Origin of the sequence: Kribbella sp. NPDC026611, assembly GCF_040638345.1 — a bacterium.
Lineage (GTDB): Bacteria > Actinomycetota > Actinomycetes > Propionibacteriales > Kribbellaceae > Kribbella.
On the sequence record NZ_JBEZYC010000005.1, the window covers coordinates 55,042 to 499,452 of the forward strand.

The 444,411-nt window shown below is 68.0% G+C and carries 449 protein-coding genes, 1 tRNA gene, 2 pseudogenes and 1 riboswitch (2 of these 453 cut by a window edge); of the genes and pseudogenes, 229 read left to right on the plus strand and 223 right to left on the minus strand.

Features of this window, described 5'->3' with window-relative positions:
* From AB0E69_RS21805 to AB0E69_RS21815, 3 genes are all read left to right on the plus strand, one after another.
* Positions 1 to 859: the 3' portion of a hypothetical protein gene (locus AB0E69_RS21805; protein ID WP_360148706.1), read on the plus strand. The gene continues 236 nt to the left of window position 1, outside the view; 859 of the gene's 1,095 nt are visible here — the last part of the coding sequence; its start codon lies beyond the left edge, outside the window; its stop codon occupies positions 857 to 859.
* 45 nt (positions 860 to 904) lie between these two features.
* Positions 905 to 1,936 carry a hypothetical protein gene (locus AB0E69_RS21810; RefSeq protein WP_360148709.1) on the plus strand — a complete coding sequence of 344 codons (1,032 nt, stop codon included), beginning with the start codon at positions 905 to 907 and terminating at the stop codon, positions 1,934 to 1,936.
* 79 nt (positions 1,937 to 2,015) lie between these two features.
* Positions 2,016 to 2,777, plus strand: a complete 762-nt coding sequence (locus AB0E69_RS21815) for a hypothetical protein (protein WP_360148712.1) — start codon at positions 2,016 to 2,018, stop codon at positions 2,775 to 2,777.
* Here the strand turns inward: AB0E69_RS21815 and AB0E69_RS21820 are convergent.
* Genes AB0E69_RS21820 through AB0E69_RS21830 form a run of 3 tightly spaced genes read right to left on the minus strand, consistent with a single transcriptional unit; the run spans position 2,758 to position 5,386 of the window.
* Complete coding sequence (locus AB0E69_RS21820; RefSeq protein WP_360148715.1) at positions 2,758 to 3,927, minus strand: aminoglycoside phosphotransferase family protein; 1,170 nt, start codon at positions 3,925 to 3,927, stop codon at positions 2,758 to 2,760. The two genes, AB0E69_RS21815 and AB0E69_RS21820, sit on opposite strands and share 20 nt — an antisense overlap.
* A 2-nt stretch (positions 3,928 to 3,929) precedes the next feature.
* A complete protein-coding gene (locus AB0E69_RS21825; RefSeq protein ID WP_360148717.1) occupies positions 3,930 to 4,949 on the minus strand; it encodes an alpha/beta hydrolase in 1,020 nt (339 codons plus the stop codon).
* Positions 4,946 to 5,386: a MarR family transcriptional regulator gene (locus tag AB0E69_RS21830; RefSeq protein WP_360148720.1), complete on the minus strand. Its 441-nt coding sequence runs from the start codon at positions 5,384 to 5,386 to the stop codon at positions 4,946 to 4,948. Before AB0E69_RS21830 ends, AB0E69_RS21825 begins: the two co-directional genes overlap by 4 nt.
* Before the next feature lie 88 nt (positions 5,387 to 5,474).
* On the opposite strand from AB0E69_RS21830, the gene AB0E69_RS21835 reads away from it, so the two are divergent.
* Positions 5,475 to 6,974 carry an MFS transporter gene (locus AB0E69_RS21835; protein ID WP_360148723.1) on the plus strand — a complete coding sequence of 500 codons (1,500 nt, stop codon included), beginning with the start codon at positions 5,475 to 5,477 and terminating at the stop codon, positions 6,972 to 6,974.
* Between the two features lie 138 nt (positions 6,975 to 7,112).
* The gene (locus tag AB0E69_RS21840) at positions 7,113 to 8,225 is read left to right on the plus strand and encodes a hypothetical protein (RefSeq protein WP_360148726.1); all 1,113 of its coding nucleotides are present in this window, start codon (positions 7,113 to 7,115) and stop codon (positions 8,223 to 8,225) included.
* On the opposite strand, the gene AB0E69_RS21845 is transcribed toward AB0E69_RS21840, so the two are convergent.
* Positions 8,207 to 9,451 carry an MFS transporter gene (locus AB0E69_RS21845; RefSeq protein ID WP_360148729.1) on the minus strand — a complete coding sequence of 415 codons (1,245 nt, stop codon included), beginning with the start codon at positions 9,449 to 9,451 and terminating at the stop codon, positions 8,207 to 8,209. The two genes, AB0E69_RS21840 and AB0E69_RS21845, sit on opposite strands and share 19 nt — an antisense overlap.
* Positions 9,452 to 9,597: 146 nt before the next feature.
* Here AB0E69_RS21845 and AB0E69_RS21850 point away from each other — a divergent pair, with 146 nt between their 5' ends.
* On the plus strand, positions 9,598 to 10,575 hold the full coding sequence (locus AB0E69_RS21850; RefSeq protein ID WP_360148732.1) for an ATP-binding cassette domain-containing protein: 978 nt from the start codon (positions 9,598 to 9,600) through the stop codon (positions 10,573 to 10,575).
* Positions 10,572 to 11,408 (plus strand): ABC transporter permease, encoded by an 837-nt coding sequence (locus AB0E69_RS21855; RefSeq protein WP_360148735.1) that lies wholly within the window; start codon positions 10,572 to 10,574, stop codon positions 11,406 to 11,408. Before AB0E69_RS21850 ends, AB0E69_RS21855 begins: the two co-directional genes overlap by 4 nt.
* Positions 11,409 to 11,485: 77 nt before the next feature.
* Here the strand turns inward: AB0E69_RS21855 and greA are convergent, their stop codons facing one another.
* Both greA and AB0E69_RS21865 read right to left on the minus strand, forming a co-directional pair.
* Positions 11,486 to 11,998, minus strand: coding sequence for a transcription elongation factor GreA (gene greA / locus AB0E69_RS21860; protein ID WP_360148737.1), 513 nt, complete (start codon positions 11,996 to 11,998; stop codon positions 11,486 to 11,488).
* A gap of 219 nt (positions 11,999 to 12,217) precedes the next feature.
* Entirely contained in the window at positions 12,218 to 12,643 is a 426-nt protein-coding gene (locus AB0E69_RS21865) for a DUF4307 domain-containing protein (RefSeq protein WP_360148740.1), read from the minus strand.
* Between the two features lie 58 nt (positions 12,644 to 12,701).
* Here AB0E69_RS21865 and mca point away from each other — a divergent pair, with 58 nt between their 5' ends.
* The 6 genes from mca to AB0E69_RS21895 all read left to right on the plus strand — a co-directional run bounded on the left by mca (position 12,702) and on the right by AB0E69_RS21895 (position 20,743).
* Positions 12,702 to 13,565, plus strand: coding sequence for a mycothiol conjugate amidase Mca (gene mca, locus AB0E69_RS21870; protein WP_360148743.1), 864 nt, complete (start codon positions 12,702 to 12,704; stop codon positions 13,563 to 13,565).
* A gap of 32 nt (positions 13,566 to 13,597) precedes the next feature.
* On the plus strand, positions 13,598 to 13,903 hold the full coding sequence (locus AB0E69_RS21875; protein WP_360148746.1) for a hypothetical protein: 306 nt from the start codon (positions 13,598 to 13,600) through the stop codon (positions 13,901 to 13,903).
* A gap of 193 nt (positions 13,904 to 14,096) precedes the next feature.
* Positions 14,097 to 15,062, plus strand: coding sequence for a CopD family protein (locus AB0E69_RS21880; protein ID WP_360148749.1), 966 nt, complete (start codon positions 14,097 to 14,099; stop codon positions 15,060 to 15,062).
* A 9-nt stretch (positions 15,063 to 15,071) separates the two neighbouring features.
* Positions 15,072 to 17,024 (plus strand): thioredoxin domain-containing protein, encoded by a 1,953-nt coding sequence (locus AB0E69_RS21885; RefSeq protein WP_360148752.1) that lies wholly within the window; start codon positions 15,072 to 15,074, stop codon positions 17,022 to 17,024.
* Positions 17,025 to 17,246: 222 nt separating this feature from the next.
* Positions 17,247 to 19,319 (plus strand): M4 family metallopeptidase, encoded by a 2,073-nt coding sequence (locus AB0E69_RS21890; protein ID WP_360148755.1) that lies wholly within the window; start codon positions 17,247 to 17,249, stop codon positions 19,317 to 19,319.
* 8 nt (positions 19,320 to 19,327) lie between these two features.
* The gene (locus AB0E69_RS21895; protein ID WP_360148758.1) at positions 19,328 to 20,743 is read left to right on the plus strand and encodes a M28 family metallopeptidase; all 1,416 of its coding nucleotides are present in this window, start codon (positions 19,328 to 19,330) and stop codon (positions 20,741 to 20,743) included.
* 6 nt (positions 20,744 to 20,749) lie between these two features.
* Here AB0E69_RS21895 and AB0E69_RS21900 read toward each other — a convergent pair whose 3' ends face one another.
* Both AB0E69_RS21900 and AB0E69_RS21905 read right to left on the minus strand, forming a co-directional pair.
* On the minus strand, positions 20,750 to 21,259 hold the full coding sequence (locus AB0E69_RS21900) for a hypothetical protein (RefSeq protein WP_360148761.1): 510 nt from the start codon (positions 21,257 to 21,259) through the stop codon (positions 20,750 to 20,752).
* Between the two features lie 63 nt (positions 21,260 to 21,322).
* Positions 21,323 to 22,468: a phosphotransferase gene (locus tag AB0E69_RS21905; RefSeq protein ID WP_360148764.1), complete on the minus strand. Its 1,146-nt coding sequence runs from the start codon at positions 22,466 to 22,468 to the stop codon at positions 21,323 to 21,325.
* Positions 22,469 to 22,574: 106 nt separating this feature from the next.
* Between AB0E69_RS21905 and AB0E69_RS21910 the strand changes: the two genes are divergently transcribed.
* A complete protein-coding gene (locus AB0E69_RS21910; RefSeq protein WP_360148767.1) occupies positions 22,575 to 23,003 on the plus strand; it encodes a MarR family winged helix-turn-helix transcriptional regulator in 429 nt (142 codons plus the stop codon).
* Here AB0E69_RS21910 and AB0E69_RS21915 read toward each other — a convergent pair.
* Positions 23,000 to 23,695 carry a hemolysin III family protein gene (locus AB0E69_RS21915; RefSeq protein ID WP_360148770.1) on the minus strand — a complete coding sequence of 232 codons (696 nt, stop codon included), beginning with the start codon at positions 23,693 to 23,695 and terminating at the stop codon, positions 23,000 to 23,002. The genes AB0E69_RS21910 and AB0E69_RS21915 overlap by 4 nt on opposite strands.
* A 237-nt stretch (positions 23,696 to 23,932) precedes the next feature.
* On the opposite strand from AB0E69_RS21915, the gene AB0E69_RS21920 reads away from it, so the two are divergent.
* Positions 23,933 to 24,712, plus strand: coding sequence for an isoprenyl transferase (locus AB0E69_RS21920; protein ID WP_360148773.1), 780 nt, complete (start codon positions 23,933 to 23,935; stop codon positions 24,710 to 24,712).
* On the opposite strand, the gene AB0E69_RS21925 is transcribed toward AB0E69_RS21920, so the two are convergent.
* A complete protein-coding gene (locus AB0E69_RS21925; RefSeq protein WP_360148776.1) occupies positions 24,606 to 25,739 on the minus strand; it encodes an NYN domain-containing protein in 1,134 nt (377 codons plus the stop codon). The genes AB0E69_RS21920 and AB0E69_RS21925 overlap by 107 nt on opposite strands.
* A gap of 560 nt (positions 25,740 to 26,299) precedes the next feature.
* Between AB0E69_RS21925 and AB0E69_RS21930 the strand changes: the two genes are divergently transcribed.
* Both AB0E69_RS21930 and AB0E69_RS21935 read left to right on the plus strand, forming a co-directional pair.
* Positions 26,300 to 27,631 carry a PhoH family protein gene (locus tag AB0E69_RS21930; protein ID WP_360148779.1) on the plus strand — a complete coding sequence of 444 codons (1,332 nt, stop codon included), beginning with the start codon at positions 26,300 to 26,302 and terminating at the stop codon, positions 27,629 to 27,631.
* A 182-nt stretch (positions 27,632 to 27,813) separates the two neighbouring features.
* Positions 27,814 to 28,515, plus strand: a complete 702-nt coding sequence (locus AB0E69_RS21935; protein WP_360148781.1) for a hypothetical protein — start codon at positions 27,814 to 27,816, stop codon at positions 28,513 to 28,515.
* 1 nt (position 28,516) lies between these two features.
* Here the strand turns inward: AB0E69_RS21935 and AB0E69_RS21940 are convergent, their stop codons facing one another.
* The 3 genes from AB0E69_RS21940 to AB0E69_RS21950 are packed head-to-tail and all read right to left on the minus strand — an operon-like array spanning position 28,517 to position 32,528.
* Entirely contained in the window at positions 28,517 to 29,806 is a 1,290-nt protein-coding gene (locus AB0E69_RS21940; RefSeq protein WP_360148784.1) for an alpha-L-fucosidase, read from the minus strand.
* A gap of 2 nt (positions 29,807 to 29,808) precedes the next feature.
* Positions 29,809 to 32,121: a glycoside hydrolase family 3 C-terminal domain-containing protein gene (locus AB0E69_RS21945; RefSeq protein WP_360148787.1), complete on the minus strand. Its 2,313-nt coding sequence runs from the start codon at positions 32,119 to 32,121 to the stop codon at positions 29,809 to 29,811.
* Positions 32,121 to 32,528 carry a hypothetical protein gene (locus tag AB0E69_RS21950; protein WP_360148790.1) on the minus strand — a complete coding sequence of 136 codons (408 nt, stop codon included), beginning with the start codon at positions 32,526 to 32,528 and terminating at the stop codon, positions 32,121 to 32,123. Before AB0E69_RS21950 ends, AB0E69_RS21945 begins: the two co-directional genes overlap by 1 nt.
* Before the next feature lie 136 nt (positions 32,529 to 32,664).
* Here AB0E69_RS21950 and AB0E69_RS21955 point away from each other — a divergent pair, with 136 nt between their 5' ends.
* The 7 genes from AB0E69_RS21955 to AB0E69_RS21985 are packed head-to-tail and all read left to right on the plus strand — an operon-like array spanning position 32,665 to position 38,011.
* On the plus strand, positions 32,665 to 33,879 hold the full coding sequence (locus AB0E69_RS21955; protein ID WP_360148793.1) for a histidine kinase: 1,215 nt from the start codon (positions 32,665 to 32,667) through the stop codon (positions 33,877 to 33,879).
* A complete protein-coding gene (locus tag AB0E69_RS21960) occupies positions 33,863 to 34,531 on the plus strand; it encodes a response regulator transcription factor (protein WP_360148796.1) in 669 nt (222 codons plus the stop codon). Before AB0E69_RS21955 ends, AB0E69_RS21960 begins: the two co-directional genes overlap by 17 nt.
* On the plus strand, positions 34,532 to 35,185 hold the full coding sequence (locus tag AB0E69_RS21965) for a hypothetical protein (RefSeq protein ID WP_360148799.1): 654 nt from the start codon (positions 34,532 to 34,534) through the stop codon (positions 35,183 to 35,185).
* A 44-nt stretch (positions 35,186 to 35,229) separates the two neighbouring features.
* Positions 35,230 to 36,633 carry a class II fumarate hydratase gene (locus AB0E69_RS21970; protein WP_360148802.1) on the plus strand — a complete coding sequence of 468 codons (1,404 nt, stop codon included), beginning with the start codon at positions 35,230 to 35,232 and terminating at the stop codon, positions 36,631 to 36,633.
* Positions 36,630 to 37,295, plus strand: coding sequence for a DUF402 domain-containing protein (locus tag AB0E69_RS21975; protein WP_360148805.1), 666 nt, complete (start codon positions 36,630 to 36,632; stop codon positions 37,293 to 37,295). The genes AB0E69_RS21970 and AB0E69_RS21975 overlap by 4 nt, the downstream gene beginning before the upstream one ends.
* Positions 37,292 to 37,804 (plus strand): AAA family ATPase, encoded by a 513-nt coding sequence (locus tag AB0E69_RS21980; RefSeq protein ID WP_360148808.1) that lies wholly within the window; start codon positions 37,292 to 37,294, stop codon positions 37,802 to 37,804. The genes AB0E69_RS21975 and AB0E69_RS21980 overlap by 4 nt, the downstream gene beginning before the upstream one ends.
* A 45-nt stretch (positions 37,805 to 37,849) precedes the next feature.
* Positions 37,850 to 38,011, plus strand: a complete 162-nt coding sequence (locus AB0E69_RS21985) for a hypothetical protein (RefSeq protein ID WP_360148811.1) — start codon at positions 37,850 to 37,852, stop codon at positions 38,009 to 38,011.
* 2 nt (positions 38,012 to 38,013) lie between these two features.
* Here the strand turns inward: AB0E69_RS21985 and AB0E69_RS21990 are convergent, their stop codons facing one another.
* The 3 genes from AB0E69_RS21990 to AB0E69_RS22000 are packed head-to-tail and all read right to left on the minus strand — an operon-like array spanning position 38,014 to position 40,551.
* The gene (locus tag AB0E69_RS21990; protein WP_360148814.1) at positions 38,014 to 38,439 is read right to left on the minus strand and encodes a nitroreductase/quinone reductase family protein; all 426 of its coding nucleotides are present in this window, start codon (positions 38,437 to 38,439) and stop codon (positions 38,014 to 38,016) included.
* Between the two features lie 53 nt (positions 38,440 to 38,492).
* Positions 38,493 to 40,160, minus strand: a complete 1,668-nt coding sequence (locus tag AB0E69_RS21995) for a fumarate hydratase (RefSeq protein WP_360148817.1) — start codon at positions 40,158 to 40,160, stop codon at positions 38,493 to 38,495.
* Positions 40,161 to 40,194: 34 nt separating this feature from the next.
* On the minus strand, positions 40,195 to 40,551 hold the full coding sequence (locus AB0E69_RS22000; RefSeq protein ID WP_360148820.1) for a hypothetical protein: 357 nt from the start codon (positions 40,549 to 40,551) through the stop codon (positions 40,195 to 40,197).
* A gap of 97 nt (positions 40,552 to 40,648) precedes the next feature.
* Here AB0E69_RS22000 and AB0E69_RS22005 point away from each other — a divergent pair, with 97 nt between their 5' ends.
* Positions 40,649 to 41,344: a DUF1707 domain-containing protein gene (locus AB0E69_RS22005; protein WP_360148823.1), complete on the plus strand. Its 696-nt coding sequence runs from the start codon at positions 40,649 to 40,651 to the stop codon at positions 41,342 to 41,344.
* Positions 41,345 to 41,406: 62 nt separating this feature from the next.
* On the opposite strand, the gene AB0E69_RS22010 is transcribed toward AB0E69_RS22005, so the two are convergent.
* Positions 41,407 to 42,741, minus strand: a complete 1,335-nt coding sequence (locus tag AB0E69_RS22010) for a 2-isopropylmalate synthase (RefSeq protein WP_360148826.1) — start codon at positions 42,739 to 42,741, stop codon at positions 41,407 to 41,409.
* A gap of 61 nt (positions 42,742 to 42,802) precedes the next feature.
* Between AB0E69_RS22010 and AB0E69_RS22015 the strand changes: the two genes are divergently transcribed.
* Positions 42,803 to 43,471, plus strand: coding sequence for an FCD domain-containing protein (locus AB0E69_RS22015; protein WP_360148829.1), 669 nt, complete (start codon positions 42,803 to 42,805; stop codon positions 43,469 to 43,471).
* Between the two features lie 161 nt (positions 43,472 to 43,632).
* Here the strand turns inward: AB0E69_RS22015 and AB0E69_RS22020 are convergent, their stop codons facing one another.
* From AB0E69_RS22020 to glpX, 3 genes are read right to left on the minus strand one after another with little or no spacing between them, the layout of a single operon-like run.
* Positions 43,633 to 44,103 carry a hypothetical protein gene (locus tag AB0E69_RS22020; RefSeq protein WP_360148832.1) on the minus strand — a complete coding sequence of 157 codons (471 nt, stop codon included), beginning with the start codon at positions 44,101 to 44,103 and terminating at the stop codon, positions 43,633 to 43,635.
* A gap of 3 nt (positions 44,104 to 44,106) precedes the next feature.
* Positions 44,107 to 45,054: a carbohydrate kinase gene (locus tag AB0E69_RS22025; RefSeq protein ID WP_360148835.1), complete on the minus strand. Its 948-nt coding sequence runs from the start codon at positions 45,052 to 45,054 to the stop codon at positions 44,107 to 44,109.
* On the minus strand, positions 45,051 to 46,085 hold the full coding sequence (glpX, locus tag AB0E69_RS22030) for a class II fructose-bisphosphatase (RefSeq protein WP_360148838.1): 1,035 nt from the start codon (positions 46,083 to 46,085) through the stop codon (positions 45,051 to 45,053). The genes AB0E69_RS22025 and glpX overlap by 4 nt, the downstream gene beginning before the upstream one ends.
* 62 nt (positions 46,086 to 46,147) lie before the next feature.
* Between glpX and AB0E69_RS22035 the strand changes: the two genes are divergently transcribed.
* Both AB0E69_RS22035 and AB0E69_RS22040 read left to right on the plus strand, forming a co-directional pair.
* Entirely contained in the window at positions 46,148 to 46,765 is a 618-nt protein-coding gene (locus tag AB0E69_RS22035; protein ID WP_360148841.1) for a DUF4245 domain-containing protein, read from the plus strand.
* A gap of 197 nt (positions 46,766 to 46,962) precedes the next feature.
* A complete protein-coding gene (locus AB0E69_RS22040) occupies positions 46,963 to 47,613 on the plus strand; it encodes an NTP transferase domain-containing protein (RefSeq protein ID WP_360148844.1) in 651 nt (216 codons plus the stop codon).
* Between the two features lie 22 nt (positions 47,614 to 47,635).
* Here the strand turns inward: AB0E69_RS22040 and AB0E69_RS22045 are convergent, their stop codons facing one another.
* Both AB0E69_RS22045 and AB0E69_RS22050 read right to left on the minus strand, forming a co-directional pair.
* Complete coding sequence (locus AB0E69_RS22045) at positions 47,636 to 47,956, minus strand: multidrug efflux SMR transporter (protein ID WP_360148847.1); 321 nt, start codon at positions 47,954 to 47,956, stop codon at positions 47,636 to 47,638.
* Positions 47,956 to 48,552 carry a flavodoxin family protein gene (locus tag AB0E69_RS22050; protein WP_360148850.1) on the minus strand — a complete coding sequence of 199 codons (597 nt, stop codon included), beginning with the start codon at positions 48,550 to 48,552 and terminating at the stop codon, positions 47,956 to 47,958. Before AB0E69_RS22050 ends, AB0E69_RS22045 begins: the two co-directional genes overlap by 1 nt.
* A gap of 40 nt (positions 48,553 to 48,592) precedes the next feature.
* On the opposite strand from AB0E69_RS22050, the gene AB0E69_RS22055 reads away from it, so the two are divergent.
* Positions 48,593 to 49,213 carry a helix-turn-helix domain-containing protein gene (locus tag AB0E69_RS22055; protein WP_360148853.1) on the plus strand — a complete coding sequence of 207 codons (621 nt, stop codon included), beginning with the start codon at positions 48,593 to 48,595 and terminating at the stop codon, positions 49,211 to 49,213.
* Positions 49,214 to 49,227: 14 nt separating this feature from the next.
* Here AB0E69_RS22055 and AB0E69_RS22060 read toward each other — a convergent pair whose 3' ends face one another.
* Together AB0E69_RS22060 and xseA are read right to left on the minus strand one after the other, a co-directional pair.
* Positions 49,228 to 49,437, minus strand: a complete 210-nt coding sequence (locus AB0E69_RS22060; protein WP_360148856.1) for an exodeoxyribonuclease VII small subunit — start codon at positions 49,435 to 49,437, stop codon at positions 49,228 to 49,230.
* On the minus strand, positions 49,434 to 50,654 hold the full coding sequence (gene xseA / locus AB0E69_RS22065) for an exodeoxyribonuclease VII large subunit (RefSeq protein WP_360148859.1): 1,221 nt from the start codon (positions 50,652 to 50,654) through the stop codon (positions 49,434 to 49,436). Before xseA ends, AB0E69_RS22060 begins: the two co-directional genes overlap by 4 nt.
* A 263-nt stretch (positions 50,655 to 50,917) precedes the next feature.
* On the opposite strand from xseA, the gene AB0E69_RS22070 reads away from it, so the two are divergent.
* The gene (locus AB0E69_RS22070) at positions 50,918 to 51,940 is read left to right on the plus strand and encodes a 4-hydroxy-3-methylbut-2-enyl diphosphate reductase (RefSeq protein ID WP_360148862.1); all 1,023 of its coding nucleotides are present in this window, start codon (positions 50,918 to 50,920) and stop codon (positions 51,938 to 51,940) included.
* On the opposite strand, the gene AB0E69_RS22075 is transcribed toward AB0E69_RS22070, so the two are convergent.
* From AB0E69_RS22075 to AB0E69_RS22085, 3 genes are all read right to left on the minus strand, one after another.
* Positions 51,933 to 52,571, minus strand: coding sequence for a hypothetical protein (locus AB0E69_RS22075; RefSeq protein WP_360148865.1), 639 nt, complete (start codon positions 52,569 to 52,571; stop codon positions 51,933 to 51,935). The genes AB0E69_RS22070 and AB0E69_RS22075 overlap by 8 nt on opposite strands.
* Positions 52,572 to 52,574: 3 nt before the next feature.
* Positions 52,575 to 53,093, minus strand: a complete 519-nt coding sequence (locus tag AB0E69_RS22080) for a SigE family RNA polymerase sigma factor (RefSeq protein ID WP_360148868.1) — start codon at positions 53,091 to 53,093, stop codon at positions 52,575 to 52,577.
* Positions 53,094 to 53,189: 96 nt separating this feature from the next.
* On the minus strand, positions 53,190 to 53,558 hold the full coding sequence (locus AB0E69_RS22085; RefSeq protein ID WP_360148871.1) for a helix-turn-helix domain-containing protein: 369 nt from the start codon (positions 53,556 to 53,558) through the stop codon (positions 53,190 to 53,192).
* An 83-nt stretch (positions 53,559 to 53,641) separates the two neighbouring features.
* Between AB0E69_RS22085 and AB0E69_RS22090 the strand changes: the two genes are divergently transcribed.
* On the plus strand, positions 53,642 to 54,256 hold the full coding sequence (locus AB0E69_RS22090) for an NAD(P)H-binding protein (RefSeq protein ID WP_360148874.1): 615 nt from the start codon (positions 53,642 to 53,644) through the stop codon (positions 54,254 to 54,256).
* Here the strand turns inward: AB0E69_RS22090 and AB0E69_RS22095 are convergent.
* From AB0E69_RS22095 to AB0E69_RS22130, 8 genes are all read right to left on the minus strand, one after another.
* Complete coding sequence (locus tag AB0E69_RS22095) at positions 54,240 to 55,361, minus strand: aromatic ring-hydroxylating dioxygenase subunit alpha (RefSeq protein WP_360148877.1); 1,122 nt, start codon at positions 55,359 to 55,361, stop codon at positions 54,240 to 54,242. The two genes, AB0E69_RS22090 and AB0E69_RS22095, sit on opposite strands and share 17 nt — an antisense overlap.
* 7 nt (positions 55,362 to 55,368) lie before the next feature.
* Complete coding sequence (locus AB0E69_RS22100; protein ID WP_360148880.1) at positions 55,369 to 55,806, minus strand: SRPBCC domain-containing protein; 438 nt, start codon at positions 55,804 to 55,806, stop codon at positions 55,369 to 55,371.
* Positions 55,803 to 56,141 carry a metalloregulator ArsR/SmtB family transcription factor gene (locus AB0E69_RS22105; RefSeq protein ID WP_360148883.1) on the minus strand — a complete coding sequence of 113 codons (339 nt, stop codon included), beginning with the start codon at positions 56,139 to 56,141 and terminating at the stop codon, positions 55,803 to 55,805. Before AB0E69_RS22105 ends, AB0E69_RS22100 begins: the two co-directional genes overlap by 4 nt.
* A 40-nt stretch (positions 56,142 to 56,181) precedes the next feature.
* Positions 56,182 to 57,369 (minus strand): glycoside hydrolase family 64 protein, encoded by a 1,188-nt coding sequence (locus AB0E69_RS22110; RefSeq protein WP_360148886.1) that lies wholly within the window; start codon positions 57,367 to 57,369, stop codon positions 56,182 to 56,184.
* Positions 57,370 to 57,496: 127 nt separating this feature from the next.
* Positions 57,497 to 58,657: a DNA recombination protein RmuC gene (locus AB0E69_RS22115; protein WP_360148889.1), complete on the minus strand. Its 1,161-nt coding sequence runs from the start codon at positions 58,655 to 58,657 to the stop codon at positions 57,497 to 57,499.
* 46 nt (positions 58,658 to 58,703) lie between these two features.
* Complete coding sequence (locus tag AB0E69_RS22120) at positions 58,704 to 59,678, minus strand: methyltransferase (RefSeq protein ID WP_360148892.1); 975 nt, start codon at positions 59,676 to 59,678, stop codon at positions 58,704 to 58,706.
* Positions 59,679 to 59,709: 31 nt separating this feature from the next.
* Positions 59,710 to 60,495: a polysaccharide deacetylase family protein gene (locus AB0E69_RS22125; RefSeq protein WP_360148895.1), complete on the minus strand. Its 786-nt coding sequence runs from the start codon at positions 60,493 to 60,495 to the stop codon at positions 59,710 to 59,712.
* A 77-nt stretch (positions 60,496 to 60,572) separates the two neighbouring features.
* Positions 60,573 to 61,439: a DUF817 domain-containing protein gene (locus AB0E69_RS22130; RefSeq protein WP_360148898.1), complete on the minus strand. Its 867-nt coding sequence runs from the start codon at positions 61,437 to 61,439 to the stop codon at positions 60,573 to 60,575.
* Between the two features lie 72 nt (positions 61,440 to 61,511).
* Between AB0E69_RS22130 and AB0E69_RS22135 the strand changes: the two genes are divergently transcribed.
* Together AB0E69_RS22135 and ychF are read left to right on the plus strand one after the other, a co-directional pair.
* Positions 61,512 to 62,042 carry a GNAT family N-acetyltransferase gene (locus AB0E69_RS22135; protein WP_360148901.1) on the plus strand — a complete coding sequence of 177 codons (531 nt, stop codon included), beginning with the start codon at positions 61,512 to 61,514 and terminating at the stop codon, positions 62,040 to 62,042.
* Positions 62,043 to 62,085: 43 nt separating this feature from the next.
* Positions 62,086 to 63,162 (plus strand): redox-regulated ATPase YchF, encoded by a 1,077-nt coding sequence (gene ychF, locus AB0E69_RS22140; RefSeq protein ID WP_360148904.1) that lies wholly within the window; start codon positions 62,086 to 62,088, stop codon positions 63,160 to 63,162.
* Positions 63,163 to 63,403: 241 nt separating this feature from the next.
* On the opposite strand, the gene AB0E69_RS22145 is transcribed toward ychF, so the two are convergent.
* Positions 63,404 to 64,324 carry a WYL domain-containing protein gene (locus tag AB0E69_RS22145; protein ID WP_360148907.1) on the minus strand — a complete coding sequence of 307 codons (921 nt, stop codon included), beginning with the start codon at positions 64,322 to 64,324 and terminating at the stop codon, positions 63,404 to 63,406.
* A 62-nt stretch (positions 64,325 to 64,386) separates the two neighbouring features.
* On the opposite strand from AB0E69_RS22145, the gene AB0E69_RS22150 reads away from it, so the two are divergent.
* From AB0E69_RS22150 to AB0E69_RS22165, 4 genes are all read left to right on the plus strand, one after another.
* Complete coding sequence (locus tag AB0E69_RS22150) at positions 64,387 to 65,118, plus strand: ATP-binding cassette domain-containing protein (protein ID WP_360148910.1); 732 nt, start codon at positions 64,387 to 64,389, stop codon at positions 65,116 to 65,118.
* The gene (locus AB0E69_RS22155; RefSeq protein WP_360148913.1) at positions 65,115 to 65,867 is read left to right on the plus strand and encodes an ABC-2 family transporter protein; all 753 of its coding nucleotides are present in this window, start codon (positions 65,115 to 65,117) and stop codon (positions 65,865 to 65,867) included. The genes AB0E69_RS22150 and AB0E69_RS22155 overlap by 4 nt, the downstream gene beginning before the upstream one ends.
* Positions 65,864 to 66,649, plus strand: a complete 786-nt coding sequence (locus AB0E69_RS22160; RefSeq protein WP_360148916.1) for an ABC-2 family transporter protein — start codon at positions 65,864 to 65,866, stop codon at positions 66,647 to 66,649. The genes AB0E69_RS22155 and AB0E69_RS22160 overlap by 4 nt, the downstream gene beginning before the upstream one ends.
* 75 nt (positions 66,650 to 66,724) lie before the next feature.
* Positions 66,725 to 67,447 carry a class I SAM-dependent methyltransferase gene (locus AB0E69_RS22165; protein ID WP_360148919.1) on the plus strand — a complete coding sequence of 241 codons (723 nt, stop codon included), beginning with the start codon at positions 66,725 to 66,727 and terminating at the stop codon, positions 67,445 to 67,447.
* On the opposite strand, the gene AB0E69_RS22170 is transcribed toward AB0E69_RS22165, so the two are convergent.
* Positions 67,434 to 68,315, minus strand: coding sequence for an aminoglycoside phosphotransferase family protein (locus tag AB0E69_RS22170; RefSeq protein ID WP_360150080.1), 882 nt, complete (start codon positions 68,313 to 68,315; stop codon positions 67,434 to 67,436). The two genes, AB0E69_RS22165 and AB0E69_RS22170, sit on opposite strands and share 14 nt — an antisense overlap.
* Before the next feature lie 151 nt (positions 68,316 to 68,466).
* Here AB0E69_RS22170 and AB0E69_RS22175 point away from each other — a divergent pair, with 151 nt between their 5' ends.
* The 8 genes from AB0E69_RS22175 to AB0E69_RS22210 all read left to right on the plus strand — a co-directional run bounded on the left by AB0E69_RS22175 (position 68,467) and on the right by AB0E69_RS22210 (position 75,145).
* Entirely contained in the window at positions 68,467 to 68,643 is a 177-nt protein-coding gene (locus tag AB0E69_RS22175; RefSeq protein ID WP_360148922.1) for a DUF5302 domain-containing protein, read from the plus strand.
* 102 nt (positions 68,644 to 68,745) lie between these two features.
* Entirely contained in the window at positions 68,746 to 69,468 is a 723-nt protein-coding gene (locus AB0E69_RS22180) for a GntR family transcriptional regulator (RefSeq protein WP_360148925.1), read from the plus strand.
* Between the two features lie 91 nt (positions 69,469 to 69,559).
* Complete coding sequence (locus AB0E69_RS22185; RefSeq protein WP_360148928.1) at positions 69,560 to 70,654, plus strand: TIGR03364 family FAD-dependent oxidoreductase; 1,095 nt, start codon at positions 69,560 to 69,562, stop codon at positions 70,652 to 70,654.
* Entirely contained in the window at positions 70,651 to 71,325 is a 675-nt protein-coding gene (locus tag AB0E69_RS22190) for a phosphonatase-like hydrolase (RefSeq protein ID WP_360148931.1), read from the plus strand. The genes AB0E69_RS22185 and AB0E69_RS22190 overlap by 4 nt, the downstream gene beginning before the upstream one ends.
* A complete protein-coding gene (locus AB0E69_RS22195) occupies positions 71,322 to 72,353 on the plus strand; it encodes a 2-aminoethylphosphonate ABC transporter substrate-binding protein (RefSeq protein WP_360148934.1) in 1,032 nt (343 codons plus the stop codon). The genes AB0E69_RS22190 and AB0E69_RS22195 overlap by 4 nt, the downstream gene beginning before the upstream one ends.
* Entirely contained in the window at positions 72,350 to 73,555 is a 1,206-nt protein-coding gene (locus AB0E69_RS22200) for an ABC transporter ATP-binding protein (RefSeq protein ID WP_360148937.1), read from the plus strand. Before AB0E69_RS22195 ends, AB0E69_RS22200 begins: the two co-directional genes overlap by 4 nt.
* Positions 73,555 to 74,370 (plus strand): 2-aminoethylphosphonate ABC transporter permease subunit, encoded by an 816-nt coding sequence (locus tag AB0E69_RS22205; protein WP_360148940.1) that lies wholly within the window; start codon positions 73,555 to 73,557, stop codon positions 74,368 to 74,370. Before AB0E69_RS22200 ends, AB0E69_RS22205 begins: the two co-directional genes overlap by 1 nt.
* Complete coding sequence (locus tag AB0E69_RS22210; protein WP_360148943.1) at positions 74,354 to 75,145, plus strand: ABC transporter permease subunit; 792 nt, start codon at positions 74,354 to 74,356, stop codon at positions 75,143 to 75,145. The genes AB0E69_RS22205 and AB0E69_RS22210 overlap by 17 nt, the downstream gene beginning before the upstream one ends.
* On the opposite strand, the gene AB0E69_RS22215 is transcribed toward AB0E69_RS22210, so the two are convergent.
* Together AB0E69_RS22215 and AB0E69_RS22220 are read right to left on the minus strand one after the other, a co-directional pair.
* A complete protein-coding gene (locus AB0E69_RS22215) occupies positions 75,132 to 75,545 on the minus strand; it encodes an SRPBCC domain-containing protein (protein ID WP_360148946.1) in 414 nt (137 codons plus the stop codon). The genes AB0E69_RS22210 and AB0E69_RS22215 overlap by 14 nt on opposite strands.
* Positions 75,535 to 75,852 carry a metalloregulator ArsR/SmtB family transcription factor gene (locus AB0E69_RS22220; protein WP_360148949.1) on the minus strand — a complete coding sequence of 106 codons (318 nt, stop codon included), beginning with the start codon at positions 75,850 to 75,852 and terminating at the stop codon, positions 75,535 to 75,537. Before AB0E69_RS22220 ends, AB0E69_RS22215 begins: the two co-directional genes overlap by 11 nt.
* Before the next feature lie 133 nt (positions 75,853 to 75,985).
* Here AB0E69_RS22220 and AB0E69_RS22225 point away from each other — a divergent pair, with 133 nt between their 5' ends.
* Together AB0E69_RS22225 and AB0E69_RS22230 are read left to right on the plus strand one after the other, a co-directional pair.
* A complete protein-coding gene (locus AB0E69_RS22225) occupies positions 75,986 to 76,615 on the plus strand; it encodes a DedA family protein (RefSeq protein ID WP_360148952.1) in 630 nt (209 codons plus the stop codon).
* A 99-nt stretch (positions 76,616 to 76,714) separates the two neighbouring features.
* Positions 76,715 to 77,878, plus strand: coding sequence for a hypothetical protein (locus tag AB0E69_RS22230; protein WP_360148955.1), 1,164 nt, complete (start codon positions 76,715 to 76,717; stop codon positions 77,876 to 77,878).
* On the opposite strand, the gene AB0E69_RS22235 is transcribed toward AB0E69_RS22230, so the two are convergent.
* Entirely contained in the window at positions 77,873 to 78,697 is an 825-nt protein-coding gene (locus AB0E69_RS22235; RefSeq protein WP_360148958.1) for an acyltransferase domain-containing protein, read from the minus strand. The two genes, AB0E69_RS22230 and AB0E69_RS22235, sit on opposite strands and share 6 nt — an antisense overlap.
* Positions 78,698 to 78,746: 49 nt before the next feature.
* Between AB0E69_RS22235 and AB0E69_RS22240 the strand changes: the two genes are divergently transcribed.
* The gene (locus AB0E69_RS22240) at positions 78,747 to 79,568 is read left to right on the plus strand and encodes an AraC family transcriptional regulator (RefSeq protein ID WP_360148961.1); all 822 of its coding nucleotides are present in this window, start codon (positions 78,747 to 78,749) and stop codon (positions 79,566 to 79,568) included.
* 11 nt (positions 79,569 to 79,579) lie between these two features.
* Positions 79,580 to 79,936 carry a VOC family protein gene (locus AB0E69_RS22245; protein WP_360148964.1) on the plus strand — a complete coding sequence of 119 codons (357 nt, stop codon included), beginning with the start codon at positions 79,580 to 79,582 and terminating at the stop codon, positions 79,934 to 79,936.
* Between the two features lie 55 nt (positions 79,937 to 79,991).
* Here the strand turns inward: AB0E69_RS22245 and AB0E69_RS22250 are convergent, their stop codons facing one another.
* The 8 genes from AB0E69_RS22250 to AB0E69_RS22285 all read right to left on the minus strand — a co-directional run bounded on the left by AB0E69_RS22250 (position 79,992) and on the right by AB0E69_RS22285 (position 90,027).
* Complete coding sequence (locus tag AB0E69_RS22250; protein WP_360148967.1) at positions 79,992 to 80,279, minus strand: 4a-hydroxytetrahydrobiopterin dehydratase; 288 nt, start codon at positions 80,277 to 80,279, stop codon at positions 79,992 to 79,994.
* A 22-nt stretch (positions 80,280 to 80,301) separates the two neighbouring features.
* Positions 80,302 to 81,690: an MFS transporter gene (locus AB0E69_RS22255; protein WP_360148970.1), complete on the minus strand. Its 1,389-nt coding sequence runs from the start codon at positions 81,688 to 81,690 to the stop codon at positions 80,302 to 80,304.
* A gap of 34 nt (positions 81,691 to 81,724) precedes the next feature.
* Positions 81,725 to 83,695, minus strand: a complete 1,971-nt coding sequence (locus AB0E69_RS22260) for an AarF/UbiB family protein (protein ID WP_360148973.1) — start codon at positions 83,693 to 83,695, stop codon at positions 81,725 to 81,727.
* A gap of 1,687 nt (positions 83,696 to 85,382) precedes the next feature.
* Complete coding sequence (locus AB0E69_RS22265; protein ID WP_360148975.1) at positions 85,383 to 86,135, minus strand: succinate dehydrogenase/fumarate reductase iron-sulfur subunit; 753 nt, start codon at positions 86,133 to 86,135, stop codon at positions 85,383 to 85,385.
* A gap of 69 nt (positions 86,136 to 86,204) precedes the next feature.
* Positions 86,205 to 88,085 (minus strand): fumarate reductase/succinate dehydrogenase flavoprotein subunit, encoded by a 1,881-nt coding sequence (locus AB0E69_RS22270; RefSeq protein ID WP_360148978.1) that lies wholly within the window; start codon positions 88,083 to 88,085, stop codon positions 86,205 to 86,207.
* Between the two features lie 31 nt (positions 88,086 to 88,116).
* Entirely contained in the window at positions 88,117 to 88,917 is an 801-nt protein-coding gene (locus AB0E69_RS22275) for a hypothetical protein (protein WP_360148981.1), read from the minus strand.
* Between the two features lie 79 nt (positions 88,918 to 88,996).
* On the minus strand, positions 88,997 to 89,299 hold the full coding sequence (locus AB0E69_RS22280; RefSeq protein WP_360148984.1) for a hypothetical protein: 303 nt from the start codon (positions 89,297 to 89,299) through the stop codon (positions 88,997 to 88,999).
* Between the two features lie 107 nt (positions 89,300 to 89,406).
* Complete coding sequence (locus tag AB0E69_RS22285) at positions 89,407 to 90,027, minus strand: hypothetical protein (RefSeq protein ID WP_360148987.1); 621 nt, start codon at positions 90,025 to 90,027, stop codon at positions 89,407 to 89,409.
* A 99-nt stretch (positions 90,028 to 90,126) separates the two neighbouring features.
* On the opposite strand from AB0E69_RS22285, the gene AB0E69_RS22290 reads away from it, so the two are divergent.
* The 5 genes from AB0E69_RS22290 to AB0E69_RS22310 all read left to right on the plus strand — a co-directional run bounded on the left by AB0E69_RS22290 (position 90,127) and on the right by AB0E69_RS22310 (position 94,463).
* Positions 90,127 to 90,495: a (deoxy)nucleoside triphosphate pyrophosphohydrolase gene (locus AB0E69_RS22290; RefSeq protein ID WP_360148990.1), complete on the plus strand. Its 369-nt coding sequence runs from the start codon at positions 90,127 to 90,129 to the stop codon at positions 90,493 to 90,495.
* A 147-nt stretch (positions 90,496 to 90,642) separates the two neighbouring features.
* Positions 90,643 to 90,939 (plus strand): LuxR C-terminal-related transcriptional regulator, encoded by a 297-nt coding sequence (locus tag AB0E69_RS22295; protein WP_360148993.1) that lies wholly within the window; start codon positions 90,643 to 90,645, stop codon positions 90,937 to 90,939.
* A 50-nt stretch (positions 90,940 to 90,989) separates the two neighbouring features.
* Positions 90,990 to 91,901, plus strand: coding sequence for an N-acetyl-1-D-myo-inositol-2-amino-2-deoxy-alpha-D-glucopyranoside deacetylase (gene mshB, locus AB0E69_RS22300; RefSeq protein ID WP_360148996.1), 912 nt, complete (start codon positions 90,990 to 90,992; stop codon positions 91,899 to 91,901).
* A 199-nt stretch (positions 91,902 to 92,100) separates the two neighbouring features.
* On the plus strand, positions 92,101 to 92,619 hold the full coding sequence (locus AB0E69_RS22305; protein WP_360148999.1) for a flavin reductase family protein: 519 nt from the start codon (positions 92,101 to 92,103) through the stop codon (positions 92,617 to 92,619).
* 98 nt (positions 92,620 to 92,717) lie between these two features.
* A complete protein-coding gene (locus AB0E69_RS22310; protein ID WP_360149002.1) occupies positions 92,718 to 94,463 on the plus strand; it encodes a VanW family protein in 1,746 nt (581 codons plus the stop codon).
* Between the two features lie 3 nt (positions 94,464 to 94,466).
* Here AB0E69_RS22310 and AB0E69_RS22315 read toward each other — a convergent pair whose 3' ends face one another.
* Positions 94,467 to 94,916 (minus strand): type II toxin-antitoxin system PemK/MazF family toxin, encoded by a 450-nt coding sequence (locus tag AB0E69_RS22315; RefSeq protein ID WP_360149005.1) that lies wholly within the window; start codon positions 94,914 to 94,916, stop codon positions 94,467 to 94,469.
* Between the two features lie 50 nt (positions 94,917 to 94,966).
* On the opposite strand from AB0E69_RS22315, the gene AB0E69_RS22320 reads away from it, so the two are divergent.
* A complete protein-coding gene (locus AB0E69_RS22320; protein ID WP_360149008.1) occupies positions 94,967 to 96,343 on the plus strand; it encodes an MFS transporter in 1,377 nt (458 codons plus the stop codon).
* On the opposite strand, the gene AB0E69_RS22325 is transcribed toward AB0E69_RS22320, so the two are convergent.
* A complete protein-coding gene (locus AB0E69_RS22325; RefSeq protein WP_360149011.1) occupies positions 96,325 to 97,251 on the minus strand; it encodes a GNAT family N-acetyltransferase in 927 nt (308 codons plus the stop codon). The genes AB0E69_RS22320 and AB0E69_RS22325 overlap by 19 nt on opposite strands.
* Before the next feature lie 118 nt (positions 97,252 to 97,369).
* On the opposite strand from AB0E69_RS22325, the gene fdxA reads away from it, so the two are divergent.
* Positions 97,370 to 97,696, plus strand: a complete 327-nt coding sequence (gene fdxA / locus AB0E69_RS22330) for a ferredoxin (protein WP_131285641.1) — start codon at positions 97,370 to 97,372, stop codon at positions 97,694 to 97,696.
* A gap of 96 nt (positions 97,697 to 97,792) precedes the next feature.
* On the opposite strand, the gene AB0E69_RS22335 is transcribed toward fdxA, so the two are convergent.
* From AB0E69_RS22335 to dapD, 3 genes are all read right to left on the minus strand, one after another.
* Positions 97,793 to 98,311, minus strand: coding sequence for a hypothetical protein (locus AB0E69_RS22335; protein WP_360149014.1), 519 nt, complete (start codon positions 98,309 to 98,311; stop codon positions 97,793 to 97,795).
* 43 nt (positions 98,312 to 98,354) lie between these two features.
* Entirely contained in the window at positions 98,355 to 99,332 is a 978-nt protein-coding gene (locus tag AB0E69_RS22340; RefSeq protein WP_360149017.1) for a hypothetical protein, read from the minus strand.
* A 106-nt stretch (positions 99,333 to 99,438) separates the two neighbouring features.
* Complete coding sequence (gene dapD, locus AB0E69_RS22345) at positions 99,439 to 100,377, minus strand: 2,3,4,5-tetrahydropyridine-2,6-dicarboxylate N-succinyltransferase (RefSeq protein ID WP_360149020.1); 939 nt, start codon at positions 100,375 to 100,377, stop codon at positions 99,439 to 99,441.
* Positions 100,378 to 100,450: 73 nt separating this feature from the next.
* Between dapD and AB0E69_RS22350 the strand changes: the two genes are divergently transcribed.
* The 3 genes from AB0E69_RS22350 (at position 100,451) to AB0E69_RS22360 (ending at position 102,658) form a co-directional block, all read left to right on the plus strand.
* Positions 100,451 to 101,278: a phosphotransferase gene (locus AB0E69_RS22350; RefSeq protein WP_360149023.1), complete on the plus strand. Its 828-nt coding sequence runs from the start codon at positions 100,451 to 100,453 to the stop codon at positions 101,276 to 101,278.
* Complete coding sequence (locus AB0E69_RS22355; protein ID WP_360149026.1) at positions 101,275 to 102,234, plus strand: NAD-dependent dehydratase; 960 nt, start codon at positions 101,275 to 101,277, stop codon at positions 102,232 to 102,234. The genes AB0E69_RS22350 and AB0E69_RS22355 overlap by 4 nt, the downstream gene beginning before the upstream one ends.
* A gap of 82 nt (positions 102,235 to 102,316) precedes the next feature.
* Positions 102,317 to 102,658, plus strand: coding sequence for a hypothetical protein (locus tag AB0E69_RS22360; RefSeq protein ID WP_360149029.1), 342 nt, complete (start codon positions 102,317 to 102,319; stop codon positions 102,656 to 102,658).
* 314 nt (positions 102,659 to 102,972) lie between these two features.
* Here AB0E69_RS22360 and AB0E69_RS22365 read toward each other — a convergent pair whose 3' ends face one another.
* The 3 genes from AB0E69_RS22365 to AB0E69_RS22375 form a co-directional block, all read right to left on the minus strand.
* Positions 102,973 to 103,971, minus strand: a complete 999-nt coding sequence (locus tag AB0E69_RS22365; RefSeq protein WP_360149032.1) for a LacI family DNA-binding transcriptional regulator — start codon at positions 103,969 to 103,971, stop codon at positions 102,973 to 102,975.
* A 69-nt stretch (positions 103,972 to 104,040) separates the two neighbouring features.
* A complete protein-coding gene (locus AB0E69_RS22370; protein ID WP_360149035.1) occupies positions 104,041 to 104,988 on the minus strand; it encodes a ribokinase in 948 nt (315 codons plus the stop codon).
* A complete protein-coding gene (locus AB0E69_RS22375; protein ID WP_360149038.1) occupies positions 104,985 to 105,647 on the minus strand; it encodes an SIS domain-containing protein in 663 nt (220 codons plus the stop codon). The genes AB0E69_RS22370 and AB0E69_RS22375 overlap by 4 nt, the downstream gene beginning before the upstream one ends.
* Before the next feature lie 245 nt (positions 105,648 to 105,892).
* Here AB0E69_RS22375 and AB0E69_RS22380 point away from each other — a divergent pair, with 245 nt between their 5' ends.
* Complete coding sequence (locus AB0E69_RS22380; RefSeq protein ID WP_360149040.1) at positions 105,893 to 107,938, plus strand: DUF4185 domain-containing protein; 2,046 nt, start codon at positions 105,893 to 105,895, stop codon at positions 107,936 to 107,938.
* Here the strand turns inward: AB0E69_RS22380 and AB0E69_RS22385 are convergent.
* The gene (locus AB0E69_RS22385) at positions 107,935 to 108,603 is read right to left on the minus strand and encodes a maleylpyruvate isomerase family mycothiol-dependent enzyme (protein WP_360149043.1); all 669 of its coding nucleotides are present in this window, start codon (positions 108,601 to 108,603) and stop codon (positions 107,935 to 107,937) included. The genes AB0E69_RS22380 and AB0E69_RS22385 overlap by 4 nt on opposite strands.
* Positions 108,594 to 109,247, minus strand: coding sequence for a pyridoxal 5'-phosphate synthase (locus AB0E69_RS22390; protein ID WP_360149046.1), 654 nt, complete (start codon positions 109,245 to 109,247; stop codon positions 108,594 to 108,596). Before AB0E69_RS22390 ends, AB0E69_RS22385 begins: the two co-directional genes overlap by 10 nt.
* A gap of 44 nt (positions 109,248 to 109,291) precedes the next feature.
* Between AB0E69_RS22390 and AB0E69_RS22395 the strand changes: the two genes are divergently transcribed.
* Genes AB0E69_RS22395 through AB0E69_RS22420 form a run of 6 tightly spaced genes read left to right on the plus strand, consistent with a single transcriptional unit; the run spans position 109,292 to position 114,016 of the window.
* Positions 109,292 to 109,978: a VOC family protein gene (locus AB0E69_RS22395; protein WP_360149049.1), complete on the plus strand. Its 687-nt coding sequence runs from the start codon at positions 109,292 to 109,294 to the stop codon at positions 109,976 to 109,978.
* Position 109,979: 1 nt separating this feature from the next.
* Positions 109,980 to 111,038, plus strand: a complete 1,059-nt coding sequence (gene dapE / locus AB0E69_RS22400; protein ID WP_360149052.1) for a succinyl-diaminopimelate desuccinylase — start codon at positions 109,980 to 109,982, stop codon at positions 111,036 to 111,038.
* Between the two features lie 37 nt (positions 111,039 to 111,075).
* Positions 111,076 to 111,945: a TIGR00730 family Rossman fold protein gene (locus AB0E69_RS22405; protein WP_360149055.1), complete on the plus strand. Its 870-nt coding sequence runs from the start codon at positions 111,076 to 111,078 to the stop codon at positions 111,943 to 111,945.
* Between the two features lie 54 nt (positions 111,946 to 111,999).
* Positions 112,000 to 112,992 (plus strand): DivIVA domain-containing protein, encoded by a 993-nt coding sequence (locus AB0E69_RS22410; protein ID WP_360150083.1) that lies wholly within the window; start codon positions 112,000 to 112,002, stop codon positions 112,990 to 112,992.
* Positions 112,992 to 113,459, plus strand: coding sequence for an SRPBCC family protein (locus tag AB0E69_RS22415; protein ID WP_360149058.1), 468 nt, complete (start codon positions 112,992 to 112,994; stop codon positions 113,457 to 113,459). Before AB0E69_RS22410 ends, AB0E69_RS22415 begins: the two co-directional genes overlap by 1 nt.
* Entirely contained in the window at positions 113,456 to 114,016 is a 561-nt protein-coding gene (locus AB0E69_RS22420) for a DNA-3-methyladenine glycosylase I (protein ID WP_360149061.1), read from the plus strand. The genes AB0E69_RS22415 and AB0E69_RS22420 overlap by 4 nt, the downstream gene beginning before the upstream one ends.
* Positions 114,017 to 114,356: 340 nt before the next feature.
* Here AB0E69_RS22420 and AB0E69_RS22425 read toward each other — a convergent pair whose 3' ends face one another.
* Both AB0E69_RS22425 and AB0E69_RS22430 read right to left on the minus strand, forming a co-directional pair.
* A complete protein-coding gene (locus tag AB0E69_RS22425; protein ID WP_360149064.1) occupies positions 114,357 to 115,148 on the minus strand; it encodes an enoyl-CoA hydratase-related protein in 792 nt (263 codons plus the stop codon).
* Positions 115,149 to 115,191: 43 nt separating this feature from the next.
* Positions 115,192 to 116,010: a PaaX family transcriptional regulator C-terminal domain-containing protein gene (locus AB0E69_RS22430; protein WP_360149067.1), complete on the minus strand. Its 819-nt coding sequence runs from the start codon at positions 116,008 to 116,010 to the stop codon at positions 115,192 to 115,194.
* Between the two features lie 164 nt (positions 116,011 to 116,174).
* Between AB0E69_RS22430 and AB0E69_RS22435 the strand changes: the two genes are divergently transcribed.
* Both AB0E69_RS22435 and AB0E69_RS22440 read left to right on the plus strand, forming a co-directional pair.
* On the plus strand, positions 116,175 to 116,342 hold the full coding sequence (locus AB0E69_RS22435) for a DUF3117 domain-containing protein (RefSeq protein WP_012923066.1): 168 nt from the start codon (positions 116,175 to 116,177) through the stop codon (positions 116,340 to 116,342).
* Between the two features lie 184 nt (positions 116,343 to 116,526).
* Positions 116,527 to 118,005: a leucyl aminopeptidase family protein gene (locus AB0E69_RS22440; protein ID WP_360149071.1), complete on the plus strand. Its 1,479-nt coding sequence runs from the start codon at positions 116,527 to 116,529 to the stop codon at positions 118,003 to 118,005.
* A 62-nt stretch (positions 118,006 to 118,067) separates the two neighbouring features.
* Here AB0E69_RS22440 and AB0E69_RS22445 read toward each other — a convergent pair whose 3' ends face one another.
* Positions 118,068 to 118,925, minus strand: a complete 858-nt coding sequence (locus AB0E69_RS22445) for an oxidoreductase (protein WP_360149074.1) — start codon at positions 118,923 to 118,925, stop codon at positions 118,068 to 118,070.
* Between the two features lie 103 nt (positions 118,926 to 119,028).
* Here AB0E69_RS22445 and AB0E69_RS22450 point away from each other — a divergent pair, with 103 nt between their 5' ends.
* The gene (locus AB0E69_RS22450) at positions 119,029 to 119,937 is read left to right on the plus strand and encodes a helix-turn-helix transcriptional regulator (RefSeq protein ID WP_360149077.1); all 909 of its coding nucleotides are present in this window, start codon (positions 119,029 to 119,031) and stop codon (positions 119,935 to 119,937) included.
* Here the strand turns inward: AB0E69_RS22450 and AB0E69_RS22455 are convergent.
* The 5 genes from AB0E69_RS22455 to AB0E69_RS22475 form a co-directional block, all read right to left on the minus strand.
* Entirely contained in the window at positions 119,909 to 121,153 is a 1,245-nt protein-coding gene (locus tag AB0E69_RS22455) for a hypothetical protein (protein WP_360149080.1), read from the minus strand. The genes AB0E69_RS22450 and AB0E69_RS22455 overlap by 29 nt on opposite strands.
* 2 nt (positions 121,154 to 121,155) lie before the next feature.
* Positions 121,156 to 122,394, minus strand: coding sequence for a hypothetical protein (locus AB0E69_RS22460; protein ID WP_360149083.1), 1,239 nt, complete (start codon positions 122,392 to 122,394; stop codon positions 121,156 to 121,158).
* Complete coding sequence (locus AB0E69_RS22465; RefSeq protein WP_360149086.1) at positions 122,391 to 123,644, minus strand: hypothetical protein; 1,254 nt, start codon at positions 123,642 to 123,644, stop codon at positions 122,391 to 122,393. The genes AB0E69_RS22460 and AB0E69_RS22465 overlap by 4 nt, the downstream gene beginning before the upstream one ends.
* Positions 123,645 to 123,727: 83 nt before the next feature.
* Positions 123,728 to 124,882: a glycogen synthase gene (gene glgA / locus AB0E69_RS22470; RefSeq protein WP_360149089.1), complete on the minus strand. Its 1,155-nt coding sequence runs from the start codon at positions 124,880 to 124,882 to the stop codon at positions 123,728 to 123,730.
* A 29-nt stretch (positions 124,883 to 124,911) separates the two neighbouring features.
* Positions 124,912 to 125,460 carry a GNAT family N-acetyltransferase gene (locus tag AB0E69_RS22475; protein ID WP_360149092.1) on the minus strand — a complete coding sequence of 183 codons (549 nt, stop codon included), beginning with the start codon at positions 125,458 to 125,460 and terminating at the stop codon, positions 124,912 to 124,914.
* A gap of 64 nt (positions 125,461 to 125,524) precedes the next feature.
* Between AB0E69_RS22475 and glgC the strand changes: the two genes are divergently transcribed.
* The 9 genes from glgC (at position 125,525) to AB0E69_RS22520 (ending at position 133,861) form a co-directional block, all read left to right on the plus strand.
* Entirely contained in the window at positions 125,525 to 126,787 is a 1,263-nt protein-coding gene (glgC, locus tag AB0E69_RS22480) for a glucose-1-phosphate adenylyltransferase (protein ID WP_360149095.1), read from the plus strand.
* Positions 126,784 to 128,040 (plus strand): kynureninase, encoded by a 1,257-nt coding sequence (kynU, locus tag AB0E69_RS22485; RefSeq protein WP_360149098.1) that lies wholly within the window; start codon positions 126,784 to 126,786, stop codon positions 128,038 to 128,040. The genes glgC and kynU overlap by 4 nt, the downstream gene beginning before the upstream one ends.
* Positions 128,037 to 129,335: an NAD(P)/FAD-dependent oxidoreductase gene (locus tag AB0E69_RS22490; RefSeq protein WP_360149101.1), complete on the plus strand. Its 1,299-nt coding sequence runs from the start codon at positions 128,037 to 128,039 to the stop codon at positions 129,333 to 129,335. Before kynU ends, AB0E69_RS22490 begins: the two co-directional genes overlap by 4 nt.
* Positions 129,332 to 130,834 (plus strand): 2-hydroxymuconic semialdehyde dehydrogenase, encoded by a 1,503-nt coding sequence (locus AB0E69_RS22495; protein ID WP_360149104.1) that lies wholly within the window; start codon positions 129,332 to 129,334, stop codon positions 130,832 to 130,834. The genes AB0E69_RS22490 and AB0E69_RS22495 overlap by 4 nt, the downstream gene beginning before the upstream one ends.
* On the plus strand, positions 130,831 to 131,232 hold the full coding sequence (locus tag AB0E69_RS22500) for a RidA family protein (RefSeq protein WP_360149107.1): 402 nt from the start codon (positions 130,831 to 130,833) through the stop codon (positions 131,230 to 131,232). The genes AB0E69_RS22495 and AB0E69_RS22500 overlap by 4 nt, the downstream gene beginning before the upstream one ends.
* A gap of 12 nt (positions 131,233 to 131,244) precedes the next feature.
* Positions 131,245 to 131,763, plus strand: a complete 519-nt coding sequence (locus tag AB0E69_RS22505) for a 3-hydroxyanthranilate 3,4-dioxygenase (RefSeq protein ID WP_360149110.1) — start codon at positions 131,245 to 131,247, stop codon at positions 131,761 to 131,763.
* A complete protein-coding gene (locus tag AB0E69_RS22510) occupies positions 131,763 to 132,758 on the plus strand; it encodes an amidohydrolase family protein (RefSeq protein WP_360149113.1) in 996 nt (331 codons plus the stop codon). The genes AB0E69_RS22505 and AB0E69_RS22510 overlap by 1 nt, the downstream gene beginning before the upstream one ends.
* Positions 132,755 to 133,477, plus strand: coding sequence for an alpha/beta hydrolase (locus tag AB0E69_RS22515; protein WP_360149116.1), 723 nt, complete (start codon positions 132,755 to 132,757; stop codon positions 133,475 to 133,477). The genes AB0E69_RS22510 and AB0E69_RS22515 overlap by 4 nt, the downstream gene beginning before the upstream one ends.
* 90 nt (positions 133,478 to 133,567) lie before the next feature.
* Positions 133,568 to 133,861 carry a hypothetical protein gene (locus AB0E69_RS22520; protein WP_360149119.1) on the plus strand — a complete coding sequence of 98 codons (294 nt, stop codon included), beginning with the start codon at positions 133,568 to 133,570 and terminating at the stop codon, positions 133,859 to 133,861.
* A 36-nt stretch (positions 133,862 to 133,897) separates the two neighbouring features.
* On the opposite strand, the gene AB0E69_RS22525 is transcribed toward AB0E69_RS22520, so the two are convergent.
* The 3 genes from AB0E69_RS22525 to AB0E69_RS22535 form a co-directional block, all read right to left on the minus strand.
* Positions 133,898 to 134,917, minus strand: coding sequence for a Fic family protein (locus tag AB0E69_RS22525; protein ID WP_360149122.1), 1,020 nt, complete (start codon positions 134,915 to 134,917; stop codon positions 133,898 to 133,900).
* A gap of 125 nt (positions 134,918 to 135,042) precedes the next feature.
* Positions 135,043 to 135,732, minus strand: a complete 690-nt coding sequence (locus tag AB0E69_RS22530) for an O-methyltransferase (RefSeq protein WP_360149125.1) — start codon at positions 135,730 to 135,732, stop codon at positions 135,043 to 135,045.
* Between the two features lie 147 nt (positions 135,733 to 135,879).
* Positions 135,880 to 136,662 carry a DeoR/GlpR family DNA-binding transcription regulator gene (locus tag AB0E69_RS22535; RefSeq protein WP_134108530.1) on the minus strand — a complete coding sequence of 261 codons (783 nt, stop codon included), beginning with the start codon at positions 136,660 to 136,662 and terminating at the stop codon, positions 135,880 to 135,882.
* 112 nt (positions 136,663 to 136,774) lie between these two features.
* On the opposite strand from AB0E69_RS22535, the gene AB0E69_RS22540 reads away from it, so the two are divergent.
* Positions 136,775 to 137,656: an SIS domain-containing protein gene (locus AB0E69_RS22540; protein WP_360149129.1), complete on the plus strand. Its 882-nt coding sequence runs from the start codon at positions 136,775 to 136,777 to the stop codon at positions 137,654 to 137,656.
* On the opposite strand, the gene AB0E69_RS22545 is transcribed toward AB0E69_RS22540, so the two are convergent.
* Positions 137,643 to 138,803 carry an MFS transporter gene (locus AB0E69_RS22545; RefSeq protein ID WP_360149132.1) on the minus strand — a complete coding sequence of 387 codons (1,161 nt, stop codon included), beginning with the start codon at positions 138,801 to 138,803 and terminating at the stop codon, positions 137,643 to 137,645. The two genes, AB0E69_RS22540 and AB0E69_RS22545, sit on opposite strands and share 14 nt — an antisense overlap.
* 70 nt (positions 138,804 to 138,873) lie before the next feature.
* Between AB0E69_RS22545 and AB0E69_RS22550 the strand changes: the two genes are divergently transcribed.
* From AB0E69_RS22550 to AB0E69_RS22580, 7 genes are all read left to right on the plus strand, one after another.
* Positions 138,874 to 139,404, plus strand: coding sequence for a CGNR zinc finger domain-containing protein (locus AB0E69_RS22550; RefSeq protein WP_360149135.1), 531 nt, complete (start codon positions 138,874 to 138,876; stop codon positions 139,402 to 139,404).
* 24 nt (positions 139,405 to 139,428) lie between these two features.
* Complete coding sequence (locus tag AB0E69_RS22555) at positions 139,429 to 139,650, plus strand: biotin/lipoyl-binding carrier protein (protein WP_360149138.1); 222 nt, start codon at positions 139,429 to 139,431, stop codon at positions 139,648 to 139,650.
* 177 nt (positions 139,651 to 139,827) lie between these two features.
* Positions 139,828 to 140,484, plus strand: coding sequence for an RNA polymerase sigma factor SigE (gene sigE, locus AB0E69_RS22560; RefSeq protein WP_360149141.1), 657 nt, complete (start codon positions 139,828 to 139,830; stop codon positions 140,482 to 140,484).
* Positions 140,481 to 141,098: a zf-HC2 domain-containing protein gene (locus tag AB0E69_RS22565; RefSeq protein WP_360149144.1), complete on the plus strand. Its 618-nt coding sequence runs from the start codon at positions 140,481 to 140,483 to the stop codon at positions 141,096 to 141,098. Before sigE ends, AB0E69_RS22565 begins: the two co-directional genes overlap by 4 nt.
* Before the next feature lie 3 nt (positions 141,099 to 141,101).
* Positions 141,102 to 142,154, plus strand: coding sequence for a sigma-E factor regulatory protein RseB domain-containing protein (locus tag AB0E69_RS22570; protein WP_360149147.1), 1,053 nt, complete (start codon positions 141,102 to 141,104; stop codon positions 142,152 to 142,154).
* Positions 142,155 to 142,233: 79 nt separating this feature from the next.
* Positions 142,234 to 143,733, plus strand: coding sequence for a trypsin-like peptidase domain-containing protein (locus AB0E69_RS22575; protein WP_360149150.1), 1,500 nt, complete (start codon positions 142,234 to 142,236; stop codon positions 143,731 to 143,733).
* Between the two features lie 62 nt (positions 143,734 to 143,795).
* Positions 143,796 to 144,134: a sec-independent translocase gene (locus AB0E69_RS22580; protein WP_360149153.1), complete on the plus strand. Its 339-nt coding sequence runs from the start codon at positions 143,796 to 143,798 to the stop codon at positions 144,132 to 144,134.
* Between the two features lie 31 nt (positions 144,135 to 144,165).
* Here AB0E69_RS22580 and AB0E69_RS22585 read toward each other — a convergent pair whose 3' ends face one another.
* Positions 144,166 to 147,393: a S8 family serine peptidase gene (locus tag AB0E69_RS22585; RefSeq protein WP_360149156.1), complete on the minus strand. Its 3,228-nt coding sequence runs from the start codon at positions 147,391 to 147,393 to the stop codon at positions 144,166 to 144,168.
* A 96-nt stretch (positions 147,394 to 147,489) separates the two neighbouring features.
* Between AB0E69_RS22585 and AB0E69_RS22590 the strand changes: the two genes are divergently transcribed.
* A complete protein-coding gene (locus AB0E69_RS22590; protein WP_360149159.1) occupies positions 147,490 to 148,035 on the plus strand; it encodes a GNAT family N-acetyltransferase in 546 nt (181 codons plus the stop codon).
* On the opposite strand, the gene AB0E69_RS22595 is transcribed toward AB0E69_RS22590, so the two are convergent.
* The 5 genes from AB0E69_RS22595 to AB0E69_RS22615 all read right to left on the minus strand — a co-directional run bounded on the left by AB0E69_RS22595 (position 148,016) and on the right by AB0E69_RS22615 (position 152,542).
* Positions 148,016 to 149,161 (minus strand): Mrp/NBP35 family ATP-binding protein, encoded by a 1,146-nt coding sequence (locus tag AB0E69_RS22595; protein ID WP_360149162.1) that lies wholly within the window; start codon positions 149,159 to 149,161, stop codon positions 148,016 to 148,018. The genes AB0E69_RS22590 and AB0E69_RS22595 overlap by 20 nt on opposite strands.
* A 103-nt stretch (positions 149,162 to 149,264) precedes the next feature.
* Positions 149,265 to 149,828, minus strand: a complete 564-nt coding sequence (locus tag AB0E69_RS22600) for a hypothetical protein (protein WP_360149165.1) — start codon at positions 149,826 to 149,828, stop codon at positions 149,265 to 149,267.
* 4 nt (positions 149,829 to 149,832) lie between these two features.
* A complete protein-coding gene (gene htpX / locus AB0E69_RS22605; protein ID WP_360149168.1) occupies positions 149,833 to 150,732 on the minus strand; it encodes a zinc metalloprotease HtpX in 900 nt (299 codons plus the stop codon).
* Between the two features lie 48 nt (positions 150,733 to 150,780).
* Complete coding sequence (locus AB0E69_RS22610; RefSeq protein ID WP_360149171.1) at positions 150,781 to 151,284, minus strand: DUF1003 domain-containing protein; 504 nt, start codon at positions 151,282 to 151,284, stop codon at positions 150,781 to 150,783.
* Entirely contained in the window at positions 151,274 to 152,542 is a 1,269-nt protein-coding gene (locus AB0E69_RS22615; protein WP_360149174.1) for a CBS domain-containing protein, read from the minus strand. The genes AB0E69_RS22610 and AB0E69_RS22615 overlap by 11 nt, the downstream gene beginning before the upstream one ends.
* A gap of 162 nt (positions 152,543 to 152,704) precedes the next feature.
* Here AB0E69_RS22615 and AB0E69_RS22620 point away from each other — a divergent pair, with 162 nt between their 5' ends.
* From AB0E69_RS22620 to AB0E69_RS22630, 3 genes are all read left to right on the plus strand, one after another.
* Positions 152,705 to 153,673, plus strand: a complete 969-nt coding sequence (locus AB0E69_RS22620) for a helix-turn-helix domain-containing protein (RefSeq protein WP_360149177.1) — start codon at positions 152,705 to 152,707, stop codon at positions 153,671 to 153,673.
* A gap of 135 nt (positions 153,674 to 153,808) precedes the next feature.
* Complete coding sequence (locus AB0E69_RS22625; RefSeq protein WP_360149180.1) at positions 153,809 to 155,437, plus strand: S8 family serine peptidase; 1,629 nt, start codon at positions 153,809 to 153,811, stop codon at positions 155,435 to 155,437.
* A gap of 14 nt (positions 155,438 to 155,451) precedes the next feature.
* The gene (locus AB0E69_RS22630) at positions 155,452 to 157,506 is read left to right on the plus strand and encodes a PA domain-containing protein (protein ID WP_360149183.1); all 2,055 of its coding nucleotides are present in this window, start codon (positions 155,452 to 155,454) and stop codon (positions 157,504 to 157,506) included.
* 37 nt (positions 157,507 to 157,543) lie between these two features.
* On the opposite strand, the gene AB0E69_RS22635 is transcribed toward AB0E69_RS22630, so the two are convergent.
* On the minus strand, positions 157,544 to 158,071 hold the full coding sequence (locus AB0E69_RS22635; protein WP_360149186.1) for a hypothetical protein: 528 nt from the start codon (positions 158,069 to 158,071) through the stop codon (positions 157,544 to 157,546).
* A 97-nt stretch (positions 158,072 to 158,168) separates the two neighbouring features.
* Between AB0E69_RS22635 and AB0E69_RS22640 the strand changes: the two genes are divergently transcribed.
* Entirely contained in the window at positions 158,169 to 159,131 is a 963-nt protein-coding gene (locus tag AB0E69_RS22640) for a CoA ester lyase (RefSeq protein ID WP_360149189.1), read from the plus strand.
* On the opposite strand, the gene AB0E69_RS22645 is transcribed toward AB0E69_RS22640, so the two are convergent.
* On the minus strand, positions 159,128 to 159,739 hold the full coding sequence (locus tag AB0E69_RS22645) for a LuxR C-terminal-related transcriptional regulator (protein WP_360149192.1): 612 nt from the start codon (positions 159,737 to 159,739) through the stop codon (positions 159,128 to 159,130). The genes AB0E69_RS22640 and AB0E69_RS22645 overlap by 4 nt on opposite strands.
* 40 nt (positions 159,740 to 159,779) lie before the next feature.
* Positions 159,780 to 160,436, minus strand: a complete 657-nt coding sequence (locus tag AB0E69_RS22650; RefSeq protein WP_360149195.1) for a peptidylprolyl isomerase — start codon at positions 160,434 to 160,436, stop codon at positions 159,780 to 159,782.
* Positions 160,437 to 160,556: 120 nt separating this feature from the next.
* Between AB0E69_RS22650 and AB0E69_RS22655 the strand changes: the two genes are divergently transcribed.
* Together AB0E69_RS22655 and AB0E69_RS22660 are read left to right on the plus strand one after the other, a co-directional pair.
* Entirely contained in the window at positions 160,557 to 162,029 is a 1,473-nt protein-coding gene (locus tag AB0E69_RS22655) for a serine/threonine-protein kinase (RefSeq protein ID WP_360149198.1), read from the plus strand.
* A gap of 107 nt (positions 162,030 to 162,136) precedes the next feature.
* Positions 162,137 to 163,327, plus strand: a complete 1,191-nt coding sequence (locus AB0E69_RS22660) for an acyl-CoA dehydrogenase family protein (protein WP_360149201.1) — start codon at positions 162,137 to 162,139, stop codon at positions 163,325 to 163,327.
* Here the strand turns inward: AB0E69_RS22660 and AB0E69_RS22665 are convergent.
* On the minus strand, positions 163,324 to 164,319 hold the full coding sequence (locus AB0E69_RS22665; protein ID WP_360149204.1) for a winged helix-turn-helix domain-containing protein: 996 nt from the start codon (positions 164,317 to 164,319) through the stop codon (positions 163,324 to 163,326). The genes AB0E69_RS22660 and AB0E69_RS22665 overlap by 4 nt on opposite strands.
* A 111-nt stretch (positions 164,320 to 164,430) precedes the next feature.
* Here AB0E69_RS22665 and AB0E69_RS22670 point away from each other — a divergent pair, with 111 nt between their 5' ends.
* Positions 164,431 to 167,184: a BTAD domain-containing putative transcriptional regulator gene (locus tag AB0E69_RS22670; RefSeq protein WP_360149207.1), complete on the plus strand. Its 2,754-nt coding sequence runs from the start codon at positions 164,431 to 164,433 to the stop codon at positions 167,182 to 167,184.
* A gap of 70 nt (positions 167,185 to 167,254) precedes the next feature.
* Here AB0E69_RS22670 and AB0E69_RS22675 read toward each other — a convergent pair whose 3' ends face one another.
* The gene (locus tag AB0E69_RS22675) at positions 167,255 to 168,274 is read right to left on the minus strand and encodes a winged helix-turn-helix domain-containing protein (RefSeq protein WP_360149210.1); all 1,020 of its coding nucleotides are present in this window, start codon (positions 168,272 to 168,274) and stop codon (positions 167,255 to 167,257) included.
* Positions 168,275 to 168,474: 200 nt separating this feature from the next.
* Positions 168,475 to 169,581, minus strand: a complete 1,107-nt coding sequence (locus tag AB0E69_RS22680; RefSeq protein WP_360149213.1) for a magnesium and cobalt transport protein CorA — start codon at positions 169,579 to 169,581, stop codon at positions 168,475 to 168,477.
* 75 nt (positions 169,582 to 169,656) lie between these two features.
* Here AB0E69_RS22680 and AB0E69_RS22685 point away from each other — a divergent pair, with 75 nt between their 5' ends.
* Together AB0E69_RS22685 and AB0E69_RS22690 are read left to right on the plus strand one after the other, a co-directional pair.
* The gene (locus tag AB0E69_RS22685) at positions 169,657 to 170,211 is read left to right on the plus strand and encodes a general stress protein (RefSeq protein ID WP_360149216.1); all 555 of its coding nucleotides are present in this window, start codon (positions 169,657 to 169,659) and stop codon (positions 170,209 to 170,211) included.
* Positions 170,212 to 170,323: 112 nt separating this feature from the next.
* Positions 170,324 to 170,830 carry a MaoC family dehydratase gene (locus tag AB0E69_RS22690; protein WP_360149219.1) on the plus strand — a complete coding sequence of 169 codons (507 nt, stop codon included), beginning with the start codon at positions 170,324 to 170,326 and terminating at the stop codon, positions 170,828 to 170,830.
* 8 nt (positions 170,831 to 170,838) lie between these two features.
* On the opposite strand, the gene AB0E69_RS22695 is transcribed toward AB0E69_RS22690, so the two are convergent.
* From AB0E69_RS22695 to AB0E69_RS22715, 5 genes are all read right to left on the minus strand, one after another.
* Entirely contained in the window at positions 170,839 to 171,126 is a 288-nt protein-coding gene (locus AB0E69_RS22695) for a hypothetical protein (RefSeq protein WP_360149222.1), read from the minus strand.
* Between the two features lie 143 nt (positions 171,127 to 171,269).
* Positions 171,270 to 172,568, minus strand: a complete 1,299-nt coding sequence (locus tag AB0E69_RS22700) for an alpha-L-fucosidase (protein WP_360149225.1) — start codon at positions 172,566 to 172,568, stop codon at positions 171,270 to 171,272.
* Between the two features lie 39 nt (positions 172,569 to 172,607).
* A complete protein-coding gene (locus tag AB0E69_RS22705) occupies positions 172,608 to 173,456 on the minus strand; it encodes a carbohydrate ABC transporter permease (protein WP_360149228.1) in 849 nt (282 codons plus the stop codon).
* On the minus strand, positions 173,446 to 174,396 hold the full coding sequence (locus AB0E69_RS22710) for a sugar ABC transporter permease (RefSeq protein WP_360149231.1): 951 nt from the start codon (positions 174,394 to 174,396) through the stop codon (positions 173,446 to 173,448). The genes AB0E69_RS22705 and AB0E69_RS22710 overlap by 11 nt, the downstream gene beginning before the upstream one ends.
* A complete protein-coding gene (locus AB0E69_RS22715) occupies positions 174,396 to 175,667 on the minus strand; it encodes a sugar ABC transporter substrate-binding protein (protein WP_360149234.1) in 1,272 nt (423 codons plus the stop codon). The genes AB0E69_RS22710 and AB0E69_RS22715 overlap by 1 nt, the downstream gene beginning before the upstream one ends.
* A 177-nt stretch (positions 175,668 to 175,844) precedes the next feature.
* On the opposite strand from AB0E69_RS22715, the gene AB0E69_RS22720 reads away from it, so the two are divergent.
* Positions 175,845 to 176,606 (plus strand): FadR/GntR family transcriptional regulator, encoded by a 762-nt coding sequence (locus AB0E69_RS22720; protein ID WP_360149237.1) that lies wholly within the window; start codon positions 175,845 to 175,847, stop codon positions 176,604 to 176,606.
* Here AB0E69_RS22720 and AB0E69_RS22725 read toward each other — a convergent pair.
* From AB0E69_RS22725 to AB0E69_RS22750, 6 genes are read right to left on the minus strand one after another with little or no spacing between them, the layout of a single operon-like run.
* A complete protein-coding gene (locus AB0E69_RS22725; RefSeq protein ID WP_360149240.1) occupies positions 176,512 to 178,311 on the minus strand; it encodes a xylan 1,4-beta-xylosidase in 1,800 nt (599 codons plus the stop codon). The genes AB0E69_RS22720 and AB0E69_RS22725 overlap by 95 nt on opposite strands.
* A 17-nt stretch (positions 178,312 to 178,328) precedes the next feature.
* Positions 178,329 to 179,903, minus strand: a complete 1,575-nt coding sequence (locus tag AB0E69_RS22730; protein ID WP_360149243.1) for a glucoamylase family protein — start codon at positions 179,901 to 179,903, stop codon at positions 178,329 to 178,331.
* Positions 179,904 to 179,918: 15 nt separating this feature from the next.
* Positions 179,919 to 180,731: a carbohydrate ABC transporter permease gene (locus AB0E69_RS22735; protein WP_360149246.1), complete on the minus strand. Its 813-nt coding sequence runs from the start codon at positions 180,729 to 180,731 to the stop codon at positions 179,919 to 179,921.
* On the minus strand, positions 180,731 to 181,675 hold the full coding sequence (locus tag AB0E69_RS22740) for a sugar ABC transporter permease (RefSeq protein ID WP_360149249.1): 945 nt from the start codon (positions 181,673 to 181,675) through the stop codon (positions 180,731 to 180,733). The genes AB0E69_RS22735 and AB0E69_RS22740 overlap by 1 nt, the downstream gene beginning before the upstream one ends.
* On the minus strand, positions 181,675 to 182,970 hold the full coding sequence (locus tag AB0E69_RS22745) for a sugar ABC transporter substrate-binding protein (RefSeq protein ID WP_360149252.1): 1,296 nt from the start codon (positions 182,968 to 182,970) through the stop codon (positions 181,675 to 181,677). The genes AB0E69_RS22740 and AB0E69_RS22745 overlap by 1 nt, the downstream gene beginning before the upstream one ends.
* An 11-nt stretch (positions 182,971 to 182,981) precedes the next feature.
* Positions 182,982 to 183,998, minus strand: coding sequence for a LacI family DNA-binding transcriptional regulator (locus AB0E69_RS22750; protein ID WP_360149255.1), 1,017 nt, complete (start codon positions 183,996 to 183,998; stop codon positions 182,982 to 182,984).
* A gap of 94 nt (positions 183,999 to 184,092) precedes the next feature.
* Here AB0E69_RS22750 and AB0E69_RS22755 point away from each other — a divergent pair, with 94 nt between their 5' ends.
* Positions 184,093 to 184,668 (plus strand): histidine phosphatase family protein, encoded by a 576-nt coding sequence (locus AB0E69_RS22755; protein WP_360149258.1) that lies wholly within the window; start codon positions 184,093 to 184,095, stop codon positions 184,666 to 184,668.
* A gap of 1,287 nt (positions 184,669 to 185,955) precedes the next feature.
* On the opposite strand, the gene AB0E69_RS22760 is transcribed toward AB0E69_RS22755, so the two are convergent.
* Positions 185,956 to 186,912: a hypothetical protein gene (locus AB0E69_RS22760; protein ID WP_360149261.1), complete on the minus strand. Its 957-nt coding sequence runs from the start codon at positions 186,910 to 186,912 to the stop codon at positions 185,956 to 185,958.
* A gap of 115 nt (positions 186,913 to 187,027) precedes the next feature.
* On the opposite strand from AB0E69_RS22760, the gene AB0E69_RS22765 reads away from it, so the two are divergent.
* Positions 187,028 to 187,591, plus strand: a complete 564-nt coding sequence (locus AB0E69_RS22765; protein ID WP_360149264.1) for an alpha/beta hydrolase — start codon at positions 187,028 to 187,030, stop codon at positions 187,589 to 187,591.
* 6 nt (positions 187,592 to 187,597) lie between these two features.
* On the opposite strand, the gene AB0E69_RS22770 is transcribed toward AB0E69_RS22765, so the two are convergent.
* Positions 187,598 to 188,155, minus strand: coding sequence for a TetR/AcrR family transcriptional regulator (locus AB0E69_RS22770; protein ID WP_360149267.1), 558 nt, complete (start codon positions 188,153 to 188,155; stop codon positions 187,598 to 187,600).
* Positions 188,156 to 188,244: 89 nt separating this feature from the next.
* On the opposite strand from AB0E69_RS22770, the gene AB0E69_RS22775 reads away from it, so the two are divergent.
* Complete coding sequence (locus AB0E69_RS22775) at positions 188,245 to 188,646, plus strand: DUF4267 domain-containing protein (RefSeq protein ID WP_360149270.1); 402 nt, start codon at positions 188,245 to 188,247, stop codon at positions 188,644 to 188,646.
* Here AB0E69_RS22775 and AB0E69_RS22780 read toward each other — a convergent pair.
* A complete protein-coding gene (locus AB0E69_RS22780; RefSeq protein WP_360149273.1) occupies positions 188,628 to 189,392 on the minus strand; it encodes a GNAT family N-acetyltransferase in 765 nt (254 codons plus the stop codon). The genes AB0E69_RS22775 and AB0E69_RS22780 overlap by 19 nt on opposite strands.
* A 16-nt stretch (positions 189,393 to 189,408) precedes the next feature.
* Entirely contained in the window at positions 189,409 to 190,218 is an 810-nt protein-coding gene (locus tag AB0E69_RS22785; RefSeq protein WP_360149276.1) for an NAD(P)H-binding protein, read from the minus strand.
* 86 nt (positions 190,219 to 190,304) lie between these two features.
* Between AB0E69_RS22785 and AB0E69_RS22790 the strand changes: the two genes are divergently transcribed.
* Positions 190,305 to 190,979: a helix-turn-helix domain-containing protein gene (locus AB0E69_RS22790; RefSeq protein WP_360149279.1), complete on the plus strand. Its 675-nt coding sequence runs from the start codon at positions 190,305 to 190,307 to the stop codon at positions 190,977 to 190,979.
* Here the strand turns inward: AB0E69_RS22790 and AB0E69_RS22795 are convergent.
* Positions 190,976 to 191,374, minus strand: a complete 399-nt coding sequence (locus AB0E69_RS22795; protein WP_360149282.1) for an NUDIX domain-containing protein — start codon at positions 191,372 to 191,374, stop codon at positions 190,976 to 190,978. The genes AB0E69_RS22790 and AB0E69_RS22795 overlap by 4 nt on opposite strands.
* Positions 191,375 to 191,478: 104 nt before the next feature.
* Between AB0E69_RS22795 and AB0E69_RS22800 the strand changes: the two genes are divergently transcribed.
* The 7 genes from AB0E69_RS22800 (at position 191,479) to AB0E69_RS22830 (ending at position 197,633) form a co-directional block, all read left to right on the plus strand.
* Positions 191,479 to 192,363: a PHP domain-containing protein gene (locus AB0E69_RS22800; protein ID WP_360149285.1), complete on the plus strand. Its 885-nt coding sequence runs from the start codon at positions 191,479 to 191,481 to the stop codon at positions 192,361 to 192,363.
* On the plus strand, positions 192,360 to 192,992 hold the full coding sequence (locus AB0E69_RS22805; protein ID WP_360149288.1) for a MarC family protein: 633 nt from the start codon (positions 192,360 to 192,362) through the stop codon (positions 192,990 to 192,992). Before AB0E69_RS22800 ends, AB0E69_RS22805 begins: the two co-directional genes overlap by 4 nt.
* Positions 192,993 to 193,005: 13 nt before the next feature.
* Positions 193,006 to 193,875, plus strand: coding sequence for a PD-(D/E)XK nuclease family protein (locus AB0E69_RS22810; protein WP_360149291.1), 870 nt, complete (start codon positions 193,006 to 193,008; stop codon positions 193,873 to 193,875).
* Positions 193,876 to 193,972: 97 nt separating this feature from the next.
* Complete coding sequence (locus AB0E69_RS22815; protein WP_360149294.1) at positions 193,973 to 194,812, plus strand: alpha/beta hydrolase; 840 nt, start codon at positions 193,973 to 193,975, stop codon at positions 194,810 to 194,812.
* A 262-nt stretch (positions 194,813 to 195,074) separates the two neighbouring features.
* A complete protein-coding gene (locus tag AB0E69_RS22820) occupies positions 195,075 to 195,872 on the plus strand; it encodes an ABC-2 family transporter protein (RefSeq protein WP_360149297.1) in 798 nt (265 codons plus the stop codon).
* Entirely contained in the window at positions 195,865 to 196,680 is an 816-nt protein-coding gene (locus AB0E69_RS22825; protein WP_360149300.1) for an ABC transporter permease, read from the plus strand. The genes AB0E69_RS22820 and AB0E69_RS22825 overlap by 8 nt, the downstream gene beginning before the upstream one ends.
* Before the next feature lie 2 nt (positions 196,681 to 196,682).
* On the plus strand, positions 196,683 to 197,633 hold the full coding sequence (locus tag AB0E69_RS22830; RefSeq protein WP_360149303.1) for an ATP-binding cassette domain-containing protein: 951 nt from the start codon (positions 196,683 to 196,685) through the stop codon (positions 197,631 to 197,633).
* Here AB0E69_RS22830 and AB0E69_RS22835 read toward each other — a convergent pair.
* Complete coding sequence (locus AB0E69_RS22835; protein ID WP_360149306.1) at positions 197,630 to 197,944, minus strand: hypothetical protein; 315 nt, start codon at positions 197,942 to 197,944, stop codon at positions 197,630 to 197,632. The genes AB0E69_RS22830 and AB0E69_RS22835 overlap by 4 nt on opposite strands.
* Entirely contained in the window at positions 197,941 to 198,753 is an 813-nt protein-coding gene (locus AB0E69_RS22840) for a hypothetical protein (RefSeq protein WP_360149309.1), read from the minus strand. Before AB0E69_RS22840 ends, AB0E69_RS22835 begins: the two co-directional genes overlap by 4 nt.
* Before the next feature lie 179 nt (positions 198,754 to 198,932).
* Between AB0E69_RS22840 and AB0E69_RS22845 the strand changes: the two genes are divergently transcribed.
* The 4 genes from AB0E69_RS22845 (at position 198,933) to AB0E69_RS22860 (ending at position 204,996) form a co-directional block, all read left to right on the plus strand.
* Positions 198,933 to 199,454 carry a sigma-70 family RNA polymerase sigma factor gene (locus AB0E69_RS22845; RefSeq protein WP_360149312.1) on the plus strand — a complete coding sequence of 174 codons (522 nt, stop codon included), beginning with the start codon at positions 198,933 to 198,935 and terminating at the stop codon, positions 199,452 to 199,454.
* A complete protein-coding gene (locus AB0E69_RS22850; protein ID WP_360149315.1) occupies positions 199,451 to 200,503 on the plus strand; it encodes a hypothetical protein in 1,053 nt (350 codons plus the stop codon). Before AB0E69_RS22845 ends, AB0E69_RS22850 begins: the two co-directional genes overlap by 4 nt.
* Positions 200,504 to 200,631: 128 nt before the next feature.
* On the plus strand, positions 200,632 to 201,648 hold the full coding sequence (locus AB0E69_RS22855; RefSeq protein ID WP_360149318.1) for a hypothetical protein: 1,017 nt from the start codon (positions 200,632 to 200,634) through the stop codon (positions 201,646 to 201,648).
* 318 nt (positions 201,649 to 201,966) lie between these two features.
* Entirely contained in the window at positions 201,967 to 204,996 is a 3,030-nt protein-coding gene (locus AB0E69_RS22860) for a DUF2961 domain-containing protein (RefSeq protein ID WP_360149321.1), read from the plus strand.
* Here the strand turns inward: AB0E69_RS22860 and AB0E69_RS22865 are convergent.
* A complete protein-coding gene (locus AB0E69_RS22865; protein ID WP_360149324.1) occupies positions 204,986 to 205,879 on the minus strand; it encodes an alpha/beta hydrolase in 894 nt (297 codons plus the stop codon). The genes AB0E69_RS22860 and AB0E69_RS22865 overlap by 11 nt on opposite strands.
* A gap of 62 nt (positions 205,880 to 205,941) precedes the next feature.
* Here AB0E69_RS22865 and AB0E69_RS22870 point away from each other — a divergent pair, with 62 nt between their 5' ends.
* The gene (locus AB0E69_RS22870) at positions 205,942 to 206,691 is read left to right on the plus strand and encodes an AAA family ATPase (RefSeq protein WP_360149327.1); all 750 of its coding nucleotides are present in this window, start codon (positions 205,942 to 205,944) and stop codon (positions 206,689 to 206,691) included.
* A gap of 1 nt (position 206,692) precedes the next feature.
* Here the strand turns inward: AB0E69_RS22870 and AB0E69_RS22875 are convergent, their stop codons facing one another.
* Positions 206,693 to 207,436, minus strand: a complete 744-nt coding sequence (locus AB0E69_RS22875; RefSeq protein WP_360149330.1) for a DUF4349 domain-containing protein — start codon at positions 207,434 to 207,436, stop codon at positions 206,693 to 206,695.
* Between the two features lie 281 nt (positions 207,437 to 207,717).
* Entirely contained in the window at positions 207,718 to 209,472 is a 1,755-nt protein-coding gene (locus AB0E69_RS22880; protein WP_360150086.1) for a DEAD/DEAH box helicase, read from the minus strand.
* 337 nt (positions 209,473 to 209,809) lie between these two features.
* Between AB0E69_RS22880 and AB0E69_RS22885 the strand changes: the two genes are divergently transcribed.
* Positions 209,810 to 210,490, plus strand: a complete 681-nt coding sequence (locus AB0E69_RS22885; protein WP_360149333.1) for a ferritin-like fold-containing protein — start codon at positions 209,810 to 209,812, stop codon at positions 210,488 to 210,490.
* Between the two features lie 298 nt (positions 210,491 to 210,788).
* Here AB0E69_RS22885 and AB0E69_RS22890 read toward each other — a convergent pair whose 3' ends face one another.
* From AB0E69_RS22890 to ligD (AB0E69_RS22910), 5 genes are all read right to left on the minus strand, one after another.
* The gene (locus tag AB0E69_RS22890) at positions 210,789 to 211,067 is read right to left on the minus strand and encodes a GlsB/YeaQ/YmgE family stress response membrane protein (RefSeq protein WP_360149336.1); all 279 of its coding nucleotides are present in this window, start codon (positions 211,065 to 211,067) and stop codon (positions 210,789 to 210,791) included.
* Between the two features lie 145 nt (positions 211,068 to 211,212).
* Positions 211,213 to 211,440 (minus strand): DUF3107 domain-containing protein, encoded by a 228-nt coding sequence (locus AB0E69_RS22895; RefSeq protein ID WP_360149339.1) that lies wholly within the window; start codon positions 211,438 to 211,440, stop codon positions 211,213 to 211,215.
* 101 nt (positions 211,441 to 211,541) lie between these two features.
* A complete protein-coding gene (locus AB0E69_RS22900; protein WP_360149342.1) occupies positions 211,542 to 212,171 on the minus strand; it encodes a TetR/AcrR family transcriptional regulator in 630 nt (209 codons plus the stop codon).
* 172 nt (positions 212,172 to 212,343) lie between these two features.
* Positions 212,344 to 212,511, minus strand: coding sequence for a hypothetical protein (locus tag AB0E69_RS22905; RefSeq protein ID WP_360149345.1), 168 nt, complete (start codon positions 212,509 to 212,511; stop codon positions 212,344 to 212,346).
* A 14-nt stretch (positions 212,512 to 212,525) separates the two neighbouring features.
* Positions 212,526 to 213,452, minus strand: a complete 927-nt coding sequence (gene ligD, locus AB0E69_RS22910) for a non-homologous end-joining DNA ligase (protein WP_360149348.1) — start codon at positions 213,450 to 213,452, stop codon at positions 212,526 to 212,528.
* 42 nt (positions 213,453 to 213,494) lie between these two features.
* On the opposite strand from ligD (AB0E69_RS22910), the gene AB0E69_RS22915 reads away from it, so the two are divergent.
* The 3 genes from AB0E69_RS22915 to moeZ all read left to right on the plus strand — a co-directional run bounded on the left by AB0E69_RS22915 (position 213,495) and on the right by moeZ (position 218,636).
* The gene (locus AB0E69_RS22915; RefSeq protein WP_360149351.1) at positions 213,495 to 214,409 is read left to right on the plus strand and encodes an alpha/beta hydrolase; all 915 of its coding nucleotides are present in this window, start codon (positions 213,495 to 213,497) and stop codon (positions 214,407 to 214,409) included.
* 83 nt (positions 214,410 to 214,492) lie between these two features.
* On the plus strand, positions 214,493 to 217,312 hold the full coding sequence (locus AB0E69_RS22920) for a Calx-beta domain-containing protein (RefSeq protein WP_360149354.1): 2,820 nt from the start codon (positions 214,493 to 214,495) through the stop codon (positions 217,310 to 217,312).
* Between the two features lie 133 nt (positions 217,313 to 217,445).
* Entirely contained in the window at positions 217,446 to 218,636 is a 1,191-nt protein-coding gene (gene moeZ / locus AB0E69_RS22925) for an adenylyltransferase/sulfurtransferase MoeZ (RefSeq protein ID WP_360149357.1), read from the plus strand.
* 9 nt (positions 218,637 to 218,645) lie between these two features.
* On the opposite strand, the gene AB0E69_RS22930 is transcribed toward moeZ, so the two are convergent.
* Both AB0E69_RS22930 and AB0E69_RS22935 read right to left on the minus strand, forming a co-directional pair.
* Entirely contained in the window at positions 218,646 to 219,431 is a 786-nt protein-coding gene (locus AB0E69_RS22930) for a maleylpyruvate isomerase family mycothiol-dependent enzyme (RefSeq protein ID WP_360149360.1), read from the minus strand.
* Entirely contained in the window at positions 219,428 to 220,069 is a 642-nt protein-coding gene (locus AB0E69_RS22935; protein WP_360149363.1) for a TetR/AcrR family transcriptional regulator, read from the minus strand. The genes AB0E69_RS22930 and AB0E69_RS22935 overlap by 4 nt, the downstream gene beginning before the upstream one ends.
* 88 nt (positions 220,070 to 220,157) lie before the next feature.
* Here AB0E69_RS22935 and AB0E69_RS22940 point away from each other — a divergent pair, with 88 nt between their 5' ends.
* Together AB0E69_RS22940 and AB0E69_RS22945 are read left to right on the plus strand one after the other, a co-directional pair.
* Entirely contained in the window at positions 220,158 to 220,424 is a 267-nt protein-coding gene (locus AB0E69_RS22940) for a DUF2277 domain-containing protein (protein ID WP_360149366.1), read from the plus strand.
* A gap of 3 nt (positions 220,425 to 220,427) precedes the next feature.
* Entirely contained in the window at positions 220,428 to 220,781 is a 354-nt protein-coding gene (locus tag AB0E69_RS22945) for a hypothetical protein (RefSeq protein ID WP_360149369.1), read from the plus strand.
* Here AB0E69_RS22945 and AB0E69_RS22950 read toward each other — a convergent pair.
* A complete protein-coding gene (locus tag AB0E69_RS22950; protein ID WP_360149372.1) occupies positions 220,778 to 221,794 on the minus strand; it encodes a hypothetical protein in 1,017 nt (338 codons plus the stop codon). The two genes, AB0E69_RS22945 and AB0E69_RS22950, sit on opposite strands and share 4 nt — an antisense overlap.
* Before the next feature lie 157 nt (positions 221,795 to 221,951).
* On the opposite strand from AB0E69_RS22950, the gene AB0E69_RS22955 reads away from it, so the two are divergent.
* The 4 genes from AB0E69_RS22955 to AB0E69_RS22970 are packed head-to-tail and all read left to right on the plus strand — an operon-like array spanning position 221,952 to position 229,594.
* On the plus strand, positions 221,952 to 222,791 hold the full coding sequence (locus tag AB0E69_RS22955; RefSeq protein WP_360149375.1) for a TIGR03560 family F420-dependent LLM class oxidoreductase: 840 nt from the start codon (positions 221,952 to 221,954) through the stop codon (positions 222,789 to 222,791).
* 9 nt (positions 222,792 to 222,800) lie between these two features.
* Complete coding sequence (locus AB0E69_RS22960; protein WP_360149378.1) at positions 222,801 to 223,097, plus strand: MGMT family protein; 297 nt, start codon at positions 222,801 to 222,803, stop codon at positions 223,095 to 223,097.
* A gap of 57 nt (positions 223,098 to 223,154) precedes the next feature.
* Positions 223,155 to 226,367, plus strand: a complete 3,213-nt coding sequence (locus tag AB0E69_RS22965) for an ATP-dependent DNA helicase (protein ID WP_360149381.1) — start codon at positions 223,155 to 223,157, stop codon at positions 226,365 to 226,367.
* Complete coding sequence (locus tag AB0E69_RS22970) at positions 226,367 to 229,594, plus strand: ATP-dependent DNA helicase (RefSeq protein WP_360149384.1); 3,228 nt, start codon at positions 226,367 to 226,369, stop codon at positions 229,592 to 229,594. Before AB0E69_RS22965 ends, AB0E69_RS22970 begins: the two co-directional genes overlap by 1 nt.
* On the opposite strand, the gene AB0E69_RS22975 is transcribed toward AB0E69_RS22970, so the two are convergent.
* The 4 genes from AB0E69_RS22975 to AB0E69_RS22990 form a co-directional block, all read right to left on the minus strand.
* A complete protein-coding gene (locus AB0E69_RS22975; protein ID WP_360149387.1) occupies positions 229,580 to 230,149 on the minus strand; it encodes a Uma2 family endonuclease in 570 nt (189 codons plus the stop codon). The genes AB0E69_RS22970 and AB0E69_RS22975 overlap by 15 nt on opposite strands.
* Before the next feature lie 119 nt (positions 230,150 to 230,268).
* Entirely contained in the window at positions 230,269 to 230,751 is a 483-nt protein-coding gene (locus AB0E69_RS22980; protein WP_360149390.1) for a Uma2 family endonuclease, read from the minus strand.
* 39 nt (positions 230,752 to 230,790) lie between these two features.
* The gene (locus tag AB0E69_RS22985) at positions 230,791 to 232,512 is read right to left on the minus strand and encodes an IucA/IucC family siderophore biosynthesis protein (RefSeq protein WP_360149393.1); all 1,722 of its coding nucleotides are present in this window, start codon (positions 232,510 to 232,512) and stop codon (positions 230,791 to 230,793) included.
* Entirely contained in the window at positions 232,513 to 233,097 is a 585-nt protein-coding gene (locus AB0E69_RS22990) for a GNAT family N-acetyltransferase (protein ID WP_360149396.1), read from the minus strand.
* Positions 233,098 to 233,221: 124 nt separating this feature from the next.
* On the opposite strand from AB0E69_RS22990, the gene AB0E69_RS22995 reads away from it, so the two are divergent.
* Positions 233,222 to 234,139, plus strand: coding sequence for a sigma-70 family RNA polymerase sigma factor (locus AB0E69_RS22995; RefSeq protein WP_360149399.1), 918 nt, complete (start codon positions 233,222 to 233,224; stop codon positions 234,137 to 234,139).
* Here AB0E69_RS22995 and AB0E69_RS23000 read toward each other — a convergent pair.
* From AB0E69_RS23000 to AB0E69_RS23010, 3 genes are read right to left on the minus strand one after another with little or no spacing between them, the layout of a single operon-like run.
* On the minus strand, positions 234,133 to 235,698 hold the full coding sequence (locus AB0E69_RS23000; RefSeq protein ID WP_360149402.1) for an AMP-binding protein: 1,566 nt from the start codon (positions 235,696 to 235,698) through the stop codon (positions 234,133 to 234,135). The genes AB0E69_RS22995 and AB0E69_RS23000 overlap by 7 nt on opposite strands.
* 2 nt (positions 235,699 to 235,700) lie before the next feature.
* Entirely contained in the window at positions 235,701 to 236,822 is a 1,122-nt protein-coding gene (locus AB0E69_RS23005) for a DUF5938 domain-containing protein (protein ID WP_360149405.1), read from the minus strand.
* A gap of 4 nt (positions 236,823 to 236,826) precedes the next feature.
* Positions 236,827 to 237,633, minus strand: a complete 807-nt coding sequence (locus tag AB0E69_RS23010) for an SDR family oxidoreductase (RefSeq protein ID WP_360149408.1) — start codon at positions 237,631 to 237,633, stop codon at positions 236,827 to 236,829.
* A 162-nt stretch (positions 237,634 to 237,795) separates the two neighbouring features.
* Between AB0E69_RS23010 and AB0E69_RS23015 the strand changes: the two genes are divergently transcribed.
* Positions 237,796 to 238,449: a TetR/AcrR family transcriptional regulator gene (locus tag AB0E69_RS23015; protein ID WP_360149411.1), complete on the plus strand. Its 654-nt coding sequence runs from the start codon at positions 237,796 to 237,798 to the stop codon at positions 238,447 to 238,449.
* 9 nt (positions 238,450 to 238,458) lie between these two features.
* On the opposite strand, the gene AB0E69_RS23020 is transcribed toward AB0E69_RS23015, so the two are convergent.
* A complete protein-coding gene (locus AB0E69_RS23020) occupies positions 238,459 to 238,839 on the minus strand; it encodes a hypothetical protein (RefSeq protein WP_360149414.1) in 381 nt (126 codons plus the stop codon).
* Positions 238,840 to 239,018: 179 nt separating this feature from the next.
* On the minus strand, positions 239,019 to 239,732 hold the full coding sequence (gene deoD, locus AB0E69_RS23025; RefSeq protein ID WP_360149417.1) for a purine-nucleoside phosphorylase: 714 nt from the start codon (positions 239,730 to 239,732) through the stop codon (positions 239,019 to 239,021).
* Between the two features lie 51 nt (positions 239,733 to 239,783).
* Here deoD and nudC point away from each other — a divergent pair, with 51 nt between their 5' ends.
* The gene (gene nudC / locus AB0E69_RS23030) at positions 239,784 to 240,707 is read left to right on the plus strand and encodes an NAD(+) diphosphatase (protein ID WP_360149420.1); all 924 of its coding nucleotides are present in this window, start codon (positions 239,784 to 239,786) and stop codon (positions 240,705 to 240,707) included.
* On the opposite strand, the gene AB0E69_RS23035 is transcribed toward nudC, so the two are convergent.
* Together AB0E69_RS23035 and AB0E69_RS23040 are read right to left on the minus strand one after the other, a co-directional pair.
* Entirely contained in the window at positions 240,708 to 242,918 is a 2,211-nt protein-coding gene (locus AB0E69_RS23035) for a hypothetical protein (protein ID WP_360149423.1), read from the minus strand.
* A 249-nt stretch (positions 242,919 to 243,167) separates the two neighbouring features.
* On the minus strand, positions 243,168 to 243,407 hold the full coding sequence (locus AB0E69_RS23040; RefSeq protein WP_360149426.1) for a mycoredoxin: 240 nt from the start codon (positions 243,405 to 243,407) through the stop codon (positions 243,168 to 243,170).
* A gap of 99 nt (positions 243,408 to 243,506) precedes the next feature.
* Between AB0E69_RS23040 and AB0E69_RS23045 the strand changes: the two genes are divergently transcribed.
* Positions 243,507 to 245,660, plus strand: coding sequence for an ATP-dependent DNA helicase UvrD2 (locus AB0E69_RS23045; protein ID WP_360149429.1), 2,154 nt, complete (start codon positions 243,507 to 243,509; stop codon positions 245,658 to 245,660).
* On the opposite strand, the gene AB0E69_RS23050 is transcribed toward AB0E69_RS23045, so the two are convergent.
* Positions 245,657 to 246,070, minus strand: a complete 414-nt coding sequence (locus AB0E69_RS23050) for a YihY/virulence factor BrkB family protein (protein ID WP_360149432.1) — start codon at positions 246,068 to 246,070, stop codon at positions 245,657 to 245,659. The genes AB0E69_RS23045 and AB0E69_RS23050 overlap by 4 nt on opposite strands.
* A 73-nt stretch (positions 246,071 to 246,143) precedes the next feature.
* A pseudogene (locus AB0E69_RS23055) lies at positions 246,144 to 246,767 on the minus strand (YihY/virulence factor BrkB family protein); the annotation flags it as partial.
* Positions 246,768 to 247,026: 259 nt separating this feature from the next.
* Here AB0E69_RS23055 and AB0E69_RS23060 point away from each other — a divergent pair.
* The 3 genes from AB0E69_RS23060 to AB0E69_RS23070 all read left to right on the plus strand — a co-directional run bounded on the left by AB0E69_RS23060 (position 247,027) and on the right by AB0E69_RS23070 (position 247,928).
* The gene (locus tag AB0E69_RS23060) at positions 247,027 to 247,227 is read left to right on the plus strand and encodes a hypothetical protein (protein ID WP_360149435.1); all 201 of its coding nucleotides are present in this window, start codon (positions 247,027 to 247,029) and stop codon (positions 247,225 to 247,227) included.
* Positions 247,228 to 247,390: 163 nt separating this feature from the next.
* A complete protein-coding gene (locus AB0E69_RS23065; protein WP_131285495.1) occupies positions 247,391 to 247,678 on the plus strand; it encodes a WhiB family transcriptional regulator in 288 nt (95 codons plus the stop codon).
* Positions 247,679 to 247,709: 31 nt separating this feature from the next.
* Positions 247,710 to 247,928, plus strand: coding sequence for a hypothetical protein (locus tag AB0E69_RS23070; protein WP_360149438.1), 219 nt, complete (start codon positions 247,710 to 247,712; stop codon positions 247,926 to 247,928).
* Positions 247,929 to 247,992: 64 nt separating this feature from the next.
* Here the strand turns inward: AB0E69_RS23070 and AB0E69_RS23075 are convergent, their stop codons facing one another.
* On the minus strand, positions 247,993 to 248,520 hold the full coding sequence (locus tag AB0E69_RS23075) for an NUDIX hydrolase (RefSeq protein WP_360149441.1): 528 nt from the start codon (positions 248,518 to 248,520) through the stop codon (positions 247,993 to 247,995).
* 18 nt (positions 248,521 to 248,538) lie between these two features.
* Between AB0E69_RS23075 and AB0E69_RS23080 the strand changes: the two genes are divergently transcribed.
* A complete protein-coding gene (locus AB0E69_RS23080; protein ID WP_360149444.1) occupies positions 248,539 to 248,706 on the plus strand; it encodes a hypothetical protein in 168 nt (55 codons plus the stop codon).
* On the opposite strand, the gene AB0E69_RS23085 is transcribed toward AB0E69_RS23080, so the two are convergent.
* Complete coding sequence (locus tag AB0E69_RS23085) at positions 248,697 to 249,485, minus strand: DUF899 domain-containing protein (protein ID WP_360149447.1); 789 nt, start codon at positions 249,483 to 249,485, stop codon at positions 248,697 to 248,699. The two genes, AB0E69_RS23080 and AB0E69_RS23085, sit on opposite strands and share 10 nt — an antisense overlap.
* Positions 249,486 to 249,594: 109 nt before the next feature.
* Here AB0E69_RS23085 and AB0E69_RS23090 point away from each other — a divergent pair, with 109 nt between their 5' ends.
* Positions 249,595 to 251,085, plus strand: coding sequence for an MFS transporter (locus tag AB0E69_RS23090; RefSeq protein ID WP_360149450.1), 1,491 nt, complete (start codon positions 249,595 to 249,597; stop codon positions 251,083 to 251,085).
* 16 nt (positions 251,086 to 251,101) lie between these two features.
* Here the strand turns inward: AB0E69_RS23090 and AB0E69_RS23095 are convergent, their stop codons facing one another.
* The gene (locus tag AB0E69_RS23095) at positions 251,102 to 252,412 is read right to left on the minus strand and encodes an AarF/ABC1/UbiB kinase family protein (protein WP_360149452.1); all 1,311 of its coding nucleotides are present in this window, start codon (positions 252,410 to 252,412) and stop codon (positions 251,102 to 251,104) included.
* A gap of 163 nt (positions 252,413 to 252,575) precedes the next feature.
* On the minus strand, positions 252,576 to 252,734 hold the full coding sequence (locus AB0E69_RS23100) for a DUF5679 domain-containing protein (RefSeq protein ID WP_012922897.1): 159 nt from the start codon (positions 252,732 to 252,734) through the stop codon (positions 252,576 to 252,578).
* Positions 252,735 to 253,260: 526 nt separating this feature from the next.
* On the opposite strand from AB0E69_RS23100, the gene AB0E69_RS23105 reads away from it, so the two are divergent.
* The 3 genes from AB0E69_RS23105 to AB0E69_RS23115 all read left to right on the plus strand — a co-directional run bounded on the left by AB0E69_RS23105 (position 253,261) and on the right by AB0E69_RS23115 (position 257,058).
* On the plus strand, positions 253,261 to 253,797 hold the full coding sequence (locus AB0E69_RS23105) for a M48 family metallopeptidase (RefSeq protein WP_360149455.1): 537 nt from the start codon (positions 253,261 to 253,263) through the stop codon (positions 253,795 to 253,797).
* A 220-nt stretch (positions 253,798 to 254,017) separates the two neighbouring features.
* Complete coding sequence (locus AB0E69_RS23110; protein WP_360149458.1) at positions 254,018 to 256,225, plus strand: MMPL family transporter; 2,208 nt, start codon at positions 254,018 to 254,020, stop codon at positions 256,223 to 256,225.
* 86 nt (positions 256,226 to 256,311) lie between these two features.
* A complete protein-coding gene (locus tag AB0E69_RS23115; protein ID WP_360149461.1) occupies positions 256,312 to 257,058 on the plus strand; it encodes a uridine kinase in 747 nt (248 codons plus the stop codon).
* Here AB0E69_RS23115 and AB0E69_RS23120 read toward each other — a convergent pair.
* A complete protein-coding gene (locus AB0E69_RS23120) occupies positions 257,018 to 257,617 on the minus strand; it encodes a CGNR zinc finger domain-containing protein (RefSeq protein ID WP_360149464.1) in 600 nt (199 codons plus the stop codon). The two genes, AB0E69_RS23115 and AB0E69_RS23120, sit on opposite strands and share 41 nt — an antisense overlap.
* A 65-nt stretch (positions 257,618 to 257,682) precedes the next feature.
* Between AB0E69_RS23120 and AB0E69_RS23125 the strand changes: the two genes are divergently transcribed.
* Positions 257,683 to 258,897, plus strand: coding sequence for an MFS transporter (locus AB0E69_RS23125; RefSeq protein ID WP_360149467.1), 1,215 nt, complete (start codon positions 257,683 to 257,685; stop codon positions 258,895 to 258,897).
* Positions 258,869 to 259,132: a hypothetical protein gene (locus AB0E69_RS23130; RefSeq protein WP_360149470.1), complete on the plus strand. Its 264-nt coding sequence runs from the start codon at positions 258,869 to 258,871 to the stop codon at positions 259,130 to 259,132. The genes AB0E69_RS23125 and AB0E69_RS23130 overlap by 29 nt, the downstream gene beginning before the upstream one ends.
* 5 nt (positions 259,133 to 259,137) lie before the next feature.
* Here the strand turns inward: AB0E69_RS23130 and AB0E69_RS23135 are convergent, their stop codons facing one another.
* Positions 259,138 to 261,396, minus strand: a complete 2,259-nt coding sequence (locus tag AB0E69_RS23135) for an FdhF/YdeP family oxidoreductase (RefSeq protein WP_360149473.1) — start codon at positions 261,394 to 261,396, stop codon at positions 259,138 to 259,140.
* A 147-nt stretch (positions 261,397 to 261,543) separates the two neighbouring features.
* Between AB0E69_RS23135 and AB0E69_RS23140 the strand changes: the two genes are divergently transcribed.
* The 3 genes from AB0E69_RS23140 to AB0E69_RS23150 are packed head-to-tail and all read left to right on the plus strand — an operon-like array spanning position 261,544 to position 265,355.
* Positions 261,544 to 262,272: a 3-hydroxybutyrate dehydrogenase gene (locus AB0E69_RS23140; RefSeq protein WP_360149476.1), complete on the plus strand. Its 729-nt coding sequence runs from the start codon at positions 261,544 to 261,546 to the stop codon at positions 262,270 to 262,272.
* Positions 262,273 to 262,288: 16 nt separating this feature from the next.
* Positions 262,289 to 263,590 (plus strand): MFS transporter, encoded by a 1,302-nt coding sequence (locus AB0E69_RS23145; RefSeq protein WP_360149479.1) that lies wholly within the window; start codon positions 262,289 to 262,291, stop codon positions 263,588 to 263,590.
* Between the two features lie 4 nt (positions 263,591 to 263,594).
* Positions 263,595 to 265,355 carry a GAF domain-containing protein gene (locus AB0E69_RS23150; RefSeq protein WP_360149482.1) on the plus strand — a complete coding sequence of 587 codons (1,761 nt, stop codon included), beginning with the start codon at positions 263,595 to 263,597 and terminating at the stop codon, positions 265,353 to 265,355.
* Here the strand turns inward: AB0E69_RS23150 and AB0E69_RS23155 are convergent.
* The 10 genes from AB0E69_RS23155 to AB0E69_RS23200 all read right to left on the minus strand — a co-directional run bounded on the left by AB0E69_RS23155 (position 265,267) and on the right by AB0E69_RS23200 (position 274,157).
* Positions 265,267 to 265,959, minus strand: coding sequence for an isoprenylcysteine carboxylmethyltransferase family protein (locus tag AB0E69_RS23155; protein ID WP_360150089.1), 693 nt, complete (start codon positions 265,957 to 265,959; stop codon positions 265,267 to 265,269). The two genes, AB0E69_RS23150 and AB0E69_RS23155, sit on opposite strands and share 89 nt — an antisense overlap.
* Positions 265,960 to 265,964: 5 nt before the next feature.
* Positions 265,965 to 266,879 carry a type II secretion system F family protein gene (locus tag AB0E69_RS23160; RefSeq protein ID WP_360149485.1) on the minus strand — a complete coding sequence of 305 codons (915 nt, stop codon included), beginning with the start codon at positions 266,877 to 266,879 and terminating at the stop codon, positions 265,965 to 265,967.
* Between the two features lies 1 nt (position 266,880).
* Entirely contained in the window at positions 266,881 to 268,785 is a 1,905-nt protein-coding gene (locus AB0E69_RS23165; RefSeq protein ID WP_360149488.1) for a VWA domain-containing protein, read from the minus strand.
* Positions 268,782 to 270,176 carry a CpaF family protein gene (locus AB0E69_RS23170; protein WP_360149491.1) on the minus strand — a complete coding sequence of 465 codons (1,395 nt, stop codon included), beginning with the start codon at positions 270,174 to 270,176 and terminating at the stop codon, positions 268,782 to 268,784. Before AB0E69_RS23170 ends, AB0E69_RS23165 begins: the two co-directional genes overlap by 4 nt.
* Entirely contained in the window at positions 270,176 to 271,336 is a 1,161-nt protein-coding gene (locus tag AB0E69_RS23175; RefSeq protein ID WP_360149494.1) for an AAA family ATPase, read from the minus strand. The genes AB0E69_RS23170 and AB0E69_RS23175 overlap by 1 nt, the downstream gene beginning before the upstream one ends.
* 10 nt (positions 271,337 to 271,346) lie before the next feature.
* On the minus strand, positions 271,347 to 272,153 hold the full coding sequence (locus tag AB0E69_RS23180; RefSeq protein ID WP_360149497.1) for an RcpC/CpaB family pilus assembly protein: 807 nt from the start codon (positions 272,151 to 272,153) through the stop codon (positions 271,347 to 271,349).
* Positions 272,154 to 272,178: 25 nt separating this feature from the next.
* The gene (locus AB0E69_RS23185) at positions 272,179 to 273,270 is read right to left on the minus strand and encodes a TadE/TadG family type IV pilus assembly protein (protein ID WP_360149500.1); all 1,092 of its coding nucleotides are present in this window, start codon (positions 273,268 to 273,270) and stop codon (positions 272,179 to 272,181) included.
* The gene (locus AB0E69_RS23190; RefSeq protein ID WP_360149503.1) at positions 273,258 to 273,683 is read right to left on the minus strand and encodes a TadE/TadG family type IV pilus assembly protein; all 426 of its coding nucleotides are present in this window, start codon (positions 273,681 to 273,683) and stop codon (positions 273,258 to 273,260) included. Before AB0E69_RS23190 ends, AB0E69_RS23185 begins: the two co-directional genes overlap by 13 nt.
* A 13-nt stretch (positions 273,684 to 273,696) precedes the next feature.
* Positions 273,697 to 273,870 (minus strand): hypothetical protein, encoded by a 174-nt coding sequence (locus AB0E69_RS23195; protein ID WP_360149506.1) that lies wholly within the window; start codon positions 273,868 to 273,870, stop codon positions 273,697 to 273,699.
* A gap of 101 nt (positions 273,871 to 273,971) precedes the next feature.
* On the minus strand, positions 273,972 to 274,157 hold the full coding sequence (locus AB0E69_RS23200; protein ID WP_360149509.1) for a Flp family type IVb pilin: 186 nt from the start codon (positions 274,155 to 274,157) through the stop codon (positions 273,972 to 273,974).
* A 233-nt stretch (positions 274,158 to 274,390) separates the two neighbouring features.
* On the opposite strand from AB0E69_RS23200, the gene AB0E69_RS23205 reads away from it, so the two are divergent.
* Both AB0E69_RS23205 and AB0E69_RS23210 read left to right on the plus strand, forming a co-directional pair.
* Positions 274,391 to 275,095: an A24 family peptidase gene (locus AB0E69_RS23205; RefSeq protein WP_360149512.1), complete on the plus strand. Its 705-nt coding sequence runs from the start codon at positions 274,391 to 274,393 to the stop codon at positions 275,093 to 275,095.
* Positions 275,096 to 275,254: 159 nt separating this feature from the next.
* Positions 275,255 to 275,932: a response regulator transcription factor gene (locus tag AB0E69_RS23210; RefSeq protein ID WP_360149515.1), complete on the plus strand. Its 678-nt coding sequence runs from the start codon at positions 275,255 to 275,257 to the stop codon at positions 275,930 to 275,932.
* Here AB0E69_RS23210 and AB0E69_RS23215 read toward each other — a convergent pair.
* Complete coding sequence (locus AB0E69_RS23215) at positions 275,929 to 276,834, minus strand: NADP-dependent oxidoreductase (protein WP_360149518.1); 906 nt, start codon at positions 276,832 to 276,834, stop codon at positions 275,929 to 275,931. The two genes, AB0E69_RS23210 and AB0E69_RS23215, sit on opposite strands and share 4 nt — an antisense overlap.
* Before the next feature lie 96 nt (positions 276,835 to 276,930).
* On the opposite strand from AB0E69_RS23215, the gene AB0E69_RS23220 reads away from it, so the two are divergent.
* The 10 genes from AB0E69_RS23220 (at position 276,931) to AB0E69_RS23265 (ending at position 286,391) form a co-directional block, all read left to right on the plus strand.
* Complete coding sequence (locus AB0E69_RS23220; RefSeq protein WP_360149521.1) at positions 276,931 to 277,338, plus strand: helix-turn-helix domain-containing protein; 408 nt, start codon at positions 276,931 to 276,933, stop codon at positions 277,336 to 277,338.
* Positions 277,335 to 277,946 carry a DUF2064 domain-containing protein gene (locus AB0E69_RS23225; protein ID WP_360149524.1) on the plus strand — a complete coding sequence of 204 codons (612 nt, stop codon included), beginning with the start codon at positions 277,335 to 277,337 and terminating at the stop codon, positions 277,944 to 277,946. The genes AB0E69_RS23220 and AB0E69_RS23225 overlap by 4 nt, the downstream gene beginning before the upstream one ends.
* Positions 277,947 to 278,163: 217 nt before the next feature.
* The gene (locus tag AB0E69_RS23230) at positions 278,164 to 278,571 is read left to right on the plus strand and encodes a prepilin-type N-terminal cleavage/methylation domain-containing protein (RefSeq protein WP_360149527.1); all 408 of its coding nucleotides are present in this window, start codon (positions 278,164 to 278,166) and stop codon (positions 278,569 to 278,571) included.
* Between the two features lie 137 nt (positions 278,572 to 278,708).
* Positions 278,709 to 279,809, plus strand: coding sequence for a type IV pilus twitching motility protein PilT (locus tag AB0E69_RS23235; protein WP_360149530.1), 1,101 nt, complete (start codon positions 278,709 to 278,711; stop codon positions 279,807 to 279,809).
* The gene (locus AB0E69_RS23240; protein WP_360149533.1) at positions 279,806 to 281,425 is read left to right on the plus strand and encodes a GspE/PulE family protein; all 1,620 of its coding nucleotides are present in this window, start codon (positions 279,806 to 279,808) and stop codon (positions 281,423 to 281,425) included. Before AB0E69_RS23235 ends, AB0E69_RS23240 begins: the two co-directional genes overlap by 4 nt.
* Positions 281,422 to 282,627, plus strand: coding sequence for a type II secretion system F family protein (locus AB0E69_RS23245; protein WP_360149536.1), 1,206 nt, complete (start codon positions 281,422 to 281,424; stop codon positions 282,625 to 282,627). The genes AB0E69_RS23240 and AB0E69_RS23245 overlap by 4 nt, the downstream gene beginning before the upstream one ends.
* Positions 282,627 to 283,061 carry a type II secretion system protein gene (locus AB0E69_RS23250; protein WP_360149539.1) on the plus strand — a complete coding sequence of 145 codons (435 nt, stop codon included), beginning with the start codon at positions 282,627 to 282,629 and terminating at the stop codon, positions 283,059 to 283,061. The genes AB0E69_RS23245 and AB0E69_RS23250 overlap by 1 nt, the downstream gene beginning before the upstream one ends.
* Entirely contained in the window at positions 283,052 to 283,675 is a 624-nt protein-coding gene (locus AB0E69_RS23255) for a prepilin-type N-terminal cleavage/methylation domain-containing protein (RefSeq protein ID WP_360149542.1), read from the plus strand. Before AB0E69_RS23250 ends, AB0E69_RS23255 begins: the two co-directional genes overlap by 10 nt.
* Positions 283,672 to 285,654 (plus strand): hypothetical protein, encoded by a 1,983-nt coding sequence (locus AB0E69_RS23260; protein WP_360149545.1) that lies wholly within the window; start codon positions 283,672 to 283,674, stop codon positions 285,652 to 285,654. The genes AB0E69_RS23255 and AB0E69_RS23260 overlap by 4 nt, the downstream gene beginning before the upstream one ends.
* A gap of 98 nt (positions 285,655 to 285,752) precedes the next feature.
* A complete protein-coding gene (locus AB0E69_RS23265) occupies positions 285,753 to 286,391 on the plus strand; it encodes a response regulator transcription factor (protein ID WP_360149548.1) in 639 nt (212 codons plus the stop codon).
* A 507-nt stretch (positions 286,392 to 286,898) separates the two neighbouring features.
* Here the strand turns inward: AB0E69_RS23265 and AB0E69_RS23270 are convergent.
* Together AB0E69_RS23270 and AB0E69_RS23275 are read right to left on the minus strand one after the other, a co-directional pair.
* On the minus strand, positions 286,899 to 287,444 hold the full coding sequence (locus tag AB0E69_RS23270) for an NUDIX domain-containing protein (RefSeq protein ID WP_360149551.1): 546 nt from the start codon (positions 287,442 to 287,444) through the stop codon (positions 286,899 to 286,901).
* A gap of 44 nt (positions 287,445 to 287,488) precedes the next feature.
* A complete protein-coding gene (locus tag AB0E69_RS23275; RefSeq protein ID WP_360149554.1) occupies positions 287,489 to 288,808 on the minus strand; it encodes a zinc-dependent metalloprotease in 1,320 nt (439 codons plus the stop codon).
* Between the two features lie 306 nt (positions 288,809 to 289,114).
* On the opposite strand from AB0E69_RS23275, the gene AB0E69_RS23280 reads away from it, so the two are divergent.
* From AB0E69_RS23280 to AB0E69_RS23305, 6 genes are read left to right on the plus strand one after another with little or no spacing between them, the layout of a single operon-like run.
* Positions 289,115 to 289,540: a molybdenum cofactor biosynthesis protein MoaE gene (locus AB0E69_RS23280; RefSeq protein WP_360149557.1), complete on the plus strand. Its 426-nt coding sequence runs from the start codon at positions 289,115 to 289,117 to the stop codon at positions 289,538 to 289,540.
* Between the two features lie 30 nt (positions 289,541 to 289,570).
* The gene (locus AB0E69_RS23285; protein ID WP_360149560.1) at positions 289,571 to 289,852 is read left to right on the plus strand and encodes a hypothetical protein; all 282 of its coding nucleotides are present in this window, start codon (positions 289,571 to 289,573) and stop codon (positions 289,850 to 289,852) included.
* Positions 289,849 to 290,886, plus strand: a complete 1,038-nt coding sequence (locus AB0E69_RS23290) for a PDZ domain-containing protein (protein ID WP_360149563.1) — start codon at positions 289,849 to 289,851, stop codon at positions 290,884 to 290,886. Before AB0E69_RS23285 ends, AB0E69_RS23290 begins: the two co-directional genes overlap by 4 nt.
* A complete protein-coding gene (locus AB0E69_RS23295; protein WP_360149565.1) occupies positions 290,874 to 291,035 on the plus strand; it encodes a hypothetical protein in 162 nt (53 codons plus the stop codon). The genes AB0E69_RS23290 and AB0E69_RS23295 overlap by 13 nt, the downstream gene beginning before the upstream one ends.
* Positions 291,023 to 291,640 carry a PPA1309 family protein gene (locus AB0E69_RS23300; RefSeq protein WP_360149568.1) on the plus strand — a complete coding sequence of 206 codons (618 nt, stop codon included), beginning with the start codon at positions 291,023 to 291,025 and terminating at the stop codon, positions 291,638 to 291,640. The genes AB0E69_RS23295 and AB0E69_RS23300 overlap by 13 nt, the downstream gene beginning before the upstream one ends.
* Complete coding sequence (locus AB0E69_RS23305; RefSeq protein ID WP_360149571.1) at positions 291,637 to 294,627, plus strand: UPF0182 family protein; 2,991 nt, start codon at positions 291,637 to 291,639, stop codon at positions 294,625 to 294,627. The genes AB0E69_RS23300 and AB0E69_RS23305 overlap by 4 nt, the downstream gene beginning before the upstream one ends.
* A gap of 69 nt (positions 294,628 to 294,696) precedes the next feature.
* On the opposite strand, the gene AB0E69_RS23310 is transcribed toward AB0E69_RS23305, so the two are convergent.
* Positions 294,697 to 295,281 carry a hypothetical protein gene (locus AB0E69_RS23310; protein WP_360149574.1) on the minus strand — a complete coding sequence of 195 codons (585 nt, stop codon included), beginning with the start codon at positions 295,279 to 295,281 and terminating at the stop codon, positions 294,697 to 294,699.
* 112 nt (positions 295,282 to 295,393) lie between these two features.
* Positions 295,394 to 296,362, minus strand: coding sequence for a GNAT family N-acetyltransferase (locus AB0E69_RS23315; protein ID WP_360149577.1), 969 nt, complete (start codon positions 296,360 to 296,362; stop codon positions 295,394 to 295,396).
* A gap of 105 nt (positions 296,363 to 296,467) precedes the next feature.
* Here AB0E69_RS23315 and AB0E69_RS23320 point away from each other — a divergent pair.
* Both AB0E69_RS23320 and AB0E69_RS23325 read left to right on the plus strand, forming a co-directional pair.
* Positions 296,468 to 296,544 (plus strand) — tRNA-Met (locus AB0E69_RS23320).
* A 217-nt stretch (positions 296,545 to 296,761) separates the two neighbouring features.
* The gene (locus AB0E69_RS23325) at positions 296,762 to 296,965 is read left to right on the plus strand and encodes a hypothetical protein (RefSeq protein ID WP_360149580.1); all 204 of its coding nucleotides are present in this window, start codon (positions 296,762 to 296,764) and stop codon (positions 296,963 to 296,965) included.
* A gap of 357 nt (positions 296,966 to 297,322) precedes the next feature.
* Here the strand turns inward: AB0E69_RS23325 and AB0E69_RS23330 are convergent.
* From AB0E69_RS23330 to AB0E69_RS23345, 4 genes and pseudogenes are all read right to left on the minus strand, one after another.
* A pseudogene (locus AB0E69_RS23330) lies at positions 297,323 to 298,357 on the minus strand (recombinase family protein); the annotation flags it as partial.
* Positions 298,354 to 299,001 carry an ImmA/IrrE family metallo-endopeptidase gene (locus tag AB0E69_RS23335; RefSeq protein ID WP_360149583.1) on the minus strand — a complete coding sequence of 216 codons (648 nt, stop codon included), beginning with the start codon at positions 298,999 to 299,001 and terminating at the stop codon, positions 298,354 to 298,356. The gene AB0E69_RS23335 and the pseudogene AB0E69_RS23330, both read right to left, overlap by 4 nt.
* Positions 299,002 to 299,045: 44 nt before the next feature.
* Positions 299,046 to 299,429, minus strand: a complete 384-nt coding sequence (locus tag AB0E69_RS23340) for a helix-turn-helix transcriptional regulator (protein WP_360149586.1) — start codon at positions 299,427 to 299,429, stop codon at positions 299,046 to 299,048.
* Between the two features lie 224 nt (positions 299,430 to 299,653).
* Positions 299,654 to 299,992 carry a hypothetical protein gene (locus AB0E69_RS23345; RefSeq protein WP_360149589.1) on the minus strand — a complete coding sequence of 113 codons (339 nt, stop codon included), beginning with the start codon at positions 299,990 to 299,992 and terminating at the stop codon, positions 299,654 to 299,656.
* Between AB0E69_RS23345 and AB0E69_RS23350 the strand changes: the two genes are divergently transcribed.
* Positions 299,991 to 300,518 carry a hypothetical protein gene (locus AB0E69_RS23350; RefSeq protein WP_360149591.1) on the plus strand — a complete coding sequence of 176 codons (528 nt, stop codon included), beginning with the start codon at positions 299,991 to 299,993 and terminating at the stop codon, positions 300,516 to 300,518. The two genes, AB0E69_RS23345 and AB0E69_RS23350, sit on opposite strands and share 2 nt — an antisense overlap.
* Before the next feature lie 77 nt (positions 300,519 to 300,595).
* Here the strand turns inward: AB0E69_RS23350 and AB0E69_RS23355 are convergent, their stop codons facing one another.
* From AB0E69_RS23355 to AB0E69_RS23390, 8 genes are all read right to left on the minus strand, one after another.
* Positions 300,596 to 301,423: an antirestriction protein ArdA gene (locus tag AB0E69_RS23355; protein ID WP_360149594.1), complete on the minus strand. Its 828-nt coding sequence runs from the start codon at positions 301,421 to 301,423 to the stop codon at positions 300,596 to 300,598.
* Positions 301,424 to 301,473: 50 nt separating this feature from the next.
* The gene (locus AB0E69_RS23360; RefSeq protein WP_360149597.1) at positions 301,474 to 302,481 is read right to left on the minus strand and encodes a site-specific DNA-methyltransferase; all 1,008 of its coding nucleotides are present in this window, start codon (positions 302,479 to 302,481) and stop codon (positions 301,474 to 301,476) included.
* Positions 302,478 to 303,434: a replication-relaxation family protein gene (locus AB0E69_RS23365; protein ID WP_360149600.1), complete on the minus strand. Its 957-nt coding sequence runs from the start codon at positions 303,432 to 303,434 to the stop codon at positions 302,478 to 302,480. Before AB0E69_RS23365 ends, AB0E69_RS23360 begins: the two co-directional genes overlap by 4 nt.
* Complete coding sequence (locus AB0E69_RS23370; RefSeq protein WP_360149603.1) at positions 303,431 to 305,512, minus strand: DUF87 domain-containing protein; 2,082 nt, start codon at positions 305,510 to 305,512, stop codon at positions 303,431 to 303,433. The genes AB0E69_RS23365 and AB0E69_RS23370 overlap by 4 nt, the downstream gene beginning before the upstream one ends.
* Positions 305,513 to 305,525: 13 nt before the next feature.
* On the minus strand, positions 305,526 to 305,744 hold the full coding sequence (locus AB0E69_RS23375) for a hypothetical protein (RefSeq protein WP_360149605.1): 219 nt from the start codon (positions 305,742 to 305,744) through the stop codon (positions 305,526 to 305,528).
* A gap of 179 nt (positions 305,745 to 305,923) precedes the next feature.
* Positions 305,924 to 306,118 carry a hypothetical protein gene (locus AB0E69_RS23380; RefSeq protein WP_360149607.1) on the minus strand — a complete coding sequence of 65 codons (195 nt, stop codon included), beginning with the start codon at positions 306,116 to 306,118 and terminating at the stop codon, positions 305,924 to 305,926.
* The gene (locus AB0E69_RS23385) at positions 306,115 to 306,243 is read right to left on the minus strand and encodes a hypothetical protein (RefSeq protein WP_360149609.1); all 129 of its coding nucleotides are present in this window, start codon (positions 306,241 to 306,243) and stop codon (positions 306,115 to 306,117) included. The genes AB0E69_RS23380 and AB0E69_RS23385 overlap by 4 nt, the downstream gene beginning before the upstream one ends.
* Before the next feature lie 170 nt (positions 306,244 to 306,413).
* Positions 306,414 to 306,692: a hypothetical protein gene (locus AB0E69_RS23390; protein ID WP_360149612.1), complete on the minus strand. Its 279-nt coding sequence runs from the start codon at positions 306,690 to 306,692 to the stop codon at positions 306,414 to 306,416.
* 323 nt (positions 306,693 to 307,015) lie between these two features.
* On the opposite strand from AB0E69_RS23390, the gene AB0E69_RS23395 reads away from it, so the two are divergent.
* From AB0E69_RS23395 to AB0E69_RS23455, 13 genes are all read left to right on the plus strand, one after another.
* Positions 307,016 to 307,795 (plus strand): hypothetical protein, encoded by a 780-nt coding sequence (locus tag AB0E69_RS23395; protein WP_360149614.1) that lies wholly within the window; start codon positions 307,016 to 307,018, stop codon positions 307,793 to 307,795.
* A gap of 255 nt (positions 307,796 to 308,050) precedes the next feature.
* Positions 308,051 to 309,049, plus strand: a complete 999-nt coding sequence (locus tag AB0E69_RS23400) for a helix-turn-helix transcriptional regulator (protein ID WP_360149616.1) — start codon at positions 308,051 to 308,053, stop codon at positions 309,047 to 309,049.
* Between the two features lie 248 nt (positions 309,050 to 309,297).
* Positions 309,298 to 310,224: a hypothetical protein gene (locus tag AB0E69_RS23405; protein WP_360149619.1), complete on the plus strand. Its 927-nt coding sequence runs from the start codon at positions 309,298 to 309,300 to the stop codon at positions 310,222 to 310,224.
* Between the two features lie 165 nt (positions 310,225 to 310,389).
* On the plus strand, positions 310,390 to 311,439 hold the full coding sequence (locus AB0E69_RS23410) for a lysine-2,3-aminomutase-like protein (protein WP_360149621.1): 1,050 nt from the start codon (positions 310,390 to 310,392) through the stop codon (positions 311,437 to 311,439).
* Between the two features lie 5 nt (positions 311,440 to 311,444).
* Positions 311,445 to 312,527 carry a hypothetical protein gene (locus AB0E69_RS23415; protein ID WP_360149624.1) on the plus strand — a complete coding sequence of 361 codons (1,083 nt, stop codon included), beginning with the start codon at positions 311,445 to 311,447 and terminating at the stop codon, positions 312,525 to 312,527.
* A gap of 28 nt (positions 312,528 to 312,555) precedes the next feature.
* The gene (locus AB0E69_RS23420) at positions 312,556 to 313,497 is read left to right on the plus strand and encodes a macrolide 2'-phosphotransferase (protein WP_360149627.1); all 942 of its coding nucleotides are present in this window, start codon (positions 312,556 to 312,558) and stop codon (positions 313,495 to 313,497) included.
* A 130-nt stretch (positions 313,498 to 313,627) separates the two neighbouring features.
* A complete protein-coding gene (locus tag AB0E69_RS23425) occupies positions 313,628 to 314,413 on the plus strand; it encodes an alpha/beta hydrolase (protein ID WP_360150092.1) in 786 nt (261 codons plus the stop codon).
* A 26-nt stretch (positions 314,414 to 314,439) separates the two neighbouring features.
* The gene (locus tag AB0E69_RS23430) at positions 314,440 to 315,291 is read left to right on the plus strand and encodes a PHP domain-containing protein (RefSeq protein ID WP_360149630.1); all 852 of its coding nucleotides are present in this window, start codon (positions 314,440 to 314,442) and stop codon (positions 315,289 to 315,291) included.
* A 405-nt stretch (positions 315,292 to 315,696) separates the two neighbouring features.
* Positions 315,697 to 317,145 (plus strand): hypothetical protein, encoded by a 1,449-nt coding sequence (locus AB0E69_RS23435; protein ID WP_360149633.1) that lies wholly within the window; start codon positions 315,697 to 315,699, stop codon positions 317,143 to 317,145.
* 23 nt (positions 317,146 to 317,168) lie between these two features.
* Positions 317,169 to 317,891 carry a class I SAM-dependent methyltransferase gene (locus tag AB0E69_RS23440; protein WP_360149636.1) on the plus strand — a complete coding sequence of 241 codons (723 nt, stop codon included), beginning with the start codon at positions 317,169 to 317,171 and terminating at the stop codon, positions 317,889 to 317,891.
* A 16-nt stretch (positions 317,892 to 317,907) separates the two neighbouring features.
* Positions 317,908 to 319,152 (plus strand): hypothetical protein, encoded by a 1,245-nt coding sequence (locus tag AB0E69_RS23445; RefSeq protein WP_360149639.1) that lies wholly within the window; start codon positions 317,908 to 317,910, stop codon positions 319,150 to 319,152.
* A 2-nt stretch (positions 319,153 to 319,154) separates the two neighbouring features.
* Positions 319,155 to 319,688 (plus strand): SET domain-containing protein-lysine N-methyltransferase, encoded by a 534-nt coding sequence (locus AB0E69_RS23450; protein WP_360149642.1) that lies wholly within the window; start codon positions 319,155 to 319,157, stop codon positions 319,686 to 319,688.
* A gap of 106 nt (positions 319,689 to 319,794) precedes the next feature.
* Positions 319,795 to 320,127, plus strand: coding sequence for an Lsr2 family protein (locus tag AB0E69_RS23455; protein WP_360150095.1), 333 nt, complete (start codon positions 319,795 to 319,797; stop codon positions 320,125 to 320,127).
* A 56-nt stretch (positions 320,128 to 320,183) separates the two neighbouring features.
* Here AB0E69_RS23455 and AB0E69_RS23460 read toward each other — a convergent pair whose 3' ends face one another.
* From AB0E69_RS23460 to AB0E69_RS23475, 4 genes are all read right to left on the minus strand, one after another.
* Positions 320,184 to 320,717 (minus strand): CGNR zinc finger domain-containing protein, encoded by a 534-nt coding sequence (locus AB0E69_RS23460; protein WP_360149645.1) that lies wholly within the window; start codon positions 320,715 to 320,717, stop codon positions 320,184 to 320,186.
* 393 nt (positions 320,718 to 321,110) lie between these two features.
* Positions 321,111 to 321,551, minus strand: coding sequence for an Imm1 family immunity protein (locus AB0E69_RS23465; RefSeq protein ID WP_360149648.1), 441 nt, complete (start codon positions 321,549 to 321,551; stop codon positions 321,111 to 321,113).
* Positions 321,548 to 322,402, minus strand: coding sequence for a DddA-like double-stranded DNA deaminase toxin (locus AB0E69_RS23470; protein WP_360149651.1), 855 nt, complete (start codon positions 322,400 to 322,402; stop codon positions 321,548 to 321,550). The genes AB0E69_RS23465 and AB0E69_RS23470 overlap by 4 nt, the downstream gene beginning before the upstream one ends.
* 18 nt (positions 322,403 to 322,420) lie before the next feature.
* Positions 322,421 to 322,681: a hypothetical protein gene (locus AB0E69_RS23475; protein WP_360149654.1), complete on the minus strand. Its 261-nt coding sequence runs from the start codon at positions 322,679 to 322,681 to the stop codon at positions 322,421 to 322,423.
* 112 nt (positions 322,682 to 322,793) lie between these two features.
* Here AB0E69_RS23475 and AB0E69_RS23480 point away from each other — a divergent pair, with 112 nt between their 5' ends.
* A complete protein-coding gene (locus AB0E69_RS23480) occupies positions 322,794 to 323,318 on the plus strand; it encodes a hypothetical protein (RefSeq protein ID WP_360149657.1) in 525 nt (174 codons plus the stop codon).
* Positions 323,319 to 323,351: 33 nt separating this feature from the next.
* Here AB0E69_RS23480 and AB0E69_RS23485 read toward each other — a convergent pair whose 3' ends face one another.
* The 3 genes from AB0E69_RS23485 to AB0E69_RS23495 all read right to left on the minus strand — a co-directional run bounded on the left by AB0E69_RS23485 (position 323,352) and on the right by AB0E69_RS23495 (position 325,162).
* Complete coding sequence (locus AB0E69_RS23485) at positions 323,352 to 324,194, minus strand: methyltransferase domain-containing protein (protein ID WP_360149659.1); 843 nt, start codon at positions 324,192 to 324,194, stop codon at positions 323,352 to 323,354.
* Between the two features lie 358 nt (positions 324,195 to 324,552).
* Positions 324,553 to 324,879 carry a hypothetical protein gene (locus tag AB0E69_RS23490; protein WP_360149662.1) on the minus strand — a complete coding sequence of 109 codons (327 nt, stop codon included), beginning with the start codon at positions 324,877 to 324,879 and terminating at the stop codon, positions 324,553 to 324,555.
* Positions 324,880 to 324,961: 82 nt separating this feature from the next.
* Entirely contained in the window at positions 324,962 to 325,162 is a 201-nt protein-coding gene (locus AB0E69_RS23495) for a hypothetical protein (RefSeq protein ID WP_360149665.1), read from the minus strand.
* Positions 325,163 to 325,434: 272 nt separating this feature from the next.
* Here AB0E69_RS23495 and AB0E69_RS23500 point away from each other — a divergent pair, with 272 nt between their 5' ends.
* From AB0E69_RS23500 to AB0E69_RS23515, 4 genes are read left to right on the plus strand one after another with little or no spacing between them, the layout of a single operon-like run.
* On the plus strand, positions 325,435 to 326,607 hold the full coding sequence (locus tag AB0E69_RS23500) for a hypothetical protein (protein WP_360149668.1): 1,173 nt from the start codon (positions 325,435 to 325,437) through the stop codon (positions 326,605 to 326,607).
* The gene (locus AB0E69_RS23505; RefSeq protein ID WP_360149671.1) at positions 326,604 to 327,059 is read left to right on the plus strand and encodes a GNAT family N-acetyltransferase; all 456 of its coding nucleotides are present in this window, start codon (positions 326,604 to 326,606) and stop codon (positions 327,057 to 327,059) included. The genes AB0E69_RS23500 and AB0E69_RS23505 overlap by 4 nt, the downstream gene beginning before the upstream one ends.
* A gap of 8 nt (positions 327,060 to 327,067) precedes the next feature.
* The gene (locus tag AB0E69_RS23510; protein WP_360149674.1) at positions 327,068 to 327,502 is read left to right on the plus strand and encodes a hypothetical protein; all 435 of its coding nucleotides are present in this window, start codon (positions 327,068 to 327,070) and stop codon (positions 327,500 to 327,502) included.
* 24 nt (positions 327,503 to 327,526) lie between these two features.
* Positions 327,527 to 328,657, plus strand: a complete 1,131-nt coding sequence (locus AB0E69_RS23515; protein WP_360149677.1) for a hypothetical protein — start codon at positions 327,527 to 327,529, stop codon at positions 328,655 to 328,657.
* On the opposite strand, the gene AB0E69_RS23520 is transcribed toward AB0E69_RS23515, so the two are convergent.
* Positions 328,625 to 329,218, minus strand: a complete 594-nt coding sequence (locus tag AB0E69_RS23520) for an NUDIX hydrolase (protein WP_360149679.1) — start codon at positions 329,216 to 329,218, stop codon at positions 328,625 to 328,627. The genes AB0E69_RS23515 and AB0E69_RS23520 overlap by 33 nt on opposite strands.
* Positions 329,219 to 329,370: 152 nt before the next feature.
* Between AB0E69_RS23520 and AB0E69_RS23525 the strand changes: the two genes are divergently transcribed.
* From AB0E69_RS23525 to AB0E69_RS23585, 13 genes are all read left to right on the plus strand, one after another.
* Positions 329,371 to 330,021, plus strand: a complete 651-nt coding sequence (locus AB0E69_RS23525) for a hypothetical protein (RefSeq protein WP_360149682.1) — start codon at positions 329,371 to 329,373, stop codon at positions 330,019 to 330,021.
* Between the two features lie 33 nt (positions 330,022 to 330,054).
* A complete protein-coding gene (locus AB0E69_RS23530) occupies positions 330,055 to 331,158 on the plus strand; it encodes an XRE family transcriptional regulator (RefSeq protein ID WP_360149685.1) in 1,104 nt (367 codons plus the stop codon).
* Positions 331,159 to 331,241: 83 nt separating this feature from the next.
* The gene (locus AB0E69_RS23535) at positions 331,242 to 335,981 is read left to right on the plus strand and encodes a type ISP restriction/modification enzyme (RefSeq protein ID WP_360149688.1); all 4,740 of its coding nucleotides are present in this window, start codon (positions 331,242 to 331,244) and stop codon (positions 335,979 to 335,981) included.
* A 1,373-nt stretch (positions 335,982 to 337,354) separates the two neighbouring features.
* Positions 337,355 to 337,888, plus strand: a complete 534-nt coding sequence (locus tag AB0E69_RS23540; protein ID WP_360149691.1) for a sigma-70 family RNA polymerase sigma factor — start codon at positions 337,355 to 337,357, stop codon at positions 337,886 to 337,888.
* Positions 337,881 to 338,522, plus strand: a complete 642-nt coding sequence (locus AB0E69_RS23545; RefSeq protein ID WP_360149694.1) for a hypothetical protein — start codon at positions 337,881 to 337,883, stop codon at positions 338,520 to 338,522. Before AB0E69_RS23540 ends, AB0E69_RS23545 begins: the two co-directional genes overlap by 8 nt.
* Position 338,523: 1 nt before the next feature.
* Positions 338,524 to 339,537, plus strand: coding sequence for an ImmA/IrrE family metallo-endopeptidase (locus AB0E69_RS23550; RefSeq protein ID WP_360149697.1), 1,014 nt, complete (start codon positions 338,524 to 338,526; stop codon positions 339,535 to 339,537).
* Between the two features lie 84 nt (positions 339,538 to 339,621).
* Positions 339,622 to 339,777 carry a hypothetical protein gene (locus AB0E69_RS23555; RefSeq protein ID WP_360149700.1) on the plus strand — a complete coding sequence of 52 codons (156 nt, stop codon included), beginning with the start codon at positions 339,622 to 339,624 and terminating at the stop codon, positions 339,775 to 339,777.
* Positions 339,778 to 339,929: 152 nt separating this feature from the next.
* Positions 339,930 to 340,439, plus strand: coding sequence for a TIR domain-containing protein (locus tag AB0E69_RS23560; RefSeq protein WP_360149703.1), 510 nt, complete (start codon positions 339,930 to 339,932; stop codon positions 340,437 to 340,439).
* On the plus strand, positions 340,436 to 341,296 hold the full coding sequence (locus AB0E69_RS23565) for a macro domain-containing protein (protein WP_360149706.1): 861 nt from the start codon (positions 340,436 to 340,438) through the stop codon (positions 341,294 to 341,296). The genes AB0E69_RS23560 and AB0E69_RS23565 overlap by 4 nt, the downstream gene beginning before the upstream one ends.
* Positions 341,296 to 341,754: an HIT family protein gene (locus AB0E69_RS23570; protein ID WP_360149709.1), complete on the plus strand. Its 459-nt coding sequence runs from the start codon at positions 341,296 to 341,298 to the stop codon at positions 341,752 to 341,754. Before AB0E69_RS23565 ends, AB0E69_RS23570 begins: the two co-directional genes overlap by 1 nt.
* A 9-nt stretch (positions 341,755 to 341,763) precedes the next feature.
* A complete protein-coding gene (locus AB0E69_RS23575; RefSeq protein WP_360149712.1) occupies positions 341,764 to 342,549 on the plus strand; it encodes a DUF1883 domain-containing protein in 786 nt (261 codons plus the stop codon).
* Between the two features lie 459 nt (positions 342,550 to 343,008).
* Complete coding sequence (locus AB0E69_RS23580; RefSeq protein ID WP_360149715.1) at positions 343,009 to 343,164, plus strand: hypothetical protein; 156 nt, start codon at positions 343,009 to 343,011, stop codon at positions 343,162 to 343,164.
* A 46-nt stretch (positions 343,165 to 343,210) separates the two neighbouring features.
* Positions 343,211 to 343,423 (plus strand): PASTA domain-containing protein, encoded by a 213-nt coding sequence (locus tag AB0E69_RS23585; protein WP_360149718.1) that lies wholly within the window; start codon positions 343,211 to 343,213, stop codon positions 343,421 to 343,423.
* Between the two features lie 100 nt (positions 343,424 to 343,523).
* On the opposite strand, the gene AB0E69_RS23590 is transcribed toward AB0E69_RS23585, so the two are convergent.
* The 7 genes from AB0E69_RS23590 to AB0E69_RS23620 all read right to left on the minus strand — a co-directional run bounded on the left by AB0E69_RS23590 (position 343,524) and on the right by AB0E69_RS23620 (position 349,031).
* A complete protein-coding gene (locus AB0E69_RS23590) occupies positions 343,524 to 344,111 on the minus strand; it encodes a dihydrofolate reductase family protein (RefSeq protein WP_360149721.1) in 588 nt (195 codons plus the stop codon).
* A gap of 58 nt (positions 344,112 to 344,169) precedes the next feature.
* Positions 344,170 to 345,390: a glycosyltransferase gene (locus tag AB0E69_RS23595; RefSeq protein ID WP_360149723.1), complete on the minus strand. Its 1,221-nt coding sequence runs from the start codon at positions 345,388 to 345,390 to the stop codon at positions 344,170 to 344,172.
* A gap of 109 nt (positions 345,391 to 345,499) precedes the next feature.
* Complete coding sequence (locus tag AB0E69_RS23600) at positions 345,500 to 345,823, minus strand: putative quinol monooxygenase (protein WP_360149726.1); 324 nt, start codon at positions 345,821 to 345,823, stop codon at positions 345,500 to 345,502.
* Positions 345,824 to 345,903: 80 nt separating this feature from the next.
* Positions 345,904 to 346,863, minus strand: coding sequence for a proline racemase family protein (locus AB0E69_RS23605; protein WP_360149729.1), 960 nt, complete (start codon positions 346,861 to 346,863; stop codon positions 345,904 to 345,906).
* The gene (locus AB0E69_RS23610; RefSeq protein WP_360149733.1) at positions 346,856 to 347,503 is read right to left on the minus strand and encodes a response regulator transcription factor; all 648 of its coding nucleotides are present in this window, start codon (positions 347,501 to 347,503) and stop codon (positions 346,856 to 346,858) included. The genes AB0E69_RS23605 and AB0E69_RS23610 overlap by 8 nt, the downstream gene beginning before the upstream one ends.
* Positions 347,488 to 348,684 carry a histidine kinase gene (locus tag AB0E69_RS23615; protein WP_360149736.1) on the minus strand — a complete coding sequence of 399 codons (1,197 nt, stop codon included), beginning with the start codon at positions 348,682 to 348,684 and terminating at the stop codon, positions 347,488 to 347,490. The genes AB0E69_RS23610 and AB0E69_RS23615 overlap by 16 nt, the downstream gene beginning before the upstream one ends.
* 149 nt (positions 348,685 to 348,833) lie before the next feature.
* Entirely contained in the window at positions 348,834 to 349,031 is a 198-nt protein-coding gene (locus AB0E69_RS23620; RefSeq protein ID WP_360149739.1) for a hypothetical protein, read from the minus strand.
* A gap of 87 nt (positions 349,032 to 349,118) precedes the next feature.
* Here AB0E69_RS23620 and AB0E69_RS23625 point away from each other — a divergent pair, with 87 nt between their 5' ends.
* Positions 349,119 to 350,279 (plus strand): cytochrome P450, encoded by a 1,161-nt coding sequence (locus tag AB0E69_RS23625; RefSeq protein ID WP_360149742.1) that lies wholly within the window; start codon positions 349,119 to 349,121, stop codon positions 350,277 to 350,279.
* Between the two features lie 171 nt (positions 350,280 to 350,450).
* On the opposite strand, the gene AB0E69_RS23630 is transcribed toward AB0E69_RS23625, so the two are convergent.
* Positions 350,451 to 351,209 carry an ABC transporter permease gene (locus AB0E69_RS23630; RefSeq protein ID WP_360149745.1) on the minus strand — a complete coding sequence of 253 codons (759 nt, stop codon included), beginning with the start codon at positions 351,207 to 351,209 and terminating at the stop codon, positions 350,451 to 350,453.
* A 10-nt stretch (positions 351,210 to 351,219) separates the two neighbouring features.
* Positions 351,220 to 352,119: an ATP-binding cassette domain-containing protein gene (locus AB0E69_RS23635; protein ID WP_360149748.1), complete on the minus strand. Its 900-nt coding sequence runs from the start codon at positions 352,117 to 352,119 to the stop codon at positions 351,220 to 351,222.
* A gap of 82 nt (positions 352,120 to 352,201) precedes the next feature.
* Between AB0E69_RS23635 and AB0E69_RS23640 the strand changes: the two genes are divergently transcribed.
* Positions 352,202 to 352,942: a TetR/AcrR family transcriptional regulator gene (locus AB0E69_RS23640; protein ID WP_360149751.1), complete on the plus strand. Its 741-nt coding sequence runs from the start codon at positions 352,202 to 352,204 to the stop codon at positions 352,940 to 352,942.
* On the opposite strand, the gene AB0E69_RS23645 is transcribed toward AB0E69_RS23640, so the two are convergent.
* Together AB0E69_RS23645 and AB0E69_RS23650 are read right to left on the minus strand one after the other, a co-directional pair.
* Positions 352,926 to 353,549 (minus strand): nucleoside/nucleotide kinase family protein, encoded by a 624-nt coding sequence (locus AB0E69_RS23645; RefSeq protein WP_360149754.1) that lies wholly within the window; start codon positions 353,547 to 353,549, stop codon positions 352,926 to 352,928. The genes AB0E69_RS23640 and AB0E69_RS23645 overlap by 17 nt on opposite strands.
* Before the next feature lie 9 nt (positions 353,550 to 353,558).
* The gene (locus AB0E69_RS23650; protein WP_360149757.1) at positions 353,559 to 354,917 is read right to left on the minus strand and encodes an FAD-dependent monooxygenase; all 1,359 of its coding nucleotides are present in this window, start codon (positions 354,915 to 354,917) and stop codon (positions 353,559 to 353,561) included.
* Positions 354,918 to 355,000: 83 nt separating this feature from the next.
* Between AB0E69_RS23650 and AB0E69_RS23655 the strand changes: the two genes are divergently transcribed.
* A complete protein-coding gene (locus tag AB0E69_RS23655; protein WP_360149760.1) occupies positions 355,001 to 355,603 on the plus strand; it encodes a TetR/AcrR family transcriptional regulator in 603 nt (200 codons plus the stop codon).
* 3 nt (positions 355,604 to 355,606) lie between these two features.
* On the opposite strand, the gene ligD (AB0E69_RS23660) is transcribed toward AB0E69_RS23655, so the two are convergent.
* From ligD (AB0E69_RS23660) to AB0E69_RS23670, 3 genes are read right to left on the minus strand one after another with little or no spacing between them, the layout of a single operon-like run.
* On the minus strand, positions 355,607 to 356,566 hold the full coding sequence (gene ligD / locus AB0E69_RS23660) for a non-homologous end-joining DNA ligase (RefSeq protein WP_360149763.1): 960 nt from the start codon (positions 356,564 to 356,566) through the stop codon (positions 355,607 to 355,609).
* Positions 356,567 to 356,601: 35 nt separating this feature from the next.
* The gene (locus AB0E69_RS23665; protein ID WP_360149766.1) at positions 356,602 to 357,738 is read right to left on the minus strand and encodes a branched-chain amino acid aminotransferase; all 1,137 of its coding nucleotides are present in this window, start codon (positions 357,736 to 357,738) and stop codon (positions 356,602 to 356,604) included.
* A gap of 22 nt (positions 357,739 to 357,760) precedes the next feature.
* On the minus strand, positions 357,761 to 358,927 hold the full coding sequence (locus tag AB0E69_RS23670; protein WP_360149769.1) for a helix-turn-helix transcriptional regulator: 1,167 nt from the start codon (positions 358,925 to 358,927) through the stop codon (positions 357,761 to 357,763).
* A gap of 166 nt (positions 358,928 to 359,093) precedes the next feature.
* On the opposite strand from AB0E69_RS23670, the gene AB0E69_RS23675 reads away from it, so the two are divergent.
* Positions 359,094 to 359,453, plus strand: coding sequence for a hypothetical protein (locus AB0E69_RS23675; RefSeq protein ID WP_360149772.1), 360 nt, complete (start codon positions 359,094 to 359,096; stop codon positions 359,451 to 359,453).
* A gap of 142 nt (positions 359,454 to 359,595) precedes the next feature.
* On the plus strand, positions 359,596 to 361,860 hold the full coding sequence (locus AB0E69_RS23680) for a N,N-dimethylformamidase beta subunit family domain-containing protein (RefSeq protein ID WP_360149775.1): 2,265 nt from the start codon (positions 359,596 to 359,598) through the stop codon (positions 361,858 to 361,860).
* Here the strand turns inward: AB0E69_RS23680 and AB0E69_RS23685 are convergent, their stop codons facing one another.
* Positions 361,861 to 362,631, minus strand: a complete 771-nt coding sequence (locus AB0E69_RS23685) for a class I SAM-dependent methyltransferase (protein WP_360149778.1) — start codon at positions 362,629 to 362,631, stop codon at positions 361,861 to 361,863.
* Between the two features lie 256 nt (positions 362,632 to 362,887).
* Here AB0E69_RS23685 and AB0E69_RS23690 point away from each other — a divergent pair, with 256 nt between their 5' ends.
* The 4 genes from AB0E69_RS23690 to AB0E69_RS23705 all read left to right on the plus strand — a co-directional run bounded on the left by AB0E69_RS23690 (position 362,888) and on the right by AB0E69_RS23705 (position 368,706).
* Positions 362,888 to 364,639, plus strand: a complete 1,752-nt coding sequence (locus AB0E69_RS23690) for a glycoside hydrolase family 18 protein (protein ID WP_360149781.1) — start codon at positions 362,888 to 362,890, stop codon at positions 364,637 to 364,639.
* A 102-nt stretch (positions 364,640 to 364,741) separates the two neighbouring features.
* Positions 364,742 to 366,403 carry an FAD-dependent oxidoreductase gene (locus AB0E69_RS23695; protein ID WP_360149784.1) on the plus strand — a complete coding sequence of 554 codons (1,662 nt, stop codon included), beginning with the start codon at positions 364,742 to 364,744 and terminating at the stop codon, positions 366,401 to 366,403.
* Positions 366,403 to 367,869, plus strand: a complete 1,467-nt coding sequence (locus AB0E69_RS23700) for an ATP-binding protein (RefSeq protein WP_360149787.1) — start codon at positions 366,403 to 366,405, stop codon at positions 367,867 to 367,869. The genes AB0E69_RS23695 and AB0E69_RS23700 overlap by 1 nt, the downstream gene beginning before the upstream one ends.
* 138 nt (positions 367,870 to 368,007) lie before the next feature.
* Entirely contained in the window at positions 368,008 to 368,706 is a 699-nt protein-coding gene (locus AB0E69_RS23705) for a GAF and ANTAR domain-containing protein (RefSeq protein ID WP_360149790.1), read from the plus strand.
* A 2-nt stretch (positions 368,707 to 368,708) separates the two neighbouring features.
* Here the strand turns inward: AB0E69_RS23705 and AB0E69_RS23710 are convergent, their stop codons facing one another.
* From AB0E69_RS23710 to AB0E69_RS23735, 6 genes are read right to left on the minus strand one after another with little or no spacing between them, the layout of a single operon-like run.
* Complete coding sequence (locus AB0E69_RS23710; RefSeq protein WP_360149793.1) at positions 368,709 to 369,632, minus strand: sugar kinase; 924 nt, start codon at positions 369,630 to 369,632, stop codon at positions 368,709 to 368,711.
* An 18-nt stretch (positions 369,633 to 369,650) separates the two neighbouring features.
* Positions 369,651 to 370,271, minus strand: coding sequence for a bifunctional 4-hydroxy-2-oxoglutarate aldolase/2-dehydro-3-deoxy-phosphogluconate aldolase (locus AB0E69_RS23715; RefSeq protein ID WP_360149796.1), 621 nt, complete (start codon positions 370,269 to 370,271; stop codon positions 369,651 to 369,653).
* 47 nt (positions 370,272 to 370,318) lie between these two features.
* Complete coding sequence (locus tag AB0E69_RS23720; RefSeq protein WP_360149799.1) at positions 370,319 to 371,125, minus strand: hypothetical protein; 807 nt, start codon at positions 371,123 to 371,125, stop codon at positions 370,319 to 370,321.
* Complete coding sequence (gene dgoD, locus AB0E69_RS23725; RefSeq protein WP_360149802.1) at positions 371,119 to 372,264, minus strand: galactonate dehydratase; 1,146 nt, start codon at positions 372,262 to 372,264, stop codon at positions 371,119 to 371,121. The genes AB0E69_RS23720 and dgoD overlap by 7 nt, the downstream gene beginning before the upstream one ends.
* The gene (locus AB0E69_RS23730; protein ID WP_360149805.1) at positions 372,261 to 372,974 is read right to left on the minus strand and encodes an FCD domain-containing protein; all 714 of its coding nucleotides are present in this window, start codon (positions 372,972 to 372,974) and stop codon (positions 372,261 to 372,263) included. The genes dgoD and AB0E69_RS23730 overlap by 4 nt, the downstream gene beginning before the upstream one ends.
* An 11-nt stretch (positions 372,975 to 372,985) precedes the next feature.
* On the minus strand, positions 372,986 to 373,708 hold the full coding sequence (locus AB0E69_RS23735) for an SDR family oxidoreductase (RefSeq protein WP_360149808.1): 723 nt from the start codon (positions 373,706 to 373,708) through the stop codon (positions 372,986 to 372,988).
* A 220-nt stretch (positions 373,709 to 373,928) separates the two neighbouring features.
* On the opposite strand from AB0E69_RS23735, the gene AB0E69_RS23740 reads away from it, so the two are divergent.
* From AB0E69_RS23740 to AB0E69_RS23760, 5 genes are read left to right on the plus strand one after another with little or no spacing between them, the layout of a single operon-like run.
* Positions 373,929 to 375,218 carry a substrate-binding domain-containing protein gene (locus AB0E69_RS23740; protein WP_360149811.1) on the plus strand — a complete coding sequence of 430 codons (1,290 nt, stop codon included), beginning with the start codon at positions 373,929 to 373,931 and terminating at the stop codon, positions 375,216 to 375,218.
* Complete coding sequence (locus AB0E69_RS23745) at positions 375,215 to 376,153, plus strand: sugar ABC transporter permease (protein ID WP_360149814.1); 939 nt, start codon at positions 375,215 to 375,217, stop codon at positions 376,151 to 376,153. The genes AB0E69_RS23740 and AB0E69_RS23745 overlap by 4 nt, the downstream gene beginning before the upstream one ends.
* Entirely contained in the window at positions 376,150 to 376,965 is an 816-nt protein-coding gene (locus tag AB0E69_RS23750; RefSeq protein WP_360149817.1) for a carbohydrate ABC transporter permease, read from the plus strand. Before AB0E69_RS23745 ends, AB0E69_RS23750 begins: the two co-directional genes overlap by 4 nt.
* A complete protein-coding gene (locus AB0E69_RS23755) occupies positions 376,962 to 378,965 on the plus strand; it encodes an alpha-galactosidase (RefSeq protein WP_360149820.1) in 2,004 nt (667 codons plus the stop codon). Before AB0E69_RS23750 ends, AB0E69_RS23755 begins: the two co-directional genes overlap by 4 nt.
* A gap of 51 nt (positions 378,966 to 379,016) precedes the next feature.
* Complete coding sequence (locus tag AB0E69_RS23760) at positions 379,017 to 381,086, plus strand: NPCBM/NEW2 domain-containing protein (RefSeq protein ID WP_360149823.1); 2,070 nt, start codon at positions 379,017 to 379,019, stop codon at positions 381,084 to 381,086.
* A gap of 72 nt (positions 381,087 to 381,158) precedes the next feature.
* On the opposite strand, the gene AB0E69_RS23765 is transcribed toward AB0E69_RS23760, so the two are convergent.
* Together AB0E69_RS23765 and AB0E69_RS23770 are read right to left on the minus strand one after the other, a co-directional pair.
* Positions 381,159 to 382,829 carry a family 20 glycosylhydrolase gene (locus AB0E69_RS23765; protein ID WP_360149826.1) on the minus strand — a complete coding sequence of 557 codons (1,671 nt, stop codon included), beginning with the start codon at positions 382,827 to 382,829 and terminating at the stop codon, positions 381,159 to 381,161.
* Complete coding sequence (locus AB0E69_RS23770) at positions 382,826 to 384,709, minus strand: cellulase family glycosylhydrolase (RefSeq protein WP_360149829.1); 1,884 nt, start codon at positions 384,707 to 384,709, stop codon at positions 382,826 to 382,828. The genes AB0E69_RS23765 and AB0E69_RS23770 overlap by 4 nt, the downstream gene beginning before the upstream one ends.
* A gap of 248 nt (positions 384,710 to 384,957) precedes the next feature.
* Here AB0E69_RS23770 and AB0E69_RS23775 point away from each other — a divergent pair, with 248 nt between their 5' ends.
* Positions 384,958 to 385,458 carry a SigE family RNA polymerase sigma factor gene (locus AB0E69_RS23775; protein WP_360149831.1) on the plus strand — a complete coding sequence of 167 codons (501 nt, stop codon included), beginning with the start codon at positions 384,958 to 384,960 and terminating at the stop codon, positions 385,456 to 385,458.
* Positions 385,455 to 386,606 (plus strand): hypothetical protein, encoded by a 1,152-nt coding sequence (locus AB0E69_RS23780; protein ID WP_360149834.1) that lies wholly within the window; start codon positions 385,455 to 385,457, stop codon positions 386,604 to 386,606. The genes AB0E69_RS23775 and AB0E69_RS23780 overlap by 4 nt, the downstream gene beginning before the upstream one ends.
* Before the next feature lie 34 nt (positions 386,607 to 386,640).
* Here AB0E69_RS23780 and AB0E69_RS23785 read toward each other — a convergent pair whose 3' ends face one another.
* The 7 genes from AB0E69_RS23785 to AB0E69_RS23815 form a co-directional block, all read right to left on the minus strand.
* Entirely contained in the window at positions 386,641 to 388,038 is a 1,398-nt protein-coding gene (locus tag AB0E69_RS23785; RefSeq protein ID WP_360149837.1) for a GH1 family beta-glucosidase, read from the minus strand.
* A 10-nt stretch (positions 388,039 to 388,048) separates the two neighbouring features.
* Positions 388,049 to 389,047, minus strand: coding sequence for an ABC transporter ATP-binding protein (locus AB0E69_RS23790; RefSeq protein ID WP_360149840.1), 999 nt, complete (start codon positions 389,045 to 389,047; stop codon positions 388,049 to 388,051).
* Complete coding sequence (locus tag AB0E69_RS23795) at positions 389,044 to 390,075, minus strand: ABC transporter permease (RefSeq protein ID WP_360149843.1); 1,032 nt, start codon at positions 390,073 to 390,075, stop codon at positions 389,044 to 389,046. The genes AB0E69_RS23790 and AB0E69_RS23795 overlap by 4 nt, the downstream gene beginning before the upstream one ends.
* Positions 390,075 to 391,055 (minus strand): ABC transporter permease, encoded by a 981-nt coding sequence (locus tag AB0E69_RS23800; RefSeq protein ID WP_360149845.1) that lies wholly within the window; start codon positions 391,053 to 391,055, stop codon positions 390,075 to 390,077. Before AB0E69_RS23800 ends, AB0E69_RS23795 begins: the two co-directional genes overlap by 1 nt.
* The gene (locus tag AB0E69_RS23805) at positions 391,052 to 392,065 is read right to left on the minus strand and encodes an ABC transporter ATP-binding protein (RefSeq protein ID WP_360149847.1); all 1,014 of its coding nucleotides are present in this window, start codon (positions 392,063 to 392,065) and stop codon (positions 391,052 to 391,054) included. The genes AB0E69_RS23800 and AB0E69_RS23805 overlap by 4 nt, the downstream gene beginning before the upstream one ends.
* 56 nt (positions 392,066 to 392,121) lie before the next feature.
* Positions 392,122 to 393,807: an ABC transporter substrate-binding protein gene (locus AB0E69_RS23810; RefSeq protein ID WP_360149850.1), complete on the minus strand. Its 1,686-nt coding sequence runs from the start codon at positions 393,805 to 393,807 to the stop codon at positions 392,122 to 392,124.
* 169 nt (positions 393,808 to 393,976) lie between these two features.
* Entirely contained in the window at positions 393,977 to 395,020 is a 1,044-nt protein-coding gene (locus AB0E69_RS23815; RefSeq protein ID WP_360149853.1) for a LacI family DNA-binding transcriptional regulator, read from the minus strand.
* A 205-nt stretch (positions 395,021 to 395,225) separates the two neighbouring features.
* Between AB0E69_RS23815 and AB0E69_RS23820 the strand changes: the two genes are divergently transcribed.
* Entirely contained in the window at positions 395,226 to 396,425 is a 1,200-nt protein-coding gene (locus tag AB0E69_RS23820; protein WP_360149856.1) for an ROK family transcriptional regulator, read from the plus strand.
* Between the two features lie 227 nt (positions 396,426 to 396,652).
* On the opposite strand, the gene AB0E69_RS23825 is transcribed toward AB0E69_RS23820, so the two are convergent.
* Positions 396,653 to 397,876 (minus strand): lectin, encoded by a 1,224-nt coding sequence (locus tag AB0E69_RS23825; protein ID WP_360149859.1) that lies wholly within the window; start codon positions 397,874 to 397,876, stop codon positions 396,653 to 396,655.
* 235 nt (positions 397,877 to 398,111) lie between these two features.
* Here AB0E69_RS23825 and AB0E69_RS23830 point away from each other — a divergent pair, with 235 nt between their 5' ends.
* The 4 genes from AB0E69_RS23830 to AB0E69_RS23845 all read left to right on the plus strand — a co-directional run bounded on the left by AB0E69_RS23830 (position 398,112) and on the right by AB0E69_RS23845 (position 402,618).
* Positions 398,112 to 399,974: a lectin gene (locus tag AB0E69_RS23830; protein ID WP_360149862.1), complete on the plus strand. Its 1,863-nt coding sequence runs from the start codon at positions 398,112 to 398,114 to the stop codon at positions 399,972 to 399,974.
* Positions 399,974 to 401,341: a ricin-type beta-trefoil lectin domain protein gene (locus tag AB0E69_RS23835; protein ID WP_360149865.1), complete on the plus strand. Its 1,368-nt coding sequence runs from the start codon at positions 399,974 to 399,976 to the stop codon at positions 401,339 to 401,341. Before AB0E69_RS23830 ends, AB0E69_RS23835 begins: the two co-directional genes overlap by 1 nt.
* A 101-nt stretch (positions 401,342 to 401,442) precedes the next feature.
* A complete protein-coding gene (locus tag AB0E69_RS23840; RefSeq protein ID WP_360149868.1) occupies positions 401,443 to 402,252 on the plus strand; it encodes a MerR family transcriptional regulator in 810 nt (269 codons plus the stop codon).
* A 12-nt stretch (positions 402,253 to 402,264) separates the two neighbouring features.
* Positions 402,265 to 402,618, plus strand: coding sequence for a VOC family protein (locus AB0E69_RS23845; RefSeq protein ID WP_360149871.1), 354 nt, complete (start codon positions 402,265 to 402,267; stop codon positions 402,616 to 402,618).
* On the opposite strand, the gene AB0E69_RS23850 is transcribed toward AB0E69_RS23845, so the two are convergent.
* The 3 genes from AB0E69_RS23850 to AB0E69_RS23860 are packed head-to-tail and all read right to left on the minus strand — an operon-like array spanning position 402,615 to position 405,058.
* Positions 402,615 to 403,385: a hypothetical protein gene (locus AB0E69_RS23850; protein ID WP_360149874.1), complete on the minus strand. Its 771-nt coding sequence runs from the start codon at positions 403,383 to 403,385 to the stop codon at positions 402,615 to 402,617. The genes AB0E69_RS23845 and AB0E69_RS23850 overlap by 4 nt on opposite strands.
* Positions 403,386 to 403,389: 4 nt before the next feature.
* Positions 403,390 to 403,695, minus strand: a complete 306-nt coding sequence (locus AB0E69_RS23855) for a metalloregulator ArsR/SmtB family transcription factor (protein WP_360149877.1) — start codon at positions 403,693 to 403,695, stop codon at positions 403,390 to 403,392.
* A gap of 16 nt (positions 403,696 to 403,711) precedes the next feature.
* The gene (locus AB0E69_RS23860; RefSeq protein ID WP_360149880.1) at positions 403,712 to 405,058 is read right to left on the minus strand and encodes a DHA2 family efflux MFS transporter permease subunit; all 1,347 of its coding nucleotides are present in this window, start codon (positions 405,056 to 405,058) and stop codon (positions 403,712 to 403,714) included.
* An 87-nt stretch (positions 405,059 to 405,145) separates the two neighbouring features.
* On the opposite strand from AB0E69_RS23860, the gene AB0E69_RS23865 reads away from it, so the two are divergent.
* Complete coding sequence (locus tag AB0E69_RS23865; protein WP_360149883.1) at positions 405,146 to 405,784, plus strand: TetR/AcrR family transcriptional regulator; 639 nt, start codon at positions 405,146 to 405,148, stop codon at positions 405,782 to 405,784.
* On the opposite strand, the gene AB0E69_RS23870 is transcribed toward AB0E69_RS23865, so the two are convergent.
* Complete coding sequence (locus tag AB0E69_RS23870; RefSeq protein ID WP_360149885.1) at positions 405,781 to 406,326, minus strand: helix-turn-helix domain-containing protein; 546 nt, start codon at positions 406,324 to 406,326, stop codon at positions 405,781 to 405,783. The genes AB0E69_RS23865 and AB0E69_RS23870 overlap by 4 nt on opposite strands.
* A gap of 45 nt (positions 406,327 to 406,371) precedes the next feature.
* Here AB0E69_RS23870 and AB0E69_RS23875 point away from each other — a divergent pair, with 45 nt between their 5' ends.
* On the plus strand, positions 406,372 to 407,088 hold the full coding sequence (locus AB0E69_RS23875; protein WP_360149888.1) for an SDR family oxidoreductase: 717 nt from the start codon (positions 406,372 to 406,374) through the stop codon (positions 407,086 to 407,088).
* On the opposite strand, the gene AB0E69_RS23880 is transcribed toward AB0E69_RS23875, so the two are convergent.
* Together AB0E69_RS23880 and AB0E69_RS23885 are read right to left on the minus strand one after the other, a co-directional pair.
* Complete coding sequence (locus tag AB0E69_RS23880) at positions 407,089 to 408,264, minus strand: amidohydrolase family protein (RefSeq protein ID WP_360149891.1); 1,176 nt, start codon at positions 408,262 to 408,264, stop codon at positions 407,089 to 407,091.
* Positions 408,251 to 409,009: a 6-phosphogluconolactonase gene (locus AB0E69_RS23885; RefSeq protein WP_360149894.1), complete on the minus strand. Its 759-nt coding sequence runs from the start codon at positions 409,007 to 409,009 to the stop codon at positions 408,251 to 408,253. Before AB0E69_RS23885 ends, AB0E69_RS23880 begins: the two co-directional genes overlap by 14 nt.
* A 99-nt stretch (positions 409,010 to 409,108) precedes the next feature.
* Here AB0E69_RS23885 and AB0E69_RS23890 point away from each other — a divergent pair, with 99 nt between their 5' ends.
* The 3 genes from AB0E69_RS23890 to AB0E69_RS23900 are packed head-to-tail and all read left to right on the plus strand — an operon-like array spanning position 409,109 to position 411,453.
* Positions 409,109 to 410,092 carry a LacI family DNA-binding transcriptional regulator gene (locus AB0E69_RS23890; protein ID WP_360149897.1) on the plus strand — a complete coding sequence of 328 codons (984 nt, stop codon included), beginning with the start codon at positions 409,109 to 409,111 and terminating at the stop codon, positions 410,090 to 410,092.
* A 40-nt stretch (positions 410,093 to 410,132) separates the two neighbouring features.
* A complete protein-coding gene (locus AB0E69_RS23895) occupies positions 410,133 to 410,780 on the plus strand; it encodes a DedA family protein (protein WP_360149900.1) in 648 nt (215 codons plus the stop codon).
* Between the two features lie 58 nt (positions 410,781 to 410,838).
* Positions 410,839 to 411,453, plus strand: a complete 615-nt coding sequence (locus AB0E69_RS23900) for an NAD(P)H-dependent oxidoreductase (protein WP_360149903.1) — start codon at positions 410,839 to 410,841, stop codon at positions 411,451 to 411,453.
* 118 nt (positions 411,454 to 411,571) lie between these two features.
* Here the strand turns inward: AB0E69_RS23900 and AB0E69_RS23905 are convergent, their stop codons facing one another.
* From AB0E69_RS23905 to AB0E69_RS23915, 3 genes are all read right to left on the minus strand, one after another.
* Positions 411,572 to 414,118 carry an FtsX-like permease family protein gene (locus AB0E69_RS23905; protein WP_360149906.1) on the minus strand — a complete coding sequence of 849 codons (2,547 nt, stop codon included), beginning with the start codon at positions 414,116 to 414,118 and terminating at the stop codon, positions 411,572 to 411,574.
* Positions 414,115 to 414,900, minus strand: coding sequence for an ABC transporter ATP-binding protein (locus AB0E69_RS23910; protein ID WP_360149909.1), 786 nt, complete (start codon positions 414,898 to 414,900; stop codon positions 414,115 to 414,117). The genes AB0E69_RS23905 and AB0E69_RS23910 overlap by 4 nt, the downstream gene beginning before the upstream one ends.
* 114 nt (positions 414,901 to 415,014) lie before the next feature.
* The gene (locus AB0E69_RS23915; protein ID WP_360149912.1) at positions 415,015 to 415,611 is read right to left on the minus strand and encodes a TetR/AcrR family transcriptional regulator; all 597 of its coding nucleotides are present in this window, start codon (positions 415,609 to 415,611) and stop codon (positions 415,015 to 415,017) included.
* 102 nt (positions 415,612 to 415,713) lie between these two features.
* Between AB0E69_RS23915 and AB0E69_RS23920 the strand changes: the two genes are divergently transcribed.
* From AB0E69_RS23920 to AB0E69_RS23935, 4 genes are all read left to right on the plus strand, one after another.
* On the plus strand, positions 415,714 to 416,703 hold the full coding sequence (locus AB0E69_RS23920) for an ABC transporter permease (RefSeq protein WP_360149915.1): 990 nt from the start codon (positions 415,714 to 415,716) through the stop codon (positions 416,701 to 416,703).
* A gap of 182 nt (positions 416,704 to 416,885) precedes the next feature.
* Positions 416,886 to 418,283: an extracellular solute-binding protein gene (locus AB0E69_RS23925; protein WP_360149918.1), complete on the plus strand. Its 1,398-nt coding sequence runs from the start codon at positions 416,886 to 416,888 to the stop codon at positions 418,281 to 418,283.
* A 39-nt stretch (positions 418,284 to 418,322) separates the two neighbouring features.
* Positions 418,323 to 419,246 carry a sugar ABC transporter permease gene (locus tag AB0E69_RS23930; protein WP_360149921.1) on the plus strand — a complete coding sequence of 308 codons (924 nt, stop codon included), beginning with the start codon at positions 418,323 to 418,325 and terminating at the stop codon, positions 419,244 to 419,246.
* A complete protein-coding gene (locus AB0E69_RS23935) occupies positions 419,243 to 420,070 on the plus strand; it encodes a carbohydrate ABC transporter permease (protein ID WP_360149924.1) in 828 nt (275 codons plus the stop codon). The genes AB0E69_RS23930 and AB0E69_RS23935 overlap by 4 nt, the downstream gene beginning before the upstream one ends.
* On the opposite strand, the gene AB0E69_RS23940 is transcribed toward AB0E69_RS23935, so the two are convergent.
* From AB0E69_RS23940 to AB0E69_RS23970, 7 genes are read right to left on the minus strand one after another with little or no spacing between them, the layout of a single operon-like run.
* The gene (locus AB0E69_RS23940; RefSeq protein ID WP_360149927.1) at positions 420,060 to 420,668 is read right to left on the minus strand and encodes a hypothetical protein; all 609 of its coding nucleotides are present in this window, start codon (positions 420,666 to 420,668) and stop codon (positions 420,060 to 420,062) included. The two genes, AB0E69_RS23935 and AB0E69_RS23940, sit on opposite strands and share 11 nt — an antisense overlap.
* Complete coding sequence (locus tag AB0E69_RS23945; protein ID WP_360149930.1) at positions 420,665 to 421,876, minus strand: MFS transporter; 1,212 nt, start codon at positions 421,874 to 421,876, stop codon at positions 420,665 to 420,667. The genes AB0E69_RS23940 and AB0E69_RS23945 overlap by 4 nt, the downstream gene beginning before the upstream one ends.
* Before the next feature lie 27 nt (positions 421,877 to 421,903).
* A complete protein-coding gene (gene atzF, locus AB0E69_RS23950) occupies positions 421,904 to 423,475 on the minus strand; it encodes an allophanate hydrolase (protein WP_360149933.1) in 1,572 nt (523 codons plus the stop codon).
* Entirely contained in the window at positions 423,472 to 425,424 is a 1,953-nt protein-coding gene (locus tag AB0E69_RS23955; RefSeq protein WP_360149936.1) for a 5-oxoprolinase/urea amidolyase family protein, read from the minus strand. The genes atzF and AB0E69_RS23955 overlap by 4 nt, the downstream gene beginning before the upstream one ends.
* A complete protein-coding gene (locus AB0E69_RS23960) occupies positions 425,418 to 426,035 on the minus strand; it encodes an urea amidolyase associated protein UAAP2 (protein WP_360149939.1) in 618 nt (205 codons plus the stop codon). The genes AB0E69_RS23955 and AB0E69_RS23960 overlap by 7 nt, the downstream gene beginning before the upstream one ends.
* Positions 426,032 to 426,631 carry a DUF1989 domain-containing protein gene (locus AB0E69_RS23965; protein ID WP_360149942.1) on the minus strand — a complete coding sequence of 200 codons (600 nt, stop codon included), beginning with the start codon at positions 426,629 to 426,631 and terminating at the stop codon, positions 426,032 to 426,034. Before AB0E69_RS23965 ends, AB0E69_RS23960 begins: the two co-directional genes overlap by 4 nt.
* Positions 426,628 to 428,193, minus strand: coding sequence for an amino acid permease (locus AB0E69_RS23970; protein ID WP_360149945.1), 1,566 nt, complete (start codon positions 428,191 to 428,193; stop codon positions 426,628 to 426,630). Before AB0E69_RS23970 ends, AB0E69_RS23965 begins: the two co-directional genes overlap by 4 nt.
* Positions 428,194 to 428,243: 50 nt before the next feature.
* A riboswitch (guanidine-I (ykkC/yxkD leader) is annotated at positions 428,244 to 428,340 on the minus strand.
* A gap of 211 nt (positions 428,341 to 428,551) precedes the next feature.
* Between AB0E69_RS23970 and AB0E69_RS23975 the strand changes: the two genes are divergently transcribed.
* Positions 428,552 to 428,977, plus strand: coding sequence for a CBS domain-containing protein (locus AB0E69_RS23975; protein ID WP_360149948.1), 426 nt, complete (start codon positions 428,552 to 428,554; stop codon positions 428,975 to 428,977).
* A 77-nt stretch (positions 428,978 to 429,054) separates the two neighbouring features.
* On the opposite strand, the gene AB0E69_RS23980 is transcribed toward AB0E69_RS23975, so the two are convergent.
* A complete protein-coding gene (locus AB0E69_RS23980) occupies positions 429,055 to 430,404 on the minus strand; it encodes a pitrilysin family protein (protein WP_360149951.1) in 1,350 nt (449 codons plus the stop codon).
* Positions 430,401 to 431,687, minus strand: a complete 1,287-nt coding sequence (locus tag AB0E69_RS23985; protein WP_360149954.1) for a pitrilysin family protein — start codon at positions 431,685 to 431,687, stop codon at positions 430,401 to 430,403. The genes AB0E69_RS23980 and AB0E69_RS23985 overlap by 4 nt, the downstream gene beginning before the upstream one ends.
* A 280-nt stretch (positions 431,688 to 431,967) precedes the next feature.
* Between AB0E69_RS23985 and AB0E69_RS23990 the strand changes: the two genes are divergently transcribed.
* Positions 431,968 to 432,315: a YciI family protein gene (locus tag AB0E69_RS23990; protein ID WP_360149957.1), complete on the plus strand. Its 348-nt coding sequence runs from the start codon at positions 431,968 to 431,970 to the stop codon at positions 432,313 to 432,315.
* The gene (locus AB0E69_RS23995) at positions 432,308 to 433,591 is read left to right on the plus strand and encodes a DUF6596 domain-containing protein (protein WP_360149960.1); all 1,284 of its coding nucleotides are present in this window, start codon (positions 432,308 to 432,310) and stop codon (positions 433,589 to 433,591) included. Before AB0E69_RS23990 ends, AB0E69_RS23995 begins: the two co-directional genes overlap by 8 nt.
* Here the strand turns inward: AB0E69_RS23995 and hisN are convergent.
* Positions 433,575 to 434,354, minus strand: a complete 780-nt coding sequence (gene hisN / locus AB0E69_RS24000; protein ID WP_360149963.1) for a histidinol-phosphatase — start codon at positions 434,352 to 434,354, stop codon at positions 433,575 to 433,577. The genes AB0E69_RS23995 and hisN overlap by 17 nt on opposite strands.
* Positions 434,355 to 434,483: 129 nt before the next feature.
* Here hisN and AB0E69_RS24005 point away from each other — a divergent pair, with 129 nt between their 5' ends.
* Entirely contained in the window at positions 434,484 to 434,975 is a 492-nt protein-coding gene (locus tag AB0E69_RS24005) for a DUF2231 domain-containing protein (protein ID WP_360149966.1), read from the plus strand.
* Here AB0E69_RS24005 and rsgA read toward each other — a convergent pair.
* The 5 genes from rsgA to AB0E69_RS24030 all read right to left on the minus strand — a co-directional run bounded on the left by rsgA (position 434,968) and on the right by AB0E69_RS24030 (position 440,047).
* On the minus strand, positions 434,968 to 435,954 hold the full coding sequence (gene rsgA, locus AB0E69_RS24010; RefSeq protein WP_360150098.1) for a ribosome small subunit-dependent GTPase A: 987 nt from the start codon (positions 435,952 to 435,954) through the stop codon (positions 434,968 to 434,970). The genes AB0E69_RS24005 and rsgA overlap by 8 nt on opposite strands.
* Before the next feature lie 162 nt (positions 435,955 to 436,116).
* On the minus strand, positions 436,117 to 437,391 hold the full coding sequence (gene aroA, locus AB0E69_RS24015) for a 3-phosphoshikimate 1-carboxyvinyltransferase (RefSeq protein ID WP_360149968.1): 1,275 nt from the start codon (positions 437,389 to 437,391) through the stop codon (positions 436,117 to 436,119).
* A gap of 48 nt (positions 437,392 to 437,439) precedes the next feature.
* Positions 437,440 to 438,621, minus strand: a complete 1,182-nt coding sequence (locus AB0E69_RS24020; RefSeq protein WP_360149971.1) for a hypothetical protein — start codon at positions 438,619 to 438,621, stop codon at positions 437,440 to 437,442.
* A gap of 25 nt (positions 438,622 to 438,646) precedes the next feature.
* Positions 438,647 to 439,258, minus strand: coding sequence for a DoxX family membrane protein (locus tag AB0E69_RS24025; RefSeq protein ID WP_360149974.1), 612 nt, complete (start codon positions 439,256 to 439,258; stop codon positions 438,647 to 438,649).
* Between the two features lie 60 nt (positions 439,259 to 439,318).
* Entirely contained in the window at positions 439,319 to 440,047 is a 729-nt protein-coding gene (locus AB0E69_RS24030) for a DsbA family oxidoreductase (RefSeq protein ID WP_360149977.1), read from the minus strand.
* Positions 440,048 to 440,117: 70 nt separating this feature from the next.
* Here AB0E69_RS24030 and AB0E69_RS24035 point away from each other — a divergent pair, with 70 nt between their 5' ends.
* Positions 440,118 to 440,975: an aminoglycoside phosphotransferase family protein gene (locus tag AB0E69_RS24035; protein ID WP_360149980.1), complete on the plus strand. Its 858-nt coding sequence runs from the start codon at positions 440,118 to 440,120 to the stop codon at positions 440,973 to 440,975.
* Here AB0E69_RS24035 and AB0E69_RS24040 read toward each other — a convergent pair.
* Entirely contained in the window at positions 440,963 to 441,724 is a 762-nt protein-coding gene (locus AB0E69_RS24040) for an SDR family oxidoreductase (RefSeq protein ID WP_360149983.1), read from the minus strand. The two genes, AB0E69_RS24035 and AB0E69_RS24040, sit on opposite strands and share 13 nt — an antisense overlap.
* Positions 441,725 to 441,794: 70 nt before the next feature.
* Positions 441,795 to 442,676, minus strand: coding sequence for an AraC family transcriptional regulator (locus AB0E69_RS24045; RefSeq protein WP_360149987.1), 882 nt, complete (start codon positions 442,674 to 442,676; stop codon positions 441,795 to 441,797).
* 138 nt (positions 442,677 to 442,814) lie between these two features.
* On the opposite strand from AB0E69_RS24045, the gene AB0E69_RS24050 reads away from it, so the two are divergent.
* Both AB0E69_RS24050 and AB0E69_RS24055 read left to right on the plus strand, forming a co-directional pair.
* On the plus strand, positions 442,815 to 443,483 hold the full coding sequence (locus AB0E69_RS24050) for a DUF4097 family beta strand repeat-containing protein (protein ID WP_360149990.1): 669 nt from the start codon (positions 442,815 to 442,817) through the stop codon (positions 443,481 to 443,483).
* Positions 443,484 to 443,566: 83 nt separating this feature from the next.
* A complete protein-coding gene (locus AB0E69_RS24055; protein ID WP_360149993.1) occupies positions 443,567 to 443,911 on the plus strand; it encodes a hypothetical protein in 345 nt (114 codons plus the stop codon).
* A gap of 48 nt (positions 443,912 to 443,959) precedes the next feature.
* Here AB0E69_RS24055 and AB0E69_RS24060 read toward each other — a convergent pair whose 3' ends face one another.
* Positions 443,960 to 444,411 carry the 3' portion of an alpha/beta hydrolase gene (locus tag AB0E69_RS24060; RefSeq protein WP_360149996.1) on the minus strand. Its footprint extends 328 nt past the window's final position, so 452 of the gene's 780 nt are visible here — the last part of the coding sequence; its start codon lies beyond the right edge, outside the window; the stop codon is at positions 443,960 to 443,962.

A 444,411-nucleotide genomic window follows, 5' to 3' on the forward strand; every position in this document is an offset into this window, starting at 1 on the left:
CATCCGCTTCAGCTTCCAGCTGGAGAAGGTCGCTGCGGCCGCGCGCATCTTCGCGGCCGTCCAGCTCGGCCAGTTCGTGGCCAAGCGCGGAGTGTTCGCGGACGTTGCCACGCCGGAGGACATCGAGGCGGTGATGGTCCATTCGCAGCTGCTCAAGGACCTGACCCCGGACAATGTGGTGCTCCTGACCGAGGGGGACTGGCTGGAGGACGGCCAGCTGTTGCCAGAGCTGCGCCAGCTGGCCTTCTACGACGTCACGGCCGAGCTCACGCACTGCCGTGGGATCGCCGCGGAGCCCGACCCCGAGCGCCGGGCAGAGCTCGCGCGGCAGAGCCGGCACCGGCTGGATCCGGCGGCCGATCCCCGCGACGACGACGCGCCGGCCGGCCGCTGGCTGGATCTCAGCGAACACAGCCCAGGCTTCGACCTGCTCCCCGGGTACACGGCCGTCCTGCTGAACTCTCGTGCCCTGGTAGATCCCACCGAACTGCTCGCCGTGCTGTCCCACGAGCTCGCGCACGAGGCGCTGCGGAAGTCACCGCTGGTGGACGGCGCCGAGCGCGAGCTGATCACGGACCTGTACGCGATCTTCCAGGGCTTCGGTATCGCCCACGTCAACGCCTCACTGGACGAAAGGGCCGTGGGTGATGACGAGTCGGACATCGTCGGTGCGGGGTACCTCGGTGAACACCTGGCCACCGATGCGCTGGCGTCCTGGCGGTTCCACCAGCACCTGCTGGTACGCGACGGCGGCCTCGTCCCGTCCTGGTACCAGGCGCTCGATCCGGTGCCGAGGGCAAGGTTTCTGACCCGTCTCGACGAGCTGCCCGGTGCGCCGCTGACCGTTCTCGGCTGGTGAGGTGGAACGGAACACCCGGGTCAGTGCGTCTTTGGGGGTATGAGCATGATCGGGGTATGGCGGCACCGGCGGCAGCTGCGCGATCGGCTGTACGGGCCGAAGGTCGAGCTGCCCGGTGGCCAGCAGCAGTGGATCGAGCAGTCGATGCAGTGGCTGACCGACAGGTTCGGGGTCGAGCCGTTGCGCCGCGCCGCGGTGCTGCCCAGTGATTTCGTCGCCGCGGACTACGACGGGACCGAGCGGGCGGCGCGCGAGCTCGCGCTGAAGGTCTGCGCGTGGATGGACGTGCCCGACGACCGGATCCGGTTCAGCTTCCGGATGGACGACGTCCGCGCGGCCGCCCGGAGCGCGGCGGTCTACCGGCTGAACGCGGAGGAGCACCCCGACGTCGTCGCGGTGTCCGGCCTCCGGGCGACGATGAGCGTGGCCCAGGTCGACGCCTTGATGCTCGCAGGGTTCGAGCCGGAGATCAGCGCGCTGGCCGAGCGCGAGCTGCAGGCCGAGCTGAGGCGCTGTAGGGCGATCGTCGAGGAGACCGACCTGGACCGCCGGGCCGAGCTGTGCTCGCGCGCCGAGGCCGTCTGGGCCGCGCCGGCCGCGTCCCGAGCCTGCTGGCTGGACCTGCGTCCGAGCCACGGCGAAGGCACCGCGATCATGCTTTCGGCCGGCCTGCTCGCCGACCCGTCCGCGGTGGTCGCCGCCACGGCTCACGAGCTTGGCCACGAGGTCCTCTGGGGTTACCACCTGATCGACCGGCAGCGCGCCGACGCCGAGGCGATGGCCGACCTGTACGCGATCTTCCACGGGTTCGGCGTGTTCCTCGCCAACCAGGCGGTCGATCGCGTGCCCGGGCGGCGCACGACGTACCAGACGCTCGGGTACCTCGGTGAGCGTGGCGCCGCCGACGCGCTCGCGTCGTACTGCTTCCACCGGCACGGGCTGTGGCCGGCGGCGATGCTGCCGGCGCTGCCCAGGGAGCTCGACCGGTCGGTCCGGATCCGCGCCTTCGGCCGGCTCGCGACGATGGTCAAGGACGCGGAGGTCGCCGAGATCCAGGCCGGCGTGCCACTCAGCTGAGGTCACCAGTTGTCAAGTTCCGATGACGCAGCGGAACCGCGAGGTTTTGCCGCGTCGCCGGACAGGCATGATCCGGCGGGTGAGGAATCCGATCGGGATGTTGCGGCGCAGCCAGCAGGTGCGGACCCAGCTGAAGGCGCCGCGGGAGCGATTGCCCGGCGGCAGCCGGCGCTGGATCCGGTCGTCGATGGACTGGATGGTCACCGAGTTCGGGCGCGACGTCCTGCTCCGGCCGATCGCCCTGCCCGCCGACCTCGTCCCGACGGGGTACGACGGGAGCATGGAAGCCGCGCTGGACCTGTGCAGGCGCGTCGACCAGCGGATGGACCTACCGGACGGACAGTGCGGGCTCAGCTTTGAGCTGGTCGGCGACGGCATCCGGCGACCGGCGTACCGCGGCTCGACCTCGGTGGTGAAGGAGCAGTCGGGCCGGTGGCTGCGTGGCACCGACCGCAACCACATCCAGCTCGCACCGGCGCTGGCTGCCGACCCGGTCGCGCTGGTCGCGATCTATGCCCACGAGGTCGGCCATGAGCTGCTGCTCGGCAGCGGCCGGATCTCACTGGCCCGTCGGCCCGACCACGAGCCACTGACCGACCTGCTGACGGTCTTCTACGGCCTGGGCATCTTCACGGCCAACGCAGCGTACGAACGACGCCCGCGCCCCAACGGTCGCGGCAAACAGCCACTGGCTCGTGGCTACCTCCGCGAGGCCGCGCTGTCCGAGGCGCTGGCGTACTACGCCATGTTGAGAGGCGAGCGCCACCCAGCCTGGGACCGCCACCTGGACCCACCGGTACGGCGAGGCATGCGCAACCAGCTCACCGTGCTGCACCGCTGAGGACCTGCTGCAGCCACCAAACGGCCCCGCGGAACATGGAGTCCCGGCTCGGACCGGTGAGGTGCTCGGGAAGGTTCAGCGAGGTCATGAGCTGGTGCAGCGCACCCAGCTGCTCGGCCAGCTCGAGCGCGCGGCGCAGGTCCTTCGGTGCCGCGTACTCCTCCCACTCGCGTAGGTAGGCGTCCAGCACGCGCGGGTCGCTTGACGTGGGCGATCGCTCCTCGACAAACGTGACCAGGTCGAGGAACGGGTGCGACACCGCCGAATCCGTCCAGTCGAAGGCCATCACCTGATTCCCCTGAACTGCAATGTTTCGTGGGTGCAGATCACCGTGGATCAAGGTGTCGGGCAGGCCTATCGACCTCAGGTTGGCCATTGCCTCGCGCAACTGGTCCGCCCGCCGGGGCAGCTTGGCGCGCTCTGCGGGATCGAGTCGCTCGGTCGCTTCGTTCGGCCCGAACAGGCGGTCCAGTTCGCCCTCCAGGACCGCGAGCCGACGGTCCACGCAACTGAACTCGAGCAGGCGATCGACCTGACCCGCATAACTGCGCTGCAACCGGGCGTGCCGGCGTACCGCGTCGATCCACACCTCTAGGTCGGTTTCGTGGGCCAGCGGCGTACCCAGGTCGGGTAGCAGCATCCAGACACGCTTCTCGTCGATCGCCAGCGGTGCGGGGACCTCTCCTGGTCGTTCGGTCGACACCCTGTCCAGGAAGAGCGGCTCATGGGCGAAGAGCAGCGGCGGTACGCCGGGTGCCGACTCGATCGTGCTGGAGTGCGCGAGTGCCTTGAAGTAGACGGTGCCTTGCGTGGTGGACAGCCGCAGTACGTTCGACAGGCCCCAGGAACGGACCTGTGACCACGGACCGGTCCGCGTGACGTGCTCGTCGATCCACGGCAGCGCTCCGTCGTACCAGGTCGGCTTGGTCCACGCCCGCTCAGAGCTGGTCGGTTCACCGCCGGTCAGCAGCATCAGGTAGGTCAGTGGCTCCTCGCTGAGACAGTCGAGCACCACAGCCTCGACGCCGTGCTGCTCTTGCAACGCCCGCAGCACCTGCTCAACGTCCGGGAACCACAAGCCGTCGGCTACCTCGACCGAGAGCGTCAGAACCGACTGGGTGGGTCTCATCACCAGAGCAGTAGCGTGCATGCTCAGACACTAAGCGGACGCACGTACTCCACCAGAGTGATTAAAAACTTGCCCGGCTCCTCCCATGGCGCCAGGTGTGCTGAGTGCTCGAACCAGATCGCTTGTTTGTAAGGCGCCTGGACCTCGTCGATCCAGTCAGCGGTCGGCTGCGCGGGGGTCGTGTAGTCGTGCCGGCCCAGCAGCTGCACCATCGGGATGGGGAACTCCTTCACCCCTGTGTAGTCGGTCGCCAGCATCTCGCCGAGCACCCGGCCGAGCGTGAACTGGTTGCCCTCACCAAGCGTCTCCAGCTCGTCGAGGGTGTAGTCGGGCGACAGCATCGGCGCCCCGAAGAAGTAGAGCGAGTCGTCGCGGTACGCCGACAGCCCACCGCGGTACTGCGCCCACTTGCGGGCGATGATGATCCGGTCCCGGGTCAGTGGCACGTCACCCGGGTACGGCGCGATCGACGCGAGCTCCTCGAGCGCCTCGGTGTGGTTGTGCTCGCGCGCCTGCTGGAGCGCGTACTCGAAGCACAGCGACTCGTTCGCAAGCCCGTTGGTGATCTGGCCGATCCCGACGTACGCGTGAAAGAGATCCGGGCGGGCCAGCGCGGCGTTCGTCGCGATCATGGTTCCCCAGCTGTGGCCCATCAGGATCAGCTTCTCGACGCCGTACCGCGCCCGGATCTGTTCGGCGAGGTCGATCGCGTCAGCGACGTACTGCTCGAGCCTGATGGTGTCGGCGATGCTCTCCGGGTCGACCGTCCGCAGCGTGCGGCCGGCACCGCGCTGGTCGTAGGTGACGACGGTGAAGTACTCCTCGACCGGCCGCTGGAACTGCCACGCCATCGGCTGGTGCGGCATCGCCGGACCACCGTGGACGAACAGGATGATGGGGTTGGAGCGGTCGGCACCGCGCGCGTAGACCCAGTGGTCCACGTCGCCGGCGCGTAGCTGGTAGGTCTCCTGGACGCCGTTGGGCGCCACAATCCGCTGTAGGTCGGCGATGATCTCGCGGGCCTCGTCGTACGCCTCGGTCATTCCCCAGAGGGTAGGGGCTCACAGGTCTTGATCAAGGGGGCGTGCAGACGCTCGGCCAGAACCCGGCGCTGGGTGGGCAGCGCTTCCGTCTGGCGCTCCAGGCCTTCGTCCGTCAGCCGGACGTTGACGGCGCGGCGGTCTTCCGGGCACATGTGCCGCTCGACCAGCCCGGCGACCTCAAGCCGGCCGATCACCCGGGAGAGCGCGCTCTGGCTCAGGTGCACGGACTTGGCGATCGTCGCCACCTTGGCGGAGTGCTCCGGCAGCTCGGCGAGCCGCTCGAGCACCTCGTACTCACTCATGCCGAGTGCGTGCCCAGCCTGCAGCGCCCGGTCGAGGGCGCAGGTGAGGTCCGCGTGGCGAGCCAGCAGCTCGCGCCATTCGCGTACATCGGCGTTGGTCTCACCAGTGCCAACGCTGACCTTCAGAGCGGTCATGATGGTGACCATAGCATGCACGCGCAATCTATGCAAATGCATTTAATGCCTAGACATTAGATGCGTGTGCATGGAATAGTCTCTCCTCGTGACACAGACAACGCACACCACAGCACCGCGCATGACCTGGGACGAGCGCCTCTGGGGCGCCCTCCTGGTGGTCTGCGGCGTGATCTTCCTCGACGGCCTGGACGTCTCCATGGTCGGCATGTCACTGCCGTCCATCGGCGCCGACCTGGGCGTCTCCCTTGCCTCTCTCCAGTGGGTCGTGACCGGCTACGTGCTCGGGTACGGCGGCTTCCTGCTGCTCGGCGGCCGGACCGCCGACCTGCTCGGCCGGCGCCGGGTCTTCCTGATCGCACTGGCCGTCTTCGCCGCCGTCTCGATGCTGAGCTCGCTGGCGACCAACCCGGAGCTGCTGATCGCGGCCCGGTTCGTGAAGGGTGTCGCCGCCGCGTTCACCGCGCCGGCCGCGCTCTCGATCATCACCACCACCTTCCACGAGGGCCCGGACCGGAACCGGGCGCTCTCGATCTTCACCACCTGCGCGGCCAGCGGCTTCTCGATGGGCCTGATCCTCGGCGGCGCGCTGACCGAGGTCGGCTGGCGCTGGACCTTCCTGATGCCCGGCCCGGTCGCGCTGATCGTGCTGCTGTTCGGCCTCAAGCTGATCCCGAACAGCCCGCGCGACAAGGCCGCCGGCGGGTACGACGTCCCCGGGGCGGTCACCGTCACCGGCGGCATGCTGTCGCTGGTCTACGCGGTCGTCGGCGCCGAGCACGCGGGCTGGGTGTCGGTGCAGACCTTCGGGATGTTCGCGCTGGCGATCGTCCTGCTGGCCGGCTTCGTCGCCATCGAGCTGCGCTCCAAGCACCCGCTGGTCCGGCTCGGCATCCTGCGCAACGCGTCGCTGCGGCGGGCGAACCTGGCCATCCTGACCGTCTTCGGTTCGTACGTCGCCTTCCAGCTGATCGGCACGCTGTACCTGCAGACCCTGCTCGGCTGGTCGTCGTTCCAGACCGCGCTGGCGTTCCTGCCGGCCGGCCTGCTGGTCGCCACGCTGTCGCCGAACGTCGGCAAGATCGTGGACCGGGTCGGCACCGAGACGATGATCATCGTCGCGATGGCGCTGTTCGTCACCGGGTACGCGCTGTCGCTGCGGATCACGACCGAGTCGGCGTACTTCTCGAACGTGTTCCCGACGATCATGCTGCTCGGTCTCGGGTTCGCGATCGGATTCCCGGCGCTCAACATCCAGGCCGTCTCCGGGGTCCCGGACCACGAACAGGGGCTGGCCTCCGGGCTGTTCAACACCTCCAACCAGGTCGGCGGGGCGGTCGTGCTCGCGATCGTGACCGCGGTGATCAGCAGCCAGTCGGTCGGCGCGACCACGCCGGGGCAGGTGCTGTCGGCGTACAAGCCGGGGCTGGGTGTGGTAACCGGGATCGCGGCGCTGGGTCTGCTGGTCGCCCTCACCGGTCTGCGCGGGCGGAAGGCCCGCCTGGCCGCGGAGGAGCGGGAGGCGGCCGAGCTGGCCGCAGTACAGGACGAACTGGGCAACGAGCCGGAGATGACTCCGGCCGCCTGAGCTGTATGACAAAACCAGCTCCGAGTGAGCTGTGCGGTGATAGATGTGGTGGTGCGGACACTCTTCGGGGGTCCGCACCACCTCTTTTGGGGGGTTACCCCGATTGGTTTCGGCCCGGTTGGGTGCTGGACTGGGGGCATGAGCAACCAGAGCTACGACCAGCGGGTCAAGGACATCCTGGACCGGGTCGCCAAGGGCCACCTCTCCCCCGAGGAGGCCACCACCTTGATCGCCGCCATCGACAAGCCGACCGAGTCCGCGGCATCCCCCGAGACCGCCACCCCGGCGGCCGACGCTCCGGTTGCCGACTCGTCCGCGGCCGGCGAATCCCCGTCCGCTGCCGGGTCCGAGGGGCCCGATGCCCCGGACGAGCCGTCCCCGTCGGTCTGGGCCGACGCAGTGGACTCGCCCGACGCCCCGCCGACTCCGCCGACGCCTCCGGCCGAGACTGAGCCTGCGCCGCCGCCGCGGCACGCAGCCGAGCCGTCGTCGGTGCAGGACACGGTGGTGGATGACGCCCCAGCAGACGTCGCCGAGCCGGCGGATCCTGTGGACCCGGTGGATCCGGTTGACCCGGTTGACCCGGTTGATGTCGAGGAGGAGCACAGCAACGTGCCGATTCCGTCCGGGGTGCAGCGGGTCACCGTGCGCGCGATCGGTCGCCGGGTGCGGCTGATCGGCGAACCGGCCGTGAACGGCGTCGCGGTCGACGGCCCGCACGTGATCAAGCGCGACGGCGACACCCTCGCCATCAGCAGCGAGGGTGACATGGGCGTCTCCATCGACGGCTTCAGCATGCTGCGCAACCCGACCGACCTGAAGGCACACGTCAACGGCCTGGCCAAGGAGCTGTCCATCCGCGTCAACCCGCAGCTCGCCGTCGAGGTCGAGGTCACCGGCGGCAGCGTCAACGCCGAACGCCTGCCCGGCCTGAACCGAGTCCGCGTGACCGCGGGTACGGCGAAGGTCGCCGACGTCGACGGCCCGATCGACGTCCTGGTCCAGGCCGGCTCCGCCACCCTCGACGCCCAGATCACCAAGGGCCGCTCGAGAGTCCGCGTCGAGTCCGGTACGGCGAGCGTCGCCCTCCGCCGCGGCTCCGACGTCCACGTCCACACCGAGGCCCAACTAGGCCGAGTCACCTGGACCGGCGCCGTCTCCGGCCAGTCCAAAGACGTAGAAATCGGCCGCGGCCGCGCCGCCCTGGACGTAGAGGTCCTGGTCGGCACCGCTCAGATCACCTCGGACTGATCGACGTCTCCGGCCGGGATCGTCCGCAACCTGCGGAGTGGGGAGAAGTAGAGGAAGGCGGTTCCGGCCAGGGTGCCCAGGCCTGCTAGCCAGAGGGTGGTGTGCAGGCCGAAGGCTGTGGCGAGGATGCCTCCCAGCAGGCTGCCCAGGGGAGCGGCGCCCCAGCCGACGAAGCTCATGGTGGCCGACATGCGGCCCTGGAGGGCTGGTGGGCACAGTTGCTGCTGCGTGCTGACCTGCAGGATGTAGCTGACGATGATGCAGAAGCCGGCGAGCAACGTGCCGACGACGAACCAGGACACCTGCCAGCCGGGCGCCGTCATCGCCTGAATGGTGAACGCGACGCCGATGCCGGTCGCGGACAGCAGCAGCGTGCGCGCATCGCCGTACCGCCGGCTGAGCTTCTCGGTGACGGCGGAGGCGACGATCGCGCCGCCGAGGCCGATCATGCTGAGGATGCCGATGGTCGCCGGCTGCAGGTGTACGCCGCGGACGAGGTAGACGACCATGATCGCGCCCGCCGCCGCTTGGAACAGCATGGTCGTCATCGTGTTGAGGGCGAGCGCCCGCAGCAGCGGATGCCGGAAGACGTACCGCAGACCCTCGGCGATCTCGCGGCGCAGATTGGGCCGCTCGGGCTGGACCGGCCGGGCTTCGGGAGCCTTGATCGAGCGCAGCCAGAGCGCGGACCAGAGGAAGCTCAGCGCATCCAGGCCGATCGTGAGGGCCGCGCCGACCCACTGGACCAGGACACCGCTGGCGCCGGCGCCGATGACTGCGGCGATCGAGTGGTTGGCGGCGAGTTTGGCGTTGCCCGGGAGGAGTCGGTCGCGCTCGAGCAGCCGGGGGAGGTACGAGTTGTGCGCAACGTCGAAGAGGACCGTGAGTACGCCGACCGGGACGAGTACGGCGTACACCTGCGTCAGCGTGAGTACGTCGAACCACCACGCGACCGGGATCGACGCGAGCAGCACTGCCCGCAGCAGATCCGCGACAACGAGGACCGGTCGGCAGCGGATCCGGTCCGCCCAGGCGCCGGCGAACAGGCCGAGCACGAGCCAGGCGGCCGTCTCGCACGTCCGCAGCAGCGAGACCTGCAGCGTTGACGCGTTCAGAACCAGCACGGCGAGCAGCGGGATCGCGCCCATGCTCAGGCGCGAGCCGAGCTGGCTGAGCAGGTCGGCGGCCCAGAGCCGGCGGAAGTTGGGGTGGCGAAGGATGCTCATTCCGCGACGGTAAATGCTGAGTTGAGCCCTGTCGACTCAACTGTCAACAAAGTTGAGTCGAAGAGACTCAATATAAGTCGAGGATGAAGTTGTCCCTCGGTTAGGGCAGGATGGTGGCCTGCGTCACAACCAGGGAGGGAAGGCGAATGGCTGCAATCGAGGCGACCGGCCTCGTGAAGACGTTCAAGGGCAGAAAATCCACCGTCCGGGCGCTCGACGGCATCGACCTCGACGTACCCGAAGGCAGCGTGCTCGGCCTGCTCGGGCCGAACGGTGCCGGCAAGACCACGACCGTCCGCGTGCTCACCACGCTGATGAAGCCGGACGAGGGCACTGCCCGCGTGCTCGGCCACGACGTGGTCAAGGAGGCGGACACCGTGCGGTCGCTGGTCGGGCTGTCGGGGCAGTATGCCGCGGTCGACGAGCTGCTCACCGGCCGGGAGAACCTGTGGATGTTCGGCCGGCTCTACCGGCTGAGCAGTCAGCAGGCGAAGGAACGGGCCGAGGAGTTGCTGGCCACGTTCGACCTGACGGACGCGGCGGACCGGATCCTGAAGACGTACTCCGGCGGCATGCGCCGGCGGCTCGACCTGGCCGGCTCGCTGATCGCGCACCCGAAGGTGCTGTTCCTGGACGAGCCGACCACCGGGCTGGACCCGCGGTCGCGGCTCGACCTCTGGCAGATCATCCGCGACCGCGTCCGCGAGGGCGTGACGATCCTGCTGACCACGCAGTACCTCGAGGAGGCCGACGAGCTGGCCGACAGCATCGCGGTCGTCGACCACGGCTCGGTCATCGCCCGCGGTACGGCGGACGAGCTCAAGGCGAAGGTCGGCGGTGAGCGGATCGAGGTCGTGGTGCACGAGAAGGCCGACGCGCAGCGGGCGCTCGAGCTGCTGAGCCGGGCGCTCGACGTGGCGGATCCGGAGGGCGCGACGTTGGAGGAGCACACCCGCCGGATCACGGTGCCGGCGCCGGGTGGTTCGAGCGCGCTGGTCGAGGTGATCCGGACGCTCGACGCCGCCGAGATCCGGATCGCCGACATCGCCTTGCGGCGGCCGACGCTGGACGACGTGTTCCTCACCCTGACCGGGCACGAGGCGGAAGAGAAGGAGTCAGTGTGAGCACCGACGTACCGACCAGGGTGAACCCGCTGAGTCGCGCGGTCACCGACGCCGGGGTGCTGGCGTGGCGGAGCCTGAAGCGGATCCCGCGGACGCCGGACATGCTGATCTACGCGACCATCCAGCCGATCATGTTCGTGCTGCTGTTCGCGTACGTGTTCGGGAACGCGATCCCGATCCCGGGGTTCCCGGGGCCGAAGGCGTACCGGGAGTTCCTGATGTCCGGGATCTTCGCGCAGACGATGGCGTTCGCGGTCGCGTCGGCGAGCGTCGGGCTGGCCGACGACATGTCCAAGGGGTTGATCGACCGCTTCAGGTCGTTGCCGATGGCAAGGTCCGGGGTGATCGCCGGCCGGGTCGTGGGTGACCTGGTCTTCAACGCGTTCGTGATGCTGATCATGGTGCTCTGCGGCTTCGTCGTCGGCTGGCGCTGGCACCACGGCCTCGCGCAGGCGCTGGCAGCCTTCGCGATCCTGCTGCTGTTCGCCTTTGCCATGCTCTGGGTAGGCGCCGTCATCGGTCTGTCGGTGGGCGGCCCCGAAGTCGCGTCGTCAGCAGGCCTGATCTGGCTCTTCCCGCTGACCTTCCTCTCCAACGCGTTCGTCCCCACCCCGGCGCTCCCACGCGCTCTGCAACCGGTCGCCGAGTGGAACCCAATCTCCTCGATCGTCGCGGCCTGCCGTCACCTCTTCGGCAACCCGTCGCCGTTCGCCAGCCCCGACGGCTTCCCCGCCCAGCACCCGGTCTGGCTCTCCCTGATCTGGTGCATCGCCATCATCGTCATCTTCGCCCCCTGGGCCATCCGCAAGTACCGAAGCGCCACCGGCCACTGACTCGGCTCAGAGCGCTGGCACAGCACGAAAAGCAAGCGCCCCGGTGGTTGTCCACCGGGGCGCTGGAGCTTGGTGGGTCAGCCGGTGAAGGGTTCCGCGGCGACGATCTGGACCGTGACGGGCTTCCCGTTGGGGGCCTCGTAGGTGGCCTTGTCGCCCTTCTTCTTGCCGAGGATCGCGGAGCCGAGGGGGGACTGCGGCGAGTAGACGTCGATGTCGACCGACGCGTCCAGCGCGAGCAGTTCGCGGGAGCCGAGCAGGAAGGTCTCGACGTCGTCGTCACCGGCGAACTTGATCGACACCTTCATCCCGGGCTCGATCTTCCCGCCGGCCTTCGGGGTCTCGCCGACCCGCGCCCGCCGGAGCATGTCCTCCAGCTGCCGGATCCGGGCCTCCATCTTGCCCTGCTCGTCCTTGGCGGCGTGGTAGCCGCCGTTCTCCTTGAGGTCGCCCTCGTCCCTCGCGTCGCTGATCCGCTGCGTGATCTCCGCCCGGGCCGGCCCCTTGAGGTGCTCGAGCTCGGACTTCAGCTGGTCGTAACCGTCCTGCGTCAGCCAGACAACGCTGTCCTCATCGATCTTCTGCGTCACGGGCTGCTCCTTGTGTCGGTCGGATGGGCAGGAAAATACTGCTGGCCGCCGTCGTCGACGGCGACCAATCCATCGAGCGTAGCAAGATCCGCCCGATAACCCCACTGTTCTGCGGCCCCGCAAACACGGGGAAACCGTTTGCCCGGTGCTTTTTCCCGCATTGGGACACCCAAGAGGGCAACCGGTTGCCAATCCACCTGAGCGGTCAGCAGAAACGGGTCAGCGCGGCCGGTGCGCGTCCTTCGTCGTACACCCGACCAGGACGACGGATGTCGCCGAGCGTTGCGTTGTCACCGACACCGGAAGCGTCTGGTGGCGCGGCGAATCCGCGGCCACCGTCACGGTGAGTTCACCCACGATCGAGAAGTCCGCCGCCTTCGCCTGCACCCGGCAGGTCGCCTCGACCGGCTTCGACCGGTCCACCTGGATCGTCGCCGTCGCCTTCACCGGCGAGACGACCTGGAACCCCTGCAGCCGCGACGTCACCGGCGGGTTCGACTGCACCCAGGCGGCCCACCCCAGCCACGCCAGCCCGGCCAGCACGACCACCGACGCGACGCCGATGATCAACGGCCGCCGCGACCGCCGCCCCCGCCCGTACCGGGCGTCGAGGTCGGTCGGAGTGGCGGAAGTTGACTCGGTCACAAGGTCGTCCAGGGGGTCGGTCGTGGGTTTTGCGGCGGCTTGGAGGACCATTGTGCCTGTGAGTGGAGAGCTTCGGTTGTTGCATGTGCACGCCCACCCCGACGACGAGTCCAGCAAGGGGGCCGCATCGACGGCCCGGTACGTGGCCGAGGGCGTCGAGGTGATGGTCGCGACGTGCACCGGTGGGGAACGCGGATCGATCCTGAATCCGAAGATGGACCGCCCCGAGGTGCTGGCGAACATCACCGAGATCCGGCGGAAGGAGATGGACTCCGCCCGCGAGATCCTCGGCATCCGCCAGGAGTGGCTCGGCTGGGTGGACTCCGGTTTCCCCGAGGGCGACCCGCCGCCGCCGTTGCCGGAGGGCTGCTTCGCGGCGCAGAAGGTGGAGGACGCCGCCGCCCCGCTGGTGAAGCTGATCCGCGAGTTCCGCCCGCAGGTCGTCACGACGTACGACGAGAACGGCGGCTACCCGCACCCGGATCACGTGATGTGCCACCAGATCACCGTCGCCGCGTTCGAGGCAGCCGGCAACAAGGACGCGTACCCGGAGCTCGGCGAGCCGTGGCAGCCGCTCAAGCTCTACTACCACCACACCTTTCACTACGAGCGGATGAAGGCGCTGCACGACGCGATGGTCAGGCGCGGCCTCGAGTCGCCGTACGCCGAACGCCTCAAGGACTGGAAGCCGGACCCGGAGAATGAGCGCCGGATCACCACCCGGGTCGAGTGCGCGGAGTACTTCGCCACCCGGGACAAGGCGCTGCTCGCGCACGCGACGCAGATCGACCCGGACGGTGCGTGGTTCGCCGTACCGCTCGAGGTGCACCAGGCGGCCTGGCCGACCGAGGACTACGAGCTGGCGCGGAGTCTGGTCGAGCCGGAGTTGCCTGAGAATGACCTGTTCGCGGGGCTGCGCTAACCGGGCGGCGAAGACAGTGAGAGACTGGTGGCGTGACAGCGACGACCTCCCTTCTGACGGCCGAGATCGACCCGAACTCGGTGCGCCCCGGCTGGGTCGCGCTGCTGATCGTGCTCGCTCTCGGTGCCGCCACGGTGCTGCTCTGGCGCAACATGGGCAAGCAGTTGAAGCGCATCGACATCAAGGACGACGTTGCGGACGACCCAGCACCGTCTGGCGACCCAGCGACACCGGACAGCTCGTCCTCCCCGACCGGCGCTGCAGCGCCGACGGACCAGGCAGCGACCCCGACGACACCGACTGAGACGACTGAGCCGAAACAGCACTCTCAGCACTGATCCGGTACCACCTGGGTCACCGTTTCCTGGTAGCTCGATCACGAGATGGTGTCGGACTGGGCTGCCCACCTCCGGCTGACCCTATAGTGAGCCGCGTGCTGAATGGTGATCTCGCCCGGTCCGCTCGGTGAGCGCGACCCGCGCTACCCACGCCGCCCGGCATCGCATGCCCGGGCGTCTGGTGGCGGGTGGTGTGGGTGCTGTCCTGGTCGCGTCGATCGCGCTGGTGGTCGGCCTGTTCGCGGCTGGCAGCGAACCGCAGGACTTCGGTATCGGCGGCGCGAGCCTGTTCACCGCCTGGCTCCTCCCGCTGCTCCGGCTGATCTCCACGCTGGCGACCGTCGGTTGCGCGGGCGCCCTGCTCGCGGCGGTCGTCCTGCTGCGGGTCGAAGGCGGCCCGCTAGGGACGCAGGGTCGCCGTGCGGTCCGGGACGCCAGCAACTCGGCGATCATCTGGGCGGTCTGCGCGTTCCTCGGTGCGATCGTCACGGCGTCGCTCCTCCTGGACACACCGCTTCGGCTGCTCCGGTTGCGCCTCGACGACGCGCTCGGCGTACCCGAAGTGAAGTCGCTGCTGATCACCGGGATCCTGGTGGTCGCGCTGGCGATCGGCATCCGCCGGGTGCAGACGTCGTCGGCGGCAGGTCTCGGCGTACTGGTCGCGATCGCAGCACTGATCCCCACCGCGGTGACGGCGTACCCGCGCAACGAGTCGTACGTCGTCCTGGCCGGCGCCGCACTCGTTATCCATGTCATCGCGGCCACGACGTGGATCGGTGGACTCGCGGGTCTGGTCCGCTACGGACGGGCCAGCCGAGCTGGCCTGCCCATCGTGCTGGATCGATACAGGCAGGTCGCCGCCATCTCCTCGATCGCCGTCCTGCTCAGCGGCCTCCTCAGCGCGGCTGGCCGACTGGCTGCCAAGGGCGGCGGCTGGGGCTCGATCCCGCACGCCCTCACCTCGGACGCGTACGGCGTCCTGCTCCTCGTCAAGCTCGGCGCCTTCCTGCTGCTGATCCTCCTCGCCTACCTCCACCGCAGCCGGGCCCAGACCGCCTTGAGCCCCGAAGCGCTCCCGTTCTGGCGCGTAGTAGGTACAGAACTCCTGATCATGGCCCTGGCCCTGGGCCTGTCCGTGGCGCTCTCGCAGACCGCCTAACGTTGGGGCATGCCCAACGAGCTTGGACGTAGCACCAGCCCTTACCTCCGGCAGCACGCGGGGAATCCCGTGGAGTGGCGGGAGTGGGGAGATGGGGCGTTCGAGGAGGCGCGGGAGCGGCAGGTGCCGGTGTTCCTGTCGGTGGGGTACTCCGCGTGTCACTGGTGCCATGTGATGGCGCACGAGTCGTTCGAGGATCGGGAGACGGCGGCGTACCTGAGCGAGCATTTCGTGAGCGTGAAGGTGGACCGGGAGGAGCGGCCGGACGTCGACGCGATCTACATGGCGGCGACGGTGGCGATGACCGGCCATGGGGGCTGGCCGATGTCGGTGTTCCTGACGCCGGCGGGGGAGCCGTTCTTCTGCGGGACGTACTTCCCGAAGGACGCGCGCGGCGGGATGGCGTCGTTCCGGCAGGTGCTGGAGGCGATCACCGACGCGTGGGAGACGCGGCGGGAGCAGCTCGACGGGATCGGCAAGCGGGTGGTCGAGCAGCTCGGCGCGACCCAGCCGGCGGTTGGTGGTTCCTTCGACCTGGATCGAGCCGTGCAGTTGCTGACGGCCGAGTTCGACTTGCGGGCCGGCGGGTTCGGGGGTGCGCCGAAATTCCCGCCGTCGATGGTTCTCGACTTCCTGCTCCGGCACCATCGCCGGACCGGGTCCGCGGACGCGCTGCGGATGGTTGCCGTGACCTGCGAGCGGATGGCGCGCGGCGGCATGTACGACCAGCTCGCGGGCGGGTTCGCGCGGTACTCCGTCGACGCCGAGTGGATCGTGCCGCACTTCGAGAAGATGCTCTACGACAACGCGCTCCTGCTCGACGTCTACACGCAGTGGTGGACCGTCGACGAGAACCCGCTGGCCCGGCGGATCGCGCTCGAGACGGCGGACTTCCTGCTGGCCGAGCTGCGGACCCCGGAAGGTGGGTTCGCCTCCGCTCTCGACGCGGACACGGAAGGGGAGGAGGGCAAGTACTACGTCTGGACGCCGGACCAGCTCCGTGAAGCGATCCCGGACGACGCCGACTGGGTGATCGACCTCTGCGACGTCACCGGCACCTTCGAGCACGGCTCGTCGGTGCTTCAGCTCCGGACGGATCCTGACGACGAGGTTCGTTGGTCCCGGGTCCGCGCAGAGCTCCTGCAAGCGCGCAGCCTTCGGACTTACCCGGGGCGGGACGACAAAGTAGTTGCCGCGTGGAACGGTCTCGCGATCACCGCCCTCACCCGCGCCGGGATCGTGCTCGAGCGACCGCAGTACGTCGAAGCGGCTGTTCAGGCGGCCAGATTGGTCCGGGATGTGCATCTCGATGGGGACCGGTTGTACCGGACTTCGCGGGACGGTGTGCGGGGGAGTGCGCATGGTGTACTCGAGGACTATGCGGCGTTCGCCCAGGCCTGTTTGACATTGCTGGGCGCGACCGGTGACGTGGAGTGGTTCACCACGGCGGAACGCCTGCTGGGCAGGGTTCTGGAGCAGTTTGTTGCTGAGGGCTCCTATTTTGACACCGCCGCGGACGGGGAGCAGCTCGTGTGGCGGCCGCAGGATGCCACGGACAATGCAACGCCGGCCGGCGTGAGTCTCGCGGCGGAGGCGTTTACGACGCTGGCGAGTTTGACCGGATCGGACCGCTACGAGGTCGCCGCGCAAGAAGCCTTGCAGGCTTCGGCCCAGATCGCCGACCGCGCGCCTCGCTTCGCCGGGCGTGCGCTCGCGGTGGCCGAGACGATCGCCACCGGACCGCTCGAGATCGCGATCGTCGGCGACCAGCCCGAGCTCAGGCAGATCGCGTTCACCGACGCACCCTGGGGTACGGCGATCGTTGCCGGCGCACCCGGTCTCGCCGTACCGCTGATGGACGGGCGGGAGCAGCCGGCGGCGTACGTGTGTCAGAAATTCACCTGCAAACTGCCGATCACGTTGCCGGAACACCTTCGGCGCGAGTTGCGCCCCGTGGACTGATCCGCGCCCCGGTGCGGGTTTTCCCTGCCGTTTCGCCCACATCCCTTGACTCTCGGCAACCGGACGGCAACAGTCTGTCCTCAGCCGGATGTTACAGAACTCGCATGTACCGCCACGCAGTGTCACAACTGAGGCATTGGCACTGTTGCGTCACGCATCCGGCGCGTCCCCAATATTCGGTCGCTGCGCCCAAACAGCGACCACACGTGAGGAGATGTTGTCTTGAAACGACTGACATCAGCAGGGGCGGTGGCCTTCGTCGCGGCAGCGGGTCTTGCCACGGCGGCGTTCACCGGCTCGACAGCGGGTGCCGCGAACCGGACCGTCCCGCTCCCGGCGTCCGGCTTCAACCAGCCCGCCGCAGTTCAGGCCGAACAAGCGCTGACCGCGCGGACGGCCGCAGCCCTCGGTCTCGCCGGCGGCGAGCAGCTCAAGGTCCGCGACGTGGTCAAGGATGCGGACGGAACGGAGTACGTCCGCTACGACCGCACCTACAACGGCCTGAAGGTGGTCGGCGGTGACCTGATCGTGAAGCGCACCGGCGAGAAGATCGCCCAGGTCACCTACAACCGTGGCGCCAAGGCTGTCGGCGTCGACACCAAGCCGTCCCTGTCCCAGGCGGCTGCGCTCAGCAAGGGCGCCAAAGCGGCCAAATTCAAGGCAACCGGCAACAAGGGCCAGCTGGTCGTCTTCGTGACGCCGGCCAAGCCCGTGCTCGCCTACGAGGTCGTCACGACCGGTGTGAAGCCCGACCAGACCCCGTCGGTGCTGCACTCGTTCATCGACGCCAAGTCCGGCGCCGTCCTCGCCCAGGACGACGAGATCAAGACCGGCACCGGCAACTCGATGTACTCCGGCACCGTCAGCATCGGCACCTCCGGCAGCTACACGATGACCGACCCGAGTCGTGGTGGGAACTACACCACCGACCTCAACGGCTCGACCTCCGGCAACGGCACGACGTTCACCGACCCCGACGACACCTGGGGCAACGGCGCCACGTCGAACCGCCAGACCGCCGGTGTTGACGCGCACTACGGCGCCCAGCTGACCTGGGACTACTACAAGAACGTCCACGGCCGCAACGGCATCTTCAACAACGGCCAGGGCGCGCGGTCGCGGACGCACTACGGCAACGCGTACGTGAACGCGTTCTGGGACGGCACGCAGATGACGTACGGCGACGGCGCGAGCAACGCCCGTCCGCTGACCGCCATCGACGTGGCCGGCCACGAGATGAGCCACGGTGTCACCGAGGCGACCGCCAACCTGGACTACTCGGGTGACGCGGGCGGCCTGAACGAGGCCACGTCGGACATCTTCGGCACCATGGTCGAGTTCTACGCGAACAACGCGAGCGACCCGGGTGACTACCTGATCGGCGAGAAGATCAACATCAACGGCAACGGCACGCCGCTGCGCTACATGGACAAGCCGTCGAAGGACGGGCGCAGCCAGGACTGCTGGTCGACCAGCACCGGCGGTCTGGACCCGCACTACTCGTCCGGCCCGCTGAACCACTGGTTCTACCTGGCCTCCGAGGGCACCGGCAGCAAGGTCATCGGCGGTGTCACGCACAGCAGCACCGCCTGCAACGGCGCCACCATCACCGGCATCGGTCACGACGCGGCCGCCAAGGTCTGGTACCGCACGCTGAGCACCAAGCTCAGCTCGGGCAGCACCTACAAGGACGCCCGTGAGGGTGCGATCACGTCCGCCAAGGAGCTGTACGGCGCAGACTCCACGGAGTGCAAGGGCGTCGAGGCCGCGTTCAACGGCATCTCGGTCCCGGCCGGCGCGGCGTCGTGCGGCGGCAGCACCGAGCCGCCGGCGGGCGACAACCTGCTGCAGAACCCGGGCTTCGAGTCCGGTACGGCGAGCTGGACCGGCACGGCCGGCGTGGTGAACAACAACACCACGCGCCCGGCCCGCACCGGTAGCTGGAAGGCCGCCCTGCAGGGCAAGGGCCGCGCCGTGACCGAGAACGTCGGCCAGTCGGTCGCGATCCCGGCCTCGGCGACGTCCGCGTCGCTGTCGTTCTGGCTCCGCGTCGACTCCGCGGAGACCACGTCCTCGACCGTGTACGACACAGTGAAGGTCCAGATCGTCGACGGCTCCACCACGAGCACGCTGGCGACCTACTCGAACCTGAACAAGACCTCGTCGTACGTGCAGAAGACGCTGAACGTGACGCAGTACAAGGGCAAGACCGTCACGGTGAGGTTCGTCGGCCAGGAGGACTCCTCGCTGCAGACGACCTTCGTCGTCGACGACACCTCCCTCGTCGCGAGCTGAGAACTCCGATGCACAGGGTTCTGTACTCCGGACTCGGTGCCGCACTGGTGGCTGCCACGTTGCTTGCTCCAGGCAACGTGGCGGTCGCCGCGGACGCTCCGGACATCTCGGTGACCAACACCAAGGCGCACCTGGACCAGTTGCAGACGATTGCCACGAACAACGGTGGCAATCGCTACACGGGCCGGCCCGGCTACCGCGCCTCGGCCGACTACGTGAAGGCCAAGCTGGACGCGGCCGGCTACACCACGACCTTGCAGTCGTTCAGCACCTCCGCGGGTACGTCGTACAACGTGATCGCGGAGTGGCCGCACGGCGACGCGAACCACGTGGTGATGACCGGTTCGCACCTGGACAGCGTGAGCGCCGGTCCAGGGATCAACGACAACGGCTCAGGTAGCGCCGGCGTACTCGAAACCGCCCTCGCTTACGCTGCCAGTGGCCAAACCCCCAGGAACCGGTTACGTTTCGGCTTCTGGGGTTCCGAGGAGCTCGGGCTGCTCGGGTCGAAGTACTACGTGAACAACCTGCCCGCGGCCGAGCGGGACAAGATCGAGCTGTACCTGAACTTCGACATGATCGCGTCGCCGAACCCGGGGTACTTCGTGTACGACGACAACCCGGCCGGCAACGGGGCTCGCGACGACCTGGTGTCGTACTTCACCGGCAAGAACGTGCCGACCGAGTTCATCGACGTCCAGGGCAGGTCCGACCACGCGGCCTTCCGCTCGTTGGGGATCCCAACGGCCGGGACGTTCTCCGGCGCGGAGGAGATCAAGACCTCGGCGCAGGTGGCGAAGTGGGGTGGTACGGCGAACCAGGCGTTCGACGCGTGCTACCACCGGTCCTGCGACACGATCAGCAACCTCGACCTGACCTCGCTGGACCGTCAGATCGATGCCATCGGCTACATGATCTGGACCTACGCTCAGAAGGACTACGGCAGCGGTCCACCGCCGACCGGTGACAACCTGCTGCAGAACCCGGGCTTCGAGTCCGGTACGGCGAACTGGACCGGGACGACCGGCGTGATCACCAGCAGCACGTCCCGGCCGGCCCACACCGGCAGCTACAAGGCGTGGCTGCAGGGGAACGGCCGGAGTAGCGCGGAGAACGTCGGCCAGTCGGTGGCGATCCCGGCCACGGCGACGACCGCCGCGCTGTCGTTGTGGATCCGGATCGACACTGCGGAGACCACGACCTCCACGGTGTACGACACGGTCAAGGTGCAGGTGGTCGACGGCAGCACGACGACCACGCTGGCGACGTACTCGAACCTGAACAAGAGCACGTCGTACGTGCAGAAGACGCTGGATGCCTCGCCGTACAAGGGGAAGACGGTCACGGTGAAGTTCGTCGGGCAGGAGGACTCGTCGCTGCAGACGAGCTTCGTGATCGACGACGTGGCCCTGACGGTGAGCTAGGCCGGGCTAGAGCTGCTTGCAGCGCTTCCCCGGCGGGATGTTGGCCTCGGTGAGCAGTTGACTCACCGGGGCCACCAGCGGCTTGACCTTCGGGTCCTCGAGCCGGGCGGTCTTCCCGTTCGCGGAGACCGCGACGATCAGGTCGTCCGGGTGCTTGGTCGCCGGCTTGGTCGCGACCAGGTTGGGCCAGTCGACCTGCTGCGCGGCGGTGGTGATCGTCGTCAGCAGGCTCGGGTCGAGCTTGCAGCGGATCGTCTGCTTCCCGCGCTTGCTGACCGTGGCGACGCCGTCGGCGCCGATCAGGACCTGGTCGTCGAGGCCGGCGAAGCCACCGGTGCGGCTGACCGTCAAGGGCAGCGCGGTCGGCGGGGGCGAGGGAGTAACCGTCGGCAGAGTCGGCGGCGTACTCGTGGTCTGCGTTGGAGGTGGCGTGCCGGTACCGGACTCGTCACCGCATCCGGTCAGGGCGAGTCCCGCGACGGCGGCCACTGCTGCGTACCTGCTGAAGTTCCTCACGCACCATGGATACAGGTAGGCGTGCTGTTCGTTGCAGCTGTGACACGACCGAGATGTGATCGATCAGACGACCGGAGCGACCAGGTCGACCAATGTCCGGGTGAGCTGCACGCGGCTCTCGAACGCCTCCAGCGTCGTCCCACCGCCCATGCTGGTGATCTCCTCCAGCGGCAGTGCGGTGAAGGTCGCACGGGCGCACAGCGAGCCCAGGTAGCCGTAGAGCACCTGTTCCTCGGTCACCTGCATGCCCTCCTCGGCCAGCCCCTTCAGGAAGGCCTTGAAGATCACCCGGTGCACCAACGGCAGCGCCTCGCTCGCCAGCTCACCTGCGTGCGCCAGCCCGATCAACAGCTGGCCGAGGTCGAAGCCGACGGCCTGCGGGCAGTCAAAGCCCCAGTCGATCACCACGAACTCGTCCGGCGAGCCCTGTGGCACCAGCAGGTTCTGCGGGCTCGCATCCCCGTGCTGGTAGCACTGCGGCAGTGCGTCGAGCGCATCCAGGACGGCGGGCAACCGCTCGGCCAGCTCGAGCAGGTCGCCGCGTAGCCGGTGCTCACCCAGGTTGCAGACCGCAGCGGCCAGCAGTGGGTGCTTCCAGGTCTCCGGGTTCGCAATGATCGGTAGCGCGGCCGTCTGCACCCGTCCGCCGGTGTAGTACCGCAGGCCGGACCCCGGTGTGGTGATGCCGTCGCGGGGGAGCAGCGGTTCCACCAAGTGCGGCTGCCGGCGCGCGGAGAGCCGCCCCAGCAGGTACGCCGCTCGTTCGAACCGGTCGATCGGCCACGGACCAGGCTCCTGGACGACGTTCTCCATCCAGATCGCGCCGCGGTCGTCGTCGTACAGGTCGATGCGGTACGCCGTGGGCAGCCGCATGCCATCCGGTAGCAGGTCGGCCAGGTTGCTGCGGTGGGCAGCGATCTCGAGCTGCCACGGCAGGTTCCGTAGGAAGGCGTCCCGGTACGGCTCCGGGATCATCTCGATGTACGGCCAGTGCCGCGGCGACTGCAGCTTCTTCACGAAGCAGGACCAGCCGGTGCCGAACACCCGGTGCAGCGACTCGGTACTGGGCGTGCCGATCGGGTAGTCGACCTCCTCAACCCGCACCTCACCGGGGACCGCCTCCGGGTCCCCGGTAATCGTCCGTACCAGCGCGGCCAGCTCCTCCTCCGACAGCGCATCCCGCCCCAACGGTGCCATCGCAGTACGCATGCCATCCCCCCAAACCTCGGTCCGGCTGCCATCGTCCACCCCGGTCTTCGGCCAGCCTTCAGAAGGTAGTAAAGCAGCCTTACTACCTTGATAGTAAAGTGGCTTTATGACATCCGTCAACGAGGTGGGCACCGAGCACATCGCGAACCTGCTCGCGCGGGCGATCGGGGCGATCCGGGCCCAGATCCTGGCGACGTCCGAGGAGCGCTTTCCGGGGCTGCGGATCTCGCACTACCGGCTGCTCGAGCTGATCCCGGACGGCGGCGGCCGGATCACCGACCTCGCACAGGTCGCGGCGATGACCAAGCAGGGGCTGGGCCAGCACATCGACTACCTGCAGAAGCTCGGCTTCACCGAGTCCGACCGGCTGTCCACAGACCGCCGCGTCCGGCTGGTACGACGTACCGCGCGCGGGGACGAGGCCGTGGCATTTAGCCGCGAGGTCATTGGGCGCGTCGAGACGACGTGGGCCCAGCAGCTCGGACCCGAACGGTTCGAGCTGCTGCGGGAGATGCTGGCCGAGCTCAGTGTTTAGCGCGCGCGGTACGTCGCGATGCTGACCGCGATGTAGTGGCAGGCGAAGGCGGCCACCGTGAAGGCGTGGAAGATCTCGTGGAAGCCGAACCACCGCGGTGAGGGGTTCGGGCGCTTGAGGCCGTAGACGACCGCGCCGGTCGAGTACAGCAGGCCGCCGACGATGATCAGCGTGACCACCGCGGCGCCGCCGTTGTGGTAGATGTCGCCCATCCAGAACACCGCGACCCAGCCGAGCGCCAGGTAGATCGGCGTGTAGAGCCAGCGCGGCGCGCCGACCCAGAAGATCCGGAACAGGATGCCGAGGGTGGCGCCGGCCCAGACCAGGCTGAGCATCAGCACCCGGTCCCGGCCGTGCAGGATGACCATCCCGATCGGCGTGTAGGTGCCGGCGATCAGCAGGAAGATGTTGCTGTGGTCGAGCCGGCGCAGGATCGCCTCACCGGTCTTGCCCCAGTAGAACCGGTGGTACAGCGCCGAGATGCCGAACAGCAGCATCGAGGCGACCAGGTAGACCGCGGCCGCCCAGCGGGCGTTCGCCCGGGGCGCCAGGCAGATCAGCACGATGCCCGCGGCGGTGGCCAGCGGGAAGGTGCCGGCGTGCAGCCAGCCGCGCAGTTTGGGTTTGAGTGGACCGAGCCGTCCCGAGAGGTGGTGACCGAGTTGCTGGGGCTGTGGGCTCGTCGCGGTCATCGCCGTCCTTTCGCGGGGATCCATTCGTACCTACGCAACCGTAACCTACGGAACCGTAGGTTCAATGGGTCGAAGGGATGAAATGTAGGCGACATCACCCGGCCGGACGCTTCGACGCCGGAAGTTCGGCGAAAGTTCGAACTTCCTGGCAGCTTCCGTCATCCTTCTCTGTGCCCTCTCTTACCGAGGGAATCTGGGCTAGCCTCGTGACGACAGTTCAAGGAGAGCACCCTGCCCATGCGGACACCTGGTAAGGCGAAGCTGCGCGACGCGGTCTACGGCCTGTACGAGCGCCGGCTGCTGCGGTCCCTGTCGCCGGACCGGATTCCCCGGCACATCGGCGTGATCATCGACGGCAACCGCCGCTGGGCACGCTCCGCCGGGAACCCGGTCTCGCACGGCCACGAGGCCGGCGCGAACAAGATCTCCGAGTTCCTCGAGTGGTGCGACGACGTCGGCGTCAAGGTGGTCACGGTGTGGATGCTGTCCACCGACAACCTGACCCGGCCGGCGGACGAGCTGGAGCCGCTGCTGCGGATCATCGAGCAGACGGTCGAGGAGCTGACCTCGATCGGCCGCTGGCGGATCCACCCGGTCGGTGCGCTCGACCTGCTGCCCGGCACCACGGCCGAGGTGCTGAAGGCCGCCGAGACCGCGACGCAGGACGTCGAGGGCATGATCGTCAACGTCGCCGTCGGGTACGGCGGCCGCCGTGAGCTGGCCGACGCGGTGCGGGCGCTCCTGCTCGAGGAGGCGGCGAAGGGCGTGTCGCTGGAGGAGCTGGCCGACCACGTCGACGTCGAGCACATCGCCCGGCACCTGTACACCAAGGGCCAGCCTGACCCCGACCTGGTCATCCGCACCTCGGGTGAGCAGCGACTGGGTGGCTTCCTGCTCTGGCAGAGCGCGCTCAGCGAGTTCTACTTCTGCGAAGCGCTCTGGCCCGACTTCCGGCACGTGGACTTCCTCCGAGCGGTCCGGAGCTACGCCCAACGAGAGCGCCGCTTCGGGACGTAGGGCCTCTACCGCAGCGCCGGCAGGTCGTGCGGCGCCGCAGGTAGTACGCGTAGGTCGCTGCGCCCAGCCCGGCGCCCCAGACGACCCAGAGGATGCCCGGAGCGTTCAGTGCCCAGTTGTCGCCGTCCAGGGGCAGCTGGGCGTTCATGAGGCCGGCGGGGATGAGTACGACGGCCACGATCGAGGCGGGGACGATCGCGAGCAGCGGTGGTACCCGCTGGCCGGCCTTGAACCAGATCCAGCGTGGGTAGACCTCGCCCCAGCGGTGCACCAGGCCGTGCGTGAGGACGCCGCCGGCCATGGCCATCACGGCGAGGCCCAGACCCATTTCGAGCATCCCCGGTGTGTCGGCCATCATCCGGTGGAAGTCGTCGCTGATCCCGACCGGCCAGCCGAAGTACCAGGCCACACGGGTGAACTCGTACGGAAGATTCGCCACTACCGCCGCGGTCACCGCCCACCTGCCCCAGCGCAGCGCGGCCTCCGGGCGCTGCCAGTGCGGCTCGTGGCCGCCACGGCCGCAGGAGACGCAGGTGTTGCGGGTGCGGCGGTGGTACGCGAGCGCTGTGGCGGCCCAGAGGAGTCCGCCGACGAAGAGGATGATCAGGTTCACCCGGTGCCAGTACAGGATGTCGCCGACCCCGCCCTGCGCGCCCGGTACGCCGGTGAACGCGAAGACGAGGATGGCCGGCGCCAGCGCGACCACCGCGATCAGTGTGTAGTCAGGGATCACCAGAGCGAGCGAGACGGCCAGTACCGCGGCAACGGTCTGTAGCGCCGAGCCGCGGGGGCGGATCCGCGTCATCACCAGCGCGAGGACTGCGCCGCCCAGTCCGACCACGGCCATCGCCGGTGCGACTACGTGGACCGGAGCGCCTTCCAGGAGCGACGCGGTCGCCCTGTCGTTCGGTACGTGCGCGAACGGGTAGCCCGCTCCGCCGTACAGCCAGTAGACGCCGAGTACGCCGTACGCGAGAGACCAGAGCGCGGTGGCGTACCCGGTCCACGACGGCCAGTTCTTTCGCATACCCAGAGCGTCACGTGGCACCCCGTCGTACCGGATCACCCTGACGAGGGAGCGACCTCCCTCGCCCGGGTGTAACGCCCTGTTAACCCGGGGACGGGCGTGTCGGGCTGCGCAGTTTGACGGACCCTCCTACGCTGACATTGACGGTCGGAGGGGAAGCCGGCTGTCACGGGAGGCCCGATCAGTTTGAGAATCTCGTTCCAGCCGGTTGCCCCATGAGGGGCCGAACGGAGTCCCCGAGACCTAGGGCGTGTCCCCCGGTCCCACGCCTACTGCGCGGCACTCGGCGGGCACCTCGCCAAGCGGGAGCGAAGGGAACGATGAAACCACATCGCCCCCTCCGCTCCCGCTCGCCGAGGCACTCCCCCGAGCACCTGCTCGCTACGGCGTGGGACCGGGGGACACCCCCTGAGGTCTCGAGCTCACTGATCGCCGTTGCCGCTCGCGCGGCGGCACGGACGGGGTCTACACCGGACCCCGAGGGCATCGCCCGGTCCATCACCTAATCACTGGCGGGCCGGGGCGAGGGTGTACGTCACGGCCAGAAGAGGACGTGCGACATGGCCATCCACGCCAAGGCGTCAAGTACCTCATCCACACCGGACCAGCGCACCTTCGTGCTGGACACCTCGGTGCTCCTCTCCGACCCGCACGCGATGCTGCGGTTCGACGAGCACGAGGTGGTCGTTCCGGTGGTCGTCGTCACCGAATTGGAGGCCAAACGGCATCACCCCGAGCTCGGCTACTTCGCCCGCACCGCGCTGCGACTGCTCGACGAGCTCCGGATCCTGCACGGACGACTGGACGCGCCCCTGCCAGTGGGGGAGAAGGGTGGAACTCTCCGGGTCGAGCTGAACCACACCGATCCCGAGACCCTGCCGGCCGGTTTCCGGCTCGGCGACAACGACAGTCGGATCCTGGCCGTGGCCTGCAACTTCATGGCCGAGGGCAAGGACGTCACGCTGGTCTCCAAGGACCTGCCGATGCGGGTCAAGGCGTCGGCCTGCGGCCTGATGGCCGAGGAGTACCGCGCCGAGCTCACGCTGGAGTCCGGCTGGACCGGGATGGCCGAGCTCGAGGTGGAGACCCATGCGGTCGACGACCTGTACGAGAACGGGGTGCTCGAGCTGCCGCAGGCCGGCGAGTTCCCGACCCACACCGGGCTGGTGCTGCTGTCCGACCGGGGCAGCGCGCTCGGCCGGGTGATGCCGGACAAGCGGATCCGGCTGGTTCGGGGTGACCGGGAGGCGTTCGGGATCCGCGGCCGGTCGGCCGAGCAGCGGGTCGCGCTCGACCTGCTGCTGGACCCCGACGTCGGGATCATCTCGCTCGGCGGCCGCGCCGGTACCGGTAAGTCCGCGCTCGCGCTCTGTGCCGGCCTGGAGTCGGTGATGGAGCGCCGCCAGCACAAGAAGGTGGTCGTCTTCCGGCCGCTGTTCGCGGTCGGCGGTCAGGAGCTCGGGTACCTGCCGGGCAGCGAGTCCGAGAAGATGCAGCCGTGGGCGCAGGCCGTCTACGACACGCTCGGCGCGCTGACCAGCGGGGACGTGATCGACGAGGTGATGGACCGCGGCATGCTCGAGGTGCTGCCGCTGACCCACATCCGCGGCCGGTCGCTGCACGACGCGTTCGTGATCGTGGACGAGGCTCAGTCGCTGGAGCGCAACGTGCTCCTGACGGTGCTGTCGCGGGTCGGCGCGAACTCGCGGGTCGTCCTGACCCACGACGTGGCCCAGCGGGACAACCTGCGGGTCGGCCGGCACGACGGCGTGGTCGCCGTCGTCGAGCAGCTCAAGGGTCATCCGCTGTTCGCGCACGTCACGCTGACCCGGTCCGAGCGCTCGCCGATCGCCGCGCTCGTCACCGAGATGCTCGATGACCTGCAGTTGTAAGGAGTCACTGCGTAATTGGGTCATAACTCTCGTGTAAAGCGAGAGTAAGACTTCGGTCCACGGTGCGGTCGCCACGCTGGCGACCGCACCGTTGGTTTGTGACCTGCTTGTGATCACCGACGGTTTACGTCAGAGTATGTTCTCGTTGCAGCCGACGGGGGTCGGGTTTCTCGGAAGGACAGATGAAAGCGAAGCGCTCCTTCGCGGCTCTCTCAGTCACTGGGATCGCCGTGGTCTCCGTTGTCACCGGTGTCGACCTCTTCAGCTCGCCCGGCAGCAGCAATGCCTCCGAGCAGGTGTCCGGCCGCGCTGAGATGGCAGTCGTGAACAGCGGCAAGGTGCGTGCGCAGGACGACAAGCCAACCGCTCCCGCGGTCGACGACGCCGCCGCGGCCCAGGACACCGTCCGGCTGCGCAACCAGATCGAGGCCATCGAGCAGCAGCGGAAGGCCTCCCAGGACGCCTTCACCGCCAAGATGAAGGCGAAGAACGCGGTCACCAAGCGCTACGAGGCGCTCAAGCAGGCGGACCGCTCGGCCGCCGAGGAGCGGGCCAGCCGGGACGCCGAGCGGAAGAAGTACGAGGGCACGCCCAAGGAGGTCGCGATGAACCTCCTCCCCGACCACGGCTGGAGCGCGAGCCAGTTCAGCTGCCTCGAGAAGCTGTGGAACCGCGAGTCCCGCTGGAACGTCCACGCCGACAACCCGAGCTCGACGGCGTACGGCATCCCGCAGGCGCTCCCCGGCAACCGGATGGCGGCGTACGGCAAGGACTGGCGCACCAACCCGGTCACCCAGATCAAGTGGGGCCTCGACTACATCGAGTCCACCTACGGCTCCCCCTGTGGCGCCTGGGCCCACTCACAGGCCAGGGGCTGGTACTGAGTCACCTGCTCCGCAGCCAGGCGCCGATGTCGTTCAGCCGGCTCAGCTGCTCCGGGACGATGACCCCCTCGCCGCCGCTGGGTCCGACGTTGAGCAGGAGCGCGCCGTTGTTCGCCGACGCCTTGGTGAGGGTGTCGATCAGGTCGGACGACTTGGCGTAGTCCGCCTCCGTCTCCTCGCGGTTGTAGCCGAACGAGCCGCCGATGCCGCGGTCCTGCTGCCAGAACTTCTCCTGTGGCGTGTCGAAGGCGACGTACTCCGGGGTCCTGAAGTCACTGTGTGGCACCTCCTTCGGCGTGCTGATCTGCTCTGCGACGCCCGGCAGCTTGAAGAGAGGGCGCATGACGGTGTCGAAGGCCCAGCGCATCGGCTTCGGACCCATCACCTGCCGGCCGAACGACGCGGTGCCCCACCGGTCGTCGACGACCCCCTCGGGCACGGTGTTGTAGTAGTCCGCCATGAGCGCGTAGAGCCGCTTGGAGCCGGTCGGCCAGGAGATGTCGTTCCACAGGATGTCCGGCTTGTAGCGGGTGATCAGCTCGCGCACCTGTGCCAGGGCGTACTGCCGGTAGTCCTCGCCGTAGTGCAGGAACGCGTAATCGCCCAGCGTCTTCACAGTCTTCTTCTGGAACGTCCAGTCGACCCCACCGGAGTAGTAGACGCCGAACTTGAGCCCCTGCTTGCGTACTGCGGCCGCCAGCTCGCCCAGGAGGTCCCGATGGGCGTGGAAGTCCGGTGCGTGCGGGTTACGGACCTGCGTGGGCCACATCGAGTACCCGTCGGCATACTTCGCGGTCACCACGATGTACGCCGCTCCCGCTGCCTTGAACTGTGCCGCCCACTTGTTCGGGTCCCACTTCGCCAGACCGGCGTCGAACTGCTTGGTGAAGTCGCTGTACGGCGCGTCGCCGTAGTGCTCGCGGTGGTACTGCCCGGTCGGCGACTCGGGGTCCTTCATCGCGTTCGCGTAGTCCTCGGCGTACGGGTTGTGCGTCATCGCATGCCCGTACTGCGTCTCGAGCAGCTTGTTGAAGGTCGTGCCCTTCGGCGCGAACCCCGGGACCGAGTAGAGCCCCCAGTGGATCATGATCCCGAACTTGGCGTCCTTGAACCACGGTGGCAGCGGATGCTTGTTCAGCGACTCCAGGTCGGCCGTGTAGGGCCCCTGGGTCGTCATCTTCGCCTTCCGGTCGTCCTGCCAGCCCCACACCTTGCTGCAGGCCACGAATGCCAGCACGAGGACCAAGGCCAGCGCCACGAGGCGCAGCAGGATCTTTGCGAAGCGCTTCATGATCAGACCACCTTCAGGTGCAGGGTGTGCGGTAAGGAAGCCGCGGACGTGCCGACGTGGAGGGTGAAGCTACCCGGCTCGACCACCGTGCGCAGGTTGGCGTCGACCAGCGCCAGGTCCGTCGCACGGAGCGGAATGACGACCGATGCCACGCTCTCCGGCGCGAGACTCACCTTGGCGAAGCCGCGCAGTTGCAGGGCCGGTACCGCGACACTCGTCTCGTCGTCGGCGACGTACAGCTGCAGGATCGCCGTACCGGTTCGCCGGCCGGTGTTGCGGATCTCGGCCCGGACCTCGGTCGATCCGGTCCGGCCGATCCGGTCGTGGCTGAGACGAACGTTGCTCACGGCAAACATAGTGTAGCTGAGGCCGTAGCCGAACGGATACAGCGGCGTGGACGGCAGGTCGACGTACTCACTCGCTGCGGCTCGGGAGCCCTTGACGTTGTAGTACATCGGCAACTGGCCGACGCTGCGGGGGACTGTGATCGGCAGCCGGCCCGCGGGGTCGGTGACTCCGGTCAGGACGTCCACGACGGCCTGTGCACCCTGCTCGCCGGGTAGCCAGGCCTCCAGGATCGCGGGTACGTTCTCAGCCGCCCAGCGGATGGACAGTGGACGTCCGTTGATCAGCACGAGCACTACCGGCGTGCCGGTCGCGTGGACTGCTTCCAGCAGCTCCTGCTGGACGCCGGTGAGGTCCAGGCTGGCAATGTCGGCCAGCTCACCGTTGGTACGACCTGGGTTCAGGTAACCGCCCTGCGTCTCCTCACCGAGCACAACGATCGCCACGTCGGCCTCCCGCGCGGCGGCCACCGCGGCGGGTATGCCGGAGCGGTCTGTGCCGGTGGTTCTGCAGCCTTGGGCGAAGGTGACCCGCCGCCCGGTCGTCTTGAGCCGCTCCAGGATCGTGGGTACGTCGTGCAACGCCGGCCAGGCCGAGTACTCACCGAGCAGGTTCCTGGCGTCGTCGGCGTTCTGGCCGATGACCGCCAGCCTCTTCACGTCTGGGCCCAGCGGCAGCAGGTTCTGCTCGTTGCGGAGCAGGACCATCGAGTCGCGGGCCGCCTGCAGGGCCACCTGGCGATGTGCGGGCTGGTTGACGAGCGCCTCGGCGCGGTCGGGATCGGCGTACGGCTGGTCGAAGAGGCCGAGGCGGTGCTTGAGCGTCAGCACGCGCCGGACCGCTCGATCGAGCAGGGATTCGGGGACGGCGCCGGTCCGAATCGCCTCGGCCAGCCCGTCGAGATAGGCGCTGTGCCCGTTGAGGGAGATGTCCAGGCCGGCCCGCAGGGCCAGTGCACCAGCCCGGGCCGGCGTCGCGGCCACCCGGTTCTCCAGCATGCCGTCGAAGCCGATCCCGATCACCACTCCCTCGAAACCGAGCTCGTCGATCAGCAGTTCGGTGAGGTACTTCGGTGAGCCGTGCACGGAGACGCCGTCGATGACCTGCTCGCTCGCCTCGGTCATCAGCGCGCCGGCCGCGAACCCGGCCCGCCACGGGGGCAGGTGGACCAGCCGGAGCTCGCGTTCGCCGATCTCGATCGACGAGCCCTCGAGGCCGCCGACGTTCGGAGACTCGGCTGGAAAGGTGACGAGGGAGACGACCGGGCCCGTGCGGAGGTCGGCCTGCGCCGCCGGGACCAGTGCCTCGACGTACCGGGCCACCAGGTGCGGGTCCTCGCTGAAGGACCAGATGGATCGGCCGTACCGCGGGTCGCGGTTGAGCTCGGCGGGGATCGTGCTGATCGCGTGGATGCCGACGGCGCGGGCCTCGGCGCCGACGGCGGCGTACACCGCGGCTGCCAGGTCCGGTGACCACATGGCTCCCAGACCGAGGCCCTCCGGGAAGATGGTTGCGCCTGGTCCTACTGAGCCGTGCGTGCCTTCGCTGAGCTGCAGGACCGGGATGCCGTGCTGCATGGCGATGCGCTGTAGCTCGTTGTGGCGTTCGGCTTGCTGACGTGGAGTCTTGGGGTGCTCGAGCGGGATGCTGCCGAACAACGACTCGTTCACCAGGCCGAAGAAGCCGCCACCCGGACCGAGCGTCAGCCCGTTGTGTGTCCACCCACCACGGACGTAGTGGTCCTGGTCGGCAGGCGTCGCACCCATACTGCTGCCGGGCTCGCCAGGGAACACCACCGGCACGTTCAGCTGCGCGATCTTGTCACCCAACGACATCTTGGCAATCAGCCCGTCGATCCGCTGCCGTGCCTCTACCGGTATGCGGGCGGCCGCTCGGCCCGCCGGTACCGAACCTGCTGCGACGGTGGCCAGCGCACCGGCTACGAAGCCCCGTCGGGACAGACCGGTCATCAGTTCGCCTCCCGGTGGGTTGTGAGCCACTGGGTGAGGCGACCGGACCACTGGGCGTTGTCGGTGCGTTCGGTGAACCAGCGGTGGTTCACGAGCAGGTAGAGGAGAGTGCCGCTGTGCAGCTCGAGTACCAGGGGTGCGCCGAGGGTCTTGGAACCACCGCCGAGGAAGCGGCCGTACAGGTCCGTGAACTCGTTGCTCACCGATGCCAGCTCCCCCGGGTGAATGGTCACGTCGTGGCCGGGGTCCCTGCCGGTCAGCTCCAGCCGGTTCGGGTGCAGCCGGATGGTGCCGGACCGCGGGAAGATCGCCCGCTGGTCGATCGCGGCCTTGAACGAGTCCCAGCGGGACCGGTCCGACAACTCGGCGGCGGTCGTGCCGCGGTAGGTGCTTTCGGCAAGGATCATGGTGCCAGCGTGGTCGTCGAGCGTGCTCGGACGGATCAGCCCGCCGTACACGGGTAGCACCGATCGGTGGAGTTCGGCCTCCACCGAAAGTCTCGCCGTACGCCGGACGGGCCGCGGAGCCGCTACCGTCATTGACGTGCAGAGCAAGGAGGAGACGGGCATCCTCGCCGCGCTGATCGCGCCAGGGTCGCGGGCCGCGCCAGGGTACGGGCGGCTGACCCCACGGGACCGGGTTGTGGACATCGCCTGCGTGCTGATCGGCCTGCTGGCCGGGCTGCTGACCGTTGGCGACGCGAAGCTGCCACCGCGATTCGGTCAGCTTCCCTACTGGCTCGACCTGAGCCTGTGCATTGCCGGTGCGCTTTCCCTGCTGCTCCGACGGCGCTGGCCGGTCGGCCTGCTGGTGGTGATGATCGTCGGCTCGACCACGGTCCCGTCGCTCGGTGCGTCAGCCGGTCTGGCGTTGTTCACCGTTGCCGTCCACCGTCGGCCGGCGGTCAGCCTCTCGCTCGGCGTGCTGGCAATGGCTTCCTGCACGCTCCAGTTCTGGCTGTACCCCGTGGCTGACGGACACGACGGGTACTGGATCGCGGTGGTCCTCACTGCGCTGGCCTGTGCCGTGCTGGTGGCGTGGGGGATCGTCGTACGGACGAGGCGGCAGCTGTTGGCCTCGTTGACCGAGCGAGCGGTCAGAGCCGAGGCAGAGCAGCAGTTGCGGGTCGAGCAAGGGCAGCGACGCGAGCGGGAGCGCATCGCTCGAGACATGCACGACGCGCTCGGGCACAGGCTGTCCTTGCTGAGCATGCATGCGGGAGCACTGGAGTTCCGGCCGGACATGCCATTGGACGAGCTGTCGCGTACTGCTGGGGTGATCCGGTCGAGCGCGCGCGACTGTGTGGACGACCTGCGCGAGATCGTCGGCGTGCTGCGCTCTCCTGGAGACGTCCCGGGCCGGGGGATCGACGCGCTGGACGAGGTGGTGGCCGAGTCGCGGGCCGCAGGCATGGTGATCGACCTCGCGGTTGGAGTCGAGCTGGACGCCGTACCGGACTCCGTCGGGCGGCACGCGTACCGGATGATCCAGGAGGGACTGACGAACGCGCGCAAACATGCACCGAACGAACCGGTCCGGGTCAGTGTTAGCGGCGGTCCCGGGGCCGGCCTGTCCATAGAGGTTGCGAACCGGTTGGAGCGTGGCGCAGCAGGCCCTGGGTCGCGCGTAGGGCTGATCGGGTTGGCTGAACGGGCCTCGCTGGCCGGTGGGCGGCTGGAGCACGGTCCAACGGCTGACGGGGAGTTCCGGCTGGCTGCCTGGCTGCCCTGGGTGTCCTACGATGACCGGCGTGAGTGATCCGGTCCGGCTGCTGCTCGTCGACGACGATCCACTGGTCCGGGCTGGGCTGACCAGCATGCTCGGGGGTGCTACTGAGCTGGAGTTGGTCGGTACTGCGGGCGATGGGCGGCAGGCTGTCGACGCAGTACGGGACCTGCGGCCTGACGTCGTACTGATGGACATCGGGATGCCGACCATGGACGGTGTCACTGCCACCGAGGCGATCCGGCGGCGGCCTGGTGCACCTGAGGTGGTCATGCTGACGACGTTCGGGTCGGACGAGTACCTGCTGCGGGCGCTGCGCGCCGGTGCATCCGGCTACCTGCTGAAGGACGCTGCGCCTCCGGAGATCGTCGCTGCGGTTCTGAAGGCCGCAGCAGGGGAGTCGGTGTTGTCGCCGCAATCCACCCGGCAGTTGATGGATCACGTCGGCGCCGCGGACCAGGACGGACGGCGTACGACGGCACTCGCGGCGCTGGGCCAGCTGACAGAGCGGGAGCGGGACGTCGTACTGGCAGTTGCACAGGGCAAGAGCAACGCAGAGGTCGCTGCAGACCTGCGGCTGGGAGTCGCCACTGTGAAGACTCACCTGACCAACTCGCTGGCCAAGCTGCAGCTCACCAACCGCGTTCAGCTCGCCCTGCTGGCCCACGACGCCGAGTGGGTCTGAATGGCCGAGTTGGCGCGGGCAGATAGTGAGCGCGGGGAGCTGGTCCTGCGACGTCGTGACGACGGCGCTCTGGAGCTGCGGGTGAACGGTGTGTTCGTGATGGACGACCAGGAGACTTCCAGCGAGGAGCTGCTGGCGTCGGCTGCCTTGGCTCGCTTGGCCAGTCCGGACCGTGTGCTGGTAGGCGGTCTTGGCCTCGGCTACACGGTCCGTGCCTTGCTGGCCGATCCGCGCGTCGGCGAGATCCTGGTAGCCGAGATCGAACCCGACCTGGTCAGCTGGATGCGCACCGGCCTGATCCCTTCGGTCCTGGGCGATCGGCGCGTGAGGGTGGTGGTCGGCGATGCGCGTACCGTGGTTGCCGACGCCGCCGATGCTTCGCTGGACGCGATCCTGCTGGACGTGGACAACGGTCCGGACTTCCTGGTGTACAACGAGAACTCGGCCGTCTACACGTCGTCGTTCTTCCAGGTCTGCCGGGCGAAGCTCCGGCCCGGCGGAGCGCTGACGGTGTGGTCCTCGTCACCCTCCCCGGCCCTCGAATCCGCGGTCGCGGACGTCTTCGGCGCGTGCGCGGTGACGCCGGTCCCGGTCGCCCTGCAGGAGCGGGCGGAGACGTACTACGTGTACCAAGGATCGTTTTCCACAGTTTGACGATCGGGCGTCGGCGGCGCGCGCGATCGACGTACTCTGCAGGTATGGGTGACAACGTGGAGTACAGGATCGAGCACGACACGATGGGCGAGGTGAAGGTGCCTCGGGACGCGTTGTGGCGGGCTCAGACACAACGTGCGGTGGAGAACTTCCCGATCTCCGGCCGGCCGCTGGCCCCGGAGCTCGTGCACGCGCTGGCGCAGATCAAGGCCTCAGCGGCCGTGGTGAACGCGTCGCTCGGCGTGCTGGACGCGGAGCGGTCGGCGGCCATCGTCGCGGCGGCCGAGGAGGTCGTCGCGGGGGAGCACGACGGGGAGTTCCCGATCGACGTGTTCCAGACCGGTTCGGGCACCTCGACGAACATGAACGCGAACGAGGTGCTCGCCACGCTTGCCACCCGGGCGCTCGGCGCCGATGTGCACCCGAACGACCACGTCAACGCCTCGCAGTCGAGCAACGACACCTTCCCGTCCGCGATCCACGTCGCGGCCACGGCCGGGGTCGTGCAGGACCTGCTGCCCGCGCTCGAGCACCTCGCGGATTCGCTGTCTCGTAAGGGATCTGAGTTCGCGGACGTGGTGAAGTCAGGGCGGACGCACCTGATGGACGCGACACCGGTGACGCTCGGCCAGGAGTTCAACGGGTATGCGCAGCAGATCCGCCGAGGTGCGGATCGTGTTCGGGCCGCGCTGCCCCGGGTGTCCGAGCTGCCGCTGGGCGGGACGGCCGTGGGCACGGGGATCAACACGCCGCCTGGGTTCGCGGCCGCGGTGATCACCGAGCTGAACCGGCGGACCGGGCTCGAGCTGACCGAGGCCGAGGATCACTTCGAGGCGCAGGGTGCGCGGGACGGGCTGGTCGAGCTGTCCGGTCAGCTGAAGACGATCGCGGTCAGCCTGACGAAGATCTGCAACGACCTGCGCTGGATGGGTTCCGGGCCGCGGGCCGGGCTGGGCGAGATCGCGCTGCCGGACCTGCAGCCGGGGTCGAGCATCATGCCGGGCAAGGTGAACCCGGTGATCTGTGAGGCGACGCTGATGGTCGCGGCGCAGGTGATCGGCAACGACACCGCGATCACGGTGGCCGGTGCCGGGGGCAACTTCGAGCTGAACGTGATGCTTCCGGTGATCGCGCGCAACCTGCTCGAGTCGATCAGCCTGCTGGCCAGCAGTTCGCGGCTGCTCGCGGACCGCTGCGTCGACGGGATCACCGCGAACGTCCAGCACGCGCGTGAGCTGGCGGAGTCGTCGCCGTCGATCGTGACGCCGCTGAACCGGTACATCGGGTACGAGAACGCGGCCGCGGTGGCGAAGAGCGCCTTGAAACAAGGAAAAACCATCCGCGAGGTCGTGCTGGAGAACGGTCACGTCGAGAAGGGGGACCTGACCGAGGAGCAACTGGATGCGGCGCTGGACGTGCTGTCGATGACGCGGCCGGGCTCGTCGTGACGCAGTACTGGGAGCCGGGCACGATCATCGAATGGGTCTATGAGGGCACCGGGCGGCACGCGGACAAGCCGAACGTGCGGCCGATGACCGTGGTGCGGGACGACGCGGACGGGTTGGTCGCCTGGCTCGCGCCGGGTACGCCGTTGATCAAGCCGGTGCTGACGGACGGGCGGGAGACGCGGCATGCGGGCCCGGTGGGGATGTTCACCGAGGAGCGGGTGCTGAAGCTCGACATCTGGCGCGGGACCGGGATCCTGAAGGTGCTGCCGCCGGGCAAGCCGTGGTCGGTCTGGTACTTCTGGGGCGAGGACGGCGACTTCCACGGGTGGTACGTGAACCTCGAGCGCCCGCACGTGCGGGACGTCGAGGGCCGCCGTACCAGCACCGTCGACCGGGTCCTCGACCTCTGGATCCACCCCGACCGCACGATCGAGTGGAAGGACGAGGACGAACTGGAAGGCGCCGTCACCGCCGGCCGCTTCACCTCCGCCGAGGCAGACCAGATCATCGCCGACGCCCACGCTGCCATCCGCGACATCGAGGCGTGGACGGCCCCCTTCTCCGACGACTGGCAGTTCTGGACGCCACCCCACCACTGGCACCTCCCGATGGCCCCCACTACCCACCAACCAGACCTCATCGCCGAAGAACTCCACAGTTGACCCCCCAAGCAATCCTGCTCACCGGCGGCGGTGGCGTAGGCAAGACCACGATCGCCCAAGCCCTCGCCAAACACCTCACCACCGCCGGTCACCCGACCGCTGTTCTGGACCTGGACGCTGTGGCGCAGTTCGGCCCGCGTCCTGTGAGTGGTTCGGTGCTGTCGTTCCACGACACCTTGAGAGCGCTGAACCTCGCCGCAGTCTGGCAGGTCTACGCAGCCGCGGGCGCCCAGTTCTTCGTCGTCAGCGGTCCGGTCACCACAGCCGCCCACCGGACCGCCTACACGGAGGCACTACCCGGCTGCGAGGTGACCGTCGTACGTCTCGTCACTCAACCGGAACTCGTCGTGGCTCGCACTGACTCCACTCAGCGTGGGCCTATGTGGAACGTCCAGGCCGCGCTGGACGACGCGGAGAGCCATCACGCCGTCGAAGACTTCACCGTTTCCAACGACGGCACGCCCGAGGATGCGGTGGCCGCGATCCTCGGTGGGCTGGGCAACAGGTAGGTCACGGGTGGGTCTTACCGGCTGGTTCGGTCTTACCGTGAAGGTATGTACACCGTTGAGCTAGAAACCGAGGAGCTCCAGCTGCTGCGTTCGGCCCTGCGCTCGTACCTCCAAGCGTTCGGCCACAACGAAGCCGAAATCGTCACCGCCGCTCGCTCGCTCCTCCTCAAACTTCCGGACCCCACCGCGGAGGCCAAGGCCGGCTGAGGTCAGGCGACCGGCTGCAGTACGGCGACCGGGATCGTTCGCCGGGCCTTTGTCGCGTACCGGCCGATGCCGGGGTCTGTGCGAAGGATGACGTCCGTCCAGACGGTGCTGCGTTCGGCGCCGGTCAGCTCACGCGCGCGCATCTGCTGGTGGTCCGCCCCGATCTGCACGTCCGAGATGCCCGCCGCCCGCAGGTTGCGGAACCAGTCCGGGTCCTGCCGTGACCCCGACCCGGTTCCCCACACCAGCAGCCCGTCCGGACTCTCGAGGTACCGCACGCACGTCGACCGCGGCACGCCGGTCCGCCGCCCGGGCGTGGTCAGCACGAGGACCAGCACGTCCTTGCTCCCACTGCCGAGACGCCCGTCCGACACCCGGTACATCCACACGCCGATCCGGTTCCCGACCGACATCATCCGCCGAGCCATACCGATCACCCCCTCTTCCGAGGGTCCGGCGATCACCCGGGCACGTCAAGAATTCAACTGCGAGGGCGGACCGTGAGGGGGACGGGCTTGCGGGTGTCGGTGAAGAAGTCGTTGCCCTTGTCGTCGACGACGATGAAGGCGGGGAAGTCCTCGACCTCGATCTTCCAGATGGCTTCCATGCCGAGCTCGGCGTACTCGATCACGTCGACCGACTTGATGCAGTCCTGTGCCAGTCGCGCCGCCGGTCCGCCGATCGAGCCCAGGTAGAAGCCGCCGTGCTGCTTGCACGCCGCCGTCACCTTGGCCGAGCGGTTGCCCTTGGCAAGCATGACGAAGGAGCCGCCGGCCGCCTGGAACTGGTCGACGTACGCGTCCATCCGGCCCGCTGTCGTCGGTCCGAAGGACCCCGACGCGTACCCCTCGGGCGTCTTCGCCGGGCCCGCGTAGTACACCGCGTGATCGCGAAGATAAGCAGGCATCGGCTCGCCCGCGTCCAGCCGTTCCTTGATCTTCGCGTGGGCGATGTCGCGCGCCACCACCAGCGGACCGGTCAGCGACAGCCGCGTCTTCACCGGCAGCTTCGACAGCTCCTCGCGGATCTCGCGCATCGGCCGGTTCAGGTCGATCCGTACGACGTCCGCGTCGTCCAGGTGCTCATCCGTCGTCTCGGGCAGGAACCGCGCCGGCTCCCGCTCGAGCTGCTCCAGGAACACGCCCTCCGGCGTGATCTTCGCCAGCGCCTGCCGGTCGGCCGAGCACGACACCGCGATCGCGACCGGGCAGGACGCGCCGTGCCGCGGCAGGCGGATGACGCGGACGTCGTGGCAGAAGTACTTCCCGCCGAACTGCGCCCCGATCCCGAACTCCTGGGTGAGCTTGAAGACCTCCTCCTCCAGCTCCACGTCCCGGAACCCGTGCCCGAGCGGCGATCCGCTCGTCGGCAGCGTGTCCAGGTAGTGCGCGGAGGCGTACTTCGCGGTCTTCAGCGCGTACTCCGCCGACGTCCCGCCGACCACGACCGCGAGGTGGTACGGGGGGCAGGCCGCCGTACCCAGCGAGCGGATCTTCTCGTCCAGGAACTCCATCATCCGCGCCGGGTTCAGCACGGCCTTGGTCTCCTGGTACAGGAACGACTTGTTCGCCGAGCCGCCGCCCTTGGCCATGAACAGGAACTTGTACGCCGGGTCGCCGCTGACCGGCGTGGAGTACAGCTCGATCTGCGCGGGGAGGTTGGAGCCGGTGTTCTTCTCGTCCCACATGGTCAGCGGGGCCATCTGGGAGTAGCGCAGGTTGAGCTTGGTGTACGCGTCGTACACGCCGCGGCTGATCCACTCCTCGTCGACCGCGCCGGTGAGGACGCCCTCGGACTTCTTGCCCATCACGATCGCGGTGCCGGTGTCCTGGCACATCGGCAGTACGCCACCGGCCGAGATGTTCGCGTTCTTCAGCAGGTCGAGCGCGACGAACCGGTCGTTCCCGGAGGCCTCCGGGTCGTCGATGATCCGCCGCAGCTGCGCGAGGTGCGCGGTCCGCAGGTAGTGCGAGATGTCGTGCATCGCCTCCGCGGTCAGCATCTGCAGCACCGCAGGCTCCACCTGCAGGAACGACCTCCCACCGGCCGTGAACGTACTGACGCCCTCGGTCGTCAGCAGCCGGTACTCCGTGTCGTCCGCCCCGAGCGGCAACAGATCGGAGTAGTTGAAGTCGGCAGACACCGGCATACCTCCAGAACAAGTGGTCTCGAACCACCCAAGCCTAGTTTCCCGCCCGCGGTCCCCGCTCCGGCACCCCGGGTGACTTCACCAACACCTGCCAGGCGGAGCGGACCTCCAGTCCGAGGGACAGCCGGTGGTGGACCCACTGCCACCCGCTCCGCTTCCCCCAGAACCGGTTCGCCGGCTTCGGGAGCCGTGCTCCGAGCCAGAAGGCCAGCAGCGAGATCCCCGCCACGCCGGCGATGAAGAAGACGAGCGCTGCGACCCGGACCAGACTGCCGACGTCCCCGCCGAGCTGAGTGACCAGGAGGAGTACGACGCCCGCCACCAGAGCTACGAAGGCGAGGAGGTAGACGCCGGCGACGAGGCGCGGCTTCGGTATTCCGTCCCAGTTCATGGGGAACAGTATGAGACCTCGATCAGGGTAGGGATCAGGGGTCAATCGGGGTGGAAACGGGTCTGCGGGCGGGCTGGTGCGCGCGTATGGTTTTGGGGTGGCTCAGGATGGGGTTCCTCAGGACAGGCGGCCGCAGGATGCGGTGGCGGCGAGTGGTGACGAGTTGGCGTTGCGGCGGCGGGTGTCGGATCTCGAGCGGGAAGAGGTCGCCGACGTACTGCGCGAGGCCGCGGGCGAGGGGCGGTTGTCGTACGGTGAGCTCGAGGAGCGGCTGGAGACGCTGTACTCCTCCAAGACGTACGGCGAACTCGTCGAACTGACCACCGACCTGCCGAACGGCCCGCGCGCGCCTGGGGTGCAGAGCGTGCCGGCTGTCAGCCCGCAGTACAGCGGCGCGATGGTGGAGTCCGGGCCGGTGATCAACGTGTTCATGTCCGAGACCAAGCGGATGGGCCAGTGGGTCGTCCCGCAGCGCCAGGAGATCAACGCGGTCCTGGGCGACGTCACCCTCGACTACACCGAGGCCCAGATCCCGTTCGCCGAGATCCACCTCGACGTGAAGTCGATCCTCGCCGACGTCAAGCTCCGCGTCCCGTCGAACGCGATCGTCCTCCTCGACAGCAACCCGATCCTCGGCTCCATCTCCGAACAGGAGGCGGCCCTCAAGTCCGTCCCCGACCCCAACACCCCCACCACCGCCCCCATCCGCTTCCACATCCGCGGCACCGCCATCCTCGGCGAAATAAAAATCAAACGAGGCCCCCGCCTCACCAAACGCCTCGGCCTGACCTGACGCCACGGGCGGCAACGGAGAGCAGCCAGTGCCCAGCGCTCGCCGTCGCCGGTCGACGTCCTTCAGTTCGAGGGCCCGTAGACCTCCTCGTAGAGCGCCTTCAGTTCCGGCGCGCTTGCTTCCCGGCCGGTTGCGTCCGTGTGGCGTTGTACATGCCGCGCGAAGACAACCTGCTCATCGACCGACAGCTGGACGCCGTACACCGACTCCAGCACGTGCGCGATCCCACCCTTGCCCGACTGGCTGTTGACCCGGACCACCGCCTCGTACCCGCGCCCCACATCCGCCGGATCGATCGGCAGGTACGGCACCTCCCACAACCCCAGCCCCTGTGCGGCGAACCCCTTCCGGATCGCGTCCTGGTGCGTCCCCGAGAACGCGGTGTACACGAGCTCCCCGACGTACGGGTGCCGTGGATGGATCGGCATCCGCGTGCAGTGCTCGACCACCGACCGGATCCCGTCGATGTCGGAGAAGTCGATCATCGGGTCCACGCCCTGCGCGTGCAGGTTCAGCGCCAGTGTGGCGATGTCCACATTCCCGGTCCGCTCGCCGTTCCCGAACACGCACCCCTCGACCCGCTGCGCCCCAGCGAGTACGGCGAGCTCCGCGCACGCGATCCCGGTCCCGCGGTCGTTGTGCGGGTGCACCGACAGGATGACGCCGTCACGCCGCGGCAGGTGCTTGTGCATGTACTCGATCTGGTCGGCGTACACATTCGGCGTCGCGACCTCGACCGTGGCCGGCAGGTTCATGATCACCGGCCGCTCCGGCGTCGCGTCCCACTGCTTGGTCAGGTGGTCGGCCAGCTCCAGCACGTAGTCCGGCTCGGTCAGGTTGTACACCTCGGGCGAGAACTGGAACCGCACCGAGTCCCCGGCCAGCCGCAGGATGTCCTCGGACCCGGCGTAGATCATCGCCGCCAGCTCGTCCCTGGTACGACGCAGTACGACGTCCCGCCACACCGGCGCGGTCGCGGCGTACATGTGGATCACCACGTCCCCGCGCATCCCGGCCACGGACTCCACCGTCCGCTCGATCAGGTCCCGCCGGGCCGGCGTGAACACCACGATCGTCACGTCCTCAGGTACCAGGTCGGACGTCGCCAGCAGCCGGACGAAGTCGAAGTCGGTCTGCGACGCGGACGGGTACCCGACCTCGATCTCCTTGTAGCCGATGGCAATCATCAGCTCGAAGAACGTCCGCTTCCGCGCAGGGTCCATCGGCTCGGCCAGCGCCTGGTTCCCGTCCCGCAGATCCACCGGCACCCACAGTGGCGCCGCGGTGAGCTGCCGGTCCGGCCACTCGCGCTCGATCGGAAGCACCGGCACCCGCTCGAACGCGGAGCGGTAGCGGTGGCTGGGCATCGGGGAGGCTTGCTGACGGTTCCAGGTCATGCCGCCGTTGTATCAACTCCTCAGACAAGCTGACAAGCTGATAACCTCTAGACTAACCCGCATGATTCGCCGCCACCCCCTCGCCGAGCAGGCTGCCGAGGAGCTGCTGCGCCGGATCGGCGACGGCGAGTGGACGCTCGGCGCCAAGCTCCCCGGTGAGACCACGCTCGCGGCGCAGCTGAGCGTCGGCCGGTCTACGATCCGCGAGGCGATCCGTGAACTGGCCGGCCGGCGGGTGCTCGAGAGCCGTCAAGGCGCGGGCGTGTTCGTGATCGCGCTCCAGGCGGCCGAGGACTGGGACACCGTGCTCCGCAAGGCCGACATCAGCGACGTCCTGGAGGGCAGGGTCGCGATCGAGACCGAGGCGGCCCGGCTGGCCGCGCTCCGCCGTACGCCGGCCGACCTGAAGAACTTCCGCTACACGCTCGCGGACCGCCAGCGGGCCTCGGAGAAGTCACCCGACGACTGGTACGTCGAGGCCGACCTGGCCTTCCACCGCGCGATCGTGACCGCCGCGCACAACGCCGTCCTGACCGAGCTCTTCGACACGTTCGTGCCGCGGATCCGGCGCGCGATGCTCGACATGCTCAAGCTCGACGACCAGCACCGGCACCGCTTCGACCAGGCCGCGCACGAAGCGATCGCGGAGGCGATCCGGGCCAAGGACCCCGACGAAGCCGCCGCCCGCTCCCGCGACCAGCTCGCGGCGGTCCGCAGCGCACTGACCTAGGCCGTGTCTGGTAATTCCCCGCCTACTGCGCTGCACTCGGCACGGCACCTCGGCGCACTGGTGCAAAGGGCACGATGCTCCGCATCGAACCCTTCGCCCCAGCACGCCGAGCTACCGCACCGAGCACATGCTCGCTACGGCGCGGAACTACCAGACACGACCTAGGCCCGGTGCTGCTCCAGCAGCGTCTGCAGCCACGGCGTCAGCTCGTCGAGGTCCCCGACGTTGTCCGGGGTGATCGTCAACGGCCGGGTACGGCGATCCGTCGGCTGCACCCGCACCGACCGGGCCAGCGGCAGCCCGACCGGCGCCTCGATGTGGCTGATCGCGCCCCACGGGAGGCGTCGGCCGCGCGTGATGCCGTCCGAATCGACGGTCAGCGTCGGACGGCCAGTAGCGAGCTGCCAAACGGTCAGACCGGTCCCGTAGACGAACGCAGCGAGCGCGGTCAACCGCAGTACGCCGAGAGCGCCGGAGACGTCCCCCTCCTGCAGGTGCTGGATGTTGGTCAGCGCTGACACCACCGTGAGCAGTCCAAAGCCGACCAGCCGCACCCCGAGCCGGCCGCGGCGCGGTGGGAACACCACACTGCCCTTCGACTCCAGCTCAGAGCTCCATGTCTCGGCCGACACCCGTCACGCACCCCACTGCGCGGTGTGCTCGGCCACCGTCGGCGGGTCGGCGCCATGTCGGGTACAGGTGATCGCTGCGGCCTTCACCGCGTAGTCGACGACCTCCCGCAGGTCCTCGGTCGTCAGCCCGGCCAACCGCTTCTCGCCGAGCAGCTCCCGAGCATGCAGCCCAGCGATCAGCGCAGACATGAACGAGTCACCTGCCCCGACCGTGTCGACCACCTCGATCTTCGGTGCCGGTACGTCGACCTGTCCGTCCCGGCTCACGCCAAGTGCACCGTCACCGCCTCGGGTGATCACCACACACTGCGTCCGGTCCGCGGTCAGCAGCTCCGTCGCGATCTCCTCCGGCGACAGGCCGGGGCGCAGGAACTCGCAGTCCTCGTCGCTGAGCTTCACCAGATCGCTCATCGCCGCCAACGCCCGTACGGCGGACCACGTCGAGACCGGGTCCGGGGTGATGGTCGGCCGCGCGTTCGGGTCGAGCGTCACGGTCACCGGCTGGTGGGCGACCGACGTCAGGAAGTCCCGGATCGCTGCCGCACCAGGCTCCAGCACAGTCGCGATCGAGCCGGTGTGGATCGCCGGGCAACCCCGCGACCACGACAGCGCGGGCGGGTCCCAGGTGATGTCGAACTGGTACTTCGCCACGCCGGCCGCGTCGAGCGTCGCCGTCGCCGTACTGGTCCGGAAGTTCGGGTCCACCGACCCGGGCGCGAGCTGGACCCCGTTCCCGAAGAGGTGCGCGCCGAGCTGATCGCCGTACGGGTCCGTGCCGAAGCGCGTCACCAGCTCGGTCGGTACGCCGAGCCGCGCCAGCCCGACCGCCACGTTGGCGGGGGAGCCGCCCGGGGTCGCGTTGGTCTTCCCGTTGCCGTTGCGGGTGGTGCGGGCCGCCGGACCGACGATGTCCACGAGAGCCTCGCCGACGACGAGGACGGGTGTGCTCATCGCGCGTGCTCGAAGTCGATGGAGGAGTACGCGCGCAGCTTGGACAGCTGGTGGACGCTCTCGATGCTGCGGATCGTGCCGCTGCGGGACCGCATCACCAGCGAGTGCGTCCGCGCGGTGGACCGGCCGTAACGGACCCCGCGCAGCAGCTCGCCGTCGGTGATGCCGGTGGCGACGAAGAAGCAGTCGTCGCCGCTGACCAGGTCGTCGGTGTCGAGGACGCGGTCGAGGTCGTGACCGGCATCGAGCGCCTTCTGCCGCTCCGCGTCGTCGCGCGGCCAGAGCTTGCCCTGGATCTTCCCGCCCAGGCACTTCATCGCGCAGGCGGCGATGATGCCCTCCGGAGTACCGCCGATGCCGAGCAGCATGTCCAGGCCGGTGTCCGGCCGGGCCGCCTCAACCGCGCCGGCGACGTCACCGTCGGTGATGAACTTGATCCGCGCGCCGGTGGCCCGGATCTGCGTCGCCAGGTCGTCGTGCCGCGGCCGGTCGAGCAGGACGACGGTGACGTCGTCGACCGTCGAGCCCTTCGCCTTGGCCACCCGGCGGATGTTCTCCGCGACCGGGAGGCGGATGTCGACCACCCCGGCGGCTTCCGGACCGACCACGAGCTTCTCCATGTAGAACACCGCGGACGGGTCGTACATCGAGCCGCGCGCGGACACGGCCATCACCGCGATGCCGTTGTTCATACCCTTCGCGACCAGCGTCGTACCGTCGACCGGGTCGACCGCGACGTCGCACTCCGGGCCGTCGCCGGCGCCGACCTGCTCGCCGTTGTAGAGCATCGGGGCGTTGTCCTTCTCGCCCTCGCCGATCACGACCACGCCGTTCATCCCGACGGTGCCGATCAGCGTGCGCATCGCGTTCACGGCCGCGCCGTCGGCGCCGTTCTTGTCGCCGCGCCCGACCCAGCGGCCCGCCGCCATCGCCGCGGCCTCGGTGACCCGGACCAGTTCGAGGGCCAGGTTCCGGTCAGGCGCATGCGCGTCGACCTCCAGATGGGCAGGTGGGGTCGTCGGCTCGCTCATGCCAACGGATCGTAGTCGTGGCCCCTGTTCGGGCGGATTGGGGGCCGCGAGACACTGGGTGCATGAGTTCCCAGGAGGCCGGCGCGCAGGACAAGGCGCGAGAGAAGGCGCGGGCGAAGGCGCAGGCGCTGGCCGAGGCCAACGAGTACCGGCAGGCGTACCGGCGCGACAAGGCCAAGTCGCAGACCGTGTGGAACCTGGTCTTCGCGATGCTGGTCTGCCTGGTCGTGGTCGCGTTCCTGATCGTCGTCACCTGGCGGCCGAAGCAGGAGACGGTCAAGCCGGTCGAGTACACCGCCCAGCTGCAGGACGCCCGGGCGGCCGCCGCGTGGGTGCGCGGGCCGGAGCCGATGCCGTCCGGCTGGACCGCGACCAGCGTGGAATTCCGCGCGCCGGAGCAGGAGCCGATGACGTGGCACCTCGGAGTGGTCACCGACCAGAAGAAATACGTCGGTCTCGAACAGTCCAATGTGACCGGCGGCAAATTCCTCGCCGACAAACTCGGCCGGACCGACGACGACGGTACGTCGACGGTCGGTGCGGTGACCTGGCAACGCAAGGTCCTGCTCGACCGCAAGGGCGAGAACGCGTTGGTCCTGGTGGGTTCCGGAGTCACCACCATCGTGACCGGAAATGCGGGCTATTCCGCTCTTGAAACGTTTGCTTCCGTGTTGCACTGACGGTTGCACTGACAGTTGTCAGCTGGTTACTGACCATTCTCCGGGCGATTCCGCCCACTTTCCGGACGACCGTTGACACGTACACCCGTGCCGGGAAACCATCAGGGCTCGGCTGTCGTTCGCTCGGGGAAAAGCGGAAAGAGCCCAGGGCATGTCTGCCTTCATCGCGCCCTCCAGAGCTCGGAGCTGATGCTCCGATGTTCGTGACCGGGCTGCTTCTCGGCGCCGACAGCTCCCCGCGCCTCGGTGCGCCGTGGCAGTTGCTGGCCTACAACGGTGAGACGTTGCTCGGCGCGTCGCTGCGGACCGCGCGCGAGTGCGGCTTCGACCAGCTGGTCGTGACGCTGGGCAGCGCGTCGGAGCAGGTCCAGGACCGGGTCGACCTGGACGGCGTACGCGTGGTCGAGTCGCCGCACGCCGACACCAGCAGCTCCTCGATCGTGCCGGCGCTGGACGCGGTCGACCGCCGGACCGACGGGATCATCGTCATGCTCGGGGACCAGCCCGGCGTCACGTCCGCCGCCGTGTGGTCGCTCGTCGCCGAGGCCAGCACGCCGATCGGCCTCTGCCGGTACGACGACGGCGAGAGCTACCCGTGCTGGTTCGGCCGCGAGCTCTTCGGTGAGCTGCGCGGCCTCCGCAGCGACTCTGACGTGTGGTCCCTGGTCGAGGACGGCGGCCACCCGGTCACCAAGGTCGATGCCATTGGCAACATTCCGACCCGGGTGACGACGTGGCCGGAGTACCACGAGCTCCTCGGCACCGCCGCCCCGGCCGAAGAGCTGCCGCTGGACACCCATCCGGTCCGGGCGTCCAGGGCGCGGACCCGGCGGCGGTTCTCCTACTAGTTCGCAGTACTGGTTCGGAGCGCTAATCCGCCCCGACCAGCCGGAGGCCGACGACCCCCGCGACGATCAGGGCGATGCAGGCCAGGCGGGCCGGGGTGATGGGCTCGTGGAACAGGACGATCCCGAGCGTCACCACACCGACCGAGCCCAGGCCGGTCCAGACCGCGTACGCCGTACCGACCGGAAGGCGGTCGAGCGTCTTCGCCAGCAGGACGACCGAAATCACACCGAACACCAGGACGCCGATCGTCGGCCAGAGCCGGCTGAACCCCTCGCTGGGTTTGAGGCTGAGTGCGAACGCGATCTCGAACGCGGCCGCCGCCAGCAGTACGAGCCAGGCCATTACGCCGCCAGTGCTCCGCGCAGGTGCCGGTGGGTGACGGCCGCGACCCGGGCACCGAGCGCGGCGGCGGTCCGCAGGTCCGTGGCCGGCGGCGCCTTCTCGGCGGAGAGGTCCGCGTCGGACTGCGCCATTGCGCCGAGCCAGCTGCCGAGGCGGTTCAGGTCCTCGATGCTCGCGGTGCTCTCCGCCCAGCCGGGGTAGATGTCCAGGCCGACCCAGATCATCCCGTGCTGCGCGGCGAACACGGTGAAGTCGACCAGGCTGTTCAGCTTGTCGCCGGACATCGCCTTGGAGTTGGTGAACCCGGCCGCGATCTTGTCCCGCCAGGCCAGGTCGGCGGCCCAGATCTTCACGCTCTCCTCGGCGAACTTCTTGAACACCCAGCTCGGGCTGCCCATGTACGTCGGGGCGCCGAAGATGATCGCGTCCGCCGCCGTGAGGCGGGCCCACACCTCGTCGGTCAGCTCGTCGAGGGGGACCAGATCGGTGATGGTGTTCGGCACCGAATCCGCGCCGGCCGCGACTGCTTCGGCCTGCTTCGCGGTGTGTCCATAGCCGGAGTGGTAGGCGATCGCCACTCGCGCGGTGCTGCTCATGTGTTTCCTCCTGAGGTTCTAGCGGACTACAGTCCGTCTTATGAACGACAGTACCGGACCGCAGTCCGCTTCACAACGGAGTCTCCCGGTGGTGGGGGAGCCGCGCCCGGAACGCGCGGACGCCCGGCGCAACCGGCTCCGGGTGCTGGAGGCGGCCGACCGGTTGTTCACCGAGCACGGGGTGAAGAACGTGTCGCTGGACGCGATCGCGGCCGAGGCGGGGGTGGGGAAGGGGACCGTCTTCCGGCGCTTCGGCGATCGTGCCGGGCTGGCCGTCGCGTTGCTGGACGAGCGCGAGCAGGAGCTCCAGGCGAAGATCCTCACCGGACCGCCGCCGCTAGGCCCCGGTGCTCCGGCTGTCGACCGGGTGGTGGCCTTCCTCGACGCCTACCTGGACCTGCTCGACCGCCACGTCGAACTCTTCATGGACAGCGAGAACGCATCAGACGGGGCCCGCTACCGCATCGGCTCGTACCACCTCTGGCACCGCCACCTCTCCCACCTATTGGAGTCCACCCCCCTCGACGCCGACTACACAGCCCACGCCCTCCTGGCCCCCCTAGCCGCCGACCTCCACAAATCCCTCCGCGACGCAGGCTTCCCCCTCGACCGCCTGAAAACCGGCCTGAGAACCATGGCTGCAACCCTCTTGTCGTCCTGACCAGGAGCGGGTTCTCAGTTGGATTTCTCGTCGGCTTGCTGGGCCTTGGCGAGTCTTTCGCGGGCGCCGTCGAGCCAGTGTTGGCAGGTGGTGGCCAGGGTTTCGCCGCGTTCCCAGAGGGCCAGGGACTCCTCGAGGGTGGTGCCGCCGGCTTCCAGTTTGCGGACGACCTCGACGAGCTCTTCGCGGGCTGCTTCGTAGGACAGTTCGGGTCGGTCGGTCACTTGTTCTCCTCGGGCTTGACTTCGACCGTGAAGCGGCCGTCGCTGACTCGTGCTTGCAGCAGGTCGCCCGCCGCTACTTGGTCCACTTCCCGCACGGCGGTGCCGTCCGCCAACTGGAGCACGGAGTACCCACGCTCCAGCGTCGCCTTGGGCGACAACGCCCGCACGCTCGCCAGCCGGTGCGCGAGATCGTCACTCGCCCGGTCCAGACGATGCGTCAGCGTACGGCGGGTGCGCTCGACCAGCGCCGCGATCTCGTCGGATCGCCGCTGGATGTCCGTCACCGGTGCCGCCAGCGCCGGCCGGCTGCGAATCGCGGCCAGCGCATGCGACTCGCGGTCCAGCCAGGACGTGATCGCCCGCCACCCACGCTCGCGCAGCAGCCGCACGCCGTCGAGCTCCTCGCGGACGTCGGGCACGATCCGCTTGGCCGCGTCCGTCGGCGTGGACGCGCGCAGGTCCGCGACCAGGTCGAGCAGTGGTGAGTCCGGCTCGTGCCCGATCGCGCTCACGACCGGGGTCTTGGTGTTCGAGACCGCCCGGATCAGGCCCTCGTCGGAGAATGGCAGCAGGTCCTCCAGCGAACCGCCGCCGCGCGCGATCACGATCACCTCGACCGAGTCGTCCGCGTCCAGCTTCCGCAGCGCCTGCATCACCTCGCCGGCCGCCGACGGTCCCTGCACCGACGCGTATTCGATCCGGAACGCGACCGCCGGCCAGCGCCGCTTCGCGTTCTCGAGCACGTCGCGCTCGGCGGCGGAGTCGCGGCCGCAGATCAGCCCGATGGTGTGCGGCAGGAACGGCAGCTTCCGCTTCCGGTACGCCGCGAACAGCCCCTCGGCCGCGAGCAGCTGCTTGAGCCGCTCGATCCGCGCCAGCAGCTCGCCGATCCCGACGTGGCGGATCTCGCTGACCGCGAGCGCGAGCGTGCCGCGGCGGGCGAAGAAGTTCGGCTTGGCGTTCACCACCACCCGCGAACCGTCCGTCACCGGCGGGTCGACCGCCTCGAACACCCGCCGATTGCACGTGAACCGCAAGGAGATGTCCGCGTCGGTGTCCCGCAGCGTCCCGAACACGGTCGTCGTCCCCCGCCCGATCGAGACGTCCGTCAGCTGCCCCTCGACCCACACCGCACCGAGCTGGTTGATCCAGCCGGCAATCCCGTTCGCGATCGTCCGAACGGCCGCAGGCGCTTCCGGCGACGTCTCCAAAGCCACCCCCAGACCCTACGACCCGGCACCGACAATCCCTAACGTTGCGTGACCCGCGGCGAAAATCCGTTGCCGGGACAGCAATCCTGAACCATCCTTGAGGAGCTGGAACACCTCCCGCGGCGGAGCCGTCCGGACAGGGCGGACGGCTCCCCGATGTAGGTGCTGTAGGCAACTAAAACCAGCGGGGCGTGACGCCGCTCACAACGTCTGGAACAGGGTGCAAGCACCCGTCCGGCGCCGTTCACCCCGGCCCGTACCATGGAGCTGTGACTGCCCAGCCTGAGGATCTTGGTACGACGACCGCGAAGCGGGTGCTGCTCGCCGCGCCGCGGGGGTACTGCGCCGGCGTGGACCGAGCCGTGGTGGCGGTCGAGAAGGCGCTCGACCTGTACGGGCCGCCGGTCTACGTCCGCAAGGAGATCGTGCACAACAAGTACGTCGTGCAGACGCTCCAGAAGCGGGGCGCGATCTTCGTGGACGAGACCGTCGAGGTGCCGGAGGGGGAGACCGTCATCTTCTCCGCGCACGGCGTCGCGCCCGTCGTGCACGCCGAGGCCGCGGCCCGGCAGCTGAAGACGATCGACGCGACCTGCCCGCTGGTGACCAAGGTGCACCAGGAGGCGAAGCGGTTCGCCGCGACCGACTACGACATCCTCCTGATCGGCCACGAGGGTCACGAGGAGGTCATCGGCACCTCCGGCGAGGCCCCCCAGCACGTCCATCTCGTCGACGGGCCGGACGACGTACCCAACGTCACCGTCCGTGACCCCGACAAGGTCGTCTGGCTCTCCCAGACCACGCTTTCGGTCGACGAGACGATGGAGACGGTACGCCGCCTGCGCGAGCGCTTCCCGAGCCTGCAGGACCCGCCGAGCGACGACATTTGCTACGCCACCCAGAACCGCCAGGCCGCGGTCAAGAAGCTCGCGCCCGAGGCTGACCTGATGATCGTCGTCGGCTCCCGCAACTCGTCCAACTCGGTCCGCCTGGTCGAGGTCGCGGTCGAGCACGGCGCAAAGGCGGGCTACCTGGTCGACTACGCCGACGAGATCGAGGAGAAGTGGCTCGAGGGCGTCCAGACGGTCGGCATCAGCAGCGGCGCGAGCGTGCCCGAGGTGCTTGTCCGCGACGTACTGCGCTGGCTCGCCGAGCGCGGGTACGGCGACGTGCACGAGGTCACCACCGCGGAGGAGAGCCTGACCTTCGCCCTCCCCCGCGAGCTGCGCACCGACCTCAAGTCGGCCGGCCTCCCCACCACCGGCACCTCCGACCACGCGTGGACTATTTGACCGTCACGTGCGTGACCACGGTCGTCGGGAACCAGCCCTTCGTCCCGCAGTAGGTCACGGTGTACGTGAACTTGTAAGTGCCGGCCTTCTTGTAGGTGTTCGGGTCCAGGTCGTACGTTTCTGACCCGGCCTTCAGCTTCGTCCGCGCGCAGTCGACGCCACCACCGTCGGAGCCGCTGCTGTTCCCGTCGCCGTAGGTGTAGTTCGCTCCGGCGGACAGGTCCAGGAACGGGGTGTCCGCCGGCAGCAGGGTGCCTTCGGGCACGGCCTTCGGGATGAACGCCTTCCCGGACACCGTCGCCCGCATCGTGACAGTGCGCCCTTTGATCGTCGGCTTCAGCACCACCTGGATCGGTGGCGTCGGCTTGGGCGGAGCCGTCGGCGGGCCGGTGACGATCGACTTCGGGGCGCCCGGGGTGTTTGTGACCGGCGGCGCTCCGCCGATGTCGGTGAGGTTGCCGGCTGCCAGCGAGATCCCGACGATCGCGGCCACCGCCAGTCCGCCGACGACGGCCGTACGGCGCCGCCGTACCGTCCGGACGCGGGCGAACACGGCCTCGCTCGGCACCGCACTCGGCGGCGGGGGATCGGCGACCAGCCGCTCGAATCGGGTCTTCAGGTCTTCGGTCATGGCTCAGCCCTCCTTCTGGGCAGGGGAGGCGACGGCGTCGACCAGGTGGTGCTCCCGGAGCTTGGCCAGCCCGCGGGACACGTTGCTCTTCACGGTGCCGACAGAGCAGCCCATCACCTTGGCGATCTCGGCCTCGGGCAGATCTTCGAAGTACCGCAGCACGAGCGTGGCCCGGACCCGTTTGGGCAGCGTGGCCAGGGCCCGGAGCAGCTGGTCCCGATCGTCGACGACGCCGTACTCGGACTTGGTCGCGGGCTCGGGCAGTTCCTCGGTCGGCAGCTCGCCCTTCCACTTGCGCCGCCACCACTGCGTGCTGGTGTTCACCATCACCGTCCGGGTGTAGCTCTCCAGCGCGTTCCCGCTGCGCAGCGAGTTCCGGTGGAACCACACCTTGGTCAGCGAGGTCTGCACGAGATCCTCGGCCAGGTGCCACTCCCCGGTCAGCAGGTAGCCGAACCGCTGCAACGCGGTGAACCGCCCGTCCACGAAGTCCGCGAACTCCCGATCCCGTCCCGGATCCATCCCGCACCCCACCTTCGCTCGTCCCGACCTGGAGTGTGATGAGGCAGAGGTCGAGGAAGGTTGAGCCGTGACGCGACCGAGTGACGGTCGCAACACTCAGGACACGGAGTCGTACTGCGCCTGGGCGTGGGTGATCGCCGGCAGGTGCTTCTCGGCCCAGTCGGTGATCGCCTCGATCGGCGTGATCAGCGACTCGCCGACGGGGGTCAGCGTGTAGACGACCTTCGGCGGGATCTCGGCGAAGACCTCGCGGGTGACCAGGCCGTCGCGTTCCATCCGGCGCAGCGTCTGGGTGAGTACCTTGGGCGCCACCCGGCCGATGCCGTCGCGGAGCTCCGTGAAGCGGAGCGGGCCGTGCCGGAGCAGCAGGACGACAAGCACCGTCCACTTGTCGCCGATCCGGTCGAGGATCACGCGCGTCGGGCAGTTGGGGTCGAAGACGTTCCCGCGGTCATTGGTTACCACAAGGTACTTATAGCACGTTGAAGTAGCCAGTTACCAATGGTTACTGTCACAAGCGAACTTACTGACTGAAAGGAACTCACCAGATGAAGATCGCGGTGTACGGCGCGAGCGGGATGGTCGGGAGCCGGGTGGCGACCGAGGCGGCGAACCGAGGGCACGAGGTCACCGGCGTCACCCGGTCCGGCGGCGACCTCCCCGAGAACGTGCAGGCGGTGCAGGCGAGCGCGAACGACATCGCCGCCGCCAAGGAGCTGGCAGCCGACGCGGACGCGCTGGTCGCGGCGATCGGCCCGAGCCGGACCGGTGGTGACCCGCAGGAGTACCTCGACGCGATCGACAACCTGATCGCGGCGGTCCGCGGTACGGCGACCCGTCTGATCGTGGTCGGCGGCGCGGGCAGCCTCGTTGTCAACGGCAACCGGGTCGTCGACGGCCCGGACTTCCCGGCCGAGTACAAGACCGAGTCGCAGACGGTCGCGCAGGCCCTCGAGACGCTCCGCGGTACCGGCGAGGACGTCAACTGGACCGTGCTCTCCCCGGCCTTCGTGATCGCCCCGGGCGAGCGCACCGGCACCTTCCGGCTCGGCCTGGACGAGCCGGTCGGCGACCACATCTCCGCCGAGGACTACGCGGTTGCCCTGGTCAACGAGCTCGAGGCGCCGGCCCACAACCGCAAGCGTTTCACCCTCGGCTACTGAGTGCCTTCCCGAGGTACCCGCGGGCGAGCATCGTCACCCACTGGTAGACGGCGTCCTCCGCGGGTGCCAGCGGGCCGGGGCGGAAGTGCGGGGACTCGGCGCCGCGCTGGACCGATTCACAGGCGGCCCAGTCCTCGCGGTTCGTGATGTCCCAGAAGTCCACGGCGTACGACGGATCCGTGACCTCGGGCCGGAAGTACCACGAGCACTCGATCGCGGTCAGTCCTGGTGCCTTGGGGTCGAGTCGGTGTGTCATCACGTAGTCGGGGTGCAGCGAGAGCAGCAGGTTGGGGAACAGCCCGAGGTAGTTCACCCGGCGCGGATCCACGCCCGGCAAGGGAACGCCGTACGACCGTCCGTCCAGTGACATGGTCTCTGCCCCAGGTCGCAGGTCCATCAGTCCGCCGACCCATGCGCCCGGCAGGTTCCAGTTGTCGCCGGACGTCGGCGGCGACACCTTGCACAGCTCCGGGTGAATCAGTGGGCAGTGGTAGCACTCGTGGTAGTTCTCCACGATCGTCTTCCAGTTCGACGCCACGTCGTACGCATGCCGCGCCTTCAGCACCAGCGTTTCCGGCGCGTACGGCGCCACGAGCTCCGTCAGCCCACCGAGGTGATCGGCGAACGAGGTCGCCGTACCGGTCGCATTGACGAACAGCCAGCCGTGCCACACCTCGGCCGGCAGCTCGACCAGCCCGTACGGCGTGGGGTCGAAGCCGTCGCCCATCCGCGGCGCCGTCTTCACCGCGCCGTCCAGCTCGTAGGACCAGCCGTGGTACGGGCACACCACCGCCCGCCGGTCGCTCGTTTCGCCCCGCTGGAGCAGCTCGTGCCCGCGATGCCGGCAGGTGTTCGCGAATGCCCGCGGCCGGTCGGCGAAGGTGAGGACGGTCGCGATGTCCCCGACGGTCACCGCGCGGTACGTCGTCCCCGCGGACAGCTCGTCGACGCGGCCGAGGCAGGTCCAGGTCCCGGCGAAGAAGTGCCGGCGTTCCCAGTCGAGGACCGCGGGATCGGTGTAGGCCGCCCGCGGCAGCATGACGGACTCGCCGTGCGGACGCAGCGATGCTTCCAGGGCGCGGGGGTCGACGGGTGCGTTGGCCATGGGCCAACTATGCGGAGTGCTCGACGTACTTGCCCAGCACGTAGTCCCATCCCGTGTCGTAGCTCAGGCGCGACTGGCCGGCGTCCGCGCGGCGGTCCCAGCCGGAGTGGACCAGCTCGACCTCGGTGCCGTCGGAGACCTGGGTGAAGCTGACGGTCACCTGGCTGGCCTGCTGCGGATCCTGCCCAGGGTGCCAGGTGAAGCTGACCGACTTGGGCGGGTCCCAGTCCGACACGGTGCCCCAGTGCGCGATATCGCCGTCCACGCCGTACTCCGTGATCCGGCCGCCGACCGCGCCGTCGAACCGGACGCCGCGGGCCGCCTCCGCGCCCACCGAGTGGCTGAACATCGGCCACCAGGCGGAGGTCTCCGCGGTGAAGACCTCGAACGCGCGCTCCGGCAGCACCGGCACGGTGACCCTCTTGACCAGTGGTTCGGTGCTCATCCCTGCTTCCCCTCGGTTCGGTGGATGTGCTCGGCGTACGCGTCGAGTGCGTTGCCCCAGAACTGGTCGAGCCAGTCCCGGAGTTCGTCGAGACCGGCGCGGTCGACGCGGTAGATGTTCCGCGTGCCGCGCGGTTCGTGCCGCACCAGACCGGCCGCGCCGAGCACCTTCAGGTGCTGCGAGATCGCCGGCCGGCTGACGGGCACCTGCTCGGCCAACGTGCCGACCGAGCAGGGCCCGCCGGTCCGGAGCGTCTCCAGGATCACCCGGCGCGTCGGGTCACCCAGCGCGTCGAGCACCGGTCCGGCAGCGGCGAGCGATCCGTAAGTTCCCACGAACGGTAAGCTGCCACTAACCGAGGCTTACGTCAAGACGTCAGTTGAACGGGTCGAGGATCAGGCCGGCCGCCTGCGGGTTGCCGTCGTGGACGAGCGACTCGTGGTTGCCGACGTCGTCGAACGCGAACGCGTACGCCTTGCCGTCGGCCATCTGCGCGTGGATGGTCTTGGCGTACCGGTTGGTGACCGCATCCTGGTAGAAGCCGGCGTCGTTCGGGTCCGGCTGGTTCGGGTTGGTGAGCAGGGTCGAGCGGTTGTAGCCGGCGCAGAGCGTGCGCGAAATCGGGCCGCGGACCTGGTCGTTCGGGGCGTCCAGGAACTTGAAGCAGCCGAAGACGCTGGCCGAGTCGGGTTTCTGGAACGACGTCACGACCGCGCCGGAGCTGTTGGTGAAGTTCATCGTGCTGCCGGAAACGCGTCCGAAGTACTTCGTGTTCGGCTGGTCGCCGAACGGGGTGACGGTCAGCGTCTGCGAGCTGTACTTCGACCAGACCCGGTTGATGTAGTCGTCCATCGCGTTGGCCGGCAGTGCGCCGGTCTCGACGCCGTACAGCGGGGCGAGTGCCCGCAGTACCGAGCCGTCGGGCCCGGTCTGGACGAGGTTGCCCCAGCCTGCGTTGCGGAGGCCGTTGTAGACGGCGTTGTAGCCGCCAGGCTTGAGGTGGCCGGTGGTCAGCGTGGCCCCGCCGCCAGTCCGCACGCTGACGGCGTACGGCGCGGAGAACAGGTCGACCTGGGTGCTGTTGATGAACAGCCCGCCGTCGTTGAGCGTGTACTCCGACCAGTTGAACAGGATGTTGCGGTTCGGGTCGGACGGGTTCTGTACCGCGGGCTGTACGAGGCCACCGGTGGTCAGTTTGAAGACGATCTTCTGGCCGTAGGAGAAGTAGATCCGGCCGGAGAACTTCGGCAGCTGGATCGTCCTCGACTGGCCGTTCGCCGGTCCGGCGATCGACGCGTCCGGCGCCGGTGTCGGTGGATTGCCGCCGGGCGGCCAGGCGTGGAAGGTACCCGCGGCGTCGGCCCAGCCTTGCTGGCCGGTGGTGAGATTCGTGCCCAGGTTGTAGATGTAGACGGCGTCGCCACGGCCGGAGTTGTTCGTGATCGTGAACGGAATGGTCGCGGGCACCGCCGCGTCGGCCGGCCGGTCCGCGTGGGTCGACAGCAGTCCGGCCACCGTTGCCGCGGCGGCGGCGATCGCCAGTACTCGGGTCCTGATACGCACAGTTCCTCCTCGCGTGGACGTGAGAGAGCGCTCTCATCGTTCCGCGAGACGACCACCGGCTGTCAACACCTCACTACTGTCGGCTTTCCGCCACTTCCTCCTGCGCACGCAGGCCGCCGAGGGGGCGTCAGCCTGCGTGCCATCTCCGGGTGGTGTCGGGGTCTTCGAGGGGGAGGAACTCGGGGGCGGTCAGTGGGCGGACCGAGGCTTCGATCGACTCCATTGCGGTGAGTTCGGCTTCGGTGACGTGGAGGTCGCGGAGTTTGCGGGCGGTGATGAAGACGCGGCGTTCGAACGAGCCGACCGTGCCGTTGTAGGCCTCGACGGCCGAGGTCAGCGAGCGGCCGACGCGGCCGAGGTGCTCGCCCATCGTGCCGAGGCGCTCGTACAGCTCCCGGCCGAGCTCGAAGACCTGCTGGGCTGACTCGGTCAGCGCGGACTGGTTCCACGCGTACGCCGCCGCTCGCAGGGTCGCGATCAGCGTCGTCGGCGTTGCCAGGATCACCCGGCGCTCAGCGGCGTACTCCAACAGGCTGGGCTCGACGTCCAAGGCCGCGGACAGGAAGGACTCACCGGGCACGAACAGGATGACGAACTCGGGCGTCGGCGAGAGCCGGGTCCAGTACGCCTTCGCCGAGAGCTGGTCGACGTGAGTCCGCAGGTGCCGCGCGTGCGCCCGCAGGCGCTCCTCCCGGTACTCCGCGTCGTCCGATTCGCTCGCCTCGAGAAAGGCGGCCAGCGGCACCTTCGAGTCGACGACCAGATTCTTGCCCTCGGCAAGTCTCACCACCAGGTCCGGCCGCAGCAACCCGTCCTCGCCGACGGTCGTCGTCTGCTCGGTGAAGTCGCAGTGCGCGACCATGCCGGCCAGCTCGACGGTCCGGCGCAGGTGCAGCTCACCCCAGCGCCCGCGCACCTGCGGCTTCCGCAACGCGGTCGACAACGACGCCGTCTCCCGTCGCAATGCCTCGCCACTCATCCGCACTTCGTTGACCTGTTGATGCAACTGGCTCTGCCACGCGGCCCGACCTTGCTCGAGCTGGTTCAGCTGTGCATGCAGGCGATCCAGCGCCTCCTTGACGACCGCCTGCCCACCCAGCTGCTGCCCGACCGACGTCCGCTCCTGTGTCAGCTCGACGACTCGATCCTCGGCCGCATCCCGCTCAGCGGTGACGCGCGCGAGCTGGGCGCCGTCGCGTCCCCGCACCCAGAGCACGCCGAACACCGCCCCGAGCAACAGCCCCACCACCAGGAAGAGCAGCACCAACAACACCGTCGTACCGGTCATGTCACAGATAGTGCCGAAGGCCACCGACAGTTTCTGGAGTACACGCTCAGCGAGTGGCAGCGGCCTCGATCACGAAGGGCATGCTCGCGGTGGAGACGGTGTCGACGAGCTCGAGGTCTGCCGCGGCGAGGAGCGTGCGGTACTCGTCGGTGGTGCGTTCGCGGCCGCCGGTCATGATCAGCATGTTGAGGTCGGCGAACGCCGTCCGGAGGGGATCGGGAGAGCGGTCCAGGAGTTGCTCGACCAGGAGCAGGCGGCCGTCGGCGGGGAGCGAACGGCGGCAGACGCGGAGGATGTCGATCGACTCGGCGTCCGCCCAGTCGTGGATCACCGACTTGAGCACCAGTGCGTCGCCGACCGGGACGCTCTCGAAGAAGTTGCCGCCGACGACTTCGAAGCGGCCGGTGCCGGCGCCCGCCACCACGTCGGGCTGGTCGAAGAGCACACCGTTGACGGCGGGGTACCGGGTGAGGATCGCGTTCAGCAGCCGGCCGTGCCCACCGCCGATGTCGACGACCGTGGCGAACCGGCCGAAGTCGTACGCCGTGACGACCGCCTCGGCCAGCCCGTCCGAGGCCGACGTCATCGCCGCGTCGAAGGCGGCCTGCTCCTCCGGTCGCTTCGCGCGGTACTCCCAGACCGGCTCACCGTGCATGGCCGGGAACGCCGTCGTACCGGTGCGGATGCTGTCCTCGAGCCCGGTGTACGCCTGCCAGTGCGACCCCCGGCCGATGAAGCGAGCCCAGCCGGCGAGCGAGCGCGGCGCTTCACTCCGCAGCGCCGCGCCGAGCTCGGTGTTCTCGTACCTGTCCGCAGAGACGGAGTAGAGCCCGAGGACGGTCAGCGCATGCATCAGGCGGGTCAGCGCTTGGGCGTCCGTCTTGGTCGCCGCGGCCAGCTCGGCCACGCTCCGCGGACCGTCGGCGAGTACGTCGCTGATCCCCAGCCTGGCGGCAACGTGTATCGCCTGCGTGACCTGGTACCCGCTCGCCAGGCGGTGCAACTCTCGGGCAGCATCCATGGCTCATTCTGCGCCCGGGAGGGCCGATCGGTCAGCAGTCCATCGCGGCGAACGTATAGCCCTGCGCCTTGAAGACGGTGAGGACCTGGTCGAGCGCGGCCACGGTCTCGGCGCGGTTCCCGCCGCCGTCGTGCATCAGGATCACGTTGTGGTTGCGGGTGTGGGTGAGGATGTTGCGCACGATCGCGCTGACGCCCGGCCGGGCCCAGTCCCGCGGGTCGACGTCCCAGAGCACCTGGACCATGCCGGCGGCCCGGATGTCGGCGCGGACCTTCGGGTTCGTCGCGCCGTACGGCGGCCGGAAGCAGGTGGACCTCGGTCCGTCGAAGATCTCGTGGTGCCGCCTCGCCGGGCTGATCGCGGTCAGCTGCGGGTGCGTGATCGAGTGGCTGCCGATCGTGTTGCCGGCGGCAAGCACCTGCTCGCGCAGACCCGGGTGCGCGGCCTGCATCTCGCCGAGCTCGAAGAACGTCGCGTGCGCGCCGTGCTTACCGAGCACCTGCAGGATCTGCGGCGTCCAGAGCGGGTCCGGGCCGTCGCCGAAGCTGAAGAACAGCACCTTTTTGTTGCCCTGGGCAATCGCCGCGGTCGGGTTCGGGGCCGGCTGGTGCGGGGTCGACGGCGGCGCGTTGCCGGTCGGGGTCTCGGTCGGTGTCGGCGTGGGCGACGGCGTATTGGTCGGTGTCGACGAGGTCTGCGTGGACGCGGCCGCCGGCTTCGGCTGGCGGTCGTGGCCGAGGGCCAGGACCAGCAGCGACCCGACCACGACGGCCAGCGCCACTCCGGTCGCCACGATGGCGGCGAACTTGCGCGACATGATGCTCCCCTTGCACTTCAGGCGGTTGTTCCCCAGTCACAGCCCCCTCACAGGAGCCTCACACCTGGGAAGACGCCTTATTCGTCAACCTGGTTGGCAAGGTCATGTTGCGGTGCGATCTCGACTGTTGCGGGCGTACCCCGGTGGTACAACCGGCCCTCGAGCGACTTCACGCTGGCGACCAGGACGAAGCTCATGCTGACCAGCAGCGACCAGGCGCCGAACTTCGCGGGATGCACGAGGTGCCACACGTTCACCTGGTCGGGGTAGTTCCACGCGTCGAGGAACGTGCCGAAGTTCTCGGCGATCCAGAGGAAGAACCCGATCAGCCCGAACGACACCGCCAGCGGCATCCGGTAGCGACGGACGCCGACGGTGAAGAAGACCCAGGTACGGCGCAGCACGACGAGCAGGCCGAGCGCGATCGGGATCCGCAGGTCGGGGAGCCAGTGGTGGGTGAAGAAGTTCGCGTAGATGCCGACCGCGAAGATCGTGGTGAGCACCGGCCGGTAGTTGCTGACCCGGAGGTCGAAGCGGCGCCAGGCCTGGCACAGGTAGCTGCCGACGGCGGCGTACATGAAGCCCGCGAAAAGAGGTACGCCGGCGATCTTGGTCACCGCGTCACCGGGGTACTGCCAGGAGCCGACGTGGACCTTGAACAGTTCGAGCGCGAGGCCGACGAGGTGGAAGCCGAAGATGACGGCGACCTCGCGCCAGGTCTCCAGGCGGATCAGCCAGAACAGCAGGGTCAGGCCGAGGCAGTAGATCAGCAGGGCGTCGTACCGCGCGATCGGGAGGTCGACGTACTTCGAGATCGCCAGGCCGGCGAACAGGAAGGCCGGGAACAGGCACGACACCAGCTCCAGGCAGCCGAAACGCAGGAGCTGCAGGCAGCCGAACACGAAGCGTGAGGAGAGGCCGGCGCGATCGGTCCAGGTGGTCACAGACTGGAGACGTCGCTTGCGATCGGCTGGTTCGGACCGGTAGATGAATTTGCAAGGGACGGGAGGGCGCGAATGGATCCGAAGGTGGTCTACGAGACCGACCGGCTGGTGGTGCGCGACTGGGCGGAGCAGGACGGCGACCGGGTGTTCGACATCTACCGCCGGTGGGAGGTCTCGCGCTGGCTCGGCGCCGTCCCGCGGGTGATGGCCGACCGGGGCGCGGCGAGCAAGGTGATTCAGCGCTGGTCGGAGCGCAACCAGGACCCGACGTACGGGATCTGGGCGGTCGAGGAGCGTTCCAGCGGGACGGTGGCGGGGACTGTACTGCTGGTGCCGCTGCCGGAGCCGTCGGACGGGACCGCGAGCAAGGGCGAGGTCGAGGTGGGCTGGCACTTCCACCCGGACGCGTGGGGGCGCGGCCTGGCCACCGAGTCGGCGCGGGGTGCGATCGAGCACGGCTTCCGCGCCGGCCTGAGCGAGATCCACGCGGTGGTGCGACCGGACAACACGGCGTCGCTCGCGGTCTGCCACCGGCTGGGGATGACGCCCCTCGGCCGGACCAACCGCTGGTACGGCGCGTCGCTGGAGGCCTTCCTGATCTGACGGATTGGGGTACTTGGCGCTTCGCCGCGTAACCTTGACGCCCGTGGCACTCTCCATCGGAATCGTCGGGCTCCCCAATGCGGGCAAGTCCACCCTGTTCAACGCGCTGACCAAGAACGACGTACTGGCCGCGAACTACCCGTTCGCGACGATCGAGCCGAACGTCGGGGTGGTCGGCGTACCGGACGCGCGGTTGGGCAAGCTGGCCGAGCTGTTCTCGTCCGCGAAGGTGATTCCGGCGACGGTGCAGTTCGTCGACATCGCGGGGATCGTCCGCGGTGCGTCGGAGGGTGAGGGGCTCGGGAACAAGTTCCTCAGCCACATCCGGGAGTCGGACGCGATCTGCCAGGTCACGCGGGTGTTCCGCGACGACGACGTCACCCACGTCGACGGCAAGGTCTCGCCGAAGGACGACATCTCCACGATCCAGACCGAGCTGATCCTGGCCGACCTGCAGACCGTCGAGAAGGCTATCCCGCGGCTGGAGAAGGAATCGCGGCTGAAGAAGGAGAGCGCGGTGGTGCTGGAGGCGGTCCGGGCCGCGCAGAAGCACCTCGAGGCGGGTACGCCGATCATCGCGACCGACGTGGACCGGGACGCGATCCGCGAACTGATGCTGATGACGGCCAAGCCGTACCTGTACGTCTTCAACTGTGACGCCGACGAACTCTCCGACGAATCCCTGAAGCAGCAGATGCGCGACCTGGTCGCCCCCGCCGAGGCGATCTTCCTGGACGCCAAGTTCGAAGCCGAGCTGGTCGAGCTCGGCGACGAGGACGAGGCGCGCGAAATGCTCGCCGAGATGGGCATCGACGAGCCCGGCCTCGACGTACTGGCCCGCGTGGGCTTCGAAACCCTCGGCCTCCAGACCTACCTCACCGCCGGCCCCAAAGAATCCCGCGCCTGGACCATCAAACGCGGCGCCACCGCCCCCGAAGCCGCCGGCGTCATCCACACCGACTTCCAACGCGGCTTCATCAAAGCCGAAATAGTCTCCTTCGACGACCTGATGGAAGCCGGCTCGATGACGGCGGCCCGCTCCGCCGGCAAGGTCCGCATCGAAGGCAAGGACTACATCATGCAAGACGGCGACGTCGTCGAATTCCGCTTCAACGTCTGACAAAATAAGAAAAGAAGAGAGAGAAGCGATTTAGAGTGGTGTCCGGCTTCGGCGGTCAGCCGGAGGTTTGTCGGGGTGCCGCCTGTCTCCACCAGGCGGTCCGCTCACTCTCTCTTGCGGTGGGTCGGTGTGCGTTCTGACCCGGTGCGTCGCGCGGCTAAGCCCCAAGTCGGTCGCTGAAGCCAGCCACTACTCTAAATCTCTTCTTTTCTGTCCCTCTTTTTTATTTCTGTCCTGAGTGTCAGTGTGATTTCGCGATCGTGTTGGCGGCTTCGCGGACCAGGGTGATTAGTTCTGGGGGTTGCAGGGCTATTGCTGCGCCTGCTTGGGCTAGGACCGTGGCGCAGGCTTCGTGGGGGTTTTCCAGGTCTGTGTGGATGATCCACCAGCCGTTGTCGGTGGGGGTTATGGGTTCGGTGGGGCGGAAGCGGGGGATGGCGTGGGGTTGGGCTTTGAGGGTTACGGGGTAGGTCGGGCGGCTGGCCAGGAACTCGCGTTGGGCGTTGGACCAGTGGGTGGCCAGGTCGAAGGACGGGGGTCGGGTGAAGCGGCGGTTGGTGAGCTCGGCTGAGGTGACGCGGCTCAGGCGGTAGGTGCGGAGTTGGCCGTCGGGGCGGGTGGCTACCAGGTACCAGGTGCGGGACTTGGCGACCAGGCCCAGGGGCGAGACGGCGAAGGTGTGGTCGCCGTACTCGATTTCCAGTTGGAGTTCTTGCCAGACGGCCTGCTGGCACACCGCGAGCCAGTGTGGGGTTTCGCGGCGGTCGTCCCAGCCGGCGTGGTCGATGAGGAGGCGTTGGCGGGCGTACTCGGCCTCGCGGCGAGTGGGCTCGGGGAGGGCGGCGATGAGCTTGGTGACCGCCTGCTCGCTGGAGGCGTCGAGGCCCAGGTCGGCGAGGACGTGGGCGGTGGCGCCGACGAAGACGGACATGACCTCGGACGGTGTGAGGCCGGTCAGCCGGGTGCGGTAGTCGGGGAGGAGCGCCCACCCGCCGCGGCGGCCGCGGATCGAGTAGATCGGGACCCCCGCCAGGCTGAGTACCTCGAGGTCGCGCTGGATCGTCCGCGGCGAGATGTCGAGGGCCTCGGCGAGCTGCGCGACCGTCGTCTGGCCGCGGGTTTGCAGGTGGAGCAGGAGCCGGAGGAGGCGTTCGGCGCGCATCCTCCGACTATCCCAGGAAAATAAGCCAGAACCGGGCGTCTTTTCCTGAGAACGTCGCCGGCATGACTGCTGTCCTGGTGGACGACCTGTCCATGTCCTACAAGGCCCCGGTCCGCGACGGCGGCCTCCGCGCGGCCCTGAAATCCCTGGTCCGGCGCGAGTACCGTGAGGTCCGCGCCGTCGACCACGTGTCGTTCGCGATCGACCCCGGCGAGGTCACCGGCTTCATCGGACCGAACGGCGCCGGCAAGACCACGACCATGAAGATCCTGTCCGGCATCCTGCACCCGACCAGTGGCCACGTCCGCGTCCTCGATTCCACCCCGTGGCAACGGCACCGCACCTTCCTCCGGCGGATCGCGTTCGTCCGCGGCAGCCAACCGGTCGGCGGCTCGCAAGAGCTCACCGTGATGGACTCACTCGAGTACCAGCGCCTGCTGTACGACGTCCCGCGCCCGGACTTCCGCCGTACCCTCGGCCAGCTCGAGACCCTCCTCGGTCTCGACCGGTTGAAGGACCGCCAGCTCCGCGCGCTCAGCCTGGGCGAGAAGATGCGCGTCGGCTTGGCGCTGGCCTTCGTCTACCGCCCGGAGATGTTGTTCCTCGACGAACCGACGATCGGGCTCGACGTCGACGCCGCGAGCCAGATCCGCGCGTTCGTCGCGGAGTACGTCGACCGGACCGGCGCGACCGTACTCCTCACCAGCCACAACCTGGAGGACATCGCCTCGCTCTGCCCGCGGGTGATCCGGATCGACCAGGGTCAGGTCCAGTACGACGGGCCGCGGGTATGAGGACCGCCACGCTGCTCACCTTCCGCCTCAGACAGGAGGTGCTGGAGTGGTCCGGCGCCTGGTGGTTCCTGCTGACGCTGGTCGTCCAAGCCGTCGTCGCCCCGCTGATCGGTCTGTTCGTCTGGTCGGCGGTCTACCCTGACGACGCGACCATCGGGCGGTACTACGTCGCCGTCATCCTCGTCACGCTGCTGACCGAGTCGTTCGAGCAGCACACGTTCTCCGAGCGGATCTACGACGGGACGCTCAGCCACGAGCTCCTGCGCCCACAACCGGTCGTCCTCGGCGTCATCGGCGCGAACCTCGCGATCCGCGCGTGGTTGACGCTCCTCGGCGCGCCGATCGTGGTGCTGACCGGGGTCGCACTCCGGGCCGGGTTCGACGGGCAGGCGGTGCTCCGAAGTACGCCGTACGTCGTGCTCGCCGCAGTCCTCGTCTTTCTCTGGACGTTTCTGCTGTCGTTGACCGCGTTCTGGACCCAACGGGTGCACGCGGTGACCGGATTCGGCAGCCAGTTGATCTTCCTGTTCGGCGGTACGGCGGCGCCGATCGGACTGCTGCCCTCGGGGTGGCAGTGGGTCGCGGAAGTGCTGCCTTTCTACGGGATGAACGGGCTGCCGGCGTCGATCGCGGCTGGAGCTGAGGGGGGATCGCTGTGGTATCAGGTCGGGTGGGTTGTCGTGCTGGGCGTGCTGGCGACGGTGGTGTGGCGCGCCGGGATCCGGCGGTACACGGCGGTGGGATCGTGAAGCTGCTGAGGCTGATGGGCGCCGGGTTCTCGATGTCGCTGCGGCGGAGCGTGGCATTCCGGGTGAACCTGCTGTTCGACGTACTGCTGGCGTTTACCGGTCTTGGTACGGCGGTGGCCGCGGTGCTGATCGTGTTCAACCGGGCGGACAGCCTGCTCGGGTGGTCGAAACCGGAGTTCCTGGTGCTGATCGGGACGTACCAGCTGATCACCGGGATGCGGTCCACGTTCATCGATCCGAACCTCTCGTGGTTCCCGGAGACGGGCATCCGGGCCGGGAAGCTGGACGGGTACTTGTTGCAGCCGGCACCGAGTCTGTTCCTGGCGAGCTTGTCGCTGTCGTCGCCGCTCGCGCTGCTGGACCTGCTGCTCGGCGTGGGCGTCCTCGGCTGGGGGCTGGCCACTGCCGCGCAGGTCCCGTCGGCCGCTGCCTTTCTCGCCTGGCTGCTCCTGGTCGCTGCTGCACTGGTCGTGACCTGGGCCCTAAGCGTGCTGCTTGCCTGCCTGGCGTTCTGGGCGCCGAAGCTGCAGCTGGACGTCTTCTACCACTCGGCCTGGCAGCTCGGCCGCTACCCGACCGACATCTTCGCCCGACCCCTCCGCGTCATCCTCACGTACGTCTTCCCCATGGCCCTGATCGCGGCTATCCCGACCGTCGCCCTCCTCCGCGGGCCCAACGTCGTGACCCTGCTGACCGGCCCGGCCGCAGCAGTAGGCGCCGCCACACTGGCGACGCTCGCCTGGCGCTCCGGCCTACGCCGCTACACCAGCGCCACCTCGTGACGGGAGCTGTACGTGCCGCCGATGGTCGAGTGAAATCCGGTCGCCTGTGGTGCGGAAGCGGGCTAGCGTCGCGGGATGGTTGACGACTTGTTCGCGGTACCGCGACTGGCTCGGGTCTATGACGCGCTGGAGGCGGGGCGGGACGATCTGGCGCACTACGCGGCGATGGTGAGCGAGTTCGGTGCCCGGCAGGTGCTCGATGTCGGGTGTGGGACCGGGGAGCTCGCCTGCCTGCTCGCGGGTGCCGGGGTCGACGTGGTCGGGGTGGATCCGGCCGAGGCGTCGCTGGAAGTTGCTCGGGGCAAGGAATTTGCCGACCGGGTGCGGTGGATCCACGGCGACGCGACGACGCTGCCGGCGTTGCAGGTCGATCTCGCGGTGATGACAGGCAACGTCGCGCAGGTGTTTCTGACCGATGAGGACTGGGCGGCGACGTTGGTGGGCGTGCGTACGGCGCTGCGGCCGGGTGGGCGGTTCGTGTTCGAGACGCGGGATCCGGCGCGGCGGGCCTGGGAGGAGTGGACGCGAGAGCACACGCATCGGGTGGCGCCTGCGGGCGGTGATGTGGTCGAGCACTGGGGTGAGCTGCTGAGCGTTGAGCTGCCGTTCGTCACGTTCCGGGCGAACTACGTATTCGAGTCCGACGGTGCGGTTTACACGTCGCAGTCGACGTTGCGGTTCCGCGAGCGGGATGAGGTCGAGGAGTCGCTGACCGCGGCCGGGTTCGCGGTGGACGACGTACGGGAGGCTCCGGATCGTCCCGGCAAGGAGTTCGTGTTCGTGGCTAGGCGGCCGTGAGGAGCGCAGTCAGCGTGTGGTGGGCGGTGCGGGACATGACCGGGTTCGTCTCGACGTAGTACCAGAGGCAGCCGATCGCCTGGGCGAAGGACCACGCCATCCCGCGGCGCCATTCGTCGTCGTCGCTGTCTAGCGCGGTGCGGAAGGCTTTGCGCGCGGTCGGGTCGAGGAGGTTCCAGGCTGGTTGCAGGTCCATCGCGGGGTCGGACACGGTGAAGGTGCCGACATCGATCACACCCGACAGGCGGCCGTCCTTGACCAGCAGGTTGCCGGGCATGAGGTCGCGGTGCGTCCAGGCGTCCGGCTCGGTGCGCGGGGTTGTGCGGAGGTCGGCCCAGAGCGCGGCCAGCGAGTCGACGTCGATCATTCCGCGGCTGCGCGCGAGGCCGTCGGCGACGTACGGGTCCTGGGAGGTCAGTACGCCGCCCCGCCAGCTGCCGGTGAACACGCGACCATCCGTGGGCTCGGCCCGCAGAGCGATGACGAAGCGCGCGAGGTCCTCGGCGAAGGCGGTCGAGCCGGCGACGTCCGCGTCGTACGCGATCGTGCCGTCGAGCCAGGTGTAGACCGCCCAAGGGAGTGGATAGCCGTCGCCGGGCTCGCCGATGGCGATCGGTTCCGGCGTCGGGTACGGCGAGATCGCGCGCAGCCGGCGTGCTGCGTCCGCTTCCTGCTCGAGCTCGTCGCGGACGCGATCTCCCGGCAGGAGCGGCAACCGCGCGACCAGGTCGTCGCCGATCCGGAAGAGGGCGTTGACCGTGCCGTGCGACGTCACCGCTCGAACCGGACGTCCGCGCCACTGCGGGAACTGGCTCGCGATCAGGTCCGCGACCAGTTCGCTCGTCACCGTCAACTGTCCGTCGTGCATCACCACGCGGAGCAGTATCCGTGGGCGCGGCCCGCTTGCGCACACGATTTAGCGTGATGCTGTACTGAGACTCCGGGTATTCCGGTCGCGGCAGGTGCTCACCCTCGGTTAGCGTGGGCCCGTACGCCTGACGGTTTGTGAAGGAGACGGTATGAGCGAGAAGTCCAGCGAGCCGGCGGACGATCTGCAGAAGAAGTTCCGGGAGGCGCTCGAGAAGAAGAACGCCGGAAACCACGCCCACCCCGGCAGCGGGGTCCGTGGTCAGGGCGTCGGCGACGCGCACAACGACAAGCAGAAGCGGCAGTTCCGCCGCAAGTCCGGCAGCTGAAGACACGCCACCTGTCCATCCGTTCATCTGAGCCCCGGGTTGCCGCCCGGGGCTCGACTTTTCCCGAGGGGGCCGGACCTCGGCTCGACTAGAGTCGGGCGGGTGAGTGTGCCGTTGCATTTTGTGGTCAAGACCCGCCTGGTGGAAGTGGTCGAGGGCCTGGGGGAGGGGGCGGCGTTGCCGCCGGAGCGGGTGCTGGCCAAGGAGTTCGGGGTGTCGCGGTGGACCATGCGACAGGCCATTCGGGAGCTGATTGCGGACGGGCGGCTGCGGGCCCGGCAGGGGCAGGGCACGTTCGTTGCGACGCCGAAGCTGGTGCAGCCGTTGGCGTTGGTCAGCTACACCGAGGCGCTTCGGGCGCAGGGGCATACGCCGGGGCGTGAGGTGGTCACGTTCGACCAGGTCCCGGCGGGTGAGCTGGCTGAGCAGTTGAAGCTGGCCGAGGACGCGCCGGTGCATCGGCTGGAGCGCGTGCTCTTTGCGGATGGGCAGCCGATCGGGCTGGAGACGACGTACCTCTCGGTGGCTCGCTTCCCGACGCTGAAGGAGGTGCTCGAGCCCACCGGCTCGCTCTACCGCTGCCTCACCGACCAACTCGGCGTGCGCTTCGGCGAGGGCGAGGAGCTGGTCGAGACCGTCATCGCCACCCCGCGTGAGGCCGACCTGCTCAAGGCCACGCAGTCCTTGCCGATGCTCCTGCTGCATCGCAACAGCCGCGACACCGACGGCGAACCGATCGAGGTCGTCCGCTCCCTGTACCGCGGCGACCGCGTCGGCTTCCGCGCCACCCTGCACCCCCAGGACGTCATCCGGCCCGCCAACTAACAGTTCCCTGCGGGTTCACCTGCTGGACCCTTCCTTCGCACGCCCTCGTCATTGGTCCGGACCAATCTTGGCCGAGTCGAGAGGAGCGAGGGTGCGGGTCGTCGTGGTGGGTGGCGGGGTGTTGGGCACGTTCCACGCCTGGGAGGCGGTGCGGCGCGGGTACGACGTCGTACAACTCGAGCGGGAGCTCGGGGCGCGTGGGGCCAGCGTGCGGAACTTCGGGCTGGTGTGGGTCAGTGGACGGGCCGACGGCGCCGAGATCGAGCTGGCGCAGCGGGCTCGGGATCTCTGGGCCGAGGTGCCGGGAATCAGCTTCCGGCCGGTGGGGTCGCTGACTGTCTGCCGGACCGAGGCTGAGCTGGCGGTCGCCAAAGAGGCGGCGAACCGGCCGGACGCGGCACAGCGCGGGTTTCAGGTGCTTGACGCGGAGCAGACCCTTGCTCGCAACCCGGCATTGCGCGGCGAGTTGCAAGGTGCTTTGTGGTGCGCGCGCGACGCGATCGTCGAGCCGCGCGAGGTGTTGCCGGCCCTCCGCGAGGAGCTGGCGAAGTCGAACCGCTACCAGTTCATCGGGGGGCGGGAAGTGCGCAACGTCCAGGACGGCCAGGTCGTCGACGACCACGGTACGACGCACGCCGCGGACCTCGTCTTCCTGTGTACGGGCGCCTGGCACAGCGGCCTGATCCGCGAGCTCACCGCCGACCTCCCGGTACGCCGGGTCCGCCTCCAGATGATGCAGACGGCGCCCCTCGGCGTCGACTTGACCACCGCTGTGGCCGATGCCGACAGCTTCCGCTACTACCCAGCATTCCAAGGTCCATCAGTCCATGAACTCCCGCCGCAGGCATCCGTCGCCGCCGAGCACAAGATCCAGCTGCTGATGGTGCAGCGCACGCACGGTGGCCTGACGATTGGCGACACCCACGAGTACGACGAGCCGTTCGACTTCGACGTACGGCGTGAACCGTACGACTACCTGCGCCGGACGGCCGAATCCATTCTCGGCAGGCAATTGCCCGCGATCACCCAGACCTGGGCCGGGGTCTATTCCCAGGCCACCAGCGACGAGGTGGTCGTGCGGCGGACCGTGGCGCCGGCGGTGCAGCTGGTGACCGGGCCGGGTGGACGCGGGATGACGATGGCGCCCGCGATCGCCGAGGCAAGCTTCGAAGGGATCGACCAATGATTGCGGTCCTCGACATGGCGGGTACGACGGTTGCCGACGGCGGGCTCGTCGAGCGGGCGTTCACCGCCGCGATCGGTGCCCAGGGCATCGAACCGGGCACCCCGCCGTACGACCGGATGATCGAGCACGTCCGCGCCACCATGGGCGAGTCGAAGATCACTGTCTTCCGCGCGCTGCTCGGCGCCGAGGACGCGGCGCAACAGGCGAACCGAGCGTTCGAGCAGGCGTACGGCGACCTGATCGACTCCGGTCTGCGCCCGATCGACGGCGCCGAGGACGCGATCCGCCAACTCCAGGACGACGGCGTCAAGGTCTGCCTGACCACCGGGTTCTCCGAGGCCACGCAGCAACGCATCCTGTCCGCGCTCGGCTGGCAGCAGTTGGCCGACCTCACTCTCTGCCCGGCTCAGGCGGGCCGCGGCAGACCGTATCCGGACATGGTCCTCAAGGCCGTGCTGGACCTGGAAGCCGACGCGGTGGCCGACGTGGCCGTCGCCGGTGACACCGCCTACGACATGACGACCGGGATCCGGGCCGGTGCCGGGATCGTGGCCGGCGTCCTGACCGGTGCCCACGGCAAGCAACAGCTCGAAGCCGCGGGCGCAACGCACGTACTCGAGTCGGTCCGGGACCTGCCCGGCCTGCTCCTCGACCGAAGGCTGGAGAAGTGAAGGCACTGAAGACCCTCCTCGCCCTGTCCACCGCGAGCCTGCTGCTGACGACCGCTGCGTGTGGCGGTACCGGCGCCGCGGCGACCGGCGACGGCGGCAAGAAGAGCGTGACCGTGTACACCGCCGACGGACTGGGCGACTGGTACAAGACCCGGTTCGACGCGTTCACCCAGAAGACCGGCATCAAGGTCCAGACCGTCGAGGCCGGCTCGGGCGAGGTGGTGTCGCGGCTGCAGAAGGAGAAGTCCAACCCGCAGGCTGACATCCTCGTCACGCTGCCGCCGTTCATCCAGAAGGCGGACCAGGACGGGCTGCTGCAGAAGTACGACGTACCCGGCGCCGATCACGTGAAGGGCGTGAAGGGCGACGACTACGTCACTGTCGTCGACAACTACCTGTGCTTCATCGCGAACCAGGCGGCCGGTACGCCGAAGACGTTCGACGACCTGCTCAACCCGAAGTACAAGGGCAAACTGCAGTACTCGACGCCCGGCCAGGCCGGTGACGGTACCGCCGTACTGCTGCTGCTCCAGCACCTGCTCGGGAAGCAGGGTGCGCTGGACTACCTGAAGAAGCTGGAAGTCAACAATGTCGGCCCGTCCGCGTCGACCGGCAAGCTGCAGCCGAAGGTGAGCAAGGGCGAGCTGCTGGTCGCGAACGGCGACGTGCAGATGAACCTGACCTCGATCTCTGTCGACAAATCCGCATTCAGTGTGTTCTTCCCGGCTGGTGCGGACGGGAAGCGGACGACGCTGGCGCTGCCGTACGTGATGGGTCTGGCTGCTGGTGCGCCCAACGTTGATGGCGGCAAGCAGCTGATGGAGTACCTGCTCTCGACCGACGCGCAGCAGACTGTCTCGGGTGACGCGTTCGGTACGCCGGCTCGCGACGACGTGAAGCCGACGGACGCTCATTTCACCGCTGTGCAGCAGGCGATGAGCGGTGTCGAGGTCTGGCAGCCGGACTGGTCGACGGTGCTGTCCGACCTGGATGCGGATGTCGCGGCGTACACGAAGGCTGTGGGATGACCGTTCAGCTCGAGGACGTGACGGTGCAGTTCGGCCGCACGGTCGCGCTGGAAGGGTTCGACCTGAGCGTCGCGGCCGGTGAAACGGTCGCGCTGCTCGGGCCGTCGGGGTCGGGGAAGTCGACCGCGCTGAAAGCGGTGGCCGGGTTCGTGCGGCCGAGCCGTGGGCGGATCCGGCTGGGTGGTCAGGACGTCACCGATCTGCCGCCGGCCAAGCGGGGGATCGGGGTGGTCGTGCAGCAGTATGCGTTGTTTCCGCATCTGCGGGTGGCGGATAACGTCGCGTTTGGACTGAAGGCTGCGCGGCGGCCGAAGGCTGAGGTGAGCCGGCGGGTGGCCGAGATGCTGGAGATGGTCGGGATGATGGCGTACGCGCGGCGGTTCCCGCGGGAGCTGTCTGGTGGGCAGCAGCAGCGGGTGGCGATTGCGCGGGCGCTGGCTATTCGGCCGCCGGTGCTGTTGCTGGACGAGCCGTTGGCGGCGTTGGATGCGCAGCTGCGCGCGGACATGCTGGGGGAACTGCAGAAGCTGCGGCGGGAGGTGCCGGAGATCGCGATCGTCTACGTGACCCACGATCAGTCCGAGGCGCTGGCGTTGGCGGATCGGATCGCTGTGATGCGCGACGCGCGGTTGGTGGATGTGGCGCCGTCTGTGGACCTGTACGCCGCCCCACCCTCAGCCTTCACCGCATCGTTCCTCGGAGGCGCCAACCTCCTCCCGGTCGAATCAGACGAAGGCACCGTGAAAGTAGCCGGCCACGAAATCCCAGGACTGAAACCGCAAGCAGGCAAGCAACTCCTATGCATCCGCCCCCACGCCATCCGGCTTGAGCCGCCAGCGCCCGCTAGCGCGGACGCGGCGGGCTTGGGTGGGTCGGTGGAGGTTCCTGCTGCGGTCCGGACTGAGCCGGCGGAGGTCCGTGGTGCCGGCGACCGAGGCCTGCAGCGTGCCGGCGGCGGAGGCTTGCACCCTGCGGTTGGCGGAGGTGGGGCGCCGGGTGTGGGGGGTCGGTTGCCGGGGAGGGTGGTGGGGGTGCAGTGGCGGGGGGCGGTCAATCAGCTCGCGTGCAGTGTGGATGGGTTGGCGGATGTGGTGGTGCGGGTTCATGTCGCGGTGGATGAGTGGGTGCCCGGGGTGGGGGAGCCGGTGGTGATGGTGTTGCCGGGTGGGGCTTGCAGTCTTGTGGTTGCGGAGGGGTGCTGATGGCCGTCGAGGCGCTCGTGGTGAATGCGGCTGTTCCGAGGCGGGCTCGGGGTGACCGGGCATGGGGTTGGGTGTTGCCTCCGTTGGTGTTGATTGCGGTGTTGGTTGTTTATCCGTTGGTGTTGGTGGCGGTTGAGTCGGTGCCGGCGTGGGGAGCCGTGGTTGGGTCGAGTGAGTTTCGGGATGCGTTGGTCAGGACGGTGCAGATTGCTGTCAGTTCGACCGTCGGCTGTCTGATCACGGGCACGTTTCTCGCGGTGGTGGTCAGTTTTGTCCCGTTCCCCGGCGCCCGTATCGTCGCCGGGCTGGTGGACACGATGCTCGCCCTGCCGTCGTTCCTCGTCGCGTTGTCGTTCACCTTCATCTACGGCACGACCGGGATCCTCAGGGCGGGCGGGTTTCTGACCTCACCCTGGGCGGTCGTCCTGGCCGAGGTCACCTTCTACACCCCGTTCGTCATGCGACCGTTGCTAGCGGCAATGAGTCGGTTGCCAAGAGCTCAGCTCGACGTGGCAGCCAGTCTCGGCGCCGGACCCTGGCGCGTGCTCAGGCAGATCGTCCTCCCCGAGGTCCGCCCCGCGATGGTCGCAGGCGGCAGCTTGACCCTGCTCCTCACCCTCAACGAGTTCGGCATCGTGCTCTTCCTCGGCGCGAAGGGTACGACCACCCTCCCGATGCTCGTCCACACCAAAGGCATCGTGATGTTCGACTACCCCGGCGCCTGCGTGATCGCGGTCGTCCAGATCGCGCTCTCGCTCGGGCTGTACGCCGTACTCCGCCTGGCACTGGGAGGTCGTCGTGCTCGTCTGGACTAAGAGCGGTAAAGCGATCGTCTGGACCGCGTTCGCCGTCGTCTTCGGCCTGCTCGTCCTCCTCCCGTTCCTCGTCGTCATCGCAGCCGCTTTCGCCGGCTCGTGGAGCGGCGTACTCCCGTCAGACCCCACCGCCGATCACCTCCGCCAAGCACTGTCCGGCGACGAGCTGGCCTCCCTATCGGTCAGCCTGCAAACAGCCTTCCTAGGCGGACTGCTCGCCGTCGTCTTCGGCACCTGGGGTGCAATCGCCGCCGCCGGATCCCGCCTCGCTCGTCTGGCCGACGCCCTCCACCACCTGCCGCTCGCCGTACCGTCCGTGGTCGTCGGTCTCGGCCTGCTCGTCGCCTTCTCCCGCCCGCCGGTCCTGCTCAACGGCACAAAGTGGATCGTGGTCATCGCCCACCTGGTGCTGATGATCGCCTTCAGCTACGGCACGGTCACCGCGGCACTCCAGCGGCTGGACCCGTCGTACGCCGAGGTCGCCGCATCCCTCGGCGCCTCGCCGGCGCGCGTCCTCTGGCGGGTCCGCCTCCCGATGCTCCTGCCCGCGATCGCTTCAGCCGCCGGACTGTCCGTCGCGCTCTCGATGGGCGAGGTCGGCGCCACGATCATGGTTTACCCGGCGTCCTGGCGAACCCTGCCGGTGAGCATCTTCGCCCTCACCGACCGCGGCCAAGCGTTCGTCGCCGCCGCCGAGGCGGTGGTCCTGCTGGCGACCACCGTCGTCCTCGTCCTGGTCCTCGACCGCCTCCGCGGCCGCGCTACTGAGCGCTGAGCAGCTCGACCAACCGAAGGATCTCGGGGTCCCAACCCTGCTGGTGGTTCGCCGCGTCGTCAGCCGTCGCGAAGCCGGTGTGACTGAGGACCATCCGGGTCCCCTCAGGGACCGAGGTCAGCTCGACCTCGACGCGGGTCGGGTCATCCGCGGTCCCGTCCCACTTCCAGCTGAACACCAGCCGGCCCGGCGGCTCGACCTCGAGGTACGTCCCGCGCACCACGTGCGGCCCCATCTCCACCACGTAGTCGCCGCCGACCCGCACGTCGGCCTTCACCTTCAGCTCGAGCTTCGGGTTCGGGCAGTACCACTGGACCAGCAGCTCGGGCTGCGTCCACGCGTCGTACACCTTGCCGATCGTGGCCGGAAGCACCCGATCGATCCGGATCTCAGTGGTCATCGTCGTCCCCTCGGAGCAGTTCTTCCAGCCGGTCCACAGTGCTGTTCCAGTACGACGTGAGGTCGCCGAGCCACTGCTCGACCTCGGTGAACGCCTCCTGCCGGAGCGTGCACACCACCGTCCGCCCGACCCGCCGCCGGGTCACCAGACCCGCGTCCACCAGCACCCCCACGTGTTTCGTCATCGCTGGTGGTGTGATGCGGTGCGGCTCGGCGAGCTCACCCATCGTGGCCTCGCCCCGGCTCAGCCGGCCGATGACGGCCAGCCGGGTCGGGTCCGCGAGCGCTCCGAACGTCGTACTCAGCACCCAGACACTTCACCAATTGGTGAAGTGTTCTGTCAAGAGCGGGCCGGTGGTCGCCCTTGAACATCGGGTGAACCGGACCGAATCACAGCGATGGGATTGCGGCGATCCTGGCCGGAGATGGCATCCTTTCCGGGTGACGGAGTTGATGGAGGTAGCGCGGCACCTGCTCGACGTCGCCATGGCGTCGCACTGGCTACTGCTCATCCTCTTCGCCGCCGCGGCCGTCGACGCGGTGTTCCCGGTGGTGCCGAGCGAGGGCATGGTGATCACGGCCGGCATGGCCGCGGCGGCCGGCCACCAGAACCTGCTGCTCGTCATCGCGGTCGCGATGGCCGGCTCGGTCATCGGCGAGTCCACCTGCTACTTCATGGGCCGTGGTTCCGGTCCGGCCCTGCACCGCTGGATGAAGCGCCAGGAGCGCCGCCAGCAGCTCTACGAGAAGGTCTCCGCTGCTCTGCACGCCCGCGGCGGACTGATCCTGATGACGGTCCGTTACATCCCGGGCGCCCGGATGGTCGCCACGCTGACCGCGGGCGCGACGCGGTACTCGTTCAAGAAGTTCATCGTCTTCACCTTCGCGGGGGTGACGATCGCTTACACGTACGTCGCCCTGCTCGGGTACGTCGGCGGCGACGCGTTCGCGCACGACCAGCTGAAGGCGCTGGTCTTCAGCCTCAGCCTGGCCGGCGTGATCGGCCTGGTGGTCGAGACCTCGCGGCGGATCGCGGTCCGGCGCCGCGCGGCCAAGGTCACAGCCGCCTAACGATCACCGCCCGGGTTTCCGCCCAAGTGCGTGTCCCGGACCAACCTGAGCGGGCCTGCGTGCGTCAGTAGAGACGTGGTGAGGCCTGGGGTGAACCTCGTGGGCGTCGTGCTCGTGATCGCGGCGGTCGTGGCCGGCTGTGCCGACGTACCTCTGGAAGGCGCTCCCACTCCCTCCGCTTCGCACACCCTGAAGCCCACGCCGAAGCCCACGTCGAAGCCAACGCCGACACCTACGCGGAAGCCCAGCAGCGCGCCTCCGGCGACTCCCAAACCGCCGCCTGCGGGCAAGCTGCCGGCCGCGGCTCCGGTACTGCGAGCCTTCCCGGCCCGCCTGTCCACGGGCAAGCCGCCGCTCTTCGTCGTCGTGTCCTTCGACGGCGCCGGCGACCTGCTGCTCTGGCAGCGCTGGCGGACCGTGGCCAGGCAGGTCAACGCGCGCATGACGTTCTTCCTGTCCGGCCCGTACCTGTACCCCGGCGACCACCGCACCGACTACCTGCCGCCGAACCACCGGCCGGGCGCGTCCGAGATCGGATGGGGCGACCCGACCAGCATCCTGGCCCGCTCGACAATCCTCCGCGACGCGATCGCCGAGGGCCACGAGATCGGTACCCACGCCAACGGCCACTTTTGCGGCACGAACGGCGTCGATAGCTGGACCGCCGCGCAGTGGACCGCCGAGCTGAGTGCGTTCGACCGCATGGTCCGCACCGGGCCTGCACTGGCCGCCGGGAAGACGGTGGAGCCGCCGTTCGACCCCGCGACGGTCAAGGGCATGCGTACGCCGTGCCTCGAGGGCAACAAGGCGGCGTACCGACAAGCGATGGTCCAGCGCGGCATGGTGTACGACGCGTCGGGCACCGGCTACATCAGCTGGCCCAAGAGGGCCGACGGGCTGTGGAGCTTCCCGCTGGAGTCCGTGACCCTGGCCGGCACCAGCAAGAAGACGCTGACGATGGACTACAACCTCTGGTACGCCCAGACCGGTGCTCGTACCGCTCCCGTCGCGCAGGTGCCCGCGCTGAAGGCACAGGTGCTCGCGACGTACCGTCAGGCGCTGGCGAAGTCACGGGCCAGCGGCAACCCGCCGCTGTTCCTCGGCAACCACTTCAACCGCTGGAACAACAGCGTGTACTCCGACGCGCTCCAGCAGTTCGTGCTGGAGACCTGCAAGCAGCCGGACGTGCGGTGCGTGTCCAACATCGAGCTGGCCGGCTGGCTGGGGAAGTACGGCGTACCCAGTGGGCTCCGGCCGTCATAGCCGCAGGTAGCCGTACCCGCTCTGCCAGGTGCCGCCGGCCTTGATCCGTTCCACCACCACGCGCTGCAGGGTGGTGTCCTGCGGCAGCTCGTCGAGTTTGTCCGTGCCGTGCCGGCGGAAGGTGAAGAAGATCGCGCTGTCCGGGCTGTCGGTCGGCGTCCCGTACGGCGTGAACCGGCGGCCGAACTTCACCATGTTCGACTCCGGTGGCAGGTTCTCCAGCAGGTACGGGTCGATCAGCCAGGACCAGAGGTTCGCCGTCTTCACCGGGTACTCCGGGAAGTAGCGCGGGAAGAACTCACGGGCCTGCTGGAGGCTGTCGTCGACCAGCTCAGGCGTCAGCGGCCCGGTCTCCGGGATGTGGACGCCGATGATCCACTCGCCCGGCTCGGTGCCGGGCACTGGATTGTCGGCGGGGACCTGGTGCAGCAGGTACTGCAGGCGACCCAGCGCGTAGAGCTGGCCGGTCCAGGCGATCGTCAGCCACCAGTGGGTCTCCAGGCTGTACTCGCCGTGGGTCCGGCGGCTCACCTTCAGCTGCTGGCCGAGGTCGGCGAGCGTGGCCCAGCTGATGTCGTCCGGGATGCCGCGCTCGGTGTGGTAGCGGCGGATGTCCGGCACGGTGTCGAGGAACGCCTGCACCGAGTTGCGCGGGTCGTCCGGCATTCGCAGCTCCGGCTCCCGGCCCAGCTTGCCGATCTCCGCCCGGATCTGGTCGGCCAGATCCTTCACCACCGCCTGGTCCGGACTGAACGCCTCCGCCGCGTCTCGATCGGCGTCGGCGAATCCCAGCAGGCGGTACTCCTCCGCAGTCGTCACTGATCAACACTAACCGATTAAGTCCGGCCAGAGACTTACGATTCAACGGGTGGGCTACCAACGCTTCCCGCCACCCGGCGACCTGCGGGACGTCATCGACCACGTGTGGCTGGTCGACTCCCCGCCGCTACGGTCGCTACGCCAGGACATCCTGATCCCGAACGGTCGGCCCGGGGTCGCGATCGCCCTCGCGACGCCCGGCACCAGGCACGACCCGATCACCGGCACCGAGTGGCCGAATGCGGCTTCGGTTTTCGGAGTAATGACCAGGCCACAGGTGATCGGTCAGCTAGGTACGTCGAGCTACGCGGGTGTCGAGCTGAAGCCATGGGGTCTGTCGACGCTCGGACTGCCCGCGCTCGTCGACGACGTCCTGGCGCTTGCCGACTGGGTCGAGCCAACGGGCCTCGTGCGGGAGCTGCGGGCGGAGCCGTTCGGGCCGGAGCGAGCCGCGGTGTTGGCCACCTTCCTGCAGCCATTGGTCGTCCGCGCCCCGTCGTCGGTCCTGATGGCTGCAGTGGAGGTCGTCGATGAGGCGCGCGGCCGGGTAGCGGTGGACGAGGTCGTGCGTCGGTGCGGGACGTCGTACAGCACGCTCTACCGCCTCTTCCGGCAGGGCGTGGGGATCGGACCGAAGCAGTACGCCGAGATCGTCCGCTACTACCACTTCGTCGGCGGGCTGCTGGGCGGTCCGTCGGACGCCGCCGCGACCCTGTCGGCGCTGCACGGGTACTACGACCAGGCGCACGCGGCCCGCGACTTCAAGCGCTACACCGGAGTGAGTGCAAGCTCGTTCCGCGCGGTGCAGAACGGGATCGCGGCGCTGATGCATGGAAGATCCGTCCAAGACGGCGGGCCGCCGGCCGGGTGAGGATCGGTGGCATGGGACGCATAGTGCATGTCGAGATAGTTGCCGAGGACCACGATCGGGCCGCCGGGTTCTACCGGGAGGTGTTCGGCTGGCAGATGACCGCCGCTCCGGTGCCACCGGCGTACCTGCTCGCGGAGACCGGCGTCGGGGAGGGGATCGACGGCGCGATCATGAGCAACCGGTACCAGTCGCAGCCGACGATCGCTTGGATCGAGGTCGACGATCTCGAGGGGACGCTGAAGGCGGCGCGGGACGCCGGGGGTGAGCAGGTGGGGGAGATGCAGGAGCTGGCCGGGGTCGGGCGGCTCAGCTACCTCCGCGACACCGAAGGGGTGCTGATCGGCCTCCGGCAGAGCGTCGGCCGCTAGCCCTTGCCGACGGTCTCAGCCGGCGGTCTCAGCCGAACGGTCTCCGCTGGCGGTCTTAGCCGGCTGCGGTGTCGATGTGGCGGGCGAGGACGAGGTCGTCCTCGGTGATGCCGCCGGCCTCGTGGCTGCTGACCTTGAAGGTGATCTTCGTGTAGCGGATGTCGATGTCCGGGTGGTGGTTCATCGCCTCCGCGAGCTGCGCGACGGTCGCGACCAGCCGGATGCCGTCCATGAAGGTGTCCTTCGTGACGTCCCGGACCAGCTCGCCGTCGACGACCTTCCAGTGCGGCAGGTGGTCGCGGATCGCGAGATCGATCTGGTCGTCGGTCAGGAGCTCAGCCATGGAGGTCACTCTAGACCTACTGCTAGGCCTGCCGGACCCGGCCGGCGGCGAGCAGACCGAGGAAGGCGAGCACCGCGCCGGCGGTGATGATCGAGCCGAAGACCCACGGTCGCGGGTGGTCCGCGTTGAAGGCGAGCAGGGTGCCGCTGACCGCCATCGCGGTCGCGATGCTCATCGTGGCGGCCATCTGTCCCGCGCTGGAGTTGCGACCGGAGTTGTGGTGATCGGAGAGGTCGAGGGTGAGGACCGACAGGCTGGACGAGCTCAGACCCATCCCGATCCCGGCGAACGCCCAGCCGATCAGACCGAACCAGGTCGTCGCGTCCGACCACGCGAGCAGCGACGCGACCGCGACACCGGCGGTCATGAACGCCAACCCCGCCTGCAGGACGCGGACGCGTTCGATACCGTGCTCGCGGCCCTGCAACCAGGAACCGAACGCCCAGCTCACGCCGGTGATCGAGAGCGTGACCCCGGCGCGCGACGGGCTGAAGTGGTGCTGCAACGTCAGCAACAGCGGCAAGTATGCGCCGACTCCACCGAAAGCGGCACCGCCGAGCGCCCGGACCGCGACCACGGCCGGGAAGCCGCGCTCAGCCACGAACATCCCCTTCGGCATCACCCGGACCGCGGCGCGCGCAAGGACGAGCAGCGCGACGAGGATCGCCGTACCCGCGATCACTGGATGTTCCTGGAGGTGGTCACCGGCGAGCGTCATCGAGAACAGCGCGACCGAGGCGGCGAGGGCCCAGGGCAGGGCTGCGCGCCAGGCCTCGAGCTCGGCGATGTCGTCAGCGGAACGCTCCGGCGCGGGTACATGCTCCGACTGCCGCATCGCCGGCCCAAGGAGCAGCCAGCTGGGGATGAGGAGTACGACGGCGCCCAGGAACACCCAGCGCCAGCCGAATTGCTCGGTGACCACACCGGTCAGCACCGGGCCGAGGACTGACGGCAGGATCCACATCGCCGCGAACAACGAGAACATCCGCGGTCGCAGTACGGCGGGGAGCGCGCGGGCGACCAGCACCATCAGCGACACGTCGAGCAGGCCTTCGGCCAGGCCGCTGAGCAGACGTCCGGCGATGACCATCGGCATCGCGGTCGCAGTACCGACGAGCAGTTGGGCCAGGCCGAACGCGATCGCGCCGGCGCGGAGGGTCGGGATCGGGCCGCGACGGTCGGACCACAGGCCGGCGATCGCGAGCGAGATCAGGTAGCTCGCGCTCGGCGCCGCGTTGGCGAGGCCGAAGCTGCCGAGGGCGTCGAACTCGCGGACCATCGTCGGCAGCGCCGTACCGACCGCGCGATTCTCCAGTGCGCCGAGCGTGACGAGGCCGATCACCCCGAGGACGAGCGGCAGGTGCTGGCCGGTGAACAACCGCGGGCGGGGGACGGTGGCATCGATGGTCATGCCCGCAATGGTCGAAGTTCAAGTAAGCTTGAAGTCAAGACGAGCGGTGGTCGGGCAGCCGGAAGATCAGCACGAGCACCCGGAGGACGAGCACCGCGCAGATCACCAGCAGGTTGTAGCCGAAGAGCTGGAACAAGCTCATCGAGTCGGTGACCTTCGGGCCGCCCGGCGTACCGAGCAGGAGGACGGCCATGATGCCCGCCGTCGCGCCGAGAACCGCGAGCAGGGCTTGATGCAGCAGACCGGTGAAGTGGCGGCGGTCGCGTTCGTCGGCGAACAGACGGATGTTGAGGCCGAGCCGCCCGCTCTCGGCCGCGGCAGCGATCCGGTCGATCCGGCGCGGCAGCCGGCGCAGCATCGGCAGCAGGTTGGCGAGTTCGTCCGTCGCCGTACGCCTGATGGCGTCGGGGGTCAGGCGGTCGGTCACCTGCGCGGCGGCGAACTGGCGGGACGCGGCGACCAGGTCGAAGGTGGGGGAGATGCGCGAGATCGTGCCCTCGATGGTGGCCAGCGCGCGGAAGACGGCGGCGACCTCCGGCGGTACGCCGAGCTCGTGGCTCGTGATGATCTTGAAGAGGTCGTTGAACATCGCCGGGCCGAGGTTGGCGCCGGCGCCGAGATGCTTGGTCATGAACTGACCGACGGCGCGTTCCAGGGCCCGTTCGTCGATCACGTCGGGGCGGTCCACGATCTCCAGCAGCGCGTCGGTCGCGGCCACCGGGTCGCCGCGGTCGACGGCGAGGAGGAACCGCTGCAGCGCCTCGCGGGTGGCCGGGTCGAGCCGGCCGACCGAGCCGAGGTCGAGCATGCCGATCCGGTTGTCGGTCAGCAGCAGGAAGTTGCCGGGATGCGGGTCGGCGTGGAACACACCGTCGATCGCGACCTGGCCGAGCAGGCAGTCGAACAACGCGCGGCCGAGCCGGGCGGCGTCGAGGCCGCGGTCCGCGATCGTCTCGGCGGCGTTGCCGAGACCGATGCCGTCGAGGCGCTGCATCGTCAGTACGCGCCGGGTGGAGCGGTCCGGATACAACCGGGGTACGACGATATCGTTGCTGGTGGCAATGGACTGGCTCGCCGCGACCGCGGTCATGTTGCCGGCCTCGACCGTGAAGTCGAGCTCCTCGCGCATCGCGTCCGCGAACCCGTTGGCGAGCGCGAGGACGCCCATCGAGCGGCCCCAGTCCGTGTTGCGTTCGAGCACTCGGGCCAGCCGGCGGACGATGTCGAGATCGCGGTCGACCAGTTTGGCGATGCCGGGCCGCTGGACCTTGACCACTACGTCGGTGCCGTCGAGTAGACGAGCGGTGTAGACCTGCGCAACGCTCGCGGCGGCGAGCGGCTCCGGGTCGAAGGCGGCGTACTGCTGGCCGGCGCCGAGTTCCTCGGTCAGCACTTGCTCGACCTCCGGCCACGGTGCGGGGGAGACCTGGTCCTGGAGCCGGCTCAGTTCGTTGGCGACCGAGCTGGGGATGATGTCGCTGCGGGTCGAGAGAACCTGACCGAGCTTCACGAAGGTCACGCCGGCTTCGTCCAACGCGAGCCGCAGCGAGCGGGCGAGGTCGGCTTGCTCGGCGGCATTCTCCCGGCCGGGTCTGCGCCGGCCGCGAAGATACGGTCCCAGTCCGTGTTTGATCGCGATCCGCATGATCTGCAGGTACCTGCGGGTGCGGGCGATCCGGCCGCTCAGATCCCGACGCAGATCCCGGGCCCTTGGCAACGATCCCGTGGGTACCAGGGCCTCCGACAGCACCAGAAACACCAGCCCGGCGAGCATGGCGCACACCGCGGTCAAGGCGAGGTAGGCAACCGCAGCCGCATTCGACCCGGCAAACGGCAACTTCCCGACGAGTGCGTTGGCGATCGGACTGAACACACTCAACGTCAGCGCAGCGCCCAACCCCAGCCGCACTAGCCCAAACCGCACCCCGAGCAGCCGCTGCGCCACCGGAATGAAGATCACCAAAAACACACCCAGACTGAACAACCCCGCCACCACAATGCTCATGCCGCCAAACCCTAGAACCAAACCCACCCCTCTCACCTCACCCACACGAGTGAAGGCGGCCCGCAAACTGCCCGAGCGGCGCGGCGCGGGGTACGGCGGAAGTTCGTATGGCGAGAGGTGCAGCGCCAGGTACGGCGTGAGGTAGACGTGAAGGCAGCAGGCACGAACGCGCCGTACGACGCAGGCACGGCGTACGGCGGCACATGCAGCGCCAGGCACGGCGAAGACCAGCGCGTAGTACGACGGCACGTACAGCAAGTACGGCGTCAGGTACGGCGTACAGCAGCACGTATGTGTGAGGTACGGCGTGAGGTACGGCGGCAAGTGCGAGAGCTCATGTACTGCGGCAGTACGGCGGGCAGGTACAGCGCTTGGTACGGCGAGACATACGAACGCACGTACAGCGCGGAGGTACTGCGTCAAGTACGGCTCAGGTACGGCGTGAGACGCAGCTCAGGTACAGGGTGGGCTACGGCGGAATGTCCAGCGTCAGGTACGGCGAGAGGTACGGCGGCACGACGGTTGGGAGGTACTGCGAGGGATGGGGAGGTGCTGCGGGGGCAATGCGGCAGGTGGTACTGCGTGACGTACGGGCGCGAGATCCGGCGGCAGGTGCAGCTCGTAGTACCAGCTTGAGATACGGCGCGAAGTTCGCGCCTACCTGCCGCCGTACCCCGGGGGCTCCCGGCTGTACCTGGCGCTCCACGTCCCGCCGTACCTCACGCCGGGCATCCGCTGCTCCCGTGCCGGCACCCGCCGTCCTAGGTCGCGCTGTACCTGGCGCCGTCTTACTTCACGCCGTCCCAGCGCGGTACGTCGCGTCGTACACCACGCCGGCATCTGTCGTCGTACCTGTCGCCCAGGTCGCCGTACATGCCGCGACGTACCTCGCCGAGTACCTATCGCCCGACCTCGCCGTGCCTCGAGCCGGACTTCCGCCGCACCTGCCGCCTACCCGCGGGTGCGTCCCGTCATATCTCGCCATACCTGCTGTAGTACGCCGTGTCCGTACCTGCTGTCCTAAGTCGCGCTGTATCTGGTGGTGTACTTCCTGCCGTACGCCGTGCCGCACCTGGCACGGTCTATCGCGCCGGGCGTCCCGCTGTACCTGGTGTCGTACCTGAGCTCTTACCTTGCGCCGTCCCGCGCAGTACTTCCGTCGTACCGGAGCCCACATCTGCCGTTGTACCCGCCCGAGTCGCCGTACTTGCCGACGTACCTCGCGGCGTACCTGCCGCCGACCTCGCCGTACCTGATGCTCGCTTCCCAGCCGTACCTCGAGTCGGACTTCCGCCGTACCTGCCGCCCTACTCGAGCGGGTACGTCCCGTCATATCTCGTCGTACCTGCTGTCGTACGCCGCGTCAGTACCTGCCGTTGTAGCCGCCGTATCTGTCGCGTACCCCGTGCGGTACCTCCGGCCGTGTCTCGGCGTACCCGGCTACGCGACGCCGTACCCACCCGCCTGTTCGGGGCTGGGGTGTTGGGCCGGTTTCCGGAGGAAAAGTGTCAGCTGGTGGCACTTATGTTCCGGAAACCGAACCCCACCAGCCCGGCGGCCTTCTACCCGACGTGCCCGACGCACTGCGTGGCGCCTCCCCGGGGGACCTGCGCCGTGCCTCCCGACTCAGTCGTGGATATGCGAAGCCCCCGGGACCGTTGGGTTCCGGGGGCTTCGGGGTGTGGGTTTAGGACGGGCGGCGGCGGATTTTGTTGCCTAGCCAGACCAGGGGGTCGTACTTGCGGTCTGCTACGCGCTCCTTCATCGGGATCAGGGCGTTGTCGGTGATCTTGATGTGTTCGGGGCAGACCTCGGTGCAGCACTTGGTGATGTTGCAGAAGCCCAGGCCGTGCTGGTCCTGGGCCTGGTGCTGGCGGTCGGCGGCGTCGAGGGGGTGCATGTCGAGTTCGGCGATGCGCATCAGGAAGCGGGGGCCGGAGAAGTTTTCCTTGTTCTCCTCGTGGTCCCGGATCACGTGGCAGGTGTCCTGGCAGAGGAAGCACTCGATGCACTTCCGGAACTCCTGCGATCGCTCGACGTCGACCTGCTGCATCCGGTAGTCACCGGGCTTGACGTCCGCCGGCGGCTTGAAGGCGGGGATCTCGCGGGCCTTCTGGTAGTTGAACGACACGTCCGTGACCAGGTCCCGGATCACCGGGAAGGTCCGCATCGGCGTCACCGTGACGACCTCGTCCTCGGCGAACGTGTTCATCCGGCACATGCACATCAGCTTCGGCATGCCGTTGATCTCGGCGCTGCAGGAGCCGCACTTGCCGGCCTTGCAGTTCCAGCGGACCGCCATGTCCGGGGTCTGGGTTGCCTGCAGCCGGTGGATGACGTCGAGGACGACCTCGCCCTCGTTCACCTCGACCTCGTAGTCCTTGAGCTCGCCGCCCTCGGAGTCCCCGCGCCAGACGCGGAATTTGCCCTGATAACTCATCGACGTCCTCGCTTCGCTGCGGGCGCCGATGAGCAGAACTCGCTGTGCTGTTTGATGACTTCGCTCCGCTCAGTCATGTCTCGGCAGCTCCTCATCCGTCAGGTACTTCGCCAGTTCGTCGACCTCGAACAGCTCGAGCAGGTCCTCGCGCATCGGGATCTGCTGCTTCTCGGTCACGTCGACACCGTCGTTCGCGTCCAGGCGGCAGACCAGCAGCTTCTTCCGCCACTCCGCCGACATGGCCGGGAAGTCGTCGCGGGTGTGACCGCCGCGCGACTCCTGGCGCAGCAGCGCGGCCTTCGCCACGCACTCCGACACGGTCAGCATGTTCCGCAGGTCGAGCGCCAGGTGCCAGCCGGGGTTGAACTGCCGGTGACCCTCCACCGTCATCTTCGCGATCCGGCCGCGGAACTCGGCCAGCCGGCCGAGCGCCTGCTCCATCTCCTCTTCCTTGCGGATGATGCCGACCAGGTCGTTCATCGACTGCTGGAGCTCCTGGTGGATCGAGTACGGGTTCTCGCCGCCCTCGAGCTCGAACGGCGCCAGCGCCTCGACCGCCGCCGCGTCGACATCGGCCTCCGACACCGCAGGCCGCTCGGCCAGCGAGTCGACGTACAGGGCCGCGCCCATGCCCGCGCGCCGGCCGAAGACCAGCAGGTCGGACAGCGAGTTGCCGCCGAGCCGGTTCGACCCGTGCATGCCGCCGGCAACCTCACCGGCCGCGAACAGGCCCGGTATGACGGAGGACGCCGTGTCCGGGTCGACCTCGACGCCGCCCATGACGTAGTGGCAGGTCGGACCGACCTCCATCGGCTCGGCCGTGATGTCGACGTCCGCCAGCTCCTTGAACTGGTGATGCATCGACGGCAGCCGCCGCTTGATCTCCTCGGCGGGGAGCCGCGACGACACGTCCAGGAAGACACCGCCGTGCGGCGTCCCGCGACCGGCCTTGACCTCGGAGTTGATCGCCCGGGCGACCTCGTCGCGGGGCAGCAGCTCCGGTGGGCGCCGGTTGTTGTCGGCGTCCTTGTACCAGCGGTCGGCCTCTTCCTCGGTCTCCGCGTACTGCGCCCGGAACACGTCCGGCACGTACTCGAACATGAACCGCTTGCCCTCGGAGTTCTTCAGCACGCCACCGTCACCGCGGACCGACTCGGTGACCAGGATGCCCTTCACCGACGGCGGCCAGACCATGCCGGTCGGGTGGAACTGGATGAACTCCATGTTGATCAGCGTCGCGCCGGCCCGCATCGCCAGCGCGTGCCCGTCACCGGTGTACTCCCAGGAGTTCGAGGTCACCTTGAACGACTTGCCGACGCCGCCGGTGGCGAGGATCACCGCGGGCGCCTCGAACAGGATGAACCGCCCGGACTCGCGCCAGTACCCGAAGGCGCCGGAGATCGCGTCGCCGTCCTTCATCAGCTCGGTGATCGTGCACTCGGCGTAGACCTTGAGGTTGGCCTCGTAGTCGCCGGTGGCCTCGAAGTCCTCCTGCTGCAGCGAGACGATCTTCTGCTGCAGGGTGCGGATCAGCTCCAAGCCGGTGCGGTCGCCGACGTGCGCGAGCCGCGGGTAGGAGTGGCCGCCGAAGTTCCGCTGGCTGATCTTGCCGTCCGGCGTCCGGTCGAACAGGGCGCCGTAGGTCTCCAGCTCCCAGACCCGGTCCGGGGCCTCCTGCGCGTGCAGCTCGGCCATCCGCCAGTTGTTCAGGAACTTCCCACCGCGCATCGTGTCGCGGTAGTGGACCTGCCAGTTGTCGTTGGAGTTCGCGTTGCCCATCGCGGCCGCGCAACCGCCCTCGGCCATCACCGTGTGCGCCTTGCCGAACAGCGACTTGCAGATGATCGCGGTGCGCTTGCCCTGCTCGCGGGCCTCGATCGCCGCTCGCAGGCCGGCGCCGCCGGCCCCGATCACGACGACGTCGTAGGAGTGTCGTTCCAGCTCAGTCATAGCTACAGAGATCCCTAGAGAAGGTGCACAGTCAGTTGATGATGCGCAGGTCGGAGAACCACCCGGCGGAGACCGCCATGATGTAGAAGTCGGTCAGGATCACGGTGAACAGCGACGTCATCGCGAAGGTGCCGTGCTTCGGGTTCAGCTTGGACACGAACGTCCAGTACCGGTAGCGCAACGGGTGCTTGGAGAAGTTCTTCAGCCGGCCGCCGACGATGTGCCGGCAGGCGTGGCAGGACAGCGTGTACAGCCACAGGCAGACCAGGTTGATCCAGATGATCAGGGTGCCGAGGCCGATACCGAAGCCGCCACCCTTGCCGTGGAAGGCCTGGATGCCGTCGTAGATGTTCAGCACACCGAAGATCAGGGCGCCGTAGAAGAAGTACCGGTGCAGGTTCAGCGCGACCAGCGGGAACTTGCGCTCACCGGTGTAGCTCTTGTGCGGCTCCGGGACGGCGCACGCGGCCGGCGCGAAGAACAGCGACCGGTACCCCGCCTTGCGGTAGTAGTAGCAGGTGCCGCGGAAGCCGGCCAGGATCACGAACGTGATCAGGCTGAACGGCACGAACCGCGGGAACGCGCCGAACCAGGTGCCGAGGTGGCTGGAGCCTTCGACACAGCTGCTGGTCACGCACGGCGAGTACAGCGGGGTGAGGTAGTGGTACGCGTCGACCCAGTACCACTTGTTCATGAAGATCCGGATCGTCGCGTAGACGACGAAGAAGAGCAGGATCACGCCGATGCGCAACGGCGCGAGCCACCAACGGTCTGATCTCGCGGTCTTGAGGCCGACCTGCGCGCGGCCCGGAGCCTGTACCCCGGTCGCCATCAGAACCGTCCTCGCTTCGCTGCGGGCGGTTCTGCTGGCGAAAGGCCGCTGCGCTTAATTGTTCTCTCGCTTCGCTCGTTCACGGGGCGTGCCTGTCAGGCGCGCCGAAGCCTTCATGCTCCGCGTCTGTCCACATGGACGCGTCATACTCCACGTCGGGAATCTCCTCGAGTTCCTCCGGAACAGGTCCGGGTCTGTGCTTGGGGTCGGGTGGGCCGAGCTCTGCGAGGTCGTCGCTCAGCCGGGCCACGTCGGACACCAGGCGGCGGATGCCGAGGGTGTCACCGTACTCCTGGCTGAGTTTGCCGACGGCAGCGTGTAACCCCTCGAGCGCTCGGACGACCGCGGCGGTGGCATCCCGGCCGCTGTTGCCTTCACTCATGCCGACTCCAGTGATGGTTATGTAGCTGTCAGTATGGGCACACTTTGCCCCCGCCGGGCGCCCAACGGAAGACCCCTCGGTACGGCGTGTTTCCAGTTAGGGTCGCCTCAGTTGCGACCTGCCGACGGGTGGAGTAATGGAACGAATCCGGCCTTCAGGACAACGAGATTCGCCGGTGGGGTGAGGACCTCGACCGCACGCAGCCCTGGCGGTTGCCGGGGTACGCCGTACCCCTGCCAGGACCACGGGAGCACCCGCCCGCCGAGCACCAGCGCCGGTGCACCGTCGAACCGGATCATCGCGCCGTCCGGCAGGTCCGCGAGGTCCTGGGTCGTCGTCCGTTGCCGCCGGGTCCGCGGTTCGACCCGCTGGCTGTGCAGTACGGCGTCCATCTCGGCGGCTCGCGGACGTTCCGCCTGACCCTGGACCCACGCCCCGGCGTACAACAGGAAATCCCTGCGCCGGCAGTAATGACAGGGGCGGTGCCCGGCCGCCAGCGCGACCGCCTCGTCGAAGAAGAAGAGCGCGGTCCACCGGCCCGGCGGCATCGGGTCGCGCCGGATCCCCTTCCAGTCAAGGACGCAGCAGATCCACGCCTTCGACCGCCACCGGGTGGTGCCGAGGCGCCGGTCCGGGCCGTGCAGGCTGCCACGGTTGCCCATCAGCAGACCGCGGCCGGGGTCGGCGACGATCTCCTGAGTGGGCAAAACCCTGTTCTGCAACGGCATACGGCCATCCTGCCCGACGTCGCGGACAGTTTCTGACGGGCTCCGGCAGATTCTGGCAGAGTCACGACCTGACCGGGCGGTGCGGAAGGAAACGGAACAGTGCAGACAGTCGTTGGCGTGGCGATCGTGCAGGACGGTTCGGTGTTCGCGGCGTACCGGCCTGGGCCTGAGGGCGGCTGGGAGTTCCCCGGCGGGAAGGTCGAGCCAGGGGAGACCGACGCCGAGGCCGCGGTCCGGGAAATCCGCGAGGAGCTGGACCTCGAGATCGAGGTCGGTGCGTCGCTCGGGCCGGGGGTGGACATCTCCGAGCTGTACCGCCTGCACGTCTACCTGGCGACCGTCGTCGCCGGCGATCCGGTACTGCGTGAGCACGCCGAGGTCCGCTGGTTCGCGGCCGCGGAACTGGACGAATCCGGCTGGCTGGCACCCGATCGCCCCTTCGTCCGGGAGCTTCGCGCGCGGTTGTGAGTGGCGGAAGTCACATGGCTCCGGACGGCTATCGGTGAGTCACCCGCTGGAACTGTATGGGTCGTTTGTATGGGTTGTACCTGGCGATTGGTCTAACCGGACGACGAGAATCCTGCCCTGGAAGCACACTCTTGGGGAGGAGTGAACATGTCGGTCTATCCGGCCGTACCCGTGGTGCGGCGCGAGGACTTCGCACCGGAGGTCGTTGCCGAGGTCTACGAGCTCGGTTCGCGGCGGCGTTCGCCGGCCGCGGTGAAGGAACTGACCGTCCGTCAGGTGGAGATCGGCCGGATGCTGTCCACCGGTTCCAAGGACGCGGCGATCGCGCGCGAGCTCGGGCTGTCGCTGCGGACCGTGCGCGCCGAGATCAGCGCGCTGATCGCCGGACTGGGCGCGAAGTCGCGGTTCCAGGCCGGGTGTCTGCTGGTCCGCCGCTTCGGGTGAGGCGGACCGGCAGCGCGGGAACTGTCCGGGGCGCGACGTAGGCTTTCGGCATGGTCGAGCTTGCTGAGCGCCGGCTTCTGCTGGTGCATGCCCACCCCGACGACGAAACCATCAACAACGGCGTGACGATGGCCCGCTATGTGGCCGAAGGCGCGCACGTGACGCTTGTTACCTGCACTCTCGGTGAGGAGGGCGAGGTCCTCGTCCCGGAACTCGCCCACCTCGCTTCGGACCAGGACGACCGGCTCGGCGAGCACCGGATCGGCGAGCTGGCGAACGCGATGTCCGAGCTCGGGGTCACCGACCACCGCTTCCTCGGCACCCCGGGCCGCTACCGCGACACCGGCATGATCTACAACGACGAGGGCAACGCCGACGTACCGCCGGAGACCCGCAAGGACAGCTTTTGGCAGGCCGATCTGCTGACTGCGGCCGACGACCTGATCCCGGTCATCCGCGAGATCCGCCCGCAGGTCCTGGTCACCTACGACCAGTGGGGCAACTACGGCCACCCGGACCACATCAAGGCGCACCGCGTCGCGATGTACGCCGCCGCGCTGGCCGGCGCCCGGTCGTACCGCGAGGACCTCGGGCCGGCCTGGGAGGTGCCGAAGATCTACTGGACCGCGCTGGCCGAGTCCCGGATGCGCTCGCAGCTCCGGCTGCTCCGCGACTCCGGCGACACCACCACGTTCGAGGGGCTGGACCCCGACGGCCCGATGCCGCCGATGATCACGCCGGACCGGCTGATCGACTGCGTCATCGAGGGCGAGGGTTTCGTCGACCGCAAGATGAACGCGATGAAGGCGCACGCGACCCAGATCACCGTCGACGGGCCGTTCTTCGCCCTGTCCAACAATCAAGGCAACCAGATCTGGAGCTCAGAGCCCTACCGCCTGGTCAAGGGCACCGCTGCCCCGGGCGAGGACGGGCTGGAGCACGACCTCTTCGCCGGACTCTGATTCGCCGGACTCTGAGCTCGATCAGGATGAGCTGAACAGAGCCCCCGCGGCCACTGAGAGACTGGCCGGCTGCGGGGGCCCTGCGGTCACCAGTCATCGCTGATCCGGTACCCCGAACCAGCGAACCGATTCGTCCGGCGTGACCGGGCCCACACGCTGGGTTGAGGCATCAACCTTCGAGCGGGCATAACCTGCTGGGGTGCCATCGATCGAGTCCAGCGGGAGCGTCCCGCCTGCCGAGTTCCGTGCGGCGCTCGGGCAGTTCGCTTCGGGGATCGCGATCATGAGCACGCTCCAGGACGGCGTCGCGCACGCAATGACCGCCAACGCGTTCACCTCGGTCTCACTGGATCCGCCGCTCGTCCTCGTCTGCGTGGACAAGGGCGTCCGGATGCACGCCGCCGTTCTCGACTGCGGCTACTGGGCGGTTTCGGTGCTGGCCGGCGACCAGCAGCCGATCGCGGACCGGTTCGCCCGGTCCGGGCGGGACCTGTACAGCCAGTTCGACGGCATCGGCACGGTGCCCGGCCCGAAGACCGGGTGCCCGCTCGTCACCGGCGCGCTGTCGTGGCTCGAGTGCCGCACGTGGGCGACGTACGACGGGGGCGACCACACGATCGTGGTGGGTGAGGTGCTGAGCCTCGGTCCCGGCGATCCGACCGACTCCAGCGCGTTGCTGTACCACTCGAGTCACTACCGGAGACTGCCCGAAAGCTGAGGGTGAGGGCGGCGACCCCGGCGGCCGAAACGGCCTCTTCGGTCCCGTAGTATGTGCCCTTGTGCCTGACCACGGCTCTAGCAGGAGGACTCTGTCCGGTGGGGAGAAAGCAGCTCGCGGGGATCATCGCCGCGGCCGGCCTTGGTGTGATTGTGGTGGGGTACGGCGCGGCGTTCGCGTTCGCCGGCGCGAAGATCCCCGCTGACACCACCGTCGCGGGAATCCCGATCGGTGGGCTCTCCAAGAGCGACGCGAAGGCCAAACTTGAGGCCGGTCTGCAGGACCGGACCGACGCGCCGATCGCGCTGAAGGCGGGCGAGACCAAGTTCCAGGTGCAGCCGGCCGACGCCGGGCTGTCGGTGGACATCGATGCCACCGTCGCCGCTGCCGGCGCAGGCCGCAGCCTGGCCCCCGGTCGCATCTGGCACGCGCTGACCGGCGGCGACGCGGTCACGCCGGTGGTGAAGAAGGACGACGCGAAGCTCAAGGCCGCGGTCGACCAGCTCGCCAAGCAGGTGAACCGTCCCGCCACCGAGGGCACGATCACGTTCGAGGGCACGAAGCCGGTGCAGCACGACCCGGCAGATGGGCTCCAGCTCGACACCGCGAAGGCGGCCGGCGCCGTGGTCGCGGCGTACCCCTCGGACGGCAACCCGAAGGACCTACCGGTCGGCGTGAGCAAGCCGCAGGCTGGGACCGAGGCGATCACCGCCGCCTTGAAGGACTACGCCGAGCCCGCGATGTCCGGCCCGATCCGGCTGACCGTCGGCTCGAAGTCGGTGGACCTGGAGCCCGCTGAGATCGCGCCCGGGCTGGTGCTGACCGCGAAGGACGGCAAGGTCACGCCGGCGCTGAGGTCGAAGGTGCTGGAACCCCTGTTCGAGAAGCGGTTCAGCGCGCTGGAGACGCTGCCGAAGGACGCGACGGTACAGATCGTGAACGGTGTACCGAAGGTGATCCCGGCCGTCGACGGCATGGTCGTGGACCGGGCCAAGGTCGGACCGGCGATCCTCTCGGTCCTGCCAAAGCCGTCCGGTGAGCGCCGGGCCGCGGTCGGCCTGACCCACAGCCAGGCGAAGTTCACCACCGCGCAGGCGGCCGCGCTCGGGATCACCCAGAAGATCGGCGAGTTCCAGACGCAGTTCCCGCACGCGCCGTACCGCAACATCAACATCGGGACCGCGGCGGCCAAGATCAACGGCACGCTGCTGAAGCCGAACGAGATCTTCAGCCTGAACAAGATCGTCGGCGAGCGGACCAAGGAGAACGGGTTCACCGAGGGCAACATCATCAGCGGCGGCAAGTTCGTCCTGGACCTCGGCGGCGGGGTCTCGCAGTCGGCGACCACGACCTTCAACGCGGCGTTCTTCGCCGGGCTGAAGATCCTCGAGCACAAGGCGCACAGCGTCTACATCTCGCGGTACCCGGTCGGTCGCGAGGCGACGGTCGCGTGGCCGGCGGTGGACCTGAAGATCCTGAACGACTCGGGCCACGGCGTGCTGGTGCAGACGATCTTCAAGGCGTCGACGCCGGGCACCTCGGGCAGCATCAGGGTGATCATGTGGGGCACCAAGACCTGGGACATCACCGCCGGCCAGTCGGAGAAGTCGAATCCCCGGGAGCCGCAGGTCGTCTACAGCCAGGCCGCCGACTGCCGTCCGCAGGCGCCGTCCGCCGGGTTCGACATCACCGTCTACCGGTACTTCGCGCGGAACGGCGTCCGGGTGAAGACCGAGTCGTTCACCACGAAGTACAACGCCGCCGACGACATCCGCTGCGGTCCGAAGCCCGGCAGTACGCCGTCCGTCCCGGTCACCACCAGCAGCACCCGGCCGCCCAGCTGAGGCTCAGCCGCGGTGCAGTTGGTGGAGCTCCGCGGCGACCTCGCCGAAGGTCTCTTCGCTGATCACCGCGCCTTCGCGGCGGACCTGCTTCGGGTCGATGCGCAGGACGCGGTCGATGCGGACCTCGCTGCGCCGGCCCTCCTTGTCCCAGGCGCCGCTGCCGATGTCCAGCCAGACCCGGCCCCAGCGCGCCTCGTCGGCGGCATCGCGGTCGTGGTCCTTGCTGGTCAGGATCAGCGCGAGCAGGTAGGGCCCGTCGGAGCCGACGACGAGCACCGGCCGGTCCTTGCCGCGGTGGTGGTCCTCCTCGAACGGCACCCAGGTCCAGACGATCTCGCCCGGGTCCGCCACTCCGTCGTCCGGGTGCGGCGTGTACTCCACGTGCACCGTCCCCTCGAAGTCCCCCACGTACTCCGGCCGCTCCGCCACGTGATCCGCCATGTGATCCGCCATGGTCGCGAGCCTAACCTCACACAACCTGGCGGCCATACCGTTCCATGGGCATGGCTGTCATCGAAACTCCGACCCGCAACCGGAACGCGATCCTTGCCGTCCTGCTCACCGGGCAGTTCATGGCGAACATCGACGTCGCGGTCGCCAACATCGCCGGCCCGTCGATCGGCATCGACCTGCGGGCCTCGGCGGGCGCGGTCGGCCTGGTCGTATCCGGGTATGTCGTCGCGTTCGCCGTACTGCTCATCACCGGTGCACGCCTGGGCTCGTCGCTCGGTTACCGTACGACGTTCCTCCTCGGCCTGACGGTCTTCACCGTGGCCTCGCTCGCCTGTGGCGTGGCGCCGGACGTCGGCACGCTGATCGTCGCCCGCTTCGTCCAGGGCGCTGGTGCCGCGCTGCTGGTGCCGCAGGTGCTCAGCGGCATCCAGCTGCACTTCCAGGGCCGCGACCGGCTCAAGGCGCTCGGGTACTTCTCGATCGCGCTCTCCGGTGGCGCTGTCGTCGGTCAGCTCGTCGGCGGGGTCCTGATCGCGGCCGACCTCTTCGGCACCGGCTGGCGCCCGATCTTCCTCGTCAACGTCCCCATCGGCATCGCCCTCGGGATCGCCGGCCGCCGCATCCTGCCGGCCGATGCGGCCGGTCACCGCGACCGCCTCGACCTGGGCGGCGTACTCGCCCTCTCTGTGACGGTCTTGCTGGTCATCGTCCCGCTCCTGCTCGGCTCAGAGCGCGGCTGGCCGACCTGGTCCTGGGTGTGCCTTCTGCTCAGTCTCCCGGCCCTCCTGTCCTTCCAGTACGGCGAACGCCGGACGGCTCGCCGCGGTGGGCGTCCGCTGATCGCCCGTCAAGTGCTGGCGAGCCGGTCCGTCCGTGCTGGCCTACTTGCACACGCCTGCACGACCGGTACCTACTTCGCGCTGCTGTTCGTGCTGGCTCTCTACCTGCAGGACGGGCTCCACAAAGGGCCGGCGTACTCCGGGTTCGCCATGGTCATCTGGGTCGCCGCCTTCGGGCTGGCCGGACCTGTGATCCCCAGAATGCGCAGGGGCGTGCACTGGATGCCCGTGGTCGGCTGTCTGGTGCTGGCGGTCGGGTACCTGGCCGTGCTGGCTTACCTCGTGTTCGGTGGCCGGACCGGACCGCTGCTCTTTGCCCTACTCGGTGTCGGCGGTCTGGGGCTCGGAATCAGCGCCAACACCCTCATTGGCGCAGTGACGTCCAGCATGACGCCCGAGTATGCGGCTGACCTGTCCGGAGTCGTGGCGACGAACGCTCAGCTGTCCGGTGCTCTTGGCGTCGCCCTGGCGGGTTCTACCTACGCTGCGTTGGCTGACGATCCCGCCCGGGCGCTGGGGGTAGTTGTGGCGGGCTTCGTCGTACTGACGCTAGTAGGAGCGAGTGCGGCTCACCGGTTGGTCAGGTAGCGGTACCGGTAGGCCTCGCGGTAGCCGAGGCGGGTGTAGGTGGTCACGGCGGCCTCGTTCTCGAGCAGGACCTCGAGGTAGGTGCGGCGGCCGCCCTCGGCCCCCGCCCAGCGCGCCAGCCCCTGGACGAGCGCCGTACCGAGACCACGGCGGCGATAGTCGCCACACACCCGCACCGCGTCCACGCCGAGCCAGTGGCCGGTCATGGACCCCCTGGCCACCGCTACCACCCGGCCGTCCAGCACGACCGAGGCGAACATCGCCTTGGCCGCACCCTCGAGCACCTGCTTTGCCACCACCGGTACTGGGCCTTCGAAAGCAGCTTCGTACCACTGGTCATCCGGACGCTCGGTGAGCTCCACGTCGTACGTAGGCAGGGCGTTCACGTGGTCCAGGGTGGTGTGCATGACCAGTACGTCGGACTGCTCCGGCCGAGCGTCTACCCATCCACAGGCACGAATCTCCTGGTCGTACGGACTGCCGACGCGGACCTGGGCCTGTGGTGGGAGACGGTGCGCCTCGTAGAACCTGACCGCCTGTGCAAGGCCCTCGCTGACGGGCATGCCGGGGTCGCCGGCGGGTAGCAGCGAGTTGCCGCGGCCGGTCCAGCCCGCGGATGCCCGGAGCAACCAGTGCCCGAGGTACGCCGTCTCGGCGGCGGGGCGGCCCAGCGCGGCGGTCAGGAAGAGCTGGTCGACGTCCACGGGCCGGAGCGGCATCTCGGGGATGGTTTTGGCGGCCGTGACGTCCCCGGTGGGGATGGCGTGCGCGGTACCGTCGGCGTGACGTACGGTCACGGTCTCCGGGGTCCACGCCTGGAGGACGCCGATCAGGTCGGTCAGACCGCCCGGAATCCGGTGCCGGACGACGACACGGTGGCCGATATCACGGGCACCCAGGCCTGACACGATCCGGACTCCTGGCAAAGTGGGCAGCGTACTACGGTGATACTAGAGAGACATCGCACCACCGCATCGCAGCACCCCGTGATCAGCGCTGCGCGTGCCTGCCATAGGAGGAGTAGCAGTGACCTACGTCATCGCGCAGCCGTGTGTTGACCTGAAGGACCTCGCCTGCGTCGAGGAGTGCCCCGTCGACTGCATCTACGAGGGCAACCGGATGCTGTACATCCACCCGGACGAGTGCGTCGACTGCGGAGCGTGCGAGCCGGTCTGCCCGGTGGAGGCGATCTACTACGAGGACGACACCCCGGAGCAGTGGAAGGACTACTACACCGCGAACGTCGACTTCTTCAACGACCTCGGTTCGCCGGGCGGCGCGTCCAAGATGGGCAAGATCGACAAGGACCACCCGTTCATCGCCGCCCTGCCCCCGCAGGAGCACGACGAGTAAAAGAAGAAAGCAGTGGGCGGGGGCGCCGCGCCGCCCCGGCAGGAGCACGACCTGGTTCGGTGAAGTGGGGCCCCCGGTGCGGGTGCCCCACTTTCGCTATCCCTGCTTGATCTTGTACTCCATCTTCGCCTTGACCTCGGCCTTGGCGAGAGCCTTCTCGTTGGCGAGTTTGAAGCCGATGCCGGCCAGGATCGACCCCGGGATCGCCCAGGCGGCAACCGTGATGAGCGTCCTGACCAGGACAGGGCCGCCCGAAGTACCGCCTTCGGTCCACAGCCCGGACGCGGCATGCATCCCGGTGTCCAGCCCGACACCGAGCAGCAGGTACCCGGCGATGATCAGCAACCGGCCGAACCGGTCCCGCGCGCCGCGCTTGCGCGCCCCGCGCCAGAAGTACCGGCCGATCGTGAACACGATGATGCCCCAGAACGCCGTCGCCATCCCGTCGACGATGCCCAGCGGCGGCCCGTCACCGTGCAGCGGGTCGAACGCCTGCATGACCCCGACCGCCGCGACGAGGCCGTAGATGGTCAGGCCGAGGCCCGCCACGATCAACACCACACCGACCAGGTTGAACAATACGTTCGGCCGGTGGTCTACCCCCAGATCTGTCATGTACCCAGCGTGATGGCAAACCTTCAGACAGTCTTCAGTGCCACTACTGGTCTACGACGTCCACGTGCACGTGGTCGAGATGACGCAGAATCGCGGGATCCCCGGACCGCTCGGGCGGCGTGTAGTCCCGCCAGCCGCTGTCGGACCGGCCGCCAGCCGTCCAGATCTTGTCACTGAAGATCACCGTCTGGATGTTGAGCAGCTTCGCCCGGGCCACAAGGTACTGCGCCAGCGCCCAGCCCTTCGCCGTGTTCGTGGTCGAGATCGGCCGGACGAACACATCCACCGCCCGTCCGTCGTAGTGCGCCGACCCGGCCATGTGCCCGGTCGTCACGCCTTCCGGCGCGTACCCACCCGTCGACAGCTTGCCGAAGGTCCGCAGCAGGTCCTTCCGTACCGCCTCCGCGCGCGGGGTCAGCCCGTTCGCCCCGGCCGCCTCCTGCTTGAGCTCCGCCGTACGGACCGTGCAACTGAAGACGCTCTTCGACTGCCCGGTCAGCGCCGATGCGAGCACCCGGGCGTCCGCCTCGTGGTCGGCGTACGCGGTGGGGAACGCGCTGCGCTGGACCTTGTCGGCCGCGACAGTGATCGCGAGCTTCTGGTAGTTCTTCACCTTGACCAGCGCGTCGTAGAACTTGCCGGTCGCGTAGTACGGGTCCCGGACCTGCTGCGCCGTACCCCAGCCCTGGGACGGTCGCTGCTGGAACAGCCCGAGCGAGTCGCGGTCGCCGTGCGCGAGGTTGCGCAGGTCCGACTCCTGGTACGCCGTCGCGAGCGCGATCGTCGCCGCGCGCGGCGGCAGCCCACGCCGTACGGCGATGCCTGCGATGAGCGCCGCCGACTCGGCCTGCTCGAAGTCCAGGACCACGGTCTGCTCGCCGACCGTCGCCTGGCACTGCTCCGGCGGCGGCAGGATCGTGCCGAGGTTCTTGCCGCCGATCCACGCGATGCCGACGCCGACGGCCAGCGCGAGCACGCCGATGCCGCTCAGGGCGACCACGGCACCACGGTTCATCGGCATACCGCTCCCAACGTGCGGGGGCGGGTGACAGGTTCCAATTCGCAGGTCACGAACTGGTCGACGTTTGCGGCCTCGCGTTGGTTGGCGAAGTCATACTTTCGGACGGTCAGGCGTTGGCGTGTAGCGCCTCGTTCAGCGTGATGCCCTGGCCCTGGCGGGGGCGGGCCTCGACCGCGCCGGAGACGGAGTTGCGGAGGAAGAGCAGGCCGGGCTGGCCAGAGAGCTCGCGGGCCTTCACCACGCGGCCGTCCGGGAGGGTGACCTTGGTGCCGGCGGTGACGTAGAGGCCGGCCTCGACCACGCAGTCGTCGCCGAGCGAGATGCCGGTGCCGCCGTTGGCGCCGAGCAGGCAGCGCTTGCCGATCGAGATCACCTGCGTGCCGCCGCCGGACAGTGTGCCCATGATCGAGGCACCCGCGCCGATGTCGCTGCCGTCGTCGACCACGACCCCGGCGACGATCCGGCCCTCGACCATCGACGTACCGAGCGTGCCGGCGTTGAAGTTGACGAAGCCCTCGTGCATGACCGTGGTCCCGGACGCCAGGTGCGCGCCGAGCCGGACCCGGTCCGCGTCGCCGATCCGGACCCCGCTGGGGACGACGTAGTCCGTCATCCGGGGGAACTTGTCGACGCTGGTCACCGACAGGTGCTGGCCGGCCGCGCGGGCGCGGAGGCGGACGTGCTCGATCTCGTCGACCGGGACCGGGCCGAGCGAGGTCCAGACGTTGTTCGGCAGCGCACCGAAGATGCCGTCCAGGTTCAGACCGTGCGGCTGGACCAGGCGGTGGGAGAGGAGGTGCAGGCGCAGGTACGCGTCCGCAGTACCGGCCGGTGCGTCCTCCAGCACGATCTCGGTCGCCATGACCTCACGCCGTACCTGCCGGAGGTCGTCGTTGCCCTCCGCGGCGATCAGCTCCGCCGGCGCCTTCGCGTCGTCCGGCTTCGACCCCAGCGCGGGAGCCGGGTACCAGGCGTCGAGGACGGTCCCGTCGGCGGTCACGGTGGCGAGGGCGAAGCCCCAGGCGTGGGTGGCGTTGTCGGTCATGGCCCAAGCCTGCCAGACCGCGGCCCCCTCTTATTCAGCGGCGTTCGGATGGTGGGTGTGGTCTACTCGTGCGATGCTTCCCGCCTGGCTGCCTCACGACGCGGTACGGCGGGCAGTGGGGGCGCCGGCGCTGGACGAGGTACACGGGGAGCTGCTGCGGCAGTGGGGGTCGTCTGAGGTGTGGCGGCTGTCCTATGGGCTACGCAGTGTGGTCGTGAAGCGGGCGACAGACGCGCAGTCCGAGGAGGCGTCGGCGTACTCGCGGTGGGTGGTTCCGCTGGAGCTGCCGGCACCTGCGGTCTTCTATGCGTCTTCTGGGGTGCTGGTGCTGGAGGATGTCGGGCGGGTGACGCTGGAGCAGGAGCCGACGGCTGGTGGGTTCTTGGCGGCGGCGTCGCTGCTGGCGGAGATTCATGGGCGCGCGGTGGACGGGGTGTCCGGCTTCCCGCCGGAGCGGGCGAAGGAGCTGGCGGCTCGGGGCGGGGTCGCCGTGGACGTGACGCTGCTGTCGGAGGCGCTCGCCGTACTGCACCAGCAGGCGCCGCTGCACGTCGTCCACGGCGACTTCGTACCGAAGAACCTGGTCAGCGACGGCAGCCGCTGGACGGTGGTCGACTGGCCGCTCGCGTACCTCGCGCCACACCTGAGCGACCTGTATACGCTCGTGCGCGATGCCGTTGCCCTTGGCCACGACCGCGGTCCGATCGTCGCGCGGTACGTCGAGGCGGCAGGGGCTGATCCGTTCCTGGTGGACCGGCAGGTGCTGGTGGGCGGGGCGTGCTTCTGCCTGCTGGCGCTGACGTTTGTGGTGGAGGAGGGTCGCCGTACCATCCCTGGGTCCGGCGACTGGATCGCACCGCTGACGGCTGAGCTCGCGGACCTGGTGGAGCAGCTGTCGTGAAGCTCCTGGTCCTCGGCGGCACGAAGAACCTGGGCCGCCATGTAGTCGAGGCCGCCCTGGCCTATGGCCACGACATAACCCTCTTCAACCGAGGCCTGACCAACCCCGACCTGTTCCCCGGGGTACGCCGCCTCGTCGGCGACCGCGCCGACCCGTCGGTGCTCGGGATGGGCGCCCGCTCCGCCCCGTCCGCGCTGGCGTCGGGCAACCGCGCCGACCCCTCGGTGCTCGGGGCGGGTGAGTGGGACGGTGTGATCGACATGTCCGGCTTCCTCGTCCGCGACGTACGCCTCAGCGCCGCCGCCCTCCGCGACCGCTGCGGCCACTACACGTACATGTCCTCCATCGCCGTCTACGCCAGCAAGACCACCCCTGGCATGACCGAGTCCGCCCCACTCCGCCCGTGGCCCACTGGAGCACCCGAGGACCACTTCACGATGGACCTCTACGGCCCGAGCAAGGTCCGCAACGAGGCCCTCCTCAGCACCACCTTCGGTCCACGCGCATCATCCATCCGCTCCGGCTTCGTCATCGGCCCGTACAACCCGGACTTCAGCAACTGGGGCTGGGCCCTCGCCCACAACCAACCGCTCGAGTCCGCTGCCCGCCCCAGCCAACCCGTCCAGTACATCGACGCCCGAGACCTGGCCGCCTTCCTCCTCCACGTCACGGTCGAGCACATCCCCGGCCCCTTCAACGCCGTAGGCCCCACCTACACAATCGCCGACCTCGCCACCATCTGGCGCTCCACCGTCCCCAACCCACCCCCGATCAACTGGACCCCACCCGAAGACCGCCTCCATCTTCCCCAAGACGGCTCCAACGACGGCGCCTTCCAACTGAACAACTCCCACGCCCTCACCGCCGGCCTCCACCTCCACCCACCCACCCAAACCGCCCACGACTACGTAACCTGGATCCGCACCGGCAACACCCCACCCCCACCCCCACACTGACGGGAATTCCCAGCGGGGAAGCCGCTGCACTGGGTTGAGCACGTCAAACGGTTTCCGCGCCGGCAGTTCGTGAGGACGCAGCTTGGCCGTAGTACCCGGCACCGTGCTGAACGTCGTGCTGGTGGAGAAGGCGGCAGTGAACCAGTGTGCTCTGGAGATCGAGGACCAGGTTGCCTTCTACAACTTTGTCGCTGGGCGGGTACTTCAGCAGATTCTGCGCACAGCGGACGAGTGGCCCGGAGGTCGACGGGAGGTCGTCGTCGCCTTCGGTCACGTGCGTGGATTCCGCCACGAAGAAACGTCGGCGTGGTTCGAGAAGACTGGTGTGAAAGCCATCGCCGCCGTGCCGGACCGGTCGCCGCAGACGTTGGCCGAGCACTCGCCAATCCACCCGCACCGGATGCGTGCGCTCAACGCCGAGTGAGTTCGCGTCGGTGGAGTTGCTGGCGCGTGTTGAGTTGCCGGTGGGTGGTGCTCGCGCCCCGCCGGAGGCGGCAATAGAACTGTCGCCGCGAAGCGGTGTCCTTTCAATGGTCCCGTCGCGGTGGACCGGTTGCGGCAGACGTTGGCCGAGCACCCGCCAATCCACCCGCACCGGACGCGTGCGCTCAACGCCGAGCGAGTTCGTGTCCGTGCAGTTGCTGGCGCGTGTTGAGTTGCTCGTGGGTGGTGCTCGCGCCCCGCCGGAGGCGGCAATAGAACTGTCGCCGCGAAGCGGTGTCCTTTGCGGGGGACTTGCTACTTCTTGGGGGCTGAGGTGGCGCGGATGTGGAGTTCGGTGCGGAGGGTGACGGTGGAGGGTGGGCGGCCGGGGGCGGCGGTGCGGTCCTTCAGGAGGAGGGCGGCGGTTCGGCCCAGTTCGTAGGTGGGTTGGGCGACGGTGGTGAGGCTGGGGATGACCAGGTCGGCCCAGGGGATGTCGTCGAAGCCGACGACGGCGATGTCGTCGGGGGCGCGGAGGCCCTTCTTGGCCAGGCATTCCAGGGCGCCGACGGTCATCAGGTTGTTGGTGGCAAACAACGCCTCGGGTGGCTCGGTTAGCTCGAGCAGGCTTTCCATCGCGGCGTACCCGCCGGCCTCGCGGAAGTCGGCGTGCCGGACCAGGTCCTTGTCGTACCGGAGGCCGCCGGCCCGCAACGCCGACCGGTACCCGGCCAGCCGGTCCATCGCGGTCGACACCTTCCGCGGACCGGCGATGCAGGCGATCCGCTGGTACCGGCCGTCGATCAGATGTTTGACGCCCTCGAACGCGCCGTGCTCGTTGTCGACCAGGACAGTGTCGGCCTCGACGCCCTCGACCCGGCGGTCGATCATCACCATCGGGATCTTCGCGTCGGCGAGCAGCTGCACGCCCTCGGCCGTCGACGTCGGCGAGATCACCACGCCCGCCATCTGGTCGGTCAGTACGGCGGACGCGTACGCCGCCTCCTTCGCCGGATCCTCGTCCGAGTTGCAGAGGACGACGTGGTACCCCTCGGTCTGCGCGACGTCCTCGAGCCCGCGGACCAGCGAGGTGAAGAACGGGTTCTCGATGTCCGAGATGACCACGGCCCACAGGTTCGTCGACGACTTTCGCAGGTTACGTGCGACGCCGTTAGGCCGGTACCCGAGCTCCGCGACCGCGGCCCGGACCTTCTCGGACAGCTCCGGGTCGACGTTCCGGCGGCCGCTCAGCACCCGCGACACCGTCGCCGGCGACACACCCGACCTACGCGCAACGTCGTAGATCGTCGTCATACCCGCTCCCGGCTCGAGATCCGTTGGTCGTCTGGACCGCACTCTAACCCCGATCCAGACCCAAGGATGTCATGGAGATCGCAAACCGACGCCATCCAACAGGGCCAGCGCGGAGGTCCGGTCCGGTGCCGAGTCGGCGGCGCCGTTGACCGTGGTCGAGAGGGCGCCGGCTGCGTTCGCCAGGCGTACGCCGTCCACGAGCGAGGCGCCGGCGGCCAAGGACGCGGCGAGGGAGCCGCAGAAGGCGTCGCCGGCGCCGACGGTGTCCACGGTGGCGACCCGGTGCGCCTCGATGCGTTCCTCGAAACCGTTCGTCCGGTCGAGGACGTAGGCGCCGCGGGAGCCGAGCGTGACCACGCACCCGCGCAGGTCCCAGTCCTCGGCGAGCTTGCGGGCGATCATCGGGACCTGCGCCTCGTCGTCGCAGTCCAGCCCGGTCAGCGCCGCCGCCTCGACCTCGTTCGGCACCAGGATGTCGACGTACGACGCCAATCCCGGATCCACCGTCCCCACCGGCGCCGGCGTCAGGATCGTGGTGACTCCCGCGGTCGAGGCGAGCCGCAGAGCGGTGTGGCTCGCTTCGACCGGGAGCTCCAGCTGGACGCTCAGCACCTTGCTCGTGGTCAGAACGCCGGCCGCCGCCTCGACATCGGCCGCCGTGATCGCCGCGTTCGCACGGGACACGATGATGATCGAGTTCCCGCCGTCCGGCAGCACCAGCGGCAACCCCACGCCCGTGCCCAGCGACGGATGCCGGACCACCCACGACGTGTCCACCCCGTTCGACCCCAGCAGCTCCAGGAACTCCTCGCCGTACCGGTCCGCGCCGATCGTGCCGACGATCGCCGTCCGCGCACCCATCCGCGCCGCCGCGACGGCCTGGTTCACGCCCTTCCCGCCCAGGAACTCCGCGAACCCGGTCCCGTGCAACGTCTCACCCGGCAACGGCCGCCGCTCCGCCGACGCCACCAGGTCCTTCATAAAGGACCCGAGCACACACACGTCCACCCCGCTCATGCCTGCCCCTCCAGCAGACGCTTGCCCAAGGCACCGGACGGGTGAAACCGGGCGAAATCGCGATGACTGAACTCCCGCAGTACCACCAGCGCACACGCCAGCGCATCACCCATCGCCAGCGACGCCGTCGTCGACGCGGTCGGCGCCAGGTTCAACGGATCCGCCTCGCGCAGCACCATCGTGTCCAGCGTGTACGTCGCCAACCCCGCCAGTGTCGACTCCTCCCGGCCCGTCATCGCGATCACCGGAATCTCCCGCTCCCGCAACATCCGCGCGAACTCGACCACCTCGACCGTCTCACCCGACGCCGACAACGCCAGCACGATGTCCCGCGACGTCACCGCCCCCGAGTCCCCGTGCAACGCGTCGCCGGAATGGATGAACGTCGCCGGCGTCCCCGTACTCGCCAGCGTCGCCGCGATCTTCCGCCCCACCAGACCCGACTTCCCCAGACCGGTCACCACCAGATGACCCTCGCACCGGGCCACCGCGACCAGCACGTCCAAGAACACCCCGTCCAACCGGTCGGCCAGCGCCGACACGGCGGCCGCCTCGGTCTCGATCGCGACCCGCGCCGCTTGCAGTCCTCGTGCCACCAGGTCCCTGGACAGCTCGTCGGCCGTGCGGTGGGCGTCCGCACGGTTCGGCACAACTGGCATCCCGGCGCCTCTCGTTCAGAAATCGATGGCCTCAGAAATCGATTTCCGAAGATTAGGCGTCGGATTCCACTGGTGTCAATGTTTGCACCGAGGTCGAAAACCTTGTCCCCAGGGCGAATCCGGTCAGCTTGACCACTTTGTCATCACCTTCACCCTTGACCGTTCAGGGCGCCGATCGTAGATTGCGAGAAATCGATTGCCCCTCCTCGTCCCGATACACACCGACCTCGAGTGAAAGGCGGCTCATGAAGCACGGGGCTCTGCTCGCTGTCCTGCCGCTCGCGTTCGGTACGGCGACTCTGTTGACGCACTCCGACGCACCCCCGGCCGCCTCGACCACTCCGGTCGGCACCACGAATCCGGTCGGCACCACCCAGGTGGAGTCGAAGGGCATGCCCAGCAAGAGCGACGGCGACCTCTGGCCGTCCTGCTGGGCGGGCAACGACAAGCTGTACGCCGCCAACGGCGACGGCAAGGGCTTCAGCATCGACGGAGACTTCGCCGACATCGCGGTCAGCGAGATCACCGGTACGCCGGGGAATTTGTCAGGGGCAACTATCTCCAAGGGCGACCAGGTCGGGTCCGTCTGGAGCGGCGCCGGGTACAACCGGAAGCCGACCGGGATGGTGTGCGTCGGAGACACGCTGTACCTCGCGGTGCAGGACCTCGCGCTCGACTTCAACGATGTACCGGCTGCGACGATCCTGAAGTCGACGGACCACGGGCGGACGTGGACGTGGGACAAGAAGAAGCCGATGTTCTCCGACCACGTGTTCACGACGATCTGGTTCGCGGACTTCGGCAAGGGTGGCGCGCTGGCTCCCGACGGGTATGTCTACGCCTACGGGCTGGACGGGAACTGGCGGGACTCGTTCGACGACACGGTCGCGGATCCGCAGAGCGTGTTCCTGGCGCGGGTGCCGAAGGGCAAGGTGCAGGATCGCGGGGCGTGGAAGTTCTACACCGGGTCGGGATGGTCGGCCCGAGTGCAGGACCGGAAGCCGGTGCTGACGGACACGCGGCGGCTGTACGCGCAGACGTACGGCGCGAACGCGTCGAACCTGAGCGTGATCAGCCAGGGCGGGGTGACGTACCTGGCGCAGCAGAAGCGGTACGTGTACACGTCGTGGACGGAGTACACCTTCGAGTTCTACGAGTCGCCGACGCCGTGGGGCCCGTGGAAGCACTTCCTGTCGAAGGACTTCGGTGGGTATCCGTGGTCGACGTCGAAGTACGGCGGGTACGGCGTGACGATCCCGTCCAAGTTCGTGCAGCCGGACGGCAGGACGATGTACCTCCAGGCGAACGTGTGTCCGTGCGGTGGCGGCGGGATCGGTACGTCGGTGTACAACTTCAACCTGCGCAAGCTCGTGATCACGCCGTCTGTTTCTTCGCCTGCGGCCAACCTGCCCGGTGCGGACAACCTGGCCGCGTCCCCGGACGCGGTGGCGATCTCCAAGTCGACGCAGTCCGGCAGTCTGGCGCTGATGAACGACGGTGCGTTGACCGGCAGCGAGTCGGACTTCGACGACGAGGTGAAGGGCGCGTCGTGGTGGGGCTACGAGTGGCCGGCCCGGCACAAGGTCAACAACGTGTCGTTCACGTCCGGTGCCGTGTCGGTCGAGGGCGGTTACTTCACGGGTCGTCCGCGGGTGCAGGTCAAGCGGGACGGCGCGTGGGTGGAGGTCGGCGCGCAGACGGTGTCACCGGCGTACCCAGGTGACGCCACGGCCGGTGCCAACAAGACCTACACGATCACCTTCCCCACGCAGGAGACCGACGGCGTCCGCGTCATCGGTCTGCCGGGCGGCACCCGCTCGTACACGACCGTCTCCGAGCTGGCCGTCTGGTACGTCTCCCAGCTGGCCGACAGCGGTTTCGAAGGCACCGGCAGCGGCAAGCCGGCGTGGCAGTTCGAAGGCACCGCAGCCCACGGCGTGGACCGCAACCTCGGCTTCGCCCACTCCGGCGCCAACAACGCCTGGATCCGCTGTACCTGCACAGGAACCAGCAATCTCTACCAAACCGTCCCCGTCACGCCGGGTGCGACGCTCACCTTCGGAGCCTGGATCAACGCCTCCGCGAACCTCCCCGCCGACGCGGGCCACTTCGGAGTCCGCAACGGCACCACAGACCTGGCCAACAAGACGTTCGGCGCAGGCACCGGTTACGTCCACCACGAGCTAACCGTGAAGGTCCCAGCCAACGCCCACGAGCTAACGGTCTACGCCGGCTTCAACGCCCCCAACCTCGACACCTGGATCCAGCTAGACGACTTCACGGTCAGCTAGGGCCAGGGGAGTAGGTCGGGCACGGGGTCGCCTGTGATGGGGCCCGGGGCCTGTCGGCCGGCGTACCAGGCGGTTAGGTCTGTTAGGGCGCCGACGAGCCGTATCTCCTCGCCTGTGCCGTTCTCCCACGTGACGGTGGGGGACTGGAGGATCAGGTGGGTGTTGTCGGGGGTGCGGGGGCGGAGGAAATCGAGTAGGTGGGTGCAGAAGTCCTCTGACCAGCTAGCGGCGGTGACGCCCAGGTCGAGGTCGGTGGTGTGGATGGTCAGCTCGCGCCAGGTCGCTTGCAGGCCCGCGGACAGGTTGCTGTTGCGGTGGAGGATGGGGAGCGGCCAGTCGGTGGGGCTCACCTTGTCCCAAGACGTCAGCAGCGCGGTGACGGCTTGGGTCAGGTGGGACTTGAGGTCCGCGGCCGACCGGTCGGCGCCAGCTTCGATCGCAGCGTCACGAGCCGGGCGGCCGCCGTCGTACACCTCGACCAGCCGGCCCTGGAGCGCCTCCTCGACCTGGCGCGTCATTGCCTCGGAGAAGTTGGCGATGTGGGTGATGACGTGACCACGGCTCCACCCCGGCAGCCCGGAGTCCGCCCGCGCAGCAGCGTCGTCGACGTCAGCGACCAGCGTGAGCAGCCGGTCCGCCGCTGAGTGCACATCCGTTACGGCCACAGGCGCTCCTTGGTCCAGCGGTTGTCGTTCAGGCGGTACTGCAGTCGCAGGTGGCGGCGGTCCGGGTCGGACTGCCAGAACTCCACCTCGTCGGCCCGCAAGGTGTACAGGGTCCAGTTGGGCGCCACCAAACCAGGCTCGGCCGTGATCCGCTCCGCCTGCTCCTTGACCACCGCATCGATCTCCGCAGGGTCTTCCAGTACTGCGCTCTGCCGCCCGGCGAGCGCCTCCGCCCGAGCCGGCACCGGGCGCAGCAGGAAGTCGCGCGCCGACTCCTCCGGGTCCGCTACCTCCACCGACCCCACCACGCGCACCTGCCGACCCAGCGGGATCCAGTAGAACGTCAGAGCGGCGTACGGCGACTCCGCCAGCTCCTGGCCCTTCCGGCTGGTTGACGACGATGCGAACTGCCACCCGTCGTCTGTCACGTCCTTGATGATCAGCACCCGCCCGCTCGGCCGCCCGTCCGCGCGGATAGTGGACAGCGTCGCCGCACACGGCTCCGCGATCTGCTGGTCGACCGCGGCCAGCAACCACTCGACGAACAGCTCGTGCGGCCGGTCCGGAGCCCGGTCCGGGTCCCACGTCGGCGGGGTCCCGGTGAGCGTCGGCACCGCACGCAGCCGGGTTCGCAGGTCGGTCACAGGACTGAACCCTAGGCGACGGGCCGGGCCGATAGCCTGCGGTGATGGCGATCGTTCGTTTCAAGGACCTGTGTGTGGACGTCACGAACCCCAACGTGATGACCGCGTTCTGGGGGCAGGTGCTCGGGCTGACCAGCCCGGCGGACCACCCGGACGTCCTGGTCGGCGACGTCCCGGAGAAGACCATCTGGCTCAACAAGGTCCCGGAGCCTAAGACAGTCAAGCAGCGGGTGCACTTGGACCTCATCACCGGAGACATCGCCGACCTGGTGGCGGCTGGTGCGACCGTGCAGGTCCCGGAGACAGCCGACCAGCATTGGACCGTGCTGACAGACCCGGAGGGCGGCGAGCTGTGCGGTTTCGTCCGCGAGACCGTCCCGGCGTACCGGCTGATGGAGCTGGTCGTCGACTCGGCCGAGCCGGAGCAGCAGGCGCGCTGGTGGGCCGGACTGCTCGGTGTAGAGCCCAGGAGCCGAGAGGGCGCGCCGTACCACTGGCTGGAGGATGTCCCCGGGCTTCCGTTCAAGTACTGGGTGTTCAACCCGGTCCCGGAGCCCAAGACGGTCAAGAACCGGATCCACTGGGACGTCACCGCACCCGCCTTGCAGCCGGTCCTCGACGCAGGTGCGACACTGCTGCGGCCCAAGGGCGACGAGATCGGCTGGTACGTCTGCGCCGACCCGGAGGGCAACGAGTTCTGCGTGTTCCTGCCCCCGACCAAGGAAGCCTGACATGGACCTCACTGTTCCCGGCCCCGACCTGTGCGAGGCGCTGGTCAACATGTCCTCGGTCAGCGGCACCGAAGAACCGCTGGCGGACCAGCTCGAGGCGGCGCTGGCGCAGTACCCGCACCTGAAGGTGTTCCGGCACGGCAACACCGTCGTCGCGCGCACCGACCTCGGCCGCGCCGAGCGGGTCGTGCTGGCGGGCCACATCGACACCGTCCCGCTCAACGACAACCTGCCCGCGCGCCGGGCCGACGGCCTGATCCACGGCCTCGGCGCGTGCGACATGAAGGGTGGGCTCGCGGTCGGCCTCCGGCTCGCGGCCACCCTGGCTGAGCCGAACCGCGACGTCACCTACGTGTTCTACGACTGCGAAGAGGTCGAGGCGGAGCGGAACGGCCTGTTCAAGCTGACCCACTCCAACCCCGAGCTGCTCGACGGCGTGTTCGCGGTCGTCATGGAGCCGTCCAACGGGGTCGTCGAGGCCGGCTGCCAGGGCACGATGCGGATCGAGGTCACCACCCACGGCGAGCGCGCGCACTCGGCCCGCTCGTGGATGGGCCGTAACGCGATCCACGCCGCGGGCGGGATCCTCGACCGGCTGTCGGCGTATCAGCCGCGCCGGGTGCCGATCGACGGCCTGGAGTACCGGGAGGGGCTGAACGCGGTCGGGATCAGCGGTGGCGTCGCGGGGAACGTCGTACCGGATCTGTGCACGGTGACGATCAACTACCGGTTCGCGCCGAGCCGGTCCGAGGCCGAGGCCGAGGCGCACCTGCGGGAGGTGTTCGAGGGGTACGACGTGGTCGTGACGGACTCGGCGCCCGGCGGGCTGCCCGGGCTGGAGCGGCCCGCCGCGGCGGCATTCCTGCAGGTCGTGGGCGGGGAGCCGAAGCCGAAGTTCGGCTGGACGGATGTGGCGCGGTTCACGCTGCTCGGCGTACCCGCGGTGAACTACGGGCCCGGTGACCCGCTCTACGCGCACAAGCAGGACGAGTTCGTGCCCGAGGCGGAGATCGAGCAGTGTGAACAGCGGCTGAGGAGTTGGTTGACGACGCCCGTGTGAACCCGGGTGGGCGGCCCTGAGCCAATACTCTGGAGGCATGTCAGAACCATCGATCCACCCCGACCGTCCGGTCGGCCAGCAGCAGCGCGGGCCGGTCGTGATGCGGCGCAACCAGGTGCAGCAGTCCACCTCCGAGCAGCGGCTGCTGGACAGCCGCGGGCCGTCGGACTGGGTGCACACCGACCCGTGGCGGGTGCTGCGGATCCAGTCGGAGTTCATCGAGGGCTTCGGCATGCTGGCCGAGCTCGGCGCCGCGATCAGCGTGTTCGGGTCGGCCCGGACCAAGCCGGACGACCCGATGTACGCCGCCGCCGAGGAGTTCGGCCGGAAGCTGGTCCGGGCCGGGTACGCCGTGATCACCGGGGGCGGCCCGGGCGTGATGGAGGCGGCGAACAAGGGCGCCTCCGAGGAAGGCGGGATCTCGGTCGGGCTCGGGATCGAGCTGCCGTTCGAGAACGGGCTGAACGAGTGGGTCGACATCGGGATGAACTTCCGGTACTTCTTCACCCGCAAGACCATGTTCGTCAAGTACGCGCAGGGGTTCGTGGTGATGCCCGGCGGGTTTGGCACGCTGGACGAGCTGTTCGAGGCGCTCACGCTGGCCCAGACGCGGAAGGTCACGTCGTTCCCGGTCGTCCTGTTCGGTACGTCGTACTGGGGTGGCCTGGTCGACTGGCTGCGGACCACGATGCTCGAGGACGGCAAGATCTCGGCCGCCGACCTGGACATGTTCGTGGTCACCGACGACGTGGACGAGGCGATCAGCTACATCATGAAGGCTGGCGAGGTAGCCGATGCCGCCGCCGAGGAGGCGGCCGCCGCGGCGGCGCGCGAGCTGGCGGACGCGGACAACCCGGAGGCGAAGGCGCGGCGTGAGGCGCACCGGCTGGGTTCCGACGGGAGCTGAAACCGCGGGCAACTGTGCGGATGACTGGTGCGGCATGGCACGATCGGTCCCGTGATGTGGTTCTTCGGGCTGATCGTGGTCGTACTGATCGGGGCTGTCGCTGTGGTCGCCTCGGGTCGTTGGGGTGCCATGAGTACGGCGTACGACGACCGGCCCGACATGACCGTCCCGGCGCGGCAGGCGCTGACCTCGGACGACATCGAGTCGACCCGGTTCGCGGTCGGCGTGCGCGGCTACCGGATGGACGAGGTCGACACGCTGCTCGAGCGGGTCGCCCGCGAGGTGGCCGAGCGCGACCGGCGGATCGCTGACCTCGAGCGGGCCGTCGCGCCGATCGTCGAGACGCCGGACGGGGTCGGGTTCAGCTCCCGCCGCCCGTTCGAGCCGTCCGACTTCGACGACACCGGCGCCCAGCAGCCGATCCTCGTCGGCGGCGACTTCCCCCGCCCGGCTCCGGAGCCGGACGCGGACGACGCCGGGCCCGCAGCGACCCAGCCGCCGCTCGCCGAGCCGGCAGGAGCCGCTGAGCCCGCCGGGGCCGCCGAGGCCGCCGAGGCCGCTTCCGGGTCGCCCGCAGTCGCCGAGCCGCCGGAAGCCGCCGAGCCGCCCGCCGCCGAGCCCGCTGCCGAGCCCGCTGCCGCTGAACCGGTCGCGGCCGCACCTGCGCCGGCGGAGGACGACGAGCACGACACGAAGGAACTGCCCCGACCAAGCCACGCCGCAGCCGACGAGTACGAACGCCTGCAAGCCGAAGCCCGCGCCCTCCTCGAAGCCCAGTCCCAGCCCACAGCGCCTCGCCGCGCCCCGGCAGAGCCCTCACACGGACCTGCTGAGGCCGAGTCCCAGCCTGGTCCCGAGCAGCCTGCTGCACCCGAGGCGAAGTCTGGTGGAGTGCCTGCGCCTACACCGCACTGGGTGCTGCCGGATGCGGCGCCGCAGCAGGTGACGAAGGAGACGGAGCAGAGCGGTGAAGGCGAGCAGGAGGGGTGGCAGTTCTGGCCGCCGGCGGGGGAGCAGGGTGAGGGTGCCTACCAGCGGCCGAAGTAATGGCTGAGGCGGGGAGCTGCCACGCCGAGGCGTCCATCGAGCTCAGACTCGACCCACTGGACGCCTGGGACGTCGTCGTGGACTGGGACCGCCAGTCGCGGTGGATGCTGTTCACCCGCGTCTGGGCGACCGAGAACGGCGGCGTCGGCATCGACGGTGGCGTCGCGGCCCGAACTTCTGTCGGTGGCATCGGGTTCACTGACGACATGGTCATCACACACTGGGATCCACCGCGCGAGTGCACGGTGAAACATCTCGGCAAGGTCGTCCGGGGCACCGGCACCTTCGCGGTCGAGCCGGTGCCGCTCGACGGCGGCCAGGCGTCCGGGAGCCGGTTCACCTGGTCCGAGGACGTCGTACCGCCGCTCGGAGCGCTCGGCCGGGCCGGATGGCCGATCGTGCGGCCGGCGTTCGAGACGATGATGCGGATCTCGCTGCGGCGACTCGCCCGGGAGGTCGGGGCGTGACCGTGATCGGGCCGGACGGGCAGCCGCGGTGCGGCTGGGCCACGTCGGCGCCGGAGTACGTCGAGTACCACGACACCGAGTGGGGCAAGGAGATCCGGAACGACGTCGGCCTGTTCGAGCGGATGACGCTCGAGGGGTTCCAGTCCGGGCTGTCCTGGATCACGATCCTGCGCAAGCGGGAGAACTTCCGCGCCGCCTTCGCGCACTTCGACCCCGAGACCATCGCGAAGTACGGCGAGAGCGACTTCGACCGGTTGATGGCCGACCCCGGGATCGTCCGCAACCGGCTCAAGGTGAACGCGACGATCAACAACGCCCGGGCGCTGCTGGAGCTGGCCGAAGGCGAGTTCACCGAGCTGCTCTGGTCGTTCCGCCCGGACCAGCACAAGGCCCCGAAGACGCCGGCCGACGTACCCGCCACCACGCCTGAGTCGGTGGCCATGTCGAAGGCTCTGAAGAAGAAGGGTTTTGTGTTCGTCGGACCTACCACCGCCTATGCGCTGATGCAGGCGACCGGCATTGTGAACGACCATCTGTCGACGTGCGTCGCTCGCTGACCTACGGCTGGATCGGTGCAGAGAAGAGCAGAAAAAGGGTGCGGATCGGGCCGTCCAGCCCGGCAATCTCGTGCACGTGCATTTGGGCTGTGCATCTGCAAAAAGTTCTTTTGCCCCAGGCAAAACACAAACGGCTGAACGAGTTGTGCTCCGGGCACTGAACGTGATGAGGTGTTCTCCGGGCTCCCCGTCTGTCAGGTGGTTGTCCGGCCGTGACTCGCCCGGCCGGAACGCGGCCGGGGAGCCCACCAAACGTCGCCGCACAGACGGCGCAGGCCGGACCGGAACCCCGGTCCGGCCTGCTGCACGTCACCTGTACGTTGCCTGAGGCATCAATTGTTCATCGGCCGTTGAAGGTCGGTTTTTCCTTGGCGACAAAGGACGCGACCGCGTGATGATGATCCTCGGTCGCGCCGGTCAGCTGCATCTTCCCGGCCTCGAACGCGAGTGACTCGGCCAGCGTGTGCGTCGCCGAGAATCCGAGCGACTGACGCACTGCGCCATACGCGACGGTCGGCCCCTGGGCGAGCTTGCCGGCGAGCTCGGCCACCGCCGTCGAGAGGTCGGCGGCCGGGACCACGGAGGACGCCAGGCCCACCTCGAGCGCCTCCGCCGCGGGGATCGTCCGGGGGAAGTACAACAGCTCGAGCGCCTTGGCATGACCGATCAGCCGGGGCAGCGTCCAGGAGATTCCGGTATCACAGGAGAGCGCGATCCCGGTGAACGCCAGGTTGAATCCGGCCGCGTCCGCAACCACCCGGAAATCGCACGCGAACGCCATCGACGCGCCGGCGCCGGCTGCGACCCCGTTGACCGCGGCGATGACCGGTTTGGGCATTTCCGCGAGGGCCAGCGCGATCGGTGCGTAGTGGTCCGGGACGGTGCTCCAGAGCGCGTCCTGGTCGTTCGCGTCGAGCAGTCCGATGTGCTCCTTGAGGTCCTGTCCGACGCAGAACGCCCGGCCGGTTCCGGTGAGTACGACGACCCGCGCGGCCGGGTCCTCGGCGGCCGCCTGGAGCGTGTCGCGGAGGAGGACCTTGGTGGCGGTGTCGAGCGAGTTCATCGCCTCCGGGCGGTTCAGCGTGACGGTGCCTACCCCGTCGGCGACGGCGTATTCGACAGAGTCACTCATCGTGGTCAGCTCCTTGACAGTCGGTGAGAATTCGGGCGGCGGATCAGTGTTGCGTCAGGCAGTTGTCGACGAAACGCCCGGCCGCGGGGCTCAGTCGCTCGGCATGGAAATCGAAGAACGCGGCGGCCCTGGTGCCGGCCCAGTCGTCGGGCAGCAGCTCGTCCGGTAGCCCCGGATCCCGGAACAGGAACTTGCGCCACTCGTGCACCAGCTCGGACCGCACCGCGAACGACTGCTCGTCGTCCGCGTCGTCCCCGGCACCGTCCACCAGCGCCTTCGCCTCGATCAGCCAGGCGTCGTACGACGCGCCGAGCTCGTCCAACCGCCAGACCCGCCGGGCGAACTCGCCGGCGCCCTCGTCGACGGGTGCGCGGAAGCGGTCCGCGGCGATGCCCTCGACCCCGAGAATCTGGTCCACCTCGGCGTCGTTGCGGAGCCCCACCCAGGCGCCGTCGGAGAGCGGAGCCCAACCCAGGAAGGCGAGTTGGCTCGCCAGCTGCTCGCGGCGGCGCGCGTTCGGCACCTCCCGGAGGATGCCCAGGTGCCAGTGCCGGTCCCAGTCGCCCGGCCCCTCGGAACCGCTGACGACCGGCGTGCCGTCGGGTGCCGTCCGGTAGATCCGCGCGGCCGCGTCGTCGAGCCGGCGACGCGCCCGGACGGTCAGCGCGTACCCGGGCTGTCCGTCGAGCCGTACCGGCTCCAGCCAGCCCTGCCGGACCATCCGCGAGACCGCCGTCCGGACCGCCGGCGGATGCACGCCCAGCGGCGCGAGCAGCCGGACCAGCGCCGCGACCGGAGCCCGCGCGCCACGCGCGCGCAGGTGGTCGCCGTACAGGTCGAAAAGGGCTGAACGGGCGTGCACAAGACTTGAGTCTGCCGTATGGTGCACGGCCTTGGCCTGAGATCGGGAATAATGGGGTGCGATACACACTGCGATACGCGCCGACGGCGCATCACCGCAACGGCGCCGGCGACGGTCCCGCGCGGTGTCGTCGCTCAACACCGACACTGGGAAGGGGTGCGCGCATGGCGGCGATGAAGCCGCGGACGGGCGATGGTCCGCTCGAGGTCACCAAGGAGGGCCGGGGGATCGTGATGCGGGTTCCGCTCGAGGGCGGCGGCCGGCTCGTCGTCGAGCTCAACGCCGACGAAGCCACCGAGCTCGGCAACGCGCTCAAGGCTGTCGTCGGCTGACGGCGCCTGGGGTGACCGCGCCCCAAACCCTCAAATCCTTCCGACCCCGGTGGGTGCTCTTTTCGGCACCGGCCGGGGTCGTTACGGTTGGGGCCGGATTTACATCTACTTCTGATCAAAGTTCAGTGAGGTCCTCCTAGTGGCTCGCCGCAGCAGTTCGTCCCCGTTCCCGAGTCTTCCGGCCGTGGCCTGGCAGCCCGGGCTCCCGGTTCACGGCACGCGGGAGTGGGTGATCGTGGTCGGCGACGGCGAGAGCGGTCTGCCCGCCGCCGCGAAGGAGGCCGGCGAGCGGCTCGGCATCGATCTCGACCGGCTGCTGGAGGTCCAGCGGGAGACCGGGTTCACGCCGTCGGCCGGTGCCACCGTGGCGTACCCGTTGCTGACGGGTGACGTGGCCGAGGTCCTGCTGGTCGGGGCCGGGGACGGCAGCGGCAAGGACCTGCGACACGCCGGCGCGGCGATCGCGCGGTACGGGCGGGGCAAGGACGAGCTCACCACAATCGTTGCTGAGGGCATCGATGACGCGGCGCTGCAGGCGTTTGCGGAGGGTGTGGTGCTCGGGTCGTTCGCGTACACGCAGAAGACTGTCGACCCGGGCAAGCCCGCGGTCGGGCGGATCACCGTGACGGACGGCTCGGACGCGGCGCGGCAGCCGGCGATCGATCGTGGTGTCGTGGTCGGGCGGACCGGGTGGGTGGCCCGTCAGCTCGCGATCACCCCGTCGAACGAGAAGGACCCGGCGTGGCTGGCCGCGCGGTCGACGGAGCTGGCCGCGGCGACCGGGCTCGAGGCGACGGTCTGGGACGAGAAGCAGCTTGCCGCGGAAGGCTTCGGCGGCATCCTCGCGGTCGGTTCGGGGTCGACACGGCCGCCGCGGTTCATCCGGCTCGACTACGTGCCTGCCGGCGCGACGCGGAAGACGCCGTACGTCGTGCTGGTCGGCAAGGGGATCACGTACGACACCGGCGGTCTGTCGCTGAAGCCACGCGAGGGCATGGTGTCGATGAAGCGCGACATGACCGGCGGCGGGTCGGTGATCGCGACGATGTCCGCGCTGCGCGAGCTCGGTGCCCAGGTCAAGGTCACCGGCTTGATCTGCGCGGCCGAGAACATGCCCTCCGGGACGGCGTACCGGCCGGACGACGTGATCCGGCACTACGGCGGCCGGACCACCGAGGTGAAGAACACCGACGCCGAGGGCCGGCTGGTGATGGCGGACGGGCTCGCGTACGCCGTCAACGAGCTGAAGCCGGACGTCCTGATCGACATCGCCACGCTGACCGGCGCGATCAAGGTCTCGCTCGGCTCGATGCTGTACGGCGGGATGTTCGCCACCGACGACGCGCTCGCCGACAACCTGGCCGACGCCGGCCGGATCTCCGGTGAGGAGCTGTGGCGGATGCCGCTGCCGGCGGAGTACGAGGACCTGATCTCGACCCCGATCGCCGACTCGGTCAACAGCTCCAAGGGCCCCGGCTCCATCACCGCCGCCCTCTTCCTGAAGGCGTTCACCGGAGACATCCCCTGGGCCCATCTGGACCTGTCCTCGATCGCCGAGTCTCCCTCTGACCGCTTCGAGTACTCCACCGGAGCCACCGGCGCCGGCGCCCGCCTCCTCACCACCTGGCTAACCTCCGACGCACCGACCTCAGGTATCGGCTAACACCTACCCGCTCAGCCCCGGCAGACCTCCAGCTTCAGCCGGGGTGGCGTTGGGCGTGGGGCTCATTGGGCGCCGATCTCGTTGAGTTCGGTTACTGCGTCTGCGGGGAGGACCAGGTCGCGAGCGGCCGTGTTCTCGCGGAGGTGGTCGAGTGAGGACGTGCCGGGGATGACGACGCTGGTCGACGAGCGCTGGAGGAGCCAGGCGAGGGCTACCTGCTGCGGGGTGGCGTCCAGGCGAGTGGCGATCTTGGCGAGGGTTTCGGACTGGAGTGGGGTGAAGCCGCCGAGCGGGAAGAAGGAGGCGAAGACGATGTTGTTGTCGGCGCAGTAGTCGACGACCGCGTCGTCGTCGCGGCGGACCAGGTTGTAGAGGTTCTGGACGGTCACGACCGGAGCGATGGCCTGCGCCTCGCGGATCTGAGGAACGGTGACGCCGCTCAGGCCCAGGTGGCGGATCAGGCCCTCCTGCTGCAGCTCGGCGAGCACGGTGAACGGCCGCGCGATCGACTCCTCGCTGCCGCCGTCGTGGGCCGCGCTGCGGAAGTTGACGACGTCCAGGACGTCGAGGCCGAGGTGCTCGAGGTTCTCGTGCACCTGTGCACGCAGGTCGTCGGGCTCTTCCGAGTGGATCCAGCTGCCGTCGTCGCCGCGCCGGGCTCCGACCTTGGTGACCAGGTGCAGATCCGCCGGATACGGGTACAGCGCCTCCTTGATGATCTCGTTGACGACGGCCGGCCCGTAGAAGTCGCTGGTGTCGATGTGAGTGATGCCCAGCTCGACGGCTTCCCGCAGTACGGCGATCGCCTGGGCACGGTCCTTCGGCGGGCCGAAGACCCCGGGACCGGCCAGCTGCATGGCGCCGTACCCCATCCGGGTGATGGTCAGGTCGTCGGCGGGCGTGATGGTTGAGTTCGTCATGCCTCCACTGTTCGTCGCACGGGCGGGCGCAGGGAGTACCCCCTCGTTCCTGGTAGTGACAGGACCCAGTCACCCAGGCGATCGCCGGTCTACCGTGGAGCTCATGGACAGCACGAACGCCCTCGGCGAGTACCTCCGGGCCCGGCGCGAGCAGGTCCGGCCCGAGGACGTCGGCATCCGGAGCATCGGCCTGCGCCGCGTCCCGGGCCTGCGCCGCGAGGAGGTCGCGATGCTGGCCGGCATCAGCTCGGACTACTACCTCCGCCTCGAGCGGGGCCGGGACCGCAACCCGTCCGTGCAGGTCCTCGAAGCCCTGGCCGACGTACTGCGGCTGGACCCGGACGCGACCGCCTACCTGATCAGCCTCGCCCAGGAGCGCCCGCACGTCACGCCCAAGCCCCGCGCGACCGGCCGAGTCCCGGCCAGCATCGTCGAACTGATCGACGGCCTGCCGAACCACCCGGCGTACGTGCAGAACAAGTACACCGACTGCCTCGCCGTCAACCCGCTCTGCGCGGCGCTGTCCCCGAACTACGCCGTCGGCGTCAACCTCCTCACCGCTGTGCTCCTCGACCCCCGCGAACGGGCCCTGCGCCGCGACTGGGACGACCTGACCGAGGAAGGCGTCGCCATCCTCCGCACCGAGCTCGGCCCGAACGTCGACGACCCGCGCCTCAAGGAACTGGTCGGCGACCTGTCCGTCCGCAGCGACCGCTTCCGTCAGCTCTGGGCCCGCCATGAGGTCCGCCCGCGCAAGGGCCGGCTCAGCCAGCTCACCCACCCGGAGGTCGGCGAGCTCAACCTGCGCTCCGACAAGCTGACCATCGGCGGCACCGACGGCATGACCCTGGTCGTCTTCCACGCCGTGCCCGGCTCCCGCGACGTCGAGTCCCTGGCCCTCCTCGGCAGCCTCGTCGCCTCGAGCACCGACCACGATGAGCACCAGGAAGCGGGCGAGGCGCCGGAGCAGAGCACGCAGCCCACTAAGCCCAGCGACCGAACGCACGAATGATTTCCGGGTACGCCGCGCCTGCCGTGCCCACATGGTCGACCGGGCCCATGGAGTGGACCGTGACCTCGGCGCCACGGGACCGGAACGCCGCCGCACAGACGTCCGCGTTCGCGGGGATCACGGTCGTGTCCTCGGTGCCGCTGTAGAGATGGACCGGCACCCGCGGGGTCCAGTCGTGACAGATCGCGTCGGCCTCCTGCAAGGCACGCAGGTAGCGTCCGCCCGGGTGCTTCAGCTGCGCCAGGAACGCCGGTGTGAACAGCTTGTCCGGGGAGTCGGGCAGTGACCCAGAGATCTCTTCCGGGGTGTGCAGCCCGTCGAACAGTCCCTCGACCTTCGCCGCGTAGGGTTTCCGGAACGCGTCCTCCGGCTTGTCGTACAGCCCGACCGTCCGGTCCCACGCGGTGACGAAATGCGCGAGGTACGCGGTCGCCGCCTGCGGTAGCACCCGTCCGTCGAGGGCAGCCGGCAGCTCGGTCCGGAGCAGGTCGAACGGTCCGGCGACGGCCCGGAGCTCACCGAGCCGGAAGGGCCCGGCTTCGCCGCGGCTGAGCGCGCGGCCGACGCCGAGCGTGGCTCGGCCGCCCTGCGAGAACCCGGTGACCAGTACGTCGCGCTTAAGCGTGACGCCATGTCTGGTCGTGAAGGATCGGGCCGCGAGCAGCAGGTCGATCGACGCTGTGGTCTCGGTCTTGGTGTCCAGGTAGGGATGCAGTCCCGGACCGAGCCCCAGCCCGAGGTAGTCAGGCGCAAGGCTGACCAGGCCCTGCCCGGCGAACAGTGCTTCCGGGACGAGCGCGTCATCCGAGTCGAGATCCACCGAGGGGGCGAGCGCTTTGGTGCTGGTGCTGCCGTGCAGGTACTCCGTGGCTGTCAACGCTCCCCGCTGTCCGTCGGGCAGGACGACCAGCCCGCTGGCAGTGATCGGCCGGTTGTCGTGGTCGATCGTCCGGTAGATGAGCCGGTACAACGTGACGTCATGGATGGCGTGCGGCGTCCCGGGGAGGTCGACCGCGGCGGCGTCCAGTTGCGCGGCGGTAGCGTGACCGACCCGAACCGCCGACACCACCGAGCCACGCGATGCGTGCGTACTGGTCCTGGTCACGGCGGCCTCGGACAGGGTCGGTCGATGCACGGCACCGAACGCTGCGGCCGCACAGGCCAGCAAGGCAGCGGTGGTGAGGATGGTGACGGTCTTGGTGAGGCGATTGGTCATGATCAGGCCCATCTGCTGAACGCGCGGACGATCTCCGGGTACGCGGCCGATGCCGTGCCCATGTGGTCGACCGCGCCCATCGAGTGGAGCTCGACGTCAGCTCCCCGGGCACGGAACGATGCCGCGCAGACGTCCGCGTTCGCTGCGACCACGTCCCTGTCCTTGGTGCCGGTGTACAGGTGGACCGGGACTCGTGGCGTCCAGTCGTGGCAGATCTGGTCGGCCGCCCGCAACGCGCGCAGATACCTCCCGCTGGGGTGCTTCAGCTTCTCCAGGAACGCCGGCGTGAAGAGCTTGTCCGGAGTGTCCGGCAGCGACCCGAAGATCTCGTCGGGGGTGTGCAGCCCGTCGAACAGTCCCTCGATCTTCGCCGCGTACGGCGCCCGGAACGCGTCCGACGGCTGGTCGTACATCCCGACAGTGCGGTCCCACGCGGTCACGAAGTACGCGAGGTACGCCGTCGCCGACTGCGGCAGCACCCGGCCGTCGAAGGCTGCCGGCAGCTCGGTGTTGAGCAGGTCGTACGGCCCGGCGACGGCCCGGATCTCCCCGAGCCGGAAGGACCCGGCGTCGCCGCGGCTCAGCGCCCGGCCGACGCCGAGCGTCGCGCGGCCACCCTGGGAGAACCCGGTCACCAGCACGTCCCGCTTCAGTGCCACGCCGCGCCTGGCCGCGAACGACCGTGCCGCGAGCAGCAGGTCGGTGGAGGCCGTGGTCTCGGTCTTCGTGTCGATGTACGGGTGCCGCCCCGGGCCGAGGCCGAGCCCGAGGTAGTCCGGAGCGACGCCGACAAGTCCCTGCCCGGCGAGCGACGCCGCCATGATCCGCTCATCCGACTCGGGATTCACCGACGCGGCGAGCGCCTTGGTGCCGGTCGTGCCGTGCAGGTACTCCGCGACGGTCAGCGCGCCGCGCCGTCCGTCGGGCAGTACGACGAGCCCGCTCGCGGTGATTGGCCGGTTGTCGTGGTCGATCGTCCGGTAGACGAGCCGGTACAGCGTGACGGCGTGCACGGCTGCCGGCGTACCGGGGAAGTCGGCCGCGGCCGCGTCGAGTTGGGCCGCGGTGAAGTGGGCGATGGGCACCGCCGAGACCAGCGAGCCACGCGGAGTGTGGACGCTGGTGACGGCGGATTCGGACAGTGTGGGTTGATGAACCGCGCCGTACGCCGACGCGGGGAAGGCCAGCAAGGCTGCGGTGGCGAGGGTGGCGGCGACGGTCTTGGTGAGGCGGTTGGTCATGTCAGGCCCATCTGCTGAAGGTGCGGATGATCTCGGGGTAGGCGGCGAAGGCAGTGCCGGTGTGGTCGACCGGACCCAGGTCGTGGACGGTCACGTCGGCACCGTGCCGCTTCAGTGCAGCTGCGCAGGCAGTGGTGTTCGCCGCAGTCACGTCGGTGTCCTTCGTGCCGCTGTAGAGGTGGACCGGCACTCGTGGGGTCCAGTCGCAAACTTGGTCGGCTGCGCGGGCTTCCTGGCGGAGGCGACCGATCGGGTGCTGGATGAGCTTCAGGAACTCCGGTGTGAACAGCTTCGACGGCGAATCCCGGCAAGCCCTGCCGGATCTCGTCCTCGCCGTGTGTGCCGTCGAACAGCGCCGGCACGGTCTTCGCGTACTTCGCCTGGAACGCCACGCGCGGGTCGTCGTACAGCCTGAGGCGCTCGTTCCACGCGGTGACCAGGTAGGCGAGGTAGAACGTCGCCGTCGAGGGCAGCAGCCGCCCGTCGAACGACGCCGGGAACTCGCTGCCGAGCAGGTCGTACGGACCCGCGACAGCGCGGATCTCGCCCACTCGGAAGGAGCCGGCCGCGCCTCGCGACAGCTCCCGGCCGAGAGCGACCGACGCGCGACCGCCCTGGGAGAAGCCGGTGACCAGTACATCCCGCTTCAGCACGACCCCGTGCTGCGCCGCGAACGTCCGCGCCGCGAGGAGTAAGTCGATCGACGAGGTCGTCTCGGTCCTGCTGTCCAGGTACTGCGGCCGGCCCGGCACGAGACCCAGCCCGAGGTAGTCCGGCGCGATCCCGACCAGCCCCTGCCCCGCGAACAGGGCCGTCACCAGCCGGTCCTCCGAATTGTCGTCGACCGTCGCGGCGGCCGCCTTTGTGGGGTTGGTGCCGTGCAGGTACACGGTCGGAGTCAGCGCGCCGCGCTTCCCGTTCGGGAGAATGACGAGACCGCTGGCGGTGGTGGGCTGGCCGTCGTGCTCGGCTGTTCGGTAGATCAGCCGGTAGGCCGTGACGCCGTACCGCGACGCCGGCGCGCCGGCGAAGTCGGCCGACGCGGTGGTGAGTTGCTCGGCGGTCAGCTGCGCGACCGGCACGACGGACACGATCGCGCCGCGCTGGACGTGCCCATGGGTGGTGGTGTTGGCGACGGCCGCCTCGGCGAGTGACGGCTGGCTGGCGGTGACATAGGCGGACACGCCGCTCGCGACCAGAGCGGCAGTGCCGAGCGTGGCGACGACGGTCTTGGGAACCTGCGGTGTCATGCCCTAAGTCAACGGGCGGCGCCGCTTGCTCGCTATGGTACTGACCCCCGAGTTGGAGGTGGGGTTATCCCTACCTTTCCCTTCTACAGAAGGGATCTGTAGAGCTCGAGGGTGCGCTCGGCGACCGCGTCCCAGCCGAACTCCGAGACCGCCCGGGCGCGCCCGGCCTTGCCCAGCTCGGCGGCGCGGGCCGGGTTGTCGACCAGGGCGTTGATCCCGTTCGCGAGCCCGCGCTCGAAGGTGTCCGGGTCGTTCTCGTCGTACGGCACCAGGGTTCCGGTCACGCCGTCGTCGACGACCTCGGGGATGCCGCCGACCGCGCTCGCGACGACGGCCGTCTCGCACGCCATCGCCTCCAGGTTGACGATGCCGAGCGGCTCGTAGATCGACGGGCAGCAGAAGGCCAGCGCGTGCGTGAGCACCTGGCGGACCTCCTCGCGCGGCAGCATCTCGGAGACCACGAACACGCCGTCCCGGGCCATCCGCAGGTCCTCGATCAGCGCGTCCGTTTCCGCCTTCAGCTCGACCGTGTCGGCGGCACCGGCCAGCAGCACGAGCTGCACGGACGGATCCAGCCGCAGGCCGGCCCGCAGCAGGTGCGGCACGCCCTTCTGCCGGGTGATGCGGCCGACGAACGTCACGTACGGCCGGTTCAGGTCCACACCGAGCCGCTCGAGCACGTTCGTCGCCGGGTCCGGGTGGTAGAAGTCGGCGTCGATCCCGTTCGAGATGACGTGCACCTTCGCCGGGTCGATGGCGGGGTAGCAGTCCAAGACGTCGTCGCGCATGCCAGGACTGACGGCGACGACGGCATCGGCCGCCTCGTACGCCGTCTGCTCGGCCCAGCTGGACAGCCGGTACCCACCGCCGAGCTGCTCAGCCTTCCACGGGCGCCGCGGCTCCAGCGAGTGCGCGGTGACCACGTGCGGGACGCCGTACAGCAGCTTGGCCCAGTGGCCGGCCATGTTGGCGTACCAGGTGTGCGAGTGCATCAGCTGGGAGTCGCCGACCGCGGCCGTGATGGTGAGGTCGGTCGACAGGATCCGCAGTGCCGCGTTCGCACCGGGCAGCCGGGGGTCGTCCTCGGAGTGTGCGGTCGCGCCCTTGCGGGGCTCGCCCATGCAGTGCACGTCCACGTCGATCAGCCGGCGTAGCTCGCGGACCAAGAAGTCCACGTGCACGCCCGCCCCGCCGTACACGTCCGGTGGGTACTCACGCGTCAGGATGGCGACCTTCATGAGCCCGACCTTAGGCCATGTCTGGGAGATCAGCCGACGTGTGTCGGCACCCAGAAGCGCAGCTTTCCGTGTCGTTCGTCTTCCAGTTCGCCACCAGCTGCCTCGATCACCTTGCGCGATCCGGCATTGTCCGCATCGCAGGTGACCAGGGCCGGGTCGATACCGAGCGCCGCTGCCACCGGCAGCGACTGGACCAGCATCTGGGTCGCGTACCCACGGCGCCGGGCCGACGGACGGACGCAGTACCCGATGTGACCGCCCACCTCGTTCAGCGCCGCGGTCAGCCAGTGCCGGATCGACAACCGGCCCAGGAACTCGTCGCCGTCGACGAACCACAGCACGGTCTGGTGCACCAGGTCGTCCGGCAGCTCGGTGTCCGGGTCGGCCTCGGTCTTGATCGCCTCGACCAGCCGGGCGAACTCGGCCGGGTCCGCGGCCTGCTCGCGGGTCCAGTCCTCCTCGAAGGGTCCGGCGATGGACCGTGCGCCCATCCACCGCTCCAGGTGCGGCCCCAGCTCGTCCCAGGCGGCCAGGAACGACTGGTGAACGGCAACAGTAGGTTCGGTGAGGATCGGCATCCCTTCAGTGTGGCGACGCGCGCAACGGTTCAGCCAGTGGGGGTTCGAGGGCTAAGGTGCGGACATGGCAAAGGCGCCCAGAGTTCTCGGAATCGTGCTGGCCGGTGGCGAGGGCAAGCGGCTGATGCCGCTGACGGCGGACCGGGCCAAACCGGCCGTCCCGTTCGGTGGCAGTTACCGCCTGATCGACTTCGTGCTGTCGAACCTGGTCAACGCCGGCTACCGGAACCTGTTCGTGCTGACGCAGTACAAGTCGCACTCGCTGGACCGGCACGTGACGGTCACCTGGCGGATGTCCACCCTGCTCGGCAACTTCGTCAGTTGCGTGCCGGCCCAGCAGCGGCTCGGCCCGCAGTGGTACCAGGGCAGCGCGGACGCGATCTACCAGTCGATGAACCTGATCGAGGACTTCCAGCCCGACATCATCGTGGTGTTCGGCGCCGACCACGTGTACCGGATGGACGCGTCCCAGATGGTCGCCGCGCACCTCGCGCGGGGCAACGGCGTGACCGTGGCCGGGATCCGGGTGCCGCGGGCAGAGGCGAGCGAGTTCGGCGTGATCAAGACCGGTCCGGACGGGCACGCGATCGAGGAGTTCCTGGAGAAGCCCGCCGACCCGCCCGGGCTGCCGGACTCGCCGGACGAGACGTTCGCCTCGATGGGCAACTACGTGTTCAGCCGGGACGTGCTGGTCGAGGCGCTCCGCAAGGACGCCGCCAATCCGGCCTCCCGGCACGACATGGGCGGCGACATCGTCCCGATGCTGGTTGCCGAGGGCAAGGCCGGCGTCTACGACTTCCAGGAGAACGACGTACCCGGGGCGCTGGACCGGGACCGGTCGTACTGGCGGGACGTGGGCTCGCTGGACTCGTACCACGAGGCGCACATGGACCTGGTGTCGATCCAGCCCGTGTTCAACCTCTACAACCTCGACTGGCCGATCTTCACCTCGCACCCGCAGCTGCCCGGAGCGAAGTTCACCGACGACGCCACCGTCGGCGAGTCGATCGTCTGCCAGGGGTCGATCGTGACCGGGGCCTGCGTGGACCACTCGGTGCTCGGTTCGAACGTGATCGTCAGCTCGGGAGCGCGGATCGAGCGCTCGGTGATCATGGACAACTGCAAGATCGGCAAGGACGTGGTGCTGAAGAACGTCATCCTGGACAAGAACGTCGTGGTCCCGGACGGCGTCGAGATTGGGGTCGACCCGGACTACGACCGCGAGCGCGGGTTCGTCGTGTCCAAGGGCGGCGTGACCGTGCTCGGCAAGGGCCAGGTGATCGAGCCCCCGAAGGCCGCCGTCCAGGAAGCCGCAGCCGAGGCGTGACGAGCGAGCAGGAGGCGCTGGAGCTCGATGCCACGGACCCCGGGCACCGGGACCTCTTCGACGTGCCGCCGGCACAGGGGGGTGACTACCCGGAGGTGGCGTACTTCGCCGGCAACTCGCTCGGGCTGCGGCCGAAGGCGACCCGCACCGAGCTGCTCGAGGACCTCGACTCCTGGGCGTCCCTGGGCGTCGAGGGACACCTGGACGCGGGCAGGCCGTGGCTGCCGTACCACGAGCTGTTGACGGGACCTGCGGCCCGGCTGGTCGGTGCACTGCCCAGCGAAACCGTGGTGATGAACTCCCTCACCGTCAACCTGCACCTGCTGATGGTGTCGTTCTACCGGCCCACTCGGTCCCGGCACCGGATCGTCATCGAGGACTCTGCCTTCCCGTCCGACAGCTACGCGGTGCGGTCCCAGGTCCGCTTCCACGGGTACGACGCTGACGACGCAGTCATCCGGCTCCGGCCGCGACCGGGCGAGGACAGCCTTCGTACTGCGGACGTGGTCGAGCAGCTGGGTGCTGACGTCGCACTGGTCCTGCTGGGTGGCGTGAACTACCTGACCGGTGAGCTGATGGACATCCCAACGATCACCCAAGCGGGTCACGCGGCCGGTGCGGTCGTCGGCTGGGACCTGGCCCACGCAGCAGGCAACGTACCGCTGTCGCTGCACGACTGGGACGTGGACTTCGCGGCCTGGTGCTCGTACAAGTACCTCAACTCCGGTCCGGGCGCACTGGCCGGTGCCTTCGTGCACGAGCGGCACCTGGACGCGGACCTGCTGCGCTTCGAGGGCTGGTGGAGCACGGAGGCGTCGACGCGGTTCGAGATGACGCCGGAGTGCCGCCCGCCGGCGTCCGCCGACGCGTGGCAGGTGTCGAACCCGCCGATCTTCTCGATGAGCCCGGTGCGTACGTCGCTGGAGGTGTTCGACAAGATCGGCATCGACGTACTGCGAGAGCGCAGTCTGCGATTGACGTCGTACCTGGAGAGTCTGTTGGCAGAGGTGGTGGAAGGACGGCCGTTGCGGATGATCACTCCGACGGACCCGTCCCGGCGTGGTGCGCAGCTGTCGCTGCGGGTCGGCGGCACGCGTGCGGGTGAGCTGTCCCGGCGGCTGCGGTTCGGGTACGGCGTGATCGCGGACGCCAGGGAGCCCGACGTACTGCGGCTGGCTCCGGTGCCGCTCTACTCGACGTACCACGACTGCTGGCGGGCGGCGACTGCTCTGGCCGAGGCGGTGCCGGCATGAGGGTCGCCATCGTCGGAGCCGGTCTGACCGGGAGCCTGCTGGGCTGCTTCCTGGCCCGGCGTGGGCTGTCGGTGACGCTGTACGAGCGCCGGCCGGACCCGCGGGTCGCACAGGTCGAGCGGGGCCGGTCGATCAACCTGGCGATCTCGGAGCGCGGTCTGGACGCGCTCCGGCGGATCGGACTGCTCGACCAGGTGATGGCTGACGCGCTACCGATGAAGGGCCGGATGATTCACCCGGTTACCGGCCCACTGGACTTCCAGCAGTACTCGGCCTCGGGGGACCGGGCGATCAACTCGATCAGCCGCGGCGCGCTGAACAACGCACTGCTCACCGCGGCTGCAGCAGCTCCTGGTGTGTCGGTGTGCTTCGAGCACCGTTTGGTGGAGCTGGACTCCCAGGCCGGCCGCATGGTGTTCGCGACGCCGTCTGGCAAGGTCTCGATCACCGCGGACGTCGTGCTGGGCGCGGACGGCGCCGGTTCCGCGGTGCGCGAGCAGCTGCTGGCCGAGGGCATCGTCGCGGAGGCGGTCGACTTCCTCGACTACGGCTACAAGGAGCTGTCGATCCCGGCCGCCGACGGCGAGTTCGCCCTCGACCCGGGCGCGCTGCACATCTGGCCGCGCGGTACGTCGATGATGATCGCCCTGCCGAACCCGGACAAGTCCTTCACCTGCACGCTGTTCTGGCCGGCCGGCTCCTTCGACGGACTGGTGTCGGCCGGCGACATCGAGGACCACTTCCGGCTGAACTACCCCGACCTGTTGCCGCTGGCCCCGAACCTGGTCGACGACTACCTGCACAACCCGGTCGGTGTGCTGGGCACTGTGCACACACTGCCCTGGCAGGCGCACGGCCGGACCGCACTGCTCGGCGACGCGGCCCACGCGATCGTCCCGTTCTACGGCCAGGGTGCGAACTGTGCCTTCGAGGACGTGGTCGAGCTGGACCGCTGCCTGGACGACACCGGCGGCTCCTGGGCCCGTGCGCTGCCGCTGTTCGAGGTGCGCCGGCGGGAGAACACCGAGGCGATCGCCGAGATGGCCCTGGCCAACTTCGTCGAGATGCGGGACAAGGTGGCGTCACCGGTCTTCCGCCTGTCGAAGCGTGTCGAGCACACGCTGGAGCGTCTCCTCCCTGGTCGGTACGTCTCCCGCTACGAGCTGGTGTCGTTCTCCACCACGCCGTACGCCGAGGTGCAGCGGCGCGTACGCCGTCAGCACCAGCTGCTGGGTGCCGGTGCGGTCGCTGCCAGTGGCCTACTGCTGACCATCGCCAGAAGGTGGCGGCGATGAGCTTGTGGGCGCCTGAGTTGCTGACCGGACAGCCGCGCGAGGTCGGTCTGCTGCAGCACTTCATCGGTGGCTCGTTCGTGGCGAGCGAGTCGCGGTTCGCGAAGGTGTCGCCGGTGACCGGCGAGCAGATCTTCGACGTGTGCGAGGCGGACCGGTCAACCGTGGACGCGGCGGTACAGGTGGCACGAGACGCGTTGCGCGGTCCCTGGGGCCGGATGAGCGAGCAGGAGCGAGCCGCAGTACTGCGACGTGTCGCGGACGGGCTGGAGCGCCGCTTCGAGGACCTGGTGGCAGCGGAGGTCGGTGACACCGGCAAGTCGATCAGCCAGGCACGGACGCTGGACATCCCGCGCGGCGCGGCCAACTTCCGTGCCTTCGCGGACTTCGCGACGACGCTGCCGACGGAGTCGTACACCACGGTCCTGCCGGACGGGCGGCGCGCGCTGAACTACGCCGTACGCAAACCGGTCGGTGTGGTCGCGATCGTCGTACCGTGGAACCTGCCGCTGCTCCTGCTCACCTGGAAGGTCGCGCCGGCGCTCGCGTGTGGCAACGCGGTCGTGGTGAAGCCGTCCGAGGAGACCCCGGCGTCGGCGACCGTGCTGGCCGAGGTGATGGCTGAGGCCGGCGTACCCGACGGTGTCTTCAACCTGGTGCACGGGTTCGGGCCGTCGTCGGCGGGGGAGTACCTGACCACGCATCCCGGGGTGGATGCCATCACGTTCACCGGCGAGTCCGCGACGGGTACGGCGATCGCGAAGGCGGCCGCGGATCGTGTCAAGGCGGTGTCCTTCGAGCTGGGCGGGAAGAACGCCGGGCTGATCTTCGCGGACGCCGATCTGGACGCGGCGGTCGAGGGCTCGGTGCGGTCGGTGTTCACGAACGGCGGACAGGTGTGCCTGTGCACGGAACGCCTCTACGTGCAGCGATCCGTGTTCGACGAGTTCACCGAGCGGCTCGCGCGGCGGGCGGCTGAGCTGACGTTCGGCTGGCCTTCCGACGCGGCGACGATGAACATGCCGCTGATCTCCAAACAGCACCGCGACAAGGTCCTCTCGTACTACGACCTCGCCCGCGCGGAGGGCGCCGAGGTGCTGACGGGCGGCGGCGTACCAACCTTCGGCGACGCCCGCGACGGTGGTTGCTACGTGCAACCAACAGTGGTCACCGGCCTCCCCGCCGACGCACGCACCAACCGCGAAGAGATCTTCGGCCCGATCTGCCACCTCGCCCCCTTCGACACCGAGGACGAGGCCTACACGCTGGCGAACGACAGTGACTACGGCCTGGCGGCCACCGTCTGGACCCGGGACGTAGGCCGAGCCCACCGGGCCGGCATCGCCCTCGACGTAGGCCTCTGCTGGATCAACACCTGGTTCCTCCGCGACCTCCGCACCCCCTTCGGCGGGACCAAACTCTCCGGCCTCGGCCGCGAAGGCGGACGCCACTCCATCGACTTCTACACCGAGCCCACCAACGTCTGCGTGGAGCTGTCATGACCCTGGTGCCGGGGAAGGCCACGCCACGGGGGCGTTATCCACATGTCCGCGTGGCCGGCGGATTCGCCTTTGTTTCCGGGACGTCGAGCCGGCGGGCGGACAACTCGATCGCCGGCGCTTCGGTGGATCCGTTGGGGACGGTGGCGCTGGACATCCGGGAACAGACGCGGGCGGTGCTGGAGAACGTTCGGGACATCCTGGGTGCCGTTGGCGCCGGGCTGGAGGATGTCGTCAGCGTGACGACGTACCTGGTGTCGATGAACGACTTCGGTGGTTACAACGAGGTGTACGGCGAGTTCTTCGACGAGAACGGGCCGGCGCGGACGACTGTCGCCGTACATCAGCTCCCACATCCGCAACTGTTGATCGAAATCTCTTGTGTCGCGGCGATCCCGTAGAAGGAGTGAACGATGGTCAACCTGGAGTCGACGAACTTTCCGGAGTGGATCGAGAGCAACAAGCACCTGCTGAAGCCACCGGTCGGCAACAAGCAGATGTTCCCGACCGGGGACGACTTCATCACGATGGTGGTCGGCGGGCCGAACCAGCGGACCGACTTCCACGTCGACCCGTACGAGGAGTTCTTCTACCAGATCAAGGGCACGATGCACGTCGACGTGATGACGGAGGACGGCCCGGCCCGGGTGGACATCAACGAGGGCGAGATGTGGGTGCTGCCGCGCAGTATGCCGCACTCGCCGCAGCGCGACGCGGACTCCATCGGGCTGGTGATCGAGCGGGTCCGGGAGCCGGGGACGCTGGAGAAGTTCCGCTGGTACTGCGCCAACTGCAACGGGATCGTGCACGAGGTCGAGCTGCAGGTGACCGACATCGTCGCCGACCTGCCACCGGTCTTCAACGCGTTCTACTCCAGCGAAGAGGCGCGGACCTGTCCTGAGTGCGGCACACTGCACCCAGGCAAGGCCTGATGGCTGTTGACGTCCACACCCACCTGGTCCCGAAGGGCTGGCCGGATCTCTCGGTAGCGTGCGGCGGGGACGAGTGGCCGTGGTTGCGGATCGACTCCGAGCGGGCCGCGATGATCATGGTCGGGTCCACCGAGTTCCGCCCGATCGGCCCGCAGGCCTGGGATCCCGCCGTCCGGCGCGACGATATGGATGCCGATGGCATCGATCTCCAGGTGGTGTCGCCGACGCCGGTGTTCTTCGGGTACGAGCGTCCCGCGCGGCAGGCGGCCAAGCTCGCGGAGATCTTCAACGACCTGACGCTGCAGACGTTGGCCGGGGACGAACGGTTCGTGCCGTTCTGTCAGGTGCCGCTGCAGGACCCGGACCTCGCCTGTGCCGAGCTGGACCGGGCCCGCGCGGCCGGGCACGTCGGGGTCGAGATCGGCAACCACGTCGGCGACAAGGATCTCGACGACGCCGGGATCGTTGCCTTCCTCAAGCATTGTGCGGAGACCGGGACGCCGGTGCTGGTGCACCCGTGGGACATGCCGGGCGGACCGCGGCTGGACCGGTGGATGGCGCGCTGGCTGACCGGGATGCCGGCCGAGACACACCTGTCGCTGCTGGCGATGATCCTCGGCGGTTCCTTCGACGCGCTGCCGGCGTCGCTGCGGATCTGCTTCGCGCACGGCGGCGGGAGTTTCGCGTTCTGGCTGGGCCGGCTGGAGAACGCCTGGTACCGGCGCGGCGACCTCGTGCGTGGTTGCTCGGAGCATCCACCGTCGTACTACCTGGACCGGTTCGTGGTCGACACGGTCGTGTTTGAATCAGCGCCTTTACGGCTACTTGTCGATACCTTGGGGGAAGACCGCGTTCTGGTCGGCAGTGACTATCCCTATCCACTGGGTGAGCGGCCGGTCGGGGAGGTGGTACGGAAGGCCGGTTTCCTGACCGCGGACCAGCAGCACAAACTGCTGGCAGCGAACGCCCTGCGCTACCTCGGGAGGCCGGAATGAGCGAGGACCGATCGGTGCTGTCGCGGGACGCCCGCGAGCCCGACGAGGAGCTGCGGTACGGCGACCACGCGGACCAGGTGATCGACTACTGGCACGCGAAGGAGTACCGGCCGCTGATCGTCTTCGTGCACGGCGGCTTCTGGCGACCGGAGTACGACCGGAAGCACGCACGGCCGCTCGGTGAGGGGCTGGCGGACCTGGGCTGGCCTGTCGTTTCCCTGGAGTACCGGCGCGAGCCCGGCAACCCCGACGTGACCACGTCGGATGTCCGCACGGCTCTGGACGCCCTGCCTGACTTGGTAGACGTCCACGCCGGCTACGTCCTGCTGGGTCACTCCGCCGGAGGCCAACTGGCCCTGTGGGCCGCCTCCACCCTCAACCCGGTCCGCCTGCGCGCAGTAGTCGCCCTGGCGCCCGTGGCCGACCTCCTGATGGCCGATCGCCTAGGCCTGGACGAGGGCGCAGTACAGGCCTTCATCGGCAGCGGAGTACGCAACGACCTCGACCCGGTCCACCTACCGCCGTCGATAGCCCCCGTCTCCCTCATCCACGGCGTCAACGACACCGTGGTCCCGCTGCGGGTGACCGAGTCCTACTTCACCGCCCACCCCACCGCCCACTTCCACCGCGTAGAAAACTGCGGCCACTACGAACTCATCGACCCCCTCTCGGAACCCTGGCACGACGTCACGGCCGAGCTGACCCGTCTCACCGGGTGAACCCATCCGCGTTTCCACGCCACTCGAAGAGCTGGCCCGGTCCGCGAGGCCTCGCCATTCTGGTGCAGACCAATACTTCGAGGAGGCGTTGTGCGCACAGTGCATGCAGGTCTGGCTGCGGTGGTCCTGACGACAGCCGCGATGGCGACGATTCCGGCGGCCGCGACGACATCGGCAGTGCCCTGTGTAGTGATCCCGGACGTCGCATGGGTCCGCGTCGCCGGCGGCCAGGGCTGGTCCGGCCTGAACAAGGGCGACACGTTCTACGTCTCCGGCCCCAGCGTCCCCGGCTGGCTGTACGGCTCCTACCTCAACCCCGGCGGCGGATCCCTCTACGAAATGCGCGAAGTCGACCTCGACTGCCCGACGACTTCGCCTGGCTAGACCATTCGAACGATCACTCGTCGCGCCCGCTGAGTCTCAGATCTGGTCCGGAAGGCGTACCCAGACGGCGCCGCGGCCTGTCCCGGACGATTTGACTCGGCCCTCGCTCTTCAGTTGTTCGAGGACCAGCCGGATCGTCGGGTCGCTGACGCCTGGCAGGGCTTGCCGGACTTGAGAAAGCTTGAAGACCAGTTCGGCATGGTTGAGGACGTAGTCGCGCACGCGATCCTGCTTGGTGCCGCTCGAGCGATCGGCCGCAGCGCGGTCGGCGAATCTGCGGTACGCCGCGGCCAGCGTGGTCACGAAGTACGAGAGCCACGGCCAGGGGTCTGCTGAGTCCTCGTGCCAGTTGTGCGTCGAGCGGAGCAGCGCCTCGTAGTACTCGTCGGCGGTCTCCGCGACGAGCTGCTCCAAGGACACCCAGCGGCACACCTCGTATCCGGCCTCGACCAGCAGAGCGTTGGTGAGAACTCGACCGACCCGGCCGTTGCCGTCGGCGAATGGGTGGATGACGAGCAGGTCCAGGACCATCAGACCGACCAGGAGAACGGGGTGATGCCTGCCGTCCTGCTGTGCTGCTCGATAGCGGTCGAGGAGGTCGCGGAGACAGGATTCTGTTCTCGCGGCTGGGACGGGTGTGAACCGTACGGTTGTAGTGCCGTCCGGCGAACGGTCGACGACGAGGTTGTCGTCTGTCTTCAGCTGACCACCGGGGTACGCCGTCTCGGACCAGAGCAGCCTGTGCAGGTGCAGCACCAGCCCCAGGTTCAGCGGGTGCCAATCCTCCTGAAACAGGTAGTCCAAGGCTTTCCTGTAGCCCGCCAGTTCTTGCTCGCTCCGGTTGCGGAGGGGGCCCGCCTTGTCGTCGATGATGCGCTCGGCTCGCTGCGCGTCAGGGACAACGACACCCTCGATCGCCGACGAAGCCGTGATGCTCTGGACTCGCGCCCGGTTCGCCAGTTCGGTCAGCAGGCCAGGAAGTTGGTGCCGGTACAGCGCCTCGCTGCCTCGGCCCGTGTCGATCGAGCGGAGTGCCATCACCACTTCTGCAGGCACTCGACCGATGAGACGGTCGAGGTCGGCGAATGAACGCATCCAAGCCCCTAAGGAAGCCATAAACACTATAATTTCTCTACAGCTTAGTATGTTTATGGGGTTCTTTATCTGCTTCTTCTCCTTCTTCAGGAGAGGCGTTTGGCGGCGGCCAGGAGGCCGTGGGAGGTGGGGAGGAGGGCTGAGACGAGGTCGTCGTTGTCGCGGACGGCTCGGATCAGTTCTCGGAGGGCGGTGGTGTCGGGGTCGCGGTGGGCGGGGTCGGCGACGCGGCCGGCGGTGAGGATGCCGGCGAAGGCGACCAGGCCGCCGGGGCGGAGCAGGCGGAGGGCCTCGTGCAGGTACGCCGTGTTCTCGCGCCGGTCGGCGTCGCAGAAGACCAGGTCGTAGTGGCCGTCGGTGAGCCGGGTGACCACGTCCAGCCCGGCGCCCGCGATCAGGCGGAACCGGTTCGACGGGACGCCGGCGTCGAGGAACGTCTTGCGGGCCAGCCGCTGGTTCTCGGCGTCGATGTCGACGGTCGTCAGGGTCCCGTCGGTGCGCATCCCGCGCAGCAGCGCCAGCCCGGAGACGCCGGTCCCGGTGCCGATCTCGACCACGGCCTTGGCGCCGACCCCGGCCGCGAGCAGGCTCAGCGCGGCGGACGCACCCGGTCCGATCGGGGCGATCCCGCTCTCCTGGGCGCTCGACCGCGCACCGGTGACGACTTCGTCCTCACCGATGTAGTCCTCGGCGTACGCCCAGGACGTCGGGTCGATCCCGGTGGCGATGATGCCCTCCCAGCGGTCGGCGAACTGTTCTGCGGCTGCGGTACCCATGCTGAGTCAAACCCTAGCGGTAGGAAGTCCGCATTCCGTGGCGCACGCGCAGGGGTTGCGCACTCTTGCTCATAACTCGCACTCTAGAGTCAGATATGATCGACATGTGCGGTCAGAGCTCACCTGGTGAGGAGGTGCGGAGTGCGATCAGGCACGGATGACGTCGATACCGGCTTCCTTGAAGACCGTGAGCTGGCTCTCGTCGGCCTGGGCGTCGGTGACCAGGGTGTCGATCTCGCTCAGCTCGCAGATCCGGGCGAAGGCGCGCTGGCCGAGCTTGGACGAGTCGGCCACCACGACCACCTTGGCGGCCCGGCTGACGATCAGCTGGTTGATGTTCGCCTCGCCCTCGTGATGGGCGGTGGCGCCGGTCTCGTCGATCCCGTCCACACCGATGAACGCGATGTCCAGCGACAGGTCGGACAGGATCCGGTGCGACAGCGGCCCGATCATCTCGTAGGACTGCGGCCGCGCCACGCCACCGGTGAGCACCATCTTCACGTGCGGCCGGACGATCAGCTCGTTCGCGATGTTGAGCGCGTTGGTGACCAGCGTGAAGGCGGGCTCGCCGTGCTCGGCGGACAGCTCCGGCCGGGTCGCCAGCGTGCGCGCCACCTCGGAGATCGTGGTGCCGCCGTTCATCCCGATCACCATCCCGCGCCGGACCAGCGTGGCGGCGGCCTGCGCGATCCGCTGCTTCTCGGACGCGAAACGCGCAGTCTTGTAGCGCAGCGGCAGGTCGTACGACACGGCGTTGGCGACGGCGCCGCCCCGGGTCCGGGTGAGGAGCTGCTGCTTGCCGAGGTGGTCGAGGTCGCGCCGGATGGTCGCCGCGGACACGTGCAACTGCTCGGCGAGCTCGTCGACGTCGATGGCACCCTTCTCGGCGAGCGACTCGAGCAAGGTGTTCAGGCGTTCATAACGCTTCACCCGGGGCTCCTCCTTCACACAATCGGTCAGCCGGTGGGCGGCTGGCTGGCACCATTCGATCACGTTCGAGCAGTTTCGACCATGACATGCCCAGACCAAGCGCGGAGACGACATGACCCAGACCCCATTCGTGAGCACTGAGATCGCCACTCAGCCGGCCCTGTGGCGGCAGGTTTCGGACGGTTTCGCGCAGTACGGCGGTGCACTGCCCAAGGCCGGTCAGCGGGTCGCCGCGGTCGGGTGCGGGACCTCCTGGTTCATGGCGATGGCGTACGCCGCCCTCCGCGAGGACCTGGGCCAGGGCGAGACCGACGCGTTCGCCGGATCCGAGTTCCCGGCCGGCCGTGCGTACGACGCGGTCGTCGTGATCAGCCGCTCCGGTACGACGACCGAAGTACTCGACCTGATCCGCGCGACCGACCTGCCGACCGTGGCGATCACCGCGACCGCGGACTCGCCGATCGTCGAGCTGGCCGATCAGACCATCCTGCTCGACTTCGCCGATGAGCAGTCCGTTGTTCAGACGCGATTCGCAACCACCACGCTTGCGCTGCTGCGCGCCTCGCTCGGCCAGGACCTCACCCAGGCCGCCGCCGACGCCGAGACCGCTCTGACCATCGACGTGGACGACCTGGCCAAGCTGGAGCAGGTCACGTACGTCGGCACCCGTTGGACCGTCGGACTGGCCCACGAGGCCGGTTTGAAGCAGCGGGAGGCAGCAGCGGCCTGGACCGAGGCCTACCCGGCCATGGACTACCGCCACGGCCCGATCGCGATCGCACAGCCCGGCCGTGGCGTCTGGATCTTCGGTGAGCCGCCCGCGGGCCTGCTGGACGACGTCGCCGCCACTGGCGCGACCGTGGTGCACCACCCGGATCTGGACCCGATGGCGTCGCTCGTCGTGGCTCAGCGCGTCGCCGTCGCCAAGTCCCTGGCGCTCGGCCTGAACCCGGACCAGCCGCGCAGCCTGAGCCGCTCGGTCATCCTCGACTGAAGCTGAGGCCAGAGAGCCCACCGGCAGCTGCTGCGGCGACCAGCCCGAGCCCTACGGCCACCAAAGCGGCCTGGGTACCGATCGCCGGCACCAGGACGCCGGCCGTCGCCTGACCCACCGCAGAGCTGCCGACGCGCAGGCTGGCCGCCGTCGTACTGACGCGGCCCTGCAGCGCGACCGGGCTGTACTGCTGACGCGCAGCGAACATCGCCGGCAGCGCAGGCCCTTCGGCGAGGCCCGCGACGACCGCGAGCACCAGGAGTACGGCGAACGTCGGCGCGAGCGACCAGGTGCTCAGAACAAGGCCGTACGCGGCGACAGCCAGCATCACCACATGCTCCGGGCGCATGCGGGCCTGCAGCCGGGCGAGGAGCAAGGCCGTGGTGATGCTGCCGACCTCGACGGCGGTCCACAGGTAGCCGGCCGCGGACTTCGGCAGACCGAGCTCCGGCATGTGCAGCGGGAGCGCGATCAGCAGGATGCCCGTGAAGGCCATCAGCAGGGTGGTCGTGACCGTCGAAACGCGCAGCCGCGGTGTGCGCGCGAGGTGGGCCAGACCACCGATCACCGAGCGCAGGAACGGCTGACCGTCACCACCTACCGGCGGGAGCGCCGGTAGGCGACTGATCGCGACCATGCTCAGCGCCGCGGCCACCACGATCACGACCACGGCTGCGTCGACCGACGCGACCGCGGTGATCGTCGCTGCGGTCGATGGCCCGGCGATCGTGGCGGCACTGAAGCTCACCGACTCGAACGAGTTCGCCCGGGCCAGCCGCTCCGGGCGGAACAGGCTCGGCAGCATGCTGGTGAACCCGCCACTGACCAGCGGCAGCGTCGAGCCGGCGACCGCAGCCAGCACCGGCGCCAGCCAGTGTGCGCTGTGCCCGACGACTGCGAGCAAGGCAAGCATGACGATCGCCAGCGTCGCCTGATTGGCCGCGAGGGCGCTCCGGCGATGAGCTGTCCGGTCCAGCCACGCACCGAGCAGCGGACCGGTCACGATGGCCGGCAGCGCGTACGCCGCGCCGGTGATGCCGGCGAGCGCTGGGTTGTCCGTCCGGTCCAGCACTAGGAGCACGAGCGTGAACGCCACCATCTCGTCCGCGAACCGGGCCAGCGTCGCCGCGAAGTAGTAGCTGGGCACGCCAAGCCTCCTGTAACGCGATAACGTCTGTTACGCGTTACGCTATCAGGGGCGTTACGAAGGGAGTCCAGTGGAACTTCAGTCCCCGGACCGGCAGTTGCGGCTCGCGGTCGACCTGGTCAACACCCGGACCCGGGAGCCGGAGAAGCTGATCGCGCCGGCCGACCTGCAGTCGTTCCTGATGGCGCACGGTGAGCCCGAGCCGGTCGCGGTCGGCGAGCGGGACCTGGTCGCTGTCCGCGCGTTTCGTGAGCGCCTGCGCCCGGTCTTCCACGCCGAGCCCGACGAGGCAGCCGGTCTGATCAACGCCTTGCTCGAGGAGTACGCCGTACGTCCGTACCTGTCGAACCATGACGGGACTCCGTGGCACGTGCACGTCGCGAAGCCGGACACGTCCTGGGTGGAGTGGCTCGCGGCCACCACGGCGCTCGGGCTGGCGACGTTCGCCGCCGGTCATGGGTTCGAGGCGCTGGGGGTGTGTGCGGCTGCCGACTGCGACCGCGTCTTCGCCAACGCCGCCGAGCGCCGCCCGCGCCGCTTCTGTACCCCGCGCTGCGCCGGCCGGACCCGGGTGGCGTCGTACCGAGCCCGGCAGAGCTGAGCCAGGTGAGTCTAGGATCGGGGCGTGAGTCACACCGTGATGGCCGAGCTGGTGGCCAATGTGCTGAAGGTCACCGCCAAGGCCGGTGACGCGGTCCGGCCCGAGTCCACCTTGGTCATCCTGGAGTCGATGAAGATGGAGATTCCGGTGCTCGCCGAGGTGTCCGGGACGGTCGCGGAGCTCAAGGTCGTCGAGGGTGAGGTCGTCCGCGACGGCGACCCGATCGCCGTGATCGACGAGAGCTGACTCAACCGAAATGGCCTCCAGCGCGTCCTCTCTGGTGAAGGCACCGGCCGGGAACTTCCGGCCGGGGCGCCGCGTTGAGCCGTCGTACAGCGAACACACTGAAGACACGGGACTTCCGGATCTCAGGGTCCGGCCCGGGTTCTCCCGACGTGCGCAGAGGACGGTGACCGCGGCACCATGGCCTTCACGCTCATTGCCGAGAAGACCCAGGGAGGCGTTGCGGTGAAGCCGCTCGACACCCCGACCGCGCCCGCGCCTGACGTCCTCCCCTCGTGGGACGAGATCGTCCGCACGCACTCGGCCCGCGTCTACCGGCTCGCCTACCGCCTGACCGGCAACAAGCACGACGCCGAGGACCTGACCCAGGAGGTCTTCGTCCGGGTCTTCCGCTCGCTGTCGTCGTACACCCCCGGCACCTTCGAGGGCTGGCTGTACCGGATCACCACGAACCTGTTCCTCGACGGCGCCCGCCGCAAGCAGCGGATCCGTTTCGACGGGCTGCCCGAGGACGCGCACGACCGGCTCCCGGCCAAGGGCGAGGGCCCGGCCGAGAAGCTGGACTCCGACCTGTTCGACCACGACGTGCAGGATGCGCTCGACGCGCTGCCCGAGGACTTCCGCGCCGCCGTCGTGCTGTGTGACATCGAGGGCATGACGTACGACGAGATCGCCGACGTCCTGGACGTGAAGCTCGGCACGGTCCGCAGCCGGATCCACCGCGGCCGGTCGATGCTGCGCAAGCACCTGGAGCACCGGGCCCCGCGGTCCGGTCAGACCCGCGTGGGCGGGCCGCCGGTCGAGGGCCTGCCGGTTGACGGAGGTGACCTCCGATGACGCTTCAGCACCCGATGGACAAGCTGAGCGCTGTGGTCGACGGTGAGCTCGACCACGACTCCCGCGACAAGGTGCTGGGCCACCTGGTCGGCTGTGACACCTGCCGCGCCGAGGTGGACGCCCAGCGCCGGCTGAAGGCCCGGATGGCCGCGCAGGAGACGCCGGACCCGTCCATGGACCTCATGCAGCGGCTGATGGGCGTGTCGTCGTTCGCCACCGAGCCACGCGAGGAGGTGCGTCCGGTGGTCACACCGGTCCCGCTCTTCCCGCAGCGGTCCGCCTTCCCCGCCAGCCGCACAGGTGGCACCAGGCCAGGCGCACCGCGGACGACCCGGTCCCGCCGGCGCAGCGGCGTGCTGGGCGCAGCCGGCTCGGCCGCAGCGGTCGCTTCCCTGCTCGGTACTGCGTTCGTCCTCGGCGACCCGGCCCGCTCGGAGCAGCCGCCCGCGCTGCAGCCCCCGGTCGCCAGCTTCTCGTCCGACCACGCGACCACGAGCGGGGGAGCCCCCTTCGCCGACCCGGTCGCCCTGCTGAGCTCCTACAACGGCGCTGGGTACGCCGGGCTCGCCCCAACCCTGCAGCCGATGGCAGTGCCGGTAACGTCGGGACGCTGACCGGTGAGCCTCTCCCGGCTCGCCGTACTGGTCAGCACCGCCCTGATCGGGATCGGCCTGCCCATGCCCGCGGTCGCCGTACCGACCGTGCAGCGTGAGGACTCACCGACCGCGGTCAGCTGGTTGCAGAAGGCGGCAGCCGCACCGAACCGGCTGTCGTACCGCGGCACCCAGATCATGACCGCGTGGGGACCGCAGGGCGCCAGCTCGGCCATGTTCGACATCGTGCACGCGGCCTCGCAGGGCTCCGAGATCAGCGTGCTCGGTTCGTCCGCGCCGGGCGCCAAGGCGTTCGTGCAGCGGGCGACGAGCACCGGTGCCGCGATCGACGGCGGACCGCTCGCGTTGCTGCAGGCGACGTACCAGCTGGTCGACAAGTGCTGCACTGACCTGATCGGACGGACCGCAGTGCTCGTGGAGGCGCTGCGGGACGACCAGACGCTCGCTGCACGGTTCTGGATCGACAAGGCGACCGGACTGCTGCTGCAGCGCCAGCTGTTCAGCGTCGACGGCAAGACGATGGTCCGCACGACCGTGTTCACCGAGCTCCAGTTCGAGGAGTCGGAGTTCCTGCCGCACCTGCCCCCGATGCAGCCGAGCGGCGTCGAGCCGATGGGTCTGGGCAAGGTCGACAACCTGCGCTCGCAGGGCTGGGTCTGCGCCCCGGAGCTGCCCGCCTCGCTCAAGCTGTACGACGTCCACCAGGACACCAGCAACGGCTCGTTACAGTTCTCGTACTCCGACGGGCTCTTCAACGTCTCGCTCTTCGAGCAGCGCGGCGCGCTCGACCCGGCCGCCGTCGCCGGCTTCAGCACCACCGACAGCCCGGGTGTCTACGTCCGCTACGGGATGCCGTCGTACGTCGTCTGGTCGTCGGACGGGATCGTCTACACCCTGATCGGGGACCTGCCCCCGGACCCGCTCGGCGACGTCGTCCGGTCGTTCGCGCACGACGTCCCGGCGAAGCTGACCGCCGTCCAGCGGCTGGGTACCGGCCTGGCCAAAATCGCGACGTGGCTCACTCCGATGGGTGCACTCTCACCGAAGCTGGGATAATCGACTCTGGAAGGCTCTTTCCGGCGATCCCGGTGCAGGCCTCCGACTACGACCACGACGACGACGTGAGGCGGGCAGCGTGAAAAACGACGACGCCGAGCCGACAGTTCCGAACCCGGCGACCACGGCTCCGACCGCGCCCCTGCCGACGACGAACGGCCCCTCGCCAACCCCGTCGGCCCCGCCAGCCCCGGCGCCTCCCGGACCGGTCGCTGCGCCGCTCACCGGGCTCACGCCGCCGCCGCTGGACCTGGGCAACCAGCCCCTCCGCACCCCTGGCTCGGACCAGGCGTACCGGCAGAGCAACGGTCAGGCGAACGGGTCACGTTCCACCACGCAGCGCAGCTTCGGCAAGCCGGAGCCTCAGGAGCCGTCCTTCCGGCCGGTCTACCAGGGTCAGGCCTGGCCGACCCAGCAGCCCGCGTACCGCCCGGTGTTCACCCCGCCGCCACCGTCCGACTGGCACCAGCAGCAGGCCCGCTCCTACACCCCGGGCAACCCGAACAAGCTGAACCGCGTGGTCGTCATCGCCGCGCTCGTCGCGCTGGTGATCGGCGTCGTCGCCGGGGCCGGCGCGGCCACGGCCGTGGTCGCGCTCAGCGACCGGAACCCGCCGGTCGCCGCGCAGCCGACGAACCCGGTCGGCACCGGTGCGGACCCGAAGATCCGCAGCGGCTCGGTGTCCGCCGTCGCCTCGACCCTGCTGCCGAGTGTGGTCCAGCTCAAGGTCGAGGGCCAGGACAACTCCGACGCCACCGGCTCCGGGTTCGTCATCGACGACCTCGGCCACATCCTGACCAACAACCACGTGGTCGCGGGCGCAGCCAAGGGCGGCTCGATCCAGGTCATGACCAACGACAACAAGACCGCGACCGCGCGGCTGGTCGGCCGTTCCCCGGCGTACGACCTGGCCGTCGTCCAGGTGGTCGGGCTGGGCGCGCCGTCGGTGCAGTTCGGCCGGTCGGACCTGGCGATCGTCGGGCAGGACGTGGTCGCGATCGGTTCGCCGCTCGGCCTGGCCGGCACGGTCACGTCCGGCATCATCTCGGCGAAGAACCGGCCGGTGACCACGGGTGACAGCGTCGACCAGGCGTCGTACATCAGCGCGCTGCAGACCGACGCCGCGATCAACCCGGGCAACTCGGGCGGTCCGCTGGTCGACATGAACGCCCGGGTGATCGGGGTGAACTCGGCGATCGCGACCGTCCGCGGTGCGGAGGAGGGTCAGAGCGGGAACATCGGGCTCGGGTTCGCGATCCCGATCGACCAGGCCCGGCGGACCGCGCAGCAGCTGATTGCCAACGGCCAGGCGTCGTACCCCGTGATCGGCGCGAGCGTGGACATGCAGTTCGAGGGCGGCGCCCGGGTCAGCTCGGTGAACGCCAAGTCCCCGGCCGCGAAGGCAGGTCTGCGGGTCGGTGACGTGATCACCTCGATCAACAACGAGCCCGTCGACAGCGCCGAGGTGCTGATCGTCGCGATCCGGACGCACCAGCCCGGTGAGGCCGTCCGGCTCACGTACGAGCGCGGTGGACGGGCCCGCGAGATCTCCCTGACGCTCGCCCAGCAGATCGGCTGAACCAGCATGACCGTCGGCGAGATAGGCTGGGCGTCGCCCGCGATGGACAGGGAGGTGGGGACATGTTCGGCATCGGACCGCTCGAGTTGGTGGTGATCGCGGTGGTCGCCGTGCTCGTCTTCGGCCCGGACCGGCTGCCCGAGTTCGCCCGCACCGCGGGCCGGCTGCTGCGCCAGGTCCGCCAGATGGTCACCAACGCGCAGAACGACCTGCGCAGCGAGCTCGGCCCGGAGTACGCCGACCTCGAGCTCCAGGACCTGAACCCGCGGAACTTCGTCCGCAAGCACCTGCTCGACCCCGTCGACGAGTACGTCGACAAAACGGTCACCGAGTTCAACGCCGAGCCCGCCCCGCGCCTCCCGGCCGGCCAGAAGCCCCCGTTCGACCCCGAGTCCACCTGACCCGGTCTCCCGGGCCAGGCGGACTGCATGGTCAGCGTTGCAGGTACGCGTTGGCGGTCGTCTGGGTGACGGTGGTGCCGTCTGCGTCGGTCAGAGTCGTTCTGAGCGACACGGACTTCGCGCTGTGCGGAGTGGTGTAGATGGCCTTGTACGTGCCGTTCTCCGGCGCGGACAGGGGAGCGGTGCGCCACGTCGTACCGCCGTCGGTGGAGTACTCGACCTTGATGCTCTTCACCGTGGCGGTCGGGCCCTGCGGGGTCACCGGGAGGACAGTCACCGGCTTCCAGACGAAGGCGTTGTTGCTGTCGACCTGTGGCGCGTAGCGGACCGTCCACAGCGGCTTGAGCTCCTGGTCGGCCGCTGAGGTGAAGGTAGCGGTGTAGTCGACCCGGTCGGACAGCGGCGAGTACGACGTGCGCGTCATCGACGTCTCCAAGCGGTACGTCGCCTTGTCGGCGGGCTGACCGTCCGCGACGACACTGCCGTAGTCCTCCGAGCTGGCGACCAGCGTGCCGTCCCGGTAGAGCTTGCTGCTCGCTGTGTCGACCGTCGCGTAGCCGGTGTGGCCGTCCGGATCGGAGTAGGAGGTGAAGCCGGCGTACAGCCCGGCTCCCTGTCGCTGCACGCTGGCGGAGGCAGGTCCGGAGACCGCTGCGTTCCAGCGGCCGCTGTAGTGCTTGCCGGCCTCGTACTTGGCGGCGTTCAAGGGGTCACCGATGGAGAGCGACGCGATGGTGTCGGGGAAGCTCATGATCCAGACCGGCTGGAACCAGGTCGCCGGCCCGGCCTCCAGATGCTCCTCCAGCACCGCGGGCGCCGTCAGCTCGACCAGTGGGTACGACGTGCCGAGCTGGCCACGCATCGGTGCGTTGTGGACGAAGAACTCGTTCCCACCGGACTTGTGGAAGGCCTGCGTGACCGTCGCGAGGTCACGGTCCTTGACGGTTCGTACGAAGCCCGTCGGGAAGCCGCCGGGCACCAGATCGTCGAGCGCGTAGAGGTAGGGCGTGTCCTTCCCCAACTGGTCCGCGCCAGGAACTCCCCAGAATGCGGTGATCTGCGTGGCCAGTTGCGCTGCGGGCAGCTCACCACCGGCCGTGTACAGCGTCGTGCTGGGCGTCTGGACGCCGAACTCCTCCTGTGTGCTGCGCCGACCGTCCGCGGACGTCCGGTAGTACTTCGCGATGGTCATCACCTGGCCCGCGTCCGTGCGCGGGATCTTGGCGCTGACCGGTCGAGCCGTCCGGGCGTCCAGCACGACCGTGGTGTCCTCGGTCAATTGCAGCGACGGCTTGACCATGGCGTAGTACCCGTAGCGCCTGCCCTGGTCGACGAACTGGGCGCCGCTGACGGTGTACTCGTCCTTCGGCAGCCGGAGCGTCACCGTGCCGCTCTCGTCGTACACCGTGCTCTCGTAGGGGTGACCAGCTGCCCAGATGGAGTCGCTGGTCGCGACTGGCTCGCCGTTGAGGTCCAGATTGCGGATGGTAAGCGTGTGCGTCTCCACCTCCTTGGACAAGGCGAGTGGAAGGACCACTGAGGTGTTTGGTGCAGTCGCGACGACCCGTCCGGTGTAGCGACCGTCCGGACCGCTGTGGTTGGTCGACGAGACGACCTGGACGATCGCGGTGCCACCCGCTGGGACGGTCACGGTGTCCGTGCTGAGCCGCAACGCTCCGGCTGGTGCCGGTCCGTCTGGTCCTGTCAGCTCGGAACTCAAGTGCAGGGTGATCGCGCTGGTGCCGCTGTTGCGATAGGTGACGTCTTTGCTGATCGATGCGTCGTCCGTGTGCGGCCAGAGCGCCGTACCGAAGTTGAGACTGCCAGGCTCGGGTACGACGGTCTGCGCGATGGCCCGGGCTACGTCGACTCGGCCGGCGCCCTGGTCGAGCGCGGACTGGCCCGCTGCCGGCTTCGCGGAGGCCATCAATGCGCTCTTGAGCTGGGCGGCCTGCCAGTCGGGGTGTTCCTGGGCGAGGATCGCGGCGGATCCGGCGACGTGCGGCGTGGCCATCGACGTACCGGACAAGCGCAGGTACTGGTCGCCGACCGGCTCGCCGATGACGGCGTCCTTCGAACGGGCTGCGACGATGTCGACGCCCGGCGCGGTCACGTCCGGCTTGATCGCGCCGTCGAGACGCGGGCCACGGCTGCTGCGGTCGGCGAGGCCGTCCTGCTTGTCGACCGCACCGACGGTGAGCGCCGCGTCGGCGCTGCCTGGTGAGTTGATCGTGCTCGCCCCCGGACCGTCGTTGCCAGCAGCAACTACGAACAGAGCGCCGGTCTCGGCGCTGAGCGTGTTCACGGCCTGCTCGAGCGGGTCGAGGTCCGGGGTGTCCGGCCCGCCCAGGCTGAGGTTGACGATCTTGGCCTTCACCTCGGTCGCGGCCCACTGCATGCCGGCCAGGATCGCGGATTCCGGGCAGCCGTCGATGGTGCAGACCTTGCCGTCGTACAGGCGGGCGCCCGGCGCGACACCCTTGTACCGGCCGGCCGAGGCGGCCGCGGTGCCGGCGATGATCGAGGCAACGTGCGTACCGTGACCGTCCTGGTCGCCGGCGGTGCTGTCGACGAAGTTCTTCGCGCCGACGACCTGGCCGGCGAGGTCGGGATGGGTGGTGTCGATACCGGAGTCGAGTACGGCGACGGTGACGCCGGTGCCGATGTACCCGGCCTGCCAGGCGGTGGGTGCGCCGATCTGCGGGACGGACTGGTCGAGGGTGAGGCTGCGTTTGCCGTCGAGCCAGATCTTGCCGCCGGTCACGCTCTTCGCGCTGCGCAGGCCGGCGAGGAAGGTGCCGGCGGCAGCCTTGTCGACCTTTCCGGCGGTGATGCCGGCCGGGAGGTTGTGTGGTGTCTTCAGACCGGCGCTGGGATGCGTCGTGAGGATCGGGATGGTCTGGCTGTGTGCGTCGTCGTACCCGGCTTTGACCAGGCCGGTCACGTCGAACAGGCGCCGGTCGAGGCGCCCGCTGTCGATGAGCGGCTGGACGTCGGCGGGGATGATCGTCAGGTGCCCGTTGATCCGGGTGCTGCTGAAGGCGACGTTCTGCCGGCCGGGGCCGGACCGGAAGCCGGGGGTCCGCTCGTTGCCGCCGGGGAGGACGATCTGGTCGCCGGTGATCAGCGTGACCCGGATGTCCTTCGACGTCGGTTTGGGTTGGGTCGGTGGAGCGGCATAGGTGATGCCCGCCGGAACGACGAGCGCCGCGGCGAGGGCTGTCAGCCCGCCGCGGCGAAGTACCGATCGAAGTCTCACTCGGAGCCTCCTGCTCTGGGTGTTTTACCTCCTAATGGCCGCTCCGACCGACCGGTTGCATGCCTGACCAGCAGGGGCAGTGAGACGATCCCGGACATGCACCCCGTCCTGGAGAGCTCACGGCTTCGGCTGCGGCGGTGGCGGGACGACGAGGTGGACCGGATCGCCGGCGCGCGGACCAATCAGGCGACTGCGCACTTCCTGCCGTTCATCCCGCAGCCGTTCACGGCCGAGGATGCGCGCTTCTGGCTGCGGGACCTCGCCGAGCAGGCGGCCTCCGGGCAGCGCTTCAACTGGTGCGTGGCCGATCGCGAGACCGACCTAGGCCTGGGGAACCTGACCCTCTTCCGGATCGACCGCGACGAGGTCGGTGACGCCGAACTGGGCTACTGGCTGCACCCGGAGGCCCAGGGCGGAGGCGTGATGACCGAGGCGGTCCAGCGGGTCGCCGAGTGGTACTTCGCCGAGTTCGGCGGCCGCCGCCTCTTCATCCGTACGGCGGCGTCGAACACCGCGGCTCGCCGTACCGCCGAGAAGGCCGGCTTCCGGCACGTCGGCACCGAACGCGGGGCCTTCCAGCTGTCGACTCGCTTCGACGACGAGGTGATCTACGAGCTGCTGGTCAGCGACCTGCGGGACTGAGACCCAGCTGACGGCCGAGGAGGCCGCGGGGCTTGCCGCCCAGGGTGCCGGCGATCTTCTCGAGGACCTGCGCCGCCGGGGTGTCGGGGTCGGCCGCGGTGAGCGGCTGGCCGAGGTCGCCGCCGGAGCGGAGGCGCTCGTCCAGCGGGATCTCACCGAGCAGCGGGATCTTGTACCCGAGCCGGGCGGACAGCGTCTCGGCGACGCGGGTACCGCCGCCGCTGCCGAAGATCTCGATCCGGTGCTCGGGGCCGCAGTGCGGGCAGGGCAGGTACGACATGTTCTCGACCACACCTGCGACCCGTTGGTGCACCATCTGCGCCATGGTGCCGGCGCGCTCGGCCACCTCGGCGGCGGCCTCCTGCGGCGTCGTCACCACGATCACCTCCGCGCTCGTCAGCCGCTGACCGACCGAGATCGCGATGTCGCCGGTGCCCGGCGGCAGGTCGAGGAGCAGTACGTCGAGGTCGCCCCAGTAGACGTCCGCGAGCATCTGCACGAGTGCCCGGTCCAGGATCGGGCCGCGCCACGCGACCACCTGGTCGCGCTTCGGCTTCAGCATGCCGATCGAGATCACCTTCACGCCGTGCGCGGGCACCGGCATGATCATGTCGTCCACCGCGGTCGGCCGCTCGTCCGCGACGCCGAACATGGCCGGCACCGAGTGCCCGTAGATGTCCGCGTCCAGGACGCCGACCGACAGTCCCTGCCGGGCCATCGCGACCGCGAGGTTCACCGTCACCGAGGACTTGCCGACCCCGCCCTTGCCGGACGCGATCGCGAACACCTTGGTCAGCGAGTCCGGCCGGGAGAACGGGATTTCCTTCTCGGCCACGCCACCGCGCAGCTGGGTCTGCAGGGCTGCCCGCTGCTCGGTCGACATCACGCCCAGGTCAACCTCGACGCCGGTCACGCCGTCCAGTTTGCTGACCGCGGCGGTGGTGTCGCGCCGCAGCGTGTCCTTCATCGGACAGCCGGCGACGGTCAGCAGGATCCGGACGGCGACCACGCCGTCCTCGCGCACGACGACGGACTCGACCATGCCGAGGTCCGTGATCGGTTTGCGGATCTCCGGATCCAGCACACCACCGAGCGCCGTCGTCACCTGATCAGCAGTGGGAGCCATGCCCCAAGGCTACGTGCTCCCCCGAATCCGCCCGACCACAGTCCATGTGACATACCCCCGGCAAGGCAACCCTTACTCCGCGCCGGGGGTGTCCCAGGGGCGTTCAGAGGCCGGGGGCGCCGTAGACGGGGAACCAGCGGGAGAGGTCTGCCTCGAAGCGGAGGTCGGCGCCGACGATCGACCTGATCTGGAGCTCGGTGGCGTTGTCCCGGCGGTCGGCGCCCGCGGGGGCGAAGGGGTACCAGGTGCCGCGTTTGTAGAGGTAGATCAGGCCCAGCGGCTTGGAGCCGTTGGTGAAGTTGACCAGCGTGCACAGGAGCGATCCACCGAAGCCTGCGTCGACCAGGGACGTGTTGACCGCGTGCAGGTCGGTGACGAGGGTCTCCAGGTCGTCCGGCGCGGTCTGCCGGACCAGCCAGGTGAAGCCGTAGGAGTCCGTCGTACTGGTCAGCTTGCCGTTGTCGAGCGCGAGCAGCTTGTCGACCTCCTCGCGGAGCGCGGTGAACCCACCGCCCTCGGCCGCCTTGAAGCAGACCGAGCCGCTGCCCGTCGGACGGTAGCCGGCCGCGGTCTCCAACGTGATCGCGGCCGACGGAAGCTGGAACAACTGGTCAAGGTTCGGCGGGACGGCTTTGCTCCGGCCGAGCAGGATATCGAGTAGACCCATGGCCCTAAGCTTGCTCGCCCAGCTCGCGGGAGAGCACGCCGAGGCGGTCGAGTCGCTTCTCGAGCGGCGGGTGGGTGGAGAACAGGGACGACAGGCTGACGCCCTTGCCGGAGATCGCCGGGGCGAAGAAGAACGCGTTGAACGCCTCCGCCTGGCGCAGGTCGCGGGACGGGATCCGCGCGATGTCGCCGCTGATCTTCGTCAACGCCGACGCCAGCGCGGACGGTCGTCCGGTCAGCATCGCGCCGGCCCGGTCCGCCGCCAGCTCGCGGTACCGCGACAGCGCGCGGGTCAGCAGGAACGAGATCGCGTAGACCGCGATCGAGACGCCGATGATGGTCAGCACGATCACCGCGGTGTTCTGGTCCCGGTTCCGGCCGAGGCCGCCGTACACGCCGAAGCGGGTGATCAGGCCGGCCAGTACGCCGAGGAACGACGCGATCGTCATCACCGCGACGTCCCGGTGCGCGACGTGCGAGAGCTCGTGCGAGAGCACGCCCTCCAGCTCGTCCGCGTCCAGCCGGCGCATGATGCCGGTGGTCACGCAGACGACCGCGTTCTTGGGGTTCCGGCCGGTGGCGAAGGCGTTCGGGAGGTCCACGTCGGCGATGGCGACCCGCGGCTTCGGCATGTCGGCCAGCGCGCACAGCCGGTCGATCGCGCCGTGCAGCTGCGGCGCCTCCTCCGGCGTGACGATCCGGCCGCGCATCGCGTAGAGCGCGATCTTGTCGGAGAACCAGTACTGTACGAACAGCAGGCCGCCCGCGAGCACGATCGCGATCACGGCACTCTTGGTCAGAGCGATCAGCAGCGCAACAAAGCCGACGTACAGCAGCCCCAGCAGGAAGCTGGTGACCACCATCCGCCGGGAGAGCCCACGATCGGGCGCGAACCGAGTCTTCATCGCATGTCCTTCCTCACCTGCGATCGAGAGTAGCTCGGACCCAAAGACTCAGACGCGGTCGTCGGCGCGGTCGAGGTCGGCCAGCAGCGACCGGAGCTCGGAGCGGATGAAGTCGCGGGTGGCGACCTCGCCGACGGCCATCCGCAGCGACGCCATCTCCCGGGCCAGGAACTCCATGTCCGCCCGGGTGCGGGCGTCCACGTCCCGGTCCCGCTCGTACTGGACCCGGTCGCGGGCCTCCTGCCGGTTCTGCGCGAGCAGGATGAGCGGAGCGGCGTACGACGCCTGCAGGCTGAGCGCCAGCGTGAGGAAGATGAACGGGTACTGGTCGAAGCGCAGGCTCTCCGGCGCGAAGATGTTCCAGCAGACCCAGAACAGGATCGTCGCGGTCATGTAGACCAGGAACCGGCCGGTGCCGAGGAACCGGGCGATCCGCTCCGACAGCCGTCCGAACGCGTCGGCGTCGTACGCCGGCACGAACGTCCGGCGGGTCTCCTTCGGTACGTCGAGGCGCGTCGAGGTCCGGAACATCCGGCGGTCGTCACGGGGCATTGTGGTCCACCTCCTCGGAGTGGTCGTGCTCTCGCCAGTCGTCGGGCAACAGGTGGTCCAGGACGTCGTCGACCGTCACCGCACCGAGCAGTCTGCCCTCGTCGTCGAGCACCGGCGCCGCCACCAGGTTGTAGGTGGCCAGGTACTTCGCCACCGCCTGCAGGCTGTCGTCCGGCCGCAGCCCGTCCAGATCGGTGTCCAGCACGGCGGACACCAGCTCGGACGGCGGCTCGCGCAGCAGCCGCTGGATGTGACCAATGCCGATGAACCGGCCGGTCGGCGTCTCCAGCGGGGGCCGGCAGACGTAGATCATCGCGGCCAGCGCAGGGCTCAGCTCGGCGTTGCGTACGTGAGCAAGCGCATCCGCCACCGTCGCATCGACCGGCAGGATCACCGGCTCCGACGTCATCAGACCGCCCGCGGTGTGCTCCTCGTAAGTCAGCAGCCGCCGTACGTCCTCTGCCTCGTCCGGCTCCATCAAAGTCAACAGGCGCTCGGCCGTGTCGGTGGGTAGCTCTGCGATCAGGTCGGCCGCGTCGTCCGGCGACATCTCCTCCAGCACGTCCGCGGCCCGCTCGGTGTCCAGGCCGGCCAGGATCTCCACCTGGTCGTCCTCGGGCAGTTCCTCGAGTACGTCGGCCAGCCGCTCGTCGTCCAGCGCAGCAGCGATCTCCTTGCGCCGCTTGGGAGACAGGTCATGCAGTACGCCGGCCAGGTCAGCAGCTCGCATCGACTCGAACGCGGCCAGAATGTGGGTCGCGCCCTGACCCTCCTCGGTCTGGGCGAAGCCGCTCACGTCGTCCCAGTCGAGCACGTGGGTCTGCCCGCGCCGCCGGCGGAACCGCTTGGGGCCCTCGCGGACGGCCACCTTGGTCAGCAGCCAGTCCCTGGTCCGCCACTGCTCCATGGCCATGTCGTAGACCACCGCGGTCTCACCGCTGTCGGCGATCGTGACCGTGCGGTCCAGCAGCTCGCCCAGCACCAGCACCTCGGTCGGGCGCTGCTCGAAGCGCCGCAGGTTGAGCAGACCGGTGCTGATCACGTGGCCGACCTCGACCGAGGTCACCCTGGTCATCGGCAGGAAGATGCGGCGCCGGGTGAACACCTCGACCACCAGCCCGAGCACGCGCGGCGGCTGGTTGCCTTGGCGCATCATCGCGACGACGTCACGGACCTTGCCGACCTGGTCACCGTTCGGGTCGAACACCGGGAGACCAGCCAGCCGGGCCACGTAAACCCGCGACGGTGATCCACTCATGTTCGAAGGCTAACCGCACCCCGTCCGCAACGGTCCCGCGCCGGGCTGTGTCCCGTGATCGTCTCGCCGGACGGTCATTGCAGTCGCCAGAGCGGCGGCCTGGTTCCTAGACTCCCTCCGGCCGGTACATCGTTGTCATCGGCGTGGCAGATGGGGTGGAAGATGCTGAGAGCCACTGGGCTGGGGACCGAGAACGAGGCGACGTACCTCGCCCTGGTCCGGCAGGGCCCGGCGAGTGTCGTCGAGCTGGCCGACCGCGTGGGGCTGGCCGAGCCGGACGTACTGCGCGCTGTCGACGCGCTCGAGCGCGAAGGGTTCGTGCACCGTACGCCGTCTCCGCGCGAGCTGGTCGTACCTGTGCCGCCCGACCTGGCGGTGGAGCAGCTCGTCCAGCGCCAGGGGGAGGAGTTGGAGCGGATCCGCCAGGCGGCGTACCGGCTGACCACGGCGGCGTACAACCTGGCCAGCGACCGGCGGACCGAGGAACTGATCGAGATCGTGTCCGGGCAGACCGCGGTCGGGCTGGCGTTCGACCGGGTCCAGCGGACCGCCCGGGACGAGATGCGCGAGCTGGTCGCACCGCCGTACGCGGCCACGGCAGAGGTGAACCGGACCCAGCTGGCCCGACAAGCCGAGGGCGTCACGTACCGGGTCGTCTACGACAGCTCCGCGCTGAGCGACGCAGTGCTGTCGGCCAGCGCGGTCAGCCATGTCCGCGCCGGGGAGCGGGCGCGGATCGTTGACGACCTCCCGACCAAGCTGGCGGTCGCGGACAGGGAGCTGGCGTTGCTCCCGCTCGACTGGGCCACTCCGGCGCGGGACGCCGCTCTGCTGGTGCACCCGTGCGGGTTGCTGGACGCTCTGGTCGCGCTCTTCGAGATGGTGTGGGCCCGAGCCAGTCCGCTCGTGGTGACAGCTGAGGAGACACCAGAGGCGGAGGCGCCGATGTCAGCGGAGGACAGGTACCTGCTGTCGCTGCTGGTGGCCGGTCTGACCGATGACGCGGCGGGGGTGCGGCTGGGGATGAGCCGGCGCACGATCGCGCGCCGGGTGCAGCTGCTGATGGAGCGGACGAACTCACGCTCCCGGCTGCAGCTCGGCTGGCACGCCCGCGACCGTGGATGGATCTAGGGCGTGTCTCCCGTCCACTTGGTGGACAGGCTGTCCGAGTTGGTCGTGACCAGTTTGTGCCAGGGCAGATCGATGGCGGTCAGCCGTGAGGCCCGCGTGTAATGCGGGAAACCCCGCCTCTCCCTGGAGTTTCCCTTGCCCCAGTACTCGTTTCGCGGCCTGGCCGCGGCCGGCGCGACCCTCGCGCTGCTGGCCGCGACCCTGCCCGCGTCCCCAGCGGGAGCCGTCCCAGCTGCTTTCTCACCGTCGACCTCACCGTCGACCTCACCGTCGACCTCACCGTCGACCGTCCGGCCCGCGACCCGCTCGGTCACGTTGATCACCGGCGACAAGGTCACCACGACGACGACCGCGGACGGCCGGACCACGGCGACCGTCCAGAAGCCGGGCGGCGGCCCGGCCGGCGCGCACATCATGACCGTCGGCAACGACACCTACGTCTATCCGGACAAGGCCATGCCGTACGTCGCTTCCGGCGTACTCGACGAGGGCCTGTTCAACGTCAGCGAACTGCTCGCCGACGGGTACGACGACGAGCACACCGACCAGTTGCCGCTGATCGTGACGTACTCCGATGCGCGTAAGCAGGCCGTGCCCGCCGGAGCCAGCGGGACCCACACGCTGAGCAGCATCCACGGCGCCGCGCTCGTTGCCGACCGCAACAACCCGGCGGCGTTCTGGAGCTCGCTCACCGGTACGCCGGACGCGCGGGGCACCAGCATGGCCAAGACCTTCCAGGGCGGGATCGCCAAGGTCTGGCTGGACGGCAAGGTCAAGGTCACGCTGGCCGACACCACCGCGCAGATCGGCGCCCCGGAGGTCTGGCAGGGCGGCAACACCGGCCAGGGCGTCGACGTCGCGGTGCTCGACACCGGTGTCGACTCGGCTCACCCGGATCTGGCCGGCCAGGTCAAGGCATCGGAGAGCTTCGTCCCGGGGCAGGACGTCACGGACCGGCACGGCCACGGCACGCATGTCGCGTCGACGATCGCGGGTACCGGCGCGGCCTCCGGCGGACGGGAGAAGGGCGTTGCGCCCGGCGCGGGCCTGCGCATCGGCAAGGTCCTCGACAACGACGGCAGCGGCCAGGACTCCTGGATCCTCGCCGGGATGGAATGGGCCGCCCGGGACCAGCACGCCAAGATCATCAGCATGAGCCTCGGCGGGAACGAGCCGTCCGACGGGACCGACCCGCTGAGCCAGGCCGTCAATGAGCTGAGCGCCGAGACCGGTGCGCTGTTCGTCATCGCCGCTGGCAACTCCGGGCCCGGTCCGTACTCGGTCAGCGCCCCAGGTGCGGCCGACGCCGCGCTGACAGTCGGAGCGGTTGACTCGTCCGACCGGCTGGCCGGCTTCTCCAGCCGCGGTCCGCGGCTGAACAACAACGCGCTCAAGCCAGAGCTGACGGCGCCCGGCGTCGACGTGCTGGCCGCGCGGTCGCAGTACGCGCCGGAGGGGGAGGGCCCGTATTTGACGATGAGCGGTACCTCCATGGCCACTCCGCATGTCGCGGGTGCCGCGGCTCTGCTGGCCAAGGTGCACCCCGACTGGACAGGGGTCCAGCTCAAGGACGCCCTGGTGAGCACGACCAAACGCACTAGTGCGATCAGCCCGTACGCCGGGGGTAGCGGGCGACTCGACGTGGCCAATGCGGTCAAGAGCTCGGTGTTCGCGACCAGCTCGGCCTTCCTCTCGGCGAAGTACCCGGCCAGTGGCGTGATGAGCAAGGACGTCGTGTACACCAACACGGGCGCGGACCCGTGACGTTGGACCTGGCTGTGACTGCCCCTGGCGTTCCTGCTGGGTTGCTGACCCTCACCTCGTCCCAGGTGACCGTCCCCGGGCACGGGACCGCCACGGTCGGCGTACCAGGGCATCTGGACCTGGCGGTGGACGACGCGGGCTACAGCGCGATGCTGACCGCGACCGGACCTGCGGGTGAGCTGCACACCCCGGTCGGTCTCAGCAAGCAGAGCGAGCGGGTCAAGCTGACGCTGCAGGGCAAGGACCGCGACGGCTCGGCGCTGCCCGGACTGGTCATTGTCAAGGACGTCCGCCGCGACACCGCGCCGCACGCGTACCTGATCGACGAGAGCGGCCGCGTCGAGCTGTCCGTCCGGCCCAGCACGTACGCCGTCTGGATGTACGCCGACGTCCACGGCCTTGACGGGCCGCACTCGCTCGCGCGGGCCGTGCTCAGCGACCCCGAGGTCATCCTCACCAAGGACCGGACGGTGATCTTCGACGCCTCGACGCTGCGCAAGGTCGCCGCGGTCACTCCGCAACCGACCACGAACAACGGCATCCGGTTCGACCAGCAACGCAGCTATCCCGAGCTGTACCGCTTCTTCGACAGCTACCAGCTCGAGTGGTGGCTTTACGACAGCGTCTGGGCAACGCCGACGAAGAAGGTGACGCAGGGGGCGTACACGGTGACCACCCGGTGGCGCCAGGACCAGCCGGCCGTAACGCTTGCCGCAGGCAAGGACTCGTGGACGCCGCAGGTGCAGAGCCTGTCCCCGAAGCTCAAGGAGGGCACCCGCGCAGCCTCGCTGGTGTACGTCGGTGACGGATCGAGTGACGGGTTCAGACGGACGTCGGTGCGCGGCAGGATCGCCGTGGTGCTCCGCAACGACCAGGTCCCGGCTGGCGATCAGGCGAAGTACGCAGCGATCGCAGGCGCCCAGCAGTTGCTGATCGTCAACGACGGGTACGGTCCGCTGGACGCCTGGTCCGACAAGCCGGCCGAGGAGGCTCCACCGCTCCCGGTGGCGTCGCTGAACACCGACCAGGGCCAGCGGTTGCTCGCCCAGCTCCGCCACGGCTCCACGACGATGAAGCTGACCTCGCACCCGTACCCGCAGTACCTGTACGACCTGGTCCAGCACCACGACGGGCTGATCCCGCCTGACCCCGGCTACCGGCCTGGTCCCAACGACCTCGCCAAGATCGAGCAGTCGTTCCGCAACATCTTCCAGGGCGAGGCGCTGGACATCCGGTACGACCTGTCGCCCGACCTCACCTGGGCAGTGGGATCGATGAGCAGCACCGTGCTCGGACAGGTCGACCACACCGTCTGGGTGACAGCCGGGCCGAAGATGCAGTGGCTCAGCCAGTCCGCCGTACCCGGGCAGCTGTCCGAGGTCGGCTCGTCGCGGGCTTACCCGGCTCGGAGCACCAGCAAGGAGACGTTGTTCGGCGGGGTCGAGCGGCCACGGCTGCTGAGCGACAACGCGATGTCGACGCCGCCGTCGCGGATCGGCGACCTGATCAACGTCTTCGGGATGCCCTCCTGGGGTGACGGTCAGCACGAAGGCACGGTGTTCGACGGCGTCACGCTGAAGTCCGCGCTATACCAAGGCGATCAGCTGGTCAGCGAGGGGTCGGACTTCGTCTCAGCCGAGGCGGCGCCGGAGCGGCTCCCGTACCGGCTGATGGTGGACGCCACCCGCACGCTGCCCAACTGGCCGTACTCGCCGTCGACGCACACCGAGTGGAGCTTCATGTCGGCCCATGGCGATTACACCCAACTGGAGACGCTCCCGCTGATCCAGCTGGACTACGGGGTCGCACTGGACCTCTCAGGCCGTGCACAACGGCACAGCGCCTTGAGCATCACCCCCTCGCAACTGCCGGGTGCAGTGGGGGCTGGCCGGATCAGCAGTGTGTCGGTGGAAGTCTCGTACGACGACGGCGCGCATTGGAGCACTCTGAAGCAGGCGAGGCTGGACGCGCCCTCGCAGGCCCGCTACGTCAGCCTGCGTACGACGGCTCGTGACAACGCGGGTGACAGCGTCGTACAGACGGTGGATCGGGCGTTCGGGCTGAGCTGATGAAGCCGGGGCGAGTCCGTGGCAGCGGACTCGCCCCTCAGCTCAGCTTGGGGCGCCGGCGGACCTTGCGGTGCAGGGTGATCGGCGCATTGCCTCGGGTGGTCGCGCGCGTACCGACCGGCGCTTCGGCGCGTGGAGTGGCGTCGTACCGACCGGCTGCCTCGGTGATCTCGCCGGTGGGCTCCAGGACGAGCAGGTCGGCCTCTGTCTGCCAGCGCGCCAGCTGCGTGTCCAGGCCGGCCGCGTTGAGTCGCTCAGTGCGCAGCACCAGGGCCGCTGCGGTCCACTCCTCGGTCCCGGGCTCCAGACGCCGTACGGTCGCCTTCCACGCCGCCAGCCGGTTCGTTGCGGGCTTCGCCGGTACGACGACGTCCGCCGAGCCGGCCGTGACCAGCCCGGGCAGCGGCTGCTCCGCGCTGTCGGCCCTGTCCGCGAGCACGACATACTGGCCGTCGACTGTGGCGAACCAGGCCGGGGCCGGGCGCCCGCCGCTCCAGGACAGCCAGACCAGGCCGGCCTTCTTCATCACGGCGGCGATCACGGTCACAGCCTCGGCGTTCTCCACGGGCCAAGAGTGTCACAGTGAGCGATGTCACCGGGCCGGGAGCGGGCGTTTCGCCGTACGCTGCCGGTGACCGGTGAGTAACCGAGCGGAGGTCCAGATGTCCGAGCAGGTCTTGCGGAGCAGAAGGTCGTGCCTGGCCACCCCGGGGTCGAACCCGCGGTTCCTGGCCAAGGCGAAGGGACTGGACGCCGACCAGGTGTTCCTCGACCTGGAGGACTCGGTCGCGCCGATCGCCAAGGTGGACGCGCGGAAGAACATCGTCGCGGCGCTGAACGAGGGCGGCTGGGGCAGCAAGCTGCGGGTCGTCCGGGTGAACGACTGGACCACCGAGTGGACCTACGCGGACGTCATCGAGGTCGTCGGCGGTGCCGGGGCCAACCTCGACTGCATCATGCTGCCGAAGGTGCAGACCGCCGAGCAGGTGGTCGCGCTCGACCTGCTGCTCACCCAGCTGGAGAAGGTGCACGGCTACGAGCCGGGCCGGATCGGGATCGAGGCCCAGATCGAGAACGCGCTCGGCCTGACCAACGTGAACGCGATCGCGCAGGCGTCGCCGCGGGTGGAGACGATCATCTTCGGCCCGGCCGACTTCATGGCGTCGATCAACATGAAGTCGCTGGTGGTCGGTGAGCAGCCGCCCGGGTACGACGTCGGCGACGCGTACCACTACATCCTGATGCAGATCCTGATGGCCGCGCGGGCGCACGGGAAGCAGGCCATCGACGGCCCGTACCTGCAGATCAAGGACGTCGACGGCTTCCGCCGGGTCGCCGGCCGGTCCGCCGCATTGGGCTTCGACGGGAAGTGGGTCCTGCACCCGGACCAGATCGCCGCCGCCAACGAGGTCTACTCCCCGCGCCAGGAGGACTACGACCACAGCGAGAACATCCTCGACGCCTACGACCACTACACCTCGGCGGCCGGCGGCGCCCGCGGCGCGGTGATGCTCGGCGACGAGATGATCGACGAGGCCTCCCGCAAGATGGCACTCGTCATCTCCGCCAAGGGCCGCGCGGCAGGCATGACCCGCTCGAACGTCTGGCAGCCGCCGGCCGACTAGGGCTGGACCTGCGCCATGATCGCCAGCAGCTGACCATCGGGGTCGGGGAAGAACGCCATCCATTCCTCGACCCCGCTGTCGTGCTTGTGGATCAGGTGCGGAGCGTCCTCGAAGCTCACGCCGCGCTCGCGGAGCTCGTCGTACGCCGTCTGGATGTCGTCGACCCGGAAGTACAGGATCGACTGCTCGCCGCGCTCGTCGGTGGCGCGAAGGAACAGCCGCGTCCCGCCACAGTCGAAGAACGCCAGGTCGCCGAACGTGTAGAGGTGCGGCAGCCCCAGCACGCCGCCGTAGAACGCCTTCGCCGTCTCGATGTCGCTGACCGTCCTGGCGATCTGCCCGATCGCCCCCAATTGCACCATCTCCGCGCCTTTCTGAACCCGTAGAGCACTGTCTGCGGGCACCCCACGCCAGGTGCGCAGCTCGGCCCGCCGGGCCAGGCCGAGCTTGCGCATCGCGTTGGTGATGTGGAACTTGACCGCGTCCGGGCTGACCCCGCGCCGCCGGGCGATCTCCCGGTTCGACATGCCGTGCCGGACCGCGTGCACGACCTGCCACTCGGCCGGTGTCAGCACGTCCGGGTGGCGGGGTCGCCCGCGGATGCCCATGTCTCACGGTAGCGCCGCGGGCGCCGGAATTACCCTCCCCCTAGACGGTCCACACCTTCAGGATTCGGATCGGGTGGGTCGGGGGGCCGTCCTGGTCCGGGTCGGCGATGCCGGCCTTGACCATCCGGTCGAAGGTGGACATGCCGGCGATCACGTGGCCGAGGACGGTGTAGTTCGGCGGGATGTTGGCGAACGAGTGGACGACGAAGAACTCCGAGCCGTTGGTGCCGGGACCCTGGTTGCCATAGGCAACGGTGCCGCGCGGGTAGGTCTCCTGCCCGGTGACCTCGTCCGGGAACTTGTAGCCCGGGCCACCCTCCTCCTGGCGGTAGATGTCACCGCACTGGAGCACGCCGAGGCGGGCCGAGTTCGTCAGCCGGAAGCACTGGGTGGCGTCGTAGAACTGGCTCTTCACCAGGTGCACGAAGTTGTGCACGCCGCAGGGCGCGTTGGCGCGGTCCATCCGGACCACGAACGGGCCGTAGTTCGTGACGAAGTACACGTCCACGGTGCCCTTGGCCCGGGCGACGGGGGACGGGATCCGGACGGGCTTGGCCGCCGGGTTCTCGGGCGTCGGCGTGAACTCGCACCGCGCCACCGGTTTCGGGTGACCGGCCGGCGTCGCGGACGCGGTGGTCGTGGTCAGCGTCGTCGCGACCAGCGTGGCCACGATCAAGGCGGTAATCGATCGCTTCATGCGACACACCGTAGTACGCCGATCGCTGTGCGCAGAGCTTCCTCAAGGTTTTCGCCGCCGACTCGATCATCTCCGCGATCCCGCCTAAGGTGTTGCGGTCCGCTGCGGAAGGTGTGGTGTGTGAACGGCGAGGTACTGGCCGGTCGGTACCGGTTGCTGACCCTGTTGGGCAGGGGCGGTGCGGGTGAGGTGTGGCAGGCGGAGGACACGGTCCTCGCCCGCCAGGTGGCGGTGAAGCTTCTTCGCCGCCTCGAAGGCGACCCGATGGACGCGGTCCAGCGGTTCCGCGCCGAGGCGCAGTCCGCGGCGCGGCTGTCGCACCCGAACGTGGTGGCGACGTACGACGTGGGCACCGAGGGTGAGCACGTGTTCCTGGTCATGGAGCTCGTCAAGGGCCCGGACCTGGCGCAGCTGATGCGTACTGCGGGGCTGCCGAGCGCGGAGCTGGTCGCGGACATTGCGACGCAGGGTGCACGCGCTCTGGACGCGGCCCACGGCGCCGGCATCGTGCACCGGGACGTGAAGCCGGCCAACCTGATGCTGGCCGCCGACGGCACGCTCAAGATGACCGACTTCGGCATCGCCAAACGCGCGGGCAACGAGACGACCGGCCTGGGCGTCCTGCTCGGTACGGCGTCGTACGTGTCCCCGGAGCAGGTCCGTGGCGAGCCCGCCACGCCGGCCAGCGACTGGTACTCGTTCGGCTGCGTCCTGTACGAGTTGCTGACCGGTACGCCGCCCTTCAGCGGCCCGACCGTGGACGCGGTGATGCGCCAGCACCTCGACGTACCACCTGCGCCGATCGCGCGGACCGACGTACCGGCGGAGCTGCCCAACCTCGTCAGCGCGCTGCTGGCCAAGGACCCGGCGGACCGGCCGACGTCTGCGGCAGCGGTGGCTGCGCTGTTGGCTAAACCAACGAGCGCGTTGGTGGCTACGCCAACGAACGCCGGGCCGACGAACCAGACACAGGTCCTGGCCCTGCCTGCCGACGAGCCGCTGGACATCGGGCACTGGGAGGAAGAGGAGCCGGAGTCCGCTCACCGGGCGCCGCGCAAGGCCTTCCCACTGGCCAAGTTCGGCATCGCGGCAGCCGTCGTACTGGCTGCGATCACCGGCGCCATCCTGCTCAAGGAAGCCGTCTCGACCGACCCGCCGACCGCACAGGCCGGCGGTACGCCGTCGGTCCCGGTCCAGAAGGTCTCGGTCGCGCCGACGACCACTGCGAAGCCCACGCCGACTCCGACGAAGACGCCGTCCAAGAAGGCGACCCCGAAGCAGACACCCAAGCAGACGCCGAAGGCGGACCAGCACGGCGCACTGGTGAATGCGCTGCGGACGCTCGCCGCGCAGGTCCGGGCGACGCAGCAGGACGGCCACAGCCGAGCGCCACGCGAGGCAGCGCACGACCTGGACCAGGCCGCCGAGGCTCTGGACCACGGCGACACCGACGCCGCCGCCAAGCACTTCAACGACGCCCGGCAGCGGCTCGTGGAGGCGCAGCAGCGGCACCGGTGGCAGGCGACGCCGCAGATCGTCGCGCTGTTCTCGGTCGTCAGCAGCTCCCTGCCGCAGACCAACAACCACGAGTGAGTCACGCGACCTCCTGCAGGTGGCTCGTGTCACAGCGGGTGTCACACCCTGACCGGGATGCTGAGAACCGCGATACTCGCGGGTAAGCCGGTCGAAGGAGGCGCAGCATGAGCAGGTTGCAGCAGACCGAGGGCCTGACCGACATTCAGGAGGAGATCCTGAAGACGGTCCGGGCCTTCGTCGAGGCGGAGATCCTCCCGGTCGCCACCGAGCTCGAGCACCGCGACGAGTACCCGACCGAGATCGTCGAGGGCCTCAAGGAGCTCGGCCTGTTCGGGCTGATGATCCCCGAGGAGTACGGCGGCCTCGGCGAGTCGCTGCTCACCTACGCGCTCTGCGTCGAGGAGATCGCCCGCGGCTGGATGAGCGTCTCCGGCATCATCAACACGCACTTCATCGTCGCGTACATGCTGCTGCAGCACGGGACCGACGAGCAGAAGCAGAAGTACCTGCCGCGGATGGCGACCGGTGACGTCCGGGGGGCGTTCTCGATGTCCGAGCCGGGCTGTGGCTCCGACGTGGCCGCGATCAAGACCAAGGCGGTCAAGGACGGCGAGAGCTATGTCGTCAACGGCCAGAAGATGTGGCTGACCAACGGCGGCTCGTCGAACCTGGTCGCCGTCCTGGTCAAGACGGACGAGCAGCAGGACTCCGTCTACAAGAACATGACCACCTTCCTGGTCGAGAAGGAGCCCGGGTTCGGCGAGGTCGACAAGGGCCTCACGGTGCCGGGCAAGATCGAGAAGATGGGCTACAAGGGCGTGGACACCACCGAGCTGGTGTTCGACGGCTACCGGATCGACGCCGGGCAGATCCTGGGCGGCGTACCGGGCAAGGGCTTCTACCAGATGATGGACGGCGTCGAGGTCGGCCGGGTGAACGTGGCCGCGCGCGGCTGCGGGGTCGCCCGGCGGGCGTTCGAGCTGGGCATCTCGTACGCGCAGCAGCGGGAGACGTTCGGCAAGAAGATCGCCGACCACCAGGCCGTGCTGTTCCGGCTGGCCGACATGGCGGTCAAGGTCGAGGCCGCGCACGAGCTGATGGTGAAGGCGGCCCGGAAGAAGGACAGCGGCTCGCGCAACGACTTCGAGGCGGGCGTGGCGAAGTACCTGGCCAGTGAGTACTGCGCTCAGGTCGTGGAGGACTCGTTCCGCATCCACGGCGGGTACGGGTTCTCCAAGGAGTACGAGATCGAGCGGCTGTACCGCGAGGCGCCGATGCTGCTGATCGGTGAGGGCACGGCCGACATCCAGCGGATGATCATCGGCCGCCGGCTGCTCGAGGACTACAAGCTCTAGCCCGCTTGGGCGGCCGGAGCGAAGCCACCGGTCAGCACGGCCTTGCCCAGCGGGGTCAGGTCGTGGCGGACGGCTTGCCCGGCGCGGCGGGTGCTGATCAGACCTGCGTCGCGCAGGATGCCCGCCTGGCGGCTGGCTCCGGCCAGTGAGATCTGACAGCGCCCTGCCAGCTCGGTCGTCGTACAGCCGTCCGCGATCGCCTCGAGTGCGGCTGCTCGGGTCGCACCGAGCAGCGCGGCGAGCGGCTGCGACCTCTCGTCCAGCGACGTACGTCGGAGCATGCCCGGCGCGTACTGCACCGGGTAGACCAGCACTGGCGGCAGGTCCGGGTGGTGCAGCTTGGTCGGCGTACGCCAGCAGAAGACCGACGGCTGCAACCGCAGCCCGCGACCGTCGAGGTGAACGTCGCGGTCGACCGAGAAGCCGGAGATCTCCAGCACAGGTGCCTTCCAGCGCACGGAAGGGTGCAGTTGCTGGAGCAGCTCAGCCACGCCGGCACCGGACATGTTGCTGACCTGCTGCTGGTGGTCGGTGCGCACCAAGGACCGGATCGACTCCCAGTAAGGCTCTACGGCGTAGTGGTGGTACACCCGTAGCGCCTGGCCCAGGCCGTGGACGGCGTCGGACCGGCCGGTTGCGAGCTCGCGGGTCCAGGCGGTACGCGGACGGCGTACGGCGAGGAGCTCGAGGTCCTCCTGCAGTCGTTGCGACGGTGTGGACAGGACCTTGTCCAGGGCCTCGTCGAAGTTGCCGCTGCGGTCCGCTGGGGTGAGGAAGTCGGGGGAGTACCCGCGTGGTGGCGCCAGCTGCAGCAGCCGGACAGCAGACCGGGGCAGGCTGCGCCGGGCCCGCTCACGCCAGTTGCCGTAGTGGGCCGCGCCGTCGCGACCTTGCAGCTGGTGGAGACTGAGGAGGATCTCCCACATCGGGTCCGGCTCCTCGGCCACGGTCGTCCGGGCCAGGTCTTGACCGGTGAAATGTATCCGCAGCAAATGGACCTCCCCTCTCCTCCGCCGATGATGCCGAACACCCCCTGTCAGCGGGCTGTCACGACCCTCCGGGCGGTACCGTGGAGCGGTTGGGAGCCGGGAAAGTGGAGGCAGATGACGCAGACGTCCGGGAGTGCGCGGGTAGCGGTCCGCCTGTTGGGCGGCGTGTCCGTGCGCATGGACGGTCGGCCGGTCGAGCTCGGTGGCGATCGGATCCGGGCGCTGCTCGCCGTGCTCGCGCTCGCAGCCGGTGAACCCGTCTCCACGCCGGTGCTCGCGGAGCGCATCTGGGGCGACGGCCCACCCGCCCACGTCGGACCGAGTCTGCACACGCTGATGACCCGCCTGCGTCGCGTGATCGGTGCTGACCTGGTGACGACCGGGCAGGCCGGCTACAGCCTGCAGTTGGACCCTGAGCAGATCGACGTGCACCGCTTCACCCGGCTGCTGCGCGTGGCCGCGGAGACGGACGATGCGTACGACGCGCTCCGGGCGGCGCTGGCCGAGTGGGGTGGGCGGCCGTTCGACGGCGTACGGTCCGAGTGGCTGGAGAGCACCGAGGCGCCGCGGCTGACAGAGCAGTACCTGGCGGCCGTAGAGCGCCGTACCGATCTCCGGGTCGACGAGCGCGACACGGGCGAGGTCCTCGCTGAGTTGCGTGAGCTGACGACGACCTATCCGTTGCGAGAGTCGCTGTGGGTCCGCTTCCTTCGGTTGCTGGCAAAAGTTGGAAGGGCGGCCGAGGCGCTCGAGCTTTATGAGTCGGTGCGGGTGCGGATCGCCGACGAGCTCGGTGCGGACCCGGGTGCGGAGCTGCAAGCGGTGTACGCCGAGTTGCTCGCCGGTGCGCCCAGCACGCCGGCTGTGCCGAGGCAGCTCCCCGGGGACCTGCCCACGTTCACCGGGCGGACCTCGGCGCTGGACTTCCTAGACGACGTACTGCGCAGCGAGCGATTGGACCAGAGTGCCGTCATCGTTGCGATCGACGGGACCGGCGGGAGTGGCAAGACGACACTGGCGGTCCACTGGGGCTACCAAGTGCGGAAGCACTTCCCGGACGGACAGGTCTTCATCAACCTGCGCGGCTACAGCGCAGGTGGTCTACTCGAGCCGCATGAGGCGCTGGCGGATCTGTTGCTGGCTCTTGGCGTGCCGGCGGACCAAGTGCCGGGTGCTACCGAGGCGCGGTCGGCCATGCTGCGGACGGTGCTTGCGGACAAGCAGCTGCTACTGGTGCTCGACAACGCACGCAATGCTGCTCAGGTCCGTCCGCTGCTGCCGGGTGCCGGTGGGTTCGTGATCGTGACGAGCCGGAATCAGCTGCGTGGTCTGGTGGCGCGCGAGGGCGCACGACGGCTCAGCCTGGGGCTCATGTCGGCTGAGGAATCGACAGAGCTGTTGGCTCGGGTCGTGGCCGGCCGCCGTTACGACGCGGCGCAGCTAGCCGAGTTCGCGGAGCTGTGCGGAAGGTTGCCGTTGGCATTGGTCGTCGGCGCCGAGCGGGCGAGCCGGAGTCGCAGTACCGACATCACCAAGCAGTTGGCGGCTGCGAGCGACCGGCTCAGTGCCCTGGAGATCGGCGACGACGAGCTGAGCAGCGTGCGGGCCGTGCTGTCGTGGTCCTACCAGGCGTTGCCGCCCGATGCGGCCCGGTTGTTCCGGATGCTCGGCGCCTATCCGGCCGCCGTGTTCGGGCCGCCGGCAGCAGCTGCGCTGGCTGGGGTGGACGAGGCCGAGGTAGACCACTTGCTCGACCTGCTGGTCGAGGTGAACCTGCTGGAGCAGGTGTCGCCGGCGTCGTACCAGCTGCACGACCTGATCCGGCTGTACGCCGCTGGGTTGGAGCGGCCGGAGGAGAACCAGGAGGCGTTCGCCCGGTTGCTCGACTGGCTCGCACATACGGCTCAGTCCGCTCGGTTGGCGCGTGGCGGGGTGATCCGGTTCAAGCTGCTGAAGGACCCGCTGCCTGGTGTCCGGCCGATGACGTTCGCGTCGAGTGCCGACGCGCTGGACTGGTTCCGGCAGGAGTGGAGCACCCTGCTCGCCGCAGTGATCGTCGGTGCGGACCGCGGTCAGCACCGGTTGGCCGCCTGTCTCGGCAGCGAGCTGTGGGACTACCTGGAGCAGCAGCGGTCGCCGAGCGCGGCGGTGCTGGCGGCCCACGAGACCGCAGTACGGTCTGCCGCGTTGACCGGAGAGCCGTTGCTGCAGGCGATGGTGGGGAACCAGTTGGCTGTCGGGTACGGGCTGCTCGGCCGGGTCTCCGACTCGCTGGCGCAGTTCCACCGCGCGCTCGAGCTGATGGAGTCGACCGGGCAGCGGACCGGGATCAGCATGCTGCACAGCAACATCGGCATGACCTACCGGCAGACCGAGGATACCGACAAGTCGGTGTACCACCTGAAGCTGGCGATGGACTACAGCGACGACGACCGCTCGTACGGCTCCGCGCAGAACAACCTGGCCCACACCTACAGCGACCTCGGCCGGCACGAAGAGGCGGTTGCGAACGCGCTGGAGGCAGTGGAGCGGCACAGGTCGGTCGGCTACCTCCGCGGCGTCGCCTATGCGCTGGATACGGCCGGGTACGCCTTCATGCAGTACGGCGCCTTCGAGCAAGCGGTGCCGTACCTGGAGGAGTCAGCGCGGCTGTGTCGCGAGCTTGAGCTGGGCGCGGCCGAAGTACCCACGCTGGTGTCGCTCGGTGAGGCCTATCAGGCGCTGGGACGCGACGACGAGGCGCGGTCCACGTGGCAGCAGGCCCTGGTCGCGGCTGACCGGCAGGGGCCGTCCAAGCACTTCGACCGCGAGAAGATCGTTCGACTGCTCGATCAGCAGTACGTAGCCGCGGTCAACGACGCAGGCTGACGAGACCGACGGCACGCCGGGCCGACGAGCGGGGCGGTGCCAGTCGGCCCAACGTGCGGCGGGACCTTGGTCAGACCGGCACCCGGGCCGGTGCGTGGCGGCTGTTGCCGGACCCGTAGCCGGACAGCAGCCAGATGCCCAGCTGGGTGATCTCGTGCCGCACCGATGCGCCGGCCCGACGGGTGGTGATCAGCCCCGCCTCCCGCAGTACCGTCGCCTGGTGGCTCGCGGCCGCCGGTGAGATCTGGCACCGCTTGGCCAGCTCGGTCGTCGTACACCCGCTGACGGTCGCCTCCAGCGCGGCGGCCCGGGTCGACCCGAGCAGTGAGCCGAGCGGGTCGGTCGACGCCATCGGTTCCATCGACGCCTGCCGCAGGATGCCGGGCGCATGCTGGATCGGATACACCAGAATCGGCTTCAGATCCGGATCCCGCAGTTTGGTCGGTACCTGCCAGCAGAACGCCGACGGCTGTAGCTCGATCCCCCTGCCATCGAGGTACAGATCCCGGTCGTTCATGTCGAGCACCTGCAGCACCGGGGCGACCCAGCGCACCCGGGGATGGATCGACGACAGCAGCCGGTCCACCCCGTGGCGGGCCAGCGCCTCGCCACGATGGGCGTGGTCCGCGGACACGTGCGTCCCGATCGACTTCCAGTACGGCGCGATCGCCGCGTCGTGGTACGTCCGGATGGCCCGGCCGAGCTTCCCCAGCGCGGCCCGGTTGCCCTGCGCCAGCTCTCGCGTCCACGGCGAGGCCGGGCGGTAGCGGCCGAGCAGGTCGAGCTGGCTGCGCAGCTGCTGCCGCGGTGTGGCCAGCGTCAGCTCCAGCGCGGTGTCGAAGTCCGGTGTGGACTCGGCCGGGGTGAGGAAGTCAGGGGAGTACCCCTTGGGCGGTGTCAGCTCCAGCAGCAGCCGCATCTGGTCCGGCGCGACCTTGGTCCGCACCTGCCGGCGCCAGTCCTCGAAGATCAGCCGGCCGTCCGAGTGCTGCAGTATGTGCAGACTGAGCAGGACCTCCCACAGCGGAGCCGGCTTGGTGGCGACCGTGACCCGGGCCAGATCGCGTGGCGTGAAGTGGATGCGAAGCACGACAGACCCTCCCTGTGGTCACGACATCCCCCGATGCCGCCGGTCGCAGATCGTGGCTGCCCGCTGACCGAACGCGATGCGGAAATTCAATCAAGGTAGTGGATTGGTCCACAACCGTTTGAACATTCCAAACAGGTAGTACTCCCGGCCATGGCAGAAGGTTGCCAACACGCCGTTCGCTTGGTAATGAACCTGGCGGTTCAGAGCCAGTGGTTCCGCTTGAACAGCCGGTACAGGACGTAGCAGGCGCCGGCCATCACGCCGAGCACGACGAAGTACGCGTACTTCAGCCGCAGCTCGGGCATGTTCTCGAAGTTCATGCCGTAGATCCCGGCGATCATCGTGGGGACGGCGAGGATCGCCACCCAGGACGAGATCCGGCGCATGTCCTCGTTCTCCGCCACCTGCAGCTGGGCCAGGCCGGCCTGGAGGATCGAGCTGAGCAGCTCGTCGAACGAGATGACCTGCTCCTTCACCCGCTGCAGGTGGTCGTCGACGTCACGGAAGTAGTTCCTGGTCTCGTCGGCGATCAACGGGTTCCGGACCGTGGAGAGGGCTCGCATCGGCCCGGTCAGCGGAGCCACGGCCCGCTTCAGCTCCAGCACCTCACGCTTCAGCTGGTAGACGCGGTCGATGTTGCGCCAGCCGCGCGGGGTGAACATGGACGTCTCGATCAGGTCGATGTCGGCCTGGACGGCGTCCGCCACCTCCAGGTAGCGGTCCACCACGTGGTCGGCGATGGCGTGCAGTACGGCGCCCGGTCCGGCCGCCAGCCGTTTCGGCTCGCCTTCGAGCTCGTGCCGCAGGCCGGACAGCTCACTGTGCTCACCGTGGCGGACGGTGACCACGAACCCGGGTCCGCAGAAGACCATCACCTCACCGGTCTCCACGACCTCACTGGTAGCGGTCAGGTCGCCGTGCGGCACGTAGCTGACGGTCTTGAAGACAGCGAAGAGAGTGTCGCCGTACCGCTCCAGCTTGGGCCGTTGGTGCGCCTCGGACGCGTCCTCCAGCGCCAGCGGGTGCAGGCCGAACTCCTTGCCGATGATGGCGAGCTGGTGGTCGTTCGGCTGGAACAGGCCGATCCAGACGAAGCCCTGCCCGCGCCGAGCCCGGACCAGGGCCTCGGTGTAGGAGCTGACCCGCTCGTCGCGCTTGCCCTCGCGGTACAGCCCCCAGTCGACCAGGGCGCCTTCCAGCTTGCCGGCGACGACGTCGTCGGGCGGCCGGACGTCACCGCCGACCCGGCGGGCGAAGAGCTCTCCTACCCGGCGTGTCGCGCCCATGTCCCACCTTCGCCCGGCCATCACGGCGAGGCTATCAAGACGCGGTAACCAGCCGTCGGCAATGATGGGGGTGGAAGCACGTGGAGAGGAACGACGATGACCACGCAGGGCATACCAGCGATGGACCCCCGGCCGAGCGGCCTGACGATCGGGACGTACGACACCTACCGGGAGGCGCAGCGAGCTGTCGACTACCTCTCGGACGAGAAGTTCCCGGTCGAGCACACGACCATCGTCGGCAACAACCTCCGGCAGGTGGAGAAGATCACCGGCCGGCTCACCTGGGGGCGTGCCCTGGCCGCGGGTCTGGCCAGCGGTGCCTGGTTCGGTCTGTTCGTCGGACTGCTGCTGGGGCTGTTCACGAGTGGTAACTGGCTCGCGGCGCTGCTGACCGGTGTGGTGCTGGGCGCCTTCTTCGGCCTGGTGTTCGGTGGATTGAGCTACGCGCAGTCGGCCGGCCGACGCGACTTCACGTCGCGGACCGCGGTGGTGGCGACGACGTACGACGTTCTCTGCGACTTCAAGTTCGCTGAAGAGGCGCGGAACCACCTGGCCAAGCTGGCGCTGAAGGGCGAGGTCAACCCGCTCGTGCCGGAGCAGCCGGTGCCACAGCAGCCGGTGCAGCAGCCGGTCCAGCGGCCGCAGGACTGACCCTTTCCGGCGGGAGAGGTGACGCATCTCTCCCGTCGGTGAGAGCCAGACCACGGACCGCACTGGTCCGGTTCCGGCAGCATGGGGGTTCACCTGTGGAGAAGGAGCCGGCATGCAGTTCGGGCGCAGCTACGAGGAGTTCGAGGTCGGTGCGGTCTACAAGCACTGGCCGGGCAAGACGGTGACGGAGTACGACGACCACCTGTTCTGCCTGCTCACGATGAACCACCACCCGCTCCACCTCGACGCGCACTACGCCGAAGAAACGACCCAGTTCGGCAAGAACGTTGTCGTCGGCAACTATATCTACTCGATCCTGCTCGGCATGTCCGTCCCGGACGTCAGCGGCAAGGCCATCGCCAATCTGGAGATCGAGTCCCTCCGCCACGTCGCCCCTACCTTCCACGGCGACACCATCTACGGCGAGACGGTCGTCCTGGACAAGTGGGAGTCCACGTCCAAGGACGACCGAGGCATAGTCCACGTAGAAACCAAAGGCTACAAACAAGACGGAACCGTAGTCTGCCTCTTCCGCCGCAAGGTGATGGTCCCCAAGAACAACTACCTGGAAGCCCGCGGCGGCGAACAGCCCGGGCGCCCGGTGCCCGCGGGCGACTGAGGACCTGATCAACCGCCGATCTCGGCGGCGACGGGGAGAACGGTGAGCACAGGCTCAGCGCCCACCGACCTGAACAACGCCGGTGCGGCCGGCGGTTCGGGCGCGCTGCGCATCGCGTCGAGCGCAGCCTGGTCGCGCCAGAGGGTCTGGATCCGCCAGTGCTCGTCGTCCTCCCGCAGCAACCACGACTGCACCAGCCCGTCCGGCACCGGCGCTTCGCCCAGCTTCCGGTAACCGTCCAGCACTTCCTGTTCCCGAGCGACCGGAACGGCCGCGCGTACCTCGGTCAGGATCATGATTCCCCCTCAGGAGCCGTGCCTTCAGAATGGCACCGTTCGCGGCCTGGAGCGCCGTACGGTCACCGATTTTGTCAGCAGACGAGCGGTCCGTCCGGGGAGGGGAACCCGGGCGGACCGCTCGCCAACCGCGGACCGATGGTCTAGAGGAACAGCTCGATGACCGGGACCAGCACGTTCGGGCGCTGGATCGGCAGCTTCAACGTCAGCGTCTCGGACGAGACGCCGCCCATGGTGGTGTTCTGGGCTTGTTGGTGGGGGTCGTTGACGATTCGTGTGATTTCGGAGGCGTCGTTGAGGAGTTGGGCGTAGCTGACCTTGCCGGCCAGGCCGGGGAGGTGGATGTGGCCCATCGGCCAAGAGAAGAGGTGCAGGTAGAGGCGGTTGCCCTTCTGGGTGAAGCGGCAGTCGACCGGGGCGGTGTACTCCGCGGGGCGGGCGCCGCGGATGGAGCGTTCGTGCAGACGCATCCATTCGCCGATGGACGACAAGGTCGCCAGGGCGCGGGGGTCGAACTCGCCGCGGGCCGTGGGGCCGACGTTGAGCAGGAGGTTGCCGTCCTTGGAGACCGAGTCGACGAGCATCTTGACCAGCGTCTCGGGTGACTTCCAGTCGAGGTTGTCGCGGTCGTAGCCCCAGCTGCCGTTCAGCGTCTGGCAGGCCTCCCACAGCACCGGCTTGCCGTCGCGAACCATCGGGCCGTCCGGCTGGTACTGCTCCGGCGTCACGAAGTCGCCGGGGATGTCCAGCCGGTCGTTGATCAGGATGCCGGGCTGCAGCTCCCGCACCATCGCCATCAGCTTCTCGGACTGCCAGTCGTCCCGGCCCTTGCCGTGCCCGTCGCGTCCGTCGTCGTACTTGCGCCCCGGGTACGAGAAGTCGAACCACATGATGTCGATCGGCCCGTAGTTCGTCAGCAGCTCCCGCGTCTGCGCATGCAGGTACTCCGCGTACACCTGCACGTCTCGCCCCGCCGCCTTCGCGATCGCCTCCTCGTCGTCCCGTTGCGGGTGCACGAGGTCGATCGGGAATTCCGGGTGGTGCCAGTCGATCAGCGAGTGGTAGAACCCGACCCCGAGCCCCTCGGCCCGGCACGCCTCGACGAACTGCTTGACCAGGTCCTTCCCCGCGCCCCACGCCGTGTGCGCGACGGTGTAGTCGGACACCTTCGAGTCCCACAAGCAGAAACCCTCGTGGTGCTTGGTCGTGAGTACGGCGTACTTCATCCCGGCCTCACGCGCCGCCCGCGCCCACTTGGCCGGGTCGTACAGGTCCGGCTCGAAGTGGTCGAAGTACGGCTGGTAGTCCTCGTCGGTCAGCCGCTCGCGGTTCTTGACCCACTCGTGCCGCGCGGGCAGCGAGTACAGACCCCAGTGCACGAACAGGCCGAACCGCCAGTCACGAAACCTCTCCACAGAGGCCGCGGGAGGCGCGTCAGTCATTGTCGATCTCCTTGAAATAAAGGGAAAGAAAGGGAAGGGTTAGCGGCCGCCGAGTCCGGTCACGAGCAGGCCGCGGACGAGGTGCTTCTGCAGGAGTACGACCAGCAGCACGGTCGGGATCATCGCCAGGATCGAGGCCGCCATCATCAGGTTCCACTGCGTGCCCTGCTGGCCGACGAACTGCGCCAGCCCGAGCGGGACGGTGCCCTTGTCCTCGACGCTGTTGATGATGATCAGTGGCCACAGGAAGCTGCCCCAGAAGCTGATGAAGGTGAAGACCGTGAGTACTGCGAGGGCCGGCCGGGCCAGCGGCAGCATGATCCGGAAGAACGAGCCGAACGGCCCGCAGCCGTCCACGCGCGCCGCTTCCTCGAGCTCCGCCGGGACGGTCAGGAAGAACTGCCGCAGCAGGAAGGTACCGAACGCGGTGAACGCCCAGGGCAGGATCAGCGCCCAGTAGCTGTCCACCCAGCCGAGCGACTGCATCAGCCAGTACATCGGCACGATCAGCACCTCCTGCGGCACCATCAGCGTGCCCAGGAACAGCACGAACAGCTGGTCCCGGCCCCGGAACCGCAACCGGGCAAAGGCGTACGCCGACATGCTCGAGGCAGCCACCACCACGAGCGTCCCGGCGACCGCCACGAACAGGCTGTTCAGGAAGTACTTGTCGAACGGCGCGAACGTGAACGCGTCGGCGTAGTTCTTCCAGCGGATCTCGGAGCCGAACAGGTGCGGGGTCGGGGTGAACACCTCGTCGGAGGGTTTCAGCGACGTCGAGACGGCGTACACCAGCGGGCCGAGGAAGACGATCCCGACGACGACCAGCAAGGTGTGCGAGACGCCGCTGCGGACCTTGCGGGCGGCGCTGTTGGTATCAGACGTCATAGTTCACCCACCGCTTCTGCCCGACGAACTGGATCGCGGTGATGCCCATGATGATCACGAACAGCACCCAGCCGGCCGCCGACGCCAGCCCCATCGTGAGGAACTTCCAGCCCTGGTTGTAGACGTACATGACGATGGTCTGGGTGGCCACGCCCGGGCCGCCCTGGGTCAGGATGAACGGCTGCGCGAACACCTGGAACGAGGTGATCAGCGTCATCGTGGTGGCGAAGAACATCGACGGCGTGATCATCGGCCAGGTGATGTAGCGGAACCGCTGCAGCGGGCCGGCGCCGTCGATCTGCGCCGACTCCAGCTGCGACTGCGGCACCTGGTCGAGCGCGGCGGAGAAGACCAGGAAGTTGTAGCCGAAGCCCTGCCAGATCGACATCGCCACGATGGCCGGCATCGCCCAGCTGGAGGAGCCGAGGAAGTTCGGCGCGTTGATGCCGAACCAGCTCTGCAGGCCGCCGTCGATCAGACCACCCGGCTGGAACAGCAGCCGCCAGACCATCACGTTGGCGACCATCGGCGTCATCACCGGGATGAAGAACAGCACCCGGAACGCCTGCCGGCCTTTGATCTGCGGGCCGAGCCAGACCGCCAGCCCGAGCGAGACGACCACGTTCAGCGGGATGTACAGCACCACGAACAGCACGGTGTTCAGCACCACCCGGCGGAACACCGGGTCGTGCAGCAGGTGGGAGTAGTTGCCGAGGCCGACGAACGTGCGCTCACCGAACACCGGCCAGTCGAACAAGCTGATCCCCAGCGCCATCGCGGTCGGGAACAGCGTGAACAGGGCCAGGCCGCCGAGACTCGGGGCCAGGAAGACCGATGCGGACCGGCCGTCCCGGCGCAACGCGGGGCGGCGCCCCGCCCGGGCGGCACGCGAAGGTGCGCCCGGGGGAGCGACGGTGGTGCCGGTGGTGTCCGTGGCCATCAGGAACCAGCGCCCGCCTGGTCCTGGATGGTCTTCAGTGCCTGGTCGGGCGGGATCTCACCGTTCAGCGCCTGGGTCCCGAACCGGGTGAGCAGGTCGGCCACCTGGACCCAGTTCTTCGAGGTGACCAGCGGGATCGAGTGCTCGGAGGCGTAGTCGATGGTCTCCTTGGCGCCGTCGATCTTGGCGGCGGTGAACCAGGCCGGGTGCGCCGCGGTGCGGGACGGGTACGCGCGGCCCGCCTCGGCCAGCGTGGTCAGCGGCTTCTCGCTCGTCATCGACATGATCGCCTGGAAGGCGGCGTCCGGCGTCTTGCAGGACCGGGAGATCCCGAAGCCCGAGCCGGCGGTGTACGTCTTCGAGCCGTCCGGACCGGCCGGGATCGGTGCGATGCCGAGGTCGAACTTGACCTTGCCCTTGGTGTCGATCAGCGACCACGGTCCGTTCAGCTGCATGGCTGCCTTGCCGCCGGTGAACTGCTGGGTCTCGAAGTCGGGGTTGCCGCCCGGCACCTGCGGGGCGATCTTGTCGGTCTTGACGAAGTCGGCGTACTGCGAGAAGCCCTGCTCGAACTTCGGGTCGGTGAGGTTGAGCTTGCCGTCGGCCAGCGGCTCGGCGCCGGTCATGGTCCGCACCCAGGACATTGTGCCCAGGTCGCCGGGGGTCGTCACCAGGCCGCTCTTACCGGCTGCGGTCAGCTTCTTTGCGGCCGCCTTGAAGTCGTCCATCGTCCAGCCCGGCTTCGGGTCGGCCACGCCGGCGGCCTTGAACAGGTCCTTGTTGTAGAAGATCACCATCGGGCCGGAGTCGTACGGGATCGCGATCTGCTTCCCGTCCGCCTTCAGGCCGTCCATGATCGGCTTGTCGAAGTCCTCGGCCTTCATGCCGTACTTCTTCATCAGGTCGTCCAGCGGCACCATCGCGTTGGCGTACGACGCCATCCGCAGACTCTGCATGCCGATGATGCACGGTGCCTTGCCGCCGGCCAGCGTGGTCCCGATCTTCGACCAGTAGTTGTCCCAGGGGGCGCCCTGGAGCTTGACGGTGATCCCGGCGTGATCGGTGTGGGCCTGGTCGGCGACCTTCTGCCAGGCCGCCGTGTCCTCGGCGCCGGCGACCCAGAACGCCCAGGTCAGGTCGGCCTTGTCGGCCGAGCCGGACCCGCCGCCGCTGCCGTTGTTGCCGCCCCCACAGGCAGCCACCGCGACCAGAGCCATCGCCGACAGGGCGGCAGTGGCCCAGCGCCGTGCCCGCGCTGGTGTTCGATTCATCGCTCAACCTCCAGGGGAAAGTTCCAGTGATCCGATCTATATTTGGAAGTCTTCGGGCTAGTCAACAGTTCAGGGCTATACTTCAGCGCGTAAAGTATTGTTTGAGCGCTAACTCCTTCAGAAAGATCGGATGTATAAAGAGCAGACATCGGATCTTTAAGCGGTGAGGGAGGGTCAATGCGGGTCACCGACGAGGCCATCGACCGGATCAAGCAGATGATCGTCGCGGGCGAGCTGCAGCCCGGCGACCGGCTGCCCCGGGAGACGGACCTGGCGGCCCGGCTCGGCCTGTCCCGGAGCTCGCTGCGCGAGGCGGTGAAGGCGCTCGCGATCATCCGGGTGCTGGAGGTCCGGCAGGGCGACGGCACCTACGTGACGAGCCTCGACCCGGCGCTGCTGATGGAGACGATGGGCTTCGTGCTGGACCTGCACCAGGACGCCTCGGTCCTGGAGTTCTTCGAGGTACGGCGGATCCTCGAGCCGGCCGCCGCCGCGCGGGCGGCGCTGCGGATGCCGGAGGAGGACGTGGCCGCCCTGCGCAAGCTGCTCGACGACCTCGGCCCGGAGCCGTCGGTCGAGGATCTGCTCGCGAGTGACGTCGAGTTCCACCGGATGCTCGCGGTGGGCAGCGGGAACCGGGCGCTGGCGTCGATCATCGACAGCCTGCGGCAGCCGACGTACCGGGCGCGGATCTGGCGCGGGCTGACGCAGACGGACGCAGTCGCGCGGACGCTCGCCGAGCACCGGGCGATCCTGGCCGCGATCGAAGGACACGAACCAGAGGTCGCCCGTGCCTGGGCCACGGTGCACATTGCCGGGGTGGAGCGGTGGATCCAGGAGGCGGTCAACCTCGACGCGGACGAAGTTCCACCAGAACTGCGGAAGGCATCGGGAGAGTCAGTTCGACCGTTGCGTCGTGTAACTCCAGTGGAGTACTGACCAGCTTCGTCTGCTCCTTCAGGTCCCTCAGCTGGTCATCCGTTGGCCAGTCGGGGAGCCCTGCAGCGGCTGTCGCCAGGTCGCCGATGCCGATGGCCAGGGTCGTCGCAGTTGCTTCCCAGGACGGATCGATCCCCGGCAGCTGCAGACGAACATTCCGTGACAGCTCGGCAGCGCCGTCTGCCTTGGACTGATCGAGCGTCAGATTCCAGAGCAGTACGGCGATGCGGTCGCGGTCTCGGGATGCCCACGCTTCCACCAGGCTGCCTGCGCCGTCACCGCTCAGCGTGACCGGCAACTCGTCCGGGCCGAGCCGACTGAGCAGGGTCAGCGCGTGGTAGCGCGGTTTCGCCACGCCACCGACGGTCTGGAGGCCGAAACCGCCGTGCAGGAAGCGCGGAGGACGGCCCAGCTCTTCGAAGTGGTCGGACGCGACCCAGTAGGACAGTGCTTCGATCCGCCCGGCGGCCGACCGCATGCCGCGGAGCAGGAAGATCCCCGCGAAGAGGGAGTCGTTGATCGGGTTGAAGTGCCGCGGCGTCACGCCCCACTCGGTCCAGAGGATCCGCGCGTCGCCGTACCCGTGCCGCTCCAGCGATGCCCGCACGTCCAGCGGCGGGCTTCCGTAGGTGTGCGTCGAGATGAAATCGACCGGCGTTCCGTACCGTTTGGCATGAATCAGCAGATCGTCCACCCAGCCGGCCGCGGCGGAGGCCGGGCCGCCGACGGCGAGGCGGGGGTCGACGGACTTCACGGCGGCCGCGGTCACGTCGTACAGCTGCAGCCACTCGGTCTTGGTGCCGGACCAGAAGACCTCGAGGTTGGCCTCGTTCCAGACCTCGAAGTCCCAGGTCAGCACCTCGTCGAGCCCGTACCGGTCGACCAGGTGCTGGACGAGCGCGCGGACGAGGTCGTGCCAGGCGTCGTACGAGGCCGGCGGCGAGATGATCGCGCCGTACTCGAAGACCGTCCTCGTCGGGTCGCTCGCCAGCTCGCGCGGCATGAAGCCGAGCTCGACCACCGGCCGCAGCCCGATCCCGAGCAGCTTGTCGTAGATCGCGTCCACCACGGAGAAGTCGTACGACGACCCGTCGACGACGTGCGTGTCGTCGTGGAAGATCGCGTGCGCGCGGACCGCCCGGACGCCGAGCTCGTTGCGCATCCGGCGCAGCGCGTCCTCGAGCTCGGTCCCGATCTCGTGGCCGCCGGTCCGGTCCGTGCAGAGCAGCTGGCTGAGCCGTTCGCTGCCGATCATCGGCTCCCACGGCCGGTGCAACTCGGTGCCTTCAGCAACCACATCGACGGTCACGGCAACGGCCGGGACGGTGCCATCGGCAACCAGCGGCACGGCCCCGACGGTGTGACTCGGCTTCCCGTGCACGGTCACCTCGGGCACGCTCGCCACCGCATAGCGGTACGGCGTCCCCGGGGTGACCGTGGTGTCGACGTACGGCGGAGCCGGCACCGAGAGCACGTCACCGCTGTGGTGGTCGACCGGCTCCAACGGACCGCGTTCACCGGTGCCGCGAAGGATCAGGTACCCGACCGCGCCGTCCACCGGCGACCAGTCGATCGTCACCTGGCCGATGCCGCCGACCGCCGAGACCTCCTTCGGTGGATCGAGCTCCGGGAAGGCGAAGGCGCGGTCCTCGTCGCTGCGCCGTGCGATCCGGGCGTCCCAGTCGGTCCTGGCGTCCTGCTGCATAGGTGGCGATCTCCTGTCTAGACGAGGCCGGAGCCGAACTGCTCCATCGCGATCAAGGGCCGGATCCGCTGCTCGACCGTGCGGCTGGCGAAGCTCCGCCGGATCAGGTCGTTGCCGAACACGTTGCCGATGGCACCCATCACCATGGCCTGGTCCAGCGACAGGTAGCGGCGCGCGATCAGCCCGGACTTCACTGCGACCGAGTCGAAGAACCCGCCGGCGCCGTACGCGTGCAGGCTGGTCTCGATCTTCCGAAGGTTGTCGATGGCCTGCCGCGGCGCGTAGGACATCGCCAGGAAGGCGGCGTGCGGGGTGACGACGCCGTCGCCGTACGTCGGGTTCGGGTTGGTGCCCTCGCGGCAGCCCTCGAAACCGCCGTCGTAGTTCGTGCCCTCGAGGTCGGACGGGTAGCCGCCCGGGTCCATCCCGATCGGCTCGACGCCGTAGACGGAGTACCCGCCCTTGGGGTTCGAGGCGGGGGAGAAGCCCCAGTAGCCGTACTTCGCGTCGTCGAGTCCGTGCTCGATCTGCGCGCGGACGGTCAGCGGGTGGTTGAGGCCCCAGCTGCGCGGCGCCCAGGTCGCCTCGGGGACGAACAGGTCCGGCATCAGCGACTCGAACATGTCGCCGCCCCAGGACGGAACCAGGCGCATGCCGCGGTACTCGTAGGTGCCTTCGAAGACGTCCAGGCCGAGGTACGTCCGGTGCACGCCCTTCGGCTTCTGCTCGACCCACGACCAGTCGCAGGTGTCCGGGAAGGTCCGGTAGGTGGCGAAGTACTGCGTGTGCGGGACCTGGTTGAGCGCGAAGCCGATGTACCCGGCGATCCGCGCCTCGGTGTTGCAGGTGTCGTAGTGGAACTTGCGGTAGTACACGTCCGGGCCGACGCCGGCGTGGTTGCCCTTGTCGGTCTCTTCGTCCGGCGGCGGGGTCTCGAAGAAGCCGCCGCGCATCAGGCCGCCGGGGCGGGCCGCGGGGTTGTAGTAGAACTTGAAGTTCATCCGGTCGAGGATCGAGTCGGCGAGGACGCGGGCGCGCGGCTCGGCGTTGCGGACCACCATCAGCGCGCAGGCGAACCAGGCGTTGTCGACGCTGGAGACGAACGGCGTGATCGGCCTGGTGCCGTCCGGGTCGACGTGCCGAACCTCGCCGGTGGCTTCGTCGTACCAGTTGAAGTACATGCCGCTGGGCACGTGGTGGACGGCGTTCTTCATCGTGGTCAGCGTCTGGGTGACCCGGCGCAGCGACTCCTGCGGCGAGATGATCCCGAGGTGCCGCGCGACGACCGTGCTCCACAGGTAGCCGCCGATATTGGTCGGCGACGTGTAGTTGCTGCGCACCGGGTTCGTCACCGACTCCCCGATGTTGTCGGCCGGCAGCCCGGTCTTCTCGTCGGTCATCGCAACGATGCTGCGCCAGGTATCCCGAGCCCACCGCCCAACTGTCGCCCGGTCGGCCGGGCTGGGAACCCACCTGTCTTTCGAGCTCTGGGTGTACGCGGACGTTCCCCCGAAAGCGGGTGATTCGACGCCCGTAAGTGCGAGCGCGCCAGTAGAAGCAAGCAAGGTACGTCGACTGATGAAGGCGGTCATCGAAGTCTCCAGGGATTATTTGAGTCCAGTGATGGCGATGCCCTTGGTCACGTGCCGCTGGAAGGCCAGGAACATGACGAGCACCGGTACGACGACCACGACCGCGCCGGCCATCAGCAGGCCGAAGTTCTGCGCGTTCTGTCCGGTCGAGTACAGCGCCAGGGCGACGGGAAGGGTGTACTTGTCCTCGGTCTGGGCGATCACCAGCGGCCAGAGGAAGTTGTTCCAGGAGCCGAGGAAGGTGAGGATGCCGAGCGTGGCCAGCGCGGGCCGGGTCAGCGGCAGCATGATCCGGGCGAAGATGCCCAGCTCGCCGCTGCCGTCCACGCGACCGGCGTCCATCAGGTCGTCCGGCAGCCCGAGGAAGAACTGCCGCATCAGGAACACGCCGAACGGCGAGACCAGGAACGGCAGGATCAGGCCGGGGTAGGTGTTCGCCAGCCCGGCGTTGGTGACGAGCACGAACAGCGGGACGAACGTGACCATGCCCGGGATCATCAGCGTCGCCAGCACCAGCACGAAGAGCGCGTTCCGGCCGCGGAACCGCAGCTTCGCCAGGGCGTAGCCGATCATCGAGCAGAAGGTCAGGTTGCCCGCGGTGACGACCAGCGCGACCAGCGTCGAGTTGACGAAGTACCGCGGGAAGTTCGCCTTGCTGAACAGGTCGCCGTAGTTCTGCGTGGTCGCGTCCTGCGGCCACCAGGTCGGGGGGACGCGGAGCAGCTCGCCCTGCGTCTTGAAACTGCCGAGCACCATCCAGAGGAACGGTGCGGCGACGGCGACCAGACCGAGGACGCCGATCAGGTAGATCCACCAGGTGCGGCGCATCACTTCTCCCTCAGCAGCCGGAACTGGATGAACGTGACGACGGCGATGACGACGAACAGGATGTACGCCATCGACGTGGCGAGGCCGTAGTTGCCGAAGCCGAACTGCTGGTAGGTGTACATCGAGACCGAGATCGTGCTGTTCAGCGGACCGCCCTGGGTCATCACGAACGGCTCCTCGAAGAACTGCAGGTAGCCGATCCCGGTGGTCACGCTGGTGAACAGGACCGTCGGCCGGAGCAACGGCAGGATCAGGTACCGGAACCGTTGCCAGGCGGTGGCGCCGTCGATCTCACCGGCCTCCTCGACCGACTGCGGGATGCCCTGGAGGCCGGCCAGGAAGATGATCATCGCCGAGCCGAAGTTGCGCCAGACGGCCATCGCGATCAGCGACGGCATCGCCCAGGTCTTGGACGCGAGCCAGTTCGGCCCGTCGATCCCGACCCAGCCGAGCACGGTGTTCACCAGCCCGTTGTCCGGCGACAGCACGAACCGCCAGATCACGGCGATCGCCACGATCGAGGTCACGACCGGCAGGTAGTAACCCACCTTGAACAGCCCCTGGAACCGTTTGATCCCGCGATCCAGCAGCACTGCCGCCGCCAGCGCGACCACCAGCGTCACGGGTACGCCGATCACAACGAAGTACCCGGTGTTGAAGGCGGCCTTCTGGAACGTCTCGTCCTGCAACGCCTTCACATAGTTGCCGAACCCAACACCGTCCACCGCGAACGGCGTACGCAGATCCCGCTGCCGGATGTCGGTAAAACTCATCCCGAGCGACCCCAGCACCGGCCCCGCGGTAAACGCGAGGAACAGCACGACGAACGGCAGCGCGAGGATCCAGGCTGCGGCGGTCTCGCGGGTGAGCCTCCGTCGCGGGCCCCCAGGCGGCGGCGTTCGCCGTACCGCCTGGGCCTGCGGCTCCGTGAGTGTGGAGCTCATCAGCTACCGCCGGTGCCGATCTGGGTGGCCTTGGTCTGGATCGCCTTCGCGGTGTCCGCCGGCGACTGGCCTGCCTTGGCCATCTTCTCGATCTCGGTGTCGAAGGCGGTGGCCACCTGCTCCCAGTTGACGATCGCCGGCGGTGCCTTGGCGTCGTCGAGCTGCTTGCCGAAGACGGGCAGCAGCGGATCGGACGAGATGCTCGGGTCCTGCCACGCGCTCTTCACGGCCGGCAGGTCGGACGACAGCTTGAACCACGACGCCTGCGTCTTGGCGTCGGACAGCCACTTCACCAGCTTCCAGGCGCTGTCCTTGTTCTTCGACGCCTTGAACACCACGAAGTCCGACCCACCGACGAACGACGTCGACGTCTTGTTCTTCGGGATCTGGAACACGCCGATGTTCGGCTTGATCTTGTCCCCGCCGACCTTCGCCACCGATCCGGCCATCCACGGTCCGGAGATGAACATCGGCACCTGCCCGTTCGCGAACTGCGCCTCGGTCTGGTTCGGCGGCAGGTCGGTCCCGGCCAGCTTCTCGGTGAAGAAGCTCTGGTAGTACTTGAGCCCCTCCTGCATCTCCGGCGTGTCGAACGTGAACGACTTCTGGTCGTCGCCGGTGATGTTCGCCCCGGCCGACCACGCGAACGGCATCACGGTCTGCCACGACCCTGCACCACCAGGTTGCAGGTTGATCCCGTACTTCGCGCCCGCCTTCTCCTTCATCGCCTTGGCCATCGCCTTCAGCCCGTCCCAGTCGGTCGGGGGCGTGGTGACGCCGGCCTTCGCGGCGAGATCCTTGCGGTAGAACACGAGCCGCGTCTCGACGTACCACGGAACGCCGTACTGCGTCCCGCCGACCTTCGTGGTGTCCAGCGCGCCCGGGTAGAACCCGGAGTTGTCGAACCCCTGCGGTGTCGGGTCGAGCGCGCCCAGGTCGGCGAACTCACCCATCCAGGTGGTGCCGACCATCGCCGCGTCGGGCAGCGTGTTCGCGGTGATCGCGGTGGTGAACTTGTTGTGCGCCGCGTCCCACGGGATCGGGGTGACGGTCACGTTCACGCCCGGGTTGGCCTGCTTGAACTGGTCCAGCAGCTTGGGCAGGTTCTCGCCCTCGGTGCCCATCGCCCAGATGTTCAGGTTCCCGGTCGCAGGCCCTTCGCTGACGGTCGTGGTGGGCTGGGACCCACCACTCGGGGTATCGTTCGACCGTCCGCACCCGGCCAGGGCGAGCGCTGTCGCGGTGAGTGCAGCGCTGCCGATGATGACTCGGCGGCGGATGCTGTGGGTGAACATTGGTTGTCTCCTCACTCGGTTCTTCCTTGCATCCCCCGGCTCGTGCCACAGCTGTCCCGTAGCACGAGTTGTGTCGCCAGTACGTCGTTCCGTGCGCGGGTCCGCTCCCCGGTCGCCCGCTCGTGCAACCGCTGCGCCGCCAACCGCCCGAGCTCGATCATCGGCTGCCGCACCGTGGTCAGCCCCGGCGTCACGTACCGCGCAGCCATTACGTCGTCCCACCCGGTCACGACGATCTCGTCCGGTACGTTCAAGGTGGACAACGCCGCCAGCGCCAACTCGTCGTTGGCACAGACGAGTCCGTCCGGCCTTTTCGTTGCTTTGAGCACCTTTTTGGCGACGGTGGCGCCGGCCTCCTCGGTAAGCGGCACTCGCTCCGGCTCGGGCGCTTTCAGGCCCTTCACCACGTGGGCTTTCACGAAACCGGCGTACCGCTCGGAGACGTCGTACGAACTTGCGGGGTCGCCAACGAAGAGGAGGTTGGTACGTCCGCTGTCGAGCAGTCTGGTGGTCAGTTCTTCCGCGCTGGTTGCGCTCTCGGTGCGGACGGAGTCGCAGCCGGTGAGGGGCGGATGGGCGATCAGGACCAGCGGTACGCCCGCCTTGCGCAGGTTCTGGATCGTTGGCAGGTCCAACGCGTTGCCGTGGACAACGATCCCGTCGACGCGGCCGGCCAGGTCGCGTACGCTCCGGCGGGGATCCGGGTTGCCGTGCGTGACCATGATGACGACGCTCTGCCCGCGCTCGCCGGCCCAGCGTTCGTACCCCATCAGCAGGTCCCCGTAGAAGGGACCGGCGAGGTCGGGCAGCACCAGACCGTGCGCTTCGTGCCGTTGTACGGCGAGACTCCGGGCGGCCCGCAGCGGTACGTAGTTGAGCTCCTGCGCCGCCTGGTCGACCCGCGCCTTCGCCTTCTCCGACACCGGCCCGGTCCCTTGCAGAACCCGCGAAACCGTCGCGATCGACAGTTTCGCCAAGGCCGCGACATCGTAGATCGTCGCCGGCCGGCCAGAGGTCCCGGATGCCACCGTACGTCGCTCCTGCCGTGGAAGTGGAAGCGCTTACAGTTTCGATACCCTGCCCTGGATCGTTCAAACGGTCAAGGGCTGGAATGATGCGACCGTGACCACTGACGAACGTAAGGACCGGCTCTTCCTGGTGCGCCACGGGGAAACCGAGTGGAGCAAGTCAGGCCGCCACACCTCCGTCACCGACCTCCCCCTCACCCCCGAAGGCGAACGCGTTGCCGCCGGCCTCCGCGCGCGCCTTGCCGGGGAGTCCTTCGACCTCGTCCTCACCTCACCGCGCCAACGCGCCCGCCGCACGGCGGAGCTGGCCGGCTACCCGGACGCGGAGGTCGACGACGACCTCGTCGAGTGGAACTACGGCGACTACGAAGGCGTCACGACCGCAGAAATCCGCCGTACTGTCCCCGGTTGGACAGTCTGGGACGATCCGGTACCCGGCGGCGAAACCCCTTCATCGGTGTCCACCCGGCTGGACCGCGTCGTCGCCCGCATCGCGGCGGTCCCTGGCGATGTGCTGGTCTTCGGCCACTCCCACGCCCTCCGCGCTCTGACCGCCCGCTGGCTGGAACTGGACGTCACCGAAGGCCGCCACTTCGTCCTCAACACAGCCACCCTCTCAACCCTCGGCTGGGAACGAGGCTCCCCCGCAATCCTCCACTGGAACAGCTAGTCGCCCCCACGCGAGCTCCGCGGTCACTCCGTCGTCGCTCCGCTCCTCCTACGCGACCACTACGCGCGCTCCCACCCACCCTCCGGCTTAGCGCCGGCCTGCTGCCAGCTACCGCTGGCGGGTTCGCGGCTAGCGCCGCGGGGTTGCGAGCTGCCGCTCGCGGGGTGACTACCCCGGGTGGGCGTACTACTCGTCGTACTGCTGGTGAGTGGTGTAGGTGGTTAACCCAGCGCGGTGCTACGCGCGGCTCCTTCGTCGCCGTGCTACGCGCCGCCCCACCCACCCTGTTTGTTCGGGGCGGGCGCCCCGGTGTTCCCGGGCGAGTGCCGGGGTTCGCTCGCTGCGCTCGCAGTTGCGAGCTGCCGCTCGCGGGTGACTACCCCGGGTGGGCGTACTACTCGTCGTACTGCTGGTGAGTGGTGCAGGTGGTTAACCCAGCGCGGTGCTACGCGCGGCTCCTTCGTCGCCGTGCTCCGTGCCGCCCCACCCACCCTGTTTTGTTCGGGGCTGGCGCCCCGATATTCCCGGCGAGTGCCGGGGGGAGGGCTCGCTGCGCTCGCGGGTGGTTACCCCGGGGCGGCGCGGTGCTCGTCGTACTGCTGGTGAGGGGTGGACGCGGCCAACTGCCATCCGCTGCCCCGCGCCGGCTCCATCTCCGGAAGAAAAGTGTCACCACACGGCACTTTTGTTCCGGAGATCTCATCTGGCTGGGCAGGTGGGGGAGCAGGGGCGGTGGTGAGGCTGGGTTGGGTGCGGCGGAGTACGTGGAGGACCTGGGCTGCTGCGCGCAGCTCCTTCGTCGCCGTGCTGCGCGCCGCCCCACCCACCCGTTGTTCGGGGGCGAGTGCCCCGGTGCACCCGGCTGGCGCCTGGGGGTTCGCTCGCTGCGCTCGCGGGTTCGCGGCTACCGCCGCGGAGTTGCTCGCTACGCTCGCGGTGACTACGCGGGTCGGCGCACTACTCGTCGTGCTGCTGGTGGGTGGTGCAGGTGGTTAACCCGTCGCGGTGCTACGGGCGGCCCCACCCACCCATCTGTTCGGGGCGGGCGCCCCGGTGTTCCCGGCGAGTGCCGGAGTTCGCTCGCTGCGCTCGCGGAGTTGCGAGCTGCCGCTCGCGGGTGACTACCCCGGGCTGGCGCACTACTCGTCGAACTGCTGGTGAGGGGTGGTGGTTGTGAGGGGTGGGCGCGGCCAACTGCCTCCGCTGCCTCCGCTGCCTCCGCTGCCTCCGCTGCCCCCGATCTCCGGAAGAAAAGGGTCACCACATGGCACTTTTGTTCCGGAGATGTCAGGTGGCTGGGCAGGTGGGGGAGCACCGGCGGGTGGTGAGGGTGGGTTGGGTGCGGCGGAGTACGTGGAGGACCTGGGCTGCTGCGGTGCAGGGGTGGGTGGTGATGTCGAGCCAGCCGTAGCGGAGGGTTGATTCGGTGCGGAGGGTGGCTCGGTTGTCTCGGGTTAGGTCTCGGCGGCGGTGGTGTGGGTCGAGGTGGAGGCGTCCGTCGAGCTCGACCACCAGGCCGAAGTCGGCGTAGAAGACGTCGGTGAATTCTCGTTCGACCGCGCGCTGGCGGATGCCGCGTGGAAGGGCGTGCCGGCGCTCTACGTCTCGGAGGTAGCGGAGCTCGAGCAGTGAGTGCGATCCCGCCGCGACGTCGGCCAGGATCGGGTGTAACGACCGGCGGTGGCGCAGTCTTGGGCGGGTGTGTAGGGCGTCGAGGATGCCTTCGGGGTGGACTCGGCCGCTCTGGCAGGCCTCGGCGATGATCGCGGCGCCTTGTTCGAGGGATCGGGAGGTGCCGACGATGTCGAGTACGGCGTGCTCCGGAGTACGTCGTGGTGGCGCGACCGTGGCGAGGCGGTCGGCCCAGCGTTCGTCGCGGTGTACGACGAGGTTCGGGCGGGGCTGGACCCTGCGTCGTTCTGGGATCACCACGTGGACGAGGCGTCGCGCGTCAGGCTTGATCAGGCCGAGTTGTTCCGCGGCGGTGTGGTGACTCCACGCGGCCTCGGGTCCGGCGTACAGCAGCGCGGCCAGCAGGTGTTCGTCGTACCCGATCGGGCCGGTGTGCGTTGCGTACACCCCGGGATGCACCCGCTGCCAACGCCGATCCCGCAGCGGGCGACGGACCTGCGCCGCTGACCAGCCGCCGGCGAGCAACTGCGAGCGCGCGACGATCCGGCCCTGATCCCGAATGAGCGCCTCGAGCCCGATCTCCCCGAGTCGCCGCCACCACCACCAATCCATCCACCCCACGATCCCGCATCGCGCCCACTTCCCGCTCGCCCCCTGTGGACAACCCGATCTCCGGAGCTTTTGTGCCACCAGGCGGCTCTTTTCTTCCGGAGATTAAGGTCGGCGCATGAGTTCACGTGAGGCGATAGTCCTACCTGGTGGGCAGTTCGGCCCGTTCGCGCCCTTGTTGATGTTCGCCGGAGACGCAGCCGAGCGGCGCGAGGCAGCCGTGACGCGGGTCTGGTGGGACGACTACGACCGCCCGCTGACCCTCCAGCCCGAAGAGCGTGGGCCCTGGGTGGTGCAGCAGGTTGAGCGGGCAGTGCCTTCGTTGCGCTCGGTAGACAGGTCGGGGCAGGCGACTCTGCTCATCGGCAAGTCCCTCGGAACACACGCCGCGACGCTAGCCGCCGAGCTCGGCTTTCCCGCGATCTGGCTGACGCCCGTGCTGACCTCCGACTGGGTCGTCAGCGCCCTGCGCCAGTCCACCGCACCCTTTCTACTGGTGGGCGGGACCGCCGACGCCCTGTGGGAGCCAGAGATTGCGCGAGAGCTCACCCCGCACGTCCTGGAGATCGACGGCGCGGACCACGGAATGTACGTCCCGGGTCCCCTCGCCGCCTCGACCGCAGTACTCGGTCAGGTGGCAACCGCCGTCGAAGACTTCCTGGACAAGGCCGTCTGGCCCTGATCGCCGTCAGGCGCCCTTCGTGAGCGTGGCGAGTAGCAGGTCGACGCGGGCGAGTTTCGCGTCGGGGCGGAGGCGGGCGCTGTTTCCGAGCGATGCGAGGCCGTGCAGGGCGCTCCAGAAGACCTCGGTGAGCGTCTCGGAGTCGTCGGCGTACGGCGTGACCGAGGACCGGATCGCGTTGAACGCGTCCAACAGGGCGGGTGGGCTGTCCGCGCCCCCGAACACCAGGTCCGTACTGCGGATGAACATCGCCTCGTAGACAGCAGGGTGTTCTTCGGCGTACGCGAGGTACGCGCGGGCCAGACCGCGCAGGCCGTCGGACTCGAGGGCGTTGCTGAGCGCTTCCGCGAGCTCCGCGAAGCCTTCGAGGGCTACCGCGGTGGCGATCGCCTGCATGTTCTTGAAGTGGGAGTAGAGGACGGGCTGGCTGTAGTCGACCTGTTCCGCGAGGCGGCGGGTGGTGACGTGGTCCCAGCCATCGGACTCGGCGAGCATACGGGCGGTCCGGACGATCAGCTCGCGGCGCTCCTCGCGGGCTCGATCTCGGCGTGACTGGGTCGGCATGCTCCAACTCTAGCACTGCTAGACAATCTAGCAACGGCAATGCTAGCGTCGCTAGACAAGTTAGCAATGCTAGATTCGAGGAGATCGCGATGCGCCGGTTCACCACTGTTCTGACTGTTCTGCTCGGGCTGTTCCCGTTGACCTTCGGGGCCCGGTTCCTGATCGACCCGCACGGTGCGGCGCTGGGGTTCGGCGTCGATCCGGCCGGTACGGCGACTGCCTACCTCGCCGTGAAGGGGATCCGCGACATCGTCACCGGGCTCAACCTGCTCGCGCTGTTCGCGATGGGGCAGCGGCGCGCGACCGGCTTACTGATGGCGATCGCGGCGCTCATCCCGATCGTCGACATGACCGTCGTCCTGACGCACGACGGGTCCGCCGCGACAGCCTTCGGCGTCCACGGGCTCACCGCGCTCGTCGTCCTGTTCGATGCGGTGCTGCTGCTGCGCGAGCGGCGTACTGCGGAGGTTCCTCAGCCGGCCCACTCATAGAGCTCGATCGTGCACTTCTCGCGGAAGCCGAGGCGCTCGTACACCGGTTTACCGGCAGGAGACGAGCCCAGTACGCCGTACTCCGCGACGTCGGCCGCCTGCGTCAGAGCGGCGTGCGTGATCGCTGCACCGATGCCGCGGCGGCGGGCCTCGGGGACGGTCATCACGAAGTACACGCCGGCGACGCCGGTGGTCAAGAAGATCGTGGTGGTGGCGACGGGCTCGCCGTTCAACAAGCCGAGGTAGTGGCGCCATGGGTCGGCGAAGCCGAGCTTGCGGTAGACCGAGGCGACCCACCGCGCCTCGCGCTCACCTTCACCGAACCCGCGCCCGAGCGTCCGCTCCCACACAGCCAGCGCATCGTCGTCCGTCACCCGCACGATCTCCAGCCCCGGCACCGCGGCTGGAGAAACCAGGTGGGCGATCCGCACCGCCATCCCCGGCTCGGCTCCGCCGTCCGTGAACCCGGCCGCCAGCAGAGCCTGCACCAGTTCGTCGGATCGCATGGCCGGCCCCAGATGCCAAGTCCCGGGTACCTCGCGCCGCCGCAACACCTCCACAGACTCCGCCACCACCTCAACGCCAGACGCAGCAACCACTGCGTTGTGGTAGTCGATCGGGGAGCCGCCGATTGTCCAGCGGGCAGCTGAGTCGGAGCGTTGTTCGCCGTCGCCGGCTGTACCCATGGCCATCAGTAGGTCGGCCGCGTTGGACTCGATGGCTTGCGTCAGAGCGGCGTCGTCCATCGGTCCAGTGTCGCGATTATTGGAAGGCGGCGCGATGGGTTTCTGCCCAGGCGCGGAAGGTGCCGGCCGGCCGGCCGAGAACCTGCTCCACGTCGTGGGTCAGTGTCTTCTCACCGCCATTCCGGATCAGCTCGGCACCCCGTAGCGCCACCGACACAACAGCCTCGTCGAGCCCGGCGGCGCGGAGCTGCTCGGCGTACACCTTCAGCGGTACGTCGACTACCTCCAGCGACCGCCCCAGCACCTCCGACAGCACCGCGACCTGGTCCGGCACACTCAGCAGCTCCGGACCGGTCAGCGTGTAGGTCTGACCGTCGCGCTCGGACGACAACAACGCCGCCACCGCAACAGCGGCCACATCCTCCGGATCGATGAACGCATGCGCTCCATCCCCGGTCTGGTTGGGAATCTGACCGGCCCGCACCGCCGGCACCCACCGAAGCGTGTTCGACATGAAGCCACTCGGCCGCAAGATCGTCCACCCACCATCCCGCGACCGCACCGCCTCTTCCCCGACCGCATGCCACTCCGCCGGCAGCCCGGGGCCCGTCCCGATCGCCGACAGCTTCACGATCCTCCGCACCCCTGAAGCCGCCGCGACCATCGCAAGATCATGCTCCGCCACCCACGGCCCCGGGGCGGTCAACAGAAACACGGCATCTACCTCAGAAGTTGCCAAGCGCAACGATGCAACATCGCCAAAGTCGCCTCGCACGAACCCCTCACGCGCCGAGCGTGACATCCCGCGCACCGGGATGCCCTGGGCAACCAGTTGTCGCAGCACCGCACTACCGATCGTTCCCGAAGCACCAGTCACCAAAATCATGTCCCCACCCTGCGCGACCGGCCGCCGCCGGCGATAGGAACTTTCGGTACTACGGGTCACCCCACAACACCGTCTACCCTGGACCAATGCGACCCCACTGGGCGGCCGGCGTAACTCTCCGTCCACCCACCACCCCGATCACTGTCCTGGCCCCTGACCCGGCGACCACGGTCGTCTGGCGGATGACGCCACAGGGCGAGAGCGACGTACTGATCGCCGGGCCCCGCACCAAAGCGTCGTACCACCCCACCAAAGATCTCCCGGTCTGCGTGCGCCTGCGAATCCGCCCAGGCCTGGTACTGCGGGGAGCGCCCGCCGACGAACTGGTCGATCGCGTCGTACCGCTCGAAGACCTGATCGGCCCCAACGACCTCGCCGACCGGCTGACCACCTTCCGCGACCACCCGGAGGCCGCGGCCACCCTGCTGGGCAAGTACCTGGTCCCGATCCGCCAAGATCTGGTGGCCAAAGCAGCCCACGAGCTGACGGGAGCACGGACAGTAAGCCAGACCGCGACCAAGCTGGGAGTGAGCGAGCGCTACCTCCGCCGCGTCTTCCACCGGACCGTCGGCGTCTCACCCAAGCACTTCGCCCGCATCTCCCGCGTGCGCAGCGTGATCAACACCAGCAATCCGTGGTCGGAGGCCGCCGCCAAAGCGGGCTACACCGACCAGTCGCATCTGATCGCCGACTTCCGCGACCTGATGCGCGTAACCCCCACCGCCTTCGCAAAGAGCAAGGTCCCGCTCACCACCTGCTAGCCAGGGAGCGCGTTCCACTGCTCCAACGTCGAGACCAGCAAAGAAGCAGTCGGCAACGTCAAGAACTCCGACCGAGTCACGAACCGCGCGTCCGCCGCATCATCACCCGCCGTGAGCGACCCACCCACCGCCGTCGCCTCGTAGTCGCGGATCACATAGAGCTGCCCCGCAGGCCCCGGCCGCTCCACCTCTCCCACCAGCGGACCGACCTCGACCGCGAGCCCGGTCTCCTCGGCGACCTCTCGCGCGACGGCCGTCGGATCGGACTCGCCCGGCTCGACCCGGCCGCCAGGAATCGACCACAGTCCGCGTCCAGGCTCGTGAGCCCGCCGTACGACGAGCAGCCGGTGCTCGTCGTCGTACACCAGCGCCCCCACACACACCACCCGCTCCATGCCCCCGAAGAATAGACGTCCTGGGGACAAGTGCCAGAGGTCAAGGCTCATCGCCGCTAGCATCTTGGGTGACAGCAGCACCGTTGAAGGGATCCCACACACTCGTGCGCATCGACCTGCACACCCATTCGAACCGTTCGGACGGCACCGATCCGGTGCCTGTCCTGATGGCGCACGCCCAGCAGGCCGGCCTCGATGTGATTGCGCTCACCGATCACGACACCGCGGACGGCTGGGCCGACGGGCGACGGGCCGCGGAGGAGCTGGGGATCGGGTTCGTGCCGGGGATCGAGATCTCCTGCAAGCTCAGGGGGATCAGCGTCCACCTGCTCGCGTACCTGCCGGACCCGTCGTACGCCGAGCTCGCGGACGAGCTGCGGGTGATCCGCGACGGGCGCACCGACCGGATCCCGTCGATCGTCGCCCGGCTGAACGGCATCGGCGTACCGCTGACCGTCGACGAGGTGCTCGCCCAGGCGACCGGTACGCCGTCGGTCGGCCGGCCGCACGTCGCCGACGCCCTGGTCGCTAACGGCACCGTCGCGAACCGGAGCGAGGCGTTCGACAAGTACCTCGCCGACGGGCGCGCCGGCCATGTGTCGCACTACGCGATCGAGCCGGGTCGCGGGATCGACCTGGTCCGCGAGGCCGGCGGCGTACCGGTGATCGCGCACCCGTGGGGCCGGTCCAGCTACAAGGTGATGACCGAGGACACCATCGGCCGGCTGGTGCAGGACCACGGCCTGGCCGGGATCGAGGTCGACCACCAGGACCACTCGCCGGAGTCCCGCGAGGCGCTGCGGGCGATCGCACGCAACCTCGGCATCATCTTCACCGGCTCCAGCGACCACCACGGCGCCGGCAAGATCGACCACGACCTGGGCGTGAACGGCACCGAGCCCGAGCAGCTCGAGCGGCTGCTCGAGGTCGCGAAGACGAACGCCGCCGCCTCGGCCGACGCGCAGGTGCCCGAGGCCTACCTGCCGTGACCAGCGTCATCAATCCCGGGCTGCTCAGCGAGGTCATCGTCACGCTGTTCGTGATCATGGACCCGCCGGGCACCGTGCCGGTCTTCATCTCGCTGACCGCGGGGCAGTCCCGCGCGGTGCGGAAGAAGGCGGCCTGGCAGGCGGTGCTGGTCGCGTTCGGCGTGATCGTCGCGTTCGCGGCGTTCGGCCAGCAGATCCTGGCCCACCTCGGCATCACGCTGCCCGCGCTCCAGTGCGCGGGCGGTCTGCTGCTCCTGCTGATCGCGCTACAGCTGCTGACCGACACCGCCGAGGACCCGGTCCAGACCAAGAACGTGAACATCGCCTTCGTCCCGCTCGGTACGCCGCTGCTTGCCGGCCCGGGCGCGATCGTCGCCACGATGGTGTTCGTGCAACGCGCCAACGGGTCGCTGCCGGACGTGGTCGCGATCTCGGTCGGCATCATCGCGATCCACGTGGTGATGTGGCTGACGCTGCGGTTCTCCGGGATCATCATGCGGATCCTGGGTGAGAACGGCGTACTGCTCGTCACCCGGATCGCCGGTCTGCTGCTGAGCGCCATCGCCGTCCAGCTGGTGGCCGACGCCGTCACCGCCTTCATTGAGCAACACAGCATCAAGGCGGGTTGACGTGCTGCCGGGGATGCCGACGCGGCTGTTCGTCGCGACGCCGACCAAGCTGCTGAACTTCGCGGACTGCAAGCGGAAGTACCGGTACACCTACCTCGAGACACCCCGGCCGCCCAAGGGACCGCCGTGGGCGCACAACACGGTCGGCGCGATCGTCCACGAAGTACTCGCGGACTTCTTCGGCCGCTGGCCGGCGGAGCGCCGTACGCCGGACCAGGTCGTCGCCAAGATGCGGTCGAGCTGGCGCAGCGAGGGGTTCCGGGACGAGCAGCAGTCGCTCGACTGGCGGGAGCGGTCGACCGAGATGGTGATCGGGTACCTGCGGGACACCGATCCGTACTACGAACCTCGCGGCGTCGAGCGGACGGTCGCCTTCACCACCGAGCGGGCCTCGCTGCGCGGTCGCGTCGACCGGATCGACGAGCGTCCCGCGCGCGACGGGAGCGGCGGGACCGAGCTCGCGATCGTCGACTACAAGACCGGACGCCGGCCGCTGACCTCGACCGACGCGCGGTCCTCGCTCGCGATGGCGCTCTATGTCCTCGGCGCCCGGAGGGTGCTGCGCAAGCCGTGCACCCGCGTCGAGCTCCATCACCTGCCGACCAACACGGTCGCGGCGGCCGATCACGACGACGAGTCGCTCGCCCGGCATCAGGGCCGCGCCGAATCGATGGCCGACGACGCAGCCGCCGCCGAGGCACGCTGGCGCGAGGGCCTCACCCCGGCCGAGGCGGACGAAGCCTTCCCACCGGAGCCGTCCGCGCTCTGCGGCTGGTGCGACTTCGCCCGAATCTGCCCCCAAGGCCGCCGCGAATCCCCACCCCGCGACCCCTGGGCAGGCCTCGACGACCCAACCCCCATCCCCCTCGAAGACGTGAGCTGACCGACGGGCTTCCACTGACGCCACATCTCAGCGCTGTGTGCGTGGGGTGCCAGCGGGGGTCTGCACAGTGAGGGTGAAGAGAGAGGGGTTTCACCTGATGGGTGCGAAGACTGTGAACAAGCTGGCGGTGCCGGGCGCGACCCTGCACTACGAGGTCACCGGCTCGGGGCCGATGCTGCTGCTGATCGCCGGCGGCGGGACGGACGCAGGCGTGTTCGACGGGATCGTCGGGCCGCTCGCCGCGGACTACACCGTCGTCACCTACGACCCGCGCGGCAACTCGCGCAGCCCGTACGTCGGAGCGCCGGCGGATGAGCGGGTCGACCAGGCGGCCGACGACGCGCTGGCGCTGATCGACGTGGTGTCGCCGCACGAGCCGGCATACGTGCTCGGCAGCAGCTCGGGCGCGATCACCGGCCTCGAGCTGATCACCCGGTACCCGGACCGGGTCCGGATGCTCGTCGCGCACGAGCCACCGTGCACCGAAGTACTGCCGGACGCGGCCGACGCGCGGGCGTTCTTCCAGGAGGTCTACGACACGTACCTCAAGGAGGGCGTGGCCGCGGCCGACGCGGTCTTCATGACCGGCATCGGGGCGCACGACGACTCGATGCCGCAGCTCGAGGACCTGCTGCCGGAGTACCGCGAACCAGCCGAGCGGATGCAGGCGAACGCACCCATCTTCTACGCGCACAAGCTGTTGCCGTTCACCCGATACCAGCCAGACCTGGAGGCGCTGAAGAAGGTTGCCGACCGCATCGTTCCGGCGGCCGGGACCGACTCGCTGGACAACCTGCCGGGGCGGCCGATCCAGTACCTCAGCGCCGAGCTCGGCTGGCCGGTGGTCACCTTCCCGGGCGGGCACGGCGGGTACGCGAGCCACCCGGCGCCGTTCGCGACGCATCTGCACCAGGTGCTGTCGGCGCCTTCGCTGTAGGCGCCGGTCCGGCTTTCTAGGCACCGGTCCGGCGCGCGGGTCTGAGGGGTCCCGCGCGCCGGACCGGTTCGTTGTCTTGCGTTATTTGTCTTGCGCCGGCACGGCGACCGGCGTACTGTCACTTCCCCTTGACAATCGGCGTGGTTCCGCCATGCCGTCACAGTGGTGTCCGAACCCCCCGGGTCTTCCTGATCCGGGGCAGTTCTGCGTGCCGCTGGACCTTCTCGGACATCACTCGGTGAGTGCTGAGAGGAGGTAGCAGATGGCGGTGTACTGGGCGATCGCGGTGCGGTCGTTCCGGCGGTTCTCGACGTACCGGATCGCGACCGCGTCCGGCGCGTTCACCAACACGGTGTTCGGGTTCATCCTGTGCGGGATCTATCTGACGCTGTGGCACGAGCGGCCCGGCCTCGGCGGGTACGACGTCTCCGACGCGCTCACGTTCGTCTGGCTGCAGCAGGGGCTGCTGATGCCGATCGGGATCTTCGGCGCGACCACGACGATCGAGCTCGGCGAGCGGGTCCGCAGCGGGGAGATCGCGGTGGACCTGTACCGGCCGACGTACCTGCCGCTGTGGTGGTTGTCGGTCGATCTCGGGCGGGCGCTGTTCCAGCTGGTCGTCCGTGGTGGGCTGCCGCTGCTGGTGGGTGCGATGGTGTTCGACCTTCGCTTTCCCTCCCGCGCGGTGGTGTGGGTCGCGGTCGCCGGTGGGCTGCTGCTGGCGATCCTGGTGAGCTTCGGGATCCGGTACCTGGTGGCGTTGTCCGGGTTCTGGATCACGGACACCCGCGGGATGGAGCAGTTGGCGCTGGTGCTGTCGACGTTCTTCTCCGGGACGATCCTGCCGCTGGTGGTGTTTCCGGGGTGGATCGGATCGTTCGCGCGCGCCACTCCGTGGGCCGCGACCATGCAGGTGCCGATCGACATCTGGCTCGGCCGGAATCCGGGCGGGATCGGTCCGGCGTTGCTGTTCCAGCTCGGCTGGATCGTGGTGCTGTTCCTGACCTGCCAGCTGGTGACGTCCGTGGCGACGCGAAAGGTGGTGATCCAGGGTGGTTGAGCGGCTGCTCCGGGCGCCTTCGCAGTACTGGATGCTGATCATGATGTGGGTGCGGTCGTCGATGGCGTACCCGGTGTCGTTCGTGCTGATGCTGTTCAGCTCGATGCTGGTCACGGTGATGGACTTCGTCGCGGTCGTGCTGATGTTCAGCCACATCTCGTCGTTCGGCGGGTTCTCGCTGCCGGAGATGGCGTTGCTCTACGCAACGGCTTCGATCACGCTCGGGATCGCGGACCTGTTCACCGGGTCGATCGAGCGGATCGGGGAGCGGATCCGGACCGGGACGTTCGACGCGTACCTGATCCGGCCGGTGCCGGCGTTCCTGCAGACGGCCGCGGACGGGTTCGCGTTGCGCCGGCTCGGACGGCCGACGCAGGCGCTGGTGGTGCTGGGGTTCGCGTTCAGCCGGCTGCACCTGGACTGGACGGTTGCCCGCGGCATCGTTCTGGTCGGGTCGATCCTGGCCGGGTCGGTGATCTTCGCGGCGATCTTCGTGCTGGGCGCGTCGTTCCAGTTCCTCGCGGTGGACTCGGCGGAGCTGGCCAACTCGTTCACGTACGGCGGGCAGACGTTGACGCAGTACCCGCTGGTGGTCTTCGGGCGGGAGATCGTGCGGGCCGTGACCTTCGTCGTACCGCTTGCCTTTGTCAACTATTACCCGGTGCTGTTCCTGCTCGGGAAGCCGGCGCCGCTGGGGTTGCCGTCCTGGATCGGTCTGCTGTCGCCGCTCGTTGCCGTCGTGATGGTGGCGCTGGCCGGGTTGGCGTGGCGCGGGGGTCTTCGTCGTTATCGGAGTACAGGGAGCTGATCGTGGCTGTTATCGAGCTGTCGGATGTGTCGCGGGCGTTCACCGTGCGGTCGCGGGTGGGGTGGCGGCGGACGCGGCGGGAGGTGCGGGCGGTCGACGGGCTGTCGTTCACCGTCGAGCCGGGGGAGGTGATGGGGTACATCGGGCCGAACGGGGCCGGCAAGTCGACGACGATCAAGATGCTGACCGGGATCCTGGTCCCGTCCGGCGGGTCGATCCGGGTGGCCGGGGTGGACCCTTCGCGGAGCCGGATGAAGCTGGCGCGGCGCATCGGGGTCGTCTTCGGGCAGCGGACGACGCTGTGGTGGGACCTGCCGTTGAAGGACTCGTTCGCGGTCCTGCAGAAGATGTACGGCGTACCGCTCGCGCGGCACCGGGAGAACCTCGCGACGTTCGTCGAGCTGCTGGACCTCGGCGACCTGCTGGATGTGCCCGTCCGGCAACTCTCATTGGGTCAACGCATGCGCGGCGACATCGCCGCTGCCCTGCTCCACGACCCCGAGATCGTCTACCTGGACGAGCCCACGATCGGCCTGGACGTGATCAGCAAGGCCCGGCTCCGCGAGTTCCTCGCCCAGATCAACGCCGACCGCCGTACCACGATCATCCTCACCACCCACGACCTCGACGACATCGAGGCGCTCTGCACCCGCGTCATGGTCATCGACCACGGCCACCAGATCTTCGACGGCACCCTCCCCGAACTGAAGGCCAGCCAGTCCGCCCCCCGCACCCTGGTAGTAGACCTGGCCACCTCCCTCCCACCCATCAACATCCCCGGCGCCACCGTGGTCAAGGTAGAGGGCCCGCGCCAGCACCTAACCTTCCCCACCACCACCAGCGCCGCCCCCCTCCTCTCCCAAATAGCCGCCAACTACCCCCTCCAAGACCTGACCCTCTCCGAACCCACCATCGAATCAGTAATAACCCAGCTCTACACCCCAACCCGCTAATCTCCGCGACTGCCGGCAGCCATGGAGAGCACATCGGCGAGTGGGATGGGCGAAGGATCAGCCCGCCAAACAGCCAAGACCTCGGCCTCCTCGACCTCGTCGACCTGCCCGACCCCGGCAGCGACCAGTCGCCGAGCCTCCGCAGTACCGATCTCTTCGTAGTCGAACTCGCGATCGATGTAGTAGTCGTTGCGCAAGGCATTGTTGTCATGAAACATCCCAGTGTCCGCAACAAACCCATACATCTTCTCGTGCAGCAGAGCGGCGATCCAGCGAGGCTCTCCCTCTTCGGTCACCAAATAGAGCTTCATCGGGCTCTCCCATCGTTCGCTCTGCGCTGCGGCTCAAGCTCTGCTGGAGGCCACGCCTGCTGGGCTTTCCGGCCTCCGGGTGATGCCTGTTCCAGTGCGTCACTGTAGTTGTTGACGACGACCGGACGACCACCGAGCGTAGCCAGTCTGTCGATTCCGGCCGGAGGTGCGAGCGTCGCCGACAAGTCGATGCACTGTTGCCGCGCTGCCAGCCGATCGGAGAGCGGCGCGCGCACATCTCGCTCGATCCAGTACCAACGCGTCATCAGGTCCTTGACCTTCGCCGACGCCGCGGAGTGGAACTGCACCTCGACCCGGTGGAACCCCGGTACGGCGAGGTAGGCGTGGATCCCCTTGTACCGGGAACCTTCGGCGTACGACTGCATCGCGAACGTCACTCTCCAGTCGACCTCTTCCAAGGCGTCGACCAGCCGCCGAGAGGTCTCCACGAGATCGTCAGGCCGAGCCGTCAGAGCCGTGTACCGCAGGACGTCGGTAGGGAGCGACCCCTTGCGCTTCTCCATCGCCTCATGAATCTTCCTGGCCAACGACTCCGGCGACTTCACCCGGCGGTCCAGGTGGTGCGGTACTGCTGTGGGCGGGAGCGAATTGAGGAAGTCCGTCGTGATTCGTGGTTCGACGGTCAGAGCGCGGTCGAGCATCTCGAGGCTCATTCGGGTTGCCTTCGCGCCGTACAACCGTGCGATGGCAGCCGCCGTACCCGCGCCGTCGGGCCACTCGAGCGGCCCGTGGGCGGTGAAGGCCTCGTAGAGGCTCGACGGCTCGGGTACGTCGGGTGCGGGCGGCATGTTTGCTCCCCAGATCGGTGGTACTTCGACGGTAGGGAGTTGGGTTTGGGCTGTGGGGTGGGTTTTGGGATCTGTGGATAAGTGGTTACGGAATGGGGCGGAGGGGTGACCTTGGGGGGTGGGGGTCGTTGAACTGCGGGTGGGAGCCAACCGAGAAGCGGATCGGGGGTAGTACAGGTATGCCGACGATGACGCGGGAGGTTGCTGCGGTGCGGGTCGGTGGGCCGCCTGCGGATGAGGCCGGGTTTGCCGAGTGGGTGCGGCCGCAGCTTGCCGCGATGGCTCGGTTGGCTGCGCGGCTCGCGGTGGGGGCGGATCGGGACGACATCGTGCAGGAGGCGCTGGCGCGGGCCTGGGGGAAGCGGGCGCAGTACGACGCCGACCGGGGTACTCCGTCCGGCTGGCTGCTCGCCATCACCGCCGACCAGGCGCGAAAGGCGGCTCGCAGGTTGCGGCCGTTCGGCGACCTGGACGAGGACACCGGACCCGTCTCGCGGCCGGACCTCGATGCGCGGATGGACGTCGACCACGCGCTGACGTCGTTGGCGGCACGGCAGCGGCTCGCCGTCGACTGCTACTACTTCGCCGACCTGTCGATCGCCGACACGGCCGCGGTCATGGGCTGCTCCGAGGGCACGGTCAAGTCCACGCTCTCCGACGCCCGCACCCGGCTCCGAACCCTCCTGGAGCTCACCGAATGAACCCGACGGACGAAGTTGACGACCTGCTGACGCGGGCGGGGGCTCGCTGGCGGGCGGATCAGGGACCGGCACCGGAGCCCGATCTCGACTACAGGAGCCGCCGGCCGCGCCGCTGGGTGCCCGCCCTGGTCGCGGCGAGTGTCGCGGTGATCGGCGCGGGCCTGCTGACCGTCCTCCCGAACCACGACAGTACGCCGAAGCCGGCCGTCGTGGCGCCGGCCGCAGCGACCCAACAACTTGCCCAGGACAACCAAGTCGCACCGGACAACGACGCGCTGCTGGTGAAGCCCGGGGACAAGGTCCGCGTGACCGGCAAGGTGATCGCCGCACCGGGCAAGACACCCGTCTACTGCCCGCAGCTGGTCGATCCACTGATCGGCTACGCGCCCGGCAAGGAGCCGGCGCCGACCTGCACCGACCAGTTCGCGATCAGACTCAACGGTGTGAACCTCGACGGTCTCACCGACCCCAAGGTCGTCAAGGGCGTCCGCACAGGCACCGCCACCCTCACCGGGATCTGGCACGACCACACCATCGACGTACAGCAGCAGTCTGCGCCGATCGCCCTGCCGCCCGTCAACCGCGCCGAGCCGAACTGCCCGGCACCCGTCGGCGGTTGGAAGCCCCGGCCGAGCAACATCAATTCGGCCGTGGTGACGAACTTCCTCGCCGCCCACGCCGACCAGATCGACGGCCCGATCCTCCGCTACCCCGACGGCTCCAGCCGCAACGCCCCGGTCGTCGTCATGATCGGCGTCGCCCACGGTGACCCGGCCGTGTTCCGGCAGGCGTTCGAGCAGGTGTACCACGGCAACCTCTGCATCGCCCCGGTCCTCCTCAGCCGCAACGACGCGGCACGGGTCACCGGCGCGGTCGGCGACCTGATGAGCCGCCGCGACCTCGGCATCATCTCGAGCGGCGGTCCCGGGTTGTACGGCGGACCCGCGAGCGTGGCCGTGGTGGTGTACACGCCCGAGCTGAAGACCGCCCTCGCCCCGATCGGCCTCGACCTGCTCCGGATCGAGGCGTCGGTCCGTCCCGTCAACTAGGCCGTGTCTGGCACGACCTAACCCAACGAGGCCATTCCACCCGGATCGAAACACCGGACACCCCTCCCAGCGCCGTGTCATCGTGTGTGTCATCAGCGAACGACAACCCGTGACACGGTGGGGGATTTGTGATCGCCAAACTCGTTGCCGCTGCTCTGCTTCTGACCGGCCTGACCGTTCCAGCTCACGCGACCACGCTCGCTTGTAGCGCCGAGATACTGCCGCCGGCCGAAGGCTCCCCGGCGAGCGGGTCGTCGTGGGTGAAGCACGGCGACGACACCGGGCAGTACCTGCTCGGCGAGGGCACGCACCCGAGCCCCAGTGGCGGGTACGCCAGTCGCCCGGTGCTGTGGACGGACGGCAAGCCGCAGTGGCTGGACCCGGAACCGGACTTCTGGAGCGAGGCGACCGACGTCAACAACTCCGGAACGGTGATCGGCCAGACCGGCAGCGCGGACGGCGGCAGGCACGCCTGGACCTGGGAGAACGGCTCGTACAAGGCCGTCCCGGTGCCGGACGGACTGGAAGATCCGACGCTGAGCGCCATCAACAATCGCGGTGACATCGTCGGCTACGCCTGGGACCCCACCGCCGAGATCTTCGTCTCGATGGTCTGGCCGGCAGGCAAGAGCCCGATCCAGCTGGCGGCGAAGGGCGACGCACTGGCCGGCGACATCAACGAGAAGGGTGTCGTGGTCGGCACCGTGCGCAGTACCACCGGTACCACCGGGACCACCGGGACCGCAGCCAGCGTCTGGCTCGACTGGCGCTCGCAGGCGAGCCCGCTGCCGAGCAAACTCGGGACGGACTCCCATGCCACCGAGATTCGCGGAAACTGGATCGGCGGCAAGGAACAGCTGGCGGACGGAACCTGGTCCGGACTCGTCTGGGACCTCTCGACCAAGACGGTCGAGTCCCGCCCAGCCGTGGTGAGCTCGGTCAACACCTCGGGTGACGCCGCGCTGGAGGCGACGATCGACAGTGGATCGGTGATCGTCAAGGCGGACGGGACCCGCGTCGACCTGCCGGCCTGGTCGAACATCTACCACCTGTTCGACCGCGGACAGCCGGTCTCCGCCGGCGGGTACGACGGCGACGCGAAGGCCATGATCTGGACCGGCTGCTTCCCACCTGACCACAGCTGATCCTTTCCACCGGCGTGAGAAGGATATCGATTTCCCTCAATCATCTGCGAGTCTCCTGACGGGTCCTACTTGTCCGCCCCGTCAGGAGACTCCCATGCGTCCGTTCGTCGCGGTCGTCGCTGCCGCCGTCCTTGCCGTACCGCTCACGGCGTCCCCCGATGTCCGAGCCGAGGCAGCAGCGCCCGCGGCCAAAGGCACCATTGGATGGGAGACCCTCCGGCAGCTCGACAAGCTGCCCTACCTCTCGCCGGGCGTCAGCACGCGGCAGTTCTCCAGCTTCGCCCGGGACGGGAGCAACAACGACGGCGGACCGTCGTCGTGCCTGCGGGAGACCGCGGCCGGCTGCATGATCGCCGAGGACTTCGGTCCGGTCAGGTCGACTCGATCTGGTCCACCAGGCTGCGCAACGGCGTACCGGATGTGTCCGACACCGGGACGATCAAGATCACGCTGGACGGGACCACGGTCGTCGACCGCTCGCTCAAGGACGTCACCGACGGCGGCCTCGGCGCGCCGTTCGTGCATCCGCTGGTGTCGAACGCGAGCCAGGCCGGCGGCGGGTTCCAGATCAAGGTGCCGATGCCGTACCGGCAGTCGATGCAGATCGTCGTCCAGCAGAACCCCTGGTTCTACCACGTGAACTACCGGCACTTCCCGGATGCCGTTGGCGTGCCAACGTTCTCGATGAGTGACCAGGCCAACGATGTCCTCGGCAAGCTTCGCGCCGCCGGTACGACGGACCCGAAGCCGGCCGCGCCGGGCGCGACCACCGGTTCGCAGACGCATGCCGTGGGCAACGGTGAAGAGGTTGCCTTCGGCACCGTCAGCGGCCCGGGTTCGATCAGCGCCTTGAAGCTGCGGTTCGTCGGCGCGACGCCGTCGGACGCCGTACTGGCCGGGCTACGGTTGCGGATCGCCTTCGACGGACGGACGACCGTCGACTCGCCGGTGGGGGAGTTCTTCGGGACCGGCCTCGGCGCGTACGCCGTCAACTCGCTGATGTTCGCGGCCGATCCGGCGGCCGGCGGCTGGTTCACGACCTGGTGGCCGATGCCGTACCGTTCGGCGGCGACCGTCTCGCTGGTCAACCAGAGCGGCGTCGCGATCGGCAGCGTCGAGGTGCAGGTCACCAGCGCGCCGGACGCCAAGTGGGCCACGGACCTGCTGCCCGGCGGCCCCGCGGCGTACTTCACTGCCGTCTCCAACCGCGGCCGTACGACATGGGGCGACGACTGGCAGTTCGCCGACCTCACCGGCCGCGGCAAGCTCGTCGGCATCGCGCAGACCATGTCGATCGGCCCTGAGTCGGGGACGAACCGCGAGTACCTCGAGGGCGACGAGCGGGTCTACATCGACGGCTCGATGACCCCGCAGCAGCACGGCACCGGCACAGAGGACTTCTACGAAGGCGGTTGGTATTTCGCCGGCGGGCCGTTCACCGCGGCCTTCACCGGCAACACCGCGCACGAGGTGGGCGCCGCCGGCTGCCCGCGCGAGTGCGATGCCGTCTACCGGCTGCTGCTCAACGAGTCGATGTCGTACGACTCGTCGTTCCGCTTCGGCATCGAGCACGGCCAGCAGGACGACTGGTTCGCCGACTACGGCTCGACCGCCTTCCTCTACACCCAACCGACCGTCAGCACCCACGAAACGGACGCGATCGACCTGGGCGACACGGCTGACCGCACGGCCCATGGGTACGCCGACAACGGCAGCGAATTGACCCTCACCAGCGTGGCCGAAGGCGACAACGACTACCTGCCGATCACCGACAAGGTCCGCACCGGCTCTGCGCCGATCACCTTCCACCTGACCATCGACGCCGCCAACCAAGGTGTCATCCTGCACCGCACGGCCGACCAGGCCGCCAAGGACCAGGAGGCAACAGTCTCGGTCGACGGTGTCGCAGTCGGCACCTGGCACCAGCAACTCGGCAACGGCACCATGCGCTGGCTCACAGACCAGTTCCCCCTCCCCGCTACGGCCACCGCGGGCAAATCCACCGTCACGGTCACCCTCACTCCAACCGCCTCCGCGCCACCCTGGACCGCCGCCCGCTACCTCGCTGCCAGCGTCGTCCCGCCGTACGCTCTTGCAGCCAACCAGGCCAAACCGTCTGGCTTGGCAACCACTCCCAGAGACCATTCCGTGCTGCTCAACTGGGGTCCGGTGCTGGGCGCGACGTCGTACCGGATCTACGCGGGACCGAGCGCTGACGTGCCGATCACCGCGGCGAACCTGCTGGGGAGTTCGGCGGTTCCGGCGTACCTGCACAAGGCGCTGCGAGGCGGGCAACAAAGGTTCTACAAGGTTGTCGCAGTGGACGCTGCGGGCAACGTGAGCCAGCCCTCGGACGCGATCCAGGCCGCCGCGAAGCACGCGACCGTGTCGGACGTCGACGGGAACGGGAAGGACGACGTGGTGACGTTCACCCGCGGCGATCAGGCCGGCGTGTACGTCGCGAAGTCGACCGGCACCCGCTTCGACGGCGACGGACAGCTCTGGCGCCCGTCATTTGCCTTTGGCAACGAGATCCCGTCCACCGGTGACTTCAACGGCGACGGCCGGGACGACATCATCACCTTCACCGGCGGCACCGCGCAGGAGGTGTGGGTCGCGCTGTCCAACGGCGTCGACGGCTACCTGCCGGCCACCCGTTGGCACACCCACTTCGCCCTCGACGGCGAGGTTCCGATGGTCGGCGACTTCAACGGCGACGGTCGCGACGACATCGTCACGTTCACCCGCGGAACCGCCGGAGACGTGTACGTCGCGCTCTCCGACGGCACGAAGTTCAACGGCGACGGTTGGTTGTGGCACGGCGACTTCGGGTTCGGAACCGAGGTCCAGGACGTCGGCGACTTCGACGGCGACGGCCGGGACGACATCGCCACCTTCACCCGCGGGAGCAGCGCGAGCGTGTACGTCGCGCTCTCCGACGGCAAGTCGTTCCTCGGCCGGGGCTGGAAGTGGCACGGGCACTTCGCCGTCGGCACCGAGACGCCGAACGTCGGCGACTACAACGGCGACGGGCGCGACGACATCGCGACCTTCACCGGGGGTACGGCCGGTGACGTGTACGTCGCCACGTCCACCGGCGGATCGTTCGCGGGAGACGGCGACCTGTGGCACAACTTCTTCGCGCCCAGCCCGGAGGTGCCCGGGTCGGGTGACTTCGACGGCGACGGGCTGTCCGACATCGTCACGTTCACCCGTGGCGCGCTCGCGGACGTGTACGTCGCGACCTCCGACGGACACGACTTCGTGCCGGACCCACAGGCGTTGCGCTGGCACGACCACTTCGCCGCCAACAGCGAGTGGCCGGCGCCGTCAGCCCTCAGGCCGTAGGTTTCGCTCCGGCACCGGGGAGGTTCTTGGCGTCGTGGAAGAAGTCGACGAGCAGGCGAGCGGTGGCAGCGGGCTGGTCGATGGCGGGGGAGTGCCCGGCGTCCGGGACCACCTCAGGCTCGACGCCGAGGGCCTCGGCCATCGCCCGCTGTACCTCGATCGGCCAGCCGTCGTCGGACTCGCCGTACAGCACCTGCGTGCGGACGCCGGTCTTGGCGAGCTGGTCGGTCTTGTCCTCGGAGTCGGTGAGCCGCCGGGTGATCTCGGACAGGCTGGCCGGCACGTTGCTGGTGAAGCGCTTCCGCAGCCACGCCGCCACGTCCTCCGGCGGAGCGACGTACCTCGGGGTCTTGCTGTCGTGGTCGAGCTTGAGGTCGTACACCTGCTCGATCGGCAGGTTGTCGAGCCCGAAGGCGAGCATCTGCAGACCCTGCAGCGTTTGCTCGTCGGTAAACGCGGCCGGCCCCGAGCAGAGCAGGGTGATGGTCGAGAACACCGACGGCTCGAGCAGCACGGCCTCTCGGGAGACCAGTCCGCCGAACGAGTGTCCGACGAGCTGGCTGTAGCCGCCGAGTGCCTTGCTCATCGCCACTACATCCGCGCCGAGCTCGGCCAGCGTGTACGCCGACCTGTCGTCCGTGCCTGGTGTCTCGTACTGCCCGCGCTGGTCAACGGCCACCGCACGCCAGCCGTAGCGGGCCAGGTGGTCGACGAGTGGGGTGAAGTCCTCTTTGCTGCCGGTCCAGCCCGGCACCAGCAGCACCGTGCCGACCGGGCGGCCGACGTCCGGAACCGCGGTCAGCGTGGCGAACGAGCCACGCTCGGTCTCGAGGGTCACGGGGCGCACCCCGTCGGGCAGCGTCAACGTGCGCGGCGTACTCACAAGTCAAGAGGGTAACCGCTCCACCTGGTCCAGGGGGATGAGCGGTGCGGCACAATGGCCGCGTGCCTCGCACACTCGCGGTTGCCAATCAGAAGGGCGGCGTGGCCAAGACGACCACCGTCGCAACGCTCGGCGCTGCCCTGGTCGAGCTGGGGCAGCGGGTGCTGCTCGTCGACGCGGACCCGCAGGCGTGCCTGACCTTCTCGGTCGGCGTCGACCCCGAGGACCTCGACAAGTCGATCCACCACGTGCTGCTCGGCGGGGTGAAGGCGCGGGACGTGCTGGTCGAGTTCGACGATGCGCCCGACCTCCTGCCTGCGACGATCGAGCTGGCGACCGCGGAGGTGCAGCTGGCCGGCGAGAGCGGTCCGGAGCAGGTACTGCGGACCGCGCTCCGCCCGCTGCGTTCGTCGTACGACTGGATCATCGTCGACTGCCCGCCGACGCTCGGACTGCTCACGGTGAACGGGCTGTCCGCGGCGTCCGACGTACTGATTCCCTTGCAGTGCGAGACGTTGGCGCACCGGGGCGTCGGGCAGCTGCTCGACACCGTGCACGACGTGCAGCGGCTGACCAACCCGAGTCTGCGGGTGCTGGGCGTGCTGCCGACGCTGTACGACGGGCGGACGACCCATGCCCGCGCGGTGCTCGAGACGATCGCGGAGACGTACCAGCTGGACGTGCTGGAGCCGGCGATCCCGAAGTCGATCCGGTTCGCGGAGGCGCCCGCGATCGGGGCGACGATCCTGAGCACCGCGCCGGCCTCCGCCGGGGCCAAGGCCTACCGGGCGTTGGCCGGCGCGCTGCTGTGAACTACTGACCGCTCGGCTCAGCGGTTGGTCTTGGCTGACGGCGCAGCCGGTGCCGGAACCGCCAGAGCGGTACGGCGATCAGCGCGAGCAGGATCAGGAACGGGAGAAGTGCGCCGAGCGCGGTCGCCAGCGCGGAGAAGACCGCGGTGAACGCCTTCCAGCCGTGTTTGAGGCCGGCGACGAAGCCGGTGTCGTCCTTCTGGACCGTGGTCACCGGTGGCTCGCCCCTCTTGCTCAGGGTCAACGTGAGCGTGGCGAGATCGGTCTGCAGGGAGAGGTTCTTCTGCTTGGCCAGGAGCGACTCGAGGTCGGACTCACGGCGGGTCAGCTCGCTCTCGACGGACACGATCTCGCCGACCGTGTTCGCCTTGCCCATCAGCGCCCGCATCCGGTCCAGGCTCGCGCGCTGGGACTCGATCCGGCTGGCCACGTCGACCACCTGTTCGGTGACGTCGCTGGATTCCTGATGGATCTGCAGCCGCTTGCCGAGCTCGGACAGCCGCTGGATCGCGGTGTCGAACGACTTCGTCGGGACCTTCAGTACCAGGTTCGCGGTGCTGATGTCGCCGTTCGGGTCGCCGCCGGTGTCCTCGGCCGAGACCTGCCCGTCGAGCCCATCGATCGCGGTGATCGCCTTGAGGCGAGCCGCCGACACATCCTCGACCTCGACCGTCAGCGACCCCGTCTTGATGATCGCCCGGGTGACAGTCGGCTGCTCCTGCCCCTTGACCGGCGCCTGAGGCACGCCACTGTTGCTCTTCGAGTCAGACTCACCTGCGCCCGCAGACTGCGCGGCCGGCACCTGCGCCGGCTCATCAGCCTTGCTGGTTCCACTGGCCGAATCTCCATGACCGCTGGCCCCACACCCCGCCAGCAGCATCACCCCCGCCACCACAACCCAACCCCTACTCCACCGCATACCCAACCCCTCTCTCGGTCTCCCCAAGGACGCCCGAGAAGGCACAGGACGTTGCACCCCAACATCACCGTTCGGAAACGGTGAAGTGGGATGTGCGGTGAGCTGGGTTACTCCGGGGCGCTGAAGATCGGGGTGGTCCTGCCCGGCTCCGGTACCACCGGTGCCGCGGCCTTGCGAGGCGACCGCTTCCTTGCTGCCTTCGGTGCCGGGGTCTCGTCGGCGGTCGGCTCGGGTGCGGCCTTCGTCTGCGCCGTCTTCCGGGTCCGAGTGCGCTTCGCCGGTGCTTCCTCGGTCGGGGCTTCGGCTGCAGTTGCCTCGGGCTCGGCGACCTTGCGGGTCCGCGTGCGGGCGCGCTTCACCGGCGCTTCCGCGGCGGGAGCCTCGGCAGGCGCGGCAGTCACCTCAGCAGAGGCAGGAGTCAACTCGGCAGGGGCAGTAGTAGCCTCGGCAGCCGGCTCGGCCGCGGCCGCCTTCCGGGTGCGGGTGCGTTTGCGGGGCTTGCGGTCGGCGTCGGCCGGGGCGGAGTCCGTGGTGGGCTCCGGTACGGATTCCGTGGCCGGTGGGACCTGGGTGTGGTTGGTGACGTCCGCGTGCTCCTCGACCGGCTGGCCGGCTCGGGTGCGCTTGCGGGAACGGTTCCGCTTCCGGCCGGGCCGCTCGCTGTCGTCCCGCTTCGGCGCCCGGTCGTCCCGCGAGACCCGCGAGTCCCGCGTCTCCCGGACGTCCTTGACCTCGCGCGCCGGACGGATCCGGCCCTTGGCCTCGGTCGGGATGCCCAGGTCGTGGTACAGCTCGGGCGACGTGGAGTAGATCTCCTGCGGCTCGTCGTACGGCAGGTCGAGCGCCTTGTTGATCACCTTCCACCGGGTCAGGTCCGGCCAGTCGACGAAGGTGACGGCGATGCCGCTCGCCCCCGCGCGCCCGGTCCGGCCGATCCGGTGGATGTAGGCCTTCTCGTCCTCGGGGCAGGTGTTGTTGATGACGTGCGTGACGCCCTCGACGTCGATGCCCCGGGCCGCGACGTCGGTACAGATCAGTACGTCGATCTTGTCGCCGCGGAACCGGGTCAGCGCCCGCTCGCGGGCCTGCTGGTTCAGGTCACCGTGGATCGCGGCCGCCTTGAACCCGCGGTCCTGCAGGTCCTCGGTCAGCCGGGACGCCTCGCGCTTGGTCCGGCAGAAGATCATCACCCGGCCGCGGTCCTCGGCCTGCAGGATGCGGGCCACGACCTCCGGCTTGTCCAGGTCGTGCGCGCGGTAGACGAACTGCGCCGTCGTCGGCACCATCTGGGTGTCCTCGTGCGACTCCGCCCGGATGTTCAGCGGGTGCCGCATGTGGGTGCGCGCCAGGCCGATCACGGCCGACGGCATCGTTGCCGAGAACAACATCGTCTGCCGCAGCTCGGGGGTCTTGCGCAGGATCCGCTCGACGTCCGGCAGGAAGCCGAGGTCGAGCATCTCGTCGGCCTCGTCGAGGACCAGGACCTTGATGTGGCTGAGGTCGAGGACGCCGCGGTTCACCAGGTCCAGCAGGCGTCCCGGCGTACCGACGACGACGTCGACGCCGCTCTTCAGCGCGTCCAGCTGCGGCTCGTACGCGACGCCGCCGTAGATGGTGAGCACGCGCACGGTACGCACGGTGGACGCGATCTCGAGGTCCTTGGCGACCTGGACGGTCAGCTCACGGGTCGGGGTGACGACCAGGGCCTGCGGCTTGCCGGGAGCGGCCAGCTCCTCGTAGTCGGCCTCGCCGGGGGAGATGGTGCGCTGCAGCAACGGGATGCCGAAGCCGAGGGTCTTGCCGGTGCCGGTGCGGGCCTGCCCGATCAGATCGGTGCCCATCAGCGCGACGGGGAGCGTCATTTCCTGGATCGGGAACGGCTCCGTGATGTTGACGCGGTCGAGTGCGTCGCAGATCTCGGGCAGCACGCCGAGCTCTCGGAAGGTGGTCAGGCTGATCGCCTCTTCATGCTTGTACGGACAGGTGTGCTCAGTGGCCGGGCGCCTGGGGTATCTCACCCCGATCGTGAGGCGCGGGGACACTGTGCAAGCACCTCGCACCAGCTTGCCCATCTGGGCGCGTCACCGGCGAATCGCCCACCAGTGTAACCGCTCAGCCTGTCAACGCCGCTTCGTGTGGTTTGCGCCACTGTCCGGAGCCTGCGCCCAGGTGCGGTCTCCGGGAGATAGGGTGCGGCGCATGGAGCAGACGGCCTTTGATGATCCCGCCTACCGGGCCGCGGCGGTGGATCTGCTGGGAGTGCTCGCGTACGGCGAGCTGACCGCGTTCGAGCGGATGGCGGAGGACGCCAAGCTCGCCCCGACGCTGAACGACAAGGCGGAGCTGGCCGCGCTGGCGACCACCGAGTTCGGGCACTTCCAGCAGCTCCGGGACCGGCTCGTCGCGCTCGGCGTGGACCCGATGGCGGCGATGACGCCGTTCGTCACACCGCTGGACGCGTTCCACGACCACACCGCGCCGTCGGACTGGCTCGAGGGCCTGGTCAAGGCGTACGTCGGGGACGGCCTGGCGAACGACTTCTACCGCGAGATCGCGTCGTTCGTGGACGCCGAGACGCGGGCGCTGGTGCTCGAGGTGTTCGCGGACTCCGGCCAGGCCGAGTTCGTCGTGGACCGGGTGCGCGCCGCCATCGACGAGGATCCGAAGCTGGGCGGCCGCCTGGCTCTCTGGGGCCGCCGTCTGGTCGGCGAGGCCCTCAGCCAGGCGCAGCGCATCGCTGCTGACCGCGACTCCCTGGCTTCGCTGCTGGCCGGCTCGGTCGACCGCCCGGGTCTGGACCTGGCCGCCATCGGCCGGATGTTCACCCGCCTGACCGAGGCCCACACCGCCCGTATGACCGCGCTAGGCCTCCAAGCCTGACCACCCCCACCGCCCAACCCCGCCTCTTGCGCCCCGGGAGACAACCCTCCAACTCGATGGGCATCCCCTTAGCTGGAGGGTTGCCCACTCAGATTCTCGGTGGGCAACCCTCCAGCTCAGCGGGCAACCCTCCAGCTCAGCGGGCAACCCTCCACCTCGGTGGGCATCTCCTCAGTTGGTGGGTTGCCCCCTGAGTTGGGGTTGGCCACTGGGCTGGTGGGTTGTTCGGCGGGGGGAAGGGATGGCAACGGCCGCCTGCCCCGGGTGGGGCGGCGGCCGTTTGGTGGTGCCGGTGCGGTCAGGCGGCTCTGGGCTTGCTGTTACGCGCCGAGATGATGGCGATGACGATCGCGGCGCAGACGATCTGGATCAGGTACTGGATCCAGTCCGGGCCCGAGGTGTCCTTGACACCGAGGAAGTAGGCGATCAGACCACCGATGAAGGCGCCGATACCGCCGCCCAGGATGGTCCAGCCGAGGCTGATGTTCTGCTTGCCGGGGAGCACCAGCCGGGCCAGCGGCCCGAAGATGATGCCCGCGATGAGGCTGACGATGATCATCCAGATCCAGTAACCCACGGTTCCTCCTAGAGGGGGTGGCTGACCTGCGTCCCACTGGTGCCCCGTGACATACCAGACCATTCACGACGCAGGTCTTACCGCCATCGTGCCCCCTCGGTGGCACTGCGTACCCAGGACACGCGCGACTGTGTCCGGACCGGGATCAGATCGCGCCGAACCCGACCTTCCGGGTGGTCACCTCGCCGATCTCGACGTACGCCAGCCGGTCGGACGGGACGATCACTCGGCGGCCCTTGTCGTCGGTCAGCTGCAGCAGCTTGGACTTGCCGTCCAGCGCCTCGGCCACTGCCTTGTACACCTCGTCCGGAGACTGGTCGCTCTCCAGCACCAACTCGCGATTGGCGTGCTGCACGCCGATCTTGACCTCCACGAAACCCTCCGGGCACGTCGCTGCCGGCGGCTCTCGCCGGACGCTTCGAGCCTATCCGCTCCGGTGAGCGGACTCGCACCCGTCCGCCGAGAGCAGAACCTTCAGCTGTCGGTGCGGGGGAAGCCGCGGATCCCGCGCCAGGCCAGCGAGGCGACCATGTCGGCGGCCTGCTCCTGCGGGAGCGACGGGTTGCCGGCGCCGAGCCAGTACCGCGCGCTGACCTGGGCCATGCCGACCAGGCTGACCGCCAGCACCATCGACTGCTCCCGGTTCAGCCCGGCGTCCGCACTGATCACCTCGGAGACCGCCTCGGCGCAGGCGTGCGTGACCCGGTCCACCCGCTCGCGGACGGCCGGCTCGTTGGTCAGATCGGACTCGAACACGAGCCGGAAGGCGCCCTGCGCGTTGGCCACGTAGTCGTAGAAGGCGTGCATCGTGGCTGCGACCCGCTGCTTATTGTCCTCGGTCGAGCGCAGCGCGTCCTGCACCGAGGCGACGATGGCGTCGCAGGAGGTGTCCAGCAGTGCCAGGTACAGCTCCAGCTTGCCGGGGAAGTGCTGGTACAGGACAGGCTTCGAGACGCCGGCCCGGTCGGCGATGTCGTCCATCGCGGCGGCGTGGTAGCCGTTCGCGACGAAGACCTCCTGGGCAGCTTCGAGCAGCTGCGCGCGGCGGGCCAGCCTGGGGAGGCGGCTGCCGCGTTTCGGTGCGGTCTCGGGTGTCGTCGACACGTCGGGCTCCTTCGGTGGTGCTGGTCGTGCGGGGTACTACGCTCCGGCGGCGTCGTCACCGAAGATCGGTTCCCCGAATCCTACCCAGCAGTCCTCCTGGTCAGTAGCTTCCCCGCCGACAGCGCGCCATCCGGTCCAGATCGGTCTGCATTGGTCCAGACCCGGTCAGCACTCAGCGGTAGTCGTCCTCGTCGTCGTCGGCCACCTCGCGGCGCTGCTCCTCGACGTCCGCCGGGTCGGCCTCGGTGGGTACGTCGGTCTCCGGCGTCTCCTCGTCGATGTCGTGCTCGGCGTCGAAGGCCGCGTCGAAGTCGGGGCCTTCGAAATCGGTCTCGCTCATGTCTCGCCTCCAGCTCAGCTCGGTAGCGGCTTCGGATCGTCGTACAGGCCCTCGAGTACGTCGCCGTACTCCTCGATCCGGGCCAGTACGTCGTGGGGGAGGAAGCGGAGGTCCTCCGGGGTGGTGGCCGACGCTACCTCGTCCCAGTCGATCGGTGTGGACACCCGGGGCTCGTCGGAGCCGCGGAGCGAGTACGGCGCCAGCGTGGTCTTCGCGCTGGCGTTTTGGCTCCAGTCGATGAACACCTTGTTCGGCCGGAGCGCCTTGGTCATGTTGGCGGTCACGTTCTCCGGCAGGGCCTCCGCCAGCTGCTCCGCGAGCTGCTTGGCGAACGCACTGGTCTGCCGCGAGGACGCAGGCTCGATCGGCACGTAGAGGTGCATGCCCTTGTTCCCGGAGGTCTTCGGCCAGCCCTCCAGACCGAAGTGCCCCAGCAGTTCCCGCAGGGCGAGCGCTACGTCGCAGCACTCGACGATGGTCGCCCCGGGGCCTGGGTCGAGGTCGAACACGATCAGGTCGGCCTGTGGGTCCTTCCCGCCGTCGGACAGCCCGATCCGCCACTGCGGCACGTGCAGCTCGAGTGCGGCCAGGTTGGCCAGCCACACCACGGTCTGGATGTCGTCACAGACCACGAAGTCGGCTTCGTCGCGCCCGGTCGAGCTACCGGGAGTCGGCAGCGTCACCACCCGCACCCAGTCCGGCGTACCGCGGGGTGCGTTCTTCTCGAAGAAGTACGCCGCCTCGGTGCCGTCCGGCCAGCGTTTGCGGGTCAGCGGCCGGTCGGACAGGTGTGGCAGGAGCAGCTCGGCCACCTGGTGGTAGTAGTCGATCACCTCGGCCTTGGTGAACCCGGTCTGTGGATACAGGACCTTGCCGAGGTTCGTGAGCTTCATCGTCTGCCCGTCGACCTCGGTCGTCAGCTGCTGCTGCGAACCCGCCATGGGTCCCAGTTTCCACCCAACGGGCGGCCTAACATGGGTCACGTGGAGAGTTACGGGCCAGTAACCGGGGATGAGGTGCCGCTGGCGGCGCGCGTGTGGCCGGAGCGGCAGGTGCCGGTCGGAGGGGTGAATCTGCTGGTCAGGGACGTGCCGGGAGCGGCAGCGGACCTGCCACCGGCGCTCTACGTGCACGGCCTCGGCGGGTCGTCGCTCAACTGGACCGCGCTGGGCCTGATGCTCAGCGACACAGTGCGCGGAATCGCACCGGACCTGCCCGGCTTCGGCCGTACGCCGCCGGCCGGGTCGGCGGGCATCTCAGAGCAGGCGGCCGTACTGGTCGAGCTGCTGGAGAGGGAGTTCGACCAACCGGCGCATGTGTTCGGCAACTCGATGGGTGGAGCCGCGTCGGTGGCGCTGGCTGCCCAGCGACCGGACCTGGTGGCGTCGCTCACTCTGGTGTCACCCGCGCTGCCGCACCCACGGGTGTCGGCGAGTGCTCTCTGGTTCAGCGCGCTCGCTACGCCGCGGCTGGGCCCCGCGGTCCTCGAGCGGACGAGGCGGCTGCCGTTCGAGCGGCGGTTCGAGGCGTCGCTGGCGATGGTGTTCGGTGACCCGCGGGCGCTGCCGCCGGAGGTGCGAGCGGCGTACGAAGCGGAGCTGCACCGGCGCGACGAGGACCCGTGGGGACCACAGGTCACGTTGGACGGCGCTCGCAGCATCCTGCGGTCCGCGCTGGCCCGGCCGCGCCGTTCGCTGTGGGCGGATGCTGCTGCGATCACCTGTCCGGTGCTGCTGGTCTACGGCGGCAAGGACCGGCTCGTGGACGCCCGCATCCGCACCAAGGCGCAGCGGTCGTTCCCGAATGCACGCCTGCTGTACCTGCCGCAGTCCGGCCATGTCGCACAGATGGAGCACCCGGCGGAGGTCGCTACCGCGTTCCGCCAGTTGATCGCTTGATCGAGTCGAATCCGACGTCGTACTGAGACACGACTGAGCGGGGAGTCCGGTCAACTTTCCTCGCACCTCGGAGGTCTTCCGAGATGTCTGTGTTGTCCGTGTGTACGACGAACGAGAGGACCACTGTGCGAGTGATCGGCAGAGCCGCCCGCAGTCTGTCGCTGGGGATGGTCGCACTGCTGGGTGTGGGGACGCTCACCGCGACGGCTGCCCCGCCAGTCCAGCCGCCATCGGTTGCTCAAGGCAACCATTGGGACGTGAAACCGGTGGCCGGTGGCTACCAACTGAGCCTGCGCCTGGACGCGCCGGCGCCGATGCGCGCGTCGCTACCGCTGCTGGCGGTCGACGGCAAGCCGCTGGGTGTTGCCAGGCAGTCGCCGGACCGCCGGACGCTGACACTGGTCAGCACCGACCCGGCTGTCCTGACCGCCCGCGACGTACGGCTGGTGTGGTCCGGTGACCTGGGGAAGGAGTCGGTGGGTAAGGGCCGGGCAAAGGCCACGGCCGGACCGACCGATGCCGACTGGCTGAAGGCGCGGCGTGGGCCGCTGCTGCCGTCGGACCCGGGCGCGCTGGGCAAGTACAAGGTCGACACCACCGAGTACAACCTCGGTGACGAGGCCGTCTACCTACCTGGTCTGGGACACAAGTCCGAGTTGCGCGGCAAGGTGTACTCGCCGCACGGGGCGGTCGGTCCGCGGCCGGTCGTGATCTTCCTGCACGGCCGGCACGAGGTCTGCTACGGCAACCCGACCAAGCCGCCGTCCGAGAACGACAAGCCCTGGCCCTGCCCGGCCGGGATGAAGGCCATCCCGAGCTACCGCGGGTACGACGCTCCGGCGACCGCCCTGGCGAGCAACGGGTACCAGGTCATCTCGATCAGCGCCAACGCGATCAACGGCTGGGACTCCGGCGCGTACGACGCCGGTGCACAGGCTCGGGCAGAGCTGATCCTCGACCACCTGGCGCTGTGGAGGAAGTGGTCGACCATCGGCGGCGGTCCGTTCCGCCACGCCTTTGTGGGCAAGCTGAACCTGCAGAACGTCGGCCTGATGGGCCACTCCCGCGGTGGTGAGGGCGTAGCGCGCGCAGCGGTGCTCAACGCCGACCGCGGGGGCCAGTACGGCATCCGCGCCGTCCTGCCGCTCGCACCGACCGACTTCGCCCGGGCAACCGTGCCCGGTGTGGCCATGAGCGTCGTGCTGCCGTACTGCGACGGCGACGTGTCGGACCTGCAGGGCCAGAAGTTCTACGACGACACGCGGTACTCCGTGACCGGCGACAACGCGCCGCGGTCAACGGTGACCGTGATGGGCGCCAACCACAACTTCTTCAACACCGAGTGGACACCGGGGCAGTCGACCGCGCCGTCCAACGACGACTGGGGTGGTGAGGGCAGCGAGTCGCCGTGCGGCCCCAAGTACGCGGGACGGCTGGCCCCGAAGGAGCAGCAGGCGGTCGGTACGGCGTACATCGCCGGGTTCTTCCGGTTGCAGCTCGGCCACGAGAAGCAGTTCCTGCCGCAGTTCGACGGGTCGGACTCGCGGGCGGCGTCGGCGGGCAAGGCCGTCGTACGGGTCGTGTCGCAGGAGCCGCTGGCGACGCGGCGGGACGTGAATCACCTGGACACGGCGCTGCCGGCCGGAGCTGTCACCGGCAAGGTCAAGGCGACGGTGTGCGCCGGCGTAAGCCCATCGACGCCTGCACGTGCTGCCACACCGGCGTGCATGGTGTCGGACGACTGGGCCAACGCACCGCACTGGGTCGCTGCATGGTTCGCTGCGAAGACGCCGACCACTGCGGTGACGAAGCTGACCTGGACCGGGACGAACGGCGTGGTGCGGATCGCCGTACCGGCAGCACAGCGCGACGTACGTCGGTACGCCGCTCTGTCGTTCCGGGCCGCACCGGACCCGGTTGGTGCTCCGAAGACGGACCTGAGCGTCCGTGTGGTTGACGGGCACGGCGGTGCGGCCGTCGTACCGGTCTCGTCGGTCAGCGACGCGCTGGTGCGGATGCCGGGCAACAACGACGTCGGTCTGCCCAAGAACATGCTGCGGACCGTGCGCATCCCGCTGGCGACGCTGAAGGGCGTGGACCTGCGGGACGTGCGGGCAGTGGAGCTGCGGACCGACAAGGCCGCGACCGGGTCGGCGTACGTGAGCGACCTGACCTTCTCGTCGCCCAGCCTCGGCTTCTCTGCCCCTGCGGCAGTGCTGCCGAAGCTGTCCGCGTCGAGCGTGACGGTCAAGGAAGGCAACCAGGGCACGCAGAACCTCGACTTCTGGGTGACCATGTCGCGGCCGAGCATCCGGCCGGTCAGCGTGTACGTCGAGTCGAACGGCGACCTCGGCCAGACCGTCGGAGCGGTGGCGAAGCAGCTGGTGTTCAAGCCGGGCCAAACGCGGCAGAAGGTCACTGTGCCGGTCAAGAGCAACACCCGGGACAGCTACGACCTGCCGTTCGAGCTGGTGCTGTCAGCCCCGCACGAGGGTCTGCTGGACGGGTCCTTCGGCCACGGTCTCGTGCTGGACGACGACCCGACGCCCACGCTGACGCTGGGCAACCTGAAGACGGTCGAAAAGACCGAGGAGGTCAACTTCCCGGTCAAGCTCTCGGCACCGAGCGACAAGTTCGTCTCGTTCGACGGTGTGCTCGAGGACGGTACGGCGGTGATCCGCAAGGACTACACCTTCGCCAAGGACGATGGCAGCGGACCGGTCGACCGGTCCGTCGGCGGCTACATCGAGCCGGGCAAGACCACCGGCGAGCTGCCGGTGCAGATCCTCGACGACAAGCTCAAGGAGCCCGCCGAGACCTTCACCGCCGTCATCCAGCAGGTCGACGGCGCGAACCTGAAGGTGCCGGTGACGCTGACGGCGACCATCACCGACAACGACTGACCCGCATTTCTGAGACGGACGGCCCGGGATGTGGACTCCCGGGCCGTCCGGTTGGCCGGTGCGGGAACATGGAGGTGGGAGAGATGGTTGAAAACCGGAGATCCCGTCCGACGTCTTCCTGAGGAGCCGACACGTGTCACTGCCACCGCTGGTCGAACCGGCTGACGAGCTGACGATTGACGAGGTGCGGCGGTACTCGCGGCACCTGATCATCCCCGAGGTCGGGATGGCCGGGCAGAAGCGGCTGAAGAACGCGAAGGTGCTGGTCATCGGCGCCGGCGGTCTCGGCAGCCCGGCCCTGCTCTACCTGGCTGCCGCGGGCGTCGGCACGCTCGGCATCGTCGAGTTCGACACCGTCGACGAGTCCAACCTGCAGCGCCAGATCATCCACGGCCAGTCCGACGTGGGCAGGTCCAAGGCGCAGTCGGCCAAGGAGTCGGTGCTGGAGGTGAACCCGTACACGAACGTCGTCCTGCACGAGACCCGGCTGGACAACGACAACGTGTTCGAGATCTTCGAGCCGTACGACCTGATCGTCGACGGCACCGACAACTTCGCCACCCGCTACCTGGTCAACGACGCCGCCGTGCTGCTGCACAAGCCGTACGTGTGGGGCTCGATCTTCCGCTTCGACGGCCAGGTCAGCGTGTTCTGGGCCGACCACGGCCCCTGCTACCGCTGCCTCTACCCGGAGCCCCCGCCCCCGGGCATGGTCCCGTCCTGCGCCGAGGGTGGCGTGCTCGGCGTGCTGTGCGCGTCCGTCGGCGCGGCCCAGGTGACCGAGGCGATCAAGCTGCTGACCGGGATCGGCGACCCGTCGCTCGGCCGGCTGAACATCTACGAGGCGCTCGACCTCAACTGGCGTGCGCTGAAGGTCCGCAAGGACCCGAACTGCGCCATCTGCGGTGAGAACCCGACCGTCACCGAGCTGATCGACTACGAGAGCTTCTGCGGCGCGATCACCGAGGAGGCGGCCGACGCGGCCGCCGGCTCGACGATCTCGGTCAAGCAGCTGAGCGAGTGGATCAAGCTCAAGGACAACGGCGAGAAGGACTTCGTCCTGATCGACGTCCGGGAGCCGAATGAGTACGAGATCAACCGGATCCCGGGCTCGGTGCTGATTCCCAAGGCGGACTTCCAGACCGGCGTGGCGCTGGAGAAGCTGCCGCAGGACAAGCAGCTGGTCTTCCACTGCAAGTCCGGTGTCCGCTCCGCCGAGGTGCTCGCCATCGCCAAGGGCGCCGGCTTCTCGGACGCCGTGCACGTCGGCGGTGGCGTGGTCGCCTGGGTCGACCAGATCGACCCGAGCCAGCCGTCCTACTAGGGCGGCGTACTAGAACGGCATCCGGCAGCCGGCGACGAGATCGACGGCTGCCGGATCACCGGCCACCACAGGCTGGTCGTCACGCCCTGACAGCGTGCGCATGTAGCCCACGGCATCCACCGCGGCGCGACCTACTGGCTCACCCCTCCCGACCCGGTAGGTCCCACCTCCCTGCCCGGTCAGCTCGAGCACGACCGCCGGCCGGTCGCCCCAGAACGGTCCGGACGCCTCCAGGTCGTACACCACCTGGGCGATCAGCTCCTCGGCGTACGGGCCGGCGTCGAACGGCCGGCCGAGTGCCTGGCACACGTCGTCCCGGTGCATCCACAGGTCGCGCGCCAGCAGGATGTCGCGCACGTACCCGAGGGACATCCGCGGCGTGTCCTCGACCTGCATGCTGATCCGCCGCAACAGCTCCGGGTTCCGCGAGATGGTCCGCGTCGCCTTCGCCCACAGCCCGTCGAACGCCGACCGCAGCTCAGCAGGCGACGCACCGCGGTGCTCGTCGGCCTGCACCATCATGTGCGCGTTCCACCTTGGCTTGCCCGGATACACCCGCTTGCTCTTCTGGAACCGGCGTGGGAACGACAACGGCCTGATGACGTCCTCCGCCTGGCCGATCAGGTGACCGGCGATGTCTGCCACGTCCCACTCGTCGCAGACGGTACGGCGGTGCCACTCGTCGCCCTCGGTCGACGCGAGCAGGTCGTGCCAGGCCTGGAGCTCGGCGTCCCGGTGGAGTCGGCAGTGGGCGCGGTCGGCGCGGCCGATCTGTTCCGCGAGTACAGCTGTCATTTCTTCCCCCTGGTTGGTGCGTAGCGCTGGTAGAACATCTCCAGTACGACGGGCAGCAGCCGGATGAAGCGGCCGTCCTCGAAGGACGCGTCCGGTTCGTTGGCGATCTGCTGCGAGAGCAGGCCGGCCGTCATCGACGTGTAGAGCGCGAGTCCCTCGTCGCTCGCCGCGTCCGGATGCAGGTAGCCGGCGTCGCTCATGGTCTGCAGGTGGTTCCGTAGGTCGTCCAGCGACTCCAGCGCCGGTGCGTAGGCTGCCGGCGTCGGTTCGAAGCCGGGGACGGTCCGCCAGAACATCAGCTGGGTCAGCACCTGGTGCTCCAAGCACCAGCGGCAGAATGCCGTGGCTGCGACCAGCAGCTGCTCGAGCGGATCCTGCGAAGGGGAGCTGTCCAGCGCGGTCCGGTACGCATCGCGCTGCAGTTCGCTGCCGCGCTGGAATAGTGCGTCGTAGATCGCCATCTTCGACGGGAAGTACTGGTAGAGCGATGGCGGCTGCATGCCCAGCCGGCGAGCGACCGCGGACAGGCTCAACGCCGCGACGCCTTCCGCCTCCATCAGTTCGACGGCGACGTCCAGGATCTCCTCGATGGTCTCCTGGCGACGGCGGGTCCGGCGGTCGATGCCTGCGGTGCTCATGCCTTGAGGAAAACCTAAGACCGTTAGGGAAGTCAATACCCCGTAGAATCTTCTCCCGGTTGTCCCCGGCGGCACGTAGGGTCGGGACATGTGCAGAAACATCACCACGCTCCGGGGACTTGAGCCGGCCGCGACCTCTGAGGAGATCTACGCGGCCGCGCTGCAGTACGTGCGGAAGGTGACCGGCGTCGGTTCGATCAGTGCGACCACGCGCGGTCCGATCGAGCGGGCCGCGACCGAGGTCGCGCGGATCACCGAAGAGCTGCTGGCCGAGATGCCGGCCCGCAAGGTGCCGCCGCAGACCGTCCCGCCGCTGCGACGCCCCGAGGTGCGCGCGCGACTAGGTCTCGACTAGACCTTGCCCGAGGCGTCTTCCACCCGCCGGCGGCAGTGGCTGGTCTTTGGCCTGCTGGTGGCCGGCGTGCTGCTCGCGCTGATCAACACCAACGCGCAGACCGAGCTCACCCGGCGCCGTCAGGCCACCTGCGACGGCACGCTGCCCTTACCGACCACGGCGTACCTCGTTGGCTTCGCCGGCTTGCTGATTGGCGCGATCGCCCTGTTCCTGCTGGTCCGCTGGTTCCGCCACAGCCGCCAGCCGATCGCCACCACCCTCCTGATCACCGCCGCCACGGCCGTCATCTTCGAGGTCTTCGCGCTGGCCACAGCGTTCCACGACGCCAAGCCGATCGACTCCCTCTGCTTCGGCTAGTTGGCGAGAATCGGCAGGAAGGCGGCCAGCGCACTGACCAGCAGCGGTGTGCCGACGGCGAGCAGGTACAGCGGATTGCGTACGTAGGGGAGGTCGAGGTGAAGCAGCGTCGCGACCCGGCGAGCCTCCTGCTCCCATTCCTGGGTCGGTTGACCGTCCGCGGGTAAAGGGCAGGCGTGGTCCAGCAGTTGCGCGGCCCGGTTCCGCCAGGCGACCGCCAGCGGTACGGCGATCACCGCGAGGCCGAGCGTGAAGAGGACGCCGTACAGCAGGACGTTCGCGGGCGGGAACTCGTGCGCACGATCGGGATAGGTGTCGACGAACGCGCCGCGCAAGGCACCGGCGGAGGCGACCGCCGCGACGACCCCGAGCGCGAACGCGCCGGAGCACATCTTCAGCAGCTGCCAGAGTTTCTGCACCTGGACGATGGCCTGGTTGACCAGCTCGGGGTCGCGGGTGCGATCGTCCATGGCCAGGGCGTACTCGCGGGCCTCGGCGATCGACGGTCGCCGACGCAAGGTGGCGAGGTCCCGGCACTCGGCGTGGGCGAGCCAGACGATGGTCAGCCAGGGGGCCGTGGCCACCAGCGCGGCCCAGAACAGCAGGTGCATCCGCAAGTCCTGGTTCCGCACCGGGAGCTCCGGCATCGCCGCCGGGAACGCCTGCTGGTAGATCAGGGCCCCGCCGCACCCGGCGGCAGCGGCCAGCAGGTACCGCAGGGTGCGCCCGGCCAACGGGTAGAAACCCCAGGAGTACGGGTGTTGCAGGATCCTGATCGCCTGCACGGTGAGCAGCACGAAGAGCACGAACGACATCCCGGCCACCGCACGCCACACCGTCCACGGCACACCCGAGACCAGCTTCGCACTCTCGGCGGTACCGTTCGCCGCGTCGACCCCGATCAGTGCGGCGACGCCGCCCGCCAGCCCGATGACGGCGATGCTGAGCACCGGCGGCGGAAACTTCATCCAGAACTTGTCCTCGGCCAGCTCCGGTGGCAGATCCCCCAGCATTCCGGACTCCCCTCACCCCAACAGTGAGCTCCCAAGTCTTCCTGGGCGACCGGGTGACCGCACGGCGTGCCGGGCGTGCCGTGCCTGATCGGGCAGAGTGTCCGGACCGGAGTAAGGTCGCGGGCGGGAAACGGTTGCTCGGTGAGGGAGGCGCGGGATGCGGTTTGCGGTGAAGACGAGGCCGGAGCACACGACCTGGCAGCGGCTGCGGGACGTGTGGGTTGCGGCGGACCAGTTCGAGATCTTCGAGTCGGCCTGGCACTGGGACCACTTCTACCCGCTCACCGGTGACATGGCCGGACCGAACCTGGAGGCCTGGACGACACTCGGCGCGCTGGCGCAGGCGACCTCGCGGATCCGGCTCGGCTGCCAGGTGACCGGGATGATCTACCGGCACCCGGCTGTGCTCGCGAACATGGCCGCGACCACGGACATCATCAGCAACGGCCGGCTCGAGCTCGGCATCGGCGCGGGCTGGAACGAGATGGAGACCGCGGCGTATGGCATCGACCTGTACCCGTTGAAGGAACGCTTCGACCGGTTCGACGAGGGCACCGAGGCGATCATCGCGCTGCTCACCGAGAAGGTCGCGAACTTCGACGGCAAGTACGTCAAGCTCACCGACGCGTACTGCGAACCGAAGGCCGTGCAGACGCCGCACCCGCCGATCACCATCGGCGGCAAGGGCCCGAACCGGACCCTGCGCGCGGTCGCGAAGTGGGCGCAGCAGTGGAACGTCATCGTCGCCGACCCGGCCGAGTGGACTCCGCTCAAGCAGGTGCTCGTGCAGCGTTGCGAGGAGGTCGGCCGCGACGTGAACGAGATCACCTGCTCGGTCAACGTCCGTATCGATTCGGAGGCCTCGCTCGATGTCGCGGTCGCGCAGGTCGCGGCGTACGCCAAAGCGGGCGTCGACCTCTGCGTGATGAACCTCCCTCTCGACGCGCCGCCCTCGGTGCTCGAGCCGCTGGCGAAGGCGCTGGCTCCGCTCGCCTAGATTGGGCCTGTGGATCGGGAGGAGTACATCGAGGCCGTGCTGCGTGCCGTGGAGTCGATCCCGGAGGGCAGCGTCGCGACGTACGGCGACATCGCGGAGTACGTCGGTCAGGGCGGACCGCGGCAGGTCGGCGCGATCATGCGCGAGTACGGCGCCAGCGTGCCGTGGTGGCGGGTGATCCGCGCGTCCGGCGTCCCCGCGGACGAGGTCGGTGACGAGCAACTGCACCGCCTCCGCTCCGACGGCGTCCGCATCGCCGACGGCCGCGTCCGCTTACGCGACTTTCGTTGGCAACCCAACGATTGAGGGCTGCGACGGGCCCGCGATCGTGAATTTGTCGGTGGTCTCTGGTGGGATGGAGCGATGGTCAGCAGACAGGGATCCCGGTACCGGTTGGTCCGGGCCGAGGGGCGTACGGCGGAGGCGCCTGTCCTCGATGCGGACCAGCAAGCCGTCGTCGATCACCCTGGCGGGCCGCTGCTCGTGCTGGCCGGGCCAGGCACCGGGAAGACGACGACGTTGGTCGAGGCGGTCGTCGACCGGGTGCGCAATCGCGGGCTGAGTCCGGACGAGGTGCTGGTGCTCACGTTCGGCCGGAAGGCGGCGACCGAGCTGCGCGACCGGATCACCGGGCGGCTCGGGCGGACCACGCGGGTGATGCCCTCGATGACGTTCCACTCCTTCTGTTACGCGTTGCTGCGCCGGTTCACGCCGGCCGACGCGTTCGACGTACCGCTGCGGTTGCCGTCCGGGCCGGAGCAGTCGCTGCGGTTGACCGAGCTGCTCGCCGGGAGCCGCGAGGTTGGTGTGGTGCACTGGCCGACCAGTCTGCATCCGGCGTTGCGGACGCGCGGCTTCACCGACGAGGTGCAGGCGGTGATCGGCAAGGCGCGGCAGCTCGGGCTCGACCCGGAGGACCTGTCCGCGATCGGGCGGTCGGCGGAGCGCGCCGAGTGGGTCGCGGTCGGCGACTTCTTCGAGGAGTACCTGCAGATCCTCGACGCGGAGCAGGTGCTGGACTACTCCGAGCTGATCCACCGGGCCGTGATCCTGGCGCAGCAGCCCTCGGTGCAGGCCAACCTGCGCAACGAGTTCAAGGCCGTCTTCGTCGACGAGTACCAGGACACCGATCCTGGGCAGACCAAGCTGCTGCAGGCGATTGCCGGCAACGGCCGCGACCTCGTGGTGGTCGGTGACCCCGACCAGTCGATCTACACGTTCCGTGGCGCCGACGTGCGCGGTCTGCTGCGTTTCACCGACGAGTTCCGGACCCGCGACGGCGCTGAGGCGCCGCAGGTCGCGCTGGGTACGACGAGACGCTTCGGTACGACGCTGCAGCGGGTGTCGCGCAACGTCGTCAACCGGCTCGGCGTACCGGGGACGCTGGACCGTGACACGTTCGAACGCTTCCGGAACCCGGACGCCTCGACGTGTGTGTTCGGTCCGGGCAAGGTCGAGGCCAACCTGTACTCGACGAGCGGCGCCGAGCTCGAGCACATCGCCGACCTGCTGCGCCGCGCACACGTGCAGGACGGCATCGGCTGGAGCGAGATGGCCGTGCTCGTCCGTTCGGGCAGCCGGTCGATCCCGTCGTTGCGTCGGGCGTTGGCGGCGGCCGGGATCCCGGTGGACATCGCCGGTGACGAACTGCCGCTGTCGCGCGAACCCGCAGTACGGCCGATGCTGCTTGCGCTGCGGGCAGTCGCAGACCCGGACACGCTGACGGTCGACGTCGTCCGTGCTCTCGCTTTGTCGCCGTTGGGGGCGATGGACGCCGGGCAGCTGCGGCGACTGGCTCGGGTGCTGCGTCGTCGTGATCGGGAGGCGGCCGGTGGGCAGCGGCTGCCGCGGTCGTCGGACGAGCTGTTGCGTGAGGCGTTGCTGAACCCGTTGGCCCTGGACGAGGAGGCGTCGCCGGCCGAGGCGCGGTTCGCGGCTCTCGGCGAGCGGTTGCTCAAGGCAAGGAACATCGTGACCGCGGGCGCGGCGCCGGACGAGGTGATGTGGTCGCTGTGGTCCGAGTCGCCGTGGTTGCGGCGGCTGCGCGGCCAAGCCAACTCGGGTGGCGAGATCTCCCGGGCGGCCAACCGGGACCTGGACTCGTTGTGCGCGCTGTTCGACGCGGCCGGCCGGGCGGAGGAGCAGGTCGGGTTCAAGGGCGTCTCGTCGTTCCTGTCCGAGCTGGAGTCGCTGGACATCGCGGCGGACAACCGGTTCGACGGGACGTACCGCGAGGCCGGCGTACAGCTGATGACCGCGCACCGGTCGAAGGGCTTGCAGTGGCGGCTCGTCGTGGTGGCGTCGGTGCAGGAGCAGCAGTGGCCGGACCTGCGGCGGCGGGGGTCGTTGCTGGAGCCGGACCGGCTTGGCACGGACGGGCTGATCGATCCGTTGCCGGCGGGGGCGATGCTGGCCGAGGAGCGCCGGTTGTTCTACGTCGCGATCACCCGGGCGCGGGAGCGGCTGATCGTGACTGCGGTGCAGGCGCCGGAGGCCGACGGCGATCAACCGTCGCGTTTCCTGGCTGAGCTGGACATTCCTTTGAAGCTGGTGGCGGGACGGCCGCGGCGACCGTTGTCGTTGCCCGGCCTGGTCGCGGATCTGCGCTGCGTGCTGGCGGACCCGGCCTCGTCACCGGCGTTGAAGCGGGCGGCGGCGGACCGGTTGGCTCAGCTGGCGGATGCCGTGGATGAACGCGATCAGGTGCTGGTGCCGACGGCCGATCCGGACCGGTGGTGGGGTGTGCGGGAGCGGACGGTGTCTGCCCGGCCGATCGCGGATCCGGAGTTGCCGGTGCCGCTGTCGGGGAGTGCGCTGACGACGATCGTGGACTGCCCGTTGCGGTGGTTCCTGACCCGGCGGGCGGGCGGCGAGACGCCCAGCACGTCGGCGATCGGGTTCGGCATGGTGCTGCACACGTTGGCCGATGCGGTGGCGACCGGGACGTTGCCGCCGTCGGTGGACGAGCTGACCGGGTGGCTGGACAAGGTGTGGACCCAGCTGGAGTTCGAGTCGACCTGGATCTCGGATCGGGAGCGCGGCGAGGCCGAGCAGGCGTTGCGACGGTTCGTCGCCTGGCACCAGGGCCGGCCGGACCGGTCGTTGGTGGCGACCGAGCTGGACTTCGACGTACTGCTGCCGTCCGCGGAGGAGCCGGCCGTGCGGGTGAAAGGCCGGATGGACCGGGTCGAGACGGACGGCGAGGGCGCGGTGCGGGTGATCGACCTGAAGACCGGGCGCACGATCCCGACCAAGCCTGCTCTGGAGCGACATGTCCAGCTGGCGATCTACCAACGGGCGATCAACTCGCGCCAGATGAAGGGTGTCGAGGGGGAGGCCGGCGGCGCGGAGCTGGTGCAACTTCGGCATGACGACAACGGCGGCTTCCCGAAGGTCCAGCCGCAGGCGCCGTTGGTGCCGGACGAGGACGGGAAGACCTGGCTCGACGAGGCTGTGGACGAGGCCGAGCAGATGGTGCGGTCGGAGGAGTTCACCGCTCGGCGCAACGACGGCTGTGCGCGCTGCGAGGCGCGGGCGCTGTGTCCGATCCAGCCCGAGGGCCGGGAGATCGTCTGATGCCTGCCGCCAAGCTTTCGTCCACTGCTGATCTGTGCGATCTGCTGGGGATTCCGTTTTCGGATCAGCAGTTGGCGGCGATCACCGCGCCGTTGGCTCCTGGCGTGATCGTCGCCGGTGCCGGGTCCGGCAAGACGACGGCGATGGCGGCCCGGGTGGTGTGGCTGATCTGCACCGGGCAGGTCAAGCCGGAGGAAGTGCTCGGGCTGACGTTCACGAAGAAGGCGGCCAACGAGCTCGACGTCCGGATCCGCGACGACCTGACGAAGGCCGGCGTACTCGGGTCGACGCTGCCGCCGGAGCAGCATCCGATTCTGGCGGCGCATCTGCGGAGCAACATCCCGAACTGGCAGCCCGAAGAGCCGGGCGAGCCGGTCGTCTCGACGTACCACGCCTTCGCCGGCACGTTGATCCAGGAGCACGGGCTGCGGCTCGGGCTGGAGCCGGACTCGCGCGTGCTCGCCGACGCGACGCGCTTCCAGCTGGCGGGTCGCGTCGTACGGCGGTCCGCTGGGCCGATCCGGTTTGCGTCGCACCACGTGCCGACGCTCGTCAACAGTTTGCTCTCGCTGGACGGCGAGCTTGCCGATCACCTGTTGCGCGCGGATCAGGTCCGCGAGCACGACGATGCCGTACGGCGGGAAGTCGCGGCGGCCCGGAAGCAGACGGTCGAGGTGCGGAAGCTGGCGGAGACTGCGTTGAAGCGGGGCGAGATCCTGCAGTTGGTCGAGGAGTACCAGGCGTACAAGGGGGAGCGGGGCGTCGTCGACTTCGCCGACCAGATGGCGCTCGGGGCGCGGCTCGCCGAGGAGGCCCCGGAGGTCGCGGCGGTCGAGCGCGCCCGGTACAAGGTCGTGCTGCTGGATGAGTATCAGGACACGTCGGTGTCGCAGCGACGGATGCTGACTGCCTTGTTTGCTGCCGGCGACAGCCGCGGGCACGCGGTGACCGCGGTCGGTGATCCGTGCCAGGCGATCTACGGGTGGCGCGGGGCCTCGGTCGCGAACCTGGACGAGTTCCCTGAGCACTTCCCTCAGGCGGACGGGACCCCCGCGCAGCGGTACGTGCTGAGTGTGAACCGGCGCTCCGGCAGCCGGATCCTGGCCGCCGCCAACCAGCACGCGAAGGAGCTCTACGAGCAGCATCCGGGGGTGATCCCGCTTGAGGCGCCGGAGAACGCGCCGGAGGGCGCGATCACGGTCGGGTTGTTCGAGACGCGGTCGCAGGAGATCGAGTGGGTTGCCGATTCGATCGTCGCCGCGCACTCCACCCGCGGGCGCCGGTGGAAGGACATCGGCATCCTGATGCGGACCAACGTCGACCTGAGCGCGGTGCACGAGGCGTTGATCGCTCGGAAGGTGCCGGTCGAGGTCGTCGGTCTCGGTGGTCTGCTGGCGTTGCCCGAGGTCGTCGACGTGGTGGCGACGCTGCAGGCGGTCAACGATCTGACGGCGAACGCGGCGATGCTGCGGATCCTGACCGGTCCGCGGTACCGGATCGGTCATCGCGATCTCGCGCTGCTGGCCAACCGGGCGCGGGCGTTGGCCGACACCGGGCAGCATCCGGCCGCCGACGACCTGGTCGCGGCGCTCGATGCGGCGGTCGCGGGGATGGACTCGACCGAGGTCATCTCGCTGGCCGAGGCGGTCGACGATCCAGGTCACCTGGCGTATTCACCCGAGGCGCTGAAGCGGTTCGCGGAGCTCTCCAGTGAGCTCCGGGAGTTGCGCGGGCACGCGGGGGAGCCGTTGCTCGATCTGGTACGGCGGATGATCAGCACGATCGGGCTGGATGTCGAGCTGACCTCCACGCCGGATCTGGTGGATGCCGGCCGGCGGGATCACCTGGCGGCATTTTTGGATGCTGTGGGCAACTTTGTGTCCACCGAGTCGGACGGGTCGCTGGACGGGTTGCTGGCGTACCTGGCGGCCGAGGAGGAGTACGCCGCCGGCCTCGACCTCGCCGTACCGAGTGAGGCCGACTCGGTGAAGCTGCTGACGACGCACCGGTCGAAGGGCCTGGAGTGGCCGATCGTGTTCGTGCCGACGCTGGTGTCGAAGGTGTTCCCGTCGGACCGCGGGCGGGACAAGTGGACGACCAACGCGAAGGTGCTGCCGTGGCCGTTGCGCGGGGACGCGGACACGCTGCCGGACATCCACGATCTGTCCAACGCCGGTTTGAAGGTGTTTGCGGACGAGTGCAAGGACCTGAACGCGCTGGAGGAGCGGCGGCTCGGGTACGTCGCGTTCACGCGGGCGAAGGAGATCCTGGTCGCGACCGGGCACTGGTGGGGTCCGACGCAGAAGCGTCCGCGCGGCCCGTCGTCGTACCTGGAGACGTTGAAGAAGCATGCCGGTGAGCGTGTGGTGGCCTGGGCGGATCAGCCGGAGCTGACCGAGGAGAACCCGGAGCTCGCCGAGCAGACGCAGGCGCCGTGGCCGACGCCGTACGACGTGACGTCGTACCGGAGGCGGCTGGAGGCGGCGGCGTTGGTGACGCAGGCGCGGGCCGAGGGCCCGTCGGCGGAGGCCGAGGAGTCGCTGCTGCTGGACGAGCAGGCAACGGTAGCGCGGTGGGACTCGGAGCTCGAGCGGCTGTTGTCGGAGGCGAGGGAGTCGCGGAGCCGGCAGGCATACGACGTGACGCTGCCGGCGTCGCTGTCCGCGACCCAGGTGATGCGGCTGGCCAAGGATCCGGACGGGCTCGCGTCCGAGCTCGCGCGCCCGATGCCGCGCAAACCCAACCGGGCGGCGCGTTTCGGCACCCGCTTCCACGCGTGGGTCGAAAGCTACTTCGGGCAGCAACTGCTGATCGACCCCGACGACCTGCCCGGCGCCGCCGACGCGGACATCGTCGACGACCGCGACCTGACCGCGTTGATGGACGCCTTCCGCGACGGCCCCTTCGGCGAAACCACGCCGTACGAGATCGAAGCGCCGTTCGCGCTGGCACTCGACGGCCGGGTCATCCGGGGCCGCATCGACGCCGTCTACCAGGTCGTCCGCGAGGACGGCTCCCGAGGCTACGAAGTCATCGACTGGAAAACCAGCCGCAACGAAACCGCCGACCCCCTCCAACTGGCCATCTACCGAGTCGCCTGGTCCGAACTCATGAACCTCCCCCTGACCGCAGTCACCGCCGCCTTCTACTACGTCCGCACCGGCGACATCATCCGCCCCCAAAACCTCCCCACCAAACCCGAACTGATCGACCTACTGAACGGCTGACCGATTGGTCCGCCGCACCAGCTCGCCGGGGACGATGCGCATCGGGTACGGCCGAGTGGCCTCGAACACCTCGTCGTCCTTGAACGTTCGCTCGACATACCGCCCGCTCTCCAGTTCGAGAACCGTCAGCACGGCCTCTTCGGGCTCGAAGATCCAGTAGGACCCGACGCCGGCTTCCTCGTAGGTGCGCCGCTTCTTGAGCAGATCCATTGCACGCGTCGAGGGCGAGAGAATCTCCACGGCCAACAGCAACGGCCGCCGGACCTTGTCGTCCTCGACGTCCTCGACGCGGCAGACCATCAGGTCGGGTTGCAGGCACGTCCGGTCGCTCGGTCGGTAGTCGAACGGAGCGAAGAAGACCTCGAGCTGCTCTGGGCAGGTCGCCGGAAGCTGTAGCGCGAGTTGGCCGGCCGCCCGTTGACGAACCGCCTCTGGAGAAGGCTTCACCAGCACCGCTCCGTCAAGGAGCTCGCGCCGCTCGCCGTCGTCGGGGAGGGCATCGAACTCAGCCAGCGTGAGCTTCGGCCGCTTGGCGGGTGCTTCCTTCTCGGTCACCCGGCCAGCATGGCAGCGCCCGAAGCATGGTTGAGACCGTTTCGAGCATCTGCCCCGATCTGCCCGCGATCTGCCCCGGCATGCCCCGAGCTGCCCCGAGCTGCCCGAGCTGGATCGGGTCAGTGGAGGTTGGCTGGGGTGAGGGTGAGGGGGAAGGGGGTTGTGGTGTGGAAGGGTTGTTCGGGTTGGACTACTGCTTGGCAGGTGTAGGTGGTGTGGGTTAGGTGGAGGACTGTTAGTTCTTGGGTGGTGGGGTCCAGGAGCCAGTAGGTGGGGACTTGGTGGTGTTCGTAGAGGGTGCGTTTGAGGACTATGTCGGTGGTTCGGGTGGCGGGGGAGAGGACCTCTACAGCTAGTAGGGGTGGTTGGGTGGGGGTGTAGTCGCGCGGGCAGACCAGGAGGTCCGGGCGGAGGGTGGTGTTGGGGGTGGGGCGGTAGGCGATGGAGCCGAGCGCGACCATCAGGCCGGGTGGGCAGGCTTGTTTGAGCGCGATCATCAGGGCGACGACGGCCGCCTGATGGCCGGGCGGTTGGGGGCCGGTGATGAGCAGGTTGCCGTCGACTACCTCGTACTTCTGGTTGGTGGCTTGAAGTGTCGTCACACCATCAGGGTGCCGGAAACCGGCCGATCGCCGCGGAAGTTATCCACAGAGGGGGTTCTGCAGCGTCCCCACGAACTGCAGCGACCCCGCGACATCGGTGAGGTCGACCATCTGCTGGTTGTTCTTCAGTTGCAGCCGGTTGAGGCACGACAGCGCGAACGTCGGCGCGAAGATGTCGTACTTCGCGAACGCCGCGGCCAGCTCCGGTGTCGCCGCCTGGTAGTCGCGGATCGACGCCGCGACCACCGACCAGAACTCCTCCGGCGTCAGCAGACCCTCCCGGTCGAGCAACGGCGACAGGAACCGGAAGATGCAGTCGAAGACGTCCGTGAAGATCGACAGCAGCTTCTCGTCGTCCGGCACCTCGGCGCGGACCCGCTCCGCCTCCGCCGGGATCGGTGTGTCCGGCGACAGCACCGCGATCTCCTCGGCGAGGTCCTTCATGATCACCCGGATCGGGATCGCGTCCCGCAGTACCAGGATCAGGTTCTCGCCGTGCGGCATGAAGACGAGTTCGTACGCGTAGAAGCTGTGCACCAACGGGATCAGATACGCGTCGACGTACGCCCGCAGCCAGTCCGCCGGCGCGAGACCGGACGCGCGCACCAACGCAGCCGCGAGCGACGCGCCGTGCCGGTCGACGTGCAGCAGCGACGCCATCGTCGCGAGCCGCTCACCCGGCTCCAATCCCGGCACCGGGCTCTCCCGCCAGAGCGCCGACAGCATCTTCCGGTACGGCGACGTCTGGTCGGTCGCGTCCTCGTAGTACCGGTTGTGGTACCCGGCCGCGGCGATCTCGCGCAGTACCGAGAACCCGTACCGCTTCAGCACGACGTCGTTCTCGACCACGCCGTACACCCAGTCGTTGATCGCTGGAGTAGCAGCCATGTACGACGGCGACAGCCCGCGCATGAACCCCATGTTGAGCACCGACAGGGCCGTCTTCACGTAGCAGCGCGCCGGGTTCGACCGGTTGAAGAACGTCCGGATCGACTGCTGCGGTTGGTACTCGTCCGTGACTGTCCCGAGGTAGATGATGTGCCGCTGCGCAATATCCGCCGCGAACGTGATCGAGGTCTTGTGCTCCCACTGCCACGGATGGACGGGCAGGTATACGTATTCCTCAGGATCGGCGCACACGGCAACAACCAGGTCGGCGAACCGCCGCAGTACGTCGTCGCCCAGCTCCGAGCGCACCAAGGCCCAGTAGTCAACCGACGAGCTGTGCGAGATCGTCGTCTGGTCCCGCCGCGTCGCGATCCACGCCAGTTGGACGCCGGCGCCGGTCTCCGGCGCGAACGCCAGGTAGTCCGAGACGCCGAACCCGAGCCGCCCGTTGTTCGCGACGAAGCACGGATGCCCCTCGGTCATCGCGGCCTCGATGGTCTGGAAGCCCGCGGTCACCAGCTCCGCCGCCGTCACATCGGGCTTCGACAGCTTGTACGCCGCCGACGCCAGCGTGCTGCTGATCTCCTCGAGGTAGACCGGCAGCATCTCCGCGCCGATCCCGAGCTCCTCGTGCAGCGAGGTGATGAACGCCAGCGCGTCCACCGGGCCGTCCGCACACTCAATGCTCGAGCCGTCGATGTCCCAATGGTTCAAGGGATACCGGCGAGCCGTGAAGCTGTAGCTCCCCACCACAAACCGGTTGCCATCAGCAACCGGCTCCAGGATGCGCTCGTGCGCGAACTCGGACAATGCCTTCCGGACCAGCGCGCGGTTCACCACGGCCCACACCGCCGGGTTCAGATGCTCGATCATTCAGCCCGCCTCGTTCATCCGGGTCGCCTCCGCGTACTGGTCGCGCGTGCAGAAACTCAGCCAGGCCCGCTTGTCCGGTAGGTCCACGATGCTGTGCTTGCGGAATCCCATCCGCTCGTTCAGCGCGTGGATCTTCGTGTTGCGTATGTCGGGCTCGACCACCACCCGGTCGACCAGCGGATCGCTGAACAGGCTGTCCATGATCGTCTCGAAGACCGCACCCGTGAACCCATGCACCGGCTCGGTCGGAGGCGCCACGAGCACGTGCATGCCGACGTCACCCGGCGCCACGTCGTACACCGTCCCGACCACGTCGGCCGCTGGGTCGTACCGCTCCATCAGGAACGCCGGCCGGCCGTCATGCTCGCCGAGAAACGCGTCGTGATGCCCACTGGAAGCGATCCGGAGGTACTCCGCGCGCACGTCGTCGACGGACGCTTCCAGCAACCCCCAGTACTTCGCGTACGGCTGGGTGACCCACCTGTGCAGCGTCGGCACGTCCCGGATCAGGTCGAACGGCCGGAGGCTGAGGGTACCGATCCCGGCGATGTAGCGGCGGAACGGTTCGGGCAGTGCTCTGGTCATGGCGGTCTGCTTTCGAGGTCGGCGGAACCCGGTTAGCTAAGGCTTACCTTACTGGATGCTCGCCCTTGCGCCGAAACCGGCCCGTATCCCGAGCAGCGCCTCATCCGTCCACACTGGTATGACCATGACCGACGCCTTGGACCTGCCCGAGCTGAAGGCCGCCCGGCAGGCACGCCGCGAGTTCCTCGACCGTCTGGAGCCGCTGCGCTCCGACCTGTACGCGTACTGCCGCCGCCTGACCGCCAACGCCTTCGACGCCGAGGACCTGGTTCAGGAGTCGCTCGCCCGTGCGTTTACCCAGGCCGCGCAGGCGCACAGCCCGATCACGAACCCGCGGGCCTGGCTCTTTCGGGTCGCGACCAACGCGTACGTCGACAGCTACCGCCGCCACTCCCCGGTACTCACCAACGCGCTGGAGCACGCCGCGCCGAGCAACCCGGACCCAGCGGAGGTCCGCGACGCGTGGGCCGAGCTCGTGACCCTCCTCCCGCCGCAGGAGCGCGCAGCCCTCGCGCTGAAGGACCTGTTCGGCTACACGCTCGCCGAGACCGCCGACGTACTACGGACCTCGGTAGGCGCAGTCAAAGCCGCCCTCCACCGCGGCCGCGGCCGCCTCACAGCCCCAGAGCGCCAACCGCGCCCCGCACCCGACCGCCGCCTACTGGACGCGGTCGCCGCGGCCTTCACCGCCTACGACATCCCCAGGCTGACCGCATTGCTCCTGGCCGACGCCGACAGCGAGATCATGGGCATCCTCACCGAGTACGGCGCCGACAGCATCCGCGACGGCTCCATCGAGCACACGCTGGACCCGTCAAAGCCCTACCGCTACACCGCAGAGGTCGTCGACCTCTGGGGCGAGCCCGTCCTGGTCATCCGCATCGTCCGCGACGGCAAGACCGCAGTCAACGACCTCATGCGCCTCACCACCGAAGCCGACAAGGTCCGCTCGATCCGCTGGTACTACTTCTCCCCCAACTTCCTCACCGAAGTAGCAGCAGCCCTCGAAGAACCAGTAGAACTCAACGGCCACCACTACTGAAGGCTGGCCAACCGTGCTTTGATTTCGGGCTTGACGACCTTGCCGACCTTGGACCGGGGGAGGTCGGGCCAGACCAGGATCTCCTTCGGGGCTTTGACGCTTCCGATGCGTTCCTTGGCGAAGGCAATCAACTCGGTCGGTTCGACCTGGCTGCCCGGTTGCAGTTGGACGACGGCGACCACGCGCTCGCCCCACTTGTCGTCCGGCTGCCCGATCACCGCGCAGTCCCGAACGGCCGTGTGCGCCATCAGCGCCTGCTCGACCTCGGTCGAGTAGACGTTGAAGCCGCCGGTGATGATCATGTCCTTGGCCCGGTCGACGATGTACAGGTAGTTGTCGTCGTCCAGGTACCCGATATCGCCGGTGTGGTGCCAGCCGTACGCCGACGCCGCCGCGGTCGCCTCGGGGTTCTGGTAGTACCCCCGCATCACCAGCGACCCGCGGACCACGATCTCGCCGCGCTCGCCGCGCCTGAGCAGCACGCCGTCGGGGCTCATGATCGCGACCGTGACGAGCGGCGACGGCTGCCCGGCCGACCCGAGCCGCTTGACCGCAATGTTGCCGACGGCATCGAAGTGCGCGGCGGGCGGCAGCATCGAGATCATCATCGGTGCCTCGGTCTGGCCGAACAGCTGCGCCATCACCGGACCGATCCGCTCCAGCGCCTCCCGCAAGCGCGTCACGGACATCGGCGCGGCGCCGTACCAGAAGCATCGCAGCGACGACAGGTCGGTCGCGTCGAGCTCGTCGGCGGCCAGCACCATGTAGATCAGCGTGGGTGGCAGGAACGTGTGCGTGACCTGGTGCCGCGGGATCAGCTGCAGGAACGCGTGGACGTCGGGAGCTCGCATGATCACGATCTCGCCGCCGGACGCCAGCACCGGGAAGCACAGCACCCCCGCCGCATGGGTGAGCGGTGCGAGCGCGAGGTACACCGGCCGGCTGCCGAACGGGTACCCGATCAGCGTCAGCGCCGTCATCGTCTCCAGGTTCGTGTTGCTCAACATCACGCCCTTCGGACGACCTGTGGTGCCGCCGGTGCCGACGATCATCGCCAGCCCGTCCGGGTCGGTCAGGTCAGGTGCCGGCTGGGACACGCCCCCGCAGAACGCGTCCCAGCCGACGCTCCGGACCCGTGGGTGGGGGGTCGGTCCGGAGCTGATGGGCTCGCCGTCGAGGCACACGAACGTGTGTACACCCGGCAGCGAGTCCCGGATACGGTCCACCAGCGGCGCGAACGCCTGCTGGTAGATGAGTACTTCGCAGTCGAACTGGTCGAGCAGCTCGCGGTTCTCGGCGGCCTCGTTGCGCGGGTTGATCGGGCACCAGATCGCACCGGCCCGGCTGATCCCGAAGACGCAGCTGAACGCCACCGGGTCGTTCGCGGACAGGATCGCGACCTTGCCACCCGGCCGTAGGCCGCACTCCACCAAGGCGGCCGCGATCCGGTACGACAGCTGCTGGACCTCGCCGTACGACAGCGTCTCGCCGTCCGTGGTCAAGCAGGCCGCACTCGGACCGAGCGACGCGCCCTTGTCGAGGTAGTCGACCAGTCGCACCGTCAATGCACCGTCAACTGTGGTTCGGAGACCAGACCGAAGCTACGCAGCACGCCGAGCAGCTCGCGGTGACCGAAGGCCTGGCAACCGCTCGCGAACCCGACCCGCTTCGGCGCCGTCTGCAGCAGCGAGTACGCCGCGTACGCCTGGAGCAGCCCGGTCTGCTGGTAGTTGCTGTTGCCGTGGATGACGCAGTGCGCCCGGCCGAGCGGACCAGATGCGTGCACGGAGTCCAGCGTCTTGTTGACCCGCGGGTTCTCGCGCGGAGGCATCTCGTTCATCACCTGACGCGCAGTCTCGGTCAGTGCCGCATTCCGCTCGTCGGGCGCCATGTCCTTGGTCGCCTCGAGTGCTGCGGCCACGATCTGCGGTACGCCGTTCATCAGCGCCGCGTTGAAGACACCGCCCTGCGCTTTGCAGTTGGCCACCCGCGGGTCCTTCTTGAACCAGACCGGGTGCGACATACCGCCCCAGGGCAATGACAGCGCGAGCTCGTGCTGCCCGGGCACCACCAGCGACACCAGTCCCTGCGCCGGGAACTCGGCGTACTGGTTGTTCTCCAGGTAGTGCGCCTTGGACGTGGCCGCGTTGACCAGGATGGTCCGCGTCGAGGCGATGGTCGGGCTACCGCCCCAGAACACCGCGATGTCGAGGGTGTCCAGGCCAGGCTGCTCGAGGCAGAGCTGCGCAGCGATCTCGCTGGTCGTGTACATCTGCGCGATGCCCGGCGCCAGCACCAGGCCGGCGTCGGCGAACTGCGGACCGTAGGTCTCGTCGCAGGTCATGAGCCAGTCCTGCTCGCCGGTGGTGTCCGTGTAGTGCGCACCAGCTGCGAGCGCGGCCTCCACCGCCGCCGGACCGAGCTCACTGAACGGACCGACCGTGTTGAGTACGACGGACGCGCCCTTGAACAGGTCAGTGAGTGCGGCGACGTCGTGGTCGACCGTGGCGACCTCGTAGTCAGCCGTCTCGATGCCGGGGACGTTGGAGGCCATAGAGGCCTTCAGCTTGGCCTCGTCACGTCCCGCCGCCAGAAACGGGACGTGGTACTGGCGGAGGTACTCACAGACCAGGCGGCCGGTGTAGCCGGAGGCGCCGTACACGACGACGGGCTTCGTGCTCATGCGATCACATCCCCATGCCGCCGTCGACCGGCAGCCCGACGCCGGTGATGAACCGCGACTCGTTCGACGCCAGGAACACCACCGCGTCCGCGATGTCGGAGACCTCGCCGAGCCGGCCGGCCGGCGTCAGCCCGACCACCGCCGCGACCGCCGCTTCCGGCGACTCGAAGAGCCCGAGCTCGGCGCAGTCGTTGGCCAGACCGGCGCCCATGGCAGTCGGGACCAGGCCGGGGTAGATGCAGTTGACGCGGACGCCGTACCCGAGCTTGCCGGACTCCATCGCGGCCACCCGCGTCAGCCGGTCGATCGCGGACTTGGTCGCGGAGTACACCGCGATGCCCGGGAACGCGATGGTCGCGGCCACCGACGCGACGTTGATGATCGCGCCACCCTGACCGGCCAGGCCGCCGGGCCGCATCGTCCGCAGGCCGTACTTGATGCCGAGCGTGGTGCCGAGGACGTTCACCTCGAGCATCTTGCGGATCTCGTCCGCGGTGACCTCGGTCAGCAGGCTGGTGATCTCGATCCCCGCGTTGTTCACCAGGATGTCCAGGCCGCCGAGGATGTCGTTGGCCGCGACCACGGCGTTCTCCCAGTCGCCCTCGTCGCTGACATCGTGCGCGACGAAGCCGTTGCCCGCGCCGTACTCCTTGTCCAGCGCGTCGGCCACTGCCTCGCCCGCGTCCTTCTGGACGTCGCTGACCACGACCTTGGCGCCGGCGGCCGCGAGCGCCTTCGCCATCCCCTCGCCGAGCCCCTGGGCTGCGCCGGTGACGAGGGCCTTACGGCCGGAGAGATCGAGTGAACCCATCGGACAGCTCCTTTGCTCGGGATGTTCACACTCTGGCCAGACTTTTGACACTCGTCAAGACTTTGTTTGACACTTGTCAAGCAGTCTCCCCGCCGCGGGGCGCGCCTGGCCCGCGGCGGGGTACTCTGGCGCATCGACTCGATCCGGAGGGCGGTGGTTGCGATGGCGTCAGCCAGTGCGGCAGAGTCCGAGCGGTCCGAGCGATCTGAGCGATCTGTGCGGGTGTCCGGGATCGACAAGATCGAGCGCCGCCGGGTCGCGCTCGCGGAGTCGGCGCTGAAGACGCTCGGCGAGCTCGGGTACGCCCGGACCAGCCTGCGCGAGATCGCGAACAACTCCGAGTTCACCCACGGCGTCGTGCACTACTACTTCCGCGACAAGATCGACCTGATCAGCTACTGCGTGCGGTACTACAAGACCAAGTGCGCCCGGCGGTACGACGAGGTCGTCGAGACCGCCACCTCCGCCGAGGAGCTCGCCACCGGCTTCCTGGCCAAGCTGAACCAGACGCTGGTCGAGGAGACCCCGATGCACAAGCTCTGGTACGACCTGCGTGCCCAGAGCATGTTCGAGGAGCAGCTGCGCCCGGACGTCGAGGCGATCGACAAGCTGCTGGAAGAGATGATCTGGCGCATCCTCAGCCGGTACGCCGAGCTCACCGGCACCAAGCCCGCGGTCGACGCGCCGACGGCGTACGCGCTGGTGGACGGCCTGTTCGAGCAGGCCGTGGTCGGCTACGCCGCTAACCCCGAGAAGACACCGAGCCTGCTGACCGACCGCATCATGCAGGTGCTGCCCAAACTGGTCGCGGCGTAGCCGCTCGCGTCACTCCGCGCCGCAGTTGACCTTGCAGGTCGTGTCGGTCAGCGTGAGGATCGCGCCGGGCTGCTCGGTCTCGGTCTCGGTGGAGAACTCGACCGCCCAGATGCCTGCCTTCATGGTCCCGGCTGTCTTGCCCTGCTGCTGTTTGAGCCAGTCGGTGATCTGACCGCGGGGGTTCACGTGGGCAGTCTCGAGCACCTGCGGTGCCAGCTCGCTGAGCTTCGTGGTCGCCTCGGCAGCCGCGCCACTGGTCTGCATAGACAGGACCGCCGGCCGCGGCTGGGTCCCGATGAGCACTTGTACGGACGTCGTGCCTTGGCTGCACGTCTGGTACGCCTCGTCGGTGGCGCACTTGTAGCTCTTGCCGGCCAACGCGCTGACCACCTGTGCCGCGGTCAGGTCCGGCAGCGTCTCCTCCGGTCCAGCAGGGGTGTTGCTGGATGCCGGAGCGCTGCTACTGGTCGAGGTGCTGGGCTTGTCTTCGGCCTTCTTGTCTCCGGAGGAGCAGGCCGTCGTAGCGATCAGGATGGCGCAGGCCAGGACTGTGGCGGCGCCGCGCGCGTTCAGACCGGCACCTCGATCGCCGCGTCGAGGGCGATCGTGATCATCTCGGAGAACGTCGTCTGGCGCTCCTCCGCGGAGGTCTCCTCCTTGGTGATCAGGTGGTCGGACACCGTCATGATGCCGAGCGCCCGGCGGCCGAACTTCGCGGCCAGCGTGTAGAGCGCCGCCGCCTCCATCTCGATGCCGAGGACGCCGTACTCCGCGGTCCGCGCGACCAGGTCGGCCCGGTCGTTGTAGAACAGGTCACCGGAGAACACCTGGCCCACGTGCACGTTCAGCCCGGCCGCCTCGGCCGCGTCGACCGACGCCCGGAGCAGCTGGTAGTCCGCCGTCGGTGCGTAGTGGATGCCGTGGAAGCGCAACTGGTTCATCTGCGAGTCGGTGCTCGCGGACATCGCCACGATCACGTCGCGCACCCGCACGCTCTCGACGAGTGCGCCGCAGGTGCCCACCCGGATCAGCGTCTGCACGTCGTACTCCGCGAACAGCTCGTGCGCGTAGATCGACGCGGACGGCTGGCCCATACCGGAGCCCTGCACGGAGATCCGCTCACCCTTGTAGGTGCCGGTGAACCCGAACATGTTCCGGATCTCGGTGTAGCAGATCACGTCGTCCAGGTAGGTCTCCGCGATCCACTTGGCCCGCAGCGGGTCACCGGGGAACAGCACCCGCGGTGCGATCTGCCCCTTCTCGGCGGCGATGTGAATACTCATGCGGGGATGCTCTCACGGCGCCCGCTCAAACAGCGGGGTAGGTTGAGCCACGTGGCCTACTCGATCGCTCCTGGTTCGCTAGCCCTGTCCCGGTCCGTTCTGGACCGTGCCGCCGACCGCAGACGTGACGACGACTGGCTGGAGAAGGCGTGGTCGGCCGACGACACCCAGGTGGTGGTCGTGGCCGGCGACAAGCTCCAGGTGGTCGACGACCGCAGCGCCCTGCGCTTCGTAACTCCGGCGGACGCCCCGGACGGCCTGCGCATCTTCCTGGGTATCGACCGCGACTCCGGCGCCGGGCAGACCGCCGAGGGCCGTGCTGTCTTCGGTGTGGTCGTCAAGGGCGACGGCGACGAGTCGTACGGCGGTCTGCGCGAGCTGGGCGCCGTGCTGGACGACCGTGAGGCCGGTATCGCGGTCAACGTGATCGGACTGTCCAACTGGCACGCCGTGCACACCCACTGCGCCAACTGCGGTGAACACACCGAGGTGGTCGAGGCGGGGCACGTGCGGCACTGCCCGAACTGCGGCCTCAACCACTTCCCGCGCAGCGACCCGGCGATCATCGTGCTCGTCACCGACGACCAGGACCGCGCTCTGCTCGGCCGCAACGAGGCGTGGCCTGCCGGTCGCTACTCGACCCTCGCCGGCTTCGTCGAGCCAGGTGAATCGCTGGAGAACGCAGTGCGGCGGGAGGTGCTCGAGGAGACCGGCGTAGTGGTCGGTCCGGACATCGAGTACGCCGGCAGTCAGCCCTGGCCGTTGCCGTCCAGCCTGATGCTCGGGTTCTACGCCAGGGCGTCGGCGTTCGACATCGAGGTGGACGCGGACGAGATCGCCGAGGCGAAGTGGTTCACCCGGGAGGACCTCCGTGCGCTGGTCGAAGCCGGCACGATGGCCCTCCCCGGTGCGATCTCCATCTCGCGTCGCCTGATCGAAGGCTGGTACGGCGACTCGCTCACCGGGAGCTGGTAGCTACTTCCTCCCGACGTTCGAGGCGGCCGCGGCGATGCGGATCAGGAGGCCCTCCCAGCGTTCCACGCTGCCGTCCGCCTCGAGCGGCCGGAGCGCGCGGTCCACTGCGAGCACGTAGGCGCCGTGGCTCGGCCACTGTGCCTTCGCGTCGGGCAGCTTGTCGGTGAGCGTGCAGCCGTAGATCAGGAAGCGGTTCTCCACGTGGCTGTTGATGTTGCCGGTCCAGACCGTCGGCCGGACGTCCGAGCGCGGACACGGGTCGACCGGTGGGGTGTAGGACCCCAGGTTGGTCGGGTTGGTGTAGCCGTCCGGTCGCAGCAGCGTGTAGTAGGTGCCGTCCGGAGTCTGCGTCAGCCGGTTCAGGCCGTGGTCGCGCAGCACGGTCGCCTCGCCGCTCAGGCTGTCCAGGACGAACAGCCGGCCGCCGGCCACGCCGTACAGGTAGCCGTCGCGCCAGGACAGTGCGCCGTCCTGCGAGCCGGTGACGCCGTTGAAGACGGACAGCCGTCGCAGTACCTGACCGGTCGCGGGGTTCGCCACGAACACGACACCGTCCGCGAGACCCCAGATGTTGCCGTCCGGTCCGGTGATCAGCTCGTTGATGCTGGCCGCACCGGGGACGGGGACGACGTCGTTGAGCAGCGCGCCGGTGGCTGGGTTCACCAGGACCAGGTGTGCTTCGGTGGCCTTCGGGTCGGTGCCCTGGCCACCCTCGATGCTGGAGCCGACCCAGACGTTCGCGCCTGCCGGTAGCGCGGACGCGATCGTCTGGTCGGTCACCAGGTTGCGGTAGACGGTGTGGGTGCCGGTCGGTACGTCGTAGACGGTCAGCGCGCCGCCGTACTCGCCGTACGCCGGGGTCGTGCCGACGTACACCTTGTTGCCGGCCGGGACGACGGCGACCGGTCGGTTCTGGTGGTCGCTGTCGACCAGGCTGAAGAGTTCCTTCGGGTTGGTCGGGCTGTCCGGTAGTGCCGGGTCCCAGAGCGAGAGGCGGCCGTACGGGTAGATGCCGACGTACATCTTGCCGGTGCCGTCCCAGGCCCAGCCTTCTACCTGGCCCTGGCGGGTGGTGATGGTGGTCTTGCCGGTCGCCGGGTCGTAGATGCCGGTGGAGCCGTTCAGGTAGACGTTGACGAACACCTTGCCGGTCACTGGATCAGCCAGCTCGTGCATGAGCGGCGACGGTACGAGCTGGAACGGCGAGCTCCACTGCGCGAGCGTGCCGTCGGCCGGGTTGTACCGGAAGGTCCCACCGGAGTAGTTGCCCGCGAGGCCGTACAGAACGGGTACGCCGTTCTCTGTCACCCAGCCGTACCCGATGGAGGCACCACGGGTCACTGTGCGCGGGGGCGAGACCGGACCGATGGTGTTGGCGTCCAGGTCGTAGTGGACGAGGGACAGGGTGTTGTTGGTGAAGTACACGCCGCCAGGGCCGGCCGCTGAGACACCACGGGCGGCGATCGGGTAGTCCATCACCTGCTGACCGGTCGTGGTGTCGGTGTACTTGACCTGCTCGCCGGTGACCGCGTCGACCACGACCAAACGGCTGCTGGCGTTCGCGAACACCTTGCCGCCCGCGTAGTCCAGGTCGATGAAGTCCTTCGCCGTCGTACCCGGGGGAGTGATGTCCTCGACCGCCTTGGTGTCGACGTCGATCCGCAGCAGCCGGGCGTTCGGAGTGGAGACGCCGACGAACAGCTTGTTGTGGTCGGGGTCGTAGACCGTGGACCGCGCGTACTGCTGCACCGGGTCGAGCGAGCCGTAGTCGGTCACCTGTCCGGTCGTCGCGTCGTACTTGAAGGCGTGCGCGTTCGGGTAGGTCCCGGCGTACACGTTGCCTGCTGCATCGGCGGTAAGGCCGTAGATCTGCAACTGGCCCGGGACGGGCTGCCCCAGGTCGGTCACCTCGCCGGTGACCGGGCTGTAGCGGTAGAGGTGCCCGTACGGGTACGTGCCGAGGTAGACGTCGCCGTTCGGCGTCACCACGATCGCCCAACCGCCTGCTGCGCCTTGCAGTGGTACGGCGCGGATCAGCTGGCGGGTGTGCAGGTCGACGACGTTGAGGCGCGCGTTCTCACCGGCCGGTAGGGCGTACACGACGTCGCGGCCGTCCGGCGTACGGCCGACGGCGCCCTCCATCACGGTCAGCGAGCTGACCGGAGAGCCCAGGTCGCGGATGACGTCGTCGGCCGGACCGAACGATCGCACCGGTGGGCCTAATGGCCACGTCTCCGACGGGAACGGGTCAGGTCGTGGCTCAGGTGTTGATGGTGTTGGTGGTGCGGCACTGGCGTGCAGACCGGTGGCCAGCAGGCCCAGAGCCACGGCGAAGGTCGTCAAGGCATGGCGACAGCGCACATGAAGAGCGTGACGGCGCGAGAACATGGGCGGACTCCCTGCGACGTAGTTCATCGCAAGGTATAACGGCCATGACCGTAAGTCTAGGAGTCAGGCGTTTCAAGCAACCAGCTTGTCCGCGACCTGCGCCAGCGACGGGTTCGTCATCGCGGTGCCGTCGGGGAAGACCACGGTCGGTACGGTCTGGTTGCCGCGGTTGATCTTCTCGACCAGCTTGGCCGCCTCGGGGACCTGCTCGATGTCGATCTCGGTGAACTCGATACCGGCTCGCTTGAGCTGACCCTTCAGGCGGTGGCAGTAGCCGCACCAGGGCGTCGAGTACATGGTCAGAGCCGACATCGGCTGACTCCTTGGGACTGGGAGGGGTTTTGTCGGGCCGCCCGTCTAGGGTGGCCTTCGACGTATCCGAACCACGCCGTAGGTGGTGCTTGTTCCCGCATGTCTCGACCGGTGAGCGAATTCACACGATCTGCCCGACCTGACCGGGGTGGTGGGGCGGGGGAGTTGGACACAGATGACCTCCTTGAGGCCCTCGATCCGGAGCAGCGGGCCGTCGCGACCTCCTTGCACGGCCCGGTCGTGGTGATGGCCGGTGCCGGGACGGGCAAGACGCGGGCCATCACCCACCGGATCGCGTACGGCGTGCGCACCGGGACGTTCGACCCGCTCCGGGTGCTCGCGGTCACCTTCACCCAGCGCGCGGCGGGGGAGATGCGCGGCCGGCTCGCTCAGCTCGGGGTCGAGGGCGTGCAGGCGCGGACGTTCCACTCCGCCGCGCTCCGGCAGGCCCGTTTCTTCTGGCCCCGGGTGTACGGCGCGGAGCTGCCGCCGATCGCGGACCGGAAGTTCCCGCTGCTGACCGAGGCCGCCTCGCGCTGCCGGGTCCGGGTCGACACCCCGGCGCTGCGGGACCTCGCGGGTGAGGTCGAGTGGGCCAAGGTCAGCAACGTCCGTCCGGACGACTACGCCAAGCTGGCGCCGCGGTCCGGGCGCACGCTGGCCGCGTTCGACCCGGCGACGATCGCGCGGATCTTCGCGGCGTACGAGGACGTGAAGCTCGAGCGCGGGCGGATCGACCTGGAGGACGTGCTGCTGTGCGCGGTCGCGCTGCTCGCGGAGGACGAGCGGGTGGCGGCGGAGATCCGGCGGCAGTACCGCACGTTCGTCGTGGACGAGTACCAGGACGTCTCGCCGCTGCAGCAGAGCCTGCTCGACCTGTGGCTCGGCGGCCGCGAGGACGTCTGCGTGGTCGGTGACCCGGCGCAGACCATCTACTCGTGGGCCGGCGCCGAGCCGGAGAACCTGGTCCGCTTCGCGTCCCGGCATCCGACGGCGAACGTGATCAAGCTGGTCCGTGACTACCGGTCGACGCCGCAGATCGTCGATGTGGCGAACAAGATCCTCGACGCGGCCGGCCCGACCGGTCTGCCGGGCCGGGTGACGCTGCGCTCGCAGAAGGAGACCGGGCCGGTACCGGTGTACCGCGAGTACTCCGACGAGGTCGCGGAGGCCGATGCGGTCGGACGGGCCGTCACCCGGCTGCAGGACGACGGCGTGGCGCTGCGCGACATCGCCGTACTGTTCCGGACCAACGCCCAGTCGGAGAACTTCGAGCAGGCGCTGGCCGAGCGGAAGATCCCGACCGTGCTGAAGGGCGCGGAGCGGTTCTTCGAGCGGGCCGAGATCCGGCAGGCTGCCGTGCTGCTGCGCGGGCAGGCGAAGGCCGGGGACATGTCCGACGACCTGGTCGGGGTGGTGACCGGAGTGCTGGCCGGTGCGGGCTGGTCGCCGGAGCCGCCGACCGGGACCGGTGCGGTGCGGGACCGGTGGGAGTCGTTGAGCGCGCTGGTGACGATGACGTCCGACTTTGCCGCGGCGAACCCGTCTGCGCGGTTGCTGGACCTGATGGCCGAGCTGGACCGTCGGGCGTCGATCCAGCACGCGCCGCTGGCCGAGGGGGTCACGCTGGCGACGCTGCACGCGGCCAAGGGCCTGGAGTGGGAGTGCGTGTTCATCGTGGGCGCCCACGAGGGGACGCTGCCGATCAGCTACGCCCAGACGCCTGCGCAGGTCGAGGAGGAGCGGCGGCTCTTCTACGTTGGCGTCACCCGGGCGAAGCAGCGGCTGCACGTCAGCTGGTCGACGTCTCGCTCACCGGGCGGCCGCGGCACCCGCGGACCGACCCGCTTCCTGGACCCGATCGGCGTCCGGAGCGCCCGCACCGAGTGGACCCCGTCGCAGCCGGTCGGCTGGGAGCGTCCGTCCCCGGCCGCGTCCAAGGCCGGTCGGCCGATCCCGAAGTGCCGCGTCTGCGGACGCGGTCTGCTCGATGCCGGCGCTCGCAAGCTCGGCCGCTGCGAGGACTGCCCCTCGACAATCGACCAGAAGCTGTACGACGCACTCGTCGAGTGGCGCACCGAGCAGGCCGAGTCCGAGAAGATGCCCGCCTTCGTCATCCTCACCGACGCCACCCTCACCGCAATCGCCGAGACCAAGCCCGCCGACGAGAAGGCTCTACGCTCGATCCCCGGCATCGGCCACACCAAGCTCGCGAAGTACGGCGAACACATCCTGATGCTCTGCACCCGCTAAGCGTCCTGAGTCGGGACGGAGTCGGCCTTCACTGCGCCGCGCTCACCGAGCGGTTGCGGCTCGCCGGTCGTGCTGTCCTTGATCGTCTGCTGCTCGGACTCGGCGTTGATCTCCGCACCGAGCAGGATCGCGTACGCCGTGATCCACAACCACAGCATCAGCACGACGACGGCCGCCAGGCTTCCGTAGGTCTTCGCGTAGTTGCCGAACGTCTCGACGTACACCGAGAAGCCGATCGACGCGACCAGCCAGATGACGGTCGCGACCACCGCCCCGGCCGAGACCCAGCGCAGCCGCGGCGCGTCCCGGTCCGGCGCGAACCGGTAGATGATCGCGAGCGCGACGGTGATCAGCACGAGTGCGAGTACGACGCGGACCGCCATCAGGGCGTACCGGACCGGCGTCGCCACCTCGTCGCCGACCGCGGCCCCCGAGCGAGAACAGGGCGACGGCGAGCAGGACGAACACGATCGCGCCGAGCGTCAGCCCGAGCGCGAGCAGCTTCCGGCGGACGAACCCGCGGCTCTCGTCCTCGTCGTACGCGAGATTGACCGCCGTGATCAGGTTTCCGACGCCGCCGGAGGCGCTCCACAGCGCGGCCAGGACCGCGATCGCGAGTCCGATCCCGAGGCTGCGGCTGGGTGACGACGTCAGCGAGTCGATCTGCTGGAGGATCAGATCCCGGCCGGACGCCGGCATCGTCTTCGCGAGGTCACCGACCTGGTTCCGGATCTGCGCCGGGTCGGCGATCAGCCCGTACGCCAGGACCGCGGCGACGATCGCAGGGAAGACCGAGAGGAACGCGAAGAACGCGACCCCGGCGGCCAGCAACGGGACCTGGTCCGCCTTCGCCTCGGCCCAGGCTCGGCGGAGGACCTGCCACCAGCCGCGCGGCGGGATTTCCTGCGGCCTGGTCGCCTCTCCACCGGGGACATCAACTACTTGTTGGTTCGACACGGACGTCGCGGTACCCCGTCGCAGCTCTTGGAAGCGTGCGAGGTCCGGGCCGGGCGGTCGTTGCCCTTTCGGGAAAACCTCTTGCCGGGGACGCTCGCGGTGGCGCACGCTGGAGGGCGTGTCGTGTTCTGCTGCTGGCAGACGTGGCATTTAGGTGACAGAGGCAACGATCTCGCAGCGTGCAGTGCACGCGCCGGAGCGTGCCGGGAACCCGTGATGGCAGCCAGATCCGGCCGTCGTCGCGGCAACTTCCGGCCAACCTTCGCGAACTGGCGATAAATAGTTTGCGGCGGCTGACTCGGGCAGCGTACTGTTCTTTCTGCGGCCACTGCCTGGCCGAAAACTTCAAACCACCATAGCGATCGAGCCAACCGCCCGCTTCGCCACAACGAGAGGAGGTGCCCCGGAAATGATCACCAACATCATCACGATGAAGCCGTTCAGCAACGCTGTAGCGCTGCCGTGCGCCCAGATCCAGGGTGCCTCGCCGCGTCTTCACGTCGCGACCGTTGTGCTGATGGCCTCCGGCGCTGCCCAGTTCAAGGGCGCAGCTGTCGGCGACGCGAAGTACGGCGGTTCGGGTTCTAGAGCATGGAGTCCACCGGTCTGACGAGAGTCAGCGCCGGCACCTCCAAGGCCGCGGAACCCGACAAGGGTCCCGCGGCCCTTTTGTTTGTCGACACAGTGTTTGTCCACAGATTTGGCGCCTACCAACCGGTAAGCGTCACCGACGACAAGAGATCAGCACCAAAAGTCACTGGGAGGTGACCGGAATGAGCGTGAGCTTCCTCGATGTCTTCACCGAGGTGGCAACGTCGCAGGACCTGCCCTGTCGGTCCTACGCGCCAGAACTCTTCTTCGCCGAATCGCCGGCGGACGTCGAGTACGCCAAGTCGCTCTGCACGACCTGCCCGCTGAAGGCCGAGTGCCTGGCCGGAGCGCTCGAGCGCTCCGAGCCGTGGGGAGTGTGGGGTGGCGAGCTGTTCGTCCAGGGTGTGGTGGTTCCGCGCAAGCGGCCCCGTGGGCGTCCCCGCAAGAGCGACACCGTTACCGCAGCCTGAACGACACAACCCCTACCGAAAACGAGTCGCAATGACCAACCAGACTTCACACAGGAGCTTTGAAATGCATCTACTTCAAGAAGATCTCGCCCGTGCTCATTGTCGGTCGAAACTGAATGCCGCAGAGCAGAACCGGCGCTTCCGCCTCGCTCACCAGATCGAGAAGGCGCAGAAGCAGGCCGAACGGGCCGGCCGGCGAGCCGAGAGGGCCAGCGCACGCGCGCGCCTCGCACTCGCCCGCCTCGTCTGATCCACCAGAATCACAGCCTGACCAGCTGAATCACTGAGGGCGGCATCCAAAGGGGGTGCCGCCCTCAGCCACGCTCGGACAGCAGCACCTGCTGGAGCCCGAGCAGCGTGATCCCACTGACGATCTCGTGCCGCCGGATCATCCCGGGCAGGTCGGCCAGCGGGATCCACTCGATCCGGTCCGACTCGTTCAGCTCCGTCGGCGGCCCGGCGTACTCCGCCGTCGTCGCCCGGAACACGAAGTGCCGCGAGTCCATGATCCCCGCCGCCGGCTCCGACCGGATCAGCTCGGCCAGCGGGCCAGGTCGCCACCCGGTCTCCTCCTGCGGTTCGCGCCCTGCAGCCTCCGCCGGCGTCTCGCCCGCCTCGATGATCCCCATCGGCAGTTCCCACGCCCAGGTGTCGGTCAGGAACCGGTGCCGCCACATCAGCAGCACCTGCGCGTCCACGGTGACGACGGTCGCGGCGATGTCCGCGAGCCGCACCGCGTGGTAGTCGACGCGTTCGCCGTCCGGCTGCTCGACGTCCAGGCGCCGCACGCTCAGCCAGCGGTTTCCCCAGACCTCGGACTCGTGGTGAATTCGCCATCGCACGGGGTGCAGACTAGTGCCATGGCGAGTGCTACCTGTGCGTTGTGTGGTGTCCGGTCCGAGGGCAAGGAGCTGCCGCTGACCTGGGTGACCTCGGTGGAGGACGGCCACAAGCTCGTGTACTGCGACCGGTGCGCGCGGGAGAACCTGCGGAGCATCGAGGTGAAGCTCGACTCCGTCTACTGGTAGCGGTCGGGGACCTGCATCGCCGGTCCGCCCACGTGCAGGCCGAGAGGTTCTGCGCGGCCCTGCGGTTCCTCCCAGGCCTCCTGGCGGCCGAGCACGGTCAGGTCGAGGTAGCGGTAGCCGTTGTGGAAGTCCTCGATGCCGCGGCCGAAGGTCGAGTAGGTGTGGAACACCTCGTCGCCGACCCGCAGGAACGTGCTGATCCCGGGCATCTCCTCGCCGTTCATGTCCGCGGTCCACGGCCCGTTCGACCACGGCGTACCTTTCTCCGTGGCCAGCTCCTCCTGGGTGCGGAAGTGCAGCAGCACGGGCGCGACCCGGTCGTCGAGCGTGGCGTGGAAGTCGTAGTTGAACTCACCCGGGTACGACGAGTACCACGGGAACGTCCAGCCCAGCCGCTCCTTGAACGCGACCAGCTTCGGGTACGGCGCCCGCGACACCGCGACCAGGGACGTGTTGCGCACGTGCAGCTGGCGCAGGTTCCCGATCTCGTCGGCGGCCGACGAGCAGCTCGGGCAGCCCTCGTCCCAGTCCGGCGCGAACATGAAGTGGTGGATCACCAGCTGCTGCCGGCCGTCGAAGAGGTCCAGCAGGCCGACCGGCCCGTCCGGGCCCTCGAACGTGTACGGCTTGGTGATCCGGACCATCGGCAACCGCCGGCGCTCGGCGTTCAGGCGGTCGCGGGCCTTCGTGACCTCCTTCTCCCGGGCCAGCAGCTCGCGGCGCGCCACCATCCACTCCTCCGGTGACACGACGTCTGGGAGGTTTCCGATCTCCGTCATCTCCGGCTCCGATCGTCGGTTGATCCACGCTACGTCGGACCGGGTGTCGATTCCGGGCCGATCCGGTCGACGCAGTGAGTGAAGACCCTCCTGTGGAAGGACCGGAACGATGACTCTCACCACCGACGCCGACACCGAACCCGACACCGTGGCCACCGGCAAGCGGCAGTGGATCGCGCTCGGCGTGCTGTGCCTCGCCACCCTGCTGGTCTCGCTCGACCTGTTCGTGATGCTGCTGGCCGTGCCGGCGGTGACCAGGGCGCTCGGTGCGACCAGCACGCAGCAGCTGTGGATCCTGGACGTCTACGGGTTCATGGTGGCCGGGCTGATGATCACCATGGGCAACCTCGGTGACCGGATCGGCCGTCGGCGGCTGCTGCTGAGCGCGGCGGCCGTCTTCGGCGTCGCCTCGATCGTGGCGGCGTACTCCGTCAACCCCGGCATGCTGATCGGCGCCCGCGCGGTGCTCGGCATCGCCGGCGCCGCGCTCACGCCGTGCTCGCTCTCGCTCATCTCAACCCTGTTCCCGGACGCGCGGCAGCGGGCCACCGCCCTCGGCGTGTGGGGAGGCTGCTTCACCGTGGGCGCCATCGTCGGTCCGATTGTCGGCGGCGTCCTGCTGAACCACTTCTGGTGGGGCTCGGCGTTCCTGATCGGCGTACCGGCGATGGTCGTGCTGCTGATCCTCGGCCCGATCGTGCTCCCGGAGTACCGGAACGAGGCAGCCGGACGGATCGACGTACGGAGCGTGCTGCTCTCGCTGGCCGCGATTCTGCCGGCGATCCACGGCCTCAAGCACCTGGCATCGCACGGCGCCGACGCGCAGGCGGTCGTCTCCCTCGTGGTCGGTGGGGTGTTCGGGTGGGCCTTCGTACGGCGGCAGCGGCTGCTGGACGACCCGCTGGTCGACGTACGGCTCTTCACCCGGCGGACGTTCAGCGTGGTGCTCGGCAGCATGATGACCTACTCGATGCTGTCCGGCGGTGTGATGGTGTTCGTCGCGCAGTACTTCCAGCTGGTGAAGGGCCTGACCCCGCTCGAGGCGGGTCTCGCGCTGGTGCCCGGCATGGTCACGTCGACGATGGGCTTCCAGTTGGCGCCACGGCTCGCCCAGCGGATCCGACCGGGCATCCTGATCCCGGCCGGGGTTGCGTTCACGGTCGTCGGGATGGTCGTGATGACCGTGGCGACCTCGACGACGGTGCTGGTGATCGCGTTCGCGGTGGAGGCGTTCGGACCGGGCGCTCTGGTCATCCTGGGCACCAACCTGGTGATCGGCTCGGTGCCGCCGGAGAAGGCCGGGATGGCCGGTGGGCTGACCCAGACGAGCAACGAGTTCGGGTACGCGCTGGGCATCGCCATCCTCGGCAGCGTCGTCACCGCGGTGTACCGGAGCCACATGGACGGCCGCGGCGGCAACTCACTGGGCGAGGCGGTCACCAAGGGCCTGCCGGCCGACGTGCTCGACCAGGCCCGGCACGCCTTCGCCAGCGGCCTCCACCTGGCCGCGGCGATCACCGCCGTCACTCTGGCAGCCGTGGCGACCCTCCTGGCGGTCACCTTGCGCAAGCAGCCCGTCCTGGGCCACCACGAGGGCTGACGGGGTAGTGAGGGGGTCAGTCCGCGAAGCCGGGCAGCAGCTCCTCGAGCACTGCCCGGAACGGCGCCTCCGTCTCGAGCTGCGACAGGACAGCCATGCCACCGATCCAGACCCGATGGATCAGCAGGTACGACGGCGGCATGTTGAGGCGGAGCGCCAGCGACGCGTTGGGCGACCGGAAGTCACTGGTCCGGTTCGCCTGCGCGCGCATCCAGGCCCGGCTGAACTGGAACGTGTCCTCGCGGGCCGGCTCCGCGAACGGCGCCAGGTAGTCCATCAGCTGCTCCGGGTCGATCTCCATCCGCGGCTTGATGAAGCCCTCGGCCCGCAGACCGTCCCGAACGGCGAGGCCGTCACCCTTGAGCGAGATCCGCAGCAGCCGCCCGATCGCCGGCGGCAGCCCCTCCGGCAGCCGGGCGCAGAGCCCGAAGTCGACCACGCCGAGGCGGCCGTCCGCCATCACCCGGTAGTTCCCCGGGTGCGGGTCCGAGTGCAGCAGACCGGCGTACTTCGGTCCGCTGAACATGAACCGCACGTACTTCAGCCCGATCGCGTCCCGCTCCTGTTTGCTGCCGTCGGTGATGTACGACGACAGCGGTCGGCCCTCGATCCACTCCGAGACGATGACCGTGGGGGAGTGCTTGATCACCCGCGGGACGACGAACTCCGGGTGGTCCCGGAAGGCGTCGGCGTACTGCTGCTGGGCCTGCGCCTCGCGGTCGTAGTCGAGCTCCTCGCCGATCCGCTCCTGCAGCTCGGCGACCAGCGGCTTGACCTCCAGGCCGGGGACCACGGCGCCGACCGTCCGGGCGAAGCGGCCGAGCTGACGGAGGTCGCTGCGCAGCGCGTCGGCGGCACCGGGGTACTGGAGCTTGATCGCGACCTCGCGGCCGTCCTTGAGCGTGCCGCGGTGCACCTGGCCGATCGACGCGGCCGCCGCGGGCTTCTCGCTGAACTCCTCGAACCGGTCCCGCCAGCGCTTGCCGAGCTCGCGGGACAGGATCTCGTCCACGGTCGCGACCGGCATCGGCGGGGCGGAGTCCTGCAGCTTGGTCAGCGTGGCCCGGTACGGCGCCGCGAGCTCCTCGGGCATCGCCGACTCCATCAGGCTCATCATCTGCCCGAACTTCATCGCGCCGCCCTTGAGCTCACCCAGGACGGCGAACAGCTGGTCCGCGGTCCGGCGCTGGAACTCGGCGAGCACGGCCTCGGCCGGCGCCCCACCGAGACGCTTGCCCAGGCCCACTGTCGCCCGCCCGGCGGCGCCGAGGGGCAGGCTGGCCAGCTTCGCGGTCCGGCTCAACGCCTTACGAGGGAGGTCCGACACGCTCCCATTCTGTCCGGTCGCCCAAGCCCGGCTCCGCTCGGGGCACCTGGTGTCGCCTTTGTATCGCAGTACCAGGTTCGTCGCTGAGAGATCTCGGCCTGCGTGCCGAGGGGCGGTGCCGGACCCGTGGGTCCGGCACCGCCCCTGATGACGACGTGGTGCGTCAGGCCTTGCCGAGGATCCGGTTCAGGTTCGTACCGCACTCGGGGCACTTGGCCTTGGCCATGCGCGTGCCCTTGTCGTTGACCTTGACCTCGCCGTCGGCGGTGCGCTTGGCCTTGCACTTGACGCAGTAGAACTCGCCGCTCCAGGTCTCTGCCATGAGGGCCTCTCTCCTTGCTCTGAATTTCAGCCCGGGGCCCGGCCCCGAGCGGTCGTTTGGGTTGCTGACGGCAGACCGTCCTGCCGTAGGCCGTTCGGCCCAGTCGGGATTCACCCTACGGCAGCCAGCGGCAGGCTCAAGCCCACCTCCGGGTCCGCGCGCCGCCTGAACGCCTCGGGGAAACCCTTTTCCGAAACTTTCGCCGGCACGGAACAGGCTCCCGGAGTTCCGCTTCCGGAACCGCTCGGCTTCCCCTCCGAGCGGCCCCGGTAGCGGTCCGGGAGCCTGTTGGGGACGACGCTAGGAGACGCCGGCGGCGCAGGCAAGCGCGAGTTGTCCACGCCTGTGGATAACTCTGTGCGCAACCTGTGGGACGCGCCGCCGGGTGCTGTGGACGGGCGGGGGAACAGGATGTGAACAACCGGAATCAGAGGACCCAAGATCTGGCGTCTGACCTGCGGAAACATCGATGCACAGGATGTGGACCCAAGAAAGTTGTCCGATTCGGGGGGTACATTTTTGAGCCATGGCCGACTCCCCACCGCGCCCCATCCCGCCGTACGTGGATATCCGGCGCAGCAAGCGCCGCAAGCGCACGGTCAGCGCGTACCGGGACGGTGAGCGGGTGGTCGTGCTGATGCCCGACCGGTTGTCCGCCGCCGAGGAGGCGCGCTGGGTCGAGACCATGCTGGCGCGGCTCGAGAAGCAGCGCAGCCGATCGCGCGTGTCGGACGAAAAATTGTTGGCCAGAGCACACGAACTCGCGTGTCGCCACCTCCCAGAGGTGCCCGAACCTGCGTCGGTGAGGTGGGTTTCGAACCAAAACAGACGGTGGGGATCGTGCACTCCGGCGGACCGGTCGATCCGGTTGAGCACCCGGTTGCAGGTGATGCCGGCCTGGGTGGTCGACTACGTCCTGGTCCACGAGCTCGCTCACCTGGTCGAGCCGGCCCACAACGCCGCCTTCTGGGCGCTGGTCCACCGGTACCCGAAGGCCGAGCGCGCCGAGGGGTATTTGGAGGGCATCTCGGCCGCCTCGTCGCTCAACCTCGAGGACTTCTGAGCTTCGGTCTCGAGACTTCTGAGCTCCGGTCGAGGTCCGATCACCCGGGGTCACCCGCAGTCCCGGCGGAGGGTGGGGTGGGGTTTTCCTCAGGGTGAACCGGGGGGCTTCCTGCATGGTGCCGGCCTGTCCCGGCCAGCGAGGCTTTTGCCTGTAGCCAGCGCCACGCCAGGGAGCGCTGAGTGGGGCGCCAGAGGGGGCGCAGAGGGGCAGGGACGGTATGGCCAGGGGACAGATCACGGTCCGGGCGGCGCGCTGGAGTGCCACCCATCCGTGGCGGGCGATCGCGATGTGGGTGGTCGTGGTGATCGCCTGTTTCGCGATCGGCTCGATGACCGGCACCAAGCAGGCCAAGGACAGCGACAGCGACATCGGTGAGGTGACCCGGGCCGACAACATCGTCAAGTCCGGCAACTTCGACGACCCGGACGTGGAGAGCGTGCTGATCACGGCTCCGTCCGGGCAGCTCGACCAGACGGAGGCCGGCAAGGTGGCGGGCGTCGTGGTGCAGCGGATGCGCGGCCTCGGTGGGGTCGCGGAGGTTGCGCCGCCGATGCCGTCGCCGAAGAAGGACGCGGTCATCGTCAGGGTCACCTTGAAGGACCCGGCGGCGGGCGCCGACGACAAGACCCGGGTCCAGCCGCTGCTCGACACGACCGCTCAGGTCCAGCAGCAGTATCCGAACTTTAGGGTCGAAGAGGTCGGTGGTCTGTCCATCGACAAGGCGCTCAACGAGACCCTCGGCAAGGACTTCAAGCGGGCCGAGATGTTCAGCCTGCCGGTGACGCTGGCGATCCTCCTGGTCGCGTTCGGTGCGCTCATCGCGGCGTCGGTGCCGTTGCTGCTCGCGCTGTCCGCGGTCGCGGCTGCGATCGGACTCGCGGCGGCGGCCTCGCAGCTGGTGCCCGCGGTCGACGCGGTCAACAGCGTGATCCTGCTGATCGGGATGGCGGTCGGCGTCGACTACTCACTCTTCTACCTCCGGCGTGAACGCGAGGAGCGCGCCAAGGGCCGCGGCCACGTCGACGCGGTCGAGATCGCCGCGGCGACCTCAGGCCACGCGGTCGTCGTGTCCGGTACTGCGGTGATCATCTCGATGGCCGGGCTGTTCCTGGCTCGGGACGCGGTGTTCTCGTCCTTCGCGGTCGGCTCGATCCTGGTCGTCGCGGTGGCCGTCGTCGGTTCGCTGACCGTGCTGCCGGCCGTGCTGGCGAAGCTCGGTCGCTGGGTGGACCGCCCGCGGATCCCGCTGCTGTGGCGGCTCACGGCCAACAAGAGCAAGCCGCGCTTCTGGCCGACCATGCTGAAGCCTGCGCTGAAGCACCCGATGGCCACGCTGCTCGTCTCGGTCACCGCACTGCTTGCGGTTGCCTCGCCGGCGCTGGGGATGACGCTGAAGTTCCCGGGCACCGAGGACCTGCCGCGGACGACGTCGGTGATGAAGGCGTACGACCGGCTGACCGCGGCCTTCCCGAGCACGGGGACGAGCCACCAGGTCGCCGTACGGGCGCCGGCCAACCAGCAGCCCGCGGTCAAGGCAGCCTTGGCCGAGCTGATGGAGAAGACCAAGGGCGACCAGCTGTTCGCGGCCGACGGTCTCGAGAAGCCGCGGTTCTCCAAGGACGGTACGGTCGCGACGCTCGAGGTCGCCACGCCGTACGAGGGTGGTAGCCAGCAGGCGCGGGACTCGCTGGCCAAGCTGCGCAAGGACCTGATGCCGGCGACGGTGGGCAAGGTGCCGGGTGCGGAGTACGCGGTCGGTGGGTTCGTGGCCGCGGACGTGGACTACGCGGCGCACACCAGGGCGAAGCTGCCGCTGGTGATCGGGTTCGTGCTGCTGCTGACGATGCTCGTGATGATGGTGACGTTCCGGTCGGTGGTGGTCGCGGTGACCGCGATCGGGCTGAACCTGCTGAGCGCGGGAGCGGCGTACGGGGTCGTCACCGCGGTCTTCCAGAACACCTGGGCCGAAGGGTTGCTGCACTTCCGGTCGAACGGAGCGGTGGTCAGTTGGTTGCCACTCTTCCTCTTCGTGGTGCTGTTCGGTCTGTCGATGGACTACCACGTGTTCGTCGTCAGCCGGATCCGCGAGGCGGTGCTGCGCGGGGTGCCGACCAAGCAGGCGGTTGCCGAGGGCATCACCGGTTCGGCCGGTGTGGTGACGAGCGCGGCGGCGGTGATGATCGGGGTGTTCGCGGTCTTCGCGACGCTGAGCACGCTGGACATGAAGCAGCTGGGAGTCGGGCTGGCGGTCGCGATCCTGATCGACGCGACGATCATCCGGGCCGTGGTGCTGCCGAGCATCATGACGCTGCTCGGGGACGCCAACTGGTGGGCACCGCGCTGGCTCCGGCCGAAGCAGGCCAAGCACGCGACAGTACCGCCGGCGGCTCCCGAGGAGGAGCGTGAGCTGACACCGGTCGGCTGACGGCCCAGGAGCAGTAGCTGAGTTGCAGCGTCGCACCCCACCGAAACCATTCGGTGGGGCGCTTCGCGTGGTGCAGGATGACGCACATGGCAGAGCGAGCCGAAGGTCTGGAGCAGCCGGGGCAGGTGCGCGGGATGTCGGGGCAGCGGGGTTGGGTGTTGGGGGAGTTGGCCGAGGCGGTGCTGGGTGTTGAGGTGGCGCATCCGGTGCGGGTGGCGGTCGATGGGTGTTCGGCGGCGGGGAAGACGACGCTGGCCGACGAGCTGGCGCAGGTGCTGCAGGCGCGGACCGATCGCGCGATCATCCGGATCGGGATCGACTACTTCAAACGGGCCTACGAGCTGCGGACGGCGTACCCCGGGGACTCGCCGGAGAGCTACTACCTGGACTCGTGGGACAACGACGCGATCCGCGAGCGGCTGCTGCTGCCGCTCGGTCCCGGTGGCGATCGCCGGTACGTCGTCGCGTTGCGGGACAGCTCGTCCCGCACGGTGCTGGATCTGCCGGTGCAGTTCGCGGCGCCGGATGCGGTCGTGCTGGTGGACGGCGCATTCCTGCAGCGGCCGGAGCTCCTCGACCTGTGGGATCTGCGGATCTACGTGCACGTCGGGTTCGACGTCGTACTGCGGCGGGGGATCGCGCGCGACCAGGCCTGGATGGATTCGGCGGAGGACGCCGAGCGACGGTATCTGTCGAAGTACATCCCGGGGGAGCGGCTGTACGTCGACCAGGTCCGTCCGCGGGAGCGGGCTCAGCTCGTGGTGGACAACGAGGATCCGGCGCGGCCGGTGCTCACCCGGCGCTCTGGCGAGCCCGGTGGGCTGCGGCCTTGACCCTGCTCTGGCACTGGGGCGAGCAGAAGCGACGCTGACCGTTCTTCGACACGTCGACGAAGACGCGGTCGCACTGCGGTGCCGCGCAGACGCCCAACCGTCCGGCCAGGTCGCTACCCACCGCGAGTGCCAGGCCGGCCGCGCAACCGGCGGTCCAGCCGTTGGCGAGCTGTTCGTCAGGCCCGTGGAAATGCAGGCTCCAGGGCCGGTCTCGACCGCGGTCGAGCTGGGGACGCGCGTTGGTGTCGACCAGCAGCGCGTTGATTTCCGTCGCGGCCGCGTCGAGGTCTCCGTCGGCAGCGGCCTCGAAGACGATCCGCATCCGGCCGGCCAGCTCGACCAGCCGCCGGGCATCGTCGAGTGGCACTGACATGCCGGCCGGCGGATACCCGATCGCGGTCAGCGCCTCGGCGACCGCGCGCGTGATCGCCTCCGGGTCGTCGGCGGGCGCGGCGTACGCCGTACCGCCTGAGTAGCCCGCTGTCAGCCGGTTGACGTACTCGACCGACGCCGCCAGCACGCTGCGTGCATGACTATCAAAAGATACTTGACCAGTCACGCGGAGCCTCCGTAGTCTCAGGGTGCGTGACCGATCATAGCCACTTAGATAGTCATGGAGGCGGAATGAGTGCTGCGTCGCAGGCGGTGACCTCACCCTGGCGTGGGCTCTCGCCGACGGTGTGGATCTTGGTGGTCGCGCGAGCGGTGAACCGGATCGGTGCGTTCACGTTGCCGTTTCTCGGGGTGGTGCTGACGGTGGAGTTCGGTGCGTCGCTGCGCCAGACCGGCCTGATCCTGGCGGTTTTCGGTGCGGCGACGATCCCGTCCCGGCTGCTCGGCGGGCAGTTGGCAGACCGCTTCGGCCGTCGCTGGACGATCGTGATCGGCCTGACCGGATGCGCGGTCGCCCAGCTCTGGATCGTGGTCAGCCTGACCCTCTGGTTCGCGGTCCTCGCGACGGTCCTGCTCGGCCTCGCCTTCGAGATCTACGAACCCCCAAGCCAAGCGATGATCGCCGACGTCACCCAACCGGCGGACCGCCCGGCCGCGTACGGCGTCTACAGCGCAGCCCTCGCCGCCGCCGGAGTCCTGGCTGGCCTCCTGGCCGCCGCCCTGACCCACTGGAACCTCCGCTACCTCTTCGCAGCAGACGCCCTCACCTGCCTAGCCTGCGCCATCTTGGTAGCCCTTGCTCTTCCGACCGACGAACGCAGTAAGCGCTCCAAAGAACCAACATTGAGCAACTCAGCGTGGCGTGATCGGCGGTTGCTGTTGTTGCTTGGGAGCGGCACGGTGTTTGCGACTATCTACATGCAGATCATCATCGGGTTGCCGCTGACTCTGCTCGAGCAAGGGCTTCCGAAGGCCGGCACTGGCTTTGTGCTTGCGTTGTCGGCGGTCACGTTGATCCTGGCCCAACGCTTTCTACGGGTGAAGCGGCTTGACGACTTCAGGTCGATCGCCGTCGGGTACGTGCTGCTGGCCGCCGGGCTGGTCGCCTGCGCACTCGCCCACAGTCTCACCGGCTACCTGGTCGCCGCGATTCTCTGGAGTCTCGGCGACCTGTTCCTGCTGACGCGCTACCTCACCCAGGCATCTGGCCTGGCCCCGGACGAGTCCCGCGGGCGATACCTCGCGATCTTCGGACTGAGTTGGGGGATCGCGACCACGATCGCCCCGCTCACCGTCACGCAACTCCTCGAGACCGCCGGTCCGACCGGTCTCTGGCTGACGAGCGCGGCCGTGGCCCTTGTCCTCGCGATACTTCAACCATGGGTCAGACGCCGGGTCGATCCGGATCGGAGGAACGATGACCGACGCATCGCAACCGACGGGTGACCTGGACCTGGGGGCCGTCATCCAGGAACTGACGGAGATCGGGAAGGCCGGGAAGTACCTGGACGACGGGCCCGGTGAGGCCCGTGCGCGCGAGCTGGGCGGTCAGCTGGACACGCACGGCGGGATCGCGGCGATGCGCGCAGCGCTCGCCCGGGTCGAGTCTCGGCTCCCGGATCCCGGGGCCGCCCGCGAACTCGAGTACGCCTGGGACGGTATCGGCTCCTGGTTGGGATGACACCCTCAGCTCCGCGGCTCCAGCCTGACCGTCAGGCCTTTCGCGACCGGCGTGTTACTGCCCTTCGCCACGTCGTCGGCCGCCATCAGCACGTTGGTCTCGGGGTAGTACGCCGCCACACACCCGCGCGCCGTCGGGTACGACACCAGCCGGAAGCCGGCAGCCCGCCGTTCGACCCCCTTGAACTCGCTGACGATGTCGACGTACTCGCCGTCCTTCAGACCCAGCTCGGCCAGGTCGTCCGGATGCACGAAGACCACCTCGCGCGTCCCGTGCACACCGCGGTACCGATCCTGCAGCCCGTAGATCGTTGTGTTGAACTGGTCGTGGCTCCGCAGCGTCTGCAGCAAGAGCCGACCAGATGCCGTCGGCAACCAAGTCAGGTCGTTCGCGGTGAACTGCGCCCGCGAGTCCGACGTCTTGAACTCACGCTTGTCGCGCGCCGCGTGCGCGAGCAAGAAGCCGCCCTCGTTCGCCCGCAGCCGCTCCTCGAAGTCCTCGTACCCGTCGGCCACCCGTCCGATCCGTTGCCGGATCAGGCTGTAGTCGTCGGCGAAGTCGGCCCAGGGGATCTGACCGATGTCCGGTACGACGTGCTGCGCGAGCCCGCACACGATTCCGATCTCGGACTTCATCTCCGGCGCCGGAGGCCTCAGGTTGCCGGTGGACAGGTGTACGGCGCCCTGCGAGTCCTCGACCGTGACCGACTGCGGACCGGCCGGCGTGTGGTCGTGGTCGGTACGCCCGAGCGTCGGCAGGATCAGCGCCTCGCGGCCGGTGACCGTGTGGGATCGGTTCAGCTTGGTCGAGACGTGCACGGTCAGGTCGCACTGTCGCAGCCCGCGATGCACAACCTCGGTGTCCGGAGTGGCGGAGGCGAAGTTCCCACCCATGGCGAAGAACACCCGCACCGCGCCGTCGCGCAACCGCTGCACGGTCGCGGCCGCGTCGATGCCGTGCTCCCGGGGAGAGCTGAACGCGAACTCGTGATCGAGTCTGTCCAGGAACGCGTCCGGCATCTTCTCCCAGATGCCCATGCTGCGGTCGCCCTGCACGTTCGAGTGCCCGCGCACCGGGCACGGGCCCGCGCCCGGCTTGCCGATGTTGCCCTGGAGGAGCAGCACGTTGACGATCTCGGTGATCGTGGCAACCGCCTCGCGGTGCTGCGTCAGGCCCATCGCCCAGCAGATCACGGTCGCCTTCGAGGCGATGAACCGTTGCGCCAGCTCCTCGATCTCGGCGCGGCGCAGGCCGGTGGCGAGCTCCACGGCCGGCCAGTCGAGCTCGGCGTTGTGCTTGGCGTAGAGCTCGAACCCGCTGGTGTGCGACTCGATGAACGCCTTGTCCAGCACGGTGAACGGGTGCGCCGCCTCGGCCTCGAGCAGCAGGTGGCCGAGGGCAAGGAACAGGGCCTGGTCGCCACCGATCCGGATCTGCAGGTGCTGGTCGGCGAGCGTCGTACCCTTGCCGACCCAGCCGCGTGGCTTCTGCGGGTTCATGAACTTCATCAGGCCCGGCTCGGGCAGCGGGTTGACCGAGACGATCGACCCGCCGTGGCGCTTGGCCACCTCGAGGTGGCTGAGCATCCGGGGCGCGTTGGTGCCCGGGTTCTGGCCGACGACCACGATCAGCTCGGCCTCTTCGAGCATCTCCAGCGTGACCGCGCCCTTGCCGCTGCCGATCACCTTGGACAGCGCCGTCCCGGATGACTCGTGACACATGTTCGAGCAGTCGGGCAGGTTGTTCGTCCCGTAGGCGCGGGCGAAGAGCTGGTACAGGAAGGCGGCCTCGTTGCTGGTCCGGCCGGAGGTGTAGAAGACGGCGTCGTTCGGGTCGACGAGGGCCTTGAGGTGCCGGGCGACGACCTGGAACGCCTCGTCCCAGCCGACCGGCTCGTAGTGCGTGGCGCCGGCGCGGAGCAGCATCGGCTCGGTGATCCGGCCGAGCTTGCCCAGCTCGAACTCGGAGATCTGGTCCATTTCGGCCACCGAGTGCTCGGCGAAGAACGCCCGCGGCACCCGCTTGCGGCTGGCCTCCCAGGCGACCGCCTTGGCGCCGTTCTCGCAGAACTCGGCCGCGTGCTTGCGCTTGTGGTCGGGGTCCGGCCAGGCGCAGGACGGGCAGTCGAACCCGCCGTCCTGGTTCATCTTCAGGAACACCTTGCCGGTCCGCAGCGGGCCCATCTCGCGCAAGCCGAACTTGAACGACGACAGCACCGCCGGGACGCCGGCGGCCTTCTTCTGCGGATGCTCGATATCGACCATGTCTTCCACGATAGTTCGATCTATGACTATCCGCTGGGTCGATAGCCGCGACTGTCGACAAGTGGTGTCGCGGCCTACCTGACACAGCAGCCTTGTGTGTCGCGATCCCATAGTGCTGCCGACCGCGGGTTTCTACAGTCATCGGCCATGGAGACCCGTCGAGCCCTCGTCACCGGCGCCGCATCCGGTATCGGTGCCGCGTGTGCGCAACGTCTCGCCGCGGACGGAGTCCACGTGGTCGCAGTGGACCTCGACGAGACCCGTCTGGCCGCGCTGGACGGCGTGGAGACCGTGGTGGCGGACCTGTCCGACCTGCAAAAGCTGTCCACCTTGCCGACCGACGTGGACATCCTGGTGAACAACGCCGGGGTCCAGCAGGTCGCACCGGTCGAGCAGTTCCCGCCGGAGCGCTTCAGCTACCTCCTCCGGCTCATGCTGGAGGCACCGTTCCGGCTGATCCGCCAGACACTGCCGCACATGTACGGCGCCGGCTGGGGTCGCGTGGTCAATATCAGCTCGGTGCACGGACTACGGGCCAGCCCGTTCAAGGCGGCGTACGTCGCGGCGAAGCACGGACTGGAGGGCCTCAGCAAGGTCGTCGCGCTGGAGGGCGCTCCGCACGGGGTCACCAGCAACTGTGTGAACCCGGCGTACGTCCGCACTCCGCTGGTGACTGCTCAGCTCGCGGACCAGGCAGCCACGCACGGGCTGTCCGAGTCGGAGGTGCTGGACAAGGTCCTGCTCGAGCCGGTCGCGGTGAAGCGACTGATCGAGCCGGCCGAAGTGGCGGAGCTGGTCGCACTGCTGTGCGGCCCGGCGTCCGCCTCGATTACGGGGAGCTCGTTCGTACTAGACGGCGGCTGGACCGCCCACTAACCCCAGGAGTCCGCCCATGACAGCTACAGAACCGGTCCGCACCCGTACGTCGATCGTCCGGGTGGTCGGGGCCAGCCTCGTCGGTACGACGGTCGAGTGGTACGACTTCTTCCTCTACGGCGTCGCCGCGTCCGTGGTGTTCGGGGACCTCTTCTTTCCCAAAGGTGAAGAGCTCACCGGGACGTTGCTGAGCTTCGCCACCTTCGCGGTCGGGTTCTTCGCCCGTCCGATCGACGGAGTGGTGTTCGGCCACTTCGGTGACCGCCTGGGCCGCAAGCAGCTGCTCGTACTGTCCCTGCTGATGATGGGGCTCGCGACCTTCGCCATCGGGCTGCTGCCGACCTATGCGCAGGTCGGTGCGCTCGCTCCGGTCCTGCTGACGGTACTGCGGCTCGTCCAAGGGTTCGCCCTGGGTGGCGAGTGGGGTGGCGCCGTACTGATCGTGTCCGAGCACGGTGATCCGGCCAGGCGTGGCTTCTGGGCGTCGTGGCCCCAGGCTGGTGCGCCGGCGGGTCAGCTGATCGCCAACGGCGTACTGGCTGGGCTGGCTGCGTTCCAGTCGGAGGCGGCGTTCGACTCGTGGGGCTGGCGCATCCCGTTCCTCCTGTCCGCGGTGCTCGTGCTGGTCGGGCTGTGGGTGCGGCTGCGGATCGAGGAGTCGCCGGTGTTCAAGGAGGCGCGCACGAAGCAGGAGCCTGCGGACAAGCTGCCGATCCTCGAGGTGCTCACCCGCTACCCGCGGGAGGTGCTGACGGCGATGGGCGCGCGGATGGCGGAGAACGTCAGCTACTACATCTTCACCATCGTGATTGCGACGTACGCCAAGGAACACCTCGGCATGGGCAAGTCCTTCGCACTGAACGCGGTACTGATCGCTGCCGCCGTGCACTTCGTCACGATCCCGCTCTGGGGCGCGCTGTCGGACCGGGTCGGCCGGCGGCCGGTGTACCTGCTCGGAGCGACGGGCGTGGGCGTGTGGGCGTTCGTGTTCGTCGCCCTGGTGGACACCAAGAACTTCGCGCTGGCCACGCTGGCGGTGACCGTCGGACTGGTGTTCCACGGTGCGATGTACGGGCCGCAGGCCTCGTTCTTCACCGAGCTGTTCGGCACCCGCGTCCGTTACTCGGGCGTCTCGGTGGGCTACCAGCTGGCCTCGATCATCGCCGGCGGCCTGGCGCCGTTCATCGCGGTTGCGCTGCTCAAGGCGTACGACTCCGGCTACGCGATCGCGGTGTATGTCGCGGCCTGTGCGGTGATTTCGATCGTCGCGGTGACGTCGTACACCGAGACGCATCGCCGAGACCTCACTACGCTCTAGGACCATGCAGGAGCTGCTGCGGCTGCTGGCCGAGGATGCGCCCGGGCCTGAGTTGGCTCGGGCGGCCGGTGACGACGCAGTGGCTCGCGAGCTGGTCCTGCGGGTCCGGGCGCGCATGGACGCCAGCAAGAAGCGTGAGGCCGAGCTGACCACGCTGGTCGACGTGGCACGTGAGTTGGCGTCCGCACGCGACCCAGGCGACGTACTGGACACGATCGTGCACCGGACGCGCAGCCTGATCGGCGTGGACGTGGCATACCTGACCTTGTACGACGAGGCGCGCGGCGACACGTACATGCGGGCCACCGACGGGTCGGTGTCGGCTGACTTCCAGCAGTTGCGGCTCCCGGTGGGCGCCGGGCTCGGTGGGCTGGTTGCCAAGACCTACAAGCCGTACTGGACAGCCGACTACCCGGCCGACCGACGCTTCCGGCATACCGGCCCGATCGACCAGGCCGTTGCCGAGGAAGGGCTGGTGGCGATCTGCGGTACGCCGTTGATCGTCGACGGCGCGTTCGTCGGCGTACTGTTCGCGTCCAACCGGACACGCCGCCCGTTCAGCCATGACGAGGTGTCCCTGCTCGTCTCGCTGGCGGCGTTGGCTGCGGTGACGATCGTGCAGGTGCGGGCGGCTGCTGAGACTGCCGCTGCGTTGGAGCAGCTCTCTGCCGCACATGCCGGGACGGAGCACGCAGCCGCGGCGCATGACCGCTTCGCCGACATCGTGTTGTCCGGTGGCGACGTAGACGCCATCGCTGCCGCCCTGGCCGAACTGCTTGGGGTCTGGGTGGTGCTGGTCGATGCTGGCGGCAACGAGCTGGCTGTGGCCGGCACACCGACCGGCACTGTGCCCTGGCAGGAGTCAGAGTCCGGTCGGCTGACGCGTGTGGGTGACTGCTGGGTTGTCGCTGCGACGGCCAAGCGGGAGCGACTCGGCGCCCTGGTGATCGGTGGTGCGGACGACCTGAGCGGCGCAGACCAGCGGATAGTCGAGCGCGCTGCCGTGGTCACGGCACTCGTGTTGCTGTTCCGCCGCCAGGCCGCTGAGCAGTCCCAACGCGCACAGGCGGACCTGCTCGCCGACGTACTCAGCGGCAGGGCTGACCCGAGGACACTGACCGAGCGGCTCCGGTTGCTCGCACCAAACCATCGGCACGACCACCTGGTCGTGGTGGTGTGCCGCGGCGACCACACCGCCGTACGTGCGCGGTTGTCGGCGCCGCTGGAGGACAAGCTGGTGCTGTCCGGCCCGTACGGCGGCGACCTCGTCCTCCTGCTTGCTCGCACCACTGCCGCCGCGGCGGCACGCGAGCTCTCGGAGGTGGCCAAGCGCACCGGGGTAACGATCGCGGTCGCCGGCCCGTCCGACTGGAGCTCGCTGGTCGAAGCCCACCGACGAGCTGCCCGCCTCGCAACCACCATGCTTCGCCTCGGCCGCACCGGCGAGGCAGCTACGCCGGACGACCTAGGCGTAGCGGGTCTGGTCGGCGCCGCGGAGGTCGACGCCCGCGCCCACGTCCAGCACGTCCTGGGCCCGATCCTCGACTACGACGACCAGCGCGGCACCGACCTCATCGGCACCCTGCATGCCTACTACGCCGCAGGCCAAAGCCCTACCCGCGCGGCCACGTCGCTCCACATCCATCCCAACACGGTCCAGCAACGCCTCGACCGAGTCACTGCCCTCCTTGGCGACGGCTGGCAATCCCCAGACCCCTCCCTGACCATCCAAGTAGCGCTGCGCCTTCTCTCCGCCCTCGGGTGAGGCCTGGAAGCAAGGCGGCTGTCCCGCTGCGGTAGCTGGCGTAGGTGGGGAGGGTGGCGAGGAGGACCTGCTCCTCGGTGCGGGCTCGGTAGGTCTGGAGAGTGACCAGGAGCAGCCAGGCTATGGCTGCTGGGACGGTGCCCGCGACGATGGCCAGGCCAAGGGACGAGATGATCTCACCGGTGTAGAGCGGGTGGCGGACCCAGCGGTACGGCCCGTGGGCGACGACGTCGCGGGCCTGGGCGATCACCGACAGGTTCTTGCCCAGCGTGCGTAGCGACCAGACGGACCACGCCGTCCCCATGACCAGCAGGATGTCGGCGACCAGTTCGCGGCTGGTGCTCGCTCCCGCCTTGGTCAGCAGCGGGAAGGCGAAGGGCAGCAGCGTAGCGACGACGGCCGCCACGTGGGCAGTCAATGACGTACTGGTCGCCTTCGCCGGACCGCGGCGTACGTAGGCCCAGATGATCAGCGCGTAGAAGACGGCGACCAGCGCGTTCCCGAACCAGCGCAGGGATCCGGCGCCGGAGTGCGTGAGGAGGTACGCGTCGGCGCACAGCATCAGGACGGCGCCGGGAACCATCACCAGCCGCCCGAGGTCCATCGCGCTCACTTCCCGAAGAAGACGTGAATGATGCTGATCACGCCCGGCCCGATGATGACGATGAACATCGACGGGAACAGGCAGAACACCAGCGGGAACAAGATCTTCACCGGCACCTTCTGCGCCTTCTCCTCGGCCCGCTGCCGCCGCCGCAACCGCATCTCCTTCGCCTGCTCCCGCAGTACGTCGGCGATCGTGATGCCCAGCTCACCGGCCTGCACCAGCGCCGACACGAACGCCCGCAGCTCGGGAACCGTGGTCCGGCCGGTCAGCGCCCGCAGTGCCTGCGAACGGGACTTGCCGATCTGGATCTCCTGCAGCACCCGCGACAGCTCGGCGGCCAGCGGACCCTTGGTGTTACGCGCGACCTGTGCCAGCGCCGCATCGAACCCGAGCCCGGCCTCGACACAGACCGTCAGCATGTCCAGCGCGTCCGGCAACGCCTTCTGGATCTTCTCCTGCCGCTTGATCCCCGCGTTGTAGAGCAGGATGTCCGGCAGGAAGAACCCGGCCGAACCGGCCACTGCGGCGCCCACGATCAGCAGCCCGACCGTCCGCAGCCCGTACAGGCCGCCCAGCCCGCCGAGGATGAACAGCCCCAGGCCCTTCGCCGCCAGGATCCGGTCCGGCGTCCACCCGGACGGGTTGCCGGCCAGGTCGAGCCGCCGCTGCAGCGTCGCCCCGATCCCCGCCGGCGACAGCCGTACGGCGATCCCGCGCAACCAGCCCGGCAACGACGCCAGCGGGTCCCGCTCCGGCTCCGGGCCGGCCACGGCCTGCCGCGTGTAGTGGGTGTCGATCGCCGCGAGCGCCCGCGTCACGCCGCCGTCGGCGGTCCGCGCGGTGATGCCGACCACGGCCAGCACGATGGCCAGCCCGAGGGCGGCGACGCCCACGATCAAGAGCACGGTCGGGGTCATCTCACGCCTCCACCTTGATCAGAGCCTTGATCCAGAATCCGCCGATGATGATCAGCAGCACGCCGCCGGCCACCATCAGCACGCCGATCGGCGTGGTGAACAGCGGGCTCATGTACTCCGGTTTGCTGAACGTCAGCCAGCCGCCGAGGACGATCGGCAGCCCGACGATGATGTAGCCGGACAGCCGCCCCTCGGCGCTGAGCGCCCGGACGTGCCGCCGGGTCTGCGCGCGTTCGCGCATGGTGTCGACGGTGTTCGTCAGCACCTCGGCCAGGTTGCCGCCGACCTCGCGCTGGATCCGCGTGGCCATCACCACCCACCGCAGGTCGTCACACTGCATCCGGTCGGCAACGTGGTTGAGGCCGTCCTCCAGGGTGACGCCGATCCGCGTCTCGGCGAGCGCCCGGGAGAACTCACCGGCGGCCGGCTGCGTACCGTCCCGCACCACAGCGTCGACTGCCTGCGGGAGCGAGAACCCGGATCGCAACGACCCCACGATCAGCTGCAGCACGTCGGGAAGCTGCTCCCCGAACGCAGCCCGTCGCCGCCCGATCCGGACGCTCAGTACGACGCGCTGCACCAACCAGCCGGCCACTAGTCCGATCGGTAGGCAGAGCAGCTTGTTCACACCGACGAGCATCAGTGCGACCCCCACTGCCGCGCTGGCGCAGACGACGAGCACCGTCCATTCGGCCGGCTTCCGCTTCACGTCCGCCAGGTCGAGCCGCGTGGCCAGACCCTGCTCGGCACCACTGGACCGCAGTACCTGATCCACCAGCCCGACCGCGGTGCGCGCAGCCGCACCCTCCCCCTCGGCAGGTCGCACAGCATCCCGCCGAGGTCCGTACTGCCCTACTTGCTGCGCCAACCGGCGCGCCACCTCTCCACGCGCGCCCTGCCACCGCAGCAACACCACAGCGAGTACGACGATGATGAACACGCTGGCCAGCAACGCGAGCAGCCACAGGGACCAAATGGTCTGCGGTGCGACCCTGATGGGCGTCGGTGAGACCTGCCCCGGCTTGTCCACAGTCGCGAACGTCACTGGCAACTTGGCGCTGAGCGTGCCGATCTTGAGCAGCAACGTCGTCCGTTGCCCGGCCAGTGCCGCCGGCACGGTGACGTCGACCTTCGCCCGCGAGGTGAAGTTCCGTGCCACGGCTGCGAAGGCAGCGGTCAGTTGACCCGAGCTCTGTGCGGTCAGGGTCCGGCCGCCCGCGGCTGATGCGATCTGCTGGGCAGCGGACGCGTCGCCGGTGCCGTAGCGGAAGGCAACGACGTCAGCCGGGACATGGTTCACCGCAAGGGCTCGCGTGACCGACAGGAGGTTCGCCTTGCTCGACGTGTCGACACCGTCGGACAGCACGACCAATCGGCGCTGAGCTGACGGACCGAGCTTCGCGCCGACGAGGGTGGCGACGCCGGTACGCACTGCGTCGTACAGCGCGGTCGCCCCGGTGGCTTGGGCCCGGGCGAGCGCGTTGCGGACCAGCACGCGGTTGGTCGTCGGCCGGACCGCCAGCCGCGGCTGGTCGGAGAAGGTGACCAGCCCGGCCTGTACGTCGTTCGGCAGGCTGGCCAGGTAGCTGAGCGCGGCCTGTCGCGCGGCGGCAATGCCGGTACCGGCCATCGACCCACTCGTGTCCAGCACGATGACGACCGCGCGTGATGGGCCTGTCGCGACGGCCGTGCTGCTGCTCACCGGCGTCACCTGCGCGGGCAGGGTCCTCCTACCGGCCACCACCTGCAGCTTCCCTGACACGTTGGCAGTCGTCAGGACGAAGGTGACGTGACCAGGGCTCACCTGCAGCGAGTCGGCGCGCGCCGACGGTCCGGTGTCCGCGTGCGCGAGCCCCGGCAGTGCGAGAGCCAGCACTGCGCCGAGTAGCACGCCCAGGAGCCTCATCGGTGGACCTCCTCCAGGCCGAACATCCGCGCCGGCAGCGTGACGCCACGGTCGGCCAGCCGGTCGAGGAAGCCCGGCCGCAGCCCGGTGGACCGCAGCGTGCCGCGGAACCAGCCCCGCTCGTCGACGCCCGCGTGGAAGTCGAACTGGAACAGGTCCTGCAGCGTGACGATGTCGCCCTCCATACCGGTCACCTCGGTGATGTGGGTGATCCGGCGGGTGCCGTCCTTCAACCGGGACTGGTGCACGATCAGGTCGATCGCGGACGACATCTGCTCGCGGATCGCCCGCTGCGGCAGGTCCAGGCCGGCCATCAGCACCATCGTCTCCAGCCGCGACAGCGAGTCGCGCGGTGCGTTCGAGTGCACGGTGGTGATCGAGCCGTCGTGGCCGGTGTTCATCGCCTGCAGCATGTCCAGCGCGGCGCCGTCCCGGACCTCACCGATGATGATCCGGTCCGGCCGCATCCGCAGCGCGTTCCGGACCAGGTCCCGGATCGCGATCTCGCCGCGCTTCTCGACGTTCGCCGGTCGCGCCTCGAGCCGCAGGACGTGCTCCTGCCGCAGCTGCAGCTCGGCCGCGTCCTCGATCGTCACGATCCGCTCGTCGTCCGGGAGGAACGACGACAGCACGTTCAGCGTCGTCGTCTTGCCGGAGCCGGTGCCGCCACCGATCAGGATGTTGAGCCGGCCCCGTACACAGGCCTGCAGCAGCTCCGCGACCGGACCGGTCACGGTGCCGAACGAGATCAGGTCGTCGACCGTGAACGGGTCCGCGGCGAACTTCCGGATCGTCAGCAACGACCCGTCCAGTGCGATCGGCGGTACGACGGCGTTCACCCGGCTTCCGTCGGGCAGCCGCGCGTCCACCATCGGGCTGGCGTCGTCGACGCGGCGGCCGACCCGGGACACGATCTTGTCGATCGTGCGGCGCAGGTGGCTCTCGTCGGTGAACGCCGCGTCGACCGGGAGCAGCCGCCCCTCGCGCTCGACGTAGATCTGATCGTGGCCGTTGACCATGATCTCCGAGACTTCCGCGTCGCGCAGGTACGGCTCGAGCGGGCCGTGGCCGAGGATCTCGTCGGTGACCTCCTGCGCGATCCGCGCGCGGTCCGCCGCGGTCATCGGGGTGTCGTCGCGTTGCAGCACCGCCTGCAGGGTCTGCGTGACCTGCCGGTCGAGCTCGCGCTGGTCGAGGTGCGCGTCGTACAGCTTCGGGCCCAGGCTCTCTAGGAGTCCTTGGTGGACGCTGCGCTTCACACCGGCGAACGGGTCCGCGTTCCGGGCGGAACGACGCGGTACGTCGGAAGCCGCCGGCCTGGTCGTGCGCGTTGCCTGCGGTTCGTGGCTGGGTTGTGCCTGTCGTTGGGCCAGCCGTTCGGACAGGTTCATCATCGCCTCCCGGCGCCACGACGGGCGAACGCCTTGGCCTTCGTTGCGACCGGACGGCCGATCAGCCGCTCGCGGGCGAACTTGGTGATCGCCTGGCTGACCGGGTGGTTCGGCGTCGCGAGCACGATCGGCACGCCCTTGTTGATCGAGATCGGGACACTGCGGCTGGACGGCACCTGCAGGCTGAGCGGGCTGCGCACCACGCGCTCGACGTCGCCCGGCGTCAGCCCGACCTTCGAGTCGGAGCGGTTCGCCACCACGGAGCGGATGTCCCGCGAGTAGGACAGCAGGTCGAGCATGTCCAGCGTGATCCGCAGGTTCTTCAGCGCCGGCGTGTCCGGTGTGGTGAGCAGGACGTGGTGGTCGGAGACGTCCATCGCGGTCAGCACGTGCTCGCTGAACTGCGCCGGCGTGTCCACCACGACGAAGTCGAACATCCCGCGCAGTACGCCGAGCAGCTCGCTGACCAGGCTCGCGGGAATCTTCTCCGCGTCGCCGGGCGTGACCGGCGCGAGCAGCATGTCCAGCCCCGGTCGGTACGGCGTGAGCAGCGAAGCGGTGCCGGTCGTGTCCAGGTGACCGGCCATCGGCAGCGCGTCGCTGATCGTCCGCACGGGATCGAGCTGCACGCTGATCGCGACATCGCCGAACGCGAGGTCGAGATCGACCAGGCAGACCCGCGTGCCGTCGATCCCGGCGAGTGCGACCGCCAGGTTGACCGCGATGGTCGTCTTGCCACAACCACCCTTGGCGGCGAAGACGGTGACGACCTTGCCCCGCTCGCCCTGCTCGGGCTCGTCCGGGACATGCAGCTCAGCGCGCGCCCGGTCGGACAGCGCCCGCGACCGCTGGCACGCCGCGACCAGCGCGACGGTGTCGTCGGCCCTGACCACCTCTCGCACGCCGGCGCGCAGCGCCTCGGTCAGCAGCTCGACGTCCACTTGCTCGCGGACCAGGATCACGCCGGTGGTCGGCCGCTCCATCCGGAGGTGCGCTGCGAAGCGCAGTGCCTCCGCTGCGTCCGTCCGCGGTCCGACAACCACCAGGTCCTCGGTAGGGTCATTGCTCAGGGCAAGGAGTGCGGCGTCGAGGTCCTCGACGTGCAGCACGTCATCGCCAAGGTCGGAGATCAACTCGTCCGGCCGGCACACGATCGTCATGGCGTCGTCCTCACTTCTTCTTCGGTGCGGGCGGGAACTGGGGTACGACGTGGTTGTCCGGCGTGATCTGCGCGGCCGGGCCGAGCAGCGCCAGGTACGGCAGGCCGGTCTGGGTCAGCAGGATCAGCCGCTCGGCGTCGTCCTGGCCGACCGCGACGGTCACCAGCGTCAGGTCGTTCTGCGGGGACGAGTTCTGCGAGAACGAGCTGTTCGTCGCCTTCTCGTCCTCGGGTTTCGCGGCCGGCCCGAGCGCGACCACCCGCACCTTGGGTACGGCGACCCGCGTGTTGCCGATACCCTTGCCGAGCTGCTGCTTGTGCTGGCCGGTGCAGTTCGGTTGGGCACTGACCTCACCGTTGCTCCCGACCACAACCGTGCCGAAGACAGCGACGTCCGAGCCGACGTGCACGTTGCCGGCCACGAGCTCCGCGCTGCAGAGCGTGAAGGTCACCGCTACCTTGCCGTCCGGGATCGTCAGCCCGCCCGTGGCCTGCTCGGCCGAGACGAGCATCGACTTCAGCAACAACTGACCCGGGCTGACGGCGGCCGTCGTGACGAGATCCTCCTGCGCCGCCGTGATCTCTGTGAGCGCGTCGGTCGACACCGACGACGCGGGCAGGGTCTCCTGGTGCAAGGAGGCTTTCGCCTCGTGGACCGGCGTACCCTGCGGGATCGCCTTGCCGGCGACCAGGACGGTGACGGCCTGCTGGCCGGCCACCGCGCGGGCGTCCGCCTTGTTGACGTAGACCAGCACCGCGAACGTTCCGAGCACGGCCAGCGCGACCGCCAGCACGATGGTCAGGACTCGACGTTTCATGAGGTTTCCTCTTCTGTTGCCGGTACTAGCCGGCGAGTTTGATGGCGGCGGCACCGAAGTAGGTGCCGGTGCCGACGGTGGTGGTGACTGGCACGAGAGCCTGGGTGAAGTGCCCGAAGATGCAGGACGGGGTCGTCTTGCCGTTCGGGCAGTCGGACTTGGAGAACGGCGCCGGGATCGCGTCCTTGAGCGGGTTCATGTTGGCGTAGCCGGTGAGGACGAAGGCGGCCAGTCCGACCAGGTGGTAGGTCGCACCGGAGCCGGTGCCGGTGGTCGTGTCGAAGATCGGGATGAAGATCGGCGCGCCGCTGGCGACGTACGACGTCAGCGCGTCCTGGCACGGTTGGGACAGGTTCTTGCCGGGGTCGTTGCCCGCGACCGGACCGCTTGCCGTCACATCGATCGTGGCGGTGCAGTTGCCGTTGCCGGCGAGCCAGCCGAACTCGCCCGGCGCGCTCAGCCCGGCGCAGGTCGGTGCGTTGGGTGCGTCACGCACGAAGATCCGCACGTTGGCGCCGAACGTCGGCGGAGTACCGCCGGTCGCCTGGGTCCAGGCACAGACCGACAGCGTCATCGCGAGCGACTGCGAGGCCAGCGCCGGTCCCCAGAGCGCCCGGGCGCAGGCGAGCACCGTCGTACCTGCATAGCCGGCGTTTCCGACCAACGACCGCGCGAACACCGGTGGCAGCAGCGACGAGCCCCCGGTCGTCCGGGTCGCGGTGTGTACGTCGGCGTAGTTCGAACCGGACGCCGGTGCGGCTGGGCAGTCGACCCGCGTGCCGGTGGACCCCGGGCAGCCCGGGAGGCCGCCCTTGACGTCGTGACCGCACACCAGCGTCACGGTCGACGTACCGTCCTTGGCGTTGAGGTTCGCGTACGTCGCCGCGGTACCAGGCGTGCATGCCGCAGTGACGCAGCTCTTCGCGACCGCGAGCGACCCTGCGTCGGCGCCGTTCTGCAACTCGGCGCGCTCCTGGTAGAGGCGTCCGACGTCGATGGTCAGCGCGGCCATACCGAGCAGCACACCGGTGCCGAACAGCATCCCGACCAGGACGCCGAAGGCACCACGGTCGTCGGCGTGGAGCAGCCGCAGCATCGGCAGGATCAGGTTTCGCATGGCATGACTCCCCGGGCGGTCAGGGTGGTCTGGCCACTCAGGCCGCTGCCACCGAAGAGGCCGACGAGGTAACCGAGGCCCGGCGTGAACTGGAAGGTGTAGCTGGTCTGCACGCTGCCGTTGCTGCCCGGCCCCGCACCCACCGGGCAGCTCGACTGGATCGACACGCCGACCGGGCTGAGTCCGGTGGCCGCGCTCTGGGTCCGGCCGGCCACGTTCGGCTGGCCGAGCGCGACCAGCCGGGCACCTTCGCGGGCGGCCTGCGTCAGGTTCTGCTGGGCGTTGAGCATCCGGCCGAAGTCGACGATGCCCAGGACGACCAGCAGCAGCAGGGGAAGCAGCAACGCGAACTCCACTGCGGTCGCGCCGCGGTCCGCCTCGCCGCCCGCGAAGACCCCGCGTCTCGGTGCCATGCGATCTCCTGAATCAAAAGGCGCCGACGATGCCGGCGTACAGCGCGGCGACCGTCGGGCCGAGAAGGATGAGGGTGGGTACGACGACCAGCGCGAGCAGCGTCGCGATCAGGCCGTACTCGATCAGGTTCGCGCCGCGGTCGTCCTGCACCAGCCGGCTGGCCACGTTCCTCAGAGCAGTGCGCATCGGGACTCCAACCTGGTGGCGGGGGCGGCGGCCCGGCCGGTCCGGCCGGGCCGCACCACCCCGCGAGTCGAACTGGGTGGGTCGGCAGAACGTCCGAGCGGTCAGAGGTTGCCCGCGATACCGGTGAACAGCGCGACGATGGCCGGGCCGAGGATCAGCAGCGCCGGGACGACGACGACGGCGATCAGCGCGACCAGCAGGCCGTACTCGATCATGGTGGCGCCGCGCTCGTTGGTGCGCGTCTGCTCGATGGCGGTGCGCACGGTGGTGAGCAGCTTGTCGATCATCTGGAAACTCCTTAGCTGGTGGCGGGTACCAGGACCCTCCGGTGGTCGAGCGGCAGGCTGCCGATCGGTACCGCAAACGTTGCTCGCAGCACCGACTCGGGCGGCATCGGCCAACCGGTCAGAACCCGCCGCCGACCGGTGGACACCAGCGCTCGATCGGCCGACAAGGAGCGTCGTGCTTGTCGGCCGGTCGGCTGACCCGGCCTGGTGCAGCAGCGTCGTACCTTCGCGCCATGGACATCACCTGGTCAGTTGCCGGAGGCATCATTGGCTTCGTCGCCGGGTTGCTGCTGCGCGGCACCGTGTTCCAGCTGTCAGTGGCTTCCGGCGAGCCTGCACCGACCAGCTGCGCGCGGTGTGCGGCGCCCGTCGAGGGACGGTTCCGGTGCACGCAGTGCGCGGGCTGGTACGGCGTACCGCTGGCGCTCGAGCTGGCGACCGGTGCCGTGGTGGCCTTGCTGCTGTGGCGATTCGCCGGCCTCGCAGACGCTGCGCCGTACGCCCTCGTCGGTGTGCTGGGAGTTGCGCTCGCAGTCGTCGACAGCGCGGTCCAGCGGCTCCCCAACCGCCTGACCCTGCCGCTCTATCCGGGGCTCATTGCGCTGTTCGGCCTGGCGGCTCTGATCGGGGGACACCCGGAGAAGCTGCTCCGCGCGGTGCTGGGTGGGCTGGTGCTCGGCGCGTGCTACCTCGTGCTGGCGACCGCCAGTCGGGGTCAGCTCGGCCTCGGCGACGTCAAGCTCGCCGGCGGCCTCGGCATCGCGCTCGGCTGGCTGGGCTGGCCGACCGTGCTCGTCGGGTCGGCACTCGGCTTCGCGCTGATGTCAGTGGTCAGCCTGGTGCTGCTCCTGGCCCGGCGGGTGACGCTCCGGCACAGCCTGAGCTTCGGTCCGTTCATGCTCGGCGGAGCGCTGCTGGCCGTTCTCGGGCCTTGGTAAGAAAGTGGCGGAATTCGGTAACCAAGCGTTCAACCAAAGTGGCGAAAAGCACCTGTTTGAAATCCGTAACGCACTGTGCGTGACCGCCGATCATTGTTACAGAAGGTGACATCACCATGTCTGGCTGGGGAGTCGCGAAAGTTCCACGGGGGGGACGTCATGCAGAGCTCGATCAAGGTCGTCGTAGTCGACGGCCACACGCTGACCAGGTACGGCCTGGTCCGGCTCGTCGGCGCCGACGCCGACATCACCATCGTCGGCGAATGCGGCCTGGCGGCCGAGGCGGCGGCGCTCGTCGCGACCGCGCGGCCGGACGTCGTGGTCCTCGACGTCGTCCTGCCGGACGCCGACGGGCTTCAGTTGGCCCGAGAGCTCCGAGACCGGCACGGCGAGCTCGGCATCGTCGTCCTCACGGCGCAGGCCGAGGACGACGTCCTGTTCCGGGCGCTGGAGACCGGGGTGTCGGCGTTCGTCGGCAAGACCGCCCCGAACTCTGAGGTCCTCGGAGCGATCCGGCACGCCGCGGTCGCGGCCGCCTCGTTCACCGCGACCGGGCTCTGCGCGGCGCTGGCCCGCCGTACCCAGGTCGTCCCGGCTCCGTTCACCCTCGACCGCGTGGGCGCAGCGCTCAGCCCCCGCGAGCTCGAGGTCCTGTCGCTGCTGTCCACCGGTCTCTCGGTGCCGGCCATGGCCGCCACGATGTACGTCAGCCTCTCGACCGCGAAGACGTACGTCTCCCGGGTCTACGAGAAGCTCGGCGCCACCAACCGCGCCAACGCGATCATGACCGCGATGCGCCTCGGCCTGATCACCACCGAACTACCGGCGATGGCTTAAGGAACCAGGACCAGCCGCCCGCGGACCCCTCCCTCCGCGAGGCGCTTGTACGCCGCAGCAGCGTCCGTCAGCGGGTATGTGTCGGCTACGCGGGTCTCCAGCACCCCTTCATCGATCAGCCGCACCAGCTCGCGCAGGTCCTCGTGGTTGGAGTGGATGAAGACCTGCTCGACCGTGATGTTGCGCAGGTGCGGCGGCCGGGGTCCTCCCTGCAGGTGCGCGTGCCGGCCGCCGTTGCGGACCGCCTCCTGTGCGCCGATACCAATCACGGCCGCATCCACCACGCCGTCCACGCCGACCGGTGCGATCCGCCGTACGGTCGCGGCCAGATCCTCGGCGCGGTCCACGAAGTACTCCGCGCCCAGTTGGCGGACCAGGTGCTCGTCACGGGCTCCCGCGCTGGCGACGACCGTCATGCCGAAATGCTTCGCCAGCTGGACGGCGTACCCTCCGACGCCGCCGGCTGCACCTGTCACCAGCACGGTCTGTCCGCTCTGCAGCCGCAGTGCCCGGATAGCCTGCAGCGCGGTCAGGCCGTTGAGACCGAAGGTCGCCGCATGGGTCAGGTCGACGCTGGTAGGCGCTGTGGTGACCTGGTCCTCGTCGAGTACGACGTACTCCGCGTGTGTCTTGAGCTCGCGCCCCAAGAGGTCGGCCACGCCGACGACCGGGGTGCCCGCATCGGTTGTCCCCGCAACGTCCCACCCCAGTCCGAACTGCGCTCTCGCCGCACTTAGGCCCGCCTTGACCGGCATTCCGGCACTGACCGCCAGGTCCACCGGATTGACCGCGGCCGCGGCGACCTTGATCCGGACCTGACCGGCGGCCGGCTCCGGTACGGCGGTCTCGATCACCTCGACCGCGTCCGGGCCGTCGAGCCGGCGGGCGACGAGTGCGCGCATGTTCTCTCCTCAGGTTCGGGTGAAACCACTCTCGGAGAGCTACTCTCTTCCGGGAAGTACGCACTTCGGAGTGCGTACCGGACGCCGAGGAGAGCCATGCCTACCCGCACCGCGGCCCAGCGCCGCGAGGACGCAGCGCGCGCGTACGACGCGTTCCTGGCCACCTGCCCGGCCCGGCAGCTCCTCGACCGGATCAGCGACAAGTGGGTCTCCCTCGTCCTGGTCGCCCTCGCCGACGGTCCGCAGCGGTACTCCGACCTGTCCCGCCGGATCGCCGGCGTCAGCCAGAAGATGCTCACCCAGACGCTGCGCTCACTCGAGCGCGACGGACTGCTGACCCGTTCGGTGACCCCGTCGGTCCCGGTCCGCGTCGACTACCAGCTGACCGAGCTCGGCCAGACGCTGCTGCCGCTGATCTCCGCCATCAAGACCTGGGCCGAGACGCACATGACCGAGGTCAACGCGGCCCGGTCGGAGTACGACAACGTGAGCACTCCCGCATGACCGATCGTCGCGTCGTGGTCCTCGTCGTGCCGGCCGAAGGTAGCTGGGCTCCGCCGGGCCGCACCGTCGACGCCTGGCGGCTCGCGCTGGCCGAGGACACCTACGAGGTGCTGGCTGCCCTGGACCGCGTCGACGTCGCCGTGGCGGTTGCCGGCGGCGGGGAGACCGCCCTTGCCCCGGTGAGCGAGCTGACCTGGCCAGGAACGCCTGTGTACACGGTGGGTCCCGGACGGCCGGTGCTGGACGCGGTGGAGCTCGCAGGCCCGGCAGCGGCAGTGGTGGCCGTTTCGCACGACGTACCGGACCTGCCAGGCCTCTTGATCGGCAAGCTGTTCCGGGCCCTCAGTTCTGCAGACATCGCTGTCACTCCGGCCGAGGACGGCTCGCTCGCCGCGATCGGTGTGAACGTCCCGACCGCCGGCTGGGTCGCCGAGGTCGCGCCGGTCTTCGACACCGCACTTTCGTTGCTTGAGGCCCGTAAACCGCGCCGGCACGCGGTCGCCGTCGGTCCGGGCTGGCACCGGCTGCGGTCCGCGGCGGACATCGCGCGGCTGGATCCAGGGTTGGAGGGCTGGGACGCCACCCGGTCGCTGCTGGGTCGTTCCTGAGCTCTGTCGGGCAAACGACCGACAGGCGTCGGTCAGGTGGCCAGGGCTGTCGGTAGTTCACCCGCTGTGACAGCAGGCTTGCGGAGACGAGTCTTTGACGCGGCAGCAAGCATCCGGGGGGATGTGAGGCACAGGCTCAGCTGGATTTACAGGGGTCGAGCTGAATCAGTCGTTCGCGCTGTCGCGCCTGGAAGACCCCGTCTGTAAAGGAAGTCGCATGAATCTCCGCCTTCGGGCCCTCGTTGCCCGGACGATCAGCCATGCCCACCTGCGGACCCGCCCCGTCCGTCGAGTGCCGCGCCGCAACCAGTCCGGCTTCACCCTGATCGAACTGCTCGTCGTCATCGTCATCCTCGGTGTGCTGTCCGGGATCGTCGTGTTCGCCGTCTCCGGTATCCAGGACCGCGGTAACGCGGCGGCCTGCAAGACCGACAAGAAGAGCGTCGAGGTCGCCGTCGAGGCGTACTACGCGAAGAACGGCGCCTACCCGCCGGCCGGTGACCCCGGCTGGGCCGAGCTCACCGTCGGCGTCAACCAGCTGCTCCGCAGCAAGCCCGTCGGCGACGGGTACACCATCACGCTCGGCGTCAACGGTCTCGTCACCGCGAGCGGCGCCTGCACCTAGCGGCTGGCGCCTGTTTGGCACGGACCGGTACGAGGAGGCCGGTCCGTCCCGGGCGAGGCCCGTTGGACAGCGGATCACGGGGGAGCGGCGCGCGCCTGCGCCGTACCGTGCTCCGACGCTCTTGCCGAAGGGACGTCATGAAAGTTCCCGTGCCTGGTAGCCGGGTGGATCTACTGCTCGAAGAACTCTGGAACGCCGGTGGCACCGACCTGCTCCTCACTGTCGGGATGGCGCCGCAGCTCCGGGTCCACGGCGTACTGCGCCCGGTCGCCGACCGGACGCCGCTGACCCGCAAGGACACGGACGCGATGCTGGCCGAGGTCCTGAACCCGCACCGCTCGAACGTGTGGCAGACGACGTACGAGCACGACTTCTCGTTCTCCTGGCGGGACAACGCCAGGATCCGCGCGAACGCCTTCACCCAGCGCGGTGACACCGCACTCGCGCTGCGGGTCATCCCGCGCAGCATTCCGAGCATGTCGGAGCTGGGACTGCCGCCGGTGATCGGCAGGTTCGCCCAGCTGCACCAGGGACTCGTCCTGGTGACCGGGCCGACCGGGTCCGGCAAGTCGACCACGCTGGCCTCCGTCATCCACCAGATCAACACCGATCGCGCCTGCCACATCATCACGATCGAGGACCCGATCGAGTACGTGCACGAGCACCGCCGGTCCGCCGTGAACCAGCGCGAGGTCGGCAGCGACACGGCGTCGTTCCCGGACGCGTTGCGGGCGGCGCTGCGGGAGGACCCCGATGTGCTGCTGGTGGGTGAGATGCGGGACCTCGAGTCGATCCGGTTCGCCCTCACCATCGCCGAGACCGGGCACCTGGTCTTCGCGACCCTGCACACCAACGACACCGCCCAGTCGCTGGCGCGCATCATCGACGTCTTCCCGCCCGAGCAGCAGTCCCAGGTCCGGGTCCAGCTCGCGGCCGCGCTCAGCGGAGTCGTCCACCAACGGCTGATCCCACGCAGCGGCGGCGGTCTGGTCGCCGCGTTCGAGGTGATGGTGGCGAACGCCGGGATCCGCAACCTGATCAAGGAGGGCAAGACGCACCAGCTGCGGAACGCCCTGGTCACCGGCCGGCGCGAGGGCATGATCACGCTCGAGCAGTCGCTGTCCGAGCTCGTCCAGGCCGGCCAGATCACGCCCGAGGACGCGTACGCCCGCAGCGCGTATCCGAAGGAGATCGAGCTGCGGCCGCGCAGCCGGTCCGTCGCGGGGCAGGCCGGATGAGGCACCGGGGACAACGAAAGTCCGACGTACCTGCGGTGCCGGCGCCGGCACCGCGGCCGGAGGAACCTGTCGACGTACCGGCTGCGCGGCGGCACGCTGCTCTGCTGGCCGAGCGCCACGGGATCCCGTTGGTGGATCTGAGCGCGGCAACGCCTGAGCCCGAGGCGACGGCGCTGATCGACGAGGCGACGGCTCGGGAGCTGACCGCGCTGCCGCTGGCAGTCCGCGAGGGCGAGGTGATCGTCGTCCTCGCCGATCCGGCGCGGGGCATGCAGTTGCAGGACGCACTCGGTCGGCCGGTACGCCTCGCGCTGGCCGCGGCGCCCGACATCCTGTACGCGATCGACAACTCGTTCCGCGCACTGGCGGGGATCGACGAGTCCGTCCGTTTGTTCCAGGCCCGCGGTACAGCGCAGCAGCCGGAAGAGCTCGTGGTCAACGAGGACGCGCCGGTGGTCCAGGTCGTCCAGCTGATCATCACCCAGGGCCTGCGGGACCGGGCCTCCGACATCCACATCGAACCGCACGACGACCGGGTCCGGGTCCGGTTCCGGGTGGACGGAGCGCTCCGCGACCAGCTCGACCTGCCCGGCACGATCGGGCCGGCCGTCGCCAGCCGGATCAAGGTGCTCGCCGACCTGAACATCGTCGAGCGCCGGCGTTCCCAGGACGGTCAGATCCGGATGCGGGTCGAGGGCCGTGAGGTCGACATCCGGGTCTCGACCGCGGCCGTCGTCGGCGGGGAGAAGGTCGTCCTGCGGCTGCTCGACAAGAGCCGGCCGTTGTTTCGCCTCGAGCAGCTCGGCATGCCACCGGAGCTGGCCGCGCGGTACTCCGCCCTGCTCCGGACGCCGTACGGCATGGTCATCTGTGCCGGCCCGACCGGGAGCGGCAAGACCACCACGCTGTACGGGTCGCTCGGCGAGATCGACAATCCCGAGCGCAACATCATGACGATCGAGGACCCGGTCGAGTACAGCTACGCGTCGATCAACCAGATCCAGATCAACGAGGCCGCCGGGATCACCTTCGCCTCCGGGCTCCGGTCCATCCTCCGTCAGGACCCGGACGTGATCCTGGTCGGCGAGATCCGCGACGTGGACACCGCGCGGATCGCCGTACAGGCCGCGCTGACCGGCCACCTCGTGCTGTCGTCGGTGCACGCCACCGACACCGCGACCGCCCTGTATCGCCTGCTGGACATGGGGATCGAGCCCTTCCTCGTCGCGTCCTCGGTGAGCGCGGTGATCTCGCAGCGGCTGATCCGGAAGGTGTGCGAGAACTGCCGCGAGTACTACGCACCGCCCGCCACCGAGCAGGCGTTCCTGCGCGCCGCAGGCGCCGAGGTCCCGCTCGGCGGGCTGATCCGCGGCGCCGGCTGCAACTTCTGCGCGCGCACCGGCTACCTGGAACGGACCGGCGTGTACGAGCTGCTGGCCCTTACGGATCCCATCCGCGAGCTGGTGGTCGACCGGGCTCCGCTGGCCGAGATCCGCAAGGTCGCCGCGTACGAGGGTCTGCGGACGCTGCAGGAGGAGGGCGCGCGCCTCGCCCAGGCAGGCGTGACAACGGTCGCCGAAGTCGTCCGGTCGATCTACACGGTGGGGATGCGATGACCAGGTACGCGTACGTCGCGGTACGGACCGACGGGCAGACCAAGCGCGGTACGACCCGGGCCGAGAGCCGCGAGGAGGCCGAGCTCGCGCTGTACGAGAAGGAACTGCGGAACATCCGGCTCACCGAGAAGCCCGGCCTGCTGCAGGTGGAGATCACCGCGCGCCGGGTGAAGCGTGAGGAAGTGATGCACCTGACCCGGCAGCTGGGTGCTTTCGTCGCGGCCGGGCTGCCACTGACCGAGTCCGTGCACAGCCTCGGCCGGGAGGCGGCGAACTCGTCGGTCCGCCGGATGATGCTCGAGGTCGAGGACGGCCTGCGCGACGGCGAACGGCTGTCGGACTGCTTCGACCGGCACCCGAAGATCTTCCCGGAGTTCTACCGCGGCATCCTGCGATCGGCGGAGCTGAGCGGCCGGCTGGACACCGTGCTCGGCCAGCTCGCGCGGTACCTCGAACGCGATCTCGAGGCGCGGCGGCGGATCAAGCAGGCCACCATCTATCCGGCCGTCGTCGCGGTCATGTCGGTGGTGACGCTGGTCGTGCTGGCAGGCTTCGTGCTGCCGCGGTTCAAGGACTTCTTCGACAGTCTGGGTGCCCGCCTGCCCTTGCCGACCAGGATCCTGCTGGCGATCACCGACTTCCTGACCAGCTGGTGGTGGGCGCTGATGATCGGCGCCGGGGTGCTCATCCTGGTGCTGGTCTGGGTGCTCGGGACGACGCCGGGCCGCTACCTGCGCGACCGCGTGGTCCTGTGGTTGCCGGTGATCGGTCCGACCGTCCAGTTCGCTCTGGTCGAGCGGTTCTGCCGGATCCTCTCCTCGATGGTCAGTGCGGGAGTCCAGCTGCCGCAGGCGTTGCGGGTCGCCACCGGATCCCTGCCGAACCGGGTGTACCGCCGGTCGCTCGGCCGGGTGATGGAGGCGATGATGCAGGGCGAGGGACTGGCCCGGCCACTCGCCGCGACGGGTCTGTTTCCAGCGACGGCGGCCCAGATGCTCCGGGTCGGCGAGGACACCGGGACGATGGACGCCCAGCTGGAGACGACCGCGCAGTACTACGAGGGCGAGCTGGACTACAAGCTGAAGAAGCTGATCGGCCTGTTCGAGCCGGCGGTGATCGTGCTGATGGGTGGCGTGGTCGGCTTCGTCGCGATCGCGCTGGTGTCCGCGATGTACGGGATCTTCCGGCAGGTGCAGGGCTGATGCGGGAGCGCGGTGAGAGTCTGCTGGAGCTGGTGATGGCCATCGCGCTGATGGGCGTCGCGGTGGTCGCGGTGATGTCGGGTCTGACCACGACCGTGCTGATGTCCGACGCGCAGCGCAAGGAGGCCACCGCGGTGGCCACGGTCCGCGACTACGCCTCCGCGCTGCAGCAGTACGTTGCCAACGGCCACTATGTTGCGTGCGCCGCTTCCTATGCAGTCCCTGGCTTCACGCCGCCGGACGGCTTCACCGCGCGGGTGGTTGCGGGGTCGGTGCAGTACTGGACCGGGGCGTTGTGGTTGCCGCTGTGCCTACCGGACCGCGGTCTGCAGCGGTTGCGGGTGTCGGTGGCCAGCACCGACGGCCGCGCGTCGGAGACGCTGGACGTCGTACTGCGGAAGCCTTGCCGGCTCGGGGATCCGCCGTGCGGGTGAGGCGTACCGAGCACGGCTTCACCTTGATCGAGGTGCTGATCACCATGGCCCTGATGGGGGTCGTGTCGCTCGCGCTCGCCGATCTGGTGACCACCGCGCTGCACCAGATGAGCGCGACCTCGGACCGGCTGGACATGGCACACGACGCCCAGCTCGGCGCGAGCTACTTCTCGCGGGACGTGGCCGGTGTCGGGCTGCGCTCGTACGACGCTGTGGCCCTTGACGGATCGCTTCCGTTCCAGCCTTCGGTCCAGTTGGGTGCGGCGTTCACGGCCGGTGGCATCACGTGCGGGCCGCTGCCGGATGCTGCGGTGCGGCTGCTGTCGGACTACTGGGACACGTCGGTCGTCCCGGCTGTTCGCCGTACGGCCGTGGTCGCCTACTACCTGACGCCGGGTGCGGAGCTGCACCGGGCTCGTTGTCTCGGCTCGAGTACTCCGACGTCCGACATACGGGTGGCGTCGAACGTGAAGCCGGGCAGCTTAGCGGTGACGTGCTCTAGCGCTTGTGACTCGGCGGCTGTGCCGGCGGGCATCACGTTGCGGTTGGTGATGACGAAGCCGACTACTGGCGACTACGAGGTCTTGCTCAGTGGCTTGCGGAGGCAGTCGTGAGGCGCCGGGACGAGCGGGGGTCCTCACTGCTGCTGGTCCTCGTGGTCGTGACCGTGGTCGCGCTGGCGCTGTCGGCGTTGCTGACCCGGACAGACACGGCGCAGCGGGTCTCGAAGAGCCTGCGGGACGACACTAGGGCGTCGTACGCGGCCGACGGGGCGATGGAGGCTGCGATCAACAACCTCCGGAACAGCACCTACAACGGTGAGTCGAGCCAGCACTGCTTCGGGCTGTCGGACACGTTGTCGCTGGTGCTCTTCAACGGGCTCGACTCCGCTGCTGTGACGTGCCGGCCGGATCCGAAGCAGGTGGTCGTGCAATGCCGGGATGCGAGCGAGTGCAACCGGCCTCCCTATGCCGTGTTGACTCTTGGCCGGGTTGCAGGTGAGGCGGGGCTGTCGGTCGACCAGCCGGCCGGGTCGACACTGCAGATCCATGGCAAGGTGGCGTCCAACTCTGGGGTTGATGTGCTGGCGGGTCAGTTGGCGGTCAGTGGCTCGTTGTCGGCGCTGGGCGCGTGCTCCGGGGATCTTCTGGGGAGTCCGCTGTGCAATCTGACCTCGCTGCCGGGTGGCGACGACCCGGACTATCCGTCGCCGCTGACCTCGGTACCAGCGCATCGCAGCCTGCCCGCCTGTACTACGCCGAACTCGCTCGTCACCTTCGTGCCCGGGTACTACGACGACGCGGCTGGGCTGACCGCGATGATGAGCGCCGGAAGTGCGTGCCGGGGGAGCACCTGGTGGTTCAAGCCGGGGATCTACTACTTCGACTTCCAGAATGCGACGAACCCGCTGCTCACCGCTGGTGCGCACGTTTGGACGATCGACAGCGGCAACCTGGTCGGCGGGACTCCGGTAGGAGCCGGGGCGCCGCCGGTCCCGGCGGTTGTGCCTGGTTCGTGCGCGAGTCCGCTCGGCGGCGCGGGCAGCGGGGTGCAGTTCGTCTTCGGCGGTGACAGCCGGCTGGAGGTGAAGTCGTCGTCGAAGGCGGAGCTGTGCGGGAGCTACTCGTCGACAGCGCCTCCGATCGCGCTGCGCGGGCTGGCAAGCGGAAGCGCGTCAGCGGTCAACCTGAGTGGGTTGAAACCGACCGCGGTCTCGTTGGTCAGCAAGTTCGGGCTGAGCGCGACACCCGCGCGGCTTGGCACCGTCGACGGGGTCGCGGCGACCTGGAAGAGCACGGTCGCCAACGACTCCGCGCCGGTCACCATCAACGGGTTCGCTCCGCCCGATGCGATCCCGGCCGGGTCGGTGCTCGAGTCGGCGGCGTTGAAGATCACTCATCGGCACAGCGATGTCGTGTCGTCCGATGCGCTCGACCTGTCGGTCGATGTGGGATCCGGTACGCCGCTGACGGCGTCGGTGGCCGGCGCACCCGGCGGACCGGCGTACCGGACGGAGACCGTGCCGCTCGACGCGGTCCGCACGGGGTCGCTGGCTCGGGATATCTATGCGGGGACGTTCACCGGTGCGAGCCTTGCGTTGACCGCGAAGCTGCCGGTGCAGGGCGACACTGAAGACATCGACGCGGTGCAGTTGGAGCTCAGCTACACCCCGCCCGCGCTGCGGGCTGCTGACGGTTGTGTGACTGCGGGCCCGTATCCCAGCAATACAAGCGCTTGTGCTCTCGTGTCGGGGCGGCTGTTTGTGCAGGGAACCGTGTATGCGCCGGAAGGCGTGCTCGATCTCTCGGTCGGCGCTGGTCCGGCGACGGTGTCTGCAGGTGTGGTGGTGCGCGCGTTGCACCTGACTGCGGTGGGAACGCTGTCCGGTGTGACGATTGCGGTCCCGGACGATTCACCGGCCTTCACCTTCGGGGTCCAGCTGACGGCGTACATCTGTCCGGGCGCGCTGCTCTGCGCACCCGGTGGTCATCCGGCGTTGCAGTCGAGGATCGGGCTGGTCGACGCCAATCCGACAGCACCTACCGCGGGACGGCGTGCGGTGACCGTCCTGGGCTGGTGGCGAACGGGCTGATGGTGCTGTGCCGAGTACGACCTGCTCGTGATGCGTTGGAGGCAACGATCTCTATCGCAACAGCATCACGCTGCGTAGTTTGGTCCGCGGGGGGAGCCATGAACGATTGCGTCAGGGTCGTCGTCATCGACGATCACACACTGGTCCGGTACGGCCTGGCCGGGCTGGTGGACCGCGAAACCGACCTCGAACTGGCCGGCGACAGCGGCCAACGCGCCGAGGCGATCGGCATGGTGCTGACCACGCGCGCGAGCGTCGTGGTCCTCGACGTCACTCCGCCCGACCTCGACGGTCTGCGGGTCGCCCGCGAGCTCCGGGACCGGTTCGCGGAGCTCGGCATCGTCCTGCTGGCACCGGACGGCCAGGACAGTCTGCTCTTCGAGGCGCTCGAATCGGGGGTCTCGGCCTTTGTCGCGAAGACCGCTCCGACCGACGAGATCCTGGCGGCGATCCGGCACGCGGCGGTGGCGCCGACCTCGTTCACCGCGACCGGCCTGGCGCCGGCGATGGCGCGACGCGCGACGACGACCCAGGCGTTGCTGAGCCCACGCGAGGCGCAGGTGCTGGAGCTCCTGGGTCAGGGGCTGTCGGTACGTGCGATCGCGGTGGCGTTGTCGGTCAGCATCTCGACGGCCAAGACGTACGTCGAGCGTTTGTACGAGAAGCTCGAGGTCTCGAACCGGGCGCAGGCGATCATGACGGCACTCCAGAGAGGCCTGATCGAGCCGAAATCCTGACCCCCGAAAATACTTCAGCTCACCGCGTCACCTTCGCGCCGGTGGCTCGTTTTCCATGCAGCGGGGACTTCGGGGGAAGCCCAGCTGATGGCCGATGCCGTTCAGGGGCGGTACCCGACATCAGCCACCCCCACCGGCCGCATCGGGGGGATGCGGCACGGGGGGACGGGGAACGCACGGAGATCGCACCACGGGGGACTACTCGGGGGACGAGTAGAGCAACACCACCACGGGGGACAAACACCCACGTCACCACACGGGGAATCCGCCTCACGGCGGCGACGCACGAAGGCCAACGCAGCACAACGGGGGCCCGACGCACGACGGGGACACACACGCGTACCCGCAGTACGACGGGAATGCAGGGGACGCCGCAGCACCACAGAGCCACGGGGGTCTGCAGTGCGGCGGAGGTTTACGGGGGATCGCAGGACCGGGGGCAGTGGGGTGGGGGATGGAATGGCTCTGCTGTGAGTTGGTGGGTCGGCGAGGGGCCGGCCCACCAACTCAGTTGGTTTGTAGGTGTTGGTGGGCTCGGGTTGCGAGTTTGGTGAGTGTGGGGTCTGGGGCTTGCGGTAGTGCGGTGAGGGGGAACCAGGCGAGGGCGTGGGACTCTTCGCTTACTACGTACTGCGTGTTTGCAGTGGCTGTCACCAGGAACTGGACGTCCAGGTGGTACGCGCCCGCGCAGCCGCCGGACTCGATGAGGTGGCGGGAGAGTTGTAGGGGAGCGGGAGCGATCGTCAGGTCGGTCAGGCCTGACTCCTCGGTGGATTCGCGGAGTGCGGCGCCGGACAGTGTTGTGTCGGTGGGCTCGCAATGGCCGCCCAGTTGGAGCCAGCGGCCGATCGTCTTGTGCAACGTCAGGAGCACGTTCGCGCCGGCTGCGTCCACCACCAGCGCACTCGCCGTCACGTGCTCAGGGCGGCAGGATCGCCACATGCCGTCCGGGTGCTGTGCCAGATGCCGGAGGTAGTGCTGTCGCAGTTCTTCCTGCTCAGCATCGGGCGCAGTCCAGTTCTCGAGCGTCGTTACCGCATCACCGTGGAGCACCGGGCAAGTCTCCACCACCCAGTGCCGCGGAGCCCGAGGTGGGCCTACTTCGGGTCGTCCTTGGGGTCGTCCGTGGAGTCGTCCTCGCGCGGAGGCTGATCCTCGTCGGTGAGGAAGTCGGTGATGTCGATGTCGGAGAGCTCGCCGGCGTGTTGGGCGAAGCCGATGGGGTCGTCCAGGTCGGAGGTGCTTGGCATCAGGTCGGGGTGCGACCAGAGCTTGTCCCGGCCCTCGGTACCCCGGGCGTCCCGGACTGCCGCCCACAGATTCGCCGCGTCGCGGAGACGACGGGGGCGAAGCTGCAGGCCGACCAAGGTCGCGAAGGTCTGCTCAGCGGGCCCGCCGGCCGCGCGGCGGCGGCGTACCGTCTCGGAGAGTTGGGCGGCAGCCGGCATCCGGTCCTTCGTGGCTTCGCGGACGACGTCGTCGACCCAGCCCTCGACCAAGGCCAGAGTGGTCTCGAGCCGCGTCAGCGCGGCCTTCTGCTGCTCCGAGTCCTCGGGCTCGAACAACCCGCCGGCCAGCGCCTCCTGCATGGCTTCCGGGTTCTGCGGGTCGATGTCGGCCATCGCGCGCTCGATCTTGCCGGTGTCGACCTCGATCCCGGCCGCGTAGTCGGCGACCGCGGCCAGCAGGTGCTGCCGCAGCCACGGAACCCCGGCGTACAGCCGCTGGTGCGCCACTTCGCGCAGCGCCAGGTACAGCCGGACGTCCTCGTCGGTCAGCCCGAGACCCTCGGCGAACTTCGCCACGTTGTCCGGCACCAGGATCGCCTGCCCGGTCGGCCCGAGCGGCAGCCCGATGTCGGACGAGCTCACGACCTCCCCAGCCAGCTCACCGAGCGCCTGACCGACCTGCGCCCCGAACACGGAACCGCCAAGCTGCCGCAGCATGCCCGCCATCGGCCCCGCGAACTGCTGCGCCTCGGCGGGCAGCGCGTTCCCCATCGCGCCGGCAACGTGCTCGGCGACCGGGTCGACGATCGTCTGCCAGACCGGAAGCGTGTTCTCGACCCACTCCGCGCGGCTCCAGGCCGCGGACGTCGCGGACACCTCGGGCAGCGTGGTCGCCTCGTCGAGCCAGTGCTCGGCCAGGCGCACGGCATCCGCGACCCGGTCGCCGTCGGTCGGCGTCATCGAGCGGTCGCCGGCGGCGGCCACGGTCTTGCGGGCGATGTCCTTGGCCAGGTCCCAGTTCACCGGCTTGCCGTCGGTGGAACCGCTGAGCAGCTGCTGGACCTGCGCGAAGATCGCGTTCAGGTCCGGGGCGCCGCCCGTGCCGGCCGCACCGGAGAACTGCTGGAACATGGCCTCGAACGGCGTTCCCTTGAACGGGTTGTCCGGGATGTCCGGTTCGTCGCTCATCGGAGGGCCTTCCTGTGCGGGTGGGGCGTACAACTCCAACGTACTGGTTACCCCGGCCGGTTCCTCCCCCGGCGAACGCATTGCCGCCGAAACCGGGTAGGTGAGCAAGGCAACAGTCTTCGGCGGCCGGCGCGACATCACCCACCGCAGCGTTCCGGGTACGGCGAGACAGGTCGGTATCGGTCCGGAAAGGGGAGGGGATGTGTGCTCGGGGCGGACGAAGAGGGAGAATTGTGGGGCGAGGCAGTGATGAGGCAGTGATGTGGTGCGGGAACTGGTGTGGGGGCGGGCCGGAATGAGGGACGGATGAGCGACGCGATCAGGCTGCTGGACATTCGGGCGGAAGCCCTGTCCAGCGACGAGGTGCTGGCCGCGGTCTCCGACCCGACGGCCGGCGGTACTGCGCTTTTCATCGGGACTGTGCGCAATCACGATCAGGACAAACCCGTCGACCAGCTGAGCTACGAGGCGCACCCGGATGCGCTCGAGCACCTGCGGAAGGTGGCGCTGCGGATCTGCGACGACCCGCAGGTGACCGCCCTGGCTGCCGTGCACCGGGTCGGCGACCTGGAGATCGGCGACGCCGCGGTGATCGTCGCGGTGGCCGCGTCGCACCGCGACGTCGCGTTCGCGGCGTGCCGGCGGCTGATCGACGAGCTCAAGGCCGAGGTCCCGATTTGGAAACACCAGCACTTCAGCGATGGTGGCAGCGAGTGGGTCGGCGCTCACTGACCCGTACTCTGGGCGCATGAAGGTGTCCGGATGAAGGTCCTGGCGTGGCTGGCGTTCCCCGTGATCGCCACCGTGCTCGCAATGTGCTGGGCGGGGTGGCGCGGGTGGCGCAGCCGTGAGCGGCCTCGGTCCGGCGGCGCCTTCGCCTCGGTGGAGGACTTCCGCCGCTTCAACGCCGCGCTCGCCGCGCCCGGCCCGCGGGCCACTCCGGAACGTCGCCGCCGTCTGGGTCGTCGTACCCATCAGCCGGCCTCTCCATCGGCTCGCGCCTCCAACTCCGGCTCCACCAAGATCGCAGGGCAGGGTTCGTGACACGTCGTACCGCCACATTGGTCGCCTCGATCGTCGTGCTTGTCGTCTCGCTCGGACTGGTCACCGCGTTCCCGGTGCCGTTCGTCTCGTTCAGCCCCGGGCCGGTGAAGGACACCCTCGGCACGTCGCGTAACAAGCCGGTCATCGAGATCAGCGGGCACGACACGTTCCCGACCTCCGGCCAGCTCGACCTGACCACCGTGTCCGTGACGTCGCCCGACCGTGAGCTGACGCTGCCGCAGGCGATGCGCAACTGGCTGGACCCGCACCACGACCTCTTCCCGCGCGACATCATCTACCCGCCCGACCAGAGCGCTGACGAGGTCGAGCAGCAGAACACCGCGGAGATGACCGGATCCCAGGACAGCGCGGTCGCGGCGGCGCTGCAGGCGGCGAACGTCCCGTTCCACACGAAGGTGTCCACTGTGGGGAAGGGCACACCGGCCGACGGCAAGCTGAAGGCCGGCGACATCGTGCTCGCGGTCGACGGCCACACGGTGACGCAGGTCCCGCAGGTCGGTGACTTCGTCCGCAAGCACAAGGTCGGCCAGAACGTGGTTTTCCTGATTCGCCGCGGCGGCGCCGAGCAGACCGTACAGCTGAAGACGGCCGCGACGCCGGGTGACGCGACCCGGCCGATGGTTGGCATCACCATCGGTGTCGACTCGCAGGTCAAGGTGACCGTCAACCTCGGCCAGGACATCGGCGGCCCGAGCGCGGGGACGGCGTTCGCGCTCGCGATCTACGACAAGCTGACGCCGGGCGCTCTGCTGGCCGGCAAGCACGTCGCCGGCACCGGCACGATCGACGCGCTCGGTCAGGTCGGCGCGATCGGCGGTATCCAGCAGAAGATCGCCGGCGCCAAGAACGACGGCGCCACCGTGTTCCTGGTCCCGGCGCCGAACTGCCAGGCAGCGCTGCACGCCGACGTCAAAGGCATCCAGCTGGTCAAGATCACCACGCTGAAGGAAGCGATCAGCGCCTTGCAGGCCGTCTCCACCGGCAAGGGAGATGTCCCCAAGTGCGCATCCTGACCCACCTGAACCACCAGCTCCGCCACCCGAACGACCAGCTCCGCCACCTGAGCGGCCGCTCGAACGGCCACCTGAATCGCCACCACCTGAACGGCCAGCTGTACGCACCGGCCACTCGAAGGGGAGATCTGCCGGCATGGACCTCGTAGGCACGCTGCCTCCTGACGCGCTCAGCCGCGCGGTGATCGAGATCGAGAAGCACGTGAGCAGCTCGGGCTGGGACCAGCCCGCACAGCTGTTCGCGCTGGTCCCCACCGCGGAGCTGCTGCGCGCCGAACCCCAGCTTGCCGCCGAGCTCGGCGCCGAGGACGCCTCCCAGCCGCTGACCCCGGTCGCGCAGGGCGAACTGCCCGGCGGGCTCGAGGACGAGAACCTGGCCGACGCGCTCGCCCAGATCGAGTGGCCCGACGGTGTCAGCGGATGCGCCCTCGCGATCGAGCGGATTGTGCTCCCGGCCTCGGCCGAGGCCGGACTCTCCAGCGTCGAGTCCGACGCCGACCTGGCCCGGATGGCGGGCAGCGACCCGCGCCGGCACGAGGTCCGGATGGTCGCCGCCGTCCTCCGCGAAGGCGACCGGTTCGGCGCCGTCCGGCTCCGCGCCCACGACGAAGACAGTGCGGTCCTGACCGGCACGGACTTGGTCCCCACGCTGTGCGAAGTACTGTCTTTGACATTCGAACCTTCGGCCGGCAGCCGGCCGGGCGAAGGTCCTGGGGTCGACGGCATGAGTGACGACGAGGAGAAGCGATCATGAGCGACGGCGTCTACGACATGCCCGAGGAGCCGCGGAGGACGCGGCGAACAGGCGGGCGTCCCCGGGCGCTGCTGCCGACGATCGTCACCCTGATCGTCCTGCTCATCCTCTTCAGCGTCTTCACCGACGTCTGGACGCAGCGGCTCTGGTACCGCTCGGTCGACCTCGGTTCCGTCTTCAGCACGGTGCTCGGCACCCGGGTCTTGCTGTTCCTGATCGTCGGCCTGCTGATGGCCGCCGCGGTCGTCGCGAACGTCATCGTCGCCTACCGCACCCGGCCGCGGGTCGCGCTCGCCCCGTCGCCCAGCCCGGGCTTCGAGCGGTACGGCGAGCTGCTGCAGCAGCGCGGCAAGATCGTCATCGGTGTGGTCGCGACCTTGATGCTGGTCTTCGGCGGCTCGGCCGCGTCGGGGGAGTGGAAGGTCTTCCTCGCCTGGCGGAACCGGACCCCCTTCGGCGTCACCGACAAGCACTTCAACAAGGACATCGCGTTCTTCGTCTTCGACTACCCGTGGCTGCGCGTGCTGCTCGGCTTCGGCTACTCGATCGTGCTGCTGTCGCTCGTCGCCGCGATCATCACTCACTATCTGTACGGCGGCTTCCGCCCGTCCGCGAAGGGGCAGAAGGCCTCCGGCGCGGCGCAGGTGCAGTTCTCCGTGCTGCTTGGTCTGCTGGTCCTGCTGAAGGCCTTCAGCTACTGGCTGGACCGCTTCGGCCTGACGACATCGGACAGTCGGCTGTTCACCGGTATCTCCTACACCGGTGACAACGCGGTCCTCCCGAGCAAGGAGATCCTGGCCGTCATCGCGGTGCTGTGCGCATGCCTGTTCTTCGCGAACGTGGTGCGTCGCACGTGGCTGCTGCCCGGTGTCGGCACGGTCGTGCTGATCCTGTCGGCAATCCTTCTCGGCGCGTTGTGGCCGGCCGCGCTCCAGCAGTTGCGCGTACGGCCGAGCGAGCCGGTGCGTGAGGGCCCGTACATCACCAAGAACATCGAGGCGACCCGCCAGGCGTACGGGCTCGAGGGCACCGAGGTCACCAACTACCAGGCCAAGACGACGGCGACGCCGTCTGAGCTGCTGCAGGACACCGAGGTGCTGCCGGGGATCCGGCTGATCGACCCGAGCGTGGTCGGACCGACCTTCGAGCAGCTGCAGCAGGTCCGTGGGTACTACTCGTTCCCCACCGATCTCGACGTGGACCGGTACAAGGTCGGCGACAAGATCAACGACACCGTGATCGCGGTCCGCGAGGTCCAGGTCGACCGGCTGCCGGCCGGTCAGCGCAACTGGAACAACGACCACACCGTCTACACCCACGGCTACGGCGTGGTGGCCGCGAACGGCAACCAGCGAGCCACCGACGGTACGCCGGTCTGGACCGAGAAGGACCTGCCGCCGACCGGCCAGCTCGGTGACTACGAGCCGCGGATCTACTTCGGCGAGCAGTCCCCGGACTACTCGATCGTCGGCGCTCCGAAGGGCAACCAGCCGGTCGAGCTGGACACCCCGGAAGGCCGGACCGGTGGCGACCCGACGCTGAACACCTACGAGGGCAAGGGCGGTGTCCAGGTCGGTTCGTTCGCGAACCGGTTGCTCTACGCAACGAAGTTCCGGGACGCGAACATCCTGCTGTCCAGCCGGGTGAACGCGGACTCGAAGATCCTCTACGACCGCAGCCCGCGCGAGCGGGTGGAGAAGGCGGCGCCCTGGCTGACGCCGGACGGCGACCCGTACCCGGCGATCGTCGACGGCCAGGTGGTCTGGATCGTCGACGGCTACACCACCTCGGACAACTACCCGTACTCCGAGAAGGTCGCGCTGGACGAGAGCACCCGGGATACCACCACCGGCCGCGGGACCATCGCGCAGCAGCCGAGCGAGAAGATCAACTACATCCGCAACTCGGTGAAGGCCGTCGTGAACGCGTACGACGGCTCGGTCGAGCTGTACGCGTGGGACGAGAGCGATCCCGTGCTGAAGACCTGGATGAAGGCCTTCCCCGGCACGGTCAAGCCGCGCTCCGACATCTCGCCGGCGCTGATGTCCCACCTGCGGTACCCGGAGGACATGTTCAAGGTCCAGCGCGACCTGCTGGCGAAGTACCACGTGACGGACTCCGGCACCTGGTACCAGAACAGCGACCTGTGGCGAGTGCCGGACGACCCGACCCAGTCGGCCGCCGGCAGCGACGCGTCGGCGCATGTCTCCCAGCCTCCCTTCTACCTCTCGTTGCGGATGCCTGATCAGACGGAGCCGAGGTTCTCGCTGACGTCGGTCTACGTACCGAACGCCGAACGGGAGAACCTCACTGCCTTCATGGCCGTGGACTCGGAGGCGACCTCACCGGACTACGGCAAGTTCCGAATACTGCGCTTGCCGGCCAACCTGCAGATCCCGGGGCCGGGGCAGGTCTACAACAAGTTCCAGACCGACGAAGGCATCAGAACAGCCTTGCTGCCGATCAACCAGCCGAGCAGCGGCGCGAGAGCGCAGTACGGCAACCTGCTCACGTTGCCGCTCGGTGGTGGTCTGCTCTACGTGCAGCCGGTCTACTCGGTGCGGACCAGTGGACCTGGTAGCTATCCCGTGCTTCGGTACGTCCTGGTGTCTTTCGGTGACGGGGTCGCCTACGGCGGCACGTTGCAGGAGGCCTTGACCAAGGTCTTCAACACCAGCGTCAACACCGGTGAGCAGCCGGGCGGAACGACGAAGCCACCGGTCAATCAGCAGAACCCGACGGTTCGACAGGCTCTGATCGAAGCGCAAGCCGCGTACTCGGCGGCCCAGGACGCCCTCAAGCGGCAGGACCTCGCCGCCTACCAGGCCAACGTCAACAAGATGAAGGCAGCGCTCGACCGAGCCCTGGCTGCCGGCGCCACGGCGACGAACCCGACGACCACGCCGACGACCAAGCCCAGCGGGACGCCTTCCAGCGCTCCGCCGTCGACGCCACCGTCGAGCCCGCCGACCTCACCGACCGGCTAGCGACAACCTGCATCGAGGCCCGGGCGGCGACACCGACACACAGTCGGGGTCGCCGCCCGCTCCGTTCGGTCAGGTGGTCGGCTCCGGATGGAAACCTGCCGCGGTGTCCAGCAGGTCCATGTCGCTGAACCGCGCGGCGTCCGCCGTCACCTCGGCGGCCACCCCCGGGGCGATGAAGTAGAACACCTCGTCGTCGGCGAACAGACCGTCGTACCCTCCGACCTTGACCTCGGTGAGCCGCCAGTTGTCCGGATCCCGCTCCTCGTACTCGACCAGGAAGTTCTTCAGGGCCTCGAGGTCGGTCAGCTTCGCACCGCGGAGCGTCTTCACGGTCAGGTCGACCTTGAAAGCGCCCTCGGGATCCGGTCCGCTCTCCCAGACTCGGCTGTGGAAGGAGACGTCCTCCCACTCGTACTCGAAATCGCTCGGTGTGCCGATGCCGTCGGGAAGATTCTCGATCACGAAGCCGTCCAAGGTGCCTGCCCTCTGCTCGATCGAAGGAAGCGCCGCCGACCGCTGACTCGGCGGTGCGAGCGGGCTCGCCGTGGCCGGGACGGTCGTCGAGACTCCGAGCACGGCCAGCGTGGCCACACTCCCGATCACGATACGACGGGCGGACGGCGCGACCCGGGAAAGAAGGGACGAACGCGACATGGCTGCCTCCTGGGAATCGCGACGCCGCGCCTGCTGCGCGGCGTCGTTCTTGCCCAAGAAGATGCAGCGATCGGCCCCCGTTTCGACCGGCGACTTCGAGCCTGTGGAGAACTCAGTGCCCGATCATCCGGTGCAGCCGGTGGAACGTCTGCTCGAACCCGAGTCGAGGCCAGGTGCGCGACGACAACAGGTTCGTCACCCGCCAATCCGTCACCACCGACGTGTACCCGGTGTCCGCCGACCACTGCAGCACAGCCTCACCCAGCGCACGGCCGGCTCCGAGCCCGCGCGCCGCTGGCAGAACGGCAGCAAATCCTAAAAACCCGGCATTGTCCGGCCGAGCGAGCCCACTGTGCGCGCTCGACTTGTCCAACGAGCACCCGATCGACGAGCCGATCACCTGACCGTTGTGCTCGGCAACAAAGGTCGCGTAGTCCGGGTCGTCGAACGACTCCTCCCAGTCGGCCAGTGCCTCCTCGAGAGTCGGCAGGTGCCCGGACGAGAACACCGGCGACTTCGCCTGGTGCTGCGGCAGTGCCAGATCGAGCTCCGCGAGTACTGCGATGTCCTCGCGAGCTGCACGCCGTACGACGAGACCGGTCCGCGGCGCGTCAACCGGTGTGGTCGGCGCGGGCCGGATGCCGTGGGCATGCTGTGAACCGAAGGCCAGCCGGAACCACGCGTCGACCAGCGCAGCGTCGTCGGGCACGAGCACGTAGTGCGCGATGCGGCCGTCGTCGACCCACTTGCTTGCGGCAGCGGCGTACAGGTCACGGATGTGCTCCGGCTCCCGTACGGCGTGACCGGCTGCCTCGACCCAGATGTTGGGGCCCCACACGGGCGACTGCTTCGGTGCCGCCAGCAAGTAGCCGGTGACTTCGCCGCTCTCGATCAGCACCGCGCCTGAGGCGGCCTCGCTCTCCCAGACCGCAGTCACCTCGACAAGAGCGAGCCGCTCGTCCTCGTAGTCCGCTGGGAGCAGCGGGTGCCGCTTGCGGTGCTCCTGATGCCGCTGCGCGAGCAGACGAGCCGCTGCCGGCAGATCCGCCGCGTCGAACGGGCGGATGACGTCTCTGGACATACCCGGACGGTACGCCGCCCGACCCGCCCTCGACACACCCTTTTCGCCGCACCGGGAACCGATTTGGTTGCTCAGCTCCGATCCTCTAAACTAAAGACACAACGGCGCGGGGTGGAGCAGCTCGGTAGCTCGCTGGGCTCATAACCCAGAGGTCGCAGGTTCAAATCCTGCCCCCGCTACCAAGAAGTAATTGTTAGAACCCCGGTCCTTTGATGGACCGGGGTTCTTTCGTTCCCAGTCCAGGACGCCGCGCGGTCTCTCACGGCGTAGATACCGGTTGAGGGGCGCGATCGTGGTGTGGCGTCGGTCACGTCGTGGCAGGTCCCTCGGGGCCGTTAGGTCGTCCGTCGGCGGCTCTGGGGCCGGATCCGGTACGGCGTAGAGATCTCGTCCCTTGCGATGTTGCCGTTCGGCCCGCGCTCGGTCGTGGGCAAGTTCGCTCTGCAGATCGTCTGCAAGCATGCGCCGGTACGCGGGGGTGAGATCGCTGCCGACGACCTCATCTTCGTCGAGCCAGATCTTCTCGAAGATGCCCTGATTGAGCTGCCGTCGGACGACCTTGTCCCCGGCTCGGTAGTGGCGGTCAGCGTGGGTGATGAATGACACCCAGTAACGAAGTTGTCGCTCCATGCCTTCAGCGGTTGTGGTCTGGATGTCCAGAGTGCGCTTTGCCTGTGCCCGCTCGTTCGCGATGCGGGTCTGTTCCTCACGGAGCATGTCGAGCGTGATCGCGTCGCTGTAGTGGGCCTGGAGCAGCTTCCTGCTCTGATCGTCCAAGCGGTCGAGGTGGGCCTGTGCGGTAGCGACCTCTTGCGTTCGGAGTGGCATGACGACTTGTACGTGTTCCCAGATGGCAGCGCGGATGGCCTCGGCGATCCGTTCGTTGAGGGTGATGGTGCACCAGTGGGCTTCGACTAGTTCCTCGGCCAGCTCGGCGGGTATGGCGCGCTGGTCGCAACCGTTCTTCAGGCTTTGGCGTCCGAGGCAGAACATGTAGTCGTAGAGCTTGCCTTGGTGGTTACGGGAGACGGCGAAGCTGAATGGCTCGCCACAACGGGAGCAGAAGATCGAACCCTTGAGGTAGTGGACGTGGACCCGTGGCTTCTCCCGGCTCTGTACCCGTCCGGCCCGGACGTCCTGTACTTGCTGAAACAAGCGGTCGTCAATGAGCTTGGTGTGGTTGCCCTCAAACTCGATGCCGTCGAACTTGACGATGCCGATGTAGTACCGGTTCCTCAGGATGGCGTTGATCTGAGATGTCGCCAATGGAGCGGCCGGCTTCGTCGGCCGAGGCACCGTGGTCACGCCTCGCGCCTTCAGATCCTCGCGAAGCATCGCCTCCGTCCAGTCGCCGGTGGCATAGCGCTCGAAGAGCTCTTGGACGATGACCGCCCGTTCGGCATCGACTTCAACGGTGCGGATCTCATGACCATCGTCGGTCCGTTTGCGTACGTTGAGGTAGCCGAAGGGGGCCATGCCTGGGGTGCCACCTGCTTTGGCCTTCTGCAGCATGCCCTTGCGTGACTCGTTGGCCAGGTTGAGTGAGTAGAACTCAGCGATCGCACTCATGACGCCGTGGAGCAGCATGCCGCTCGGCGTTTCGTCGATGTTCTCTGTCGCCGACACCAGCTGGGCACCGGCCGCCCTCAGAGCCAGGCTGATCTCGACGTCGTCTGCCCGATTGCGCGCCAATCGGTCGACCTTGTGGACGATCACATAGTCAACGTGGTGTTCGCGGATGTACTCCAGCATCAGCTGGAGCTTGGGCCGCTTCGATGAGCGGGCGCTCTCGCCCGCGTCCACGAACTCGGCAATGACGCTCGCGCCGAGACTGGCGGCTTTGCGAGTGTTCACTTCACGCTGAGCGGGGATCGAGAATCCCTCGGCTTCTCCACCGCGCTGCGCTTGCTCTTTAGTGCTGACACGCAGATAGAGGACCGCGGTCTTTGCGACGGTCGCAGGAAGGGGTCCGGCCGTGGCGACGCGTCTGGTCATGAGCAAGATCCTTGGGTGGTCAGCTGTCGCTGGTAGAACGCTCGTCGGCCGCGGGCAAACTTGGCGAGGAGCGGTTTGGCAGAGACATCACGGTCGGCGCTCAGTCGGGTTTGGGAGAGCCGGACTTCTACGGCTTGGATCGAGACGTCGAAGTAGCGAGCGAGTGCAGACGACGTTTGGACGCCGCTGGTCCACGCGCTCTTGAGCAAACGCTTCGGCACGAGAACGCAGCCGGCGAAATGGTCGGCGGCGCGCTCGGCCTGTTCGGCGGCTGAGTACCGGCTGTTGCTGATGTAGAGCAGATGCGCTCGGCCGTGATCGATGATGTGCTTGAACTCGTGCATGAGGGTGAAGCGCTGACGTACCGGCGCCTCGCCCTTGTTGAGTGTGATGATCCAGTGCGTGCCACTCCAGTGGCTGGTGCCGCTGACGGGTAGGTCTTCGTAGACGACGCGGATGCGCGGCAGCGAGCGGACGATGTCTGATGGGACGGCGCCGTTGGTGATGCTGAAGAGGCTCAGGAGCCGGCTGGCTTGGAGTTCGGCGATCTTCCTGGCTTCCTCGAAGTCGGTTGCTCGCTGCGGGATGAGTGATCGGAGGGCCGCCAGTACGCTCCGGGCCTCGTGGTTGCTTTGTTGGTACATGGTGTCCTCCTTTCGGTTAATAGTTGTGTGAGCGGAACGCTCGGCTAGGTTTCGTCTTCTCCCGGTGCCGGTCCGTTGCCGTCGTAGCCGTGTCGCTTGGCAACTTTGGCGAATGTGGCCTCTAGCTTGGCCAGTTCTTCCGCGGGCAGATCGCCGTATTTCGCACGTAGGTAGGGCTTGAAGCTCGGCAGTTCACCTTCTGGCATCCAATCCGCGGCGACGAAGAGGTCGGTGTTGCTCAGGCCCAACACCCGCGCTATGGCCATGAGGATGTCGGCCTTCGGTGTTTGGCGCTCGCCTGCTTCGAGACGTGAGATGGTGCTCTTCTGAACCCCGGCGCGGCGGGCGAGTTCGCTCGCTGAGAGCCCAAGCTCAACTCGGCGATTCTTAATGATTTGCGGTAAAGCTTCTTGCTGGTTGGGTGTCATAATTTCTCCAAATGTTTCTGTGTCAATTATCCGCCGAATGTTGCCCTAAAGCAACGAAGAATGACAATTTCACAACGTGATTTGCATTCTCAGGCAAGCCTGCCCTTATTCAGATTTCTGGGATGTGTGGGTGGGAGGCGGGCGCGTTAGCGCTCCTGCCTCCCACCCGTAGGGGGGTCCCGCTCGACCCAATGAGGGGAGTGGGACGGGTGGACCGAGGAGTGTTAGCTCTCCGGTTTGGGTGACGGGGCAGCCTTCTTGGCTGCCGCCGTCTTCTTGGCGGTGCCCGCCGCCTGAGTCGTGGACCCAAACAGCGATTCGATGGCACCGCGCCGTTCGGCGGCCTCGCGCTCGATGTCCTCGAGCGCCTTGGCAACCCGAGCCTTGAAGTCCGGCTCGGCCTGCTTCTGCTCGACGTAGATCCGGAGACCCCGGATGCAGGCATCCCGCAGGGAGATGTCGTCGAGCTTGGCGATCATGCTGGCCTGCGAGTGCAGGTCGTTGGGGATCTGTACCCCGATCGTCTTGTAGGTGCCAGGGGCACCGTTGCCGAACTCGCTCATGGCGAGTACCTCCTCGGTGTTGGTGCAGCCGGCCATCTCGGATGAGATGACGGGACGGCTGCATAGCACCGATGAGGCGACCTCTGAGCCCTTCCTGCTCGATGGTGGTAGTGCCAGGATGCGAATGTTGGCTGATACCGAAAGCGTGCGTCGATCGATGAGCCTGGCGAGTTATGCGACGGTGGCGATCACCGCCGTTCGTATGGCTCAGGGTCGTGACGATCTGCATGGCATCACTCACGTTCAGTGGGAAGGTGCGTCTGGCCAGTCGGAGGAGAGCTCGGTGGAAGATCTCATCCGCTGGCTCGATAGGAGCGGCGGCCGGGCTTATATCCAAGGACCGGATGGGGTTCGCGGTTCGCGTCTTCATGTGGCCAGCCACGGGCCGCATCGCTACATTTGCGGCGACTCGGACGTGGAGGCCACCGCCCCGCTGCTGTCGCTGCCTCGGCTGCGACAGGTCACCACCGTCCATCGAACACCCGTACACCGCCGGCGTGGTCGGCAAACGGAGTCTCGCCGTTGAAGCTACATGCAGCCCTCGACAAGTAGGCAGGTCCCGCTCTCATCCCTGTTCAATTTGTCAAGGTGCGATAGGTCGGTTCACACCCGCCCGTTGAACACCCAGACGCCGCCCGGGTGGTCGGCGAAGCGCACGTCGCCGCTGGTCTCCATCTCGTGGACCATGTGCTCGTAGTCGATGCGCACGATGTCTCGCAGCCACTCAGGCAGTTTCGCTAGTTCCTCTTCGCCGTTGAGTTCGTCGACGATGTGATCGGCGTAGGCCTCGCGGTTCTCGTACTCGCCGAGGTACGCCTCGGAGAACCGTGCCAGCGTGTAGACATCTCGCTCGTCGTTAATCTCCCCCCAAGCGGCGAAGGCGAGGCCGTGCTCGGTGATGCCCTTGCCGAGCGCGCAGACGACGTCCAACGATTCATACTCCGAGAGCGTGATCTGCCCGAAGCCGTCCTGGTCGTGGATGGCCCACTCCTCGGCCGGCTGCCCGGTCCAATGCGCGTGTAGGGAGCGGGACAGAATGTTGCGGATGTCGGCGTGGATGTCCTCGAGATCTTGACTGGCGTCGATCCAGTCCCCGATGTCGTGGCCTTCGGTGTAGTCGACCAGCGAGCGGACGTAGATGCGCGGGTTCGTCCGCCTTTCTGTCTCGCCAGCCTCCGCGGATTCCCGACGCCGCCTGAGCATGTCTTCGTGCTCGATGAGCGCGCTGGCGTCTTCCTCGTTGAGGCCGTAGCTGACGTAGCGCTCCAGCTTGGCTCGGTTAGCGCGCCGCTCATCGGCTGCTGCTGTGCGGGCTGCTTCGATCTCGGCTTGCCGTTCGGGATCGTCGGTGCCGTACGTGTTGACGCCTTCGGTAGTAGGCCGAGGGCCGTCGGGATACGGCGGTGGGGTTGGTGGTTCGTGTTCACTCATTCATCACCTCCTTTCGTGTTAGTTGGTTTGGTTGTTGGGAGAGCTGGCCGCTATGCGGCCTTGCTCTCCGGGGATGCTCTCGCCGTGTTGATGCGTTCGTTCGCCAGTTGGGCGAAGTCTGGGTTGAGCTCGATGCCGACCCAGTCCCTGCCGTGCTTCTCAGCGGCGAGCGCGGTGGTGCCTGAGCCTATAAACGGGTCGAGCACAATGGCCGGTTCGCTCGGTGCGTCACACGCACACGTCGCCAGGAGTGCGCCCCGGATGGCGGTCGCACCGAGCCGTCGCGTCGCACGACGGTGCGGCTTCAGGCACTGGGAGCACCGTGCTTCCGTACTACCGGCCAGGATCGCCCGTTCGGCTAAGCGCTCCGGAAAGGTGGCGAAGTGTGCGCCGCGGTAGGTGCTGGTCGGCAGTCGCCACACATCGCCAGGGTTCTTGCCGAGCGGATGTCCGACGATGCCACGCTGCTTGAGCGACACGAGCCCGCGGATGTTGTCGGTCGTCCGTGCCCGCCATTCCCTCGGAATGACGTCCTTCGCTGAAGCCTGTGGCGTAGTGGCCTTGCTGCGATGCGGCACGCGGATGGCATCCAGGTCGAAGAAGTAGCTGCGTTGCTTGGTGAGCAGATACACGACCTCGTAGGTGTTGGTCAGCCGGTCCGGGACGCTGCTCGGCATCGGATTGGTCTTGCTCCAGATGATCTGGTTGCGCACCAGCCAGCCGGACTCGGCGAGCACGGTGGACAGTCGCGCAGGCCCCAGGAGCAGACTCTTCTTCGGTGAGCCTTCCCGGTCGTGAATGGAGTAGCGGTCGGCGACGTTGAGCCAGAAGGTGCCAGTCGGCGTCAGGACTCGGCGGACTTCGGCGGCAACCGCGGTGAGGTTGCTGACCCACTCGTCGATGTTCGCTTCCTGTCCCAGTTGTCCGCCTACCTGGTAGTTGCGCAGGTTGTAGTACGGCGGTGACGTCAGCACCATGTCGACGGATTCACTGGGGAGCTGTCGCAGCTGCTCCAAGGCGTCGCCGACCAGGATGGTGTTTCGAGGAGGACGGGTCATGTCGTGCCTCCGGTCACCACTGAGACCAGGTCATCGGGCACCGTGAAGCGGAACAGTTCTGGGAGCAGGTTCGCACTGCGAGCGATGGCGCTGGCGAGCGTGTCGAGGCGTCGCTGTGACGGCAACTGCCAGATCACCAGTGGGAAGACGCCAGCGCCAGACTGCTCGATGCCGGTCTTGCGGTACGCCTCATATACGGCGCATTTGCCGAGCAGCGTCGGAAGGCTCTCGGTGCCGAGATCGACCTCGATGAACCATCGGTCGACGTAGCGGGGTTGGGTGGTCGAGGCGAATAGGTCGGGCTGGAGGACACGACGCTCACCACCCAGTCCGGTGAAGCTCCGCCACGACTCGGGCTCGCAATGCACATCGACGCGCCGGAATATGCCTTGGCGTTGTGCTCGCAGAAGCATCAGGTGAGTGTCGGCAACTGCAAGGCAGTGAGCGAGGAAGCGTGGTGACGGCTCATGGGTCCGCTTCAGCTTGCCGTCAGCGCGCAGGAGTCGGTAGCCGACCGTGCCAAGTTGCCAGATGTGGCTGGCGGAGCCTGCGCGGACACCGCCGACGCGTCGTTCGAGTGCTTTCAGAAGGCCGTGGTCTGCGAGTCGGCGGAGTACGCGGCTTGCTGTTCGTGCACCGGCCGCGACGCTGGCGTGATCGTGGAAGCAGAAGCTCTGTATCTGGCGAGTAGTGAGGTAGCGATGTGCGGCGACAATTTCGAGTACGGCGTGATCACGTGGGCTGAGGGAGTTGCGCAGTCGGTCGAGCTGGCGCGGCCCGATGAAGCGACGCTGCCGTGAACTGTTCGGAGTCGGAGACGGCGGACTATTCGTCCTCGAGAATGCGTCAGATATGCCGCTGACCTGCGGGTTCGTGGGTGCGTTCGACGACGCGATCGGTAGATCGACCGGAATCCCTGATAGGAGTGAGCGAGGTGAATTGTCGGAGGTCATTCGCTGTCCTCCGTCATGATCCGGCCGAGCGGTTCGCTTGTCGGTTCGGATTGCCCGGCGAGGTTTGCCCAGCCTGCCTCCACCTCGCTGAGCGGCTGTCCGTACTGCTGGCGCGAGTGTTGGCGGATGGCCTCGGGCGCGCCGGTTGGATCTGGTAGCGGGCGGGTCCGGACGGACGCCCACGTGGTTGGCGCTCCGCGTGATAGCAGAGAGACGTAGGTCTGGTAGCGGCCGAGCGACGTGAAGTCTTCCGGCACCAGCTCGCTGCCGCGCGCCATAACGACGGCGTCCTCGTGGCTGAGCTGAAACATGACTTTGGAACGTGCGTTGGCCAGGGCGGCGCTTCTCAGCGACGGTGGTAACTGGCCGAGATGCTGTGTCGCTAAGAGATAGGCCAGGTGGTAGCCGCGAGCGGTGGCCAGTGCGTCGCCGAGATCGCCGGGGATACGCAGGTAGTCCTGTACCTCGTCGATGAAGATCATGGCGGGCTGAGCGTTCCCGCCGGCAACGCGGCGTGTGGCTGCTTGCCAGAGCAGATTGACGACGAGCGATCCGAGGAGCTTGGCACCGTCCGGGCCGAGCTGTCCCTTGTTGAGGCTGACGAGCAAGATCCGCTGTTTGGTGAAGACGTCGCTCATGTCGAACCGCGGCGAGACTTGTCCGAGGACGGCGCGGAGCCCGGGGCGCAGGAGCACGGAGCGCAGCTTGTTCATGACGGGCGCGATGACGCTCTGGCGCTCGGCCTCGGAGATGGACTCGTACCAGGCCCAGAAGCTGCCCAGTCCCATGGGATCGCGCTTGATGAGTTGAGCGGTGACCGAGCGGCGGAAGCCCGCGTTGGTTAGCAGCAGCGGGACATGGAGCAGCGAGGCGTCGCCGCGTCGGGCCAGACTGAGCAGGCTGGCGTGCAGGATGTCCTGGGTGCGCGGCCCCCAGTTGTCGGCGTACAGCTCGTGGATCAGGTGAACCAGCGTGTCCGCCGCAAGTTCTGGCTGAGCACCGACGAGCGGATTGATCCCGATCGGTGCCTTGTCGGTGGCATCGAGCAGAACCACGTCACGCCGACGCTTCGCCGGAATGCGCCAGAGCAGGTCTTCGACCAGCGATTGTTTGGGGTCGATGACAACGACCGCTCGACCAGCCGCCATGTCCTGGATCGCCAGATTGGCGATCAGGGTTGACTTGCCGGTGCCGGTCGGTCCCAGCACGAGTAGGTGCCGCAGGCTGTCGTCGACGGACAGCGCCAAGGCTCGCTGTGAACCCGGGGCACTGCTGTCGCCGACAACCCGTCCAACCCGCGCTACCGCCGCCGGTGCGGGGAGTGGACGCGGATGGAGCGCTGGAAGGCCAGCAAACGGAGGGTCACCGATGGGCCAGCCGACGATGCACGCCAACTCACGAATCGACAGCTGTAGCGGCCAGATCCATGGAGAGCGAAGCCCCTCGATCGCCGAGGCACGCTCGTGCTTGAGCCGTATCGACACCTGGGGCGACTCGGCCGTACGAAGCGCGGAGAGCAATGAGCCGATGAGCTGCCGTGAGCGGCTGATGGAGGTCGCGGTCACGCCGATCCGTATCGTGCAGCCGAAGCCGTGCACCGACGTCTTCTCGGCAAGAAGGCGTCGACGCTCGGCAGCTCCGGCGGGACTCTTGAGGGGAACGACGGGAGCAGTTGGACGGAGCCGGTCGCCGAGGACGAACTGCAGAACAAGCTCCTCGCCCTTCCCGGTCTTCGACAGGACGCTCAGGATGTCCCGTGACGTCGACTCGGCTCGCTGGAGGTTAATCGCCCGCGCCGCGTTGCCGTGGATCGCCAATCGCGCGGCGTGCCCGACCCGGGCGGTTCGGGCTCGCTCCGTTGACACCAACCTGGCACCGTGAAGGTGGGTGGCGATCTGCGCTTGGAGAACGCGAAGTGCAGACGCTGGAGATGCGATCCACCACTGAACTTCACCGGCGACGCCGGCCGTCTCCAGGACAATGCGCGGCGCGCCGTAGAGCGTGGCCATGGTGCTGAGCGTGCTGACGACCTGCTCGACGTTCAGGCCGGGCGGCAAGAACAACCGAGCCCAGTTCATCTGAGGACGAGGACTACGCATCCGGTGGCCCTCCGTCCTGCGCTCGTTCCTGCTTTGATGTCTGTGCGGCTTCGGTTTGCTTCTCCGCCTCCGCTTCTGCCTGGGCGATCGCAAGGGCAACGACGGCCTTGGCGATCTTCTGTATATCTGGCTGCTTCCGTAGCTCGGAGCGGATTGAGAATCGGCGATCCTTGCCAATCGGCCGTCCCTTCTTTCGATATTTTCTTGGCATGCTCACCCTCCTTTCTGACTTAATCGTTGCTTCAAAGCAACAGGTTTCCGTATTTAGTTATACGTTGCTTTAAGGCAACCGCCAATAGAAAATGTGCATTCCACAGCACCGACGCGAACATGCTGGATAGGGTTAATGAGCATCAAAAAGTCCGCTCCGAATGTGCGGAGCAGACTTCTTTACCAACGCGACTGCCGAAAACGCCACACCGCCACGGCGACAACCGCGGCCACGACCAACACGACGACGACCAGCAGTTCCGTCCAGACCTGGCTCAGCAGCCAGACCGCTCCGTACAGCGCCAGCGCGCCCATGAGGACACTGACACAGGCGCTGACGAGGCGGTCTAACCACCGCTGCGGGTCGTTGTTCACGACGGCTGGGTGCTGTCGTCGTCGGGCGAGGCGACAACCTCGCCCTCGATCAGGTCGGAGCGCGCCTGCTGACCGGGCTGGAAGCCAGGGCGCGCCCGCTTGATCGCTTCGTTGAGCATGGCCATCTGCGCCTGGTACGAGATGTTTGGATCTCCAACTCGGCCTGACGCTCACGTTCAGCGAGCTCGCATTGGCGCTCATCCGTGCTGAGCCAACTCCATGTCTGGACTGCCCCGACCGCGGCGAGCGCAGCCACGGCGACCCAGAACATGAACAGGATGAACTCGGCCATCGCCTAGCGCCCCTTGCTGACGTTCGAGATGACGTTCATGAGCGCGCCGGTGCTGGCGATGTCCATCAACGCCAACTTCTCAGCAGCGTCCGGTGCGACCTGCTCCGCCATATTGCGAGTGCGCGTGATGAGCAAGCCGGCCATCATGGCGCGCTCGGTAGTGCGGGTGATCGCGCCGACTTCGGCGGCGGCCTTCTCCTCCTTCCGGTCGATACGAGCCAGCTCGTTGCTATGCTGCTTGACTTCGGCGTTGGCGAACCAGCGCGCAACTTCCTGAGACATACGTCCTCCAATGGACATGGGTGATGGACGACGTGGCCCGGAGTCCTGCATCCGGGTCACGCCTGACCGAGCGTGAGCTGCGTGCCGCGGACCTTCGCGAGAGCTCGTCTGGTCCTGCAGCGTGTCTCGGTCCGTGCAGTGCACCGCTGCGGTGCGCCGTCCCGCTGCTGTCGCGTCGTCTGGATCTGCTAGCGCGATCACTCCGAACCGCCGTCTTGCGGGCACTACGATTAGCGCACCTGATCTTGGGCATCTACACGGTCGCGGAGTGGGCAAATCCTGGGCGTGGGCTGCCGTCAGTGGCTCGATGGCAAGGAGGCTCTGTGACCACGCAGCGGCTACCGCCCGACATGCCTGAGCTCGTCAAGGCATTGCGTCCCGTCCTGCGTGCAGGCTTGCCGCTTGATCCCGACCTCGAGGATGAACGGCTTCTTGGTCTGCGAGGTGTGCACGCCCGCTCGATTGATCCACGGGCGCGACTAAGCCGCATAAAGGCGTTGGATGGGCTGCTACGCCGGCTACTCGTCCACTACCCAGACGACGTCCTCGGTGAGGCTGCACGGGTGTTGTTCGGCCTGGCCCCTGGCACTCGGGGCAAGAACATCAGCGAACGCCGCGAACAGGCAGCGCGCGATGCTGGCTACGACGCTGACCACCTGCGCAAGCGGATCGAGCCGAAGATCCTGCGGCAGCTCGCGTGGCAGCTGCATCAGGACTCCCAGAACTATGTGCCGCGAGGACGCGACGCGCCACCGAGGCTTGAGCCGTCAGGCGACACGCCGGTCATCACGAAGGGCGATGTCAGCAGCAAGGAGAGCGCCGAACATCAGGAGTTGTTGTCGCGCCTCTGGGCACATGTGTACGCCCTGCGCGCCGAGATCCTGCGAGTCGAGCGATTGAAGGCCTGGCCGTATGACGCGACTGAGCCGGCGTTGAGTCAGGAGAAGCTAGACGCTGCGATCGAGGCGAGGCGGCGTCAGGTTGCGTATGTGAAACGTTACGTCGCCCTCTACATCGAGCGATATGGCCATGCCATCGCGCACGGCGAAAGTGAGTTCACCGCCGACGCGCTGCTGCGATTGGCTGGCTGGCAGCAGGACTAGTCCCCGATTTGGCATGGTCTAGACAAGTTTTTGCATCAGGCACTGGTCACAGCCAGTGAGCGGTGCTACAAATAGAGGTCGATTGGGCACCTGCGGTGACAGTCGCTCAGGTGCCGGGGGGAGCTTTCTATGGGTGACGTTGTTTGTTGGCTGGGGTTGTTCAGACGGCTTGGTGAGGAGTTGAGAGCAAGAACTGGCCCGGCAGCCAGGGCTGGTGCGGCTCTGGGCTGCTCTTAGGGTTGGTGAGCCAACCGGATGACCGCCCGACTTAATGTCAGTCCGCAGGTAGCAGTAATCCTCTACGAGGCATACGCCAAGATTTCTGGCCGGATGGGCCGAAACCACTACGCGATGTACGACTATGTCCGTGTCGTGATGTCCAAGATCACTACCGTGGACTCCTTTTACGTTGGCTTGCTGCATGGCGGAAACCGAGTCCGGTTTCCCTACAGCTTTGACGGCCACCTCCACGATGACAGCGACTCTCATACGTTTGGGCAACATGGCCTGACAGCGTGGCTGCTCGTCAATAAGAAGACCTATCGCTACTCGATGGATCGTGGAGCCCTGCTCAGCAAAGGTGTTTCTTTCGGGGACGTCCGCAAAGTCTCCGAGGACGCGGTCGCCGTGCCGATGCTACGACCCAGCAGTGATGGGGAGGAGGTATTCGGCATGCTGTCGATGCAGAGTTATGCGGCCGGCACATACAACAACGACGCTGTATCCGCGTTGGAGTGGCTCACGGACATCGTCGCCCGAGTGCTCATGCGCGAGCGGGAAGACCGGGACGCCCTCTCCGACCTGCGCTTGAATATTAGCGAGGAGCTTCAGAGCACTTTTCTCACATCTGACCACATCGTCGAGTATCTGGTTGAGCAGGTGGGAGAGGTCCGACGCAAGGTCGAGGATGCAGTCAATGACGACAGCGAAGCGCTAGGCGGCCTTCGGGCCGTCTTGCAGGATGTAATTCTGGATTGTCGCCGTATTCAGGCCGAGCTGGTCGAGTTGACGCTGACCGCCGATGATCGGCCGACGCAGCGCTTCATGAGCTTGACACCCGCCGAACAAACGATTGCCTTGCTGGTTGCCGACGGACTGAGCAATCAGGAGATCGCCGACGAACTGAGTCCGACCAGCGTCAATACAGTTAAGACACATCTGAAGAGCATCTCGGCCAAATACGGCATGAGTAGACGTAACCAGATCGCCTCAGATGTGAGGCGGCACCTGGGGAATGTGAATATAGAGAGCTAGTGTGCAACCGACACGGTACGACTCACCCGTCGGGTGAGTGCAGCAACGGCGGCTCTAGCCCGATGCGGTATGGACCTGTGACCTTCACCCTTCCATCCTGATGGGAGTACCCCTCACCCTCTATGTGGGAGGAAGGCCAGGATGTCGTACTCCGTGTCTAGTGCTCCCACGCCAGCTGCCAGGCTCCAACTCAGCATCCTTGCTGATCAGACCGTTGGGATCGTCAGCCCGCGCACTAGATGGCAGCCGTGCACAGTGAGAACCAAGCCAGCGGCGCGAGGGAAACGATGACGCCGCGACCGCCAGCCACGAATGATGACGTTAGCGCGAAGCATTTTCTCGACGCGGCAGCCAAACTTATCGACGCAATGTTCGTCACTTCTTCAGATCAGAGACCGCGCCGGCTGAATGCAATTGACTTTCCAGCAACGCTCGAGTGGCTGCGCATCGAGGATGTCATCAGGATCGCGCAGACGGCCCAGCCAGAAGGGGCGAGCCGCAAGGCGTTCCACAATCGATGGAAGAGTAAGGAAGACTTCGTCAATGACGCGGTCATCCATACCATGCTCTATCGCGATGCGCCGAATGCCGACCCGGCGTTGCAACTAGCCGAGATGTCGCAGCTGGTCGAGGCGGATAGCGCTGCAGACGCGATTGCCCGCTTCAGCGACGATATGTTATCGAGCCTGCTGTCGTATCCGCGCTCGTTTCTCTTGCTGCATATCGGACCATTGCTCAACCAGCACCCGCGCTTGAAACAGGCCATCCTGGATGACATGCATCGAGCCCTAGCACCCTGGTGCGACGGCTACGCGCGCATCCTCGAGGTACTCGGCCTGTCGCTACGTCGCGGGTGGACGATCGAGCGGCTCGGTCTCACACTGCAAGCCATGCTCGATGGCTTCCTCCTGCGCTCTCGCGTACAGGAAGAGGACATGGTCGCGTGCGAGCATGACGAGTCGAGACTCTTTGGCGATGCCGTGGTCGCGTTCGTCCTCGGTGTCGTCGATGTTGGCAACGCCGGGCAGACAGCGCGCCAAGCTCTTGATGTTGCCCTGAGCTCGAGCGTGGAGCCGAACGAGGCCACATTCGGTGGCTCGCACAGCCCCGGGTCGGTGGTTGGGGGACTCAGTTTGCCCCCAAAGATCATTGACCGGAGCAGATGGGCCCCATGATGCTTGGGTGGCCAGATAAAGAATTGTCACTACCATCAAAGCCAGAACTACTGGCTATACCTGCATGCCCAGAGGCGTGACGGGGCAGAGATCAGCCAATGGCATTGCGCTGGCTACCAAGCCAATGATCTTTGCCGACTCGACATCGAGGAGCTCGGTGGACTCGTGACTACCCGTAGGAATCGCATCTCGACTGTCGAGCAACTAATGCAAGCGAACCTGGTGCCGGCGTCCTCTGCCAATCACCTCGAGCAAGTTGCCGCGAAGTACTCGGTCGCAATATCACCCGCGATGCAGGCAGCGATGCTTGCTGAAGACGGCACATCGGTCAGCCGGCAATTCGTTCCCACCGAGCTCGAACTCGTTCACCACCCGTCGGAGCTTTCCGATCCGATCGGCGACTCATCGCATAGCCCAGTTCCTGGGATGACCCATCGATATCCCGACCGGGCGTTGCTGATGCCGCTACTGGTGTGCCCCGTGTATTGCCGGTTCTGCTTCAGACGCGAGGTGGTCGGTCAGGACACTGGGCTGCTGTCTCGCGAGGCGCTCGGGCGTGCTTTCGACTACATAAGATCCCAACCTGGCATCTGGGAGGTGATTCTCACTGGTGGCGACCCCGGCATCTTGTCGCCCAAACGATTGAATTACATCCTCGCCGAACTTGAACGTATTGAGCATGTCCAGAATCTGCGCATACACACAAGAGTGCCGGTGGTCGCTCCGGAACATGTTACCAAGGAGTTCTGTGACGCGCTTGTGCGCAACACTCCGGTCTGGGTCGTCATCCACGTAAATTCCGCCGAGGAATTGAGCGGAGAGGCGAAAGAGGCCTTGGCGATGATGAATCGGTGCGGCATACCTTTGCTAAGTCAGACGGTGCTTCTGCGAGGCGTGAATGATACGGCCGAGCAGCTTGAGTCATTGTTTCGAGAGCTGGTCCGGAACCGTGTCAGACCCTACTATCTTCATCAGCTTGATCTCGCTTCCGGAACTGGCCACTTTCGGGTCCCGATTGAGGAAGGGCAGGCGCTTATGCGTCAGCTTCGGGGGAACGTATCAGGGCTGTGTCTACCGCAGTACATGCTGGACATCCCCGGCGGACGAGGGAAAGTGCCAATCGATGTAGGCATGATCGAGAGAATGCAGGATGCCTGGATCGTTGAATCGCCACTCGGTGGACGTCACCAATACATTGAGCCCTCGCCATGGTAAGGCGAATGGCGCACGTCGAGACCCGGCCCGAGACCTCTCGCCTCTCTCCCCTGGTCGTGTGGGACGCCATCAGAACGGAGTGCGACGCACGTCAACTGCGCGTGGTCGTTGGCGGGCGAATCCTAGATGAAGGTGCGGGGCTGGACCTCGTTGGGAATTTCGACGATGTCGAGAGTCTGTGCGAGGCCGCCGACGACGACACTTTGGTATATGCACAGAATGTCCACGCGGTGAGTCCTGCTGTAGTTCGTGCAGTATGTGAAGACTATGGGCGCCGGATGGTCGACGTTGGCCTTCCGACTGGCTTGGTTGAGTGTGAAGTGTTCGCGGGGCGCTACCGCTCTACCCCGGGCGGCATCCACCGTGAGGTTTGTTCGAACCTGCACACTGTGCTGGGAGGAGAGAAGACCTTCTATTTCTGGGAGCCGGAGTTGAGCTCCTCCCTAAATGTCGAGCCTGAGGCGAAGTCGTACGACTCAATGGATCGCCCGGAGGAGTACCTCGATGGTGTTTCCCTGGATGAAGTCAGGGACGCGGCGTTTAAATGCACTGTAGGCTCCCGCCAGTTCATCGAGTGGTCGCCCTGGACGTGGCATATCGCCGACGCGATTTCTCCATGCATATCCCTGAATGTGGCGATCTATAGTGAGCGGGGCGACGGGTTGAGCCGGTTGCCAGTGGGCGTCGGCCCTGACGGCGACGTGGAGCGAGGGTGGCTCGACGAGTACATCTCGTTCTCGGAGGCTCGCGTCCCAAGTCGGGTTCGAGCGCTAGCGATGGTCTCGACCGCGGGCATGGTCGTGCCGCAGCAAGACCCATTGCGAGACGCAGAGCGACCGAACGTCGGTGACTTCCACGTAGTGCGCGAATCGTCGGCGCCGGCCTACTGGATGCGAGACGAAAGCCGCATTGTCGTGGCCTCTTGCGGGTCGACCGTGGCTGTCGAGCCGACAGCGGCTGAAGTAGTCGAATGGTTCTGCTCAGGTACGACAGAGCCGCTCTGTGTCGAGAAAGCAGGTGCGGACTTTGTGAACTGGCTTATCGGCATGAAATTGGTCGAGCTGTGCGCCAATCGAGAATCACTCTGACACAACGAATTGGTATATAGTTGATATTATGACGAACGCACAATTAGTCCCATCATCTCCCGGCGCGGTGCTTAAGACGGCGTCAGATTCCGGGCTGGATGTCGACGCTTCGAGTCTTCGACGCGATGATAGCGGGTCCGATTTTGTTGTCTATCATTGTTCCGACATGTCCGGTCAAAATTGGATTCTGAGGTTCCCGCGCCGCGTGGAAGTGGCCGAGCGCGTACCCGCGGAGCGGCGACTCTTGGATCTCGTACGTGACTATATTCGGATACCTGTTCCCGATTGGCGGGTCGCCAATGAGTTCTTGGTGGCCTATCCGAGGTTGTCAGGACGGCTTGCGGCCGCTGAAGATCCGCAAACAGGACTGTTGACATGGGCAATCGACCAGTCAAATCCGCCGGAGGCGTATATCGACGATCTCGCGGCGACCATGGCCGCGCTCCACCGCGTACCGACCGCGTCGGTCGCCGCAATAGGTATCCCTGTGCGCAGTCCCGACGACGTAAAGCGCTCGTTTGCTGACCGGCTCGAGCGTGGTCGCCACGAACTGAAGATGCACGAGTCATGGCTGGACCGTGGACGCCGCTGGCTGGAATGCGATGCCTGGTGGCCGCAAAGCACCGTTCTCATTCATGGTGACTTGCACCCCGGGCATACCTTGGTCGATGACACTGGACATATTACGGGATTACTCGACTGGTCGGACGCGGAGATCGGTGACCCTGGCACCGAGTTCATTGAGTGTTCGCGCAAATTCCCGGCGGGAACCGTCGACAGGCTAACTCGTGCCTACGAACGGCATGGCGGCCATTTGTGGACCGGGCTGCGTGAAAATGTGCGGGAGGGTATTGCCTTTGCGCCGTTGACGCTCGGGCTAATGGGGCTTGATACTGCGCAACAGCGCTATATAGATCGTGGGAATGCGGCGCTTTCCGTTCCGACGACGATTGTAGCCGTTGACCGCTAAGTGCTGATGGGATTGGTGTGACCATGGTGAAACATCCGACCCGAGAGGCCGAGTGCGCGTGGACGAGGTCAAAGTAGCGACATCGGGCGCGACTCTCGTCGGTTGGTCTTGCGGAGAGGGTCTCCCGGCTGTGTTTTTGCACGGCGGTCCCGGCCTGTCGGATTACGGTCATTTGGTAGTCGGCGAGTTTGGTGGTTTTCGCCTGACGTCGTACACACAAAGAGGTCCCCTCCCATCCTTGAGCGCCGGTCCGTTCGACATCGAGACTCACGTCGAGGATGCGAGAGCGGTTGTGAGTGTTGTCGGCGACGGTGGACCGGTCGTCTTGGTTGGGCACAGTTGGGGCGGCCACCTGGCGATGCATGTCTGCGCGAAGTATCCGGAGCAGGTTTCGGGCCTCGTGCTCATCGAGCCATTCGGCGCTGTTGGCGATGGGGGCGAGGCCGGCATCTCCGCCGAGATGACACGCAGACTGCCGAGGCGCACTGCTGTCCGTGCAAACCTGCTCGACGAGGCGGCGTTGCGGGGCGGCGCGACGGAGGCCGAGGCGCTTGAGTCGATGAGGCTGTTCTGGCCGACCTACGCAGCGAGATATCGGGAAGATCTCCAGATGCCGGCAGGGCTGGCGCTATCGGTTCCCAGCTATCGGCATTCGATGGACTCGATGAGGCACCACTTGCGCCTCCATACTCTCGAGCGGCAGTTGCCTGGGATCACATCGCCCGTTGTTGTCCTGCACGGAGCAGGGAGTCCCCTGCCGATCGAGTCGACGCGTGCTACGTGCTCGCTCCTGCGAACGGTGGAGCTCATCGAGATAGAGCGAGCCGGCCACTTCCCGTGGCTGGAATCCCCTGGATGCGTCGCCGATGCACTGAGGAGAGTGGTCGCGTCGTGGGCCGGAGCAGAGGACGCGTAGTGCTACACGTCATGGATGGAGGGGGCATGGAGGAGGGGCAGCTGGCAGTCGATGCTCACGTTCACACGCAGTGGTCGTGGGACGCGGCGAGCGGTGATATGGAGGGGTCGTGCCGACAGGCGCTTCGGATTGGACTACGCGGGCTCGCGTTCACCGAGCACGCCGACTTCACGCCGTGGCACATCACGGACAAGGTCTATGAGCGCCTCTCGCCGCGATACCGCGAGATGGTCTCTCCTGAACGCACGTTGACTCCGCCTAGGTTGGACACCGAGAGCTATCTGGCGGCCATCGAGAAGTGCCGACATCTGTTTCCGGATCTGCGCATCCTGTCCGGCGTCGAGATCGGCGAGCCAACCTGGCACGTGAGCGAGGTAGCCGAACTCCGCGCTGATGGAGGATTCGACAGAGTTCTGGCGTCGTCACACTCGATTAAACGGGATGGAGCCAGCCACATGGTTGGCGATGCGGCAGCGATCTCCTCCGGAGCCAGCGTCCTATCTGAGTACCTAGTAGACCTCGCACGCATGGTCGAATCGTCGGACCAGTTTGAGGTGCTCGCGCACATCGACTACCCCCTTCGCGATTGGCCGGCGGATGAGCCATTCAATATCGACGACTTCGAAGACAACTTTCGCGAAGTCCTTGAGAAGCTGTCGGCGACCGACCGTGTCCTCGAAATAAACACCGTTATGCCGTTGCACGAGACGATTCTGAGATGGTGGGCCGACAGCGGGGGAGCGCGCGTCAGCTTCGGCAGCGACGCTCATGACCCATCGCGGGTCGGCCAAGGTATCAGAGAGGCAATGGCGATGGCCGATTCTGCTGGTTTCCGATCACGCCTCGAGGACCCGTTCGGCTATTGGTTTCGCAGCTAAGCGTCCGGCCCGCGTCTTCGACGCATTGGGACGGCTGATCGGCCGATCAAATGAGTCGAGCATTCTTATGCTTCGTCCGTCTCCGAATGGAGACCATGATACGCCGCAGGACCCGAGTAGATGGACGGATGTGCGAGCATGAATAATGCGGCAGATGGCGCGAAAACGAGCAGCGAATCGTTCACGATCGCAGCCAATGGCTCGCATGCTGACTTGCTCCGCGAGGTACGTGACAGTTTGATGATGCCTGGGCCTGGCGTAGAGGCATTGATTCAACTTCTTACCGCCGGTCGGAGGGTCCCATGGGTTGATGCCCGATCATCTCTTAGCAGCTTGGAGTGCGCCCTTCTGGACGCCGTACTCATGCATCCGGGCGCCACCTTGAGGCCGCTGGGTCCGCGATCATTGGAACGCAACACAGCGGTCTACGTTGGCCAAGATCCAGCCGGCAAACTCCGCCTCACGCTTGAAAGTGACGGGCTCGAAGGTATCGAAGGTATCGGATGGATCGCGCTCGACCCCTACTTGATCGAGCAAGCTCTAGAGACGTCTCGCGAAGCGGGCCAGCTAGAGGCCGCCCATGTTTCCCTGCTCTACCAATGGTTGGCGTCAGAAGAGGCTGAGGGCCGACTTTCCCGCCGTATCCATGATGTCGCGGATCACATTCAGCACGTTGAGTCGATCTCCGTCTACTTCGATGAGGAACTCTGGTCGAAGGTGGACGGCTCCAGTGAGCATCTCGCGCTTACGGAGCTGCGTGGGCTTCTCGACCGTGACCTGGTCGACTGGACTGCTAGAGAGATCACGTTGGTTGCGGGACTGTCCCTCCTCTTCGCCGCGGGTGGATCAATCATGTTTGAGGAGTTCAATGGAAAGCAGTTCACAGCGACATCCGTACTGAGAGCTATATACGAAGCGGTCGCGCGAAACTCCGTCCTTCTAGGGCGAGATGTGGTTCCTCCGACGATCGAATCGGCGTATGTATGGGCGAACTCGGCGAGGGCTCATCGCGAAGAGCTACATGGACGTGGATACCTCTTCTATCGGAGAATCAACGGCCTAACTCTGAATAAGCGACAACGGGCTATATCTCTAGATGGCATCGGGCCCCTCGTCACAACCGGGAATGGTCATCCACATGGTCAGGATCGACCCGCGAGAGCGCGGTCTGTCGCTAGGGACGCCATCGAGCAGTTCCGGCGACACGCTGATAGCAGTGCGATCGAGAAGTACTTCGTGACGGCGGTGACCGGCGCAATAGAGGCGATCGGCGCTGACTATGGAATGACCAGCGGTCCAAGGTCGCTCCGGAAGTTCAGGAGCCGGTCTGCCCTAGATGAGTCGGTATCCACGACGAGAAATGAGTTCTTTTGTTGCTGTCTGCCGAGTGAACGCCTCAAGAGTGCGGCCGACGAGGCCGAGTTGGCGAAAGCAATGTATCGGGTATCGAACCGGATGCAGTATAATCGCTGGCATTTCGTTCCCGGCAACTTTGCGGCGGTGCCGCAATCACGTCACTACTATTACCCTCCCTTGATGCCCGACATCGCTACCTGGTCCGATGCTCGGCACGGTGGGCACATACAAGCCGGTGTGAGGCATACGATTCGCATCCCTGGGCCTGCTCTATTCTTCGATCCACTGGCGCTAGGTGCAAACAAGTATCGCGGCTTCTTCGATTTGAGGCTGGTTCGCATCGAAGGACCTGAGTTTAGATTAGAGGATCTGTGGGCGGCCATCGAATACAGCCTCCTGATAGATGTGTTCTGGCGTGTAGCAGCCGACGACCTACGCGACGATGATGTGATTAACACATTCCGTCGCGAGTTCTATTTTCCGACGACAACCAATTGACGCTCAGGAAGTCAGTGTGGCTCATGAATGAAGACCTGTCCGGATGGGCCGACGGTGACACGCAGACGTATCTCAAGTATGCCGACTCGTTCGTTCCTCGTCGCCAGGAGCAGATCGATCTGTTAGTTGAGGTGGCTCGTGCCGAGTCGCCCGGCAAAGTTCTCGAGTTGGGGTGCGGCGACGGCCGCGTAGCGGCTTCATTGTTGGCAGCGATTCCAGATGTCGCGGGCGTGACTCTCGTCGATGCTTCCGCGGCGATGATCGAAGCAGCGAGGGCGAGGCTGCCTGAGCGTTATGGTGGTCTGACCTTCGTGCATAGCTCAATTGAAGATGTCGAGATCCGGCCAGGATCTTATGACCTTGTCTACAGCTTCTTGGCGATCCACCATCTCGATCACAGCGAGAAGCGAAAGCTATACGCCCGAGTGTGTGCTTCATTGCTCGATGGTGGGTTCCTCTTCCTTGAGGATCTAATCGAGCCGGTCGGCGAGCGGGCACGCACTTTAGCCGCATGGAGTTGGGATCGATGCGTAGCGAGGGCCTCGGCTGCTGATCCTCAGCAGTGGGGAGCCCATAGAGCCTTCGTCGAGGACGACTGGAACTATTTCTCGCTGACCGAACCGGATCCGATTGATAAGCCGGCGAGCGTTGCGTCGAATCTGACCTGGCTGCACGATGCGGGCTTCTCCTCGGCTGAGGTTATCTGGCTTCACTCTGGGCATGCTGTCTTTCTATGTGCGCGCTAGACGGAGGTGACTTGACGTGAGTAGAGCGCTGGTTGCGAACGTACTGAACGACGTGATGGCCGAATGTCCGATAGCTCCTTATCGAGCTGCTATGGCCTCTGTCACGCCGCGCAAGCTCTGGATAGCGCGTCCGGGTGATTGCGTTGTTCTCACTGCTCCATACGACGATGAGTTCCGCGCCTATGTGGAATCGGTGCGGGATATGAGTTTGGCAGACGTGGATGTCGTGCAGCCGGCCGAGCTGTACACGGGGCACGTACTCGATCTTGTCAATGACTTCGGAGTGGCTTCTCGAGTCACGAACCATGATGAGCTTATGCCTTTTGTCCTCGACGAAAGGATGTTGAGATTTTCGGTCGACCATCGAATGGGCGTATCTGGCTATCAATCTGTGCCAGGCAAGCGTGTTGTTGATCTGATCAGGGCGCTCAACACTAAGCGTGGGTTCCGCGACGTGGCAACCAATCTGGGATTGAAGGTGGCTGACGGCGGTCACGCGCAAACCGTCCCGTCCCTAATTGGATCCGTGCAAGACTTCCTGCGAGACCACGAGAATGTAATAGTCAAGCGCAATCGATCATCGAATGGATGGGGCAATGTTGTAGTTGGTCAAGAATTCAAGGCGGATGTATCGGCGGCTCTTGAAGGACTTCTCTCGACCGAGGATGGTTGTCGCGAGGAAGGCTGGATATTTGAGGAATTCCTGGACTTCGAGTCACTGCCGAGCATGGAGCTGGTGGTGGACGAGTCCGGGCCAAGGCGGCTGTACAGCTGCGGCCAGCGTTCCGTGAATAATGCCTGGACGGGAATGGTTACCCCGTTCGATGGAGTCTCTGATGTAGCGCCGCTATGGCTGGCGGCGGACAAGCTTGGCGGTTTCCTTTGGCGTTCTGGTTTCAGAGGTGTCTTCGACCTCGATGGTGGGTTGGTAGATGGAGAATATTATGTCACCGAGGCGAATGTCCGACGTACAGGAGGGACTTATCTGCACGAGCTCGTCTCCGACTTGATGCAGGATTCGGCCTGCATGCATTGGCGGGCCGACGTGCGTCCGGGCCGGAATGATCTCTCGTTTTCTGAAGCATGCAAGCTCCTCGAAGATGAGGGTCTGGGTCCCACGCGAGGCGCGAATGCCAACGGTGCGATCCTGACGGTCAACACAAGATGGCTCGATGGAAAGTGGCGTTATCTGGTTTATGCGTCAACCCCTCGCCAGGCTGCAGCAATCGAGACCCAAGTAGTTGATATTCTGGGGATCTGACAATGCTGCACCCTGCGGCGAGTCCGGGAATCAGTGATGTCAACGGCGTGGGTATCTTTGCGGTCGCTAGTCTCCCTCGCGGAACCATCGTTTGGCGGCGCTGTGACAATTGCGTGGAACTGTCTCGAGTTGACTTGACGTTGTATCCCGATGCGGTGTCTCGTTGGTATGACGAGTTCGGTATTGGCCTTGACCATGGGGCAGTCCTTGTTCCGTGCGGGGGCGCACATCTCTTCAATCACTCCTGCTCCAGTTCTGCGGTCTGCGTCAACGAGGAGTTTGGATGTCTGTCGCGAGATGTGGTGGCAGGGGAGGAGATAACTTGCAACTATCTGGACTTCTCGTTCGAGAAGCCGTGGTCGTTTACCTGTAGCTGCGGTGCAGCAAGCTGCGTTAGCTCGATCAGTGCGAGGGGATCTGATACTCCTCCTCCATGGATGAAGACGGTTGAGCCGGACGTATTCCGCAGCGATATCGCTCGCGTGCTTCAACCCTTGGGCGGCGGCGGCCGGCTGTTGGACCTTCTACTGCCCTGACTCCGGAACCTCACGTCATGTGTGTTTCCCAAGCTACGCGGGGTCGCTTGCTAAGGTGAGTCCTAAGTCGGCTGGATGCATGGACCTAGTTGAGGAAGGTGACTCCATGTCTCGGAGATTCGAGGTAGTTCTCACTGACGATCTCGATGGCTCTCGTATATCACCCGGCAAGGGCGATACGATTACTTTCGCACTCGATGGGCAGACTTACGAGATTGACCTAACTCAGAAGAACGCGACCGCACTGCGCAAAGCTCTCTCGCCATACCTCGCTGCCGGACGGCGAGTTACAACGCCTCGTGGCACGCGTGTTCGGAAAATATCGGTCGGCGCGGACGCCCGCACAGTCAAGGAATGGGCTCGAGCCAACGGCCACGAGGTGAACGGCCGCGGTCGGGTCCCAAACGCGATCCGAGCTGCGTTCGACGCGGCGAACTGAAGGCGGAGGTGTTCCTTAGATGGTTCATAGAGATGCGAGGGCTTACGGCAAAGAGATCATCTGCGCTGACGTGCTCGATATGATGCTACACGGGTACGGGTTGAACATGGCGGGCTACAGAAGCGGCGCGGTCGGTTCCGAGCTGCATTGACGAAGACTCTTTCGCAGTTGGGCGCAGCGCAAGTGGCAATAGCTCCGAAACCGTGCTCGGTGGCGAATCCTGCGAGAGCGAGTGCGCAGCTCGCGGCAAGCCGATCCGCTAGAGCGGCGTCAGGCTGAAACGTGTGGAGGTGCCAAGCCCCTACGCCTCCCTCGGACAGGTAGGGCACTGTTGCATACTGGGCAAGCAACCCGTTGATGATGCCCGCCGCCTCGGCGGCGCTAGCGTTGAAGATCGGGCGTATCCGTTCGCGTACGAGCTTGACCTCGGTGACATCACGCCAAGTGACCGTTGCGGCTGGCTCGCCGTGCCCCGTGAAGAACTTGCTCAGCTCGGCCGGAGACGTAAGCCGTTCTGGCTCGAGAGAATTAGTGTTTACCAAGCCGACCGTCAACTGGATCATTCGAGACCGCGCCTGCAGACCTTCCATACGGGCCCCTTTCGACGCGGCATCCGACTTGCCTTGAGGTGAGAAGCACGCTCGGTGCCCTTCCTTCACACCTGGCCCGCAAGCTCGTTGTTGGCCGCAGACGGCCGGCTGGTGAAGGTGGCGTGCCGAGCGCGCTCCACCAGGATGGCCGCCGAGATGCACCAACCGCAATGACCGTCCGCAAGCCTGTGGATAACTCCGTGGCCGTCAGCGGATAACGATGCGTGCGGTTCAAACGGCTGAGTCGGAGACAGGGCGTCGCGTCGACGCGTAGCGTGGAAGCACCCCCCATCGCGTGGGCAGCCTTATCCCCCCAGAGGCCTCACGCGGGACGGGTGCCCCGTCACCTGGTGTGCGGGGCGCTCGTTCCCAGAAGGCCGTCATGACAGGTGCTCAGCGCACACCCTCTGGCCACTGCCGCCATTCGAACGACTCAGGCCGAGCCCCGTTGCCCTCGACGAACTCTCGCACCGCTTGACGAACCTGCTCGATGCTGACCTCGGAATCCTGCGGCCACGCTTCGCCATGCGTTGCGTAGACATAGAACATCTCGTCTCGCTGGCTGACGGTTCCGGGCACATACGTCACGTCCTGGTCGTCACCGCCGGCGTACCGGATACCGCCAATGTCAGCCTTTGCGTTGACGGCTATGCGCATCTCGTGATCAGGCAACCCGGCCATGAGCGGACGGCCGTCGGCGTACAGGGTGGCAACGGAGTAGTCGAACGACTCGCTCAGCAGCGCGTCGACCAACGCATCGGCATCACTTGCGTTCGTAAGCACGATTGGATTGTCGTCGTGCTCGTGTCGGAAGAACGCTTCCACCCTGCTCATGACTGCTCCCGTTCTGATGCTGGCTGTGGATAGGTCTTCTTGAATCCGTCAGGACCGAATATAGTCAATGTCGATCCTGGTGGAAGGATTAGGCCAATGAGTGCGCGACAACCCCACTTGCCGGGGCAAGGCAACTTGTTGACCATGATGGTCTCGTGTTTTAGTCCTTGAACTCGCATTCGCATAGCGAATTTGGTTTCCACGTGCGACGGCGTGGTGATGCTACCATCGTTCCTCGGCGGAATACCTCGCTCCCGTAGGAAGTCCGTCGCTTTCTGAAACCACTCATCGTGTTGGCCGCTGACCAGCTCCTCTTCGTTGCCGTTTTCATCAACCCATATGCCGCGGGTCTTTGGCTGAGTGAGCTCAGACTCTTCCCGGCGCGGAAGCTTCTGCTGTAACCGGTGCCCTTCTTCGTCGCTGATCCGTCGCCCCGGCGATGCTCGCTCCGGGCTCGTCTCATCACCCGCCTTCCTCGGTTCCGGCTCATCCCCTTTATCGTCCTGCCGGCGATCCGCGGGCCGGGCGCTGCCACCTGGGCCGAGTGGTCGTTCGCCGGTCGAACCGCCGCTTGGCTCGGCAGTTCGGATACCACTCACCATCTGCTCGACCCACTGCTTCGCCCGAGCTTCGGCGAGGGACAGGTAGTGAGCGGCTTCCTCGCAACGTCGCGCTGCGTCGTCGAGTTGCATGGCGGCCATGCGGGCGCTCGGGTTGTTGCTCTGGCTGCCGATCCACGCCGCGGCTTCGCGACACTTCCTGGCTCGGTCATGCAGGTAGCCGACCGCCCGAGGGGCCTCGTTCAGGCAGGCGAGCAGCTGCTCGGCAACCCGCTGCAGCTCGGAGGGCATGTGCGCTGCCTCGGCCGGCTAAATCTGGTCGGCGTAGGTGCGGCAACCGGCCTCGGCGATCTGCAGCGACTGGACGGCTTGGTCCACCGACTTGGCGGCGGCGTCGAGCATGGTCGCGATGTCCTGGTCAGCCCGTGTCGCCGTGCCGCGGATCAGCATTTGCACCTGCTGGCTGGACTGCTCGAAGCGCTGCTTGAACCCCGCCAAGCTGGCGGCACCTTGACGCGACTGGTCGGCCAGCCCGTGCAGCTGCATCTTCATCTGTTCGACTTGGGACATATACGGCTCCTCACTTGGTTGGATTCTCAGCGATCTGCTGAGCGTCCGGATTGACAAGCCGCGCGGTAGCGCAGCAATGATGTCCCGTGAAAACGGGAGGACGAGCGGTCACATGATTCGACGCAAGAACGCCTTGTTGGATACAGCTCTCGCCTGCGTGGAGCGCGGGATTCCGGTGCAGACGGCAACCATTACCGGCGCGCCGGACGGCGACTGGATCACCGATGTCGATGCAGCCCGTGCCGTCTGGGACGTCGACGAGCCGCCGAACCTGGCAATCACGTCGTGCCCGGCTGTGGCGATCTGGCGCCTGCCGCGGATCGCTGGCGCGTATGGCAAACGGCTGTACGAGCAGGAGCGTCCCAGCGTTTGGCCGCCGACGATGCAGCTGCCGGATGGCGACTGGATCACGTGCACGCGGCAGCCAGACATGGACCTCGGGCCACTGGCGACCGGCGTCGAGTACATCGAGCCCGGTGCGCCCGTGGTCATCCCGCCGTCGACGACCCTGGATGGCCGGCTGCGGTGGGACGGGGCGAAGTTCCCACTGCATCCGCTGCCGAGCGCCGATGCCGTGTTGTCGAAGGTGCTGCGCGCTGAAGTGGAGTACGTCGAACTGCACGGTCAGCTGGGCTGAAGGCTCACCGGCCGTGCCGCGGGACACCACGGCTCAGCCCTTTTGACCGACAGCCAGAAACAACGAGCTTGCCGCCACCAGTTCCGGCATGCGGTCGGCCAGCCGCGAGCACTCCAGGGCTGTGTCGAGTGGGTCGTGCTCAGCCAGTTTGTCGGTGTAGGGCTGACCTTTGAAATGGGCGTCGATCATGACCGTGAGCCAACCGCCCGGGCCGGTCAGACCGAAGATGTTGACCGGCCGGAGACCAGCGCTCACGAGTTCGCTGCGTAGCTCGCTTTCGCGGTGGTAGTAGCAGTGCGCCATCCGCTCGTTGTTGGCGCTGTGGCCGGTTTCCAGGATGTCGCGCACGATGCCGTGGCGCGTCAAGAGCGTATTGGCGAGCGTTGAGCCGATCAGGTTGGCGGCCCGGTTGATCGCCACCGCGGCCAGCACGCCGCCTGGTCGCAACACTCGGAGCGCCTCACGAAGCGCCAACCGGCGATCGCTGGCTTCGGGCAGGTGGTACAGCGGCCCCGCCATGAGCACCGCATCGAATGACTCGTTCGCCCACGGCAACCGGCGACCATCACCAAGCTCAGCTGTGATGCCTGCGGCGTTGGCCTGGTCGACGTGACGCTGGACTGGATCGAGCAGCACGACGTCGTGGCCCTGGTCCTTGAGCCAGCTGGCATGCACGCCGGGACCGCCGCCGATGTCGGCGACGCGCGCGGGAGCCGGTGGGAACCACTGGCCGAGGAAGTCGTAGAGCCGGGCCTGTTCCAGGCGGCCCTTGACAGTGGAACTCAGCCGGTCGGCCTCGTCCCAGCGGCTCGAGTAATGCGTCTGGATCGCTGGATCGACACTTGGCCGATCCAGCGGGATTACGGGCGTGTCCACTGCGCTCCGATCTCGAGGTGGAACAGCGGGCGGGCGTCCGCTTCTACTGGCTGTGCGCCCGCCCGCTGGTATTGGAATGTCGCTGGCTGAGTGGTCGCTCGCCCAGGCAGGTACGCCTCAACCACCCAGCCAACGGGACCGAGGACCCGGCCGGGCCTCGGTGCTTGAGCGGCTGACACGGAACGGACTCGCTTTCGCGTCCCGTGCCAGCCGGCTTTGGGGTCCCTGCCCGAGTCAGGGGTCACAGGGGACTCGGGGAGCTACTCGGACAGGGACGTTTGAGGCGGAGCCGATGGGTGTGCAGCGATCTTCTGCACGTGAGGGCTGAGGACGACGACTCCCCACCGACTCCGCCAGTTCATGGGGTGACCTCGTGCAGCATGATGCGAGCTCCCGTGACCCGCTCGAACCGCACTCGTACCTCGGCCGGATCTCCGACCAGGGCTAGGTGCCGCAGCCCTGGCAAGACCACTGCCGTGATCTGATAGCGGTTGACTGAGGTCACCAGCGCTTCGAATGCGGCTGGGGCGGTGTCGGGGTCTTCGACATACACCGAACCCATGGCGAAGCCTTCGACGTGGGCGAAGGCTCCGAGCTCGCGTTTCAGGTCCTCGACATGCCGATCTGACAGGTACAGATCACGCCGGGCGTAGCCGAGTAGCAGCGGCCGGGTGTAGTCGGTCACCGATCCTCGTCCATCCAGCGGCGGAAAGCTGCGACAATCCGCTCCCAGAGCCGGGACCACCAGCCGCGTCGGTGCTGGCCGTTCACGAGTCGGTGACATCTTCATCCACCGCCGCAGTAGCCGGCTCGATGGTGATGCGCAGACTGGCGAATCGCCGCGTCATCCCTGCCTGGTACCGGATGGCATCCGCAGGCTCGGCGGTGTAGTCCGCGATGACGTGCTCACCGAACCAGACGCGGACGCGGCGGGCGGTTGGGGGCGGGACATCGGCAAGCGTCGTCATTCGCCGCGCACCTCCTTGGCAATGTCCCGGAGAATGAAGACATAGAGGACGGCGGCCAGAATGAAGAGAGCGGTCATTTTGTTGCCTTCCACGTGCTGATCTGCGACGTTCCGACGACTTTGTCTGTCACACCGCTTAGGCTGACCGACAGCAGCACCGGTACAGAAGGTGACGGGAGGTGACTAGAGGTGACTCGTCAAGGTGACGGGCTCGGCCACGAGTCACCATTGCTGCGCGCCCGTCGCCAACGTGGCTGGACGCAGGCAGCGGCCATGCGACGCTTCGAGGCAGCTGTCCTAGACCAGGGCGAGCAGAGCCCGACCGGCGCTTCCCTGAAGCGGATGTTCGCCTACTGGGAGAGCGGCCAGCGGGCGGTGAGCGTGCCCGTGTACCGACGGGCGTTTGTGGCGATTTACGGTCAGTCGGCCGAAGGCCTGGGGTTTGAGACACCATCGACCGACCTCATGCAACAGCCGTCACCAGCCGGGCTGGAAACGCTCCGCCGCGACTTGGATCGCGTGCTGAGCAACGGCGCACCGAGCGAGTTTGTCGTCGACGACTGGGAGCAGCTTGCCGAGCGCTACGGCCGCGCTACGCGTGACCGCCCCGCGGCACTGTTGCTCGCCGACCTGAGCGACGACCTTGGCCAGTTGCAGGCCACCCTGACGGAGAGCCGGTCAACGGTCGGTCGGCGCCGGCTGACGCGGGTCGTGGCGCAGATGTCTGGACTGATGTTGCTGACGCTCGTCAAGCTCGATAACCGCATGGCATTCCGGCGCTGGGCGCGGACCGCTCGCGTCGCGTCAGCCGAGGCCGGTGACTCCCTGACGCACTCGTGGATGCTCGCCCAGGAAGCCTACGGTCACTTCTACAGCAACGATTTATACGAGGCGATCGCCGTTGCGCAGCGGGCGCAGGAGGTCTCAAGCGTACCCGGCGGCGTCGGCGCACCGCTGGCCGCGGCCCTCGAAGCTCGCGCGCACGCGGTCGTTGGCGATCGGCAGGCGACCGCCGCTGCACTGGGGCGGGCTGAGGAGCTGGTCTCGCACCTGAGCGGCGACGCGCTCTTGGCGTCGGCGTTTGGCTACAACGAAGCCCAGCTGGCGTTTCACGCAGGCAGCGCTTACACCAGGCTCGGCGATCTGCCCGCAGCCTTCGCCGCCCAGGAACGTGCCCTGGTGCTATGCGCTCCTGGTGACTACACCGACCGCGCCATGACGCGTCTCGACCGTGCAGCCTGCTTCGTCGTTGACGGCGACGTGACAGCGTCTGCCCAAGAAATCGCCGGGACGCTGCTCGGCCTCGACGATGAGCAACGACGCGGCATCATTGACGGGCGTGCTCGCGAAGTCATCGGCGAGATGTCCGCCACGCAGCGGCAGTTGCCCGTCGTGCGCGAGCTGCACGACCTTGTTCGACCGACCCGAGAGGACGACCTTCTGTGATTGTGGTGCGCCCAGCCACCGCCGACGACATTGACCAGCTGCTCAAGCTGACTGAGGAGATGGACCGGTTCTACGGGGCTACAGAGTTCGACAACCTGGAGATTCGCCGTCGGCAGCTTCAGGATGCGCTGTTCGGTGACACGCCAGCCGCCAAGGCGCTGCTGGCCGTTGATGAGGACACCGCGGTTGGCTTCGCGGCCTACTCGTTCCTCTGGCCGGCGGCGGGACTCACAAGGTCGCTCTACCTCAAAGAGCTGTACGTCTCAGACGCGCAGCAACGACGCGGCATCGGCCGCTCCCTGATGGAAGCGCTCTTCGACGTCGCGCGCCAGCACGACTGCAGCCGGGTCGAGTGGACGACCGACCGCGACAACCTGAGTGCGCAGGCGTTCTACAAGACGTTTGGCGTCGAGCCGCAGAACGGCAAGCTCTTCTATCGGCTCGAGCAATAGAGAGAGCCATGTCAAACTTTGACGATGCACTCGATAAAGCCAAGGCGGAAGCGGGCGAAAAGAAGGACGCTAGATCGCGTGAGAAAGAAGTCCTTCGCCAGAGGCGAGAGGATTATCGAGATGCGATTGCGCGTTTCCGCGAGATCATGGAGGATCACGCTGCTGAGGTTGAGCAATGGCGGTGCGTAGTTAACGGCCAGCCGGCATGGATTGTTAGGCGGCGGAGAAGCCACCACCTGGCAGATGGTTGGGAGACGTCCGAGATCTACCTGCTCGACAACGATCAGTTCCTCGAAGCCGAGAGACAAAGTCGCGAATATCCTTCCCAATACTACCCCCAAAGCAGCTTGCAAGCTCGCGAATCTGTGTATTCCTCCCAGAACGGGAATGTGCCAGATTTGCTAGCCCGCGCAGTAGTCGAGCTCATGCACCTCGACGTGTAGCCATGGGACGCTAGGAGAGATCACGTGACGGGGGACGGCACAGCGGACGCGGTCGCGCCGCTGCGTCAAGCGCGTCTCAACGCTGGCCTGACGCAGGCTGAGGCGATGCGCCGATTCGTGGCGGTCCAAGACCTGGGTGAGCACTCGCCGACCGGTGCCTCGCTGAAGCGGATGTTCGCTTACTGGGAGCGGGGCGAGCGGGCAGTCGGGGTTGAGGTCTACCGGCGGGCGTTTGCCGCGATTTATCGGGCATCGTATGAGGTGCTCGGCTTTGTGCCAGACGACGCGACTGAGCGCATCGCGACGCTCCGGGAGGCGGACTCCTCGCTGCACGTTGATGGCGAGCTGGTCGGGTTGTTCGAATCTCAGACGCAGAATCTGCGCATGCTTGATCGCCGCCTTGGCACGACGGCACTGATCCAGCAGACCGAGCTGCACGTTCGGCAGATGCATGACGTACTGGATCGCGCGGCGGGTGGCCAGCGTGCGGAGTTGGCTGCTGCCCTGGCAGCGGCCGCCGGCCTGGCCGGCTGGCAGGCGCTCGATCAGGGGGAAACGCAACGCGCCTGGCAGCTCCATGAGACCGCCCGTACTGCCGCCCGCGAATCAGGCAACGCTGCGGTGTTGGCGCATGTCACGGCGCAGAGCGCCAACGTCTTGCTAGATGCCCACCAGAACCACCTGGCGCTCAGCCTTATCCAGTCGTCCCGAACCGAGCTCGGCACGAAGGCACCACGGCTGCTGCTGAGCTGGCTGGCGGCTGCCGAGGCCGAAGCTGCGGCTGCGACCGGTGACCGCACTCATGCCGAGCGCCAACTCGACTGGGCGCAGTCTCGACTCGACGACGACGGCGCAGCCGAGCTGCCCTTCTTGATGCTTGATGATGGCCACCTGGGGCGGTGGCGCGGGCACTGCCTGGCGCGGCTCGGTCAGAGCGAGGCCATCCAAGATCTGACCGCGGCCCTGGCCACCGCTCGCGACTCGGTGCGAGCGGCCACCGGGCTCTACGTCGACCTGGCGCACGCCTACCAGGTCACTGGCCATGCCGCCGAGGCGGCGACGCATCTCCGGACAGCTACGCAAATGGCTGACCGGTATGGTTCGCGCCGCCAGCAGAACCGGCTACGCGCCCTGAGCGTCACCGCCCAACGCTAGGTAGTGAAGCAGGCCGACCAGGGTGCCCGAGTTGCGGATATCACCCTTGGCGACGAGGGCCGGTACCTGGGCGAGCGGCACCCATTGGAAGCGCCCCTCGTTGAGTTCGGTGGGATCACCGACGTGACGGATGTCAGTCGCCAAGTACACGTGATGCGGTGAGGTCACCATGCCGATCATCGGCTCGAAGCTGACAAGATGCTTGATGGATCCCGCCTGATAGCCGGTCTCCTCGACCAGTTCGCGTGCGATCGTCTCCGCCGGCGATTCGCCCTCGTCGACCAGGCCACCGGGAAGCTCCCAGTTCCAGACATCGGAGACAAAGCGATGACGCCAGCTCATCAGCACAGCCGTGCGGTCGGGATCGAGCAGCACCGCCATGGCTGCAGCCGGCATCTTCACGACGTGGTGACGCGGGTTGTGCTCGCCAGACGGCAGGAGGACGTCGGCGTGAGCGAGCTGGATCCACTTGCTGTCATAGAACGGTGTGACGCTACGGACTTCCCACGCTCCTTCCGAAGAAGGCCGCGGGATCTCTGAGGATGACTCGGGCGAACTCACAGGACGACCCTATGTCGTGTTGCCCACTGCCATGAAGCGACGTGTGCGCGTACTGGCGACACACCGTCGGCCCAGCTTGGCAATGGCGTGGATGTCTGCTTTTATTACCTCATCTGAGGTCGGGAAAGCCGACATGTTGAAGGGGTGAGGCCGTGACCAACTTCGCTACAGAAGGCCAGCAGCGACGGATCGAGGAGCTGTTCGGCTTCAAGGGGGAGCTGATCCGCGATGAGGTGGTCGCGCGCGCCGCAGCAGCAAGTCGCAGCTACGTGGACGGATTCTATCCACCGTCGGCGCCGGGCAGCGTGCGATGGATCCACACCGTCTCGTCACTACGAGAGGCATTGGTGCCGCTTGGTTACGTTCCGAGCGAGGCCGGACAGCTCTCGCGGGCTGTGAACTATGAACGGCGGGTAGCCATCTTGCCTTCGACAGGCAGCTCGCGCACTGGTATGCCCTTCTACATCGCGGGGAAGCATCCAACGACAAAGTGGCCGAAAGGCGAGCGCCTGGCGGAAGCTGTCAAACAGAACGCACAGCTCGCGCTCTTCGGCAACGAGCCTGAGCCGGCAGAGGGGGACTTCGAAGATCCGGCGCTTGAGACGTGGATGCTCCTCCAGCATGCGACCAAGGAAGAGGTTCGCTCAGAGCTGTCGCTACCCGCTGACATCAATAGCAAGGGCTTCATCACCTCGTGGCGTGTCCGGCTGATTCTGCCGCCTCACAGCAACGAAGGCGGGCCTGTCGACGACTACGACGACGGTGATGACGACTCGATCGATGTGCCTGTCGAGCCGAAGTGATCCGCAAAGTAAGCGCTTGATACCGTGCCAGCCGTGGAGTTCAACCCCTCGAGGCTTCGACTCGCGCGCCAGCGCCGTGGCTTGTCGGCCACTGCGCTCGGGCAAGCTATCGAGGTCAACCCACGCACGATCTCACGCTGGGAAGAAGGCCTGTCAGATCCGTTGCAGACCAACGTAGCGGCGCTGAGCGAGGTCCTCGGCGTACCGGCATCGTTCTTTACGGCACCAGACGCGGAGTTTGTGCCTGTCGAGGCCGTTAGCTTCAGAGCGCTGAGCAAGATGACCGCTCGGCAGCGCGACTCCGCGACGGCGGCTGGCGCGATTGCCCTCGATCTCGCTCGGTGGATTGACGCGCGATTTCGGCTGCCGGACCCAGATGTTCCAACGCTCGAAGGGTACGACCCCGATCGTGCGGCCGCGGTCGTCCGTGAACGCTGGGGATTGGGCCAGGCTCCGGTCGGCAACCTAATCCATATTTTGGAAGCGCATGGTGTACGTGTCTTCTCGTTGGCGAGCGACGTGGCCAGTGTCGATGCATACAGCTTCAGAACTGACGGCGTTCCGTTCGTCATTCTGAACACAGAGAAGACCGGCGAGCGGCGACGTTTTGATGCCGCTCACGAGTTAGGGCACCTTGTACTTCATTGTGGCGACGAGGTACCTCATGGCAAGGAAGCTGAGCAGGAAGCTCAACAGTTCGCGGCAGCCTTCCTGATGCCGAGATCTGCCGTCCTTGCGTCGCGACTTCACAATGCGGGAATCGACCAGATTCTGAGGGCCAAGCAACATTGGAAGGTTGCTGCGATGGCGTTGACGCATCGCCTCGCGGAGTTGAATCTCCTGACCGAATGGGGCTATCGCGACGCCTGTGTGCGTCTCTCGCAGATGGGGTACCGTCGCGGGGAACCCTCTGGTGCGATCGTGCCCGAGACATCGCAGGTGCTGGCAAAGGTGTTCAAGTCCCTCAGGCAACGCGGGGTTGGTCCGACGGATATTGCGGAGAGCATTCACGTTAGCCATAACGAGCTTCGGCGACATGTATTCGGGCTCACCCCCATGGCAGTTGATGGCGACAAGGGCGGCGGGCCCTCACCGCAGAGCCCGAAGCTCAAGTTGGTTGGCGGCCGGCGGTCCTGATATGGGTAGAGCTGAGTCCGATCTGACGCGCGCAAGCCGCTGGCTACCTGCACGTCTCGCCTCTTTGAGGCAAGATGCTGCGCATGGCGTCCTCGATCCACGACATCCTCGCCGAGCTTCGTAGCTCCGCCCTCGACGAACGGGACAAAGGAGACAAGTTCGAGCGGCTGATGCAGGGCTACTTCCGCACAGATCCGCAATGGGCTCAGCAGTTCAGCGACGTGTGGTTGTGGTCCGAGTGGCCCGGGCGGGAGAACAGGCCGGACACCGGCATCGATCTCGTGGCGAAAGAGCGCGACACCGGGGACTTGACGGCGATCCAGTGCAAGTTCTACGCACCCGAGACCTACATCCAGAAGTCGCACATCGACTCGTTCTTCACTGCCTCCGGCAGGGTCGGCTTTACTCGGCGCATCGTCGTCTCGACCAGCGACAACTGGTCCAAGAACGCCGAGGAGGCGTTGGTCGATCAACAGATCCCGACCCAGCGGCTCGACATCTCATATCTGTCGGAGTCGACGATCGACTGGGGCCAATACTCCCTCGCGACTCCGTCGATCATGCCCACGCATGGTCCCAAGTTGTTGCGGGCGCATCAGGCGAAGGCGCTTGCGGCGGTGCGAGACGGCTTCGACCAGTCGGATCGCGGCAAACTGATCATGGCCTGCGGCACCGGCAAAACGTTTACGAGCCTCAAGATCGCCGAAGACCTCGTGGGCGTAAACGGGACCGTGCTGTTCCTCGTTCCGTCGATCTCGTTGCTATCACAGACACTGCGCGAGTGGATGCAGGAGTCATCGGTCAGCCTGCGTCCGTTCGCGGTTTGCTCCGACGCGAGAGTTGGTCGCAAGCAGACCGAAGACATGAGTGTTGTCGATCTGGCTGAGCCGGCCACGACGAACGCCGCGAAACTCATGCAACGCATGGGCCGTTCGTCGGCGGAGAACCGGATGACCGTCATCTTTTCGACGTACCAGTCGATCGGCGCCGTGGCCGATGCTCAGGGCAAAGGCCTGCCGGAGTTTGACCTGGTCGTCTGCGATGAGGCGCACCGCACAACCGGTGTCACTGTGGCAGGCGAGGACGAGTCAGCGTTCGTCCGGGTCCACGACCAGTCGTTCCTCAAGGGACGCAGGCGGCTGTATATGACGGCGACACCGCGGCTCTATGACGAAGGCTCCAAAACCAAAGCCGCCGAGAACACCGCGGTCCTCGCATCGATGGATGACGAGGGTCTCTACGGCCCAGAGTTCCACCGTCTCGGTTTCGGCGACGCAGTCGAACAAGGCCTGCTCAGTGACTACAAGGTCCTCGTACTGGCTGTCGATGAGAAGGCTGTCTCCGCTCAGTTCCAGACCCAGCTGGCAGACGACAACCACGAACTCAACCTCGACGACGCCGCGAAGCTTGTGGGTTGCTGGAATGGGCTGTCGAAGCGGAACCTCGACCAGGGGCGCCTGCATGCATCGCGGACACCGATGCGCCGCGCCGTCGCCTTCGCTACGAACATTAAGGCGTCAAAGAAGGTCGCCGGCATGTTCGAGGAAGTGACCGACAAGCTTGCAGCAGACTCTGACGACGAGAACCCCTTGATGTGCGAGGCACAGCACGTTGACGGTACCTTCAACGTGCTCGAGCGGAACAAGCTTCTGGATTGGCTGAAGGCTGACCAGCCCGAAGGTTCCAACCTGTGTCGGATCCTCTCGAACGTCCGCTGCCTCTCAGAAGGCGTCGACGTGCCGGCGCTCGACGCCGTCCTCTTCCTCAACCCGCGCAACTCAGTCGTAGACGTGGTGCAGTCCGTGGGCCGAGTCATGCGCAGGGCACCGGGCAAGGAGTACGGCTACGTCATCCTGCCGATCGGTGTTCCCGCCGACATGTCTCCGGAGGAAGCGCTAGCAGACAACAAGAAGTACAGGGTGGTATGGCAGGTCCTTCAGGCGCTCCGAGCCCATGACGACCGGTTCAATGCGATGGTGAACAAGATCGAGTTGAATCGGACTCGAGACGACAAGCTCCAAGTCATCGGCGTACCCGGCGGCGATGGTAGGGACGGTAAGCCAGGAGATGACAGTACCCAGCCGCAGCTACCGCTGAGTTGGTCCAGCGAGTGGCGTGATGCGATCTACGCCAAGATCGTCACCAAAGTCGGTGACCGCCGATACTGGGAGGATTGGGCTGCCGATATCGCGGTCATTGCCGAGCGTCACATCACGAGGATCAAGGCGTTGCTTGACGATCCGCAACTGAACGTGGCCGGGCACTTCGATAAGTTCCATGCTGGCCTGAAAGCCAACCTGAATGACAGCATTTCGCGCGACAACGCAATCGAGATGCTTGCCCAGCACATCATTACTAAGCCGGTTTTCGACGCGCTATTCGAAGGCTACGACTTCACCGCGAACAACCCCGTCTCTCTGGTCATGCAGGACATGCTCGATGTACTTGACGAGCAGGGCATCGACAAAGAGACCGAGACACTTGACCGGTTCTATGCCTCCGTCCGGATGCGTGCTGCTGGCATCGACAACGGTGAGGGCAAGCAGAAGATCATCACCGAGCTATATGAAAAATTCTTCAAGCATGCCTTCCCAAAGGCTGCTGCCTCGCTCGGCATCGTGTACACGCCGGTCGAAATTGTAGACTTCATCATCCGCGCCGTCGAGCATGTCCTCACCACTGAATTCGGTACCTCGCTCACCGGCGCCGGCGTGCACGTCCTTGACCCGTTCACCGGGACCGGAACGTTCATCGTGCGGTTGCTTCAGTCCGGTTTCATTAAGCCGGAAGATTTGTTCCACAAGTACGTCAATGAGTTGCATGCTAATGAAATAAGCCTGCTTGCGTACTACGTCGCCGCGGTGAATATCGAGGCGGCGTTTCACGGCATGCGTGATGAGGGCTCTGCCAGGTATGCACCTTTCGAGGGCATTGTATTGACTGACACTTTCCAGATGCATGAGGATGACGACACTCTCGATCAGGCAGTATTCGTCAAGAACAACGATCGCGTCGTCCTCCAGAAGGCGACGGATATTCGGGTCATCCTTAGTAATCCACCATATTCTGTTGGCCAGGCCAGTGCTAACGATGACAATCTGAATCTGAAGTATCCAACCCTAGATTCTCGAATAGCGGCAAGCTTCGGGGCGGGCCGAAATCGTGGCGGCAATAACGCCGTGTACGACTCGTATATTCGGGCGATTCGTTGGGCTGCTGATCGCGTCGGTGATCAGGGTATCGTTGCTTACGTATCAAACGGCGGGTATATAGACTCGAATGTACTCGACGGGGTCCGGCGATGCCTCGTTAACGAGTTCGATACGGTCTACGTCTACAACCTGCGTGGCAACGCTCGCACGGTCGGCGAACAGCGGCGTAAAGAGAAAGACAACGTCTTCGGCCAAGGGAGCCGAACCACGGTCGCCATCTTGGTGCTGGTGAAGACTGGCAAGAAAGACGCCTCTGAACCAGCAGCATTGTACTATCGCGATATCGGCGACTATTTCTCAAAGGAAGAAAAACTTTCGATCGTCGGCGCCGGCGACCTGGAGACTATTGAGTGGACCGAGCTCACGCCAAATGAGCATGGCGACTGGATCAATCAGCGCCGTGGTGATTTTGATAGATTCACGCCGATTGGCGACAAGCTGACTGGGCGCGCGTCCGTCTTCGCTGTTTATTCTCGGGGCCTCGAAACAGGCAGAGACGCTTGGGTGTATAACTTCTCCGCTCCTGCCTTGCGTGGAAACATAGCCCGCACGGTGGCGGCCTTCAACAAGGATCTGTCCGCCGGTAAGGAGATCGACCTCGATGCAACGAGGATTAGCTGGACACACAGTCTTAAGCGGCGCTTCGAACGCCGTTCCCCGCTGGAAGTCGTCGAAAGCGCCTTCGGTGAGGCTACATACCGACCTTTCATGCGCACAAATGTTTACTACGAGAAGGGCTTGAATCATATCGAAGGGCGGCAGCGCCTTATTTTTCCGACAGTGAATCATCAGAACTTCGGCTTCTATGTTGTCGGCATGGGATCGGCGGTGCCGTTCTCGGTCCTGATGACTGCCCAACTGCCCGACTTGCACGTCACAGGTGCGGGGAGCGGCGGGCAGTTCTTCCCTCGGTACACCTATGAAGCGATACTGGAAGGTGGCGATCTGTTCTCAGGTTCGGAAGACGAATCTGGCTACCGAAAGATCGATAATGTCACCGACTTCGCTCTGGATGAGTATCGCTCCGCGTACGGACCCTCCGTTTCCAAAGATGACATCTTCTATTACGTGTATGGTCTGATGCATTCTCCGGCTTACCGATCCGAGTTTGACGCGGATCTGAAGAAGATGTTGCCCAGGATACCGTTGGTGAAGGGTTTTGAGCGATTCGCGGACGCAGGTAAGCAACTGGCGTATCTCCATATGAGATACGAGTCGGCGGTGCCTTATGATCTCGAAGAAATCGTCAGCGCGTTGCCGTCAAGCCGCGACTTCTACAGAGTCCAGAAGATGACCTTCGGGCGGGGTGCGTCCGTTAAGGATAGGGATCGATCTCGAGTTATCTACAACTCCCGGGTGACTGTAGCCGGCATCCCGGACGAGGCGCATCGCTATGTGATTGGATCTCGGTCAGCCATCGAGTGGCTCATGGACCGATACCAGGTAAGGACCGACAAGGCATCCGGCATCGTGAACGATCCGAACGACTGGGCGATCGAGCAGGGCGATCCACGCTACATACTTGATCTGTTGAAACGCATTGTGACAGTGAGTGTCGAGACGATGAAGATCGTCGACAATCTGCCTCTACTAGACATCATCGAGTCGTAGCCACGGGCTTGCCGCGGACCATGACGGTATAGGTCGTGGTCGACTCAGGTGGACATTTCGCACAGCGCAGCCTGGTCGCGATTGGCTCCCGTGGAGACGGGTGTCGCTCACCTCGCACGTCTCTAGCCCAGCCGGTGGCGGACCGCGCCTGTAGGTCCGCTGATCTTGCAAGAAGATGTTGCACCAGTCGGAGATGCGCCGACGTCCATCTGTAACACCCGACGGAATCCAACCGATGTAGGCAGCGATACCCCGCTCGAGAATCACCGTTCGTAACCGGACGCATCGATTCTCGTTAATACGGCATGAGGGTCTGCGGGAGCTTGCCCTTTGTAACAGTTTAGTAACAGCGAGCGTTAAGATCCTTTTCTCGGGACCAGCCGCGAAGTGGCGAATGGGTACTGGCGTGATCACGCTCTCACGCTCAGGACAACGATGCCATCGCCAAGTGATTCCGCTCACAAACCAAGACGGAACATTCGAGCATACGTTTGAAGTCTTACATCGCTGTCGTTCTTGCCGTTTTTGGTCTAGCCGCCTGTTGTACAGTCGTCGTCGGAAGATGCGAGAGGCCCCCGGCCGGAAGCATCCGATCAGGGGCCCTCACTTGTCATTTGAGCGTGACGCTGGTGACGGTACTAGCTGCATGTCTGTAAGGCAAAGCATGTCAGACGTGCTGTTACATATGTACGGGGATAGTTACCGAGCCGTAACTGAACTGGCCTGATTGGGTCGCTTCCGCCGGTGGTTTGCGCAACCGTGCAACCACCGAAGAGGAACGATGATCAGCACCCATCAGGCGTCTGCGCGTCGTCGGGACGGTGCCCGATGACCCAGACGGCCAGACATCCGCTGGATGAGACAGAACGACCTGAGCGCACGTTGCGCTTCGTTCACCAGCGCGAGGGGCGGACTGCGAGCCCACTGTTCCAGATTTTGCTCCCCATCGGTCGCGTGACGGCATTTGGCGCCCGGCGGAGGGGGTGCCAGGACCCCGCTCGTGTCGTCCACGACCGGCGTCATCGGAACGCGAAATACGCCTATGGCGTGGAGCCAATGGACGCCGTGCCGCCGGCGCTCGAGCGGGCGGACATCAACGGGCCGGCCGTCTCCAACTCCCATATGCGGGGGTTCAGGCAGTTACCACTCGCCATTAGCGCCGCCTGTCGCAGGACCGAGTCATTGACTCCAGACAGCTATCACGCGGGCTGCGTTCGCGCCCTACAGGTCCGACGGCTCCGCTCGCTAACCACCTTGCCCGCTACGTCGACTACTAGCCGGAGGGGAACGCTGCCGAGGCTAAGCGGGTATGACGGAGGCAAAGTGGAGATGCTTGTAGGTGTTCTCTTCCACCGCAGTACGAGGCGTGCTCGGTGAGCGGCAGTCCAGAGTGGGCTGCGCTCTACCAGAAGCACAAGGACGCCATGTACAAGGTCGCGGCTCGGGTCTTGCGGGAGGCCGGGCTGGCGGATCAAGCCGAAGACGCGGTTGCCGACGCGATCACCTCGATGATCCAGTCGCCACCTCTAGCCGAGGTGAAAAACTGGGAAGCGTTCATGGTGACCGCTGCGAAGCGGAAGGCTCTCGATCGGCTGAAGAGTGCGGCGGTGCAGCACTCGGGACCTGAACTGTCTGAGTTGTCTGAGCTGCCGAGCGGCGGCGACTTCGCGGACGAAGTTGCCGAAGAAATCGATCGTCAGCGGCTCGGTGCACGACTGTGGGATGCCAGGGCCGTTCTGGACGTACGTGAGCGACGAATCCTGGAGGAACACATCGAACGAGGCAGGTCGCAGGCCGAGGTCGCCACCGAGTTTGGGATCAGCCGCTCTCGGGTGAGCCAGATTGTGACAACGGCGCTGAAGAAGTTGCGCGCCAAGCTCACTGAGGAGGCGGGCGAAGATGAGTGATGAGCGTGACGAGATGCTGCGTCGCGTACTGGACGAGCGTGTGAGTGGGGAGCCGCTGGCTCCAACTCCAAATGATGACGAGATCAAGGATCTCGTCGAGGTGGCCGATCTTCTGTGGGAGGCCGGCCAGGGCGCGCCCCCGCTTCAAGACGACCCAATCGCGGCGATGCTCGGCCTCGTGCCGGACCCAAACCAGGCGTTGAATCCGAAGGCGCTGAAAAGCGCTCGGATGAAGGCGGGACTCAGTCTCAGTCAGTTGACACAGCGACTTGCCGATCGCGGATGGGAGGTGAACCAGAGGAAGGTTGCTGACTGGGAGGGGCGATCGTCGGGCGAGGTCCCTCCGGCGCTCATCAAGGCAATCGCCGAGGAGACGAAAACGAGTACCGAGCGCTTGACGACAAAGCGCGAAGCGACGTCTCAGAGCCAGACCATCGCTGCTGTCGTGCAATCTGATCGCTTCGCAGACCTCAAGGCACGGTGGGCTCGACTCCGAGGGGTGTCGGGCGAAATGGCTGAGTCGATGCTAATCAGTCGAATTAACGTAGCGGTGCATCGAGGCGATCATCCCAACGAGGAGCAACTCCTCGCTAACCTCGAAGCGCTAGTGAGCGCCATCGAGGGGGAAGAGTGATATGAACCTTAATGAATGTGTCGACGTCGCCCTGAATCGTTTGGATGCCGGGCTCAGGGAGAGCTTCGCGAGCGCTCCGCGGCAAGTACTCGAAGGCGAATTAGGGTTTACGGTTCAAGAGGCTTTCCATCTCATGACGCGATTCAAAGGGGCATCGTGTGATGGCGCATCATTTCTCGATGATCGCGTGATTCTCTATGCGCCGACGGACAATAGTAAGCGCGAGAATTTCACTCTGGCTCATGAGCTCGGGCACTGGTTGGTCGCAGAGTCTGAAGAAGCTGTCGATTGGATCGGCGATCAACCTGATTCGGACTTCGCACGGGAAGCTGTCTGCGATGCGATCGCTCAGCAGTTACTGCTCAGCGATGCTGCGGTGAGCAGAGTTATCAACGGTGGTCCAGTACGTGCACAGCACGTGCTCGAGCTGTCCGCCGTGTCAGAGGCAAGTCGCCCGGTGTGCGCCATTGCCCTCGCCAAGCGCCTGCCAGGACTTGGTGCGGTCGTCATCATCGATCGTGCTTCAGGCAAAGTGACCGTCGCGAGTGTCAGTCCAGATCCCGAGCACGGATGGCCGGCGGTATACCCGTGGCCCGGACAAGATGTTCCACCCGGCCATCCGTTCGGCGTCACCCAGCCGAGTTCGATGACACGCAAGAGCTTTTGGCGCATGCCGTGGGACAGTTCGGCTGACTTCTACATCGACGCCATCGTGGACGGACCCCGGATCATCGCAATCTTCTCCGACATCGATGTGTGGGCAGCCGAGAAGCTGCACATCGATCGGCCTCGAGAGTTCGACTCACGGCCGGAGCTGACTGTGCACTGTTGCGGCGTGTCAGTCTCGACCAGGGGGTATCCCTGCTCTACATGCAACCAGCCATATTGCCCTACGTGCGGCAGGTGCAAGTGTGAGCGTCGAGCCGCCCGCGAGGTGCCGTGTGGCGGCGATTGCTTCCAGAGCTTCCTGCCGCACTTGCTGGTCGACGGCCTGTGCGAGGAATGCCGGCCCTAACACCTTGGCGGGCTGTCTCGACTACCTAGTGAGGGATCGCCTCGGCGACATGTTGAGGCGACCTCCGGGCAGGAGGTGAAGGTAGTGGCCAAGAACACCGGCAAGGGGCATCGAATCGGTGCGGTCAAGGGGCGGAGCGAGTTCAAGGTGGGCAAGACCTGGTTCAAGCGCGACACCGCCACGGGACGCATCCTCAACGGCAGCCAGCACCAGCACAAGGGCGTTCGGAACGAGGAGTAGTCAGGTTTCGGCCGAGGCCGGCTGCCTGCCGACCTCGGCCAGCCCACGCCACGCCGCGGCAACTTACATGGCGTCGGTAGGTGCATTTGGATGTTGTTACTGTTTCTGCAGTGGAAATGGTAAAATTACCACAATAGTAATGAGGAAATTCCGTGAGTTACCGCAACAAGACATACATCGCCTTCGCTAGCGAAGACATCAAACGCTACTACCTGATGAAGGCCTGGCGAGCCAGTGAACACATCGAGTTCGACTTCTTTGATGCGCATGACCTGTACGAGGCACGCGACACGAGCACCGATGAGTCGATCAAGGCGCGACTTCGTGAGCGTATGAAGAACGCAAAGCAGTTCGTCCTCCTCGGCAGCAGTTCGGCGAGGAAGAAGGGCGGCAACGGGACTTCGTTTCTCGCATACGAAGTCAAGACCATGATCAACCTGGATCTTCCTGTCGTTGTGGCGAACCTCGACGGGGATCGAAACATCGATAAGGATTTCATCCCAGATCCGCTGCTTGATGCCGACTACTACACCTTGTCGGTGTCGTTCCAGCCAGCGATCATCAAGTATGCGCTCGACGGCTATGCCGCGCAGTTCGCTGGAAGCGATAAGTCGGGACCGCACTACTATGAACCGCACATTTACGAGAAGCTCGGCCTGTGAATCAGGCGCTGCATCATGATTTGAAGCGCCAGCGCTTCTGGCGGCACTTCGCTGTCCATGCTCTATCGGCTATTGGTCTGATCGCGGTTTTCGCTGGCCTCTATGATGTCTTCTTCCCTGATGTGGCCGGAGGCGTCGGAACATGGCTGACGATCGCCACGGTCATGCTCGCGCTGATCTATGCGGCGTGGCGGTCATGGCCACGGCCGATTGAGGAGCAGTACGAGACGCCGAATGTGAAGATCAGACTCGTGCGCGGCAACATCCTTGATCAGGATGCCGACCATCTGGTGATCGGGATGCAGACGACGTTCGACACGGAGCCGCCGCGGATCGTCGAGCGGACTAGTCTCCAGGCTCAGTTTGTCGAGAAGATCTACGGTGGCGACACGAGACGGCTGGACGCCAACCTCGACCAGGCGCTTAGTGGCGCAACGCCTATCGGCACTATCACAAAGCCTGGCAAGACGAAGGTCTATGAGGTCGGGACGGTCGCTGTGCTGGATCATGCCGCCCGCCGGATCTTCTGCGTGGCGTACTCGGAGATGGACAAGAAGAACGTCGCTCGGAGCTCGATCGAGAATGTCTGGCGAGGGCTCGATCAACTCTGGCGTGAGGTAACCGATCATGCCAACGGCGGAACAGTGGCTGTGCCAGTGATCGGCGGCGGCCTCGCGAGACTGTCGCAGATCCTGCCCGCTCAGGACTCGATCCGGTTCATCATCTTGTCGTTCATGTTTGCCTGTCGCCGTGAGCGCGTCTGCGAGGAGCTCAAGATCGTCGTGCAGCCGGCGCAGTACGACCGTCTCGATCGTCTGGAGATTCAGGCGTTTCTCATGTCGCTGAGGGCTTCATGATGACGGACTCGATCCAACTACCCGATGACGGTTCGTGCGCGTTTTGCGCCTACCTCAACGGGATACGGCCCTACACCGTCTTGAGCCGGGATGACGTGACGGCCACGCTGGTGACACGTGAGCAACGTGGCATCGCGCATCTCTTGGTGATCCCCGTCCGCCACGTTGAGACGATCCTCGATCTAAGCGACGACGAGTCAGGCGCGGTTATGGTCGCTGTTCGCGAGGCAGCTCGTGCGATCGACCGAGCCGAGGGGCGACCCGGCATCGCTGTATGGCAGAACAACGGCGTGCCTGCGGGACAGTCGATCAGCCATGTTCACTTCCACGTGGCTGGCACGCTGCCCGGCGGACGCACCGAGTGGGGCAACGTACCTGAGCTTCCCGTCAGTGAGACGGACACGCTGGCCGACAAACTGCGGGCAGCTATGAGCGATCTACCAAGCGAGCAAGAGTAGGAGACCGGTATGGCCAGCGGGGATATCCAAGTATTTGATCTATCGAACTTGAAGCGCGGTCAGATCGTCGAGGTGACGCTGAAAGGTAGTGCCGCGAATGTCCGGTTGATGGACCGCTCGAACCTCAACGCCTTCAAGGCGGGCCGACGTCACCGTTACGCCGGAGGGCTCGTGAAAAAGTCACCGCACAGGATGGCAGTCCCGAGTAGCGGTCACTGGTATGTGACTGTCGACATGATGGGGCTTCGTGGTTCAGCGCGGGCAGGCGTTCGCGTACTCCCGGGGCCTCTGCCGACTGCCAGGCAGAGCCTATCTGGCGGATCACTGTCGGAAATCGCGATGAACGAGCCGCCGGCCGTTGCCGCGGACAGCGAGGTTCGTGATGTCTTCATCTCGCATGCCAGTGAAGACAAAGCCGCGGTCGCTCGACCACTGGCCGACGCTCTCAGGGACGCCGGAGTGTCGGTCTGGCTCGACGACTACGAACTGCGCATCGGTGACAGCCTTCGTCGGAAGATCGACGGCGGTCTGGCGCGCAGCCGGTTCGCCATCGTGGTGATGTCCAGAAGCTTCTTCGCGAAGGGCTGGCCGCAGTACGAACTCGACGGCATCGTCAGCCGTGCGGTGTCCGGGCAACAACAGATGCTGCCGATCTGGCATGAAATCACCAAGGACGAAGTCATGGCCCAAGCGCCGTCGCTTGTGGACAAGATCGCCCGCAGCACGTCGCAATACACGGTTGATGAGATCGCTGAGGAAATTGCTGGGCTCATCATCGGTGCTCCATCGAACTAGCTGATCCCAATCGTCGTCTGTCAGTGCAGTGTGAGAGGACCAGAAGCTCGAATCGTCACAGGCGTTTCTCACCCTGCCGCCGCATTGGAACCTCGGCGGCCTTGAGGATCCTGAGGACGGTCGACTTGCCTAGTGCGCACTCCTCCGAGATCTCTAGAGCGGTCTGGTTCTCGGATGTGTAGCGCCGGACGACCTCATCGCGGAGTGGTTGGGTGATACGTCGACGACGCTCAGGACGAGGTGTTGTGACACCGCGATCGGAAGATGGCGGGACCGTATGGGCGGGGTTGATCTGGAGACCAGCAAGGACTACCACAGAAGGCCCGGACCAACAGGTCCGGGCCTTCGTTTTGCGTTGAGGGACGGTTCGGCGCGTGGCGGTTGCGGGTGACGGGGTGGGGCGTCATGCTCACAGGAGGTGATCGTCGTCACTTCGGGGTGAGTCTTGGTGGTTCGGATGTGGTTCAGGATCGGCGCCGTCGGGGTCGCGGTCTCGTTGGTGGGTGCCTGTGGGGGTGGCGGGACGTCCGCTTCGAAGGCGACGGTGACGACGACCGCTACGGCGACCACCACAGCCACGGTGACGAGCACCCCCACGGCGACGGCGACTTCTAGTGCGCCGCCAAGTTCGCGGTCGGTTGAGCAGCCGCGGGTTGGTGTCGTGCCTAATGTGGTGGGGCTGAATCATCAGCTGGCGCAGGACACTATGCAGGCGGCCGGGTTCTATTACCTGACCGAGCAGGATGCGACGGGGCAGGGGCGGTTGCTGATCAATGATCGCAACTGGGTCGTTGTGACGCAGGAGCCAAAGGGTGGTACTCGGGTGCCTACGGACACCAAGATCGTTCTGCGGTCCAAGAAGATCGGTGAGTGACGATCGCCTTGGTCGGTCCGCCGGCTGCCGGCCGAGTGGGCTGGCGGCAGCGGCGGACGGACCGAGTCGTGCGGTGCCTCCACCATCAGTAGTGAGCTGGCTACTTTGCGATGTGGAGGGTTGGGCGATACGTGAGTTGCTGGGTGTGGCCGTCGAGGGTGCGGGCGTCCAGTAGTTCGAGGTCGAAGTCGTCTGTGCCCTGGAAGATCGGGTTCGCGCCGGTCTTCGCGTTGATCACCGGGAAGACCGTGACCTGCACTCGGTCCACCAGGCCGGCTGCCAGCAGCGTGCGGTTCAGTGCGATGCTGCCGTGCGAGCGCAGCGGGACCTCGGACTCTTCCTTGAGCCGGGCAACGATGTCGACGGCGTTGCCCGAGGCAACTGTACCGTCTGCCCAGTCGAGCGGTTCGGTCAGCGTGTTCGACACCACGGTCGCCGGCAGCTCGATCATCCGGCTGACCCAGGGGTCGTACAGCTCGGAGTCCTTCGGCAGCGTGGCGAAGAACCCCGCGAACATCCGGAACGTGCCGGCCCCGAAGACCATCCGCTGCTGCTGGCTGAACTGCGCGAGCCGTTCGTCCAGCAGCTCAGGTCCCTGCTTGCCCCAGTAGCCACCCCAGTCGCCGCCGCCGGGGGCGCCGAAGCCGTCGAGGGTGGAGAAGACGTCGAAGGTATACGTTGCGGTCACGATGCGCTCCTTGAGTTTGTGCGGCTCTCTCGGCCGCCTCACCCCTGCTACGAAGACCTCACCGCCGTTCCGACATTTCCTTGACCAAGAGTTCTGCGGCAACCATTGCACCGTCGCCGCGGACCTTCTCCGCGACCGCGCGAGCCCGCACCTGTGTCTCGTCGGCCAGCGCGACGTCCAGCGAGGCTGACACCGAGGCCGGTGTCGGTTCCTTGCCCTGGTGGGCTGCACCGATGCCGAGGTCGACGACCCGCCCAGCCCAGTACGGCTGGTCGGCGATCAGCGGGACGATCACCTGCGGTACGCCGGCCCGGGCCGCGGCGGTCGTCGTACCGGCGCCGCCGTGGTGCACGATCGCTGCCATCCGTGGGAACAGCGCCTGGTGGTTGACCGTACCGATGACGAGGCAGTCGTCGGCATCGTCGACGGCGTCCAGGCCGGCCCAGCCGCGGGCGACCACCACACGGCGGCCGCGTGCGCGGATCGCCTCGATCGCTGCCGGCGCTGTGCTCTTCGGTGCGTACGCGGCCATGCTGCCGAGGCCGACATACACCGGAGGCTCACCAGCGTCCAGGAAGGACTGCAACTCGTCCGGAAGCGGCCGAGAGTCATGCCGGATCCACGCACCTGTCTGTACGACGTCGAGCTCGGTCATCCCCTCCGACGGGCACAGCGTCGGGTCCGCGGCCAGCCAGGGCCGGTCTGTCAGGACGTAGTCGCGCACATTGTCGACCGGGGGCATGCCCAGGTCTGCCCGGTGCTGGTTGACCGCCTCCTGGTACAGCCCGTTCACTCGCTGCGCGTCCTGCTCCCACAAGACCTTGAGATCGGTCTCGGCAGCGGACGACGGCGTACCTGGCCGGGCGCCGGGACGGAACCGCTGTGACGGCAGCCCGGCGAGGTGGAAGGTGGCCAGCACGTAGTGCAGGCCGAACTTGTCCGCCACGTCCCGAGCCCCGGCCGGCATCAGGCCGGTCGCCACGATCGCGTCGTACCCGTCTGCGGCCGCCGCGCTGAGCGTCTCGAACCGCGCGGCGACCAACTCCCGAGCGAGCTGGAACGCGCGCTCGGCCGGCGGCGTCGATCCCGAGACCACCGACTTGGCCGTCGGGCCGAGCGGCACCAGCGGCAGGTCGAGGCTCGCCAGCAGGTCGGTGAACTCGTCGTCCGCCGGCACACACAGCCGGACTTCCACCTCCAGCTTCTGCAGTGCGACCGCGAGCCCCGTCAGTGGTTCGACGTCGCCGCGCGAGCCCCAAGCGGTCAGGACAACCTTCATGAATTGACTCCCCATTGTCTGCGATTTCTGGCAACGGCGAGCGATTCTGCCCGACAAATAGGGGCTTGCGGCAAGTCCCCCGGTGCGTTATACGTTGAAACTGGAGGGACTACTTCACCGCCAGCTCGCCCAGTTCCGACCAGTCGTCCTGGGCCACCTTGAAGTTGACGATCCGCGGAGTCTCGACCAGATGGGGCGGCAGCTGCTCCTGCGCGGCCTTGAAGTGCGCCGAGGTCACGTGGTGGGTGGCGGCGTCGTCATCGGCGAACGCCTCGACCAGCACGTACTCGTTCGCGTCGTCCAGCGAGCGGGACCAGTCGAACCACAGACAGCCTGGCTCGCCGCGCGTCGCGGCGGTGAAGTCCGCGGTGATCGACGGCCAGTCCTCGGCGTGCTCGGGCTTCACCTTGAACTTCGCGGTGATGAAGATCATCGACAGAACCTCCGCTGCAATGGACAGGTCGGAGCTCGATGCTATCGGTCGCTGCCCGCCGGCAGCGTCCCAATCTGAGATCAGCGCAGCGTGAATCCGGTGCCGAGCGGATCGCGCTCGTCGAGCGTGAACGTGGCCGTTCCCGTCCGGTACGCCGAGCCCGTCACCTCGGTGATCACCCCGCCCGCGACGTCCGCGACAACCCGGCCCAGGAACGTCGTACCGACGATCGAGTCGTGGCGGAGTACCTCGTCCGGGCCGAGCAGCCCGTCCGCGTGCAGGAGGGCGAGGCGGGCCGACGTACCGGAGCCGCAGGGGGAGCGGTCCGCTTCGCCGTCGGCGAAGACGGCCAGGTTGCGCTGGTGGGCCCGACCGAGGTCGTCGTAAAGGATCGTGCCGTAGAGGCCGCTCAGCCGCGGGTCGGTCGGGTGGATCGCCAGCGGGTCCAGCGCCCACTTGATCTCCCGGCCGATCGCGACCAGCTCGGCGTAGCACTCCGGCACTACCGACAGGCCGACGGACGACGCCGCCACGGACGCGTAGAACGCACCACCGAAGCTGATGTCGGCCAGCACCTCACCGCGTGATGTCGACAGTGGCACCTGACGACTCAGCACGTACGACGGGACGTTGCGAAAGGCAACCGATTCCACAGCGTCACCAACGCAGTTGACCTGAGCAACCACTCGGCCGGACGGTACGTCGATCACCACTTCACCAGGACCAACGAGCCCAGTCTCCACCGCCCAGGTAGCCAGCGCGATCGTCCCGTGCCCACAGGCGGTCGAGTACCCGTCCTTGTGCCAGAACACGACGCCGAAGTCCGCACCACTGTCATCACCCGGTACGACGAACCCGCCGTACATGTCCGCATGTCCGCGCGGCTCGTTCACCAGCAGCTGCCGGACCCGGTCGACGGCCGGCGACGTCTGCGCCACCACCCGGCGGTCCGCCACGGTCGCACCCGGTATGTCCACCGACGTGACGATCCGGAACGGCTCACCGGCCGTGTGGTAGTCGACAACGCTCACGTCATCCATCGGCAAGCCCCAGGTAGGTCAAGACCGCCATGACACGACGGTTGCTGCCGTCGTCCTCGCTGATCCCCAGCTTGCCGAACAGCGACGTCGTGTACTTGCTGACGGCGCTCTCGCTGAGGAACAGCTTCTCCCGGATCGCCTGGTTGGACAGGCCTTCGGCCATCAGGCTCAGTACGTCATGCTCCCGTTCGGTGAGCCGGTCCAGCCGCTGGGTCGAGCTGGTCAGCAGCTTGGAGATCACCGCCGGGTCCATCGCCGTACCGCCGGCCGCCACCCGCTCCAGCGCGTCGATGAACTGGTCTGCCTCGAACACGCTCTCCTTGAGCAGGTACCCGACTCCGCCGGCGCCGTCGGTCAGCAGCTCACGCGCGTACAGCTGCTCGACGTGCTGCGACAGGATGAGCACCGGCAGCCCAGGCACCTCGCGCCGAGCAGCCAGAGCAGCTCGCAGACCCTCGTCCTTCTGCGTCGGCGGCATCCGTACGTCGATGACGGACACGTCGGGCCGCAGCTCGAGCAGAGCGGCTAGCGTCTCGGGCCCAGTGGACGCCGTGGCAACCACGGACTGGCCGCAGGCCTCGAGCAGCCGAACCATGCCGTCGCGGAGAAGGTAGAGGTCTTCGGCTACAAGGATTCGCATGGCACCGTCATCCTCGCACGCGTCGGCCCGCCGACCGGGCTGGTCAGCTCCAGCGAACCGTCGAACACGGCGAGCCGGCGCTGCAGGCCGGCCAGGCCACCCTCCGGCCGGAGCTGTACGCCGCCGCGGCCGTCGTCCTCGACTGTGACGACCACTGCAAGGTCGGCGCGCTCAATCGAGATAGACACCTTCCTGGCCCTCGCGTGCTTCACCGCGTTGGTGAGCAGCTCGGCGGTCCCGAAGTACAGCGCCGACTCGATCGGTGGATCCAGGCGCAGCTCCGCCTCGGCCTGGACCGACGTCTCGAGTGGTGTGTCCAGAGCGAGCGCCCGCAGCGCGTCGACCAGGCCGCGCTCGTTCAGGACCGGGGGATTGATGCCGCGGACCAGTTCGCGGAGCTCGGACAGGGAGGTGGCTGCGCCGGCGCGGGCCTCACGCAGCAGTTCCCTGGCCGCTTGCGGGTTGGTCTCCATCAGCTTCTCGGCCGTCGCGAGTGACATCCCGAGGACCACCAGCCGGGCCTGGGCACCGTCGTGCAGGTCGCGCTCGATCCGGCGGATCTCCGCGGCCTGGGCGATGGTTGTCTCGGCGCGCTGGGCAGTCAGCTCTTCGACGCGAGTCGCGGCTGAGGGTCGGAGAAAGCGGAGGGCAATTGGTGGGAGCAGACGCCACGCGAACGGCGCACCGGCAAGCGTGAGGACGAGACAGATCGAGCCCAGCACCGGTGCCGACTGGGTGAAGGCTACGACCGCCAAGATTGGGACGGCCCAGGCCAGGCCGGCGGTCAGGGTGAGGATCACGACGAAGCGGAGGTCCCGCCAGTTGGCAGGGTCCGTCCAGCGGACCCGCATGCGGAGGTCCTTCTCAGCGTCCCTGCGGGTCTTTTCGTACGAGTAACCGTTCCACCAGTAGCCGGTGGACAGCTGGGTGACCGGTCCGGCCTCTCGGTAGCCCGGTGCGAGGGCCGTGCCGGTCCACTGGGCCACCAGCGCGCGCACCCAGCGTGCGACCGGGCGGACCAGCAGGAGAGTGCCTAGACAGAGCCAGACCGCCGGGGCGAACCAGGTCCAAGGGTTGTGCCACCAGATCGCTACCGCGATGCCTGCGGCCCAGACTGCCGGAACGGGCAGGCTGACAGCGAGGACCTTGCAGGTGCGGAGGAGCCCTGTAACCAGTGACATGCCTTCACTCTGCATCACCGCCGCGCGGAAACGGCCAGAAAGCGGCAGGAGTGGGGCTGGACGCACCCAGGTCTGCGGATGTCCCCACCCAACAGGAAGCCGCTGCCTGCCCAGGGGTGGGCAGACAGCGGCTGAGCGACCTGAGCGGGTCAGGCGGCTTGCAGGGTGCGGTTCTTGGCGGCCCAGACCGCTCTGCGCAGTTTGGCCTTGTCGGGGTATCCGGCTGCTCGGCCGATCACGTACACGTCGTGGCTGCGCATGTTGACCATTCCGGCGACGTACCAGACCGGGCTGCCCTCGGCCAGCATGGTGACGATCATGTTCTGCGTTGCGGTGTCGATGTTCATCCTGACCCTCTCCTTTTTGGTCGCTCTTACTGGTACGTCGAGTGCGAGCGGCCGGTTTCGACACCCTCGACAAAGTATTTTCTGGCCGTGACGATCACCCCCAGCGATCCGTACCCCGCCTACGCGGAGCTCCGCGGTACCGGACCGGTCCACCGCATCGACGGACCGGACGGCACCCCCGCCTGGCTGGTCACCCGGTACGCCGACGTCCGCAATGCGTTCGCCGATCCGCGCCTCTCCGTGGACAAGAGCAACGCGCTGCCCGGTAAATACCGCGGCCTGAGCCTTCCACCCGCGCTGGACGCCAACCTGCTGAACCTCGACCCGCCCGACCACACCCGCCTCCGGGCGCTCGTCACCCGTGCGTTCACCCCGGGCCGCATCGAGGGGCTGGCCGGACCGATCCGGCGTACGGCGGACACCCTGCTCGACCCGCTGGTACGCCGAGGCCGTGGCGAGCTCATCGCCGACTACGCAACCCCGCTGCCGATCACCGTGATCTGCGACCTGCTCGGCGTACCTGAGGACACCAGGACCGACTTCAAGGTGTGGACCGACACCATGCTCACTCCAGCCGGTCCCGACGAGGCACGGGCTGCCATCGGCGCCATGCTGCGCTTCTTCGCCGTTCTGATCGCCAGCAAACGCGCAGTACCCGGTGACGACCTCACCAGCGCCCTGATCGCCGCGCGCGACCACGACGACCGGCTCAGCGACGACGAGCTGACCTCACTGGTCTTCCTGATCCTCTTCGCCGGCTACGAGAACGTCGTGCACCTGATCGGCAACGCGACCCTCGCCCTCCTCGAGCAGCCGGAGCTGTGGCAGCGACTGAGTGCGGACCGCGCCCAGCTCCCCGCTGCGGTGGAGGAGCTGATGCGCTACGACGGTCCCGCGCCGCTGGCGATCCGGCGCTTCCCCACAGAGGACATCGAGATCGGTGGCGTCCGCATTCCGGCGGGAGAGACCGTTCTGCTCGCGCTGGCGTCCGCCAATCGCGACGCGGCCCGATTCGACGACCCGGACCGAGTTGACCTTGACCGGACGGTCGGTGGGCACCTGGCACTCGGGCACGGCATCCACTACTGCCTCGGTGCACCACTGGCCCGGCTGGAGGTCGCCATCGCACTGGAGGCGTTGTTCGACCGCACGCCGACGCTGTCGCTCGCCGTACCGCGGACGGAGCTCAGTTGGCGGAACACCATCCGCACCCGCGGTCTCAACGAGCTGCCGGTCAAGACAGGGTAAAAACAGAGCGCCCCGATCGATGATCGGGGCGCTTGTCCGTGTGGGTCCCGGGGGGAGTGGGACCTCCACACGTTGGGGGGGACTTCGACGTTAACCCTTCGACGGGGTCATCCCCGACAGCGTTCGGGCCTCCTCGAAAGGGTTGTTCGCTGAACGGTCCGAGACCTGCGCTCAGCGGTTGGTCCGGCGCCGGTACAGCGACGTCGCGAGCGCCATGGAGAACACCAGCAGAGCACAGCACCAGGCCAGTGCGACCCAGCCGTAGTTGCCGATCGGTGTGCCGATCAGGAAGCTCCGGACGGTCTCTGTCACCGGTGTGATCGGTTGGTGTTCGCTGACCGGACGTAGCCACGCCGGCATCGACTCGGGCCGCACGAACGCACTGCTGAGGTAGGGGATGAACAGCATGAAGAAGCTGAGCGTACTCGCCGACTCGACGCTGCGAGCGATGACCCCGAGCCCAGCCGCCAGCCAGGACATGCCGACGACGTAGAGCAGCAGCAGACCGACCACTCCGAGCCAGTCGACCAGTCCGCCGTTCGGACGGAACCCCATCGCCAGCGACGCCAGGACGACGATCGCAGTCGACAGTGCATTGCGCGCGACGCTGGCGGCGACGTGTCCGGTCAGCACGGCGAAGCTGTGGATCGGCAGCGAGCGCAGCCGGTCGATCATGCCGCTGTGCATGTCGTCCGCGACCACCATCGCTGTCGACGCGGCGCCGTACCCCGTAGTGAGCAGCAGGATCCCCGGCACGATGTAGTTGATGTACTCCGTCCCGGTGGTGATCGCGCCGCCGAACACGTACACGAACAGCGCCATCATCATCAACGGAAGCAGGATGGCCGCGAACAACGTGTCGAGGTTGCGCCGGGCGAGCCGCATGCTCCGGTCGGTCATGGTCATCGCGTCCGAGATCGCGTGTGTCATCGTCAGCTCCCTAGGCCGTCAGTGCGAGGAAGACGTCGTCGAGCGTGGGCCGGTGCGACGACACCCGCTCCGGCTCGAGCCCGTTGTTCCGGAGGACGTCGAGCACGTGGTGCAGGTGTCCCGCCGTACCGTCGGACGGCACGTTCAGCACCAGCCCATCAGCCACACCGCTCAGTACGCCGGTTGCCTTCAGCAACTGCAGTTCGTCGGCGAACCGCAGCTCGATCCGCTCGCCACCGATCTGCCCCTTGAGCGACTCGGCGGTCCCGCTGGCCACGACCCGGCCGTGGTCCAGCACCATCACCCGGTCGGCCAGCCGATCCGCCTCGTCGAGGTACTGCGTGGTCAGCAGGATCGTGGTGCCGTCCCGAACGAGCTCGACGATCGAGTCCCACATCATGTTCCGGCTGGCCGGGTCGAGCCCCGTGGTCGGCTCGTCCAGGAAGATCACCCGCGGCCGGGCGATCAGGCTCATCGCCAGATCGAGCCGTCGCCGCATACCGCCGGAGTACGTCTTCACCCGCCGGTCCATCGCGTCGGTGAGCCCGAACTGCTCCAGCAGCTGAGCGGTACGCCGCTGCGCGCCAGGCCGGCCCAGGTGCATCAGCCTGCCGACCATGACCAGGTTCTCCCGGCCGGTCTGGTTCTCGTCGACCGCGGCGTACTGCCCGGTCAGGCTGATCACCTCCCGGACTCGGCCCGGCTCGCGGACCACGTCGTACCCGGCGATGGTCGCACTGCCCGCATCGGGCCGCGTCAAGGTGGTCAGGATGCGCACCGTGGTGGTCTTGCCGGCGCCGTTCGGGCCGAGCAGAGCGAGCACCGAGCCTTCCTCGACGCACAGGTCGACACCGCTCAGCACCTCGGTCGCGCCGTACGACTTCCGGAGTCCGGTTGCCTCGACGATCATGGTCCCCTCCTTACTGCGTATTAGGTACGCTAAATAGCGTAGCAGCTACGCAGTACGGCTTGGCAAGACCTAGACTGAGCGGGTGGAGAACAACGAGCTGCCGGCCGACGTGGCGCTGATGTGGCGGTTGCGGGAGGCGCCGCGGCGCGGGCCGAAGCCGTCGCTGACGCTGGACGACATCGTGCAGGCGGCGATCGCGATCGCCGACGAGGAGGGCGACCTGGCCGCCGTCTCGATGGCGCGGGTGGCGGAGCGGCTCGGCAACTCGACCATGGCGCTCTACCGGCACGTGAAGAGCAAGGACGAACTGCTGGTGCTCATGTCGGACGCAGCGGTACAGCGACCGCAGCCGTTACCTGCCGACGCCGACTGGCGGACCGGACTGACGCTGTGGGCCCGCAATGTGATGGCTGAGATCCGCAGGCACCCCTGGTACGCCAAGGTGCCGATCTCTGGGCCTCCTGCCGGGCCGAACAACCTGGCCTGGTTCGACAGTGCTCTAGGAGCGCTGAAGGACACCGGTCTGCCGGAGGAGGGGAAGATCGGGGTCGTGATGGGCCTCGTCACGTACGTGCAGGGACAGATCCGCATGTCGGGCGACCTGGCGGCGGGCTACGGCCGGAACCCGGCAGCCTTCGAGCAGTTCGGTGCGGTGTTGCGGCGGGTGGTGGATCCGCGGGTGTACCCGTCGGTGGCGAAGCTGGTCGACGCCGGGGTGTTCGACGACGAGGTGAACTTCGAGGTGGAGAGCGACGCGGACTTCGACTTCGGGCTGGCGCTGTATCTGGACGGCGTCGCCGGCTACATCAGTCGAGGTGGATGATCGCGTCTGCGGCCGGCGCGGTGGCGGCGATCAGGTGGGCGTTGCGTTCGTCGGAGCCGTAGGTGCGTTCATGGGCCTCGGCGGGTGACCGGCCGAAGAGGCGGTGCCTGGCTTCCAGTCTGGCGTGACGGACGGCCTCTGGTACCTCGACGTACCAGCACTGGTCCAGCAACTGCCGCAGTGTGGACCAGGGGGCGTCGTCGAGGAGGAGGTAGTTCCCCTCGGTCACTACGAGCGTGACGGCTGGTGCTACGCCGATGCTCGCAGCGATGGAGTCCTCGATGCTGCGGTCGAAGCGTGGCGCCCAGATCTGCTCGTCCGGCGTCTCCTTCAGCCGCCTGAGCAGGGCGACGAAGCCGTAGCCGTCGAACGTGTGCGGTGCACCCTTCACGTCGGCCAGTCCGAGCTCCTCCAGCACCGACTGCGCCAGGTGGTAGCCGTCCATCGGTACCAGCGCGACGCTGTGCCCATCTGCTGTCAGCTTGGCGACCAGTTGCTCGGCGTACGTCGACTTGCCCGCGGCGGGCGCACCGGTGATCCCGAGGATCTGCCGCCGCCCCTGCGTCGCCAGCGCGACGGCACGGTCGTAGACGGCGGCTGAATCCATTCGCCGATCCTAAGCGAGATAGCCGTCTGGACGGATCAGAATCTCGTCGCCGCTGTGCGCACAGTAGGCGGCGACGGCATCCGGCGAGTGGTATGCCGTACCGATGTCGACGGTGTGCGGGTGCGTTGGCGGGGTCGTGGGGGAGAAGCGGATCAGCGTCTCGTGCGGGCCGCGGAACAGCTCGAACAAGCGGGTTTTGTTGCCTGCGGCATCGACCAGCGGGGCGTCGGGCGCGCGGTCGCCGGAGACCAGCGGTCGGGTGTCGGCCGGGTTGCGGTACGAGACGTCGAGCTGACGGGTGTTCTCGCCGCGGTCCATGGCGGACTCGTCGCCGTCGACGTGCTTCTGCATCAGGTCCTCGCTGATCCCGAGCACACGGGCCGCGTTGGTCCGCCGCTCGGTCTCGTACGTCGCCAGCACCTCCTCGCGCCCGTCCGCGAGCTTCCAACCCAGGTTGTACGCGTCCTGCACGCCTGTGTTCAGCCCCTGCCCGCCGGTCGGCGGGTGTACGTGCGCGGCGTCGCCGGCGATGAAGACGCGGCCTACGCGGAAGCGTTCGGCCAGCCGTACGTTCGGCCGCCACACCGTCGACCAGGTCAGGTTGCGGAGCTTGGCAACACCAGGGCCGGCGTACTTGTCGACCAGCGCCTGCAGACCCTCCAGGGAGGTGTCTGCGTCGTCGCTGTCGAGCGGTGCGCCGAACTGGAACTGGTCACCACCGGACAGCGGGGTCAGGGCGATACCAGCCATCGGGTTGTCCGCCGCGGCGAACCAGTAGCCGGACTGGTGGTCCAGTCCGTCCGCGGAGACGTCACCGAGCAGCATCCGGATCGACTCGTCCGTCGTACCTTCGAAGGCGATCCCCAGGTGCTTGCGGACGAAGCTCCTGCCACCGTCCGCGCCCACCAGGTAGTCAGCCTCGACCGTCTCGCCAGTGGAGAGCTCGGCGGTCACGGTCTCCTCCGTCTGGGTGAAACCGACCAGTGCGGTGTCCAGTTCGACCTGTACGCCGTACTCCGCCAGCTTGTCGCGCAGGATCGCCTCGGTGCGGGACTGGCCGAGCATCAACGCGTTCGGGTACGGGATGGCCGGGGTCGGCTCGACCGGGTCCGCCATCCGGCGCTCGCCGACCAGTTGGCCGCTGAGGTGGATCTTCATCGGCGGCATCGAGATGCCCTGCCGCAGCACCTCGTCCAGTACGCCGAGGTCCTCGAACACCTCCAGCGTCCGCGGCTGCAGCCCGTCGCCGCGCGAGCCGTCGAAGTACTCCGTCGCCTTGTCGATCACCCGGACCGGGATGCCGCGCCGAGCCAGCTCGATGCCGAGGGTCAGTCCGGTCGGTCCGGCACCCGCGATCAGGACGTTCATGATGGTCTCCTTGGATGAATTGTGATTCACTGAATTCGGATTCAGTGTGGAGCTGGCTAGGGTTCGTTGTCAAGGAGGTTGTCGTGACGGAAGCGGTGAGCCGCCGGGAACGGGCGGCCGGGACCGAGGCTGCGCTGAAGCAGGCCGCGCGGGAGGTCTTCGCCGAGCGCGGGTACCTGACCACGAAGATCACCGACATCACCGCGGCGGCGGGGCGGGCGACGGGGTCCTTCTACAACCACTTCGCCGGCAAGGAAGAGCTGCTCGAGGCGCTACTGCGGGACATGCTCGCGGAGGCCGACGAGACGATCGCCGACGCGTCCGGTCACGACGCCGACTTCAGCAAGCTCTCCGCGGTCCGCTGGCATGTGGCGGCGTACTGGCGCTTCTACCACGCGCACCTGGCCGAGATGATCGCGGTCAAGCAGGCCGGGATGGTGGACCCGGAGCTCGGCCGGCGACTGCAGCAGATCACGGCCGACGACGACCAGCACATGATCGAGCACTTCGCGCACCTGCCGAATCCGCCCGCCGAGCCGCTCGTGGCGATCTCCGCGATGAACGCGCTGATGGAGGGATTCGCCTACACCTGGCTGGTGGTGAACCCGGCGAACGGCCAGACGATCACCGACGAGGCAGCCATCGACACGCTGACGAACCTCCTCCACCACGGGCTGGCGGGTTAGGCCCTAGTCGTCCTCCGGCGGGGCTTCGGCGCCTTCGCGTTCGTCCCGCTCGGCCCACTCCATCAGCGTGGCGAGTGAGTAGACGTTGTCATCGATGTCCGCGTGCAGGTCCCCCAGCTCGGCGTACCGGGCCGGAACCGTCTCGATCGTGAAGTCCTTCGGGTTCACGTCGTCGACCTCGTCCCAGTGGATCGGGGTGGAGACCGTGCCCTCCGGGTTGCCGCGGACGGAGTACGCCGAGGCGATCGTGTGGTCCCGGGCGTTCTGGTTGTAGTCGACGAAGAGCTTCTTCGGGTCGCGGTCCTTGCGCCACCAGGTGGTCGTCACGTCGTCGGGCGCGCGCCGCTCGACCTCACGGGCGAAGGCCAGGGCAGCACGCCGTACGTCGGAGAAGCCGTACTCCGGCTCGACCCGGACGTAGACGTGGATGCCGCTGCCACCGGACGTCTTCGGGTAGCCGACCGCTCCCAACTCGTCCAGTACTTCGTGGACGGTGTGCGCGACCCGGCGGACCCGGTCGAACGGGCAGTCCGGCATCGGGTCCAGGTCGATGCGCCACTCGTCCGGCTTCTCGGTGTCGGCCCGGCGCGAGTTCCACGGGTGGAACTCGACCGTCGACATCTGCACCGCCCAGGCGACGTGGGCGATCTCGGTGACGCACAGCTCGTCCGCGGTCCGGTTGTACCGCGGGAACTTGACCCGGACGGTCTCCATCCACGGCGGCGCACCGTGCGGCAGCCGCTTCTGGTGCACCTTCTCGCCGTCCACTCCCTCGGGGAACCGGTGCATCATGCACGGCCGCTCGCGCAGCGCGTTGACGATCCCGTCCCCGACGGACAGGTAGTAGTTGACCAGGTCGAGCTTGGTCTCACCGCGGGCGGAGAAGTAGACCCGGTCCGGGTTGGAGACCCGGACCGTCCGCTCACCGATCTCCAGCTCAATGGCCGGGGACTTGTTCGCCATGACCTCAACCTAACCGGCGCCGGGGACAAACGGCATCAGGTCAGACGCGTGAGCCAGCCCTTGTCGTCCGGGGTGTGGCCGTACTGAAGGTCCAGCAGGGTGCTACGGAGCTTGGCGGTGACCGGACCGACGCCGTAGTTCAGCGAGTGGTCGCCGATGGTCAGCTCGCCGTTGGGCCAGGCCACGCGGCCGATCGGGGTGATGACCGCGGCGGTGCCGGAAGCGAAGACTTCGGTGATCTCGCCAGAGCGGACGCCGTCCTTCCACTCGTCGGCCGAGATCCGGCGCTCCTCGACCTTGTGGCCGAGGTCGGCGGCGAGCTCGAGCACGGAGGCACGGGTGACGCCTTCGAGGATCGATCCGGACAGCTCGGGCGTCGCGATCCGGCCGTCGGCGTACACGAAGAACATGTTCATGCTGCCGATCTCTTCGAGCCACTTGTGCTCGACGGCGTCGACGAACGCGACCTGCTCGCAGCCGTTGGCCACTGCCTCGGCCAGACCGGCCAGGCTGGACGCGTAGTTCCCGCCGCACTTGGCCGCACCGGTACCGCCCGGCGTGGCGCGGATGGTCGCGGTCGTCAGCCAGATGGACACCGGCTTGGGTCCGGTGTCGAAGTACGGGCCGGCGGGGGAGGCGATGACGCCGAACAGGACCTCGCCGGCCGGCCGGACGCTCAGCGCGGCCTCGGTGGCGATCATGTACGGCCGGAGGTACAGGCTGGTCTCGCCGTTGTCGGCTGACGGGACCCAGGGCTCGTCAACGGTCACCAGTGCGCGCAGCGCGCCGATGAACGCGTCCTCCGGGACGTGTGGCAGCGCCAACCGCTGGGCGCTCGCGGTGAAGCGGGCCGCGTTCCGCTCGGGACGGAAGGACCAGACCGATCCGTCGGCGTGCCGATACGCCTTGAGGCCTTCGAAGATCTCCTGCGAGTAGTGCAGAACCGCAGCGGCGGGGCTGACCTTGAGTGGCGCGTACGCCGTCACGCGCGGGTCTTGCCAGCCGCCGTCGGCCGTCCAGTTGGCCACGACCATGTGGTCCGTGAACGACTGGCCGAACGCAGGCTTCGCGAGCACAGCCGTGCGCGCTTCCTCGGTGGCTGGATCGCTCCGCAGCTCGACCGCGAAGTCCCATGCATCTGCCGTTGTCGTGCCCCGCTGTTCACCTATCACCCACCGCACGCTACTCCCGCCCTCACCGGCGCTTCGACCCGCTGCCCACACTCCGGCCACCCAGCCGCCGCAGCTCGGCCACGCCGGGAGCAGCGGGGTCCTGCTGCTGTACGGCGGTCAGCACTCGGTCGGCGTCGTCGGACAGGTAGAGGTCGTGCCACTCGTCCGGCAGCTCGACCAGCACCCGCAGCGCGAGGGCGAGAGCGGCCGCGACCTCTCCCTCGACGGCGAGTGCCTCGGCCAGCGACAGGTCGAGCCGGGCGCGGTCGCCGATCCGGTCCGGCGGGCAGAGCTCGCGGGCGCATTGTAGGAGCACGCAGGCCGCAGCGCCGTACCCGAGTCGGGCGCACACTCGTCCCTCGGCCCACCGCAGCTGGTACGTCGTCCAGCCGGTTGGCTGAGTCGTCATTGCGTCGGAGCGGTCGGCGTCGCCGATCAATCGCTGCAGCTCCAGCCGGGCCTCGTCACTGCGGCCCAAATCGGCGAGCACGAGAGCGCGCGCCGCGCGAGCCTGCACCGCCTGCTGAGCCGATGCCAGGGCCTCGTCGGTGAGCTCGAGCAGGTGTGGCAACGGACGCCGCTCGGCCAGGCCACTGATCGCCTCGCGGGCGCGCACGGTGGACTGCAGCCGGCCGGCTTCCGTGCTGTCGGCGAGCTTCTGCGCGGCCCACCACCAGCGCTGCGCTTGAGGTGTCTCACCGCACGCGGTCAGGGCCTCGGCGGTCAGGACGCTGAGCTGGGCTGCCATGAGGTCGTCGTTGCCGTGGATCTGCAGCTCGGAGATGAGCTCCGGCAGCCGGCGCGCGGGCGGGATGCAGTACAGGATGTCGAGGGTGTCGGGGGCACCGGCGAAGTCTCTGGTCAGCTCGTGCCAGGCCGTGGCCAACGGGTCCTGCGCGGTGGGCGTTGCCGGAGCGGGCCGGCGCTGCTGTTGCTCGAAGGCGGTCAGCAGTTGGCTGCCGGTGCCGAGCTCGCGGTCGCAGTGGCGGGCCAGGCCGGCGGATCCCGGGCGGTGGCCGCGCTCCACCTGGGACAGGTAGCTGTGGTCGTAGCCGACCCGGCCGGCGAGCTGACGCAGGCTCAGCCCGGCCGCCTGCCGGCACTCGCGCAACCTCGCACCGAACAGTGCATTGCTGCTAGCTGCTTCAGTTGCTTCCGGCACGGTCGCCGGCATCGTCGGTCGGGACACAGGACCACCCCGTTCGTGCTTCGAGCTCATGTGGTGCTTGGGGTGTGACGCTACAAGCCCTCGCCGACAAAACCCTGGAAAACAAGGGCATGTGGTCTGTGGGCTGTTCTCACAGCCCACAGACCACACCTGTTCCCCGCAGCCCGCGCTGGGCGAAGGTGCGGGGGTGAACACGCTGCAGCGACAGGCTCGCCTCTTCCGTCTGGTCCGCCACGCCACCCCCACCGCCATCCTCGCCGAAGGCGTGGAGTGGTCCGACGGCACCGCCACCGTCCGCTGGCGCGGCCCCTACCCCAACACCTCCACCTGGGACGGCGGCGTGCCCGCCCTCCTCGCCACCCACGCCCCCGACGGCCGCACCCAACTCCACTGGTCCACAGACCCCCAGCCCACACCCCGCCGCCCCGACTCGCCCGGTCAGCACCGCGGCACCCAGCACCCGCCCATCTGGCTGCCGGCCCCAACCCCCGACGGCCTCTGCTCCCACTGCGGCCAACCATGGCCATGCCTCAGCTGCGGCCCGTAGCACAGGCCACCCGCAGGAGTAGCCGGACGGTTGCGGAGGGTTGCGGTCTGGGCCGGTTCGATTGCTGATCAGCAACATTTTCACTGAAGCGGGTGATTGGTCCGTACCGTCGATCTCAGGGGGAACGAACTGGGGGAGCAACATGGTTCGGAAGGTGCTGGCGGCGGGGGCTGCTGTGGTTGTCGCGATGGCCGGGGTCCTGTTCTTCAACCGGGCGGCGGATGCGGCGGCGGCGAACGTCTCGGTGACGGCTGCCGTGGCGGCGAACGGGACGACGACGTTGACCTATCGGGCCACCGTGCTGAAGGCCGGGGCGATCCGGGAGATCACCATGGCGATTCCGGCGGGGACGACCGGGCGGGTGACGTCGGTGAACGGGACGGTCAGCTCGGCGTCGGCGACAGTACTGCGGTGGCGTCCCGCGCGGGTCACGAACGTTGCTGTCGGCGCCCGGTTGGCGATCCCGCTGTACGGCCTGCGGCTGCCGATCGGCGGCCCGTGGACGCTCGGGTTCAAGGCGGTCGGTACGGCGGGCCAAGTGCTGACGTCGGGCGCCGGCGTACTCGCGGCGAACAAGACGTACACCGCGGCGGTCGCGGTCAAGGCGACCAACCCGATCCCGGGCCAGACGACGAACCTGACGTACCAGAGCACCATCACCAGGGCAGGCGCCCTCGCGGCCGTCCGCATGCAGCTGCCGACCGGATCCACGGGCACCCTGTCGACTGTCAACGGCACGCTGACCCGGGCCGCCGGGTACGCAACGTGGAAGCCGAAGGCGCCCCTCAACGTCGCGGCCGGTGCACGGCTGGCCATCCCGGTGAACGGCGTCCTGCTGTCGAAGTACGGCGGGAACCTGACGATGACCGTCTCCGCGACGACCTCGACCGGCACCGTCCTGAGCTCCGGCAGCGGAACCACCGCCTTCATCGCTCCGCCCGCGGAGATGCCTCTGCTGGAGGCGGCCGGCTCCGCGCCGGTGCCGGCCGGATGTCCGGAGAGCTGGCCGACCACCGCTGCAGAGAACGCCAAGGCGGGTACGGGCGACTGGGTCATCCCACCGACCATGAGTGGCACGCTCGCGGCCTACCTGACCGAGGTGTCGGCGACCTGCGGCGACACCGTCGACCTCAAGGTCACGTCGGGCAACCTAGTGAGCGTGGTCGCCTACCGGATGGGGTACTACGCCGGCCTCGGCGCCCGTGAGATCTGGCGGAAGGACAATGTACCGACCGTCGCGCAGGAGCCGCCCACCACCGGCGGTACGTCGGCCGACGGCAAGCCGCTGCGGATGACTTCCGCGGAGACCTGGACGAAGACGCTGAGCATCCCGGTCGACGACACCTGGGTCCCCGGCACGTACCTGATCAAGGTCAGCGACGGGCAGCAGGCGTCGTACGCGCCGCTGACCGTGCGGGACGACACCGGTACGAAGCATGCCTTGCTGATCCAGCAGGCCAACGCAACCTGGCAGGCGTACAACAGCTATGGCGGCGTGAGCTTCTACACCGGGCTGGACACCGGCTCCGGCCGGCTGACGTCCGATCGCCCGTACAACGAGGGGCAGGGGTCCGGTCAGTACCTCTCGCTCGAGCAGGGCCTGGTGTTCTGGGCCGAGTCGAAGGGACTGGACGTCACCTACTGGACCGACAACGACCTGGACCAGTTCGGCGGTGACCTGCCGTCGCGGGCCGGGACAGTCTTCCTGCCTGGCCACGACGAGTACTACTCGCTGCGGATGCGGGCAGCGCTCAGTCAGGCGATCGCCCAGGGCGTCAACGTCGCCAACCTCGGTGCGAACACGGCCTACCGCCACATCACCTTCACCGACAGCACCCGACGGGCCTGGGACATCGACCGCTACACCGACGGCTACAACTCCACGACCTGGCGGTACGACGGTGACGCCTACGCGTCGCAGCCGTTGCTGGGTGCGGAGTACATCTGCGCGGTCCTCGGCAACACCATGACCACCGGGACCGGCTGGCTGTTCGACGGCGTATCCACTGGCACCCAGCTGCCTGGCTTTGTCGCCGGAGAGATCGACTACGTCTGGCCGGACCTGTACAAGCAGCCTGGGCTGACGACACTGGTCAGCAGCTCCGGCAACTGTCGTACCAGCGGCAAGGCGGTGCCGATGCACACCACGGCCTACACCGCCCCCTCAGGAGGGCGGGTGCTGAACGGCTCGACCTTCGCCTACGGGTGCTTCCTGGTCCGTCGCTGTCCGTCCAACTGGACCGTGCCGGCCCCGGACGCCACCTCGCAGCAGGCGGTCGGGACGATGGTCGCCAACCTCACCGAGTGGGTGTCGCGCGGGACGATCGCGGTACCGGCCGATACGTCGATCGCGAGCGTGCGCGTCGCCGTACCGAAGTACGCGCTGCCTACCAACCCACTGCCGTGATCAGCGGGTCGCCGTAGCCAGGAGGTACTGGGAAGGGATGCTGACCTGGCCGGACGGCGTGGTCCAGTTACCGATGGCGTCGATCACCCGGGTGCGTACGTCGGTGAGGCGGCCGGCCTGCTCGAGCAGTGGCAGCGTGGCAACGCCCAGTGGGTGGTTGGCGAGCCGTGTCTCCCAGTAGTCCTCCGGAGACGCCGCTGTCATGGCCAGGTCCTTCACTGTGGCAGTCAGCTCGAAGCCGTGCTGTCCGAACAGCTCAGCGAGGACAGCAGGGTCGTGCCAGTCAATCTGACCCTCCATGGCTTCGCCGCTGCCGGTGATCTCGCGGACCGCACCGGCGAGCACGCCGACGACCTTGTCCATCGGGCCTGGTAGCCAGCTGGTCAGCAGCACCCGGCTCGTTGCAACCCGGGCGAACTCGGCGATCGCGGCGCGCGGGTCCGGCGCGAAGATGACCGCGAAGTTGGACAGGATCACGTCGGCCGACGCGTCGGCCAGCGGGAGCTCGGCGGCGGTCCCGTCGACGACGGTCAGGTCGCGGGCGCCGGCCGACTCCTGGATCACCTCGCGGAGCCGCGCGGCCGGCTCGACCGCGGTGACGCGCGCACCCAGGTCAGCCGCGACCAGGGCGACGTTGCCGGTGCCCGCGCCGACGTCGACGACGTGCTCGCCGGGTTTGATGCGAGCCGCGTCCACCAGCTCGCGCGCAGCCGGCAACAGGTCGGCCGCTGTCGATTCGTACGTGCCCTTGCCCCAGTCGATCCGAGTCACCGCCCCAGCCTAGTGTCCTGAGTCGGAAGTTCGCCGGCGCTTTCGGCGCCCAGGCACGCACCTCGCGGCACTTGGCCAGCGCCCACGATGCTCCGCATCGAGGCCACTGTCCAAGCACCCCGATGCACGCACCTGACCACCGAAATCTCTCGCCGAACTTCCGACTCAGGACACCAGGTGGGAACCCGACACCGTCGGATATACGCCACCGCCGATGCATTGACGCCTAGTTATGGAGCGTCTCTACTAAATGGCTATGCGATGGCTTGCGGTCCTCCTCGGCATCCTGCTGGCCGGCATTGCCGTTCCCGCCCAGGCAGCGAACATCCTGACCAACCCCGGCTTCGAGTCGGGGTCTCTGAGCGGCTGGACCTGCTCCGGTGGCTCCACAGTCACCAGCCCGGTCCACAGCGGCGGGTATGCATTGAACGGTGCCGTGTCGAGCTCGGACTTCGCCCAGTGCAGCCAGACCGTGGCCGTCCAGCCCAACACGGCCTACAGCCTCTCGGCCTGGGTCCGTGGCTCTTACGTGTACCTCGGTGTCACCGGCGGTACGTCGACCTGGACGCCGTCGGCGAGCAGCTACGCCCAGCTGAGCCTGTCGTTCACCACAGGTGCCAGCCAGACGTCCGTACAGATCTACGTGCACGGCTGGTACGGCCAACCGGCGTACCAGGCCGACGACTTCACGCTGGACGGACCTGGTGGCAACAACCCAGGTACGCCGAGCGCGCCCGGCACACCAACCATCACGAGCACCACCAACAGCGCGATTTCTCTCAGTTGGCCGGCGTCAACCGGCACGGTGACGGGCTACCGCGTCTACGAAGGCTCCACAGTCGTCCAAACCGTCACCGGTACGACGGCAACCGTCAGCGGGCTCGCTGCGTGCAGCAGCCACAGCTACTCGGTAGCGGCGTACAACACGGTAGGAGAGTCGGCGAAGTCCACAGCTGCGTCCGGTACGACGAGTGGCTGCGCCAGCACCGGGCTGCCGAAGCATGCGCTGATCGGCTATCTGCATGCGAGCTTCGCCAACGGCTCCGGGTACGTGCGGATGGCCGACGTACCGGCGGAGTGGAACATCATCGATCTGGCTTTTGGCGAGCCGACGAGTGTGACCTCGGGCGACATCCGCTTCGACAGGTGCCCGGCCAGTGAGTGCCCGAACGTAGAGAGCGACGCTGACTTCATCGCCGCGATCCGGGCCAAGCAGGCCGCCGGAAAGAAGGTGCTGATCTCCATCGGCGGAGCCAACGGCCAGGTGCAGCTGACCACGACCGCGGCCCGGGACACCTTCGTCAGCTCGGTCAGCGCGATCATCGACCGCTACGGCCTGGACGGTCTGGACATCGACTTCGAGGGCCACTCGCTGTACCTGAACGCCGGCGACACCGACTTCCGCAACCCGACCACCCCGGTGATCGTGAACCTGATCTCGGCGCTGAAGACGTTGAAGGCGAAGTACGGGTCCAAGTTCGTGCTGACGATGGCGCCGGAGACGTTCTTCGTCCAGGTCGGCTACCAGTTCTACGGCGGCTCGAACGGCGGCGACAACCGGACCGGTTCGTACCTGCCGGTGATCCACGCGCTCCGCGACGCGCTCACCGTGCTGCACGTCCAGGACTACAACTCCGGGCCGGTGATGGGCCTGGACAACCAGTACCACCAGATGGGTGGAGCGGACTTCCACATCGCCATGACCGACATGGTCAAGGCGGGCTTCCCGGTGGCGAACACCGGACAGACCTTCCCGGGACTGCGCGAGGACCAGATCGGTATCGGCCTCCCGGCAGCGGTCAGCGCAGGCAACGGCTACACCGCCCCGGCAGCCGTGCACCAGGCGCTCGACTGTTTGGTGAAGGGCCAGAACTGCGGCGGCTACAGCCTTCGCGGCGGCGCTTCACCGGGCTTCCGCGGCTTGATGACGTGGTCGGTCAACTGGGACCGGTACTACAACTGGGAGTTCCAGAACAGCCACGCGCCGTACCTCGCCGCCCTCCCGTAGCCCCACGCCCCGCCCGGTTCGCGAATCAGCCCCTCGCGAACCGGGCGCTGGCCTGTGGATTACCGATGCCTGTTTCTGGGCATCCGCTGGTATGAAAGAGGCATGACAGCGTCAACGACCCGCCCGGTGATCCTCACCGTGGACGACGACCCCGGCGTTTCCCGGTCGATCGCCCGCGACCTCCGCCGGCGGTACGGCGAGGAGAACCGCATCGTCCGGGCGGAGAACCCGGTGCAGGCGCTGGACGCCGTGAAGGAGCTGAAGCTCCGGGGTGAGCCGGTCGCCCTGCTGCTGGCCGACTACCGGATGCCCCAGATGTCCGGCATCGAGTTCCTCGAGGCCGCGATGGACCTGTTCCCGCTCGCTCGCCGGGTGCTGCTGACGGCGTACGCCGACACCGACGCCGCGATCCAGGCGATCAACGTGGTCGACCTCGACCACTACCTGCTCAAGCCGTGGAACCCGCCGGAGGAGAAGCTGTACCCGGTGGTCGACGCGATGCTCGACCTGTGGAAGGCGACCCCGGAGCCGTCGACCGACGAGACGCGGGTGATCGGCCACCGCTGGTCGGCGCCGTCGTTCGCGGCCCGTGACTTCCTCGCCCGCAACGCCGTGCCGTACCGCTGGCTCAGTGTGGACGACGCCGAGAGCCAGCGGCTGCTGGATGCGGCCGGTATCGACGGCTCGACCCTGCCGGTGGTGATCACCCCGGACGGGACCGTCATGGTCGCTCCGAGTGAGTCCGACCTGGCCAACAAGGTCGGTCTGTCCACAGCGCCCGCCAAGGATTTCTACGACCTCGTCGTGGTCGGCGGAGGCCCAGCGGGCCTCGGCGCAGCGGTGTACGGCGCCAGCGAAGGCCTCCGGACCGTGCTGATCGAGCAGCTGGCGACAGGCGGTCAGGCGGGTCAGTCCAGCCGGATCGAGAACTACCTGGGCTTCCCGGACGGGGTCTCCGGCGCTCAGCTGACCGACCGGGCCCGGCGGCAGGCCGTCCGGTTCGGCGCCGAGCTGCTGACCGCTCGTGAGGTGGTCTCGCTGGAGAACCTCGGGTCCGCGCGGCGGGTCCGCTTCTCCGACGGAAGCGAGATCTCCGCGCATTCGATCATCCTGGCGACCGGGGTGGCCTACCGGACCCTCGAGGCGCCCGGTGTGGGCGATCTCCAGGGCCGCGGGATCTACTACGGCTCGGCCACCACCGAGGGCCCGGCCTGTGCCGGCGCGGAGGTCTACATCATCGGCGGGGCGAACTCCGCTGGTCAGGCCGCCGTCTATTTCGCGAGGCATGCCAAGCGTGTGCATATGCTGGTCAGAGGACCATCGCTCACCACGACGATGTCGTCGTACCTCATCGACCAGATCGACGCGATCGACAACATCGAGGTGCACACCTGCACGCAGGTCGTTTCCTGTAAGGGCTCGGAGCACCTGGAGCGACTCACCCTGCTGAACAGCGAGACCGGCGACAGCCGCGAGGTGGACACGGAATGGATGTTCGTGTTCATCGGCGCGGCGCCGCGGACGGACTGGCTGCCGGGTGAGCTGCTGCGGGACGAGCGAGGCTTCGTCCTCACCGGTCCGGACCTGCACGGCAAACCGCCGGGCTGGGTCCTGGAGCGGGAGCCGTACCACCTCGAGACGAGCATGCCGGGCGTGTTCGCCGCGGGCGACGTGCGGGCCGAGTCCGTGAAGCGGGTCGCTTCCGCGGTCGGTGACGGAGCCATGGCCGTGACACTGGTGCACCGATACCTGGAGATGCTCTGATGACCGAGAAGATCGCGGAACCGCGGCGGCTGACGCCGGACGAGCTGCGCACGCTGTTCCTGTTCGAGAGTCTGTCGGACGAGCAGCTGCAGTGGCTGTCCGAGGCGGGGTACGTCGAGACCGTGGCCGACGGCGTCGTGTTCAACGAAGGCGACGAGGCGACCTGCTGCTACGTCCTGCTCTCCGGCGAGATCCGGCTGTGCAAGCTGTCCCACGGCGAGCTCGTCGAGATCAACCGGACCCATCAGCGCGGCGTGTACTCCGGCGCCTTCAACGCCTTCTTCGGTGCCGCCGAGCGGAAGTCGTACACGGCGACCATGCAGGTCATCCAGCCGGCCGAGTTCTACGTGATCGGCGCCGAGACCATGGCCTCGATGATGAACACCTGGTTCCCGATGGCGGTGCACCTGATCGAGGGCTTCATCATGGGCATGCGCCGGACGAACGAGACGCTGGGCGAGCGCGAGCGGTTGCTTGCCCTGGGCTCCTTGTCGGCCGGCCTGACGCACGAGCTGAACAACCCGGCGGCCGCGGCGGTCCGGGCCGCGGCGACGCTGCGGCAGCGGGTCTCCGGGATGCGGTCGAAGCTGGCGATGCTCGCCGACGGCACCCTGGACGCGACCAAGCTGCACCAGATCGTCGAGCTGCAGGACGACGCGGTCGAGCGGCTGGAGAAGAACAAGGACAAGGACGTTCCGCCGATGGAGCTGTCCGACCGCGAGGACGCTCTGACCGACTGGCTCGACGACCACGACGTGCAGGCCAGCTGGGACGTCGCGCCGGTGCTCGCGGCGGCCGGCGTGGACGTGCCGTGGATGGAGGAGGTGCTGACGGCGGTCGGCCCGAAGTACCTCGAGGGCGCGGTGCGGTGGTTGATGTACACCATCGACACCGAGCAGCTGATGAACGAGATCGACGACTCGGTGACCCGGATCTCCACGTTGGTCGGCGCCGCCAAGCAGTACTCGCAGATGGACCGGGCGCCGTACCAGACCGTCGATCTGCGCGAGCTGCTGAAGTCGACGCTGGTGATGATGTCGGGCAAGCTGCAGGGCTACCAGGTGGTCAAGGACTTCGACCCCGAGCTGCCGCCGATCCCGGCGTACGCCGCGGAGCTCAACCAGGTCTGGACCAACATCATCGACAACGCGATCAGCGCGATGGGCGGCTCCGGGACGCTGACGCTGCGGACCAAGAAGGACGGCGCCTACGCGATCGTCGAGATCGGCGACACCGGTCCGGGGATCCCGGACGAGATCCGGCGCCGGATCTTCGAGCCGTTCTTCACCACCAAGCCGATCGGCGAAGGCACCGGCCTGGGTCTCGACATCTCCTGGCGGATCGTGGTGAAGAAGCACCACGGCGACCTCCGCGTCGAGTCCGAGCCCGGCCGGACCGTGTTCAAGATCGTCCTCCCGCTCGACCCCGAGCGCGAGCTGGAGTCGGATCCGGCGCTCCTCTCCTGATCGTGCTCAGCCCGATCGTTTCCGGGTCGAGGATGATCACGACTAGTGGGCCGGACGGTCGGCGAGGCATGATGGAGACGTCGATCCCGGGGCTTCAGGCGGGCCGGCGATCGGATCGACCAAGGGGGTCGGTGGCCTATGACGCGAGTCGATGAAGACCAGGCGACAGCCGACGCCTTCGCGCGGCTGGCCGTCGAGATGCATGCCGCCGAAGGCGTGGAAGAGACCGTTGAAACGGTGGTCCGGTTCGCCCTGAGTGCGTTGCACTGCAGCCACGCCGGCGTCGCCCTCTACACCGGGTCGAAGGCGGGGATTCCGGCGGTCACCGATCCGTTGATGGTCGCGATCTACCAGTTCCAGCTCGACAGTGGGACCGGTCCGCTGCCGGCGGTGATCCGCAGCCAGGAGGCGGTGCTCGTCCGGGACACGAGGACCGAAAATCGCTGGCCGGAGTGGGCCGCGATGGTCGGCGCACTGGGCGTCCGCAGCGTTCTCGACGTACCGCTGCTCGTGGGGTCTCCGTCCGCGCCGACGGTTGGCGTGCTCGGTCTCTACGGCCTCGAGCCGGACGCGTTCGACCGGGACGACGAGGCGATCGCGCACATCCTGGCCCGGCACGCCTCGGTCGCGCTCGCCGGTGCCCGCGAGGTCGAGAACCTGACCGCGGCGGTCGACGCGCGCAAGGTGGTCGGGCAGGCGATGGGCATCCTGATGGAGCGGTACTCGCTCGACGAGGCCCGCGCGTTCCAGGTGCTCAAACGCTACTCGCAGAACAGTGGACGCAAGCTCCGCGACGTCGCCCTCGAGCTGATCGGGACCCGCAAACTGCCCGGCTGAGGTCAGCGCAGCGCGGTGCCGTCGGTGTGGCTGAGGAGAGTCAGGTCGGCGCGGGTCGGCAGCGACTCCCAGTCGCCGTACGCCGTAACGCAGAAGGCGCCGGACGTGGTCGCGCGATCCAGGCGAGCCTCTGCGGACAGGCCGTCGAGGGTGGCGGACAGGTAGCCGGAGACGAAGGCGTCGCCGGCGCCGATGCTGTCGACGACGGTCACCGGGAGGGCCGGACGGTGGATGGTGCCGTCAGCGGAGTGCGCCCACGCGCCCTTGCCGCCGGCGGTGACGATCACGTGCTCCACGACGGAGAGCAGCTCAGCCACTGGATCGGGTGCGTCGGTGAGGAGGTCCAGTTCGTCGTCGGAGGCGAAGACGGTGTGGACGAATGGGATCAGTTCGCGGAGGGCGGTGCTTGCCTCGGACCGGGTCCACAAGCGGGCGCGGTAGTTGACGTCCAGTGAGACCTGCACCCCCGCGGTTTGTACGGCGGCCAGTACGGAGGCTCTGGCCGACGACGAGAGCGCGGGGGTGATGCCCGTGACGTGGAGCAGCTGGGGTTGGGCGGTCTCGATGGCAGCGATCGTCTCGGCGGGGGTCAGGGTGGAGGCGGCCGAGCCGCGGCGGTGGTAGCTGACTCGGGTGATGTCGTGCGCGGGCTGGTCGAACGCGATGAAGCCGGTGAAATCGCTCTCGGAGAAGCGCACGAGCGAGGTGTCGACACCCTCCGCGCGGAGCGTGCGCTGGATCAGCCGGCCGGGCTCATCGTTGCCCAGGGCACTCAGCCAGGCGGCGTCGTGGCCGAGCCGGGCCATACCAATGGCCACGTTGCTCTCCGAGCCCGCGATCGACAGGTGCGCGTCGCCGCCGAGCCGCATCGGCCGGGCGGTCCGCACCGAAACCATCGTCTCGCCGAGTGTCAGCAGATCCGTCATCACAGTGCTCCAGCGTGTTCAGACGTTGAGTGCGGTGCGGAACGTGCCGGCGCGGATGGCGAGCTCGGCCAGCGAGCCGCCGGTCCCCGCGTCGCCCAGTAAGGGCGAACCGACGCCGACGGCCAGCGCTCCGGCGGACAGGTACTGCGGCGCGGAGACGGCATCGACGCCACCCACCGCGATGAGTGGCGCGTCCGGCAGGGGAGCGCGGAGTTCGCGAAGGTAACCCGGGCCGTGCAGCTTGGCCGGGAAGATCTTGACCGCGGTAGCCCCGAGGTCCAGCGCGGCGACGATCTCCGTCGGGGTGAGCGCGCCGCACAGCAGCGGCAGGCCCAGCTCGACCGCACGGTGGGCCCCGCGGGTGATCGCCGGCGTCACGACGAACCCGGCCCGAGCGGCCGCGACCTCGTCGGCCTGCGCGGCGGTCAGGACGGTACCGGCGCCGATCAGCACCGACGGGTCGTACTCCGAGCGCGCCTTGGCGATCGCGTCGACCGCGCCCGGCGTGGTCAGCGAGATCTCGAGCGCGGTGATCCCCGCGTCGACCAGCGTCCGGACACAGGCCAGCGCGGTGTCCGGACCGTCGGCCCGAATGATCGCGAGCAGCTTCCGCTCCCGCAGTTCGTCCAGCAGCGTCATGCTGTGATCCTTCCAGATTCAGGACATCCCAGGAGCTTCCGGCACCATCAGACCGGCTTGGCCGACAGCGTCAACCGCCAGGTCAGCTCGCCGCTCGCCGGCATGACCGCGGCGTCGTCCGGTCCCGCGGAGGCGAGGTCGAAGACGCGGCCCAGCATCGGCTCCACGCCGAGACTGCGGTACGGCGCCTCGGTCGGGAAGCCGCCCTGGTTGCGCCACAGCGCGGTGGAGACTGGTTGCCCAGGGCAACTCAGCGTCATGGTCAGCTCAGCACCCCGGTCGCGGACCGAAACCGTTGGGCAGTCCACCAGGATCGCGCCCGCTGCAGTCCCGTCCGACGGACCGTAAGTCGACAAATCCAACGGCGTCGGCCAGGCGGACGCGACCCAGGGAGCGTCGGCCGGCCAAGCCCAGGGGAGGCCTTTGGCTGCCTCGGGATACAGCCTGCACTCCGTCCCAGGTGGCGCGGAGATGACTGCACCCGCGACACATTCGAGCAGTGCGTGAGCGGCCCAGATGAACTGATATCCCGGTGCTGCTTCGAGGTGGTAGTCGACGGTCAGCGTGTCCGTGCCGGCCGTGAAGGCTCGGTTCAGGACGGCGCCGCCGTACTCCACCGTCCCGTCCCACGGTTGATTCCACAGGCCGCCGTGGTCCGGCGTGCCGCGGACCGTGGGGAAGCACTCGTCGACACCGCCCCCGTCGATGAAGGTCGCGAGGCAGGAGCGCGAGCCGGTGACGAGGCCGGGACCGGCCCACAGCCACTCCCGCCCCGCCAGTTGCAGGGACGTCCAACGGCCGCCGTCGGCGGGGTCGACCGTCACGATGCGGCCGCCCGCGTGCGAGATCACCATTCGGCGAAGGATCCGTCGTCGTGGGACCAGATCGGGTTGCGCCAGGCGTGGCCGGTCCGGTCCGCCGCGCGGACCGCCTCCTCGTCCACGGTGATCCCCAAGCCGGGCAAGGGGTTCCACTCGGCGTGGCCGTTGACCCAGGCGAACGGCTTCGGATCGACGACGTACGACGTGAGGTCGCTCGACGCGTTGTAGTGGATCCCGCGACTCTGCTCCTGGATCAGGAAGTTCGGCGTCGCGAACGACACCTGCAGGCTCGCCGCCAACGAGATCGGCCCGAGCGGACAGTGCGGCGCCAGTTGAGCGCCGTGCGCGTCCGCGAGTACGGCGATCCGTCTCAGCTCCGAGATCCCCCCGGCGTGCGACACGTCCGGCTGCACCACGGCGACGCCCGCGTTCAGCGGCGCCATGAAGTCGGCTCGGTGGTAGAGCCGCTCGCCGAGCGCTACCGGCACCGTCGAGCTCTCCACGACCGACGCGAGATGGGCCATCTGCTCCGGCAGCACGGGCTCCTCGACGAACATGGGGTGCAGGTCCTCGACCGCGTGCAGGATCCGCCGCGCCGCGGCGACCCCGACCCGGCCGTGCAGGTCGATCGCCACATCGCGGGTGTCACCAAGGGCTTCCCGTGCGGCGGCCAGCCTGGTCACGATGTCGTTGAGCTCAGCAACGGACGGTGCGGGGGCGATCCGCCCGCTGGCGTTCATCTTCACCGCGGTCATCCCCGCGGCAACTTGTTCGGCGACGGACTCACCGATCGCCACCGGTTCGTCGCCGCCGACCCACGCGTACACCCGAGCCCGGTCCCGCACCCGCCCGCCGAGCAGCGAGGCAACGGGAGCGCCGTACACCTTGCCCGCGATGTCCCACAGAGCGTGGTCCAGGCCCGCGACGGCGCTCGACAGCACCGGTCCGCCGCGGTAGAAACCACCCTTGGTCAGGATCTGCCAGTGGCGCTCGATCTGCAGCGGGTCCTGGCCGATCAGGTACTCCGCGAGTACGTCGATGGCGGCGCGCACGACCTCGGCGCGGCCCTCGACGACCGGCTCGCCCCAGCCGACGACGCCGTCGCTCGTCTCCACCCGGCAGAACAGCCAGCGCGGCGGGACGAGGAAGGTCTCGATTCTCTCGATCTTCACGAGCGCCGCCCCCGGCCCTGTCCACGGACCTCGGTGAGGTCGAGAGCGGCCTTCGCCAGCAGTTCCCGCATCGCCAGCTCGGCACCCTCCGGGTCGTGCGCCCGGACGGCGTCCACGACCCGCCGGTGGCTGGGCACCGGGTCGTCGGACGGCTTCGCCTTGTGCACCAGCCGGTCGCGGCCCGCGAGCCCGGTCTCCATGATCACTTCCATCTTGGTCAGCAGTTCGTTGCCGGTCGCCGCGAGCAGCGCCCGGTGGAACGCCAGGTCCGCGGTCGCCGCGGCGAGGTCGTCGCGGGCCGAGGCCATCGCCTCGAGCGCTTCATCCAGCGCCACCAAGTTGGAGTCCTCTGCGCGGATCGCGGCCAGCCGGGCGGCGGCCGGCTCGACGATGCCGCGGACCTCGTGCAGCTCCTCGAGCAGTTCCGGGCGTACGTCGGCGTCCGCGAAGTGCCACCGGATCATGTCCGGGTCGAGCAGGTTCCAGTCCGAGCGCGGACGGACGAAGGTGCCGCGCTTCTGCCGCGCGTCCACCAGCCCCTTCGCGGTCAGCACCTTCAACGCCTCGCGCACCGCCGTCAGGCTGACGCCGAGATCGGCCTGCAGGTCGGGCACGTTGATCGTCGCGCCCTCCGCGATCTGCCCGGACAGAATCCGCTGGGCCATCACCTCGACGATCTGCCCGTGCAGTCCGCGTTGAATCCCCGTCACACCGCTCTCCCTCATGCTGAGTCCTTCACCGCGGACCAGCCGCCGTCGACCACCAGGCTGGTGGCGGTGATGTACGACGCCTCCGCCGACAGCAGGAACGCCACCGCCTGCGCCACCTCGTCCGGCCGCCCGAGCCGCTTGAGCGCGGTCGCCTGCGCACTCCGCTCGCGGCCCTCTTCGTCGACGCGGTCCCACAGCGCCGTCACCACCGGACCCGGCAGCACGGTGTTCACGCGGATCGAGCGGCCGTACTCGACGGCCAGCTGCCGTCCGAGCGAGATCAGTGCGCCCTTGGTCGCGGCGTACGCCGGGTGACCGGGGAGACCGGCGATGGCGTGGACGGACGAGACCAGGACGACGGAACCCGCGTTCGCGGTGAGGTCGTCGTACAGCGCTTGGAACCCGAGGAACGCCGCGGTCAGGTTGACGTCGAGCTGGCGTTGCCACGACGACTGCGGCAGCTCGTGCGCCGGCCGTACGTCGACGACCACCGCGTTGCTGACCAGTCCGTCGATCGGCCCGAGCTCGTCGTGGCCGCGGGACCGGACCTCGGCCCAGGTGTCCGCCGACGAGACGTCACCGACCACCGCGACCGCCCGGCCCGGTATCTCCTTGCAGGGGTGTACGTCGACCTGCACGACGCCGGCGCCTTCCGCCAGGAAACGCTCCACGCAGCCCGCGCCGATTCCCGACGCGGCCCCGGTCACCACGATCACCCGCCCAGCCAGCCGCACCCGGCGCCTCCTCCACTGTCGCTCCTACCCAAGCACGCGGGCAGGCTCGTTCCAACGATGAACGAGGCTCAAGTTGACCGTGACGAGGGTGTCACGTCAAGCGATTTGCTCGTAATTTACGAATTAATATTGACACTCGCGACGCCTCGCCGCAAGATCGTCCGCAACACACCACTCACTCGACTGGATCGCTGGTCGAGCAGATCTCAGGAGTTCGGGCATGACAGGTCTGGCAGCAGATCGGCGGACGTTCCTCAAGGGACTTGGCCTGCTTGGAGCAGCCACCCTGGTACCGGGGTGCGCCACCTCGGCGACCAGTTCGAGCAGCAGCGGTGGCGGCAGCGCGGCGACCGGCGAGGTCTCGCTGCAGTCGAACCTGTCGGCCGAGCAGGCGAAGGCGGCGATGGAGAAACTGGTTGCCGCCTACAACAAGACCGGCGGCAAGGTGAAGCTGAACACGGTCGCGTCGGAGATCTTCCGGACCCAGCTGCCGACGTACCTCACCTCGTCGAACCCGCCGGACGTCTACACCTGGTACGCCGGCTCGGTCGCGGACTCGTACGCGAAGAAGGACCTGCTGCTGGACGTCTCCAGCGTGTGGGACTCGATGGGCAACTACTCCAAGGCGATGCAGACGCTGTCCACGAGCAGCGCCGGGCAGAAGATCTTCGTGCCGACCAGCTACTACTGGTGGGGCATGTTCTACCGGAAGTCGAACTTCGCCAAGTGGGGCGTGACGCCGCCGAAGACGTGGGCGGAGTTCCTCGACGTCTGCAAGAAGATCCAGGCCAAGGGCATCCCGCCGATCGGGATCGGGCTCGGCGACACCCCGTGGGTCGCGTCCGCGTGGTTCGACTACCTGAACATCCGGATCAACGGCGCGCCGTTCCACCGGCAGCTGCTCGCCGGGCAGGGCAACTTCACCGATCCGAAGGTGAAGGCGGTCTTCACGAAGTGGAAGGAGGCGCTGCCGTACTTCGACCCGAAGGGCAAGTCGTTCCCGTTCCAGGAGGCGACCTCGGCGCTGCTCGGCGGGAAGACCGGGATGTTCCTGATCGGCACCTTCTTCGCCGACTCGGCGCCGAAGGACGCGCTGGACGACATCGACTTCTTCCAGTTCCCGATCATCGACCCGGCGGTGCCGGTCGCCGAGGAGGCGCCGACCGACGGGTACTTCGCGTCCAAGAAGGTGAAGGACGCGGACGGGGTCAAGAAGTTCCTGACCTGGTTGGCGACCGCGGAGGCGCAGGAGATCTACGTGCAGAGCTCGTCCGGCACGGTCATCCCGGCGAATCCGGACGGCAAGGCGGCGGACACGCCGCTGGTGAAGAAGGGCAAGGCGATGATCGAAGGCGCCGCCGAGATCACCCAGTTCTTCAACCGCGACTCGAGCGACGCGCTGCAGCCGACCGCGGACGCGGCGCTCACCAAGTTCCTCGACAAGCCGGACCAGATCGACAAGATCCTCAAGGACTGGCAGGCCGCCGCCGAAAAGGTCTTCAAGGCGTGACCTCCACCCTCACCGAGACGGCTCCCGGCCGGTCCAGCGCACGGACCGGCGGGAGTGCGTCCCGTCGTACCTGGAGGCGGGTCTCGCCGCTCATTCTGGCCTTCGTCTTCATACCGTTCGTGATCGAGGCGGTGTGGGTGTTCTGGCCGGCCTTGCAGGGGTTCTGGTTGGCTCTGACCAGTTGGGACGGGTTGTCGGCGCCGCGGTTCGTCGGGTTCGGGAACTTCTCTGACATGGTGTCGGACCCGATCTTCCGGACGGCGTTGAAGAACACCGCGATCTGGCTCGTCCTGTTCGGTGGGTTGAGCGTGCTCGGTGGGTTCGGGATGGCGCTGCTGTTGCAGCGGGAGCGCCGCGGGGTCGGGATCTATCGCGCGGCGCTGTTCACCCCGGTCGTGTTCTCGCTCGTCGTGACCGCGCTGATCTGGCGGGTGTTCTACCAGCCGGACGGTCTGATCGACACGATCCTGAAAACGGTCGGGCTGGAGAACCTGATCCACCCGTGGCTCGCCGACCCGGACAGCGCGTTGTACGCCGTGATCGTGCCGGCCCTCTGGCGGCAGATCGGGTACGTGATGGTGCTCTACCTGGCCGGCCTGAAAGCGGTCGACCCCGCGCTCTACGAGGCCGCGAAGGTCGACGGCGCGTCCGCCTGGCAACGCACCAGGTACGTGACGATCCCGCAGTTGAAGGGGGTCAACTCGGTCGTGCTCTCGGTGATCGTGATCGACTCGCTGCGCTCCTTCGACATCGTCTGGTCGATGACGAAGGGCGGTCCGTACCACTCGTCCGAACTGCTGAGCACCTACATGTACTCGACCGCGTTCCAGTCCACCCAGCTCGGGTACGCGTCCGCGCTGGCCGTGGTGATCTTCGTCCTCGCCCTGGCCGTCATTCTCGGCTACCTGATCCGCGCCTTCCGGGAGGAAGCATGATCAAGCGCGTGGGCTACCACGCCGCGATGAGCCTGGTCTCGTTCCTCTGGGTCGCGCCGATTCTCTGGGTGATCGTGATCTCGTTCCGGAGCTTCGACGATGTGGCGGCGAACGGGCTCGGGTCGTTGCCGCATTCGTTCACGTTCTCGACGTACAAGTCGGCGTGGGAGGATGCGGACGAGTTCCGGGCGCTGATCAACAGCCTGCTGGTGACGATTCCCGCCGTAATCCTGAGTCTCGGGCTGGCGTCGGTGGCGGCGTACGGGCTGGCGCGGTACAACATCCCGTTCCGGCGGACCGTTCTGCTGCTGATGCTGATGGGGAACCTGCTGCCGCCGCAGATCCTGCTGATCCCGATCTCGCGGTTCGTGGAACTGATCGGGTACTACGACACTTTGATCGCGCTGATCGCTGTGCACGTCGGCTTCGGGCTGGGGTTCTACACGTTCGTGCTGCACGGGTTCATGCGGGACCTGCCGCGGGAGATCCAGGAGGCGGCGACGATCGACGGGGCCGGTCCAGGGAAGATCTACTCTGCAGTGATCCTGCCGCTGACCCGGCCAGCGCTGGCGGCGCTGGGTGCGCTGTCGTTCACGTGGATCTTCAACGATCTTTTGTGGTCGATCACGGTCATTCGATCAGGTGAGAAGATGCCGGTCACGCCGGCGCTGCTCGGTCTGCAGGGTTTGTTCGTCTCGTCGTGGAACGTGATCGCGGCCGGGACGGTGATCGCTGCTGTTCCAACGGTCGCGGTGTTCCTTCGCTTCCAGAAGCACTTCGTCGGCGGTCTGGCCATCGGAGCGGTCAAGTGAGGACGTGGACGCTGCGCGGTACGACGACGGCGTACGTCGTCGGCGTACCTGATCACGGGTTGTGGGCGCAGTTGGTTGCTTGGGGCCCGCACGACGGGTTGTCGCTGGTCGAGATCGTGGGCACGGAGCACTTCGTGCCGCGGGCTGATGTGGAGCCGTTGGAGTACGCCGTGCGTGGGGTGCGGTACACGGCGCCGGTGGAGCTGGTGGTGAGCGGACCTGATGGGTCGGATGAGCTGCGTCCGGTCTTCGACGAAGCGGCTACCAGCGGATCCGGGGATGTCTTGCCCGGGACTGAGCTGGAGTTGGTGTTCCGGGACGGTCGGCGGGGGGTGCGGGTTGAGTTGCACTACCTCGTGGTCGGCGATGTCGTCGAGCGGTGGGTCTCTGTGGGTAACGACGGGACTGACGAGCTCACGCTGCATCGGCATGACTCGGCTGGATTTGTGGTGCCTGTTGGGAACACCGTCAAGTACTTGTGGGGTGAGTGGAACAGCGAGTTCCAGCAGGCTTCCGTGACGTTGCCGCGTGGTCGCTTCACGATCGGCAGCGCGCAGGGCATCACGGGCCATTCGTACTCACCTTTCCTGGCAACCGACGGCGATGTCGCGTACGGCGTGCAGCTGGCCTGGTCGGGCTCGTGGGAAATGTCCGCCGACGTCGACACCACCGGACTCTTGCGGATCCAGGCTGGGCGTCGTCCTTCGAGTCTGGGGGTGCGGCTCGGTCCGGGGGAGACGTGGGATTCGCCGAAGGCTGTGGGCGCTTGCAGTGCCGAGGGCAGTGACGGGCTGGCGCGGGTCTTCCACGAGTACGAACGAGCGGTCTCGCGGAAGCGGACGCCGCGCGTGCTGTACAACTCGTGGTTCGCGACCGAGTTCGACATCCGGGCCGAACACCAGCTCGAGCTGGCGCGGCGGGCGGCGAGTATCGGGGTCGAGACGTTCGTGGTCGACGACGGGTGGTTCGTTGGTCGCTCCGACGATACGGCCGGGCTCGGCGACTGGGAGGTCGATCCGCGGAAGTTCCCGAACGGGCTGGACGGCTTCATCGCGCAACTGCACGGTCTGGGGCTGGACTTCGGTCTGTGGATCGAGCCTGAATCGGTCAGTCCGAAGTCACAGCTGGCGCAGGAGCATCCGGAGTGGATCCTGCGGACGGCTGGGCAGGAGCCGGTGCTCGTCCGTAACCAGTTGCTGCTCGATCTGAGCCGGGACGATGTTGTGGAGTTCGTTTGGAGCACCCTTGATCGATTGCTCACGACGTACGACATCAAGTATCTGAAGTGGGACGCGAATCGGCCGCGGCTGGATTCCGGGGACCAGCGCCGGGATCTGGACGGTCAGGTGGTGACGAATCTGTATTCCATCCTGGACCGCCTGCGGACCCAGCACCCTGATGTGTATGTCGAGGGATGCGCCGGCGGGGGTGCACGCGTCGATCTGGGGATGGCCGCTCGGGTCGACACGTTGTGGCCGTCGGACAACACGGCTCCGCTGGATCGGCTCAGGATCCAGCAGGGTTTCCGGACCGGGTTCGCGCCGCACCTGATGAGCTCGTGGGTGACCGACGCCGAGGGGACGCACGACGGGCGGGAGCGGTCGCTCGACTTCCGCTTCCACGTCGCGATGGCCGGGGTGCTCGGGATCGGCGCGGACCTGTCCCGCTGGAACGACGAACAGCTGAAGGCGGCCGCGCGCCACATCGAGCAGTACAAGGGCATTCGTGAACTGATTGCCGATAGCAACGTCCACGGGCTCGACGCCGGCGTGCAGTACGTCGGCCCGGGGCGGTCCGTGGTCTTCCTCTGGGAGACCGGCGACGGCAACGTGCGTGGCACCCTGCCACGGCGGCCGCGCCGGGTACCGCTCGCGGGGCTCGATCCCGCGAAGAACTACGGGGTGGGTGGCGAGACCCACCCGGGCAGCTACCTGCTGCAGGTCGGCGTGCCGTTCGACGGCGTCGACTCGCTCTGCCTGGTCGTCGAAGCACTCGGCTGACCCGTTCCGCTCAACGGCAGTAAAGGCTCAATTCCCTCGAAGGATGGCACCATGAAGCGACTTCTGGGTGGGGTGATCGCGGCGGCCCTGCTGGCCGGCGCGGTCGCCGCCACCATGACACCGGCCGAAGCTGTGGTGGCTCAGACCACAGCTCCCGTTCTCAGTCCGACGCCGTACCAGGGCTGGAACACGTACTACGGCCTCGGTGGCGACTTCACCGAGGACACCATCAAGTCGGTCGCGGACTCGCTGGTCAGCCGCGGGCTGGCCAAGGCGGGGTACGACATCGTCTGGCTCGACGGCGGCTGGCAGGCCGACCAGTCCCGCAGCGCCGCCGGGGACCTGGTCCCGAACCCGGCCAAGTTCCCGAACGGGCTCAAGCCGCTCGTCGACTACATCCACAGCAAGGGCCTGAAGGCCGGTATCTACACCGACGCCGGCCCGTACATCCCGGGTCGGTGTGGTCTCGGCAGCGGCGGCTACTACCAGCACGACGCCGACACCTTCGCAGCGTGGGGCTTCGACGCCGTCAAGGTCGACTACCTCTGCGGGATCGCGGCGAACCTCGACCCGAAGACGGTGTACACCGAGTTCGCCCAGGCGCTGCGGAACAACGCGAGCCACCGGCCGATGATCTTCAACCTGTGCAACCCGGTGACCTCGCCGGACTGGGGCAACTACCCCGAGTCGCAGCAGTCGATCAACTCATGGACGTACGCGCCGGCGATCGCACAGTCCTGGCGGACCTACACCGACGTCGGTTTCCAGGGCGACATCAAGTTCAAGGACGTACTGCGGAACTACGACGCGAACGCGCGGCACCCCGAGGTCGTCAAGCCGGGCGCGTTCAGTGACCCGGACTACCTGGCGCCGGAGCTCGGGATGACGGACGAGGAGTTCCGCACCCAGTTCACGCTGTGGGCGGTCGCGGCCGCGCCGCTGGTGGTCGGTAGCGACATCCGCAAGCTCAGCGCGACGACGGTCGGCATGCTGACCGATCCCGACGTACTCGCGATCAACCAGGACAGGGCCGCGGTCCAGGCCGTCCGAGTCGGTGCCGCCGGTACGACGGAGACGTGGGTGAAGCGGCTCGCCGACGGCAGTCGTGCGGTCGTCCTGCTCAACCGGGGCGACAGCGCGAAGACGCTGACCACGACTGCGTCCGCGGTTGGTCTGACGGGTTCGCGGTTCACGTTGAAGAACGCTTGGACGAACAAGGTCACCGAGTCCGCGGGCGTTATCAGCGCGGCGGTCCCGGCGCACGGTACGGCGCTCTTCCGGGTCGGAGTCGCCACTGGCGTTCCGGATGCCCCGCATGTCACGGCCGGGATCCCGGAGGTGACCAAGGTCGGCACGGACCCGCAGCCCGAGGGCGTCGCGCCGGTCGTGGCCGGTGGCGACGAGCTGACCGTCCAGGTCAACCTCCGCAACGACGGCCTCACCCCGGCCCTGCAGCCGGCGGTGACTGTTGCCGGCGGCACCGGATGGACGGTCAAGTCGTTGTCCAAGGCACCCATACTGATCGGCCCTGGTCAGCAGGCAACCTTCACCTTCACAGCGAAGCTCCCGGCCGGCGCCGCGCCCGGGACCGCCAGTCTGACCGCGACGACGACATACCGGACCGTGTTGTACGGCGTCCAGAAGCAGACGACGGTGCTTTCGTCGATCGTGATCGCGCCGGAGCCGCCGAGCGGGACGGTGCCGCTGTCGCACCACGACTGGATCACCGCGACCAGCGGGTGGATGTCGCCGACGATCGACGAGAGCGTCGGCGGTGGTAATCCGATCAAGCTCACCGGGACGACGTACCCGACCGGTATCGGCGTCGCCTCGCCGTCGCTGATCCGGTACTACCTGGACAAGGCCTGCTCGAGGCTGACCGGTGTCGCCGGCATCGACGACGTGGTCAGCAACGTCGGCCCCGAGGGCGGCACGTCCACCTTCCAGGTCGTCGGCGACGGCAAGGTCCTGTTCGACAGCGGCACCGTCGACCGCTTCACCCCGAAGCCGTTCGACGTCGACCTCACCGGGGTTCGCGTCCTCGACCTGCTCGTAGGCGACGCCGGCGACGGCGGCTACAACGACCGAGCCGACTGGGCAGCCCCCACCGCCACCTGCTGAAACCCGTCGTCAAGAAGGGGCGGACCACCCCGGTCCGCCCCTTCACCGCATCTGGTTTCAGGCTCGGCGGGGTCAGGTCCAGTTGATCTCGGTGGACTGGAGCCAGGTCCAGGTGCGGTGGCGCCAGGTTGTGGATTGGGGGCCTAGGCGGGCGGCATAGTCGGGCCAGTTGGTGGTGGTGTGGGACCAGCCCTTTTCGGCGGCGCCGGGTAGGCGGGGGAGGAGCATGAGCTCCAGGTCCTCGGGGGTGATGATCGACTCGCACCAGATGGCTGCCTCGACGCCGATGACCTGCTCGGCCGAGGACACGCCGCGGAGGTCGGTGACCGGGTCCCAGGAGATGCCGTCCTGGATGGACGCCGGGCCGTAGAACTGCAGTCCGAGGCGTTTGCGAGCGTCCTCCTGGACAGGGTCGTTCGACACGTCCTTGTGCGGGCGGTCGAGGTACAACCAGGTCGTCGGGGAGGCGAGGATGCGGGCGCCGGCGGCGAGGGCTTTGGGTACGTCGTGCTGGGCCTTCTGCAGGCCCTCGACGAGGATCGGGAGCAGGTCTTCGGGGAGGGCCGGGCCGGAGTCGGGGTCCGCAGACTCGAGGTCGATGTCCATCCAGTACTGGACGACGTCTCCGGGGTCGAGGTCGGCGCGGGCGATCTCCTGCCAGCCGACGACGCGCTTGCCGCGGGCTCGGACCAGGGCGGCGGCCTTCTCGACGAACGCGGCGTGGTCCTCGTCGGACATGCCCCACGCCTCGTCGCCGCCGATGTGCACATACGCCGACTGCGGGAACTGCGGGATGATCGCGTCCAGCACGTCCTCGACGAACGACCATGTCTCGTCCAGCTCCGGCTGCAGCGTGCTGAGCTGGAGGGTGGCGCCGTTGCCCAGGTCAACCGTCCGGACCTGCGCCGGTGCGAGCTCGGGGTACGCCGTGAAGACGGCGGTGGTGTGGCCGGGCATGTCGATCTCGGGGACCACGGTGATGAAGCGGTCGGCGGCGTACGCGACGAGCTCCGCCAGCTCGTCCTGCGTGTAGTAGCCGCCTGGGCGATCGTCCACTGCGCCCTTTGCTGCTATGTCGGTGAGAGCGGGACGGGACGGTACTTCGACGCGCCAGCCCTGGTCGTCTGTGAGGTGCAGGTGCAGGACGTTGAACTTGTAGAGGGCGAGCATGTCGATGATGCGGCGCACCTCGGGTGGGGCGTGGAACGTGCGCACTACGTCGAGGGACAGACCGCGCCAGGCGAAGCGGGGGCCGTCGGTGATCGTCACGGTCGGGAGGGCTGCGGTGCCGTCCTGCAGGTGGGTCGAGATGAGCTGGCGGAGGGTGGTGAGCCCTCGGTAGACCGCCTCCGGGGTGGGACCGGAGATGTGGGCGCCGTCTTGAGTGATGGTCAGGGTGTGGCGTTCGTCGACCTCCTGTCCGTCCGCTCGTACGCCGGTGACTGGTGCGACGGATGGAGCGTCCGAGATGACTGCGGTGATGCCCCTGGACCCAGTGAGAAGCAGGCCGGTGTCTTGGTGGACCTCCTCGGCGAAGCGTGTGGCCAGCTCGCTCAGCTCGGGGGACACGGCCTCGACCCCGACCGCCGCCGTGAGCGTGAAGCCGCCGACCGTGACCGCAGTGCCGGCCGTGGTGTCGGCCGTGGTGTCGGCCGTGGTGTCGGCCGTGGTGTCGGCCGTGGTGTCGGCCGTGGTGCCGGTGGGGGTGAGGTGTGTTGGAGCGGGGATCAGGGGCAGGGTCATGACATGAGTTTGCGGCAGTAGAGGGCGTCTGGGGTACCTGTTGCTCCGACGCGGGTGGTGAAGGCTATGCCGGCTACGTACTCGTCGTCGGCGCACTGGCCCTTGTAGTTACCGTTGGCGAAGTCCCCTCCGGCTCCGCCGCGGTTGTCGCCGCGGTCGAACCACAGGGTGCGGCCGGCATTGCCCAGGGACTGGGAGGTGGCGGTGCACAAGGCAGACGAGACCCGGGCGCCGCGGACGCTGTAGCCGGTGAGGTAGAAGTTGGGGGCGCACTGGTACTTCGTGTAGCCGGAAGCCCAGTCCGACGAGACGTTGCGCTCGTCTCTCACTACCTCGTATGCCCCGGACGGGGTCGGACCGCCGGAGCGGCAGAGGCCTCGGTTGCCGGTGTGACTCAAGCCGATCAGGCGGAGGTCGTCCGGGCAGGCCCCTTTGCGGGCACCCACGTCCCAGTCACCCGCGCTGCGCATGCGCAGGGACTCGACGAAGTCTCCGTGGTCCGGGCTCAGCATCTTCCACACCGTCCCGACTGCAACAGGTCCGGTCCTGGTTGGCGCGTTCATCAGCCGGGTCCACGCCGACGCGCGCCAGTCGTCGCCGTCGTACAGACCGATGCGTTGACCGGTAGTAGTCCACGCCAGCAGCGCCCAGCCGTTGTCAGCGCCGCTGGTGTTGTGCCAGCCGACCAGTGGCCAGTAGGCGAAGTCTGCGTCCGTCCGAATCAGCTGGTCGACGAAGTGCTCGAACCACGCGCGCGGCTTCTCACCGGTCTCTTCCCGTCCGCCGACGCCGAACTCGCTGATCCACAACGGAGCGGTGAAGTGCCCTTCTTCTCCAGTGACGAAGAACGCCTGCCGGTTGAGCTCGCTGATCAGCTCCTCCGGCGACAGGTCCTCGTACCGCGGATCGTGTGTCTCGCCGGTCCCGGTTGCGCCGCTGTGGCGCGGACCGGTGTAGCCGTAGAAGTGGGCGGAGTACACGAGTTTGTCGGAGGCAACGAGCGTGTGGGAGAGGTACCGCGCCGGCGTCAACGTCGGCCGGTCGTGCGGGAGGCCGTCGGCCGGGACGCCGGTCCAGTTGATGCCTTCGACAACGATCAGCAGGTTGGGGTTCGCCTCGGTGAGGATCCGGTCGCCGAGGTGCTGGGAGGCGGCGAACCAGTCGTGCTCGTCGCCCGCACCCCAGTTCGGGTCGACGAGGAGGTCCCGGCGTACCTCGTTGTAGAGGTCGGCGCCGACGACGCGTGGGTTGGTCTTGTAGCGGTTGACCATGAACAGCCAGTCGCTCTCCCAGGTCGCGGTCGACTGGCTCGCGTTCCAGCGTTCGTTGCCGTCGAGGCCGCAGCACCAGCGGGTGGTGTTGGTGTGGTTGTTCAGGATCACGGCGAACCCGGCGGCGGTGAGTTGCTGTACGACGGCGTCGTACACCTCGAGTGGTGTCTTGCCGGCCAGGGTCGGGTTGGCGGCGACGGCGGGCGCGGGGACGGGCGTGGTGTCATGGATCAGCTCGTTCGAGAACTGGAGGCGGATGCTGTTCAGGCCGAGCTCGGCGAAGCCGGCGACGATGTCCGCGATCGGTGCGCGGTCGAGGCCGAGCGGCATCCGGTTGCTGTTCTCGCCGGCGTGGTGGTTGGCGTTGTCGGCCGGGTCGCCGGAGCCGTTCCAGGTCCCGCTCGCGCCGTGCCAGCTGCCGGACTTCAGGCGGAAGCGGTTGCCGTTCGCGTCGACGACGTACCGGCCCCGGGTGCTGAGCGGCGGAGTCCACCCGGCGACCAGTTGCGTCGGCCGGGCCGACATCACGGGCGCGGCGGTGCTGGATGGGGGAGCGGCGGCCGGGAGGAGCAGCGCCAGTGCGACGCCGACGGCTGTGTGGAGGCGCACGCGCTCACCTGTCCCCAGGTCGGTGGGCTAGGTGATGGCCGGAGGCTTCGCGGGACCCCCGGCCACCACCTGAGTATTGGACCAGATCAGAAGGGCCAATGGGGGATCTGGTGGATTTTTCCTGAGTTTTGTTGATTTTCGTTGGATGATGACGCTTGTGACGCGGACAGGATCCGGCAGAAAGGGTGACAACCCTTTGGGCCCCGGGCTCCGTACTCATCGGTGACGGAGCGAGCGAGGGGAAGTGGATGAGGGACGAGGAGTTCAGTGAGTACGTCGCCCAGCGGCGTACTCAGCTCCGGCGGATCGCCTACCTGGTCTGTGGCGACGTGCACAAGGCGGAGGACCTGGTCCAGACCGCGTTGATGAAGTTGTACGTCGCCTGGACCCGGGTGCAGCGGAGCGGGAACGTCGACGCTTACGTACGGCGGATCATCGTCAACTCGGGGATCGACGAGAGCCGCCGGCCGTGGCGCCGCGAGGACGCGGGGCTGGAGGGTCTGGACCCGATGGCCGCGGAAGGGATCGCGGTGGAGGACCGGCGGGCGCTGATGGAGGCGCTCGCCGCGCTCCCGCTCGGACAGCGCCGGGTCGTCGTACTGCGGTACTTCGTCGGCCTGACCATCGAGGAGACGGCCGCCGACCTGAGCCTCAGCACCGGCACGGTCAAGAGCCAGAGCACCCGCGCCCTCGCCCGCCTGAACGACTTGCTGACTGCCCAGTTCGGGCCGGTAGGAGGAAACCGATGATCGACGAGCAGACCTTGCACGAACGCTTGACCGACGCCGCGTCGGCGCAGGACGGAGCGCTGCCCCGCTCTCTCCAGGAGGACCTGACCGCCGGCCGCCGCCGGCTCTTCCGGCGGCGGCTGCTGACCGGCGCGTCATCGGCCGTCGCCGTGGCCGGGGTGGCGGTCGCGGCGGTTGGTCTGAGCGGCCCACTGCACACCGCGGCCCGGCACGAGGCGCCGGCCGCGAACCACAACGCGACACAGGACACGTCTCAAGACACGAGCCAGGAACAGACGACGGCCAATCCGGCTGCTCATGATCTGGACAAGCTGATCAGGGGTCTGCTGGTGAAACATCTCGACCCGGACCGCAAGCACCTCGACTTCAGCACCGGCCTGTTCGAGTTCGCACCGGGCGAGGCGACTGTCGGCATCGAGAACAAGGTCGGCTGGAAGGTCCCCGGCGACGCGGGCGAGGGGATGCTGGAGATCGGCCTGACCCGCTCCAACCAGCAGGGCAACACCTGCGGCTCGGTCAACGAGGGAGTCACCTGCCACCGCGTCACGCTCCCGAACGGCCGCCCGGCGATGATCGGCCACCGCGGCAAGGCGGTCGAGCTCAGCTACGTCCAGCCCGACGGCGAGACCGCGTTCGTCGCGATGAACCCGCTGTTCGGCAACAACTCCACGATCCCGCTGAAGTCCATGCCGATCACCGACGCCCAGCTGATCGCCTTCGTGACGGATCCGGCCCTGAACCTCCCGCCGGTCACCACGGCCGACCGCGAACGGGCGCTGCGGCTGGCAATGCTCGCCCCGTACCGCACGGGCCGCGAGCAGACCTACGCGGACATGCTGGCCCAGAAGCTCCAGCGCGGTCAGCGCCGGATCGTCCTCAAGATCGGCACCAGCAGCGGCCTGTTCCAGCTCGAGCTGACGATCGACCCGTCGGCCAAATGCCAGGACTGCCGGCCGGTGACACTGCCTGACACCGGACAGGGGAAGTACGCCGAGGGCGTCGTCGGCGGAAAGTACGTCCGAACCGCCTTCTATCCCACGAAGAATCTGCTCGTGCGCATCGTCTACTCCGGCGCGAAGCCGCCGTCGGACGCGCTGAGCAAGGCCGAGATGCTGATGCTGGCCTGCGACCCGCTCCTCGCCAAGTAGTGGGTGCGGCGGAGCAATCCGCCGCACCACCAGGTCAGCGGCTGCGGTAGCTCTCGGCCAGGTCCTTGAGGTAGAGGGCGCTCGCCTTCGGGGTGCGGGTCTGGGTTTCGTAGTCGACCCGGACGATGCCGAAGCGTTTGACGTAGCCGTAGGCCCACTCGAAGTTGTCCATCAGGGACCAGGCCAGGTAGCCGCGGATGTCGGCGCCCCGGGCGATGGCGTCGGCGACCGCGCCCAGGTGGGACGTGAAGTAGGACAGGCGGTCGGTGTCGTTGACGTACCCGGTCTCGTCGGGCTGGTCCTCGAAGGCGGAGCCGTTCTCGGTGATGACCATCGGGAGGCCGGGGTAGTCGCGCGCGATGCTGAGCAGCAGGTCGGTGAAGCCTTCGGGGACGATCTCCCAGTCCATCGCGGTGCGGGGTTTGCCGAGCGGGACCTCGCGGCTCACTGGCAGGCCGGCTGCGTCGAGCGTGCTCCCGTCCTCGGCGTAGCCGGAGAACTTCTGGCTGAAGTAGTAGTTGACGCCGAGCACGTCGATCGGTGCGGAGATGATCTCCAGGTCGCCGTCCTCGATCGGCAGTTCGGCGCCTTCCCGAGCAAGGTCGGCCACGATGTCGGCGGGGTAATGTCCGTGGACGAGCGGGTCCAGGTAGATCCGGCGCCCCATCCCGTCCGCCCGCCGGGCGGCGTCGACGTCCGGAGCGGCATCCGACGCGGGGTACGCCGTTGCGACGTTCAGCGTGATGCCGATGTCGAGCTTCCGCGGCGACGCCTCGCGCAGCTGCTGCGTCGCGAGTCCGTGTCCGAGCAGCAGGTGGTGTACGGCGGCGATCGCGGCCGGGTAGTCACGCCGCCCCGGCGCGTGTGCGCCGTACGCGTAACCGAGCATCGCCGAGCACCACGGCTCGTTCAGCGTGGTCCAGGTGTCGACCCGGTCCTTCAACGCGTCGAAGACGAGCATCGCGTACTCCGCGAACCGGTACGCCGTGTCCCGCACCGGCCAGCCGCCCGCGTCCTCGAGCTCCTGCGGCAGGTCCCAGTGGTACAGCGTCACCCACGGATCGATGCCCTGGGCAAGCAGCTCGTCGACCAGCCGGTCGTAGAACCCGATCCCGGCCGGGTTCACCGGGCCCTTGCCGCGCGGCTGCACCCGCGGCCACGCCACCGAGAACCGGTACGTGTCCATCCCCAGCGACTTGATCAGGGCCACGTCCGCGGGCATCCGGTGGTAGTGGTCGCAGGCGACGTCGCCGACGTCGCCGTTGTCGATCGCCCCCGGCACCCGGCAGAACGTGTCCCAGATCGACGGCGTCCGGCCGTCCTCGGTGACCGCACCCTCGATCTGGTACGACGAGGTCGCAACGCCCCACCGGAACCCGGACGGCAACCCGGCGATCAGGTCGGCGTCCCCCGAGACAGAAGTTGTGCTCATCTTTGCCTTTCTAAGCAGTACGGCCGGGAAGCCAGCACGCGACTGATCGGTTGGGGTCGTTGCGCGCGGAGGGAATCGCCAGGACCGGGATGTCGGTCGAGCAACGGTCGAAGGCCTGCGGGCACCGCGGGTGGAAGGAGCAACCGGTAGGCATCCCGCGCAGGTCGGGGGGCGAACCGGGTATCCCGGCCAGTTCGCGCCGTTCTCCGCGCAGTGCGGGGAAGGACTTCAAGAGCCCTTCGCTGTAAGGATGCAAGGAGTCCTTGTAGAGATCGCGCGAGCGCGCTTCCTCGACGATGCGGCCGCCGTACATGATCGCGATCCGGTCCGAGAACTCGACGAGCAGCGACAGGTCGTGCGTGATGAACAGCACCGAGAACCCGAGCCGCTCGCGCAGCTCCACCAGCTGGGCCAGGATCTGCCGCTGCATCACCACGTCCAGCGCGGTGGTCGGCTCGTCCATGATCACGATCTGCGGCTCGAGCACGAGCGCCATCCCGATCATCACCCGCTGCCGCATCCCGCCGGACAGCTGGTGCGGGTATGCGTCCATCCGGTCCGCCGAGATCCCGACCAGCTTCAGCATCTCCTGCGCCCGGGCGACCCGGGCGGCCGGTGACAGCTGCGGCTCGTGCGCCTTGATCACGTCGAGCATCTGGGTCGAGACCTTGTGCACCGGGTTCAGCGAGTTCATCGCGCCCTGGAACACGATCGACGTCTCGGCCCAGCGGTACCGCCGCAGCTCCGCGTCGGTCAGCGCCATCACGTCGTACGGGTCGCCCGACGGCGGGTGGTAGATCACCGAACCGCCGCTGATCACCCCCGGCGGTGGCAGCAGCCGAGTCACGCCGTACGCCAAGGTCGACTTGCCGCTCCCGCTCTCGCCGGCCAGGCCGAGCACCTCGCCGCGGTGCAACGTGAGCGTCACGTCGCGAACAGCCTGCACTGCCTGAGCACCGAGGCCGTAGTCGACGTGGAAGTCCTTGATCTCGAGTACGGGCGTCTTCACGCGACCTCCTCCTCACGACGACGCGGTACGACGGGAGTCACCGGCGCCTCCTTCGACGACAGGACCGGCGTGAACCCGACCCGCATCCGCACCGAGTGACCGTCCTTCGTCTTGACCCTGGTGTGACCGCTCGACCGCAACCGCGGGCTGACGAACTCGTCGATGCCGAAGTTGATCAGCGACAATGCCGTACCGAGGACGGCGATCGCCAGACCGGCCGGGACGAACCACCACCAGGCGCCCTGAGCCAGTGCCTGCTGCGATTGCGCCCAGAACAGGATCGTTCCCCAGTTCCACTCGGAGATCGTCGAGATGCCGATGAACGCCAGGGTAATCTCGGACATCACCGCGAAGATCACGGTGCCGACGAAACCGGACGCGATGATCGCGGTCAGGTTCGGCATGATCTCGAAGGTGATCAACCGCCAGGTGCTCTCACCGGTCGCCCGCGCGGCCTCCACGTAGTCCCGCCGCCGCAACGACAGCGTCTGGGCGCGCAACACCCGCGCACCCCAGGCCCACGAGGTGAACCCGATGACCAGGGCAACCATCAGGTCACCCGCCGACGGGATCGTGGACGCGACGATGATGATCAGCGGCAGCGCCGGGATCACCAGGAACACGTTCGACAGCGCGGACAGGCTCTCGTCCGCGGCGCCGCCGAGGAAGCCGGCGCTGACGCCGATCAGGATCGACAGCGCCGTCGCGACCAGACCGGCCAGCAGGCCGACGAACATGACGCCGCGGGTCCCGACCAGCACCTGGCTGAAGATGTCCTGGCCGAGATGCGTCGTACCGAACCAGTGCTTGCCGGACGGCGCCTGGATCAGGTCGCTGCTGCGCGCCGACGGGTCGTACGGCGCGATCCACGGGCCGATGATCGCGATCACGCAGAAGAACGCGAGCACGATCAGGCCGGTCGCGGCCTTCGGGTTGGCGACGAAACGGAGCCGGCGGCGCTTGGCCGGCGCGGTCGCGACCGGGCCCTCGGGGGTGACCGCGGTGATGGTGGTGGCTGGTGCGGACATCAGCCCTCCTTCCGGGTGCGCGGGTCGAGGAGCAGGTAGGCGACGTCGGCCAGCAGGTTGGCCACCAGGACCGACAGCGTGATGACCAGGAAGACGCCCTGCATCAGCGGGTAGTCCTTGGCCCCGACGGCCTGGAACAGGTTGTAGCCGATGCCCGGGTAGGAGAAGACGATCTCCACCAGCAGGGTGCCGCCGACGATGAAGCCGAGCGACAGCGCGAAGCCGGAGACGTTCGGCAGCAGCGCGTTGCGGGCCGCATAGCTGACCATCACCCGGCGCTCGGGGAGGCCCTTCGCGTGCGCGACGGTGATGTAGTCCTCGGAGGCGACCGTGACCATCATGTTCCGCATGGTCAGGATCCAGCCGCTCACCGACGAGATCAGGATCGTGACCGCCGGCAGCAGGCTGTGCTGGATCGCGCTGCCGATGAACGTCCCGTTCCAGGACGGGACCAGGCCGGGCTCGTAGCCGCCGGAGGACGGGAAGAAGCTGTCGGTACCGGCGAACAGCGTGATCGCCAGCAGGCCGAGCCAGAAGTACGGGATCGAGGACAGGAACGTTGTCATCGGCAACAGTCCGTCCATGATCGAGCCGCGCCGCCAGCCGGAGAGGACGCCGAGCGACGTACCGATCAGGAAGCTGGCCAGCGTGGTGATGCCGACCAGCGCGATCGTCCACGGCAGGCTCTGCTTGAGGATCTCCGAGACCGGGGTCGGGAAGAACGTGAACGACAGCCCGAGGTCGCCGTGGAAGATCTGACCCCAGTAGTCGACGTACTGGCTCCAGAGCGAGGCGTTCTTGTCCAGGCCGAAGAGCACGTAGAGCGAGTGGATCGCCTCCGTGCTCAGCTGGCCCTGGTACTTCGCCATCAGCGAGGTGACCGGGTCGCCGGGGATCAGCCGGGGGATGAAGAAGTTGATGGTCAGCGCCGCCCATGCGGTGAACAGGTAGAAGGCGATGCGCTGTAGAAGGAACTTCACTGCGCGGTTCCTTCCTCGTAGAGCCAGCACGCAGCCCAGTGACCGGCGGCGGGCAGCTCGAAGCGCGGCGGGAGGTCGGTCGAGCACTTCGGCATCGCGTGCACGCAGCGCGGGTTGAACCGGCAGCCGCTCGGCGGTGCGATCAGGCTGGGCGGTTCGCCGCCGGCCTGGTCCTCGGGCCGGCTCAACTCACCGAGGCGGTCGGGATCCGGCGCGCTCTCGATCAGCAGGCGGGTGTACGGGTGGGCGGGGTGCTGCGTAACGGTCTCGGAGTCGCCGCCCTCGACCAGGCGACCGGCGTACATCACCAGGGTCTCGTCGGCGAAGTACCGGGCCGAGGCGATGTCGTGGGTGATGTAGAGGATCGCGAGGTTGAAGCGTTCCTTCAGGTCCCGCAGCAGGTTCAGGACGCCGAGGCGGATCGACACGTCGAGCATCGACACCGGCTCGTCCGCGAGTAACGCCTCGGGATCGGCGCCGAGCGCCCGGGCGATCGAGACGCGCTGCCGCTGGCCACCGGACAGCTCGTGCGGGAACTTGTCGAGATAGCGCTCCGGCGGCGTGAGCTGCACCCGCTCCAGCAGGTCGCGGAGGTTCTGCTCGAGCTCGCCCGCGCGGCCGTGGATCTTCAGCGACCGGGTCAGGTGGTACCGCACGGTGTGCGTCGGGTTGAGCGAGGCGAACGGGTCCTGGAAAATCATCTGCACCCGGCGGCAGTACGCGCGGAACTTGCGCCCGCCGCGGACCGTGACGGACTCGCCGTGCAGGCGGATGTCGCCGGCGGTGCGCCCGTACAGCTGGGCCATCAGGCGGGCCACGGTCGACTTGCCGGACCCGGACTCGCCGACCAGCGCGGTGACCCGTCCGCGGCGGAGCGTGAGCTTGATGTCGTCGACCGCGTGCACGACCTTGCGGTCGCGGGTGAGCAGGTCGCGGACGCCCCGCCGTACCGGGAAATGCTTGGTGAGGCCCTCGGCCTCCAGAACAACCTCGGTCTCGGTGACCGTCATGGGTCTCCAATCGTGCGACCGCGGCGCCAGAACGTCCTGGCGCCGCGGTCGGTGAATCACTGGCTGCCGGCGGGCTTCAGGTTCAGGATGATCTGCAGAGCGTTCTGCTGGGTCGGCTGCGCCGGCCCGTACTGGTTCTGCTCGTCGGGCCAGCCGACCCAGTTCTTGGTGCTGTAGAGACCGCCGACGTTGGACGCCGAGGTCGGGATCATCGGCATCTGCTCGACCATGATCTTCTGCAGCGTGTTCAGCGCCGTGGTCCGGGTCGCGTCGTCGGCCGCGTTGGCGTACTGGTTCAGCGCGGTAGTTGCCTCCGGGCTGTTGAACCGGCCGTAGTTGCCGCTCACGCCGCCGGTGCCGACCGGCTTCAGGATCTTGCCGTCCATGATGTTCTGGTAGATGTCGAACGGCGTCGCACCACCGTTGGTCCAGTGCATCGCGGCCTCGAAGTTGCCGGTGTCGATGTTCTTGAACCACGCGTCCTGGTTGGCCTTGTCGACGGTCGCCTTGATGCCGATCGTGGACAGGTTGTCCTTGATGATCTCCAGGTCGGTCTGGTAGTCGGACCAGCCGGCCGGGTCGGTCAGCGTGATCGTGACCGGCTTCCCGGTCGGGTCCTTCAGCACGTTGCCCTCGAGCTTGAAGCCCGCGTCGGAGAGCTCCTTCTTCGCACCGTCGACATCAACTGCGTGCTTCTTGTCCTTGTACTCCGGCGCGATGAACGACTCACCGGCCGGGGTCGGGATCCCGGTGACGGACTCGACCTTCGGGTAGAAGTACCCGGCCTCACCCTGCTGGAAGATGTCGTCGCGGTTGATCACCAGGTTCATCGCGCGGCGCAGGGCCGGGTTGTCGAACGGCTTCTTGGTGGTGTTGATCCACAGCCCGTGGATACCGAGGTTCGCCGGGAACCAGAGCTTGTGGTTCTTCGGGTCCTTGGCCTGGTAGACGGCCTTCACGTTCGGGACGAAGACGAAGCTCCACTCCGACGAGCCGTTGGCCAGCGCGGTGGTCTGCGCGTTGTTGTCGTTGTACGACGTGTAGCGGAGCTCCTTGACCTTCGGGAGGTCCTGCCAGTACGAGTCGCGCAGCGTCAGCGTGGTGGTCTGCGGGGTGAACGACTTCACCGTGTACGGACCGGTGCCGATCGGGTTCTTCAGGATGTCCTGGGTCGGGTCCTTGAGCGTGGACCACTGGTGCTTCGGGACCACGAACACGGTCAGGATCTTGTTCTGGTTGGTGAACTGGGACCGGGTGAAGGTCAGGTCCACCTTGTTGCCGGACGCGGTGATCGTGCCGTACGGGATCGCGTCCTGGTTCAGGCCCTCGTGGTCCTTGCGGAGCTGGAACGAGTAGGCCACGTCGTCGGCGGTCATCGGCTGCCCGTCGGACCACTTGACGCCGTCGCGGATCGTGAACGACAGCTTGGTGAAGTTCGCGTCCCACTTCCACTCGGTCGCCAGCCACGGCTTGCCCGGCTCGGTCGGCTTGATCCCGTTGATCATCACCAGCGGCTCGAAGATCATCCAGCGGTACCCGAGGGAGGCGCCCGAGGAGGAGCCGAGGAACGGGTTGTGGTTCTCGGTCTGCGGACCGTTCGGCATGCCGATGTTGAGAACGGTCGCGCCACTCGCGCTGGCGCCGCTGCTGCTGGTCTTCCCGTCCCCGTTGCTACAGGCAGCCAGGGTGGCTGCCGCGAGCAGGCCCGTGAGGGCCAGCGCGACAATGCGTCGTGCTCGCATCGGTTCCTCCTGTGAATCTCTTTTGGCGGATGGCCCACCCTGAGCCGGTGGGCCAGTGCATCGTGGCGTGAGAACGCTCTCATCGGAAGAGCGAACGCCATATCGGTTCGGTGTCGAGGGGTACGCCGGCGGCGGAGCAGGGGCAGCTGCCCCGCCGCCGGAGCTTCTTCTAGTGGGACCGGTTCGTGGGGGCGGGTCTGGTCCGGTGCGGAGATTTCGGGGCGGTTGAGCTGCGGACGATCAGCGTCGTGGGCAGGACTTGGGGGTCCTCGGGCAGCGGGGTGCCGTTGAAGTACCCCATCAGCATCCGGGCCGCGGCCTGACCCATCTGGCGCATCGGCTGGTGCACCGTGGTCAGCGGCGGCTCGGTGTGGGAGGCGTACAGGATGTCGTCGAACCCGACCACGGACACATCGTTCGGCACGTTCCGCCCGGTCTCCCGGACGGCCTGGATGGCGCCGCCGGCGGAGAGGTCGTTGTGGGCGAAGATCGCGTCGAACTCGAGCCGCTCGCCGAGCGCGTGCTGGACGCCGAGACGCCCGCTCTCGTGGGTGAAGTCGCCTTCGAACACGAGTCTCGGGTCGAGCTCGACACCGGCCTCGGCGTAGGTGTCGCGGAAGCCGTCCAGGCGTTCGTGGGTGCAGCCGAAGCGCTCGACGCCGGTGATCACCAGTGGCCGGCGGCGGTCGAGCTCCAGCAGGTGCCGGGCGGCGGACTGCCCGCCGGCGTAGTTGGTGGTCGCGACGGACGGGAACTGCGGTCGCTTGTCCCGGTCGTCGATGAGCACGACCGGCAGGCCGCGCGCGTGCAACTGCTCGATGTAGGTGAGCGTGCCCTCCGGCTCGATCACCAGCAGGCCGTCGAACGACTGGGCCGAGACCTGCGAGGCGAACTGCTGCATGGATTCCTCACCTCGGTTGAAGGTGAACAGCAGCAGCCCGTAGCCCTCGCCCTCGACCACGTCGACGGCGCCCTGCAGCACCTCGCCCATCCAGGGCCAGGTGAGCGACGGGACCAGCATGCCGACCACCCGGGTCCGGCCGCGGGCCAGGCCGACCGCGCGGGCGCTCGGCACGTAGCCGAGCTCGGCGATCACCTGGCGGACCCGCTCGGCCGTGCGCAGGTCCAGCTCGCCCTTGCCGTTGAGGACACGCGACACGGTGGTCTTGCTGACACCGGCGCGGGCCGCGACATCGGCGATGGTGATGGACACGCTCGAACTCCCCTCGGGCGGTCGGGGCTGGTGGGACGGAACCGGTTTCGGAAGCGGTTCCGTAGATGAAAGCCGAGCGGACAAGGTGACGTCAATCACGGAGCGGTAACGAATCGCTGCTTAGTTCACCGTTTGAAAGAAGGGTCCTCTTCCGGGCGGCCCCGCTACGTGATGAACTCGGGGCCACAGCGGGTCGGATCAGGGGGTGAGGGCTGAGATGGAGGTACGCCGGACCACGGTGCGCGACATGCGCCGGTCGAACCGCTCGGTGATCCTCACCAGCATCTACCGGGAGGGTCCACTCAGCCGCCAGGAGCTGACGGTGCGGACCTCGCTCAGCGCCGCCAGCGTGAGCAACCTGGTCAGCGAGCTGATCGCCGAGGGTGTGGTCGAGGAGGCCGGCTCGGTCGAGTCCGAGGGCGGCCGGCCGCGGGTCCTGTTGCGGGTGTCACCAACGTTCCGGTACGTCGTGGGCGCCGAGGTCGGCGAGACCCGGGTCCGGGTCGAGCTGTTCGACCTGGCGATGAACGTGCTCGCCCGGCACGACCACCCGATCAGCACGCCGACCCCTGCGGAGGTCGTGAAGCACGTCCTGGAAGGGCTTTCGGCCGTCGTCGCGACGTCCGGCGTACAGCCCTCGGAGGTGCTCGGGCTGGGCGTCGCGGTCGCCGGTGTGGTCGAGGACAACGCGGTCGTGGATGCGCAGACGCTCGGCTGGGAGGCGGTGCCGCTCGCCGAGATGCTTGCTGAGGGCACCGATATTCCGGTGCACGTCGACAACGGCGCGAACATGCTCGGCCAGGCCGAGATGTGGTTCGGCGCCGGCCGAGGCGCGACGGACGCGGTGGTCGCGCTGGTCGGCTCCGGCGTCGGATCCGCTTTGGTGGCAGGCGGTTCGAGCTACCGCGGCGCCCGCAGCAGCGCGGGCGAGTGGGGCCACATGACGATCGTGTACGGCGGACGCCAGTGCCGCTGCGGAGGGCTCGGGTGCCTGGAGGCGTATGTCGGCGCCGAGGGTGTGCTGGACCGCTACCGCCAGGCCGGCGGCGTCGTCGAAGGTGATGAAGAGACGGCGTTCGTCGAGCTCCTGAACTCCTCGTCGGAGCCGGCGGCAACCATCATCGCGGACACGATCGGCTACCTGGCCGCGGGTTTCGCGAACCTGGTGAACCTGGTCAACCCCGAGCGCATCGTCCTCGGCGGCTGGGCCGGTCTACTCCTGGGCGAGCGCTACCTCGACGACCTACGCACCGAGGTCGGCAAACACGCGCTGCGCCGCCCGTACGCCCAGGTCTCGATCGTCCTCTGCGAACTGGGCCGCGACGCCGTAGCCCTCGGCGCCGCAACCCTCCCAGTAGTACGCCTCCTCCGCGACGGAGGCGCAGTACCCAACCGCACTTCTTAGAAAGATCAGAGAAAGAAAGAAGAGAGATTTAGAGTAGTGGCCGGCTCCGGCGACCGCGACGTCAGCGTCTCAGAACGCACATCGACCCGTACCAGTTGTAGTTGTCCAGCGCTGCTCCCGAGTGTCTGCTCTTTTCTTAGACTTCTGAACAGCACACAGTGGCGGCCGACCGTCTGGGCCGGCCACCACTGTGAAATCTCTTGTTCTTTGTTCTTCCTTGATCTTCTTTACACGTTCCACTTCTGGTTTGCGGCGCCGGTGCAGGTCCAGAGTTGGACCGGGGTGGCATTGGCGGAGTTGTTGCCGGTGACATCGAGGCACTTGTTCGCCTGTGGATTCACGAGGTCTTTGGCGCCGGAGTAGGTCCATTGCTGGGCGCCTGTTCCGTTGCAGGTCCAGAGTTGGACCTTGGCGCCGTCGGCGACCGAGCCGGCGTTGACGTCCAAGCATTTGCCGAGAGCACGGATCGTGCCGTCGCCGGGGCGGGTCCACTTCTGCGCGTTCGTACCGTTGCAGTCGTACAGCTGCACCGGCGTACCGTCGGCGGTGTTCGCGGCGGCGACGTCGAGACACTTGCCGGCCAGGCCGGTGATCTGCGAGCCGCTGGAGCTGCTGCCGAGCGTGGAGACGCGGACGTAGTCGACTGTCATCGTCTGCGGCATCACGGTCGAGCCGTCGGGGTTGCCCGGCCAGCCGCCGCCGACGGCAACGTTCATGATCATGAAGAACGGGTGGTTGAAGACCCACTGGTTGCCGTTCAGGTCGGCCGGCGTCCGGCGCTCGTACTGCACGCCGTCGACGGACCAGGTGATCGAGTCCGGGGCCCAGTCCACCGCGAACGTGTGGAAGTCGTCGGCGAACGACCAGCCGTTCGGATGGTTGTACGCGGCACCGATCCCGTTCGCACCAGAGTATCCCGGGCCGTGGATCGTGCCGTGCACGGTGGCCGGCTCCCGGCCGATGTTCTCCATGATGTCGATCTCGCCGTCGTTCGGCCAGTTCGTACCGCCGAGCATCCAGAACGCCGGCCAGAGCCCTTGCCCGCGGGGGATCTTGATCCGCGCCTCGAACCGGCCGTACGTCTGGGTGAACGTCTGCGCCGTCAGCAGGCGCGCCGAGGTGTACTGGCACGGGCCGTACCAGCACTGGAAGCCGCCGCTCTCCTGCCGGGCGGTGATCACCAGGTTGCCGTTGCCGTCCAGAGCGGAGTTGCGGGTGCTGTTGGTGTAGTACTCCAACTCACTGTTGCCCCAGCCGCCGCCACCGATGTCGTACCGCCACTTGGCGGGGTCGGGGGCCTGGCCGGCCGGGCCGTTGAAGTTGTCCTCCCAGATGGTGGCGGTCGCCGCACCGGCGGCCTGCGGCTTGGCCATTGCGGAGGGCTGGAGCAGGGTGGTGCCGACCAGTGCGGCACCGATCGCGAGGAGCGCGAGCATGCGTGGACGCTTCATCGAAAACCTCATCTCCGGGGGCGTCTGAATGAGGGCGTGATTGGGCGGCAGCTTGGCGTGAGAACGCTCCCACGTCAAGGCCGGGACTAATTAAAAGATCTGAAAAAAGTCTCGCTTTCAGCGTTGACACCGGTATGCACGGATGGTTACCTCGTGCTGACCACCAGTTGCGGCGCGGGCAGACGCCGACAACGTCCCCTGTCCCAAACTCCTTCACAACAAGGAGAACCGCCCCATGCCCGCGAGAAAACTCTTGCCGGCCGTGGTCGCCGCTCTGTGCGTCGCCGCCGCCGGTCTCGGCATCGGAACCGCCCAGCCGGCCCAGGCCGCCGGCGAACAGGTCAACATCTGGCTGACCACCACGAACGACTCCGCCGGCCAGAACGTCACCCGCGGTCTGCAGCAGCAGACGCCGGTGAACTTCGGCCCCGCCGGCGGCTCGGCCAACCAGACCATCACGGTCAACGAGAACACGACGTACCAGTCCTTCGAAGGCGGCGGCGCGGCGTTCGCCGACAGCTCTGCCTGGTTGCTGAACAGCAGCAACACGATCTCCGCCGCGACCCGCGACCAGGTGATGAAGGACCTGTTCGACCCGGTGAACGGGATCGGCCTGGCCTTCATCCGGAACCCGATGGGCGCCTCCGACCTGGCCCGGTTCAACTACTCCTACGACGACACCTGCTGCGACCTGAACGACTTCAGCATCAACCACGACCTCGCCGACGTCGTCCCGCTCACCAAGCAGGCCCGGCAGCTCAACCCGGCGGTCAAGGTGATGGGCTCGCCGTGGAGCGCGCCGGCCTGGATGAAGGACAACAACGACTTCGTCCACCGCGGCTGGCTGAAGGCGCAGTACTACCCGATGTACGCGCAGTACTTCGTCAAGTACCTCCAGCAGAACGAGGCGCAGGGCAACCACATCGACTACGTCTCGGTGCAGAACGAGCCGACCTGCTGCGGTAGCGACAGCACCGGCTACGCGTCGATGAACTGGAACGGCTCCGGCCTGCTCGAGTTCACCAAGAACAACCTGTTCCCGGCGCTGCACGCCGCCGGGCTCAGCACCAAGGTGCTGATCCTGGACTACAACTGGGGCAACTACAACGACCTCGGCTCGGTCCCGATCGCGGACGCGGCGCTGCGCAACGACCCGAACTTCGGCGGTATCGCCTGGCACGGGTACGGCGGCGACGTGAACCTGCAGTCCCAGGTGCACGCGCAGTACGGCGTGAACGCCTACATGACCGAGCACTCGGGCGGCACCTGGATCCCGAACCAGCAGGTCGAGGACATGAACAACCTGGTCGACTACACCCGCAACTGGGACAAGTCGTGGGTCAAGTGGGGGATCGCGCTCGACGAGGCGCACCTGCCGTACGTCGGCGCCGGCTGCAACGTCTGCACCGGTCTCGTCACCGTGCACCGCAACGACAGCCAGCGCGGTCAGGTCACCAAGACCATCGAGTACTACACGATGGGCCACCTGACCAAGTTCGTGAAGCCGGGCGCGCTGCGGATCGACTCGACCGCGAACAGTTCGGTGAAGAACGTGGCCTGGAAGAACCCGGACGGTTCGAAGGCGCTGATCGCGTTCAACACCACCGGCAGCTCGCAGTCCGTGCGGGTGAACTGGGGTTCGCAGTCCTTCACCTACACCCTGCCGACCAAGACCTCGGCGACCTTCACCTGGTCCGGCACCCAGAGCGGTGGCGGCGGCGGTGGCGGTCAGATCACCGGCCTGGCCGGCAAGTGCGTCGACGTGGCCGGCGCCAACAGCGCGGACGGTACGACGGTGCAGCTCTACGACTGCAACGGTACGGCGGCCCAGCAGTGGGACCGCCCTGGTGACGGGACGATCCGCGCGCTCGGCAAGTGCCTGGATGTGAACGCCGGTTCCGTCGCCGACGGAGCCCGGGTGCAGCTCTATTCGTGCAACGGCAGCGCCGCCCAGCAGTGGACCTACACGAGTGGGAGAGATCTGGTGAATCCGCAGGCGAACAAGTGTCTTGATGTGACCGGCAACAACTCCGCCAACGGCACTCCGTTGCAGTTGTGGAGCTGCACCGGCGCCGCGAACCAGAAGTGGACGCTCTGATGCGCCGGCTGGCGGCGGCAGCCGCGGCTCTGGTGCTCGGTGCGGGTCTGCTGATCGTCTCGGCGCCGGCCCAGGCCGCCACCGGGACCATCACCGGACTGGCAGGGAAGTGTGTAGACGTCGCCGGCGCCAACAGCGCCGACGGTACGACGGTGCAGCTCTACGACTGCAACGGGACCGCGGCGCAGTCCTGGAGCCGGAACTCGGACGGCACGCTGACCGCGCTGGGCAAGTGCCTGGACGTGAACGCCGGGTCGGTTGCCAACGGCGCCAGGGTGCAGCTCTACACCTGCAACGGCAGCGCCGCGCAGCAGTGGACCTACACCTCCGGCCGGGACCTGGTGAACCCGCAGGCAAACAAGTGCCTCGATGTCACCGGCAACAACTCCGCGAACGGTACGCCGCTCCAGCTGTGGAGCTGCACCGGTGCGGCGAACCAGAAGTGGTACGCGCCGGCCGGCGACACCACCCCGCCGCCTCCAGGTGGCGCGCCGATGGCGGCCGCGCCGTACCTCTATCAGGGCTGGGGTGACCCGCCGAACCCGGCGACCGTGATGAATGCGACCGGGGTCAAGTGGTTCACGATGGCGTTCATCCTGTCCAACGGGTACTGCAACCCGCAGTGGGACGGCGGCCGTCCGTTGACCGGTGGTGTCGACCAGCAGGCACTGAACACGATCCGGGCCAACGGCGGTGACGCCGTGGTGTCGATCGGTGGCTGGTCCGGCAACAAGCTCGGTCAGAGCTGCGGGTCGGCGAGCGAGCTGGCTGCGGCGTACCAGAAGGTCATCAACGCGCTGTCGCTGAAGGCGATCGACATCGACATCGAGGACCAGGAGTTCGCGCAGGCCGCGGTTCGCCAGAAGGTCGTCGACGCGCTGAAGATCATCGAGCAGAACAACCCGGGGATCGCGACGTACCTGACCTTCGGGACCACCACCTCGGGGCCGGACGGGAACGGTCAGGACCTGATCCAGCGGGGTGCGAACTCCGGGCTGAACCTGGACGGCTGGGTGATCATGCCGTTCGACTTCGGTGGTGGCACCAACAACATGGGGACGCTGACGCTGCAGGCGGCCGAGGGCCTGAAGAACCAGGTCAAGTCGGCGTACGGGCTGAGCGACGACGCGGCGTACCGGAAGATCGGGATCTCGTCGATGAACGGCATCACCGACAACGCCGAGCGCGTGAACGTGTCGGACTTCGAGACGATGCTGTCGTACGCGTCGCAGCACCACCTGGCCCGCTTCACCTACTGGTCGGTGAACCGGGACCGGCCCTGCACCGGCGGCAGCGCCGACTCGTGCAGCGGCATCTCGCAGCAGCCGTGGGACTTCACCAAGGTGATCGGCCGCTACCGCGGCTGATGATCCGGCCAGCAGCTGCCCTGCCTGTTCTCAGGCAGGGCAGTTGTTGTTTGACCGTTGTCGTTTGACCCTCCGGTTACCGGAGGGTGGAAGCTTGTCGCATGACGGCGACGGTGACGGTCGGGGAGTTCTCCCGGCTGACGTATCTGAGCGTGAAGACGCTGCACCACTACCACGAGATCGGCCTGCTGGCGCCGGTCTCGATCGACAGCTCGTCCGGATACCGCCGCTACAGCACCGCGCAGGTCGAGACCGCGCACCTGATCCGCCGGCTGCGCGAGCTGCGGATGCCGCTGCCGGACGTCCGGGCGGTGGTCGAGGCGGCCGACGGTCCGGCGCGCGAGCAGACGCTTCGGGCTCACCTCGAGCGGATGGAGCAGGAGCTCGCGCACACCCGCGAGGTCGTCACCTCGCTGCGTGAGCTGCTCACGCCGGGTGAGCCGCTGCTCGACGTTTCCTATCGCTTCATTCCGTCGTTCCGGGCGTACGGCGTGGTCGACCACGTGACGCGGGACGACATCGGGCCGTGGTGCCAGTACGCGTTCGGCCAGCTGGACGCGGCCGGCGCGGACATCCGGGCCACCGCGGGAGCGACGTACAGCGACGAGTTCTTCACCGAGGACGCCGGTGAGGTCGTCGCGTTCCTGCCGGTCGCGCCGGATCAGCCGCCGGCCGACGGGGTCGAGCTCGTCGACCTGCCCGGCGGCTTCTTCGCCGTCGCCGTGCACACCGGTGCGTTCACCGACTTCGACCGCAGCTACGGCGCGCTCGGCAGCCACGTCGCGGAGCACTGCGAGGTCGCGCCGGGTCCGATCCGCGAGTTGTACGTCGTCGGTCCGGGGGACGACCCCGATCCGGCGAACTACCGAACCGAGATCTGCTGGCCGATCCAGCAGCTCCCCTCTCTCTGAAAGGTTTCTACCGTGTCTGTTTCGCTCGAGAACATCGTCTTCGACTGCGCCGACGCCGCCGCGCTGGCCGGCTTCTGGGCCGGGGTGCTGTCGTCGTCAGTCGATGCCGATGGCAACGAATTCTTCGCCACCGTGAACCGGTCCGCTGCAGGTCCGACGTTGATGTTCGCTCAGGTGCCGGAGCCGCGCAACGGGAAGAACCGGCTGCACGTCGACCTGGCGGCGTCCTCGGACTGGTCCGCCGAGGTCGACCGGTTGGTCGCGCTGGGCGCCAAGCGGCTCGACGAGCACGACGAGTACGGAACGCACTGGATCACCCTCGCGGACCCAGAAGGCAACGTCTTCGACCTGGCCGAGTCGCACTAACGCCGCAGGTACCGGGTGCCGTCGAAGGTTGCCTGGTCGGTGTGGACCAGTTCGTTGAGGCGGGCTCGTGCCTGCGCGACCGGCCACCGGTACGCGCGGGCGAGCTTGCCCGGGGTGGTGGCGAGCATGGTGTCCACGAACCTCGCGGCCGCGAACGTGTGGTCGGTGCCGCCGCCGACGTCGAACTGGTGGCAGGTGAGCGTGATCAACGCCGCCGGCCATCCGGATCCGCTCTCGTGGACACCCGCGGTGGTGACCAGTAGGTTGCGCTGCAGTTCGGTGATCGCGCGTTGGTAGCGCGAGCGATCACCGATGAGTGCCCGCAAGGTTGCACTCGGCAACGGCTCGGCCGCAATCGCGTCGGCGATCTCGTGCGCCGCCGGTGACAGGTCCAGGGCCAGGTGATCGGTGGGCTCACCCGCGCCCGGGTAGAGCGCGCTGAGGAGTTCGGGCGACAGAAACGATCCCCGGCCGGCGAGGAAGGCGCCGTACCAGGCAAGGCCGCGGCGGGGCAGCTCGTCCTTCCACGTCCAGACGCGCTGCTCGTTGGTGCCCATGCCGGCCCCGAACGGCTCCTCGTCCTCGCCGGCGACCGCCTCCCACAGGGACGGTACGACGGCGCGCGGTGCCGGGAAGAGCACCGCGAACCCGACGTCGCCGATGAATCCCGCGGCCCGTTCGATGGAGCCGACCCGTCGTCCGCGGACCCACCAGCGGTTCGCGCGGGCCTGGCCCAGCTCGGCCTCGGAGCTGCTCGGGACACCCATCGAGCTAATCCATCCGGCCGAGGTGTGCCTCGAGGGCGTCGAGGCGGCCGCGCCAGAGCTCGCGGTACGGCTCGAGCCAGGCGTCGATCTCGGCGAGCGGCGCCGGGCGGAGCCGGTACCAGCGGCGCTGGGCGTCGTGGCGTACCTCGACCAGGCCGGCGTCGCGCAGGACCTTCAGATGTTTGGAGACCGCGGGCTGGCTCAGCTCGAGGGCGTCGACCAGCTCGCCGACCGGGCGTTCACCGGTCCGCAACAGGTCGAGGATCTCCCGGCGTCGCGGCTCCGCGAGGACCTCGAACGTAGTTGCCATACCAGGAATATAACCCTCATGCGCGCGTCCGTGCCGGGAGAGCCAGGGCAGCGAGCGCGGCGGCCGCGGTGATCACGACCGTGGTCCAGAACGCGGCGTGGAAGTCGTGTCGCTGCAGGATGATCGCCAGTACGGCGGTGCCGAGCGAGCCACCGATCTGCTGCAGGATGCGGGTTCCGCTGCTGGCGGCGGCGTACGCGTTCTTCGGCAGGGTTTGGTAGGTCGCGGTGATCGACGGCAGCAGGGCTGCGGACAGTCCGAGGCCCCTGACCAGTAGTGCGCCGGCCAGTAGCGGGGTGGGTGATCCCACCGCGAACGGGATCGTGCCTGCGACGGCAAGGGCCAGGCCTACGAGCATGATTGTGCGGGTCGCGCCGGTGCGGTCGAGGATGCGGCCGACGAAGACGGTGCTGACCATCGCGCCGATGCCTTGCGGTGCGAGCAGGAGGCCGGCTTCGAGTGGGCTCGCGTGGCGGGTCTGCTGGTAGAAGAGCGGGAGCAGGAACATCGCGCCGAAGAGCGAGCCGCCGAAGATGAACACGAGCGCGGCGCAGGCGCTGAACGACCGGTCGCGGAAGAGCTTGAGATCGAGCAGCGGCGTGGACGCTTTGAGCGCATGTACGCCGTACCCGATCAGCAGGACGATGCCGGCGATCAAGCCTCCGGCCGCGGTGCTGGTGAGTGATCCGGCCTCGCCGTACACGCTCAAGCCGTAGATCAGCGCCGTCAGTCCTGGGGAAAGCAGGACTGCGCCCAGGATGTCGAGATTCGGGATCTTTGCCGACGGCGTGCCGGTGACCAGACCGCGGCTCAGGATCAGCGCGGCCACGGTGATCGGGACGTTGACGAGGAATGCCCAGCGCCAGTCGAGGGAGCCGATGATCAGGCCGCCGAGGACCGGGCCGACGACGGGCGCGAGCTGCGTCGGGACGATGACGAAGCTCATCAGCCGGCCGAGCTTGTCCTGACCGGCTTCGTCCGCGAGCACGATTCGGATCAGCGGCAGCAGCATGCCGCCGCCGATTCCCTGGATCACCCGGAACAGGATCAGGCTGCCCGCCGACCAGGCGACCGCGCACAGCACCGAGCCGAGCAGGAACCCGGTTAGGCAGAACCGCCAGACAGCCCGCGTCCCGAACCGCGCGACGGCCCAGCCGGTGAGCGGGAGCATCGCCGTCAGCGCGAGCAGGTACGCCGTGGTGACCCACTGGATCGTGGCGAGCGGTGCGCTGAACTCGCTGGTCAGGCGGTTGATCGCGACGCTGACGATCGTGGTGTCGACGAGGGTGGCGGCCGAGCCGAGGGATAGGACCAGGGCGAGCTTGACCAGTCGTGGTTCGAGCTTCGTGATTGCGACGGGCATCGTGCGGCTCTCCAAACTAGACTTGACGGTTCAGTCTCGTTTGAAGCTAGATGAGACTGGACGGTCTAGTCAAGTAAGGTGGGTCGCATGAGTGCTGCCGCCGTGGGTCCTGGGCACCCGCCGCTCCGGAAGAAGTCACCGGCCAAGCGAGCGGCGATCCTCGCTGCGGCGATGGAGTTGTTCTTGCAGCAGGGGTACGAGCGGACCAGCGTCGACGCGATCGCGGCCCTGGCCGGCGTCGGCAAGCAGACCGTGTACGGGCACTTCGGCGACAAGGAGAGCCTGTTCCTCGCGGTCATCGCCCACGCCCGCGAGATCCAGGAGACCGAGCGGGGTGCGGTCGTCCTGGATGCGGGCGATCCACTCACCGACCTGACCACGGCCGGTGAGTCGATCCTCTCCGGTGTGCTCTCGCCGACCATCTCCGGGCTGCACCGGCTGACGATCGCCGAGCTTCCCCATCACCCCGAGTTGCAGAAGATGTGGCGGGACGACACCGACCGGCCTGGCCTGGACGATCTGGTCAGCGGATACCTCCGCAGCTGCGACGAGTCCGGGATCCTCCGGGTACCGGACCCGGCCCTGACCACCCGGCAATTCACCTATCTACTCATCACCGAAGGCCGCGTAGTCACCCTCCAGGGCACGGTGCCGCTGTCCCCCACGGACCGCCACCGCATCGCCACCCAAACCGCCGACCTGATCGTCCGCGCCTGCCGACCCTAAAGCTCACGACCGAACGTTGCCCTGAATGCTTGGCGGAACAGGCTGGGTAGGTCGGACCGGCCGTTGTCCGCGGCCCACCGAAGCAAAGCGGTGTGAGCGATGCCGAGGCAGGCGCTCGCAGCTGCTTCTGCTTCGAACCTCTCGGCGATCCCGGAAACCAGGGCTTGCTGGAGCCGGTACTGGCTGTCCAGGTGACGTGCCTGTAGCGCGGGCGTCGTGATCATGAGCTGTAGGCGGGCGAGCAGGCGATCGCGGTCTTGTTCGACGGCCAGGGTGAGGGTTTCGAGGATGGTGTGGGCGATCTGGTCGGTCAGCGGGCCGGTGTCTGGGCCGGCGGTCGCGGCCAGCTGGTCGAATTCGTCGTACAGGACCAGGTCTTCCTTGGTGGGGAAGTGGCGGTAGACCGTCATCGCCGAGACGCCGGCTGCGTCGGCCACCTCGTTGACGGTGGTCGCGTCGTACCCGCGGTCGGTGAAGAGCCGGAGTGCGTGCTGCTGGATCCGGCTGCGGGTCGCCGAACGCTGGCGGTCTCTCAGGGCCATGTGGTAGATACTAACATCATGATAGTTTCTAACAGATTGGCCCTGGTGACTGGAGCCTCGCGAGGGATCGGGCGTGCGATCGCGGAGCGGCTGGCGGCGGATGAGATCGAGGTTGCGGTGCACTACCACCGCGACAAGGCGGGCGCGGAGGAAACGCTGGAACGCATCGGCGGGCGAGGGTTCCTGGTCGGTGCCGAGCTCGGCGTCCCCGGCGATGTGGACGCTGTGGTCGCTCAGCTTGGCGGCCGCTCGCTCGACATCCTGGTGAACAATGCAGCCGCGCCCCCGGCGGGCCCGATCGAGACCGACACCGTGGACGCCTTCGATCGGCTCATAGCGGTCAACGTACGGGCGCCGTACTTCTTGATCCAACGTCTCCTGCCCAGCATGGTCGACGGCGGCCGGATCGTCTCGATCACCTCCGTCGCGACCCGGATGGCGAACCCCGTCCAGACCTCCTTCGCGATGACCAAGGGCGCTCTGGAGACGATGACGCTCACCTTGGCCCAGTCACTTGGCGCCCGTGGCATCACCGTCAATGCGGTAGCTCCCGGTGCCACCCTGACCGAGTCGAATGCCGAGGTCATCGAGACGTCGGGTGTTGCTGATCTCGTCGTCGGCCTGACGGCTTTGAGGCGCTTCGGCGCTGCCGGTGACGTGGCAGACGTGGTCGCGTTCTTGTCCTCGCCGGCGTCCCGCTGGATCACCGGCCAGGTGCTCGATGCCTCGGGTGGACTGTTCTTGGGTCCGCAGGTGGCGTAGCTACTGGTGGATCCAGGTGCCGGATTGGGTGGTGGCTTGGATGGTGAGGTTGTGGTCGAGGAGGGTGAGGTCGGCGTCGTAGCCGGGGGTGAGGCGGCCTTTGCGGTGGGCGAGGCCGAGGAGCTTGGCCGGTCGGGTGCTGGTGGCGGCGACCGCTTCGGTGAGTGGCCAGCCGAGGGTTTGGTGGAGGTGGCGGAGCATGCCGTCGAGCGGCGTCGTGCTGCCGCCGAACGCATCCTGGCCGACGATCTTCCCGACGCCGTCGGCGACCTCGCACTCGACGACGCCGAGCCGGTACCGGTATCCGGCCGGCATCCCCGCTCCGGCCGTTGCGTCCGAGATTGCGATCAACCGCTCACCGAGGCACCGGCGCGCGATCTCGATCAACGCCGGCGGGAGATGGTGGCCGTCGGCAATGATCTCGGCGGTCAGCTGCTCCGACGCCAACGACTCCTCGATCAGTCCGGGCACCCGCCACGGACCGCGCCGGACGAGAGCTGACTGACAACTCCACAGATGGGTCAGGTGCGTCAGCCCGTTGTCGACGGCGCTGGCGAGCTCCGGCCCGCGAGCCTCGCTGTGCCCGGCCGCAACGACAACGCCGGCTTGGGTCAGGCGATGTACGAACTCCGGAACGCCTTCAAGCTCCGGTGCGACCGTCGCCATCCGCACCAGGCCCGATCGGGCAAGCAGCCGCTCAGCTTCGTCCGCTGCCGGCGTCCTTAACGCTTGCGGGTCGTGGGCGCCGCACTGCTCGACCGCCAGGTACGGACCTTCGAGGTGTACGCCGTGCAGTTGGGTGCTGCCGGCCGCCGTGATCGCCAGCGCGTCCAGTTGCCGCTCGAGGTCCTCCGGGTACGCCGAGACCAGCGACGCCTGCATCGTCGTCACGCCGTGCCGCGCGTGGAACCGCAGTACCTCGTGATGTGCGTCGGGATCGGGATCGTCGAAGCTGTACCCGCCGCCACCGTGTGCGTGAACGTCGATCAGGCCCGGAAGGACGACGTAGCCGTCGAGGTCGACCGCGTCCGCCGGTGCCTCCGCGGCCGGGATCACCGCCTCGATCCGGCCGTTTCGAAGGACCAGCGCCGATCCCTCGGTCTCGACAAGCCTGGCGCCTCGAAGAACCACCGGCTCGCTCCCGGTCACGTCGGGCAGGGCGTCAATGCTCAGCACGGGGATCTGACTCGGTGTCGAGGAACAGCTTCACGCGCGGGTGCGTCCGCAACGCCGTACCGGGAAAGTTCGGCCCGATCGGCTGCGTCAGCGTGTCCTGCACCGCCTGTCGCTTGGCCGCACCCGGCACGGACGCGATCAGCTCCCGAGCGTTGAGCAGTCGCGGAATCGTCACCGTCACCGCATGTGTCGGTACGTCGTTCAGCGTTGGGAAGTTGCCCTCGTCAACCTGCTGCTGCCGGCTCGTGCTGTCGAGCGCGACGACCTTGGCGGACTGTGGATCGTCGAAGTCTGCCGGGGGATCATTGAACGCCAGGTGCCCGTTGACCCCCAGCCCGAGCAGCACGAGGTCGAAGGGTTCGGCGCCCATCAGGTCGGCGTACCGGCGCGCGGCCACCGCCGGATCGCCGTCGACCTCGATCGGGCGAAATGTTGCCCCTGGCACCTTGTTGATCAGGGCCGCGCGCAACCAGTTGGCGAAACCCTGCGGCGCGTCCGGCGCGAGACCGACGTACTCGTCCAGGTGGAAGCACTCGACCTGGCTCCAGTCGATGCCCGGCTCCGCAGCCAGTGCGGCGAGGGTTTCCGTTTGGCTCGGCGCTGCCGCCAGCATCACCCGCGCTCGACCGTTCTCGGCGATCGCCAACCGAAGCATTTCCGCGGCCCAGGCTCCGGCTGCGCGGCCTAGCTCGGCGCGGGTTGGATACGTGCTGAGCTGCGGAGCGTGATCGGTGCCGACAGTCATCCGGATTCCTCCCGAAGGGTTCGCTCTGAGCACAGTACGTCGGTATCGTCGGCCGTTGTCAAAGGTTTGCACTGATCGTCCGGACAGCGGGAGGACGCGATGGCAGGGCGGACTCGACCCACCACGCTCAAGGACGTCGCGCAGGCGGCCGGCGTCTCGATCTCGACGGTGTCGCGGGTGTTCTCCAGCCCCGGCCGGATCTCGCCGGAGACCGCCGACCGCGTCCGCGAGGTCGCCCGCCGGCTGCGGTTCTCGCCGAACGTGATGGCGCGCTCGCTCATCACCGGTACGTCGCCGAACATCGGCGTCGTCGTACCCGATATCTCCAACCCGTACATGACCACGCTGCTGAAGGCGGCGCAGAAGGTCTCCCGGCAGCACTCGATCGGCGTCTTCGTCGCCGACACCGACGACGACGCGGAGATCGAGCGGCAGGTGTGCGAGCAGTTCGCCCAGCAGACCCGCGGGGTCGTGCTGTGCGCGCCGCGCATGACGACGCCGCAGATCCGTGAGGTGAGCCGGCTGGTACCGCTGGTGCTGGTGAACCGGATCGTCGACGGCCTGCCCAGCATCTACACCGACTCCCGCGCCGCCCTCCGCGAACTACTGGACGAACTCGTGACGCTGGGCCACCAGCGCATCGCCTACCTCCCTGGCCCAGTCGGCTCCTGGTCCAACCAGCAACGCGCCCGAACCCTGGCGGCCCGCTGCCGCACCCACGGTCCGGAACTGATCCGCCTCCCGACCACCACCGACACCTACGCCGACGGCATAGCTGCTGCCTCCTCAGTCATCGCTCTGGGCATCACCGCAGTCATGGCCTTCGACGACGTCCTGGCTGCCGGTCTGGTCGAAGGCCTCCGCCGCCAGGGCAAATCAGTCCCGGACGACGTGAGCGTCACCGGCCACGACGACATCCTCTCCGAGCTCGTCCATCCAGGCCTTACAACTCTCGCCGGTCAGAGCTCCGAGGTGGGCCAGCTCGCGATCGCCCAACTGCTGGACGCGCCGTCCCCCGACCAGTCAGTCGCGGTCCCGGCCGCCGTCGTACGCCGGTCGTCGATCGGAGCTCCCGCCTCTTGAGCGCTCGGTACTGTGGAGAGCCCCGACGAGGTTGGTGATGATGAGCGCGGTGCAGGCGACGGAAGAGCCCGCCGGCGGGGTGGCCGGCTGGGCGATCGACCTGATGGAGCAGTTGGGTGCGCCTGGGGCCGGGCTGGCGGTGGCGTTGGAGAACTTGTTTCCGCCGTTGCCCAGCGAGGTGATTCTGCCGCTGGCTGGGTTTGCGGCGGCTCGGGGCGACCTTGGGCTGGTGAGCGCGATCTTGTTCACCACGCTGGGGTCGGTGGTGGGCGCGCTGGCGTTGTACGGCGTGGGCGCAGGGCTGGGGCGGGAGCGGACCAGGGCGCTGGCGGCGAGGTTGCCGTTGGTGAACCTGCGGGATGTGGACAAGGCCGAGGAATGGTTTGCGCGACATGGGTCGAAGGCTGTGTTCATCGGGCGGCTGGTGCCGGTCGTGCGGAGCCTGATCTCGGTGCCGGCCGGGGTGGAGCGGATGCGGGTGTGGCTGTTTCTCTTGCTGACGGCCGTCGGGAGTCTGATGTGGAACTCGTTGCTGATCATGGCCGGGTATCTGCTCGGTGAGCAGTGGCACGTAGTGGAGTCGTCGGTGGGCGTGTTCCAGAAGCTGGTGATCGCGGGTGCGGTGGCGGCGGTGGTGTGGTTCGTGGTCGTGAAGCTCCGGCGTTCGGATTCTGAGAAAGTCAAGTAGACCGCTCGACTTTGACTAGGCTCGACGTACCACTTGCCGAGCACAGGAGTTGGGTCAGATGCCCTCAGTCGCGTTCGAACCGCAGGTTGTGCCGGATCCGCCGGTCTGGCCGCAGTCTGTCGTCACCGTGGTCGGCAATCCGCGCGCCGGTTCGCGGACCGCGGCTGCCGCGGCGTCCGTTGCGGAGTTGCTGGCGTCCGAGCTGGGTACGCCGTACCGGATCGATGAACTGATCGATCTGGTGACGTTCGCGCCGGCGATCTTTCAGGGGGAGCTGGCCGGGGAGGAGGAGCGGGCGGCATTGGAGGGTGCGGTTGACCTGGTGACCTCGGCGTCGGTGGTCGTGCTGGCGACGCCGGTCTACAAGGGCAGCTATACGGGTCTGCTGAAGAGCTTCCTCGACGTACTGCGCCCGCAGGCGTTGGCCGGGGCCGTGGTGGTGCCGGTCACGGTGTCGGCCGCGCCGAGTCACAAGCTGCTGGCCGATCAGCACCTGCGGCCGGTGCTGGCCGAGCTGGGCGCCAGCGTGCCGGCTCCCGGAGTGATCCTCGAGGAACGTGACCTGGAAGATCTCCAGGTCGTGCTCTCGCCCTGGATCCGGGCGCAGGCACCGATCATCCAGGCAACCACCATCGCCCTCCAGCCGGTCGCCGAACCCACGCCTGCCCGCTGAAGCTAGGCGGCAGGTTTCCAGTCGTCGGCGAGCAGGCCGAGCCGACGAGGGTGTTTCCCTCGAGTTCAGCCACGGAGAACTGGACGACTGACTCGACCGTGTCGTCGGTTCAGGGGAGTTAGTCGGTGTAGGTGGGTTGGGTGGGGGCGTGGCGGAGGGTGGCTGTGGCGGGGAGGAGGGTTGAGGTGAAGGTGAGGGCTGCGGCGGCTCCGATGATGATGAAGTAGATCCAGAGCGGGCCGGAGGGGAGCGACTCTGTTGGGGAGACGACGGCCGCGAAGGGGAGTAGGCAGGCGAGGGCGATTGCGGTTCCCAGGGTGACGCCGACGAGGGTGATCAGGGTGCTTTCGGTGAAGAGCATCCGGAGGACCTGGAGGCGAGTGGAACCGGTCAGGCGCTGGAGTGCGAACTCGCGGCGTCGGCGGAGCGTGGTCGAGACGAGCGTGTTCACGACCGAGACCGCGGTGTACGCGATCAGCATGCCGAGCAGCATGTAGTTGACCCACGCCTGCGTCTTCAGGTCTTCGGTGTTGGCGGCGAGCAACGTACTGCGGTCTGCCACGGCAACGCCCGGGTGAGCCGCGGCGAGCTTGGCGAGAGCGGGTCGTACGTCGGTTCCCGGTGCGGCGCGGACCAGGATCTGCTTGGTGAGCCCGTCCGTGGTGTGGGCGGCGACCAAGGATGCGGGCAGGATGATCGATTCGTACCCGCGGACCGCCGCGAAGGTCGCGACCACTCGAAGGTCGACGGAGGTCCCGTCTCCCAGCGTCATCGTGATCTTGGACCCGACGCCGCGGCCGATCTTGTCCGCTGCATAGTCCGGCAGGGCGACGGTCATCCCGGTTAGGCCGGTGAGAGACCCCTGCGTCAGCTGGACAGGCGCCGTACCGTCCGGGCCTTGGGCGTCGACGCCGATCAGCGGTGCGCCGTCGTCGTCGAACGGGGCGTGCCGGGGTTCGTCGATCGTGCCCAGGCTGCGGACGTACGACGATGCGCTCGCGACGCCCGGTACGGCGCGGACCTGGTCGAGCAGCCTGGGGGAGAGGCCGGCCTCGGAGACGACGACCGCGTCGGCGCGCAGGTCGCGGGTGAAGGCTTCGGAGGCGGCATGCACCTGTGTGGTCTGCATGTATAGGTTCGCGGTGGAGATGCCGACGGCAAGCATCACCGGCATGGCCGCGGCCGACATGGCGACCGATCGCGCGGACATGTTGCGGATCGCGAGGCGGCCGCTGACCCGGGTGAGTGCCTGCACCGGCCAGCGCCAGAACGCGAGCGCCAGCTTGGTCCAGAACGGTCCGAGCAACGCGACGCCGATCGCCCAGCAGAGGATCGAGGGACCGGCGGTGGCGCCGGCGAGCGGACCGGTCATGACGGTCGCGGTGACGATCAGGAGTGCGACACCGCCGCCGAGGAAGAGCACACCGCAGATGAAGCGCACCCAGCCGAACCATTTCCGCTGCAGCGACGCCTCGACCAAGGCCTCGACCGGGCGGATCTTCGCCGACTTGCGGGCCGCGATCAGGGCGGCGGCGATGGCGGCGAGCACGGCGGCACCGGCGCCCGCGGCGAACGGGATCAGGCCCTGGGAGAACTCGATGTCCGGGGACGCAACGCCGTGTGAGGCGAGCTGGTCGAAGAGGAACCTGCCGAGGAACATCCCGGGGACGGCGCCGAGCGCGACCGCGGGGAGGGCGACGAGCATGGCTTCGCCGAGGATCATCCGGCGGACCTGACCAGGGGTGGTGCCGATGCCGCGGAGGAGGGCGAACTCGCGCTCGCGGTGCTGGGCGGACAGGGCGAGGGTGGAGGCGACGACGAACATCATCGTCATCGCGGCGATCCCGCCGAACGAACCGGCGATCGAGATCAGCGCGGCGCGCCGGGACTCGGTGTCGGGGTGCTCGGCGAGGCCGCGGTCGATGCCGGCGCGGACGGTGAGGCTGCTGTCGAGGGCCTTGATCCGGTCCTTGACCTCGGCGATGTTGGTGCCGGGGGCAACTTGTACGCCGATGTCGGCGAAGTGCGTGGGGTTGCGGGTGAGCCGTACGGCGTCGTGGTCGGAGAAGAAGGCGTGACCAGCTGGGCCGGCGGCGATCCCGGAGACGGTGAAGGTGCGAGGCTCACCGTTGATCAGGTAGGTGACGCGGTCGCCGACCTTGCCGCTCGACACCACGACCTGACCGGTGCGGGGAGCGTGGCCGGAGGTGAGGCGGTACGGCGTGAGCGCAGCACTCGACCAGTTGTGGCCTTGGGCAACGGATGCTCCGGACGAGTCGGAGGATTCCGCAGACCCAGAACTGGAAGAACTACTGGAGCCCGATCCTTTGCTGGTGGGAGCGAGAGGGACGGCGGTGAAGGTGTAGTCGCCGAAGGCGGTGGAGACGCCTTCTACGGTGCGGATCTTGGCGAGCGTTTCGATCGGGACGCCGACGCGTTCTGGGAGGGGGGTGGGGTCTTCTTCGCCGGGGCGGTGGTGGGACTGGTTGCCGGTGATCACCAGGGCGGTGTTGGCCAGGCGCTCGGGGGCGACGTTGGAGCGGATGCCGGTCTCCATCAGGCCGCCGCACGCCATCACGATCCCGGTCCCGAAGACGACGGCGACGAAGGTGGCGATGAAGCCGCCCTTGCGGTAGCGCAGGGTGCGGACGGCGAGGCGCATCATCGGGCCACCGCCGTCAGCCGGGAACGGGCGCCGAGGTGGGTCATCCGGTCCGCGACCTCTTCGGCCGTCGGAGCGGTCAGGCTGCCGGCCAGTACGCCGTCCGCGAGGAAGACGACCTGGTCGGCGTACGACGCGGCGACCGGGTCGTGCGTCACCATCACGACGGTCTGCCCCTGCGTCCGGACCGGCTCGCGCAGCAGGTCGAGCACGTCAGCAGCGGTCTGGGTGTCGAGCGCACCGGTCGGCTCGTCGGCGAAGATGACCGCCGGCCGCGCGACCAGCGCCCGCGCGATCGCAACGCGCTGCTGCTGACCACCGGACAGCTCGCCCGGACGGTTCTTGGACCGCTCGCCGAGCCCAACGCGCTCGAGCACCGCGCGGACGGCCGCCTTGTTCACCCGGCGGCCGTCGAGCTCCTGTGGGAGGCACACGTTCTGCCACACGGTCAACGCGGGCAGCAGGTTGAAGGACTGGAAGACGAAACCGATCCGCTCGCGGCGGAGCTCGGTGAGGCGGCGCTCGCTCAGACCGGCCAGCGGCTGGCCGTCGATGTACACGCTGCCGGAGGTCGGCCGGTCGAGGCCGGCCGCGCAGTGCAGGAAGGTGCTCTTCCCGGAGCCGGACGGTCCCATCACCGCGGTGAAGGTGCCGGGGGCGAACTTGATCGAGACTCCGTCGAGGGCGGTGACGGCGTTGCTGCCACGGCCGTAGACCCGTCGTACGTCGTGCAGGACGACCGAGTGCCCGGTCCCGTCGACTGCATCCTGCGTGCGTTTCTTCATGACCAGGACGCTACGGACAAAGCAGGCGCCGACCCATGGTGCTGACCCACGTCTTCAGGTGGGGAAAACCCCACCCTGGGCTCACCCTGGGCTCACTCTGGGCTCACTCTGGGCTCACTGACGCAAGAGTGCGCGCAGGCCCGCGGAGTACGTCTCCGGCGTGACGTCGCCGATCAGTAGCCGCTGCAGGACGAAGCCCGGGATCATCCCGAACATCACCTGCGCGATGTGCAGCGGGTCGACGTCCGGGTCGACCGTGCCGTCGGCCTGGGCCCGGCGGACGATGTCGAGGAAGTGGTCGCGCAGCTGGCAGTACTTGCCCTTGGCCACCTCGTGGATCTCCTCGTTGCGCAGCGACTCGGCCCACGCCTGGACCGCGACCCGGGTGACGTCACCACCGGGCGCCTCGGCGACCGTCACCACGTGGGCGATGGTCCGCTCCAGCGCCATCAGCGGACTGAGCGGCTCCGCGGACGCGAGGAGCTTCTCGAACAGCTCGTCGATGGCGCTCAACGCGTCTTCGGCGATGGCCGCGACGATCGCTTCCTTGCTCTTGAAGTAGCTGTAGACCGCGCCCGCCGACAGGCCGGACTCCTGGATCACGTCCGCCATCGTCGTCTTGTGGAAGCCCTGCTCGATCACGCAGGTCCGGGCCGCCGCGACGATCTGGGCGCGACGGGCCAACCGGTGTTCCTCCGTGACCTTGGGCACCTCAGCAGCATAAAAACGAATGTCCGTTCTTGACAAGTCGCCGGACCGGCGCTCAGGCTCGGAGTAATAAAGAACGGTCATTCGGTTTTAAGGGGAGTTCCCATGGCTCACGAGGCAGAACGCCGTCGTCCCCCGCTGCTCGCGGTCATCCTGCTGCTGACCGGGCTGCTCACGGTCTTGCTGATCGCGTTCGCCTGGCCGGCGGCGCGATCCGAACCACGCAACGTCCCGCTCGTGGTGGCCGGTCCGGCTCCCGCGGTTCAGCAGGTCGAGACGAGGCTGGAGCAGGCGATGCCCGGCGGCTTCGACGTCACCGCAGTACCCGACCGAGCGGCCGCCGTACGGAAGATCGAGGACCGGGATGCGTACGGCGCGATCGTGCTCGAGTCGACCCAGCCTGAGGTACTCACGGCCTCCGCGGGCGGACCGGTGGTGTCGCAGCTCCTGACTCAGCTGTCGGCGCGCATGGACGCGCAGAACCCGGCGAAGGTCACCGATATCGTCCCGCTCCCGAAGGATGACCCGCGCGGCGCAGGTCTGGCTGCTGGTGCCCTGCCGCTCGTGCTGGGCGGGATCATCGCTGCCGGCGCGCTGACGCAACTCGTACGATCCGGTCCGCGCCGGATGGTCGGTGCGGTCGCCTTCGCGATCACGGGTGGGCTGGCGCTGGCCGCCGTACTCCAGTACTGGCTCGGCTCGTTCCAGGGCAGCTACCTGGGCAACGCAGGCGTGATCTCGATGTCGATCGCCGCCATCAGCCTCACGCTGCTCGGACTGGAGTGGCTGCTCGGTACGGCGGGTCTGGCCCTCGGAAGCGCAGTCATGATGCTGCTGGGCAACCCCCTGTCCGGTATGACGAGTGCGCCCGAGATGCTGCCGACCGGCTGGGGCACTCTGGGTCAGCTGCTGCCACCAGGTGCCGCTGGTACGGCGCTTCGCTCGGTCAGCTTCTTCGACGGCGCCGGAGCAGGCCGGCCGCTCGTCGTACTGAGTTGCTGGCTGGTGCTCGGACTGGTGTTCTGTGTACTCGGAGCGATGCGTTCACAACGCGCCGTACAGCCCCGTCACGAGGCGTCTCCGGTTGCTGTCTGATTGTCCTGACAATGAGGTAATCGGATTGTTATCTCCTGGTCACGGTGGTTCACGCTCAGAGCTCAGGACAACGTTGTCTTGAAGCATTGACGTGGGCAGGCCGCGACTCCTACGGTCGCGGGAAGGCCGCTGTGTTACGGCTGGGGTACCGGGATGACAACGATTGCCCGAAGGTGGACGTGATGACTAGGAAACGTTTCAAGTTGGCAGCCGCGGCGACCGCGCTGCTGCTGGCGGTTTCGGCCTGCAGCCAGGGGTCGACGACCAAGCAGCCGGACGCCGGTGGCTCGCAGAGCTCCGGGCCGGCACACATCAAGATCGCGTACCAGCAGTGGGGCCCGGGCGTCGTGATGAAGACGTTCCTCAACGGCGTGAAGTCGGAGTACGAATCCGCGCATCCGGGCTCGCAGGTGGAGATCGTTCCGGTCGTCGCGAGCGAGAACGACTACTACACCAAGATCCAGCTGATGATGCGGTCGCCGAACACGGCGCCGGACATCGTCTACGAGGACACCTTCCTGATCAACTCCGACATCACCGCGGGGTACCTGAAGCCGCTCGACGACTACATCAAGAACTGGGACCAGTGGAGCCAGTTCGAGGACACCGCCAAGGGTGCGGCGCGCGGTCAGGACGGTAAGACGTACGGCGTCCCGGACGGCACCGACACCCGGGCGCTCTGGTACAACAAGCAGATCTTCGCCAAGGCCGGGCTGCCGGCCGACTGGCAGCCGAAGAAGTGGGACGACGTGCTGAGCGCGGCGCGCACCATCAAGCAGAAGGTGCCCGGCGTCATCCCGTTCAACATGTACTCCGGCAAGCCGATGGGTGAGGCCTCGGCCATGCAGGGCTTCGAGATGCTGCTCTACGGCACCAAGGACACCCTGTACAACTACGACCAGAAGAAGTGGGTCGTCGGCAGCCAGGGCTTCAAGGACTCGCTGAACTTCGTCAAGACCGTCTTCTCCGAGGGCCTGGCCCCGGCGCCGAAGGACGCGCTGAGCCCGAACATGGGCAGCAAGGTCGGCACCGAGCTGCTGCCGCAGAGCAAGCTGGCGATCGACCTGGACGGCTCCTGGATCTACGGCAACTGGCTGAAGTCCGGTGCGAAGCCGTGGCCGCAGTGGAGCTCGGTGCTCGGCCAGACCGCGATGCCGACGCAGGACGGCGGCGGCAAGGGCAAGGTCAGCCTCTCCGGTGGCTGGACCTGGGCGATCCCGGCCAAGTCGAAGTCGCCGGACGCGGCCTGGGACTTCATCAAGACCCTGCAGACGCAGAAGAACGCGGCCAAGTACGCGACCGACGGTGCGCAGATCGCCGTCCGGAAGGATGTCGCGTCCGACGCGGCGTACAAGTCCTCCTCGGCGAGCACGCAGTTCTTCACCGACCTGGTGTCGGTGACGGTCTACCGCCCGGCGCTGCCGGAGTACCCGAAGGTCTCGAACGAGATCATCACCGCGATGGAGTCGGTGATGACGGGGCAGTCCTCGCCGGACGACGCCGCGAAGAACTACGACCAGGCTGTCGAGGGCATCGTCGGCGGCAAGGACAAGACGACGACGCAGAGCACCGGCCAATAGGCCTGTCCTTGATCCCGTCCTGACGGAGGAATCTCCCCTGTGACGACGACTGTCGCGCCCACCGCGGCCGCTACCTCTTCACCGAGCAAGCGGCCGCGGGGGGCCAAACTCGTCCGGATGCTGCCGCTCTCGCCGGCCATCGGACTGATGCTGGTCTTCCTGGCCGGCCCGATCATCTACTGCGTGTACGCCGCGTTCACGAACATGGCGCTCACCGGGACCGGGGCGGCGAACGTCAAGTTCGTCGGCCTGGACAACTTCCGCAAGGCCTTCGGCAGCGGCGCGTTCACGAACGCGATCTGGCTGACGCTGGTGTTCACGCTGATCTCCGCGATCATCGGCCAGAACACCCTCGGCCTCGGTCTCTCGCTGCTGATGCGGCGGTCCACCAAGGTGGTCCGCAACTTCGTCGGTACCGCGGTGATCGGCGCGTGGGTGCTGCCCGAGGTGGTGGCGGCGTACCTGCTGAGCGCGTTCTTCAACGACGACGGCACGCTGAACGTGATGCTGAAGGCGGTCGGCCTGCCCGGTCAGGACTGGTTGTACGGGGCACCGATCATCGCGGTATCGGTGGCCAATATCTGGCGCGGTACGGCGTTCTCGATGCTGGTGTACTCCGCCGCGCTCAGCGAGATCCCCAAGGAGATCGAGGAGTCGGCCGAGATGGACGGCGCGGGCGGCTGGCGCCGGCTGCTGTTCGTCACGGTGCCGATGATCAGCCGGGCGATCATGACGAACCTGATGCTGATCACGCTGCAGACGCTGAGCGTGTTCGGCCTGATCTACGCGATGACCCGGGGCGGCCCGGGGACCAAGAGTCAGACGTTGCCGCTGTACATGTACGAGCAGGCTTTCAGCTTCTCCCAGATCGGCTACGGTACGGCGATCGCGCTGGTGATGCTGGCGATCGGTGCGGTGTTCTCGCTGATCTACCTGCGTGGACTGAACTCGGAGGCCGCATGATTGCCCGGGACCGGATGAGCAAGCTGGCGTCGAACCTGGTGCTGCTTGCCATCGGCATCCTGTTCGTCCTGCCGCTGCTGTGGGTGCTGTTCGCGTCGATCAACCGGACGGCCGGGCTGCGGGTCGAGTTCCCGACGCACCCGACGCTCGGGAACTTCAAGGCCGTGCTGAACACGGACACGACGTACCGGCCGGTGCTGAACGGCATCATCCTGTGCGGTGGGTCGGCGTTGCTGACGATGATCTGCGCGGTGCTGGCGGCCTATCCGCTGTCGCGGTTCCGGTCGCGGTTCAACCGGCCGTTCCTGCTGACGGTGCTGTTCTGCACCGGGTTGCCGATCACGGCGGTGATGGTGCCGGTGTACGGGTTGTTCGTGCAGCTGAACCTGGTCGACACGCTCGGCGGGACGATCATGTTCATGGCGACGAGCGCGCTGCCGTTCGCGATCTGGCTGACCAAGACGTTCATGGACGGCGTACCGATCTCGCTGGAAGAGGCCGCGTGGGTGGACGGCGCGGGCAGCATGCGCGCGCTGCGGTCCATCGTCCTGCCGCTGATGTGGCCGGGGATCGCGGTGGTGCTGATCTTCACCTTCATCGGCATGTGGGGCAACTTCTTCGTCCCCTTCATGCTGCTGCTCTCCCCGGAACGGTTGCCGGCCTCGGTCAGCATCTTCACCTTCTTCGGCCAGTACGGCGAACCCAACTACGGCCAACTGGCGGCGTACTCCCTCATCTACACCACCCCAGTCCTACTCCTGTACCTCCTGCTCTCCCGCAAACTCGGCGGCGCCTTCGCCCTGGGCGGCGCGATCAAGGGCTGAGGATGGTTCGCCAGGAGTCGAGTTTTTGGGGGAAGGGCCAGTCTCGTTGGTAGTCGGGGAGTGCGTTGGCGTAGCGGTCCAGAGCCGCTGGGGCCAGCGCACTTCCTGCGTCCGGCACCGCGTGGACGACCGCGGCCAGCCGGATGATGAACGTGGTGAGGCGGGTTAGGCGGTTGTGGTCTGGGTCCTGTAGTTGGGTCTGCAGCTGCTTCAGAGTCTTGAGGGCTGCTTTGCGGTCGCCGTGGCTCGGCGGTGTTGGATCTGGGATGCCGAGGATTTCGGCTCCGTCGGTCGGGAGCTCGGTCGACTTCGCGCGGACCGCGTCGGCGATCTGGTCGAGGAGGTCCTTCAGGGCGTCCTGCAGCTCCGGTACGACCAGGTCTGCGGTCTTGCGGCGGTTGCCGGACAGTGCGGTCACGCGCTGGTGCTCGGCTTCGACCGCGCGTGCCAGTGGCTCTGGCCAGCCGGTGAGGTCGATTTCGGCCTTCGGGGGTGCGGAGGGGTTGAGGTCGCTCGGGTTCAGCGGCTTCTGGCCGGACCTGGCGGCCTCGATCTCGCGTTCGAGCTTCTGCTGGGGACCCGGAACGATTGAGCTCACGTCTCCACCCTACGCAGGTTCCAGACCGAGGGGACGACGAGCGTGCCGACCGTGATCACGACGAAGAGCGCGGCGCCGTACAGCTCGACGGCCTTGGCGCTGGTCGCCGCGGCGACGTACCCGACCGTGAGCTGACCGACGGGGCCGGCGATGAACGAGCCGAGCATGTCGTACGACGACACCCGGGAGAGTTTGTCGAGCGGGACATGCTGGCCGAGCGCGGTCTCCCAGCTGATGCCAAAGATGTCGAAGCCGACGCCGAGCAGGAAGGCCGCACCCATCATCGCGAGCGTGTGTGGCAGCAACGCCAGGCACAGCATCGCCGGGACCGTGGCGAGCATACCGAGCATCCCGGCGCGCAGCGGGTACCGCGGTTTGAGCCGGAGCATGATGATGCCGCTGGCAACGAGTCCGGCGCCGAAGGAGGCGCTCACCACACCCCAGCCGGCCCGCCCGAACGTACTGTCCGCGATCACCGGGCCGAGCGTCTGGTAGCACGCGGTGAAGATCAGGTTCAGCAGGGCGAACGCGAGCACGATCACCCAGACCCACTGCCGGGAGGCAAACTCGCTCCAGCCGTCGCGGAGGTCCTTCAGGACCGAGCTTGCGGCGCGCTCGATCCGCGGCAGCCGCAGCCGGGACAGCAGGACGGCGCCGGTCAGGAACGTCGCGCTGTCGACCGCGAGCCCGACGCCTGGACCGGTCAGCGCGACGATCACGCCCGCGACGGCGCCGCCCCCGATCATCGCGGCCGACCGCGCAAAGCCCGCGATCGCGTTCGCCTGCGGCAGCTCGGTCCGGTCCACGATCGCCGGCAGGATCCCGGTCATGGCCGGCATCACGAACGCCGCAGCCACCCCGTTCACCGCCTCGATCGCGGCGAGCTGCACGAGCGTCGCGTGCCCGGACAGCACGAGTGTGGCGGCGAGCGCCTGGGTGAGTCCGCTGAGCGTGTTGGCGACTACCAGCACGAGATGCCGTGGCAGCCGGTCGGAGATGACGCCGCCGATCAGGAGGAACACGATGTTCGGGATGCTGCGCGCCGCCAGCACCGTGCCCACCGCGCTCGCCGAGTGTGCGATGTCGAGCACCGCGAACACCAGCGCGACGGGCGCGATCGCCGACCCGAGGATCGAGATGAACCGCGCCGCGACGAACAGCCGCACGTCGCGGTGCCGCAGTACTGCCAGATCCTGCCGCCAGCCCACGTGACCCCCTCAGCGAACTGGAGGATCTTACCCCCGCCCGGCGAGGTACGCGCGCCAGCTGCCGGCGGCCGTGATGTCGCGGGACGGGTCCGCGGCGTCCGCAGTGCCGACGAAGCCCAGCACCCGGCGACCGTCCGCGAGGTCCAGGGGTCCGAGAGCCAGCGGTGGATCGATGGTGCCCGCGAAGCCACCCACCTCAGCCGCCGGCAGGCTCCAGACCTCCACCTCGATCCCAGGACCGTCCGGGCCGGTCAGGACCCGGGTCAGCGCGGGCCGGGGCCCGTCGGTCAGGTACATCCGGTACGACGGTGCCGTGCGGGCTGTGAACGCGAGCCGGGCGCCACGCCGTACCAGCTGATCGTTGAGTGGCTGGCCGGAGAGGTGCGCGCCGGCCACCGCGAGCAGGATGTCCGTCGACTGCGCCGCCGGCACCGGCTCGCCGCACCAGCGCGCCGCCAGGTCGATCAGCTCGAGGTCGTGGCCGGCCGGAGCCAGCAACTGGATCCCGAACGGCAGACCGTCCGCCCGGTCCGGTCCTGGGAAGGCGACCGCGCACAGGTCGAGCAGGTTGACCATGTTGGTGAAGCGGCCGAGCCGGCTGTTCACTCCGATCGGGTCTGCCGCTACTGCCGCCAGCGTCGGATGCTCAGGTGTCACCGGCAGCAGCAGTGCGTCGAGCTGAGTCCACAGCGGCTCACTGGCCCGAGCAAGCGTCGCCAGCCGGTCGAAGCCCGCGAACGCGGCCGCTGCGGTCAGCGACGCACCACCGCGGACGATGGTCCGTACCGTCGGGTTCACAGCAGGGGAGTCGTCCAGCTTGTCCCCGAACGCCAGCCAGCGCTCGGCCAGCCACGGACCGGAGTACAGCAGGTCGGCTGCCTCGAGCAGCGGACGGATGTCGACCTTCACGACCTCGCCGAGCTGGTGTGCCTCAGCAAGCGTCTCCTGCCAGGCTGCCTCGTGCTGTGGCTCCAGCTGCAGCCCCAGGTCGGGTACGCCGATCACTGCACCGCGGCTGGATCGCTGCTGGGGCAGGGCTCGCGACCACGCGTCGTCGGGGTCGTACGCGACCATCACGTCGTACGCAGCCCGAGCTGTGGCGACAGTGCGGGCCATGACGGTGACGCAGTCGATTGAGCGGCACGCGGGGACGACACCACGCGCCGACACGAGCCCTCGGCTTGGTTTGATGCCGATGAGCCGGTTGAAGGCGGCTGGGACGCGGCCGCTGCCGGCGGTGTCGGTACCGAGCGCAAAATCGACCTGCCCGCTCGCGACCGCGACGGCACTGCCTGAGCTCGATCCACCCGAGACATGCCGCTCCGAGAAGACCGAGTGGCACGCGCCGTACGGCGACCGCGTGCCGACGAGGCCGGTGGCGTACTGGTCGAGGTTGGTCTTCCCCAGTGGTACGGCGCCGGCCGCGACGAGCCGGTCGACGACGAACGCGTTGCGCTCCGCGGGCAGGGTGTTGCGCGGGTCCGCAGCGGTCGTCGGTACCCCGGCGAGGTCGATGTTGTCCTTGAGCGCCATCGTCAGCCCGTGCAGTGGTCCGTCGGCCGCCGGTACCGGGTCCACCCGGGTGATCCACTCGTTCATGCGCCCCACCGGGCCCGCTCGGCGTCGAACGCGGCGCGCCGTCTGGCTCGTAGGTTCGCGATGTCCACAGGTGCCTCCTGCTCGATCCGGCGTACGTCGGCGATCGAGAACGTCGCCGGAGTGGTCTTCAGGTCCGCCCGTCCCGCGGCCAGCTCGGCCCGGTCGTGGGCGAGCTGCTCGACGGTCACCGGCGTGAACCTGATCAGGTCGAACTGCCGTAGTAGCCAAGGCTGCTCGTCGCTGGGGGACAGCCGCCAGACAGGTACGGTCCGGCCTACCAACTGATACCCACCGGGGCCCTCCATCCCGTACACGCACAGGTAGATCCCGCCGATGCCCACGGCGTTCTGCGGCGTCCAGGTCCGGGCCGGGTTGTACTTCGTCGTGACGAGCCGGTGCCGTGGATCGACCGGTACCGCGACCGGCGCGCCGAGGTACACGTCGCCGAGACCGACCACCAGGTACGTCGCCGCCTCGACGATCTCGAAGACCTCGTCCCGGGTGCCGAGATCGTTCACCCGGCGGATGAACTCGACGTTGTCCGGGCACCACGGGGCGTCCGGCCGGACCGAGGTCGCGTACCGGCGCATCGCCTCGTGCGCCTCGGGGTGGTCGAACGCGATCGGCAGCACCACTTCGCGGGCAGGTAGCACCACGGTCTCCGGATCGTCCAGCCCGCCGGCCAGGAACGCCAGCTGCTCGGCGAGCGCGGCCAGCGGGAGGCGCGCCGAGTCGACCGCGACGAGCAGCGACCGTACGCCCTCGACGATCTCCGTCACGCCGGTCGGCTGGTTGGCGCGCAAGGCCTGGGCCAGCAGGTGGATCCAGACCCGGACCGTGAGGTCGAGCTCGGCCGGTCCGGCCTCGACCAGCAGGTGCCGCTCGCCCGCGCAGCGGATCGTGTACGCCGGCGCAGTACCGGACTCGTGCAGGACCTGCGGGCGCTCCGGCGTCGCGGGCGAGACGGTGAGCGGTGCCGCGTCCTGGCGGAGATCGGTCAGCCAGCGGCGGCGGGTCTGGATGGCGTCGGTCGCTGCCGCCAACGTCACGGGAACCAGCTGCACCGAGTCGCCCGCGCGCAGCTGCCCGAGCATCCAGCGATCGGCCTCGATCACAACAGCGGGTACGACGAAGCCGCCGAGGGACGGGCCGTCCTTGCCGACGATCACGGGGGTGTCGCCGGACAGCATGATGCCGCCGACCGGGTACGCCGAGTCGTGCACGTTCGACGGGTGCAGGCCCGCCTCGCCGCCGTCGGTCCGCGCCCAGCCGGGCGTCGGACCACTCAACCTGATCCCGGTGCGGTCCGACCGGTGGTCGACGGTCCACGCGGTCGCGAAGAGCGCATCGATCCCGTCATTGGTGAGGTGTTCCGGTGCGCCGTGCGGCCCGGGGATCACGCGGATCCGCCAGGTGCCGGTGATCGTGGGGAGCGTCACGGGCTGCGGTGTCAGCAGGTTCTCCCGCCGGCCGAGCGGCAGCTGGTCGCCAGCCGCGAGCGGCCTGCCCTCCTGGCCGCCGAAACCACCGAGGATGAAGGTCGACCGGCTCCCGAGGACCCGCGGTACGTCGAGTCCGCCCTGAAACGCCACGTAGCCACGCATGCCGGGACCGTCGAGTGGCCCGACGTCGAGAACCGCTCCGGCCGGCAGCAGGAACACCAGCCCAGCCCGGACCGCTACTCCGTCGACCGTGGCCTGCCGCGCGGCACCACCGAGGCACACCAGTCGGTCCTCGTCGCAGGTCAGGACCGGTCCGGCCACTACGCACTCCAGACCGGCAGCGCTGTCCGGGTTGCCGACGGCTGCGTTCACCAGGGCGAAGGTGAGCTCGTCGGCGGCCCCGGACGGTGGTACGCCGACATCCCACAGCCCGGGCCGTCCGGCCAGGTCCTGCACTGTCGTCTGAACGCCTGGTTGGTCAACGGTGACGACCGCCAACGTCACCACCGGCCCATGAGCTGGACCGGCGTCGGGTTCCAGCCGTTGCAGGGGTTGTTGACCTGCGGGCAGTTGCTGATCAGCACGAGCAGGTCGCGGCTCGCGGTCAGCTCGACGTACTTCCCCGAAGCGGACAGGCCGTCCTCGAAGGTCAGGCCGCCGCTCGGGGTCACCGGGACGTTCATGAAGAAGTTGACGTTGTGCGTGAGCTCGCGCTGACCGATACCGGCCCGCGCTCCGTAGCGCAGGAACGTTTGCCGGCAGGCGTGCTGGTGCCGGGTGGATTCGCCGTACCGGATGACGTTGCTCTCCTGCGAACAGGCGCCCCCGACGGTGTCGTGCCGGCCGCAGGTGTCGTCGGTGATGACGGCGAGCTCGTCCAGCCTGGTCGAGAGCAGACGTGACCCGGTGGTGAGGAAGACGGCCCGCTGCTCGCGGATCGTGTCGAAGGCGGAGTACCGGTTCGCGACGTCGTGAGCGTCGTAGAAGAGCGTGTCGACGGCCTGGTTCCCGTGCAGGTCGACGATGCGCAAGCGGCCGCCCGCCGGGACAGTGACGAGGGCGCCGTCGCCGGCCGGTACGACGGTGTCGAGAGCTGCCATGGTCTGGGTGACGGTCATGCGATCAGCTCCCGGGTGAGTCGGAGCGCGCGGGCCGCTTCGTCCCGGAGCTCGGGATCGGCCACGTGGTCAGGGGTTTCGAGCTGTACGGCGACGCCTCCGGCGGGCCCTTCGGACAGTGCGTGCGCGGCGGTCGAGACGAAGACCAGCAGGTCCTGGTCGGCCCGCAGTACGACGGTGTCGCCCGCGTGCGCGTGGTCGGGCACGTAGGTCAGCCCGCCGCGTTCGTCGACGGCGACCTTGCTGAAGAAGTTGACGGACCCGTGCAGGTCCGCCTCGCCGAACCCGTGCTTGACGAGCTCGAGCATCAGCAGTTGATCGGGAGCGGCGCCGGTGAGGCAGTCGTGCCAGTCGAGGCTCGAGGCGATGACGGTGGCCAGCGCCAGGCCGCGGTCCGACATCAGCACCATGCCCGGCTTGATCCGCGCCGACATCTGGGACTTCAACGTATCCGGGATGTTCAGGCGGTCGAGGCGGTCGGCGCCGATGATCAGCATCGTCGCGTTCGCGCCGTCGGCGAGGGCGGTAAGGATGACGGTCCGGCCGGCGCGGACCGGTACCGACCAGGCGGCGGCGCCGGGAAGCTCGTGGCTCATGCGCCGGCGCTCTCGGCGATCGGGGCTGCTGCGGGGAGGGGTAGACCGATCGAGCCGTAGTACGCGGTGCGCTGGGCGCGGTACGCGAGCAGGCCGCCCGCCGCGACGACCGCGAGCGTGATCAGCGGGAGGTAGTGCAGGTACCAGCCGGCACCGGCCGGGTCGTAGACCGCGGCCCGCGGCCAGCCCAGGTTGACGGCCATCGCGAGTCCGTAGCCGACGGCAACGAAGTTGACGAGCGGGCCGAAGCGGCCGAGCGAGAACAGCGGTCGTCCGTTCTCGTCGACACCGGCGGGCAGACCGTGGCCGGTCAGCCGGCGGACGAGCAGCGGGACGGTGACCATCAGGTAGGCGACGTAGAGCAGCATGATGCAGACGCTGGCAAGACCGAGGAACAAGCCGGCGTTGCCCACGTTCACCACCAGGCACACGGCGGCGAGAGCACCGGGGACGATCGTCGCGGCGACCGGAGTCCCGGTACGGCGGGACACCTGGCGCAACCACGAGGACGCGGGCAGGACGTTGTCGCGGGCCATCGAGAAGATCATCCGGGCTGCCGCGGTCTGGATCGCGAGCGTGCAGACGCACACTGCGAGCGCCACGTCCAGGAGCAGGAGCTTGCCGGCCGTCGTACCCAGTCTGCTGGTGAGGACGTAGGGGAGTCCCTGCGTGGCCAGGTTTCCGTCGGTCAGGGACGGCGCGGCCATCAGCGCGGCGACGATCAGGAACGCGCCGCCGATCCCGGACGCGACCACGGCGCGGATGATCGTCCGTGGGGTCGTGGCGCGTGGCTTGTGCGTCTCCTCGGACAGTTCGCCAGCGCTGTCGAAGCCGACCAGGACGTAGGCGGCCATCAAGGCGGAGATCAGCAGCGGTACGACGTACCCGGTCGAGCTGTCGAGGTTGGTCGTGTGCAGGACGACGCCCGGGCCGCGCTCGGCCCGGCTGGTCAGCAGCACCACGATGAGCACGACGCCGGCCAGCTCACAGGTCACGCCGACCGAGTTGACGATCGCGGTGATGCGGACGCTGGTGGCGTTGAGCAGGGTGGTCGCGGCGAGCAGCAGGCAGGCGAGGACCACGGCGTTGGCCGCGCCGTCCTTCGACGCGAGCGCGCTGTCGGTGCCGACGAGCTGGAAGCCGGGCCAGACCGTGGGGAGGACGACCTGGAGCGCGATCGCCGCAGTGGCCAGCGTGATGATCTGGGCGATCGCCATCGTCCAGCCCGCGAACCAGCCGACCACGGCGCCACCGAGGCGACGGGCCCACTGGTAGATCGCGCCCGACAACGGGTACCGCGCGGCCAGCTCGGCGAAGCACAGCGCGACCGTCAGCTGGCCGGCGAGGACGATCGGCCAGGTCCAGAAGAACGCCGTACCGCCGAAGCCGAAGCCCAGCCCGAAGAGCTGGAACACGGTGGTGAGGATCGAGACGAACGAGAACCCGGCCGCGAACGACGCGTAACTCCCGACCCGCCGGGAGAGCTGCTGCGCGTAGCCGAACCGTCCGAGGTCGTGCTCGGTGCTCAGGTCTTGCGTGGTTGCCGCACTGGATGCTGACATTCCGGCCTCCGTTCCTCGGCCCGGAACGCACAGCACCCCGGGGCCTCAAGGCCTCCCGGGCTTTTGTCCCGCCGTGGAACGGCGCAAGCGCCGCCTCCCCTCTCGGACCAGTCCTGCCGAGGCAGCGGAACCCTAGGGGCGCCCCACCGGATCGGCGGGTCTGTTCCAGTTCAGTCGGCAGCGGTTTCGGCCGGCGTCGCGCGCGGTAACGCCGAGGTAAAGGAATCCTCTCAGCGCCTCGCCGCGCGGCTGATCCGGTTGAGAGCCGTGGCGGACCGGTTGTCCTTCGTTGTCACTGGGAGTGATCGGGCGTTTGACGTTACCTTGGGGTATTGGTCCTCGAACTGCAGGAGGCTCCGTGAAGATCAACGACGTACTGCGCGGCAAGGGCAACCAGGTCGTCACCATCTCCCCAGAAGCCACTGTCACCGAACTGCTCGCACTGCTGGCCGAACGGAACATCGGAGCGGTGGTCGTCAGCTCCGACGGGTCGTCGGTGGAAGGGATCGTGTCCGAGCGCGATGTCGTGCGGCTCTGGAACGCGACGCCCGACGCCGGTGATGTGCGGGTGAGCGCGATCATGACCGCTGAGGTCCATACCTGTACGCCGGACGACCCGATCGACAACCTGATGCGGATGATGACGGATCGCCGGATCCGGCACGTGCCGGTGGTCGTCGACGGCTCGCTGGCGGGGCTCGTCAGCATCGGCGACGTGGTCAAGTCGCGCATCGGCGAGCTCGAGTTCGAGCGGGAACAGCTCTCGAACTACATCACCAGCTGACGGCATCCCGGTTCCTCCGCTCGGCCGCGAGCGGAGGAACCGAGGTCGGTCAGCCGTGTTCGATCAGCGGTGTTCGATCAGCCTTGTTCGATCAGGTCGCCGAGGTCGAGGCCCTCGAGTTGCGGGCGGACCTCCTTCGCTTCGCCCACGATGACGACCAGCAGCCCGTTGGCTCCGACGTACCGCCGGTACGCCTCGGTTGCCTCGGCCGCCGTCGTCGCCGCGATAGCGGTCAGATAGGTGTTCGCGAAGTCGATCGGTACGCCGTTCGCGATGTTGCTGCCCACCTGCTGGGCGACCGAGTCGGCCTGCTCGTAGCGCAGGGGAGCGGTCCGGATGAGGCTGTCCTTCGCCTCCTGGACCTCCTGCTCGGTCAGGCCGTCCCGCGCCTCGCGGAGGATCCGCAGCGCGTCCGAGATCGCCGCCCCAGTGACCTCGGTCCGTACGGCGCCACCGAGGCTGAAGGTCCCGCCCTTGCGCGGCGCCGCGAAGCTGGTCCGGGTGCCGTAGGTGTACCCCTTCTCCTCGCGCAGCACGGTGTCCACGCGCGAAGTGATCGTCCCGCCGACAACGTGGTTCGCGACCGCGGCCGAGCCCCACGCCGGATCGCGCCGGTCCGGACCCTGGCACCCGATCAGCAGCTGGCTCTGCACCGACCCCGGCCGGTCGACGAGCACTACCCGGTTCCCCGTCAGGTAGATCGGCTCCGGCGTCTCCAGCGCGGCGCCCGCCGAGGAGCTCCAACCGCTGAACGCCGAGTCGATGACGCCGAAGACATCGACCCCGGTCGCGTCCCCGGCGAACAGGATCTCGGCCCGCGCGGGCCCGATGTTCTTCCGGTAGAAGTCGGCCACTGCGTCGTTCGTCAGCGGCCGGATCGTGTCCGGCGTGCCCGCGGTCGGCCGCGACCGCCGCGTCGACGGGTCGAACAGGTACGCCGCAAACGCCTCCCGCGCCCGGTACCCGGCGTTCGCCCGCTCCTGGTTGATCTCACCCAACCGGATCGTGACGTGCCGCCCGACATCCGCCTGGTTGAACGCCGGCCGCGTGATCGCCTCGGCCAGCAGGTCCACTGCCGGCGCGAGGTGCGAGACCGGCACCGAGATCTCCACGTGCAGCGCGTCCGAGCTGACGTCCACGCCGTACGCCGCTCCATGCCGCTCCAGGGCAGCCGCGAACTCGTTCGCCGAGTGCAGCTCGGTCCCTTCGTCGAGCGTCCGCGACATGATCGTCGCGACGCCCTCCAGGTCGCGTGGCTCCGCGATCAGCGGCATCGCGATCGTGACGCGGACGGTGGCGACGTACTGCCCCGGCCGGTCGAAGACGTGCACCGGCGTCCCCGCGGCGGTCCGCGTGGTCGTCGCCTCCGGGAACGTCCACGGACGCGGCGCACCCACCGGCGGCGGGGTGGTCAGAACCTGGCTCATGCTTGCTCTCCAGATGTCTCGGTACGGCGGTACGTGACCTGCACCCGGCCCTCGGCGCGGATCCAGCGAGCAGCCGCTTCCTGGACCTGCGCGACCGTCACCGCCTGCACCTGGTCGATCCGCGTGTTGATCCGCCCCGGGTCGCCGAACAGCAGCGCGTGGTGCGAGATCTCGTCCGCACGGCCGGCACACGTCGCCAGCTGCTCCAGCCAGTCCCGCTCGGCCTGCGCCTGCACGGTTGCCAGCTCGTCCTCGGTCACACCGTCGACGGCCAGCTTCTCGATCTCCTCGAGCAGCGCGTCCTCGACCTTCTGCAGGTCGATCCCGTCCGAGGCGATCCCGGTCAGCGTCCCGAACGACACCCCACCGATCAGCGGCAGCGCACCACCCGACACCGACTGCGCGATCTGCTCGTCGCGGACCAGTCGCCGGTTCAAGCGACCGCTCTGACCCGCGGCAAGGATGTCCAGCGCCAGCCCGGCCGCGTCCAGCTCCGGCGTCCCGTCGACCGGCAGCCGGAACATCATCGTGATCAGGTCGGACGGTACGTCGGACACCACGTCGTCGCGCTGTACGTCGGTCATCGGCCCGATCGTCCCGTCCGGGGCGGGCGGCGGCGTCGGGATCGCCGGCAGATGGCCGAAGTACCGCTTGGCGGCGTCGAACGCGTCCGCCTCGGAGACGTCCCCGACGATGGTCAGCACCGCGTTGTTCGGCCCGTAGTACTTGCGGAAGAACGCGTGCACGTCCTCGACGGACGCGGCGTCCAGGTCGGCCATCGAGCCGATTGTCATGTGCGCGTACGGGTGGCCTTCGGGGAAGGCGAGCTTCACGAGCCGCTCGTACGAGTCGCCGTACGGGCGGTTGTCGTAGCTCTGCCGCTTCTCCTCCTTGACCACGTCGCGCTGGTTGTCCAGGTTCTCCTGGTTGACCGCGTCGAGCAGGTAGCCCATCCGGTCCGCCTCGAGCCACAGGGCGAGGTCGAGACCGCCGCTGGGCAGCGACTCGAAGTAGTTGGTGCGGTCGAAGAAGGTGCTCGCGTTCAGGCTGGCGCCGGCCGTCTCCAGCAGGCTGAAGTGCTGACCGGAGGCGACGTTGCGCGACCCCTGGAACATCAAGTGCTCGAAAAGGTGCGCGAATCCGGTCAGGCCCGGTGGCTCGTGGCGCGACCCGACGTCGTACCAGAGATTGACGGCGACGATCGGGACCGCGCGGTCCGAGCTGACGACGACCCGCAGGCCGTTGTCGAGCGTCTGCTCCGCGATGGGGTACGTCAAGGGCATACCGGCCACCCTAGAGGGTGCCTGGTAACTCTGCGCCTACTGCGCGGCACTCGACGGGCACCTCGGCGCACTGGAGGGCAGGGAAAGATGCTCCGCATCTACCCCTGCCCTCCAGCACACCGAGGCACTCCGTCGAGCACCTGCTCGCTACGGCGCAGAGTTACCAGGCACCCTCTACGTGGTCGCGAAACTCGCCCCCGGAGGTTGTCGATTTCGGCCCGGCTCGTGCATCGGGATGGTGAATGCTGGAACCGACGGACGACAGGAGAGGTGACCCGACGTGGGCAAGTACCTGGTGATGATCTACGACGACGAGGCCAAGTGGGCGGCCGACGACGGCTCGGTGATGGAGCAGAACCACAAGAACCACCAGGCCTTCGCGGAGGCCAACGGGGCCGCGCTCCGCGGGGGTGGCCAGCTCGACGACAGCACCACCGCGACGTCGATCCGCTCCGACGGCAACGGCGGGTACGTCGTCACCGACGGGGTGTTCGCGGAGACCAAGGAGGTCATGGGCGGCTACTACATCATCGAGGCGGCCGACCTGGACGAGGCGCTCGCGATCGCCAAGCAGGTCCCGTCACCAATGGGTGGTGTCGAGGTCCGCCCGCTGGTCAACGGTGGCTGACCCAGTCGCTGAGGCGGTAGCGAAGGCCCACTCGAGCGAGTGGGCCTTCGTGCTCGCTGCGACCGCACGGGTCGCGGCAGACCTCGACCTGGCCGAGGACTGTGTGCAGGACGCGTACGCGAAGGCCCTGGTGCACTGGCGGGACAAGGGGGTGCCGGAGCGTCCTGGTGCGTGGCTGACCACCGTGGCGACCCGGCGGGCGCTGGAGCTGCGGCGGAGAGCAGACGTGGTACGGCGGAAGCTCCCGCTGCTCATGCCCGAGGAGGAGGTCGTGCGGGACGGGACGTTCCCGGACGACAGGCTTCGACTCGTGTTCACGTGCTGTCACCCGGCGCTGGCACAGGAGGCGCAGATAGCGCTCACGCTGCGGCTGGTGTGCGGGCTGTCGTCGGCGGAGATCGCCAAGGCGTTCCTGGTGAAGGAGGCGACCATGCAGGCGCGCATCACCCGCGCCAAGCAGAAGATCTCCCGCTCCGGCATCCCGTACCGCATCCCAAGCCCCGCCGACCTCCCCGACCGCATCGAAGCAGTCCTCGACGTAATCCACCTCGTGTACACAGCCGGCCACACCGCCCTCCCCGACCACACCCCACCCCCCGGAGCCACTGCACCTCCCGCAGCCACTGCACCTCCCGCAGCCACCGGAGACACGGGGCCTGGTGGCCACACCCTGACCAGACCAGTCCTGGGTGAGCGGGGCATTGACCTTGCGCGGATGATTCGTCTGCTGCTGCCGGACAGTTCTGAGGCGGCTGGTTTGCTTGCGCTGCTTCTGCTCACGGAAGCACGACAGGCTGCGCGGGTCGACGCCAAGGGCCTGGTGTTAATGGAGGACCAGGACCGGACGCTCTGGGACCGTCAGCTGATCGCGGAAGGCTTGGCGCTGGTCCCGGAGGCTGTCAGACCAGCCGGCCGCTACGGACTGATGGCGGCGATCGCAGCGGTGCACGCGGAGGCCGAATCCTGGGAGCAAACGGACTGGTCCGAGATCCTAGGACTGTATGACTTGTTGCTCGCCAGGTGGCCGTCCCCAGTGGTCGCGTTGAATCGGGTCGTGGCGCTCAGCTACGTCGAGGGTCCGGAGGCGGCACTGCGACAACTCCCGGACGACCCGGCGTTGGCGACGTACCCGTATCTCGCCTCGACCCGCGGTGAGCTGCTGTGGCGGCTCGGGCGGACGGCAGAGGCGAGAGCGGCGTACGAGGAGGCGCTGGCGTTCACCAGCAACCCGGTGGAGGCGGAGTTCCTGACCCGCAGGATCAAGCGAGGCGGCTGAGCACCTCGTCGTGCAAGCGACCGTTGGAAGCGACCGCGTTCGGGCCGTTCGGACCCGGCACACCGTCGATCGAGGTGAACTTGCCGCCGGCCTCGTCGACGATGATCGCCAGCGCGGCCATGTCGTACAGGTTCAGCTCGGGCTCCGCTGCGATGTCCACAGCGCCCTCCGCGACCAGCATGTACGACCAGAAGTCGCCGTACGCCCGGGTCCGCCAGCAGGACTCCATCAGTCCGGCCCACTGGTCCTTCTTGCCGAGCTTGTCCCAGCCCTTGAGCGACGAGTAGGACAGCGAGGCGTCCTCGATCCGGCTGACGTCGCTGACCCGGCAGGGCTGCGCGGTGTGCAGCGCGCGACCGGTCCAGGCGCCGTCGCCGTACGACGCCCACCAGCGCTTGCCGAGCGCCGGGGCGGAGACCACGCCGACGACGACCTGGTCCTCGATCATCAGGCTGATCAGCGTGGCCCAGACCGGGACGCCGCGGATGTAGTTCTTGGTGCCGTCGATCGGGTCGACCACCCAGCGCCGCACGCCCCAGCCGGTGGTGCCTTCCTCCTCGCCCACGAACGCGTCCCGCGGCCGGGCCCGGGCGAGCGTCTTGCGCATCACGTCCTCGACCTTCCGGTCCGCGTCGCTGACCGGGGTGAGGTCGGGCTTGGTGGCCACGTGCAGGTCGAGCGCCTTGTACCGGTCCATCGTGGTCGAGTCCGCGTCGTCGGCCAGCACGTGGGCGAGGCGCAGGTCATCCGTGTGCGAAGGCATGCCGGAAGGCTAGCCTGCCGCCCGGCCGCCCAGAAGTTGCGGTTGGGTTGCGGCATGAATTGAACCAAAGCGGGTGCTTGAACGTGCCACTAGTGTCTGACCACCGCTACGACTGCCATGGAGGCGTCAATGTTCGAGCGCTTCGGGGACCTGCCGCTGCATGTGCTGGTGATTCATCTCGCCGTGATCGTGCTGCCGGTCGCTGCGCTGACCGGGATCGTCTTCGCGCTGGTGCCGCGCTGGCGGTGGTTCCTGCGCTGGCCGGTCCTGCTGCTCGGCATCGGCACGGTGGTGTGCGCGTACGTCGCCAAGAAGAGCGGCGAAGCGTTCGTCAACGCCGTACCCACACTGGAGAAGGCCGTTGCGGTGCACGCGAAGCGCGGCGACCTGCTGGTCTGGTTCTGCGTGGCGTTCGCGGTCGTTGCCGTTGCCGCCTTCCTGCTCCTCGGCGGGCAGTCGGCACTCGCGTCCGGAAAGGGGGCGAAGGCAACCACAAGCCGCCCGCTCGAGCTGGTGACGCAGCTGGCGGTAGTGGTAGTAGCCGTGCTCGTCCTCTACCAAACGGTCCGCACCGGTGACGCCGGGGCACGGGCAGTCTGGGAAGGCCAGCTGCCTAAGTAGCCTCGGTGCGGGACGCCAGGAGCCGGCGGAACGAGTCCACCCGGGCTGCGTCCGCACGCCCCTCGCGGATGGCCTCGTCGAGGGCGCAGTCCGGCGCTGTCTCGTTGTGGGTGCAGCCGCGGGGGCAGTCCGCAGTGATCTCGGCCAGGTCCGGGAACGCGTTGATCAGGCGATCCGGGTTCACATGGGCGAGTCCGAACGAGCGGATGCCAGGCGTGTCGATCAGCCAGCCGCCGTCGGGCAGCCGCAGTACGACGGTGTTCGTCGACGTATGGCGGCCGCGGCCGGTGACCTCGTTGACGATGCCGGTCGCGCGGTGCGCGCCTGGAATGAGCGCGTTGACCAGGGTGGACTTGCCGACACCGGAGTGGCCGACGAGGACGCTGGTCCGGTCGTTCAGCTGCTCGCGGAGCTCGGCGGGCTCGCTGCCCAGCTTGGTCGTGACCGACTCGACGCCTAGCGGGCGGTAGATGGACAGCAGCGGGTCCGGGTCGGCCAGGTCGGTCTTGGTGAGGCAGAGCAGCGGCCGCATGCCTGCGTCGTACGCCGCCACCAGGAAGCGGTCGACCAGTCCGGTGCGGGGCTCTGGGTTGGCCACCGCGACCACAATGACCAACTGGTCCGCGTTGGCCACCAGCGGACGCTCTACCGGGTCGTCGTCATCGGCGGACCGGCGCAGCAGCGTCGTCCGGGGTACGACGCCGACGATGCGGGCCAGCGTGCCCTCGTCGCCACTCGCGTCACCGTCGAGCTTGACCCGGTCGCCGACGATCACGCCCTGCTTGCCGAGCTGCCGGGCCTTCATCGCCGTCACCTGGTGGCCTGTGCTGGTGTCACCGACCCAGCAGGTGTAGCGACCACGGTCCCGCGTGATGACAACGCCCTCGACAGCGTCGTCGTACGCGGGCCGGTCCTTGGTCCGCGGCCGCGTGTGGCGCCTGGGCCGGTCGTACTTCGCCTCCTCGTCGTACCGCGACATCAGCCAGCCGAGCCGTGTGTGATGGCCCCGCGCCGTAGCGAGCAGGTGCTCGGTGCGGTAGCTCGCCGTGCTGGAGTGGAGGCCTCGATGCGGATCCATCGTGGCCTCTGCTCCAGTGCGGCGAGATGCCGTGCCGAGGGCCGCGCAGTAGGCGCGGGGGCGTCACGCACGGCTCAAACCTGACCAGAGCTCGGGGAACTCGGGGAGGGTCTTGGCCGTGGTGGCGATGTTCTCGATCTCGACGCCGTCGACGAGCAGGCCGAGGACGGCGGCCGCGTGGGCCATCCGGTGGTCGGCGTAGGTGTGGAAAAGCCCGCTGTGCAAGGGCTTCGGCCGGATCGCGAGGCCGTCCTCGAGCTGGGTGACGTCGCCACCGAGCGCGTTGAACTCGCGCTCGAGCGCCGCCAGCCGGTCGGTCTCGTGGCCGCGTAGATGCGCGATGCCCCGCAGGTACGACGGCCCGTCGGCGAAGGCTGCCACCGCCGCGATGACCGGCGACAGCTCACCGACCTCGCTGAGATCCAGGTCGACAGCGGACACCTGACCGGAGCCGCGCACGGTCAGGCCGTCCTCGGTCCGGGTCACCGTCGCGCCGAAGCGAGTGAAGATGTCGGGCAGCTGACCACCCGGCTGGGTGGTCTCGGCCGGCCACCCGGTGACGGTGACGGCGCCGCCGGTGAGCACGGCCGCGGCCAGGAACGGCGCCGCGTTCGACAGGTCCGGCTCGATCGCGGTGTCCACCGCCCGAATGGGGCCCGGGACAACGACCCACCGGTTCGGCTCGCCGTCGTCGACGAACACACCGCGCTCGCGCAGCATCGCCACCGACATGTCCAGGTGCGGCTGCGACGGCACCGGCTTCCCGTCGTGCCGGATGTCGACGCCCTCGTCGTACCGCGCACCCGCCAGCAGCAGCGCGGACACGAACTGGCTCGACCCGGACGCGTCCAGCGTCACCTTGCCGCCGCGGACCGAGCCCGTGCCCGACACCGTGTACGGCATCCGGCCGCTGCCGCCGTCGTCGATCTGTACGCCGAGGGTCCGCAGGGCGCCGAGGATGACGCCCATCGGGCGCTCCCGCGCGTACTCGTCGCCGTCGAACGCGACCACACCGTCAGCCAGCGCAGTGACCGGTGGTACGAAGCGCATGACCGTGCCGGCCAGCCCACAGTCGACGTTTGCCGGGCCCTTGAGCGAGCCAGGCGTGACGGTGACCGTCGCACCGCTCTCCGCGATGCCTACGCCGAGAGAGACGAGCGCGGCCCGCATCAGAGCGGTGTCGCGGGCCGCCAGCAGGCCGGTGAGGTGCGACGGGCCGTCGGCGAGCGCGGCGAGGATGAGCGCGCGGTTGCTGATCGACTTCGATCCAGGCACCGTCACCATGCCGGTCACTGGCCCTTCGGCCCGCGGCGCCGGCCATCCCTGCTGCTCGCCCATCCTGCTCCTTCGGCTCGGTTGTCCAGCTCCGAGCCTAGGGCATCGGCGTCACTGGAGCTTCCAGCCTTCCGGCGGAGTGATCGTCAGGGCCTGGTTGGACTTGTTGAGCACAGGGACCGGGAGCGTCTTCGGGAACGAGTAGTTGATCACCTGGACCTCAGGTGCCGGGATCGCCTCGTCACTGCCGTGCGCAGGTGCCGGGATGCCCTTCTGGAAGGCAGCAACCGGCAGCAGAGTCTGGGTGTCCAGGTAGTAGACGGCGTGGATACCGACGCCCAGCGGGTAGGGGTTCGACCAGGGCCAGGTCACCGGGTCGAGGCCTGCGTCCCGGAACGCCCACATGGAGATCGCCGTACCGCCGTAGCTGTCGTTGGACAGGATGATCGGCGTGAAGTCGACCACCTGCCGCACGTACGTCTTGCCACCGGCTGACAGGAGCGTGGGCTTGGCCGGGTTCACATAGCCCTTGTAGCTGCGCAGTTTGGCCAGCACCGTGTCCGCCTGGCTGTCGGTGAGGCCGCTGGCGAACAGGGCGTCGCCCGTGCCGTACCCGCGCGGCTTGGTGCACTCCGGGCTGTCGAACGGAACGACCTGCCAGACCTTGTTGAGGTACGACCAGCTGTAGCTCTTGCCGCCCTTGCAGATGGAGCTGGTCGGCTGCTGCTCGGTCGGGTGGTCCATGAAGGTCTGGGCGTAGTAGAACTGGTTGCTCTCGTGGTCGATCGCCGAGTCGACGACCGTCCAGAGCTTGGTCCTGGACAGGAAGTTCTGCTGGTCGCCGAACGTCGTCATCTTGTACCGCGCCAGCGGCTGGGTCATCTGCCGCTTCGCGACACCTTCGAAGAACGTCTGCGGGTCCACCTCGGCCAGCGTCTCCGCGGTGACGGGCTGCCCCGGCTCGATCGTCTTGCCGTGCGGTGCGTCAGCCGTCGAGTCGCCGCTCTTGCTCGACCTCAGCTTCCAGACGAGCACGCCACCGCCGGACAGCACCACCAGAGCCACGACCAGCAGGCCCACGATCAGACCGGTGCTGGTCTTCTTCTTGGGCGGCGGCGGGTTGTAGAACCCCTGCTGCTGCGGTGTGTACTGCTGAGGCGGGTACTGCTGCTGCGGTGGCGCGTACTGCTGCGGTGGTGAGTACTGCGGTTGCTGCTGGGGAGGGAGCTCCGCCAGCGGTCGCCAGGAGCGGCCGTCCCACCACCACTGGCCGTCGTCACTGTACGTAGGCACTGTGTAAGCGTAGAACCAGGACAGGTCAGGACAGGTGGAGCTCAGCCCTCGCGAGTTTCGCGGCGTGCTTCGCCTCACGGGCCAGCTGCTTGGCCTCGCGCTTGGCCGCCTCTGCACCACGCTTGGTCTCGCGCTTGGCGGCCTTCGCGCCGCGCCTGGTCTCCCGCTTCGCGGCCTTGGCGCCGTGCGAGGCGCGCCAGGCGACACCCGGCTTGCCCTCGGTGTCGACCGCGGCGAGCAGCAGGCCGCCGAGCACGCCCAGGTTCTTCATGAACGAGATGCGCTGCTGGTTCCGGACCGCGGGGTCCTTCTCCTGCCAGAACGGGTGCCCGGCGAGCGTCGTCGGTACCAGCGATGCCGCCAGCGCCCCGGCTGCCAGCCGCCGGCCCTTGCCGGTCGCCAGCGCCAGACCGCCGATCACGTGCACCGCGCCGTTCAGCCGGACGAGGTTGGCCGTGGTCTCCGGCAGCCGGTCGCCCACTTGCGCCGGTGCGACCCGCTTCACCATCGGCACGAGCCGGTCCGTCACCGGCTGGGCCTTGGGCACCAGCGGCTCGGGGTTGCGGATCGCGTTAACGCCCTGGACTACGAAAATGACGGACAGCAACGGCCTGGCCAGTGCGCGCACGACAGTCATGCCTCCTTCATACACCACGGTTAGTACGTCTACCGGTACCCACCGCTGATGCGTTCAGGCTCAGATCGGGCAACCGTCCGGTCCGCAGGCCGCGTCACCGTCGGTGGCACCCGGCGCGGTGATCAGCGTCACCGGCTGACGGTCCGCATTCGCTCGGCGTAGCGCCTCCTGGAACACCTCCACCGGCTGCGCACCGCTGACGCCGTACTTCTGGTCGATGACGAAGAACGGCACGCCGTTCGCGCCGTACGCGAGCGCCTGTGCCTGGTCCGCCGCGACGTCATCGGCGTACGCCGTACCTGCGAGCACCTCGCGCACCTGGTCCGCCGGGAGGCCGACCTCGACGGCCAGTTCGGTCAGGGTGGCGTGGTCGCCGGTCGGAAGGCCGTCGGTGAAGTACGCCTTCAGCAGCCGCTCCTTGAGCTTGCCCTGCGTGTCAGCGGGAACCTCACCGGCCTCACCAAGCTCGAGGGCCAGGTGGAGCAGCCGGTGGGCGTCGACGGTGTTGACCGGCTTCGCCTGGTCGAGGTGGTACTCCAGTCCGACCTCCGCCGCGACCTCGGTCACGTGGGCGTTCGCCTGGCGGCCCCACTCGGCACCGCGGCCGTACTTCTCACCCAGCCGGGTGGCCAGGTCGCGCGGGTCGTCGTTCGTCGAGGACGGGTCGAGCTGGAAGCTGTGCCAGACGACCGTCGCGCTGTCGCCGCTCGCGGCCAGCGCCTGCTCCAGCCGGCGCTTGCCGATGTAGCACCACGGGCAGACGACATCGGACCACACATCAATACGCATAATCAGCACCAACTGATCATTCTGCGGACCCATTCCCAACCGATCTCGGGTGTGACGCGTCTGACGGGCCGTGGACGACGATCTTGTACGGGCCCTGTTGCAGGAGCAGCACCCTGACCTGGCGGAGCTGGAGCTGCAGGAGGTCGTGGGCGGCTGGGGGAACCAGATGTGGCGGCTGGGCGACGAGCTGGCCGTACGGATGCCGCGCCAGGACCGGACGCCGGACCTGCTGCTCAAGGAGTACCAACTGGTGCCTGACATCGCAGCCCGCGTCCCGCTGCCGGTCCAGACCCCGGTCCGGCTGGGTAAGCCGTCGGACCGGTTCCCGCGGACGTGGCTGGTGACCACGTGGGTCGCCGGTGAAGCAGGTGACTACGCACCGATCACTGACCCGGCCGCGGCCGACGTACTCGTGGACTTCCTGCAGGCCCTGCACACCGAGTCGCCGGCGGACGCGCCGGTGAGCGACCGGACCGGGCCGCCGCGGAGCCGGGTGGAGGACTTCGAGCGGCTGCGTACCCACGTCGGCGCTCCGGAGGAGGCCCGAGTGGTCTGGGAGGAGGCACTGGCCGCACCGGAGTGGCGCCGGCCGCGGGTCTGGTTGCACGGCGACCTGCACCCGGCCAACGTGGTCGTTGCCGACGGCACGCTGGCCGGAGTGATCGACCTCGAGGAGGTCTGCGCCGGCGACCCCGCGAACGACCTGGCCGCCGCGTGGGTCCTGCTGCCCGACGGCGCCGCCGACCGCGTCTTCGAGCGCTACCCGGTGGACGATGCGACGGTACGGCGTGCTCGCGGCTGGGCCGTCGTACGGGCGATGTTCCTGATGTCGATGGGCCGCAACGGCGAAGAGGGCCTGCCAGGCGGCAAGAAACACTGGGGCCCCCTCGGCCGCGCGGCCCTGGAACGGGTAATTCAGAGCTCGTAGCCGCCCGAGGCCTCCACGGTCTGAGCGGTGATCCAGCCCGAGTCGGGGGAGCCGAGGAACGCGATGACCTTGCCGAGGTCGTCGGACTCACCGATCCGGCCGAGCGCGGTCCGTTCCGCGATCGGGGGAATCCACTCGGGATGCTCGGCGAACGCGTCGCCACCGAGGCGCGTCCGGGTCACGCCGGGAGCAACGGCGTTGACCCGGATCGCACGGACACTCAGCTCCTTGGCGAGGTACCGGGTGAGCACGATCTGCGCGCCCTTCACACTCGCGTAGACCGAGTACCCGGGCGACGGCCGCGCCGACTGGAGCGCCGAAGTGCTGGTCGTGTACACGATCGAACCGTGGTCGGCGATCAACGGAAGGAGAGTCTGCGTGAGGAAGTACGGACCCTTCAGATGGACGTTGACCATCTGATCGAACAGGTCCTCGGTGGTCTCCTCGAACCTGACCGGAGGCTGCCCGACGCCGGCGTTGCTGACGAGGAAGTCGAACGTCGTCCGATCCCACCGCGTCAGTACGTCGGTCAGCGCGGCCCCGAACGCCGCGAACGTCTCCGGCCGGGATACGTCCAGCGGCAGCGCAACCGCCGTACCGCCGTCCTTCTCGATCCGCTCGACCGTGTCGAGGCCGCGCTCGCGGCCGCCGTGGTAGGTGACGACGACGGCCGTACCGCGCTTCGCGATCTCGAACGCGGCCCCCTGGCCGATGCCGGAACTGCCGCCGGTGATCACAGCTACTTGCATAATCGTGCACAACTCCTACTGGGTCAGGAACAGGTACCACACCAGTAGACGTGCTAGGACTGTGAGTTCGTTAGATCAATGCTGGCGCCAACTTGCCTGATCCTGCTCGATCGCGGCTCGGTGGCGTACCGAACTCGCGGCGGTACTCGCGGCTGAACTGCGACGGGCTGTCGTAGCCCACGGCGTACCCCGCGCTCGTCACGTCCTCGCCGAGCCCGACCACGCGGAGCCGGGCTTCGTGCAGCCGGATCTTCTTCTGGAACTGGATCGGGGTGAGCTCGGTGACGGTGCGGAAGTGGCGGTGGAAGGCCGACGTACTCATGCCGGCCATCGCGGCCAGGTCCTCGACCCGGAACGGCTCGGTGTAGTGCTTGCGGATCCAGCCGATGACCCGCGCGACGTGCGACAGGCTGCTGTCGGCGAGCCCGATCTCGCGAACCGCCGCGCCTTGCGGGCTGCGCAGCAGGCGCCAGAGGATCTCGCGCTGCACGAGTGGCGCGAGCACGGGGGCGTCGTCGGGTTGGTGGACCAGTCGGAGCAAGCGGATCATCGCGTCGACCAGTTCGGCCGGGGCATGGCCGACGGTGAGACCGCGGACCGCGCCGCCGGGTTTCTCGTTCGTGTCGAGGAGCAGCGAGGCGATCGACTCCGGTCGCAACTCGAGCCCGACGCCGAGACATGGCGCGTCCTTCGATGCCTCGACGAAGTGGCCCGTGACCGGCAGGTCCACAGACACGATCACGTAGTCGCCGGCGCCGTACTCGAACACCTGCTCACCGAGCGCCAACCGCTTCCGCCCCTGCGCCACCAACGCGAACGTGGGCGACGCCAGCCCGGCCGTCGGGGGCGTGGGCGCATCTACAAGAGACAGCAACAACCCGTCGATCGCGCCCTCACGTCCGACCGCGCCGACGATCAGCTCACGCAAGTCCGCCAAGCCACGCGAATCCACGCCGCCCACCTTACGGGCGTGATCGCCGACCGGGCCGGGTGCTGACACAGGCATGTCAGGGCGGTGGCGGTTCGGTGTCAGGACGGGCCTCGAGAGTTGGTCCCAGTTCAACCACTACGCATCAGGAAGGCAACGACAATGCCGAACTTCAGCACCCCCGCACCGATCTCCGCGGTCCTCGACATCCCCGCCGGCAGCATCCGGTTCACCGCCGCCGAGCAGGACGCAACCACCGTCGAGATCCTGCCCGCGGACGCCGCGAAGAGCCGGGACGTGAAGGCCGCGGAGGACGCCAAGGTCGAGTACGCCGACGGCGTTCTGCGGATCGAGGTCGCCGCGAAGAACCAGTACTTCGGACCGACCGGATCGGTCGCGGTGACCGTCCAGCTGCCCGCGGGCTCCCAGGTGGAGGTCAAGGCCGCCAGCGCCGAGCTGCGGGCCACCGGACGGTACGGCGACTTCGTGATCAAGAGCGAGCACGGCTCGATCGATCTCGACGACGTCGCCAGCGCCCGGATCACCACCGCCGCCGGTGACGTCTCCGTCGGCCGCCTGAACGGCCCCGCGGAGATCCGCACCAGCAAGGGCGACATCCGGATCGCCGAGGCGGTCCGCGGCGACGTCGTACTGCGCACCGACGCCGGCAACGTCGAGATCGGCACCGCCGCCGGCGTCTCGGCCACCCTCGACGCCGGCACCTCGAGCGGCCGGATCAGCAACGCGCTGAACAACACCGAAGGCGCCGGCGCGGAGCTCACCATCCACGCAACCACCAGCGTCGGCGACATCGTCGCCCGCAGCCTCTGACCGACGTACCCAACCCAAGGAGTACACACGATGCCCACCCCCACCGGCTTCTCCGCGACCGGCCGCAGACCGGTGAGTTCCACGTGTGGGACGAGGCCGAGGCCGGCCGCCACAGCAAGCCACCGGCGTTCCCCGGCGGTGGCGGCGGGCTCAACTCCACCGCCGACGACTACCACGCGTACTTCCGGATGCTGCTCAACCACGGGACGCACCAGGGCGGCTGGGGCTTCGGTATGGCGGTCCGCACGTACCGCGGCGACTACGCCCCGGTTGGCCAGTTCGGTTGGGACGGCGGCAGCGGTACGTCGACGTACGCGGACCCGGTCAACGGCATCGTCGGCGTACTGCTCACCCAGGTGGGCGCTACCGTGCCGAGCGCGACGCAGCTGATGCTGGACTTCTGGACGACCCTGTACCAAGCCATCTGAGCATGGCAGTCGGCCGGACCGCGTAGTGAGGTCCGGCCGACAGGTGGTTCAGCGAGCGGCTTGCTCGATGACGTGGGTCACCGTGCTCGGGTGGGACAGTGCGACCAGGTGCGAGGCGCCTTCGACCTCGACGATGGTGGCGCCTGCCCGCTGGGCCATGAAGCGTTCGGCGGCCGGCGCGATGGCGTGGTCGCCGGTGGGGATGACGGCGTACTTCGGGAGTCCTGCCGGCGCGGTGCGCTCGACCTTCTCGCCGAAGGCGGCTGCGGCGATCGGGCGCTGGGAGGCGCCGAGGACTGCGGCCTGCCGGGCAGGCAGGTCGGCTGCGAACACCTGCCGGAACGGCTCCGGCTTGATCGTCAGGTCGACACCGCCGGGGTAGCTGATCGCGTTCGTGGTGTCCGGACCGACCTGGCTGCCCGGGTACTGCGCGTTCAGCGCACCGATGGTCTCACCGGCCTGCGGGATGAAGGCGGCCACGTAGACGAGTGACTTGACCC

Excerpts from the sequence above, each read along its gene's own strand:
- AB0E69_RS22835 (WP_360149306.1), bottom strand. The coding sequence starts at position 197,944 with ATGAAGCTCTATTTGGTGACCGAAGAGGGAGAGCCTCGCTGGATCGCC.
- AB0E69_RS22990 (WP_360149396.1), bottom strand. The coding sequence starts at position 233,097 with ATGACCAGAGCACTGCCCGAACCGTTCCGCCGCTACATCGCCGGGATC.
- AB0E69_RS21940 (WP_360148784.1), bottom strand. The coding sequence starts at position 29,806 with ATGAAGCGCTTCGCAAAGATCCTGCTGCGCCTCGTGGCGCTGGCCTTG.
- AB0E69_RS23680 (WP_360149775.1), top strand. The coding sequence starts at position 359,596 with ATGGTTCGGAAGGTGCTGGCGGCGGGGGCTGCTGTGGTTGTCGCGATG.
- AB0E69_RS22600 (WP_360149165.1), bottom strand. The coding sequence starts at position 149,828 with ATGGGTCTACTCGATATCCTGCTCGGCCGGAGCAAAGCCGTCCCGCCG.
- AB0E69_RS22510 (WP_360149113.1), top strand. The coding sequence starts at position 131,763 with ATGGCTGTTGACGTCCACACCCACCTGGTCCCGAAGGGCTGGCCGGAT.
- AB0E69_RS22095 (WP_360148877.1), bottom strand. The coding sequence starts at position 55,361 with ATGGCCAACGCACCCGTCGACCCCCGCGCCCTGGAAGCATCGCTGCGT.
- AB0E69_RS22365 (WP_360149032.1), bottom strand. The coding sequence starts at position 103,971 with ATGACGACGATCTACGACGTTGCGCGTAGGTCGGGTGTGTCGCCGGCG.
- AB0E69_RS23760 (WP_360149823.1), top strand. The coding sequence starts at position 379,017 with ATGAAGCGACTTCTGGGTGGGGTGATCGCGGCGGCCCTGCTGGCCGGC.
- AB0E69_RS23805 (WP_360149847.1), bottom strand. The coding sequence starts at position 392,065 with ATGACGGTCACCGAGACCGAGGTTGTTCTGGAGGCCGAGGGCCTCACC.
- AB0E69_RS22515 (WP_360149116.1), top strand. The coding sequence starts at position 132,755 with ATGAGCGAGGACCGATCGGTGCTGTCGCGGGACGCCCGCGAGCCCGAC.
- AB0E69_RS21915 (WP_360148770.1), bottom strand. The coding sequence starts at position 23,695 with ATGACCGCGACGAGCCCACAGCCCCAGCAACTCGGTCACCACCTCTCG.
- AB0E69_RS21990 (WP_360148814.1), bottom strand. The coding sequence starts at position 38,439 with ATGGCTCGGCGGATGATGTCGGTCGGGAACCGGATCGGCGTGTGGATG.
- AB0E69_RS22295 (WP_360148993.1), top strand. The coding sequence starts at position 90,643 with ATGTCGGTCTATCCGGCCGTACCCGTGGTGCGGCGCGAGGACTTCGCA.
- AB0E69_RS23080 (WP_360149444.1), top strand. The coding sequence starts at position 248,539 with ATGGCGAGTGCTACCTGTGCGTTGTGTGGTGTCCGGTCCGAGGGCAAG.
- AB0E69_RS23850 (WP_360149874.1), bottom strand. The coding sequence starts at position 403,385 with ATGGGTGTCCCGAGCAGCTCCGAGGCCGAGCTGGGCCAGGCCCGCGCG.
- AB0E69_RS23200 (WP_360149509.1), bottom strand. The coding sequence starts at position 274,157 with ATGATCGACAAGCTGCTCACCACCGTGCGCACCGCCATCGAGCAGACG.
- AB0E69_RS22760 (WP_360149261.1), bottom strand. The coding sequence starts at position 186,912 with ATGGATTGGTGGTGGTGGCGGCGACTCGGGGAGATCGGGCTCGAGGCG.
- AB0E69_RS23190 (WP_360149503.1), bottom strand. The coding sequence starts at position 273,683 with ATGGCACCGAGACGCGGGGTCTTCGCGGGCGGCGAGGCGGACCGCGGC.
- AB0E69_RS23155 (WP_360150089.1), bottom strand. The coding sequence starts at position 265,959 with ATGGACCTCGGGCGGCTGGTGATGGTTCCCGGCGCCGTCCTGATGCTG.
- AB0E69_RS23650 (WP_360149757.1), bottom strand. The coding sequence starts at position 354,917 with ATGAACGTCCTGATCGCGGGTGCCGGACCGACCGGACTGACCCTCGGC.
- AB0E69_RS22010 (WP_360148826.1), bottom strand. The coding sequence starts at position 42,741 with ATGACCTGGAACCGTCAGCAAGCCTCCCCGATGCCCAGCCACCGCTAC.
- AB0E69_RS21970 (WP_360148802.1), top strand. The coding sequence starts at position 35,230 with ATGGGTGACAACGTGGAGTACAGGATCGAGCACGACACGATGGGCGAG.
- AB0E69_RS22590 (WP_360149159.1), top strand. The coding sequence starts at position 147,490 with ATGCACCCCGTCCTGGAGAGCTCACGGCTTCGGCTGCGGCGGTGGCGG.
- AB0E69_RS22820 (WP_360149297.1), top strand. The coding sequence starts at position 195,075 with ATGGCGGTGTACTGGGCGATCGCGGTGCGGTCGTTCCGGCGGTTCTCG.
- AB0E69_RS22150 (WP_360148910.1), top strand. The coding sequence starts at position 64,387 with ATGACTGCTGTCCTGGTGGACGACCTGTCCATGTCCTACAAGGCCCCG.
- AB0E69_RS23370 (WP_360149603.1), bottom strand. The coding sequence starts at position 305,512 with ATGAACTGGGCTCGGTTGTTCTTGCCGCCCGGCCTGAACGTCGAGCAG.
- AB0E69_RS23005 (WP_360149405.1), bottom strand. The coding sequence starts at position 236,822 with ATGAGCACGAAGCCCGTCGTCGTGTACGGCGCCTCCGGCTACACCGGC.
- AB0E69_RS22025 (WP_360148835.1), bottom strand. The coding sequence starts at position 45,054 with ATGAGCACACCCGTCCTCGTCGTCGGCGAGGCTCTCGTGGACATCGTC.
- AB0E69_RS23835 (WP_360149865.1), top strand. The coding sequence starts at position 399,974 with ATGCGCCGGCTGGCGGCGGCAGCCGCGGCTCTGGTGCTCGGTGCGGGT.
- AB0E69_RS23970 (WP_360149945.1), bottom strand. The coding sequence starts at position 428,193 with ATGTCAGCATCCAGTGCGGCAACCACGCAAGACCTGAGCACCGAGCAC.
- AB0E69_RS23920 (WP_360149915.1), top strand. The coding sequence starts at position 415,714 with ATGGCTCACGAGGCAGAACGCCGTCGTCCCCCGCTGCTCGCGGTCATC.
- AB0E69_RS23865 (WP_360149883.1), top strand. The coding sequence starts at position 405,146 with ATGAGTGCTGCCGCCGTGGGTCCTGGGCACCCGCCGCTCCGGAAGAAG.
- AB0E69_RS23465 (WP_360149648.1), bottom strand. The coding sequence starts at position 321,551 with ATGAGCAGGGTGGAAGCGTTCTTCCGACACGAGCACGACGACAATCCA.
- AB0E69_RS23125 (WP_360149467.1), top strand. The coding sequence starts at position 257,683 with ATGAGTGCTGCGTCGCAGGCGGTGACCTCACCCTGGCGTGGGCTCTCG.
- hisN (WP_360149963.1), bottom strand. The coding sequence starts at position 434,354 with ATGCCTTCGCACACGGATGACCTGCGCCTCGCCCACGTGCTGGCCGAC.
- AB0E69_RS22850 (WP_360149315.1), top strand. The coding sequence starts at position 199,451 with ATGAACCCGACGGACGAAGTTGACGACCTGCTGACGCGGGCGGGGGCT.
- AB0E69_RS22040 (WP_360148844.1), top strand. The coding sequence starts at position 46,963 with ATGTTCGTGACCGGGCTGCTTCTCGGCGCCGACAGCTCCCCGCGCCTC.
- AB0E69_RS23085 (WP_360149447.1), bottom strand. The coding sequence starts at position 249,485 with ATGACGGAGATCGGAAACCTCCCAGACGTCGTGTCACCGGAGGAGTGG.
- AB0E69_RS21905 (WP_360148764.1), bottom strand. The coding sequence starts at position 22,468 with ATGCGTACTGCGATGGCACCGTTGGGGCGGGATGCGCTGTCGGAGGAG.
- AB0E69_RS23390 (WP_360149612.1), bottom strand. The coding sequence starts at position 306,692 with ATGTCTCAGGAAGTTGCGCGCTGGTTCGCCAACGCCGAAGTCAAGCAG.
- AB0E69_RS22450 (WP_360149077.1), top strand. The coding sequence starts at position 119,029 with ATGGACAGCACGAACGCCCTCGGCGAGTACCTCCGGGCCCGGCGCGAG.
- AB0E69_RS22880 (WP_360150086.1), bottom strand. The coding sequence starts at position 209,472 with ATGACGCTCCCCGTCGCGCTGATGGGCACCGATCTGATCGGGCAGGCC.
- AB0E69_RS22425 (WP_360149064.1), bottom strand. The coding sequence starts at position 115,148 with ATGAGTGACTCTGTCGAATACGCCGTCGCCGACGGGGTAGGCACCGTC.
- AB0E69_RS22250 (WP_360148967.1), bottom strand. The coding sequence starts at position 80,279 with ATGGCTGAGCTCCTGACCGACGACCAGATCGATCTCGCGATCCGCGAC.
- AB0E69_RS23015 (WP_360149411.1), top strand. The coding sequence starts at position 237,796 with ATGGCGTCAGCCAGTGCGGCAGAGTCCGAGCGGTCCGAGCGATCTGAG.
- AB0E69_RS22495 (WP_360149104.1), top strand. The coding sequence starts at position 129,332 with ATGAGCTTGTGGGCGCCTGAGTTGCTGACCGGACAGCCGCGCGAGGTC.
- AB0E69_RS22795 (WP_360149282.1), bottom strand. The coding sequence starts at position 191,374 with ATGGAGCGGGTGGTGTGTGTGGGGGCGCTGGTGTACGACGACGAGCAC.
- AB0E69_RS23345 (WP_360149589.1), bottom strand. The coding sequence starts at position 299,992 with ATGAGCGAGTTCGGCAACGGTGCCCCTGGCACCTACAAGACGATCGGG.
- AB0E69_RS21945 (WP_360148787.1), bottom strand. The coding sequence starts at position 32,121 with ATGACCGGTCTGTCCCGACGGGGCTTCGTAGCCGGTGCGCTGGCCACC.
- AB0E69_RS22780 (WP_360149273.1), bottom strand. The coding sequence starts at position 189,392 with ATGGACGACGCCGCTCTGACGCAAGCCATCGAGTCCAACGCGGCCGAC.
- AB0E69_RS23250 (WP_360149539.1), top strand. The coding sequence starts at position 282,627 with ATGCGGGAGCGCGGTGAGAGTCTGCTGGAGCTGGTGATGGCCATCGCG.
- AB0E69_RS23470 (WP_360149651.1), bottom strand. The coding sequence starts at position 322,402 with ATGCCCTCCGAGCTGCAGCGGGTTGCCGAGCAGCTGCTCGCCTGCCTG.
- AB0E69_RS22260 (WP_360148973.1), bottom strand. The coding sequence starts at position 83,695 with ATGAGCATTGTGGTGGCGGGGTTGTTCAGTCTGGGTGTGTTTTTGGTG.
- AB0E69_RS23235 (WP_360149530.1), top strand. The coding sequence starts at position 278,709 with ATGAAAGTTCCCGTGCCTGGTAGCCGGGTGGATCTACTGCTCGAAGAA.
- AB0E69_RS22565 (WP_360149144.1), top strand. The coding sequence starts at position 140,481 with ATGACGCTTCAGCACCCGATGGACAAGCTGAGCGCTGTGGTCGACGGT.
- AB0E69_RS23175 (WP_360149494.1), bottom strand. The coding sequence starts at position 271,336 with ATGACGATCGTGTGCCGGCCGGACGAGTTGATCTCCGACCTTGGCGAT.
- AB0E69_RS23385 (WP_360149609.1), bottom strand. The coding sequence starts at position 306,243 with ATGGCCATGCTCAACGAAGCGATCAAGCGGGCGCGCCCTGGCTTCCAG.
- AB0E69_RS21885 (WP_360148752.1), top strand. The coding sequence starts at position 15,072 with ATGCCCAACGAGCTTGGACGTAGCACCAGCCCTTACCTCCGGCAGCAC.
- AB0E69_RS22580 (WP_360149153.1), top strand. The coding sequence starts at position 143,796 with ATGTTCGGCATCGGACCGCTCGAGTTGGTGGTGATCGCGGTGGTCGCC.
- AB0E69_RS23115 (WP_360149461.1), top strand. The coding sequence starts at position 256,312 with ATGGCAGAGCGAGCCGAAGGTCTGGAGCAGCCGGGGCAGGTGCGCGGG.
- AB0E69_RS21845 (WP_360148729.1), bottom strand. The coding sequence starts at position 9,451 with ATGAGCATCCTTCGCCACCCCAACTTCCGCCGGCTCTGGGCCGCCGAC.
- AB0E69_RS23325 (WP_360149580.1), top strand. The coding sequence starts at position 296,762 with ATGTTGCCGTTCGGCCCGCGCTCGGTCGTGGGCAAGTTCGCTCTGCAG.
- AB0E69_RS23480 (WP_360149657.1), top strand. The coding sequence starts at position 322,794 with ATGATTCGACGCAAGAACGCCTTGTTGGATACAGCTCTCGCCTGCGTG.
- mshB (WP_360148996.1), top strand. The coding sequence starts at position 90,990 with ATGGTCGAGCTTGCTGAGCGCCGGCTTCTGCTGGTGCATGCCCACCCC.
- AB0E69_RS22055 (WP_360148853.1), top strand. The coding sequence starts at position 48,593 with ATGAACGACAGTACCGGACCGCAGTCCGCTTCACAACGGAGTCTCCCG.
- AB0E69_RS23105 (WP_360149455.1), top strand. The coding sequence starts at position 253,261 with ATGGCCGACTCCCCACCGCGCCCCATCCCGCCGTACGTGGATATCCGG.
- AB0E69_RS23315 (WP_360149577.1), bottom strand. The coding sequence starts at position 296,362 with ATGTCCAGAGACGTCATCCGCCCGTTCGACGCGGCGGATCTGCCGGCA.
- glgA (WP_360149089.1), bottom strand. The coding sequence starts at position 124,882 with ATGAAGGTCGCCATCCTGACGCGTGAGTACCCACCGGACGTGTACGGC.
- AB0E69_RS21935 (WP_360148781.1), top strand. The coding sequence starts at position 27,814 with ATGAAAGCGAAGCGCTCCTTCGCGGCTCTCTCAGTCACTGGGATCGCC.
- AB0E69_RS22920 (WP_360149354.1), top strand. The coding sequence starts at position 214,493 with ATGTCTGTGTTGTCCGTGTGTACGACGAACGAGAGGACCACTGTGCGA.
- AB0E69_RS23300 (WP_360149568.1), top strand. The coding sequence starts at position 291,023 with ATGGACCTCGTAGGCACGCTGCCTCCTGACGCGCTCAGCCGCGCGGTG.
- AB0E69_RS22090 (WP_360148874.1), top strand. The coding sequence starts at position 53,642 with ATGAAGATCGCGGTGTACGGCGCGAGCGGGATGGTCGGGAGCCGGGTG.
- AB0E69_RS22615 (WP_360149174.1), bottom strand. The coding sequence starts at position 152,542 with ATGAGTGGATCACCGTCGCGGGTTTACGTGGCCCGGCTGGCTGGTCTC.
- AB0E69_RS22610 (WP_360149171.1), bottom strand. The coding sequence starts at position 151,284 with ATGCCCCGTGACGACCGCCGGATGTTCCGGACCTCGACGCGCCTCGAC.
- AB0E69_RS22775 (WP_360149270.1), top strand. The coding sequence starts at position 188,245 with ATGCGCCGGTTCACCACTGTTCTGACTGTTCTGCTCGGGCTGTTCCCG.
- AB0E69_RS23510 (WP_360149674.1), top strand. The coding sequence starts at position 327,068 with ATGTCAAACTTTGACGATGCACTCGATAAAGCCAAGGCGGAAGCGGGC.
- AB0E69_RS22205 (WP_360148940.1), top strand. The coding sequence starts at position 73,555 with ATGGCCGTCGAGGCGCTCGTGGTGAATGCGGCTGTTCCGAGGCGGGCT.
- AB0E69_RS23040 (WP_360149426.1), bottom strand. The coding sequence starts at position 243,407 with ATGTCGGCTCTGACCATGTACTCGACGCCCTGGTGCGGCTACTGCCAC.
- AB0E69_RS23870 (WP_360149885.1), bottom strand. The coding sequence starts at position 406,326 with ATGGCCCTGAGAGACCGCCAGCGTTCGGCGACCCGCAGCCGGATCCAG.
- AB0E69_RS23210 (WP_360149515.1), top strand. The coding sequence starts at position 275,255 with ATGCAGAGCTCGATCAAGGTCGTCGTAGTCGACGGCCACACGCTGACC.
- AB0E69_RS22970 (WP_360149384.1), top strand. The coding sequence starts at position 226,367 with ATGCCTGCCGCCAAGCTTTCGTCCACTGCTGATCTGTGCGATCTGCTG.
- AB0E69_RS21965 (WP_360148799.1), top strand. The coding sequence starts at position 34,532 with ATGGCCGAGTTGGCGCGGGCAGATAGTGAGCGCGGGGAGCTGGTCCTG.
- AB0E69_RS22335 (WP_360149014.1), bottom strand. The coding sequence starts at position 98,311 with ATGACAGATCTGGGGGTAGACCACCGGCCGAACGTATTGTTCAACCTG.
- AB0E69_RS22705 (WP_360149228.1), bottom strand. The coding sequence starts at position 173,456 with ATGACGTCTGATACCAACAGCGCCGCCCGCAAGGTCCGCAGCGGCGTC.
- AB0E69_RS23420 (WP_360149627.1), top strand. The coding sequence starts at position 312,556 with ATGACGAACGCACAATTAGTCCCATCATCTCCCGGCGCGGTGCTTAAG.
- AB0E69_RS22670 (WP_360149207.1), top strand. The coding sequence starts at position 164,431 with ATGACGCAGACGTCCGGGAGTGCGCGGGTAGCGGTCCGCCTGTTGGGC.
- AB0E69_RS23185 (WP_360149500.1), bottom strand. The coding sequence starts at position 273,270 with ATGCGAAACCTGATCCTGCCGATGCTGCGGCTGCTCCACGCCGACGAC.
- AB0E69_RS21950 (WP_360148790.1), bottom strand. The coding sequence starts at position 32,528 with ATGATCCTTGCCGAAAGCACCTACCGCGGCACGACCGCCGCCGAGTTG.
- AB0E69_RS23900 (WP_360149903.1), top strand. The coding sequence starts at position 410,839 with ATGCCCTCAGTCGCGTTCGAACCGCAGGTTGTGCCGGATCCGCCGGTC.
- AB0E69_RS21910 (WP_360148767.1), top strand. The coding sequence starts at position 22,575 with ATGACATCCGTCAACGAGGTGGGCACCGAGCACATCGCGAACCTGCTC.
- AB0E69_RS22985 (WP_360149393.1), bottom strand. The coding sequence starts at position 232,512 with ATGATCGAGCATCTGAACCCGGCGGTGTGGGCCGTGGTGAACCGCGCG.
- AB0E69_RS23720 (WP_360149799.1), bottom strand. The coding sequence starts at position 371,125 with ATGGTGATCTCGCACGCGGGCGGCCGCATCGTGACGGTCGACCCCGCC.
- AB0E69_RS23635 (WP_360149748.1), bottom strand. The coding sequence starts at position 352,119 with ATGATCGTCGAGGCAACCGGACTCCGGAAGTCGTACGGCGCGACCGAG.
- AB0E69_RS23500 (WP_360149668.1), top strand. The coding sequence starts at position 325,435 with ATGCGACGCTTCGAGGCAGCTGTCCTAGACCAGGGCGAGCAGAGCCCG.
- AB0E69_RS22735 (WP_360149246.1), bottom strand. The coding sequence starts at position 180,731 with ATGCGCCGCACCTGGTGGATCTACCTGATCGGCGTCCTCGGTCTGGTC.
- AB0E69_RS23400 (WP_360149616.1), top strand. The coding sequence starts at position 308,051 with ATGACCGCCCGACTTAATGTCAGTCCGCAGGTAGCAGTAATCCTCTAC.
- AB0E69_RS23475 (WP_360149654.1), bottom strand. The coding sequence starts at position 322,681 with ATGTCCCAAGTCGAACAGATGAAGATGCAGCTGCACGGGCTGGCCGAC.
- AB0E69_RS24005 (WP_360149966.1), top strand. The coding sequence starts at position 434,484 with ATGTTCGAGCGCTTCGGGGACCTGCCGCTGCATGTGCTGGTGATTCAT.
- AB0E69_RS23415 (WP_360149624.1), top strand. The coding sequence starts at position 311,445 with ATGGCGCACGTCGAGACCCGGCCCGAGACCTCTCGCCTCTCTCCCCTG.
- AB0E69_RS23830 (WP_360149862.1), top strand. The coding sequence starts at position 398,112 with ATGCCCGCGAGAAAACTCTTGCCGGCCGTGGTCGCCGCTCTGTGCGTC.
- AB0E69_RS22100 (WP_360148880.1), bottom strand. The coding sequence starts at position 55,806 with ATGAGCACCGAACCACTGGTCAAGAGGGTCACCGTGCCGGTGCTGCCG.
- AB0E69_RS22015 (WP_360148829.1), top strand. The coding sequence starts at position 42,803 with ATGATTCGCCGCCACCCCCTCGCCGAGCAGGCTGCCGAGGAGCTGCTG.
- AB0E69_RS23065 (WP_131285495.1), top strand. The coding sequence starts at position 247,391 with ATGAGCGTGAGCTTCCTCGATGTCTTCACCGAGGTGGCAACGTCGCAG.
- AB0E69_RS23100 (WP_012922897.1), bottom strand. The coding sequence starts at position 252,734 with ATGGCAGAGACCTGGAGCGGCGAGTTCTACTGCGTCAAGTGCAAGGCC.
- ligD (WP_360149763.1), bottom strand. The coding sequence starts at position 356,566 with ATGGCGAACAAGTCCCCGGCCATTGAGCTGGAGATCGGTGAGCGGACG.
- AB0E69_RS23215 (WP_360149518.1), bottom strand. The coding sequence starts at position 276,834 with ATGCGCGCACTCGTCGCCCGCCGGCTCGACGGCCCGGACGCGGTCGAG.
- AB0E69_RS22415 (WP_360149058.1), top strand. The coding sequence starts at position 112,992 with ATGGCTGAGGCGGGGAGCTGCCACGCCGAGGCGTCCATCGAGCTCAGA.
- AB0E69_RS22115 (WP_360148889.1), bottom strand. The coding sequence starts at position 58,657 with ATGACCGGTACGACGGTGTTGTTGGTGCTGCTCTTCCTGGTGGTGGGG.
- AB0E69_RS22000 (WP_360148820.1), bottom strand. The coding sequence starts at position 40,551 with ATGAACTGGGACGGAATACCGAAGCCGCGCCTCGTCGCCGGCGTCTAC.
- AB0E69_RS23705 (WP_360149790.1), top strand. The coding sequence starts at position 368,008 with ATGACGCGAGTCGATGAAGACCAGGCGACAGCCGACGCCTTCGCGCGG.
- AB0E69_RS23455 (WP_360150095.1), top strand. The coding sequence starts at position 319,795 with ATGTCTCGGAGATTCGAGGTAGTTCTCACTGACGATCTCGATGGCTCT.
- AB0E69_RS23710 (WP_360149793.1), bottom strand. The coding sequence starts at position 369,632 with ATGACGGATCTGCTGACACTCGGCGAGACGATGGTTTCGGTGCGGACC.
- AB0E69_RS22785 (WP_360149276.1), bottom strand. The coding sequence starts at position 190,218 with ATGATTTTGGTGACTGGTGCTTCGGGAACGATCGGTAGTGCGGTGCTG.
- AB0E69_RS23450 (WP_360149642.1), top strand. The coding sequence starts at position 319,155 with ATGCTGCACCCTGCGGCGAGTCCGGGAATCAGTGATGTCAACGGCGTG.
- AB0E69_RS23825 (WP_360149859.1), bottom strand. The coding sequence starts at position 397,876 with ATGAAGCGTCCACGCATGCTCGCGCTCCTCGCGATCGGTGCCGCACTG.
- AB0E69_RS22350 (WP_360149023.1), top strand. The coding sequence starts at position 100,451 with ATGCTTCCCGCCTGGCTGCCTCACGACGCGGTACGGCGGGCAGTGGGG.
- AB0E69_RS23610 (WP_360149733.1), bottom strand. The coding sequence starts at position 347,503 with ATGCGAATCCTTGTAGCCGAAGACCTCTACCTTCTCCGCGACGGCATG.
- AB0E69_RS23860 (WP_360149880.1), bottom strand. The coding sequence starts at position 405,058 with ATGCCCGTCGCAATCACGAAGCTCGAACCACGACTGGTCAAGCTCGCC.
- AB0E69_RS23440 (WP_360149636.1), top strand. The coding sequence starts at position 317,169 with ATGAATGAAGACCTGTCCGGATGGGCCGACGGTGACACGCAGACGTAT.
- AB0E69_RS23150 (WP_360149482.1), top strand. The coding sequence starts at position 263,595 with ATGCAGGAGCTGCTGCGGCTGCTGGCCGAGGATGCGCCCGGGCCTGAG.
- AB0E69_RS22490 (WP_360149101.1), top strand. The coding sequence starts at position 128,037 with ATGAGGGTCGCCATCGTCGGAGCCGGTCTGACCGGGAGCCTGCTGGGC.
- AB0E69_RS23160 (WP_360149485.1), bottom strand. The coding sequence starts at position 266,879 with ATGACCCCGACCGTGCTCTTGATCGTGGGCGTCGCCGCCCTCGGGCTG.
- AB0E69_RS22595 (WP_360149162.1), bottom strand. The coding sequence starts at position 149,161 with ATGGCTCCCACTGCTGATCAGGTGACGACGGCGCTCGGTGGTGTGCTG.
- AB0E69_RS22745 (WP_360149252.1), bottom strand. The coding sequence starts at position 182,970 with ATGTTCACCCACAGCATCCGCCGCCGAGTCATCATCGGCAGCGCTGCA.
- AB0E69_RS21810 (WP_360148709.1), top strand. The coding sequence starts at position 905 with ATGATCGGGGTATGGCGGCACCGGCGGCAGCTGCGCGATCGGCTGTAC.
- AB0E69_RS23935 (WP_360149924.1), top strand. The coding sequence starts at position 419,243 with ATGATTGCCCGGGACCGGATGAGCAAGCTGGCGTCGAACCTGGTGCTG.
- AB0E69_RS23310 (WP_360149574.1), bottom strand. The coding sequence starts at position 295,281 with ATGTCGCGTTCGTCCCTTCTTTCCCGGGTCGCGCCGTCCGCCCGTCGT.
- AB0E69_RS22370 (WP_360149035.1), bottom strand. The coding sequence starts at position 104,988 with ATGAGCGGGGTGGACGTGTGTGTGCTCGGGTCCTTTATGAAGGACCTG.
- AB0E69_RS23110 (WP_360149458.1), top strand. The coding sequence starts at position 254,018 with ATGGCCAGGGGACAGATCACGGTCCGGGCGGCGCGCTGGAGTGCCACC.
- AB0E69_RS21960 (WP_360148796.1), top strand. The coding sequence starts at position 33,863 with ATGACCGGCGTGAGTGATCCGGTCCGGCTGCTGCTCGTCGACGACGAT.
- AB0E69_RS22790 (WP_360149279.1), top strand. The coding sequence starts at position 190,305 with ATGCGACCCCACTGGGCGGCCGGCGTAACTCTCCGTCCACCCACCACC.
- AB0E69_RS22815 (WP_360149294.1), top strand. The coding sequence starts at position 193,973 with ATGGGTGCGAAGACTGTGAACAAGCTGGCGGTGCCGGGCGCGACCCTG.
- AB0E69_RS22950 (WP_360149372.1), bottom strand. The coding sequence starts at position 221,794 with ATGCTGGGGGATCTGCCACCGGAGCTGGCCGAGGACAAGTTCTGGATG.
- AB0E69_RS22155 (WP_360148913.1), top strand. The coding sequence starts at position 65,115 with ATGAGGACCGCCACGCTGCTCACCTTCCGCCTCAGACAGGAGGTGCTG.
- AB0E69_RS22460 (WP_360149083.1), bottom strand. The coding sequence starts at position 122,394 with ATGACCAACCGCCTCACCAAGACCGTCGCCGCCACCCTCGCCACCGCA.
- AB0E69_RS21920 (WP_360148773.1), top strand. The coding sequence starts at position 23,933 with ATGCGGACACCTGGTAAGGCGAAGCTGCGCGACGCGGTCTACGGCCTG.
- AB0E69_RS21825 (WP_360148717.1), bottom strand. The coding sequence starts at position 4,949 with ATGACCGAGGCGTACGACGAGGCCCGCGAGATCATCGCCGACCTACAG.
- AB0E69_RS23130 (WP_360149470.1), top strand. The coding sequence starts at position 258,869 with ATGACCGACGCATCGCAACCGACGGGTGACCTGGACCTGGGGGCCGTC.
- rsgA (WP_360150098.1), bottom strand. The coding sequence starts at position 435,954 with ATGTCGCGGTACGACGAGGAGGCGAAGTACGACCGGCCCAGGCGCCAC.
- AB0E69_RS22500 (WP_360149107.1), top strand. The coding sequence starts at position 130,831 with ATGACCCTGGTGCCGGGGAAGGCCACGCCACGGGGGCGTTATCCACAT.
- AB0E69_RS22145 (WP_360148907.1), bottom strand. The coding sequence starts at position 64,324 with ATGCGCGCCGAACGCCTCCTCCGGCTCCTGCTCCACCTGCAAACCCGC.
- AB0E69_RS23925 (WP_360149918.1), top strand. The coding sequence starts at position 416,886 with ATGACTAGGAAACGTTTCAAGTTGGCAGCCGCGGCGACCGCGCTGCTG.
- AB0E69_RS22660 (WP_360149201.1), top strand. The coding sequence starts at position 162,137 with ATGAGCAGGTTGCAGCAGACCGAGGGCCTGACCGACATTCAGGAGGAG.
- AB0E69_RS22965 (WP_360149381.1), top strand. The coding sequence starts at position 223,155 with ATGGTCAGCAGACAGGGATCCCGGTACCGGTTGGTCCGGGCCGAGGGG.
- AB0E69_RS21850 (WP_360148732.1), top strand. The coding sequence starts at position 9,598 with ATGGCTGCAATCGAGGCGACCGGCCTCGTGAAGACGTTCAAGGGCAGA.
- AB0E69_RS23245 (WP_360149536.1), top strand. The coding sequence starts at position 281,422 with ATGACCAGGTACGCGTACGTCGCGGTACGGACCGACGGGCAGACCAAG.
- AB0E69_RS23615 (WP_360149736.1), bottom strand. The coding sequence starts at position 348,684 with ATGTCACTGGTTACAGGGCTCCTCCGCACCTGCAAGGTCCTCGCTGTC.
- AB0E69_RS23535 (WP_360149688.1), top strand. The coding sequence starts at position 331,242 with ATGGCGTCCTCGATCCACGACATCCTCGCCGAGCTTCGTAGCTCCGCC.
- AB0E69_RS22940 (WP_360149366.1), top strand. The coding sequence starts at position 220,158 with ATGTGCAGAAACATCACCACGCTCCGGGGACTTGAGCCGGCCGCGACC.
- AB0E69_RS23495 (WP_360149665.1), bottom strand. The coding sequence starts at position 325,162 with ATGACGACGCTTGCCGATGTCCCGCCCCCAACCGCCCGCCGCGTCCGC.
- AB0E69_RS24040 (WP_360149983.1), bottom strand. The coding sequence starts at position 441,724 with ATGCAAGTAGCTGTGATCACCGGCGGCAGTTCCGGCATCGGCCAGGGG.
- AB0E69_RS23460 (WP_360149645.1), bottom strand. The coding sequence starts at position 320,717 with ATGGAAGGTCTGCAGGCGCGGTCTCGAATGATCCAGTTGACGGTCGGC.
- AB0E69_RS22650 (WP_360149195.1), bottom strand. The coding sequence starts at position 160,436 with ATGAAGCGATCGATTACCGCCTTGATCGTGGCCACGCTGGTCGCGACG.
- AB0E69_RS23240 (WP_360149533.1), top strand. The coding sequence starts at position 279,806 with ATGAGGCACCGGGGACAACGAAAGTCCGACGTACCTGCGGTGCCGGCG.
- AB0E69_RS22930 (WP_360149360.1), bottom strand. The coding sequence starts at position 219,431 with ATGACAGCTGTACTCGCGGAACAGATCGGCCGCGCCGACCGCGCCCAC.
- AB0E69_RS23810 (WP_360149850.1), bottom strand. The coding sequence starts at position 393,807 with ATGCGAGCACGACGCATTGTCGCGCTGGCCCTCACGGGCCTGCTCGCG.
- AB0E69_RS22695 (WP_360149222.1), bottom strand. The coding sequence starts at position 171,126 with ATGATCCTGACCGAGGTACGCGCGGCCGTTCCGGTCGCTCGGGAACAG.
- AB0E69_RS23165 (WP_360149488.1), bottom strand. The coding sequence starts at position 268,785 with ATGAGGCTCCTGGGCGTGCTACTCGGCGCAGTGCTGGCTCTCGCACTG.
- AB0E69_RS24050 (WP_360149990.1), top strand. The coding sequence starts at position 442,815 with ATGCCGAACTTCAGCACCCCCGCACCGATCTCCGCGGTCCTCGACATC.
- AB0E69_RS23045 (WP_360149429.1), top strand. The coding sequence starts at position 243,507 with ATGTCTCGACCGGTGAGCGAATTCACACGATCTGCCCGACCTGACCGG.
- AB0E69_RS23205 (WP_360149512.1), top strand. The coding sequence starts at position 274,391 with ATGGACATCACCTGGTCAGTTGCCGGAGGCATCATTGGCTTCGTCGCC.
- AB0E69_RS22215 (WP_360148946.1), bottom strand. The coding sequence starts at position 75,545 with ATGACCACTGAGATCCGGATCGATCGGGTGCTTCCGGCCACGATCGGC.
- AB0E69_RS23285 (WP_360149560.1), top strand. The coding sequence starts at position 289,571 with ATGAAGGTCCTGGCGTGGCTGGCGTTCCCCGTGATCGCCACCGTGCTC.
- AB0E69_RS23715 (WP_360149796.1), bottom strand. The coding sequence starts at position 370,271 with ATGACGCTGCTGGACGAACTGCGGGAGCGGAAGCTGCTCGCGATCATT.
- AB0E69_RS22340 (WP_360149017.1), bottom strand. The coding sequence starts at position 99,332 with ATGCCGATGAACCGTGGTGCCGTGGTCGCCCTGAGCGGCATCGGCGTG.
- AB0E69_RS22640 (WP_360149189.1), top strand. The coding sequence starts at position 158,169 with ATGTCCGAGCAGGTCTTGCGGAGCAGAAGGTCGTGCCTGGCCACCCCG.
- AB0E69_RS21820 (WP_360148715.1), bottom strand. The coding sequence starts at position 3,927 with ATGCACGCTACTGCTCTGGTGATGAGACCCACCCAGTCGGTTCTGACG.
- sigE (WP_360149141.1), top strand. The coding sequence starts at position 139,828 with ATGGCCTTCACGCTCATTGCCGAGAAGACCCAGGGAGGCGTTGCGGTG.
- AB0E69_RS23795 (WP_360149843.1), bottom strand. The coding sequence starts at position 390,075 with ATGTCCGCACCAGCCACCACCATCACCGCGGTCACCCCCGAGGGCCCG.
- AB0E69_RS23750 (WP_360149817.1), top strand. The coding sequence starts at position 376,150 with ATGATCAAGCGCGTGGGCTACCACGCCGCGATGAGCCTGGTCTCGTTC.
- AB0E69_RS23570 (WP_360149709.1), top strand. The coding sequence starts at position 341,296 with ATGACGGACTCGATCCAACTACCCGATGACGGTTCGTGCGCGTTTTGC.
- AB0E69_RS22080 (WP_360148868.1), bottom strand. The coding sequence starts at position 53,093 with ATGGATCCGGGACGGGATCGGGAGTTCGCGGACTTCGTGGACGGGCGG.
- AB0E69_RS22740 (WP_360149249.1), bottom strand. The coding sequence starts at position 181,675 with ATGAGCTCCACACTCACGGAGCCGCAGGCCCAGGCGGTACGGCGAACG.
- AB0E69_RS22465 (WP_360149086.1), bottom strand. The coding sequence starts at position 123,644 with ATGACACCGCAGGTTCCCAAGACCGTCGTCGCCACGCTCGGCACTGCC.
- dapD (WP_360149020.1), bottom strand. The coding sequence starts at position 100,377 with ATGACCGACAACGCCACCCACGCCTGGGGCTTCGCCCTCGCCACCGTG.
- AB0E69_RS22170 (WP_360150080.1), bottom strand. The coding sequence starts at position 68,315 with ATGCACGACGGACAGTTGACGGTGACGAGCGAACTGGTCGCGGACCTG.
- AB0E69_RS22175 (WP_360148922.1), top strand. The coding sequence starts at position 68,467 with ATGAGCGAGAAGTCCAGCGAGCCGGCGGACGATCTGCAGAAGAAGTTC.
- AB0E69_RS23895 (WP_360149900.1), top strand. The coding sequence starts at position 410,133 with ATGAGCGCGGTGCAGGCGACGGAAGAGCCCGCCGGCGGGGTGGCCGGC.
- AB0E69_RS23965 (WP_360149942.1), bottom strand. The coding sequence starts at position 426,631 with ATGAGCCACGAGCTTCCCGGCGCCGCCGCCTGGTCGGTACCGGTCCGC.
- AB0E69_RS23230 (WP_360149527.1), top strand. The coding sequence starts at position 278,164 with ATGAATCTCCGCCTTCGGGCCCTCGTTGCCCGGACGATCAGCCATGCC.
- AB0E69_RS22445 (WP_360149074.1), bottom strand. The coding sequence starts at position 118,925 with ATGACGAACTCAACCATCACGCCCGCCGACGACCTGACCATCACCCGG.
- AB0E69_RS22275 (WP_360148981.1), bottom strand. The coding sequence starts at position 88,917 with ATGGCGACCGGGGTACAGGCTCCGGGCCGCGCGCAGGTCGGCCTCAAG.
- AB0E69_RS23600 (WP_360149726.1), bottom strand. The coding sequence starts at position 345,823 with ATGATCTTCATCACCGCGAAGTTCAAGGTGAAGCCCGAGCACGCCGAG.
- AB0E69_RS23740 (WP_360149811.1), top strand. The coding sequence starts at position 373,929 with ATGACAGGTCTGGCAGCAGATCGGCGGACGTTCCTCAAGGGACTTGGC.
- AB0E69_RS22765 (WP_360149264.1), top strand. The coding sequence starts at position 187,028 with ATGAGTTCACGTGAGGCGATAGTCCTACCTGGTGGGCAGTTCGGCCCG.
- AB0E69_RS22320 (WP_360149008.1), top strand. The coding sequence starts at position 94,967 with ATGGCTGTCATCGAAACTCCGACCCGCAACCGGAACGCGATCCTTGCC.
- AB0E69_RS23070 (WP_360149438.1), top strand. The coding sequence starts at position 247,710 with ATGACCAACCAGACTTCACACAGGAGCTTTGAAATGCATCTACTTCAA.
- AB0E69_RS22125 (WP_360148895.1), bottom strand. The coding sequence starts at position 60,495 with ATGTCGCGCAAGTTCGCCGCCATCGTGGCGACCGGAGTGGCGCTGGCC.
- ligD (WP_360149348.1), bottom strand. The coding sequence starts at position 213,452 with ATGGCGGGTTCGCAGCAGCAGCTGACGACCGAGGTCGACGGGCAGACG.
- AB0E69_RS22245 (WP_360148964.1), top strand. The coding sequence starts at position 79,580 with ATGGGACGCATAGTGCATGTCGAGATAGTTGCCGAGGACCACGATCGG.
- AB0E69_RS23340 (WP_360149586.1), bottom strand. The coding sequence starts at position 299,429 with ATGACACCCAACCAGCAAGAAGCTTTACCGCAAATCATTAAGAATCGC.
- AB0E69_RS22200 (WP_360148937.1), top strand. The coding sequence starts at position 72,350 with ATGACCGTTCAGCTCGAGGACGTGACGGTGCAGTTCGGCCGCACGGTC.
- AB0E69_RS23840 (WP_360149868.1), top strand. The coding sequence starts at position 401,443 with ATGACGGCGACGGTGACGGTCGGGGAGTTCTCCCGGCTGACGTATCTG.
- glgC (WP_360149095.1), top strand. The coding sequence starts at position 125,525 with ATGGCAAAGGCGCCCAGAGTTCTCGGAATCGTGCTGGCCGGTGGCGAG.
- htpX (WP_360149168.1), bottom strand. The coding sequence starts at position 150,732 with ATGAAGACTCGGTTCGCGCCCGATCGTGGGCTCTCCCGGCGGATGGTG.
- AB0E69_RS23630 (WP_360149745.1), bottom strand. The coding sequence starts at position 351,209 with ATGACACACGCGATCTCGGACGCGATGACCATGACCGACCGGAGCATG.
- AB0E69_RS22035 (WP_360148841.1), top strand. The coding sequence starts at position 46,148 with ATGAGTTCCCAGGAGGCCGGCGCGCAGGACAAGGCGCGAGAGAAGGCG.
- AB0E69_RS23910 (WP_360149909.1), bottom strand. The coding sequence starts at position 414,900 with ATGAAGAAACGCACGCAGGATGCAGTCGACGGGACCGGGCACTCGGTC.
- AB0E69_RS21925 (WP_360148776.1), bottom strand. The coding sequence starts at position 25,739 with ATGCGAAAGAACTGGCCGTCGTGGACCGGGTACGCCACCGCGCTCTGG.
- AB0E69_RS23905 (WP_360149906.1), bottom strand. The coding sequence starts at position 414,118 with ATGATGCGCCTCGCCGTCCGCACCCTGCGCTACCGCAAGGGCGGCTTC.
- AB0E69_RS23195 (WP_360149506.1), bottom strand. The coding sequence starts at position 273,870 with ATGCGCACTGCTCTGAGGAACGTGGCCAGCCGGCTGGTGCAGGACGAC.
- AB0E69_RS22285 (WP_360148987.1), bottom strand. The coding sequence starts at position 90,027 with ATGCCGTTGCAGAACAGGGTTTTGCCCACTCAGGAGATCGTCGCCGAC.
- AB0E69_RS23335 (WP_360149583.1), bottom strand. The coding sequence starts at position 299,001 with ATGTACCAACAAAGCAACCACGAGGCCCGGAGCGTACTGGCGGCCCTC.
- AB0E69_RS23090 (WP_360149450.1), top strand. The coding sequence starts at position 249,595 with ATGACTCTCACCACCGACGCCGACACCGAACCCGACACCGTGGCCACC.
- AB0E69_RS22810 (WP_360149291.1), top strand. The coding sequence starts at position 193,006 with ATGCCGACGCGGCTGTTCGTCGCGACGCCGACCAAGCTGCTGAACTTC.
- AB0E69_RS23060 (WP_360149435.1), top strand. The coding sequence starts at position 247,027 with ATGATCACCAACATCATCACGATGAAGCCGTTCAGCAACGCTGTAGCG.
- AB0E69_RS22405 (WP_360149055.1), top strand. The coding sequence starts at position 111,076 with ATGTCAGAACCATCGATCCACCCCGACCGTCCGGTCGGCCAGCAGCAG.
- AB0E69_RS21830 (WP_360148720.1), bottom strand. The coding sequence starts at position 5,386 with ATGACCGCTCTGAAGGTCAGCGTTGGCACTGGTGAGACCAACGCCGAT.
- AB0E69_RS23180 (WP_360149497.1), bottom strand. The coding sequence starts at position 272,153 with ATGAAACGTCGAGTCCTGACCATCGTGCTGGCGGTCGCGCTGGCCGTG.
- AB0E69_RS23140 (WP_360149476.1), top strand. The coding sequence starts at position 261,544 with ATGGAGACCCGTCGAGCCCTCGTCACCGGCGCCGCATCCGGTATCGGT.
- AB0E69_RS23430 (WP_360149630.1), top strand. The coding sequence starts at position 314,440 with ATGGAGGAGGGGCAGCTGGCAGTCGATGCTCACGTTCACACGCAGTGG.
- AB0E69_RS23985 (WP_360149954.1), bottom strand. The coding sequence starts at position 431,687 with ATGCCCTTGACGTACCCCATCGCGGAGCAGACGCTCGACAACGGCCTG.
- AB0E69_RS22255 (WP_360148970.1), bottom strand. The coding sequence starts at position 81,690 with ATGACCATCGATGCCACCGTCCCCCGCCCGCGGTTGTTCACCGGCCAG.
- AB0E69_RS22955 (WP_360149375.1), top strand. The coding sequence starts at position 221,952 with ATGCGGTTTGCGGTGAAGACGAGGCCGGAGCACACGACCTGGCAGCGG.
- AB0E69_RS23595 (WP_360149723.1), bottom strand. The coding sequence starts at position 345,390 with ATGAAGGTTGTCCTGACCGCTTGGGGCTCGCGCGGCGACGTCGAACCA.
- AB0E69_RS22715 (WP_360149234.1), bottom strand. The coding sequence starts at position 175,667 with ATGAATCGAACACCAGCGCGGGCACGGCGCTGGGCCACTGCCGCCCTG.
- AB0E69_RS22120 (WP_360148892.1), bottom strand. The coding sequence starts at position 59,678 with ATGGATGCTGCCCGAGAGTTGCACCGCCTGGCGAGCGGGTACCAGGTC.
- AB0E69_RS22165 (WP_360148919.1), top strand. The coding sequence starts at position 66,725 with ATGGTTGACGACTTGTTCGCGGTACCGCGACTGGCTCGGGTCTATGAC.
- AB0E69_RS23775 (WP_360149831.1), top strand. The coding sequence starts at position 384,958 with ATGAGGGACGAGGAGTTCAGTGAGTACGTCGCCCAGCGGCGTACTCAG.
- AB0E69_RS22315 (WP_360149005.1), bottom strand. The coding sequence starts at position 94,916 with ATGGCGGATCACATGGCGGATCACGTGGCGGAGCGGCCGGAGTACGTG.
- AB0E69_RS21840 (WP_360148726.1), top strand. The coding sequence starts at position 7,113 with ATGAGCAACCAGAGCTACGACCAGCGGGTCAAGGACATCCTGGACCGG.
- AB0E69_RS23375 (WP_360149605.1), bottom strand. The coding sequence starts at position 305,744 with ATGCCAAGAAAATATCGAAAGAAGGGACGGCCGATTGGCAAGGATCGC.
- AB0E69_RS22710 (WP_360149231.1), bottom strand. The coding sequence starts at position 174,396 with ATGGCCACGGACACCACCGGCACCACCGTCGCTCCCCCGGGCGCACCT.
- AB0E69_RS22435 (WP_012923066.1), top strand. The coding sequence starts at position 116,175 with ATGGCGGCGATGAAGCCGCGGACGGGCGATGGTCCGCTCGAGGTCACC.
- AB0E69_RS23695 (WP_360149784.1), top strand. The coding sequence starts at position 364,742 with ATGACAGCGTCAACGACCCGCCCGGTGATCCTCACCGTGGACGACGAC.
- AB0E69_RS22685 (WP_360149216.1), top strand. The coding sequence starts at position 169,657 with ATGACCACGCAGGGCATACCAGCGATGGACCCCCGGCCGAGCGGCCTG.
- AB0E69_RS23305 (WP_360149571.1), top strand. The coding sequence starts at position 291,637 with ATGAGCGACGGCGTCTACGACATGCCCGAGGAGCCGCGGAGGACGCGG.
- AB0E69_RS23220 (WP_360149521.1), top strand. The coding sequence starts at position 276,931 with ATGCCTACCCGCACCGCGGCCCAGCGCCGCGAGGACGCAGCGCGCGCG.
- AB0E69_RS22840 (WP_360149309.1), bottom strand. The coding sequence starts at position 198,753 with ATGCCGCCCGCACCCGACGTACCCGAGCCGTCGAGCCTCTACGAGGCC.
- AB0E69_RS23170 (WP_360149491.1), bottom strand. The coding sequence starts at position 270,176 with ATGAACCTGTCCGAACGGCTGGCCCAACGACAGGCACAACCCAGCCAC.
- AB0E69_RS23225 (WP_360149524.1), top strand. The coding sequence starts at position 277,335 with ATGACCGATCGTCGCGTCGTGGTCCTCGTCGTGCCGGCCGAAGGTAGC.
- AB0E69_RS23135 (WP_360149473.1), bottom strand. The coding sequence starts at position 261,396 with ATGGTCGATATCGAGCATCCGCAGAAGAAGGCCGCCGGCGTCCCGGCG.
- aroA (WP_360149968.1), bottom strand. The coding sequence starts at position 437,391 with ATGGGCGAGCAGCAGGGATGGCCGGCGCCGCGGGCCGAAGGGCCAGTG.
- AB0E69_RS23550 (WP_360149697.1), top strand. The coding sequence starts at position 338,524 with ATGAACCTTAATGAATGTGTCGACGTCGCCCTGAATCGTTTGGATGCC.
- AB0E69_RS22995 (WP_360149399.1), top strand. The coding sequence starts at position 233,222 with ATGACCGACGCCTTGGACCTGCCCGAGCTGAAGGCCGCCCGGCAGGCA.
- AB0E69_RS23980 (WP_360149951.1), bottom strand. The coding sequence starts at position 430,404 with ATGAGCCAGGTTCTGACCACCCCGCCGCCGGTGGGTGCGCCGCGTCCG.
- AB0E69_RS23605 (WP_360149729.1), bottom strand. The coding sequence starts at position 346,863 with ATGGATGACGTGAGCGTTGTCGACTACCACACGGCCGGTGAGCCGTTC.
- AB0E69_RS23960 (WP_360149939.1), bottom strand. The coding sequence starts at position 426,035 with ATGACCGTCACCCAGACCATGGCAGCTCTCGACACCGTCGTACCGGCC.
- AB0E69_RS22075 (WP_360148865.1), bottom strand. The coding sequence starts at position 52,571 with ATGACCGAAGACCTGAAGACCCGATTCGAGCGGCTGGTCGCCGATCCC.
- AB0E69_RS22700 (WP_360149225.1), bottom strand. The coding sequence starts at position 172,568 with ATGACTGACGCGCCTCCCGCGGCCTCTGTGGAGAGGTTTCGTGACTGG.
- AB0E69_RS23575 (WP_360149712.1), top strand. The coding sequence starts at position 341,764 with ATGGCCAGCGGGGATATCCAAGTATTTGATCTATCGAACTTGAAGCGC.
- AB0E69_RS23645 (WP_360149754.1), bottom strand. The coding sequence starts at position 353,549 with ATGGATTCAGCCGCCGTCTACGACCGTGCCGTCGCGCTGGCGACGCAG.
- AB0E69_RS23010 (WP_360149408.1), bottom strand. The coding sequence starts at position 237,633 with ATGGGTTCACTCGATCTCTCCGGCCGTAAGGCCCTCGTCACCGGCGCA.
- AB0E69_RS22690 (WP_360149219.1), top strand. The coding sequence starts at position 170,324 with ATGCAGTTCGGGCGCAGCTACGAGGAGTTCGAGGTCGGTGCGGTCTAC.
- AB0E69_RS22050 (WP_360148850.1), bottom strand. The coding sequence starts at position 48,552 with ATGAGCAGCACCGCGCGAGTGGCGATCGCCTACCACTCCGGCTATGGA.
- AB0E69_RS21985 (WP_360148811.1), top strand. The coding sequence starts at position 37,850 with ATGTACACCGTTGAGCTAGAAACCGAGGAGCTCCAGCTGCTGCGTTCG.
- AB0E69_RS23145 (WP_360149479.1), top strand. The coding sequence starts at position 262,289 with ATGACAGCTACAGAACCGGTCCGCACCCGTACGTCGATCGTCCGGGTG.
- AB0E69_RS23765 (WP_360149826.1), bottom strand. The coding sequence starts at position 382,829 with ATGACCCTGCCCCTGATCCCCGCTCCAACACACCTCACCCCCACCGGC.
- AB0E69_RS23620 (WP_360149739.1), bottom strand. The coding sequence starts at position 349,031 with ATGAACATCGACACCGCAACGCAGAACATGATCGTCACCATGCTGGCC.
- AB0E69_RS23355 (WP_360149594.1), bottom strand. The coding sequence starts at position 301,423 with ATGAGTGAACACGAACCACCAACCCCACCGCCGTATCCCGACGGCCCT.
- AB0E69_RS22280 (WP_360148984.1), bottom strand. The coding sequence starts at position 89,299 with ATGAGTGAAGGCAACAGCGGCCGGGATGCCACCGCCGCGGTCGTCCGA.
- glpX (WP_360148838.1), bottom strand. The coding sequence starts at position 46,085 with ATGAGCGAGCCGACGACCCCACCTGCCCATCTGGAGGTCGACGCGCAT.
- AB0E69_RS21895 (WP_360148758.1), top strand. The coding sequence starts at position 19,328 with ATGCACAGGGTTCTGTACTCCGGACTCGGTGCCGCACTGGTGGCTGCC.
- AB0E69_RS22455 (WP_360149080.1), bottom strand. The coding sequence starts at position 121,153 with ATGACCAATCGCCTCACCAAGACCGTCACCATCCTCACCACCGCTGCC.
- AB0E69_RS22135 (WP_360148901.1), top strand. The coding sequence starts at position 61,512 with ATGGATCCGAAGGTGGTCTACGAGACCGACCGGCTGGTGGTGCGCGAC.
- AB0E69_RS23855 (WP_360149877.1), bottom strand. The coding sequence starts at position 403,695 with ATGGCAACTACGTTCGAGGTCCTCGCGGAGCCGCGACGCCGGGAGATC.
- AB0E69_RS23890 (WP_360149897.1), top strand. The coding sequence starts at position 409,109 with ATGGCAGGGCGGACTCGACCCACCACGCTCAAGGACGTCGCGCAGGCG.
- AB0E69_RS22680 (WP_360149213.1), bottom strand. The coding sequence starts at position 169,581 with ATGGCCGGGCGAAGGTGGGACATGGGCGCGACACGCCGGGTAGGAGAG.
- AB0E69_RS22620 (WP_360149177.1), top strand. The coding sequence starts at position 152,705 with ATGCTGAGAGCCACTGGGCTGGGGACCGAGAACGAGGCGACGTACCTC.
- AB0E69_RS22410 (WP_360150083.1), top strand. The coding sequence starts at position 112,000 with ATGTGGTTCTTCGGGCTGATCGTGGTCGTACTGATCGGGGCTGTCGCT.
- AB0E69_RS22935 (WP_360149363.1), bottom strand. The coding sequence starts at position 220,069 with ATGAGCACCGCAGGCATCGACCGCCGGACCCGCCGTCGCCAGGAGACC.
- AB0E69_RS23265 (WP_360149548.1), top strand. The coding sequence starts at position 285,753 with ATGAACGATTGCGTCAGGGTCGTCGTCATCGACGATCACACACTGGTC.
- AB0E69_RS22885 (WP_360149333.1), top strand. The coding sequence starts at position 209,810 with ATGGAGCAGACGGCCTTTGATGATCCCGCCTACCGGGCCGCGGCGGTG.
- AB0E69_RS22375 (WP_360149038.1), bottom strand. The coding sequence starts at position 105,647 with ATGCCAGTTGTGCCGAACCGTGCGGACGCCCACCGCACGGCCGACGAG.
- AB0E69_RS24030 (WP_360149977.1), bottom strand. The coding sequence starts at position 440,047 with ATGCGTATTGATGTGTGGTCCGATGTCGTCTGCCCGTGGTGCTACATC.
- AB0E69_RS22530 (WP_360149125.1), bottom strand. The coding sequence starts at position 135,732 with ATGGGTACCGCAGCCGCAGAACAGTTCGCCGACCGCTGGGAGGGCATC.
- atzF (WP_360149933.1), bottom strand. The coding sequence starts at position 423,475 with ATGAACGAGTGGATCACCCGGGTGGACCCGGTACCGGCGGCCGACGGA.
- AB0E69_RS23780 (WP_360149834.1), top strand. The coding sequence starts at position 385,455 with ATGATCGACGAGCAGACCTTGCACGAACGCTTGACCGACGCCGCGTCG.
- AB0E69_RS22645 (WP_360149192.1), bottom strand. The coding sequence starts at position 159,739 with ATGGGCATCCGCGGGCGACCCCGCCACCCGGACGTGCTGACACCGGCC.
- AB0E69_RS23885 (WP_360149894.1), bottom strand. The coding sequence starts at position 409,009 with ATGACTGTCGGCACCGATCACGCTCCGCAGCTCAGCACGTATCCAACC.
- AB0E69_RS22725 (WP_360149240.1), bottom strand. The coding sequence starts at position 178,311 with ATGCAGCAGGACGCCAGGACCGACTGGGACGCCCGGATCGCACGGCGC.
- AB0E69_RS23785 (WP_360149837.1), bottom strand. The coding sequence starts at position 388,038 with ATGAGCACAACTTCTGTCTCGGGGGACGCCGACCTGATCGCCGGGTTG.
- AB0E69_RS22270 (WP_360148978.1), bottom strand. The coding sequence starts at position 88,085 with ATGACTGAGCTGGAACGACACTCCTACGACGTCGTCGTGATCGGGGCC.
- AB0E69_RS22380 (WP_360149040.1), top strand. The coding sequence starts at position 105,893 with ATGAAGCACGGGGCTCTGCTCGCTGTCCTGCCGCTCGCGTTCGGTACG.
- AB0E69_RS24025 (WP_360149974.1), bottom strand. The coding sequence starts at position 439,258 with ATGACTGTCGTGCGCGCACTGGCCAGGCCGTTGCTGTCCGTCATTTTC.
- AB0E69_RS22190 (WP_360148931.1), top strand. The coding sequence starts at position 70,651 with ATGATTGCGGTCCTCGACATGGCGGGTACGACGGTTGCCGACGGCGGG.
- AB0E69_RS21995 (WP_360148817.1), bottom strand. The coding sequence starts at position 40,160 with ATGCCGGTGTCTGCCGACTTCAACTACTCCGATCTGTTGCCGCTCGGG.
- AB0E69_RS23280 (WP_360149557.1), top strand. The coding sequence starts at position 289,115 with ATGAGCGACGCGATCAGGCTGCTGGACATTCGGGCGGAAGCCCTGTCC.
- AB0E69_RS22730 (WP_360149243.1), bottom strand. The coding sequence starts at position 179,903 with ATGACCGCCTTCATCAGTCGACGTACCTTGCTTGCTTCTACTGGCGCG.
- AB0E69_RS22845 (WP_360149312.1), top strand. The coding sequence starts at position 198,933 with ATGCCGACGATGACGCGGGAGGTTGCTGCGGTGCGGGTCGGTGGGCCG.
- AB0E69_RS23365 (WP_360149600.1), bottom strand. The coding sequence starts at position 303,434 with ATGACCTCCGACAATTCACCTCGCTCACTCCTATCAGGGATTCCGGTC.
- AB0E69_RS23350 (WP_360149591.1), top strand. The coding sequence starts at position 299,991 with ATGGCGAGTACCTCCTCGGTGTTGGTGCAGCCGGCCATCTCGGATGAG.
- dapE (WP_360149052.1), top strand. The coding sequence starts at position 109,980 with ATGGACCTCACTGTTCCCGGCCCCGACCTGTGCGAGGCGCTGGTCAAC.
- AB0E69_RS22045 (WP_360148847.1), bottom strand. The coding sequence starts at position 47,956 with ATGGCCTGGCTCGTACTGCTGGCGGCGGCCGCGTTCGAGATCGCGTTC.
- AB0E69_RS23275 (WP_360149554.1), bottom strand. The coding sequence starts at position 288,808 with ATGAGCGACGAACCGGACATCCCGGACAACCCGTTCAAGGGAACGCCG.
- deoD (WP_360149417.1), bottom strand. The coding sequence starts at position 239,732 with ATGAGTATTCACATCGCCGCCGAGAAGGGGCAGATCGCACCGCGGGTG.
- AB0E69_RS22770 (WP_360149267.1), bottom strand. The coding sequence starts at position 188,155 with ATGCCGACCCAGTCACGCCGAGATCGAGCCCGCGAGGAGCGCCGCGAG.
- AB0E69_RS22395 (WP_360149049.1), top strand. The coding sequence starts at position 109,292 with ATGGCGATCGTTCGTTTCAAGGACCTGTGTGTGGACGTCACGAACCCC.
- AB0E69_RS23700 (WP_360149787.1), top strand. The coding sequence starts at position 366,403 with ATGACCGAGAAGATCGCGGAACCGCGGCGGCTGACGCCGGACGAGCTG.
- AB0E69_RS22265 (WP_360148975.1), bottom strand. The coding sequence starts at position 86,135 with ATGAGTTATCAGGGCAAATTCCGCGTCTGGCGCGGGGACTCCGAGGGC.
- AB0E69_RS23360 (WP_360149597.1), bottom strand. The coding sequence starts at position 302,481 with ATGACCCGTCCTCCTCGAAACACCATCCTGGTCGGCGACGCCTTGGAG.
- AB0E69_RS23690 (WP_360149781.1), top strand. The coding sequence starts at position 362,888 with ATGCGATGGCTTGCGGTCCTCCTCGGCATCCTGCTGGCCGGCATTGCC.
- AB0E69_RS22475 (WP_360149092.1), bottom strand. The coding sequence starts at position 125,460 with ATGCCGATCCTCACCGAACCTACTGTTGCCGTTCACCAGTCGTTCCTG.
- AB0E69_RS22540 (WP_360149129.1), top strand. The coding sequence starts at position 136,775 with ATGACCCAGACCCCATTCGTGAGCACTGAGATCGCCACTCAGCCGGCC.
- AB0E69_RS22905 (WP_360149345.1), bottom strand. The coding sequence starts at position 212,511 with ATGAGCGAGACCGATTTCGAAGGCCCCGACTTCGACGCGGCCTTCGAC.
- AB0E69_RS22505 (WP_360149110.1), top strand. The coding sequence starts at position 131,245 with ATGGTCAACCTGGAGTCGACGAACTTTCCGGAGTGGATCGAGAGCAAC.
- AB0E69_RS22720 (WP_360149237.1), top strand. The coding sequence starts at position 175,845 with ATGCGGGTCACCGACGAGGCCATCGACCGGATCAAGCAGATGATCGTC.
- AB0E69_RS23545 (WP_360149694.1), top strand. The coding sequence starts at position 337,881 with ATGAGTGATGAGCGTGACGAGATGCTGCGTCGCGTACTGGACGAGCGT.
- AB0E69_RS21930 (WP_360148779.1), top strand. The coding sequence starts at position 26,300 with ATGGCCATCCACGCCAAGGCGTCAAGTACCTCATCCACACCGGACCAG.